The sequence below is a fragment of the Pseudomonas sp. PA-5-4B genome (genome assembly GCF_021606215.1).
GTDB lineage: Bacteria > Pseudomonadota > Gammaproteobacteria > Pseudomonadales > Pseudomonadaceae > Aquipseudomonas > Aquipseudomonas edaphica.
Map to the genome: position 1 here is coordinate 1 of NZ_WKDB01000001.1, position 421,356 is coordinate 421,356.

Here is a 421,356-nt window from a genome sequence, read left to right on the forward strand (position 1 = left end):
CCTTTACGGCGGGTCATCTCACGGGCTTTACGCGCCGCTTCACGGGCACGCGCCGCGTCGATCATCTTGCCGACGACCAGCTTGGCTTCGTTCGGGTTTTCCAGCAGGAAGTCGGAGAAGTACTTGCCCATCTCCTGTTCCACTGCGGTCTTCACTTCGGAAGACACCAGCTTGTCTTTGGTCTGGGAGCTGAACTTTGGATCCGGCACTTTCACCGAGATAATCGCCGTCAGGCCTTCACGCGCATCGTCACCGGTAGTGGCCACTTTGTGCTTCTTGGCCAAGCCTTCCGCTTCGATGTAGGTGTTCAGGTTACGCGTCAGTGCGGAACGGAAACCCACCAAGTGAGTACCGCCGTCGCGCTGTGGAATGTTGTTGGTGAAGCACAACAGGTTCTCGTTGAAGCTGTCGTTCCACTGCAGGGCGATTTCAACGCCGATGCCGTCTTCACGCTGGATGTTGAAGTGGAACACCTGGTTGACCGCAGTCTTGTTGGTGTTCAGGTATTCAACGAACGCACGCAAGCCGCCTTCGTACTTGAACAACTCTTCCTTGCCGCTGCGCTCGTCCTTGAGGATGATACCCACACCGGAGTTAAGGAACGACAGTTCACGAATACGCTTGGCCAGGATGTCCCAGCTGAAGTGGATATTCTTGAAGGTTTCTGCCGAAGGCTTGAAATGGATCTGCGTACCGGTGGATTCACTGTCACCAACGATTTTCATCGGTTCTTGTGGAACACCATGCACGTAGGTCTGTTCCCAGATCTTGCCGCTACGGCGAACAGTCAGGATAAGCTCTTCGGACAGAGCGTTCACCACCGACACACCTACACCGTGCAAACCGCCGGAGACTTTATAGGAGTTGTCGTCGAACTTACCGCCGGCGTGAAGCACGGTCATGATGACCTCTGCCGCCGATACGCCTTCTTCTTTGTGCACATCGACCGGAATACCGCGACCGTTGTCGCGCACGGTGATGGACTCATCCGGGTGGATGATAATGCTGATGTCGTCGCAGTGACCGGCCAAAGCTTCGTCGATGGAGTTGTCGACCACCTCGAACACCATGTGGTGCAGACCGCTACCATCATCGGTGTCGCCGATGTACATACCGGGACGTTTGCGTACGGCATCCAAACCTTTCAGCACTTTAATGCTGGTCGAGTCGTACGTGTTTTCTTCGCTCATGCCTTCACTCCCGATGGTCGTGGGTCTGGGTGATACGGCCCTGTTCCACGTGGAACAAAGCGACTGGCGTTTCCGTCTGCCAGCCTTCCCTCAATAATTCGTGGTCTACACAGGTGATAAACACCTGGCAGCGTAAGTCTTCCAACAAGCGGCATAACGCGCGGCGGTGCTGCTCGTCGAGTTCGGACGGCAAGTCATCCACCAGATAAATACACTGACCGCGCCGGGCTTGGCTAACCAAATGCCCTTGGGCAATACGCAGTGCACACACCACCAACTTTTGCTGACCGCGGGACAAAATATCCGCGGCATTGTGTGCGCCTAATCTAAGGCGCAAGTCAGCACGTTGTGGGCCTGCCTGGGTATGGCCAATTTGCTGATCCCGCTGCAAGGACGTGGCGAGCACTGCGCTCAGCTCACGTTCTTTATCCCAACCACGGTAGTAGCTCAGCGTCAGGCCCTCGAGATCCAACAACTCACTCAAGGTCTGCTCAAAGACTGGTTTCAAGGCTTTGATATAGGCACGGCGGTATTCATCTATTTCGTCACTGGCCAGGCACAGTTCCCGGTCCCAGGCCGCTTGCGAAGCGGCGTCAAGTGTACCATGCCGCAGCCATGAGTTCCGCTGCCGCAGGGCCTTCTGCAGGCGCTGCCAAGTGGCCATGAAGCGCGGTTCCACGTGGAACACTCCCCAATCGAGGAACTGCCTGCGGATTTTCGGTGCACCTTCCAAAAGGCGAAAGCTGTCTGGGTTGATCAGCTGCAGCGGCAGGATTTCTGCCAACTGTGCAGCACTGCGAGCATTTTGCCCGTCAATGCGAATCTGGAAATCACCGCCGCGATCTCGAGATATCCCCAGGGCGCTGTGCCCACCTTCTGCCAGTTCAACCTGGCCAAACACGGTGCAAGCCAGTTGTTCGTATTGAATCACCGGCAACAAGCGAGCACTACGAAAGGAACGGGCAAGCCCAAGCAAATGGACGGCTTCCAGCACGCTGGTTTTGCCGCTGCCGTTGGCGCCGTAAAGGATATTGATGCGGGGGGAGGGGGAGAAGGTCACCGGGTGCAGATTGCGCACCGCGGTGACCGAGACGCGACTGAGGGACATCTAGCTTCTGCTGAGCATGATTACAGGCGCATCGGCATAACAACGTAAGCCGAGTCGTCGTTGTCGGATTCTTGCACCAGGGCACTGCTGTTGGAGTCCGACAGAATCAGGCGAACCTGCTCGGTGGTCATCACGCCCAGTACGTCCAGCAGGTAGCTCACGTTAAAGCCGATCTCCAGCGAGCCGCCATTGTAGTCAACGCCGACTTCTTCTTCCGCTTCTTCCTGCTCCGGGTTATTGGCCTGGATCTTCAGCTGACCGTTGGCCAGTTGCAGACGAATACCACGGTACTTTTCGTTAGACAGAATCGCGGTACGGCTGAACGCTTCACGCAGCGCCTGACGATCGCCGATTACCAGCTTGTCGCCACCTTTTGGCAGCACACGCTCGTAATCCGGGAATTTGCCGTCAACCAGCTTGGACGTGAAGGTGAATTCGCCGGTGGTGGCGCGGATGTGGTGCTGACCCAGGACGATGCTGACATTGCCATCCGGCTCGGTGAGCAGACGCGCCAGTTCCAGGATACCTTTACGCGGCACGATGACCTGGTGACGGTCCGGCTGGCCGATGTCAGCACGCATCGAGCACATGGCCAGGCGGTGACCGTCGGTAGCCACTGCACGGATAACGCCTTCAGCGACCTCCAGCAACATGCCGTTGAGGTAGTAACGCACGTCCTGCTGGGCCATGGCGAAGCTGGTGCGCTCGATCAAACGGCGCAGCTTGCTTTGGTCCAGGCTGCAGGTCAGCGAACCTGGGCCTTCTTCGACGGTAGGGAAGTCATTGGCTGGCAAGGTCGATAGCGTGAAACGGCTGCGACCGGCCTTGACCACCAACTTCTGCTCATCAACCTTGATGTCGATCAGCGCATCGTTGGGCAGGCTCTTGCAGATGTCCATCAGCTTACGTGCCGGCACAGTGATTTCGCCGGGCTCAGCCGGTTCTTCCAGCTGCACACGACCCACCAGTTCGACTTCCAGGTCGGTACCGGTCAAGGACAATTGCTGGCCTTCGACCACCAGCAATACGTTGGAAAGCACCGGCAAGGTCTGTCGGCGCTCGACGACGCCTGCGACCAGTTGCAGGGGTTTCAACAGGGCTTCGCGTTGAATGGTGAAATGCATGGTCTAGTCCCTTGCCTTAATAAGCTGCGCTGGTGTCATCAGGTAGTCAGTGTACGCAGCAGGTTCTTGTAGTCCTCGCGAATATCCGCGTCGGATTCCTTAAGTTCATTGATCTTGCGGCACGCGTGCAAGACCGTGGTGTGGTCGCGACCGCCAAACACATCACCGATTTCCGGCAGGCTGTGGTTGGTCAGCTCTTTGGAGAGCGCCATCGCCACCTGACGTGGACGTGCCACCGAGCGCGAACGGCGCTTGGACAGCAGGTCTGAAATCTTGATCTTGTAGTACTCAGCCACGGTGCGCTGAATGTTATCCACACTCACCAGCTTGTCTTGCAGAGCCAACAGGTCTTTCAGGGATTCGCGAATCAACTCGATGGTGATGTCGCGGCCCATAAAGTGCGAGTGTGCAATGACCCGCTTGAGCGCGCCTTCCAACTCACGCACGTTGGAACGAATGCGTTGGGCGATAAAGAAAGCTGCATCGTGGGGCAGGTCGACTTTTGCCTGGTCGGCCTTTTTCATCAGGATCGCCACACGGGTTTCCAGCTCCGGCGGTTCTACCGCAACGGTCAGGCCCCAGCCAAAGCGTGACTTCAAGCGTTCTTCCAGGCCTTCGATTTCCTTCGGGTAACGGTCACTGGTCAGGATGACCTGTTGGCCGCCTTCGAGCAGCGCGTTGAAGGTGTGGAAAAACTCTTCCTGGGAACGTTCCTTGCGAGCGAAAAATTGAATGTCATCGATCAGCAAAGCGTCCACAGAACGGTAGAAACGCTTGAATTCGTTGATTGCGTTGAGCTGCAAGGCCTTGACCATGTCAGCCACGAAGCGCTCCGAGTGCAGGTACACAACCTTGGCATTCGGGTTCTTCTTTAATAGATGGTTACCCACAGCATGCATCAAGTGGGTCTTACCCAAGCCAACGCCACCATAAAGGAAGAGCGGGTTGTAACCATGCTTGGGGTTATCGGCAACCTGCCAGGCGGCCGCGCGGGCCAACTGGTTGGATTTACCTTCGACGAAGTTCTCAAAGGTAAAGGTGCGGTTCAGGTAACTGGTGTGCTTGAGCGCACCTTCCACCTGCACGGTGCGCTGCTCAGCGCGAACCGGTGCTTGCTGGGAGCTGGCGCCGGCCATCGGGTCAAAGCTGTCACGCGACGGTTCTTCATTTATAGGCGCGTTTTTCTGCGACGAGGATTTCGACGGCGCCTGGGCCACGGGCGCCGGCGAGTTATTAACAGGTGCCGGTGCTGCTTGGGCTTGCGACGCAGCAGCAGCCAGCGGCGCATTCGGCGCAGCGCGAGGTGCAGAGCTGCGTTTGCTGCCTATTAATAAGGAAAGCACGGGCGCGATGCCGTTGCCGTGTTCATCGAGCAATTCGAGAACGCGGCTCAGGTATTTTTCGTTGACCCAGTCGAGAACAAAACGATTCGGCGCGTAGACACGCAACTCGTCGCCTTCGGCTTCGACCTGTAGCGGACGGATCCAGGTGTTGAATTGCTGGGCAGGCAGCTCTTCGCGCAAAAGCTCCACGCACTGCTGCCAAAGTTCCACTGACACGGATATCCCCTAAGTTGAAAGCCGGTGAGGCAAAAACAGCCGCCATTGTAGCGGCCAGACGCCCACTTATCCACATGTAGGTTGTTCACAGAGCAGCCAAAATCAACGTGTTAAGTGCAAAAAAGCCGACCAATGGTCTGTGCATAAGCTCTGTGGATAAGCGCACCTAAGCTCGTTGCACAAGTGGGGTCGAAAGTCTGTGGGTAACTGGCCTGTGGATAACAACCCATTCCACCCACAGCTTATCCGACAGCGCAGCACAGGCAGAGCACCGTTTTCCCCCGTACTTGTCATTCTCTGTACAGCAGGTGGAATATGGCCTCAAGGCAGTTATCCACAGATGATCGCCTGCCTAGCTTTTATAAGCTTTACAGAAAAGCTTTAAATAACTTCCTTCTTTATTTTTATATCTATGGCATTGCTCGTGAAAGCCCGGCCGACAGAAAAGGACCGATTACCTGTAGAAGATCTAATTGAAGGAAAAGCTGGTTGGAAATTGACCTAGAGGCTTGCTTTCTCTAGAATCGCCGGTCTCTTAAAACGGGGGCCATTCCGGCCCGTTGTGGACGAACCAGGTAACAACGCCATGAAACGTACTTTCCAACCAAGCACCATCAAACGCGCCCGTACTCACGGCTTCCGTGCTCGCATGGCTACCAAGAACGGCCGTGCTGTCCTGTCGCGTCGCCGCGCCAAAGGTCGTGCGCGTCTGGCAGTTTGATAATCCGGTACTGGTGGTGAGTCAGGACTTCAGTCGGGAAAAGCGTCTGCTAACCCCCCGGCATTTCAAGGCAGTCTTTGACTCCCCCACCGGCAAGGTTCCGGGGAAAAATCTCCTGCTCCTTGCGCGTAACAACGATCTGGATCACCCCCGTCTCGGGTTGGTGATCGGCAAGAAGAGCGTAAAGCTCTCCGTTGAGCGCAATCGCCTCAAGCGTCTGATGCGCGAATCGTTTCGCCTCCACCAGGACACTCTGGTTGGTTGGGATATTGTTATCGTCGCGCGCAAAGGCTTGGGGGATGTAGAAAACCCCGAATTGATTCAGCATTTCGGCAAGCTCTGGAAACGTTTGGCGCGTACCAACAAGCCAGCACCAGCAGTCAGCACCGAAACTGTAGGGGTAGACAGCACCAATGCGTAAACTGGCACTCGTTCCGATCCAGTTTTACCGTTATGCCATTAGTCCTCTGATGGCCGACCACTGTCGTTTCTACCCCAGTTGTTCCTGCTACGCGTTAGAGGCCATAGAAAATCATGGTCTTCTGCGCGGTGGCTGGCTGGCCTTTCGTCGTTTAGGCCGCTGTCATCCGTGGAATCCCGGTGGTTTCGACCCGGTTCCACCTATCCCTACCTCCCGTTCTTCTTCGATGGCCGAGTAATCATGGATATTAAACGCACGATCCTGATCGTCGCCCTGGCAATCGTGTCCTACGTCATGGTTCTTAAGTGGAACCAGGACTACGGCCAGGCTGCCCTGCCGACTCAGAATGTTGCTACCAATCAGGCTGCGCCGGCTATTCCGGACACCCCGCTGGGTAACAATGCGTCCGCGAGTGCCGATGTTCCCAGCGCGAATGGCGAGACAAGCGCCCCTCTAGAAACGCCAGTGGTCACCAATAAAGACCTCATCCACGTGAAAACGGATGTGCTCGACCTGGCTATCGACCCACAAGGTGGTGATATCGCGCAGTTGAAACTGCCGCTGTATCCACGTCGCCAAGACCATCCGGATGTTCCGTTCCAACTGTTCGATAACGGTGGTGAACGTACTTATCTGGCGCAAAGCGGCCTGACCGGCACTGACGGTCCTGATGCTCGTGCTACCGGTCGTCCGGTTTATTCGACCGAACAGAAGACTTATCAACTGGCTGATGGCCAGAACCAGTTGAATGTCGACCTGAAATTCAGCCTCGACGGCGTCAACTACATCAAGCGTTTCAGCTTCACCCGTGGTTTGTACGACTTGAAGGTCACTTACCTGATCGACAACGAAAGCGCCAAGCCATGGACGGGCAACCTGTTTGCCCAGCTCAAGCGTGACAACAGCGCCGATCCTTCTTCCAGCACCGCCACCGGCACTGCGACTTACCTGGGCGCCGCCCTGTGGACAAGTAGCGAGCCGTACAAAAAAGTGTCGATGAAAGATATCGACAAGGGCGCGCTGAAAGAAACCGTCCAAGGTGGCTGGGTTGCCTGGTTGCAACACTACTTCGTGACCGCATGGATCCCGAACAAGGGTGAAGCCAACCTGGTTCAAACCCGCAAAGACAGCCAAGGCAACTACATCATTGGTTTTACTGGCCCGGCGTTGACCGTCGCTCCAGGTGCCAGGGCTGAAACCAGCACTACCCTGTACGCCGGCCCGAAAAGCCAGGCTGTGCTCAAAGAGTTGTCCCCAGGTCTGGAACTGACTGTGGATTACGGCATTCTGTGGTTCATTGCCCAGCCTATTTTCTGGCTGCTGCAACATATCCACAGCATTGTGGGTAACTGGGGCTTCTCGATCATCTTCCTGACCATGCTGATCAAAGGGATTTTCTTCCCTCTGTCGGCAGCCAGCTATAAGTCGATGGCGCGCATGCGTGCCGTTGCGCCGAAACTGGCCGCTCTGAAAGAGCAACATGGTGACGACCGGCAGAAAATGTCGCAGGCCATGATGGAGCTGTACAAGAAAGAGAAGATCAACCCGCTGGGTGGTTGCTTGCCGATTCTGGTGCAGATGCCGGTATTCCTGTCGCTGTACTGGGTTCTCCTGGAAAGCGTCGAAATGCGCCAGGCACCGTTCATTCTGTGGATAACTGACCTGTCGATTAAAGACCCGTTCTTTATTCTGCCGATCATCATGGGCGCGACCATGTTTATCCAGCAGCGTCTGAACCCGACTCCGCCGGACCCGATGCAGGCCAAGGTCATGAAGATGATGCCAATCATCTTCACCTTCTTCTTCCTGTGGTTCCCAGCCGGTCTGGTGCTGTACTGGGTGGTCAACAACGTGTTGTCGATCTCTCAACAGTGGTACATCACACGTAAAATCGAAGCGGCTACCAAAAAAGCTGCGGCGTAATTTACTCTGTGGATAACCACTCAAGACGCCCCCTAGTGGGGCGTTTTGCTTTCTGTCACTTTTGTTCTGGAACCTGCTGATGAGCGCTCCTCGTGAAACCATCGCTGCTGTCGCTACCGCTCAAGGTCGCGGCGGTGTTGGTATCGTTAGAATTTCCGGGCCGCTGGCCAGCGTGGCGGCCCAGGCCATCAGCGGCCGTGAGTTGAAACCCCGATATGCCCATTACGGGCCGTTCCTGGATGCTGATGAAACGGTATTGGATGAGGGGCTGGCGCTGTATTTCCCCGGCCCTAACTCGTTCACCGGCGAAGACGTGCTGGAACTGCAGGGCCATGGTGGCCCGGTAGTGCTGGATATGTTGCTGCAGCGTTGCCTGCAATTGGGCTGCCGTCTGGCGCGCCCAGGCGAATTCAGCGAGCGGGCATTCCTTAACGACAAACTGGACCTGGCCCAGGCCGAGGCGATTGCGGATTTGATCGAGGCCAGTTCTGCACAGGCGGCGCGCAATGCGTTGCGCTCACTGCAGGGCGCTTTTTCCCTGCGTGTGCATAACTTGACCGAACAGTTGATCAGTCTGCGCATCTACGTCGAGGCTGCGATTGACTTCCCAGAGGAAGAAATCGACTTCCTCGCTGATGGCCACGTCCTGGCGATGCTGGATAAAGTTCGCGACGAGTTATCCACCGTACTGCGCGAGGCCGGGCAGGGTGCTTTGCTGCGTGACGGCATGACGGTAGTGATTGCCGGGCGACCCAATGCCGGCAAGTCCAGCCTGCTCAATGCGCTGGCTGGCCGAGAAGCCGCGATCGTCACCGAGATTGCCGGCACCACCCGGGACATCTTGCGCGAACATATCCACATCGATGGTATGCCGCTGCACGTGGTCGACACCGCCGGCTTGCGCGATACCGAAGACCAGGTAGAAAAGATCGGCGTGGAACGGGCGCTCAAGGCGATCAGTGAAGCGGACCGCGTATTGCTGGTGGTGGATGCCACTGCGCCAGAGGCTGCGGATCCTTTTGCCCTGTGGCCGGAATTTCTCGAGCAACGGCCAGACCCGGCCAAAGTCACCTTGATCCGCAACAAGGCCGATTTGACTGGTGAAGCCATTGCCATGGAGACCAGCGACGATGGCCACGTGACCATCAGCCTGAGCGCAAAGTCAGCTGGCGATGGGTTGGAATTGCTGCGCGACCACCTCAAAGCCTGCATGGGCTATGAGCAGACCTCCGAAAGCAGCTTCAGCGCACGCCGCAGGCACCTGGAAGCGCTGCGCCATGCCAGCGCGGCGTTGGAGCACGGTCGGGCTCAGTTGACCTTGGCGGGGGCTGGCGAGCTGCTGGCTGAGGATTTACGCCAGGCGCAGCAGCTGTTGGGTGAGATTACCGGCGCTTTCAGCTCGGATGATCTGCTCGGAAGGATCTTTTCCAGCTTCTGCATCGGTAAATAACCCTTCGTTGTCCACAGGCAGGCCATTCGCGCCTGCCTGTTTCGCCCGCCTCAGGGCATTCAATTCCCATTTTTGACTCATTACCTAAAAGGCAGGTGGCTTTTGCGTGGGCGAGATTTGGCCATGCAAGCCATTTTCTGTGGATTAAGCCCTGTGAATAACCGCACCTGTGCCCAGTTGATAACAGGGCTTGAAACCTGAGCAAAACCCCCTCTGTGGATAACCACCCCTTTAATCCACAGGCTTAAAGCACTTATCCAAGGGCCTCATTGGCACATGACCACAGACTTTTGAATCTCTGTACACGACGTAAATAGAGGCTTGTAGAGATCTATCCACAGAAAGTAGGCTCAGTAGAAATAAACATAAAAACAAAGATCTTATAAATTTCTTCTTTTTTAATTTCTATTGTCTGTGATTCATCCACAGCTGGTTAAATTTTGTGCAAAGGGTTCTTTAGGAAGGGCTAAGTCCCTATACTTGCCGCCATAGCTCTAAAACTCTTTCAACAAACAATTCCTGATTACCTACATAAGCAGGCACGAGGTGCGTGGTGGATTTCCCTTCCCGTTTTGAAGTGATCGTCATCGGCGGCGGTCATGCCGGTACCGAGGCAGCACTGGCGTCAGCACGCATGGGCGTTAAAACCCTGTTGTTGACGCACAACGTGGAAACCCTCGGTGCCATGAGTTGCAACCCCGCCATCGGTGGGATCGGCAAAAGCCATCTGGTTAAAGAAATTGATGCCCTTGGCGGTGTCATGGCCATGGCTACCGACAAAGGTGGTATTCAATTTCGCGTGCTCAACAGCCGCAAAGGCCCGGCCGTACGCGCTACTCGGGCACAGGCCGACCGCATCCTGTACAAGGCTGCGGTACGTGAAACCCTGGAAAACCAGCCGAACCTGTGGATATTTCAACAGGCTGCCGATGATCTGATCGTCGAACAGGACGTGGTGAAGGGCGTTGTCACCCAGATGGGCCTGCGTTTCTTCGCAGAATCCGTGGTGTTGACCACCGGCACATTCCTGGGCGGACTTATCCACATCGGTATGCAGAACTATTCCGGCGGTCGCGCCGGTGATCCGCCATCGATTGCCCTGGCAAAACGCCTGCGCGAGTTACCACTGCGAGTCGGTCGCTTGAAAACAGGTACCCCGCCGCGTATCGACGGGCGTTCTGTGGATTTCTCGGTGATGACCGAACAAGCCGGTGATACACCAATCCCGGTCATGTCGTTCATGGGTTCCAAAGAGCAGCACCCGAAACAGGTGAGCTGCTGGATTACCCACACCAACGCCCGCACCCACGAGATCATTGCCGCGAACCTCGACCGTTCGCCGATGTATTCCGGGGTGATTGAAGGCATTGGCCCGCGTTATTGCCCTTCGATCGAAGACAAGATCCATCGCTTTGCCGACAAGGAAAGCCACCAGGTCTTCATCGAGCCCGAAGGCTTGACCACCCATGAGCTGTACCCGAACGGGATTTCCACGTCCTTGCCGTTCGACGTGCAAATTCAGATCGTGCAGTCGATTCGCGGCATGGAAAACGCCCACATCGTGCGTCCGGGCTACGCCATCGAGTACGACTACTTCGACCCGCGTGATCTGAAGTACAGCCTCGAAACCAAAGTCATTGCCGGTCTGTTTTTCGCTGGCCAAATCAATGGCACCACCGGTTACGAAGAAGCCGGCGCCCAAGGTTTGCTGGCCGGGACCAACGCAGCACTGCGCGCGCAGGGCAAAGACAGCTGGTGCCCGCGTCGCGATGAAGCGTACATCGGCGTATTGGTCGATGACCTGATTACCCTGGGCACCCAGGAACCGTATCGGATGTTCACGTCCCGGGCGGAATACCGTTTGATCCTGCGCGAAGACAACGCCGACCTGCGCCTGACCGAAAAAGGTCGCGAGCTGGGCCTGGTCGATGACGCGCGTTGGGCAGCCTTCTGCAAAAAACGCGAAAGCATCACGCTCGAAGAGCAACGTCTGAAAAGTACCTGGGTTCGCCCAGGCACCGAGCAGGGCGATGCGATTGCGGAAAAATTCGGTACGCCGCTGACCCACGAATACAACCTGCTGAACCTGCTGTCCCGTCCGGAAATCGACTACGCTGGCTTGGTCGAAGTGACAGGCCAGGGCGCAGAAGACCCACAGGTTGCCGAGCAGGTCGAGATCAAGACCAAATACGCCGGTTACATTGACCGCCAGCAGGATGAGATCGCTCGCCTGCGCGCCAGTGAAGACACCAAGCTGCCTGTGGATATCGATTACACCGGGATTTCGGGGTTGTCGAAAGAAATCCAAAGCAAGCTGGGGATAACTCGGCCGGAGACTCTTGGTCAGGCTTCACGTATTCCCGGCGTCACTCCGGCAGCGATTTCGCTGTTGATGATTCATTTGAAAAAACGCGGCGCGGGCCGTCAGTTGGAGCAAAGCGCTTGAGTTCGTTGGTCACCTCGCAACACGCCGAAGAATTATCCACAGGTGCGCGCCAGTTAGGCGTGGACCTGACCGCAGCCCAGCACGAATTACTGCTCGGCTACCTGGCCCTGTTGATCAAATGGAACAAGGCTTACAACCTGACTGCGGTGCGTAACCCCGACGAAATGGTTTCGCGTCATTTGCTCGACAGTTTGAGCGTGATGCCGTTTATCGAAAACGGCCGTTGGCTTGACGTGGGCAGTGGCGGTGGGATGCCAGGCATTCCGCTGGCGATCCTGTTTCCCGAGTCGCAAGTGACGTGCCTGGACAGCAACGGCAAGAAAACCCGCTTCCTGACCCAGGTAAAACTCGAGCTCAAGCTGGAAAACCTGCAAGTTATCCACAGTCGGGTCGAAGAGTTCACACCTGAACTGCCTTTCAATGGAATTGTTTCCCGGGCATTCAGCAGCATGGAGAACTTCAGCAATTGGACTCGCCACCTGGGCGACCGCGACACCCGCTGGCTGGCAATGAAGGGCGTTCATCCAAGCGACGAGCTGTTAGCATTGCCGACAGACTTCCACCTCGATAGCGAACACGCCTTGGCCGTACCCGGTTGCCAAGGCCAACGCCATCTGCTGATACTGCGCCGCACGGCATGATTGGGAACACAAGCAAGAATGGCTAAGGTATTCGCGATAGCGAACCAGAAAGGTGGCGTGGGCAAAACCACCACCTGCATCAACCTCGCAGCATCCCTGGTCGCCACCAAGCGTCGGGTGCTGTTGATCGATCTCGATCCACAGGGCAACGCCACCATGGGTAGCGGTGTGGATAAACACGGCCTGGAAAATTCGGTCTACGACTTGCTGATCGGCGAGTGTGACCTGGCCCAGGCCATGCACTACTCCGAGCACGGTGGTTATCAACTGCTGCCGGCCAACCGCGATTTGACCGCGGCGGAAGTGGTGCTGCTCGAAATGCAGATGAAAGAAAGCCGTCTGCGCAGCGCCTTGGCGCCGATCCGCGAGAATTACGATTACATTTTGATCGACTGCCCACCGTCGCTGTCGATGCTCACGCTCAACGCATTGGTTGCCGCCGATGGGGTGATTATCCCCATGCAGTGCGAGTATTACGCACTGGAAGGCTTGAGCGACCTTGTGGATAACATCAAGCGAATCGCTGAGCTGCTGAACCCGAACCTGCAGATCGAGGGTCTGCTGCGTACGATGTTCGATCCGCGCCTGAGCCTGATGAACGATGTGTCGGCGCAGCTCAAGGAACACTTTGGTGATCAGTTGTACGACACCGTGATCCCACGCAACATCCGCCTGGCCGAAGCGCCAAGCTACGGCATGCCCGCGCTGGCGTACGACAAATCATCGCGTGGCGCCATTGCCTACCTGGCACTGGCCGGCGAGATGGTTCGCCGTCAACGCCGCAATTCACGCACCGCTGCAGCCCAGCCAACTTAAGGAATCCCCATGGCCGTTAAGAAACGAGGTCTCGGACGTGGACTGGATGCACTGCTGAGTGGTCCGACTGTCACTTCGCTTGAAGAACAAGCGGTACAGGCCGATGAGCGCGAGCTGCAACATTTGCCGCTGGACTTGATCCAGCGCGGCAAATACCAGCCACGCCGCGATATGGACCCTCAGGCGCTGGAAGAACTGGCCAACTCGATCAAGGCCCAGGGCGTGATGCAGCCGATTGTGGTGCGCCCGATCGGCGGCGGTCGGTTTGAAATCATCGCCGGCGAACGCCGCTGGCGCGCAAGCCAGCAGGCCGGAAAGGAAACTATCCCGGCGATGGTGCGCGATGTACCGGATGAAACCGCCATCGCCATGGCGTTGATCGAAAACATCCAGCGTGAAGACCTCAACCCGGTTGAAGAAGCGATCGCGTTGCAGCGTTTGCAGCAGGAATTCCAGCTGACCCAGCAACAAGTGGCCGACGCGGTGGGTAAGTCCCGCGTCACGGTGTCCAACTTGCTGCGTCTGATCGCGTTGCCGGAAGTCATCAAGACCATGTTGTCCCACGGCGACCTGGAAATGGGTCATGCCCGTGCTTTGCTCGGTTTGCCGGAAAATCAACAGGTTGAAGGGGCGCGACACGTTGTCGCACGAGGGCTCACGGTGCGTCAGACTGAGGCGCTGGTTCGCCAGTGGCTGAGCGGCAAACCTGCACCGGTCGAACCCGCCAAACCTGATCCGGATATCGCACGCCTCGAGCAGCGCCTGGCCGAGCGGCTGGGCTCTGCGGTACAAATTCGCCACGGCAAGAAGGGCAAAGGGCAATTGGTTATCGGATATAACTCGCTTGACGAGCTTCAGGGCGTCCTTGCCCACATCCGCTGAAACATTTGCTTATGTAGCGCGCGATCGGAAAACACTACCCGACAGTTGAATAGGGGCTGAACCGCCCCTATACTCTGCGCGCATTTTGTCGGCACAAATTATGCCAAGTTATTGATTCTCGGCAGCCGACCATTGAGGAGCAAAAGTGATGGAAACCCGCACGCCAAACACGTTGCCGTTCCATCGCTTGGCCGTTTTCCCGGTTTTATTGGCTCAATTTGTCATTCTACTGATCGCCGCGTTGGCGCTTTGGTACTGGCATGGAGTCGTAGCCGGATATTCAGGACTCTGCGGAGGCCTGATAGCCTTGCTGCCCAATATGTATTTTGCTCACAGGGCCTTTCGGTTTTCCGGCGCCCGAGCAGCCCAGGCTATCGTCCGGTCATTTTATGCCGGCGAGGCGGGGAAACTGATTTTGACGGCAGTGCTGTTTGCACTGACCTTTGCAGGTGTGAAGCCATTGGCGCCGCTGGCTGTATTCGGCGTCTTCGTGTTGACCCAACTGGTCAGCTGGTTCGCTCCCCTGCTAATGAAAACAAGACTTTCGAAACCTTAGGGCGTTTGAGGCAACCATGGCAGAAACAACCGCTTCGGGCTATATCCAGCACCACTTGCAGAACCTGACCTTCGGTCAGCTTCCCAACGGCGGCTGGGGCTTCGCCCACACCGCAGCAGAAGCCAAAGAAATGGGTTTCTGGGCTTTCCACCTGGATACTCTGGGCTGGTCGGTCGCATTGGGTCTGATCTTCGTCCTGATTTTCCGCATGGCGGCAAAAAAGGCGACTTCCGGTCAGCCAGGTGCTTTGCAGAACTTCGTTGAAGTATTGGTCGAATTCGTCGATGGCAGCGTGAAAGACAGCTTCCATGGCCGTAGCCCGGTGATTGCACCGCTGGCACTGACCATCTTCGTCTGGGTGTTCCTGATGAACGCCGTCGACCTGATCCCGGTTGACTGGATTCCTCAGCTCGCCATGGCGATCAGCGGCGATCCGCATATTCCATTCCGTGCCGTATCGACCACTGACCCTAACGCTACCCTGGGCATGGCCTTGTCGGTATTCGCGTTGATCATTTTCTACAGCATCAAGATCAAGGGCATCGGCGGCTTCATCGGCGAACTGACCCTGCACCCGTTCGGCAGTAAGAACATTTTCGTTCAAGCCCTGCTGATCCCGGTGAACTTCCTGCTGGAATTCGTCACCCTGATCGCCAAGCCTATCTCCCTGGCTCTGCGACTGTTCGGCAACATGTATGCCGGCGAGCTGGTGTTCATTCTGATCGCTGTGATGTTCGGCAGTGGTCTGCTCTGGCTTAGCGGCCTGGGCATTGTTCTGCAGTGGGCGTGGGCTGTGTTCCACATCCTGATCATCACCCTGCAGGCCTTCATCTTCATGATGCTGACCATTGTCTACCTGTCGATGGCGCACGAAGAGAACCATTAAGACCGGTCTCGACTAGTCTGATGTCCTTCCCGGTGAAACGGGAAGGTGGCCCACCAGGGCTATGAAACGATTTGTTTTACCGCTTTAAAATCTAAAAAACCTAAACCATACGACGTAAAAGTCGGGAGGAAAGATGGAAACTGTAGTTGGTCTAACCGCTATCGCTGTTGCACTGTTGATCGGCCTGGGCGCCCTGGGTACTGCCATTGGTTTCGGCCTGCTGGGCGGCAAGTTCCTGGAAGGCGCAGCGCGTCAGCCAGAAATGGTCCCAATGCTGCAGGTTAAAATGTTCATCGTTGCCGGTCTGCTCGACGCCGTGACCATGATCGGTGTTGGTATCGCTCTGTTCTTCACCTTCGCGAACCCCTTCGTTGGTCAACTCGCCGGTTAATCACTCGTTTTTTCGAGTGATTGGTGTGTTGTGCAACGAACGAGCGAGGTATTGGCGTGAACATTAATGCAACCATTATTGGTCAGTCCTTAGCGTTCTTGATTTTTGTCGTTTTCTGCATGAAGTTCGTATGGCCTCCGGTCATCGCAGCTTTGCACGAACGTCAGAAGAAGATCGCGGATGGACTGGACGCTGCCACCCGTGCAGCTCGCGACCTGGAGTTGGCCCAAGAGAAAGCGGGCCATCAACTGCGCGATGCTAAGGCACAGGCAGCTGAAATCATTGAGCAAGCCAAGAAACGCGGTAATCAGATTGTTGAAGAGGCTGTTGAAAAAGCCCGTATCGACGCTGACCGTGTGAAGGTTCAGGCTCAGGCCGAGATCGAGCAGGAATTGAACAGTGTCAAAGATGCGCTGCGTGCCCAACTGGGTGCTCTGGCCGTCGGCGGTGCTGAGAAGATCCTGGGTGCCACAATCGATCAAAACGCGCACGCGGAGCTGGTTAACAAACTGGCTGCTGAAATCTAAGCGAGGGCGATCATGGCAGAATTGACCACGTTGGCCCGACCTTACGCTAAGGCAGCCTTCGAGCACGCCCAGGCCCACCAGCAGCTGGCCTCTTGGTCAGCCATGCTCGGCCTGGCTGCAGCAGTGTCGCAAGACGACACCATGCAGCGCGTGCTCAAGGCCCCGCGACTGACGAGCGCAGACAAGGCCGCCACTTTTATTGAAGTGTGCGGCGACAAGTTTGATGTGAAGGTACAGAACTTCATCCACGTCGTTGCCGAAAACGACCGTCTCCCGCTTTTGCCGGAGATCGCCGCTCTGTTCGACCTGTACAAGGCCGAAGAAGAGAAGTCGGTAGACGTTGAAGTGACCAGTGCTTTTGCATTGAACCAAGAACAGCAAGACAAACTCGCCAAGGTTCTCAGTGCACGACTCAATCGGGAAGTGCGCCTGCAAGCTTCGGAGGACGCATCCCTGATTGGTGGTGTTGTTATCCGTGCCGGCGACCTGGTTATCGATGGCTCGATTCGCGGCAAAATCGCGAAACTTGCCGAAGCATTGAAATCTTGAGTTTGAAGGGGCAGCAGAGCAATGCAGCAACTCAATCCTTCCGAAATAAGTGAAATTATCAAGGGCCGCATCGACAAGCTCGATGTGACCTCCCAAGCCCGTAACGAAGGCACTGTCGTCAGCGTATCTGACGGCATCGTGCGGATTCACGGTCTGGCCGACGTCATGTACGGCGAGATGATCGAGTTTCCGGGCGGCGTCTACGGTATGGCCCTCAACCTGGAGCAAGACTCCGTAGGTGCCGTTGTATTGGGCGCGTACACCAGTCTGGCTGAAGGCATGAGCGCCAAGTGCACAGGCCGCATCCTGGAAGTTCCGGTTGGTAAGGAACTGCTGGGTCGCGTAGTCGACGCACTGGGTAACCCTGTTGACGGTAAAGGTCCACTGGGCAACACCGAGACCGACGCGGTCGAGAAAGTTGCTCCAGGCGTGATCTGGCGTAAGTCGGTAGACCAGCCTGTACAGACTGGCTACAAGGCTGTCGATGCCATGATCCCAGTCGGCCGTGGCCAGCGTGAGCTGATCATCGGTGACCGTCAGATCGGTAAAACCGCTCTGGCGATCGACGCGATCATCAACCAGAAAGACAGCGGCATTTTCTGCGTCTACGTAGCCATTGGTCAGAAGCAATCGACCATCGCCAACGTGGTTCGCAAGCTGGAAGAAAACGGCGCCCTGGCCAACACGATCATCGTGGCTGCCAGTGCTTCGGAATCTCCTGCGCTGCAATTCCTGGCACCGTACTCCGGTTGCACCATGGGTGAATTCTTCCGCGACCGCGGTGAAGACGCGCTGATCGTTTATGACGATCTGTCCAAGCAAGCAGTGGCTTACCGCCAGATTTCCCTGCTGCTGCGCCGTCCACCAGGCCGTGAAGCTTACCCAGGCGACGTGTTCTATCTCCACTCCCGTCTGCTGGAGCGCGCATCCCGCGTTTCGGAAGAATACGTAGAGAAGTTCACCAACGGCGCAGTGACCGGCAAAACCGGTTCCCTGACCGCACTGCCGATCATCGAAACCCAGGCTGGCGACGTTTCCGCGTTCGTTCCGACCAACGTGATTTCCATCACCGACGGTCAGATCTTCCTGGAATCGGCCATGTTCAACTCCGGGATCCGTCCTGCTGTGAACGCCGGTGTTTCGGTATCCCGTGTGGGTGGTGCCGCTCAGACCAAGATCATCAAGAAGCTCTCCGGTGGTATCCGTACCGCTCTGGCTCAGTACCGTGAACTGGCGGCATTCGCCCAGTTCGCTTCTGACCTGGACGAAGCGACCCGTAAGCAACTTGAGCATGGTCAGCGCGTTACCGAGCTGATGAAGCAGAAGCAATACGCCCCAATGTCGATCGCTGACATGGCGTTGTCGCTGTATGCCGCTGAGCGTGGGTTCCTGACTGACGTCGAAATCACCAAGGTCGGCAGCTTTGAACAAGCGCTGATTGCTTACTTCAACCGCGATCACGCCGACTTGTTGGCCAAGATCAACGTGAAGGGTGACTTCAATGACGAAATCGACGCTGGCATGAAAGCCGGTATCGAGAAGTTCAAGGCCACCCAAACCTGGTAAGCCGCAGCGGGAGCCGCAAGGCTCCCGCTTGCTAACCTGATAGGTGTTACATGGCAGGCGCAAAAGAGATTCGCAGTAAGATTGCGAGCATCAAAAGCACGCAAAAGATTACCAGCGCCATGGAAAAAGTGGCGGTCAGCAAAATGCGCAAGGCACAAATGCGCATGGCTGCTAGCCGTCCTTATGCGGAGCGTATCCGCCAGGTAATTGGGCATTTGGCTAACGCCAACCCGGAATACCGCCACCCGTTCATGATCGACCGCGAAGTTAAGCGTGTGGGTTATGTGGTAGTGAGCAGTGACCGTGGTTTGTGCGGTGGTCTGAATACCAACCTGTTCAAGGCCCTGGTCAAGGACATGGCGGTAAACCGCGAAAAGGGCGTCGAGATCGATCTGTGTGTAGTTGGTAGCAAGGGTGCGGCCTTTTTCCGCAACTTCGGCGGTAACGTCGTTGCAGCTATCAGCCACCTGGGTGAAGAGCCGTCGATCAATGATTTGATCGGCAGTGTGAAGGTGATGCTGGATGCGTACCTGGAAGGCCGGATTGACCGCCTGTCCGTGGTATCCAACAAGTTCATCAACACCATGACCCAGCAGCCAACCGTGGAGCAATTGATTCCACTGGTGGCGACTCCGGATCAGGAACTCAAGCACCACTGGGACTACCTCTACGAACCAGACGCCAAAGAGCTGCTTGACGGCTTGATGGTGCGCTACGTGGAGTCGCAGGTGTACCAGGCGGTGGTCGAGAACAACGCAGCTGAACAAGCGGCGCGGATGATCGCGATGAAAAACGCTACCGATAACGCCGGTGATCTGATCAGCGATTTGCAGCTGATCTACAACAAGGCGCGTCAGGCTGCGATCACCCAAGAGATCTCGGAAATCGTCGGCGGCGCTGCCGCGGTTTAACGGTTCAAATATTCAGAGGATCCAGCTATGAGTAGCGGACGTATCGTTCAAATCATCGGCGCCGTTATCGACGTGGAATTCCCACGCGACAGCGTACCGAGCATCTACAACGCGCTGAAAGTACAAGGCGCGGAAACCACCCTGGAAGTTCAGCAGCAGCTGGGCGACGGCGTGGTTCGTACCATTGCGATGGGTTCCACCGAAGGCTTGAAGCGCGGTCTGGACGTTGTCGACACTGGCGCTGCCATCTCCGTACCGGTCGGTAAAGCGACCCTGGGCCGGATCATGGACGTACTGGGCAACCCGATTGACGAAGCTGGCCCGATCGACACCGAAGAGCGCTGGGGCATTCACCGTCCAGCACCTTCGTTCGCCGAACAAGCTGGCGGCAACGATCTGCTCGAAACCGGTATCAAGGTTATCGACCTGGTTTGCCCGTTCGCCAAAGGCGGTAAAGTCGGTCTGTTCGGTGGTGCCGGTGTAGGCAAAACCGTAAACATGATGGAACTGATCCGTAACATCGCCATCGAGCACAGCGGTTATTCCGTGTTCGCCGGTGTGGGTGAGCGTACTCGTGAGGGTAACGACTTCTACCACGAGATGAAGGACTCCAACGTTCTGGACAAAGTGGCACTGGTTTACGGTCAGATGAACGAGCCGCCGGGTAACCGTCTGCGCGTAGCACTGACCGGCCTGACCATGGCCGAGAAGTTCCGTGACGAAGGTAACGACGTTCTGCTGTTCGTCGACAACATCTACCGTTACACCTTGGCCGGTACTGAAGTATCCGCACTGCTGGGTCGTATGCCTTCCGCAGTAGGTTACCAGCCGACCCTGGCCGAAGAGATGGGCGTTCTGCAAGAACGTATCACTTCGACCAAAGAAGGTTCGATCACCTCGATCCAAGCGGTATACGTACCTGCGGATGACTTGACTGACCCGTCGCCTGCGACCACCTTCGCCCACTTGGACGCCACCGTCGTTCTGTCCCGTGACATCGCTTCCCTGGGTATCTACCCAGCGGTCGATCCACTCGACTCGACTTCGCGCCAGCTGGACCCGAACGTGATCGGCCAGGAGCACTACGACACCGCTCGCGGCGTTCAGTACGTGCTGCAGCGTTACAAAGAACTGAAGGACATCATTGCGATCCTGGGTATGGACGAGCTGTCGGAAGCCGACAAGCAGTTGGTTAACCGTGCTCGTAAGATCCAGCGTTTCTTGTCGCAGCCGTTCTTCGTGGCTGAAGTCTTCACCGGTGCTTCGGGTAAATACGTTTCCCTGAAAGACACCATTGCTGGCTTCAAAGGCATCCTCAACGGTGACTACGACCACCTGCCAGAACAAGCGTTCTACATGGTCGGCGGCATCGAAGAAGCGATCGAGAAAGCCAAGAAACTGTAATCTCGGCGCCCGGAAACGGGCGCTCATCAGGTTGAGGCAATCAGATGGCTATGACAGTCCATTGCGATATCGTCAGCGCGGAAGGGGAAATCTTCTCCGGTCTGGTAGAAATGGTGATTGCACACGGCGATCTGGGTGATCTTGGTATCGCCATGGGTCACGCACCGTTGATCACCAGCTTGAAGCCAGGTCCGATCACTCTGACCAAGCAAGGCGGGGAACGTGAGGTGTTTTACATCTCCGGCGGTTTCCTCGAGGTTCAGCCGAACATGGTCAAGGTACTTGCCGACACCGTGCAACGTGCTGGCGACCTGGATGAAGCCTCCGCTCAGGAAGCCGTCAAGGCTGCCGAGAAGGCCCTGAATGAAAAGGGTGCGGACTTCGACTACAGCGCTGCTGCTGTACGTCTGGCCGAGGCTGCAGCCCAGCTGCGCACGCTCCAGCAGATCCGCAAGAAGTAAGCGGCCCAGCCGCAATGCTTCAAGCGCGATTGATTAAAAAGGGTAGCCTCGGCTACCCTTTTTCTTTTTCAGCAAAACACTTCTCAGGTCTGAAGTCGGACCGCCCAGGATTGGTAGCCATTCATGTCTCTTGAAATTGTCATTCTCGCCGCAGGCCAGGGCACCCGCATGCGTTCAGCCCTGCCCAAGGTGCTGCACCCGATCGCGGGCAATTCCATGCTTGGTCATGTTATCCACAGCGCCCGGCAGCTGGACCCCCAGCGTATTCACGTGGTGATTGGCCATGGTGCCGACGTGGTGCGTGAACGCCTGGCGGCGGATGATTTGAATTTCGTGTTGCAGGACAAACAACTGGGCACCGGCCACGCGACTGCGCAGGCCGTACCGTTCATCAGCGCCGACACCGTACTGATCCTCTACGGCGACGTACCGCTGATCGAAGTCGAAACCCTGCAACGCCTGCTCAAGCAAGTAGTACCTGGCCAGATGGGCCTGCTCACCGTTGAGCTGGATGACCCAACCGGCTACGGCCGTATCGTGCGCGATGCCAGCGGCAAGGTCGCTGCCATCGTCGAACACAAAGACGCCAGCGAAGCCCAGCGTGCGATTACCGAAGGCAACACCGGTATTCTCGCCGTGCCGGCCAACATGCTGGCTGACTGGATGAGCCGCTTGTCCAACAACAATGCCCAGGGCGAGTACTACCTCACCGACGTCATTGAGATGGCCGTCAGTGACGGCCTGCTGGTTGCCACCGAGCAGCCCCATGACCCGATGGAAGTGCAGGGCGCCAACGACCGCAAGCAGCTTGCCGAGCTTGAGCGCCACTACCAATTGCGTGAAGGTCGCCGCCTTATGGCCCAGGGCGTAACCCTGCGTGATCCGGCGCGCTTCGATGTGCGGGGTGAGGTCACGGTTGGCCGTGATGTGCTGATCGACATCAACGTGATCCTTGAAGGCCGCGTGATCATTGAAGACGACGTGGTAATTGGCCCTAACTGCGTAATCAAGGACAGCACCTTGCGCAAAGGTGTGGTGGTCAAGGCCAACAGCCATCTTGAGGGTGCAGTGATGGGCGAGGGCAGTGATGCCGGTCCGTTTGCGCGCCTTCGTCCGGGCAGTGTGCTGGGTGCCCGTGCGCACGTCGGCAATTTCGTTGAACTCAAGAACGCGAAAATGGGCGACGACGCCAAGGCCGGTCACTTGGCCTACCTCGGTGATGCGGTGATCGGCGCGCGCAGCAACATCGGCGCCGGTGCGATCACCTGCAACTACGATGGCGCCAACAAGTACCAGACAACTATTGGTGAAGACGTGTTTATCGGCTCCAACAACTCGCTGATTGCGCCGGTCACCATCGGTGATGGTTCCAACACAGCGGCAGGTTCGACCATCAACCAGGATGTGGATAAGTCCCAACTGGCCGTGGCCCGCGCCCGGCAGCGTAATATCGACGGCTGGAAACGCCCGGTCAAAATCAAAAAGCCCTGAGTTATCCACAACCCCATCGGCTAACGCTATCTCCTGTGGGAGCTGACTTGCCTGCGATAGCGGTCCGACATTCAACATGAATGTCGCCTGACACTCCGCCATCGCAGGCAAGCCAGCTCCCACATTGGTCGAGTGGTGTTAGCAAAAATCAGCGTAAAAATTACAGCTTGCCGCTTGACGATCTTTCGCCAATAGGTTTTGATTGCCTTCGTTATCTTTCGAAACGAAACTTATCACTACCATGTCGAAACGAAATACACCCCAACGACGCCACAACATTCTGACCCTGCTCAATGAACAGGGCGAAGTCAGCGTGGACGAATTGGCCAAACGTTTCGAAACGTCGGAAGTGACCATCCGCAAGGACCTCGCCGCCCTCGAAAGCAATGGCCTGCTGCTGCGCCGCTACGGTGGCGCGATCACCATGCCCCAAGAGCTGGTCGGTGATGCCGCTCAACCCATCTCGGCTTACAAGCGCGCCATCGCCCGTGCGGCCGTCATGCGCTTGCGTGAACACGCGCGCATCATCATCGACAGCGGCAGCACCACCGCCGCCATGATCCCGGAGCTGGGCCACCAGCCAGGCCTGGTGGTGATGACCAACTCCCTGCACGTGGCCCGCGCGCTGAGCGAGCTGGAACATGAGCCGGTGTTATTGATGACCGGCGGCACCTGGGACCCGCATTCGGATTCATTCCAGGGCCAGGTCGCCGAACAAGTGCTGCGTTCCTATGATTTTGATCAGTTGTTTATCGGCGCCGACGGCATCGATCTGGAACGTGGCACCACCACCTTCAACGAACTGCTGGGCCTGAGCCGTGTAATGGCCGACGTCGCCCGTGAAGTGGTGGTGATGGTCGAATCCGACAAGATCGGCCGCAAGATCCCCAATCTGGAGCTGCCCTGGAGCAGCGTCCATACCCTTATTACCGATGATCGCCTGCCGCTTGAGGCCCGCGACCAGATCCAAGCCCGCGGCATTACGCTGATATGCGCGGCAATCATCTAGGAGATACACCATGTGTGGAATTGTAGGCGCAGTCGCTGAACGCAACGTCACCGCCATCCTGCTTGAAGGCCTCAAACGTCTGGAATACCGCGGCTATGACAGCGCCGGTGTAGCCGTATTTACCAACGCCGGCAAGCTCGAGCGCATGCGCCGCCCAGGCAAAGTCAGCGAGCTGGAACAAGCTTTGCTCGGCGAGCCGCTGGTGGGTCGTCTGGGTATCGCCCACACCCGTTGGGCCACCCACGGTGCACCGTGCGAACGTAACGCTCACCCGCATTTCTCCGGCGACCTGGCCGTGGTGCACAACGGCATTATCGAAAACCACGAAGTGCTGCGCGAACAGCTCAAGGGCCTGGGCTACGAGTTCACCTCGGACACCGACACCGAAGTCATCGCCCATCTGCTCAACCACAAGCTCAAGGACCTCGGCGACCTGACTGTCGCGCTCAAAGCCACCGTCAAGGAACTGCACGGCGCCTATGGCCTGGCCGTGGTCTGCGCCAGCCAACCCGACCGCGTGGTGGCTGCGCGCAGTGGCAGCCCGTTGGTGATTGGCCTGGGCCTGGGCGAAAACTTCCTTGCCTCCGACCAACTGGCCCTGCGCCAAGTGACTGACCGCTTCATGTACCTGGAAGAAGGTGATATCGCCGATATTCGCCGTGAAAGTGTGCAGATCTGGGACGTCAACGGCGTGCCGGTCGAGCGCGAAGCTGTGCAATACCGCGACGGTGCCGAGGCCGCTGATAAAGGCGAATTCCGCCACTTCATGCTCAAGGAAATCCACGAGCAACCGTCTGTGGTGCAACGCACCCTGGAAGGCCGCCTGAGCCAGAACCAAGTGCTGGTCAACGCCTTCGGCCCACAAGCCGCCGAGCTGTTCGCCAAAGTGCGCAATGTGCAGATCGTCGCCTGCGGCACCAGCTACCACGCCGGTATGGTTGCCCGTTATTGGCTCGAAGAACTGGCCGGCATCCCGTGCCAGGTCGAAGTCGCCAGCGAGTTCCGCTACCGCAAGGTGGTGGTGCAGCCCGACACCCTGTTCGTGACCATCTCCCAGTCCGGCGAAACGGCTGACACCCTGGCCGCGCTGCGTAATGCCAAAGAACTCGGCTTCCTTGGCAGCCTGGCAATCTGCAACGTCAGCATCAGCTCGCTGGTGCGCGAGTCCGACCTGACCCTGTTGACCCAGGCCGGTCGCGAAATCGGCGTGGCGTCCACCAAAGCCTTTACCACCCAACTCGTTGGCCTGTTGCTGCTGACCCTGTCCCTGGGCCAGGTGCGCGGCACCCTCGCCGAAGGCGTCGAAGCCACATTGGTTGAAGAACTGCGCCGCCTGCCGGCCCGTCTGGGCGAAGCCCTGGCCATGGACAGCACCGTGGAAAAAGTCGCCGAACTGTTCGCCGACAAAAACCACACCCTGTTCCTCGGCCGTGGCGCGCAATACCCGGTAGCGATGGAAGGCTCGCTCAAGCTCAAGGAAATCTCGTACATCCACGCCGAAGCCTACCCGGCCGGCGAACTCAAACACGGCCCATTGGCCCTGGTGGATGACGACATGCCGGTGGTCACCGTCGCGCCGAACAACGAACTGCTGGAAAAGCTCAAATCCAACCTGCAGGAAGTACGCGCGCGTGGCGGTCAGTTGATCGTGTTTGCCGACGAAAAGGCTGGCATGACCAATGGCGAAGGCACCCACGTGATCAACATGCCGCACATCCACGACACCCTGTCGCCGATCCTCTACACCATCCCGTTGCAGCTGCTGTCGTATTACGTTGCTGTGCTCAAGGGCACTGACGTTGACCAGCCGCGTAACCTGGCGAAGTCGGTGACGGTGGAGTAAGCGCTGCTGGCGTATCGGAAGGGGCTATTTCAATAGACCCTTTTTACATGCTGGAGCCGCCAACTCAAGGACGCCCGTTTATGCAAAGCCTCTCTACAATCGTACACGCACGCTTGCACAATCGCCGATTTGCGGTGGCGAACAACGCCCAAGGACTGTCCGGTGTCGGCACGGTATTTCATTACCTGGTCGAAGATGGCGTTATTTCGAGTACTTACCAAGGCGGTCGGATTCGTTTGGGAGCGCAGGTCGGACAGGTGACAGGTCACAACACCTTTGAGCTGCTTTTTCACTGTGTGACGGTGGACGAGCAACTACTTGCCGGGTGGTCGAGAGGTACAGTGGGTGTCGACGCGTCAGGGCGCACAACCTTGAGCTTTGTTTGGGGCTGGTTGTCGGGCGCGACAGGTGGCGGCGAGTCGAATTACACCGAGTTGACTGCATGAGGTAGCCCGCCGAGAACCCCCATGCTCCCTGCCTCATTGATGTGCATTAGCGGCCACCTTATCCCTAGAAGGCAGCCTTATGGATAGCCAGACAGGGGTGTCATCACTATGAACAGAGGTTTCTACCGTGCGGACAAACGCTTGCCGCTCAGCCTTTCGTACTCGCTGAGACCTGGTCTGGTAAAAGTCTGTGGCACTGTGATGCTCAAAGAGTCGCGCTTATCCCCAGTGGATGGCTTGCCCTGTGCCGGGTATTCACTGCAGATCCAGGAGAGCTACCGCGACAGCGGCGAAAGGGATGCATGGCGGACAGTATTTACTGACGCACAATGCAATGACTTTGCGCTCAAGGATGCCCACGGCACTGTGGATATCATCGCCGAAGGCATTGAGTTGTTTTCAGGCCAAGTGCCACAGCTAGGGGACTATCGTTACACCGCAGGACCGGGCCGCCAGCAAGGAGAAATCTTGCTCAGCGAAAGCCTGGAGGTCATGGTTATCGGTACTGCAATACAGCGTAACGGTAAAACGGTGATCGTCCGGGGTGAGGAGGCCGATACGGTATTTGGTGTGGAGCGGCTGCGCACTGTGAACAACTATCGTCTCGCTGTGCCAGCGTGGCGCGCCTTGGGGTTATGCAGTGCCTTGGTGGTGTTGTTCGGTATGGCGCTACTGCTTATAGATCCGGCGCAATGGATGCAGTGGCAGTTGCCCAGCCGCGATACGTTCCAGCAAATGGCTGTATTGGGGCCATTCCATGAATGGGTGGCTTTGTTGTATCAGCGCCAAGGTTTATCGCTGCCGTTGTTGGCTGCCTTCGGTTGGATGGGCATAGTATTCGTGCTGATGTGCGTTGCACGGGTGTTTCTTTATCGAGATATCCACAAGCGGGTTCAGCCCATACTTATCGCCTGGGGAGTGGTTGGCGTGATCGGTGGCGGCCTGGTGACGTGGGCATTGGTGGCGCTCGAGTTCGATCCATTCAAGATTTTTTTGATCTGGCTGAGCGTGATCATCGTCGCACTGGCCTTTTCTATTACCCAACAGCGGGCTTTGCAGGCGTTGGTGGCGAGCGTTTTCAAAACCGAGTTGACCTAAGGTACAAACTCTACTCGTAACCCGCGGCTAGCACTGCGCCCCTGATCATCGCTGACCCGCAGCCGGTATTCGCCCGACTTGCCCGGCCGCCAGTTCAAGGTGGTTTGCGGCGGGCCTTGGCCGATCAGGGTCTGGTCGGCAAACCAGTACAGCGTGGTCGCATCACTGGCCGCGTTGGCATTGAGCGGAATGCTTTCCTGCGGCTGGGACAGGCGCAACTGGTAGCTCACCTGGGTCAGCGGCGAGCGAATTTGCGGCGCTTCGCTTTGGTCGCTGATGCGGTTGGGCTGGCAATTTTTCATCACATCGGGCGGCGTGCGCCGGGGCAGGCCGGCGGCGCGATAAAGGCGCTGCACGTCGCTGGGCCAGAATTCGAAGACTTCTTCGCGGGTGTATTGCGGGTCGAACGGCGGGCACGCGGCCTTGCCGGTGCGGGTATCGATCAGTACCGGGCGGTGCAGGTTGGACACGCGAATTGGCGACACGCCGGGGATGTACCAGGTCTTGCGGGTTTGCGGGCACCAGCGGTTGGGCAACTCGCCGGAGGCCGCACACACGTCGATGCGCACCAGCCCGGCGGGCGGCTTGTCGGGCTTGATAACCACGTTGGGCAAGGCCAGCGGCAGGGCGTCGGCGATACGGAAGAACAGCGGCGCGGCGGTTTTGGCGCCGATAAACGTCGGGTTCGGCCGCCCATCAAAATTGCCCACCCACACCACCAGCACATACGGCCCCACCAGGCCCGCGCTCCAGGCATCGTGAAAGCCCCATGAGGTGCCGGTTTTCCACGCGGTGCGCCAGTGGCGGCCGGGCAGACCATCCGGGCGTGGGTTGCGGCGCAGCATGTCGCGCACCATAAAGGCTGCTTGGGGCGTGAGCAGTTGCGCGCCGGTGGTTTGCGGTTGTTCCTGCAAATAGCGCAAAGGCCGCAGATGCCCGTCACCTGCCAGCATCACATACAGGCGCGCCAGTTCCTCCGGCGTCATCTCGCCGCCGCCCAAGGCCAGGGCCAAACCGTAGTGGCTTTCCCCACGCAAGCCTTTGATACCGGCGCGTTGCAGCAAGCCATACAGCGAGGGCGACTGCACCTGGCTGGCGAGCCACACCGCCGGAATATTGCGACTACGGATCAACGCATCCCGCGCCGTCAGTGGCCCGACAAAACTGCCGTCGAAATTTTCCGGCTGGAAGTAGCCGAAGTTACTGGGTAAATCCTTGAGGATGCTCATGGGGTGGATAACCCCCTGATCCAGCGCCAACCCATACAGAAACGGCTTGAGCGTCGACCCCGGCGAGCGCCGCGACAACACGCCGTTGACCTGCCCGTGGATGCCTGTGGATAAGTAATCCGCCGAACCTACCAGCGCCTTGACGCTCTGGTCGCGGCTGTCCACAAGGATGGCCGTGGCGTTTTCCACACCGGTACTGCGCCGCTCGGCAATAAAGCCTGTGATCAAGCGTTCGAGCAGTTGCTGCAAAGGCAGGTTGAGGGTTGAGTTGAGTTCGTTGCCGGGTTGCGACGCCAGCAGCTGTTCGCTCAAGTGCGGTGCCAGAAACGGTATCTGCTGGCGGTTGCGCGCCTCCAGAGGCAAGTCGAGCAAACTGTCGTTACGCGGGTCCTGTGGATAAGTTTCGCGCCAGTCGGCCATCAAGCGCAGCCGCGCATGTTGCAGCGACGGCCCGAAGCGCGCGCGTCGCCCCGGTTGCTGTGGGATCACCGCCAGCGCCAAGGCTTCGGACAACGACAACTGCGCCGCCGACTTGCCAAAGTAAATCCGGCTGGCCGCTTCGGCGCCCTCGATATTGCCACCCATGGGCGCCAGGTTCAGGTAAGCCTCAAGGATATCGTGCTTGCTGTAGCGCGCTTCCAGCCACAGCGCCAGGGCCATCTGCTGCAATTTGCCCGGCACTTGGCGGGTGTTGAGGTCCCACAGCCGCCGCGCCAGCTGCATGCTCAAGGTCGAGCCGCCCTGGCGCTGGCCGCCGCTGTAGGTGGCCATGGCCGCGCGCAGCAACGCCGGGGGGTTGATGCCCGGGTGCCAATAGAAATTGCGGTCTTCCTTTAGCAGCAAGGCCTCGACCAGTGACGGTGACATGCGCTCCAGCGGCAGCCACAGGCGATATTGCCCGTCCTGCGCCAAGGTCATGCGCAGCAACGCGCCGTCATCGGCCAACACCACGCGGGACGAGGTGACGGCCTGTTCCAGCGGGGCATGGGGCCACCATCGCAGCCCCGCCAGCGTGCCTGTAAAGAGTACCGCCGCTGCAAGCAGCGGCGTCAGGCGTTTAAGGCTTGGTAATTTCAAGCTGGCCTACTTTGCCGCGCCCTTGCAGGGTGGTTTCGTACATGCCTTCGGCGTAGGCCGGTGGCGTATTGAACGTCCCTGCGTTGGTGGCGCGCACGCGGTACACGAAAGTGCCTACATCACGCAGCGCGGTGCCGTACAACACCACCCGATCATCGCGCACGTCCACGTAGTCCGGCTGCCAGTTGCTCAGCTCGGTTTCGCCGATCGGCGCCTGCCAGGTATCGGCTTCGTCACCGTCTGCGGTTTCCACGTACTCGGAATCGTCGCCTTCACTTTCACTTTCTTCGTTGCTGGCGGCCGCTTCCGGCTCCGGCGGCAAGTTATACACAGGCTCGACGCCACCGGGCAGCAGATCGACCACGGCCACTTGCTGCACTTGGTCGCGGTCGGTGGCGCGCAGGCGCAGGCGCACCAGGAACTCGTCGCCCACCGCGACTTTGCTCACTGGCTCGCCTTTGAGGTCGAGGTATTCGTGGATGATCTCCAGGCCATTGTTGATGGGCTTGAGCTTGGCGCCCTTGTCGAAACCGGCTTCGCTGAGCATGTAGAAGGCGGCCGGTCCGTCGGTTTTTTCCATCACCAGCTTCTGCGTTTTACCCGGCACGGCGGCGCGCGGTGGCTGGCCGGCCATCTCCAGCAATTGCTGTTGCTTGTCGCCCAGCCAGGCGGTCGCCTTGAGGGTCATGTCGCTCTGGGCGCGCTGGCCATAATTGTCCAGGGCGCGCAGCAGCAGGGCGGCCGACAGCGAGTTGTAACGCTGTTCGTTCAGGCGCTTGCCGAGTTTATCCAGCAGCGCCGTCGGTACATCGTCAAGCAACTCGGGGAATTGGCGCGCCAGCAGGTGCAAGTGCTCGGCGTCGTGTACCAGCGGGTCGTAATACAGGCCGTCGCTGTCCCACTTATCCACCAGCGAACGCCACGGGATTTTGCGGAACAAGGTGTCGGCCTGACGATCCTGCTTGAGCAGCTTGTAACTGGCCGCCAGGTAAGCGGCGCCCAAGTCGTTCTGCCAGGTGTCTTTGAAGTAGCTCTCGTAACGCTCGCGAATGTCGCTCAAGGCGCCGCTCACCAGAATTCCCTGACGGCTCAAGAGGTAACTGGCGTAGGCACGGTTGCGCAATTCCGACAGACCTTCGCTAGGGCCATTGGCCAAGTCGGTCAGGTAGGCGTTGGAGCGCGCCAGCAGGTCTTCCGGCACCGGCAGCCCGCGTTCCTTGGCTTCGATCAGGAAGTCGGTGGCGTACAGGCTGGCATACGGCGCCACGTCCGGGTTGGCGGCCCACAAACCAAAGCCACCGGCCGAGTTCTGGCGCTGGCGCAGCATGCGCACCGCGCCGCTGAAGGCTTGTTCGGCTTCTGGTGCGGTACCGCCCAAGATCAACGCCGGCATGGCCTTGGACACCAATTGCTCGGTGCAGGCGTAGCCATAGTCATCCAGGTAATGCTTGAGGCCGTTGGCCCATACCAGCGGCGAGGCAGCCACACCCAGTTGCACATCGCGCAATTGGCTGAACAGCTCACGCGTCGGTTTCAGCTCTTTGCTGGCGCTGTCGAACCGGCCCAGGCTCAAGGCCACTCGATGCTCGCTCAGTGGGCGGATCGACGTGGTTTCTGCGACCTGGATACGTTTGCCGTTCGGCAGTACCGCGACAAAACGCAGGTCCGCGGAGCCGAGGGTTTCACCGACCTTGATCTTGAACTCGGCAGTGCCTTCCTTGCGCGGTTGCAGCGACAGGGTACTGCCTTTGTCGCCCTGCACGTTTAGCCCGTCGCTGGTCTGCACTTCAAACTTCACGTCCGCTGCCGCGTCGAGGTTACTGAACACCCCGGCGCTCACATTGAACACGTCCCCCGGCGCCACAAAGGCCGGCACGTTCGGTGTGATCACAATCGGCCCGCGCACTTCGGTATTGGCCTCGCTGACGCCCACGCTGTCACTGTCCACTGCCACCGCAAACAGGTGCAGCTTGCCGTTGAAGCTGTCCGGCACCTGGTAATGCAGCACGGTTTCACCGGCCGGCAGGTCAACCAACCCGGACCACCAGGTCACGGGCGGCTGGTGTTTACGCTTGAACGGGTTGAGGTGGTTGGCCAGCGCGCCTTCGGTGTCACCACCGGGCGCTGCGCCACTGAGCAGGCGGCTGAATTCCGGCAGGATCAGGTCAAGGATCTGACTGGTGCCAACCTCCAATGCGCGTTTCTGGAAGAAGAAGCCCAACGGGTCGGGCGTTTGGTAACGCGCCACTTGCAGGATGCCTTCGTCCACCGCGTAAACCACCGCGCGGCCTGGTCGGTCGGCGGTGACCTTGATATCCAGGGTCTGCCCCGGCTCGATCTTCTCCGGGCCTTCAACCTTGAGCGCCATGCGCCGTGCATCCAGGTTGATGCTGAACGGCACCACGCCGTAGGACAGCGGGCTCATATAGACCTCAGGCGAACCTATGTCGCGCACAAACTGCACGTTGACGTAGGCATTGCCTTCAAGCCCGGCAGGCACGCGGATATGTTGCACGCTGTTGGTGCTGTCGGCCTTGAACCACTGTTGGGTGTAAACCTTGTCACGCTCGATGGTGATCAAGCCGGCACCGGTGTAAGGCGCGCGGATGCTGATCGCTATCTCATCACCGGTGGCATAGCTGCGTTTATCCAGGCGCAGTTGCAGCTCGGCGTTGCGCTCCAGCGAGCGCGAGGTGTTGCCGCGCCCGGCCACGCTGTAGTCGATCTGGTTGAGCAGGCGGCCATTGGCGTCTTTGACCTGCAGGGTGAAATCACCCGGCGTGCCGGTGTTCAGGGTCTGCTTGGCGCCGTCCTTGGTCATCGTCAGCGGTGAGGCCGGCTGGCTGATGTTCTTGATGCGCGACTCGTATTTGTAGGTGCCGTTGGACTGTTTCACCAGTACCGATACGTAACGGTGTTCGACCACTTCACTGGTCAGGCCATCCACTGCCATCGGCGTGAGGTCCGGCGCGACGGCCAGCCATTGCACCTGACGCGGGGCGTCCTTGGCGACGTACGACAGCGAGTCCTGACTTTTCACACCGACCAGATAAGGCGCGGACGACACCAGCAGCGCACTTTGCGCCGCCACGTTGCGGCCACCTTCGGCCTCGAACACCTGGGTCATCACCTGCAGGCGATAGGTGCTGCTGGCAAAGCGTTGCAGGTTGAGGTCGAGTACGGCCTGGCCGTTGTCGTCGACGGTGGTTTCAGCCAGGTCTTCGGTGCTGGCTTCTTCCAGGGCGTCGTTGAGGCGGAAGCGGTAATCGGGGTAACGGTCAAAGGCCGCGAGCGTCGGGCTCAGGGACATCTTCGCCGTGACGCGTCGGCCGGCTGCCGGCGCGCCGAACAAGTGCATCGCGGTGACTTTGGCCACCACCTGGTCCGGTGGAATCCAGCCCAACACCGGCGTGTCGTGCAGGCTCAGGCTGACCTTCATGCGGTCCGGCTCGAAGTCGCGGACCTTGAAGCTGACACTGCCGAGGTCGGTGCGGGTGTTTTTCTGGCCGATCAGCTGCAAAGTCGCGGTGTACTCACCGGCGGGAGCGACTTCACTGCTGGGGAAATCAAAGGTTTCAAAGCCGCTGGTGGACAGTTTGAGCGGCTGGCGAATCACTTCCAGGCCGCGCGGGTCGGTGATTTGCAGTTCAACCGGCAGGCCTTGCAAGGCACCTTTCCAGTCGCCGCTGCGCACGATCATGCCCAGGTGCGCGGTCTCGCCCGGGCGGTACAGGCCACGGTCGGTGAACATATACGCGCTGAGGCGATTAATCGCGCCGTCTTCTTCCAAACCGCCTACATCGAAGCGTGAAAAGTCCAACTGCTGGGACTGACGGGCAATCGGCAGGAACGACTGGTCATTGCCGCGCGTGACTACATACATCAGCGGCGTTTTCTCACGGCGCAGTTCATCCAGCTTGGCGAAATGCGCGTGGCCTTCGGCATCGGTGCGGCCGCTGGCGACCGGCAGACCGTTGCGACCCATGATATCGACTTGTGCATCGGCGACCGGCGAGCCGTTGCCGATGGACTGCACAAACACATCGTGGCTGCCGTCGCTGGAGCGCTTGGCGATGATGCCAAGGTCGGTAACCACGATAAAACGCAGGTCGCTGGTGCTGTTGCGTTCGTACTCGAACGTGCGCTCGGCCGGGTCATCCTGCGGGCTCAGCTTGAGCACGAAAATACCGCGACGGCCGCCATTGGCAGTGAGGTAGTGGCTGAGGTCGACGTTGTCGTAGACGGTTTTCGCCGGGTCATTGGACGACAACGCAATATCCAGCGACTGACGCTCAACCATGCGGTCGAAGTATTCATTGCCGAAATTCGGCCGGGCGAAGCTGCCGCTGCTTTGGTCGACCAAATGCTGCAACTGGTTGGGCAGCAGGCGGGCGATTTCCACATGGGCACCGGGCACGCCACGGGCCATGAAACCCAGGCGTTTTTCGCCGTTGAGGCTCAGCAGCGCGCCGTCCGACAGGAACTGCAAGGTGCGTGGGTACGCCGGCATGCTGATCAGCGAAGCGGTAGGGTTTTTCGCCAGATAACCGCCAATGGCTTCCAGGTTGGCGGGCACGCGTACATACAGCGCGCGGCCGGCCGGAGCCTTGAACTTGAACGCATGCAGGGTGTTCAGCGGCTCGACGCTGGGCACGTGGGTCAGGCTGACCTTGGTGCTGCGCGCCAGCATCGCGTCGTCGATGTCGTTGCTGGTGTAAGGGCGCGTGTCGTCTTCAGCCTTGGCCGGCAGCAGCCAGGCCTGGACCTTACCGGCGATGGTGTCATCGGCCACGGCGCTGGAGCTGCTGAACATCAACACCGGTTCCGGTTCGCCGCGCTCGTTGTCGACAAAGCTGACTTCGGCACCGGTAAACGTCAGGCGATAACGGCCGGGCACGGTGACTTCCGCCACCAGTGGCGCGTTGCTGGCATTGCCGCCGTCACGGGCTTTGATGCCTTCATCGAGCTTGGCGCTGACCGGCGTGCTTTCCAGTGGCGTGGCCAGGGCGGCGGAGCGCACGTAAGCATTGAGCTTGAGGTCGTCGAAGGTGATTTCCGGGCGGTTGGGCAGCTGGGCGTCGCGGTAGGCCAGGCCTTTGCCGAGGGTTACCGAGACGCGCTTGCGCAGGTTGTCTTCATCCACCGGGTGGGAAAAGTGGAAGGTCGCCACCAGCTGTTTCAGTGTGGGGTTGGACGGGTCTTGGTACAGCTCGTTTTGCGCCAGGGTGGCGCGGAACGGTTGGGTGGAGAACTGGCTGCTGTATTGGCTGAGCAGCACGCCGTCAGCCAGCAGCTGTTTCTTGGCCAGGTCGAGCGTGTAATGGGCATCCACAGGCCAGTCTTTTTCCGGCACGAACAATAACGTGCGGTCGTCAGACCAACGCCAGGCACCGGCTACAGCGGGTTTAAGGGTAATGCCTTCAGTGACCGGCTTGCCAATGGCCGCCAGCGGAGCCACGGACTCGGCAAAGCGCACCTGCAAGTTATCCACAACCGGAGGCTGCTGGGTGTAATCGGTCAGGTTCGGCTTATGCAGCGAATAACCCACGGTGTGGGGCTGCGGCAAATTCGAATACCAGTGCCAGCCGTAGAAACCAGCAGCGGCCAGCAGCACCAGGCCCAAGACCCCGGCACCCGCCTGGCGCGGATAGGCGCGGGCTTTACTGCCCAGGTTCCCCACGCCACGGCCCGTGGCTCGCAGCCAGGCGGGCGGCTGCCATTGGCCAAAAATGGCACTCACCACAGTCAGTAAAGCACCGAGAATTCGGCGGCTGATCGCTTTCAACGAATCGAACATGGTGAGCATCCCTGGCAAAGTGCGGCCTATCTTACACGCGTCTTTGATACAAAAGATGACGTGAAGTGGTCAGCGTGCTCAGGTGTGTTGCACAAAGGTGAGGCGTACCGCAAAACCGATCGAAAGGTTGGCCGCGAAGCAAGGTTTCGGATTGAGCGGGGGCCTCCCAATACACCACAAAACCCTGTGGGAGCTGGCTTGCCTGCGATGGCGGTGGCACACCAAAAAGTGATGCTGGCTGACACTCCGCTATCGCAGGCAAGCCAGCTCCCACAATTGATCTGTGTTGGGCTTAAGAGAGCGTGTTCCTCAGGTCCACCAGTAGCGCACAAGGTGGAAGAAAATCGGCGCGGCAAAGCACACCGAATCCAGGCGGTCCAGCATCCCGCCGTGGCCTTCGATCATGTGCCCCCAATCCTTCACGCCCCGGTCGCGCTTGATCGCCGACATCACGATGCCGCCGGCGAAGCCCAGCAGGTTGATCAGCAGCGCGATCAGGAATGACTGCCACGGGTTGAACGGCGTGGTCCACCACAGCGCCGCGCCGATCAGGGACGACAGCAGAATCCCGCCGACAAAGCCTTCCACGGTTTTGGACGGCGACAGGTTGGGCGCGATCTTGTGTTTGCCGAACAGCTTGCCGCACACGTACTGCAGCACGTCCGACAGCTGCACCACGATCACCAGGTAAGCGATCAGCAACAGGTTGCGGCCTTCGTAGCCGGGAATGTCGAGCGTCAGCAGGGCGGGCACGAACGACACGCAGAACACCGCGATCATCAGGCCCCATTGCACCTTCGACGCACGCTCCAGAAAGTGCGTGCTGTCGCCGCCCAGTGAGGCGAGGATCGGCAGCAGCAGGAACACGTACACGGGGATAAAGATCGAGAACAGCCCGTACCAGTCGGCGTAGATCAGCAGGTATTGCAGCGGCAGCGCCAGATAGAACGCCGCCACCAGCGCTGGGTAATCGCTGCGGCGGGTGGGCGTGAGGGTGAGAAATTCGCGCAGGGCGTAGAACGACACCGCGTAGAACAGCAGGATCACCGCGCCGGTGCCGAGCCAGAAGGCGATACCGATCACCACCACCATCACCCACCAGGCATTGATGCGGGCGTTAAGGTTGTCGACCACCGCATTCGGTGTGCCACGGGTGCGCAGTTTGAGGATCAGGCCGATCAGCGAGGCGAGCACCAGGATCGCGCCGATTCCGCCGAACAGCATCAGGGTTTGGCTATCCATGTCAGACATGCTCCGGGGCGAGGGCAAGCAGGGCGTCGCGGGTGCGGGCGAGGAAGGCGGTTTTGTCTTCACCGTCTTCCAATTGCAGCGGCGCGCCAAAACTGGTGGTGCACAGCAACGGCAGCGGCAGTACGCGGCCCTTGGGCATGACCCGGTTGAGGTTGGCGATCCACACCGGAATCAATTCGGCCTGTGGGTAACTTTTTGCCAGGTGATACAGGCCACTTTTGAACGGCAGCAAACCGTCCTCCAGGTTGCGCGTGCCTTCGGGAAAGATGATCAAGGAATCGCCGCCTTCCAGCGCGGCGAGCATCGGCTGCAAGGGGTTATCCACAGGGTCTTTACGCTCACGGTCGATCAACACGCCGTTGAACACGCGGTTGATGATGTAGCGGCGCAGTGCGCTTTGGTTCCAGTAATCACTGCCGGCCACCGGGCGCGTGAATTTGCGCAGGTTCTGCGGCAACGACGCCCATAACAAGACGAAATCACCGTGGCTGCTGTGGTTGGCGAAGTAGATGCGCTGCACCGGCACCGGTGCGCAGCCCAGCCACAGGCTGCGGGCGCCGGTGACGGTGCGGGCCATCGAAGTAATCAGGGTGGCGACCACGGGTTCGAACATGGGGATTCCTTATCCGGCGAAAGGTAGCCAAGGGCTGGCGAGGATGACGGCCAGGGTCAGCAGCGCTTGCGCGCCCAGCAACCAGGCTTGTTTGCGCAGCAGTTTGAGCGCGCCGCGACGGCGTTCGATCCAGGGTCGGCCGGCGCGTTTGGGCGATTGCAGGCCGAGGCTCTGCAAGGCTTGGTCGAGGTCGGCCGTGCGCTCGGTGTCGCGGGCCAGCAGGGCGAACAGGTCGGCGTCGAAGGCCACGCGCAAGGCCCAGTACTTTTGCAGCAAGCCGAGAATAATCATCCACAGGCTGAGCAGCAGGCACAGGGTCGAAACGCTCGCCAACAGCAACTGAGCGAGGCCAAACAACACGCCAGCCACGGTCAGGCCTGTGGATAACTGATCCAGCGAACGGCCACGGCGCAGCAGGCTGGCAACAACCTGAAGTTCCATATCAGCGGGCATGGGGCAAACCCTCCAACGCTTTACGGTGAGCAGGATGCAGGACCACTTCGGCCCGTGCTGTAAGAATAATAGCCAGTGCCTCGTCGACCGTGGCAGCACGCCCGCTGTGCAGCAGCCACGCGGCGACGGCGGTGGCGCTGCGTGAGTAGCCGAGGGCGCAGCACACCAGCAACGCGCCGTTTGAACGCAGGCGCTCAATGGCTTCGGCGGCTTGCTGGCACTCGGCGGGGGACGGGGCAATCAGGTCCAGCACGGGCACGCATTCATAGGCGCGGCCCTGTGGATTAATCGGCAATTCGGCGCACAGATCGACGATAGCCTTGAAGGAACCTTGCTCGTCGTTGGCAGGAATTCGACCAAGCCAGACGTTATCCACAATCTGGTCAGGCTGTGGATGTTTACGTGTCCACAGCCTGGAATTTATCCACGCAGCCGCCAAATAGGGTGCATACAGCCAGCGCGCGGCAGGAGTGAGCCGGCCGTCTTTGCGCTTCTGGAAGCCCGACGCGCCGAGTACAAAGTAGTTCGCCTTGATCAAACCCAAGGAAACCGCTGGCCAAAGCAGCCACAACCACCCGCCGCGCAGCACCAAGGCCAGGATTACCAGCACTAAAGCGCCGAGGCCGTAGCGCATGCCCAGTCGCCATCGTTTTGTATCCCGCGTCAGCCGTACATTCAACAGCGGGCTTGGATGTTCCACCGGCCACAGCCACACACACAACCAACCGGCCAGGGCGCCTGTGGGTAAGTCGATAAAGTGATGTTGATAAGTGGTCAGCACCGAAATACCGATCAACGCAAACCAGCCATGCACCAGCCAACGCCAAAACCCTCGGGTGTGGCGCTGATACATGACCCACAAAATCACCAGCAGCGCGATATGCAGCGACGGCGCCTGGTTAAAGGGTTTGTCGAACCCGGCCAGCACTGCAAACAGCCAGCCGAATACGCCATCCAGCTCCGGCCGTTCAAAGGTGAAACGCAGCGGCCAGATCAAAAAGCAGCTCACGGCAATGACTTGCGCACTGAGCAGGCGCAACGCGTGTTGTTTCAGCTCATGGCGAGTATTGGGCAGTAGCAGTGAAAACCCGTACAGCAGGTCAATGGACCAGTAGGGCACGATGGTCCACGCCCAGAACGGCATATGGGTTTCCCAGCCGAAGACCAGCGTGCCCACATCGCTGCGCTGGCTGGTGACCCAGGTGGCAAAGCCGTAGGTGCTGAAAAACAGCGGCGCCAACAGCAATAGCCACAGGACTGCGGGTTTCAATAAACCGGGTTCGCGCATGCTCAGATCTTCTGTGCCAGGGACACGGTGAAAATGCCCCACTCATCCACACGCTGGGTGATTTTGCGAAAGCCCGCCGCCTCGACCAATTGATCCATCTCTGCCTGGCTGCGACGGCGCATTACCCAGGCCTGGCCCTGGCGATGGCTGGTCAACGCGCGGGCGATCAATTCCAGTTGCGGGTGCCACGGCTGGCCGGTGTAGACCAGGTACCCGCCGGGCTCCACCGCTTCGGCAAGACCGGCCAGCGAACCGCCGACCATGCCGTTATCGGCAAACAGCTCATACAGGCCGGACACCACTGCCAGGGTCGGCTTGGGCGTCAGTGCCGCCAAGTCTGCTCTATCAAATGCATCGCCTTTGACGAACTGCGCGATATCCCCCAAACCTTTTTCACGAATCAGCGCGCCGCCGTCACGCACGTTGATGTCGCTGTAGTCGCGCAACAGGATTGATTCCGGCAGCGGCGAAACGCCTTGCAAGGCTTCAAGAATGTAGCGCCCGTGGCCGGCGGCGATATCGACGATGCGCACCTCGCGATGTTCATCGCGCAACCTGGCCATGGCCAGCCGTAGCAGTTCCTCGACGTTCAGCTTGCGCTGGCGAATGCCGCGCCAGCCGATGGAGTTGAGGTAGTTGGTGTCGATCATCCGCCCCAGCCCACCCTTGCCGGTGGGCGTGTTGCGGTACACGTAGTCCAGGGTGCTGCCGGAGTCGAAGCCGGTGTCGAAACCCAGTTTCACCCCGTCCGACAGGTTCTTGCCCAGGCCCATGCTGGCGCGGGTGATGCGCCAGTACAGGTCGCGCAGGGAATTACGCGGCAGCGGCGCGGCGAGGGCTTCGGATTCGGCGCACGTGGCGCCGAGTTTGTCGGCGTCGAGCAGGGCCGCGCGGTCCAGCGGATGGGCGAAGTTCTGCAGGATAAAACGCCGAGCGCTGCTTACGGCCGTGGCGCGGTCGCGCTCGCCGAGGGTGTCGTGGAAAAAACCGGGCAGGATGTGCAGCTCTTTTTTCAGGCTGCCAAGCCGGTCGAAAAATTGCTGCTGGGGTTTGCGGTGCACCACGAAGTCGGAGCCGGAGATGAGCAATTGCGTCGGCACCTGGATCGCCTGGGCGTCGGCGACTACCCGGTCGGCGGCTTCGTACAAACCGAGCAGCACATTCACCGAAATCGCTTTGGTGATCAGCGGGTCGCTGTCGTAGGACGCGACGCGCTCAGGGTCATGGCTGAGGAACTTGGCCTTGACGTAGCTGTTGACGAAAAAGTTGCCGCGAAACTTGCGCATCAACGCCAGCCCAGGCCGGGCGAAGGGCACGTACAGCTTGACCTTTAACGCCGGGGAGGCGAGCACCAGCGCGCGGATTTTTGGCGCGTAGTCGTGTACCCAAGTGGCCGCGATCACCGCGCCGACGCTTTGGGCGATAACGGCGAAGTTTTGTTCTTCTATGCCGTAAGTGGCGCCGATGTGTTCGCAGAAGGTCTGCACGTCGCGGGCGCTGGTGGCGAAGCTTGGGCTGTCACCGCGGGCGCCCGGCGATTGGCCGTGGCCACGGGCGTCCCAGGCAAAGAAATCGAATTGCGGCAGGTCGAGTTCATCGACCAGGTGGGCAATACGGCCAGAATGCTCATGGCCGCGATGGAACAGCAGGATCGCTTTGCGCGGCTCGTCGCCCGCAGGCGCAGTGGCCGGCCAGTGTCGATAAAAAAGCTCGACGCCATCGTGGGTACTGAAGGTGTGCTCTTGCTGTTCGCGCATCGCAAAAATCCTTATGCAATCGGAGAGGTTTCTTGTTGTTCTTTGAGGCCCTGACGCACCCGGTTGACCAAGGTGTAGGCGAGCAGGGCAGCGACCAGCCACATCACCGCATCGACCCAGCCCGCGCCGAGCCAGCCCAACGCCACGCCAGTGGCGAGTACACCGAGCACGAACGCACGATCACTTTTGCCCATCGGCCCGTCATAGCGCCGTGAGGCACCCACCATCGGCCCCAGTACACCGGCGTATTCGCTGAACACGGCGAGCAACGCCACCAGCAGCACCGGCGCCAGGCTCACGCCCGGAATCAGCGCAAAGGGCAGGATCAAGGCGCTGTCGGCGATCACGTCACACAGTTCATTGAGGTAGGCGCCCAGGCGCGATTGCTGGCCGAAGTCGCGTGCGAGCATGCCGTCGATGGCATTGAGGGCCATGCGCAGGATCATCCACAGCGGGATCAGCGCAAACAGCCAGAGGTGTTGGGCAAAGCAGGCGATCAGCAGGCCGACCAGCAAGGAAACGACGCCGGCCAGCACGGTAATCTGGTTGGCGGTGGTGCCATTGTCGTATAGACGCTGCACAAGAGGGCGCAGCAGGTTCTGAAAACGCGGTTTTAGCTGGTAGATCGAAATCATGACGCTTCCTTGTCCTTGGGCCCGCGAAAAACTGTTTTGGAGTGTGCCGATTAATCTGTGCCTGCACCAGTGATGGCTTGTGTTTCTGGGGGTTTAATCACTTTCCAGAGAGCACCACAGAATAAATGTGGGAGCTGGCTTGCCTGCGATGGCGGTGTATCAGGCCAACCATCAAAAACTGGCAGACCGCTATCTCGGGCAAGCCTGCTCCCACCGGGGATTTGCGCTGTTTTCGGACAAAAATTTCACGCTCCGTGTTATATCGTAACCAATTGTGTGTAGCGGACGTTAAGTGGATGCAAGTGGATCTGGAAGCTGACGGCGCTTCGGTTGAAGGCCTTCCGCGTTTTCAACAAGGGTTGTTCCATGCCCGCCGATTGCGCCAGGCGGGCATCAGCCTGACGGCCCTGGCCTTGGCCGGTTGGGTGCTGGCGCTGTTCGTGGCACTGTTTGCGCCGCTGTCGATCTGGCCGGTGGTGTTGATCAATTGCGCGTCGGCCTTGCTGGTGCTGGTGGCCGGGTTGCAGTCGGCGTGGTGGGTGGCGGATTGGCGCGCCCAGGCGCTGGAAACGCCCACGGCTGAACTGATCGAAGCTCCCGACGAAGAGGTTGGCGCGCTTGCACGGGCGATCAATCGGTTTGGCAGCGGTGTGCTGGCACAGATTGGCGCGCCAGTGGTGTGGCTGTGCGGCTGGTCGTTGCTGGCGCTGATCAGCATCATCGAATTCTGGAACCTGGCCTTGCCCGCCGCGGCGGTGGGGCAATCGGCGAGCCTCGGCGCGGCGGTGGCCCTGGCGTTGGCCTTTGGCTTGCTGGTGTTCGAGCGCCGCTTGGCCCAGGAAACCGCCGCGCAATGGCCGGAAGCGTCACAGCTGGCGCAGTTGAGCCGCGTGGCGATTATCAGCCTGGTGGTCAGTGCGATCTGCCTGCTGTTTGCCGGTGCCGAATCCGTGTGGCCGCTGCGTCTGGCTGTGTTGACGGGGCTGTTGCCCGCGCTGGTGGCGCTGGAGTTTCTGCTAAGGGGCGTGCTGTCACTGTTCAGCCCGCGCCAGCCGCGCCTCGAACCGCGCTTGATGGCGCAAAGCTTTATCGCGGGCCTGCTGCGTTGGCCACCACAACCTTTGCTGGCGTTGCAGCACGAATTGCACAACCGCTTTGGCATCGATCTGCGTCAGATCTGGGCGTTTACCTACATGCGTCGGGCGTTTTTGCCGGTGCTGCTGGTGGTGCTGGCGGTAGGCTGGGCGCTGACCGGCGTGCACGAAGTGCCCCTGCAAGGCCGTGGGATTTATGAGCGCTTCGGCAAACCCGTGCAGGTTTTCGGGCCTGGCTTGCATGCCGGGTTGCCTTGGCCATTGGGGCGCGTGCTGAGCGTGGAAAACGGCGTGGTGCATGAACTGGCGACCAGCGTCAGCGAGGCCGCCGCACCGGAGTTGGCCTCGGCGGAAGGCCCGGCGCCGCTCATCGCCAATCGTTTGTGGGACGCCAGCCATGTGAATGACAAGTCCCAAGTGATCGCCAGCAGCAGCGGCGACAAGCAGAGCTTCCAGATCGTCAATATGGATGTGCGTTTCGTCTACCGCATCGGCCTGACGGACAAGGCCGCGCTGGCCGCCACCTATAACAGCGCGGATATACCGACGCTGATTCGCAGCACCGCCAGCCGCATCCTTGTGCATGACTTTGCTTCGCGTACCCTCGACGAATTGCTCGGTGAGCAACGCACCAGCCTCGCCGATGAAGTGGGTCGCGCCGTGCAGGCAGACCTGCAAAAGCTCGACAGCGGCGTGGAGATTTTGGCCACGGTCGTAGAAGCGATTCACCCACCAGCCGGTGCTGCCAACGCTTATCACGGTGTGCAGGCGGCACAAATTGGCGCCCAGGCGCTGATCTCCCGCGAACGCGGGGCTGCCAGCGAGCAAACCAACCAGGCGTTGTTGCAAGCCAGCACTGCTCGCGATCAGGCGGTGGCCACTGCCCGTGAAGTAAACGCGGGCGCCCAGGCGGCCGACCTGCGTTTTACCGCCGAACAAAAAGCCTACGCCACTGCGGGTCGTGCCTTTGTGCTGGAACAGTACCTGGGCCAACTCAGCCAAGGCCTGGCCCACGCCAAGCTGCTTATTCTGGATCACCGCCTGGGCGCCGATGGCGCGCCGACGATCGATCTGCGTTCTTTTACTTTGCCGGCCGACCCGATGGCGCCGCGTAAAGCCGTTCAATAAGGAGTCTGTCTGTTGAGCGCTCATTCTCACGATCACGGTCATCACCATCATCATGGCCACCACCATCACCATCATGGCGACGAACAGGCTGCTGGCCCATTCCCATGGCGGCGCATGGCCTGGGCGGTATTGCTGGTGTTGTTTGCCGTTGCTGCGGCGAGCCTGGTGCAGGTGCGCTCCGGTGAAGCCACGGTGATTACCCGCTTCGGCAACCCGGCGCGGGTACTGCTGGAGCCGGGCCTGGGCTGGCGCTGGCCGGCGCCGTTCGAAGCGGCGATCCCGGTGGACTTGCGCCTGCGCACCACCTCCAGCGGTTTGCAGGATGTGGGCACCCGCGATGGCCTGCGCATCATCGTGCAGGCCTACGTGGCGTGGCAGGTGCAAGGCGATGCCGACAATGTGCAGCGCTTTATGCGTGCGGTGCAGAACCAGCCTGATGAAGCGGCGCGGCAGATTCGCACCTTCGTCGGCTCGGCGCTGGAAACCACCGCTGCCAGCTTCGACCTGTCCAGCCTGATCAACACCGATGCCAGCCAGGTGCGCATTGCTGATTTTGAAGCACAGCTGCGCCAACAGATTGATCAACAATTGCTCACTACCTATGGCGTGCGCGTGGCGCAAGTGGGTGTCGAGCGCCTGACGTTGCCTTCCGTCACCCTGACCGCCACCGTCGACCGCATGCGTGCCGAGCGAGAAACCATCGCCACTGAACGCACCGCCGTGGGCAAGCGTGAAGCGGCGCAGATTCGCTCCGCTGCCGAGCGTGATGCGCGCATCGTGCAAGCCGATGCCACGGTGAAAGCCGCTGATATCGAAGCCCAGTCGCGGGTTGAGGCAGCGCAGATTTACGGGCGTGCCTATGCAGGCAACCCGCAGCTGTACAACCTGCTGCGTTCGCTCGATACCTTGGGCACGGTGGTCACGCCGGGCACCAAGATCATCCTGCGCACCGATGCTGCGCCGTTCCGTGCATTGGTAGACGGGCCTAAGGACGTTCAACCATGACCGAGCGTGACGGCCCGGACAGCCCGTGGATCCAGGCCGGGCGTCTGACCTTCCTGGCGTTGTACGCGGTGACGGTATTGGCGGCGTTGGCCTGGGCGTTTTCGAATGTGCGCCAGATCGACCCGCAGAACCGCGCCGTGGTGTTGCACTTCGGCGCGCTTGACCGCATCCAGAACGCCGGGCTTTTGCTTGCGTGGCCGCAGCCCTTCGAGCAAGTGGTGCTGTTGCCGGCGGCGGACCGTGTGATCGAGCGGCGAGTGGAGAACTTGTTGCGCTCCGAGGCGGCGATCCAGGCCGACCGCGTGGCCAGTTTTGCCACGCCCTTGAGTGACGCGCTGGCTGGCTCCGGTTATTTGCTGACGGGCGATGCCGGCGTGGTGCAGTTGGATGTGCGGGTGTTTTATAAGGTCACCGAGCCTTACGCGTTTGTGTTGCAGGGCGAGCATGTGCTGCCGGCCCTGGATCGGCTGGTGACGCGCAGCGCGGTGGCCCTGACCGCCGCGCGCGACCTGGACACGATTCTGGTGGCGCGCCCTGAACTGATCGGCACCGACAACGGTGCCGCCGAGCGCCGTGAGCGCCTGCGCGGTGATCTGGTGCAAGGCATCAATAAACGCCTGGCGGAGCTGGCTTCGACGGGGTTGGGCTTGGGCATCGAAGTCACCCGCGTCGACGTGCAATCAAGTCTGCCAGGCCCGGCCGTCAATGCTTTTAACGCCGTGCTGACGGCCAGCCAGCAGGCCGACAAAGCCGTGGCCAATGCGCGCACCGAAGCGGAAAAACTCACCCAGACCGCCAACCAGGAAGCCGATCGGCTGGTGCAGGTTGCCCACGCCCAGGCCAGCGAACGCTTGGCCAACGCCCAGGCGCAAACCGCGACCGTCGCCAGCCTGGCTCAAGTCAAAGACCCTGGCTTGTTGCTGCGTCTTTATCGCGAGCGCTTGCCGAAGATTCTGGGCCAGGCAGGTTCTGTGACCACCGTCGACCCTAAAGACGACTCCCGCTTGATCATTCAGGGAGCCGAGCAATGAGCGCACCCATGTTGACCTCCGCCGAGCAGCGCAGCGCTGCCCGGCAATTGACCCTGGCCATGCTGGCTCTGGGTTTACTTGTGCTCGGCCTGGTTTGGCGCTGGCTCGCGCCGGACCAGACGGGCGTCAGCCAATTACTGCTCGGCGTCGCGTCCTTGCTGGTGGCCGTGCCGGTGATGCGCTCGGCCTGGTACAGCCTGCGTTACCCCAGCCTGCATGGCATCACCGACCAATTGATCGCCCTGGCGATGCTGGGTGCCTGGGCCTCCGGTGATCTGCTGACCGCCGCGTTGTTGCCGATCATCATGATCTTCGGCCATGTGCTGGAAGAGCGCAGCGTGATCGGCTCTCAGGAAGCGATTCACGCCCTGGGCAAACTGACCCGCAGCCATGCGCGGTTGGTGCAGGCCGATGGCAGCATTATTGAAGTGGATAACGGCACGCTGAACACCGGCGACATTGTCGAAGTGCGCGCCGGTGATCGCGTGCCCGCCGACGGCGTGGTGCTGTCGGGCCAGGCGAGCCTGGACACGGCGCCTATCACCGGTGAGTCGGTGCCGCTGGAAGCGAGCGTCGGTGTGCAGGTGTTTGGCGGTGCGATCAACCTGGATGGGTTGCTGCGCTTGCAGGTGACCCGCACCGGCGATGAATCGACCTTGGGCAAGGTCATCGCCCTGATGCAAAACGCTGAACGCTCCAAGCCACCGATCACGCGGCTGCTGGAGCGTTACGCCGGTAGCTATATGGTGCTGGTATTGCTGCTGGCGGCGGTGACCTGGTTTGTCACCAATGACGCTCAGGCAATGTTGGCGGTGTTGGTGGCGGCGTGCCCGTGTGCCCTGGTGTTGTCGGCGCCGGCCACTGCGATTGCCGGGATTGCGGTGGCGGCGCGCCATGGGATTTTGATTCGCAGCTCGGCGTTTCTGGAGGAGTTGGCGGACCTGACCTCGTTGGTGGTCGACAAGACCGGCACGCTCACCTTCGGCACGCTGCGTTTGCAGTCCATTGAAACCACAGCGCCGGATCGGCAGGTGTTGTTGAATCTTGCCGCCAGCCTGGGTTCGGCCAGCAGTCACCCGGTCAGCCGTGCGCTGGCCGGTTTGGCCACGCAAGAGCAAATGCTGGTGCTGACGGATATTCACGAACGCCAGGGGCTTGGCGTCGTGGCGCAAACCGGGCAGGGCGAGGCGGCGCTGGGGCGACCGGAGTTGTTCGAGCAGTTGGGTATTGTCACGACGACAGTCCCGAACCATGACGGCCCGATTGCCGGGCTGGCCTTGAACGGGCAGTTCCTGGCCTGGCTGTTGCTGGCGGACAGCGTCAAGCCGGAAGCACGCCAAGCGCTGCAAGAGCTGCGCGACCTCGGTTTGGGCCGTCAACTATTGCTGACCGGCGACCGTCAAAGTGTCGCCGACAGCCTGGCGCTCGACGTAGGCATCAGCGACGTCGAAGCGCAGGCCTTGCCGGAAGATAAGCTCAACCGCGTGCTGGGGGAAATTGGCAGCGGTTTCCGGCCGATGGTCGTCGGTGATGGCATTAACGATTCCCTGGCGCTCAAGGCGGGTGTGGTCGGTGTCGCCATGGGCGCCGGCGGGGCGGACATCGCCCTGGCATCGGCGGACGTGGTGTTGATCGGCAGCGATCTGCGTCGCCTTGGCACCTGTGTGCGCTTGAGCCGCCAGTGCCGACATACGTTGCAGGTCAACGTGATCATCGGCCTCGGCTGGACGCTGGCCATCGTGGTGTTTGCTGCTTTTGGCTGGCTGGGCGCAGCAGGCGCAATGATCGCGGCGGTGTTGCATAACCTCAGCACCCTGCTGGTATTGGGTAATGCCGGGCGTTTGCTACGCTTCCAGGAGCCGCTTTTGAAGCTGGATGAATAATTTTCAGAAATATTTGCACACAGCTGTAACGCCAGTGATGGACCTCACTCTAGTGGTATGTCGAGACTGAACAATCCGTTCAGACCGATTCCACTACCGATCATGAGGAATACAAAAATGAACTTTAAATCCGCTGCTGCTGGTGCCGCCCTCGCAATGGCCGCCGCTACCATGTTTGCTGGTGTTGTCACTCAGGCTCAAGCCGCTGACACCGCTGTGCACTGCTACGGCATCAACGCTTGCAAAGGCCAGAACGATTGCAAAACCAAGGACCACGCTTGCAAAGGTCAAGGTTCGTGCAAAGGTCAGGGCTTCAAGGCTATGGCCAGCGCAGACGCTTGCACCAAGGCTGGTGGCAAAGTCGGCGAATAACCGGCAACGGGTGCAACCGCAGCGGACGCCCCCCGCCGCTGCGGGCACTTTGCCCAGGAGTGTGTGATGTCCGCTTCCCTTACAAGTCTGGGTTACGGCCTGGGTTTACGCAGTGAGTACTACCAGCAGATCCTTGAACAGTCGCCGGCCGTGGATTGGTTCGAAGTGATCTCCGAGAATTATCTGGTCCAGGGCGGTAAAGCCTTGTACTACCTGGACGCGATAGCCGAGCGTTATCCCCTGGTGATGCACGGTGTGTCCCTGTCCATCGGTGGGCCGCATGCCCTCGATAGCGATTACCTGAAACAAATCAAACAACTTGCCGAGCGCATTCAGCCCGCGTGGATCTCCGATCACCTGTGCTGGAGCCGCGGCAGTGCCCATCAGTTGCACGATTTGCTGCCGCTGCCTTACACCGAAGAAAGCCTTTACCACGTGGCTGCCCGCGTGCGCCAAGTGCAGGATGTGTTGCAGCGCCCATTGGTACTGGAAAACGTCTCCAGCTATGTGCGCTCCAAGGCCGATGAATTTACCGAGTGGGAATTCCTCAATGCCCTGGCCCATCTGACCGGGTGCCAGCTGCTGCTGGACGTGAACAACGTGTATGTCAGCTCGCGCAACCACGGGTTTGATGCCTGGACCTTTATCCGTAGTTTGCCGCCCGAGAGTATCCGCCAGCTGCATTTGGCCGGGCATATGGACTACGGCGACTATGTGGTCGATACCCATGACCATCCAGTGTGCGACCCGGTTTGGGCGCTTTATCAGCAGACGCTTGAGCATCTGGGGCCGGTGTCGACCTTGCTGGAACGCGATGACCATTTCCCACCGTTCGAAGAACTGCTCACCGAGTTGAGCAAGGCCCGTGAACTGGGCGCGACCGCCTTGGCCCGGAGGTCGTTATGCGCTTGACCGATTGGCAGTTGGCTTTTGAGCAGCACTTGTTATCTGAAGACTCAGCCGCCAACAGCGGCTTCGCCGCGACCTTGCTGGGTGGGCCGACCCTGGATGTGGACACGGGCCTGGCGATTTATCACAACGCCTACCTGTCGCGCTTGCAGGAAGTACTGCGCCATGACTTCGGTGCCATTTGGTATTGGCTCGGCGATGATGAGTTCGCATTACTGACAGAAGCCTATTTGCGCCGATATCCCTCCGCCCATTACAGCCTGCGTTGGCTGGGGGAGCGGTTCCCGGCGTTTATCGTTGAGCACCTGGTGGCTGAGCAGAGCGCGCCGCTGGCTGAGCTGGCGCGGTTGGAATGGGCGTTTACCCTGGCGTTTGATGCCCCGCAGGGTGAGCCGCTGGCCCTTGCTGATATGGCGCAATTGGCGCCTGAAGATTGGCCTGGGTTGCAGGTGAACCTGGCACCTTCGGTGCAGCAGATGCTGTGTCACTTCAATACCGTGGCAATCTGGCGGGCGAGCAAGGATGAGTCGGACTTTCCCGACAGCCACGCGTTGGAGCTGGCGCAGATTTGCCTGGTATGGCGCCACCAGAACGTATGCCATTACCGCAGCCTGGAGCCAGCGGAAGCCAGTGCCTTGGCGGGAATGGTGACCACCGGCTGGAATTTTTCAGAACTGTGCGAAGCGCTGGTAGTCACTTATGCAGAGGGTGCGCCACTGCAGGCGGTGACATGGCTGAAACAGTGGATTCAGGACGGTTTGCTCGAGCGCCGAGCCCCATAGAAGAAGGCTATTAAATCGATAGCCTCCTACTTTGTCTTCTGATGGTCTACCCTCATTCCAGACGTCTGAAACAAGGGGGGACTACTCATGCTCGCGCAACTTCCACCGGCCTTACAGAATCTTCAGCTACCGCTGCGTCTTCGACTCTGGGACGGCCATGAATTCAACTTGGGCCCCGAGCCCAGTGTGACCATCGTGGTGAAGGACCCCACGGTCGTGTCCAAGCTGACTCATCCAACGCTCGATGCTTTGGGCGAAGCCTTCGTCGAGGGCAAGTTGGAACTGGAAGGCTCCATCTCCGAGGTTATCCGGGTATGTGACGAGTTGAGTCACGCCCTGATCGATGACGACGAGGGGAGTCATCCGGTGCGCTCGATCCACGACAAGGCTACAGACGCAGCGGCTATTTCCTACCATTACGACCTGTCCAACGAGTTCTACCAGCTATGGCTGGACCAGGACATGGCGTATTCCTGCGGGTATTTCGAAACCGGCAGCGAATCCATCGACCAGGCCCAACAAGATAAATTTCGCCATCTGTGCCGCAAGTTGCGGCTGCAGCCGGGTGAGTATTTGCTCGATGTAGGCTGTGGCTGGGGCGGCCTGGCGCGGTTTGCGGCGCGCGAGTTCGGAGTCAAAGTGTTTGGCATTACCTTGAGCAAGGAGCAGCTGGCGCTGGCTCGGGAACGGGTTAAGGCTGAAGGGCTGGAAGATCAGGTCGACCTGCAACTGCTCGACTATCGCGACCTGCCGCAAGACGGTCGCTTCGACAAAGTAGTGAGCGTGGGCATGTTCGAGCACGTCGGCCACGCCAACCTGGCGGAGTATTGCAAGACGCTGTTTGGCGCGGTACGCGAAGGCGGCCTGGTGATGAACCACGGCATCACCGCCAAGCACACCGACGGTCGACCTGTGGGGCGTGGCGCCGGGGAGTTTATCGAGCGTTACGTATTCCCCAACGGCGAGCTGCCGCACCTGGCGATGATGACTGCCGAAATCAGCGAAGTCGGGCTGGAGGTGGTCGACGTCGAAAGCCTGCGCCTGCACTACGCGCGCACCCTGGACCACTGGAGCGAGCGCCTGGAAGACAACCTCGAAGCGGCGGCGAAGATGGTGCCGGAGCAGGCATTGCGGATCTGGCGGCTGTACCTGGCCGGTTGCGCGTATGCGTTTGCGCGGGGCTGGATCAATTTGCATCAGATATTGGCGGTGAAGCCTCACGCCGATGGCAGCCATGAACTGCCGTGGACGCGGGAAGATATTTACCGCTGATTCAGACGCACTGAAGATCTAAAACTGTGGGAGCTGGCTTGCCTGCGATGGCGGTGTATCAGGACTGGCTAGTTGCCTGACACACCGCCATCGCAGGCAAGCCAGCTCCCACAGTTGTATGGTGTTGTTGCTTAGAGGATGGGTGAAATAAGCCGCGCCACCCGCATGCCCAGCTGTTGCAGGCGCCGAGTCTCGCGGCTTTCTTCCTGGCTGACTTCATGGGCAAGGGCGAAGTCGTCCAGCAGCATCTGCTCGACCTCGCTGGCAAACGCCTCGTCCACCGTCAGCAACATCACTTCAAAATTCAGCCGGAACGAACGGTTGTCCATGTTCGCACTGCCGATGGCGCTGATTTCGCTGTCCACCAACACGACTTTTTGATGCAGAAAGCCTGGCTTGTAGCGGAACACCCGCACCCCAGCGCGTACCGCTTCGATCGCATAAAGGCTGGACGCGGCGTAGACGATGCGGTGATCGGGGCGCGACGGCAGCAGCAAGCGCACGTCAACACCGCGCAGCACGGCCAGGCGCAAGGCCGAGAACACGGCTTCATCGGGGACGAAATACGGGCTGGTGATCCACACGCGCTCGGTGGCCGCATGAATGGCTTCGACAAAAAACAGCGAACACGTTTCATACGGATCAGCCGGGCCGCTGGCGAGTAATTGGCAGAGCACGCCGTCTTCGGGGTAAGTGTCCGGCAAAATCAGCGGTGGCAATTCGCGCGCCGCCCAGAACCAGTCTTCGGCAAACGACTCCTGCAGGCACGCCACCACTGGGCCGGTGACCTGCACATGGGTGTCGCGCCACGGTGCCAGCGGCGGCTTTTTGCCCAGGTATTCATCGCCGACGTTGTGCCCGCCGACAAAGCCGGTAATGCCGTCCACCACCACGATTTTGCGATGGTTGCGAAAGTTGACCTGGAAACGGTTGAGCCAGCCGCTGCGGGTGGCGAACGCCTTGACCTTTACCCCGGCGTCGCGCAGCGATTGCACATAACGGTGGGGCAGGGCGTGGCTGCCGATGCGGTCGTAGAGCACGTGAATGTCTACACCTTCGGCAGCTCTTTCCTTCAGCAGTGCATGCAGCTGTCTGCCAAGCTCGTCGTCATGAATGATGAAAAACTGGAACAGCACCGCAGTTTTGGCATTGCGAATGGCCTCGAAAATCGCGCTGAACGTGGCTTCACCATTGATCAGCAAACGCACTTCATTATTGGCCAGGCACGGCATGCGTCCCAGTTTGGGCATGGCGCGCAAGGAACCGTAGGCGCTGGAGTTGCGCGCGGCCAGGGCTTCATCGACCCATGGGCGCCAGTTCAGCTCGGTGATGGCGGTGTGCATTTCCTGGTTGGCCTGCCGACGTGCCTGGATGTATGCGTCGAAGGTGCTGCGGCCGAAGATCAGGTACGGGATCAGCGTCAGGTAAGGCATGAACATCAGCGACAAGGCCCAGGCGATCGAGCCTTGGGCGGTCCTGACCGTCAGTACCGCGTGGATCGCGGCCAGCGTCCCGAGAAAGTGCAGCGTGGCAATGAAGTAGGCGAGCAGGTGCGGGCCAAAAAAATCCATGAACGACATCACTCCAGGCAATCGAGTGCCTAACAGACCATGTTCCACGGCGAATGTCGCTATTTTATTTGCCGTGCAACACTGGCGGCTTTGCGGCGTCTAACGCCCACAATTACCCAGGAGTTACCCGATGAATGCTCGTCTGCTTGGTTTGGCCATGGTTGTTGGATTGACGCTGCCCGTGGCGGCTCAGGCGCAGATGCTGGCGCCGGGCTTGTGGGAATTGACCACCAGCAATATGAAAGTCGATAACCAGGATTTGCCGGACCTGTCGCTGATCCTCGGTCAGCTCAAGCAACAGATGACCCCGGAGCAGCGTGCGATGCTGGAAAAACAGGGCATCACCATGGCCGGTAAAGGCGTGCAGGTATGCCTGACGCCTGCCCAGGTCGCCTCGGATTCGATCCCGCTGACCGACCCGCAATCGGGCTGCAAACAGGAAGTGACCGACAAGACCGGCAACCAATGGAAATTCCGTTTCAGTTGCCCGAAAGCCCAGGGCACTGGCGTTGCAACCTTCCAAAGCCAACAGGAATTCACTACCAAGGTAAACGGTACTTTCAATGCCACCGGCGTCCAGCAGAAGGGCAGTCTGGACACCCACGCCCAGTGGCTGGGCAACGATTGCGGTACGGTAAAACCCCGCGCTTAAGCTGTGGGAGTTGGCTTGATCGCAGCACAGGTGCACAACTATTGAAGGTTGCCACCTTCTCTGTGGCGAGGGAGCTCGCTCCCGCTGGGCCGCGAAGAGGCCCCTGCTCTTTGCTTTAAAAGCATGGGACTGCTGCGCAGTCCAACGGGAGCAAGCTCCCTCGCCACAGGTTACTTTTTACCCTTCAGCCTTCTTGACTGAATGGTATTAGGGCAAGCCCGCTGGCGTCGGTCAGCGCAGAAAATGCAAGGGCAAGCCCTGGCAGCTGTCGACCACCTGGCCGTTGTGCCACGCCAGGTGGCCAGACACCAGCGTGGTGCTCACGCTGTGGCGAAAGCTGCGTTCGGCGAAGGGTGTCCAGCCACAGCGGGCGAGGATCGGCTGGCTGCTCACCGGTTTGCCTTCGGGCTCGGGTTTGATCAGCACCAGGTCGGCCCAATAGCCTTCACGCAAGTAACCACGGTCCGGGATGGCGAATAAATCGGCCACCCGGTGACTGGTTTTTGCCACCAGCGTGGCCAGGGGTAAATGCCCGTCGATGACCAATTCCAATAACGCCGGCAACGCGTGCTGCACCAGCGGCAACCCGGACGGCGCTTCACGATAGCCCAACTGTTTTTGCGCCCAGGTATGCGGCGCATGGTCAGTGCCAATCACATCCAGACGATCACTCAACAAGGCCAGGCGCAACGCGTCGCGGTCGGCGCGGGTCTTGATCGCCGGGTTGCATTTAATCTGGTGGCCGAGGCGATGGTAGTCGCGGTCATCGAACAGCAGGTGGTGCAGGCAGACTTCGGCAGTGATGCGCTTTTCGGCCAAGGGTTTGTCTTCGAACAATGCCAGTTCGCGGGCACTGGTCAGGTGCAGCACATGCAGGCGCGTGCCATGGCGCTTAGCCAATTCCACGGCAAGGGACGACGAGCGATAACAGGCTTCGGCATCGCGGATCAGCGGGTGGGCGACCGCAGGGATGTGCTCGCCGAAACGCTCGCGCAGGCGTTGCTCATTGGCCAGGATGCTCGGCGTGTGTTCGCAGTGGGCGAGCAGGATGGTCGGCACTTGCGCAAACAGCCGCTCCAGAATCCGTGGGTCGTCCACCAGCATATTGCCGGTGGAGGCGCCCATGAACACTTTGACCCCGGCCACTTCACGCGGGTCGAGGGCGGCGACGACGTCGAGGTTGTCGTTGCTCACGCCAAAGTGAAAGCCGTAGTTGGCGACCGAATGCAGCGCAGCGCGACGCTTTTTATCGGCCAGTGCTTCCAGATTCAGCGTGGCCGGGTTGGTGTTGGGCATATCCATGAAGCTGGTGATGCCACCGGCCACTGCCGCGCGGGATTCGCTGTAGAAACTGCCTTTGTCCGGCGCGCCAGGTTCGCGAAAGTGTACCTGGTCGTCGATCATGCCCGGCAGCAGCCATTGGCCTTGGGCGTCGATTTCCACTGGCTCGTTGTAGCCTTCAAGGCTGCCGGCAATCTTCTCGATGCGGCCATTGGCGACCAGCACATCGGCGTCGAATTCCTGGCCTTCATTGACGAGGCGGGCGTTGCGGATCAGCAGGCGGCTCATGGTTCAGAACTCGTTTTGCAGGGCTTTGTAACCACGTACCAGGTCGACGTTGGTACGCGCGACGTCTTCGGAAAACTCCGAGGCGCTGACGCTCACCGGCGGGAATTGCGACAAGTCGGTATTGGGGCCGATGCGGGTGGTGGAGGGCACGTAGAAGGCGGCGGGCAAGTCGCGCCCATCGACCACCGAGTTGTGGCGCACCACACAGCCATCGCCGACGGCGCAGTTGAACAGCACGCTGTTGAAGCCGATGAAAACGCGGTCGCCCACGGTGCACGGGCCGTGGACGATGGAGCGATGCGCGATAGACGTAAACTCGCCAATCGTCACCGCCGCGCCGGACTTGGAGTGGATCACCACGCCGTCCTGGATATTGGAATTGGCGCCGATGGTGATCGGGTCCATGTCGCCGGTGGCGTCGACTTCGTCGGCGCGGATCACGGCGTAGGGGCCGACGAACACGTTCTCGCCGATGATGACCTTGCCGCAGATGATCGCGGTCTTGTCGACGTAGGCCGACTCGGCAATCACCGGCAGGTCGCCGGAGGGGTTTTTGCGGATCATGCAACAGGCTCCGTAATAATGTGAACGTGGTCGCCCACAATGGCGTTGTAGAAACAGGTCGGCCGCCCGGTGTGACAGGCCGGGCCTAGCTGGTCGACGATCAGCAGCACGGCGTCGCCGTCGCAATCCAGGCGCGCCTCAATCAACTGTTGCCAGTGGCCGGAGCTTTCGCCTTTGCGCCACAGTCGCTGGCGCGAGCGTGACCAGTAGCAGACGTGCCCGCTGGCCAGGGTTTCGATGAGCGCCTGGCGATTCATCCAGGCCAGCATCAGCACATCGCCGCTGCCGTGTTGCTGGGCGATGGCTGCGATCAGGCCATCGCTGTTCCACGGCAGGGCGTCGAGCACGGGTTCGAGTGGAAAGCGGCTGCCAAGGGCAGCCTCTTCCAGGTCGAGCATGCTCAGGGTCATGGCTTGCTCAGGGCGGCGCACAGGGTGTTGAGGTTGTACTCGAACAGCCCGGTGAAGGTGCTGGCCGGGCCTTCGGCGGCGAGGGCGTCGGAGTACAGCGTGCCGCCGATTTGCGCGCCGCTTTCGTCAGCGATCTGCTTGAGCAGGCGCGAGTCCTTGATGTTTTCCATGAACACGGCTTTGACCTTGTCCTTGCGGATCTGGGTGATCAGCGCAGCGACTTCGGCGGCCGAAGGTTCGCGTTCGGTCGACAGACCTTGTGGTGCCAGGAACTGAATGCCATAGGCCTGGCCCAGGTAACCAAAGGCGTCATGGGAGGTGACGATGCGACGGTTGCCGGCTGGCAGCGCGCCGAACTTGGTCTTGGCTTCGGCCAGCAAGCGGTAGATCTGTTTCAGGTAGGCCTGGCTGTTGCTCAGGTAGTCAGCCTTGTTGGCTGGGTCGGCCGCCACCAGTGCCTTGGTGATGTTGTTCACATAGATTTCGGCGTTGGCCAGGTTGTGCCAGGCGTGCGGGTCCGGGATGGTTTCGCCGTCTTCTTCCATGGTGTGGGAGATCACGCCTTTGCTGGCGGTGACCACAGTAGCTTTGGTTTCGGTACTGGTGACCAGGCGGTCCAGCCAGGGTTCGAAGCCCAGGCCGTTCTTGATGATGACCTTGGCCTTGAGCAGGGCTTTGGCATCGTCCGGCGTCGGCTCATAGGTGTGGGCGTCGGAGTCGGGGCCGACCATGTTGCTGATCTGGATGTGGTCGCCACCGATCTGATGAGTGATGTCATCGAGAATGCTGAAGCTGGTGACTACTTGGAGTTTGTCGGCGGCCTGGGCCATCGACAAGGGCAGCAGAAGACTGAACAGCACGAGTAAAGCGCGCATCGGGAAACACCTCATTGGGATGTAAGAGAGGGCGGGCGGCGCAGCAAGCCGTGCACCGGGCCGAAAACCACGGACAGCAGATACCCGCCGCCAGCCACCAGCACGATGGCCGGGCCGCTGGGCAGTGAGTAGTAGAACGACAGCAGCAAACCAAGCCACACCGACAGGCATCCCAGCACCGCCGATACCGCAATCAACACCGGCAGGCGCCGGCTCCAGAAGCGTGAAGCAATCGCCGGCAACATCATCAAACCCACCACCATCAACGCGCCGATAGCCTGGAAGCCGATCACCAGGTTCAGCACCACCAGGGTCAGGAATAACCCGTGGGCGAGTGGGCCGAGGCGGCTGACGGTTTGCAGGAACAGCGGGTCGAGGGTGTCCAGCAGCAGCGGTTTGTAGATCAATCCCATGGCGATCAGGCTGAAACCCGAGACCCAGAGCATGCCGGTGAGGGTGGTTTCATCCACCGCCAGGGCGGAGCCGAACAGCAGGTGCAAGAGGTCCAGGCGCTTGCCGGCGATGCCCAGGATCAGCACACCCGCGGCGAGCGAAATGGGGTAGATGGCCGCGAGGCTGGCATCTTCACGCAGGCCGGTGCGGCGGGTGATCCACGCCGACAATCCGGCCATGCTCAGCCCAGCGCCGAGGCCACCGATGGTCAGCGCCGGCAGGCTGATGCCGGCGAACCAGAAGCCGAGTGCGGCGCCGGGCAGGATGCCGTGGGCAACGGCGTCGCCGATCAGGCTCATGCGCCGCAGAATCAAAAACACACCCAGCGGCGCGGTGCTGCAGGCAAGCACCAACCCTCCAATCAGGGCACGGCGCATGAAAACGAAATCTTGAAAGGGCATCCACAGGTGGGCGGCGAAGTGCATCAGGCCACCTGCATGTGAGGTTGCGGGCGGATCAGTTCTTTACTGGGGCCAAATACGCAGCCAGAGCTTTTGATTTGCACTACTTGCTGAGTGTGGTGGCGCACGGAGGCAAGGTCATGACAAACGATCACCACCGTGCGGCCTTCATCGTGCCAGGCGTGCACATGGTTCCAGCACAGCGCCTGGCCTTCTTCGTCGAGGGCGGCGTGGGGCTCGTCGAGCAGCAATACTGGCGCTTCAGCCAGGCTCATGCGCGCCAGCAGTGCACGTTGCAGTTCGCCGCCAGACAACGCCATCAACGGTCGATGTTCCAGGCCGGTGAGGCACCAGTCTTCCAGCACTGCGTGCAGACGCTGGCTGCGTTGTTCCGGGCTGAGTTTGGTGCCCCAGAATCCGGCGGCCACCAACTCTTGCAGGCTGATCGGAAACTGCCGGTCCAGGTGTTGCTGCTGTGGCAGGAACGACAAGCCGCCACGACGTGGAACATCCACGCTGACGTTGCCCGCCAACGGCTTTTGCAGCCCAGCGATGACTTTGAGCAGGCTGCTCTTGCCCGTGCCGTTGGCGCCAATGATGCCGGTGAGGCTGCCTTTTTCCAGGCGCAGATCCAGCGCAGGGGTGAGTGGTTGCCCGGGGGCGCCCCAGCGCAAAGCGTTGCAGGTGATCATGCAGAGTCTCTCGTCCAGCGGCTTTCAGCCACGGCATCGTGCGCGTGCAGGCTTTCGGCGTGGATCACTTTCAGGTGGAAGGCTTTGACAGCATCCGAGCGTTTCAAGGCGAGGTTCAGGCGGCGGGCGGCGTCTTCGCAGAACATCAGGTTCTGCCCATTGGCCAAGGCGAAGGCTTGTTCGTCCGCCCGTTTTACAGCGGTTTGCACGGCGGTGCCGAGGGCGGCTTCGACGGTGTCGATCAGGTCTGTGAGCGGCAGCGTGTTCTGGCTGGCGTCCAGTTGGATCGACAGTTGGGCGCTGCTGCGCTGGCTGTGGGGCGTGGCCACGATGCCGTTGGCGCTGCCGAGCCAGGTCAATACGTCTTCGTGCTGCACCGGCTTGTTGGCGAAGTCCTGAAGAAATTGCTGCTGAATCAACTGCCTGGCGAGCGCAGCTGAGCATGGGCAGGTTGAGGAATAAGTAACGTCAATTTTTAGTTCCACGTGGAACATCTGGTTTTCCAGACGCGCTTCGATGCACACCGGGTAGCCTTTCCAACCGGCCAGCGGGCTGACCAAGGCCGGGCGTTTGAGTAACAAATCCGTGTGAATACGCAAGTAGGCGTTCTTAGATAATCCTTCATGACTCTCGAGAAAACGCTGCAGTACATTACGCAGAAGTGCAGGTGTAAGAAGCTGCTGGTCGAGCATTTCCAAAGCCAGGTACAGGCGCGACATATGAATGCCACGGGCCTCGCCATCGTCCAGGCTTACGCCAGCATCGGCGGTGGCAGCCAGGCGTTGGCCGTCGATGAGGATTGGCAGGGCGATGCCGCACATGCCCACCCAGTCGAGTGGCAAGGCTTGCCGTGATGCCTGCGCGGCGATATCCGGCAGAGTCAGCGCGTTCATGAGGAGGTCCATCGTTGGAAATAAAAAGACATGTTATATTATAACTATTAAGTCGACGATGATTTTTCTGTTCCAGTCTTTCTTCAGTCATGTCGAGCAGGGACGCTCCTTTATTTGCGGTGTTTTTCATGCACAGACGTCAGCTTCTCAATCTGCTGCTGGTCAGCCCTCTGTTCACCTTTCCATTGGGGGCGTTCGCCACACAGATTCGTAATGCGCGCTTGTGGCGCTCCGACGACAAACTGCGGCTGGTGTTCGACCTCAGCGGCCCGGTGCAGTACAAGACCTTCTCCCTGACGTCGCCGGAGCGCGTGATCATCGACTTGAGCGGCGCCGGGCTCAGTGGTGATTTTTCGCAGTTGGCGCTGAAGGACAGTGGGATTACTTCGATTCGTTCGGGGCATTTCGGCAAGAGCGATACGCGCATCGTGCTGGACCTGGCCTCGCCGATGCAGCTCAACAGCTTTTTATTGCCGCCACAGGATGGTCAAGGCCATCGCCTGGTACTCGACCTGACCAACGCCACCCACGCGCCGCGCCAGATTGCTGCGCAGCCGGCGCCGCTGGTGGCTCCAGTAGATAAAGCGCACCCCAAGCGCGACATCATCGTGGTGGTCGACCCTGGCCACGGCGGCAAAGACCCTGGCGCCATCGGCTCCAAGGGCCAGCGCGAAAAGGATGTGGTGCTGTCCATCGCCCAACTGCTGGCCAAACGCTTGAAGCGCGAGAAGGGCTTTGACGTGAAGCTGGTGCGCAACGACGACTTCTTCGTGCCGCTGCGCAAGCGCGTGGACATCGCCCGTCAGCACAAGGCCGATATGTTTATCTCGGTGCATGCCGACGCCGCGCCGCGCCTCACCGCCTCCGGGGCTTCGGTGTATGCGTTGTCGGAAGGCGGTGCCACCTCCGCCACCGCGCGCTTCATGGCGCAGCGCGAAAACGGCGCCGACCTGTTGGGCGCCACGACATTGCTCAACCTCAAGGACAAGGATCCGATGCTCGCCGGGGTAATTCTCGATATGTCGATGAACGCCACCATCGCCTCCAGCCTGCAACTGGGCAGCTCGGTGTTGGGCAGCCTGCAAAGCATCACCACGTTGCACCAGAAGCGCGTGGAGCAAGCCGGGTTTGCGGTGCTCAAATCACCTGACGTGCCGTCGATCCTGGTGGAAACCGGGTTTATCTCCAACACTCGGGACGCCCAGCGGCTGGTGACGGCGCGTCATCAACAAGCCGTGGCGGATGGCCTGTTCGACGGCCTGAAAAAATACTTCGAGAAGAACCCGCCGATGAACAGCTACATGGCCTGGGTTCAGGAACAGAAGAGCGGCCAGGTCTAACAGCCGGCTATACGGCTGCACGTGAACTTGGCGCTGGCGCCACCCGAACTGGAAAACCGGTTGATGGTGGTCCAGCCCACGCGGCGCGTGTAGCCGACCCACGCCTCACCATCGGACGCCAACCCGGTAAAGAATGTCAGCTGCCCATAGCGGCTACTGGTTTGTGCCCAATAGCGTTTGCCGATCACTTCAAAACCGCGCAAATACGTGGTGCTGCCAACCGTCGCCACGCTGTAGGCATTGCCCAGCGGGTCTACGCAGGCCAGCAAATTAGCGCTGCGCGTGCAGCTCGCCAGCAGGCTCGGCGTTTGCGCGCAGGCAGATCCTGTCACGCCCAATAACAGGGCATACACCAGGTATTTCATAGTGCCTCTCGGGCAAGAAAGTGTTCCAGCATTGCGCCCTTCGTCGTGGTGAGCAAGCGGGGATTGGCTTATTTGTGTTGTTATACTATAACATTAAAAAACAGCCTGACCCGTGAACCGCTTCCCATGACTGAACAAGAGCTCCTGGCCCAACTGCCCGCCGATTACATGAATGACGCTCAGCAAGGCTTCTTCCGAGCGCTGCTGCTGACGCAGCGCTACGAACTGCAGGCGCGTATCGAGGCTGAATTCCTGGTGCTGCGCGAGCAGGAAACCAACAGCGACCTGGCCGATATCGGCAGCGCCGAAGAGCAGCGCCAGTGGCAGCTGCGCCTGCTGGAGCGTGAAAAAAAGCTCTTGGACAAGATCGACGATGCCCTCGAACTGCTGGCCCGCGGCGAATATGGCTGGTGTCGCGAAACCGGCGAGCCCATCGGCCTGCAACGCCTGCTGCTGCGCCCCACTGCCACCCTGTCTATCGAAGCCAAAGAACGTGAAGAGCTGCGCGAACGCCATAAACGGGCGATTTGACCGGCCAACCCTGATGAGGATTACCTGATGACTAATCGCCTTCCCGTTACCGTGCTGTCCGGCTTTCTCGGCGCTGGTAAAAGCACGCTGCTCAACTACGTTCTGCGCAACCGCGAAAACCTGCGGGTGGCGGTGATCGTCAACGACATGAGTGAAATCAATATCGACGGCAGCGAGGTGCAGCGCGACGTCACGCTGAATCGCTCCGAAGAAAAACTGGTGGAGATGAGCAACGGCTGCATCTGCTGCACCTTGCGTGAAGACTTGCTGGAAGAAGTCACAAAGCTCGCCAAGGAAGGGCGCTTCGATTACCTGTTGATCGAGTCCACCGGCATTTCCGAGCCGCTGCCCGTGGCCGAAACCTTCACGTTCCGTGATGAAAACGAGCAAAGCCTGGCCGATATCGCACGCCTGGACACCATGGTCACCGTGGTCGACGGCATGAATTTCCTGCTCGATTACCAAGCTGCCGAAAGCCTCGCTTCCCGGGGTGAAACCCTGGGCGAAGACGACGAGCGCTCCATCACCGATTTGCTCATCGAGCAGATCGAATTCGCCGACGTGATCCTGATCAGCAAGATCGACCTGATCAGTAGCCGCGAACGCGAGGAGTTGATGGCCATCCTTGAGCGCCTCAATGCCCAGGCGGAAATCATCCCGATGGTGATGGGCGAAGTGCCGCTGAACAAGATCCTCAACACCGGCCGGTTCGACTTCGAACGCGCAGCGCAAGCGCCGGGCTGGTTGCAGGAGTTGCGCGGTGAGCACGTGCCGGAAACCGAAGAATATGGCATCGCCTCCACCGCTTACCGCGCGCGTCGCCCGTTTCATCCGCAGCGTTTCTTCGACTTTATCGATCGCCCGTGGGTGAACGGCAAACTGCTGCGCTCCAAGGGCTTTTTCTGGCTGGCGAGCAAGCATCAGGATGCCGGCAGTTGGTCCCAGGCCGGTGGCTTGATGCGCCATGGTTTTGCCGGGCGCTGGTGGCGTTTTGTGCCGAAAAGCCAGTGGCCGCAAGACGAAGAAAGCGTAGCGGCGATCATGGGCAACTGGCAATTGAGCACCGGCGACTGCCGCCAGGAACTGGTGTTTATCGGGCAAAACATCGACTTCGCCCAGATGCGCGCCGAGCTGGACGCGTGCTTGCTTAACGATGAAGAAATGGCCCAGGGCGTCGAAGGCTGGCGCCAGTTGGCCGACCCCTTTGGCCCTTGGTATGAGCAGGTAGCCTGATGCTGGCCCCGGCAATTCCCTTACGCCCGGTGATCCGGCAGACCCGGGGTGAAACGCCGCTGGCGCTGTCGGACATCCTCGAAAACGACGTCAACCTGGCGCTGTGGCAGCGCCAGTTGCCCCTGCATATCGCCGAATTTGGCGCCTTGCTGGTGGCGCTCAATGAGCCGTTGGCGGATTCCTTGGTGATTGAGCTCGACAATGAGGAGGCTGTGCCCGATTTGCAGGGTTTGGCCTCCAGTTGCCGTGATCTTGAAGGTTACGAAGGCTTTATCGCCGATGTGTCCTGGCTGGTCAGCGCGTTTGCTTGCCTGCTGGGTGCCAAGAGGATTGGCGTGCGTTTGCGGCTGTTGGACAAGGCCATGTGCCCGCGTTTTCACGTCGACCATGTGCCGGTTCGACTGATCACCACCTACGCCGGCATCGGCAGCCAGTGGCTGCGCGAAGGCGTGATGGACCGGCGTAAACTCAGCCAGCCCGACGCGGAACCTACCGAGCGTATCGAGCAGGTCCACTGCGGTGAAGTGGCTTTGCTCAAGGGCACAAAATGGCACGGCAACGAGAACCATGGCTTGATCCATCGCTCACCCGCGCTCAAGGCCGACGAGCGCCGGTTGATCCTGACGCTGGATTGGCTCGCATAACCGCGTAGGATCAAGCGCTCTACCCGGCCTGAATGAAGCCCCATGCTGCAGAACATTCCTACCCACGTGATTGCCGGGCCTTTGGGCGCCGGCAAGACCAGCCTGATCAAACACCTGTTGGCCCAACGCCCGGCCAACGAGCGCTGGGCCGTGTTGATCAATGAGTTCGGGCAAATCGGCCTGGACGCTGCCTTGCTAACACAGGACGACGACGGCATTGCGCTGGGCGAAGTGGCCGGAGGCTGTTTGTGCTGTGTGAATGGTGCACCGTTCCAGGTAGGGCTTGGCCGCCTGTTGCGTAAGGCCAAGCCGGATCGGCTGTTTATCGAGCCCTCGGGCCTGGGGCATCCGGCGCAGTTGCTCAAGCAGTTGCGCGAGGCGCCATGGCAGGGCGTGCTCGCGGTTCAGCCGTGTGTGTTGGTATTGGATGCCCAAGCATTGGCAGCGGGCAAAGCATTGCCGCAAGCGCAGCAGGAAGCGCTGGCCAGCGCCGGTTTGTTGGTGTTGAACAAAGATGAATCGTTGGATGCCTCACAGCGCCAGGCCATAGAACAGCAACTGCCTGCTTGCCCGATTTACTGGACACGCCAGGCGCAGTTGCCGCTCAAGCAATTGCCCGGCCTGGATGCACAGGCTGGCGCAGCTGTGGATAACTTCGAGGTGCCCAAAGGTGTGGTACAGATGCCGGCCGTCTGGGTTGATCCTGCGTTGCCCATTTGCCTGAGCCAGGCCCAGGAAGGTGGCTGGAGTATCGGTTGGCGCTGGCATCCGAGCCAGTCGTTCGACATTGCGCGCCTGCACAGCTGGCTTTCTGGCCTTGAATGGCGCCGTGCCAAGCTGGTTATCCACAGCGGCGATACCTGGGTGTCCGCTAACGCTGTGGATAATGGTCCACTCGCCTGGCAACCCAGCGAGTGGCGCCGCGATTCACGTGTTGAATTGATCTTCAGCCAGCCACAGGACGTGGCTGGGCTACAGAGTACGCTGGCCGCGTGCCGTCAGTGACGGGTCTTGCTGGCGTGGTCCTGGCGCCATTGGCTCAGCTCGATGACTTCGGCGCTGGGCTGCGGTGTCTTGATCTCGAACGGGTAGGGCGCCAATTCGATCTGCGCGCTGTGGGCGCCAAACTGAGTGATAGTCCCGGGGTGGCGGGCTTCGCCGGTCACGGTGAACTCAAAGTTGTAAATGCGTGCCAGACGCCGTCGACCATTGGCATCTTTCACAAAACCTATGCGTTTTAACGCCACTGCGCCGTCGAGCAGTTCGATATCCAGTTTGGCGCAATGCTGCTTGACCCGCTCCAGCGCCCGTTCACGCAGGCCGTGGTTGTGCCACACCCAGGCGGCACCGGTCGCCAACAGCATCAACACGAAGATATTTCCCAGGGTCAGCATGCGATGAACTCCAACAAAGTGAGAGCAGCTTAACTGTGTCTCTGGTCTGTCGTACAGGCTGGGTTTAGTCGCATACTGCGCGGCCAGAATTCAAACGGCTTTACGGAAATCTCCCGCATGAAACGCACACCTCATCTGCTTGCGATCCAGTCTCATGTGGTCTTTGGCCACGCCGGAAACAGCGCCGCCGTGTTCCCCATGCAGCGGGTCGGGGTGAACGTCTGGCCGCTGAACACGGTGCAGTTCTCCAATCACACTCAGTATGGCCAGTGGGCGGGCGAAGTGCTGGCGCCGCAGCAAATTCCGGCGTTGGTAGAAGGCATTGCCGCGATTGGCGAGTTGGGCAACTGCGATGCGGTACTGTCCGGCTACTTGGGCAGTGCCGACCAGGGCCGAGCGATTCTTACCGGCGTGGCCCGTATCAAGGCCATCAACCCCAAGGCCCTGTACCTGTGCGACCCAGTCATGGGCCATCCGGAAAAAGGCTGCATCGTGCCCCAGGAAGTCAGCGATTTCCTGCTGGACGAGGCGGCGGCCATGGCGGATTTCCTGTGCCCCAACCAACTGGAGCTGGACAGCTTCGCCGGGCGCAAGCCGCAATCGCTGTTCGATTGCCTGGCGATGGCCAAGGCGCTGCTGGCCCGTGGGCCGAAGGCGGTATTGGTCAAACACTTGGATTATCCGGGCAAGCTGCCGGAGGGTTTCGAGATGCTGCTGGTCACAGCAGACGGCAGCTGGCACTTACGCCGGCCGTTGCTGGCGTTCCCGCGTCAGCCGGTGGGCGTGGGCGACCTGACGTCGGGGTTATTCCTGGCGCGTGTGCTGTTGGGTGACAGCCTGTTGGCGGCCTTCGAATTCACCGCCGCAGCGGTGCATGAAGTGCTGCTGGAAACCCAGGCCTGCGCCAGTTACGAGCTGGAGCTGGTACGGGCTCAGGATCGTATCGCGCATCCTCGCGTACGCTTTGAGGCAACACCCATCGGCCTGTAAGCACACAAAACCCAATGTGGGAGCTGGCTTGCCTGCGATAGCGGTGTGTCAGGCGACAAAGATGTCGACTGTCAGGCCCTCATCGCAGGCAAGCCAGCTCCCACATTCGATTGGGTTTACAGCTCGGGATTTATGGCCCGTCTGCCTTGATTTCCCGATAACGCTTCTCCAGCTCCTGACGAATCTGCCGACGCTGCTGCGCCTGCACAAAGCGGCGCTTGTCTTCGCTGTTCTGTGGCTGCAGCGGCGGTACGGCGGCGGGTTTGCGCTGGTCGTCCACGGCCACCATGGTGAAGAAGCAGCTGTTGGTATGGCGCACCGAGCGCTCGCGGATGTTTTCGGTCACCACCTTGATGCCCACTTCCATCGATGTGTTGCCGGTGTAGTTGACCGAGGCCAGGAAGGTCACCAGCTCGCCGACATGGATCGGCTCGCGAAAAATCACCTGGTCGACCGACAGCGTGACCACATAACGGCCCGCGTAACGGCTCGCGCAGGCGTAGGCCACTTCGTCGAGGTATTTGAGCAGGGTGCCGCCGTGCACATTGCCTGAGAAGTTGGCCATGTCAGGGGTCATCAATACCGTCATCGACAGCTGGGCGTTTCCGGGTTCCATAGCACACTCACGGGTTGTAGGCATTGGTTGGGGGACACCTCTACGGGTGCTGGAATCTTTACAGCGCTCTCCCTAACGGGACGCCAGTGGGCGGCTTGCCGTCACGCGAACGCCGATCTGTTTCCATATATTGCACCGGCTTTCTGCCGGAAGTCGTGGTGTTAACCTTCAAAAGCCCATCCCAGGGCATTTCTTACGATCAAGGCAGACTTTTCCTTCCGCGCTTAGCGACTGTTCAAGGGCGCGTGTGGAAGTGGGAAAAGCGCCAGTACCCCTCAAGGAGCCCCTCGCCATGCACGCCATCAGCTTTATCCAGGACTTGGCCGTGATCATGCTGGTGGCAGGGGTTGTCACCATCCTGTTCCACCGCCTCAAGCAGCCGGTGGTGCTGGGGTATATCGTCGCGGGGTTCATCATTGGCCCTCACACGCCGCCGTTCGGCCTGATCCACGACGAAGACACCATCAAGACCCTGGCTGAGCTGGGGGTGATCTTCCTGATGTTCTGCCTGGGCCTGGAGTTCAGCCTGCGCAAGTTGTTCAAGGTCGGCGCCACGGCGTTTATCGCGGCCTTCCTGGAAATCATCCTGATGATCTGGATCGGCTACGAGATCGGCCGCTGGTTCGACTGGAACACCATGGACTCGCTGTTCCTCGGCGCGATCCTGGCGATTTCCTCGACCACCATCATCGTCAAGGCGCTCAATGACCTGAAGATGAAGAACCAGCGTTTTGCCCAACTGATTTTTGGCGTGCTGATCGTCGAGGACATCCTGGGCATCGGCATCATCGCCTTGCTGTCGAGCATCGCCGTCAGCGGCACGGTGAGTTCCGGTGAGGTGTTCTCTACGGTTGGCAAGCTGTCGCTGTTCATGATCGTGGCGTTGGTCATCGGCATTTTGCTGGTGCCGCGCCTGTTGGCCTATGTGGCCAAGTTTGAAAGTAACGAGATGCTGCTGATCACCGTGTTGGGCCTGTGTTTCGGCTTTTGCCTGCTGGTGGTCAAACTCGAATACAGCATGGTGCTGGGCGCGTTCTTGATCGGCGCGATCATGGCCGAATCTCGCCAGTTGATTAAAATTGAACGCCTGATCGAACCGGTTCGCGACATGTTCAGCGCGATCTTCTTTGTCGCCATCGGCTTGATGATCGACCCGCAGATCCTGCTGCAGTACGCCTGGCCCATCGCGGTGATTACCGTGGCAGTAGTGCTGGGCAAGATGCTGTCCTGCGGCCTGGGGGCGTTTATTGCCGGCAATGATGGCCGTACCTCACTGCGTGTAGGTATGGGGCTGTCACAGATTGGCGAGTTTTCCTTCATCATCGCCGCGCTGGGGATGACCTTGCAGGTGACCAGTGACTTCCTCTATCCGGTGGCGGTGGCGGTTTCGGCGATCACCACGCTGCTCACGCCGTACCTGATTCGCGGCGCTGACCCATTGTCGTTGAAGATTGCCGCGGTAATGCCCAAGCGCATGAGCCGGGTGTTCGGCCTGTATGGCGAATGGTTGCGCAGTATTCAGCCTCAAGGTGAGGGCGCGATGCTGGCGTCGATGATTCGCAAGATCATCCTGCAAGTGGGCGTGAACCTGGCACTGGTGATCGCGATCTTCTTTGCCGGCAGCTTCTTCGCGGCGCGCATTGGCGGGTACCTGGAAGGCTGGATCAGTGATCCGAGCTGGCAGAAGGCATTGATCTGGGGTGGGGCGTTGCTGCTGTCGCTGCCGTTTCTGATTGCGGCGTACCGCAAGCTCAAGGCGCTGTCGATGTTGCTGGCGGAGATGAGTGTGAAACCGGAGATGGCCGGGCGGCATACCCAGCGTGTGCGACGGGTGATCGCAGAGGTGATCCCGATCCTGTCGCTGCTGGTGATCTTCCTGCTATTGGCAGCCTTGTCGGCGAGTATTTTGCCGACCAACAAGTTGCTGGTGCTGATTGCCGTGGTCACGGCGGCGGTGGCGGCGGTGCTCTGGCGGTGGTTCATCCGCGTGCATACGCGGATGCAGGTCGCCTTGCTGGAGACCCTGGATAACCACAAAGATACGCCAGAGCACTGACGTCATTGTGGCGAGGGAGCAAGCACCCTCGCCACAAAAAGCGTCAGCTTTCCAGCCAGACGTCCCGCGCCCAGTGCCACACCGATTCCCAGGTTTCTTCGGTGACCAGTTCTTCTTCGCCGGACCACAGCACCACGGTGCCGTCCTCTTCGACGCAGTAGTAGTCATCGCCGTCCTGGCAGATCGGGATCATGCTGCGGTCAACACCGGCGTCCCAGGCGTTGGCGGCAACGTCCGGCAGGTAGGTGTGGGACTGCGGGTCGGTGACGGTCACCGGTTCCAGGCTGCCGTACACCACGTCGCTGACGGTCAGCAGGAATTCACGGAATACAAACGGGATGTCGATGAACAGTTGTTCTTCGATTTCCACAATCTGGTCTTCGTCAGGCAGCTCCAGAGGAACCGGGACCGGTTCGTTGGCTTCACGCAATTGTTCGATGATTTCTTCCACGGCCGGGATCCTCTTGCTAGTTGGCGCGGTTAATAGGGCGTTTTATACAGTAGCTCGCTATAAGTGCAACCGCGAAATAGAAAACCCCGGAACATGTCCGGGGTTTTTATTACCAAGTGCTCAAGCGTAGGGTTATCAGCCGTTCTGGCGGATACCTGCGACCAGCCAAGGCTGGTTCTCGCCTTGCGGGCGTTCCATGTTCCAGCTTTCGCTGAACACTTCACCCTGGTCGAAACGCGAGGTCTTCGACACACCGCTGAAGGTCAGGGTGGCGATGGTCTTGTCGGCGCGATCATCCACACCGTCCAGCTGTACGCGCAGGTCGTCGATGTAAGTCGACTGGAACGCATCACCGATTTCGGCACGTTCGCGCTTGAGGAACTCCAGCAGTTGCGGGGTCACGAACTCGGCGATCTTGTCCATTTCGTTGGCGTCCCAGTGCTGCTGCAGGGACTGGAAGTGGCTGCGGGCCGCTTCGACGAAACGTTCTTCGTTGAACCAGGCCGGTGCATTGATCACCGGGCGGGCGGCGGCAGGTGCTGCCGAACCACCGAAGATCGAACCCATGGCTGGTTTTTGCTCGAACACTTCACGCTGCATCGGCGCGCCGGCTGGCGCCAGGTGCTCCTGCTGCTTGCGTCGACGGGCGGCGATAAAGCGGAAGATCACAAACGCGATGACCGCCAGGATCAGGATGTCGAAGATCTGCATGCCCTGGAAGCCGCCGCCCATGAACATGGAAGCGAGCAGGCCACCGGCGGCGATACCGGCCAGAGGGCCTAACCAGCGCGAAGCACCGCCGGCCTTGGCAGCAGCGCCAGCGGCACCGGCTGCACCAGCGGTCGCAGCTGCGCCGCCCATGCCACCGGCGGAAGGAGCCATTTGGCTGGTCTGGTGAGTCGGAGCCGAGCCCATGCTTTTGCCGCCACCGAAGCGCTTGGCGTTGGCGTCGAGGCTCATCGTCAGGCCGATGCACAACGCCATGGCGATGCTAAGAAAACGTTTCATAAAGGGAATTCCCATTTGTGGATTGCACGCGCGCCATGTTGCACAGGTGTCGTGACAGTGGCTAGCGACATAATGTTTCGGGCTTTTGCGTAAGACCGATTCAGAATGGCCCGTAGGACTTATCTCAGATATTGGCCCGCGCTTGGTAAAAACAAGGGCGGGCCATCAACCTTCATGTAACGCGAAGTTTCATCATATTGGCTTATGTGGCGAGGGAGCTTGCTCCCGCTGGGCTGCGAAGCAGCCCCTGACTGGCAAACGCAGCCTGATAGATTGGCACGGCGCAAAATGGGAGCGCTTCGCGCTCCAGCGGGAGCAAGCTCCCTCGCCACAAGCGATTGTCAGACGGCTTCGAGCTTTGCATAGCCCATCATCAGCCACTTGCTGCCTTCGGCGAAGTTCACCTGTACCCGCGCCTGGGCGCCGGCACCCTCGAAGTTAAGGATCACACCCTCACCGAAGATCGCATGTTTGACCTGCTGGCCAAGGCTGAACGGGGTTTCTGGTATTTCGGAACCGGCGAACATGCTGCTGGAGTTCTGCTGCTGGCCGCCGCCGAACGGTCGGCTGACGCTGTTGGACAAGCGCACTTCCTGGATCAGCCCTTTCGGCACTTCACGTACGAAGCGCGACACCTTGTTGTAGGTCTCGCTGCCGTACAGGCGTCGGGTCTCGGCGTAGGTCATCACAAGGTTCTGCATGGCGCGGGTGATGCCCACGTAGGCCAGGCGGCGTTCTTCCTCAAGGCGGCCGGGCTCTTCCAGGCTCATCTTGTGTGGGAACAGGCCTTCTTCCATGCCTACCAGGAACACATACGGAAATTCCAGGCCCTTGGCGCTGTGCAAGGTCATCAGCTGGATGCTGTCTTCATGCTCATCGGCCTGGGTATCACCGGCTTCCAGCGACGCATGGCCGAGGAAGGCGGCGAGCGGCGTCAGCTCTTCGTCTTCCTCGGTGTTTTCGAATGCGCGGGCCGCGCTGACCAGTTCCTCAAGGTTTTCTACCCGGGCCTGGCCTTTTTCGCCTTTTTCCGCTTCGTGATAGGCGATCAACCCGGACTGCTCGATCACGGTCTGGGTCATCAAGTGCAACGGCATTTCCGCGCATTTGGCCGCCAGGTTCTCGATCAGCTCGACAAACACGCCCAATGCCCCGGCGGCGCGGCCGGTCAGGCCCTTGTTGGCGATCAGCAAGCGCATGGATTCCCACATCGACACATCGGCGTGGCGGGCGTGGTCGCGAATCGCTTCAACGGTTTTCTCACCGATGCCACGCGCCGGGATGTTGATCACCCGCTCCAGCGCCGCATCGTTGCCACGGCCTTCCAGCAAGCGCAGGTAGGCCATGGCGTTCTTGATTTCGGCCCGTTCAAAGAAACGCTGGCCACCATAGATGCGGTACGGAATGCGCTCGCGCAGCAAGGCTTCTTCCAGCACCCGCGATTGGGCGTTGGAACGATACAAAATCGCGATATCGCTGCGCGCCAGGCCGGTTTTCAGCGCGCTTTCGATGGTTTCCACCACGTAGCGCGCTTCGTCGTGTTCATTGAACGCGGCGTACAGGTTGATCGCTTCGCCTTCGCCGCCGTCGGTCCACAACTCTTTGCCCATGCGCCCGGTGTTGTTGGCGATCAAGGCGTTGGCGGCCTTGAGGATGCCGGCGGTGGAGCGGTAATTCTGTTCCAGGCGGATGGTGATCGCGTCCGGGAAGTCGTCGGAATACTGGTAGATGTTCTCGATTTTTGCGCCGCGCCAGCCGTAGATCGACTGGTCGTCGTCGCCCACCACCATCAGGCTGTCGCCGCCCTTGGCCAGCAGGCGCAACCAGGCGTACTGCACGGCGTTGGTGTCCTGGAACTCGTCCACCAGAATGTGTCGGAAGCGTTTCTGGTAATGGGCCAGCAAGCCTGGGTTGTCGCGCCACAGGTCGAGGGCGCGCAGCAGCAGCTCGGAGAAGTCGATCACACCGGCGCGCACGCAGGCGGCCTCGTAGGCTTCATAAATGCTGCGCATGGTGGCCAGGAACAAATCGCCGCTGGCCTGGATATGTTGCGGGCGCAGGCCTTCGTCTTTCTGACCGTTGATAAACCATTGCGCCTGGCGCGCGGGCCAGCGTTGCTCGTCCAGGCCCAGCTCGCGGATCACCCGCTTGACCAGGCGTTGCTGGTCGTCGCTGTCGAGAATCTGGAAGGTCTGGCTCAACCCGGCTTCCTGCCAGTGCGCCCGCAACAGGCGGTGCGCCAAGCCGTGGAACGTGCCCACCCACATGCCGGCCGGGCTGATGCCCATCAACTGCTCGATGCGGTGGCGCATCTCGGCAGCGGCCTTGTTGGTGAAGGTCACCGACAGGATGGAATGCGGGGACGCGTTTTCGACCTGGATCAACCAGGCGATACGGTGCACCAGCACTCGGGTTTTACCGGAGCCAGCACCGGCCAGGACCAACTGACGGCCAACGGGGGCTGCAACAGCCTGGCGTTGGGCATCGTTGAGGGAGTTCAGCAAAAGGGAGAGATCATCGCGCATCGGCGCATTCTAGGGTGCTGCGGGGAGTCGGGCAAATCCCAATGCCGGGTGGTCGATGCAAAACTTTCCGGGCGATCCTGGCCGCGCAAACATTCTGCTGACGGTGATGACCGGTAAGTCATGGCCCACAGCCCGCGCAGGGTCTAGCTCAAGCGCTTTGGCCACGAAGGTTGTGTGTAAAAACCGTGTGGTTTTTATGACTTGGAGCAGTTTGGCCCAAGCGCTTGCTTGTGTATGCTCCGTCCACGTTTCGGGCTCACCATTATAAGAACACTGCCTATGACCCTCAGTCCCGACCTGTTTGGCCCCTCGGTGGCGCCTGCGCAGGTCATCCGTAAACATTACGCAACCGAGATGGCGGTCGAACGCACTCGCCTGTTGTATCAAGGCTCCTTGCTGCCGACGTTACTGATGCTGGTCAACGGCCTGGTCTGCGCCTGGTTGCTGTGGAACCCCAAGCAATACCTGTTGGACAGCATCTGGCTGGTCTGGCTGCTCGCCCTGGTAGCCCTGCGCGTCATCCAGGTGGCGGCCTTTGATTCGGCGATGCCCAGTCGCCAGGCCCAGCCGATCTGGCGGCGCATGTTCATGCTCGGCTCGGCGGTCAGCGGGCTGACCCTGGCCACCGCCGCCATTGCCCTGGTGCCGGCCAATAGCTTTATGCAGCAGGCCTGGGTATTCGGCCTGATTGGCGCCGCGACGTTGTCAGCCAGCGTGGCCTATGCCGTGAGCTTGCCGGCGTTCCTGTCCTTTGCGGTGCCGTGCCTGGTGCCGCCCATCGTCTATCTGTTTTGGAACGGCGCCTCGCAGCAGCAAGGCTGGGGCGTGCTCGGCCTGATCTTGCTGGCGTCCCTGAGCCTGGTGGCCTGGCAGGTCAACCGCCTGATCCAGCGCGGTTTGTTGCGGCGTTTCCAGAACCAGGCGCTGATCGAGCATCTTCAGCAAGCGCAGCAACGCAGCGAGCAGTTGAATCAGGAACTGGTGCGCGAAGTCGGCCAACGTCGCCAGGCCGAACAGGAATTACGCGATGCGCAGATCGGCCTGCAAGACCGCGTGACGCAACGCAGCCAGGAACTGGACGCCGCCAGCCTGGCCCTGAATAAAAGTGAAGCGCGCCTGGCCATGGCCCTGCAAGCCAGTGAGTTGGGCCTGTGGGACTGGAACCTGCAAACCGACGAGGTGCATCACACCCAGCTCAAAGAGTTGTTTGGCCTGGAGCCGGAGTACGTCACGGCGATGCTCAGCCACCTCAAGCCGCGCCTGCACCCCGAAGACCTGCCGCTGCTCAAGCGTGCGTTGGTGGAGCACCTCAAAGGGCGCAGCGACGATTACCAGGTGGAATACCGCGTGCGCCATGGCGACGGCCATTGGGTGTGGATCGAAGACCGTGGCCGCGCCGTGGAGCGCACGCCCGGCGGCCGCGTCACGCGCATGCTTGGCACGCGCCGCGACATCAGCGCCGACAAGGCACTGGAGGAACAGCAACGCCTGGCCTCGACGGTGTTCGAAGCGGCCAGCGAAGGCATCGTGATTCTTGACCCTGAGTACGTGCTGATCGCCGTCAACCAGGCCTTCAGTCGCGTCACCGGCTTTGAAATCGACGACATGATCGGCCGCAATGTCGTCGAACTGCCCAGCAGCCGTGACGCCCGCCGTCACTTCCCGGTGATCCGCCAGGCACTGCTCAGCCATGGCACCTGGCAGGGCGAGTTGGTGGAAACGCGCAAGAACGGCGAGCTGTACCCGCAGTGGCTGCAATTGAATGTGGTGCGCGATGCTCGGGGAAAAGTCAGCCATATTGTGGGCTTCTTCGCCGATTTGTCCGCGCGGCGTGAATCCGAGGAGCGCATGCGCTACCTCACTCACTACGACGAGCTGACGGGCCTGGCCAACCGTTCGCTGTTTCGCGAACGCCTGCGTGAGGCGCATGCACGGGTGCGCCAAGGCGGGCGCAGCCTGGCACTGCTGCATATCAACCTGGACCGCTTCAAGCTGCTCAACGACAGCCTCGGCCATGAAGTCGCCGACCAACTGTTGCAGAAAATGGCCCGTCGTCTGATCAATGCCTTGCCTGAAGCTGACACCATCGCACGCCTGTCCGGTGATGAGTTTGCCGTGCTGTTCGATGCCTACGGCAGCCTGTCGAGCCTGGCACGGGTGGCCACGCGGCTGCTCGCCAAATTGCGGGTGCCGGTGACGGTGGAGGGGCATGAGCTGGTGGTCAGTGCCTCCATGGGCGTCAGCTTGCTGCCGGATAATGCGCGGGAAATTTCTGCGCTGGTCAGCCAATCCAACATGGCCATGCAGCACGCCAAGCATTTGGGCGGCAACAATTTCCAGTTCTACACCGACAGCCTGCAAGCCAGCACGCTGGAGCGTTTGCAGCTGGAAAACCACCTGCGCAAGGCCATCGACGAGCGCCAGCTCACGGTGTTCTACCAACCGAAACTGTGCCTGGCCACGGGCAAGCTGAACGCCGCCGAGGCGCTGGTGCGCTGGGAGCACCCGCAGTGGGGCATGGTGCCGCCGGGGGACTTTATCGGCTTGGCCGAAGAAACCGGTCTGATCGTGCCGCTGGGCGAATTCGTGCTGCGCCAGGCTTGCTGGCAGGCGTGCGAGTGGCAGCGCCAGGGGCTGGCGCCGATTCGCGTGTCGGTGAACCTTTCCGTGCATCAGTTGCGCCAGGGCAAGTTGGTCAGCCTGGTGCGCCAGGTGCTGGAAGAAACCGGCCTGGACCCGCAATACCTGGAGCTGGAGCTGACCGAAAGCCAGCTGCTCGACAGCGTTGAGCACATCATTGCGACCTTCCAGCAACTGCGCGATCTGGGCGTGAAGTTGGCCATCGATGACTTCGGCACCGGGTATTCGTCCCTCAGTTACCTCAAGCGCATCCCCGTGGATTACGTGAAGATCGACCAGACGTTTATCCGTGGGCTTGGCCAGGGCCGGGAAGATGCGGCCATCACTCGCGCGATCATCGCCATGGCCCACGGGCTGGCGCTCAAGGTGGTGGCCGAAGGTGTGGAAGACCAGCAGCAGTTGGATTTCCTGCGCGGCGAACGCTGCGATGAAGTACAGGGTTACTTGATCAGTCGGCCGATGGCCGCTGAAGGGGTGGCAGATTTATTGCGAAAAAATGCAGACTTTCCTTAAAGACCGCCACGCCGCCCCTGTGGCTACAAGGCGGTTGCCCGCTGATTCAAAGGGCATCAGGGCGATTTAGTGATGCATCGGGCGGGCAAAACGGTAATTCTTGTAGTATAACTACAAGCTTGCTACATCCCTGGCGTCTGCCAATAACAAGAGTCCTGCCCTTTGAACCTGTTGCAACATATCGCCCAGTCGCGCCACCTGTTACGCAAATCGGAACTCAAGGTTGCCGATCACGTGCTGCTTGACCCTGCGGCTGTGATGCACAGTTCCATGGCCGACCTGGCCCACAGCGTGGGCATCAGTGAGCCGACCATCGTGCGTTTTTGCCGTGCCATCGGTTGTTCCGGGTTCCAGGACTTGAAACTCAAGCTGGCGCAAAGCCTGGCGGCCGGTGCGAGCTTCGGGCAGTTTGCTATCCATGAAGACGACTCCGTCGCTGACTACAGCCTGAAAATCTTCGACACCACCTTGCACACGCTGATGGAAGTGCGCGAGAAGCTCGATCCGGTTGAGCTGCAAAAGGCCGTGACCGCCATGTCCCAGGCCCAGCGCGTGGAGTTCTATGGTTTCGGTGCTTCGGGAGCCGTCGCCGCTGATGCCCAGCACAAATTCTTCCGCCTGCTGCTCACTGCCGCGGCCTACAGCGACCCGCACATGCAGGCAATGTCGGCGGTGACCTTGAAGCCGACCGACGTGGCCATCTGCATTTCCCAGTCCGGGCGCTCCAAAGACCTGCTGATCACCGCCAACCTGGTGCGTGAAAGCGGCGCTTCGTTGATCACCCTGTGCCCGAGCCAGACGCCGTTGGCAGAGCTGTCCACGGTCAACCTGGCGATCGACGTGCACGAAGACACTGAAATCTACACGCCGCTGACCTCGCGTATTGCGCATCTGGTGGTGATCGACGTGTTGGCGATGGGCGTGGCCATGGCGCGCGGGCCGAGCCTGGTCAACCACCTCAAGAGCGTGAAGCGCAGCTTGCGCAGCCTGCGGTTGTCGCCCAAGTCTGTCAAAGCCCTCGACGACTGATTCGAGGTCGTCCTCGGTCAAATGTGGGAGCTGGCTTGCCTGCGATGGCTGTGTATCAGTCGCCGGATATGTCAGCTGACCCACCGCTATCGCAGGCAAGCCAGCTCCCACCTTGGTTTTGCGCTTATTTCAGAAGATTCATCGTCCTGTAACCCTCGCGCCGCCAAACCGTCATCGCCCAAGGCCATCCTGTACTCCCCGTACTCGCATTGGGAGACTCGAAATGGCCCGGCACTACGAAGACAGCAGCACCGTCAAAACCCGTCGTCAGCAAGAAGACCAGCGCCGCATGGCGTTCCGTCGCGCAATCGAAGACCGCTGCGAGGAGCGCCAGTTGCTCCAGAGCATCAGTGACTACCCGGAACTCCACTGGCAGGCACCCGCGGCTGCCCAGCGAAACGCTCAGCCAGCGCGCTGATCTGTACGCGTTCGCTGCGGATAAAGCCCAGGAACGCATGGGCCACCGGTGACAGGCGCTTGGCCTTGGCTTGCACCAGGCACCAACTGCGGTACAGCGGCAGTTCTTCTACCGGCAGCTCCTTGAGCCCGCCGGTGGCCAGCTCCAGGTTGACTGCGTGGCGCGTCAGCAACGCCACGCCCAACCCTGCATTCACGCACTCGCGCTGCGCCTCGGCCGAGGCCACTTCCACTGTTTGGGTGAAGTGCACGCGTTTTTCCTTGAAGTACTCCTCGCAGGCCAGTCGCGTGCCGGAACCTGGTTCGCGGATGAGCAGCGTGTAGGGTTCCAGGTCTTGAAGGCGCAGCGGTCCTTGCAGGCTTAACGGGTGATCGAGCGGCGCCACGGCGACAATCGGGTTGTTCAGGAACGGCAGGAATTCCAGGCCCATGTCCTGGGGCACCATGGACATGATCACCAGGTCATCACGGTTGTCCGACAGCCTGCGAATCACCTGGGCGCGGTTGACCACCGTGAGGTGCAACTGCACCTCAGGGTGCTGGCGTTTAAAGGCCGCGAACAGGTGCGGCACGAAGTACTTGGCGCTGGATTCCACCGCCAGTTTCAGTTGGCCTTGCAGCGAGCCCTGCATGTCCGACAGCTGCATATCGAGGTTTTCCAGGCGCCCGAAAATATCCCGGCTGGCGCGCTGCAAGGCTTCGGCGGCTTCAGTCATGTAGAGCTTTTTGCCGACGTAATCGAACAGCGGCTGGCCGATCAGCTCTTCAAGCTGGCGAATTTGCAGGCTGACGGCGGGTTGCGTGAGAGACATTTCCTCGGCCGCGCGGCTGTAGGAGCGCAAATCACACACTTCATTGAAGATCTGTAATTGACGCAATGTCATACGCATCAATGACTTACGCATTATTTAAATCCTCTCGCCCAAGGCCGTCCGGCCAACTATAAGTCTTTACTTATACACAACCCAATAATTATTGATTTTTGTTAATCCTCCGTTGCGCCTAGTGTGTGTCTCGCGACTGTCATGAAACATTTGGTCACGCGCCGACCCGGATCCAACGGGTCGTAGAACGCAGCAATCGGCTCAAGGGAATTTCCAAGTGATAAAAAAGATCCTGATCGCCAACCGTGGTGAAATTGCCGTACGAATCGTGCGTGCCTGCGCCGAGATGGGCATTCGCTCGGTCGCGGTTTACTCGGACGCCGACCGCCACGCGTTGCACGTTAAACGTGCCGACGAAGCCCACAGCATTGGTGCCGAGCCGCTGGCCGGTTACCTGAACCCGCGTAAGCTGGTGAACCTGGCCGTGGAAACCGGTTGTGACGCCTTGCACCCAGGCTACGGGTTCCTGTCGGAAAACGCCGAGCTGGCAGACATTTGCGCCGAACGCGGGATCAAGTTCATCGGCCCGTCGGCCGAAGTGATCCGCCGCATGGGCGACAAGACCGAAGCGCGCCGCAGCATGATCAAGGCCGGTGTGCCTGTCACGCCAGGCACCGAAGGCAACGTGGCTGATATCGCCGAAGCCCTCACCGAAGGCGACCGCATTGGTTACCCGGTGATGCTCAAGGCCACCTCCGGTGGTGGCGGTCGCGGCATCCGTCGCTGCAACAGTCGTGAAGAACTTGAACAAGCCTTCCCACGCGTGATCTCCGAAGCCACCAAGGCCTTCGGTTCGGCGGAAGTGTTCCTGGAAAAATGCATCGTCAATCCCAAGCACATTGAGGCGCAGATTCTCGGTGACAGCTTTGGCAACGTGGTGCACCTGTTCGAGCGCGATTGCTCGATCCAGCGTCGCAACCAGAAGCTCATTGAAATCGCCCCAAGCCCGCAACTGACGCCTGAACAGCGCGCTTATATCGGCGACCTGTCGGTACGCGCGGCCAAGGCCGTGGGTTACGAGAACGCCGGCACCGTGGAGTTCCTGCTCGCCGAGGGCGAGGTGTACTTCATGGAAATGAACACCCGCGTGCAGGTGGAACACACCATCACCGAAGAAATCACCGGCATCGATATTGTGCGTGAACAGATCCGCATCGCCTCGGGCCTGCCGCTGTCGGTGAAACAGGAAGACATTCAGCACCGTGGTTTCGCGTTGCAGTTCCGCATCAACGCCGAAGACCCCAAGAACAACTTCCTGCCAAGTTTCGGCAAGATCACCCGTTACTACGCGCCCGGCGGTCCCGGCGTGCGCACGGACACGGCGATCTACACCGGCTACACCATCCCGCCGTTCTACGACTCCATGTGCCTGAAACTGGTGGTGTGGGCGTTGACTTGGGAAGAAGCCATGGACCGCGGCCTGCGTGCCCTGGACGACATGCGCCTGCAAGGCGTGAAGACCACCGCCGCCTACTACCAGGAAATCCTGCGTAACCCGGAATTCCGCAGCGGCCAGTTCAACACCAGTTTCGTGGAAAGCCACCCTGAGCTGACCAACTACTCGATCAAGCGCAAACCCGAAGAGCTGGCCCTGGCCATCGCCGCCGCCATCGCCGCCCACGCAGGCCTGTGAGGAATATAACAATGAGCAAAAAGATTTTTGTCACCGACACCATCCTGCGCGACGCACACCAATCGTTGCTGGCGACCCGCATGCGCACCGACGATATGCTGCCGATCTGCGACAAGCTCGATAAAGTCGGCTACTGGTCCCTGGAAGTCTGGGGTGGCGCGACCTTCGACGCTTGCGTGCGCTTTTTGAAAGAAGACCCGTGGGAGCGCCTGCGCAAACTGCGCGCCGCGTTGCCTAACACACGCCTGCAAATGCTGCTGCGTGGCCAGAACCTGCTGGGCTACCGCCACTACAGCGACGACGTGGTCAAGGCCTTCGTCGCCAAGGCTGCAGTGAATGGCATCGACGTGTTCCGCATTTTCGACGCCATGAACGACGTGCGTAACCTGCGTGTGGCTATCGAAGCGGTCAAAGCTGCCGGCAAGCATGCCCAGGGCACCATCGCCTACACCACCAGCCCGGTGCACACCATTGACGCTTTTGTGGCCCAAGCCAAGCAAATGGAAGCCATGGGTTGCGACTCGGTAGCGATCAAGGACATGGCCGGGCTGCTGACTCCGTACGCCACCGGCGAGCTGGTCAAGGCATTGAAAGCCGAGCAAAGCCTGCCGATCTTTATCCACTCGCATGACACCGCCGGCCTGGCTGCGATGTGCCAACTCAAGGCGATCGAAAACGGTGCCGACCATATCGACACCGCCATTTCCAGTTTCGCTTGGGGCACCAGCCACCCGGGCACCGAGTCGATGGTCGCCGCCCTTAAAGGCAGCGAATTCGACACTGGCCTGAGCCTGGAACTGCTGCAGGAAATTGGCCTGTACTTCTACGCCGTGCGCAAGAAGTACCACCAGTTCGAAAGCGAATTCACTGCCGTCGACACCCGCGTGCAAGTCAACCAGGTGCCGGGCGGGATGATTTCCAACCTGGCCAACCAGTTGAAAGAGCAGGGCGCACTCAACCGCATGAGCGAAGTGCTGGCCGAAATCCCGCGTGTGCGTGAAGACCTTGGCTTCCCGCCGCTGGTCACGCCGACCTCGCAGATCGTCGGCACCCAGGCGTTCTTCAACGTGCTGGCCGGCGAGCGCTACAAAACCATCACCAACGAAGTGAAGCTCTACCTGCAAGGCGGCTACGGCAAGGCGCCGGGCACCGTGAACGAGAAGCTGCGTCGCCAGGCCATTGGCAGCGAAGAGGTGATCGATCATCGCCCAGCCGACCTGCTCAAGCCGGAGATGACCAAGTTGCGCGGCGAAATCGGCGCATTGGCCAAGTCCGAAGAAGACGTGCTGACCTACGCCATGTTCCCGGATATCGGCCGCAAGTTCCTCGAAGAGCGCGACGCCGGCACCCTGGCGCCTGAAGTGCTGTTGCCGATCCCTGAAGCCGGCGGCGTGGCGCGTGCCGGTGGTGAAGGCGTGCCGACCGAGTTCGTCATCGACGTGCACGGCGAAAGCTACCGCGTGGATATCACCGGTGTTGGCGTGAAAGCCGAGGGCAAACGGCACTTCTACCTGTCCATCGACGGCATGCCCGAAGAAGTGGTGTTCGAACCGCTCAATGAGTTTGTCAGCAGTGGCGGCAGCAAGCGCAAGCACGCGACCGAGCCGGGCCATGTCAGCACGGCGATGCCGGGCAACATCGTCGACGTATTGGTCAAGGAAGGCGACGTGGTCAAAGCGGGCCAGGCCGTGCTGATTACCGAAGCCATGAAGATGGAAACCGAAGTGCAGGCAGCGATTGCCGGCAAGGTAACTGCCGTTCACGTGGCCAAGGGCGACCGGGTCAACCCTGGCGAAATCCTGATTGAAATCGAAGGCTGACCCAGCCTTCGACACTACCGCTTAATCCTCGGGGGGGGCAGGTGCTCCCCTTTTTTTTGCCTGAAATTTACCGATCGGCGCGGTTAAAAACTCATCTTCCACTCCCCCGTCAGGCCCTGGCTGCGGCTGTGGGTACCGGCATGGGCGCTGTAGGTCAGGCCCACGCTGTGTTCGGTGGACAAGGCGAGGTCCAGGCCAGCTTGCATATCGAGGCTATTGCGGTCCAACGAGGTACCGGTGATGGTGAAACTGTCGATGATTCCCGGTGCGGCGCGAGTGGATTGGCGCACTTGGCTGTCGACTTCGCCGTAAAGATGCTTCCAACTGGTACTCACGTGGGGTGTGAGGCTCATCCGATTGTCGAACCGGTACACCGTGGCCAGCCGCAGGCCAAAGGTGCTGTTCAGGTTTTGCTGGGTTTGTGAGCCGACGTTCAGCGCGGTCACGCCGCCCTTTTCTTTAAAGCTGTCACGGTGGTAGCGCTGATAGCCCAAGCCTGCGAAGGGCTCTACCTGTACGTCGGCACTGCCCAATTGGTAGCCCAGCTCGGAAAACACTGTTTGGCTTTGAGCGTTGTAGTTGCCCTGGAGTTGCTCCTTGAAACCGAGCAAGTTGACGTCACGTTTGTTCTTGCCCGCGTGATCACTGTAGAACGCCCCCATGCGCAGGGCCAATGGGCCGTCCTGGCGCACGGCATAGCCGCCAAGGTGCAAGCTGTCGAGTTCGCCTTTGAAACGTTGAGCTTGAAGCTCGCTGGTGGACTTGGCGCCCATAACACCGACTCGCCACGCGTCACCCACGGCCCAATCGGCGCCCAGCATCAGGCCTTTGGTGCCCTGTTTGAGCCCGTCGCTGCCGCCTTGTTTGTCGAGCTTGCCGCCGTTGCCCAGGCCTTGCACCCACAAATGGCCATCGCCATGACTGGGCAGCGTGCGCAGGGTTGCGAGCAATGAGTCGCTGATGTGCGCGGTGGCGTTTTGGGTCGCGCCAGCCAAGTTGGCATTTTGGCTGCCTGCCAGTTGCTCGAATGCGGCACCCAGGCCGCCTGGTTGTTGGGACAGTGCGTCAGCGGCTTTTTGCAGGCCTTTGATTTCTTCCGAGGTCAGGTCGCCGGCTTGCAGTGCACGTTGCAAAGCCGGTTTAAGCACTGCAGCCAGTTGCTGGCCGTTGTGAGTCGTCGCCTGGTCGAAGTAGCTGTCGATGGGCACGATTGGAGCCGGTGGCTGGTATTGCCAACGGTCATTGGAAAGATCCAGCTCGAATTGAAAAGGTGCAGCTGCGAAGGCAAACGGAGTACTGGCTACGCCAACAGCCAGGCTGATAGCGCGTGCAAGGTTTAGGACGGAGAAGGGCATGAAGTCATAGCCTCTGGTGAATGAGGCCGGGAATTTAGCGAGATGGCGGGGCGATAACTGTCAGGCTATCGACCCCTGATTTGCGGGAGTTGTCTCTACTGCGGTGCGATTAAAGCCGCATTTGCCTTAGGCTCGTCAGCGCGTGGTTGAGGCTGTTGCCCTAGGCATCACCCCCGCTGCACATAGCCTTTGCCGTAGTGACGCTCCAGGCGCGCCTGGATCAGTTCCAGCCCGAGGGACATCACCCAGTAAATGATCGCGGCGGTCGTGAGCATTTCGATGTATCGATAGCTTGATCGCCCGTACGACTGCGCCAGGAACATGACTTCCCACACGCCCATTACCGAGACCAGGGACGAGTCTTTGAGCATGGAGATGAACTGATTGGCGGCGGGCGGCACGATGGTGCGCATGGCCTGGGGCAGGGTGACGTGCCAGAAGATCGCGCTGTCACGCATGCCCAGGGCCAGGGCGGCTTCTCGTTGGCCGTGGGGAACACCGAGGATGCCGGCGCGGAAGATTTCGCTCAGGTAGGCGCCGTAATTCAGTGAGAGCGCGATGATCCCGGCGACGATGGCGCCTGGTACCAGGCCCAGTTGGGGCAGGCCCAGATAAATCAGCAGGATCTGGATCAACAACGGCGTGCCGCGAAAGAACGAGGCGTAAAAACTCGCAATGCCAAAGGCCACGGCGCTTTTCGACAGGCGCCCCAGCGCGGTGATAAAACCCAGCACCGACGACGCGACTATCGAGCAAAGGCACAGAAACAGCGTCAGCGCTGCGCCTTGCAAAAAACCGTTCGGCGCCAAGTGCACGCCGACCAGGTTGGGCAGTTTGTCGAGGATGATCGAGAACTTCAGGTCAAAGCTCAGGAAGAAGCTGGCGAACAGGCAAAACAGAGCCGCCCACGTCAGGTACAACCGCGTACGAAAGCCAAAGAGTCGCTGTAGCCGCGATGCGTTCACCGGCGGCTGGGGAGGTGTCGGGAAGGCGGTCATTTGCTGATATCGGCGCCGATCCATTTTTGCGACAGCTTGCTCAAGGTGCCGTCCTGTTTCAACTGCGCGAACACTTCACGCACCTTGGCATCCCACTGCGGGTCACCTTTCTCGATGGCCACCGAATTGGGCTCGGCATACAGCGACTCACCGGCGAGCTTGAAGCGCTTGTCCTGATTCAGGCGCGGTTGGGCAGTGACCAGGTTGGTGAGGATCGCATCCAGGCGGACACCGGCGCCCAGGCCCAGGTCCTGGAAGGCGACGTTATCGGTGTCGTACGGGGCGATCTGCACATCCTCGAACGGGTACTGAAGTTGCGTATCTTCGGCGCCTTCGATCACCAGGTTCTTGTTCAGGTAGCTTTCATAGCTGGACGCGCTGGTGAGGCCGACTTTCTTGCCGCTGAGGTCTTTGGCGCCATGGATGCGCTCATCCTTGGCATTCACAACGATCACCGCAGGCGAGGCGTAGTACTCCACCGGGAAATCAAACACCTCGGCGCGGGCTTTGCTCGGGGTCATGGAGCAGATGCAAATATCGTAGCGGCCGCTCCAGCGACCTGCGGCAATCACATCCCAGGACGGCGTTTCCAGACGCAGCTTCACACCTAACTTCTGCGCGACTGCCTTGGCCACGTCGACGTCAAACCCATCGAGTTGGTTCTGCTCGTTGAGAAACGAGAACGGCGGGTAGCTTTCCATCAGCACGCCCACCAGTTCTTTCTTTTGCTCAACCCGGTCCAGGGTTGCACCGCCAAAGGCTTGGGTAGAGGCAGCCAGCATCGTCAGGCCCAGGGCCAGCAGCGGTTTAAGTTTCACAATCGACACCTGAATAAAAAAGGGTTGTTATTAACCAGACGGTACGCATTAAATAGTTATAAGAACGACTCTCATAGTGAGTTATTTTCATAAGCTTATGAGTAAAAAGCATATGGGCACAGTAAGCGCAGTAATTCTCGATGGTGGCATGGGCCGTGAACTGCAACGCCGGGGCGCGCCGTTTCGGCAGCCGGAGTGGTCGGCATTGGCGTTGAGCGAAGCGCCGCAGGCGGTAGAGGCGGTGCACACGGCTTATATCCAGAGCGGTGCCAACGTCATCACCACCAACAGCTACGCGGTTGTGCCGTTTCATATTGGCGAAGCGCGGTTTGCTGCCGAAGGCCAGGCGCTTGCGGCGTTGGCCGGTGAATTGGCGCGACGTGCGGTACAGGCTTCAAGCCAGACGGTGCGTGTGGCAGGCTCATTGCCGCCGCTGTTCGGCTCCTACCGGCCCGATTTGTTCGAGGCCGGCCGAGTCAGCGAACTGCTGACGCCACTGGTGAATGGCCTGGCGCCCCATGTCGACTTATGGTTGGCGGAAACCCAGAGTTCAATCGTTGAGGCACGGGCAATCCACGCCGGCCTGCCGCAGGACGGAAAACCGTTCTGGCTGTCGTTTACCTTGAAGGATGAAGACACCGATGAGGTGCCACGCCTGCGCTCTGGCGAACCGGTGGCAGACGCGGCTGAAGCGGCCGCGCAACTCGGTGTGGCGGTGCTGCTGTTCAATTGCAGCCAGCCGGAGGTGATTGGCGCAGCCATTGATACCGCGCGCCAAACGTTTGAGCGCCTGGGGGTGAGCATTCAGATCGGCGCCTACGCTAACGCCTTCCCGCCGCAGCCCAAGGAGGCCACCGCGAACGATGGCCTCGACCCCCTGCGTGACGATCTCGACCCACCCGGCTACTTGCACTGGGCCGCCGATTGGCAGGCACGCGGTGCCAGCCATTTGGGCGGTTGCTGCGGGATTGGGCCGGAGCACATTGCCGTGCTCGCCCAGAAGCTGGCCTGAGGCTTAAATCGCCTGGCGACGACACTCCGCCAGGCCTTTCAGCTGACCAGAACCGGCCTGGTTCGCTTCGGACAACCACTCTTCAAAGCCTGCGCCCACGGTGGGCCATTCCGAATCCAGAATCGAATACCACGCGGTATCGCGATTCTGCCCCTTCACCACCATATGCTGGCGGAACACCCCTTCAAAGCTGAAGCCCAGTCGTTCGGCCGCGTATTTTGAGCGGGCGTTGCCGTTGTTGCACTTCCACTCCAGTCGACGGTAGCCCTGCTCGAACGCGTATTTGGCCAACAAGTACACCGCCTCGGTGCTTTTGGGCGAGCGTTGCATCGGCGCGCCGAAGGTGACGTGGCCGATTTCGATACGGCCCTGGGCCGGGACGATGGACATCAGGCTGAGGATGCCTTGCACATCGCCGCTGACGCGGTCGATCACGCTGAAAAAGTACGGGTCGCTGTTGGTTGCATGGTTGTTGAGCCAGGCATCGAACGTGGCGCGCTCCGGGAAGGGGCCGTAAGGCAAATAGTCCCAGAGTTTCGGATCGGCGCCCGGGCCTTCGAGGGCGCGGAACAGGCCGTCGGCATGCCGCGCCGGGTCGAGTTTTTCCAGACGGATAAAACGCCCTTCAAGCAGTTGAACCGTGGGCGCCGGGACGCCTTTCCAGTCGGCGGGTGAGATAGGCATGCTGCGCTCCTTAAAGACCTTTGCGAAATTGAATGAAACCCGGGCGTTCGGCGATGCGTTCGTACAGCGCAATCGCGGTGGCGTTGGTCTCGTGGGTCAACCAGTGCACCTTGGCACAGTTATCGGCCTTGGCGGTGGCGTAGACAAACTCGATCAACTTACGGCCCACGCCAGTGCCGCGCTGGGCTGGGTCCACCAGCAGATCCTGCAGGTAGCAGGAATTCTCGATGCTCCAGTTGGAGCGATGGTAGATAAAGTTGACCATGCCCACCGCCTTGCCGTCCTGCCAGGCGAGCGCCGAATGGGTCGGCTCGTTGGCATCGATCAGGCGTTGCCAGGTGCTTTGGCTGACGGCGTCCGGCAGTTCGGTTTCGTAGAACTTCAAATACGCCTGCCACAGCGGTAGCCACGCGACGTGGTCGGCGGCTGTTACTTGGCGGATGTCGATCTGACTCATTCTGAAACTCCTTGGGGAATAAAGCGCGCGAGGGTCTGGTCGCGCACATCAAGGCTGGCAGCCAGGCCTTCGCGCACGCCGGCAATATCGGCTGTGCTGCGGTTCTGGCTGAGTTTGCGCTTGCCGAGCAGGCGCTCGACGGGCAGCGCGAAGCCGACGATGGCCTTGAGCATGCCGTCAATGTAGTCGGCCGGGGCGTCGCTGACTTTCCATGGCTGGGCGCGGCTGCCTTCGTGGCGATCGGTGAGGGCGGTGACCACCGCGAGCAGACGCTCGGCGTCGGCAAATACCTCAGCCTTGCCGTAGGCATGCACGGCGATGTAATTCCAGGTGGGCACCACTTTGCCGTGCTCGGCCTTGGCCGGGTAAAACGCCGGGCTGACATAAGCGTCGGCACCGGCAAAAATCACCAAGGCTTCGCTGCCATTTTGCAGGTCACGCCATTGCGGGTTGGCCTTGGCCAAGTGCCCGTAGAGCGTGCCATTCGGGCCTTCATCGGGGTTGAGCAGCAGCGGCAAATGGCTGGCCTGCAGGCCTTGCTCACCAAAGGTCACCAACTGCGCCAGGCGGGTGTGCTGGATCAGTTGCTGCAGTTCAGGCAAATCATGGAGGGCAAAGGCGCGCGGTGTGTACATGGAAATTTTCCTTGGCGAATGCCTGCATCCTAGGCAGGCTAATGGTTCGTTGTAAGAGCCATCTGGCACCAATTTCATAGGTCCAATATGTCGCCCATCGCGCCGCCGCTGTCGTTCAACCCCGCAGGTATCGAGTTGGATCGCCGTCAGGGGCTGACGCGCCAACTCTATGAGGCCCTGCGCCAGCGCGTGCTGGACGGGCGACTGGTCAGCGGCACGCGATTACCCGCCAGTCGTGATTTAGCGGCGGCATTGTCGATTTCCCGAAACAGCGTGGTGCGCGCCTACGATCAGCTGTACGCAGAAGGGTTTATCGAAAGCCGGGTGGGTGACGGCACCTATGTGGCCCAACTGCCCACGGCAAAAAAACTATCCACAAAAGTATCCACAGGGTTTTCAACAGGGTTATCCCCAGACTTATCCACAAAATGGGCGGATTTGCCGGAAGATCTGGACAATGAAGTTATCCACAGGGCGGGCCTGGCACGGGTAAGAAACAACCACCTGGCTCACCCTCCGGCTGGACCGCCTCGGGCATTTCGAGTGGGTGTGCCGGCCTTCGACCTGTTCCCGTTTGATATATGGGCCAAGCTGAATGGGGCGTTCTGGCGCAAGCCGAACCTGGAACTGCTGTGCTATGGCGACCCGGCCGGTGACGATCGTTTGCGCGGTCTGATCGCTGCCTATTTGCGCAGTTCACGTGGCATGCAATGCACGGCTGAGCAAATTGTGATCACCAGTGGCGCACAGCAAGCGATTAGCCTTTGTGCACAGTTGCTGGTGGAGCCTGGGGACGGCGTGGCGGTGGAAAACCCCGGTTATCGCGCCGCCGGCCATGCGTTCGCCTTGGCGGGCGCTCGATTGCATGGCGTACCAGTAGACAGCGAGGGCCTGGATTGCCAGGTGCTCAACGCTCTGCATGATTGCCGTGTGGCCTATGTCACACCTTCCCATCAGTATCCGTTGGGCGTGGTGATGAGCCTGGCCCGGCGTCTGGAGTTGCTGGCCTGGGCCGAGCGTACGGGCGGCTGGATCGTCGAGGATGATTATGACGGAGAGTACCGCTACAGCGGTGCGCCGCTGTCGCCCTTGGCGGCGCTGGATCGCAGTGGCCGCGTGTTATACGTCGGCACCTTCGGCAAGGTGGCGTTCCCGGCATTGCGCCTGGGCTACCTGGTTTTACCACCGGCCCTTGTGCAAGCGTTTACCCGGCGCCGCGCTGTGGACATGCGCCACTCCGAAGTCAGTACTCAGGCGGTGATGGCTGAGTTTATGGCGGCAGGGCATTTCCAGCGCCACATTCGCCGGATGCGCCGCGCTGCGCTGAGCCGGCGCAATGCTTTGTTGGCCGGTTGGCCGGACGGGTTGCCTGGCGTCGGAGCCTTGCCCAGCGTTGCGGCCGGGCTGCATCTGACAGTGCGAGTGGACAGCCTTGCCCGCGAGCAGACGTTGCTCGCTCAGGCCCATGCGGCCAATGTTGAGATCAATGGTTTGAGTAGCTATTGGCTGGCGTGCACAAGCCCACCACCGGACCAGCGCGCAGGCCTGGTGATGGGGTTCGCCGCTGTGCCCGAGGCGGACATCGCACAGGCGCTGGCACGTTTGCGCCAGGCGTGGCAGGCATAAAGACCATCAGCTGTTGAAGAACAGCGACTTGGCCAATTGATCACCGATGCTGCTGCGGTGGATTTCTATCATTTCCCAGTCACTGGGGCCGGTGCGTTGGCGAGAGCCACCAAGGCGCTGTTGTTCACGGGTTTTCAGGTGGCCCTTCTCGAATTTCTCAAGGGCGGCGCCTTTCGTTGCATAGTGAAAGTGCGCGTACCACAGCACAGTGTTGGTCTCTTTATCGCGTACTTCGTACTCGTCCAGATAGCCCTTAGGCGGCCCTTTGACGGCGCGGCGGCTGAAGGTTTTGCCGATCTTTATCAGCCCTTGGCTATGCAGCCACTCCACCCGCGCCGCAGTTGGCGGTTGCTGTTTGAGCATGTCTATGTAGGTTTTTCTACCCAGGCGATAAAGCCGCTGTGCTGCCTCGTTGAGGTTGCGCTTGGTCGAAGCGGCGGAAGTATGACCGCTTTCGGTGAGATTGCGCCGAGTCAGCGCTTGCTCGATATCGTTTGACGCGTCCTCCAGTTGTTTGCCGTAGGCGTCGAACATATCTTGGATGTCCTGGGGCGAATGCCAGGGTTTACGCGAAAAATCCCGGTACTTGTGGGTTTCAGCTCGCTCGCTGTCCAATAGCGTTTGCCCGGTGTTGATGCTGGTATCCAGGTCTACAGCGGCAGGCGCTGGCGCTGGCGGGCTGACCTTTTGCCGCTTGACCCAGACGCCTGGGGTTTTTTCATGAAACGTAGCGAGTACCTTGCCCGTCACGGACGCCCTGACATCGACCAGCGTGCTGTCGGCCTCTTGGGGCTGGGCTATTAAAGTGCCGTCGTAGCGTGTCTTGATGACTTTGCGCCGTGGCGCGGGCGGGGCTTTTGAGCTGCCGGGCTTGGGCTCCAGGGCTTTTTTCTCGCGCAGCAGTTGCGCCAGGTCGTGAATAGCCCGCTGGCTGAATTCGCCAATCTGCTGTCGAAAGCTTTCCAGGCGGGGTTTCAGCAGAAACTGCGGGTGCTCGGCATGCATGTCCAGCAGGCGTTGGTCTGCGCTGGAAAATTGCTCAACCAGGCTGTTGAGCACATCAATGCGTTCATCCAGCGTACCGCTGTCCCGTTTCATGATTTCATTGAAACTCTCGACGTTCAGTTCGGCTGTATCGACGCTCTGGTCCACCTGCTCTCGCAGCGTGGCAGGGATCTGGCTTTGCGCTTCATCGATACACAAGTAGCGACCCAAGCTGATTTCCAGAGATTTGAGCTCAGCGAGGGTGAGCAGTGGCAACTCGCTCAGGGTTTTTTGAATGACCGTTGCGCCGTCATCTCCCAGCACTTTGAGATCGCTGAAACGGTTGTTGATGAACTCCAGGCGCTTGATGATTGCCAGGTTCAAGGTGGACAGGGTTTGTGCGCTTCGCGCCTGGTTTTTATAGTCAATGTCTACTTCGGGGTCGAGGATCAGGGACGAAGCCTTCAAGGCCTCTTTATAGCCCACCAATTGTTGTTCCACGACTACCTGAGTCAGTTGTATTTGCTGTTTCAGGTATTCACTCATGTTGCTCTGATAGGTGGGCACGGCCTCGATGATGCTCAAGGACTTCAACTGACTGATCGCTTCATCGTACGCCGCCAGTCGGTTGTCGACGTTGCCTATGAACGCTGTACGCAGCAGGTCCGTGGAAGGGCCGGGGGCGGCGTCCAGTGCAGGCTTTGCCTTAAGCACGTCCAATTGTTTGCTGGTGGCGACCGCGTCGAAGGCGTTGAGCTGGGTCATGAGTGTTGCCACGCGCTTAGGCTGATCGACCTTGACCGCTCGCCGACGGTGTCGAAGACCTCCACCGCGCAGTCGCAAACGGACATCAACAAACCACTGGCCCGCCAGGTTGCCGATCAACGGCGGGCCCGTACGCAACGGTGCCTTCGGGTCAATGATGATGACACTGTCGTTGTCATCCACCCTTACCTCGAACCAACGCTCACCAACCGGTGCATACCACTTGTCTGCAAGTGGATACAGGTTCAAGTGGCGCCCGGGCGTTTTGTTTTGTTCGCCAAGTTTATCGGGTTTGGCGACGTTGAAGCCGTCAAGTGTCTTGGCCAGGCCCAAGCGGCTATGGCTCAGGGCCCCCAGGATGTGTACCGCGTCTTGATGCTTGGCGGGCAGTTGGCTGTCGGGAATATTTGCTTGTTGCACAGCAGTATATTTTTTCTCGGTGACGGGTGGTTTATCGGCAGTTTCGATCGTTGTTGACTCGGATTCAGTTTCGATCTTCGGCGCCTCGAACTGTTCCAGCGGGCGCGGATGGCGCAGGGCGATGTGCAGGGTCAGAGCCATGCCCAGGTTGAGGAATACATCGACTAACGCTGTCCACGAAGCTTGTTGATCCCCCTTGTTCACAGCCTCCTCGGTGGCTTGCAGGTCGTCCATGATTTGCCAGACCCAGGCGGCAATTCCGACGGTACGGCCCATGAACGGCAGGGCAGCGTTGAAGATTTGCCAGCCAGTGTGTCGAAACGTCGCCCAGCGTTTCTGCACATTGGACACCGACTGACGGTCCGCCAATTCGACCATGGCGGTGGCGTTGGCCTTGAACAGCATTGCCAGGGCGTCATTGCCCACTTCTTCATCGGTCAGGGTCACGGGGCCGCTCATGTACAGCACGGTAAGGGGTTCGACCAGGGCTCGCACCACCGTCCAGGGCGAGGGCAAGGTGTCCGGGAACACATATTGGGCGTAGTTGAAGCTTTGCGCTTGCGGCAGCCAGGCCAGCACCGATTCGCGCAAGGGGCGGTCATGCTTGATGGCGTACAGCAGGTTTTGCCGTGACGGGAATTGCATCAGCATCGGTTCCAGCAACGGGCGATAAAGCAGGCACGGACCGGCGCTGGCGTTCCTTGGACCGATCACGAACATATTGGCGACCACGTCGCGCTCATGGCCGGGGCGCAGGGTGGGCACGAAGGCCAGGGCGCGGATAACAATGGGCTGCCCGTCTACATGCCGGTCGTATTCATCGGCGTGCATCACGGCGGCAACGTAGCGGTAGCCGAGTTCATCAATTGCGCCCTGTTGGCGGATTTTCATTTGCAGGGCCAACAGCGGCAGTTGCAGGCGCAGGTGGTTGATGTAGAGCTGCTGGCGGTGACTGGATTGCGCCGGGTCATCGAGCAGTTTCTGTTTGATCAGCACGGGATAGTGCTTGCCGATATCAACGTCTTCGATCAGGTCTTTCAAATAGCTGAAGGTCAGCCAACTGGGGACGCCATCGTCATTGCCGTTGTAGTGCACCGTGGTGTTGCCGGTGGGCAGGCCGGTGAGGTTGTCCAACGCCAGATCGATCAGGCTGCGACGGGTGATGTCCACGCTGCCCGGCACGACGAGCGTGCCCCACACCACCGGGCTTTCGATCACCACCTCGATTTTGTCCAGGTTCAGGCTCGCACCGTCTTTATGCGAGTGGATGCGGCTTTGCAGTTGTGTGCGGGCATAGTCGCGAATGGGGGCAATGCCGTCCCGGAATGTTTCGCCGTGATAATGGGTATGCAGTTGGGCCAGGTCGATCATGTAGCGGCTATAGGCGGCGGTGTCCGAGTCCGATGCCGAAGCGAGCCAGTCGGGCAGTTGATGATGAACGTCTCGGATACTCGAGAGTTGGTGATCGCTCATCTCTTCGATGCTGGGCACAATGCGGGCGACGGTGGCCGGGCTTGCCTGCTCCTCTGCCGGCTCCTCGACAAAGGCCTGGCCGTAACTGCCGATGGCGCGGATTTGTAGTTCGATCAGAGTACAGGCCAGTGTGTCGAAAAAGTTGCCATCGGGTTCATACAAGCGCCATTGCAACGTGGTATCGCGCTTTGGCGCACTCAACCGGGCGGGCAGCGAGGCGCCGAATGTTTCAAGTGACTCAAAGGTTTCGTAACCGCTTACCAGCGAGTGCGTCAGGATCAATGGGCGTTTGTCATGCTCGCCAACCAACACGGCGATGTCCATGAAACTGACGTGGGTGGACTCGCCGTCCCGGAGTAGATCGACATCAACCAGGTAGGCGTGACTCTTGTAGCGATCATTCAACGAGCGTCTGTCCCGGTCGGGTTTCTGGAACACTCCACGGGCCATGGCCGCTTGGTGCTCATCCAGGCCTTGCTCTTCGGTGACGTTCCACACTTTCCTCAGCGAGTTGGAAAACGTCTGCCAGCGTGGTCCGCTGCTACCGTTGGAGGCGTTCCAGAAGTTAAGTTGCTGTTCCTGAAACGCGATGAACAGAAAGTCGGATAACTCATTGATCAAGCGCGCGATGGCATCGATCTTCACCTCAAGGTGCACAGGCGCCGCCGCGTACGGCTGCAAAGTGAGGAAGTGCTCGCCATCGATGTAAGTTACCCGCTCGCGGGACAGCGCTTGATGAGCCAGCACTGAGGTCAGGGATTGGAGAACGGCTGGCGCCGGCTCGACAGTGCTGCCCACGACATTCCAGCGAGGGCTGACCACCATGGCCAGGTCGGGGTCGATATTGAGGGTGGGGTAGAGTTCTTTGAGTGCCGCGCGCAACGTGGTGGCGGCGACCTCGTGGGTGGTGGGCCCGGTGGTTAACTGGGTGAGCAGTTCATAGGTGCTGGGTGGGCGATGATTGTTGTTAAGTAGATCGTTGGGCATGTGTTGCTCCGCTGCAATCGCTAGCCTGGACGGGCGTTGAGGATGTGCAAGGTAGCGATGGCCGTTGCCGGGAGGACGGTAGATAAATAGCGGTGGCGCCGCTAAATCAGATCAGACGCACTCGCCCGTGAAGGGCCGGTAGAGAGCTGGGTGAGCAGCGCTATCCGTGCATCCGGACGCGGTGTGTTGGTGGGCGTGGTGCTTGAAGCGGGGGCGTTCATGATGAGGCTTCCCTGTCTGGCCGTTTGGTGGAACTAGCCTGAGGTAAAGGCCAGGCGTTCCATGCCAGGGCGCGGCCACACAGAGAGGCGGTGCTTAGATAGGCCCACCTTCACGAGCGCATTCGAAGGCGCCCGTCAAACACCAAGGTGCTTCAGGTGCCGGATTTGATCTTGGTCCAGGCCCTTGTTCTGGCGCGTTCGGCTTTGCTGTCCAGAGGTTTAAGGGTGTAGAGCGTGGCCATGGCGGTGTCGGTCGGATACAAGTTGGGATTGTGGCGAATGGCAGGGTCGACGCTCTCGGTAGCGTCCTTGTTCGGATTGGGATAGCCGACAAAGTCACTGATGGGCGCGATCACTGTGGGTTGCAGCAGGTAGTTGATGAAGGTGTAGGCGTCGTCCGGATTTTTAGCGCCTTTGGGGATGGCGAGCATGTCGAACCAGATCGGCGCGCCCTCCTTGGGTAGACGCATGTCCACGGTCACGCCATTTTTGGCTTCTTTGGCACGGTTGGCGGCCTGGGAGAAACTGCCTGAATAACCCACCGCCACACAAATATCACCGTTGGCGATATCGGCCATGTACTTGGAGGAGTGAAAGTAGGTGATGTAGGGGCGGATCTTCATCAGCAGCGCTTCGGCCTTGTCGTAGTCCTTGGGATTGCTGCTGTTGGGGTCCAGGCCCAGGTGCTGCAAGGCCAGTGGCAGGATCTCGGAGGGCGAGTCCAACAGCGCCACACCACATTGCTTGAGCTTGCTGATGTTCTCTTCCTTGAAGATCAGATCCCAACTGTCTACCGGCGCATTGTCGCCCAGGGCGGCCTTGACCTTGGCCGGGTTGAAGCCAATGAGGATGGTGCCGTACATGTAAGGCACGGCGAATTTATTGCCGGGGTCGTTGGCTTCGATCAGCTTCATCAGCTTGGGGTCGAGGTGGTTCCAGTTCGGCAGCTTGCTGCGGTCCAGCGGCTGGAATACGCCGGCTTCGATCTGCTTGGCCAGGAACACGTTGGACGGTACCACCACGTCATAGCCGGAATTGCCGGTGAGCAATTTGGCTTCCAGCGCTTCGTTGGTGTCGAAGATGTCGTAGACCAATTTGATCTTGGGGTTCTGCGCCTTGAAGTCTTCCAGGGCTTTGGGCGTGATGTAGTCGAACCAGTTGTAGACCTTGAGGGTTTTCTCTTCGGCGTGGGCGGCACCGCTGATGATGGCGGCGCAGAGGACGAGTGACTTGAGCCTGTTCATTGGGCTGCTCCTTCAAAACCTTCGAGGACGTTGACGGCGTTGATGCCGATTTCTTCCACTGCGTAGCCGCCTTCCATCACAAACAGCGTGGGCTTGCCCAGCCGGGCGATGCGCGCGCCCATGGCCAGGTAGTCCGGGCTGTCGAGCTTGAACTGCGAGATAGGGTCGTCCTTGAACGTGTCCACGCCCAGGGACACGACGATGATGTCCGCGCCGTAGCGCTCGATCTGGGCGCAGGCTTCTTCCAGTGCGGCACTCCAGGCTGCCCAACCGGAACCGGCCGGCAGTGGATAGTTGAAGTTGAAGCCTTCGCCTTCACCTTCGCCCAGCTCGTCGGCATAGCCCAGGAAGAACGGAAACTCTGCTTCCGGATGGCCATGAATCGAGGTGAACAACACGTCGCTGCGTGCGTAAAAAATCGACTGGGTGCCGTTGCCGTGGTGGTAATCCACATCCAGGATCGCGACGCGTTTGTGGCCTTGGTCGAGGAAGGCCTGGGCGGCAATGGCGGCGTTGTTGAGGTAGCAATAACCGCCCATCAAGTCGCCCGCAGCATGATGCCCAGGTGGGCGGCACAGGGCGAAGGCACTGTGGGCGCCGCTCTGGATTGCTCGTTGCGCCGTGAGGGCCACTTGCGCCGCGCTGTAGGCCGCTTGCCAGGTGCCGGCGGTAATCGGCGCGCCGCCGTCGAAACTGTAATAGCCCAACTGGCCATGCAGGCTTGTGGGGATCACCCGGCGCAGCGTGCGCGCGGGCCAGGTGTAGGGCAGCAAGTCGCCCTCCTGGCCGTACTCGGTCCAGCGCTGCCAGGCGCCTTGGAAGAAGTCGAGGTAGTCGTGGCTGTGGATACGCTGCAGCGGTGCCAGGCCGAAATCCTGCGGCGCGTGTACCGGGCCCAGTTCGCGGTCTTTGACCCGTTGCAACACGTGGTCGGCGCGCGAGGGCATTTCAAAGCAGGGCATCAGTTGCCCGTCCATCAATTCACAGCGGCCATGGTGCAGGTGGTGATCGTCCGAGTAGATCGTCAGCATTTGTTGTTCTCCGCAGGCTGTATCGGTGGAGCCAGTCTTGCGGCGGGCGTGCTTTAAGAGAACGGCAGGAGCGGCCAAAAGGGGATAATTATGGCCAAATTATCTGTCCTGAATTCGCCCCTCAATGAAGCATCATGCGCGAAATTGGCTCGGCGCCACGCCACTCCAACGCACAAAGGCATGCCTGAAACTTGCCGTTTCGCTGAAGCCCAGTGCCTCGGCAATCCGGTAAATCGGCCAGTGGTCCTCAGCCAGCAGTTGCTTGGCGCGCTCGAAACGCAGCTCGTCCAGCAGCTCCTGGTAGCTGCAGCCCAGGTCATGCAGATGCCGGCGCAGGGTGCGTGCCGAACAGTTCATCTGCTCGGCCAAGCCCTCCAGGCCCGGCGCGGCGTTGAGCTGTGCGGCGAGCAGCTGGCGAATTCTGCCGAGCCAGGCCTGGCGCCCGGTGAACTCCAGGTTTTGTTTGCGGCAACGCTCGGCCATCGCCTGGTGAGTAATGGCGTCGGCCAGGGGCAGCGGCTGGTCCAGCCAGTGTTTGTCGAAGGCAAAGGCATTGGCGGTGGCCTGAAATTGCAGCGTGCAGGGGAAGCGCTCGGCGTAGCGCATGCGATAGTCGGGGGCATCATGTTCAAAGCGCGCAGCCAGTAAGGGCAGAGGCTGGCCGAGCAGGTCGTCGCAGATCACTTTCAATGACGCCAGGCACAGCTCGACGTTGAACATTTCCAGGCTGGGGTTTTCCCGGTAGTCGCCGGCGGTGAACCAGATTCGCTCACCGTCCTCTTCAAGGCTCAACTCGAACAGTGTTCCCAGCAGCGCCGGATACCGCAGGGCCAGTCGCAATGCGTCACCAAAGGTGGCACTGGTGAGCAGGGCGTAACCGAGCATGCCGTAGGCCGACACATGCATTTGTGCGCCCAGCTCCAGGCCGACATCGCGGCGCAGGGCCACGGCATTGGCGCACACGCGCATTTCCTGATTGGTGGTGATGCGCGTGTCGGCCCGGGTCAAGTCCGCCGCACAGATGCCGCTGCCGGCCAGCAGTGCCTCATGGGGCAAACCTTTGAAGGTGTTGAGCACCAGCGAAACAGCATTGAGGGTGGTGAGGTGGGAATGCAGCATGGAAACTTCCAGCCAGGGGATGGCTGGAAGTGGAGCAAGTTACATGCCGGTCAGCTCAGTTCGCCGCACAGGTCCAGTTCCACCAGGCGGCGCACTTCACTGGCCTCAAGCCCGGCGCCGAGCAGGGCATTGAGCTTGCCGAACGCCGCTTCACGGGTCATGCCGCCACCGGACAGCACGCCCACGCCGCGCAGGCGGCTGCCGGCTTCGTACACGTCCAGTTCCACGCCGCCTTCATGGCATTGAGTGATTGCCACGACGGTTACACCCAGTTCCTGCGCACGCTTGAGGCTGGCGAGAAAATCAGGGTTATCGCTCGGCCCCGTGCCGCTGCCGAAGCATTCCAGCACCAGCGCCTGTATGCCGCTGTCGATCAACGCGTTCAGTTGCGCGGCGGCGATGCCCGGCACCAGCGGCAACACGCCGACATTGGCCAAGGCTTTGGGTTGGCGGTAATGCAGGGCGGCCGGGATCATGTCGGCCTGGGCGACGCCGCCATTGCGCTGCAGGGCCGCAAACGGGTGGCGACCGAAGCTGCGGATTTTCGCGCAACGGGTCGGTGCCATCAGCGCGCCGTGGAAGTACAGCTGCACGCCCGGCGCCAGGCCTTCGCCCAGCGCGGTCAACGCGCCGCTGACGTTTTCCCAGGCATCGCTGTCGGGCACGCCGGCCGGCAGCATGGAGCCGGTGAAGACTACCGGCGCCGGCAGGCCCAGCAGTTGAAAGCTCATGGCTGCCGCGCTGTAGGCCAGGGTGTCGGTGCCGTGCAGGATCAGCACCGCATCGCAGCCTGCGTCCACGGCCTCAACCACGGCGCTGCGCAGATGTTGCCAGTAGGTGGGCGTCATGTTGGCGCTGTCGATCAGTGGCGACATCTCTTGAAAGCGCCAGGTGGGCACTGCTGCATCGGCGAGCTGTTCGCGCATGCGCGCCTCAAAACCCGACGCAGGCGCCAGGCCGTTGGCGCTGGCCTGCATGCCAATGGTGCCGCCGGTGTAGAGCACCATCACGTTGTTAGCTGGTTGCATGAAAAATCTCCTGAACGAAAAACGCCGCCGGGCCCAGAGCATGCCCAAGGCCGGGCGGCGTGTCATCTAGCGGTGATTAACGTTGCGCTTGAGCGCTCAGTTCAGCCGAGGTGACTTCTGCCGGCTTTGCCGGGTTGGCCGGCCAGGCCTTGCGGTCCAGGTCCAGGTCAGGGAACTGGCTGGAGTCGAACACCGGCGTCTTGATGCCTGCGGCACGCTGGTTGTCGTAGTCATTGAGGATGCGCATGGCAATCTTGAACAGGAACGCCAGGGCGAACAGGTTGACGAACGCCAGCAGGGTCATGGTGATGTCGGCGAAGGCGAACACGGTGCTCAGGTTCTCGATCGAACCCCAGAAAATCAGCACCAGCACCAGCGCACGGTAGCCCATCAGCACCTTGCGGTTGTTACCCACCAGGAAGCGCAGGTTGCTCTCGCCGAGGTAGTAGTTGTACATGATCGAGGTGAACACGAACAACGCCAGGGCTACCGAGATGAACATCCGGCCCCAGTCACCGACCACCGCCGCCAGGGAGTTCTGGGTCAGGGCAATGCCGTCGCCTTCAAAGCCTGGGGTGTAGAAACCGGAGAGCAGGATCAGCAACGCGGTGCAGGTACAGATCACGAAGGTGTCGAGGAACACGCTGAACGCCTGCACCACGCCTTGGGCGATCGGGTGTTCTACCGAGGCCACTGCCGCCACGTTAGGCGCACTGCCCAGACCGGCTTCGTTGGCGAACACGCCGCGCTTCACACCCATGATGATCGCGCTGCCCACCAGGCCACCGAAGGCTTGGTCGAGGCCGAAAGCGCTTTTGACGATGGTCGCGAGCATGGCCGGCACGTGGTCGAATTGCAGCACGATCACGTACAGGGTCACAGCGATGTAGACCAGGGTCTTGACCGGCACCAGCAGGTCGGCAATCGAAGCGATGCGCTTGATCCCGCCGATGAACACCAGGCCCAGCAATACCGCCAGCGCCAGGCCGGTGTAGGTGGTGTCCAGGCCAAAGGCGTTGTTCAGCGAGTGAGTCACGGCGTGGGCTTGCAGGCCGTTGAAGGCGAAACCGAAAGTCACCAGCAACAGGAACGCCATGACCATACCCAGCCAGCGCTTCTGCAAACCGTGCTGGATGTAATACGCCGGGCCGCCACGGTAGGTGCCCTCGGCATCGGTGCGCTTGTACAACTGGCCGAGGGAGCACTCGATAAAGCTCGAGGACATGCCCACCAGTGCGGTGACCCACATCCAGAACACGGCACCCGGGCCACCCAGGGTCACGGCAATGCCGACACCGGCGATGTTGCCGGCACCCACGCGGCCGGCCAGGCTGAGCATCAGCGCCTGGAAGGAACTGAGCTGGCCGGCGCTGCTCTTCAGGCTGTCTTTGAACACCGAGAACATGTGGAAAAAGTGACGCAACTGTACGAAACGCGAGCGGATCGTGAAATAACCGCCGAGCCCGACAATGAGCACGATCAGTACTTTCCCTGAGAGGAAGTCGTTGATGACTTCGAGCATGGAGTGTTCCTCGCTGATTTTTCTAATGGCAAACGCAGGACGGTCCGACGCGTCGCTCAGCACCAGGCAGTGCACGACGCTTCGCCCCAATCCTTTTGCGGGTGTTGTTATTCATGCGCTTTCGCGATGTCTGCGGGCCTCGTTACCGACGGCCGCAGACGCGAAGAGGGGCGGCACTATACCTAGGCGAGCGTGATCCGTCTGCACGGGGCGATTAAAGGTTTCAGCCAGGCGGTTGCAGGCAAGGAGGGTTTGCAGGGCGATATTGGATTTTTTATGGGCGTCATTTCACAACCTTGGGGCAAAAAAAAGGGCCTGAAGAACGAGCCTTCAGGCCCTCAAAAGGTGAGAGGTGTCTAGTCCCTCAACCTGGTGAGCGGTGCATCAAACGCTTAGGCCTTCAGCGGGACCAAACGTGGAGCAATCATGTTTTCGGGGCGCAGGATGTCGTCGAGCATGGCGTCGTCGAGCAAGCCTTCTTCGCGCACCAGTTCCAGCACGCCGCGGCCGCTTTCGAGGGCGATACGCGCAATGCGGGTGGCGTTTTCATAGCCGATGTACGGGTTCAGCGCGGTGACCAGACCGATGGAGTGTTCCACCAGTTCGCGGCAACGGGCTTCGTTGGCGGTGATGCCGACGATGCAGTGTTCGCGCAGCATGTCCATGGCGCGTTGCAGCAGGCGGATCGAGTCGAAGATCTTGAAAGCGATCAGCGGCTCCATCACGTTCAACTGCAGTTGGCCGCCTTCGGCTGCCATGGTCAGGGCCAGGTCGTTACCGATAACCTGGAACGCAACCTGGTTCACGGCTTCCGGGATCACCGGGTTAACCTTGCCGGGCATGATCGAGCTGCCTGGCTGGCGTGCCGGCAGGTTGATCTCGTTGATGCCGGTGCGTGGGCCGCTGGACAGCAGACGCAGGTCATTGCAGATCTTCGACAGCTTCACCGCAGTACGCTTGAGCATGCCGGAGAACAGCACGAAAGCGCCCATGTCGGAGGTGGCTTCGATCAGGTCGGCAGCCGGAACCAGCGGCTGGCCGCTGATCAGCGCCAGGCGTTGTACGGCCAGGGCCTGGTAACGCGGGTCGGCGTTGATGCCGGTGCCGATGGCGGTGCCGCCCAGGTTCACTTCGGTCAGTAGCTCTGGCGCCAGTGTTTTCAGGCGAGCCAGGTCTTCACCCAGGGTGGTGGCGAAGGCGCGGAATTCCTGGCCGAGGGTCATTGGCACGGCATCTTGCAATTGGGTACGGCCCATTTTCAGCACGTGGCCGAACTCGACGCCTTTGGCGGCGAACGCCTGGATCAGGCTGTCGAGGCTGGCCAGCAGCGCGTCATGGCCCAGCAGCAGACCCAGGCGGATCGCGGTTGGGTAGGCGTCGTTGGTCGACTGCGCCATGTTCACGTCGTTGTTGGGGTGCAGGTACTGGTACTCGCCCTTGTTGTGGCCCATGGCTTCCAACGCGATGTTGGCGATGACTTCGTTGGCATTCATGTTGGTCGAAGTGCCAGCGCCGCCTTGAATCATGTCCACCACGAACTCTTCGTGGAAATCGCCGCGGATCAGACGGGCACAGGCTTCGCTGATGGCAGCGTGCTTGGCTTCGCTGAGCTGGCCCAACTCGCGGTTGGCGTCAGCGGCTGCTTGCTTGACCATTGCCAGGCCGACCACCAATTTCGGGTAATGCGAAATCGGAACGCCCGAGAGGCGGAAGTTGTTCACCGCTCGCAGGGTCTGGATGCCGTAATACGCTTGAGCCGGTACTTCGAGTACGCCAAGCAGGTCTTTTTCTGTGCGGAATGATGCAGCGGAGGACATGACGGAAATCATCTCGATATGGACCCGGAACAGGCCGGAACGCTGCGAATGCTAGGCTTGTAGAAGTTTTTGGGCCAATGCTGTTAAACACTGGCCTATGCACAAACGGCATAATGTTGATGTGACCCGGTTATCATGGCGGGCGTGTGTGCCAAAATGGTGCGTGTCCGTGGGAGGAAGCGATGAACCTTGAGAGCAAATGGCTGGAAGACTTCAGCGCCCTGGCGGCAACCCGCAGCTTTTCCCAGGCAGCGGAGCGGCGCTTTGTCACCCAGCCAGCGTTCAGCCGGCGTATCCGTAGCCTTGAAGCCGCGTTGGGCCTGACGTTGGTCAACCGTTCGCGCACGCCCGTCGAGCTGACGGCGGCGGGGCAGCTGTTCCTGGTCACCGCGCGCACGGTGGTCGAACAGCTCGGTGAAGTGCTGCGCCATTTGCATCACCTGGAAGGTGGGCAGGGCGAAGTCATGCAAGTGGCGGCCGCGCACTCCCTGGCATTGGGCTTCTTCCCGCGCTGGATCGCGCAACTGCGTAACGAGGGCCTTAACATCGCGACCCGACTGGTCGCCACCAACGTTGGCGATGCAGTGCACGCCCTGCGCGAAGGCGGCTGCGACTTGATGCTGGCGTTCTACGACCCGGATGCGGCCATGCAGATGGACGCGGAAATCTTCCCGTCGCTGCACCTGGGCAACACCGAGATGCTCCCGGTGTGCGCCGCCGACGCCGACGGCAAACCGCTGTTCGACCTGGAGGGTGAGGGCAGCGTGCCGTTGCTGGCCTACAGTGCCGGCGCCTTTCTCGGGCGCTCGGTAAATTTGCTGCTGCGCCAGCGCGCCCTGCGTTTCACCACCATTTACGAAACTGCCATGGCAGACAGTCTCAAGAGCATGGCCCTTGAAGGCTTGGGTATCGCCTGGGTGCCGCAGTTGAGCGTGCGTGCCGAACTGGCACGTGGCGAACTGGTGGTGTGCGGCGGCCCGCAATGGCATGTGCCGCTGGAGATTCGTCTGTATCGCTGCGCGTTGGTGCGCAAGGCGAACGTGCGGCTGCTGTGGCGCAAGTTGGAAGGTGGAGCTGCACAAAACACTTGAGCGCAAGCCAGCTCCCACATTGACCCTTTTTCTCAGGGGAAATTTGCGCCGGTTTCGCTGACTTAGAAGTCAATAAAACCGCCACTTTGCGCCGTAAGACAGATGGTCATTCCAGGGGCTGTTTATCTGGATTATTACGGTATACTGCGCGGCCTTCGGCCGGTCCAACCGGCCTTAATTCGTACACCAAGCCACGCCGGATTTCCCGCGTGGCTTGTTGTTTTTTGACGCGCCTGCGGGCGCCCAGAGAGAAGAGGCACGACGATGAGTGCATTGGTTGGCGTGATCATGGGCTCCAAGTCCGATTGGTCCACCCTTAGCCACACCGCCGATATGCTGGAAAAACTCGGCATTCCGTATGAAGTGAAAGTGGTCTCTGCCCACCGCACCCCGGATTTGCTGTTCCAGTATGCCGATGAAGCAGAATCCCGTGGCATCGAGGTGATCATCGCCGGTGCCGGCGGTGCGGCGCACCTGCCAGGCATGTGTGCGGCCAAGACCCATCTGCCGGTGCTCGGTGTGCCGGTGCAGTCGTCGATGCTCTCGGGCGTGGATTCGCTGTTGTCCATCGTGCAGATGCCGGCCGGTATTCCGGTGGCTACATTGGCAATCGGCAAGGCTGGCGCGATCAACGCTGCGTTGCTGTCCGCCAGCATCCTGGGCGCCAAGCACCCGCAGTTTCACGCGGTGCTGAAAAAATTCCGTGCTGAGCAGACAGACAGCGTGCTGGACAATCCAGACCCACGTATCGCCTGAAGGTATTGATTGATGAAAATCGGTGTAATCGGTGGCGGCCAACTGGGTCGCATGCTGGCCTTGGCGGGCACCCCGCTGGGGATGAACTTCGCTTTCCTGGACCCGGCGCCGGACGCCTGCGCGGCGGCCCTGGGTGAACACCTGCGCGCTGACTACAGCGACCCGGACCATCTGCGCCAACTGGCCGATGAAGTTGACCTGGTGACCTTCGAATTCGAAAGCGTCCCGGCCGAAACCGTGGCCTTCCTGTCGCAGTTCGTGCCGGTGTACCCGAGCGCCGAAGCCTTGCGCATCGCGCGTGACCGCTGGTTCGAGAAGAGCATGTTCAAGGACCTGGGTATCCCGACCCCCGCCTTCGCCGATATCCAGTCCCAGGCGGACCTTGACGCCGCCGTTGCCAGCATCGGCCTGCCAGCCGTGCTCAAGACCCGCACCCTGGGTTATGACGGCAAGGGCCAGAAAGTCCTGCGCACTGCTGCCGATGTGGTCGGCACTTTTGCCGAACTGGGCAGTGTTGCCTGCCTGCTGGAAGGCTTTGTGCCGTTCACCGGTGAAGTTTCTCTGATCGCTGTGCGCGCCCGTGACGGCGAGACCCGCTTCTACCCGTTGGTGCACAACACTCACGACAGCGGCATTCTCAAGCTGTCCGTGGCCAGCACCGACCACCCGCTGCAGGCCCTGGCCGAAGACTATTCCAGCCGCGTGCTCAAGCAGCTGGATTACGTCGGCGTGATGGCGTTCGAGTTCTTTGAAGTCGACGGCGGCCTCAAGGCCAACGAAATCGCCCCGCGCGTGCACAACTCCGGGCACTGGACCACCGAAGGTGCCGAGTGCAGCCAGTTCGAAAACCACCTGCGGGCGGTGGCGGGCTTGCCGCTGGGTTCCACAGCGAAGGTCGGCGAGAGCGCCATGCTCAACTTTATCGGCGCAGTCCCGCCGGTAGAAAAAGTCATCGCCATTGATGACTGCCACCTGCATCACTACGGCAAGGCTTTCAAGGCCGGGCGTAAAGTTGGCCACGCCAACCTGCGTTGCAAGGACCGTGCGACCCTTGAGGCGCAGATCCTCAAGGTCGAAGCATTGATCGCCGAGCAATAACCTTGAGGGCGGCGGGAACCATTGGTTATCGTCGCCTCTCTGATTGCAGGACGCTAAAGTCTGACTAGGCTTTGGTGTAGTTCACTTCATTCAGAGGGAAATGCCATGGGTATCATCGGAACCATCTTTATCGGCTTGATCGTCGGCCTGCTGGCGCGCTTCCTCAAGCCTGGCGACGACAGCATGGGCTGGATCATGACCATCCTGCTGGGTATCGCAGGTTCCCTGGTCGCCACCTACGGTGGTCAGGCCCTGGGCATCTACCAGGCGGGTCAAGGCGCGGGCTTCCTCGGCGCGCTGATCGGCGCCATCGTGCTGCTGGTGATCTACGGCCTGCTGAGAAAGAAATGATTTAAGCGACAAAGCCCTCTGCGCTGCGCAGGCGCAGAGGGCTAGAATGCTCGGCATCTGAACTTGCCGAGCTTTTTCATGCGCCGTCTTTTATTCACACTCCTCCTGTTGGGCTCAGGCCTGGCGCACGCCGGTGAACTGCCGGAAACCGATTGGCTCGACCTGATGCCGCTTTCAGACCAGAAAGCCCTCGAGGCCATGCCCGAGATCGACCACAACTCCCCCGAAGCCCAAGGCACCTTCACCGATAAAGGTGGCTTGAAGCAGAGCAAAGGCTTGCCGGCGGTGATGTATTCGACCAAGACCGTGGCCGCCATGAACGGCAAGAACATCCGCATTGGCGGCTACCCGGTGCCGTTGGAAACCGACGCCAAGGGCCGCAGCACGCTGTTTTTCCTGGTGCCATACCCGGGCGCCTGCATCCACGTGCCGCCACCGCCACCTAACCAACTGGTGCTGGTGCGTTATCCCAAGGGGCTGAAGCTGGATGATATCTACACGCCGCTGTGGGTGACGGGCACGTTGAAGGTGGAGAAGGTCAACAATGACCTGGCGGACGCGGCGTATGCGCTGGATGCGGGGAAGGTCAGGGTAGTGAAAGAGTCCGATCTCTAGATCATGACGCAGAACCCAATGTGGGAGCGGGCTTGTGTGGGAGCTGGCTTGCCTGCGATTCAGGCACCTCGGTGTATCAGTGAAACCGAGGTGATGCTATCGCAGGCAAGCCAGCTCCCACACAAGCGTGCTCACACATGTTGATTGGTTTTTACAGAGCGAAGCTGGCGATGCTCACACCCAAGGTATGGCTTTGACCCGGCGCCAAGCTCACCACATCATCCAGCACATTCGCCGTTTCGATGCACAGCATGCCCTGCCAGCCATCATCGGCCATGTCGTCAAACGCCTTGGCGCGTTCGGTCCATGGGTTCCAGATCACGGTCGAGCTCGAACCCTGGCTGGTGAGCTGAATGCGGCGCTGCCAATCCTTATCGACAATATTCAACTGCGCCGGCGTATCCAGGTAGATACGATCAGTCTCGGCACTGAAGTGCAGCAGGCCGGACTGCTTCTTCTCGGCCCAGCCATCGGCGGTGTCGATATACGCCAGCCCATCCAGCCCTTCGACCTGCACCTTGCGTACGTCACTCACGGCGAAGTAAGTGTGCAGCGCCTGGCTGAGGGTCACAGTGTCGGTGCCACGGTTGTGGCTGGTCAGGCGGATGTGCAGTTGATCGTCAAGCAGCAGGCTCAACGTCAGGTTGACCTGATGCGGCCAGCCGGGGAAGCCGCCCTCGGGAACCGGCAGAACCAAGTCCACCCGTAGCGCCTGGCCTTCGAGTTCGCTCGCAGCCAACTCCCACTGTGCCGTGCGCACAAAACCATGGGCACCGGCCGGTTGCTCGCCCTGGCGCATTGCCTTGACGCTCTGCGGGTTGCGGTCAAACACGCCAAACCATGGCCAGCATACCGGCACGCCGGTACGGATGCCTTTGCCTTGCTTGAACACCGCCGCAGGGTTTGGCCATATCAGCGGCTGCTCGCCCTTGCGCTGGTAACTGAAGATGTGCGCGCCCTGTTGGGCCACCATCAATTCAGCGCCGTTGTGGCGAATGCGCCAGCAGTCCAGTTCGTCGATTTTTACGCTTTCAACGTGGGGCACAGTCATACGAAGCACTCTTTAATGGCAGGCAATGGGGCAATTGACCGTCAAAACCCGACGAGGTTTAACGCGCGCGCGACGGTACCGAGCGCGTGCGGCCGCTGCCATCGATGGCGACGAACACGAACACCGCCTCGGTAACTTTGCGCCATTCACTGGACAGCGGGTCGTCGCTCCACACTTCGACCATCATCTGGATCGAGCTACGGCCAATTTCCAGGGCTTGGGTATAGAAGGACAATTGCGCACCGACCGCGACCGGCACCAGAAAGGCCATGCGATCAATGGCTACGGTGGCCACGCGGCCGCCGGCGACCTTGCTGGCCATTGCCGTGCCTGCCAGGTCCATCTGCGCGACCAGCCAGCCGCCAAAAATATCGCCAAAACCATTGGTTTCACGTGGCAATGCGGTGATTTGCAGGGCGAGATCGCCTTGCGGGATAGGATCTTCTTGTTCGAGTTCGATCATGCCAAGGGTGCCTCTGACCCGTAACGCTTCATGGGTGTTTCAAGTGGATAGCCGTCTTCGGGAAAAACGTTTCAGCACCAACATACACCGCTCGATACGTTTCTCGTAAGGCGCACTAAAGGGAAACTCTGCCAAAACGGCTGGGTGGCACCCAACGACGTTTTGGCACAGCAGCCCCTCAAGACAGCGGGTTTGGCGCTTGCAAGGGCCGAGTATATCGAGACGCTGGCGCCGCGACGACCTCCCGGCGCTCATTTGGTCGGCAAATCGCGGCTGTTATGCGGCTTTTTCGCGCAACTGTGTTTCTGATTGCAGGGAAAGCGCACGAATGGGGAATATTTCGCCCATTTGAACTGTGATTCGGTAGACGCTGTGCTTTTTCAAACGATTTGCTATCTTGCCAAACCTGCCGCAAGTCCCGGGCTTGCTGTTCTGATTACTATAAGAGAAGCCTTGCCATGTCCTCCGTGCCCGCAAGCAGCGCGCAACCTTCGCGCCCGCTGACCCGCAACGACTACAAAACCCTTTCGCTGTCTGCCTTGGGCGGGGCGCTGGAATTCTACGACTTCATCATCTTCGTGTTTTTCGCTACCGTGGTCGGGAAGCTGTTTTTCCCCGTCGACATGCCCGAATGGCTGCGCATGATGCAGACCTTCGGCATCTTCGCCGCCGGTTACCTGGCACGCCCGCTGGGCGGCATCATCATGGCGCACTTCGGTGACCTGCTGGGCCGCAAGAAAATGTTCACCCTGAGCATCTTCATGATGGCCGTGCCGACCCTGATCATGGGCCTGCTGCCGACCTACGCACAGATCGGCCTGTGGGCGCCGCTGCTGTTGCTGCTGATGCGCGTCATCCAGGGCGCCGCCATTGGCGGCGAAGTACCTGGCGCCTGGGTGTTTGTCTCCGAACACGTGCCGCCGCGCCACATCGGCTATGCCTGCGGCACCCTGACCAGCGGCCTCACCGCCGGTATCCTGCTGGGTTCGCTGGTGGCTACCGCCATCAACACCCTCTATACCCCGGAGCAGGTCTCGGATTACGCGTGGCGTATCCCGTTCCTGCTGGGGGGGGTGTTCGGCCTGCTGTCGGTGTACTTGCGCCGTTGGCTGCACGAAACACCGATCTTCGCTGAGATGCAGCAGCGCAAAACCCTGGCTGCCGAGTTGCCATTGCGCGCGGTATTGCGTGACCACCGTGGCGCCATTGTGCTGTCGATGCTGTTGACGTGGTTGCTGTCGGCGGGTGTGGTTGTGGTCATCCTGATGACCCCGACCGTGCTGCAAACCGTCTACCACTTCAGCCCGACGGTTGCGCTGCAAGCCAACAGCCTGGCGATCGTTACGCTGAGCCTGGGCTGCATTGCGTCCGGCGCGCTGGCTGACCGTTTTGGTGCCGGTCGCGTTTTGGTCACCGGTTGCGCGTTGCTGCTGGCCACTTCCTGGACGCTGTATCACAGCCTGATGGCCCAGCCGGACTGGTTGTTCCCGCTGTACGCGTTGACCGGCCTGTTTGTGGGCACCATCGGTGTAGTGCCTTACGTGATGGTGAAAGCATTCCCGCCAGTGGTGCGTTTCAGCGGTTTGTCGTTCTCCTATAACGTGGCCTACGCCGTATTTGGTGGTTTGACGCCACTGGCGGTATCGCTGCTGATGAAGGAAAGCCCGATGGGGCCTGCTTACTACGTGGCTGTCCTGTGTGTAATGGGGATGGCGGTGGGCGGCTACCTGTGGAAGCGCGGGCGCTGAATGATCGTTCCCACGCTCTGCGTGGGAATGCCGGCCTGGACGCTCTGCGTCCGCTTTTGAAGGTCGTGACGCAGAGCGTCACTGGATGCGTTCCCACGCAGAGCGTGGGAAGGATCAATGCCAGCAACGATTACAGAGTGTTTCCGAAACATCGCTCCAGCCGCCTAAACCTCCTCGCAAGCCCCGGATTTATTGCACTTCCCCCTTCCTGTCAGGTTTTTCATAAATACTGGCCTTTCATCTAATTGTCATATTCCAGACATAGAGTGTTCACACGGCCTACCGATACTTGGCCCCGATCCAACTATCCCTATCTGCTAGGAGCAAGGCATGAAACTGAAACGTTTGATGGCGGCAATGACTTTTGTCGCTGCTGGCGTTGCGACCGCCAACGCGGTGGCCGCTGGTGTTGATCCGGCAATCCCGGCTTACGTTAAGACCACTGGTGTGTCGGGCAACTTGTCCAGCGTCGGTTCCGATACCTTGGCTAACCTGATGACCCTGTGGGCCGAGGGTTACAAAAAGGAATACCCGAACGTCAACATCCAGATTCAGGCTGCCGGCTCCGCCACTGCACCTCCTGCGCTGACTGAAGGCACCTCCAACCTGGGCCCGATGAGCCGCAAGATGAAGGACACCGAACTGGCGGCCTTCGAGCAGAAGTACGGCTACAAGCCAACCGCTATCCCGGTTGCCGTGGATGCCCTGGCTGTGTTTGTGCACAAGGACAACCCGATCCAGCACCTGACCATGGAACAAGTCGACGCGATCTTCTCCTCGACTCGTCTGTGCGGCGCTAAAGCCGATGTTAAAACCTGGGGCGACCTGGGTGTGACCGGCGACCTGGCCAACAAGCCGGTTCAGTTGTTTGGTCGTAACTCGGTATCCGGCACCTACGGCTACTTCAAAGAAGAAGCCCTGTGCAAAGGCGACTACAAGCCAAACGTGAACGAACAACCAGGCTCGGCTTCGGTCGTGCAGTCGATCAGCTCCTCGCTGAACGGCATCGGTTACTCGGGCATCGGCTACAAAACTGCTAGCGTGAAGACCGTGGCCCTGGCCAAGAAAGGCAGCACTGACTTCATCGAAGACAGCGAAGAAAACGCCCTGAACGGTAAATACCCGCTGTCGCGTTTCCTCTACGTGTACGTCAACAAAGCCCCGAACAAGCCTCTGGCCCCGCTGGAAGCTGAGTTCGTGAAACTGGTTCTGTCCAAACAGGGCCAGGAAGTAGTAGTGAAAGACGGTTACATCCCACTGCCAGCCAAAGTTGCCGCCAAGGCACTGGCTGACCTGGGCCTGAAAGAAGGCAACTAAGCCTGCAATACCGGTGTAGCAGCGGGCCCTGTGGAAGCGGGCTTGCTGTGGCGAGGGAGCTTGCTCCCGTTCGACTGCGTAGCAGTCGCAAGCCTTGGGGGCGCTTCGCCCCCCAGCGCAAGCAAGCTTGCTCGCCACAGTAACCCCTTACTCTTCAAGCCCGTCTACACCTCTAATTCTTTAATCCGCTGCCAGCCCTGCTACGCGGCGGATTTCTTGCGTCACTGCATTGTCATCTTTCTGTCATACAGGATCGCTAGGGTGTGCGCATGAATGATCTGGCCAATTCCACCATGACGACGACTTCTCCCCCCAAGCGTATTGATTTCAATACGCCTGAGCTGCAACGCAAGCGCCGCATTCGCGCGCTCAAGGATCGCCTGACCCGTTGGTATGTGTTGATCGGCGGCCTCGCCGTGCTCGGCGCAATTACCCTGATCTTCTTCTTCCTGGCTTATGTCGTTGCACCTTTGTTCCAAGGTGCTTCGCTGACCAAGGAAGACGCGCTGACACCCGCCTGGATGCAGGACGCCGGCAAGCCGTTGATGATCTCCCTCGAAGAACAGAACCAAGTTGCCATGCGGGTTTCCGACAAGGGCCAGGCGCTGTTCTTTGATGTGAGCACCGGTGCCGAGCTCAAACGTGTCGACCTGCCTTTGCCTGCTGGCGCCACTGTGGTCTCGATCGGCAAAGACCAGCCAGGCAGCCCGTTGGTGATCCTCGGTTTGTCCAATGGCCAGTCCCTGGTGTTCCGCCACACTTATAAAGTGTCGTACCCGGACGGCAAAAAGACCATTACGCCGGCCATTGAATACCCCTACGGCGAAACGCCCATCGTCCTCGACGAGCAGGGCCGCCCGCTGGAGCACGTCGCCCTCAACGCCACTGACTCGTCGCTGGTGGTTGCAGGTTCCGCAGGTTCGTACTTGAACGTACTGAGCCTGAGCCGCGAAGAAAACATGATGACCGGTGAAGTCACCAGCGAGCAGAAGCGTATCGAGCTGCCGCAAATGACCGAACCGGTGAAGGCAATCTTCATCGACCCACGCCAGCAGTGGTTGTATGTGATCAACGGTCGTGCGCTCGCCGATGTGTTCAGCCTGCGCGACAAGAGCCTCAACGGTCGTTACAAACTGCTGGAAGACGGCAACGCCGAAATCACTGCCAGCACCCAGCTGGTGGGCGGTATCTCGCTGATCGTCGGTAACTCCAAGGGCGGCCTGGCCCAATGGTTCATGGCCCGTGACCCGGACGGCGAGCAACGCCTGAAGCAGATCCGCACCTTCCAGATGGGCACCGCGCCAATCGTTGAAATCACCGCCGAGGAGCGTCGCAAAGGCTTCACCGCCCTGGACGCATCCGGCAAGTTCGGCGTGTTCCACAGTACCGCGCACCGCACGCTGCTGGTCGATCCGGTGGTGGATGGCCAAGGCCTGTTCGGCATGTCGCCACGCGCCAACCGCGTGATCGTCGAAGCCGGCGGCAAGCTGCAACCGCTGCTGCTCGACAACCCGCACCCGGAAGTGTCCTGGAGCGCGCTGTGGAGCAAGGTCTGGTACGAAAACTACGACGAGCCTAAATACGTCTGGCAATCGACCGCCGCCAACACCGACTTCGAACCCAAAATGAGTTTGGCCCCGCTGACCTTCGGTACCCTGAAGGCTGCGTTCTACGCCATGTTGCTGGCGGCGCCACTGGCAGTTGCCGCGGCAATCTACACCGCTTACTTCATGGCCCCGAGCCTGCGCCGCAAGGTCAAGCCGGTGATCGAACTGATGGAAGCGATGCCGACGGTGATCCTCGGCTTCTTCGCTGGCCTGTTCCTGGCGCCTTATGTGGAAGGGCACTTGCCGGGGATTTTCAGCCTGCTGATGTTGCTGCCGATTGGCATCCTGGTCGCCGGGTTTGTCTTCAGCCGCCTGCCTGAATCGCTGCGCCTGCGCGTTCCGGATGGTTGGGAAAGTGCGATCCTGATTCCGGTGATCCTGTTTGTGGGCTGGCTCTCGCTGTACATGAGCCCATACCTGGAGACCTGGTTCTTTGGCGGCGACATGCGCATGTGGATCTCCCACGACCTGGGCATCACCTACGACCAGCGCAACGCCCTGGTCGTCGGTCTGGCCATGGGTTTTGCGGTGATCCCGAACATCTACTCCATCGCCGAAGACGCCGTGTTCAGCGTGCCACGCGGCCTCACCCTGGGCTCATTGGCCCTGGGCGCCACGCCATGGCAGACCATGACCCGCGTGGTGATCCTGACCGCGAGCCCGGGCATCTTCTCCGCACTGATGATCGGCATGGGCCGCGCAGTGGGTGAAACCATGATCGTGCTGATGGCCACCGGCAACACCCCGGTGATGGAGATGAACCTGTTCGAAGGCCTGCGCACATTGGCGGCCAACGTTGCGGTGGAGATGCCTGAGTCGGAAGTCGGTGGCAGTCACTACCGCGTGCTGTTCCTCTCGGCGCTGGTGCTGCTGCTGTTCACCTTCATCATGAACACCCTCGCCGAGCTGATCCGTCAGCGTCTGCGCAAGAAATACTCGTCGCTTTAAGAAAGGTAGAAGTCTGTGAAACAGAACTCCCTGAATGGATGGTTCAAGAGCGGCGCCCCCGGCGTCTGGATCAGCGGTGGCGCGGTGTCCATCGCGGTCATCATGACCATTGGTTTGCTGGCCGTGATTGCCGTGCGTGGTCTGGGCCACTTCTGGCCGGCCGACCTGATCCAGGCCAACTACAGCGTGCCTGGCCAGGAAAACCATATCGTCATCGGCGAAGTGGTGCAGAAGGAAGAAGTGCCGCGCGAGCGCCTGAAAAGCGCGGGCCTGCCGGTGCCGGACCAAGGCCCGGAATTCATGACCCGCGAGCTGATCAAGGTCGGTAACCGCGACTTGAATGGCAACGACTTCACCTGGATCGTCGGCGAGTGGTTGAAAGACCAGACCACCCCGAAGAACCTGATGGCCATCGAGCGTCGTGAGTGGGGCAACTTCTACGGCACCCTGGTCAACGTCAAGCAAGATGGCAAGGTGATCGCCGAAGGCGAAGCCGCATGGCCGGAGCTGCAAGCCCGCGTCGATCGCGTGAACAAGTTGGCGGCCCAGCTCAAGAGCCTTGAGAAAACCGACATCGGCGCGATCAACGCTGGCCTGGAACGCATCCGCCTGCACGGGCGCAAGCTGGAGCTGGAAGGCAAGCTCGACGCTGCCGCCCAGGCCGACATGGACTCCGGCCGCGCCGAGCTGAATGCCCGTTACCAGGACATCGAAGCGCGCCTGGCCGACCTGCACACCCAGTTCAACCGCGACAGCCTGACGGCCCGCGACGGCAACGGCAAAGAAATCGAAATCGGCATCGGCAAAGTGGTGCACGCCTACCAGCCGAACGCCATGGGCACCCTGACCAAGGTGGGTTTCTACTTCAGCAAGGTCTGGGAATTCTTGAGCGACGACCCACGGGAAGCCAACACCGAAGGCGGGATCTTCCCGGCCATCTTCGGCACCGTGATGATGACCCTGATCATGGCGATGATCGTGACCCCGTTCGGCGTGCTGGCGGCGGTGTACCTGCGTGAATACGCCAAACAGAACACCCTGACCCGCATTATCCGTATCGCGGTGAACAACCTGGCCGGCGTACCGGCCATCGTTTACGGCGTGTTCGGCCTGGGCTTCTTTGTGTATGTACTGGGTGGCTCGGTCGACCGTTTGTTCTTCGCTGAAGCTCTGCCGGCGCCGACCTTCGGTACGCCTGGCCTGCTGTGGGCTTCGCTGACCCTGGCGCTGCTGGCGGTGCCGGTGGTGATCGTGGCCACTGAAGAAGGCCTGGCGCGGATTCCTCGTACCGTGCGTGAGGGTTCCCTGGCACTCGGCGCAACCAAGGCGGAAACGCTGTGGAAGATTGTGCTGCCGATGGCCAGCCCGGCGATGATGACCGGCATGATCCTCGCCGTGGCCCGCGCCGCCGGTGAAGTGGCGCCGCTGATGCTGGTGGGTGTGGTCAAGCTGGCACCGTCGCTGCCGCTGGATGGCAACTACCCGTACCTGCACCTTGACCAGAAAATCATGCACCTGGGCTTCCATATTTATGACGTTGGCTTCCAGAGCCCCAACGTCGAAGCCGCACGACCGCTGGTATACGCCACCGCCTTGCTGCTGGTGCTGGTGATCGCCACGCTCAACCTGTCGGCGGTGTGGATTCGTAACCACCTGCGCGAAAAATACAAGGCGCTGGACAGCTAAAGCGATCCCCTGTGGGGCCGGCTTGTGTGGGAGCTGGCTTGCCTGCGATAGCATCATCGCGGTGTGGCTGACACACCGCGGTGCCTGCATCGCGGGCAAGCCCAGCTCCCACACAAGCCAGCTCCTCAAGGGTCCAGAGACAGACACAGATTTTTGAGTAAACCGCCCCGGCGGTTCAACCAAACGAATTGGTAGCACAGGGAGCATCCCATGCAACATGAAACCCATACCCACGGCATCAACATGTCGGCCCTGGGTCGCGACAAGCAGAGCCTGAGCCTGGCCCAGGAAACCGTGGCCATCGAAGTTCCGGGCCTGAGCCTGTACTACGGTGAAAAGCAGGCGCTGTTCGACGTCAGCATGAACATCCCCAAGCAGCGCGTGACCGCCTTTATCGGCCCGTCCGGCTGCGGCAAGTCCACGCTGCTGCGCACCTTCAACCGCATGAACGACCTGGTTGACGGTTGCCGCGTAGAAGGCGCGATCAACCTGTACGGCACTAACATCTACCGCAAGGGCGAAGACGTGGCCGAGCTGCGCCGTCGCGTGGGCATGGTGTTCCAGAAGCCGAACCCGTTCCCCAAGACCATCTACGAAAACGTGGTTTACGGCCTGCGCATCCAGGGCATTAACAAAAAACGCATCCTCGACGAAGCCGTTGAGTGGGCCTTGAAAGGCGCGGCGTTGTGGGACGAGGTTAAAGACCGCCTGCACGACTCGGCACTCGGCCTGTCCGGCGGCCAGCAGCAGCGTCTGGTGATCGCCCGCACCATCGCCGTGGAGCCGGAAGTGTTGCTGCTCGACGAACCCTGCTCGGCACTCGACCCGATCTCGACGCTGAAAGTCGAAGAGCTGATCTACGAACTCAAGTCCAAGTTCACCATCGTCATCGTGACCCACAACATGCAACAGGCGGCGCGGGTTTCCGACTACACCGCGTTCATGTACATGGGCAAGCTGGTGGAGTTCGGCGACACCGACACCTTGTTCACCAACCCGGCGAAGAAGCAGACCGAAGACTACATCACCGGTCGTTACGGCTAGCCCCAGCTGCAAGCCGCAAGTTTCAAGCGGCAAGTGGAAGCAGTTTGATCAACGACACACATCAGCTTGCAGCTTGTAGCTTGCGGCTTACAGCTTTTGCGGAGCAAACCCATGATTAGCAAAGAAGGCCTTACCCACCACATCTCCGCGCAGTTCAACGCCGAGCTTGAGGAGGTGCGCAGCCACCTCCTGGCGATGGGCGGGCTGGTGGAGAAGCAAGTCAACGATGCCGTTACTGCGTTGATCGAGGCCGACTCTGGCCTGGCCCAGCAAGTGCGCGAGATTGATGACCAGATCAATCAGATGGAACGCAATATCGATGAAGAATGCCTGCGCATTCTGGCCCGTCGCCAGCCGGCGGCCTCCGACCTGCGTTTGATCATCAGCATCTCCAAGTCGGTAATCGATTTGGAGCGCATCGGCGACGAAGCCACCAAAATCGCCCGCCGCGCTATCCAGCTGTGCGAAGAAGGCGAGGCGCCACGCGGTTACGTGGAAGTGCGCCACATCGGTGACCAAGTGCGCAATATGGTGCGCGATGCGCTGGACGCTTTCGCCCGCTTCGACGCCGAATTGGCGTTGTCGGTGGCGCAATACGACAAGACCATCGACCGCGAATACAAGACCGCACTGCGCGAGCTGGCCACCTACATGATGGAAGACCCGCGCTCTATCTCGCGGGTCTTGAACATCATCTGGGTATTGCGTTCCCTGGAACGGATCGGCGACCACGCGCGCAATATCTCGGAATTGGTGATTTACCTGGTGCGCGGCACCGACGTGCGGCACATGGGCCTCAAGCGCATGAAAGCCGAAGTTGAAGGCACGGCCGATCAAATCCCTAATGTTCCGGGCGAAACTGACGATAAGTAAGGTTGCCCGAGACATTAACGCCCGGCCTTTGGTCGGGCGTTTTCGTTTGTGGCATCTGAATTTATTTGCGCAGCAGGAGCAATAAGTCCTTCTGTGACCAGCGAGTTTTGGCAAAATGCCATCAGTCAGGCGTTTTGCATGCCGAAGTTTTAATAGGATGAAGGGTCGATGAGTAAAGTCAGTGTATTGGTGGTGGACGACGCCTCGTTTATCCGCGATTTGGTGAAGAAGTGCCTGCGCAACTACTTCCCAGGCATCAAGATTGAAGACGCGGTAAACGGCAAAAAGGCGCAATCCATCCTGATGCGTGAGACCTTCGACCTGGTGCTGTGCGACTGGGAAATGCCTGAGATGTCTGGCCTTGAGCTGTTGACCTGGTGCCGTGAACAAGCCCATCTCAAAGCCATGCCGTTCGTGATGGTGACCAGCCGTGGCGACAAGGAAAACGTAGTGCAGGCGATCCAGGCCGGGGTTTCCGGTTACGTCAGTAAGCCGTTCACCAACGAGCAACTGCTGAACAAGGTCAAGCAGGCTTTGCACAAGATCGGCCGTCTCGACGCCCTTATCGCCAGCGCGCCGACCAAGATGAACTCGGCCTTCGGCAACGACTCTCTCAATGCCTTGACCGGCGGCAAGCCCGAGGCGGCCAAACCGGCGCCGATAGCTGCGCCGAGCAAAGGCCTGCTCAACAGCCAACCGGTGCAAGCGCCTGCTGCCTCGCCTGCCGGCGGTCGCGGCCAGGGCCAACTGCGGCTGTCCAGCGGCAACCAGCAATGTGTGATCAAGGCGCTGAGCATTAAGGAAGCGTTGCTGGTGGTCCGTCGCGGTGAAGTGCTGCCCCAGGTGCTGGAAAGCGCCGTGCTCGACCTTGAGCAAGGCGAGAACGCCGAAGTCGCGCGCCTCAACGGCTACCTGCACGCCATCGTCGCCTATGAGCCACGGCCTGACAGCGACTGGCTGCAACTGACCTTCCGGTTTATTGACCAGGATGCGCAGAAGCTCGACTACATCTCCCGCCTGATCGCGCGCGGTACGGCGCAGAAGCACTTCGTGCCGGGAGCTTGATCGCCTGAATCAAGGGAATCGACCGACCGTCTGATTCCCGCTGGGTCGCTTGATTTATATCCATTTCGATATAGTCTCTCGATAACGCGTCAGTGTTATCGAGCCTTTGCTATGCCTTGAAACACACCTGCACCGCCTTTGGCTGAATCGTCGATTAGGCTTCTTCTTTCCAGGAAAGGAGAAGCAAATGCCAAGGCATAAGGATGTGGTGTTTTTAGGAAGCTCGCTCAAGGATCTCAACGAATTCCCTCTCGACGCCCGAAGGGCTGCCGGCTTTCAGTTGGATCTCTTGCAGCAGGGTGAACAGCCTTTTGATTGCAAACCGATGAAGACTATCGGGAGGGGCGTCAGCGAAATTCGGATCACTGAGGAATCAGGAGCGTTTCGAGTGTTCTATGTGATTAATCGGCCGGAAGCAGTCTATGTGCTGCACGCGCTGCGCAAAACCACACAGAAAACCGAAGGGCGGGATATCGAACTGGCTCGTGCCAGATTGCAGGAGATAGGTTAAGCCCATGACAGACTCAAAAATTCACACCGAACGTTTCAGCAGCGTCTGGGATGCTCTGGAAGACACGCCCCAACAAGCCGCCAATATGCGCATGCGCTCAAAGTTGTTGTTGGAGTTGTGCAACACCATCCGCAGCTGGGAGCTTTCTCAGAAAGACGCGGCACAAAGGCTCGGTATCAGTCAGCCGCGCTTGAACGACGTGCTCAACGGCAAGATCGACAAGTTTTCCCTTGATGCGCTGGTCAACCTGTCGGCCGCCGCCCGGATGAATGTGGATATCTGCTTTACCGCGCTGCCCGCTTAGAGCTGTCATCTACCCTTGCTAGCCTGCCGTTCAGTCATCCCGGCAGGTACGTCATGTTCATTCGCCTAGTCCTGTTCTGTGGGCTGGCCTCGGTTTGCACTTCGACCCTGGCCATGACCCTCTACAAAACCACCGATGCCAATGGCGTGGTGTCTTTCAGCGACCGGCAAACGCCGGGCGCCCAGGCATTTGTGATGCAGGAGCGCCGGGTGGAACGGACCAAACAGCCGGTGCTGGATATGCCCACATCAAGTTATCCACAGCAAGCCTATCGCTATCCTTTGCCTTGGCGTGGTGGGCCGTTTCGCTTGACCCAAGGCCCTAACGGCAGCTTCAGCCACACCGACGCCAAGAGCCGCTACGCCATGGACATCGCCATGCCCGAAGGCACACCAATCATTGCGGCGCGTAGCGGGATGGTGGTGAAGACCGAAAATAACCAGGCCGGGCGCGGTAATGACGCGTCCGGGAATTTCGTGCGCATACGCCACGATGACGGCACCGAGGGCGTGTATTTGCACCTCAAGCAAGGTTCGGTCAGCGTAAGGGCAGGGCAGCGTGTGGTGGTGGGAAGCCCACTGGCGTTGTCGGGCAATACCGGCAACAGCAGCGGGCCGCATCTGCATTTTGTGGTGCAGAAGGCTTCCGAGGCCGGGCTGGTTTCGATTCCGTATGAGTTCAACCAGCCGCTTGGCAAATTGCCCAACTTTGCGTTGGGCAATTGAGGCGTCAATCCAGCAGCAACACCTTGGCCAGGACGATCTTCGGCCCTTTCATCTTCTTGATGATGATGCGCAAGCCTTCAACTTCCAGCACTTCTTCCTCTTCCGGCACGCGTTTCAACGTGTCGTAGATCAAGCCGGCCAGGGTTTCGGCTTCGATGTGGTCCAGGTCCACGCCCAGCAGGCGCTCCACCTTGAACAGCGGCGTGTCGCCACGCACCAGCAGTTTGCCTGGCTGGTAGGCGAGGATGCCGCGCTCGGCCTTGCGGTGTTCGTCCTGGATATCGCCGACCAGCACTTCCAGCACGTCTTCCATGGTCAGGTAGCCGATGACTTTGCCGTCGGCTTCTTCCACCAGGGCAAAGTGCGCGCCGCCTTTGCGGAACTGCTCCAGCAACTGCGACAGCGGCATGTGCCGCGAGACACGCTCCAGCGGGCGGGTCAGCTCGGCCAGGTTGAACGACTCGGGGATGTGGTCCAGGGCAGCCAGTTCCAGCAGCAGGTCCTTGATGTGCAGCAAGCCGACAAACTCGTTGCGATCGGCGTCATACACCGGGTAACGGCTGAATTTGTGGCGGCGGAACAACGCGAGGATTTCCTTGAGCGGGGCGTTGAAGTCCAGGGTCACCAGGTCTTCGCGGGAGTTGGCCCAGTCCACCACTTCCAGCTCGCCCATTTCCACGGCCGAAGCCAGTACGCGCATGCCTTGGTCGCTTGGATCCTGGCCACGGCTGGAGTGCAGGATCAGCTTGAGTTCTTCGCGGCTGTAATGGTGCTCATGGTGCGGGCCGGGCTCGCCTTGGCCGGCGATACGCAAGATGGCGTTGGCGCTGGCGTTGAGCAGGTAGATCGCCGGGTACATGGCCCAGTAGAACAGGTACAGCGGCACCGCCGTCCACAGCGACAGCAGCTCGGGTTTGCGAATTGCCCAGGACTTGGGGGCCAATTCACCGACCACGATGTGCAGGTAGGAAATCACGAAGAAGGCGGCAAAAAACGACACGCCTTTGATCACTTCAGGCGATTGCACGCCGATGGCGCCCAGCAATGGCTCGAGGATGTGCGCAAAGGCCGGCTCACCGACCCAGCCCAGGCCCAGGGAGGCGAGGGTAATACCCAATTGGCAGGCCGACAGATAGGCGTCGAGCTGACTGTGGACGGTGCGCAGGATCTGCCCGCGCCAGCCGTTCTTGTGGGCGATGGCCTCGACCCGGGTGGCGCGCAGTTTGACCATGGCAAATTCCGCCGCAACGAAGAAACCGTTGAGCAGTACCAGGATCAGTGCAAAAAGAATCATGCCGAAATCGGCGAAGAGTGTAGCGAGGGTGATACCAGGGGAAGGGTCCATGATGGGGTTTTGCAGGTTCCGTGTGTTCAATAAGGGGTGACAGACAGGCCTGAAAGGCAGGCGCAAGTCGGCCAATGTAGCGGCTGACGGGGCGCTTGCCTAGTGCCCGCTGCCGGGCGGAGCCTGGAAAGCCTTCTGCCAAACCATGCAAATCCAATGTGGGAGCTGGCTTGCCTGCGATAGCGGCCTGCCAGTTGAGGTGATTTCAGCTGACCCACCGCCATCGCAGGCAAGCCAGCTCCCACACTTAGATTTACGTCGTTTTCGGGTTATTCATCTGTGCCGATCACCCGCGAGCGGGTCATCTGCGCCGGTGGGAAATGGCAGGTAAAGGTGCTGCCATGCCCCAGCACGCTGCTGATCTCCAACCGTGCGCGGTGGCGCAACAGCACGTGTTTGACGATCGCCAGGCCCAGCCCGGTGCCGCCGGTGTTGGAGTTGCGGCTTGAGTCGACGCGGTAGAAGCGTTCGGTCAGGCGCGGCAGGTGCTTGGCGTCGATACCGATGCCGGAGTCCTGCACGCTCAAGTGTGCGCCGTGCTCATCGCTCCACCAGCGGATGCGGATATTGCCCTTGTCCTGGGTGTACTTCACGGCGTTGAACACCAGGTTGGAAAACGCGCTGCGCAACTCACCTTCGCTGCCTTTGAGCAATACCTGCGGGTCGGCTTCCAGTGTGATCTGTTGCCCGCGCTCGCCGGAAAGCGCCTGGGCGTCATTCTTGATGGTCTGCAGCAGGCTTTGCACCGCCACCGGATGGTTGTCCGACGGGTAATCGGTGGCTTCCAGCTTGGCCAGCAACAGCAGGTCATTGAGCAGGGTTTGCATGCGTGAGCCCTGCTGTTGCATCTGCTGCAGGGCACGGCTCCAACGCGGGTTGATCTCGTCGACGTTGTCCAGCAGCGTCTCCAGGTAGCCGCAGATCACCGTCAACGGCGTACGCAGTTCGTGGGAGACGTTGGCGACGAAGTCTTTGCGCATCTGTTCCAACTGGTGAATGCGAGTCACGTCGCGCACCAGCATCAGGTGCTCGTTGTTGCCATAACGCGTCAGGTACAGCTGGATGCGCACGCGGTCATTGGTAGGCGAGGGGATTTCCAGCGCTTCTTCGTAGTTTTCCTGCTCGAAATATTCCTTGAAGCGCGGGTGGCGCACCAGGTTGGTCACCGGCTGACCGCTGTCCTGGGGCGTCTTGAGGCCCAGCAAGGTCTCGGCAGCGCGGTTCCACCACTCCAGGTTGCCGTCGCTGTCGAGCATGATCACCGCGTCTTTGAGCGCAGCGGTAGACTCCTGCACCCGGTCGATCACCGCCTGCAGGCGCCCGCGAACCCTTTGGTCGCGGCGTTGCAGGTGGTAGATGCTGTCGAACACTTCGCCCCACAGGCCGTAGCCGTCGGGTGGTGCTTCGTCGGGTTTGTGCTGGCGCAGCCATTCATGCAGGCGCAGCAATTGTTTGAGGGTCCAGCCCAGGTACAGGCCGATACCAACGGCCAGGCTCCAACCGTAATAACCGCTGATCAAACCCACCACCAAGCAACCGGTGATCAACAGAAGCATGTGGCGAATCAGGGTGCCATGCCAGTTCTGGTTCACTTAAACATGCGTCCTTGTCAGCTGTTAAGGAAAGGAAGGGCCGGCTCAACCTTTGGTGGAAAAGCGATAGCCGGTGCCGCGCACGGTTTGTACCAGATTCTCGTAGGCATCGCCCAAGGCTTTGCGCAGGCGGCGGATATGCACGTCAACCGTGCGCTCCTCCACATACACATTGCCGCCCCACACCTGGTCCAGCAATTGCCCACGGGTATAGGCGCGCTCCTGGTGGGTCATGAAAAATTGCAGCAGGCGGTATTCGGTCGGCCCCATCTCGGCCGGCTTGCCGTCGATGGTCACGCGGTGGCTGATCGGGTCCAGGATCAGCCCGTCGACTTCGATCGGCGCTTCGCCATCGGTAGGGCCGGCACGGCGCAGTACGGCCTTCAGGCGCGCTACCAGCTCACGTGGGGAAAACGGCTTGGTGATGTAGTCATCAGCGCCGACTTCCAGGCCCTGGATCTTGTTGTCCTCTTCACCCTTGGCGGTGAGCATGATGATCGGGATATCCCCGGTCAGCTCGTCACGCTTGAGGCGACGGGCCAGTTCGATGCCGGAGGTGCCGGGCAGCATCCAGTCCAGCAGGATCAGGTCCGGCTTGCGGTCGACGATAATGGCATGGGCCTGCTGGGAGTTCTCCGCCTCCAGGCAGTCATAGCCGGCCATTTCCAACGCAACGGCGATCATCTCGCGAATGGGCGCTTCGTCGTCAACGATCAGAATGCTCCTGCCAACCATGCTCAAAATCCTCTTGTCATTTAACTGTCTTGCGCCGCATTAGATAACGGAATTATTGCAGTCGTGTGACAGTAATTTAGACGATCGGGCAATTCACGGCACTCTGGACTACCCTTTGGGTCCGAATCCTGACAACCACAAAAGGAAGGTTCCGATGACTTACAGCACTGTTTCATGGAAAGCCCTGTTGGTATCGGCGGCGTTGACGCTGCCGGGCCTGGCGTTTGCGGCGGAGCCGGCGATGACTCACGACGGAATGTTGGTGGATCACAAGGGGCTGACCCTCTACACCTTTGACAAGGATGCCGACGGCAAGTCGGTGTGCAAAGACCAGTGTGCGACCAACTGGCCGCCGCTGAAGGCTGAGTCTACTGACAAGTCGATGGGTGATTGGACAGTCATTACCCGCGACGACCAGACCAGTCAGTGGGCTTACAAAGGCAAGCCTGTCTACACCTACAAGGATGACAAGAAGGCGGGTGACAAGACCGGTGATGGCAAGGGCGGGGCGTGGCACGTAATCAAGCCCTGACCACGCAGTGCGGCTGAAACCATCGCGGGCAAGCCCGCTCCCACAGGGGAATGCGTTCCAAATGTGGGAGCGGGCTTGCCCGCGATGGCGTCAGCACTGACTTACCGAAACCCGTAATCCGCCACAATCCCGACAAAAATCGCCAACCCCGCCCAGTGGTTATGCAAAAACGCCTTGAAGCATTTCATCCGATCCTTGTCCCGGGTGTACCAGAATTCCCAGGCAAAACAGCCCGCCGCCGCCAGCAACCCCAGATGGAACCAGCCACCCAGCTCAAACCGCTGCCCCGCCAATAGCAGGCACACCAGCGATAAACCTTGCAGGGTCAGAATGATCACGCGGTCCGCATCGCCGAACAGAATGGCGGTGGATTTAACCCCGATCTTCAAGTCGTCATCGCGGTCGGTCATCGCGTAATACGTGTCGTAGCCCACCGTCCACAGCAAGTTGGCGATGTACAGCAGCCACGCCGTGGCCGGCAAATGCCCGGTCTCGGCAGTGAATGCCATCGGCATGCCCCATGAAAACGCCGCGCCCAGCACCACTTGTGGGTAATAGGTGTAGCGCTTCATGAACGGGTAGCTCGCCGCCAGCGCCAGGCCGCCCAAGGACAGCAGGATGGTGGTCGCGTTGGTCAGCAGCACCAGCAGAAAACTGATGCCCATCAGCACCGCAAAAAACACCAAGGCCTCTTTGGAACTGATCTTGCCGCTCACCAGCGGCCGTTGCTCGGTGCGTTTCACATGGCCGTCGACCTTGCGGTCGGCCCAGTCATTGATCACGCAGCCGCCGGCGCGGGTCAGCACCACGCCCAGCACGAAAATCACGATATTGAGCAACGACGGCGAGCCCTTGCCCGCAATCCACAGCGCCCAAAGCGTCGGCCACAACAGCAGGTAAATGCCGATGGGTTTGTCCATGCGGGTCAACTGAATGAAATCCCACGCCCTGGGGTTCAGGCGGTTCAAGGACTTGAGCAGACGTTGATACATCAGCAGTTCTCCGGATGGTCATGCAGCGCATGCCAGAAGCTGGGCAGGAAAATTTCCGCGACCAGCACGCTCAACGGCCCGCGATCAAAGCGCGAGCGGCGCGCCCACAGGCCATCGGCCTGGTCGGCGCTCGGCAGCCATTGCCGTGGGTAATGGCATACCTCGATCGCCTGGCGAGTGAAGGCCTGATCGCAGAACAGCAACTCGCCCAGCGAACGGCTGCCCAATTCGTCCATGTGCAAGCCATCGCCCTGCAAGGCACTGCGCGCCGCCACGCTGCGGGCAAACACCCATGGTTGGCCATGCCCGCGCAAATACACCTCGCGTACCCAGCCGACCGTGGCCGGGGCCATACCCAACGCCGCACATTCATCCTCGCGCAGTGGCTGCCAGCCTTCGAACAGTGGCGTCACGCTGAAGCCGTCGTTGGAAAGCCACGTAAGCCGGCGCGTCAGCGAGCCTTCGTCGAACAGCCAGTTGAGGGTCAATGGCGCGGGCATTGGGCTCAGAAGGCTCTGGGTCAGCCATTGGCAAGCATCGGGACAGGCGATTGAGTGCGGCACGGTGAGTCAGTTTTGGCAGTAAAAGAGGCGGCGAGCTTACCATGGCGTCCTGAACTTTTGCCGGGCTGAACCGGCCGTTTGCGCCGAACATGCTTGCATCTGCCGGCCCCGATCAGTACAAAACGCCCTGAGCCGCACGGCAACGTTGGTCTATCGACCGTCGGCCAAGATGCCTGGACCCTGAGGAAGCAAGTAATGAAGAAGTGGCAATGTGTAGTCTGCGGCCTGATCTATGACGAAAAAGACGGCTGGCCGGATGACGGTATCGCACCGGGCACCCTGTGGCAGGACGTCCCGGAAGACTGGCTGTGCCCGGACTGCGGCGTGGGCAAAATGGATTTCGAAATGATCGAAATCGGCTAAACATCGGTTTAAGAAACGTACTACAAGGAGAAAGGAATGAACGCACCTGTCGTGATCATCGGCACAGGGCTGGCCGGTTACAACGTGGCCCGGGAATTTCGCAAGCTCGACAGCGAGACCCCGTTGCTGCTGATCACCGCGGATGACGGGCGCTCCTACTCCAAGCCCATGCTCTCCACCGGCTTTGGCAAGAACAAGGAAGCCGATGGCCTGAGCATGGCTGAACCGGGCGCCATGGCCGAGCAACTCAAGGCCGAAGTGCGCACCCACACGCGCATCAGCGGCATCGACCCGGGCCACAAACGCCTGTGGATCGGCGAGGAAGCGGTAGCCTACCGCGACCTGATCCTGGCTTGGGGCGCAGAAGCCGTGCGCGTGCCGGTAGAAGGCGATGCGGCGGAACTGATTTTCCCGATCAATGACCTTGAAGATTACGCACGCTTCCGTGCCGCTGCTGCCGGTAAGCGCCGTGTGCTGCTGCTGGGCGCGGGCCTGATCGGCTGTGAATTCGCCAACGACCTGATACTTGGCGGCTATGAAATTGATCTGGTCGCACCCTGCGAGCAAGTCATGCCGACTCTGCTGCACCCAGCAGCGGCTGGCGCTGTGCAAGCCGGGCTGGAAGGCCTCGGCGCGCGGTTCCACTTGGGCCCGGTGCTCAACCGCTTGCAGCGCACGGCGGATGGCCTGGAAGCGCACCTGTCGGATGGTGAAGTGATCCACTGCGACCTGGTGGTCTCGGCCATCGGCCTGCGTCCGCGCGTGGACCTGGCTGCTGCCGCCGGCCTGCAGATCAACCGTGGAATCATGGTGGACCGCCACCTCAAGACCTCCCACGCCAACATCTACGCCCTGGGCGACTGCGCCGAGGTCGATGGCCTCAACCTGCTGTACGTGATGCCATTGATGAGCTGCGCCCGCGCCCTGGCCCAAACCCTTGCCGGCAACGCCACCGCCGTCAGCTATGGGCCGATGCCGATCACCGTCAAAACCCCGATCTGCCCTCTGGTGGTATCGCCGCCGCCACGCGGCACCGAAGGCGTGTGGAGCGTCGAAGGGCAGGGCGCCGACATCAAGGCCTTGTGCCGCGACGCCAGCGGCCGCCTGCTGGGTTATGCGCTGACCGGCAGCGCCGTCATGGAAAAACTTGCCCTTAACAAAGAACTTCCGCCATTGCTGGCGTAAATGCCGGTCGTTCTGTCGGAATCAGCACCTTCTTACCCCCAGAAAGGTCGCCGCGAGACTGGCGGAGCGTGCGAGGGCATGCCATCCTCACTCCCGTCTGCCGCAGAGTAGAGCCTGCGGCGCCTTGGGCGCTGCTCCACCAGAGAGCAGCACGGACATAACAACAAAAAACCGTCAAAGAGGCTTCACTTATGCGTAAACCAGAACTCGCAGCCGCTATTGCAGAAAAAGCAGACCTGACCAAAGAGCAGGCCAACCGCGTCCTCAACGCCGTTCTCGAAGAAATCACCGGCGCCCTGCACCGCAAGGACAGCGTCACCCTGGTGGGCTTCGGCACCTTCCTGCAACGCCACCGCGGCGCCCGCACCGGCAAAAACCCGCAAACCGGTGAGCCAGTGAAAATCAAGGCGAGCAACACCGTTGCATTCAAGCCGGGCAAGTCGCTCAAAGACAGCGTCAACCCGTAATAGCAGGACCGTCTGAAGGGAGGCGGGTTGGTAAGAAAATGGGCACGCCGACTGGGTTGGGTGCCCATTTTTGTTGGGCGTCGTTAAAGCGGGTGATGGCACCGGCACTTCAATGGCTCTAAAGGTGGGGGGCAAAGCAACGGGTCGTCTCGATGTTTTTTATAACTATTTAAATATTCAGATTCAGCGCAGTAGTCACGCGTACGGAGTTAGGCTGCTATTTGAATTGGAACGGTTTTGCTTTATGCAACCACGTATAGGCTGAGGTTGCAGGGAGCCCTCCTTAAGTCGATAACTTACTTGGAGAAAAAATGAAACTATCCAATCAAGCCTATGTTCCCCTCCTTCCGCCCCTGACTAACGTCGATGTGGCACAACCAAAACTACCGGTGCCACCAGGACTACTCGATCAGTCCTCCCAACCGACTAAACCGGGCGCGCATACATTAGATCCAAATGCTTACCCTGAAGGTACCGCTGAGGAGCATAGTAATAGAACGATCAGGGGTTTTAGGTTTCGCCCCAGAATACCTGCAACAAGGCCACTCAAACCGCCAAAACCGCTAGCGCCACCTAAACCACCTAGGCCCGCACCCTCGGCGAGTAGGCCAAGCAGTGTCGCGAATGCTGCCAATACCGCCAGGGCTGTTGGCGCTTTGCAGTTCCCTCCCATTGCCTCCTCACTGGCCACTCAGGCGCGAAACTCGTTCGTTGAGGCGGGTGTAAGTACCCTGATCAACCTTCCACTCAGCGTTGCCCAGCATGTAACGTCGAAAGCCATGACGGATAGAATTGACGCGCAATCGAAAATGCCCGGCGCAGAGAAAAAGAACGTAGACGGAACAAAGAGTACTGTAGATCCGTCCGCGACAGATCAACAAAAAATAGAAGCACGCCTGGAAGGTGCTGAAATAAAAACAGAGTTATTGGCCAACACCATTCTGTCCATCAACGAAGGGGCAGACGCTAACGCGGTAGGTAAAGACCCCGCGGCGTCAACCGACATCAATGCGCGATTGACCGGCCTTGAGAAGAGGATGGACACAATAGAGGGGCAGATGGAAGGCATCGCTGAACGATACGGACTTGTCTACTGCCCCTATTCCGAACCTGAATCTTCGCAAGCACCGACAGATAAGTCTCGTGTAGAGACTATTGAGCAGCGCTACAAGTATATGAATACAATGGTTAAAAAATTGAAAGCTGCCAAGGAAATCGATAAAGAGGATGATGCGGAATAAGATTTTTTAAGAAAGGGAGGAGGGGACAGATTTATTTAATTTTGCTGAGTTTAATAAAGTTGTCTCCTTTTCCGTTGTTGTTGCAGGGTAGGTGTTAGCGGAAAAGGGGACGCATTTATTTAAGAGCTAGAGTGAGATGAGAAATAAATCTGTCCCCATTTTTCCCCTCAACCAACCGACTTTCCGCGTCATACGCAAACCGCTGCACCCCTCGCTTGGCGCTGCGCTTCTCGACCATTCGCCCAAACGCGTCGTAGCGATAACGCTTGTCCTGAAACGTCAGCAGCTTGTTATGCACCACCAACCCGGCGCCTGCGTGCGGGCTATCCAGCAGGTTGGCGGCGGCGTCATAGGCAAAGGTTTCGCGCTGCCCATGCAGGCTGTCCTGGCTGGCGATGATGCGGCCGGTGGCGTCGTAATGCAGCAGTTGGCGATGTTGCGCGGCGGGTTGCTGGTCGAGTTTGCCGATCAGGTTGTCGGCGGGGTCATATTCGAACTGTTTTTGCGCTGTCGCCGGCATCAACGATGGCTGAGCCGCAAGACGCCGTTGGCGTGAGCGCAGGCGGCCGCTGCGGTCGTATTCGCTGCGGGTGCTGAGCTGGCCCTGGGTGCGCAGCACTTCGCGGTGCAGGCGGTCGCGCTCGAAATCGCTGATGACCTGGCCGTCGAGGTTGATCTGGTGCAGGTGGCCGCTGCCGTAGTACAGGCGGTTGAGCCAGCGGCCGTCCGGCAGTTGGGTCTGGATCAGGTGGCCGAGTTCGTCGTAGTGATGTTGCAGGTTGCCACCGGCACTCTGTTCGGCAAGTAACTGGCCGAGGGCGTCGTAGGCGAAACCCAGCGCCTGGGCGTTGCCTTGCAGATCAGTGAAGGTCACAGCCGTGAGCTGATCTACCGCATCGTAGCTGTAGTCGGTGCGGCCATCGTCGGTGGTTTTGGCGACCAGTCGGCCGACCGCATCACGCTCCAGCCGATGAACGATGGGCGCGGGTGGCGTCTCGGGCACCACCGCCAGTCCATTGCCATAAGGTGCAGGATGAGCAGTCACCGCGGTGATGTTGTCGAGCAAGTCATAGTTGTAGCGTTTGGCGCTGCCGTCGAAGTCTTGCTGCTCGGTCAGCCGATCCCCGGCGTCCCATGCGAACCGATAGCTCTCACCGTTCTCATTGACCAGCGCTTGCAGCCGCCCGTAGCTGTCGTAACCAAATTGCACCTGCCGCCCATGGGCATCGGTGCGCTGGCGTACCTGGCCACGCCGGTTGTGTTGGTAGAGCGTGGTGTGCCCGGCGGGGTCGGTATAGCCATAAAACCTGCCCTCTTTTCTCCCGTTTTTATTGGGCGGCGAATAATGCTTGTGCGCTGAGTGCGGCCTTATTTACTCGTTCTGAGGCGATGGTGCTATCAATGCGCAAGTCGGGGGGTAACTTCTCATAGTCCATCGGCTCAGCATCAGAGATCGCTCCACGTAAGTGTGCGATCACCCTGAAAATAATGTGATGCATGCGCCAGCAGATGGATGGCTCAATGTTGTTCAGCTGTTGCTCTGTAGCGGGCTTGCTGACACCGCCTACCCAGATTTCTGACTCGAACGCGAATTGAATTTCGTCATATCCAGAGGACTCTTTTTTGTAGTCCGGATCACTGAAAAGGATCTTCCATCGAGGAATTTCCGAGAAAAGCATGCTGCAGAAAATCGGTCGGAACAGACGTGTGGAGGTGTCTACCTCGCTCAATGACACGGGTATTTGCGTATAAAATTTCGCAAAAACCTCGATCAGATGCCCCAGCGCAGGGGGAATGAGCTCGATATAGCGGGCAATAACAAACCCAGTCTCATCTGAAGAGTTGAGGGCCGGGATATAAAAAAGATCGCCCGGTTTAGGTGACTTCAGGGTTTTCATGCAATGGCCTCATTTATGTACAGGATTTGACTTTGCTTGGTTTGAGGCCCAGCGCCTTCGCCGCAACTTTATAGTTTTTATAGTGAGATTTTCCACGCGCATCAGTGCGGCCTTTATTAATGGGTTCAATGACGTTGCCTGGGAATTTGCCCTTCGTTTTGTATTTCTCGCGATACGCTTGTTCATAGCCCTTGGCTTGAGTGTAAGTCATCTTGCCATCCTGGCCCTTCAACACTTTAAGCTCCCCTTTTCCGAGACGTGTGGACCTGTCGTGCTGTTTTTCACGTGCGGCGGGAAGTTGCTCTGTGTGACCAATGTAATACGGTGTTTTGGCATTGGGGGCGTAGAGTCCGTATACATAAAAACCAGGTTTGTTCAGCGGTGTTTGAACCCAGCCTAGTGGATCGCTCCAAGTAAAGGGATTTGCGCCGTACAAGTAGAGATTCAGGCCACCTTGCAACCCAATCGGATCCGGCGTCGTAAACCGTCCCATATCCGGATCATAAAACCTGAACGTATTAAAATGCAGCCCCGTCTCCCGGTCCAGATACTGCCCCTGAAACCTCAGGTTCTGCTCCTCAATGTAATAAGGCTCACGCACCTCTTCCAGCGTGTTGCCCCACACCCGATAAGTCGCCTGCCAGAGCATGTGGCCATCCATCTCTGTCAGCTGCTCCGGCAACCCATTCAGGTCGTTATGGTAGTAACGAATCTTCTGCAACGGCCCGGCACCGTCAACGCGAGCCAAGGGTTGGTAGCCTTCATCTTCATAGACGTAAAGACTCGTCTGACTGTGCTTATGCTCCTGCAATAACCGCAAGCCGTCCCAGTTAAACCGCGTTTCCCCCAGTGGATATCCATCACCGCCATGCTCGGTTTTTTCTATCCGACGGCCTAGCGGGTCATACACCATCCTGACCACGCTACCATCGTCATTACGCACCTCAACCAACCGGCTCTCAGCGTCATACGCAAACCGCTGCACCCCTCGCTTGGCGCTGCGCTTTTCAATCATCCGCCCAAACGCATCGTAGCGATAACGCTTGTCCTGATACGTCAGCAGCTTGTTATGCACCACCAACCCGGCACCCGCTTGCGGGCCATCCAGCAGGTTGGCGGCGGCGTCGTAGGCGAAGGTTTCGCGCTGCCCGTGCAGGCTGTCCTGGCTGGCGATGATGCGGCCGGTGGCGTCGTAGTGCAGCAGTTGGCGATGTTGCGCCGCGGGTTGTTGGTCGAGTTTGCCGATCAGGTTGTCGGCGGGGTCGTATTCGAACTGCTTTTGCGCCGCTGCGGGCATCAGCGTTGGCTGGCTGTTCAGGCGGCGCTGACGTGAGCGCAGGCGGCCGCTGCGGTCGTATTCGCTGCGGGTGCTGAGCTGGCCTTGGGTGCGCAGCACTTCGCGGTGCAGGCGGTCTCGCTCGAAATCGCTGATGACCTGGCCGTCGAGGTTGATCTGGTGCAGGTGGCCGCTGCCGTAGTACAGGCGGTTGAGCCAGCGGCCGTCCGGCAACTGGGTCTGGATCAGGTTGCCGAGTTCGTCGTAGTGATGTTGCAGGTTGCCACCGGCACTCTGTTCGGCAAGCAACTGGCCGAGGGCGTCGTAGGCGAAACCCAGCGCCTGGGCGTTGCCTTGCAGATCAGTGAAGGTCACAGCCGTGAGCTGATCTACCGCATCGTAGCGGTAGTCGGTGCGGCCACCGTCGGTGGTTTTGGCGACCAGTCGGCCGACCGCATCACGCTCCAGCCGATGAACGATGGGCGCGGGTGGCGTCTCGGGCACCACCGCCAGTCCATTGCCATAAGGTGCAGGATGAGCAGTCACCGTCGTGATGTTGTCGAGCAAGTCGTAGTCGTAGCGTTTGGCGCTGCCGTCGAGGTCTTGCTGCTCGGTCAGCCGATCCCCGGCGTCCCACGCAAACCGATAGCTTTCACCGTTCTCATTGACCAGCGCTTGCAACCGCCCGTAGCTGTCATACCCAAACTGCACTTGCCGCCCATGGGCATCGGTGCGTTGGCGTACCTGGCCTCGCCGGTTGTGTTGGTAGAGTGTGGTGTGCCCGGCGGGGTCGGTGTAGCCCACCAACTGCCCGCTGGCGTCGCGCTGATACTGCTCGGTGCGCCCATCCGGTAATTGGCTGCTGAGCAAACGCCCCTGGGCGTCGTAGCTGAACTGCGTGCGTTCACCCAAGGCATCAGTGATGACCTGCAAATAGCCACGGTCGTCGTAGCTGAAACGCGTCGGGTAGCCCGAGCAATCGATATGCTCGACCAACTGCCCGAATGCATTCCAGCGCAGCTTTTTGCTTTTGCCGGTGGCGTCGACAATCTCCACGACCTGGCCGTGGGCGTCATAGCGATAGCGGGTGATATAACCCAGCGGATCGGTCTCGGCGATGCAGTTACCGCGAGGGTCGTAGCGATACTGCCAGCTGTTGTCGGCAGCGTCGGTTTCCACCAGCGGCAAAGCCCAATGCTCCAGCCACAAGGTCGAATCACTACGGCCCAACGGGTCGGTTTCGCCGATTACGTTGCCGCTCTCGTCGTAGCTGTACTCATAGCGCCCACCCAGCGGATCAGTCGCGCTGAGCAACTGACGTTCGTCGTTCCATTCGAAAAGCCAAGTCTGGCCGAGGTTGTCGCTGTATTGAATGATCTGATGCTGAGTGTTCCAGTACCGCGTACTCACGCGCTGCAGGCCGTCGGTGATGCGCGTGAGGCCAGCCTGCAGGTCATAGTCGAACTGGTAAGCGTCGCCCTCATCGGTCCAGTGCCGAACCACGCGCCATTCCAGGCCTTCGATCAACGCCCACTCATAGAAACAGCGCAATCCGGTGGGTAATTGATGCTCCACCATTCTGCGCCCGGCATCGTAGGCAAAGCGCCGCTGCACTTGATCGGTTGCATCACGCACTTGCACCAGATTGCCCGCCGCGTCGTAGCCATAGCTCACCAGCACTTCGCGACGTTGATCCGGGTACAGGCGTTCGATGCGGCTCAAATGGCCCTGATCACGGATCAGCTCAACCTGAACCAGATCGAACGTATCGCGCAGGCGCACCAAACGTCCGGCTTCGTCATAGTCGATATAGATACGGTTGTCGTTACGATCACCCAGTTGGCTCAGACGCAGTTGCGACGGGTTTGCTGGCGCAGCTTCGAACAAGCGGTACATGCCGTCGTCGCTTTCGATCAGCAATTGCCCATTAAGGTGTCGCCGCACCGCAAGCCCTTCGCCCGCGCTGAACACCGCGCCGCCCAACGGAATGGCGCCCATGTCGATGGGCCGGCCCTGCTCGTCGGTATACACGAGCGTTTCGCCGCCCTCGGGATGCGGCTGAATGTCGACGCATACTTCGTAGGGCACGCTCCAACCGGCGCCAAACAGGCTGCCCGGGCGTTCATCACGGCTGTTGTAGAAGCGCTGCCAGTCAATCGGGAGGATACCCGGCAGCACGAAATCCAGGTCGTCGACGTCGCCCAATACCTTCGCACCCGTCGCGGCATGCACCGGGTTCGACGAGCCCATCGCGGCGTTGGCCGCAGCGCCCATCGCGCTGCTGATGGCCATCGAAGTGGCGCCGCTGACCAACATGCACGGCAACTTGCTGAAGAACTTGCCCTTGCCACCCTTGAGCATCAACAGCGCTGTAACCGCCAACCCGACGCCAGGCGTCTTGCCACTGCGAATCTCACGCACCACCACCGAACCGCCACCAATGGTCACGTTGGAGGAAATCAGCCCAGACGACACCACCGTCGCATCGCAGGTACTGCGATCACCACTGCGCACGGCGGGTTGGCCGTTGACCGTGACTTTTTCCGACCCCTCGGCCAGAAACTGCGGCGGCATGGGCGGGTGCTTCATACACACCACCAGGTCCAACGGCTTGGGCACAGCGCCTGGCGCAGGGGTGGCAACGGTAGGACGCCACATCTGCGAGAAGAACCCCTCGGCCATGTCCAGGAAGCTGGGTTCCGGTGCGGGCGGGGGGGCTTCCAGCTCGGTACCGGCCGGTTCGACATGGGAGCTGATTGCTCCCGCAGCGCGGGCGGCTGGCATCTTGTTGGTCAGGGTATTGGTGGAGCCAGTGAGAATGTTCGCCTGCACCGTGGGCGGAAACAGGGCGTTGCTAAAAGCGTCGCATAAATGGGTCAGCCCTTTGTCTGCTCCGCTCTTGCTCATCAGCAGGCCGACAATCGTGCCCACCACCGCGCCGAGCAGGATGCACCCAAGCCCGCCTGTGGCGACGGTGATACCGGTGACCGCCACCACGGCAACCGTCGCCGCAGCCGTGATCGCGATATTGGCCGCCACCTCCAGCACACCGCCGAGGATGTCCGCCATCATCGAAGTGTGGGACAGCGCATCGCCCATCCGGGCTGCCCATAACGGGTCAGACATACAGGTGGCTCATCAAGAAATGGCGTCGAACGACAACGAGCTTTTTATCAATGCCCAGTGCGCCGCCTCGGCATCGCCGAGCGCCTGCGCCTTTACGTAACTCAAGGCGAGCATCTTGCGGGTGCCAGGTATTACCAACGCCAGCTGATACTGGAAAACCTTGTCATTGCCCTTGTTGAACTGGCTGCGCAGCTCGATAGCGTCGACTTCCTGTGCCGCACCCAGGCGCACATCGATGCCGGGCTGGCAGCGCAAGTCCTGCACCTGTTTTTCCAGACGCTTGAGCTGGTCGTCGAAGTTGCTGTGCAGGGTTTCGCCTTCGGTGAGCATGCTGCGGCTGATGATCAAGGAGGTGCCTAGCTCGGGGAACTTGAGGATATTGATCGTCGCGTCCAGCAGCTCTGTGGTCGGCAGTTGAAACTGGAATTCGTTGATTCGGTACGTCATGGCAAACAGGTCTCGTCAGGAGCTTTTAGGCGCGGGGAAGACCGCTTTTATATTGGCGTCTATGCTTTTTTTGTTGCCCTGGCCCTCGGGGGTGGCGCCGGGGCCGTGGCCGTTGTTCAGGTGCAGTACACCCTTGGTGTTGAACTCTGCGTCGCCGCTGGCATAAAAGCTGATATTCACCCCAGTGAGGTTGATCTGCCCGCTGGCATTCAACTCCAGGATGCTTTCGCCGCACACAAGGCGCAGGTTTTCCCCCACTTCAATCACGTAGCTCTGGCTGATGCTGTCGGTCTTGCGCTGGCCCACCACCAGCACATCCTCCTGCTTGACCATGCGCGTGCGGTTATTACCAATGGTCACCGTCTCGTTATGCCCAATGCTCTTGTTGCGGTCATGCCCCACCGAGTGGCTTTCATCCACCTCCACCACGATGTCCTGATTGCGCTCGGCGTGGATATACAGCTGCTCCAGCCCCTTCTTGTCCTCCATACGGATTTCATTGAAGTTGGCCGGCGTGCCGCCTTTGCTGGAGCGGCTTTTCATGCCGCTCTGGGTGGCGTTTTCCGGCAGGTCGTAAGGCACGGTCTGTTCGGCGTTGTAGACACGGCCGGTGATGATCGGGCGGTCCGGGTCGCCTTCCAGAAAGCTCACGATCACTTCCTGGCCGATCCGTGGGATTTGCATCGAACCCCAGTTCTTGCCGGCCCAGGACTGCGACACACGAATCCAGCACGAGCTGTTTTCGTTGGATTGGTCGTGACGGTCCCAGTAGAAGTGCACCTTCACGCGGCCGTACTGGTCGGTCCAGATTTCCTCGCCCTTGGGACCGACCACCAGCGCAGTCTGCGGGCCTTTGACGATGGGCCGGTGGGTGCTGGCCAGCGGTCGGAAGCTTTGCTGGGCGTCAATACAGGTGAGGCTGCTTTCGAACTGCGCCGACCCTGAGCCGCCGCCGGTTTCCAGGCTTTCCTGGACGATGGCATAGCGGCAGCCGACGATCAGGTATTCGCGGTTCTGGTCCTGGCGGCTGAAGCCGGTGAGGCTGAACAAATGGCCCGAGCCCAGGCCCCGCGCATTACCGTTGAACTCGATCTGCTCATGCAGGGTTTGCAGGGCTTCGATGCGGGTGCGCGCATAGTGCTCACCGTCGGCGCTTTGCACGTAGGTGCCGGGGTAGTCGTACAGCGGGTAGTCGCCGGCGGTGTGCGGGCGCGGCATGGCCGAGCGCACGTCGATACTGGCGCTGGGGCGCTGGAAGTCGTAGTCGTTAAGCTCCAGCGACCCAGGCTGCACTTCCTGCGCCAGGTGCCAGTTGTGCATATGGTCGCGTTCGCGCTGCTGCTCGTCCTTGGGGTAGTACGGGATCGACGCATAGCCCGGCACCGTGGTGTGGGCGCCATAAGCATCGGCCAACACCAGCACATGACGGTCCTGTTCATGGCGGAAGAAGTAGTAGATACCTTCCTGTTCCATCAAGCGGCTGACGAAATCGAAGCTGGTCTCGCGGTACTGCACGCAGTATTCCCACTCGCGATAAGGGCGGCTCAGCGCGTCTTCGAAGTCGGAGAAGCCCAGGTCGCGGAACACTTGCTTGATGATCTGCGGGATGCTCAGGTTCTGGAAAATCCGGCAGTCCGAGGTGCGGCTGAGCAGCCAGAACCATGGGCGCAGGGTCACCTGATAACTGGCGAACTGGCCTTGGTCGATATTCTGGCTGCAACGCGCAACGATGCCGTGGAAGTGCCGCTCGCCACCGTCCGCCAGCTGCACGCCAACGCTCATCGGCTTGCCCAGCAACTGGTTAAGGTCGATGTTGGCGTCCAGAGAGGTCAGTCGCAGCTCATAGTTGAACAACCTGCCCAGCTCTTCGCCGCCGCCCATTTCATTGAGCAGCAGCACATCCGGCCCGAGCGGGCTGGTGATCTTGGCCAGGCGTGAGGCTTGGTTGAATAGCATCGGTAGTCCCGTAAATACCTAAATAACTGAAGAAACCGAATCCAACTGTGGGAGCTGGCTTGTGTGGGAGCCGGGCTTGCCCGCGATGCAGGCACCTCGGTGTGGCAGGCGCACTGAGGTGATGCTATCGCAGGCAAGCCAGCTCCCACACAAGCCCAATCCCACAGTTGAATTGCGTTTCGTCAGGTCAATCGCTGAAGTCGTAGTGCAATTCATTATCCCGGCTGCTGATACGCACACCCGCCAGTGCCTTGCCTTCGAGCATGCGCGTAAGAAACTCACGGCTCATGTCCGGCAGCAGGCTGTTGGTGAGAATGGTGTCGATCATGCGCCCGCCACTTTCGGTTTCGGTGCAGCGCGAGACGATCAAATCGACCACAGCGTCGTCGTAATCGAAGGCGACTTTGTGGGTGTTCTCCACGCGCTTTTTGATGCGGCCCAGTTGCAGGCGGGTAATCGCCTTGAGCATTTCGTCGCTCAGCGGGTAATACGGAATCGTCACCAGACGGCCCAGCAGTGCCGGCGGAAAAATCTCCAGCAGCGGTTGGCGCAGCGCCTTGGCGATTTCTTCCGGCTCCGGGATGTTCGCCGGGTCTTTGCACACGTGGGAAATCAGCTCGGTACCGGCGTTGGTGGTCAGCAGGATCAGGGTGTTCTTGAAGTCGATCACCCGGCCTTCGCCGTCCTCCATCACGCCCTTGTCGAACACCTGGAAGAAGATCTCGTGCACGTCCGGGTGGGCTTTTTCCACCTCGTCCAGCAGCACCACGCTGTAGGGTTTGCGCCGCACCGCTTCGGTCAGCACGCCGCCTTCGCCGTAGCCGATATAACCCGGCGGCGCGCCCTTGAGTGTGGACACGGTGTGGGCTTCCTGGAACTCGCTCATGTTGATGGTGATGACGTTCTGCTCACCGCCGTACATGGCTTCGGCCAGGGCCAGGGCGGTTTCGGTCTTGCCCACACCCGAGGTGCCGGCGAGCATGAACACGCCAATCGGCTTGCTTGGGTTATCGAGCCCGGCGCGGGAGGTCTGGATGCGCTTGGCGATCATCTGCAAGGCATGGTCCTGGCCGATGATGCGTTTCTTCAGGTGCTGGTCGAGGTTGAGCACTGTCTCCAACTCGTTGCGCGCCATGCGGCCCACCGGGATGCCGGTCCAGTCGGCGACCACCGAGGCCACGGCCTGGTAATCCACGGTCGGCAAGATCAGCGGGGTTTCGCCTTGCAGCGCAGTGAGGCGTTGTTGCAGGTCGAGCAGTTGGGCGCGCAACTCATCGTTGCCGCTGTCTACCACGCCAGCTTTTTCGCGCAAGGTCGCGCGAGTTGCCAATAGCTCATCAACCAGGGTTTTTTCTTCGGCCCAGCGGCTTTCCAGAGTCGCCAGGCGCTCACGTTCGGCGCTCAGCAAGGTTTCGCTATTGGTTTGACGCGCACCAATGGCGATACCGATGGCATGCTCGCGGGCGATGATTTGCAGCTCGGTTTCCAGCGCTTCGATGCGACGGCGGCTGTCGTCCACCTCGGCCGGGACCGCATGCAAGCTGATGGCGACGCGGGCGCAGGCGGTGTCCAACAAGCTCACGGATTTATCCGGCAACTGGCGCGCCGGAATATAGCGATGCGACAGTTTCACCGAGGCTTCCAGCGCTTCATCGAGGATCTGCACCTGATGGTGTTTCTCCATGGTCGAGGCCACGCCGCGCATCATCAGCAGCGCTTTGTCTTCCGACGGCTCGGCCACCTGTACCACCTGGAAGCGGCGGGTCAGCGCGGGGTCTTTCTCGATGTGTTTTTTGTACTCGGCCCAGGTCGTGGCGGCTACGGTACGCAAGGTGCCACGGGCCAGTGCAGGCTTGAGCAGGTTGGCGGCATCGCCAGTCCCGGCGGCGCCACCGGCACCTACCAGGGTGTGGGCTTCGTCGATAAACAGAATGATCGGCTTGGGCGAAGCCTGCACGTCTTCGATGACCTGGCGCAGGCGCTGTTCGAACTCGCCCTTCATGCTGGCACCGGCTTGCAGCAGGCCCACGTCGAGGCTGCGCAGTTCCACATCCTTGAGCGCAGGCGGCACGTCACCGGCGACGATGCGCAGGGCGAACCCTTCGACTACAGCGGTCTTGCCCACGCCGGCTTCGCCAGTGAGGATCGGATTGTTCTGACGTCGACGCATCAGGATGTCCACCAGTTGGCGGATCTCTTCATCACGCCCCACGATCGGGTCGAGTTTGCCACTGCGCGCTTGTTCGGTCAGGTCGACGGTGAAGCGCTTGAGCGCTTCCTGCTTGCCCATCGCACTCGGCGCCATGGCACCGCTGGCTTCGCCAGGTACGCCGGCGTTGAAGCCATCGCTGGCGCTCAACGCATTCTCCGGTGAGTCGCCGACGTATTCGTCAAAACGCTCGCTCAAGGCTTCGGGTTTGATCTTGTCGAACTCGGCGGACAAGCCCAGCAGCGCATGGCGCAGGCTCGGTGTCTTCAGGATACCCAGCACCAGGTAGCCGGTACGCACCTGGCTTTCGCCGAACATCAGGCTGCCGTAGACCCAGCCGCGCTCTACGGCTTCTTCCACATGCGACGACAAGTCGGTGATCGACGTCGAACCACGCGGCAAGCGGTCCAGCGCTTCGGTCAGGTCACGGGCCAGGCGCGCCGGCTCCACGTTGAACTGGCGGATGATGCGGTGCAGGTCCGAGTCCTGCAGTTGCAGCAACTGGTGAAACCAGTGGGCCAGTTCCACATACGGGTTGCCCCGCAGTTTGCAGAACACGGTGGCGGCTTCGATGGCCTTGTAGGCCACGCTGTTGAGTTTGCCGAACAGTGCGGCGCGACTGATTTCACCCATGCTCTGGATTCCTTGAGGTAGTGGCGTGATCGGCGTAATGCCGGGCCAGGATTAGGTCGTTGGCGTCATGCTCGGGTTGGCCGAGCCAAGTGTTGAAGCCCAGGCGGAATTGGCCATTAAGTTGCAGCTTTGGGACTTCGGGTTGTTGCAAAACCAGGTTCAAGTCCCAGTCCAGTTCATGGCCCAGGTACTCGGCCACCCACGCCACCAGCTCGTTGAACGGCTGGCTGCCGGGCAGCATGCCCATGTAATCGTCCAGCTTGAGCGGGCCGAGGCGGATGCGGAATTTATGCTGGCGATCCCACACATGGCTGCCCAGGCAAAAGTCCACGCCCAACTGGTTGGCGCTGACACTCACGCGGCTGCGCTCTGGCAGTTCCAGCCACTGGCCGACGTATTCTTCAATCTCTACCGGCAGGCCGAAGTACTCGCTGAGAATGGCCTTCAAGCCGTCCGGGTAGCGGGTTTGCGCCGACAGGTGACCGCTGTAGTGCAGCTTCGCGGTATCCGGAATCAACCCCTGGTTGAGCAGGCTCGGCATGCCTCGACCACACAGCGCTGCGAGGCGCGCGGACCAGTAGTCATCATCCGGGCGGTCGTGGCTGACGGTCGGTCGCGCCTCGGCCCAGGCCCGGTAAAACAGGCTGAGCAGGCGATGGTGGAACACATCCAAAAACTGTTTGCTGGTGCTGTCGGCGTTGTTGCGCTGGCGTTCGCGCACGTACTCGGTGATATGCAGCGGCAACGGGCCGTTGGGGCCGCCGAGGCCGAAAAAGAATTGCTCCAGCCGCGCTGGTTTGCCATCGCCGCCAGGGTCGACCGAGGCCAATGTGGCCGGTGCGAAGGTGCAGTCCGCCTGCTGCCCCAGGCGCAGCGGGTCATCGGCCAGGCGCAGGGAATGGCCCAGGCGCGGCAGCGCTGGCGATTCGCACTCGATACGTCGCAGCGCCTGGAAGAAATCGTATTCCCAGGGCTCCTGATGCATCGCATCCAGTGTGTTCACAGGGTCGGACGTCGACCGGGCTTGGCTTTCCATCGCATGATCTCGCCGCGTTCGGTGGTACGGATCACCGTCTCGGTAAAGCTGTTGATCGACACATAACGTGCCAGGAAGCGTTCCAGCACCGCACCGAGCAGGAACACCCCGGTGCCGCGAAACGCGTTTTCATCGAATTCCAGGGTGATTTCCAGACCGCGCCCAAACACGATCGGGCCGGGCATCGGCAGGCGCCGGGTCACCGCTTTGCTGCTGACCTCACGCAAACCTTCGATCTGTAATTGCAGCGCCGCGTCGTTGCTGTCGCCATACAAGCGCAACAGTTCGCGCAAGGCGCCGGCGCCCTGGCCTTGTTCGCTCAGCGACAGGTAGTTGAGCGACAGCTGGCTGATCAGGCGCCAGGCCTTGGCGTCATGGGCATGGCTGGCACGCGGACGACTCGGCCCGGCCACGCAGCGCACCGACAACACCGGCGCGCTGTCGGCCAAGGTGAAGTCGGTCTTGCCGTTGCCCACGCTCATGAACAGCGGCAAATCGCGGTTGGTACACAGCGCGGTCACGCCGAGCTGGCGCAAATCATGGCGGTACGGCGCTTGCTGGCTGTCGACCAGGCTGACAAAGGTTTCGCTGCCCACATAGGTAGAGCGCGGGCCGTTACGGCGTTGGTCGCTGGACAACACGCGAGGTTCACGGCGCAGGGTGTAGTACGCCTGGTCGCGGCCATAACGCGATGGATCACGCACCGCATAGAACGGCAGGAACGGCTGCTCCGGCCCAGTGCCATGGCCGGTGATGCCGCTCAACGAGTGAATTTCGAAATCCATCGGCCGCGTGCGGTCGGCGATGACATGGTGTTCGTTGACACGGTCCGACAGGTGAATGCGGTCCACGCGTTTGGGAAACAAGTTGATCGCCGGCGTGCAGAACGGCATGAACTGGGCCGCGCCGACGCTGCCTTCCAGGCTCGGCTCGTGACGGTCGAACAGCACGATCAGCTCCAACTCCTGGCCGTCGCAGCGTTTCACCGCACGGCTCAGCTGCGCGAATTCAACGAACAGGAAGCGGTGGGGCAGGGCGAAGTATTCCTGCAGTAGCCGATAACCCTGAAACGCGCGCGCCACCACCGGCATGGCCGCATCGGCATCGTCAAAACCACGGGAGCGCAGCGCGTCTTGCGGCAGGCGCTCGACCCAATCACCACCGGGTTTGCGAGCAAACACGGCGCAGGCGTTGCCGAGTAACTGTTCGTAGAGCCGAAACGGCTGCTCATCGGCACCGCTGAGGTACAGCGGCAGGTTATCGAGGTCGAGGCTGTTGAAGGGTAATTCGGCGCCGGTGCGCAGAGTCAGGCGCAGGCCGGCTTTGGCTTTGGGCTCGCTGGCGGCCAGGCGTCCCAACACAGCGGCGGGGTTGCCGAAGTACTCAGCATTACTGACTTGCAACGGCCACAGCGTCACCGGGTGCGCGGTGCGGTACTCGCAGCAGGTCTGGGTTTCGCGGCCCAAGGCGGCGCGCAACACTGTGTCGCGCGGCAATAGGAAACCACTGGCCAGCGAGCCTTCGTCGGGGTCGGTCTGCATTTGCACCACGGTCATCGACGGCGTGGGCGCGAGGTAGTGCGGGTAGGCGATTTCCAGCAGGTTATGGGTGAAGGTCGGGTACTCGGCGTCGAGCTTGAGCTGCACCCGGGCAGTCAGGTAGGCAAAGCCTTCGAGCAAGCGTTCGACGTACGGGTCGGCGCAGTCCATGCCGGACAACGTCAGCCGACTGGCGATCTTCGGGTATTCCTTGGCGAACTCGGCGGCGCTTTCGCGCACGTGGTGCAGTTCCTGGTTGTACAGCTCCAGCAGGCGCGGGTTCATGGGCGCCTCCGCTGGTCGGCATTGACCACACGCACATGCCCGGACTCCAGATCGAGGTCGGTTTGCAGCAGCAGGCGCAACGGCACCGGCTGCGCCCACAGGTCGCCTTCAATCTCGAAACTCAGCGCGTTGTGGTTCATCTCGCCATGGCCCACGCGGGCTTTTACGCGCAGCGTGTGGCGCAAAATACGTGGTTCAAAAGTGGCAATCGCCTGGTAGATCAGGGCTTCCAGGGCTTTGATATCCACACTGGAAACGCTGTTGCCCGCCAGCGCAGGCAGGCCGTAATTGACCACCGATGTGCCAGCCGGGGTGTGCAACGTGGCATCGGCGTCGAGGAGCGACGTGGTGTTAAGCAACCACGCCAGGTCACGCAGCACCGAGGCTTTTAATTGGGTCAGGGACAGCACGCGTTTGTCGGCGCTTTCCTTGAGGTTGGTCGGGTCATCGTCGGTCAGCCGGTCCAGCAGGGACGGTTGCAGACGGTCGCGGGAAGCGATTTCAGTTACCACCAAAGCAGCTCCACGGACGGGCTAAGAGAGGGACAAGGTGCCAGGGGCCGCAGCGAGGTGCTGCGGCCGCCAGGGCTATCAGCGCTTGGTGTTGGAACGGATGTTCCAGCCAAACTTGATCGCGCCGCCGTCTTTGGTGCCGTCGGCTTTCTGCGGCTGGTAGTCGACCATCACCTGGGCAAAGTTCAGGGTGACGTTTTCGGTCAGGCGATCATCGGTGCCCGAGCCGCCGGTGCTCAGGGACGTGACCAGCACTTCTTCCAGGTTGATCACCATGTACTCGACCTGGCTTTCGCCGCCGGCCTTGCGCACGGTCAGCTTGACCTTGTCGATGTGCTTGCCGCTGGCGCAGTGCATCATCAGGTTGGGCGAAGCCTTGTCGACGTACTTGGTCAGTGACAGGTCCTGGATATTCACCTTGCCCGCGCCGCCACCGCCGCCCACATGCATGTTGCCGGACTGGGCCATGCCCCAGCTCCAGTTCAGCACGTCGATTTCGTCCTTGTGGGCCTTGTCCATGGACTCGCCCTTGATGTCGCCGATCTTGATGAAAATATCAACAGCCATGTTTTCTCCCTGTGTGGCACGGGCCACTGAATTTGGTGATGCCCAAAGGGGCAATGCTGTTCTGTGGGAGCTGGCTTGCCTGCGATTGCATCACCGCGGTCTGACTGACAAACCGAGGTGCCTGCATCGCGGGCAAGCCCGGCTCCCACAGAAGAGCCGGTCCTACCATTAGTTATGCGCTTTTTGCCGAAGGCAGTTTCGATACCAGGCGCAACGACACGGTCAGCCCTTCGAGCTGGTAGTGCGGGCGCAGGTAGAACTTGGAGTTGTAGTAACCCGGGTTGCCTTCGACGTCTTCCACGATCACCTCGGCGGCGGCCAACGGGTGCTGGGCCTTGGTGGTTTCGGTGGAGTGCGCAGGGTCGCCGTCGACGTAGTTGAGGATCCAGTCCTGCAACCAACGCTGCATCTCGTCCTTCTCTTTGAAGGAACCGATCTTGTCGCGCACGATGCACTTCAAGTAGTGGGCGAAGCGGCAGGTGGCGAACAGGTACGGCAGGCGCGCGGCCAGGTTGGCGTTGGCGGTGGCGTCCGGGTCGTCGTATTCGGCCGGTTTCTGCAACGACTGGGCGCCGATGAACGCGGCGAAGTCGGTGTTTTTCTTGTGCAGCAGCGGCATGAAACCGTTCTTCGCCAACTCCGCTTCACGGCGGTCGCTGATGGCGATTTCGGTCGGGCACTTCATGTCCACGCCACCGTCATCGGTAGGGAACGTATGGGCCGGGAGGTTTTCCACTTCACCGCCGGATTCCACGCCACGGATGCGCGAGCACCAGCCGTAGTGTTTGAACGAGCGGTTGATGTTCACCGCCATCGCGTAGGCGGCGTTGGCCCAGGTGTACTTGGAGCTGTCGGCGCCGTCGGTGTTTTCTTCGAAGGCGAAGGCTTCCACCGGGTCGGTTTTGGCGCCATACGGCAGGCGCGCCAGGAAGCGCGGCATGGTCAGGCCGATGTAGCGCGAGTCTTCCGATTCACGCAGCGAGCGCCAGCCAGCGTATTCCGGGGTGGTGAAAATCTTGGTCAGGTCGCGCGGGTTCGACAGTTCCTGCCACGAACCCATGCCCATCACGGTGGGCGAAGCAGCGGCAATGAATGGCGCGTGCATGGCGGCGCAGACCTTCGACAACTCACCCAGCAGCTCGACGTCCGGTGGAGACTGGTCGAAGTAGTAATCGCCCACCAGGCAACCGTACGGTTCGCCGCCGAACTGGCCGTATTCTTCTTCGTACATCTTCTTGAAGATCGGGCTCTGGTCCCACGCCGTGCCCTTGAATTTCTTCAGGGTCTTGTGCAGTTCAGGTTTGGCGATATTGAGCACGCGAATCTTCAGTTGCTCGTCGCTTTCGGTGTTGTTGACCAGGTAGTGCAGGCCACGCCAGGCGCTTTCCAGCTGCTGGAAATCCGGGTGGTGGATGATCTGGTTGACCTGGGCGGTGAGCTTGGCGTCGATGGCGGCGATGATCGATTCGATCGATTTGATCGCGTCATTGGAGACCAGGTCCGTCTGCGCCAGAGCCTGTTCGGCCAGGGTACGCACGGCAGTTTCCACGGCTTCGCGGGCACGCTCGGTCTTGGGTTTGAATTCTTGCAGCAGCAGGTTGGCGAACTCGCTGGCTTCTTCGGTAGCACCCAGGATCTGGCTGCCTTCGCGGGCGGTATTGTCGGTCATGATTACTGGTCCCCTGCTGGCTTAGGCGCGCTGGCAAGTGCCTGAAGCAGTGCCGGGTCCTTGATCGCCTTCATGATGATTTCTTCAGCGCCGGTCTTGCCGTCCATGTAGGTCAGCAGGTTGGCCAACTGGGTGCGGGCTTCGAGCAGTTGCTTGAGGGAATCGACTTTGCGGGCCACAGCGGCCGGGCTGAAGTCGTCCATGCTTTCGAAGGTGATGTCCAGGCTCAGGTTGCCTTCGCCGGTCAGCTCATTCGGTACGTGGAAGGCTACGCGTGGCTGCATGGCCTTGAGACGTGAGTCGAAGTTATCGACGTCTACCTCAAGGAACTTGCGATCAGCCACAGGCGCCAGCGGCTCGGCAGGCTTGCCGGCGAGGTCGGCCATCACGCCCATCACGAAGGGCAACTGGACCTTTTTCTCGGCGCCGTAAAGCTCGACGTCGTACTCGATCTGCACTCGAGGCGCACGGTTGCGCGCGATGAATTTCTGAGAACTTTGCTTCGCCACGTTGCTGCTCCTGGTCGCTTGAGCGACGGTGTTGTTACTGCACAGTCCGGCGGCTTATTCGCTTTCCGGGCCGCGCAGGTTTTCAAATTGGGACATGCCGTCGGGGATCAGATTGCGCACGATGGCCGCAAAGTCGGCGTGCACCAGATGCTTCGCCCGGTTCAACAGCACCGGCAGCGGGCTCGAAGGCTCGTGCCGGGTGTAGTACGCAAGGATCTTGTCGAGGCTGCGCAGCACGTCATCGCGGGTGGCGATGTCGCCCGTTGGGCGCGGTGCTGCGGGGGCGGCGGCGAAATCGACCGAGGGGGCATTGTCTTCACTGACAGCCTCGGGTTCGCTGCTGCCTGCAGGGTCGGGTACGGCTTGATTGAGGATCTGCAGCGCCTGCTTGAGCGGTTGCTTCAGCAGGCTCAGGTCCACGCCCTGGGCCGAGCCGACCTGGTCGCTGACCTGTTGTTCGATGGCCTCGCAGGCGGCACGCGCGGCACTCAAGGCGTCGCGCGTGGCTTGCAGTTGTTCGGAGTCACTGTCGAGGAACGCGGCGTTGAGTTGCTGGGCGCCGAGTTGTTCATCCGGGAAGTTCGACAGGCCGCTGGCGTTGAGCGCCGCGCGCAGGCTCACTGGCCCAAACGTGCGCGAGCGCGTGAGGATGCTCTCGCGCAGCAAGCGAATGGTCGCGTCGCTGGTCAAGCCGGACAGGGCGTTGATGCGCACGGTGGGGTCGTTATCGTCGTCGGCATCCAGGCGCGGGTACAGGTCGGCCCAGTATTCGCGCAGCAGCGCGTTGATCAACGTAAGGACTTCGGCAAGCCCGGCCACACCCTGGAGGGCGAGGGAGCTTTGCAACAGGAAATGGGTGATGCGCAGGTCTTTGCTGCGTTGCAACAAGTCGAGGCTTTGCTGCTGGATGCTGCGCCATTGCGGTGGTTCGGCGGGCAGGATCGAGTCGCCCATGCTGCGCTCGGGTTGGCCCTTGGCGTCACGTTCCAATTGAAGGAATTGCGCGTCATATTCCATGTCTTCACCACAGGGCGAAGTCGCGGAAACGGCGGCGAGCAGCAACGGCACATCCACTTGATTCGATCTCCTTATCAGCCCGTTAGACGGCGGGCAATGCATGCATAAGTTACGCAATGAACTTTGCATGTTTTCTTGGTCATATACTCAGTGCGCCACTATTGCGCCATCACTTATGTTCAAGAAGTTGTGCATTTTTGGTGTAGTAGTTACGCGTTGTCAAGGTAAGCTACTCGCCCTCTGTGACAGATGTGCGGTGTTTAACACACTGCGCGACTGACGGGTCTGACGGCGGCCCAGGACAGGGTTTTTGTCACAGAAGCCGGTTAAGATCAGCAATCATGCTGACAAAAGCAGATTTTACGGTCGTTTGCACGACTTGGCAGGGCGCTTGCGGGAAGCGCCCTCCCTTGGAATAGGCCGCGCGCGATGTATCAGCAAGGAGGCAAGATGTCGCTGTGTTTGACTATCACTAGTTATCACAAGATTACCCCTGGGCAATGCCCTGAAAAGTCCATGGATCAGGGCGTGATGGCTATTGGCCGCAATTCCGACAATGACTGGGTACTGCCTGACCCAGAGCGGTTAGTCTCCTCGCAACATTGCGTTATTCAATACAAAGATGGCCGTTACTACCTAACCGATAACAGTACGAACGGAGTGGAGCTGGTTAACGCCGGCATCCGAATGCGTAGAGGGAACAGCGAGCCGTTGCAGGATGGCGAGTTGATCCGCATCGGCGATTACGAGATCCAGGCACGTATCGACTTCAACGTGCAGGCGCTTGATAGCCAGCCGTTCAGCGGCGATTCGCCGAACAGTTTTGAAGCGCTGATGGGCGCGGTGGCGAACAAGCCTGCACCTGCACCTGTGATCGCGCCGCAGTTCCAGGGCGCCTCGTCGATGGACACGCTGCCGGACCTGTTCGACTTCCTCACTCCGACCACCGTGCCGCCGCCAACTGTGGCGGACCACGTACCCAGCGAGCAGCACGATTTTCGTCCGCCAACGCCGGTCGCGGTGCCTGTGGTCGAGCAACCCGTGGTGTCGGGCTCGGTTATTCCTGAAGACTGGGATTTGTTCGGCGACACGCCCGCGCCCGTTGTTGCAGCGCCACAGCCGGTTGCACCACCTGAACCGCCAGCAGCGCCGGTCGTCCAGCCAACCGCCCCGGCCATCACCCAACAGCCCGACTTGCTGCAAGCCTTCCTGCGCGGCGCCGGGCTGGACCAATTGCGCCTCGACAAGGCTCAAGCCGAAGCACAAATGGAAAGCATCGGCCGCAGCTACCGCCTTATGGTCGAAGGCCTGATCGACGTGTTGCGTGCCCGCGCGAGCCTCAAGGGCGAGTTCCGCATGCAGCAGACGATGATCCAGCCGGCTGAAAACAATCCGTTGAAATTTGCGCCGAATGCTGACGAAGCCTTGCTGCTGCTGCTTCGTCATGGCAACCAAGCGTTTATGGCGCCGGACGTCGCCGTGCGCGAGAGTTTCGACGACCTGCGCGCTCACCAACTGGCAGTAATGGCCGGTGTGGAAGCGGCGATCAAACACCTGCTCACGCGTTTTGAACCGGCACAGCTGGAAGAGCGCATGGGCAAGCCCGCCGGGCTGTCGAGCCTGTTCAACGGCTCGCGCCAGGCGCAGTACTGGCAGCAGTTCACCGAGCTCTACAGCAATATTTCCCGTGAGGCCCAGGAAGATTTCCAGGACCTGTTCGGTCGCGAATTCAGCCGAGCATACGAAGAACACAGCGCACGACAGCGACGCTAAAACGCGCCGCAATAATGGATAAAACGGATAGCTAAGTACGTCATTGAGGACGCAGGATGATTCCCAGGTTTTTACTCGCAGCCGCCACCGCGCTGTTGCTGACGGCGTGTGCCAAGGACGCGGTCAAACCCGAGGTTACCGCTGAAGCCGAAGCGGGCACTGCCGCAGTCGAGCTGCACTTTCACGCCATTGCCGGGCTAAACCCCGGCGCCAACGGCCAGGCTGCTCCGGTGCGGGTGCGCATTTTCGAACTGAAAAACGCCGCCACCTTCAGTCGCTCCGACTACTTCGCCTTGGCCGATCGCGCGCAATCCACCCTTGGCCTGGACCTGCTGGACCAGGATGAAGTGATGATCCAACCCGGCCAGCAACTGAGCATCCAGCGCGACCTTGACCCTTCCACACGCCAGATCGGCTTGTTGGTGGGCTATCGCGAGCTGGACCGCGCGCAATGGCGCACGGTGCTCACGGTTCCGGCGCGCCAATACACCGAATATCAGATCAGCCTCGATGTGCGCGCCGTACGCGCCGACGTCGTGGTTCCCCCATCCAGCCCTGCCCAATAAAACCCTCGGAGCCCCCATGTCCTGGAACAATCGCGTGGTCTGGTCGGAAGGCATGTTCATCGGAACGCAGCACTTCCAGCAGCATGACCGTTACCTGGAAAACCTCATCGACGCGCGCAGCCGACCGTTGTCCGCCGGTGCCTGGGGCTTTTCCGAGTTGCTTATTGATCAGGGCCTGCTGGCCCAGGGCAAGCTGGCGATCGTGTCGGCGCGTGGCCTGTTGCCCGACGGCACGCCGTTCAATATTCCCCAGGATGATCTGGCGCCGAGCCCGCTGAATATCGACGACAACCTGCGCGACGGCCTGGTGTACCTGGCCTTGCCGCTCAAGCGCGCCGGTGCGCGAGACACGGTGGATGAAGGCGAAGCGCTGGAAGCGGCACGGTACGTCAGCCAGGTGCGCGAAGTGCGCGACGATAACGCGCCGTTTGAAAACCGCGCGCCAGTGGCTGTGGGTTCCCGAGCGCTGCGCCTGTTGACCGCGCAGGATGGCATCAGTGACTACGCCGCCATCGGCCTGGTGCGCATCAAGGAAAAGCGTGCCGACCGTGCATTGGTGCTCGACGACACGTATATCCCACCGGTTTTGGACGTGGCCGCGAGCAAACCACTCACCGCCTTTCGCAGTGAACTGCTCGGCCTGCTGCACCAGCGCGGCGAAGCCCTGGCGGGCCGCGTGGTCGCCTCGGGTGCGGGTGGCGCTTCGGAAATTGCCGACTTCATGCTGCTGCAATTGGTCAACCGCGCGCAGCCACTGATCCAGCATTTGAGCCAGTTAAGCCCGCTGCACCCTGAGCGGTTTTTCAGCGAGCTGGTGAGCCTGGCGGGTGAGTTCGCCACGTTTTCCACCACGGGCCGGCGCCCGCAGGAATACCCGCAATACCAACATGATGACCTGGCCCTGAGCTTCGCCCCGGTGATGGCAGCGTTGCGTGAAGCCTTGTCGATGCTGATCGACAGCAAAGCCACGCCGATCCCGATTGTGGAAAAAGCCTATGGCATCCACGTGGCCATGCTCGCCGACAAAACCCTGCTCGACAGCGCCAGTTTCATCCTCGTGGTACGCGCCGACGTGCCCGGCGAAACCCTGCGCGCCCGCTTCGGTCAGCAGAGCAAAGTCGGCTCCGTGGAGCACATCCGCGACATGGTCAACCTGCAATTGCCAGGTATCGGCCTGCTGCCGTTGCCGGTTGCGCCACGCCAGATCCCGTACCACGCAGGCAGCACCTATTACGAGCTGGACCGTGGCAGCGAGCACTGGCAGCAACTGAACAACTCCGGCGGGTTTGCCTTCCATATCGCCGGGCAGTTCCCGGGCTTGAACCTGGCCTTCTGGGCGATCCGAGGATAATTGGCGATGCATCCCAATGATGATGACCGCACCCAGTTCATGCCTCGCCCAGGTGGTCGTGCACCGGAACCTGCACGTGCCGAACCGGCGCCTTTGTCGATGCCGGCCGCGCCGATCCTCACCGGCAAAAGCCAGGGCCTGAACCCGTTGGAAAGCGCCGCCGGGCCGCTGTTGGCGCTGTTGACGCGCCTGCGCAACACCATCGCCCATCCGGCGCCGGCCAGTTTGCGTGCGCAGTTGCTGGCCTACCTGCGCCAGTTCGAAGAGCGCGCCGAAGCCGCCGGTGTGGCGCGCAACGAAGTGCTGCTGGCGCGTTACGCGCTGTGTACGGCGCTCGATGAAGCCGTGCTCAGCACGCCGTGGGGCAGTGCCAGTGACTGGGGCAAGCAGAGCTTGTTGATCACCGTGCACAACGAAGCCTGGGGTGGCGAAAAGGTTTTCCAGTTGCTCGACCATTGCCTGCAAAGCCCGCGTGAGCGGTTGTACCTGCTGGAGCTGCTGTACCTGTGCATGTGCCTGGGTTTTGAAGGCCGCTACCGCGTGATGAATGACGGTCGCAGCCAGCTGGAAGCCTTGCGTGAACGCACCGCCGCAGCGATTCGCAGTGCGCGTGGCGAGCACGAACGCGAACTCTCGCCGCATTGGCGCGGCGTGACGGTGGCACGTGATCGCCTCGCGCAATTCATGCCGCCGTGGATCGCTGTGGCCATCGGCCTGGCGCTGCTGCTGGCGTTGCTGTTTGGCTTGCGCATGAAACTGGCGTCGGATGCGGAGCCGGTATTCAAGAATATCCATGCCCTGGGCGAGATTCCGGTGCAGGCCATCGACCGCCCGGTGGCGCAGCCCAAAGTCATCGAGCGGCCGCGTCTGGCCGGCTTCCTCGTGGAAGACATCAAGGCGGGCCGCGTGGCCGTGGAAGACAAGGTCGACCGTTCCGTGGTGACGATTCGCGGCGATGAACTGTTCGCGTCTGCCAGCTCCAGCATCCGCGATGACTTCGAGCCACTGATGCTGCGCATCGCTGACGCCATCCGCAAGGTCAAGGGCCAGGTCCGTGTGACCGGGCACAGCGATAACCGCCCGATTGCTACGCTGCGCTTCCCGTCCAACTGGGCATTGTCCGAAGCGCGGGCCAAGTCGGTGCTGGACATCCTGGCGGCCAAGACCGGCCAGGCGGATCGCTTCAGCGCTGAAGGCCGCAGCGACACCGAGCCGGTGGCGACCAACGCCACCGCCGAAGGCCGTGCCCGTAATCGTCGGGTTGAAATCACCGTATTGGCGGAGGGCGTCGAGTGAAGGCGTTTTTCAGTTTCATGATTCGCTGGGTGATCCCCGTGCTGGGCCTGATTGCCCTGAGCCTGATCATCTGGTTTGTGGGGCCGTTGCTCGACGTGCTGGTGCCGGAAGGGCGGCGCTGGGTGTTGATTATCTTGGTGTTTGCGCTGTGGATCGCCTACCGCGTAGTGCGCATTATCCAGGCGCGCCGCCAGGCCGCCGAAGTGATGCGCAGCCTCGCCGCAGAAACCCCGGCCGACCCCAACAGTGTCGCCACGGCCGAAGAGTTGTCGACCTTGCGCCAGCGCATGGACGAAGCCCTGGCATTGCTGAAAAAGGCCAAGCTCGGCGGTGATGAGCGCCGCAATCTCTATGAGCTGCCGTGGTACGTGATCATCGGCCCACCGGGTTCGGGCAAGACCACCGCGCTGGTCAATTCCGGCCTGCACTTTCCACTCGCTGCGCAGTTGGGCGCCGGTGCTGTGCGCGGCGTTGGCGGTACGCGCAATTGTGATTGGTGGTTTACCGACCAGGCCGTTTTGCTCGATACCGCCGGCCGCTACACCACCCAGGACAGCAACTCCACAGTGGATAAAGCCGCGTGGCTGGGCTTTCTCGATCTGCTGAAAAAGCAGCGTTCGCGTCGGCCCATTGATGGCGCGTTTATCGCCATCAGCCTCTCGGATCTGCTGCTCGGTACGGAGGCCGAACGCGCCGCCCATGCGGCGGCGATTCGCCTGCGGATCCAGGAGCTGTACACCCAATTGGGCGTGCGTTTCCCGATCTACCTGATGCTGACCAAGCTCGACCTGGTGCCGGGCTTCATGGAGTTCTTCGACAACCTTAGCAAGGAAGACCGCGCCCAGGTGTGGGGCATGACCTTCGCCCTGGACGACGGCAAAAACAGCGACAGCCCGCTGGCCCATCTGCAAAGCGAGTTTGCGGGTCTTGAGCAGCGCCTGAATGAACGGCTGGTGGAGCGCCTGCAACAGGAGCGTGACCCGGCGCGGCGTGACCTGATCTACGGCTTCCCGCAGCAGTTCGGTGCGTTGAAAGATTGCCTGCAAGGTTTCCTCGAAGGCGTGTTCAAACCCAACGCCTTCGAAGAGCGCGTGTTGCTGCGCGGAGTCTATTTCACCAGCGGCACCCAGGAAGGCAGCCCGATTGATCGCTTGATCGGCGCCATGGCCCAGAGCATGAACCTGGACCGCCAGCACCTGGCACGACAGAGCGGCACCGGGCGCAGTTATTTCATCGAAAAGTTGTTCACCGCCGTGGCGTTTGCCGAGCGTGGGTTGGTGGGTGTGAACCCGAAAGTCGAGCGCCGCCGCAAGTGGATTGCACGCGGTGTGCTGGCCGCTACCATCGCCCTTGTGGTGGTGGTCAGTGGCCTGTGGTGGGTGAGTTATCGTGCCAACCAGGCGTATATCGCCCAGGTTGACCAGAAGGTTGCGCCGCTGGGCCAGACCGTACAAAACCTCAGCCCGGCGCAGCGTGAAGTGCTGGCAGTGTTGCCGCTGCTCAACGCGGTGAAGAACCTCGCGGGCGATTCGCCGAGCTGGTCCGAAGGCCTGGGCCTGTATCAGGGCGATATGCTTGAAGCCGAATCCGCCAGTGTCTATCGCAAGCTCTTGATCGCCGTGTTTGCGCCACGCCTGGTGACGCGCATCGAAGAGCAACTGCATGGTGGCGGCAATTCCGACTTCCTCTATGAAGGCCTCAAGGCCTACCTGATGCTCGCCGATAACGAGCACTACGACCCGGACTTCATCAAGGCCTGGGTCGCCCTGGATTGGGACCGCAACCTGCCGCGTGACCTGCCGGCCGATCAGCGCCAGGCGTTGACCGGGCACTTGCAGGCGCTGTTCGACCGCCACCCGCCGAATGCGCGGCTGGACCCACGCCTGATCGATGACCTGCGTCGCCAACTGCAACAGCTGCCGGTGGCGCAACGCGTGTACGACCGGGTCAAGCGCCAGAAGCTGCCCGAGGGCATCCCCGACTTTCGCCTCAACGAAGCCGCCGGCCGTGATGCTGCGTTGGTGTTCAGCCGTAAAAGCGGAAAGCCATTGGGCGAACCGTTGAGTGGGTTCTTCACTGCCAAAGGCTATCGTCAGGCGTTCCTGCTCAGCAGCCTGAACCAGACTGGCACGCTCGCGGAAGAACAATGGGTGTTGGGCCGTGAGCAAGCCGATCAGCAGAACGTGGTGAGCCTGGCCGCCGACGTGCGCCGCCTGTACTTCCAGGACTACCAGCGCCAATGGGACGCCTTGCTCGCGGACATCGACTTTGTGCCGATCACCAGCGTGGCCCAGGCGGCCGATGTGCTGCGGGTGATTTCCGGCCCCACTTCGCCGCTTAAAAAGCTGCTGGTAGCCGTGGCCAAAGAGACCGATCTGCAAGCTGAAGAACGCCAATTGGCCGCCAAAGGCGTGCCGGTGGAAGGCGGTGTCGACAAGCTCAAGGAACGTCTCGGCAGCCTGCTCGGCCAGGAGCAACCAAGCGCTAATGCACCGCAAGCGGCGGACGATCCGGTGACCGCGCACTTTGCCGAACTCAATAGCATCGTCAGCAAAAACGAAGGCGAACCGGCGGCCATCGACGGCCTGTTGGCGGACATGAACGCGCTGTATGTGCAAGTCAGCGCCATGGTCGGCGCCAGTGGCGACGCCTTGCTTGGCGAGGCCAAGAACCAGGCGGCCGCTGCGGCCACGCGGGTCAGCTTGAATGCCGAGCGCCAGCCGCCGCTGGTGCAGGGCATGGTCAAGTCGGTGGTCAACTCCACCACCAACAGCATGATGGGCGGGGTGCGTAACCAGCTGAATGCGGCGTGGGTGAGTGAAGTGGTCAACGTGTATCGCCAGTCTCTGGCGGGGCGTTATCCGATGTCGCCGGGCAGCGCGCGGGACGCCACGCTCGATGACTTCGGCCAGTTCTTCGGCGTGGGCGGGGTGATGGATAACTATTTCCGCAAATACCTGCAGCCTTACGTGGATACGTCCGCACAGACCTGGCGCTGGCAGCCGGGCGCGGCGCAGAAGCTTGGGATCGCGCCGGGCGTGCTGCAAACCTTCCAGCGTGCGGCGGCTATTCGTGACGCGTTCTTTAGATCGGGGGGCACCCAGCCGATCGTGCGTTTCGAGCTCAAGCCGGTGTCGATGGACCCGACCATCACCCAGTTCCTGCTCGACCTCGACGGCCAGCAACTGAGCTACGACCACGGCCCAAGCCGGCCGGTAGCGATGCAATGGCCGAACCCCGGCAGTATCGGCGTGGTGCGTGTTTCGATCACGCCGCCGTCGGCCAGTGGCCGTTCCGGCGTGACCCTGGACGGCCCATGGGCATGGTTCCGTTTGCTGGAGCAATCGGACCTGAGCGCCGGCAATTCGCCGGACCGCTTCAACCTGCGTTTGCGGGTTGATGGCGCGAGCATCGCCTACGAGTTGCGCGCCAACAGCGCCTTCAACCCGTTCAAGAGCCGCGTACTCAGTGGCTTCAGCCTGCCGGAGCGGCTATGAACACGCTGGGCTTCTACGGCAAGTTGGCCAGCCGCGGTGACTTTGTCAGCCGCGCCTTGCCCCAGAGTTTTATCGGCCCGTGGGACAGCTGGCTGGCCGCAGGTTTGCTCGCCAGCCAGAGCAGCCTGGGTGGCGATTGGCTAAACGTCTATCTGGTCAGCCCGTTGTGGCGTTTTGTGCTGGCGCCGGGCGTATGCGGGCCGGACGCGGCGGCAGGCGTGGTGATGCCAAGTATTGATCGGGTCGGGCGCTATTTCCCGTTGGCCGTGGTGGCGTTGCTTGATCACGACACTAACCCGGCGTCATTGGTGGGTGGCCCGGATACGTGGTTTGAGCAGGCTGAAGAGCTGTTGCTCAGCACCCTGGATACTGGCGCTACGTTTGAAGGCTTTAACGATGGCGTTGACAGCCTGGGCATCCCGGCAAGTGAACCGCGCGCGGTAGACAGTCGCTTCGCGGGCCTGCAGCGGGTCGCCGCCACCGTGCCCCACAGCCGCATGACCGCACTGGCCGAGCAGGCTTGTGAGGGTGCCAGCCTGTGGTGGGGCCGTGGCTCACAACGTATTTCCCCAGGTTTATTGCGGTGCCAGGGTTTGCCGGCTGCCGGCGATTTTGCGCAGTTTTTGCTCGGACAAGAAGGTGTGGTGTAGATGGGGGCGACGTTTAAATCCGCGAGCAAAAGCCATGTGGGCATGGTGCGCCAGGTCAATGAAGACGCGTGCCTGGACCTGCCGGAAAACCGCCTGTGGGTGGTAGCCGATGGCATGGGCGGGCATGCGGCCGGCGATTACGTCAGCAGCTTGATCGTCGACAGCCTGCGCAACGTGCCGGTGGGGCGCTCTCTCGATGAATACTCGGCGGCCTTGCGCAATGACCTGATCCGCATCAACGCCACGGTGCGTGAAGAAACCGCCAACCGTGGCGTGAGCATGATGGGCAGCACCGTGGTGGTGCTCGCCGCACGTGGCCTGCGTGGCGTGTGTTTATGGGCCGGCGACAGTCGCCTGTACCGCCTGCGCGAAGGGCAGTTGGACAGCATTTCCCGCGATCACAGCTACGTGCAGGACCTGCAAGACAGCGGCCTGCTCAGCGAAGCCGACGCGCGCGTGCATCCTCGCGCCAATATCGTCACCCGCGCCGTGGGCGTGGAGGCGCAGCTGGAAGTGGCGGTGACTGACCTGCTGATTTCCCCCGGCGACAGCTACCTGCTGTGCAGCGATGGCCTGAACAAGACCGTCGAAGACCATGAAATACGTGAAGTGCTGAGCCACGACGCGCCGGACGAAATCGTGCGCAGCCTGGTGCACCTGGGGCTCAACCGTGGCGCGCCGGACAATATCACTGCCATTGTCGTGAAGGTCTCGCCATGAACATTGTGATCCCTGGCTACGACATCGAAGGCGAGATCGGCGAAGGCGCCATGGCCAGCGTGTACCTGGCGACCCAGCGCTCGCTGGAGCGCAAGGTGGCCTTGAAGGTGATGGCGGCGGCGCTGGCGGCCGACCCGAGCTTCTGCGAGCGCTTCCTGCGCGAGGGCAAGACCCTGGCGCGCCTGTCGCATCCGCACACGGTGACCATCCATGACATCGGCAATGTCGGTGAGCTGTACTACATGGCCATGGAATACCTGCCCAACGGCACGCTAAAGGAGCGTATCGCCGCCGGCCTGACGCCGGAGCAGGGCGTGACGCTGATTCGCCAGATCGCTTCGGCGTTGGGCTATGCGCATGCACAGGGTTTGGTACACCGCGACGTCAAACCAGCGAACATTCTGTTTCGCGCTGACGGTACCGCCGTGCTGTCGGACTTCGGCATCGCCAAGTCCCTGGACGATCGCACCCAGTTCACCCAAGCCGGTTTTGCCGTGGGCACGCCGAGCTATATGAGCCCGGAGCAGGCGCGTGGCCAGGAAATTGATGGCCGCGCCGACCTGTATGCGTTGGGCGTGGTGCTCTACGAAATTCTCGTCGGCAAGCTGCCGTACAGCGGCACCGATGCGCTGTCCACTGCGCTGGCGCATCTGACCGAGCCGCTGCCGGAACTGCCGGTGCACCACGGGCGTTATCAGGAGGTGCTGCGCAAGCTGTTGGCCAAAGACCCGGCCGAGCGTTTTCCGGATGCGGCGGCGTTGCTGCGCGCGCTCGACCAACTGCCCGCAGATTCGCCGGAAGCCACGCTGGTGCGGCCGTTACCGATTCCGCTGAGTTTTGACTTGGCCGGAATGACGCCAGTGTCCATCGAGATTCCGACCGACAACCCCCAGCCGCAACCGGTGCGTCAACCGGTGGTAACTCCCACGCAACACCGCGCCGTGTCCGAGCAGCGCCGTGGTCCGGTGCTGGCCCTGGCCGCTGTCGCTGTGGCGGTTGCACTGGCTATTGGTGGCGTCAGTTACTGGTGGCTGAGCGGCAGCGATGAACCTGCCAAACCGCCTGTCGCCGTGGTGCCCAAGACCACGCCACCGCCGGAGGTAAAGCCGGTGGTGGCCGAGGCGGATGGCGGCCAGCGGCCGTTGCTGATGGCCGGTAAAAAGACCTTGTTCCAGCGCGTGCTCAGCAAGCCGGGCGCCAAGCTGTCCCATGATGCCGGTGGTGCAGCAGACGAAGCCCTGCCGGCGTTTTCGGTGCTCTATGTTTACCAGCGTAAAGACATCGACGGCAGCCCGTGGGTGCGTGTCGGCGCCGCAACCGATGGGCGCAGCGATGGTTGGTTGCCAGCCGCTCAAGTCAGCGACTGGAAGCAAAGCCTGGTGCTTAAGTTTACCGAGCGCTCGGGCCGGGCGCCGGTGATGTTCCTGCGCCAATCGGCGCAGGTGGAAAAGCTGTTGGCTGATCCCGCCGCCGCCAAAAACGTGTTGGCCAAGGCGCAGAAGAACCGCGAAGACAATCAACAGGTGCTGGCGCTTGAGCCGACAGCCAGTGCTGTGCCGCAAAACCAGTTTTACCTGCTGCCGATTTTTGATTCCAAAGAGAGCTTCGACGAAAACGGCCAGCCGGTGCAGTTGCTCAATGTGGCGTCCATCGACCCGGGCAGCGCGGCGGCCAAGCCGGCCACCAAAGCAATCGCCGCAGACGCTTTCCGCACGGCCGTGGTGTTAGTGGTCGACACGACGGTTTCGATGCAGCCTTACATCGACCAGGTTCGCGATGTGGTGCATGAGTTGCAAACTCGCATTGCCGAGCGCGGTGAGCTTGATAGCGTGAGCTTCGGGCTGGTGGGCTTTCGTAACAGCATCAAGAAAACCCCTGGTTTGGAATACGTCGCCAAGACGCTCATCAGCCTTGATCAGGGCCGCGACCCGCAGCGCTTCCTCGATATGGCGCGCCAGGTCAAAGCGTCCACGGTGTCCAGTCACTCGTTCAATGAGGACGCGTTTGCCGGGGTGATGCAGGCGGTCGATGGCATGGATTGGTCTGGCTACGGCGGGCGCATCATTTTGCTGGTCACCGATGCCGGCGCGCTGCGCAAGAACGACCCGTTCGCCGCCACCCAGATGAACGAAGCCGAAGTGCGCCAGGCGGCACTCGGCAAGCAGATCAAGATTTACGCCCTGCACCTGCGTACCGATGCCGGCAAGAAAACCCACGCCGGTGCCGAAACCCAGTACCGCGTGCTGACCGCAGACGCCAACCCGCAGATCGGCGACCTTTACACGCCGGTGCCCGGGGGTGATGTACACAAGCTGGGCGAGCGGGTTGATGAGATTGGCACAGTGTTCGCCAACCTGGTGCACCAGGTACGCAGCGACACACCGCAACCGGTGCCGCTGCTGAGTAGCGCGCCGAGCCTGGCGGATAAATCCGCAGCAGTCGGCTACGCCATGCACATGGACTTCCTCGGCCGTAAAACCGCCAGCCAGGCGCCGCAACTGGTCAGCGCCTGGACCGCCGATCGTGACCTGACCAACCCGGCGCTGCCGGCGTTCCAGGTGTGCGTGATGCTCACAAAATTGCAGCTAAACGACCTGCAGCAATCGCTGAAACTGATCGTGGATGCCGCGCGTAAAACCCAGACCTCGCCCAAGGATTTCTTCCAGGAAATTGCCAGCGCTTCAGCCTATATGAGCCGTGACCCGCAGGCCCTGCGCAAGGGCGGCAACCTGGCTGACGGTGGCCTGCTCGGTGAATACCTGGAAGGCCTGCCGTACCGCAGCAAGTCGCTGAACATGACCCAGGACTTGTGGTTATCGCTGAGTGTGGCCGAGCAGGAAGACTTTATCGACGAGCTGGATTCGAAAATCCGCCTCTACGAAACCTTTCACAATGATGTGGCCAACTGGGTCCGTTTCGGCGATGCCGAGCCGGGCGATGCGTTGTACCGCGTACCGTTGTCGACGCTGCCGTAATGCTGAACTTGAGCGCGGTGCACAAAAGCCGGGGCACGGGGAGCCAGCGTTACAGTCTGGTGATTCCGGCCTTGCAGCTGCGTGCCGGTGAGCAGTTGGCGATTATCGGGCCCAGTGGCTGCGGCAAAAGCACTTTGCTGGATTTGCTCGCGCTGGTGTTGGCGCCGGATCAGGTGGGCCGGTTTGAATTCGACAACACCGATATCGGCGGGCTATGGCGTGCCGATCAGCAATCTACCCTGGCTGCGCTGCGCAGCCAGCACTTGGGTTACGTGCTGCAAACCGGCGGCCTGCTGGGTTTTCTCGATGTGCGCGGCAATATTGCCTTGTCGCGGCAATTGCTGGGTTTGAAGGATGACGGCAGCGTGGCGCGCCTGGCTGAACAGCTGGAGATCAGTGACCAGTTGGCGAAGAAACCGGCGGACCTGTCGGTGGGCCAACGCCAGCGCGTGAGTTGCGCCCGTGCCCTGGCCCATGCGCCGCAATTGGTGCTCGCGGATGAGCCGACCGCGTCGCTGGACCCACTGAATGCCGAGCGCGTGATGCAGGCGTTGCTGGCCCAGGCCCGCGAACACCGTGCCGCCTGCGTGATCGCCACCCATGACGAACCCCTGGCCCGCGCCAGCGGCTTGCAGGTACGGCGCATCGGTTGCCGCCGCGACCCTGATGGCGGCGTCACGGCCACGCTCGGGGAGGTGTGCTGATGCGCATCGGCTTGGTGGCCTCGCTGGCCTGGCAGGATTACCGCAATGACGCCTGGCTGTCGGCCTGTTCGGTGCTGGCGCTGGTGGCGGTGATCGCGCCGCTGCTGGTGTTATTCGGCCTGAAATTTGGACTGGTTGGCAGTTTGACCGAACGCTTGGAGACCGATCCGGCCACCCGTGAAATTATCCCATTGGGCGGTGGTCGATTCAGCAGCGAATTTATCCAGCAGCTAGGTCGGCGCAGCGATGTGGCCTTTGCCGTGCCGCGTACCCGACAAATTGCGGCGACCGCGCAGGTGGGCACGCTGGCATTGGAAATGCTGCCGACGGCGGCGGGTGACCCGTTGCTCAGTGGTTTGCCAATGCCCAAGGGCCTGGACCAGATCGTGCTGAGCCACACCGCAGCCGAAAAGCTTGCGGCGCGGCCTGGGGATTGGCTGGAAACCCGCTTTGCGCGGCAAGTGGCGGGGCGCGTCGAAGCCCGCAACGCGCGCCTGCAGGTGCTGGCGGTGTTGCCGTTGGAAGCCTTCGCCCGTGACGGCTTGTTTGCTGATTTGGGCTTGCTGGAAGCGGCGGAAGATTACCGCGATGGCCGTGCCGTGCCGGTGTTGGGCTGGGACGGGGATGAGGTCGGGTTGAACGAGCAGCGTGTGTACCCGGCGTTTCGTCTTTACGCACGCAACCTTACTGATGTGGAGCCGCTGCGGGTGTATTTCGCCGGGCAGAATCTGTTGGTGTCGACCCAGGCACAGACCATCGCCCAGGTGCAGTCGTTGAGCCGCAACCTGTCGTTGGTGTTCTGGATTATTGCCGGGCTGGCCTTGGTCGGGGCGTTTGCAGCGATCTTCGCCGGGGCGCTGGCGGCTGTCGCGCGCAAGCGGCGGGAATTGTCGGTGTTGCGCCTGTTGGGGTTTTCCACCGGCGCACTGTTGTTGTTTGTGGTGTTGCAGGCGCTCTACAGCGCGGGGTTTGCCGCCGTGCTAAGCGCCGGGCTGTATGGCCTGGCCGAGGCTGCTTTGAATAAACTATTTGTGCAAGGGGCGGACGAATATGCCAGTCACCTGCTGGCGCGTCACTACGTCCTGGCCCTGGTTGCAATCCTCGGCGTCAGCGCCGTGGCGGCTGCCTGTGGCGGTTGGCGAGTGGCGCGGATCCAGGCTTCTGAAGGAATCAGAGATGTATAAGTTACTGGGCGCCTGTGTGGCGCTGAGCCTGGCCTCGTTGGCCTGGGCCGATGAAGCGAGTGACAAACTGGATAACCCCAAGCCGTTGCCGGATGACGTGAGCCTGCCGCTGCCCTGCGAAGGCAATATGGTGTTCCGCTACGCCTACGTGCTGGCCCAAGGCACGCTGGATGACCGCGAGATCAGCCTCGGTTACCCCTTTGCCGAAGGCGAGGCGGGTTATCAGCAATCGTTTATTTCCGGCTACCGCCGCGACTTTATCAACGGCCAGTTCACGCTCAAGGATTTGCCAAAGGACTGGAACAAAGTCATCGCGCCGTTGATGCCGAAAACCGACGCCAAAACTCCGCTCAAGCCGATGCTGTATTTCATCGGCAAGTACGAAGTGACTGCCCGCCAGTATGCGCAGGTGATGTCCCAGGCGCAGTCGCTGGCCAGCGGCGAACCGGCTCCAGCCTGTGATGCGCCGACCGGCATGGCCGCACGTTTGCCCAAGGTAAAACTATCGCGTTTCGAAGCTGAACGTTTCTCGGCGGTGTACAGCGCCTGGCTGATGAAATACCACCGTGAGCTGCTGCCGGTGAGCGGCCGCGGTTCTTCGGCCGACGACGGCGGCCTGGGTTTTGTGCGCCTGCCCACCGAAGTGGAATGGGAATACGCCGCACGCGGTGGCCAGGCGGTGAGCCGTCAGGAACTGGAAGGGCGACTGTTCCCGCGCCGCGTCGACGGCAGCGAGAGCGACGGCCCGCTGGGTGATTACGCGGTGTTCAACCAGGTTGCCGGCGGCACCGGTCAGGCTGCGCGCTTGATGCCCATCGGCACCAAACTGCCCAACCCGATCGGCCTGTTTGACGTGATCGGCAACGCAGCGGAAATGGTCCAGGAATCGTTCCAGCTGGTGCATGCCGGGCGCCGCCAGGGCACCTACGGGGGCTTTGTGGTCAAGGGCGGCAACTACCTGGAAGGCGAGGGCACGCTGTTTACCGGCATGCGCCGTGAGTACCCGTTGTTCGCTGCCGATGGCACTGAGCAAAGCAACGAAACCACCGGTTTTCGCGTGGCGATCGGTGCACTGTCGGCGCCGCGTTCGCGCTACAAGGAGCTGTTCGACCAGTGGCAGAAAGAAGGCCGCCTGGCGTCGCTGACTGACGCCATCGATGACGCCCAGGACCCGACCAAGCGCCTGGACAGCATCATTGCCGCCAGTGTCGACCCCAAGCTGCAAGCCGAACTCGGCCTGGTCAACGAAGAGCTGAAACGCAACGTTTCATTGATCGCCCAGCAGCGCGAAGAAGCCGCGGGCAACCTGATCCAGTCGGCCGCGTTGGTGGCCGAGACCATCAACAATTACAACATCCGCCTGGCCAACCTGCAGAAGAGTCGCCAGCAGGCCAAAGACAACAAGGATGAGGCCAGCGCGCAGCTGTTCGACATGGCCATCACCAATGGCCGCAGCGCCCTCGACGGCGCAGTGGCGATTTACATCGACAACCTGGCCACCGGCACGCGCTACACCGATGCGGTGATCCAGGCCCAGTTTCAAAGGATCAAGGAAGAGTTGGATCGCAAGCCAGTGCTCGGCAAGAGCCTGGTGACGCGCGCGACACTGTTCGTTCGCCATGTCGGCAACTACCGCAAGCAACAGCGGGCCGACCCGGCAACGATCTTGAAGGAATTGCTCGCAGCGAGCGGTCAGCGGTCTTGACCGCTGGTTGTATGGCGAGCTTGGAAAGGACTCAGGCGGCGGTGGGCCGTGCTGGGCAAGTCAAACTTAAAAGAGAACACACCTATGCTTTTTTCCCGTAAGGCGGTTTCCAAGCGTCACCTGCTGCTGATCGCAGCTGGTTTCAGCACCGTGTTGACAGGTTGCGCCACGTCGCCGGCTTCCAAGGTCGCGTCGAGCACCAAGGTCGAGTACTACCCCAACTGCTACGAGCCGGTGCAGCACTTGCGTGCAACCGATTCGAATATGACCAAGTCGGTCGTCACCGGTGCGGCGCTTGGCGCAGCCGGCGGTGCATTGCTGGGCGCGCTGACCGGCGACTCCGACAAGCGTGGCCGTAATGCCGCCATCGGTGCAGCGGGCGGCGCCCTGGCGGGTGGCGCAGCGGGTTACTACACCGAGCGTCAGAAGCAGATCACCGATGACAACCAGCGCATCGCGTCCTACTCCACCGACTTCAATAAAAGCGCGTCCGACATCGACCGCAGCACGGCCTACGCCAAGGCGTCCCAGCAGTGCTATCAGAGCGCATTCACCAAGCTGGTGGCCGACCGCAAGGCCAAGACCGTCAACGACACTGAAGGCCGCAAGCGCCTGGCGGAAATCGTGGCTGGCTTGAAAGAGTCCAATGACCTGATCGTTGCAGTTAACGGCAAGGCCAGCGAAGACTTGAACAACTACACCCAGGCTTACGAGCAAGATCTGAAACAAGTGGGTGTGCAGCGTGCTGACGTAGTGACCGTGGCCCAGGCCGACACGACGCCGCAGGTGGTGCCGGCGAAGAAAGGCAAGACGCCTGCCAAAGTCGCCAAAAAACCGGTGCTGCCAACCGTGCCGAAAGAAGCGGTGACCACCGAGAAGAGTATTCAGACCGTGCAAACCAAGCAGGCTGAAAGCAAGCAGGTCGCCAGCGCTGGCAAGGCGCAGATCGAAGGCACCTGCCGCGATCCGAACCTGGCCGACTGGGCGCCAGTGCCGTGCCCTAACGTTTAAGCAACATGTTGCTATAAGCGTTAAACGCCTGCCGATCTCCTGCTAAAGCGCGAGATCGGTGGCGTTCTGCCGGTAAATCGTTACACTGCTGCGGCCACTTAATAAATACACTGAGGCTGTGTGCATGAAATTTCGTCTTCTGCTGTGGGTGCTGGGCCTGATGATGGGCAAAGCCAGCCGCACCAATCCTGCCTTTCAGCAACAGCTGGGTGATAAAGACCTGGCGTTCCAGTTGCAGACCCTCGACGGCAAGGTTGCCCGTCACTTCATCGTCAAAGACCAGCGCATCACCAGCCGCTCAGGTGTTCACCCGGCGCCAGCCTTTGCTATCGCCTTTAAAGATGCCGCCTACGGCTTCGCCACTATGCAGGCGAAGAACAAGCAACTGGCGTTCATGACGGGGATTCAGGACAAGTCGATCCAGATCAAGGGCAACCCGGCGTTGGTGATCTGGTTCCAGGGGCTGACCAAGTATTTGAAGCCGCGTAAAAAAACAGCTGGTTAGCTTTCTGGAGTCCTCGGGGCACTGAAAACCCCGAGGAGAGCGCCTGTAAGTAGGTCTTTAGTCCTGTTGGTTCACACGTATACGACGGTCTTTGGCTGGGTCGAATCTGCCTGAAAACCGTATGTCTCCATCGGTCACATGTTGCCGGCTCTTATATTCGTTGGTTTCGGTATTTCCGGCACTTTCATGAATGTCGACTTCGCTATCAAATTGCCGGTAAAGTTTTATAGAGGTGAATTGAGCCTTGGTCTGGATATACGTGTTGTCAGAGCGGCCAATAATAGTGTCGCTTGTACCTTCGGCGGAGATCGCTGTTCGAGATGAATCGCTGGGTGTACCACCCCTTATAGTGTTTTTTTCCGCGCCACCATTAATGAAGTTACTGCCTGTGCCTCCTGCCAAGGTATCATCGCCGTTTTCACCGTATAATTCTCCGCCGCCATAGGCTAGTTCAGCGGTATCATTGCCGTCGCCCAGATATACTTGAGCGTAGCCGCCACCCGTGCTCACGGTGTCTTTGCCTGGGCCAGTGTGAATGGTTACACTGGTCTTGACGTCAGGGGCTATCTTTACACTGTCATCGCCACCGCCGCTGTCTATGAACAGTTTGCCTTGATTGCCCTCGGGGTTAGAGGCGTCGATGTCCAGCTTGACGGCGTGCCCATTGATAATGGCGACGACGCGATCATTAATAACTTTTATATCGATTTTATCATCCGCATGTCCCGTATAAATTCTTACTTCGGAGGCGGGGTGATAAGTGCGGCCATTGACGTTTTGTGGTGCGCCTGGGTCAGGCGTCGTTACAACCAGTACGGTCCCATATTGGTCTCTGCGAGGTGTAAGACTGCCGTTGATGTTTACAGAGGGTTCGGTAGCTGTAGGTGAAGGGTAGGCGCTTATTGGGTTGTTAGTTATAAAGTTGCTAACGGTGGATGAAATAGACATAGGCAGAATCCAGAGTTTTAATGGTAAGAAAACTTACCGACATGCTCTATGTGGATTAGTTGGGCGGGACAGTTCCGTATCAGATGTTACTTCATATTTGTAAGTTGTTAGAGTGCCATGATTTCGTTGGGTAGGTATGTCACTTTCGCCTTCGCCGCTCAAAAGGCGAGGAGTAATTAACTGGGCATTATGATGCGATTCAGGATCAGACCATCCAGATCAGGGCAACCCGCTCCCACATTCGACCGCGTTCTACAGTTGGAACGCAGTTAAGTGTGAGAGCTGGTTTGCCTGCGAAAGCTATGTAGCAGGCGACAGACTTATGCCTGGCTGAACTGGGACGCGAGTTCGCGTAGCAGCACCTCGGCATCCAGTACCTTGCCGACCACTTCCTCAGCCTTTTCCCGGCTCAAGCCCAAACGTTCGATCAGGGCGTCGGGTATCGCCTCATCCGGCCCGGAACCAATTCCACGACTGCGCAGCAAACGTACCGCCAAGCACACCAGGTTGGGATATTCAGCATATTGCCCGTCATAGGTCGGGTCGTGCTGAAAGCGCAGGGCGGTGGACAGTTCGTCCGGCATGTCCCAGTAGCGCATCAGCCAGGCGCCGATTTGCTCGCGGCTGATGCCCAGCAGGTGCTGCTCGACATAGCTGTGGCACAGGTGCGGGTTGACCTCCAGGTGGCGACAGATCAGCGAGAAGTGCGGCGGGAACACATGGGCCAGCAGCAAGTAACCGAAGTTATGCAGCAGGCCGGCCAGGTAGGTCAGGCCAGCTTCCGGGCGCTGGGCGCGGGGCATGGCGCGGGTCAGGCCTTCGATCACAGCAGCGGTATAGATCGACTGGTGCCAGTACGGCGTGGACTGGTGCGGGTGGTCCTTGGGCAGGCTCAGGGTTTTGCCCAGGGCCAGGCCCAGCGCCAGGTTGATCACCAGGTCAAAGCCCAGCACGCGCACGATGGCGTCCTCCACTGAGCGAATCTTGCCCGGCGAGGCGTAGTACGGCGACGCTGCCCAGCTCACCACTTGGGCGGCGAGGGCTGGGTCGGTTTCGACGACGCTGGTGATGTCATCGATGGTGGCGTTGGGGTCGACGCGCAGCTTGATGATTTTCTGCGCGGTGTCGGCCAGCGGCGGAATCTCGATGGTCGCTTCCAGACGCTGCTGGATTCGGCGGGCGGTGAACGCCTGCATCGCCTGGGTGATTTCCTCGCGGTCATCGTTCGGGCGATCGAGGTTGGGGCGGATGTTGCTCAGCGGTTCGCCGAAGTGCCCGGCGCTGGCCTTGGTGAGCATGGTCTTGAAATCGATGCTGGCGATTTCCAGCAGCAGCCCGGCTTCGCCGGAATGCACCAACAGGCTGGGTTCGCTGAGCAGGCTGCCTTCATACAGGCACGGCGAGCTGGTCAGTACCGGCAGGCCGGGCAACAGGCTCAAGTCGTGCTTGGCCAGCATGCGCTCGATGCGGTCCGGCGACACGGCCGTGAGGCGGCGGCCGGTGAGTTCAGCCAGGCGGTTGAGGTCGAGTAACTGGCTTTGCGGGAACAGCACCATGAGTGCGCCCACGGCATCTTCCAGCAGTACTGCCTGGACTTTTTGTGCGGGATTCAGGCCGGCGTGTTCGGTCACTTCCGTGTAGGGGATGGCGAGTTTTGCGAGCAGAGCCCGAATGACCGGCGGGGCGGTCAGTGGGGCTGTGGCGAGGGCAACTTCTGACATGGCCTGATCCAATTTCGTACAGTCACCGAAGTATAACCAGCTTGATACAACTGTTGGTTGGATAAGTGAGTCAGGCGTCACACTTGGCCGTATTGCTGCCCATGCCTGAGCCAGCGATCGAGCAAGGGGCTGACATGTTCCGGCCAACGCTCCAGCAGCGCTTGCGCCGCATCACGCACAGCGGGCAGCAAGTCGGCATCGCGCATCAGGTCGGCGACCTTGAATTGCAGCAGGCCGGTCTGGCGAGTACCAAGCATTTCGCCGGGCCCGCGCAGTTCGAGGTCTTTTTCGGCGATGACAAAACCGTCGTTGGTCTCGCGCATGATGCCCAGGCGCTGACGGCCGATCTGAGACAGCGGCGGGTGGTACAGCAGCACGCAGTGGCTGGCGGCGCTGCCCCGGCCGACACGGCCGCGCAGTTGGTGCAGTTGGGCCAGGCCCAGGCGCTCGGGGTTTTCGATGATCATCAAACTGGCGTTGGGCACGTCCACGCCGACTTCAATCACCGTGGTGGCTACCAGCAGTTGCAGGTTGCCAGCTTTGAACTCGGCCATCACCGCGGCTTTTTCCACAGGCTTCATGCGCCCGTGGATCAGCCCGACCTTCAGCTCGCCCAGGGCACTGGTGAGGTCCTCAAACGTGGTCTCGGCGGCCTGGCAGGTCAGCTCTTCGGATTCTTCGATCAGCGTGCACACCCAATACGCCTGACGGCCTTCGGCGCAGGCGCCGCGCACGCGTTCGATGACCTCGACGCGGCGCGTGTCGGTGACCAGCACGGTATTGACCGGCGTGCGGCCGGGCGGCAGCTCATCGAGGATCGACGTGTCGAGGTCGGCGTAGGCGCTCATCGCCAAGGTGCGCGGGATTGGTGTGGCGGTCATGATCAACTGGTGCGGGTTCATGCGCCCGCCCACGCCTTTCTGGCGCAAGGCCAGGCGCTGTTGCACACCGAAGCGGTGCTGTTCGTCGATGATCACCAAGGCGAGGTTCTTGAACTGCACTTCGTCCTGGAACAATGCGTGAGTGCCCACCACCATCGGTGCGCCACCGGCAATCTGCTCCAGCGCCGCTGCGCGGGTCTTGCCCTTGAGCTTGCCGGCCAGCCACGCCACTTCCAGGCCCAGCGGTTCAAGCCAGCGCTTGAAGGTGATGAAGTGCTGTTCGGCGAGAATTTCGGTGGGCGCCATCAGCGCCACTTGGTAACCGGCTTCCAACGCCTGCAAGGCGGCGAGGGCGGCCACCACGGTTTTACCTGCGCCCACGTCGCCCTGGATCAGCCGCAGCATGGGTTCGTGCTGGCTGAGGTCGTAGGCGATTTCATTGCCCACGCGTTGCTGGGCCCCCGTTGGCGCAAAGCCGAGGTTGGCCAGGTATTGCGCAGGTAGTCGCGTGGCCTTGGGCATCGCCGGCGCGCGCAGGGAGCGCATACTTTCGCGCAGGCGCTGCTGGGACAGTTGGTGCGTCAGCAGCTCTTCAAAGGCCAGGCGATGCTGGGCCCAGTGATGGCCCAGTGCGAGTTCGTCGACGTCGGCGTCGGCGGGTGGGTTATGCAGGTAGCGAATCGCATCGTCCAACGGCGCCAGTTGGTAGTCGCGCGCCAGCTCCAGAGGCAACCAGTCGGGCAAGCTTTTGGGGCCGAGCATCGTCAGCGTTTGCATGCACAGCTGGCGCAGGCGTTGTTGGGTCAGGCCTTCGGTCAGCGGGTAGATCGGCGTGAGAGTGGTATCCACCGGAGGCGGCTCGTCGCCGGTGATTGCGCGGTACTCCGGGTGGTAGATTTCCAGGCCGGATGCACCGGGGCGGGCTTCGCCGTAGCAACGCACGCGGGTGCCACGCTTGAGGCCTTCCTTTTGCGCGTTGCTGAAATGGTAGAAACGCAGGCTCAGGCCGCCGGTGCCGTCCTGCAGGCGCACGACTAAACTGCGGCGCTTGCCCATCACCACATCGGCGCCGCTGACGGTGCCTTCGACCACAGCATCCTGCCCAGGGCGCAAGTGGCCGATGGGCACCACACGCGTGCGGTCCTGGTAGCGCAGGGGCAGGTGGAACAGCACGTCCTGGAGGTTCTCCAGGCCGACCTTGGCCAGCTTTTCGGCCATGGCGTCACCGACACCTTTGAGTGCGGTGACCGACACCTGCGACAGCTCTGTCATACCGTTAATCAGCTCGCAGCATTCGGCTTGGCCACCGAGCACAGACGGACCGAGTCGGCCAGGATCTCAATGGCTTTCGGGCGCGGGAAGCTCGCGCGCCAGGCAATCGCCACAGTACGGAATGGCACCGGCGGCGTGAGTGGGCGCACTTCGATCACGCCGGGGGCGTAGTGATGGCTGTCCACTGCCGACAGCGGCAGGATCGAAATACCCAGGCCGGAAGCGACCATATGGCGAATGGTTTCCAGGGAACTGGATTCCACGGTGGTATGTTTGGCGCCGTCGTTGCCCTTGGTCAGGGTCGGGCAGGCTTCCAGTACCTGATCGCGGAAGCAGTGACCTTCGCCCAGCAGCAGCAAGCTCTTGTCGTTGAGCAGGCCGGCGTCGATGGTGTCCTTTTGCGTCCACGGGTGGGAGGCCGGCATCAACACGTAGAACGGTTCGTCGTAGAGCGGCAGGGTCAGCACGTCTGCTTCGTTGAACGGCAGGGCGATGATGATCGCGTCCAACTCGCCATTGCGCAGTTTGTCGCGCAGTACATGGGTGAAGTTTTCTTCGATATACAGCGGCATCTGCGGCGCAACGCGGTGCAGTTGCGGAATCAGGTGCGGGAACAGGTACGGGCCGACGGTGTAGATGGCGCCGACTTTGAGCGGTGCAGTCAGCTGGTTCTTGCCGGCCTGGGCCAGCTCGCGGATGCTTTGGGCTTGCTCCAGTACCTTTTGGGCCTGGGCGACGATGCCTTCGCCCACCGGCGTGAGGCGCACGGCGCTCTTGCTGCGCTCAAAAATCAGCACACCGAGTTCGTCTTCAAGCTTCTTCACACCCACCGACAGCGTCGGTTGGCTGACATGGCAACGCTCGGCCGCGTGGCCGAAGTGCTGCTCTTGGGCGAGGGTCACGATGTAGCGTAATTCTGTAAGAGTCATAGCGGGCGTCCATGAGGTTGCGGGCCAAGCATACCGGCTGCAATCGATAGACGCACGTTATCAGAACTTTGATGGGGATTGAGCGGGGAATGTTGAGGATTTTGCTGAAGTGGTGAAACCAAATGTGGGAGCTGGCTTGTGTGGGGGCTCCCACACCAGCCGGCTCCCGTTTGCCGCTTACCGGCGGCGCTTCTCAATGTTGTAAACAAATGGCGCGACGATTTCGACGCTGCCGCCTTTCAACATATCGGCCGGTGGTTTGGGCAGTGGCTGGGCTCGACGGATCATGTCCAGGGTCGCACGGTCCAGATCGGCGTTGCCGGAGCGGCCCACCAACTCGTAGGACAGCACGTTGCCTTCGGCATCGACCACAAAGCGCAGGCGGTTCAAGCCTTCCTTGCCTCGCTGTTGGGCACCTGGCGGGTACTTCTTGTACTTCTGCAAGTGCGCCAGCAGGGCGCCTTCCCAGGACGCTTTGGCTGCGACCTGTTGTGGGGACGGGCCCGGAACCGGCTGGGCAGACTTTTCAGCTGGCGCATTGTTTTGTGGCGATTCGCTCGGCGGCTCTTCGGAAGGTTTTTCCTTGGGCGGCTCGGGCTTCTTCTCCACCGGCTTGGGCGGCTGCGGCTTCGGTTTTGGCTTGACCGGCTTGGGCACCTGGATCGTTGGTTTAGGTGCCTCGGCCAGTTTTGGCAGGGGCAGCTCTTCCACGGGGGCAGGCGGCTGCGGCGGTGTGACAACCTTGGGTGGAGCCGGCGGCGGCGGTGCAGGCATCGGCGCGAGGTCGATGACCATCGCCGCCGGTGGCAGTGTTACCGGATGCGGCGCGGACCACTGGAGCGCGATGATAATCGCGACGGCATGCACGCCCAGCACGACGGCGAGGCTGGTGCCATAACGCGTCAGTTTGTGGCGCGTCGTGATCATTTCTTGGCTGCCGTCTCAAGTCCGACCAGGCCTACCTTGAGGTAGCCGGCTGCCCGCAGGGCATCCATCACACTCATCAGGTCGCCGTAGTCCACGCCTTTGTCGGCCTGGAAGAAGATCGTCGTGTCTTTCTTGCCTTGGGTCTTGGCGTCGAGCACCGGGCCCAGGGTTTCAGCTTTGACTTCTTCTTCGCCCAGGAACAGGCGTTGGTCCGCCTTGACGCTGAGGAAAATCGGCTTCTCCGGCCGCGGCGCAGGCTTGGCGCTGGACGCGGGCAGGTCGACCTTGATATCCACGGTCGCCAGCGGCGCGGCCACCATGAAGATGATCAGCAGCACGAGCATTACGTCGATAAACGGCGTGACGTTGATCTCGTGGTTCTCGACGAGTTCGTCGTCGCCTTGATTCAAATGCAGGCCCATGGCCGATTACCCCACTTTCACCATGTGCGGTTGCGAGCTGCGCTCGGTAGGCAGGTGATCGAGGTCGCGGCTGACCAGCAGCAGGACTTCTGCCGACGCGTCCGATACCTGGGCCTTATAGCCGGCAATCGAACGGGCGAAGACGTTGTAGATCACCACCGCAGGGATTGCTGCAACCAGGCCCAGCGCGGTTGCCAGCAGGGCTTCGGCGATGCCGGGGGCGACGACGGCGAGGTTGGTGGTCTGGGTTTTTGCGATGCCGATGAAGCTGTTCATGATGCCCCACACGGTGCCGAACAGGCCGACAAACGGTGCGGTGGAACCGATGGTGGCCAGCACGCCGGTGCCGCTGCTCATGTTACGGCCGCATGCTGCAACCAGGCGTTCGAGACGGAAGCTGACGCGTTCCTTGATGCCTTCTTTTTCGCGGGTATTGACCGACAGACGCATTTCTTCCAGAGCGTCGTGTACCAGCAGGTTGGCCAGGGTGCCCTTCTTGGTCGCGCTCTCGCTGGCTTCCTTGAGGGTGGTGGCTTTTTTCAGGTGGACGATCTCAGCGCGCAGACGGCGCTTGGCGCCCAGCAGCTCGAAGCCCTTGGCGATCCAGATGGTCCAGGTGATGATCGAGGCGATGGCCAGGCCGATCATCACGGCTTTTACCACGACGTCAGCGTTCTGGTACATGCCCCACGGCGACAGGTCATGGGCCATGCCCAGGCTGTTGTCTTCTTCCAACACTACACCGGTTTCGTCGGCAGGTGCGACGTCGCCTGCAGCCTGGGCCGGGTCGGTGGCCACCGGGGCGGCAACAGGAGCAGCTGGCGTAGCGCCGGTGTGCTCGGCAGCAGCCGGTGCGGCTGGGGCGGTGGCATCAGCGAAGGCAGCGGTCGGTGCCAGCAGTACGCTTAACAGCAGCGCAGCAATCGCACGCCAGGCGCGGGATGGGCTGTGAAGCTTGGTTGGCGAAGCGGGGTTTGTATTACGTGTCATGCTGGCCGGACCTGAGAGGAAAAATTGAGTGATCGTCCTGCCAGACCCTTGAGGGTCGAGGACAAATGGGTCGTTATTATTGCAAGTAATTCTTGTTAACAGAAGTAATACAGTAACTTTATTTGTGCTTTTTCTGGCCGCTCGTCATCTGCGAGGGCTAATCTAGACCTTTAAGAACGGAGTTTTATGATGTCTGCGCCTTCTGTTGTGATTGCCGGTTGCGGCGATGTGGGGAGCCGGCTGGCTAGCCAATTGCTCGGCGCGAATTGGGAGGTTCATGGCCTGCGCCGTGATGTTTCAAAGCTCCCCGATGGCGTGATCGGCATTGCCGGCGACCTGTTCAAAAAGGATTGCCCTGAGACCTGGCCGATCGGCGCAGTGGATTACCTGGTGTATTGCGCGGCCGCCACCGACCACGATGAGGCCGGGTATCGCGCGGCATACGTGCAAGGGTTGCAGCATGTGTTGGAGTGGCTGAGTGACTATGGCCAGGCGCCCAGGCACCTGCTGTTTGTTTCCAGCAGCAGCGTGTATGGCCAGCAGAATGGTGAGTGGGTCGACGAAACATCTGATACCAGGGCGACGGGCTATTCCGGCCAGGTCATGCTGGAGGCCGAGCAGGTCGCGCTCAACAGTGGGATCCCGGCGAGTATCGTGCGCTTGACCGGGATTTACGGCCCGGGCCGCGAATGGCTGCTGACCCAGGTACGCCAGGGCTATCGCGTGGCAATCGATCCGCCGTTGTATGGCAACCGGATTCACGCGGATGATGCGGCAGGTTTGCTGGCCTTTTTGCTGCGTCATGTAGAGCAGGGCGGCTCGCTGGAAAAAATCTACATCGGGGTCGACGATGCCCCAGCGCCATTGGCGGAGGTGGTGGGCTGGTTGCGCGAGTACCTGGGCGTGACGGAGTGGGCGGATGACGCCAGTGTAAGGCGTGCCGGCAGCAAACAATGCAGCAACGCCCGGGCTCAGGCGTTGGGCTGGGTGCCGACCTACCCGACTTATCGCGAAGGGTATGCGGCGATTCTCAAGGGCTGAAACGCAGTCAAAAAATGTGGGAGCTGGCTTGCCTGCGATAGCGAAGTATCAGTCCACCTCTATCTCGACTGAGTCACCGTCATCGCAGGCAAGCCAGCTCCCACATTTGCTTCAGGGTGATGCTGGTTATTTCTTCTCAAGCAGCCATTGGCGCGGGCCGGGCGTGAACTGCGGCACCTCGTCGGCCAGCGCGGTGTTGATCGCTTGGAATATCGCCAACTGCTTGCCTTTGCGCGTGAAGATCCAGGGGTTGCCCTGGCCGTTCAATTGCAGCCAGATGCTGTCGTAGCCGCCGCTCATAGAGGCGCAGTCGCCCGCCAGACACAGCGAGTAGCGGTCGACGCCTGGCAGGCCGGCGACCTTTCCGTCGGCCTGGAACTGCACTGTGGAACCGTCGCCGTTGCCGTCGGTAATCTTCCAGTCGCCGCCCATATAGGCTGCATACAGTGCCCGTTCGAAGTTGGCACCCAGTGGCGCACCTTCCGGGGCGGGATCCTTGGCACGGGCGAACAGTTGCTCGGGCTCGTTATCGTTGGCCACTTGCAGCAGTTGTTTGCCTTTGCGCTTGAGTTCGGTGGCGGAGCTGCCGTAGAACTCGACGTTCCATGCGCCGGATTTATCCCCGAGCAACTTGCCTTCGGCGACTTCAAAGCCGTTGTAGTAGCGCGCCTGCAAAGCCTTGGTATTGACCTCCCATTCGAGGTTCGGGCCAAAACTCTGCAGCGCTTCGCGCAAAGGGCCGCCCTTGGCTGCCGCGTTGATGGCGGCCTGGTTGATCCAGGTGCCACTCACATCCAGGTCGGCGGGGTTGCTGGCGCAGCCGCCGAGCAACAGGGCGAGCAACGAAGTGGCTACAAGCGCTTTGCGCATCATGAAATCCTTCTGAAACGAAGTCGGCGCAGCCTGTTGAGGCTGCGCCGGGTGTTTTACTCGATGACCAGAATCGCGTCCATCTCAACCTGTGCGCCCTTTGGCAGCGCAGCAACGCCGATGGCAGCGCGGGCTGGGTACGGCTGTTCGAAGTATTTGCCCATGATCTCGTTGACCTTGGCGAAGTGGCTCAGGTCGGTGAGGAAGATGTTCAGCTTGACGATGTCCTTGAACGAACCGCCGGCGGCTTCGGCTACGGATTTCAGGTTTTCGAAGACTTGTACGGTTTGTGCTTCGAAGCCTTCAACCAGTTCCATGGTCTTTGGGTCCAGCGGAATCTGGCCGGACATGTAGACGGTGTTGCCCGCCTTGATCGCCTGGGAGTAAGTGCCGATGGCGGCCGGGGCTTTGTCGCTGGTGATAACAGTCTTGGTCATGAGTTGCTCCTTGTAAGAGAGGGGCTATGCACGCATACGGGTGATGCGGATCACTCCGGTCAGGGCGCGCAGTTTCTTGATCACGCGGGCCAGGTGCACGCGGTCGTGCACGCTGACCACCAGCTGGACCACGCTGATGCGACCATCGCGTTCATCCATGCTGATTTTTTCGATATTGCCGTCGGCCGCGTTGACGCTGCTGGCAAGCAGTGCGATCAGGCCGCGCTGATGCTCCAGCTCCACACGCAGCTCGACGTTGAATTCGCCGGTGACATCCTTGGCCCAAGAGAGCTGGATGCATTTCTCCGGGTTGTGGCGGATTTCGGTGATATTGCGGCAGTTGTCCAGGTGCACCACCATGCCTTTGCCCGCCGACAAGTGGCCGACAATCGGGTCGCCCGGGATCGGCGTACAGCATTTTGCGTAGCTGAGCACCAAGCCTTCGGTGCCGCGAATCGCCAGCGGACCTTCCGGGCTTGGCAATTGTTCGCCTTCGCCGAGCAGGCGGCGAGCGACTACATAGGCCATGCGGTTACCCAGGCCGATATCTTCCAGCAGGTCTTCGATGGTTTCCTGGCGATACTCGTGGAGCATCGCTTGTACGCGCTCTGTCGGAATTTTGTCCAGGGCACTGTCGAAACCGTTGAGGACCTTGTTCAACAGGCGTTCGCCGAGGCTGATGGATTCGGAGCGGCGTTGCAACTTCAGGGCGTGGCGGATGTGTGTCCGCGCTTTACCGGTGACCACGAAGTTGAGCCAGGCCGGGTTCGGGCGCGCGCCGGGAGCACTGACGATCTCGACCGTGGAGCCGCTTTGCAGCGGTTCGGACAGCGGCGCGAGGCGACGGTTGATCCGGCAGGCAATGCAGCTGTTACCGACGTCGGTGTGCACCGCGTAGGCAAAGTCGACCGCCGTGGAGCCTTTGGGCAGCTCCATGATTCGGCCTTTGGGCGTGAACACGTAGACCTCGTCCGGGAACAGGTCGATCTTCACGCTTTCGATGAATTCCAGGGAGTTGCCGGCACGTTGCTGCATTTCCAGCACGCCTTTGACCCACTGGCGAGCACGGGCGTGGGTGCCTTTTGGCTGTTCGTCACCGCTGGACTTGTACAGCCAGTGGGCGGCGATGCCATTGTTGGCCATCTCTTCCATTTCCCGCGTGCGGATCTGGATTTCGATCGGCACCCCGTGCATACCGAACAGCGTGGTATGCAGCGACTGATAGCCGTTGGCCTTGGGAATGGCGATGTAGTCCTTGAAGCGCCCCGGCAGGGGTTTGTACAAATTATGTACAGCACCCAGCACGCGGTAGCAGGTGTCTACCTTGTCGACGATGATCCGGAACGCGTACACGTCCATGATCTCGTTAAAGGCCCGGCGCTTGCCGCGCATCTTCTTGTAGATGCCGTAGATGTGCTTCTGCCGGCCGCTGACTTCGCCTTCAATCTCGTCGATCGCCAGGCAGTGGCTCAGCGACTCTTCGATCTTGTTGACGATTTCCTTGCGGTTGCCCCGTGCGCGCTTGACCGCCTGGTAGATGCGCGCCGAGCGCATCGGGTGCATGGCCTTGAAGCCGAGGTCTTCGAATTCGATACGAATGGCATGCATGCCCAGCCGATTGGCGATGGGGGCGTAGATTTCCAGGGTTTCCTTGGCGATGCGCCGGCGTTTTTCGCCGGACAGCACTTCCAGCGTGCGCATGTTGTGCAGCCGGTCGGCCAGCTTGACCAGAATCACACGGATATCCCGCGCCATGGCCATGGCCATTTTCTGGAAGTTTTCTGCCTGGGCTTCGGCCTTGGTCTCGAAGTTCATCTGGGTCAGTTTGCTGACCCCGTCGACCAGTTCGGCCACGGTTTCACCAAATTGCGCACTCAGCGCTTCCTTGGCGATGCCGGTGTCTTCGATCACGTCATGCAGCATCGCGGCCATCAGGCTCTGATGGTCCATGTGCATGTCGGCAAGAATATTTGCCACCGCAAGAGGATGGGTGACATACGCCTCGCCGCTTCGGCGGCGCTGGCCGTCGTGGGCTTGTTCGGCGTAGAAATACGCTCGGCGGACCAGGTTGACCTGGTCTGGGCCGAGGTAGGCCGATAAGCGATCGGCGAGGGCGTCTATGCTCGGCAAAGTATGAACTCCTGCCGTTGGCTGTGACCCCGCGCCGTGCTACGTCGACCAGGCATAGGCTTAGACGGCCTCGTTGGACTCGTCCTCGAACGCTGCAAACAGCGGTTCGTCTTCAACGATTTCAGCGTTGGCGATGAACTCGTAGCTCATCAGGCCTTCAGCGATTTCACGCAGGGCTACAACGGTAGGCTTGTCGTTTTCCCACTGGACCAGGGGCTCTTTGCCGCCGGTGGCCAGTTGACGGGCACGCTTGGTAGAGAGCATGACCAGCTCAAAGCGGTTATCCACGTGTTCTAGGCAGTCTTCAACGGTTACGCGGGCCATGGTATTCCTCGGAGCGAATGCAAGATGCGCGCTGCCCGGTTGGGCGAGCGGACTAAACAGTTTAAAAAATCACCAGCGTTTAGGGAAGCGCTGATTTTCCCCGCGCCCTCGCAAAACCGCTACAAGTGCCAATGTAAAGCCCTTGCAGCGGTTTTGGGAAGCGCCAATCAACCAAGCAGTTCAGCGAGTAATTTGCCAAAACGCTGCTGTTGGCGCTTTTGCTGGAGCTGATTGGTGCGAAAAATCGCCTTCAAGTCATCCAGTGCGTGGGCAAAATCGTCATTAATGATCAGGTAGTCGTAGTCGACGTAGTGGCTCATTTCGCTGACGGCTTCGCGCATGCGGCCTTCGATGATCTCGTCGCTGTCCTGGCCGCGGTTGGTCAGGCGCTGGTGCAACGCTTCCAAAGACGGCGGCAGGATGAAGATGGAACGCGCCTTGGGCATCAGTTGGCGCACTTGTTCGGCGCCCTGCCAGTCGATCTCCAGGATCAGGTCGTGGCCTTCGTCCAGCGTCTGCTGCAGGTGGCTTTGCGAGGTGCCATAGAGGTTGCCGAACACTTCCGCGCGCTCCAGAAAGTCGCCGTGTTCGATCATCTTGACGAACTCTGTGCGCTCGACGAAGTGATAGTGCACGCCGTTCACTTCACCTGGGCGCATGGCGCGGGTGGTGTGCGAGACCGAAATGCGGATTTGCTCGTCGGCGTCGGTCAAGGCTTTGACCAGGCTGCTCTTGCCCGCGCCCGATGGCGCAGAAATGATGTAAAGGGTGCCGGTGCTGTGGGTCATGGAAGTTGCCTTACTCAATATTCTGTACTTGTTCGCGCATCTGCTCGATCAACACTTTGAGGTTGACCGCAGCCGTGGTGCTGCGCGGATCAAACGCCTTGGAACCCAGTGTATTGGCTTCGCGGTTGAGTTCCTGCATCAGGAAGTCCAGGCGCCGACCGGCGGCACCCGCTGATTTGAGTACGCGGCGCACTTCGAGGATGTGGGTGCTCAGGCGGTCGAGTTCTTCGGCTACGTCGCTCTTTTGCGCCAGCAGCACCATTTCCTGTTCCAGGCGCACCGGGTCGAGGTCGGCCTTCATGTCGGTGAAGCGGTCCAGAACCTTCTGGCGCTGGGTGGCGAGCATCTGCGGCACTAGCTCACGCAGGGTGACCACGTCTTCTTCGATCGAAGTCAGGCGCTCATTGATCAGGCGGGCCAGTTCGGCGCCTTCGCGCTCGCGGCCGGCCTTGAGTTCCTTCAAGCCTTGGGTGAACAGGGCGAGGGCTTCGGCATTGAGGGCTTGCGGGTCGGTGGCGTCGGCCACCAGTACGCCGGGCCAGGCCAGCACTTCCAACGGGTTCAGCGCGGCCGGTTGCTTGATCAGGCTGGCGATGGTTTCGGCGGCGGCTACCAGTTGCGCGGCGCGATCGCGGTCGACCTGCAGCGGCTTTCCGGTGGTTTCTTCGGTAAAACGCAGGGTGCATTCCAGCTTGCCCCGCGAGATACCCTGGCGCAACGCTTCACGCACGGCGCCTTCGAGGTCGCGGAAGGATTCCGGCAGGCGCAGGTGCGGCTCCAGGTAGCGGCTGTTGACCGAGCGCAGTTCCCAGCTCAGGGTGCCCTGGGCGCCGGCTTTTTCGACGCGGGCGAAGGCGGTCATGCTGTGCACCATGGAAGTACCTCGCGATGCAGACCCGCAAATGCGGGCTGATGGGTAAATTTTGAAGCCGACAGGCTGCGAAGGCGCAGGATTGTAGCGCAGTGGGGCGAGCGCGCCCAAACAATGGGCGCCGACCAGGCCATTCGTAACCGAATTTTTTAGAAGTGCCCCGAAACGGTTCGCGGCTCTATAATGCTCGGCAGTTTTTCGTCCTTCGTACAGGTATCCCCTATGAAACGTCCAAGTGGTCGCGCTGCCGATCAGCTCCGCTCGATCCGCATTACCCGCAACTACACCAAACACGCCGAGGGATCTGTACTGGTCGAGTTTGGCGATACCAAAGTGATCTGCACCGTCAGCGTCGAAAACGGCGTGCCGCGCTTCCTTAAAGGCCAAGGTCAGGGTTGGTTGACTGCCGAGTACGGCATGCTGCCGCGCGCTACCGGCGAGCGTAACCAGCGTGAAGCCAGCCGTGGCAAGCAAGGCGGTCGCACCCTGGAAATCCAGCGCCTTATCGGCCGCTCGCTGCGCGCAGCCCTGGACATGTCCAAGCTGGGCGACGTGACCCTGTACGTCGACTGCGACGTGATCCAGGCTGACGGCGGCACCCGCACCGCCTCCATCACTGGCGCCATGGTGGCCCTGGTAGATGCGCTTAAAGTGATCAAGAAGCGCGGCGGCCTCAAAGGCGGCGACCCGCTCAAGCAGATGATCGCCGCTGTGTCGGTTGGCATGTATCAGGGCGAGCCTGTGCTGGACCTGGACTACCTGGAAGATTCGGCCGCCGAGACCGACCTGAACGTAGTGATGACCAGCACCGGTGGTTTCATCGAAGTGCAGGGCACCGCCGAAGGCGCGCCATTCCAGCCAGCCGACCTGAACGCCATGCTCGCCCTGGCCCAGAAAGGCATGACCGAAATCTTCGAACTGCAGAACGCCGCACTGGCCGACTGAGCCTGCCTCAAGGAGAAGCGCCATGAATGACAGCCAAATGCCCGTACCTACGCCTTCCTACGAAGTGCGCCAGGGAGCCATGTTGTGTCATCTCGCGGCGTTTCTGGGGTTTGTGTTCCCTTTCGGCAGTGTCGTGGGGCCGCTGATCCTGTGGCAGATGAAGAAGGAAGTGGACCCGTTCATTGATGATCAGGGCAAGGAAGCCCTGAACTTCCAGATCACCGTAGCCATCGCCTGGATGGCGTGCATTGTGCTGGCCTTCGCGGTGATCGGGTTTTTCCTGATGTTTGCCCTGGCAATCGCCACGGTGGTGCTGACGATCATCGGTAGCATCAAGGCCAACAAGGGGATTGCCTATCGCTACCCCTTGACCTGGCGAGTGGTCAAATAATGAGCAGGCACAAAAAAACCGACAGCGATGTCGGTTTTTTTGTGCCCGGAAAAAGACCTTAGATGGTCAGCGTCCAGTCGTAGTCCACGATCAGCGGCGCGTGCTGCGAAAAACGCGGCTGACGCGGCAGACGTGCGCTGCGAACGAACCGGCGCAGACCTGGGGTCAGCAACTGGTAGTCAAAACGCCAGCCCAGGTTGAGCATCTCAGCCTGTTCGTTATCCGGCCACCAGCTGTACTGGTCGCCTTCACGGCTGACTTCGCGCAGGGCATCCACATAGCCCATGTTGCCGACAATCTCGTCCATCCAGGCCCGTTCCGGCGCCAGGAAACCCGGTGATTGCTGGCTGTCACGCCAGTTCTTGATATCCAGCTTCTGTTGCGCCACGTACAGCGAGCCACAGTAAATGTACTCGCGACGTTTGCGTCGCTGTTTATCCAGATAACGGGCGAAATCGTCCATTAGCTTGAACTTCTGGTTCAAGTCTTCATCGCCGTTCTGCCCCGAAGGGAGCAGCAAGGTCGCGATGCTGACCTTGTCGAAATCGGCTTGCAGGTAGCGCCCGTAGCGGTCGGCTGTCTCGAAGCCGAGGCCGCTGATGACCGCCTTGGGTTGCAACCGTGAGTACAGAGCCACGCCACCTTGGGCAGGGACTTCGGCATCACAGGCATAAAGGAAGTAGCCATCCAGTTGGAAGGCTGGGTCGTCCAGTTCAAAGGCGGAGGCGCGGGTGTCCTGCAGGCAGATGACGTCGGCATTCTGTGCTTGCAGCCAACTGAGCAAACCACGCTCGACTGCAGCCTGAATACCATTGACGTTCACACTGATGATCCGCATAAATGGCCCCAAAAATCGCGTGCGTGTATGATACACGCCGTCTACCTAATTAGCTAAATCCGTGGTATCTGAGGCTTTTTTCATGCAGGCGTATCAACGCGATTTCATTCGTTTTGCCATCGATCGCGGCGTTTTACGCTTCGGTGAGTTCACTTTGAAGTCCGGGCGCACCAGCCCTTACTTCTTCAATGCAGGCCTGTTCAACTCGGGTTCGGCCCTGGCTCAGCTGGGTCGTTTCTATGCGGCAGCCATCGTCGATAGCGGTATTTCCTTCGACGTGTTGTTCGGGCCAGCTTACAAGGGCATCCCTCTGGCGGCCGCTACGGCCGTGGCCCTGGCTGAACATCATGAGCTGGATTTGCCATGGTGCTTCAACCGCAAAGAGGCCAAGGCTCATGGCGAAGGCGGCAGCCTGGTCGGTGCGCCACTCAAGGGCGACGTGCTGATCATCGACGATGTGATCACCGCCGGCACCGCCATCCGTGAAGTGATGCAGATCATCGCGTCCCAGGAAGGTGCCAAGGCCGCCGGCGTGCTGATCGCGCTGAACCGCCAGGAGCGCGGCAACGGTGAGTTGTCGGCAATCCAGGAAGTGGAGCGTGATTTCGGTATTCCGGTGGTGAGCATTGTTTCGTTGAACCAGGTGCTGCAATACCTGGAAGATGACGCGCAGCTCAAGCAGCATTTGCCTGCAGTGCGTGCGTACCGTGAGCAGTTCGGCGTCTGACACCGAACCCCTGTGGGAGCGGGCTTGCCCGCGATAGCGGTATGTCAGGCGGTGCAGTTCTTGAATGTGCCGCCGTCATCGCAGGCAAGCCAGCTCCCACATTGGAACTGTGAAAACAAAAAAGGCCCCGCTCAATTGGATTGAGCGGGGCCTTTTGGTTTTTGGCGTTTAAGGCCGCTTGCGGTTACTGATCAGCGTACCCACACCCGTATCGGTGAAGATTTCCAGCAGGATCGCATTCGGCACGCGGCCATCCAGAATCAGCGAACTGCCCACGCCGCCTTGCACGGCTTCCAGCGCGCAACGGATCTTCGGCAGCATGCCGCCGTAGATGGTGCCATCGGCAATCAGCTCGTCCACTTGTTGAGTGGTCAAACCGGTCAATACCTTGCCTTCCTTGTCCATCAGCCCGGCGATGTTGGTCAGCAGCATCAGCTTCTCGGCTTTCAGTGCTTCAGCCACTTTACCGGCGACCAGATCGGCGTTGATGTTGTAGGACTCACCGTTGGCGCCCACGCCGATGGGCGCGATCACCGGGATGAAGTCGCCCTTGACCAGCAGGTTCAACAAGTCGGTGTTGATGCCGATCACTTCGCCGACCTGGCCGATGTCGATGATTTCCGGCTGGGTCATTTCCGGCGTCTGGCGGGTCACCGTCAGCTTTTTCGCGCGGATCAGTTCCGCGTCCTTGCCGGTCAGGCCGATGGCACTGCCGCCATGGCGGTTGATCAGGTTAACGATGTCCTTGTTGACCTGGCCGCCAAGGACCATCTCCACCACGTCCATGGTCTGCGCGTCGGTGACGCGCATGCCATCGATGAAGTGACTCTCGATCGACAAGCGCTTGAGCAGGTCACCGATTTGCGGGCCGCCACCATGGACGACCACCGGGTTGATCCCCACGGCTTTCATCAACACGATGTCGCGGGCAAAACCGGTTTTCAGCTCGTCGCTTTCCATGGCATTGCCGCCGTACTTGATCACCAGCGTCTTGCCGACGTAGCGTCGAATGTAAGGCAACGCTTCGGACAGGACCTTGGCAGTGTTGGCAGCGGCTTCGCGTTCGAGGGTCATTCAGGGCTCCGGTAAAAAAATCAGAACGGTAATTGGAGATCAGGGGCAACACGTTTCAACTGGGCGTGGAACACGTCCTTGATGCGCTGCAACTCAGCCTCGGTATCCGCCTCGAAACGCAGGACCAGCACCGGTGTGGTGTTGGACGCGCGAACCAGGCCCCAGCCTTTGGCGTAATCGACTCGCACACCATCAATGGTGGTCAGGTTGGCGCCTTCACCCCATTGCGCATCGTGCAGTGCGTCAATGATGCTGAATTTGCTCTCCTCGGTCACATGTATATTGATCTCTGGTGTAGAAATATCATTCGGGAAGGTCTGAAACAGCTCCTGTGCCGTGGATTTTTCCTTGCTGAGGATCTCCAGCAGACGTGCGGCGCTGTAAATGCCGTCGTCAAAACCGAACCAGCGCTCTTTGAAGAACACGTGGCCGCTCATTTCACCGGCCAACAGCGCGCCGGTTTCCTTCATTTTCTTTTTGATCAACGAGTGACCGGTCTTCCACATTAGCGGGCGCCCGCCATATTCCTTGATCAGCGGCGTGAGGCGGCGGGTGCACTTCACGTCGAAGATGATTTCGGCGTTGGCGTTGCGCGCCACCACGTCACGGGCAAACAGCATCAGCAGGCGGTCGGCGAACACGTTTTCGCCGGTGTTGGTCACCACGCCAACACGGTCGCCGTCACCGTCGAACGCCAGGCCCACGTCGGCGCCGGTTTCCTTGACCTTGGCGATCAAATCCACCAGGTTTTCCGGCTTGCCTGGGTCCGGGTGATGGTTGGGGAAGTTGCCGTCGACGTCGCAGAACAGCGGGATCACTTCACAGTTGAGGGCTTCGAGCAGTTGCGGAGCGATCACGCCAGCCGCGCCGTTGCCGCAGTCCACCACCACTTTCAGGCGGCGGGCCAATTTGACGTCGCCGGTGATCTGGTCAGAGTAGCGCTGCAGAATGTCGACTTTGGTGACACTGCCTTTGCCGCTGGTCAGGTCGTTGGTCTTGAGGCGGTCGTGCAGGGCCTGGATCTGTTCGTTGGCCAGGGTGTCACCGGCAATCACGATCTTGAAGCCGTTGTAGTCCGAGGGATTATGGCTGCCGGTGAGCATCACCCCGGACTTACCGGCCAGTACGTTGGCCGCGTAGTACAGCGCTGGTGTCGGCACCAGGCCGACGTCGCTGACGTGGCAACCGCTGTCGGCGAGGCCCTGGATCAGTTGTTCCACCAGCTCCGGGCCGGACAAGCGGCCATCACGGCCTACCGAGACATTAGGTTCGCCCTGGGCCAGGCTCTGGGCACCGATGGCGCGGCCGATCCAGTAGGCGGTTTCGGCGGTCAGGGTCTTGGGCACCACGCCACGAATGTCGTAGGCGCGGAAGATGCTGTCGGGGAATGTCGGGGCTACTCGGGCTGCGGTACTCATCGCGGGGGTGAACTCCATCTGAAGGGGGCAAGGCTGGCCTTAAAGTGGCTGACCGGCAGGCTCAAACTGAAGGGTATGACGGTGTTTTCGGCAGAGAGTTCGTGGTGCAAAAATGCCATCGGCGTGCCGAGGCACTTTGGGAAAACGCGTAATGCATTGATTTCATTGTGGAAATTTCGCTGAATAAATCCGCACATTCTTCATCCTGAATAGCCATGCGGTGGCGTCTTGCCGGACAACTGCATCCGGCAAGGTTCAGCTTAGTCAGTGGCTGCCGGAATGCCCAAAACCACCTGCGCCGCGCTGAGTTTCGTCGAACTCCTGCACCAGTTCGAAGTGTGCCTGTACCACCGGTACCAGCACCAACTGGGCGATGCGCTCGCCGACAGCGATGTTGAACGCGGTGTTGCCACGGTTCCAGCACGACACCATCAATTCGCCCTGATAGTCCGAATCGATCAGGCCTACGAGGTTGCCCAGCACGATGCCATGTTTGTGGCCCAGGCCGGAGCGCGGCAGGATCAATGCCGCCAGGCCTGGGTCGCCGACGTAGATCGACAGGCCGGTAGGAATCAGGATTGTCTGGCCTGGCTCAAGGACGGTGTCTTCCTTGAGCATGGCGCGCAGGTCCAGGCCGGCGGAGCCCGGAGTGGCATAGGCCGGCAGAGGAAATTCGTTGCCGATGCGGGGGTCGAGGATCTTGGCTTGCAAAGCGTGCATGTAAATTAAACCTGGTTCAGCCGTTGGGCGATAAATGAGATCAGTTGGCGGGCAATCTTGCCCTTGCTGGTCTGGGCGAAAAGGGTGGCGTGCAGCTCGCGGTCGATCACGCTGCAGGCGTTTTCCTCGCTGTTGAAGCCGATGCTCGGGTTGGCGACATCATTGGCAACGATCAGGTCGAGGTTTTTGTCTTTCAATTTGCGTGCGGCGTAGTCCAGCAAGTGCTCGGTTTCGGCGGCGAAACCGACACTGAACGGGCGGTCCGGGCGCGTGGCGATGGTGGCCAGGATGTCCGGGTTGCGCACCATTTGCAGGAGCAGGCCGTCGCCGCTTGTAGGGTCTTTCTTAAGCTTTTGCGGGGCGACAACTTCCGGGCGGTAGTCTGCAACCGCTGCCGAGGCGATAAACAGGTCGCAGGGAATGGCCGCTTCACAGGCCGCCAGCATGTCCCGGGCGCTGACTACGTCGATTCGCGTGACGCGATCAGGGGTTGGCAAGTGCACCGGGCCGGTGATCAGGGTGACGCGTGCGCCTGCCTCGACCGCGGCTTCCGCCAAGGCAAAGCCCATTTTTCCTGAGCTATGGTTGGTGATGTAACGCACCGGGTCGATGTTTTCCTGGGTCGGGCCGGCGGTAATCAGCACATGTTTGCCCGTGAGAGCCAGGTGCTGAAAGCACTCGGCGGCGCACAGCGCGAGGTCAGTAGCCTCAAGCATGCGGCCCATGCCCACGTCGCCGCAAGCTTGGCTGCCCGAAGCCGGGCCAAATACTTTAAGGCCACGGCTTTGCAGGAGTTGGGTGTTGGCCTGGGTGGCCGGGTCGCGCCACATGGCCTGGTTCATGGCCGGTGCGATGGCGACGGTGGCGTCGGTGGCCAGTACCAGAGTGGTCAACAGGTCATCGGCGATGCCTTGGGCCAGGCGGGCGATCAGGTCGGCGGTGGCCGGGGCGATCAACACCAGGTCGGCCCATTTTGCCAGCTCGATGTGGCCCATGGCAGCTTCGGCCGCCGGGTCCAAAAGGTCCAGGTGAACCGGGTGCCCAGACAAGGCCTGCATGGTCAGCGGGGTGATGAACTCACTGCCACCACGGGTCATGACCACGCGCACTTCGGCGCCCTGGTCCAGGAGCCTGCGAACCAGTTCTGCGCTCTTGTAGGCGGCAATGCCGCCGCCGACGCCGAGAACGATGCGTTTCCGATACAGACGCTGCATTGGTTTGCCTTTCCAGTTCAGTGATGCCAGTTCAGTGACGCCTGCGATGCCCCCTCCCCAGGGGAAATCACATGCAAAAAAGAGGGCTTAAGATAACACAGCGACCGCCAGGCAACAGCGGCGCACGTGCAGAGGGAGGCGGGATGAGTATTCGCGATTGGCCTGTGGCGGAACGCCCACGGGAGAAGCTTTTGGAATGGGGCGCGGCGAGTTTGTCGGATGCCGAGTTGTTGGCGATTTTCTTGCGTACCGGGGTTTCCGGCAGAAGCGCAGTCGACCTGGCGCGCCATCTATTGGCGCAATTCGGTGGCCTGCGCCCGTTGTTGGAGGCCAGCCAGACGCTGTTCAGCCAGCACTTGGGGCTGGGGCCGGCGAAATTTGCCCAGTTGCAGGCGGTGCTGGAAATGTCTCGGCGGCATATGGCCGAACGCTTGCGTGCCGACTCGGTGCTGGAAAGCCCGCTGGCCGTACGTGAGTACCTCAAGGCCTTGCTGCGCCACGAGCCCCACGAAATATTCGGCTGCCTGTTTCTTGACTCAAAGCACCGGGTGCTGGGCTTTGAGGCGCTATTTGAGGGCACCATCGACGCGGCCATCGTTTATCCGCGACAAGTGGTCAAGCGCGCGCTCGCTTACAACGCGGCGGCTCTTATCCTGTGCCACAACCATCCGTCCGGGAGCGTCGAGCCAAGTGCGGCTGATCGAAAATTAACCAAAATATTGCAAAAGGCCTTGGAGTCAGTGGATGTGCGGGTGCTCGACCACATCATCGTGGGAGATGGCGACCCGCTGTCGATGGCGGAATACGGCTGGTTGTAGGGTGGGTGCAACTGCAAGGTTGAAGCTGCAAGCCACAAGCGGCTTGCAGCTTGCAGCTTGCAGCTTAGGGCTTGACGCTGACCTTGGAGAAATCCTGGCGCCCAAACGGGCTCACCTGGTAGCCGTCAACATTCTTGCGCGTCAGGGCGAACGCGGTGGGGTGTGCCAATGGCAGCCACAATGCCTGCTGCTGAATCTGAGCCTGGGCCTGTTGGTACAACTTGCTGCGCACGCCTTGTTCACTGGTGGTCTTGCCGGCGCTGATCAGCTTGTCCAGGGCCGGGTCGCAGTAGCGGGCGAAGTTGGTGCCGGATTTTACCGCTGCGCACGAGAACTGCGGGGTGAGGAAGTTATCCGGGTCGCCGTTGTCGCCGGCCCAGCCCATGAACAGCAGGTCATGTTCGCCGGCTTTGGCGCGGCGGATCAGTTCGCCCCATTCAATTACGCGAATCTCGGCCTGGATGCCGACTTTGGCCAGGTCCGCTTGCAGCAACTGGGCACCGAGGTTGGGGTTGGGGTTCAGCAGGCTGCCAGTGGGGCGAGTCCAGATTGTGGTCTTGAAGCCGTTCTTGAGTCCGGCGCGCTCCAGCAGCGTCTTGGCCTTGGCGATGTTCTGTGGATAACCTGGCAAGTCCTTGGCGTAACTCCAGGTATTGGGTGGGTAAATGCCATTGGCTGCTTCGGCGGTGCCTTCAAATACGGCCTTGAGGTAGCTGTCTTTGTCGAAGGCCAGGTTGATTGCCTGGCGCACTTCGGGCTTGTCCAGCGGCGGGTGCTGGCTGTTGATCGCGACGAATGCGGTCATGAAGGCCGGGGTTTTTTCTACTTTGAGTGCAGGATCTTTCTCGGCTTCACTCACATCCAGTGGCTTGGGCGACAGGGCGATCTGGCATTCATCGCGATGCAGCTTTTGCAGGCGCACGTTGGCATCCGGGGTGATGGCGAAGATCAAGTTATCCACAGCCGGTTTGCCGGCAAAGTAATCCGGGTTGGCTTTATAGCGGACCACGGCATCCTTCTGGAACCGTACAAACACGAACGGGCCGGTGCCGATTGGCTGGCTGTTGAGTTTTTCAGGCGTGCCGGCCTTGAGCAGTTTGTCGGCGTATTCGGCCGGGTAGATCGAGGCAAAACCCATGCTCAAGGCGGCGAGGAAGGTGGAGTCGGCGTGATCCAGGGTGAAGCGTACGGTTAATGGGTCGAGAGCATCGATCTTCTTGACCAATGCGGGCAGTTGCAGCGACTGCGCATGGGGGAAGCCGCTCTGGGCGATCTTGTGCCATGGGTTGGCCGGGTCGAGCATGCGTTCAAAGCTGAAGCGCACGTCTTCGGCGGTCAGGGTGCGGCTTGGATTGAAATACTCGGTGCGGTGGAACTTCACGTTCGGGTGCAGTTTGAAGGTGTAGGTCAGACCATCGGGCGACACTTGCCAGCTGTCCGCCAGGCTCGGCACCAGCTTGCCGGCCGTGGCGTCGTAGTCCACCAGGCGGTTCATCAGCACGTCGGCCGAGGCGTTGGTGGTGGTCAGCGAGTTGTACTGCACCACATCGAACCCTTCGGGGCTGGCCTCGGTGCAAACGCTCAGATTGGTGGCGGCAGAGGCCAGCGGCGCGATAAATAGAGGGGCGAGCAATAGCGGTAGGGCAGCGAGGCGCATATTCGGTTTCCTTTGCAGATCGAAGGCCCATCTGCGAGTGCAGTCTGGAAAAAGCCTACCGTAGTGGTCTGATTGATAAATGACTAGCCCATTTTTGCCTGTGCTTTTGGCGCAAATGCTGTTTTGATGGCGCCTCAGCGCGTTTCGCCTTGTACTTTTGTGTGCGGGCGAGCGCGGTAAATCATTCTGTGCGACGAGTGGTCGGCTGTTACAGCGGCCCCTCCTGGCAACGGTTCGGGCGTCTATTGCCAAGATTTACGCCGGTAAAAACACACGGGCTGTTGTTGCATTGGGGTCTTTCTGGTATAAAGCAGCGCTCTTTTCTAGGGGCCCGGTTCCTTCACTGTAGGTGTAGCCGGTAAGACCCTTAAAGAAACGCGGCGCCTGGCGCCAAATGACTGAGAGATTAAGCGGCCAACCCATGCCGGGTTGGGCATGTGGTTTTAGAGGGCTGAGGCATGTCGAGAGTCTGTCAAGTTACCGGTAAGGGTCCGGTGACTGGGAATAACATTTCCCACGCAAATAACAAAACCCGTCGTCGTTTCCTGCCGAACCTGCAGCATCACCGCTTCTGGGTTGAAGAAGAGAAACGTTTTGTTCGCCTGCGTGTATCTGCCAAAGGCATGCGTATCATCGACAAGCGTGGCATCACTGTCGTGCTGGCCGAAATCCGCGCCGCTGGCAAGATTTAAGGAGCTTTATCATGCGTGAATTGATTCGAATGATCTCTAGCGCCGGTACTGGTCACTTCTACACTACCGACAAGAACAAGCGTACTACCCCGGACAAGCTCGAAAAGAAAATGTTCGACCCGCGCGTTCGCAAGCACGTGATCTACAAAGAAGGCAAAATCAAGTAATTGATTTTCTTCCTTGTGAAAAAAAGCCCGTCTCTCACGAGATGGGCTTTTTTTTGCCTGAAATGTGCTGATCAGGCTTTCTGCTCGAACACCACGTAGATCTTGCGGCACGGCTCCAGCACTTCCCAGGTGCCGCTGAACCCGGCAGGAATCACGAAACGGTCGCCGGCACGCAAGGTCTTGGCATTGCCATCGGCATCACGCAGTACCGAAACCCCCTGCACAATCTCGCAATACTCATGCTCGCTGTAATTGACCTTCCACTGCCCGACTTCACCTTCCCACACGCCGGCGTTCATCTGGCCGCACGGGCTGTTGTAGTGGTTATAAATGGTCTGCTCGGGATCGCCCTTGAGGATTTTTTCGGCGGCCGGGCGGTAGCGGTCCGGGGTGGTGTTGGCTTGGCTGAAGTCGACGATATCCTGGATGCTCATGTGCTTGTCCCGTCTGGCCTGCGGTTGGAGAGCCCAAAGTCTATGTTTATTAAAATGAACATCGCAAGGGCGTTTACCGCCGTTATGTCAAATATATTGAAACACCCCCAGCCGCTGGTTTAGGGTGGCAGCTGCCTTGAGCCGAACAGCAGGCTGGCCGGGCAAGAATTCTTTGAGGCTGCCGGGGGACATCACCTGGCCCTTGTATTCAATAAGAGGAGGACACTCGCATGACCACCCTGACCCGTGCCGATTGGGAACAACGCGCCAAGGATCTGAAGATCGAAGGCCGCGCCTACATCAATGGTGAGTACACCGCTGCTGTTTCCGGTGACACGTTCGAATGCATCAGCCCGGTCGATGGCCGCTTGCTGGCTACCGTTGCCAGCTGCGACGCCGCCGACGCCCAGCGCGCTGTCGAGAACGCCCGCGCTACGTTCAATTCCGGTGTCTGGTCGCGCCTGGCGCCGGCCAAACGCAAAGCCGTCATGATCCGTTTCGCCGCGCTGCTCAACGCCAATGCCGAAGAACTGGCGCTGCTCGAAACCCTGGACATGGGCAAGCCGATTTCCGACTCCCTGGGAATTGACGTGCCTGGCGCCGCCAACGCCCTTAGCTGGAGCGGCGAGGCGATCGACAAGATCTACGACGAAGTCGCCGCCACCCCGCACAACCAGTTGGGTCTGGTGACCCGCGAGCCGGTCGGCGTAGTGGGCGCCATCGTGCCGTGGAACTTCCCGCTGATGATGGCCTGCTGGAAACTCGGCCCTGCGCTGTCCACCGGTAACTCGGTGATCCTCAAGCCGTCCGAAAAATCCCCACTGACTGCCATCCGCATCGCGGCCCTGGCCGTTGAGGCCGGCATCCCTAAAGGCGTGTTGAACGTGCTGCCGGGCTACGGCCACACCGTCGGCAACGCGCTGGCGCTGCACATGGACGTCGACACCCTGGTGTTTACCGGTTCCACGAAAATCGCCAAGCAACTGTTGATCCGCTCCGGCGAGTCGAACATGAAGCGTGTATGGCTGGAAGCGGGCGGCAAGAGCCCGAATATCGTGTTTGCTGATGCGCCGGACCTGCAAGCCGCCGCCGAATCTGCCGCGGGCGCCATCGCCTTCAACCAGGGCGAGGTCTGCACCGCCGGCTCGCGCCTGCTGGTCGAGCGCTCCATCAAGGATAAATTCCTGCCGCTGGTGATCGAGGCTCTCAAGGGCTGGAAGCCAGGTAACCCGCTGGACCCGGCGACCAACGTCGGTGCCCTGGTGGACACCCAGCAGATGAATAATGTGCTGTCGTACATCGAAGCTGGCCATGCCGACGGCGCCAAGCTGGTGGCGGGCGGCAAGCGCACCCTGCAAGAAACTGGTGGCACCTATGTGGAGCCGACGATTTTCGACGGCGTGACCAACGCCATGAAGATCGCCCAGGAAGAAATCTTCGGCCCAGTGCTGTCGGTGATCACATTCGACAGCGCCGAAGAGGCGGTCGCTATTGCCAACGACACCATTTATGGCCTGGCCGCAGCCGTGTGGACCGCTGATATCTCCAAGGCACACCTGACTGCCAAGGCCTTGCGCGCCGGTAGCGTGTGGGTCAACCAATACGACGGCGGCGACATGACCGCACCCTTTGGTGGTTTCAAACAGTCGGGTAACGGTCGCGACAAGTCGCTGCACGCGTTCGACAAGTACACCGAGCTGAAATCGACCTGGATCAAGCTGTAAGCAACACCGCAGGTCAAATGTGGGAGCCGGTTTGTGTGGGAGCTGGCTTGCCTGCGATAGCATCAACTCGGTGTAACAGATAAACCGAGGTGTCTGCATCGCGGGCAAGCCCGGCTCCCACACAAGCCCGCTCCCACACTGTTTTGTGTGATCTTGATAATTATCCACAGGAGCGTGGAAATGCGTTGGGCGACTTATTTCGCCGTGCTGGCCTCTGTCCTCAGTGTCGGCCTGGCCCTGGGCGTCAGCATGCCGCTGGTGTCCCTGCGTCTCGAAGGCTGGGGTTATGGCAGCTTCGCCATTGGCGTGATGGCCGCCATGCCGGCTTTTGGCGTACTGCTCGGCGCGAAGGTCTCCAGCCGGCTGGCCTCGTGGCTGGGCACTGCCAACCTGATGCGGCTGTGCCTGTGGGCCGGTGCCATCTCCATCGGCTTGCTGGCAATACTACCCAGCTACCCGGTGTGGCTGGTGCTGCGGCTGATGATCGGGGTGATCCTGACCATTGTGTTTATCCTGGGTGAAAGCTGGATCAACCAGTTGGTGGTCGAGCAATGGCGTGGCCGCCTGGTGGCGCTGTACGGTTGCAGCTATGCCTTGAGCCAATTGTCGGGCCCGTTGCTGCTGGGCGTACTGGGCACTGACCATGACTATGGCTTCTGGGTGGGCGTTGGCTTGTTGGTGGTCGCGCCGCTGTTGCTGCTGGGGCGTTCCGGTGCCCCAACCGCCGAGTCCTTCAGCGTGACGTTCAGTGATCTGTGGCGTTTCTGCCTGACGCTGCCGGCAATTGCCTGGGCGGTCGCCTTGTTCGCCGCGTTCGAGGCGATGATTCTGACGCTGCTGCCGGTGTATTGCCTGCAGCAGGGTTTCACCGCCGAGATTGCCTTGGCCATGGTCAGCACCGTGGTGGTCGGTGATGCGCTGTTGCAATTGCCCATTGGCGCTTTGGCCGATTACTTGCCACGGCGCACCTTGTTCTTGAGCTGCGCGGTGTTGTTGCTGGCCTCAAGCCTGGCGATTCCTTTGCTATTGCATACGCAGTTGATCTGGCCGGTGTGGGTGATCTTTGGCGCGAGTGCCGGTGGGTTGTTCACCTTGTCGCTGATCCTGATCGGTGAGCGTTATCGCGACGATGCGCTGGTGCGTGCCAATGCTCACGTAGCGCAGCTGTGGGGCATCGGTTGCCTGATCGGGCCTCTGGTAGCGGGCGCGGGCAGCCAATGGATCAGCGGGCATGCGCTGCCGCTGTTGATGGCGGCCGGGGCGCTGGGGCTGGTGGTGTTGCTACTGCGCCAGGGCGCATTCGGCGCCGCACAGCCTGCCTAAGCATTTGAAATGCAATCAACTGTGGGAGCTGGCTTGCCTGCGATAGCGGTGTGTCAGCTTGCCCAAATGGCGCCTGATACTCCGCTATCGCGGGCAAGCCCGGCTCCCACAGTTGACCCTGTTGTTCTTACAGCATGCGCTCCAGGCCAACACTGGTGGCGAACCACGCATTAAACCTGCGCCACCAACTGCCCGGCTCCCGTGTCAGTGTGTGCAATTGGCCGTTATCCTCGGTCACCCACACCACCTGGCCATTCTGCAGTTTCGCCTCATAGCTCAACGCTGGCGCCATGCCTTGCAGCGCCAGGTTGCGCACGTGTTCCGCCAGTTCGGGGCTGTCTACCAGCACCCCGACTTCGGTGTTCCACAGCACCGAGCGCGGGTCGAAGTTGAACGAGCCGATAAACGACTTTTGCCGATCAAAGATCATCGCCTTGCTGTGCAGGCTGGAGTCCGAGCCGTGGAAGGCGCCTCGGCGAAACAGGTGTGGGCCACTGCCACCGCCCGCATCGCCCGGTTGGCGGCGCAGCTCATAGAGTTTCACGCCGTGTTCCAGCAACGCCTTGCGATAGGGCGCGTAGCCGCCGTGTACGGCAGGCACGTCGGTGGCTTCGAGGGAGTTGGTCAGCAGGCTGACTGACACGCCCGCATCGGCGCGCCCGGTCAGGTACACCAGCCCGGGTTGCCCCGGCACGAAATACGCCGAAATCATCATCAGCTCATGGCTGACGCCTTCCAGCTCCGGCGCCAGCTGAGTGGTTAGCAGTAAGCGTGGATCGGGGTCAGCCTTGGCCAGCACCTTGCTCGGCGCATCCCACAACGCCTGGTTCCAGGCCCAGATCAGCTCGCGGCGCCAGATGTCCATGCGCGGTTGTGTCTGGTAAGTGCGCAAGCGGTTATAGAGGGCGTGGTTCTGCTGGCGCGACTCAGCCAACGAGTCTTGCAGGCGTGCGCGTGCGGCGTTCAGGTCACCCTTGGACGGGGTGCTTGAGACGAAGTCGTCAATGGGCTTGCTCAGCGCGCTGTTCCAGTACTGATCAAAGCTGTGCCCGAGCTGCTCGGCCACCGGGCCGACGCTGAGCATGTCGATATCGGTGAAGTTGAGATTGGGCTCGGCATCGAAATACTCATCGCCCAGGTTGCGCCCGCCGACAATGGCCACGCTGTTATCCGCCAGCCACAGCTTGTTGTGCATGCGCCGGTGTTGCAGCGACAGGTTGAACAGCCGGCCCATCGCCCGTGTCACGCCGGTGCTGCGGCCCAGGTGCAGCGGGTTGAACAGGCGAATCTGGATCTGCGGGTGGGCGGCGAGGGTGGCGATAACCTGATCGAGGCCGTCGCTGGTGGTGTCGTCCAGCAAGATACGGATGCGCACACCACGGTCGGCGGCCTTGAGCAGTTCATCCACGAGCATGCGCGTGCTGATGCCGTCGTGCACGATGTAGTACTGCAGGTCGAGGCTGCTCTGAGCATTGCGGATCAGTTCGGCACGGGCCATGAAGGCTTCGCTGCTGTTGGGCAACAGGCGAAAGCCCGAACGACCTTGGTACGGCGCCGCCTGGGCCTGGATCGAGCGCCCGAACGAGGATTGCGCCGCAGGCAGGGCGTCGCTGGGGATGCGCGGTGCATCGACCGTGGCGCAGCCACTCAGCGTCAGGGCGCCCAGCAGCAAAAACGGTAAAAGCCGTCGAATCATCAAAGGCACTGCTTCCAGGTCAGGGCGGTTGTGGGATATGACGGCAGATTGCGGGGAAAGGTCAGTCGGTCACCTCGGCAAGCATCTTCATCGCGGCGGCCCCGACCTTGCGCACTGCCTCTTCGATCTGCGGCGTTGGCTTGGCAGCGTAGTTCATGCGCAGGCAATTACGGTATTTGCCGGAGGCGGAAAAGATGCTGCCCACCGCCACCTGTACGCCTTGTTCCATCAGCACACGGTTAAGCTTCAAGGTATCAAAGCCTTCCGGCAGCTCGATCCATAGCATGAAGCTGCCTTGGGGCCGACTGGCACGGGTGCCGGCCGGAAAATAGCGGCTGACCCAATCGAGCATCAAGTCGCGATTGCGCTGGTATTGGGTGCGCATCCGCCGCAAATGCGGCTCGAAGTGACCGTTTTTGAGGAACTCTGCGATGGCGATCTGCGGTTGCGTCGCTGTGGAACCGGTGCTGATGTATTTCATGTGCAACACCCGCTCAAGATAGCGCCCTGGCGCTACCCAGCCGATGCGCAGGCCGGGCGCCAGGGTTTTCGAGAACGAGCTGCACAGCAGCACACGGCCATCTTCGTCGAAAGATTTGATCGTGCGCGGACGCGGGTAGCTGTAGGCCAATTCGCCGTACACATCGTCTTCAATAATCGCCACGTCAAAGCGCTGGGCCAGGGTCAGCAGTGCGCGTTTGCGTGCCTCGGGCATGATGTAACCCAGCGGGTTATTGCAGTTGGGGGTCAGCTGGATGACCTTGATCGGCCACTGTTCCAGTGCCAGCTCCAGTGCTTCGAGGCTGATGCCGGTGATGGGGTCGGTGGGGATTTCCAGGGCCTTCATGCCCAGACCTTTGAGGGTTTGCATCGCGCCGTGAAAGCTTGGCGAGTCGACCGCAACAATATCGCCAGGCTCGCAAATCGCGTGAATGCTGGCGGACAGCGCCTCATGGCAGCCGGTGGTGATGACGATATCTTCGGCAGTCAGCTGGCAGCCTGAATCCAGAGACAGTCGGGCGATCTGCTCACGCAATTCCATACAGCCAAGGATATTGTCGTAATACAGCCCCGGCAGGTCCTGGCGGCGGCTCACGCGGGCCAGGCTGCGCAGCAGGGGCTTCATGGTCGGCGACAATACATCGGGCATGCCACGGCCCATCTGTATGACGTCTTTGCGCGGCATGGCGCGAATCAGCTCCAGCACCTGGTCCCACTGCGAGATTTCCACCGGACGCTGTGCCGGACGGCCGATTTCCGGCAGCGCCGGCAACTCGCGTCCGACCGGCACAAAGTAGCCCGACTTGGGCTTTGGCATTGCCAGGCCGTTGTCTTCGAGCAAGCGATAGGCTTGTTGCACGGTGCTCAGGCTCACCCCGTGTTCCACACTCAAGGCCCGCACGGACGGCAAACGATCGCCGGGGCGATAGAAGCCCTGCTCGATGCGCGTGCCCAGTAATTCGGCGAGGTTGACGTAGAGGGTCATGGTGATCGCTCCGAGGGACCAGTACAGATAGGCGCAAAATACAGGATTCAGCCCTTCATGGGCAGTATCTGTATGGATTTAATAAGGATTGGTTGAATCTGTAATGGTTTTGCCCGCGCGCCCATCCTAGTCACTCATGGCAACAGGCAAATGAGGGGCAACACGATGAACGGCATGAGCGATGTGCGGCTGATGTTACACAGTCAGCAATTGCAGGCAGGGCAGGAGCGGGCGAAGGCGCCGCGCGATATCAGCCGCTGGAGTCTGTTCTGGCACCGCCGCTACACGCGCAAAGCCTTGCTGCACCTGACCGGTGAGCAACTGTGTGACGTCGGGTTGACTGCCGAACAGGCGCGCCAGGAAGGCATGAAGCCGTTCTGGCGCGACTGATCAGAGCAGCTCTTTGAAGCGGTGCCAGAGCATCCCCAGCGCCAACAGCGGCGAGCGCAGATGTTTGCCGCCGGGGAAGGTGATGTGCGGCACCTGGGCGAACAAATCAAAACGCCCCTGCTGTTGGCCGCTGATGGCTTCGGCCAGCAGCTTGCCTGCCAGGTGCGTGGCGTTGAGGCCATGGCCGGCGTAGGCCTGGGCGTAATACACGTTGGGCTGGTCGGCCAGCCGGCCAATCTGCGGCAGGCGGTTGGCGCCGATGCCGATCATGCCGCCCCATTGGTAGTCGATCTTCACGTCCGCCAGTTGCGGGAACACCTTGAGCATTTTGGGGCGCATATAGGCGCCGATGTCCTGCGGGTCGCGGCCGGAATAGTGGCAGGCTCCGCCGAACAGCAGGCGGCGGTCGGCGGACAGGCGGAAGTAATCCACGGTCACGCGTTGATCGCACACCGCCATGTTCTGCGGCAGCAGGCTGGCGGCCTGGGCTTCGTTCAAGGGTTCGGTGGCGATGATGTAGCTGCCGGCGGGCAGCACCTTACCGCTCAATTGCGGGTTCAGGCCGTTGAGGTAGGCGTTACAGGCCAGCACCAGGGTGTTGGCGCGCACGTTGCCATTGGCGGTGTGCACGTTGACCTCGGGGCCGTAGTCGATGCGCGTCACTTCGGACTGCTCAAACAGCTTCACGCCCAGCTGCTGCGCGGCGGCGGCTTCGCCGAGGGCCAGGTTCAGCGGGTGCAAATGGCCGGAACCCATGTCGATCATGCCGCCTACATAGCGCTCGGAGCCGATCACGCTGCTCATCTCGTTGGCTTGCAGCAGACGTACTTCATGGCGATAACCGAGGTTGCGCAGTTCTTCGGCGTCTTCGGCCAGGCCGATCAGATCGCGGGGTTTGTTGGCGAGGTCGCAGTAACCCCAGGTCAGGTCGCAGGGGATCTGATAGCGCTCGACTCGCTCGCGCACGATCTCGACGGCTTCCAGGCCCATCAGCTTCATCTGGCGCACGCCGTCGCTGCCGATCACGTTGCTGAACTGGTCCAGGCCGTGGCCGACACCGCGAATCAGCTGGCCGCCGTTGCGGCCGCTGGCGCCCCAGCCGAGCTTGCGCGCTTCCAGCAGCACCACGCTAAAGCCGCGTTCAGCCAGCTCAAGCGCTGTGTTTAGGCCGGAATAGCCGCCGCCAATCACGCACACATCGGCGCGCACTTCGCCCATCAACGCCGGGTAGTCGGGCTGTGAAACGCTGCTGGCGGCGTAGTAGGAAGCGGTGTGCCGGGCGCTGGCGGTCATGGGGAGCATCCCTGTTTGGAAAATTTGACGCAGGATACAGCGGTCGGACGAAGCTGTCTGCGCAGCACGTTTTGCGTCAGAATCCACGCCTATTCGCCGTTCGGTAAGTGTTTCGATGAGTTGCAACAGCCAGAAAATCAGCGCGCTGCGCAGGCAGATCCCTTCGTTCGAGTGCGTCCCCGGCTGCCACGACTGCTGTGGGCCGGTGACCACCTCACCCGAGGAAATGTCGCGCCTGCCACGCAAGACTGCCGCCGAGCAGGAGGCTGCCATGGACGAGCTGAACTGTGTGCACCTGGGGCCGAATGGCTGCACCGTGTATGACGAGCGGCCGCTGATTTGCCGGCTGTTTGGCACTACCAAGACGTTGCCGTGCCCGAATGGGCGGCGGCCGGTGGAGTTGATTCACCCTAGGGTTGAGAAGCAAATTCACGAATACATGGCGAGTACCCGGCAAGTACTGGTCTGACGGATGTACTGGATCAAAAAAATGTGGGAGCTGGCTTGCCAGCTCCCACATTTGACCGAATTGTGTCATTTGGTCAGTCGGGGATCGGCAGGTTCAGGCTCTCTTTCACCTCTTCCATCACGATATAGCTCTTGGACTCGCGCACATGCGGCAGCTTGAGCAAGATATCGCCGAGCAATTTGCGGTACGAGGCCATCTCGGAGATCCGCGCTTTCACCAGGTAGTCGAAGTCGCCTGACACCAAGTGGCACTCCAGCACATGGGGCAGCTTCAGCACGGCGCGGCGGAATTCCTCAAAGGTGTCGCCCGACTTGTAATCCAGGCTGATCTCGACAAATACCAGCAAACTCCCCTTCAAATGCTGCGGGTTGAGCCGCGCGTTGTAGCCCATGATGATCCCTTCGCGCTCCAGGCGGCGGACCCGCTCGGTGCACGGCGTGGTCGACAGCCCGACCTTTTCCCCCAGCTCCGTGAACGAAATACGCCCATCGGTTTGCAGGATGCGCAGGATATTGCGGTCGATCTTGTCCAGCTCCCGCTTGGTCTGGGTGTTGGTACGCATAGGGGATACGCCTCTGTGAAAAGGGTTTTTGCCGAGAATTGTCGCCAAATATAGGCATTTATATAGTGAAATGCACTGGTCATTGTTTTTTACACTGCGCCCATCATTGCTCGAATAACACACGTCAGCGGCTAAGCCCGTGATGAGGATATAAAAATGCGCGTTCTGGTCTTGGGTAGCGGCGTCATTGGGGTGACCAGTGCCTACTATTTGGCGCGGGCCGGCTTTGAAGTGGTTGTGGTCGACCGTCAGCCCGCCGCTGCCATGGAAACCAGTTTCGCCAACGCAGGCCAGGTGTCGCCGGGTTATGCCTCGCCCTGGGCCGCGCCAGGCGTGCCGCTCAAGGCCATCAAGTGGTTACTGCAACGCCACGCGCCACTGGCGATCAAGGCCACTGCCGATATCGATCAGTACCTGTGGATGGCGCAGATGCTGCGCAACTGCACCCAGAGCCGTTACGCGGTGAACAAAGAGCGCATGGTGCGCCTGTCCGAATACAGCCGTGACTGCCTCGACGAACTTCGCGCTGAAACCGGCATTGCCTACGAAGGCCGCAGCCTGGGTACTACCCAGTTGTTCCGCACCCAGGCGCAATTGGATGGTGCGGCCAAAGACATCGCCGTATTGAAAGAATCCGGCGTGCCGTTCGAGCTGCTCGACCGCGCCGGCATTGCCCGCGTTGAGCCAGCCCTGGCCAGCGTCACCGATATCCTCGCCGGCGCCCTGCGCCTGCCCAACGACCAGACCGGCGACTGCCAGATGTTCACCACGCGCCTGGTGGACATGTGCAAGCAATTGGGCGTGGAATTCCGTTTCGAACAGGACATCCAGCGCCTTGATTACGCCGGTGATCGCGTTAATGGCGTATGGATCGATGGCAAGCTGGAAACCGCCGACCGTTACGTACTGGCCCTGGGCAGTTACTCGCCCAAGCTGCTCAAGCCGCTGGGGATCAAGGCGCCGGTGTACCCGCTCAAGGGTTACTCACTGACCGTGCCGATCACCAACCCGGCGATGGCGCCGACCTCGACCATTCTGGATGAGACCTACAAGGTCGCGATCACCCGTTTCGACAACCGCATCCGCGTCGGCGGCATGGCTGAAATAGCCGGTTTTGACCTGTCGCTGAACCCTCGTCGACGTGAAACCCTGGAGATGATCGTCAACGACCTTTATCCTCAGGGCGGCGATTTGACTGAAGCCACTTTCTGGACCGGCCTGCGCCCGACCACACCCGACGGCACGCCGATTGTCGGTGCCACCCCGTTCAAGAACCTGTTCCTGAACACCGGCCACGGCACACTTGGCTGGACCATGGCGTGCGGCTCTGGCCGTTTGCTGGCTGACCTGATGGCGAAAAAAACGCCGCAGATCAGCGCCGAAGGTCTCGATATTTCCCGTTACGGCAGTAACCACCAGGAGTCCGCAAAACATGTCAATCCAGCGCCAGCTCACCAATGAGCGCATGAGCCAGATCGTTGTTCACAGCGGTACCGTGTATCTGGCAGGGCAGGTCGGCGACGACATGAATGCCGGGATTGAACAGCAGACCCGCGAAACCCTGGCCAATATCGAACGTTTGCTGGACCTGGCCGGCACCGACAAAACCAAGTTGCTGTCGGTGACGATCTACCTCAAAGACATCGATGCCGATTTCGCCGGCATGAACGCGGTGTGGGACAAGTGGCTGCCTAAAGGCGTGGCCCCGGCCCGTGCCACGGTTGAGGCCAAACTGTGCGAACCGGAAATTCTGGTAGAGCTGTCCGTGGTGGCTGCGCTGCCTTAAACGTAGCTTTTTCCCCCGGCGCCGTGGCTGATAGTCGGCGCCGGTTTTTCTTCACTTTACCGCCTAGAAGCCTGCCGCCATGCGTCCTGCCCGTGCCCTGATCGACCTCCAAGCCCTGCGCCATAACTACCAACTGGCCCGTGAAGTCACGGGAGCCAAAGCCCTCGCCGTGGTCAAGGCGGATGCCTATGGCCATGGTGCCGTACGTGTGGCCCAGGCGCTGGAAGCCGAGGCGGATGGGTTTGCGGTGGCGTGCATCGAGGAGGCATTGGAGCTGCGGGCTGCCGGGATTCGTGCGCCGGTATTGCTGCTGGAAGGTTTTTTCGAAGCTGACGAACTGCCGCTGATCATCGAACATGATTTTTGGTGCGTGGTGCATTCGTTGTGGCAGTTGGAAGCCATCGAACAAGCCCGGCTGAGCAAACCGCTGACCATTTGGCTCAAGCTCGATTCGGGCATGCACCGCGTAGGCCTGCACCCCAAGGATTACCACGAGGCGTACCAGCGCCTGCTGGCCAGCGGCAAAGTGGCCAGGATCGTACTGATGAGCCACTTCGCCCGCGCCGATGAACTCGATTGCGTGCGCAGTGACGAGCAAGTGGCGGTGTTTGAAGCGGCGCGCCAAGGGTTGTCGGCCGAGGTCAGCCTGCGTAATTCGCCGTCGGTGATGGGCTGGCCGAATATGTCCAGCGACTGGGTGCGCCCAGGCATCATGCTCTACGGTGCCACGCCGTTTGGTGAGGACCAGGCCATCGCTGCGCGTTTGCAGCCGGTGATGACCCTGGAATCGAAAGTCATCTGCGTGCGTGAATTGCCGGCCGGTGAGCCGATCGGTTACGGCGCCAAGTTCATCACGCCAAAACCGATGCGCGTCGGCGTGGTTGCCATGGGCTATGCCGACGGCTACCCGCGCCATGCACCGACCGGCACGCCAGTGCTGGTGGCAGGCCAGCGCAGCCAGTTGCTGGGCCGAGTGTCCATGGACATGCTCTGCGTTGACCTCACCGACGTGCCCCAGGCCGGGCTCGGTTCCACCGTGGAGCTGTGGGGCAAAAATATCCTTGCCAGTGACGTGGCGGCGGCTGCCGAGACCATCCCCTACCAGATTTTCTGCAACCTGCGCCGCGTACCAAGGCTCTATTGCGGGGCTTAAGCAGCGACTACGAGCAGAGCCCACCGGGATTTAGGTCCAAGTGTTGTAAATACTGAACGCTGTCGCCATGATAACGCTCAACTACAACAAAGCCTGAATCCTAGGAGGCTCCTGCATTGGACGTCGGCGAACGACTGCAATCCATCCGTAAACTCAAAGGTCTTTCCCAGCGTGAGCTCGCCAAGCGCGCGGGTGTCACCAACAGCACCATTTCGATGATCGAAAAAAACAGTGTCAGCCCCTCGATCAGTTCCTTGCGCAAGGTGCTGGGCGGCATCCCCATGTCCATGGTCGAGTTCTTTTCCGAGGAGATCCTCCAGGAAAAACCGACGCAGATCGTCTATAAAGCCAATGAGCTGATCGACATCTCGGACGGCGCCGTCACCATGAAACTCGTCGGGCGCGCGCACCCCAGCCGGGCGATTGCGTTTCTTAACGAGATCTACCCGCCGGGCGCCGATACGGGCGAAGAAATGCTCACCCACGAAGGCGAAGAAACCGGGATCCTGGTGGAAGGTCGCCTGGAGTTGGTGGTCGGCCTTGAAACTTTTGTGCTCGAAGCCGGCGATAGCTACTACTTTGAAAGCACCAAGCCGCATCGTTTTCGCAACCCGTTCGACGTGCCGGCGCGGCTAATCAGCGCAGCCACACCTGCGAACTTTTGACAGAAGAGGCGTGCTGCCAGCGTTGCAGACACACCCGTCGCTGTAACCGTGAGGCCGAATCTCCCTTTATTTAATAGGGTTGTTTCGGCATCACGGGCTAACCGTTATACTTTCGCCGCCTGCGAAACCGTGGCCGCAGGCGTGAATAGCCACCATTGAGGGTGAACGCGTGAACCTAATTATGAAAATGCTGGCTGCACCAGCAACCGTACTGGCCCTATGGGCTGTCAGCGCTCAAGCTGCGACCAATGATGAAATTGCCAAGCGCCTGGAGCCTGTCGGCCAGGTGTGTGTCCAGGGCCAGGAATGCAAAGGGATGGAAGTGGCCGTGGCTGCGGGCGGCGGCGGCGGCGCGAAGACGCCGGATGAAGTGATTGCCAAGCACTGCAATGCGTGCCACGGCACGGGTTTGCTGGGCGCACCGAAGATCGGTGACAGCGCGGCCTGGAAAGACCGCGCCGACCACCAGGGCGGCCTCGACGGCCTGCTGGCCAAGGCGATCACCGGCTTGAACGCCATGCCGCCAAAAGGCACATGCGCCGATTGCTCGGATGCTGAGCTGAAAGGCGCAATCGAGAAGATGTCGGGGCTGAAATAAACCGATCTTCGCCAAAAAGCCGCTGACCAGCGGCTTTTTTGTGCCTGCGATTTGTACTTCAACGCTGTTCATTGCAGCAAAGACCCGGCAAGCTCGGTCCAACCCCTAATCACGGAATGTTCAGGAGGGTCGGATGGTGCAGTTGTGTTCAATCGAGCAAGCAGTTGACGACGTACTGGCACGCTTGCCGGCGCATATCCACATGGGCATGCCGCTCGGTCTGGGCAAGCCCAACCTGTTCGTCAATGCGCTGTACCGGCGTATCGCCAAGCTGCCGGAGCGCGAGCTGACGATCTATACCGCACTGGCCCTGGGCCGCCCGACCATGGGTGACGGCTTGCAGAAGCGCTTTCTCGAACCCTTTATCGAGCGGGTATTCGGCGACTATCCCGAGCTGGATTTCCTGGCGGATTTGCACAAGGACAGCCTGCCAAAGAACATCCGTGTGCAGCAGTTCTTCATGCAGCCCGGCAGCCTGCTGCATAGCGCGTCGGCGCAGCAGGACTACGTCAGCAGCAACTACAGCCACGCTGCCCGCGATATCAACGCCGCCGGCTTGAACCTGGTGGCGCAATTGGTCGCCAGCAGCGCCGAACACCCCGACCGGCTGAGCTTGAGCTGCAACCCCGATATCACCCTCGACCTGCTGCCGATGATCGCCAAGCGCCGCGAAGCAGGCGAAACCATCCTCGTCGTCGGCCAGGTTCACAGCGATTTGCCCTATATGCCCGGCGATGCCGAACTGGGTATGGACGCCTTCGATTACCTGATCGACGAGAAGGACAGCACCACGCTGTTCTCCACACCGAATATGCCGGTCGGCTTTCAAGACCACTTTATCGGCTTGCATGCCAGCACCCTGGTGCGCGATGGCGGCACGTTGCAGATTGGCATTGGCTCGATGGGCGATGCGCTGACCGCCGCCTTGCTGGCGCGCCAGGCCGATAACGAAGCCTACCGGTTGTTGCTGACGGATCTGGATGTTTACCAGTGGGCGCCTTTGATCAGCCGCGAAGGCGGTGTCGAGCCCTTTGCGCGTGGCCTTTATGGATGCAGCGAAATGTTCGTCAACGGCCTGCTGGTGCTGGCCGATGCCGGGATTATTCGGCGCAAGGTCTACCCGGATGTGACGACCCAGCAGCAGGCCAACGCCGGCACCCTGGATGACGCCGCGCAGCCCGACGGTGTTTCCATTCACGGCGGTTTCTTCCTCGGGCCGCGCAGCTTTTACCAGCGTTTGCAGGAAATGACTCACGCCAAACGCCTCGAATTCAACATGACCGCCATCAGCTACATCAACGAGCTGTACGGGCAGGAAGCACTCAAGCGTCTGCAACGCCTGGATGCGCGCTTTATCAACAGCGCGATCATGGTGACGCTGCTCGGTGCGGGCGTGGCCGACCAGCTCGAAGACGGTCGCGTACTCAGCGGCGTGGGCGGGCAGTACAACTTTGTTGCGCAAGGCCATGCGCTGGAGGGCGCGCGTTCAATCCTGATTCTGCGCAGCTGGCGCGAGTCGGCGGGTGAGGTCAGTTCCAATATAGTCTGGGAGTACGGGCACTGCACCATCCCACGGCACCTGCGGGATATCGTCATTACCGAATACGGCATTGCCGACTTGCGCGGTCAGACGGATGCCAAGGTGATCGAGGCCTTGCTCAAGGTCACCGACTCGCGCTTCCAGAACGACCTGATCGAACAGGCGCAAAAGGCTGGCAAGCTGGCCAAGGACTTCGAACTGGACCCACGTTTTACTGAGAATACGCCGGAGCGGCTCAAGGGCATTCAGGCGCGGCATCGCCGGTTGTTTCCGGAATATCCGTTGGGCACTGATTTTACCGATGAGGAACGGGACCTGTTGCGCGCCCTTAACTGGCTCAAGAGCAAATTCAAGCTGACGGAGATTCTGGAATTGGGCCGGGCGGCACTGGATGCACCGGAGCCGGAGGCGTTTCCCGAGCATTTGAAGCGCATGCGGCTGGATCAGCCGGAGGGGTTGAAAGAGGATCTGTATCAGCGCTTGCTGCTTGCTGGCCTCCAAGCCACCGCGCACTGACAGGCACCAAAAATCAAATGTGGGAGCTGGCTTGCCTGCGATAGCGGAGTGTCAGTCGACAGAGTTGTCGACTGTCAGGCCCTCATCGCAGGCAAGCCAGCTCCCACATTTTTAATCGAGTTCAGGCAGTGATTACTCGATGAAGGTGACGACGCCACCGGCCAGTGACTTCACCCGCGCCAGCGATTCAACCCGATAACCCTGCGCGTCCAGCTCCGCACGGCCACCCTGGAACGACTTCTCAATCACAATCCCCAAGCCTGCAACGGTCGCGCCGGCTTGCTTGATGATCGAGATCAGCGCCTGGGACGCTTTGCCGTTGGCCAAAAAGTCGTCGATCACCAGCACGCGGTCGCTGCTGGTCAGGTGACGTGGGGAAATCGCCACGGTGCTTTCGACCTTCTTGGTGAAGGAATACACAGTGGCCGACAGCAGGTTTTCAGTCAGGGTCAGAGACTGTTGCTTGCGGGCGAAGATCACCGGTACGCCGAGGTTCAGGCCGGTCATGATCGCCGGGGCGATGCCCGAGGCTTCGATGGTGACGATCTTGGTGATGCCCGAGTCCTTGAACAGCGCGGCGAATTCGTCGCCGATCAACTTCATCAGTGCCGGGTCGATCTGGTGGTTCAGAAAGGCATCAACCTTGAGGACCTGATCGGAAAGCACGATGCCTTCTTCGCGAATTTTCTTGTGCAGTGCTTCCACGGAAAGCTTCCTCTAATGGCGCGGTGTGCGCCGAAAGTAGATTAAAAAGTAGTCGATTCTAGCGCTTTAACATCGCGCGTATGTCCGCCAAGGCGGTGTTGCCGCGAACGGCCTTCACCTCGGTCGGGGTGTCGTCATTGCCTTCCCAGGCCAGATCGTCCGGCGGCAGTTCATCCAGGAACCGGCTGGGGGCACAATCGATGATTTCGCCGTATTGCTTGCGCTTGGCGGCGAAGGTGAAGGCCAGTGTCTGACGTGCGCGGGTAATGCCCACGTAGGCCAGGCGCCGTTCTTCTTCGATGGTGTCAGCTTCAATGCTGGAGCGGTGCGGAAGGATTTCCTCTTCCATGCCCATGATGAACACGTAAGGGAATTCCAAGCCCTTGGACGCGTGCAGGGTCATCATCTGCACGCCTTCGGCGCCGTCTTCTTCTTCCTGTTGGCGCTCAAGCATGTCGCGCAACACCAGCTTGCCGATGGCGTCTTCGACGGTCATCTCGCCTTCTTCGTCCTTCTCCAGCGTGTTTTTCAACGCCTCGATCAGGAACCAGACGTTGCCCATGCGGTAATCCGCAGCCTTGTCGCTGGAACTGTTGGTGCGCAGCCAGTTTTCATAGTCGATGTCCATGACCATGCTGCGCAGGGCGCTGATCGGGTCTTCGCCGGCGCACTGCTCGCGTACCTTGTCCATGAAGCGTTTGAAGCGCGACAGGCGATCGGTGAAGCGCGTGTCCAGGTGCTCGCCCAGGCCGATTTCGTCGGTGGCGGCGTACATCGAGATCTTGCGTTCGGTGGCGTAGTTGCCGAGCTTTTCCAGGGTCGTCGAACCGATTTCCCGACGCGGCACGTTGATCACGCGCAGGAAGGCGTTGTCGTCATCCGGGTTCACGATCAGCCGGAAGTAGGCCATCAGGTCTTTTACTTCCTGGCGTCCGAAAAAGCTGTTGCCGCCCGACAGGCGATACGGCACCTGGTGGTGCTGCAGTTTCAGTTCGATCAGCTTGGCCTGGTAGTTGCCGCGATACAGGATCGCGAAATCGCTGTAGGGCCGGTCGGTACGCAAGTGCAGGCTGAGGATTTCCACGGCCACGCGCTCGGCTTCGGCGTCTTCATTGCGGCAGCGGATCACGCGGATCTCGTCGCCATGGCCCATCTCACTCCACAGTTGCTTTTCAAACTCGTGGGGGTTGTTGGAGATCAGCACGTTGGCGCAGCGCAGTATACGGCTGGTGGAGCGGTAGTTCTGCTCCAGCATCACCACTTTCAGGGACGGGTAGTCGTCCTTGAGCAGCATCAGGTTTTCCGGGCGCGCGCCACGCCAGGCGTAGATCGACTGGTCGTCGTCGCCTACCACGGTGAACTGGTTGCGCGTGCCGATGAGCATTTTCACCAGCAGGTATTGGCTGGCGTTGGTGTCCTGGTATTCGTCCACCAGCAGGTAGCGCACCTTGTTCTGCCATTTTTCGAGGATGTCGGCGTGTTCCTCGAACAGCTTTACCGGCAGCAGGATCAGGTCGTCGAAGTCCACCGCGTTGAACGCCTTGAGCGTGCGCTGGTAGTGGGTGTAGACGATGGCGGCGGTCTGTTCCTTGGGGTTGCGCGCGTTTTCCAGGGCCTGGGGGGGCAGGATCAGGTCGTTTTTCCAGGCGCCGATCATGTTCTTGATCTCATCCACGCCGTCGTCGCCTGCGTATTCCTTCTGCATGATGTCAGTCATCAGCGACTTCACATCGGTCTCGTCGAAGATCGAGAAGCCCGGCTTGTAGCCCAGCCGCACGTGCTCCTTGCGGATGATGTTCAAGCCCAGGTTGTGGAACGTGCACACCGTAAGGCCACGGCCTTCGCCGCCCTTGAGCAGCGTGCCGACACGCTCCTTCATTTCGCGCGCGGCCTTGTTGGTAAAGGTCATGGCGACGATGTACTGGGCACGGATGCCGCAGTTCTGGATCAGGTGCGCGATCTTGCGGGTGATCACGCTGGTCTTGCCGGAGCCAGCACCGGCGAGCACCAATAGAGGGCCGCCGACGTAGTTCACGGCTTCTTGCTGCCGGGGATTGAGTCGGGACATACAGAAATCAGGGAGTCGTTGTTCAAAAGGGCGGGCATTTTAACAGGCTGGCAAGATTCTGCTGCTTTAGAACGACGGTGTGACGTACCACTCGATCTAAATTTGCCGGTTTTGATACTTTGCCGCAGGATGTGACGGGTAACTGCAGCGAATGTATACCGTTAGCGTATTTGATAACCCTTATCATTGGTGATTATCAGGCCGCGCGTCATAATGCCCGCCGCCAAAAAATTTTGCAGAGTCTAGGGAGCTAGCTTGTCTACGCCTGTCGAACCCTTGCGTTTGCTGCTACTGGCCGATGAGCCAGCGTGGGCAGCGTTGTTGCGCGAGTGCCTGGCGCCGATGGGCGATGGGGCTGTGCTGGTCAGCGCGCCCAACTGGGACTCGGTGAGTCGTCTGTTCGATGACGACCACAGTGCCGTGTTATTGACCACGCCCAGCCTGCAACCCGGCCCAGGCCGTTGCAGCCTGCCGTGCATATTGCTGCTGGAGCAGGAACCGCTGGTTTCACCGCTGGGTGTGAGCGATTGGCTGGTCTTTGGTGCATTGGATACCGATACCTTGCGCCGCTGCCTGCGCCACGTGCGTGAGCGCGGCGTGCTGGAAAACACCCTGCAGCGCCTGGCCGAACAGGACCCGCTGACCGGTATCGCCAACCGCCAGGGTTTCCAGACCTTGCTGGCGGCGCGCCTGGCTGAAAACGAAGGCCGTGGCCTGGCCCTCGGCCATCTGGACCTCGACAATTTTCGTCACGCCAACGACGCCTTGGGCCATCAGGCCGGCGATCGTTTGATCCTGCAAGTGGTCTCGCGGCTCAAGAGCCAACTCGAAGCCGGTGACCAACTGGCGCGCCTGGGCAGCGACGAATTCGCCCTGCTGATCGACACCCGCCGTGCGCCCCAGCGCGCCGAGTGGATGGCCGAGCGCATTACCGAAGCCATGGCCGAGCCGTATTGGGTGGATGGCGAAAGCCTGCTGATCGGCTGCAGCCTGGGCGTGGCACATGCCCGTGCCCGCGCCGGGGCCGACCCGCTGATGTGGCACGCGCACATCGCCATGCAGCAGGCCAAGAGTACCCAGGGCTGTACCTTTCACATCTTCAACGAACGCATCAACCGCAACGCCCGCAGCCTGGCCGACCTGGAAAGTGAGCTGCGCCGTGCTCTGCGCCGCGACGAACTGGAGCTGCATTACCAGCCGCGCCTGGATTTGGACGACGGGCATATCGTCGGCCTGGAAGCGCTGGTGCGCTGGCGCCACGGCGAGCGTGGCCTGTTGCCACCCAGCGAATTCGTGCCCTTGGCCGAACAGAGTGGCCTGATTGTGCCATTGGGTTACTGGGTGATCTCGCGGGCCTTGCGCGATATGCAAGACCTGCGCGAACGCGGCCTGCCGCCGCTGCATATGGCGGTCAACCTGTCGTTTCGCCAATTCCAGGACAGCCAGTTGCTTTCGACGTTGAGCCGGCTGATCGCCGAGCGTGGTGTCGAAGCCCAGTGGCTGGAATTCGAGCTGACCGAAACCGCCGTGATGCGCCGCAGTGACTTGGTCAAGCAGACCATGGACGCCCTTGGCCGTTTGGGTGTGCGGTTTTCCCTGGATGATTTCGGCACCGGTTTTTCCTCATTCGTGCACCTCAACAGCCTGCCAATTGCCTTGCTGAAGATCGACAAGAGCTTCGTCGGCGGCATGGAAGAGCGCGAAGAAAACCGCAAGCTGGTGCATGCCATGATCAACCTGGCCCACAACCTCAACCTGGAAGTGGTGGCCGAAGGGGTGGAAACCCCTGAACAGCTGGCGTTGTTGCGGCTGTTTGGGTGTGATCAGGCCCAGGGTTACCTGATCAGCAAGCCGTTGCCGTTGCCGGAGCTGGTGGAGTATTTGACGTTCGGCAAGAGCCAGCAGGCGCTGCTGGGCTGAAGGTTGTAAACCCAATCAAAAATGTGGGAGCTGGCTTGCCTGCGATAGCGGTGGGCCAGCCAGCCAATTTGGCACCTGACACACCGCCATCGCAGGCAAGCCAGCTCCCACATTGGCCGAGTACATTCTCTAGTCTGGTTGCATGGCCGGGAATTGCGTGCGCACTTCAGGCTCCTGCCGAATCATCCGCTTCATCTTCGCCTCAAACGCCCACGTCAGGCTGACGGCCGCACACGCCAGCCCAAGCGCCAAACCCCACCACACGCCCGTTGGGCCCCAGCCCAGGGTGAACGCCATCAACCAAGCAGACGGCGCGCCGATCAGCCAATAGCAACCCAAACCCACCAGGAAGGTGGTCTTGGCGTCCTTCAGCCCGCGAATACAGCCCATGGCAATGGTTTGCACGCCGTCGAACAACTCAAACCACGCCGCCACGGCCAACAGGCTGACCGCCAGCACGATGACGTCGTGGAAGGCTGGGTCGTTATGGTCCAGAAACAGCCCGATAAGCGCATCGGAAAACAGCCACAGCACAACGGCAAATCCCAACATCACCAACGCGCCAAAACCGATGCCGACCCGCCCGGCCATGCGCGCCTGCAGCAATTGCCCGGCGCCGTAATGCTGGCCGATGCGCATGGTAATCGCGTAGGACATCCCCGCCGGCACCATGAACGCCACCGAAACGATTTGCAGGGCAATCTGATGCGCTGCCAATTGCGTACTGCCCATGGTGCCCATGCACAACGCCGCGAAGGCAAACAAACCGACCTCCACTGCATAGGTGCCGCCAATCGGCAGGCCCAGGCGCCATAGCTCACGCAGATACTGAGTGTTAAGGCGCAGCAGGCCCGCGCCGAGCGGGTAGGCTGCGTAAGCCCGGTTGCTGCGGATGTACCACATCAGCGCCAGGGCCATGCTGTTGGCGACGATCGCTGTTACCAGGCCGATGCCCATCAGGCCGAGCTTCGGCAGACCGAACATGCCTTCGATCAAGGCATGGTTGAGCAAGTAGTTGAGTACCGTGCCGCCCAGGCTGATCACCATCACCGGCGTTGCCTTGCCGATGGCGCTGGTGAAACCGCGCAAGGCCATGAAGCTCAGGTAGCCGGGCAGGGCGAACGGCAGGATGGTCAAGAATTGCCCAGCCGCCTGCACGTTGGTTTCGGTCTGGCCGAACATCAGCAGCACGGGCTTGAGATTCCACAACAGCAAGCCGGCCACCAACGCCATCAACCACGCCAACCAAAGACCTGCTTGGGTCAGGCGAGTGGCGCCTTCGATGTCACCGGCGCCATGACGGATGGCGACCAGCGTGCCGACGGCGGCAATCACACCGATGCAGAAGATCGCGACGAACGAATAGCTCGCCGCGCCCAAGCCGCCACCGGCCAGGGCTTCGGGGCTCAGGCGGGCCATCATCAGCGTGTCGGTCAGCACCATCAGCATGTGCGCCAACTGTGAGGCAATCAACGGCCCCGACAGCCGCAGAATGGCCCAGAGTTCAGTACGCACCGGATGTTGCATGATCATCACACTCAAAAAGTCAGAGGGTTGGGAAAGGGCTGATTCTCGGCGCTCCCGAGGCATTACACAAAAGGATAAAAGCGATCATTCGCATGATTAAAACTCATGGTAGGGTTGGGTATTGATCTGAGGGGGTTCTTCTATGGCACGCCGTCTACCGCCGCTGTATGCCTTGCGCGCCTTTGAAGCCGCCTCCCGGCACAACTCATTTACCCGTGCGGCGGATGAGCTTTCCATCACGCAAAGTGCTGTCAGCCGGCATATCCGCACGCTCGAAGAGCACTTCGCCTGCCGCCTGTTCCAGCGCAGTGGCCGCAACCTGCAGCTCACCGAAGCGGCGCGCCTGCTGTTGCCCGGCGTGCGCGAAGGCTTCGCGGCGCTGGAACGCGCCTGCCACACCCTGAACGCCGAAGACGACATCCTGCGCATGAAGGCGCCATCGACCCTGACCATGCGCTGGTTGCTGGCGCGGCTCAGTCGCTTTCGCGCCTTGCAGCCTGGCAATGAAGTGCAACTGACCAGTGCATGGATGAGCGTGGATGAAGTGGACTTCAACCAGGAACCCTTCGACTGCGCTGTATTACTGAGCTACGGGCACTTTCCGGCGGATTGGGAGGCCTGCTACCTGTTCCCCGAACTGCTGATCCCGGTGGGTGCGCCCAACCTGCTCAATGACGGGCCGTGGGACGTCCCGCGTCTGGCAAGCGCCGAGCTGCTGCACCCCACACCCGACCGCCGTGACTGGCGCAATTGGCTGGAGCACATGGGGTTGTCGTCCCAGGTGTCGCTCAAGGGTGGGCAGGTGTTCGATACCTTGGAGTTGGGCATGATCGCCGCCGCGCGGGGTTACGGCGTGTCCATGGGCGATTTGCTGATGGTGGCCGAAGATGTGGCCCAGGGCCGTTTGAGCCTGCCGTGGCCGACGGCGGTGGCCAGTGGGGAAAATTACTACCTGGTGTGGCCGAAAACCCGTCCCGGTGGCGAGCGTTTGCGGCGATTGGCGGAGTTTCTTCAAGGCGAAGTCAATGCCATGGAATTGCCCCAGGTTGAACGCCTGGCCTAGCGCTTCGGTGCAATCGTTTGCGCGGTACCCCTGTAAATCGCTCAAGTATTGTCTGCGCTTGCCGAATAAGGTGTGCTGGAACCCTTATTTTCCAGCGTTTCCCACCAGATAATTTGCCGAGCTGCGCTAAGAGATCAGGATGATCCTGGCCTCGGCCAGGAGCTGTCATGTCTCAACCTCGCGCTCGGATCGCCTCCCAGTTAGGCCTCGCCTTGGCCGTTATTTTGGCGGTCGTCATCAGCGGCAGTACTGTTTTTGCCCTGCGTTCCTTGGATTCGGCCAACCTCGACACCCGCGAGGAACACCTGGCCAGCGAGGCACGCTTGCTGGCCGATCAACTCAACACCTTCCACAGCACCTTGCGCGAGAGCACTCAGCGATTGAGCGGGCTGTTTGAAAAGCGCTTTGGCGCCGGCTTGAGTGTGCGCGCGGACCAGCAAGTCGCCGTGGCCGGTGTGCAGACCCCGAGTCTGTTGTTGGGCGATGAGGTGTTGAACAACAACTTCGCTGAGGTGGACGAGTTCAAGCAGATGTCCGGCGGGGTGGCCACGGTGTTTGTGCGCAGTGGCGAAGACTTCATCCGCATCAGCACCTCCCTGACCAAACAAGACGGCAATCGCGCCATCGGGACTGTGCTGGATCACCAGCATCCGGCCTACCAGCGCCTGTTGACCGGGCAGAATTACATTGGCCGGGCGGTGTTGTTTGATCGTGCCTACATGACCCAGTACAGCCCCGTGCGCGATGCCGCCGGCAAGGTGATCGCCGTGTTGTTTATCGGCTTTGATTACACCGACGAGCAAAAGGCCCAGTTCGACAACCTCAAACGCTTCCGTATCGGCCACACCGGCTCGCTCGCCTTGTTGGACGAACAGAAGCACTGGCTGGTGCCGCCGGCCGGTGTGCAGGCGTTGGACCAGGCAGTCCCGGTGATGCTTGATCTGGCCAAGAATCCAGGCAAAGGCCGCTTCTGGAGCGACAAGGACGAAGACTTCTACAGCGTTGCGGTGCCGTTCGACGGCGGGCCGTGGTCGGTGGTGGCGAGTATGCCGAAGTCCGAAATTCGTGCAGTCACCTGGGCGGTCGGCATTCGCCTGGTGATCGGCAGCGTGCTGGCGATGTTGCTGGCAGTAGGCGCAGCGGTGTGGTTGCTGCGCAGCAAATTGCAGCCTTTGAGCGACCTGGTGCGCCAGGCCGAAGCCTTGGGCGCCGGCGATTTGAGCGCACGCTTGAATGTGTCCAGCCATGACGAAATCGGCCAGTTGGCGAGCAGCTTCAACCAGATGGGCGAAGCGCTGTCGACCATGGTCTCGCACATCCGTAAAGCGGCCGAAGAGGTCAACAGCCGGGCTCAGGCGTTGTCCGGCCTGTCGGGTGGGGCTTATGAGGGCATGGAGCAGCAGTCCGGCGAAATCACCAGCATGGCTGGCGCAGTGGAAGAGTTCAGCGCGACCTCGCTGAACATTGCCGACAACATGGGCAATACCGAGCGATTGGCCCAGGAAAACGCCCAGCAGACGCGTATTGGCCGCACCTCGATGCAAGAGGCATCGTCATCGCTGGAGCATATCGCCACCGCCCTCAACAGCACGGCCACGGTGATCAACACCTTGGGCCAGCGCTCCCAGGAAATTGGCGGGATCGTCGGCGTGATCACCTCGATTGCCGAGCAAACCAACCTGCTGGCGCTCAACGCCGCCATCGAGGCGGCGCGGGCCGGTGAACAAGGCCGGGGCTTTGCGGTGGTTGCCGACGAAGTGCGCAACCTGGCCTCGCGCACGCGCCAGGCCACCGACGAAATCTCGGTGATGATCCAAAGCATCCAGCAGGAAACCGGCAACGCCATCAGCACCATGGAACACGGCAACGTGTTGATGCAGGAAGGCCTGTCGCGCAACGCCGACGTGGCCTCGGCCCTGGCGCGCATCGACGAACAAAGCCGTTCGGCAGGCCAGCAGTTTGCTGCCATTACCACTGCGACCCAGGAGCAGAGCAGCACGGCCAACGTGCTGAGCAGCAACCTGCAGAGCATTGCCCTGGCCAACAGCGAACAGCGCGAAGTGGTGTCGAACCTGGCCATTACCGCCAAGGAACTGGAAACCCTGGCGGCCGGTTTGCGGCACGAGGTTGACCGTTTTCGTTAAGGCTTAATGCTCGCCCAGGCCTGGGTCCACGCGCTTGCCGATATCCTTGAGGCGCGCCAGTTGGTCGACCATCCCCGGTGCCTCGTCCATGCTGGTGACGAAGGTCCACAGGTAGGTCATGACCGCGTAGATGTGGCCGGCCTTGACCGCCGGCGACAAAGCCAACTGGCTGATCGCGACCACAAACAGCAGGGCTGCCAGCGTGCCGAGAAACAGGTACGCGGCGGCCTCGCGGTCGGACAGCCAGATGCGCAGGCGTGACAGCACGTGGTAGTGGCGACGCAAGGTGGGTGCGCCGACTTTTTCTACCAGGCCGATTTCTTTCTCCAGGCGATCATTCAGGCGCTCATGCAGTTCCTGGTTGCGCTGGGCAAAGCGTGGCAGCAGCGTCACGCACAGCAGCAGGGCGGCCAGGCACGCCAGGCCGACCCACGGCTCAATCACGATCAGCATCACCGCCGCGCCAATAATCGAGACCAGCGCCGTGGCGATAATCGGCACGTGTTTTTCAAAGAAGTCGACGAATTCGCGTGCAAGCACCACCCGCGCGGCGGATTTTGAGGTGCTGTGATTCTGCTGGCGCTGGTTGAGAATCACCGGCACCGCAAGGTCGGCGTAGATTCGCGTAAAGGTACGCGTATCCAGCGCCCGCCGCGCCGCGCCGACCACCCAGAACGCCATCACCACCAGTGCATAGAACAACGCGCTGGTGGCATCGCCACGGATAATCGAGTCCACCGCAAACCCGGCAAACAGCGGGTAGGCCAGCAGCAGCGCATTCTCCAGCGCCACCAGTGACAGTGTGCAGAACAGCTTGCCGGGGTAAGCCTTGGCAATCGCCTTGAGCGTTTGGCCGGCGGATTGCTGGCCAATTTTCTTGCTTTCTTCAATCAGGATTTGCGGGGTCACGGATGACATGAGTGCACCAAAGGGGTGATAGACGCTATTATTGAGCGACTGCTCAAGTATCCTTGAGCGATCGCTCAAAAAGCAAGCGCCGCTTATCTACAGGCGCCCGAAGGAATTGCCCATGTCGCGTATCGACCGTAAAGACCAGATCATCGCCGCCGCCCTGGAGCTGTTTCGCAGCAAGGGTTTTGCCGATGTGTCCACCCGTGACCTGGCCGAGCATGCCGGCCTGTCGCGCAGCCACGTCTATCACTACTTCAGCGACTGGAACGAACTGCGTCGCGAAGCCTTTGTGCGCTTTGCCAATGAGCAATTGGATGAGGTACGCGAGCCGTTGGCGGATGCGCCGCCGCTTGAGGCACTGGTGGGTTTCTTGCGTGATTGCCTGCCGAGCACCGCTGATGCCGGCTGGGCGTTGTGGCTGGATGCCTGGGACGAAGCCATGCACGACCCGCAAATGGCGCAGGCGTATCTGGTGATCAACGCGCAGTGGCAAGGCATGCTGGCCGAGGTGATTGAGCGAGGCGTGGCTGAGGGTGTATTCCGCTGCGACTCGCCCCAACGCGCGGCCCGGCAAATCTTCGCGTTGGCGATGGGGTATGCCGATGACCTGATGCTCAAGCCGTCTGTGGAGTCGGCCGAGGCGGTGCTCGATGAGGTCATGGAAGTGGCGCAGCTGCTGCTGGGTTTTTCCGCATAAGACTTAACCCGTTGCCGCAGGCCGGTACTGCAAGGCCTCCTGCAAATGATGCCGGGCAATATGTTCAACCCGCTCAAGGTCCGCCAGGGTGCGCGCCACCTTGAGCAACCGGTGGGCTGCGCGCAGGGACAAGGTCAGTCGTTCGCAGGCGCTTTCCAGCCAGCCTTCATCGGCTTTTGCCAGTTGGCAGTGCTTGCGCAGCCCTGGCAGGTCCAGGAAGGCATTGGCGCAGCCTTGGCGTTTTTGCTGGCGCTCACGGGCCTCGGCGACTTCCGCCGAGGCTGTTGCGGTATTGTCGCCATCCTGTTGGAGCGGGTTCAGTGCGGTGGCTTCCCGGGCAACAGTGAGGTGCAAGTCGATCCGATCCAGCAATGGCCCCGACAGCTTGTTGCGGTAGCGCTGGATTTGCTCCGGCGTACACCGACAGCGCCCGCTGGGTTCGCCCAAATAGCCGCAAGGGCAGGGGTTCATGGCGGCCACCAATTGAAAACGTGCCGGAAAACTCACCCGGTCGCGGGCGCGGGAGATCACGATATGCCCGGATTCGAGCGGCTCGCGCAGCACTTCCAGCACCTTGCGATCAAACTCCGGCAGCTCATCCAGAAACAGCACGCCATGATGGGCCAGGGTAATTTCCCCCGGCTGCGGTTTTGACCCGCCGCCCACCAGCGCCGGCCCCGACGCTGAATGGTGCGGTTGACGAAACGGACGGTGCGGCCAATGGCTCAACGGCGCCAGGCTGACCACTGACTGAATGGCCGCCACTTCCAGGGCTTCCTGCTCACTCAAGGGCGGCAGCAAACCAGGCAGGCGGCTGGCGAGCAAGGTCTTGCCGGTGCCGGGTGGTCCGCTGAACAGCAGGTTGTGCGCGCCCGCCGCCGCAATCAGCAGTGCGCGCTTGGCGGCAAGCTGGCCTTGCACCTCACTCAGGTCCGGGTAGGGTTTGTTCAAGTACAGCAAGCCGTCGGATTTATACGGCTCAATCGGCACCAGCCCATTCAGGTGCGCCACCACTTGCAGCAGGTGGTCCACTGCAATCACCTTCAACCCCGACGCCAGGCACGCCTCCTCGGCATTTGCCCGCGGCACTATCACGGTGCGCCCGGCCTTGCGTGCCGCCAGCGCGGCTGGCAGCACACCTTTGACCGCCCGCACCTCACCGGACAGGGCCAATTCCCCCAGGCATTCCACGTCATCGAGCATCAATGCCGGCACCTGCACGCTGGCGGCCAGGATGCCCAAGGCAATCGCCAAATCAAAACGCCCGCCATCCTTGGGCAGGTCGGCGGGCGCCAGGTTGAGGGTGATACGGCGGGCCGGGTATTGCAGCGCGCAGTTGAGGATGGCGCTGCGCACGCGGTCCTTGCTTTCCTTGACGGCAGTTTCCGGCAGGCCCACCAAGGTAAGCGATGGAAGACCATTGGCCATATGCACTTCGACGGTAACGGCGGGGGCTTCTACGCCAATTTGGGCACGGCTGTGGACGATGGCGAGGGACATGCTCGTTCCTTGAGTGGGAGGCCGCTTCCTGCGGGTTTTTCAAGGGTAGACGAGGTGAGATGCTTTCGAGGGCGGGAGGTTTTACTGAACGTATCCAAAGAGCGACGCAGAACACCGTGGGAGCTGGCTTGCCTGCGATAGCGCCAGTGAATTCAACACCGCTATCGCAGGCAAGCCAGCTCCCACAGGGGCCGGGTTTATTCAGCAGCGGGTGGCGTCAACCGCGCTTCCAACTCCGCTACCTTCGCTTCCAGACTCTCCAACCGCGCACGCGTGCGGGCCAGTACGACCATCTGGCTGTCAAATTCTTCCCGGCTCACCAGGTCGAGCTTGCTGAAGCCGCTTTGCAGCAGCGCCTTGAACTGGCTTTCGATTTCGTTGCGGGGCAGCGGGGTTTCGCCGCTGAACAGGCGAGAGGCGTGGCCGCTCAGGGCGTCGAGGAGGTCTTTGGGCGCGAGCATGGGAAATATTCCGGAAAACTGTTGGCCGGCAGTGTATCACGCAGCGTCTATAGTCCTTTCACGGCCGCGAGCGCACGCTTTTCGCGCAGAGGGCTGGGCGGCTACGCACTGTTTTTGTGCGCATTGCAGCCGCCAATACGCCCCGCAGGTGGGCATAAGTGGACAAAGAACTGATTTCAGTGATTTTTACGGAGCTGGCAAGGTTTCTGCTTAGACGATCATGACCCATGCACTGATGCAGTCGCTGTGACGAATGCAGTGCGCCGACGGATCAGGGGTACAGGTTTCGTCACCAGTGGTTCGCTGGCGTCGCAACGGCAAATGCCGAGGCGACGACGCGTTACAAAGCCAGGCACTGCGCTTAGACTTGAGACGGGTTTGTTTTCCTGGGGCAAGTCCACCAATTCGGGAGAGAGTTTTCATGAAGCTAGTCACTGCCATCATCAAGCCGTTCAAGTTGGACGATGTACGCGAGTCACTGTCCGAGATCGGCGTGCAGGGCATTACCGTTACTGAGGTCAAAGGCTTCGGTCGGCAGAAGGGTCACACCGAGCTGTATCGCGGCGCGGAATACGTGGTCGATTTCCTGCCAAAGGTGAAGATTGATGTCGCCATTGACGACAAGGATCTTGACCGGGTTATCGAGGCGATAACCAAGGCGGCCAACACCGGCAAGATCGGTGACGGCAAGATCTTCGTGGTCAATCTGGAACAGGCTATTCGCATCCGTACCGGCGAAACCGATACCGACGCAATCTAAGCCGCCAAACCCCCAACGCCCCAGGAGAAAACAATATGACTCTGCGTAAATTCGCAGGGCTAGGAGCCCTGTTGTCCCTCGTAATGCCGGCCCTGGCATTGGCGGCGGACCCAGCCCCTGCTCCAGTCCTCAATTCCGGCGACACGGCGTGGATGCTCACATCCACCGCGCTGGTACTGTTCATGACCATTCCGGGCCTGGCGCTGTTCTACGGCGGCATGGTGCGCTCCAAAAACATTCTTTCCGTGATGATGCAGTGCTTCGCCATCACCGGCCTGATCACCATCCTGTGGTTCGTTTACGGCTACAGCATGGCGTTCGACACCACCGGTATGGAAGCAGGCGTCGTCAACCTCAACTCGTTCGTGGGCGGCCTGTCCAAACTGTTCCTGTCGGGTGTAACCCCGGCGAGCATCACCGGCCCTGCGGCGCTGTTCCCTGAGGCGGTGTTTGTCACCTTCCAGATGACCTTTGCCATCATTACCCCTGCGCTGATCGTCGGTGCATTCGCCGAGCGTATGAAGTTCTCCGCGATGCTGATCTTCATGGGCGTCTGGTTCACCCTGGTCTATGCGCCGATTGCCCACATGGTGTGGGGCGGTCCGGGCTCGTTGCTGGGCGACTGGGGCGTGCTGGACTTCGCCGGCGGCACCGTGGTGCACATCAACGCCGGTGTGGCCGGCCTGGTGGCGTGCCTGGTACTTGGCAAGCGTAAAGGCTTCCCGACCACCCCGATGGCACCGCATAACCTGGGTTACACCCTGGTCGGCGCAGCCATGCTGTGGGTCGGCTGGTTCGGCTTCAACGCAGGCTCTGCTGCGGCGGCCAACGGTACTGCCGGTATGGCGATGCTGGTCACTCAGATCGCTACCGCTGCTGCGGCACTGGGCTGGATGTTCGCCGAGTGGGTCACCCACGGTAAGCCAAGCGCACTGGGCATTGCCTCGGGCGTAGTCGCCGGCCTGGTTGCAATCACTCCGGCTGCCGGCACTGTTGGCCCGATGGGCGCTCTGGTCATCGGCCTGGCAGCGGGCGTGGTGTGCTTCTTCTGCGCCACCACCCTGAAACGCAAACTGGGCTACGACGACTCCCTGGACGCCTTCGGTGTGCACGGTATCGGCGGTATCCTCGGCGCGATCCTCACCGGCGTGTTCGCAGCGCCTTCGCTGGGCGGCTTCAACGCGGCCACTACTGACATCGCGGCGCAAGTCTGGATCCAGTGCAAAGGCGTGGGCTTCACCGTGATCTACACGGCCATCGTGACTTTCATCATCCTCAAGGTGCTGGACATGGTGATGGGCCTGCGGGTGACCGACGAAGAAGAGGCGGTGGGCCTCGATCTGGCGCAACACAACGAACGCGGCTACAACTTGTAAGTACGCGAAAAAAAGATGCCCGGCTTGCCGGGCATTTTTTTGTCTGGTGTTTGTCTGTGGCTAAAGGCGGATGGGTTTTTTGCCGAGTTTGTGATGGGATCCACACGGCACTTTTGAGGATGCGAAAGTCTTACATGCATGTAGGCGTATTCGACACTTTGTTTTTTCCCAGACCGCGCTAGAATGCGCGCCGATGGGCGGAGAACTGTATGTGGCAACAGACCCTGATTACCCTGCGGGCCAAGCCCCGGGGCTTTCACCTGGTAACGGATGAGTTGCTTGCCGGCGTGCCTGAGTTAAAGGCTTGCCGAGTAGGCCTGTTGCATTTGTGGCTGCAGCACACCTCGGCCTCGTTGACCATCAACGAGAATGCCGACCCGGCGGTTCGCCGTGACTTCGAGCGTTTTTTCAACTCGCTGGTGCCGCAAGGGCGTGCAGGGTTCGAACACAACGACGAAGGTCCGGATGATCTGCCGGCGCACTTCAAGGCCAGTCTGCTGGGCTGCCAGTTGAGTTTGCCGGTCAAGGCCGGCCGCTTGGCAATAGGGACTTGGCAAGGTGTTTATCTGGGCGAGCACCGTGATCATGGCGGTGCTCGTAAAGTCCTCGCCACCTTGCACGGTGATGGGGCATAAGCCACTGGTTATCCAGTGGATGTGATTTTTTTCCGGCGACCTCGACAGAGGGTGAAGCTGGGCTATAACTAATCTGCTTTTCGCAAGTCATGAGGTAGAACATGAGCGACGATGATCTGGAAAACGACGACCTTGAAGTAGGCGACGACGACGAGGCTGAAGAAGGCCTTGAAGCGGCAGCTGAAGACGTTGCTGACGACGACGGTGGCGATGATGCACCCGCCCCGGCAGCCAAAGGCAAAGCCAAGGCCGCTGTCTCGGTAGACGAACTGCCGAGCGTTGAAGCCAAGAACAAAGAGCGCGATGCGCTGGCCCGTGCGATGGAAGAATTCCTCGCTAAAGGCGGCAAAGTGCAGGAAGTCGAGGCCAACGTGGTGGCAGACCCACCGAAGAAGCCGGATAACAAGTACGGCAGCCGACCTATCTGAGGTCAGCAGACTGCTTGTAAGAAAAAGCCCGCCGTCGCTGCGGGCTTTTTCATGCCTGAAACAAATTCTTAAAATTCATTGCATAGCCCTGTGGGAGCTTCAGCGTGACTGCCAGCTGCGCAGCAGCCCCGGCAACTCTGTCAGGCTACGAATATCTGCATCCGGCTGCTTATCCGCTTCCCACGCCTTGCCCGTCGGGTTGAACCACACCGCGCGAAGCCCGGCCTGCTGCGCACCAGCGATGTCATCGCCAGGGTGATCGCCAATATGCACGGCCTGACTTGCATCCACGCCACCGCGCTGCAAGGCTTCCTGAAACAGCCGCGCATCCGGCTTGGCAATGCCGATATCCTCGGCGCGCAGGGCAAAGTGGAAGTAATCCGCCAGCCCCACGCGTTGCACATCGGCATTGCCGTTGGTGATCACGCCCAGCAGGAAGTGCTGGCGCAGCGCCTTTAGCATGGGCTCCGCTTCCGGGAACGGCGTGAGCTGGTGACGGGCGTGAATAAACGCCTCGTAGCACACATCCGCCATCTGCGTGGCCTCAGGCTGTGGGTAACCCGCCTCTTCAAACGCGTGCATCAGGACCTTGTGACGCAGGATGCTGATGCGATATTTAAGCTCTGGATGGCGCTCCAACACCTGCTGGCGAAGGCTGGCGAAATGTTCCAGAGGCAAGTCGCCAACCTTGGAGGCGTTAAGTGCCAGCCATTCGCGCATCGACGCCTCGGCGTTGATGATGACGGGTACGTTGTCCCAGAGCGTGTCGTCCAGGTCGAAGGTGATCAGCTTGATACTCATGAGTCGCCGCCCTTGATGCGTTTGGCCCGTGGATGGGCGCTGTCGTATACCGTCGCCAGGTGCTGGAAGTCGAGGTGGGTATAGATCTGCGTGGTCTTGATATCGGAGTGGCCGAGCAGCTCCTGCACGGCGCGCAGGTCCTGGGACGACTCCAGCATATGGCTGGCAAAAGAATGTCGCAGCATGTGAGGGTGCAGGTTTTGCCCCAGTTCGCGTTCGCCGGCAGCCTTGACCCGCACCTGAATCGCCCGTGGCCCCAGGCGTCGGCCTTGCTGGCTGACAAACACCGCATCGTCGGCCGGGTTGGTCAACAGGCGCAGCGGCAACCACAGCTGCAAGGCTTCGCGGGCCTTCCTGCCCACCGGCAGCACACGGGTCTTGCTGCCCTTGCCGAGCACTTGTACCAGGCCGTCCGCCAGGTCCAACTGATCCAGGTTCAGGCCGGTCAGCTCCGACAAACGCAGGCCCGAGGAATAAAACAGCTCAAGAATCGCCTGGTCACGATGGGCCAGGAAGTCATCCTCAACGGCGCCGTCCAGCAGTTGCAGGGCGCGGTCGGTGTCGAGGGTCTTGGGCAGGCGCCGTTCGCCCTTGGGCGGCGACAGGCCGTTGGCCGGGTCGTGGTCGCACAGGCCTTCACGGTTGAGGTAGTGATAGAGGCCGCGTACCGCTGAGAGCAGGCGCGACAGGCTGCGCGAAGACTGGCCCGCCTGGTGCAGGCGCGCGATCAGGCTGCGCAGGCTCTGGATATCCAGCGCCTTCCAGCTGGTGATCTGTTGTTTTTCGCAGTACGCCAGGACCTTGTTCAGGTCCCGTCGATAGGCTTCCAGGGTGTGAGGCGACACCTGGCGCTCGTTGCGCAGGTGAGCGCAATAAGCGTCCAGTTGCCGTTCCATGGCTAGCGCACCGCGCGCAGGGTGGTGGTGTGGCGGGGCAAGACGCGGCCCAGTACTTCGGCGATGTAGGTCAAGAACAGCGTGCCCACCGAGCTTTTGTAGTGCGCAGGGTCACGGCTGGCAATTGCCAGCACGCCGTGCAAGCCCTGATGGCTGAGGGCGACCACGGCGGTGGAGCCGATCTGCTTGCGCTGTTCGGCGCCAAACAGGAAATCCAGCTCGTGTTCACGCAAGGTGCCGCTGATGGTCTTGCCTTCCGAGAGCAGGCCGCCGATTGCGGTTTGCGCGTCGCTGCCGCTGACCCAACGGCCCACCGGCATCGGGTTGTCGCTGAACAAAATCAGGCTGACAAACGGCACCTGAAAGTCTTGGCGCAGGCTGTCTTCCACGGCGATCACCGTTTCTTCCAGGCTGTTGGCGTCCATCAGGGTCAGGATCAGGCGGCGGGTCTTGTCGAACAAGCGGTCGTTGTCGCGGGCCACATCCATCAGGTGTGAAAGCCGATGGCGCATTTCGATATTGCGCTCGCGCAGGATCTTCATCTGCCGCTCCACCAGCGACACGGTATCGCCACGCTGGTGGGGGATGCGCAGGGCGGGCAGCAGTTCTTCGTGTTCGACAAAGAAGTCCGGATTAGCCTCAAGGTACGCCGCGACAGCAGCGGCCTCCAGACTTTCGCTTGGGGTTGCTTGGGCGGGTACTTGAGGCTTATCGGTCATTAGCTTGGCTCACTCATAGACGGACCTGTCCTTCGTATACACGCGAGGCCGGCCCGGTCATCATCACCGGGTGGCCAGGCCCTGCCCACTCGATGGACAAACGCCCACCCGGCAGGTCGATCAATAGGGGCGAATCCATCCACCCCTGGCTGATCGCGGCGACGGCGGCGGCGCAAGCACCGGTGCCGCACGCCTGGGTTTCGCCGGCGCCGCGTTCCCACACACGCAGCTGCGCGCGGGTACGGTCGATCACCTGCAAAAAGCCCACATTGACCCGCGCCGGAAAGCGCGGGTGATGCTCGATCTTCGGCCCCAGCTCATGCACCGGGGCGTTGTTGATGTCGTTGACCCGCAGTACGGCATGGGGGTTGCCCATGGAGACGGCAGCGATGTCGACGATTTTGCCTTCTACATCCAGCGCGTAACTGGCGGCCTGCTCGGTGGCCTGAAACGGAATATCCGCTGGCACCAGGCGTGGCGCGCCCATGTTGACGCTGATCTGGCCGTCGCTGCGAATGTCCAGCTCGATCACGCCGCTTTTGGTCTCGACACGAATCTGGCGCTTGGCAGTCAGGCGTTTGTCCAGCACAAAGCGCGCAAAGCAGCGCGCACCGTTGCCGCACTGTTCCACTTCGGAGCCGTCGGAGTTGAAGATCCGGTAACGGAAATCCACCTCCGGGTTGCTCGGCGCCTCGACGATCAGCAACTGGTCGAAACCGATGCCGGTGTGCCGGTCGCCCCACTGTTTGGCGTGCTTAGGCAGGATGTGCGCGTGCTGGCTGACCAGGTCCAGGACCATGAAATCATTACCCAGCCCGTGCATCTTGGTAAAACGCAGCAGCATGGCTTACTCCGGCAGCAGGCTTTCGCCAGCAAACAACTCGGCTACCGTCTCGCGGCGACGCACTTCAAACGCTTGATCACCGTCCACCAGCACCTCGGCGGCACGGCCGCGGGTGTTGTAGTTGGAACTCATGACAAACCCGTAGGCACCGGCCGAATGCACGGCCAGCAGGTCACCTTCTTCCAGGGCCAACTGACGATCCTTGGCCAGGAAGTCGCCGGTTTCGCAGATCGGGCCGACGATATCGTAGGCGCGGCCTTCGCCCTCGCGCGGGGTTACGGCAGTGACGTCCATCCACGCCTGGTACAGCGCCGGGCGAATCAGGTCGTTCATTGCTGCATCGACAATGGCGAAATCCTTGTGCTCGGTGTGCTTGAGGTACTCGACCTGGGTCAGCAGCACGCTGGCGTTGGCAACGATATAACGGCCCGGCTCGAACATCAGGGTCAGGCCGAGGCCTTCGGTGCGCTCACGCACAGCCTTGATGTAATCGGCGATCAGCGGCGGCTCTTCATCGCGATAACGCACACCCACACCACCACCGAGGTCGATGTGTTGCAGGTAGATGCCGCACTCGCCAAGGCGATCGGTCAGCGCCAGCAGGCGATCAAGGGCGTCCAGGAACGGAGGCAGGGTGGTCAGTTGCGAGCCGATATGGCAGTCGACACCCAGCACTTCCAGGTTCGGCAGCTGTGCGGCACGGATGTACACGTCTTCGGCGTCGGCAATGGCGATGCCGAACTTGTTCTCTTTGAGACCGGTGGAGATATACGGGTGCGTGCCGGCATCGACGTCCGGGTTGACGCGCAGGGAGATCGGCGCGCGAACGCCCATCTCGGCGGCGACCACTTGCAGGCGCTCCAGCTCGTCGGTGGATTCGACGTTGAAGCAATGCACGCCCACTTCGAGAGCGCGGCGCATGTCTTCGCGGCTTTTGCCGACACCCGAGAAGACGATCTTGTCAGCCTTGCCGCCGGCAGCCAGAACACGTTCCAGCTCGCCACGGGAAACGATGTCAAAACCAGCGCCAAGACGCGCCAGGACATTCAGTACACCCAGGTTGGAGTTGGCCTTGACCGCGTAGCACACCCTGTGTGGAACGCCTTCCAGTGGGTCGGTGAACGAGCGGTATTGGGCTTCGATGTGCGCACGCGAGTACACATAGGTCGGGGTGCCAAACTGCTCGGCAATCGCGGACAGCGCCACGCCTTCCGCGAACAGCTCGCCGTCCCGGTAGTTAAAAGCGTCCATGATGTTCCCTTAGTAAGTGTCGTGCTTATGCGCTTTCGCAGCTTTTTGCGACGACTGTGCCTGGTCGTTCGGGTCTTTGCTGTCATCGGGCAGGTACAGCGGGCCTTTTTGACCACAGGCACTAACGAGGCAAGCGACCGCGACGAGCGCAGCAAGGGAAGAGATCAGGCGCTTCATGGCGAAATCCTTGAATATGCATTAATTGCGCCCGAGTATACCGACCACCCGGCAGCTTGCCTATGCGCCGTAATACCCGTCCGGCGGGGGTTTGCCGAGCATGTCGCGATTCGGCCTACGCTAAATGAGGATATTTCACGCGGCTGCGGGTAATGAAATCGGTATCCTTTGCAATCATCATGGCGCGTCCGTATCGTGCGCCGCTTGAGCGTGACCAGACACTTTTCGAGGTTCCCACAATGAGTTTGACCGAAGCCCGTTTTCACGACCTGGTGGATTCGACCCAGCAGGCGCTGGAAGATATTTTCGACGACAGCGGCCTGGATGTGGACCTGGAGAACTCGGCTGGCGTGCTGACCGTTAAGTTTGAAAACGGCACCCAACTGATCTTCAGCCGTCAGGAGCCGCTGCGTCAGCTATGGCTGGCGGCGCGTTCGGGTGGTTTTCACTTCGACTACAACGAAGAAGACAAAAACTGGCAGTGCGATACCAGCGATGAGCTGTTAAGCGAAATGCTCGCACGCCTGGTCCAGGAACAAGCCGGCGCTGAGCTGGACTTCGACGAGATCTGATCGTGACCCAGCCTGCACCTGTACGCCCACCCAAGCCGCTGTTCAGCAATGTCAGCCCGGCAGTGCCGTCACCTTGTATCAGTTTGTGTCGCCTGGACGAGCAAAAAGTCTGTCTCGGCTGCTACCGGCACGTGGAAGACATCCGTGAATGGCGCTCCGCTGACGATGCCCGGCGCCGGGTGATCTGCGCCGAGGCCGAACAGCGCAGGGCGCGCGCCTGAGGCCGTCTTGTTTATTTGTGACGCTGTGGTAGTGTCCGGGTACGCCTCAACTCATCGAGGCCCGTGAGAACCCCGCCTTTTCCTGGCGGGGTTTTGCTTTTTTGTGCAGAAAAAAGGAGTCTGCCTGAATCATGACCGCACCTTCCATCATTCTTACCCGTCTTGACGTGCAGCGTCTGGAGCAATTGATCGACCGCTTGGGCGACGACTCTCCCGGCGCCGAAGCGTTGCAAGCCGAACTCGACCGCGCCGAAGACGTGGTTGGCCACGATGAAGTGCCTGCGGGTGTCGTGACCATGAACTCCAGCGTGCATTGCCGTGAGCAAGGCAGCGGCAAGGACTACCACCTGACCTTGGTGTACCCGAAGCACGCGAACGCCGATGAAGGCAAAATTTCGATCATGGCTCCGGTAGGCAGCGCCTTGCTTGGCCTGCAAGTGGGCCAGCACATCGACTGGCCGGCGCCGGGCGGCAAAACCCTCAAGCTTGAATTGCTCAGCGTCGAAGGCCAGCCCAAAGATGGCGGCGCCTTCCCTCTCTAAATCTGGCTCAGCGCCGCATTTAGCGACAACTCCAGCTCGGCCTTGTAACGCAGATACAAGTTGCTCGGGCTTTGCACATCACCGAGCAGGCCGGACAGGTCCAGGTCGGTGATGTAGCAGCGGTAAAGCTCGGTCTCCCGGCGTTGCCCGACGATTTCCTGGGCGACCACGGCAAACAGTTGGTCGCCGAACTCCAACTCCGAAAACTCCCGTTGATTGCAATACAGCGTGATGCCGACCTGGCCGGGTGCGGCCTTGCCGATAATCGCCTGCACGTCATAAAACGGCTTGTTGGCCGGGTTTTGCGGCACCGGCCGAGGCTCGATGCCGCGGGCGCGGTGGCTGCCTGACGGCAACAGTTGGTAATACAAAATCTGCACTTCACCCAGCGGCTGTTGCGTGTCCAGCGGTGCCAGCGCTTCGCGGCGATAGATGATCGACTGCAGGAAGCGCTGCAGCGGCGCCAGCAGGCTTTGCTCATCATGAAACGGCAAGCGTTGCTGCCACAGCGCGTTGAACTCATCCAGCACATACAGCTCGGCGAAGCCTTCATTGACCCGGTAGAACACCTGCACACAATCAGCCACGCCCATGGGCAGCAGCAGGGCCAGGTCGTGGTCTTCCAGCGCCATGGCATCCAGGTGCAGCGGGCTGTAGCTGGCCAGTTCTTCGCTGAGGTAGGCGATCAGCGCATCCTGGGTCAGCAGTGGCACGTGAGTGGCCTGGCCCGGCGTCAGTTCCATCACGTGATAGTGCTGCTGCACCTGCAGGAGGTAGCGGTGATTGGACTGGCTCAGCAGCAGGTTCTGCACGGTGTCGAAAATTTCTTCCACCCGCTGGGCAATGAATTGCGCACGGTTGTGGCAGAAGCAGCGCACCCGCAGGCGTGGCAGGTGGTTCGGCGGCAGTTGGTTGAGGTAGTCGCGCAGGCAGTCGAGCAGTGCATGGGGGCCGTCGTAGCGGCTGACCAATACCTCGTTCCAACTGTTGAGCGTGACCTGATCCAGGGTCAGCACCAGGTTGTCGCGCACACCGGCGTAGCTCAGGGAGTCCGTGCGCTCGGTGGTCATCAGGATATTCAAGTCGCGGTGATGCTTGAGCGGGTCGACGCCGACGTTGATCAGCAACAGCACCTCTTCCGGCACCGCCGAGCGCAACAGACGGTCTTCATCAACGCTGGCCAGGGGCAGGGCGATGGTCTGTTGCAGGCAGCCCAGCAGGTTGAACAGCTCGAATTCCGTCATGTCGCTGACGCCTGGGTGCAAGGCCAGGCGCGTGCTGCTGTCGATTACGCCGTTGCGATGGCACCAAGTGAGCATTTCCAACAGGTCGCGGCTGCGCTTGATCGGCGCGAAGTGCTCCCATTCCAGCGCCGTGAGGTTGCCGTTGTACAAGCCCCAGTGGTGCTGGCCGGGCTCTTTGCGGTTGGGCGATTGCACCAGGGTCAGGGTGTCTTCGGCCAGGTCCGGGGCGATGCCGGGGTTGATGAACTCGACCTTGCCGGCTTTACGCTCAAACGCGGCATACAGGCGCCGACCCAGCACATTGAGGTCGCGCTTGTTGATCAGGCTGACGGTCTGCTCGGTGCGAGCGAACTGGGTGAGAAAGCGGTAGCTGTAATTGAGTTCGCTGACCAATGCGCGGCGCTCGGAAGCCACCTGGCGCACTTTCCACTGGCTGCGGCTGTCCAGCAAGGCCAGTTGGCGCTGGTCCCAACCCCATTCATGGGCCAGGCGTTCCAGCAACAGCCGCTGCCAGCTGGTGCTGCGTTGGCCGGCGCTGAGCTTGCGATTGACCTTCAGGTACAGCGCGCGGCGTACCAGCTCCAGGCGATCGGGTTCATTGCGCGCCCTGAGGTATTCCTCGATGCGGCGGTAGACCACGATGTACGGGTCCAGCTCATCCAGGTCCATCTGGTTGGCAAACACCGCACGTTTGAAGCGCAGGCTCAGGCAGTGCACGTTCGGGTGTTCGCTGGCGTACACCTCGGTCAGCAGCAGCTTGAGCACCGATTTGTAAGGCGACTCGATGCCCTTGAACAGTTGCCACAACCCCGCGCCGATAAATTCGCCCGGCGGGATGTGCGCCAAGTGGCCGAGGTCGAGGGTTTCATCGGCGCGGATAAAACGTTTGGAGATCAGCGCGTGGGTGAACTCGGCGTAGCGGGTTTCTTCATAGACCGGCACCAGCCACCAGATGGGCGTGCGCCCGGCGAGCCAGATGGCGGTGCGGTAGAACTCATCCAACAACAGGTAATGCTGGGTGGTGCCGCAATCGTCAGAGCTCAGTTGCGTATCGCGCTCGCCTGAAACAAAGCGCGTCGGCTCGATCAGAAAGAAATGCGCCTCGGCGCCCATGGTCAAGGCCCAGGCTTCCAGCAACTGGCACTTTTTGCGCAACTCGGCCAGTTCGTTCTCGACAAGGTCCGCAGCGTGGCAGACCCACACGTCCATGTCGCTCTGGTCCGCCTGGGCCAAGGTGCCGAGGCTGCCCATCAGGAACAGGCCATGGATCGGCCGCGGCGGGTTGCCATGGCGCGGCTTATAGGAGAAAGAGCGGGTCAGGCGCTGGGCTTCGGTGAGGGCCTGGGCGTCGGGTTCGAAATTCGACAAGCCTGCCGGCGTGCTGCTCGAGACGTAGCCGGGCAACAGCGGGTGGTTGACGTGGAAAAACAACGGCAGCAGGGTCAGCACGCTTTGTTGGCGCGGCGTCAGCCCTTCGACGGCGCGGGCCATGCGGCCTGCATTGAGGGCCATGAAGCGCGCACGCAACTGGGCCAGCACCTTGCGGTCGATGCCTTCGTCCAAGTCGGGGCGGATTTCATGGGTGCGGGTCATTTCTGGGTCGTTGGCTCGCAGAGCCCGACGTGGGCGGCCGTGTAGGAGTTTACAGCCAGAAGCGTAGGAGGTTTAGATGATATGTGGCTTTTTGGCGTCAGAATTTTGTGCGGCCCACAGCAACGCCCTCGGAATCCGCAGCAGGCGGACCCCATGGGCGACAGTAAGGTGTCAGGCAGCTTCTTTGGTAGTGGCGGTAGTCAGGATAGTCAGCAGGGTTTGCGCTTGCTCGGCAGCGTCGCGGCCGAGGCTGGTCAGGTAGCCCCCATCCGGCTGGTCGATCAGGCCTTTGGCATGAAGGCGTTTGGCAGCGGCGATGGCAGTAGGCGCGGCGGTCTGGTGGACTTTCAGACCTTCCTTGGTGCTGTCCAAGGGGAAGAGTACAAGGATTTCCAGTTCGGCAACCAACTCAGGGGTATACGACATAAGGACTCCAGACTTTCTAAAATTTATTAGAGGCTAGCAGGCCATAAGGTGAACGCACTTTGCCGAACTGTCCAGCGTGTTGCTGCGTGCCCGGACTATTCCTTTTCCGGCGGCAACTCAGGCAGCGCCCGCAGTGCTGTTTCGTACCATTCGGTATTGAATGCGCGATCCTCGTCCAGCATCGCGTCGATCTCGAAAGCCAGCACGTGAGCCATGAGATTCAGGATCTCTTCACGCTCATAACCCACCAGGGTCAGTTTGTTGAACGTAGCCTTGGCGGCAGGCGGGTTGTCGCTTTCGATCTGATTTTCGATCGCTTCGATCAGTGTATTTTCGGTGAACTCTTCTTCGTCGCTGTCGATATCGGTCGGCTCGCTCATGGCAGGCTCCTCAAGGAAAGGGCGCCAGTCTACCGCCATTCAGGCAACTGATGCTGCTGGTCAGGCGGCCTGCATGGATCTATAACTCTTGCAGCCAACCCCACACCCGGCCTGGAGGCATTCGCAATGCTCAAGCTTTACGGATTTTCGGTCAGCAACTACTACAACATGGTCAAACTGGCGCTGCTGGAGAAAGGCCTGCCGTTCGAAGAAGTGCCGTTTTACGCAGGCCAAACCCCTGAAGCCCTGGCCGTCAGCCCGCGTGGCAAGGTGCCGGTGCTGGGCGTCAAGCAAGGCTTTATCAACGAAACCAGCGTGATCCTCGAGTACATCGAGCAAACCCAGGAAGGCCCGTCATTGCTACCCGCCGACCCGTATCAGCGCGCCCAGGTGCTGGCGTTGTGCCGGGAGATCGAGCTGTATATCGAGTTGCCCGCCCGCGCGTGTTTTGCCGAGGCGTTCTTTGGTATGCCGGTGCCGGATGCGATCAAGGACAAAACCAAGGCTGAGTTGTTGCTGGGGGTTGGTTCTTTGGGCCGGCACGGCAAGTTCGCGCCGTATGTGGCGGGTGAGAGCTTCACGATTGCCGATCTGTATTTCATGTACAGCGTGAACCTCGCCTGCGCGGTGGGCGAGAAGCTGTTTGGCCTGGATTTGCTGGCGCAGTTGCCGAAGGCCAAGGCCTTGCTGGAGCGCTTGCATGAGATGCCCAACGCCAAGAGGGTGGCGGCGGACAGGGAGGCAGCGATGCCGGCGTTTATGGCGATGATTGCGGCCAAGAAGTAGATATTTGGCGGCAGGGATGACGCTATCGCAGGCAAGCCAGCTCCCACATTTTGAATTGTGAACCCATTCAAGTGTGGGAGCTGGCTTGCCTGCGATGCTTTTAGCGGTTGGCGAGCAGTGCCTGGCCGCGCACAACGGCTGCCTTGACCTGCGCCGGCGCAGTGCCGCCCACGTGGTTACGGGCATTCACCGAGCCTTCAAGGGTCAGCACGGCGAACACGTCCTGCTCGATCTGGTCGCTGAACTGGCGCAGTTCTTCCAGGCTCATTTCCGCCAGGTCCTTGCCGGTGTCCACGCCGTACTTCACAGCATGACCGACGATTTCGTGGCAGTCACGAAATGGCAGGCCACGGCGCACCAGGTAGTCCGCCAGGTCGGTGGCAGTGGAGAAACCGCGCAATGCCGCTTCACGCATGATCGCGTGCTTGGGCTTGATCGCCGGGATCATGTCTGCAAACGCACGCAACGAATCGCGCAGGGTGTCGGCAGCGTCGAACAGCGGCTCTTTGTCTTCCTGATTGTCCTTGTTGTAGGCCAGGGGTTGGCCTTTCATCAAGGTCAGCAGGCCCATCAGCGCGCCGAACACACGGCCGCTCTTGCCGCGCACCAACTCCGGTACATCGGGGTTTTTCTTTTGCGGCATGATCGAGCTGCCGGTGCAAAAGCGGTCCGGCAGGTCGATGAACTGGAATTGCGCACTGGTCCACAGCACCAGCTCTTCGGAGAAGCGCGACAGGTGCATCATCGCAATGCTGGCGGCGGCGCAGAATTCGATGGCGAAGTCGCGGTCCGACACGCCGTCCAGGGAGTTGCCGCCCACGGCGTCGAAACCCAACAGCTGCGCGGTGTATTCGCGGTCGATCGGGTAAGTGGTGCCGGCCAATGCCGCGCTGCCCAACGGCATGCGGTTGGCGCGCTTGCGGCAGTCCACCAGGCGCTCGTAGTCGCGGCTGAGCATTTCGAACCAGGCCAGCAAGTGGTGGCCGAAGGTCACAGGCTGCGCGGTTTGCAAGTGGGTGAAACCGGGCATGATGGTGCCCGACTCACGCTCGGCCTGCTCCAGCAGACCTTTTTGCAGGCGGGTGATTTCGGCCAGGATCAGGTCGATCTCGTCACGCAACCACAGGCGGATATCGGTGGCCACCTGGTCGTTACGGCTGCGACCGGTGTGCAGTTTCTTGCCGGTCACACCGATGCGGTCGGTGAGGCGCGCCTCGATATTCATGTGCACGTCTTCCAGGTCGACGCGCCAGTCGAACGTGCCGGCTTCGATCTCACCGCGGATGGTGGTCAGGCCGTCGATGATGCTGTCGCGCTCGGCGTCGGTCAGCACGCCGACCTTGGCCAGCATCGTGGCGTGGGCGATCGAGCCCATGATGTCGTGGCGGTACAGGCGCTGGTCGAAGGTGACGGAGGCGGTGAAGCGCGCGACGAAGGCGTCGACGGGTTCACTGAAGCGGCCGCCCCAGGACTGGTTGGTCTTGTCGGTGCTCATGGATTCGCTCGTGATCTGCTTAAAAAGAGGCGTGGAGGTGTGCCGCCGATAATAACAGGGTTGCCCGTTGAGGCGATGCTACGGGTGATCGGCATTTTTATTTGCGCCAAGGATGGCTAAGTGCCTTGCCGCCGAACGCATCCGGGACGAGACTGGGGGCAGGCGTTAATTGAAACGATATTTGACGATTGAGCAATATCGTCTCAGCGAGCGTCTACAGTTGCACTGATAGAGCGTGAATGCACCAAAGTCGGGTGATGCGGTCATAGCCCAGACTATCCATTAAAAAAGGGGGGTATTCGGATTGTGTATCAGCAAACCCTACGACGATGCCCAAAGGCAGCAGGTCTTGGGCGCAATTGAACAGGTCCGGGTAAATTTGGGTGCCGCTGCCGGGGCACTTTTTGCCGCTCGCGCTAGTCTTAGCGTGGATCGCTGTGACGCAAGTCACCGCACCTGTCTACGCTATCCTTGTGCGAGACTCACGCAGGAATCCAGCGCAATATGAATGTCCTGATCGTTGATGACGAACCCCAAGCCCGCGAGCGACTGAGCCGTTTGGTCAGTGAACTCGAGGGTTATACAGTCCTTGAACCGAGCGCCACCAACGGCGAAGAGGCGTTGACGCTGATCGACAGCCTCAAGCCGGACGTGGTGTTGCTCGATATCCGCTTGCCGGGCCTTGATGGCCTGCAAGTCGCCGCCCGTTTGAGTGAGCGAGAATCGCCACCTGCCGTGGTGCTGTGTGCCGCTCAAGAAGAGTTTTCCACCGAGACCCTGGAAGCCAGCGGTGTCAGCTTCATCGTCAAGCCGGTGGCGAGTGAAGCATTGCTCAAGGCCCTTAAGAAGGCCGAGCGACCAAACCGCGTGCAACTCGCTGCGCTGACCCAGCCGGCCGCCCAAAGTGGCAATGGGCCGCGCAGCCATATCAGCGCGCGGACCCGAAAGGGCATCGAACTGATCCCGTTGGACCAGGTGGTCTACTTTATTGCCGATCACAAGTACGTGACCCTGCGTCACGAGACCGGCGAAGTGTTGCTCGACGAGCCGCTCAAGGCCCTTGAAGATGAGTTTGGCGACCGCTTCGTGCGCATCCACCGCAACGCACTGGTGGCGCGCGAGCGAATAGAACGCTTGCAGCGCACGCCTTTGGGGCACTTTCAGTTGTTCCTTAAAGGGCTTAACGGTGATGCCTTGATCGTCAGCCGACGTCATGTCGCCGGCGTGCGCAAGATGATGCAGCAGCTTTAGCCCAAGGGCTGTAGCGAGGCCTGCATTCCGATATCCCGGTGCGACGTGGCCAGGGAGGCCCCGCACTTGCTGATTCAAATCAAAGCGTGTTTGCCTGAGCTGTTATTATCTGCCGTATCTATTCAGTACGGATTGATCCATGTCCTCTCGCGAAATCCGCATCGCCACTCGTAAAAGCGCCCTGGCCTTGTGGCAGGCCGAATACGTCAAAGCACGCCTTGAACAGGCTCATCCAGGCCTCAAAGTATCCCTGGTGCCCATGGTGAGTCGCGGCGACAAGCTGCTTGACTCACCCCTGTCGAAGATCGGCGGCAAGGGCTTGTTCGTCAAGGAACTGGAAACCGCGCTGCTCGAAAACCAAGCCGACATCGCCGTGCATTCGATGAAAGATGTGCCCATGGACTTCCCCGAAGGCCTGGGTCTTTTTTGCATCTGCGAGCGTGAAGACCCGCGTGATGCCTTCGTCTCCAATACCTACGTGTCCCTGGATGACCTGCCGTTGGGCAGCGTCGTCGGCACCTCCAGCCTGCGTCGTCAGGCGCAATTGCTGACCCGTCGCCCGGACCTGCAGATTCGTTTTTTGCGCGGCAACGTCAACACCCGATTGGCCAAGTTGGACGCCGGCGAATATGACGCGATCATCCTTGCGGCTGCCGGCTTGATCCGCCTGGGCTTCGAAGACCGCATCACCTCGGCCATCAGCGTCGAAGACAGCTTGCCAGCCGGCGGGCAGGGCGCAGTCGGCATTGAATGCCGCACCGCCGACAGCGAAATCCATGCCTTGCTCAAACCCCTCGACCACCACGACACCGAAGTGCGTGTCACTGCTGAACGTGCCCTCAACAAGCACCTCAACGGTGGCTGCCAAGTGCCGATTGCCTGCTACGCGGTGCTTGAAGGTGAAAACCTCTGGCTGCGTGGCTTGGTCGGTGATCCGGACGGCGGCACGTTGCTCACCGCCCAGGTGCGTGGGCCACAACGTGACGCGACCGCCTTGGGTATCCAGGTCGCAGAAGAGTTGCTGGGCAAGGGCGCCGGCGCCATTCTGCAAAAAGTCTACGGCGAGGCCGGCCCGCAGTGACCGATTGGCGCGTGCTGCTGACGCGGCCCGCTGAAGAGTCGGCGGCCGTGGCTGCGTTGTTGGCCCAAACTGGTATTTTCAGCAGCAGCCTGCCGTTGCTGGATACCGAAGCTTTGCCCGCCACGCCCGAGCAACGGGCTGTTTTTGCTGACCTGGGCCGCTATAGCGCGGTGATTGTGGTGAGCAAACCGGCTGCACGCCTGGCTGTGCAGCAATTGCAGCAGCCCTGGCCATCGTTGCCGTGGTTCAGTGTGGGCGCTGCCACTGCGCAGGTACTGGCCGATCACGGTCTCAACGTTCACTATCCGCAAACCGGCGACGACAGCGAGGCCTTGCTTCAATTGCCGGCCTTGCGCGAAGCTGCCGCGCAGCCCGGTGCCCGGGTGTTGATCCTGCGTGGCGAGGGCGGCCGGGAGTTGCTGGCTGAGCGTTTGCGTGAGCAAGGTGCTAGTGTCGATTATCTGGAGTTGTATCGTCGTTTCCTCCCGGCTTACCCCGCCGGGGCGCTGATGCAACGCATCCAGTTGGAACGCTTGAACGGCCTGGTGGTCAGCAGTGGGCAGGGTTTTTTACACCTGCAAGCCCTGGCCGGCCCCGATTGGCCGAAGGTGGCTCAGCTGCCGTTGTTCGTGCCCAGCCCTCGCGTGTCTGAAATGGCGCGGGCCGCTGGTGCAGAAAAAGTTGTGGATTGTCGCGGCGCGAGTGCCGCGGCTTTGTTAGTGGCGTTGCGCAGCGCTGCCTCATAAGGCATGCGGCGCCCACTCTCTGATACGCAAAGGACGGATACGTGAGCGAAACAACCTTGCCTAAAGATGACACCCAACCCGCACTTGATGCGCCGGTAGAGTCGCAGGTCGCCGCGCCACGCCGTGGCAATGGCCTGGCGGTTGTGGCCCTGTTGCTCGGTGCCGCAGGCGTCGCCGCCGGTGGCTGGGGGATCTGGCAGGTCCGTGCCCTGCAAGCCAGCAACCAGCAGCAGTTGGGCCAGGTACAGACCCTTGATGATCAATCCCAATCCCTCAAGCAAAGCCAGCAACAGCTGGCGGCGCGCCTGGCGCAGTTGCCTGGGGCGGACGAGCTTGAGGAGCGCCGCCGCCTGGTCGCCCAATTGCAGGGTGACCAGCAGCGTCTGAGCCAACGCCTTGAAACCGTGCTGGGCGCCAGTCGCCAGGACTGGCGCCTGGCTGAAGCCGAACACCTGATCCGCCTGGCCAGCTTGCGCCTCTCTGCCTTGCAGGACATCAACAGCGCCCAGTCACTGGTCCAGGGTGCTGACGAAATTCTGCGCGAACAGAGTGACCCAGGCGCCTACGCCGCCCGCGAGCAGTTGGCCAAGAGCCTTGCCGCGCTACGCAGTACCGAGCAACCCGACCGCACCGGTTTGTACCTGCAACTGGCGGCACTGCGCGATCAGGTCGTAGCGCTTGCGGCTATCGCACCGGAGTATCAGCTCACTGAACCTGCATCCGAAGGGCGCTCGACCACCGATACGGAAAATCGCCTGAGCCAGTGGTGGGAGCAGATCTCTCGTTACTTCCGAATCGACTTCAACCCCGATGACAACATTCGCCCGTTGCTCGCCGGCCAAGGCCTGAATCAGGTGCGCCTGGCGCTGAGCCTGGCGCTGGAGCAAGCCCAGTGGGCCGCACTTAACGGCGAAACGGCGGTGTACAGCCGCTCGCTGGGTGAAGCGCGCAGCGTGCTGCAGGACAACTTCAATCAGGACAACCCGCAGAGCAAGGCGATGCTGGCGCGCATTGCCGAGCTCGAGCCCAAGGCGGTTTCGGTGGTGACGCCGGACCTGGCTAGCAGCCTGGCCGCAGTGCAGGCCTATCTTGAGCGCCGTCATCTGTCTGCCGATGAAGCCAAGGCGTCGGCGGGCACGCCGGCGACCCAGGAGTAGAGCCGATGAAGCGTTTTTATGTGATCCTGGTGTTGGCGGTTGCGATCGCTCTGGCACTGGGCGTGGGTATTTCGAAACACACCGGCTACGTGCTGATTACCTATCCCCATCTGCTGCATTACGAATCGAGCCTGTGGGCCACGCTGGTGGCGGTGTTTGCCGTCTTTCTGGTGATCTACCTGCTGCGTGTGCTGCTCAGCTTGCTCACCACCTCCGGTGGCGTAGTCAACCCATGGTCGCGGCGTAACCGCAGCCGTCGTGTGCAGATAGCCATCGAGCAAGGCCAGATGGACCTCGCCGAGGGCCGCTGGGCCAGCGCCGAACGTCACCTGCATCGCGCTGCTGAAGCCGAGCGTCAGCCGTTGTTGTACTACCTCGGCGCCGCACGTGCTGCCAACGAACTGGGCCGGTATGCGGAGTCCGACGGTTTGCTGGAGCGTGCCTTGGAACGCCAGCCACAGGCGGAACTGGCTGTGGCCCTGAGCCATGCGCAACTGCAGATGGACCGTGGCGACACTGAAGGTGCGCTGGTGACGTTGCAAGCGATGTACGAGCGTCACCCACATAACGCGCAGGTCTTGCGCCAATTGCAGCGTCTGCATCAGCAGCGGGGCGATTGGCCGTCGGTGATTCGCTTGTTGCCCGAACTGCGAAAGGACAAGGTACTTCCCGCTCCCGAGCTGGCTGAGCTTGAGCGCCGTGCCTGGGGTGAAAACCTTGGGCTGGCGGTCGAGCGTGAACAGCAGGGCGAAGCCGGGTTGCAGTCTTTGGAGAGAGCGTGGGAGCAACTGACCTCCGCCCAGCGCCAGGAACCGCAACTGGTGTTGGCTTACGCTGAGCAACTGCGTCGGCTGGGTGCTGACGCCAAGGCCGAAGAAGTGCTGCGTGGCGCAATCAAGCGCGGCTATGACAGCCATCTGATCCGGCTTTACGGTTTGTTGCGTGGCAGTGACCCGGGCCGTCAGCTGAAATTTGCCGAAGGCTGGCTCAAAGACCATCCGGGGGATGCCAGCCTGTTGTTGACACTGGGTCGCCTGTGTCTGCAAAACAGTCTGTGGGGCAAAGCACGCGACTATCTGGAAAGCAGCCTGCAAGTGCAGCGTAATCCCGAAGCCTGTGCTGAGCTGGCGCGCTTGCTGGCCCAACTGGGCGACACCGAGCGCAGCAACCAGTTGTTCCAGGAAGGTCTGGGGCTTCTGGACAGCCGCTTGCTGGCATCACCGCTGCCGGTGCCTGCGCGAGTGTAGGAATGAAGGTCAAGGTTGGCCGGACCTTTCTGAGGGCCAACCTTTCTTTATCGCGTAAAACCCGGGCGCTAAAGCTCTACGTAGCAAATTCCTACCGCCAACTGCTTGAAGTCATCCAGGTTCTGACGGCATATCCCCAGGCTGTTGCGGAATTGTCTGCTCTGGCGCGTATTGAAAGGAGTCAGGCCTTTACTCTACCGTAAGGGTCTATCTCCTGCGGTACGGATGACAATGTCTTTGGCCCCTTCACGCTCTCTGTTTCTCCTGGCGTTCTTGGCTGGTGCGCTGACGTTGGGTGCGTCTTTTTATCTTGAGTTCGGCGCGCTCTTGCGTCCTTGCTTCCTGTGTCAGGTGCAGCGCATCTTTTTGGCCGCATTCACTCTGATTAACCTGGCTGCGGCGATTCATAACCCAAAACGTTCAGGGGTCTACCTATACGGGTTGGCCAGCATGGGCTGCGCAATGCTCGGGGCCATCACTGCGGTACGCCAGGTGCTGCTACAAAATGCCGCGCCGGAGCAGGCCAGTGATTGCTGGCCCAGTCTTCACTACATGATTGAAAACCTGTCGTTATGGCAAGCACTGCAACTGACTGTAAAAGGCACCGTGGACTGCGTAGAGCTCAACTGGACACTGTTTGACCTGAGCCTGCCCGAATGGAGCCTGTTGTTCTTTTTGGCGATGCTGGTGCTCGGCATCATGCAGTTTTCACGATTGTTGCCGGGCCGTCGCTTGCACCCTGCGAGGTATTGAAAATTCGCCGTAATGTGTAGGACGGGATTAAACACTTGTATGAACTTTCTCTCCTGCGTACCTTGAAGCCATAGTCATGCGGGCATAATCTGGCCCGCACGCGTTATAGAAACCGTTTGTGACATGCGGCCTTGTCCGGCTCCCGCCTCAATGTTTGAGGTGTTGCGCGGGCACAGGCGGCAGCGCCCCTATAGGGAAGAGAGATCACCATGCTGGAAAGTTGTCAGAATGCTCAGGAACGCTGGGGTGGAGTGCACAAGCTGATCGACAGCTGGTTGAAGGCACGTCACGAACTGGTTCGAGCCTTTGATGCTCTTGGCGCCAAGCCCGAGGCACTGGCTGAGAATCGCAAACCGTTGCAAGAGTTCTGCGGCGTGCTGATGGATTACGTATCTACGGGCCACTTTGGTGTCTACGATCAACTGACCAAGGAGGCTAAAGCCTTTGGCGATGATCGAGGGTTGGAGCTGGCTGATACTATCTATCCGCGCTTGGAGGCTATCACTGAGAAGCTCGTTGCCTTTAACGACCTGTGTGATGCGGGCAAGTGTGTCATTGAGAAATTCAAAGAGCTGGGTGGGTTGCTGCATGAGCGCTTCGAGTTGGAAGACTGCCTGATCGAAGTGCTGCACAACGCTCACAAAGAAGAGTCGGCCGCCCAGGCTTGACCCTCAGAGTGAGATAAAAAAACGGTGCGCATGGCGCACCGTTTTTTATTGGGTCAGTGGCGAGTGCCGAGCAATTCGATCTCGAACACCAGTGGCGTATACGGCGGGATCAACTCACCCGCACCGTCGGCGCCATAGGCCTGGGCGGAGGGGATTACCAAGCGCCATTTCGCGCCTACCGGCATCTGCTGCAGCGCGCTGCTCCAACCACTGATCACACTGTCCAGGCGAAACCATTGGGGCTGCGTGCTCTTGTCGAAGACTGTCCCATCGGGCAGCCGTCCTACGTAATTTACGTGCACCTCATCACTGGCCAGCGGTTTGCTGCCGTTGCCGGGTGCCAGCTCGGTTAGCAGGATGCCATCTGCCAGTTCACGCACGCCGCTGACGGATTTTTCCTTGGCTAAAAACTGCTGTTCGGCAGCGAGGGCTTTTTCGCTTTGTGGAACCTCGGCGTCGGCAGCGTTTTGTGCTTCGTGTTGCGCAAGGATCTGTTCGATGCGTGCATCGTCCAGCGCCAATGGCTTGCCCTGATAGGCTTGCTTGAGGCCATCGAGCAGGGCTTGGATCTGCAGGTCGGGAACCTGCTGGCGCAAGCGCTCGCCGAGGCTTGCGCCCAAACTGTAGGCAAGGTCGTGTGGGTCTGGGGCGGTGGTTTTGGACGGCGATTGCTCGCCTGCATTGGCCACGCCAATCGCCAAGCCAAGCACTAAAAAAAGATAACGCGACATGCTGTTTCTCCCGCCGAAAGTGCGACGGATTATGCCAGTGTGAGTGGGCAAAAAGTGCCGCAGTTTTTTGTTATATCGATAAGAATTTACTCACGGTGCAACGCAAGGCAAACGATACTGTCAACATGCCCTAGCGGCGGTAAGAGCAGAGGGCTAGTATGAGCCGCACCCACGTCAGCCAGGAGGTAAACCATGTCGGCCAAACAGAAGCCTGTTAATACCCCGTTGCATTTACTCCAACAACTTTCGGGCAGCTTGCTCGAACATCTGGAAAGCGCATGTTCCCAAGCGTTGGCCGATGCAGAAAAACTGCTCGCCAAACTGGAAAAACAACGCGGTAAAGCGCAAGAAAAGCTGCACAAATCCCGCACCAAACTGCAAGACGCCGCGACTGCCGGCAAAGCCAAGGCACAAGCCAAAGCCAAAGACGCGGTCAAAGAACTTGAGGACCTGCTGGACGCTCTCAAGGATCGCCAAGCTGAAACCCGCACTTACATTTCCCAACTCAAAAAAGATGCTCAGGAAAGCCTGAAACTGGCCCAGGGCGTTGGTCGAGTGAAAGAAGCTGTGGCTAAAGTATTGGGCGCCCGCACACCGGCAAAAGCTGCCGCGTCGAAAGCTCCAGCCAAGGTTGCGGCCAAGCCAGCTGCAAAAACTGCTGCTGCAAAACCAGCGGCCAAGCCAGCTGCTAAAACCGCTGCTGCAAAACCAGCGGCCAAGCCAGTTGCTAAAACCGCTGCTGCAAAACCAGCGGCCAAGCCAGCTGCTAAAACCGCTGCTGCAAAACCAGCGGCCAAGCCAGCTGCTAAAACTGCTGCTGCAAAACCAGCGGCCAAGCCAGTTGCTAAAACCGCTGCTGCAAAACCAGCGGCCAAGCCAGTTGCTAAAACCGCTGCTGCAAAGCCAGCGGCCAAGCCAGCAGCTAAAACCGCTGCTGCAAAGCCAGCGGCCAAGCCAGCAGCTAAAACCGCTGCTGCAAAACCAGCGGCCAAGCCAGCTGCTAAAACTGCTGCTGCGAAACCAGCCGCCAAGCCAGTGGCTAAACCCGCTGCTGCAAAACCAGCCGCTAAGCCAGCTGCCAAACCTGCTGCCGCGAAACCGGCCGTTAAGCCAGCTGCCAAACCTGCTGCCGCTAAGCCAGCTGCAAAGCCAGCCGTTGCCAAGCCTGCTCCGGCCAAGCCAGCAACTCCGGCAGCCGCGCCTGCTACCCCGGCAGCGTCCAGCACTCCAACCGCATCGGCCAGCAGCACCCCTGCACCGGTAGCGCCAAGCACCACCCCAACCAGCGCTTCCTAAGTGCGGGTGGCCACGACGCGCAGCTGCTGCAGCGCGTCGTGGTCAAGGTTGGCGGCTTCGGTCGCCAAGCCTTCCAGCCATTTCGGTTGACTCACTTCCCCAGTCGGCCATGCCTGCGCCAACGCTTCCAGGCGCGCTAACAATTCCCGTTCGGCCTCCAGCTCCAGAGCTTTGACTCGCTCGCGTAATGCCGCCAGAGGCATATCCTGTTGCGCCAGGGATCGCCATTGCATGCGCATCTGTCGTAACGGTTTGACCACCGTTTTTTGCCAAGGGCGTGCTAGCTGCTGCAGTGCCTGAATACGCGCAGGCTCAAGTGCAACGCCACGCTGCTCCAGCCAGGCGCCACACAGCAACAGGCACACATCCGCGCCGTGTTCCTGCAAGCGCAGGCAGGCGGCTTCGCACCCTGGGCGGGCGTAAATCGATAGGGCAAAGCTCCACAGGTCAGCGCACATATTCACACCCAAGCCAGCGGCCAACGAAGCTGGTAGACTCCGCCGCCATTATGATCCGACTTCAAAGCCTAACATTACAGCGTGGCCCGCAACGTCTTCTTGAAGACGCCGAGCTGACCCTGCACGCCGGTCACAAAGCCGGCTTGATCGGTGCCAACGGCGCCGGCAAATCCACGTTGTTCGCCCTGTTGCTGGGTGAGCTGACCCCGGATTCCGGGGACTGCTTGCTGCCGGCCGACTGGCGCATCGCCCATATGCGCCAGGAGATCGACACCCTCGACCGCATTGCGATCGACTACGTGCTCGATGGCGACCTGCGCCTGCGCCAGGTGCAACACGACCTGGCCGAGGCCGAGAAAGCCCAGGACGGCGCCGCTCAGGCCCGCCTGCACTCGGAGCTGGACAGTGCCGACGGTTACACCGCCGATGCCCGTGCCCGCAAGATGCTGGCCGGTCTTGGGTTTACCAACGAACAGATGGATCGCCCGGTCGCCGACTTCTCGGGTGGCTGGCGCATGCGCCTGAACCTGGCCCAGGCGCTGATGTGCCCCTCGGACTTGTTGCTGCTCGACGAACCGACCAACCACTTGGACCTCGATGCGATCCTGTGGCTGGAAGACTTCCTCAAGAACTATCAGGGCACGTTGTTGCTGATTTCCCACGACCGGGACTTCCTCGACGCCGTGGTCGACAACATTGCCCACGTCGAACAGAAGAAAATCACGCTGTACCGAGGCGGCTACACCGCGTTCGAACGCGCGCGCGCCGAGCGTCTGGCCCAGCAGCAACAGGCCTTCGAAAAGCAGCAGGCGCAACGTGCGCACATGGAAAGCTACATCGCCCGGTTCAAGGCCCAGGCCACCAAGGCCCGCCAGGCCCAGAGCCGGATCAAGGCGCTGGAGCGCATGGAAGAGCTGTCGGCGGCCCATGTCGATTCGCCGTTCGACTTTGTATTCCGTGAGTCGGTGAAAATCTCCAGCCCCTTGCTGGATCTTTCGGATGCACGCCTGGGTTATGGCGACAAAACCATCCTGGAGAAGGTCAAGCTGCAGCTCACACCGGGTGCGCGTATCGGCTTGCTCGGCCCTAACGGCGCGGGCAAATCGACGCTGATCAAGAACCTGTCCGGCGAGCTTGAGCCTTTGGCCGGCCGCCTGACCCGTGGCGAGAACACGGTGGTGGGTTACTTCGCCCAGCATCAGCTGGATTCCCTGGATTCCAAGGCGAGCCCGTTACTGCACTTGCAGCGTCTGGCGCCGACCGAGCGCGAGCAAACGTTGCGCGACTTCCTCGGCGGCTTCGACTTCCGTGGCGCACGCATCGATGAGCCGGTGCTGAATTTCTCGGGTGGCGAAAAAGCCCGTCTGGCCCTGGCGTTGATTGCCTGGGACAGGCCGAACCTGCTGCTGCTCGACGAACCGACCAACCACCTGGACCTGGAAATGCGCCTGGCGCTGACCATGGCCCTGCAGGAATTCAGTGGCGCGGTGCTGGTGGTGTCTCACGATCGCCACTTGCTCAAGAGCACTACCGACAACTTCCTGCTGGTGGCTGACGGCAAGGTCGAAGAGTTCGACGGCGACCTGGACGACTATGCGCGCTGGCTGACCGATTACCGCCTGCGCAACGCGCCGGTGAGTAATACGCCGGTGAACCCTGACAAGACCGACAAGAAGGCCCAGCGCCAGGCCGCCGCTGCCCTGCGCCAGCAGTTGGCGCCGCACAAGCGCGAAGCTGACAAGCTGGAAGCCGAACTGGGCAAGGTGCATGAGCGCCTGGCCAAAATCGAAACCAGCCTGGGCGACAGCGCCGTCTACGAGGCGGCGCGCAAGGACGAGCTGCGCGACCTGCTGGCCGAACAGGCCAAGCTCAAGGTGCGCGAAGGGCAGTTGGAGGAAACCTGGATGGAAGCCCTCGAAGTGCTCGAAACCTTGCAAGCGGAGCTGGAGGCGCTGTCCTGATGGAAGCGTTGCAGTTGCCGCTGCCGGCACAATGGATCGCGCCGATCTGGGTCGGCGTGCAGATACTGCTGATCCTGCTGGCGGGTTATTTCGCCCAGCGCTTCGTGGCCAAGGGCTTGAATCGACTGGGTGAACGCTACCCGTTGCCACCGCAGTTGCTGATGCCACTGCGTGGTGGACTGCGCTGGCTGATCATGGGCAGTGCGCTGATTTTTGTGCTGGAGCGCCTGGGCGTTTCCGCCACCGTGTTGTGGACGGCGTTGTCGGGGTTTGTCGCAGTCGCGGCCGTGGCGTTTTTTGCCATGTGGTCGGTACTGTCCAACCTGCTGTGTGCGATTTTAATCTTCACTGTCGGGCCGTTTCGCCTCGGTGATATCGTCGAGCTGGTGGATACCGTCGACAAGCCGGGTGTAAAAGGCCGGGTGGTGGCGATTAACTTGCTCTACACCACATTGATCGAAGTGGAGGAGGCTGGCACTGACAGTGCGATGGTACAGGTGCCAAATAGTCTGTTCTTCCAGCGCTCGGTGCGACGTTGGCCAGGTACCCATACGTTTCCGGGTGACCGTTGACACTCAATGCGGGTAAAAATCTGTAGCCAGCCTTCACTCGGCGGAGTTAGCTTTAGGCACAACCGCTAATTCTTCTCCGAGGTGTGTAATGGCACTCGACACATGGCTTGCCTTTTTCCTGGCCAGTTGGATCATCTCTCTTTCCCCCGGCGCTGGTGCCATCGCTTCGATGTCCAGCGGCCTGCAATACGGTTTCCTGCGCGGCTACTGGAACGCCATTGGCCTGCAACTGGGCCTGGCGATGCAGATCGCCGTGGTGGCGGGCGGCCTGGGTGCCATTCTTGCGGCCTCTTCGACCGCGTTTTATGCGATCAAATGGTTTGGTGTGGCGTACCTGGTGTACCTGGCCATCAAACAGTGGCGCGCCTTGCCGATGGACATGAGCGAGGATGCGACGATACGCCCGATCGGCAAGCCAATGGCGATGATGTTCCGTGGTTTCCTGGTCAACGCCAGTAACCCCAAGGCCCTGGTGTTCATGCTGGCGGTTCTGCCGCAGTTCGTGAACCCGCAGGCGCCGCTGCTGGTCCAGTACCTGATCCTGGGCGCAACCATGATCAGCGTCGATATGATCGTAATGGCGGGTTACACGGGGCTTGCGTCGAAAGTCTTGCGGCTGCTGCGCACACCCAAGCAGCAAAAACGCATGAACCGCACGTTTGCAGGCTTGTTTGTGGGAGCTGCGGGGTTTCTCGCCAGCTTGCATCGCGCAACGGCTTGATTGACGAAAACCGGCTAAAAATGTGGGAGCTGACTTGTCGAGTCGTCGCACCGCTGCGATAGCATCACCGAGGTGTAACTGACGCACCGCAGTGTCTGCATCGCAGGCAAGCCAGCTCCCACATTAGTTATGTGTTGGCTTTGAAACGCGTGCTCAGCGCAGAATCTTCGGCGCTTCGTCCCTTGGCAGGTTATTGCGCAATGCAGGCTTGCCCGGGTCTGCGTAGCCACCTCCCAGCTGTTCCGCCAGTTGGCGCGCCACATCCTCACCCAAGGCTTTCGACACTTCCCGCACCACACGCGGCCGGTTCAGGCTCACACGCACGTCACGGTTGTTCACCAGCTTGGTGTCCTGGCCTTCACCCATGGCGGTAAATGCCGAGGTGATCTCGAAGGTGCGGGTATTGATCAGGCTGAAATCGGCCACCAACGTCAGGCCCAGCACTGCTGAGTAGCTGTTGGTGTGGTCCAGGGCGTTGATGTCCTGGGTGAAGTCGATGTCTGACAGCGTACCGAACAGCACATAGTCCGCGCCCTTGAAGTTACCGGCCTTGATGCGTTTGATCACATCATAGACGTCACCCTTGGCGTCGGCGGTGTAGGGCGTGCCCTGCACCAGCTGAAACTGGTGTGACTTGAGTATCTCGCCCTTGATATCGCCGCTGAATTTACGCAATTCAGTCTGTTCGATATAGCTGGTGCGGCTCTCGTACTCGCTGTAGGCCGAGGCACCGCTGGCGTTGTACGCGCTGGCCTGGAAGTTGTTGCTGGCCGACACCGCGTGGATGTACTCCTCGACGCGCGCCTCATAGGCCAGGTCGGTGACCGCGATCTTCGGGGCGGCCGAGGCGCCAAAGGCGCACAGCAGGCTGATCATGCCGATCCATGCACGCATTGCTTAGCGCTCCGTGGTCTTGCGGATTTCTTTCTCGTCCATCCATTCGGCCAGGCCGCTTTCAACGTCGATCAGTTGCAGGCTGAACTTGTAGAACACGTCCTTGTAGTCCGAGCTGCGCTTGACGATGGAGCTGATGGAACCTTCCAGGCGGTACTTGGCGGCGACCATGTTGCCGGTCTTGCTCACCGTGGATTTCTTGTACAGGCCGCTCTGGTTTTGCAGCTTGAGCTGGTCGACCTGGCTTTGCATGTCGGTGTTATCGCTGGCGAAACGCGCGGTGCCGGTTTTCATCAGCTGGGTCTTGATCGACGTGGTGATCTCGCGGGTATCGATGTACTCGCTGGTCTTGTTCTTCACGTCATAGACCTGTACCACCGGGCGGCCTTGCAGGATGCCGGACTGGGCCAGGGAGCGGGTCATGCTCTCGGCAATCATCTGCAGGTCGGTGGAGCCGAACTCGTTGGTCACCAGCTCCACGGCCTTGGAGTCGCCGTAGCTGATGTTCTTGCCGCCGAGTACCGGCGAGGTGTTGGAGCAACCGCTGGCCAGAAGGGCAACGAGGGCGAGAATCGAGAAGCGTGCAAACATGGGGAAATCTCTCTGAATACGGTTAGCGCAGCGGCTCAAGGGGTTTTCACTTCGAGACGGAAGTCAGCGGCCTGGGGCAGGTTGGCGATCGCAGGCAGGAACGTTGCCTGGTTGGCGTACAGGTTCAGCACTTTCCAGGTTTCTTCATCACCCACCGGGAAACCATCGGCACCCAGCCAGGCGAAGCGGTAATACATCATCTGGTTGCTGCTGGTGATGTTGCTCAACTGCACCTTGGCGGTCAGGAAGCCATTTTCGCGGGCCACGCGGATGGCGCCGACGGCGATGCCCTTGAACTTGCCCATCACCACGATTTTGCTGGCGGCGCTGCCGGGTTCCGGTGGCGGCGCAGTGGCGCAGCCGGCGAGCAGGACCAGCGCCAGGGCGCCGAGGATGAAATGACGCATAGCGTGCTCCTTAAGGTTGTTTGAGGGCGATAGCCTGGGTGGAAGTGCTCGGCACCACATGGGCTGCAAGGCCACCGGCGAACACCTGGTTGCCGACCACGCGCAGGGTGATGACCTGATAGCGCTGGTCGGCCTTGACCGTCACCCGCGTGCCGCCCAGTGCGTTGGGCAAGCTGACTTGGTGCTCGCCGTGCTTGAGGCGCAGGCGTGTCACTTGGGTCATGTCCGGCAGGGTGCGCCAGGTGCGGGTGTCGGCGCCTTCGGTCACGGCCGAGGCGATGCCCAGCACCAGCCCCGCCATGGGGTTGGTCTTGTTCAGGTTGTTTTGTGTCACGCCACGGCTGACCGCACGCACAGTGGTGCGCAGGATGATCCCCGGCATGTCGTCACGCAGGGCGCGGCGGGACATGGCGGTGGTGCTGTTGAGCACGGTGAGGTTCTGCTGTTTTCCGTCGACGCCGATCTGGCCGAAGGCCTGGGTGGAAGTGTCGGCCTTGATCACCGGGAACGACAGCGGGGTGATCACCAAGTGGCCGTCAATCGGAATCGGCAGCGGCAGGCGGATCGAGTCACGCGCCGGTGCCAGGCCACTCTGCACCACGATGAGTACATCGGTCTCGTCGGCGCCGACCTTGGACTTGTCCAGGTCCAACAACGCCTGTTCCAGCAGCGGTGTGTTGGGGCGCAACTCGGCAGCCTTGCGATAGCCCGGTGCAGCCAGGTCTTTTTCACCCAGGGCTTCGTAGACAAAGCCTGCCAGGTAATGGCTGAACGCACTCTGGTAACTGTTCTTCAGGCCGACCACTTCCGGCGCGTCCAGCGCTTCCACCGGGTAGCCGCGCAGGTCTTTGATCTGGGTAGTGACGCCCTGGCGCTCGGCTTCGTTTTCGCGCTTTAAGTATTCCTTGTCTCGCAGGTCGGCGATTACGGCTTCGCGCTCGTGGGTCTTCTTGATCTCGGTGCGGGCGCCGTCGAAATCATTCAGGGCCAGCAGGTTCAGGGCCATCTGGGTGGTCAGCATGACTTTTTCGTAGTCATAACCTTCGTAGCGACGCACCTTGTCGTTGACCAGGAAGCTGCCGAACTGGGCGAGGTACTTTTCGCTGTCGAACTTGACCGATTCTTCCCACTTGAACACTTGCAGGTCGGCGCTGCGCCAGGCGGTCTGGCTGCCGGTGAGGTCGCCTTTGGCGCGCAACAACTCGCCCTTTTCAAAGAAGTAGAGCAGGTCCTTGTCTTCGCCGGTGTTGTTTTTTTCCAGCAGGGTCAGGGCGCCGTCGACGTTACCGGTGGCCAACTGCTGGTTGGTGGCTTGCAGCTCGGTGTCGTAGCTGCGAAACATTGAACAACCGGAGAGCAAGGTAACCGCCGCCAGTGTGAGCGGGGTTAAGGCGCGAAATGCCATGCAAACTTCTTCCCTGAGAGTGATCGGCTGATGTGCAAATTCCTCATAAAAACGAGGAAATAAATTCCCTTTTGCAATAACAGGGCGCGGCATTATAGGCGTCATTGCTGGCAAAACAATGGCTTTTTGCCGCTGCAAGTGGCGCTGAGATGCCATTGCTTGTCTCTTGATTGCACGGGGCTCACAGGCGCCAAATCACGAACGCCTTGAGTCAAACGCTTTAAAATTCAACAATGTGTTACTTCGTATTTCCCTTTGAGATTCATTCATGATTGCCCCCATCCGTTTTCTCGCCTGGTTGCTGCTGCCAGCCTTGATGTCATGCAGCTTCAACCTGCTGGCCGCGACTGCCGAGGGCGCCCCACAAGCCCTGCATTTGTTGGACTACATTGGCGCTGACTACCCTCCGACGGTGGAGGCGGGCAAGGTTATCGATGAATCCGAATATCGCGAACAAGTAGAGTTTCTCGGGGTGTTGCAGGGGCTGGTGGCCGAGCTGCCGCAAAGGCCGGAGCGCGCCGAGTTGGTCAAGGGCGTCGACGAATTGTTAGCGGCTGTATCCGCTCACCAGGACGGCGCGACCGTCGCCCGCCAAGCCCGTCAGCTGGGCGCCAAGTTGGCGGTGGCCTATGAAGTCAGCCAGGCACCGGCTATCACGCCAGACCCTGCGCGGGGTGCGCCGCTGTACGCCCAGCACTGCTCGGTGTGCCACGGTACTGCCGGTGCGGGTGATGGCCCGGCGTCCACGGGCATGACGCCGCCGCCAGCGAACCTGCGCGATGCGGTACGTCTGGACCGCCTGAGTCTCTACGCGATTTACAACACGTTGGGCCTGGGTGTTGAAGGCACCGACATGCCGTCCTTCGCCGACCAACTGGATGACCGTCAGCGCTGGGACCTGGCCACCTACATTGCAGGCTTCACCGCCGACCCGGCTGCCGCCAAAAGCGAACAGCCTTTCAACCTTGCCGACCTCGCTCGCCAAACCCCCAACGAGGTGCTGGCAGCCAGTGGCCCAGCCGCTGCCGCGACGTTCCGCGCCCAGCGTGCGCAGCCGCCACAGGTTAAGCGTGGCCCGGCGCAGTTGCTCGACTACACCGCGACCACGTTGGACAAGAGCCTCGCCGCGTTCCGCAACGGCGATCACGAACAGGCCTATGACCTTTCGGTCGCAGCGTACCTGGAAGGCTTTGAGCTGGTAGAAAGCTCCCTGGATAACGTCGACGCCAACGTGCGTAAAGACACCGAGAAAGCCTTGATGGCCTACCGGCAGTCGTTGCAGGACGGCCTGCCGGTCGAGCAGGTGCAACAGCGCCTGGACGTGGCCAAAGGCAAACTCACCGAATCCGCCGGATTGTTGGGCAGTGATGGCCTGAGCTGGTCGCTGAGCTACATCTCTGGTTTGCTGATTCTGCTGCGCGAAGGCCTTGAGGCGATCCTGGTACTGGCGGCGATCCTGGCGTTCCTGCGTAACACCGGCCAGCAATCGGCGGTGCGCAGTGTCAACGTCGGCTGGGGTTTGGCGCTGCTGGCTGGCTTGGCGACCTGGGCACTGGCGGCATATGTGATCGACGTGAGCGGCGCCCAGCGCGAATTGCTCGAAGGCTGCACGGCGTTGTTCGCCAGTGTGATGGTGTTGTGGCTGGGCGTATGGATGCATGACCGACGCCACGCGGCGGCCTGGCAGGATTACATCAAGAGCAGCCTGGTCGGCGGAGGGGGGCGTTTCGGTTTTGCGATGCTGGCGTTTTTCTCGGTCTATCGCGAGCTGTTCGAGGTGATCCTGTTCTACGAAACCCTGTGGCTGCAAGCGGGCCCTGCCGGGCACAACGCGGTACTGGCGGGCGGCGCCACGGCGCTGGTGCTACTGGTAGGGTTGGCGTGGGTGATCCTGCGCGGCTCGGCGAAACTGCCGCTGGCGTTGTTCTTCGGTATCAACGCGGCGCTGCTGTGCGCGCTGTCGGTGGTGTTCGCCGGGCACGGCGTCAAGGCCTTGCAGGAAGCGGGCATCTTCGGCACACGGCCGGTGGCGTTCTTTGATTTCGACTGGCTGGGCATTCACGCCGATGCGTACTCGTTGAGTGCGCAGGCTGTGGCGATCCTGGCGATTGTGGTGCTGTACGGCCGCAGTCGCCTGGCCGAGAAGCGTCGAGTGGTGGCATAAGCATGCGGGTGTGGATCGATGCAGACGCCTGCCCGCGAGCAGCCAAGGACCAAGTGGTGAAGTTCGCGCTCAAGCGCCAGTTCGAAGTGGTGCTGGTGGCGGGTCAGAGCCAGATCAAGCCGAGCTTTGCCTGTGTGAAGCTGATCGTGGTGCCCAGCGGCCCGGACGCGGCGGATGACTATCTGGTGGAGCACGCCGTGCCCGGTGAGTTGGTGATCTGCAGCGACGTGCCGTTGGCCGACCGCCTGGTGAAGAAGGGCGTCACAGCCCTCGACCCCCGCGGCAAGGAGTTCAGCCCGGCGAACATGAGTGAACGGCTGGCGGTGCGCAACCTGTTCACCGACCTGCGTGAGCAGGGCCAGATGGGCGGCGGCCCACCGCCCCATGGTGAAAAGGACAAGCAGGCGTTTGCCAATGCGCTGGACCGTATCCTCACCCGATTAATGCGCCAGGCCTGACCTTGCAGTGAATGGGTTTGTTGTAGCAGTTGGGCTTGTTGTGGCGAGCAGGCTTGCCCTGCGTTGGGCTGCGCAGCAGCCCCAGACCCCACAACCTCGCACAGCCTGACACACCGCGCTGCCTGAATTGGGGCGGCTTCGCCACCCAGCGCAGGGCAAGCCTGCTCGCCACCCCATTTATCGCGGGTTAATCATTCTCGTGGGTCAGTTCCAGCACGCGATCCACCAACTTGTTGATGCCTGACGCCACCTCGCTGATGCGCTTGCCGAGCATGTAGGCCGGCGTGGTCACCAGCTTGCGGGCCTTGTCCTCGACGATATCCTCGACAGCGCACTCCTGATGAGTGGCGCCCATCTTGTCCAGGGCCGCCGCCGTGTCGGGGCAGTTGCCGATGGTGCAGGTCACGCCGGGGCCGTAGATTTTTGCGGCCAGGGCTGGCGAGATGCAGATCAGTCCCACAGGCTTGCCGGCTTCGGCAAAGGCTTCGGCCAGCTCCAGCACTTGCGGGTTGACGCTGCAACCGGCGCCCTCCACGGCAAAGTTCGAGAGATTCTTCGCTGCGCCAAACCCGCCAGGCACGATCAGTGCGTCGAACTCGTCGGCGTTGGCTTCACGAATGTCTTTCACCTCACCTCGAGCGATGCGCGCCGACTCCACCAGCACATTGCGCGACTCGGGCATCTCTTCACCGGTAAGGTGGTTGATCACGTGCAGCTGCGCAATGTCTGGCGCAAAACATTGGACCTGAGCGCCGCGCTGATCCAGGCGCAGCAGCGTGATCACACTTTCATGAATCTCTGCGCCGTCGTACACGCCGCAGCCGGAAAGGATCACTGCAATCTTTTTGCTCATGGGCATCTCTCCTGTTTTTGTGGCGTTAAATGTCTACTAATTTGTCACCTGTTGCCAATGGGATCTCCTGCGGCTACACCTAATCTTGATGTAACAAAAATACATCGGACTAGCCCATGGACTTCGTGCCTTACGCGGTACCGTTTTTTATTGCCTTGATCGTGGTCGAGCTGCTGGCCGATCGCTGGCGCGGTGAACGCAATTATCGGGTGGCGGACGCTATCAACAGCCTCAGCACTGGTGTGCTGTCCACCACCACCGGGTTGTTGACCAAAGGTGTGGGCCTGCTGACCTACGCGTTTGCCCTCAAGCACCTGGCGCTGATTGAGCTGCCTGCCCAAAGCGTGTGGACCTGGGTGTTCGCCTTTGTGTTTTACGACTTCTGTTACTACTGGCTGCACCGCTGCGGCCATGAGCGCAACATCCTCTGGGCTGCGCACTCGGTGCATCACCAGAGCGAGGACTACAACCTCACCACCGCGTTGCGCCAGACCAGTACCGGCTTCCTGCTGAGCTGGATCTTCTACTTGCCCCTGGCCGTCGTGGGCGTGCCGCTGGTGGTGTTTATCAGCGTGGCCTCGCTCAATCTCCTGTATCAATTCTGGGTACACACCCGTCACGTGCCCAAGCTCGGCTGGTTCGAGTGGTTTTTCGTCACGCCGTCCAATCATCGTGCCCACCATGCGCAAAACGCTCTCTACATGGATCGCAACTACGGCGGGGTGTTCATTATTTGGGACCGCCTGTTCGGCAGCTTCCAGGAAGAAGACGATAACGAGCCGGTGATCTTCGGCGTGACCACGCCGTTGGCCAGTTGGAACCCGCTATGGGCCAACCTGCAGTTTTATGCACAGTTGTGGAGTGATGCGCGGCGCACTGAGAGCTGGTGGGACAAGCTGCGTATCTGGTTCATGCGCACCGGCTGGCGCCCGGCGGACGTGAAAGCCAAGTACCCGATGGCCAAGCCCGATTTGAGCCAGTTCCGCAAATTCGAGGTGCCGCTGGACGCGCGCCAGCAGGTTTATATCGCCCTGCAATTTGCAGCGTATGTAGGGTTTGGCAGTTACCTGATGAATTTCGGCGAGGGGCTGCCCACGGCGGCGCTGGTGCTGGGCTGGAGTGCGATGGCGCTGGGGCTGTTCACCTTGGGCGTGGCCCTGGAGAATCGGCCGTGGGCGCTGAAAGCCGAGCTGGTGCGCCTGGGACTGAATGTGCCGTTGGTGTGGCTGGCGCCGCTGGTCGGCTTGTGGCCGGCCAGCAGCCTGGGCTGGCTGGGCCTGGTGAGTTACAGCTTGCTCAGTGCGATCGGCCTCTACTGTTGCAGAAGCCGGCTTACTCGACTGGCGTCTTAGGCGGTTGCTCCGGCGCCTGCTCGGCAGCCAGCCGGGCCTTGGCCTCAGCACAGGCTTCGCGGGCGATACGCGCGTTCTTGAAGCGCCGGCGCAGCCACAGGCCAAAGCCCAGCAATAGCAACGCGCCCAGCACCCACAGCTCGTATTTCTTGACGCTGCCGAGCATGCCTTCCAGCACCGCGCCGAAGTGGTAGGCCGCCGCGCCCAATGCCGCGGCCCAGATGGCGGCGCCGATGCCGTTGAGGATCAAGTAGCGGGCCGGCGGGTAGCCCGACAGGCCAATCGCCACCGGCATCACGGTGCGCAACCCATAAACGAAGCGGAAGCTCAGCACCCAGATATCCGGGTGCTTGCGGATATGTTCCAGGGCCTTGTCACCCATCAATTGCCAACGCGGCTTGCGCGCCAGCAGCTTGCGCCCGTGTTTGCGCCCCAGGAAATACCACAGCTGGTCGCCGGCATAGCTGCCAAAAAAGGCAACGACCACCACCAGGTTGATATCCATGTAGCCACGGAACGCCAGGAAGCCTGCGAGAACCAAAATGGTTTCGCCTTCAAAGAAGGTGCCCAGGAAGAGCGCAAAGTAGCCGAAGTCATGCAGAAATTGTTGAAGCATGGTCTGGGGTGCTGGCGAAATGAACGCGCAGCCTACGCCTTCGTGAACATTCATGAAAGTATCGAGATGTGTCACGAAGTGAACAATTCCTACATAAACGACGAATGCGACTACAGGTCGCATCGATAAGCACAACTGTCATTCCTTCGTCATAATGGCCGCTTATAACTGCAACGCTCGCCCGTAAACGCGGGCTCAGGAGTCTGTCGTGAGCTTTACCCCTGCCAATCGCCTGTTCCCCGCCACCCGTCTGCGACGCAATCGCCGTGATGATTTTTCTCGCCGCCTTGTACGTGAAAATGTACTGACGCCGAATGACCTGATCCTGCCGGTGTTTGTGCTGGACGGCGAAAATCGTCGGGAGGCTGTGGCGTCGATGCCGGGCGTGGAGCGCTTGACCATTGATTTGCTGCTTGAAGAGGCAGCCGGTTGGGTTGAACTGGGGATTCCGGCATTGGCGCTGTTCCCGGTGACACCGGCCGAGCTCAAGTCCCTCGACGCCGCCGAAGCCTGGAACCCGGAAGGCATCGCCCAGCGCGCCACCCGGGCTTTGCGTGAGCGTTTCCCGGAACTGGGTGTAATCACCGACGTGGCGCTGGACCCGTTCACCACCCACGGCCAGGATGGCATTCTCGACGAAGACGGCTATGTTCAGAACGACATCACCGTTGATGCGCTGGTCAAGCAGGCCTTGTCCCATGCAGCAGCAGGCGCCCAGGTGGTGGCACCGTCGGACATGATGGACGGCCGCATCCAGGCGATCCGCGAAGCCCTGGAACTGGCCGGCCACGTCAATGTGCGCATCATGGCCTACTCGGCCAAGTACGCCAGCGCCTATTACGGCCCGTTCCGCGATGCGGTGGGTTCGGCGTTGAACCTGGGCAAGGCCAACAAGGCCTCGTACCAGATGGACCCGGCCAACAGCCATGAAGCGCTGCACGAAGTGGCGGCCGACCTGGCCGAAGGCGCCGACATGGTGATGGTCAAGCCCGGGATGCCGTATCTGGACATCCTTTATCGGGTCAAAGAGGAATTCAAGGTGCCGACCTTTGTCTATCAGGTCAGCGGTGAATACGCCATGCACATGGCCGCGATCCAGAATGGTTGGTTGAGTGAAGGGGTGATCCTCGAATCCCTGACTGCCTTTAAACGTGCGGGTGCTGATGGCATTCTGACCTACTTCGCCGCCCGCGCTGCCCAATTGCTTAGAGAGCAACAATAGCCCTCACAGGAACACTCGATGAATACCGAAGGACTCTCCGAAGTTGCTGTAAAAGACGCTCACCCGGTGGTTGAACAAATCGCCGAAACCCCACCGGAGCTGGAGCCGGCTGCGCCTGCTGTGGTGGCTGAAGCGCCCGCGCCGGCCCCGGTGGCAGCGGTGACCAACCTGGATGACAGCAGCCTGTACATCCATCGTGAGCTGTCACAACTGCAATTCAACATCCGCGTGCTGGAGCAGGCGCTGGATGAGTCCTACCCACTGCTGGAGCGGCTTAAATTCCTGCTGATCTTCTCCAGCAACCTGGACGAGTTCTTCGAGATCCGCGTTGCCGGCCTCAAAAAGCAAATCACCTTTGCCCGCGAACAAGCCGGTGCCGACGGCCTGCAGCCGCATCAGGCCCTGGCGCGCATCAGCGAACTGGTGCACGGCCATGTGGACCGCCAATACGCGATCCTCAACGACATCCTGCTGCCGGAACTGGAAAAACATCAGGTCCGCTTCATCCGTCGTCGTCACTGGACCACCAAGATCAAGACCTGGGTGCGTCGCTACTTCCGTGACGAAATTTCACCGATCATCACCCCGATCGGCCTCGACCCGACGCACCCGTTCCCGTTGCTGGTGAACAAGAGCCTCAACTTTATCGTCGAGCTGGAAGGCATCGACGCCTTCGGTCGCGATTCGGGCCTGGCGATCATCCCGGCGCCGCGTCTGTTGCCACGGATCATCAAGGTACCGGAAGAAGTAGGGGGCGCTGGCGATAACTATGTATTCCTGTCTTCGATGATCCACGCGCACGCCGATGACCTGTTCCAGGGCATGAAGGTCAAGGGCTGCTACCAGTTCCGCCTGACCCGTAACGCCGACCTGGCGCTGGACTCCGAAGACGTCGAAGACTTGGCCCGTGCCCTGCGCGGCGAGCTGTTCTCGCGGCGCTACGGCGATGCGGTACGTCTGGAAGTGGCGGATACCTGCCCCAAACATCTGTCGGACTACCTGCTCAAGCAGTTCAACCTGGCCGAGTCCGAGTTGTATCAGGTCAATGGCCCGGTGAACCTGACACGTCTGTTCAGCATCACCGGCCTGGACAGCCACCCGGAGCTGCAATACACGCCGTTCACGCCACAGATTCCGAAACTGCTGCAAAACAGCGAGAACATTTTCAGCGTGGTGAGCAAGCAGGACATCCTGCTGTTGCACCCGTTCGAGTCCTTCACGCCAGTGGTCGACCTGCTGCGCCAGGCCGCCAAAGACCCGCATGTTCTGGCGGTGCGCCAGACCCTGTACCGCTCCGGCGCCAACTCGGAAATCGTCGATGCGCTGGTAGACGCCGCGCGTAACGGCAAGGAAGTCACGGCGGTGATCGAGCTGCGTGCGCGGTTTGACGAAGAGTCCAACCTGCAACTGGCCAGCCGCCTGCAAGCGGCCGGTGCGGTGGTGATCTACGGCGTGGTCGGCTTCAAGACCCACGCCAAGATGATGCTGATCCTGCGTCGCGAAGCTGGTGAGATCGTGCGTTATGCCCACTTGGGCACCGGTAACTATCACGCCGGCAACGCCAAGCTCTACACCGACTACAGCCTGCTCACCTCCGACGACGCTTTGTGTGAGGACGTCGGCAAGTTGTTCAGCCAGTTGATCGGCATGGGCAAGACCTTGCGCATGAAGAAGCTGTTGCACGCGCCGTTCACGCTCAAGAAGGGCATGCTCGACATGATTGCCCGCGAAACCCAGTTCGCCCTCGACGGCAAGCCGGCGCACATCATCGCCAAGTTCAACTCGCTGACCGATCCGAAGATCATCCGCGCGCTGTACAAGGCCAGCCAGTCCGGGGTGCGCATCGACCTGGTGGTGCGTGGCATGTGCTGCCTGCGCCCTGGCATTGTGGGTGTGTCACATAACATCCATGTGCGCTCGATCATCGGCCGCTTCCTGGAGCACACGCGGGTGTTCTACTTCCTCAATGGCGGCGAGGAACAGATGTTCCTCTCCAGTGCCGACTGGATGGAGCGCAACCTCGACAAGCGTGTGGAGACCTGCTTCCCGGTCGAAGGCAAGAAGCTGATCATGCGGGTCAAGAAAGAGCTGGAAAGCTACCTCACCGACAACACCCACAGCTGGAGCCTGCAATCGGACGGGCGCTACGTGCGCAACACCCCGACCGGCAACCAGAACCCGCGCAGTGCGCAGGCGACGTTGCTGGAGAAGCTGGGTAGCCCGATTCTTGCGGTGAACTAAAAGCCTGCACAGACCTAATGTGGGAGCGGGCTTGCTGTGGCGAGGGAGCTTGCTCCCGTTGACTGCGCAGCAGTCTCCGGCTTTTTGGGGGCGCTACGCACCCCAGCGCAAGCAAGCTTGCTCGCCACAGCAAGCGCGCTCACACCTGTGTTTTGCAGCGCGCTTTAGCGCAAGTTCAGGCTGAACCCCACCCGCGTCAACCACTCCGCTTCCTGGGCAAAGTCCGCCTGGGTCAGCTGGTTTTCATCCAGCCAGCCTTTGGGGAACACCACGTCCAGGCTGTCGCCATGCGCGCGCAGGGTGACTTGGGGCATTTCCTGGGTGCCACGGATGTGGTGGAACAGGATCGCAAAGCGCAGCAGCACGCACAGGCGGATCAGCTTTATGCCTTCGTCGCCGAACTCGGCAAATTTGTCCTTGGGAATGTTGCGGCGATGGCCACGCACCAGCAGGGCGAGCATCTGTTGGTCTTCGCGGGAGAAACCGGCGAGGTCCGAGTGCTCGATCAGGTAGGCGCCGTGCTTGTGGTAATGGTAGTGGGCGATGTCCAGGCCCACTTCATGCACCTTGGCGGCCCAGCCCAGCAGTTCGCGCCAGACGCCGTCTTCCAGGTCCCAGTCCTCGGCTACCTGGTCAAAGGCGTGCAGGGCTTTGCGTTCCACCCGGGCCGCTTGTTCCAGGTCGACGTGATAACGCTCCATCAACGAGGTGAGGGTGCGCTCACGCACGTCTTCGTGGTGATGGCGGCCCAGCAGGTCATACAGCACGCCTTCGCGCAGGGCGCCGTCGCAGTGGTCCATACGTTGCAGTTCGAGGGCGTCGAAAATCGCTTCGAGAATCGCAAGGCCAGCCGGGAAGATGGTACGACGGTCGGGCTTGATGCCGTCGAAGTCGATTTTCTCGGCATCGCCCAGCTTGAACAGTTTGCGCTTGAGCCATGCCAGGCCTTCGGCGTTGACCTCACCGGTGCCATGGCCGCCGGCTTTGAGGGCCAGGCCGATGGCGCGGATGGTGCCGGACGAGCCGATGGCTTCATCCCAGGTCAAGCGGTGCAGCGCATGCTCGATGCTCATGATCTCCAGCCGCGCGGCCGTGTAGGCCTGGGCATAGCGGGCCGGGGTGATCTTGCCGTCCTTGAAATAGCGCTGGGTAAAGCTCACGCAGCCCATTTGCAGGCTCTCGCGCAGCAATGGCTCGAATCTTTGCCCGATGATGAACTCGGTACTGCCGCCGCCGATATCCGCCACCAGGCGCTTGCCGGGCGTGTCGGCCAGGGTGTGGGACACGCCCAGGTAGATAAGGCGCGCCTCTTCCCGGCCGGAGATAACTTCTACCGGGTGCCCGAGGATTTCTTCGGCGCGGCGGATGAATTCGACACGGTTGCGCGCCTCACGCAGGGCGTTGGTGCCGACAATTCGCACGGCGCCCAATGGCATGCCGTTGATCAGTTGGGCAAAACGCTTGAGGCAGTCGAGGCCGCGCTGCATGGATTCTTCATTGAGCTGGCGCTGGTCGTCGATGCCGGCAGCCAGTTGAACTTTCTCGCCGAGCCGCTCAAGGATGCGGATTTCGCCGTTCTGGGCCTTGGCCACGACCATGTGAAAGCTGTTGGAGCCCAGGTCGATGGCGGCGATCAGGGACAAATTCTTGGCTTGGGATTGCGGCATGGTTTGGGGGTCTCGGTCGATAACCCGACCATCGTGCCACGATCGACCGCTGGCGCCAACGCGTTGTGCTTCAGGAATCTTCCTGTCGGTGCGGGAGGCAATGCCTGTTGGAGATGTAGGGCGATTCTCCTTTGCTCTAGCGAATAAACTTAAGGCTAGGTACGAGGTATTAAATTTATGCCTATAAAAACTCTCGGGACTTTCCTTACAAGGGTTTTGTATTTGTTCTGCTCGGTTTTTTAGTTATGACTACTGATGCAGTTGAAAAGGGTGGTCATGTTTTTGTTGTATTCGGACAGCAGTTGACGTGCTCTCCTATTCTTTTTTAGGTCACTTACAAGCGAGACTGCCCGTCGGCAATGATGCCGTGGTGTTATTTGTTTATGGCGTTTTATGTCAGGGAATGTCGTGTTTTAGAAGCGGAGCTTTTCAGCCTTTAATAAGTAACGTCTGTTAACTTCTAATGACGGGTAAAAGATGAAAAAAGTATTTGGTTTGGCCGTGGGGATTGCGTGCCTGTTTGCCAGTGTAGGCGCCTATGCAACTACCAACCCGACCGGCAACCTGATCGTCAAGGGCACCATTATTCCGGCGGCTTGCAGTATGAGCGTTAGCGCCGGCGGGGTTATCGACTATGGCACGATTCGAGCCAATCAATTGTCCCAGACGAATTTCAACCCACTTGCCGAGCGTTCCACTTCGCTGGTCGTCAATTGCGGTACTACACCTGCCAGGTTTTTCTTGTCTGTCACTGACTTGCGGGCCTCCAGTAAAGTTACTGGCATATTGGGCGCTGGCTACACCGAAGCCCAAAACTATGGTCTCGGTACGTATGGTGGCAGGCGCACCGGCGGCTATTCGGTCATCCTCAGAAACCTGACGTCCAACGGTGTGGCGCTCAACCCGATTGTACGGTCGAGCAAGGACGCAGCCTGGCAAGCCAGCGACGGTAAGGTTTCCCAGACACCTAACCAGCATTCCTGGCGTAACGGCGCTGTCAATGCGCCAGCTTCGATCTCTCAGCTAACCGGTGTTATTGCCGTCAAAGCGGTGATCAATCGCGCAAGTGATCTGAACCTTACCGGCAATATTGCGTTGGATGGTCACGCGACGCTGGTTCTGGATTACATCTAAACGTTTGAGCAACAGTCGATAGCGAGGCAGAGTCAGTCAGGGGGACTCTTATTAGTTATCGGCTGTTTTCATGTGGCTGTGCAATTACACGTACTCATTTGTTTGTGAATGTTCCAGGGAGAACTCGGTGAACGGTCTTTCAAGAATAATTGGTTTCATATCGTGTTGTATGGCTTTGTTGCTGTATGGCGTAGCCCATGCCGACGGTATGTTGCCTGAAACAACGGTTGTCATTCTTTATGAGGAGAATGGCGAAGCCACGATCAATATAAAAAACACTGATCCAACCCCTGCGTTACTGCACTCCGTCATAGAAAATGTGCCCGAGGATCTTGAAACCCTGTTGATCGTCACCCCGCCCATTGCTCGCGTGGAGCCAGGGGAAACGCAACTGGTCCGTTTTATCAGCACCCTGAAGTCGCCGCTCAAGACTCAACGCCTCAAGCGCGTGTCCTTCGAGGGGATTCCCCAGGCGCGTGAGCCAGGTGGTGCGACCATTGGTATCACCCTGCGTCAAAACTTGCCGCTGATCCTGCACCCGGCAGGTTTGCCCCGGCACCAGGCACCTTGGGAACTGCTCAAGTGGAAGCGCCGGGGTGATCGCTTGAGCGTGCATAACGACAGTGCCTATGTGGTGCGCATGGGATTGGAAGTGCAGCTTAATCCGCTGAAACAAACCGGCTTGCTGCCCCGCACTTATATCCTGCCGGGTGAGGTGTTGACGCTCAATACCCAAGGGCCTGTGGCCGAGGTGTCCTCGGTGGTGCTGCAGCCGGCCACGACCTTTGGGTTTGCTGTCGATGACTACCAGGCAGATGTTCTGGGTCATGGGCGCTAAGCGTTCGATGACTGGACTGACGGTTCGCCGCCCGGGGCTTTTCATGGGGTTGGCAGCCTTGTGGGGTGCTCCCGGTTTTGCTTTGGCAGTCGAGTTGGGAGAGGGCTTTGATCTGGCTGTCCTGGCCAGCTATGGCATCGACCCGAAGGTCTCCGACTACTTTCGCAGTGCGGCGCGGTTTCGTGAGGGCAGGCAGATAGTGGGGCTGCGGGTCAACGGGAATTCCCTGGGGTTGGTCGAGGCCCGTTTCGATTATCAGGGGCAGCTGTGTTTTACCCAGGGTTTGCTGGAGAAAGCTGGCCTTAAAGTGCCCTTGGCGATCGTGCAATCGGGCATCTCGGCGGATCAGGCCTGTCACGATTTCGTGGGTGAGTTCCCCGCGACCATCGTCAGGTTGCAGCCGGGCAGCGAAGAAGTGGTGCTGGTTGTGCCTACCCAGTCCTTGCGTGAGCCTGAATGGGAAGTGGGAGGTTTTTCCGAGGGCGGTGCGGCGGCGTTGTTCAACTACGATGTGCTCGGGTTTCAGACCCAGTCGCGCAGTGGCCCCAGCCGGTTCGTTTCGGCTTATACCGAGGCGGGATTCAACCTGGGTAATTGGGTGGTCCGCAGCCGGCAGTTCTATATTTCTGATAACGGCAAAAGCAGCAGCGAGCATGTGCAGGCCTACGCCCAGCGTGATATCGCGGCGTTGCAGTCAACTTTCCAGGTGGGCCAGATCTCTACCCGAAGCCCGGTGTTCGGTGGGATTCAGCTATCGGGGTTACAGCTGTTTCCTGATGGTGTCTCCCGCGCCGGCGCCAATCATGGTGTGGTGGTGGAGGGTTTGGCTCACAGCCAGGCGCGTGTCGAGGTGCGCCAGTCCGGTGCGCTGATCCATACCACGTTAGTGCCCGAGGGGCCGTTCAGCCTGACAGGCTTGCCTTTGCTCAATGGCACCAGTGACCTGGAGGTCAGCGTTATCGGCACGCGGGGCGGCACACGCAGTTTCGTGGTGCCGGCGGCTTCCTTTGGTGCGGCTATTGCCGTAACCCCAGGCTTTGACTTCGCCCTTGGCAAGGTACGTGAACAGCTGAGCGAGGGCCGCGAGGCGCCGACTGTTGTCATGGGCAGCGGCACCTGGGGGCTTGGCCGGCAGTCATCCCTGGGGTTCGGTTTATTGAGTACAGATGAGTACCAGTCGGCCGGCGGCACTATGAGCAGTGTGTTTTTCCAGCGGGTTACCGTCAGTGCTCGGCAAAACATCTCGCGCGATGGTGAGGCGGGTGTGAACGGTAGCCGCCGTGCCGTATCCCTGAGCAGCCCGTTGGTGGCGGGTGTTGAGATGAGCCTGAGTGCGACGACCCAAAGCCCAGGTTATCGCGATGTCCTCGAGGCAGGCCCGGGTTTGAAAAAAAATGATCTGCAGACCCGTTTCCAGAATCAGTACACGGTAGGGTTCAACTGGGCAGAACCGACCTTGGGGGCTTTTTCAGTCAGCTACTCACGCAGTACGCAGTTTGATGGGCAGCTTGCCGAACATGTATTTGCCTCGTGGAACAAGGGGTTCAGGCAGGTGGATGTAGCGTTGATCGCCGACTCGCAGGTGGGCGCTTCGCGGCGGCGCAAGACCGCAAGCCGTGAGCGAGAAACACGTGATGAGGTCACGCCGGAGGGGCTGTCCTTGCGCCTGCAGGTCACGGTGCCCTTTGGAGAAGATCGCCGCCTGACGTCCTACGCCAGTCGCCGCAATGGCCGTGCCGATATGGGCACGGCATTGTCCGAGCGGGTCAATGAGTATGTGAACTACGAAGTGGGGGTTGAGCGGGATCTGCAGGAGCGCCAGCAAGCGGTTCGCGCGAATGTTGACGTGATGCCGCGCTACACCCGTGTGGGCCTGGGCGTGAACCGCACGCCCACGAGCACCAGCTACAGCGGGCAACTGCAGGGTGCCGTGGTGGCTCACGCGCGCGGCCTGACCTTTTCCCCCTACGCAGTGCAGGACACCTTTGGTGTGCTTTCGGTGGGGGAAGTGTCAGCGGCCAAGGTTACGACCCCACAAGGCCCGGTGTGGACCGATTACCGTGGGCATGCGGTGATTCCCGGCTTGCCGGCCTATACCACCAGCCACCTGGAGGTGCAGACCCAGTCCTTGCCCAAGCGGGTCGATCTCAAGAACGGCACCAAAATCCTCGCCGTCGGGCGCGGATCATTCAATACCGTGGATTTCCAAGTGGTGAATGTTCGCCGGGTACTGCTTGAGGTGCGCGATGAGCAAGGTACACCTCTGCCCCAGGGCTCTGCCGTGTTTGGCCCGGACAACACCTACCTGACCAATGTGGTGGGTGAGGGCCTGATCTTTTTGAACAACATGGATGACGGGCAAATCCTCAGCGTTTCGCCGCCGGGCTCTGCCCGCGCGTGCCTGCTGCATCTGAACCTTGAGTCGCAATCCCCAGAGGACAAGCTCTATGAAACGGCTTCGGCGATATGTCGTGCCCAATGAATCGGCGCAATACACCCTGCGTCGACTGTGCCTGGGCGTTAGCTTGTTGTTCATGCTCGCGATAGCGGCCCCGGAGGCTTCGGCGAATGACTGCCGCCTTTCCCTCAGCCAGCCAAGGGTCGACCACGGCGTGCTCCGGCGCGCGGAGTTGTTGGGCGAGCCGCTCGCAAGCCAGCCCATCATCCTGGGCAGGCGAACGCTGCAGCTGAGTGTCGTATGTGCCGAACCAGGGGCTGTCGCCTTGCGCTTTACGGGTGTTCCGGCGGGGACGCAAGGCTATCGATTCGGCCGACAGGGCAGCTTCACCCTGGCCCTCAAGCATGCCCAGGTCGATGGTCGCGCCGTTGAACTGAGTACGTCACAGCCCACAGAAACGGCTACCAGCGGGCACTTACTGCCCGGTCACGTGCTGATAGCCAAAGCCGGTGGTTTGCCGCTGACCGGCACACGCTTTTCAGCACAAGTGCAGATCGACACGTATTTACCGCCCGATGCCTTTTCAGTGCGCCACGAGACCGTCTTCGAAGGCCAGGGGCACTTTGAATGGTTGCCCGGCGGTTAATCGATCAGCCCGGCTGCTCCACCGAGCCGATGAAATTGGCGAACTCCGGCGTCTTTGGGTTGGCGAACAAGGTCTTGGGGTCGCCCACTTCATGCACCTTGCCCTGATGCATGAACACCAGCTTGTCCCCGACTTCCCGGGCAAAGCGCATTTCGTGGGTCACCATGATCAGGGTCATGCCGTCCTTGGCCAATTGGCGCACCACACTGAGCACTTCATTGACCAGCTCCGGGTCCAGTGCCGAGGTAATTTCATCGCACAGCAGCACCTTGGGCGACATGGCCAGCGCACGGGCTATGGCGACCCGTTGCTGCTGGCCGCCGGACAGACGATCAGGGAAGGCATCAAACTTTTCCCCCAGCCCCACCCGCTCCAGCATCTGCCGGGCAAGCTGGGCGGCTTTGGCCTTGGGCACTTTCTGCACCACTTGTGGCGCGAGCATGACGTTCTCGCCCACGGTCAGGTGTGGGAACAGGTTGAACTGCTGGAACACCATCCCGACTTTCTGCCGCAGGCTGCGCAGGTCGGCGCGGGCGGCGTCGAGGTATTCGCCGTCGACCTCAATTACGCCGTCGTTGATCGATTCAAGGCCATTGAGGGTACGCAGCAAGGTCGACTTGCCCGAGCCACTGCGGCCGATGATCGCCACCACCTGGCCTTCTTCAACCGTCAGGTCGATGCCCTTGAGTACGTGGTGATCGCCGTAATATTTATGCAGGGCGGAAATTCTAAGCAGAGGCATGCAGTCTCCTTTCCAGGTAGCGCGCACTGAGGGACAAGGGGTAGCAGAGCAGGAAGTAGCCGAGCGCCACCAGGCCGTAGACCATAAAGGGCTCGAAGGTAGCGTTGGCGAGCATGCCGCCGGTTTTGGTCAGTTCGGTAAAACCGATGATCGAGGTCACGGCGGTGCCTTTGACCACCTGCACCGAAAAGCCCACGGTGGGCGCCACGGCAATGCGCAGGGCTTGCGGCAGGATCACGTAGCGCAGTTGTTCAAGCGGGTTAAGCGCCAGGCTGGCCGAGGCTTCCCATTGCCCGTGGGCAATCGACTCGACGCAGCCGCGCCAGATCTCGGCCAGGTAAGCACTGGTAAACAGGGTCAAGGCAATCGCCGCCGCCAGCCAGGGCGAGATATCCACACCCAGCAGCGCGATGCCAAAAAACACCAGGAACAGCTGCATCAACAGCGGCGTGCCCTGGAACAGTTCAATATAGGTGCGCGCGAGATTGCGCGGGAAGGCTTTGCGGCTGATGCGCATCGTCATCACCAGTAAACCGATAACGCCGCCACCGACAAACGCCACCAGCGACAGCAGCAAGGTCCATTGCAAGCCGGTGGCGAGGTTGCGCACGATGTCCCAGAAGGAGAAATCACTCATCGGCTGTTCCTCATCACGTAGCGACGGCCGATCCAGTTGAGCAACTGGCGAATCATCAGCGCCATGCACAGGTACACCAGGGTGGTCAGTGCGTAGGTTTCAAACGCGCGGAAGTTGCGTGACTGGATAAAGTTGGCGGCAAAGCTCAGCTCTTCGGTGGCGATCTGCGAACACACCGCCGAGCCGAGCATCACAATGATGATCTGGCTGCTCAGGGCCGGCCACACCTTGCCCAGTGCCGGCAACAGCACCACATGGCGAAACGCCTCGAAACGCGTCATCGCCAATGCCGCTGCGGCTTCCAGCTGCCCGCTTGGGACCGCCTGGATGCCGGCGCGAATGATCTCGGTGGAGTACGCCCCCAGGTTGATCACCATCGCCAGTACGGCGGCTTGCCACTCGGTGATTTTCAGCCCCAGGGATGGCAGGCCGAAGAAGATGAAAAACAACTGCACCAGAAACGGCGTGTTGCGGATCAACTCGACATACACCCCGAAGACCCAGGAAAACGGCTGGATCTTCCATGCCCGCACCACAGCGCCGACGGTGCCCAGGGCCACGCCGAGGATCGCGCCGATAGCCGTCAGCTCAAGGGTAAACAGCGCGCCGCGTAGCAGCAGGTCGGTATTGGCCAGCACCGGCACAAAGTCAAATTGATACGCCATGAATCAGCTCCGCATCAAAGATCGGCAGGCAGTGGCTCTTTAAGCCACTGCATCGCGTTCTTTTCCAGGCTGCCATCGGCTTTGGCCGCGACCAGGATCTGGTTGACCTTCTCCAGCAGCGCTGGCTCGTTCTTGTTAACTCCCACGTACACCGGCGAATCCTTGAGTTTCACTTTCAGCTCCAGCCCACGTTTATTACTGCGCTCGCTGATCGCCACCATCACCACGTTGCCGCTGGCGATCAGGTCGACCTGGCCGGCCAGGTAGGCGGCGATGGTTGAGTTGTTGTCTTCGAAGCGCTTGATCGTGGCTTCCTTGGGCGCGACGGCGGTCAGCTCGATGTCTTCGATGGCGCCGCGGGTCACGCTGATGGTCTTGCCCTTGAGGTCATCGGTGGTGTGGATGGCCGCATCAGGTGGCCCGAACACGGCCAGGTAGAACGGCGCGTAGGCCTTGGAGAAGTCGATGACCTTTTCGCGCTCGGCATTCTTGCCCAGGCTGGAAATCACCAGGTCGACCTTGCCGGTAGTGAGAAACGGGATACGGTTGGTGCTGTTCACCGGGGTCAGTTCCAGCTTGACCTTGAGCTGGTCGGCCAGCAGCTTGGCGGTGTCGACGTCCAGGCCACGGGGTTTCATGTCCGGGCCAACCGAGCCGAACGGCGGGAAGTCTTGGGGCACGGCAACCTTGAGGGTGCCACGGGCGACGATATCGTCCAGACCGTTGGCATGGGCGGGCGCCTGGCTCAGCATCAGGCTGGCAAACAGGGCAGTGAGCAGGGCGCTGTAGCGCTTGGTCATGGCAACTCTCCGGGGAAGGGCGCGGGAATATTCTGTTTCGAGCCATTGCACGGCCCATGCCATCACGGCGCCAATGGCCTGGAACGCTGGTATTTGTTGAGTTCTGGTGGTCTTACTGGTCTGAACAGTGAGCGAGTTTTTCGCACCTTTTTCGAGCGCCGATAAAACCTCGCGAGCCCCTTTGGGGCGCGGCTTGCCGCCGGCTGCGAATAGCTTTACAACTAGCCGCTCCGTTGACTGCAACCTTGAGTTTTCTATGAATTCCATCGCCCAAGCCGTACCGGAAGCGGCCCTGCAGGCCATCCGCAAACTGATCAAGGAACAGGGCTTTGCAGCGGGTGACGCGTTGCCGTCCCAGCGCGACCTGGCGGTACAGTTGGGCGTGAGTCGGGCATCGTTGCGTGAGGCGTTGTCGTCTTTAAGTGCATTGGGCGTGGTGAGTGTGCAGCCGGGTAAAGGCGTGTTTGTGCAAGAGGTGCAAGAGGCGCCGGGGTTCGCCTGGCCCTTCGCTGCCCAGGCCACGCCCCTGGATATCTTCCAGTTGCGCTACGCCCTGGAAGGGTTCGCCGCGGGGTTGGCGGCAGTGACGTTGACTCTCGATGAGCTGGACAGCCTGCAAGACAATGTCGAGGCCATGCGCAAAGTGCTCAAGGCTGGCGACTTCGAAGCCGCTGCCCGGCTGGACTTCGAGTTCCATCAGCGGATCCTGCTGGCCAGCGGTAACCAGGCGATGGTGAGCATCCTGAGTGCCAGTGCCGAGGTGTTCCTGGAGAGCCAGAAGCTACCGTTCATCCGACCGGAACGGGCCATGGAGACTTGGCAAGAGCACCGCAAGATCCTGCGTGCCCTGGCCAGGCGCGCCAGTGCTGCGGCGCAGAAAACCATGCAGGAACACGTACGCAATGCGGCATTGCGCACGGGCATCGCCTTCGTGACTTCCGTGACGCCGTGAGTGGGCTATACCCAAACTCATGCAACGCCATAGCAAGACTCAATCAGAGGCGGCTTCCTGAACGGGGGAAGGGCGGCTATGATGGGCCACGTTTTTTTTGCTTACAATCCGGAGACATCCATGAGCAACGATCTTATCAAGCACGTCACCGACGCGACCTTTGAGGCCGAAGTACTCAAGGCTCAAGGCCCGGTACTGGTTGACTACTGGGCTGAATGGTGTGGCCCTTGCAAAATGATCGCCCCTGTTCTGGACGACATTGCGACTACTTACGAAGGCAAGCTGACCATTGCCAAGCTGAACATCGACGACAACCAGGAAACCCCGGCCAAACACGGCGTGCGTGGTATCCCGACCCTGATGCTGTTCAAGAACGGCAACGTCGAAGCCACTAAAGTGGGCGCGCTGTCGAAGTCCCAGCTGCAAGCTTTCCTCGACGCGAACATCTAAGCGTCGTCAAAAAAGCCCCGCAAAATAGCGGGGCTTTTTCGTGAAACAGGGCTAGACGCTCCGAAATTCAGGTGGTACATTCGGCCCCGCACTGGTTTCTCCACTGCCCCCTGCAAGCCGTCGCCGACGCATTCCTTTTCGATTAGTACGCGATCCTGTCGCCTTCTCTGCGGCGCGGCCTCATTAAGCCAAAAGCTTAATTTCCCCCCTCCATAAATGATTACGTCATTCCTATATGAATCTGACTGAACTCAAGCAAAAGCCGATTACCGACCTGCTCCAATTGGCCGAAGAAATGGGCATAGAAAATATGGCCCGTTCGCGCAAGCAGGACGTGATTTTCTCCCTGCTCAAAAAGCACGCGAAAAGCGGCGAGGAAATCTCCGGTGATGGCGTGCTGGAGATTCTCCAGGACGGCTTCGGCTTCCTCCGCTCTGCAGACGCTTCCTATCTCGCCGGCCCAGACGATATCTACGTCTCGCCGAGCCAGATCCGTCGCTTCAACTTGCGCACCGGTGACACCATCGTCGGCAAGATCCGTCCTCCGAAGGAAGGCGAGCGTTATTTCGCCCTGCTCAAGGTCGACACGATCAACTTCGATCGTCCTGAGAACGCGAAGAACAAGATTCTCTTCGAGAACTTGACGCCGCTGTTCCCGACCGTGCGCATGAAGATGGAAGCCGGTAACGGCTCCACCGAAGACTTGACCGGTCGTGTCATCGACCTGTGCGCCCCGATCGGCAAAGGCCAGCGCGGCCTGATCGTCGCACCGCCGAAAGCCGGTAAGACCATCATGCTGCAGAACATTGCAGCGAACATCGCGCGTAACAACCCGGAAGTTCACCTGATCGTATTGCTGATCGATGAGCGCCCGGAAGAAGTAACCGAAATGCAGCGCACCGTGCGCGGCGAAGTGGTTGCCTCGACGTTCGATGAGCCGCCAACCCGCCACGTGCAGGTTGCCGAAATGGTGATCGAGAAGGCCAAGCGCCTGGTCGAACACAAGAAGGATGTGGTGATCCTGCTCGACTCCATCACCCGTCTGGCGCGTGCCTACAACACCGTGATCCCAAGCTCCGGCAAGGTACTCACCGGTGGTGTCGATGCCCACGCCCTGGAGAAACCAAAGCGTTTCTTCGGTGCTGCGCGCAACATCGAAGAAGGCGGCTCGCTGACCATTATCGCCACCGCGCTGGTTGAAACCGGCTCGAAGATGGATGAAGTGATCTACGAAGAGTTTAAAGGTACCGGTAACATGGAACTGCCTTTGGACCGTCGTATCGCTGAAAAGCGTGTGTTCCCTGCGATCAACATCAACCGCTCCGGCACCCGCCGTGAAGAGTTGCTGACCGCCGACGACGAACTGCAGCGCATGTGGATCCTGCGCAAGCTGCTGCACCCGATGGACGAAGTAGCCGCCATCGAGTTCCTCATCGACAAGCTGAAAACCACCAAGACCAACGACGAGTTCTTCCTGTCTATGAAGCGTAAGTAATACTACGGTTCAGGTCTGAGAAAATGGTGCCCTTGAAGGGTGCCATTTTTTTTGCGCCAAACAGGGAGGTTTGTGTGCCGAGAGTGTCAGTAAAGAAACAAAAATGGCGAGTACGCCTACGCTCTCTTCAATTTGTATCAGGCTGATTACGATTTATGACCGCTCTTGCTTACCGAAGAGACATTGATGGCCTGCGCGCCATTGCTGTCCTGGCTGTGGTTTTGTTCCATTTTGGGGTTCCCGGCGTTACTGGCGGTTTTGTCGGCGTTGATGTGTTCTTCGTGATTTCAGGTTTCCTGATTACCTCGATCATCTGGCGCGAGCGTGAAGCGGGGCGTTTCAGCTTCGTCGATTTCTGGGCGCGACGGGCACGGCGTATCCTGCCGGCTTTGCTGGTCATGATGTTTACGTCATTGGTGGCTGGCTGGTTCTTAATGGCGCCCAAAGACTATTCGGAATTGGGACGCTCGATACACAACCAAGTGGTGTTCATCTCCAATCTGTTCTTCATGCGCCAGGACGGCTATTTCGACACGGCCTCCGACATGAAGCCGATGTTGCACACCTGGTCGCTGTCGGTTGAAGAGCAGTTCTACATTGCCTTCCCACTCTTGCTGGCGCTGTTGTCGAGCTGGCTGAAGCAGTGGCGCAGCGCCTTGTTTGTGTTGCTGCTGGTGTCGTTTGCGGCGAGCGTGTGGGCGGTGGCCAATGAGCCGGACAAAGCCTTCTTCCTGCTGCCCATGCGTGCCTGGGAATTGTTGGCCGGGTCCATGCTGGCTGTGATGCCAGTGCGGGCAGGGCGCGCAAGTCCCCTGTTGGCGCAAGCTGTGAGTCTGTTCAGCCTGGGCCTGATTCTGGTGGCGGTATTGGGCTACAACGCCAACACCGCGTTCCCTGGGGCGGCGGCTTTGTTGCCTGTATTGGGTGTGGTGGGGTTGATTTGGGCTAACGGCCAACACCCAACCTGGGTAGGGCGCTTGCTGGGCAGTCGCGTGCTGGTGGGCATCGGGCTGATTTCCTATTCGTGGTACCTGTGGCACTGGCCGGTGCTGGTGTTTGGCAAGTACGCGAGTATTTTTGGCCTGCCCTCCTGGGCGCTGGCGGGTCTGTTCGTCTTGAGCCTGGTGCTGGGTTATGTGTCCTGGCGGTTCGTCGAGGGGCCGTTTCGTGAGCGGCGCCTGCTGGCGGGTCGTCGGTCGATTCTGATCGCGGGCGTGGTCGGGCTCGCCGGCCTGGGTCTGATCGGCAAAGGCCTGGTGTGGTCGGATGGGTTTGCATCGCGGCTGTCGCCCAAGGCACTACAGTTTGCCCAAGTGTATACCTGGAGCCCCACGCTGATTAAGTGCCTGTCGGATGACAAGAAAGACCCGAACCGCAAACTTTGCCATTTTGGCCCGCAGGCGAGTGCTGCCCGCGCATTGGTCTGGGGCGACAGCCATGCCTCGGCACTCATCCCGGCGTTGAACGACGGCTCGCGCAAGTACGACTTCGGCATCACTCAGGCCGGTTACGCCGGGTGCCTGCCGTTCGACCGCAAAGAAAACACCCCAGGCTGCCGAGCGTTCAACGAGCGTGTCACCCAGTTGTTGAGCAAGGAACAGTTCAGTGATGTGGTGCTGGTAGCCCGCTGGAGCCTTTACGTTTATGGCCAGCGCTCCGGCGACACCGGCGCTTCCCTTCATGACCCGCAAACGGGCAAGTACGACCGCGCCGTCGCTGAACGGCTGTTTGCCGAGGGTGTGAGTGCGCTGGTGCAGCAACTGCGTGCCAGCGGGCACAGGGTGTGGCTGGTCAAGGAGGTACCGCTGCAGGCTTTCAACGTGCCTTACCGGCTCAGCCGCCTGGCGATGCTGGGACGCCCGACCGACCGCGAAGGCTTGCCCCTGGCCGAGCACGTCGAGCGCCAGGCCTATATCAGCAGCGTTTTTGAGCGCATCGCCGCGGCAGACCCCGGTGTGCAACTCATGGACCCCGCGCCCAAGCTGTGCGAGACGAATGGCTGGTGCCGGGTCGAGCGCGATGGCCAGTCGCTGTATACCGATGACAACCACCTCTCGGCCGTAGGCACGCGTTATGTGGAAGGGTTCCTTGAGCCCTTCTTCCACACCATGCGTAATGAGTCCGTTGAGTCGGGTGTGAGTCGCAATGACGTGCAATAAGCTGCCAGCGCTCTTAAGAGCAGGTAGGATGTACGCCTATTTTACGGGTGGCATGGTTAATGAAATTCAAGGATCTTCGGGATTTCGTGCAGCAACTTGAGCAGCGCGGAGAGTTGAAACGTATCCAGGTGCCGGTTTCCCCGGTGCTGGAAATGACTGAGATTTGCGACCGTACCTTGCGCAACAAGGGCCCGGCGCTGCTGTTCGAAAACCCGACCGGCTTTGATATTCCGGTGCTCGGCAACCTGTTCGGCACGCCCGACCGTGTTGCGTTTGGCATGGGCGCCGAGTCGGTCAGCGAGCTGCGCGAGATCGGCAAGTTGCTGGCCTTCCTCAAGGAGCCCGAGCCACCCAAGGGCCTCAAGGACGCCTGGTCGAAGCTGCCGATCTTTCGCAAGATCATTGCCATGGCGCCCAAAGTGGTCAAGGACGCGGTGTGCCAGGAAGTGGTCATCGAAGGCGATGACGTCGACCTGGCCATGTTGCCGGTGCAGACCTGCTGGCCGGGCGATGTCGGCCCGCTGATCACCTGGGGCCTGACCGTCACCAAAGGCCCGAACAAGGATCGCCAGAACCTGGGGATCTACCGTCAGCAAGTGATCGGCCGCAACAAGGTGATCATGCGTTGGCTGAGCCACCGTGGCGGCGCGCTGGACTTCCGTGAGTGGTGCGAAAAGCACCCAGGCAAGCCGTTCCCCGTGTCCGTGGCCCTGGGCGCCGACCCGGCGACCATCCTCGGCGCCGTGACGCCGGTGCCTGACAGCCTGTCCGAATATGCCTTCGCCGGCCTGCTGCGCGGCAACCGCACCGAGCTGGTGAAGTGCCGTGGCAATGACCTGCAAGTGCCGGCCACCGCCGAAATCATCCTCGAAGGCGTGATTCATCCGGGCGAAATGGCCGATGAAGGCCCTTACGGTGACCACACCGGCTACTACAACGAAGTCGACAGCTTCCCGGTGTTCACCGTCGAGCGCATCACCCACCGCATCAAACCGATCTACCACAGCACCTACACCGGCCGCCCGCCGGATGAGCCGGCCATCCTTGGTGTGGCGCTCAACGAAGTGTTTGTGCCGATCCTGCAAAAGCAGTTCCCGGAAATTACCGACTTCTACCTGCCGCCCGAGGGCTGCTCGTACCGCATGGCCATCGTGACCATGAAGAAGTCGTACCCAGGCCATGCCAAGCGGGTAATGCTCGGTGTGTGGTCGTTTTTGCGACAGTTCATGTACACCAAGTTCGTTATCGTCACTGACGACGACATCAATGCCCGGGACTGGAACGACGTGATCTGGGCCATCACCACGCGCATGGACCCCAAGCGCGACACGGTGATGATCGATAACACGCCGATCGACTACCTCGACTTTGCTTCGCCGGTATCGGGCCTGGGCTCGAAGATGGGCCTGGATGCCACCCACAAATGGCCGGGTGAGACCACCCGCGAGTGGGGTCGGGTGATCGTCAAGGATGACGCTGTGACCGCACGTGTTGATGCGATCTGGAAAGAATTGGGAATAGATTGATGCGTGTAACCCTGCAACCTTCCGGCGCCGTACTGGAGCTGGTCCCTGGTGAGCGAATCCTTGAAGGCGCGCGTCGCTTGGGCTACGAATGCCCACAGGCGTGTCGCAATGGCGTGTGCCATGTGTGCGCCGCGCTGCTGGTGGAAGGCCGGGTGCAGCAAGCCGGTGAGGTGCGCGACCATGGTGAGTTCTACACCTGCATCGCCGAGCCGTTGGAAGATTGCATTGTGTTGTGGGATGGCGTGCTGGCGCCGGGAGAGTTGCCGTTGCGCAAGTTGTCGTGCCAATTGAGTGAGTGCGTGGACGTCGGCGGCGATGTATGGCGCGTGCGCTTGCGTGCGCCGGCCGGGAAGGCGGTGCGTTACCACGCCGGGCAATACCTGATGATCGAGCGTGACAACGGCGATAAATCGGCGTTTTCCCTGGCCTCGGCGCCCCATGCCGGGCGCGAGCTGGAACTGCATGTGCTGGTTCGCGAGGACAGTGCGCGCAATTTGATCGAGCAGTTGCAGCGTAACCAGATGGCCCGTGTTGAACTGCCGTTTGGTGATACTCACTTGGCCGAACTGCCGGACGGGCCGCTGGTGTTGATCGCTGCCGGCACCGGCATGGCGCAGATGCACAGCCTGATCGAACATTGCCGCGCCTCGGGCTTCAAGTACCCTGTGCACCTGTATTGGGGCGTGCGCCGCCCGGAAGACTTCTACGAAATCGAACACTGGGAGCAATGGCAGCAACTGCCCAACCTGTTCCTGCACAAAGTGGTCAGCGACCTGTGCGGTTGGGAAGGGCGCTGCGGGCTGCTGCATGAGGTCGTGTGTGAAGACATCAGCGACCTCAAGGCCGTGCACGTTTACGCCAGTGGTTCACCGGCGATGATCTACGGCACGCTGGACGCATTGGTCGACGCAGGTATGGATGCACACCAGATGCGCGCCGATGTGTTTGCCTACGCGCCACGCCCTTGAAGCCTTGAGCTGAACCAGTGTGGGAGCTGGCTTGCCTGCGATAGCGGTGTATCAGTTGCAGGTGTGTTAGCTGACCCGCCGCTATCGCAGGCAAGCCAGCTCCCACATGGGTAGGCGGCGTTCCTAGAAACGCACGCCTGCCGTCAGCATCGCCGCATTGAACCCCAGTAACACCAACTCACTGGCCACCGGGCCGAAGTGAACCCCCACAGACGGAATGATCGCCGGTGCAACGCCATAACGGTTGAGCGGGATTTTGTCGCGGTACTTACCGCGATAGCCCTGTAGCGCGCCCGCGGTCACCTTCATATAAAACGGTGAGTCGCCAATATCGTAACGCTTGCCGGCGTAGACGTAATACGAGCGCTGGCTGAACGAGTTGCGAAACGTCGCCCCGCCATACACCAACCCCGACGCCTCGTTACGTTCCAGGTTGATCAAGTCCTGATTGTTGTTGTGCTTTGGGTCCGGCGAAAAATGCTTGGTGTAGACACTGGTCTGGGCGTACCAGAAACCTTTGTCGTCATTGGCGGCGGCCTCGGAAGCCAGAGCAGTGGTGGTTTGCAGCAAAAGCAGCAGACCGGAAAAAAGGTATTTCATGGTTCGACCTCGATAGTCGTTTGAAGAAGCGGCTAATGTGGGTCGCTAAACATCTGCAGTTTGGCGGCTTATGTTGGGCATGACCTGAACCAGCGCTGAAAACACGGCCGCCTATGCTTATGCAATTAAGGTATTTTAGATGTAGGAATAATCTCATTAAGCTATAAGACAACGGACTACCGCCTTATCGTCAATAACCAGTAACTGACCGCTACCGCCCGCCAGCCGGACCGATCGTGTGAACTCAGAGCATTGAAGCTTTGATTTTTTGATTGCCGGGCTTGAATGGCAGGGGAGCGGTATGGGGAGTTACAAGAAACATGCGTACACAGCTATTTTGTCGGCCAATTTGCTGACTGCTGTGGGATTCAATCCGGTCTGGGCGGACGCAACAGCCGCCGATGCACCAAAACTCGACACCGTGATCGTCACCGGCACCCGTGCCCAAGAGCGCACCGCCAGTGCTTCGTTGTCGCCCATCGATGTCATTTCCGGTGACACATTGCGCAGCACCGGCTCCGATGAGCTGGGCGCGGTGTTGGCGCGTCTGATTCCTTCCATCAACTTCCCGCGCCCCAGTCTGGTGGACGGTGCCGAACTGGTACGCCCGGCGCAGTTGCGCGGTTTGTCGCCGGATCAGGTGTTGGTGCTGGTCAACGGTAAACGCCGCCACACCAGTGCTTTCGTCAACCTGGGCGGGGCCGTGGGGCGCGGTTCGGCGCCAGCGGATTTGAATGCGATCCCGCTGTCGGCGGTCGACCATATCGAAGTGCTGCGCGACGGCGCGTCGGCGCGCTATGGCTCGGACGCGATTGCCGGGGTGATCAACGTGATCCTCAAGCACGACGACCACGGCGGCTCTGTCTCGACCAAATTTGGCGAGTACAAGAAGGGTGACGGCATCCAGCGCAACGTCAGCGGCAACACCGGGTTTGCCTTGGGCCAAAACGGCTTTATCAACGTTTCGGGCGAAGGCGCCGACAACGACTACACCAACCGCGCCGGCGACGATTTCCGCCCTGGCAGCGTGGGTTCCACCACCTATGGTCAGCGCGTGTTTCGTCAGGGCGAGCCGGCCACCAATGAAGGCAAATTCCAGTTCAACTCCGAATATTCCTTCAACGATGCAGCCGAGTTCTACACCTTCGGCGGTTACAGCAAGCGTCGTGGCGAAACGGCGGCGTTCTATCGGGCGAGCAACGCGTCCAACAACATCCCGGCGCTCAACCCCAATGGCTACCTGCCTTTGATCAAGGGCAATCTTGAAGACACGTCCTTGGTGGTCGGCCTGCGCGGCTTGCTGGCCTACGATTGGCATTACGACCTGTCGGCCAACTATGGCAAGAACCAGTACGAACTGGGCACCGAAACCATCAACACCTCACTCGGCATGGTCACTCCGCGCAAATTTAACAACGGTACCTTGAGCAACGATCAGCGCCAGGTCAGCCTGGACCTGTCCCGTGAGTTCGACGTGGGCTTTTTGCCGTACCCGGTGTCGTTGGCTTTTGGCGGCGAATACCTGCGCCAGGGTTATCAAATTGAAGCGGGCGAGCCGGCGTCCTACTACCAGACCGGCAGTTCGGGCCTGGGTGGGTTCCGTGATGCCGACGCCGGTAGCACCTCGCGGCACAACTGGGCTCAGTATCTGGACCTGGAAACCAACTTCACCGAAAAACTCAGCGCCTCAGCCGCCGTACGTCATGAGGACTACAGCGACTTCGGCTCCAACGTCAGCGGCTCGCTGTCGGCGCGTTATGACTTCACCCCGCAGGTCGCCTTGCGTGGCAGCATTTCCAATGGTTTCCGTGCGCCATCCCTGGCCCAGCAGAACTTTGCCTACACCTCGTCACAGCTGATCGGCAACACCATCCAGGAAGCTGGCACCTTCCCGGCCAACAGCCAGGTCGCCCGCCTGTTGGGCGCCGAAGACCTGAAGGCCGAGAAGTCGCGCAATTACAGTCTTGGCCTGGTGCTGGAGCCGGCCGATGACCTGACGGTGACGCTCGATGTGTACCGCATCGACATCCGCGACCGCATCAGCTTGTCATCCAACCTCAATCTCAACCCGGCGACTATCGCCTACCTGCAAGCCAATGGCGTCGGCAACATCAACTACACCAGCGCCCGCTACTTCACCAACGCCACCGACACCAGCACCGACGGTGTCGACCTGGTCGCCAACTATCGCTACCCGTTCGATAACGGCATCCGCTGGAACAGCACCGTGGGCTACAACTACAACCACACCAAAGTCACCGACGTGAAGCCCAACCCGGCGATTCTGGACAGCCTGGGCGCCAACCTGGTGCGGGTAGACCGCCGTGAGCGCATTGGTTTGCTGGGCGATACCACGCCGCAGCACAAGCTCAGCCTGGGCAACGACTTCACCTACGGTCGTTGGGCGCTGCACAGCAACCTGGTGCGCTATGGGGAATTCACCAGCTACCAGGCCGACAAGGTCAACGACCAGACCTTCAAGGCCGCCTGGGTGCTGGACCTGTCGGCAGACTATAAGTTGAAGAACTGGACCTTCACGTTGGGCGGCGACAACATCACCGATAAATACCCGGAGAAGGTCAATGCCTACGCCAGCAGCGGCGGCAACCTCGCCTACAGCACTTTTTCGCCGTACGGTTACAGCGGCGCGTTTTATTACGGTAAAGTTGCTTACAACTGGTAACACGCAGGGGACCTAAGCGATCCGCCATGACCGTTATTGAAACCGATCTGTTGCAATTGGCTTACCCTCCGCGGCTCGATCTGGGGCCGCAACTGACTCACGAGCAATTAATGAGTTCGATGCAGGCCACCATGGCCAGGCATAAGGGCGGGCCGGTCTGGCTATTCGCTTATGGTTCGCTGATCTGGCGTCCCGAATGCTCGTCGACCCAGCGCATGCGCGCACGGGTTCACGGTTATCACCGGGGTTTGTACCTGTGGTCACATGAGCATCGAGGCACGCCGGAGTCGCCGGGGTTGGTGTTCGGCCTGGATCGCGGCGGTTCTTGCAGCGGGTTTGCCTACCGCTTGCCGGAAGACCAGCTTGAGGCCTCGCTTTATGCCTTGTGGCAGCGCGAGATGCCTTACCCGTCGTACCGACCGCACTGGCTCAGCTGCCGCCTGGAAGATGGCAGCCAAGTGCAGGCGCTGGGGTTTGTGTTGGAGCGGCACTTGCCCAGCTATGCTGGCAACCTGCCCGATATCGTGCTTAACCACGTGTTGGAAAGTGCTTGCGGGCGTTACGGCACCACTCGCGATTATGTCGAGCAGACCGTGAACGCCCTGCGTAGCCACGCCATGCCAGATAAAAACCTGGAGGCGCGGCTCAAGCGTTGTGCCAAAGACTGCGGCGGGAATTAACGCGCCGCGCTGACGCTGTTGGTGTGCCACAGCGTCGGGATCAGGAACGCGATCGCCAACAGGCATGCGCCCACCAGCAACACAAACCCACCGTCCCAGCCGAAATGGTCCACGGTGTAGCCCATGGCCGCACTCGCTGCCACCGAACCACCCAGGTAGCCGAACAAGCCCGTGAAACCAGCAGCGGTGCCCGCGGCTTTCTTCGGCGCCAGTTCCAGCGCCTGCAGGCCGATCAGCATCACCGGGCCGTAGATCAGGAAGCCGATGGAGAACAGCGCAATCATGTCGACCATTGGGTTGCCTGGCGGGTTGAGCCAGTAAACCAGGGTCGCCACGGTGACCAACGCCATGAACACGATGCCGGTCAGTCCACGGTTGCCACGGAAGATCTTGTCCGACATCCAGCCGCACAGCAGCGTGCCTGGAATGCCCGCCCACTCGTAGAAGAAGTACGCCCACGAGGTTTTATCCACGTCGAAGTGCTTGGCTTCTTTGAGGTAGGTCGGTGCCCAGTCCAGTACGCCGTAGCGCAGCAGGTAGACGAACACGTTGGCGAAGGCGATGTACCACAGCATTTTGTTGCGCAGCACGTACTTGACGAAGATTTCCTTGGCGCTGAACTCGTCTTCGTGGCTGGCGTTGTAGCCTTCCGGGTAGTCGTTCTTGTACTGCTCGATGGGCGGCAGGCCGACCGATTGCGGGGTGTCGCGCATGGTGATGAAGGCAAATGCCGCCACGGCCAATGCCACGGTCGCCGGCACATAGAACGCTGCGTGCCAGTCGTTGAACCACGCCATACCCAGCAGGAACAGCGGGCCGATCAGGCCACCGCCGACGTTATGCGCCACGTTCCACACCGACACCACGCCGCCGCGTTCTTTCTGCGACCACCAGTGCACCATGGTGCGCCCACTCGGCGGCCAGCCCATGCCCTGTGCCCAGCCGTTGATGAACAGCAAAATGAACATCATGGTTACGCTGGACGTCGCCCAAGGTGCGAAACCGAAAATGAACATCACACCGGCCGATATCAACAGGCCAAAGGGCAGGAAGTAGCGTGGGTTGGAGCGGTCGGACACCAGGCCCATCAGGAACTTGGACAAGCCGTAGGCAATCGCGATGGCTGACATTGCCAGGCCCAGCTCGCCACGGGTGTAACCCTCGTCGATCAGGTACGGCATGGCCAGCGAGAAGTTTTTGCGCAGCAGGTAGTAGCCCGCGTAACCGAAGAAAATACCGGCGAAGATCTGCCAGCGCAGCCGTCGATAGGTACTGTCTATTTTTTCTTCAGGCAGGGGCGCCTGGTGTGCGGCAGGACGAAAGAAAGCAAACATTCAAGAGCTCCAAATTTCTTGTTTTGACTGCGGATGCGAATGTTACAGTTTCGTTACCGAAAATAGCATCGCCTCTTATCTGCAAACACAGGAAATTGGAGCGATTGCATGTTCTCTTACGAACATGTCGCTAATAGATAAGTGTGGGTCGGTATCAGGTCTTAAGACCTAAAGAGATCAACTGTGGGAGCTGGCTTGCCTGCGATAGCGGTCTATCAATTGCAGCTGTGTGAGCTGACCCGCCGCCATCGCAGGCAAGCCAGCTCCCACATGAACCGCATTCAGCGGGTCTGGACGACAACCTTTCCCACAGCCCTGCGTTGCCCCAGGTCATTGATCGCCTGCGCAGCCTGCTCAAGCGGGTAAGTCTGCGACACCAACGGCTTCAACTTGCCCTCGCCATACCAGGTGAACAACTGCTGGAAGTTCGCCGCATTGTCCTGCGGCTGGCGCTGGGCGAACGAGCCCCAGAACACCCCGACTACCGACGCACCCTTGAGCAGCGCCAGGTTTACCGGCAGTTCGGGAATGCGCCCGCTGGCAAAGCCCACCACCAGCAGGCGTCCGTTCCAGGCAATGCCACGCACGGCCTGGTCAAACAGGTCGCCGCCGACGGGGTCGTAGATCACATCGACACCATTGCCGTCGGTCAGGCGCTTGATCTCGTCTTTGAGGCTGGCTTCGCTGTAGTTGATCAGCTCATCCGCACCGGCCGCCTTGGCCACGGCGAGTTTGTCGGCGCTGCTGGCGGCGGCAATCACCCGGGCGCCCATGGCTTTGCCGATTTCCACCGCCGCCAGGCCCACGCCGCCGGAAGCGCCGAGCACCAGCAGGGTTTCGCCAGGTTGCAGGTTGGCGCGTTGTTTCAGTGCATGCATCGAGGTGCCGTAGGTCATGCTGAAGGCGGCGGCAGTGGTGAAATCCATGCTCGGCGGGATCGGCAGCACGTTATAGCCCGGCACCGCGACCTGCTCGGCAAAGCTGCCCCAACCGGTCAGGGCCATGACCCGGTCGCCGACGTTGAGGTGGCTGACCTTTTCACCCACTTCGCTGACCACGCCGGCCGCTTCGCCACCCGGCGAGAACGGGAAGGGCGGCTTGAACTGGTACTTGCCCTCGATGATCAAGGTGTCCGGGAAATTCACCCCGGCCGCGTGCACGTCCAGCAGGATTTCGTTCTTCTTGATCGCGGGGCTGGCGATCTCTTCCAGCACCAGGGTTTCGGCGGGGCCGAAGGCTTTGCACAGCACAGCTTTCATCGGACTATTCCTTTTGGCGTCGTGGCCGATAAGTGTAGGAGGGTACGCCCGTGGGTCAACGAGCATGCCTGGCCCTGATAAGTCGCCATAAGCTTGTACTCAGCCTTGCTAGCGTTATGCTACCCGGCAACCGAATTCGAGGAATGAACTGTGAAAGCGTGGATCCTGTTGATGCTCGCCCTGACCTTGCCGTTGGCAGCCCAGGCCGAAGAAGCGAAAGAAGGCGAGGCGCCGAAGGTCAGCTACATCAGCCTGACCCCACCCTTTGTGGGCAACTACGGCCTGGATGGCACGGCAAAACTGCGGGTCTACAAGGCCGACATCGCCCTGCGCGTGACCGGGCCTGAAGCGGCAGCGGCCGTCAAAGCCAACGACCCGCTGATTCGTAACCAACTGGTGGCGCTGTTTACCCAGCAGACCAACGAAGCCATGAGCACGGTCGAAGGCAAAGAAAAGCTGCGCCAGGAAGCCCTGAAGCAAACCCAGCAAGTCATGAATGACGAGACCGGCAAGCCGGTGGTGGAAGACCTGTTGTTCAACAACTTGATCATCCAGTAAGTCGCTGCGCGACTATCGCGGGCAAGCCCGCTCCCACAGGTGAATGCATTCCAACGGTGGGAGCGGGCTTGCCCGCGATGGCGCCAGTACGGACGCTTCAGGAAGCCAGGCTTTTACGAAACCTGGCCAAGGCCACCGCAAAAAACACCAACCCAATCCCCACCAACGCCAGCAAATCCGGCCACACCACACCCACGCCCGCATCACGAAACAGTATGGCCGCACTCAAACTCACAAAGTGCGTCGACGGTGAGCCTTGCATCACCCATTGCAACCACTCGGGCATGCTGTCCAATGGCGTACTGCCGCCAGACAGAAGCAGCATCGGAATAATCACCGGAATCGCCAGCAAGCCAAACTGAGGCGTCGAACGCGCAAGGGTGGCGAGGAAGATCCCCAGTGCCGTACTCGCAAACAGGTACAGCGCCGTCACCAGCAAAAACAGGCTCAAAGACCCGGCCAGCGGCACACCGAGCAAGCCTTTGACTACCAGCTCCAGCGACAGCCACGTACACAGCACCACCACCAGCATATTGCTCCAGATTTTTGCCAGCATGATTTCCAGCGCGGTCAGCGGCAGCACCAGCAAATGGTCGAGCGTGCCGTGTTCACGCTCGCGCAGCAGCGCCGTGCCGGTGAGCACGATGGCCAGGATGGTGATGTTGTTGACGATCTGGATCACCGCCAAAAACCAGCCGCCTTCCAGGTTGGTGTTGAACAACGCCCGTGTGGTCAGCCGCGCAGGCGTCTTGCCAGCCGCGTCGGTTTGCCCGCTGTAGCTTTGCAACTCACGCTGGAAAATCCGGCCGATATAGCCTGCGCCCATAAATGCCTGGCTCATCGCTGTGGCATCGACGTTCACCTGCACACCCGGCTGGCGCCCGGCCAACAGGTCGGCCTGGAAGTTGGCTGGCACATTGATCACGAAGGTGTACTCGCCGCTGTCCATGACCTTGTCCAATTGGTCGTAGTCCAGTGGTGCAGGCGGTTGAAACTCGGGCGGCTGCAGCGCCTCGGCCATTTGCCGCGACAGCGCGCTGTGGTCCTCATCAACAAACGCCACGCTGGCGTTGTGCACACCAATGACCGAGCCAGCGGCGGGCATGTAGATCGCGACAGTGAAGGCGTAGAACAAAAACAGCAGCAACACGCTGTCGTGACGCAGGCTGGTCAATTCCTTGAAGCCCAGGCGCAGGATATGAGCGAGCTTGTGCATCAGGCCTCCTGCTTTTTGAGCATGATCAGGCTCAGCCCAGTGAACCCGACGAAAAACCCGAACAGCGCCAGGCATTGCGGCCACAACTGGCGCAGGTCCAGGGCCTTGGTGAAGGTGCCTACTGCGATATCCAGAAAGTGCCCGGCGGGGAATAACGTGCCCATCAGCCCGGCCGCGCCTTCCAGGGACGAGCGCGGTACGATCAGCCCGGAGAACTGGATGGTCGGCAGGCTGGTGATGATCATGGTGCCGAGGATAGCCGCGATCTGGGTGCGGGTGAACGCGGAAATCAGCAGACCCATGCTCGTCGTTGCGAGTACATACAACAGGCCGCCTACCGCCAGCGCCACGCCGCTGCCCTTGAATGGCACGCCGAACAGCCAGCGGTTCATCGCCACCAGCAGTGCCAGGTTCACCAGGCTAACGGCCAGATACGGCGCCTGTTTGCCCAACAGGAACTCCAGGCGCGTCAGCGGCGTGGCGTAGAAGTTGGTGATCGACCCCAGCTCCTTTTCACGCACGATGCCCAACGCGGTGAGCATTGCCGGGATAAACGCCAGGATCAGCGCCATCACGCCGGGGCCGATGGCGTTTACGCTGACCACGTCCTGGTTATAGCGAAAGCGTGTTTCCAGCTTGGCGGCGGCTTGTGTGCTGCCGGGCAGGCTGCTCAGTTCGGCCAGTTGCTGGAGATTGCCTTGGTGCACCGCTTCGACGTAGTTACGGCTGGTTTCGGCGCGAAACGGCATGCCGCCATCGATCCACGCAGCCACGGTGGGTTGGCGGCCGGCGTACAGGTCGCGGCCAAAACCGGGTGGAATTTCCAGCGCCAGTTTGATTTCTGAACGTTGCAGGCGCCGGTGCAGTTCGTTGGCATCGCGGATGGGGGCTTGTTCGGCGAAGTAGCGCGAGCTGCGGAATGCTTCCAGGTAGGCGCGACTTTGCGGAGTCTGGTCCTGGTCGTAGACGGCGAAGGCAAGGTTTTCCACGTCCAGGGAAATGCCGTAACCGAAGATCACCATCATGAACATCGCACCGAGCAGGGCGAAGGCCATGCGCACTTTGTCGCGCAACAGCTCTTTGCCTTCGCGACTGGCCACGGCCAGCAGGCGGGCGATGCTGAAGCCGCGTTTGCTGACGGTCGGCGTGCTGCTTTCGCTGACAGTTTTGTTCGGTGCGGCAGGTTCGGCTTCGCCTTGGGCCTGTTCCAGGCAGGTGACGAACGCAGCCTCCAATGTGTCGCCGTGGAATTGCTGCTGCAACGCGTCGGGGGTGTCGCAGGCCAGCACTTTGCCCGCGTGCATCAGCGAGATGCGGTCGCAGCGCTGGGCCTCGTTCATAAAGTGGGTGGACAGAAAGATCGTCACGCCTTGCTCGCGGGACAACTCAACCAATAGCCGCCAGAAATCATCCCGCGCCGCGGGGTCGACGCCCGAAGTGGGCTCATCGAGAATCAGCACTTCGGGGCGATGCAGCACCGCCACCGCCAGTGACAAGCGCTGGCGCAGGCCCAGGGGCAACTCGCCGGAGGGTTGCTCGGCCACTTCATCGAGGTCGAAGCGCTGGATCAGCTCGTCGATACGCGGGCCGCTGTCGGCCTTGGGCAAGTCGAACAGTTGCGCATGCAGCACCAGGTTCTGGCGCACGCTGAGTTCGCCGTACAGCGAAAAGCTTTGCGACATAAAGCCCACGCGCTTGCGAGTGGCCAAATCCTTGGCATTCACCGGGTTACCCAGCAGCGTGGCGCTGCCTTCGGTGGCCGGCATCAGCCCGGTGAGAACTTTCATGGTGGTCGTCTTGCCGCAGCCGTTGGAGCCGAGGAAGCCAAATATCTCGCCGCGACCAATCGCAAAGCTGACCTTGTTCACCGCCGTAAAATCCCCAAAGCGCAGCGTCAGGTCGTGGGCTTCGATGGCGATATCCGTGTTGCCACTTTCGCGCGGCGGGATCACCAGCGGCTGGTTGTTGTGGGCGCTGTCACCCTGGAAATGAGTAAAGGCTTCATCGAGTTTGCCGCTGGGTGTAACGGCTGCCAGTTCGCGGCTCAGGCCGTCGGCGATCAGCTTGCCGCGATCGAGCATCAGGCAATGTTCGAACTGCTCGGCCTCTTCCATGTAGGCGGTGGCTACCAGCAGCGTCAGCTGTGGGCGCTCGCTGCGCACGGTGTCGACCAGCTCCCAGAAACGCCGCCGCGACAGTGGGTCGACGCCCGTGGTGGGTTCGTCGAGGATCAACAAATCAGGGTCGTGGATCAGCGCGCAGCACAGGCCGAGCTTCTGCTTCATGCCGCCGGACAATTTCCCGGCCGGGCGCTCGGCGAAGCGTGCGAGGTCGGTGGCCAGCAGCAGGTTGTGCATGCGTTGCTCGCAATCGGCTTTGGACAAACCGAACAACGTGGCGAAGAAACGGATGTTCTCGCTGATGGACAACTCAGGGTAAAGGTTGCCGCCCAGGCCTTGGGGCATAAAGGCGATGCGCGGGTACAGGCTATTGCGATGGCGGCGATCTTCGATGGAGCCGCCGAGCACCTCAAGCTGGCCAGCCTGAAGTTTTTTGACCCCGGCGATCAGCCCCAGCAAACTTGACTTGCCCGCGCCATCCGGGCCGATCAACCCGCAACGGGTGCCCGCCGGCAGGCTGAAGGCAATGTCGATCAGCGCCTGTTGCTTGCCGTAACGGTGTTGGATGCCGGTGGCGTGCAGCGCCAGGTCGGTCATTGCAGGTTGGCCGGCCAGTCGAGATCAGCCGTGCGTACATAACCCGCGCCGGGCATGCCCGGTTTGGCTTGCGGCACGGCGCTGGGTTGGGTCAGGCGCAGCTTGACGCGGAACACCAGTTTCTGGCGTTCGTCGCGGGTCTCCACCTCTTTGGGGGTGAATTGCGATTTGGCCGCGACAAAGCTGATTTTCGCCGGCAACGGTTGCTGGGGCAGGGCGTCGAGCAGGATGCGTGCGTCGCTGCCGACGGTGAGGCGGCCGGTGACGGAGGCGGGCAGGTACAGGTTCATGTACTGATCATTCGGGTCAATCAGCAGTAAAACTCTGCCGCCCGCGCCGAGCACTTCACCCGGTTCAGCCAGGCGCAATTGAATGATGCCGTCGATGGGCGCGCGCAGGCTGCTGTCGTCGATTTCGCTGGTGAGCTGGGCCACCTGGGCCTGCGCCGCGCCGATGGCTGCTTTCACCGCGTTGACCTGAGCCTGCGCTGCGATCACGGCCGCATTGCCGGTGTTCTGGCGTGCTTGCTGCTGGTCGATCAACTGGCTGCTGGCAAAGCCGCGCTTGTACAGCTCCTGGGTGCGCTTGAGTTCCTGATGGGCCAGCAATTGTTCGCTTTGGCGCAGTTGTACGTTGGCCTCGGCGGCGGCGAAGTTTTCCTTGGCGCGCAGCACTTCGGCTTCGGCCTGGGTGCGCTGGGCTTCAAGGGTGCGGGTGTCCATGCGTGCGAGCAATTGACCTTTGAGCACCTTGTCGCCTTCATCTACGCGCACTTCGGCCAGGCGCCCGGGGATCTTGGCGGCGATCTGCACTTCGGTGGATTCCAGGCGGCCATTGCCCATGCTCAGGCCTTCGGGCAGGCGGTCCTGAGTCGATCGCCAATAACCGAAGCCGCCGGCACCCAGCAACAAGGTGATGAGCGCAACGGCGAAAAGGCGCGACATAGTGTGATTCGTAGACATGACGGCATCCTGCGGCATTAGCATCCTAGTTTGACCGAAACCGCCCGAAGGGTCTTGATACCGGTCAAATGAAGCGCAAGCCTAACCCGCTTGGCGTGCAGATGCATGCATCACAGGTGTGACCGCAGGGTTCTGCCTTTTCAGCGCAGGGCGAGTACCGCTGCCCATTGTTCGGCCGTCACCGGCATCACCGACAATCGGCTGCCTTTTTGCACCAGCGGCAATTCGGCGAGGGCGGTTTGTTGTTTCAGGTAGCCAAGGCCCAGCACCTTTGCAAAGGTCTCGACGTGGGCCACGTTGAGTGCAGTCCACGGGTTTTTCTCCGGCGTGGCTTTGGCATCGAAGTAGTGGCTTTCGGGTTCCAGCGCGGTCGGGTCCGGATAGGCCGCCTCGACAATTTTGCCGATACCGGCAATGCCCGGCTCAGGGCAACTGGAGTGGTAGAAGAAAAACTCATCACCAACGGCCATGGCGCGCAAAAAGTTGCGTGCCTGATAGTTGCGCACCCCGTCCCAGCGCGTTTCACCGAGCTTTTCCAGGCCTTTGATGGAGAGTTCATCGGGCTCGGATTTCATCAGCCAGTAGGCCATTTTTGGGCTCCTGAAAAAGGCATTGGATAAGTTGTCAGGCAATTCCATGACAAACCGACAGTCGGTTGGCGTCAAGGTTTGCGTGTTGGGTCACGTTACCGCAGAATGCCCGCTTTTAAGCTTGACGCAGCTGCAACGGACTACTTTGGAACGTTGTTGTCATCGTGTACGAGGTGCCTGAAGGGGGGCAATCGATGCAACGTAAACCGGATTTACTATGGATTTTGGTTATTTTGTTTGGCCTGGGCGTCGTGACCACCGGATATGCCCAGAGCTTGTGGTCGAGCAAGACCGATGCACCGGTTGAACTGGCTCAGCAGCAGCCACAACCGTTCAAGCGTTAACACTGCTTTTTAAGGCGTCGCTGGTTCCAGCGACGTTTCTGCGACATACCATTTTTTATCGGTGACCGTGCCAGCCAATGGCACATCCCAGCTTGCCTGTGCCAGGCGCTCGACCTTCTGACATTCATGGGCCAGGCCCAGCAGCGTGGGCTTGCGCCAGTTTTTGCGCCGAGCCAGGTAGGCCAGGCTGCGGTCATAAAACCCACCGCCCATGCCCAGTCGCCCACCCACATCATCGAAGCCCACCAGCGGCAACAGCACCAGGTCCAGCGCCCAAACTTGGCGCTGGCGGTTGGCATTTACGTGCGGCTCAAGGATGCGAAAGCGGTTGGGCAACAACTTATCTCCAGGCCGCACACGCTGGAACACCATCTTGGTGCGCGGCCAGGCACTGAGTACCGGCAGATAAGTGGCCTTGCCCCGGCGCTGCGCAGCGCGCAGCAGCAGACGCGGATCGATTTCACCGTCCGTGGGCAGATATAAAGAGATATGTTTGGCCCGGCGAAACAACGGGTGCTGTGCCAGTTGCCGATACAGGCCGTGAGCGGCCTTGCGCTGCTCGCTCGGCGTAAGCGCGCGGCGGGCTTTGCGCAACATGCGTCGAAGTTGCGGACGGGAAAGCGGCGCAGGTTCGGTCATGGTTGTTCGGCTCATAAAACAATGCCAGTCCTGGGACTGGCATTGAGTTTGGGAATTCAGGCTCCCCGACAGAGCCGCTGTCGACTTAGCCCTTGAACCCGAAAGTTCAAGGTGGAAGATGCAGTAGGCTTTAAGGCTTTCCGTCTAGCGGACATGCACACCAGCCCAACGTGCAACTTCCAGGGTAGTGCGAATCGGCTCAGGGACATCGCCGACTGGCAAACACGCCAGGGAGTGGGGCGAGTATACCTTAAACAGACGCGTCAATCAGCCCTTGGGTGGCTCTGGCTCGGTAGAAAGTGCCAGATCCACGCGTTCGAGCAGGTCACGCACTTGCTCACGCGTCGAGCCGCTGGCCTGCACGTCAGGCCGTTCCTGCTTATGCAGCAGATCGTGGGTAATGTTCAGTGCGGCCATCACGGCGATACGGTCGGCGCCGATGACTTTGCCGCTGCTGCGGATTTCACGCATCTTGCCGTCCAGATAGCGGGCAGCACTCACCAGATTGCTGCGTTCTTCCTGGGGGCAGATGATCGAATATTCTTTGTCGAGGATCTGCACGGTAACGCTATTGCTTGAACTCATGAGTCTTGCTCCAGGGCCTTCAGGCGCGAAATCATCGATTCGACCTTACGCCGGGCGATTTCGTTTTTTTCAATGAGGTGAGCGCGTTCCTCGCGCCAGGTCTTTTCCTGAGCTAATAGGAGTCCGTTTTGACTCTTAAGTTGCTCAACCCGATCAATTAGCAGTTCGAGTCTGGCCATCAGCGCTTGCAGGTCGGTGTCTTCCATTGGGTTCCACTGGATTTGTCTGATGAATGGCAACTTCAGGATAAACGATCTGACGCCCTCGATAGTCTTGGTACGTCTGCCGGTGCTAGGATACAGCGCTTCATTCTAGACATTGCGCCGTCTGGCGCCTAGCTCACCATGCCTATTCAGAACTCCCCGTACGACGCTTTTTCCAAACTGCTGAGCTCCAGCGGTCATCCTTGCTCGCCTGCCGAACTGCACGGCGTGCTGTTGGGCCGCAGCTGCACGGGCGTTGGCTTCGATGCCGACAATTGGCTGGCCGATGTGGCCGAGCTGCTGGAAACCGAACCTACCGAGAACGTGCGTAACGCGCTGATCGGCCTGCAAGAGATGGTTAAAGGCGAGCTGACCGGTGATGACGTCACCGTCGTTCTGCTGCTGCCGACCGACGATGCACCGCTCACCGAACGCGCTGCAGCATTGGGCCAATGGTGCCAGGGTTTCCTGCACGGCTTCGGTGTGAATGCCGGGGGCCTGGAACTGAGCACTGATGCCAAAGAAGTGTTGCAAGACCTGGCGGCCATCTCCCAGGTGCAAGATGCCCTGGAAGAATCCGAAGACGGCGAAGGCGACTATATGGAAGTGATGGAATACCTGCGTGTCGCGCCGCTGCTGTTGTTCACCGAGACCAAAAAATCCGCTGAGCCCGCCGCACCCAAGCCGTCGCTGCACTAAGTAAGGAAGCCCATCTGCCCATGATCCATATCCCGAAAGCGGAATACACCCGTCGCCGCAAGGCGCTCATGGCGCAGATGGAACCCAACAGCATCGCGATCCTGCCGGCCGCCGCCGTGGCCATCCGCAACCGTGATGTCGAGCACGTCTACCGCCAGGACAGCGACTTCCAGTACCTGAGCGGCTTCCCTGAACCTGAAGCTGTGATCGTGCTGATGCCCGGTCGCCAGCATGGCGAGTACGTGCTGTTCTGCCGCGAGCGCAACGTCGAACGCGAACTGTGGGACGGCCTTCGCGCCGGCACCGAAGGCGCCATTCGCGACTTTGGTGCTGACGATGCGTTCCCCATCACCGATATCGACGACATCCTGCCCGGCCTGATCGAAGGCCGCGACCGGGTGTATTCGGCCATGGGCAGCAACGCCGAATTCGACCGGCATCTGATGGAGTGGATCAACGTGATCCGTTCCAAGGCGCACCTGGGCGCCCAGCCGCCGAACGAATTTGTTGCCCTGGATCATCTGCTCCACGACATGCGCCTGTATAAATCGGCGGCAGAAGTGAAGGTGATGCGCGAGGCTGCGCGAATTTCCTGTGCGGCCCACGTCAAGGCGATGCAGGCCAGCCGCGCGGGGCTGTATGAGTTCAGCCTCGAAGCCGAGCTGGATTACGAGTTCCGCAAGGGCGGCGCGAAGATGCCGGCCTATGGCTCCATCGTCGCCGCCGGGCGCAACAGCTGCATCCTGCACTACCAGCAGAATGACGCGCTGCTCAAGGACGGCGATCTGGTGTTGATCGACGCCGGTTGCGAGATCGACTGCTACGCCAGCGATATCACGCGCACGTGGCCGGTCAGCGGCAAGTTTTCGCCCGAACAAAAGGCGATCTATGAAATTGTGCTGGCCTCCCAGGAAGCCGCCTTCGCCCAGATTGCACCGAACAAACATTGGAACCAGGCCCACGAGGCGACCGTGCAGGTCATCACCGCCGGGCTGGTGAAGTTGGGGCTGTTGCAAGGTAACGTCGACGAGTTGATCGCCAGCGAAGCCTACCGTGCCTTTTATATGCACCGCGCCGGCCACTGGCTGGGCATGGATGTGCACGATGTGGGCGAATACAAAGTGGGCGGTGAATGGCGAGTGCTGGAAGTGGGCATGGCCTTGACCGTGGAGCCGGGGATTTATATTTCGCCGGACAACCAGAACGTGGCAAAGAAATGGCGTGGCATTGGCGTACGCATCGAGGATGACGTGGTAGTGACCAAGCAAGGCTGTGAAATTCTGACCGGTGGTGTGCCTAAAACTGTCGCTGAGATCGAAGCGCTGATGGCGGCTGCCCGATGAGCCGGGTCAACCTGGCGATTATCGGTGGTGGCCTGGTGGGCGCCAGCCTGGCGTTGGCCTTGCAGGCCGGCGCCAAGGCGCGGGGTTGGAAGATCGTGCTGATCGAGCCATTTGCCCCAGGCGACACTTACCAACCGAGCTACGATGCACGTTCTTCGGCGTTGTCTTACGGTGCCCGTCAGATCTATCAGCGCCTGGGTGTGTGGCAGGACATCTCCCGCCGCGCCGAGCCGATCAAGCAGATCCACGTGTCTGACCGTGGGCGTTTCTCGACTGCGCGCTTGTCCGCCATGGAGGAGGGCGTGCCGGCCCTCGGCTATGTGGTGGAAAACGCCTGGCTCGGACAGTGCCTGTGGCAAGGCCTGGACAAAGAGGTGGTGAGTTGGCGCTGCCCGGCGGAAGTCACGCGTATGGAGCCGCTGCCCGACGGCTATCGCCTGACCCTCAACGATGAAACCGTACTGGAATGCGACCTTGCGGTATTGGCCGACGGTGGTCGCTCCGGTTTGCGCGAGCAGTTAGGTATTGGCGTGAAAACCCGCCCGTACAACCAGAGCGCGCTGATCGCCAACATCACCCCCAGCGAAGCCCACAACGGCGAGGCCTTCGAGCGCTTTACCGATGAAGGCCCGATGGCCCTGTTGCCGTTGCCGGACAACCGCTGCGCGCTGGTATGGACGCGCATCGGCATGGACGCCCAGCGTTTGGCCAACCTCGACGAGCGCAGTTTCTTGAGCGAACTGCAGGGCGTGTTCGGCTATCGCCTGGGCACCCTCAAGCAAGTCGGCGCACGGCACCTGTACCCGCTGACGCTGGTGGAGGCCGAAGAACAAGTGCGCTCGCACCTGGCGATCCTCGGCAATGCCGCCCACAGCCTGCACCCGATTGCCGGGCAGGGGTTCAACCTGTCCCTGCGCGATGCCAATGCCTTGGCCGAAGCCTTGTTGGCCGGGCCGCAGGTGCCGGGAGACTTGGCGACCTTGCAGCGCTACCGCGAAAGCCAGCACCTGGACCAGAAGCTCACAGTGGGCTTCTCCGATCAAGTCACACGCCTGTTTGGCAGTGCCCAGCCGTTAGTGGCTTTGGGCCGCAACATGGGCCTGCTTGGCCTGGACCTGCTACCGCCGGCCAAACGCTGGTTCGCCCGTCAGGCCATGGGCTTGGGTACGCGCCCCGATGCGTAAGTGGTTGATCCAACGTTTGGGTAAAGCGCGGCTGTTGCGTTGGGTCATGACCCTTTATCCGCCTTATCTCGGGGCGGGGATAAGCGTGCAGCACATGAGCGCTGACTTTCGTCATGTCAAAGTGCGCATGGGCTTGGGCTGGTACAACCGTAATTACGTCGGCACGCAATTTGGCGGCAGCCTGTATTCGATGGTTGACCCGTTCTACATGTTGCTGTTGATGGAGAACCTGGGCCGCGACTACATCGTGTGGGACAAGGCCGCGAGCATCGACTTTGTGTCGCCGGGCAAAGGCCCGGTGTACGCCGAGTTCTCCATCGACGACGCCTTGCTGGACGAGATTCGCCGGCAAACCGAAGGTGGCGAGAAGTACCTGCCCCACCTCAAGGTCGAGATTCATGACGGCTCCGGCACCCTGGTGGCGCGGGTCGACAAAATCCTTTACGTGCGGCGCAAGCCGCCAGCAAAGCAGGCTTAAAGCATGGACATGCGCGCAGATGTGCTGATTGTCGGGGCCGGAATGGTCGGAAGCGCCCTGGCGCTCGCGTTGCAGGGCAGTGGCCTGCAGGTGCTGCTGCTCGACGGCAGCCCGCTGAGCGTCAAGCCATTTGACCGTGAGGCTGCCTTCGAGCCACGGGTGAGCGCCTTGTCGGCCGCGAGCCAGCGCATCCTTGAGCGCCTCGGCGTGTGGGATGGCATTGTATCGCGGCGCGCCAGCCCTTATGGCGAGATGCAAGTGTGGGACGGCAGCGGCACCGGGCAGATCCACTTCTCGGCGGCCAGTGTGCACGCCGAAGTGCTCGGGCATATCGTCGAGAACCGCGTGGTTCAGGACGCTCTGCTCGACCGCCTGCATGACTGCGACCTGGGCCTGCTGGCCAACGCCCGCCTGGAACAGATGCGCCGCTCCGGCGATGACTGGCTGCTGACCCTTGCCGACGGCCGCACATTGCGTGCACCGCTGGTGGTCGCCGCCGATGGCGCCAACTCCGCCGTACGCCGCCTGACCGGCACTGCGACCCGCGAGTGGGATTACTTGCATAACGCCATTGTCACCAGCGTTCGCAGCAGCCAGCCCCACCAGCGCACGGCGTGGCAGCGCTTTACCGACACTGGCCCGCTGGCGTTTCTGCCATTGGTGCGCGAGGGGCAGGAAGACTGGTGCTCGATCGTCTGGTCCACCACACCGGCCGAATCCGAGCGCCTGATGGCGCTGGACGACGAAAACTTCTGCCGTGAGCTGGAGCGCGCCTTTGAAGGGCGGCTCGGCACGGTGCTCAGCGCCGATCCACGTGTGTGCGTGCCATTGCGCCAACGACACGCCAAACGCTACGTGGCAGAAGGCCTGGCGTTGATCGGCGACGCGGCCCACGTGATCCACCCGTTGGCGGGGCAGGGCGTAAACCTGGGTTTCCTCGATGCGGCGGTGCTGGCCGAGGTGCTGCTGGCAGCCACTGAACGTGGTGAGCGCCTGGCTGATGTGAAAGTATTGAGCCGCTACGAACGTCGGCGCATGCCGCATAACCTGGCGCTGATGGCGGCTATGGAAGGGTTTGAGCGCCTGTTCCAGGCCGACCAGTTGCCATTACGCTGGCTGCGCAACGCCGGGCTGAAAATGGTCGACCAGATGCCCGAAGCCAAGGCCATCTTCGTCCGCCAGGCCTTGGGCCTGACCGGCGACCTCCCGGAGCTGGCCAAACCCTGAGGGCGCCTGAGTACCCTGTGGGAGCCGGGCTTGCCCGCGATGGGGCCATTGGCCCCAGCACAAATCCCAGCCATGCAACATCTCGTAACGCCTCCACCAAGCGCTACCAAATGTGAGTCCTTATCATTTGCCCTCTTTTTGCAAATGAGAGACCGCACCCATGTTGGCACCCAAGCGCCTCCTGACTGCCCTGGCACTCACCCTTATCGGCAGCACCACCGTGCAGGCAGCCGACGAAGTCGTGGTCTACTCCTCGCGCATCGACGAACTGATCAAGCCGGTGTTCGACGCCTACACCAAAAAGACCGGCGTGCAGGTGAAGTTCATCACCGACAAGGAAGCCCCGCTGATGCAGCGCATCAAAGCCGAAGGCGAGAACGCCACCGCCGACCTGTTGCTCACCGTCGACGCCGGCAACCTTTGGCAGGCTGAGCAAATGGGCATCCTGCAGCCGTTCATCTCGGCGGTGATCGACAAGAATATTCCGTTGCAATATCGCTCCTCTAACCACGCCTGGACCGGCTTGAGCCTGCGTGCACGGACCATCGCCTATTCCACCGACCGGGTAAAACCCGGTGACCTGACCACTTACGAAGCCCTGGCCGACAAGCAATGGGAAGGCCGCTTGTGCCTGCGCACGGCGAAGAAGGTCTACAACCAGTCGCTGACCGCCACCCTGATCGAAACCCATGGCGCGGCCAAAACCGAGGAAATCGTCAAAGGCTGGGTCAACAACCTGTCCACCGACGTGTTCTCCGACGACATCGCCGTGCTGGAGGCGATCAACGCCGGGCAATGCGACGTGGGCATCGTCAACACCTACTACTACGGCCGCCTGCACAAGCAGAAGCCAGACCTGGCGGTAAAACTGTTCTGGCCGAACCAGGGCGACCGTGGTGTGCACGTGAACCTGTCGGGCATTGGCCTGACTAAGCACGCGCCGCATCCGGAAGCGGCCAAGGCATTGGTCGAGTGGATGACCACGCCTGAGGCACAGCAGATCTTTGCCGATGTGAACCAGGAGTTCCCGGCCAACCCGGCGGTGCCGCCATCAGCAGAAGTGGCGACCTGGGGCAAGTTCGTGGCTGACACCTTGCCGGTGGAAGTGGCAGGCAAGCGCCAGGCTGAGGCTATCCGCCTGATGGATCGCGCCGGCTGGAACTAACTACAATTTGCAGGCAAGCGCCGAACTAAATGTGGGAGCTGGCTTGTGTGGGAGCTGGCTTGCCTGCGATAGCAGCACCTCGGTGTGTCAGTTACACCTGGGTGATGCTATCGCAGGCAAGCCAGCTCCCACATTGCGTTGTATTCAACTTGAATTTTTTACCACCCTGAGAGCTAGCCCTTGGCCCACCCCGCCCAACGCCGCTGGTACCTGCCGGTCTTCAGCGTCGCCGCCCTGGTGCTGTTGCCGCTGAGTGTGCTGTTGCTGTCCTGGCAAAGCATTGATGCGCAAATCTGGTCGCACCTGTGGGACACCCAGATGCCGCGCCTGATGGGCAATACCCTTACTTTGGTGCTGGGCGTCGGTGTGGGTGTGACCCTGCTGGGCGTGAGCCTGGCCTGGTTGACCAGCCTCTGCGAGTTTCCTGGGCGGCGCTGGCTCGATTGGGCCTTGATGCTGCCTTTTGCCATTCCCGCCTACGTACTGGCCTTTGTGTTTGTCGGCCTGCTGGATTTCGCTGGCCCGGTGCAAAGCCTGCTGCGTGATTGGTTCGGCACCGGCCTGCGGCTGCCGCGGGTGCGCTCCACCAGCGGCGTGATTATCGTGTTGGTGCTGGTGTTCTACCCCTACGTCTACCTGCTGGCGCGCACGGCGTTTATTGCCCAGGGCAAAGGGCTGATGGAGGCGGCACGTGTGCTCGGGCAATCGCCCTGGCAAGCGTTCTGGCGCGTCGCGCTGCCCATGGCACGGCCGGCGATTGGTGCCGGCGTGGCCCTGGCCTTGATGGAAACCCTGGCGGATTTCGGCGCGGTCTCGGTGTTCAATTTCGACACCTTCACCACCGCCATCTACAAGACCTGGTACGGCTTTTTCAGCCTTTCCAGCGCTGCCCAACTGGCCAGCCTGTTGCTGCTGGTGGTGATGCTGGTGCTGTACGGCGAACGGCGAGCCCGCGGTGCCAGCCGCCCAAGCAACGAGCGGCCACGGGGCCAGGCGTTGTATCACTTGCGAGGGTTCAAGGCGGCAGCGGCCAGCACGTGGTGCGGGTTGGTGTTCGCCTGCGCCTTTGTCATCCCCATGCTGCAACTGGTCGCCTGGTTCTGGCAGCGCGGCCGCTTCGACCTGGATGAGCGCTACACCGGCCTGATCGTTCACACCCTTTACTTAGGCGGTATCGCGGCGCTGATCACGGTCAGCGTGGCGTTGATACTCGCCTTCGCCAACCGGCTGGCGCCGACACGGGCGATTCGCTCTGGTATCAGCCTGGCTAACGTCGGCTATGCCTTGCCGGGTTCGGTGCTGGCGGTGTCGATCATGTTGGCATTCAGCTACTTGGACCGAGAGCTGGTGGTACCGCTCTCGGGGTGGCTCGGCGGCGCGGGCAAACCCTTGCTGCTTGGCAGCCTGTCGGCACTGGTGCTGGCCTATCTGGTGCGCTTTCTGGCGGTGGCCTACGGGCCGTTGGAAAACAGCCTGGCGCGAATCCGCCCGTCGTTGCCGGAAGCGGCACGCAGTCTCGGGGTAAGCGGGCCACGACTGTTTTGCAAAGTGTATCTGCCGTTATTGCTGCCGGGCACGTTGAGCGCAGCGTTGCTGGTGTTCGTCGATGTGCTCAAGGAAATGCCCGCAACTTTGCTGATGCGCCCATTTGGCTGGGACACCCTGGCGGTTCGCATCTTTGAAATGACCAGTGAAGGCGAATGGGCGCGAGCCTCGTTGCCGGCGCTGACCCTCGTACTGGTGGGGTTACTGCCGGTCATCGGCTTGATCCGACGCTCTGCGCGGCAAATCGGTTAGGTGCCAGTCCTACGGCTTGCGGCTACAATGCGCGGCATTCGGTGCGCTTCGTCTTTCGGAGCGAGTCGCTGGGCGTGGCTGCAGGCCTTGTAATTCAAGGTGTTCAGCGCAAACAGCAGCTCCGCGCACCTTCGCCAAGCCCGGAAGGAGAAACCCATGGGACAGCGTACGCCTCTGTATGACCTGCATCTCGCCCTCGGCGCGAAAATGGTCGATTTTGGCGGTTGGGATATGCCTCTGCACTACGGCTCGCAAGTTGAAGAACACCATCAGGTGCGACGCGACTGCGGGGTGTTCGATGTATCTCATATGACCGTGATCGATGTCACCGGCCCTCAGGCCAAGGACTGGCTCCAGCACCTGCTGGCCAATGATGTCGATCGTTTGCATGGCTGCGGCCGTGCGCTCTACAGCGCCATGCTCAATGAGCAGGGCGGCGTGGTGGACGACATGATCGTCTACCGCACCGAAGCCGGTTACCGGTTGGTGGTCAACGCAGCCACCCGCGACCAGGATATGGCCTGGATGCAGGCGCAACTGGGCAACTATTCGGTGCAACTGCAGGAGCGGCCCGAGTTGGCCATGCTCGCCATTCAGGGTCCCCATGCCCGGCAGAAAATCGCCGAACTGGTCACCCAGTCGCGCAGCAACCTGATTCATCAACTCAAGCCCTTTGAAGGCCAGGCGGACGGTGACTGGTTTATCGCCCGTACCGGATATACCGGTGAAGACGGCCTGGAAATAGTCCTGCCTGCCGATCAGGCGCCAGGCTTTTTCAACGACCTGGTCGGCGCGGGTATTTCACCCATTGGTCTTGGCGCCCGCGATACCCTGCGCCTGGAAGCCGGCATGAACCTGTATGGTCAGGATATCCACCAGGATGTTTCGCCCTTGGCGGCTAACATGGCCTGGAGCATTGCCTGGGAACCCGCCGGTCGCAACTTCATTGGTCGCAGCGCGCTGCAAGCAGAGTTAGCGGCGGGTGTGCAGTACAAATTGGTCGGGCTGGTACTGGAGGAGCGTGGGGTTTTGCGCGCTCACCAAGTGGTTCGTATCGCCAATGTTGGCGAAGGAGAGATCACCAGTGGTAGTTTCTCTCCTACGCTGAGCAAATCCATTGCCCTGGCGCGCGTACCGACGGCCACCGCCGATCGGGCCGAAGTGGAAATCCGCGGCAAGTGGTACCCGGTTCGAGTGGTCAAGCCGACCTTCGTACGCCATGGCAAAACCTTGATCTAACTATTTCCGGCAGGCCGAAGGCCGCTGACATTTCTTCTTGAGGACACAGATTATGAGCGATATCCCAGCTGACCTGCGTTTTGCCGAAAGTCACGAATGGGCCCGTCTGGAAGCCGACGGCACTGTGACCGTCGGGATTTCCGACCATGCACAGGAAGCGTTGGGTGATGTGGTGTTTGTTGAGCTGGCGGAAGTTGGCGCCCAGTTTGAAGCTGAAGGCCAGGCTGGCGTGGTTGAGTCGGTGAAGGCTGCTTCGGATATCTACGCCCCGATTGCTGGCGAAGTGATTGCCGTCAACGAGGAACTGAGTGGCAGCCCTGAGCTGTTGAACACCGACCCTTACGGCGCCTGGATCTTCAAGCTCAAGCCAAGCAACCCGGCCGATCTGGAAAAACTGCTGGATGCTGCGGGTTACAAAGCTGCCATCGGCGAGTAAACACGACACAAATCAATGTGGGAGCAGGCAAGCCAGCTCCCACAGTTGATTGTTGCAAGCCAACGCTTTTTTGTTTAACCCGCTTTCAATACCGCTTTAACCGCCGCAACCGACCGCTCTACGTCCGCCTCTGTCATCGCCGTGAACATCGGCAACGACACGATCAAACGCCCAACACGCTCCGACACCGGGAACATGCCTTCCTTGAAACCCTGTGCCCGATACAGGCTCAGCAGGTGGATCGGCGGGTAGTGATAGCCAATGCCGACGCCATGCGCCTGCATCTGTTCCATGAAGGTGGCGCGTGCCGGCTTGCCATCCTGACGCTCCGGCAATACCAGTTGGAACAGGTGCCAGTTGCTGTTTTCGAAGTCTGCCGGTGGCAGTTGTGCGCCGTATTGCGCTTCGAAATCACTGCCGAAGCATTTGAAGTAGTGGCGCGCCAGGTTCTGGCGATGGGCAGTGATCTTCTCGATATGAGCGAACTGGCCCAGGCCGATGGCTGCGGCAATGTCGGTCATGTTGAACTTGCCGCCCAACACATCTACGTCCAGGCCATCGAAACCCGTGCGGGTAACGCCCTGCAAGCGATATTTCTCGGCCAGGCGGGCTTCTTCGGCATTGTTCAATACCAGGCAACCGCCCTCGGAAGAGGTGATGTTCTTGTTGGCCTGGAAGCTGAAGGATACAAAGTCGCCGGTTGCGCCAATGCGTTCGCCATCCCAGCTGGAACCCAGTGCCTGGGCGGCGTCTTCGACGATACGCAGGTTGTACTTGTTGGCCAGTGCATACAGCATCGGCATGTCCAGGGGCAGGCCCGCCAGGTACACCGGAATGATCGCCTTGGTACGTGGGGTGATTGCAGCTTCTACTTGGGCCAGGTCGATATTGCGGGTTACCGGGTCGATATCGGCAAATACCGGCGTGGCACCGACTTCCAGGATCACGTTGGCAGTGGCGACCCAGGAGATCGGCGTGGTGATGACTTCGTCCCCTGGGCCAATCCCGGCGATGCGCAAAGCAATTTCCATGGTGCAGGTGCCGGAGTTGAACGTCCGCACCGGCCGGCCGCCAAAGTATTCCGACAGCTGTGCTTCGAACGCCTGCACTTTTGGCCCGCTGGTGATCCAGCCCGAGCGCAGTACATCGCCGACCGCCGAGATGGTGGCTTCATCAATGGTAGGTTTGGAAAACGGCAGAAAGGGCTGTTGGCTCATAACGACGAAGGCATCCGTTTCAGATAGGCGATGAGTAATAAACGTATCAGTACCGCATGGTTGCACGGTTCGACTGAATATAGCCTGTCACACGTGAATGAATCGTCATGTTACGAGCAAAAAAATGCCGCTCCCAAAGAGCGGCATTTTTTATGGGCGCTTTACTCGGTCACAGCGTTTTTCGCGAGGATAGCGTTGGCCAATTCCATATCGGTGGCCTTGAGGCCTGGGTTGTCAGCGCGGACTTTCTGCATGGCGGCTTCCAGGTATGGACCGCGGATGCCGCCGTCGCTGGCAACAAAGCTGCCTGCGTCGTCTTGGGCGGCAACCACCAGCTTGTGGTCCTTGAAGGTCAGGTACGTCGAGCCGGTAGTAGCGCCCGATGAAATGACATTACGCCAAAAGCTGTCGGCCATGGCTGAACCGACAGGAAGGGAAAGCACAGCGAGGGTTGCGACAGCATATTTGAAACGCATGATGGGTGACTCCGACTGGGTTATCTGAACAGTTTGATTGTAGTTAGCTCAGTCGAGTTCCATCACTGACTAAACAGTTTCGACCTGTAAAACCACGCCGTCCTGACCAATGACACGTACTTGAGCGCCTATCGGGGTATCCGGGCCAGTGGCCATCCACACGCCATCACCGACTTTTATCTTGCCCCGGCCATCGACGATGGCCTGGTGCACCACAAACGTGCGGCCAACCAGCTCCGAGCCACGCATGTTCAGCCCCGGCTGGTCGCTGACCTTGGCGCTACTGCGTTGGCGTTTCCACCAATAGACGGCGGTCAAAATCGACAGCACGGCGAACAGCAGCAGTTGCCATTCCAACCCCAGCGGCGGCACCACGAACTTGATCACGCCTACAGCGGCAGCGGCGATGCCCATCCACAGCAGGTAACCGCCGGCGCCGAACACTTCAAGAATCAACAGCACCGTGCCCAGTGCCAGCCAATCCCAGAACGACAGATGCTGCAGGAATTCCCACATGGCAGTTGCCTCAGCCTTTCTTGTTGTCGAAGGTTGCCTTGACGATTTCGCCGATGCCACCGACGGCGCCAATTACCTGGCTGGCTTCCAGCGGCATCAGGATGACTTTGCTGTTGTTGGCCGATGCCAGCTTGCCCAGGGCATCGATGTATTTTTGCGCGACGAAGTAGTTAACCGCCTGCACGTTGCCCGACGCGATGGCCTCGGAGACCACTTGTGTGGCACGGGCTTCGGCCTCGGCCTGACGCTCACGGGCTTCGGACTCCAGGAAAGCCGCCTGGCGACTGCCCTCGGCCTCAAGGATTTGCGCCTGTTTTTTACCTTCGGCCGTCAGGATCGCCGATGCCCGCAGGCCTTCGGCTTCCAGGATCTGCGCACGCTTGATCCGCTCGGCTTTCATCTGGCCGGACATGGCGGCCATCAGGTCGGCAGGCGGGCTGATGTCCTTGATCTCGATGCGGGTGATCTTGATGCCCCACGGCGCCGTGGCTTCATCCACGGTACGCAGCAGTTTTTCGTTGATGCCGTCACGCTGGCTCAGCATGGCATCCAGCTCCATGGAGCCAAGCACGGTGCGGATGTTGGTTTGCAGCAGGTTGCGGATGGCGTGCTCGAGGTTATTGACCTCGTAGGCGGCCTGGGCGGTGTTGACCACCTGGAAGAAGCACACGGCGTCGATCTGCACGGTGGCGTTGTCGGCGGTGATCACTTCCTGCGGTGGAATATCCAGCACGCTTTCCATCACGTTTATCTTGCGACCGATGCGGTCCATGATCGGAATAATGATGTTGAGGCCGGGCTTGAGTGTGTTGGTGTAGCGGCCGAAACGCTCGACAGTCCACTGGTAGCCCTGGGGCACCACTTTAAAGCCCATGAACAGGATGGCAACGGCCAAACCCACGAAAAGAAGCAGTACGGTTCCGATCTGCATAGCGATTCCCTATCTGATGGTGTCAGTGATGCGACGTGTGGCCGATTGTAACGGCCCAGTCACGGATAAGGACGGTTTCACGGGCCAACAATCAAATCATTTGTTTCTGAATCCCCAGGCGTTACCCGTAATACCTCTGCCAGGGTGGTCAGCCCGGCGTTCACTTTGTCGATACCAGCCATGCGCAGGCTGCGCATGCCTTGCTCCACTGAGGCCCGGCGTAGAGCCTGCACGTCGGCACCTGGGGTGATCAGCGCCTTGAACGCCTCGCTCATCGGCATGATTTCGTAGAGCCCGGCGCGGCCTCGATAACCACTTTCGCGGCATTCTGCACAGCCGACAGCTTCATGCGCGGTGCCCGGCGCGCCCACCGCGCGTTTGCAGTGAGGGCATAAAAGCCGCACCAAACGCTGCGCCATCACCCCTATAAGGGTAGCCTTGATCAAATAATGAGCAATGCCAAGCTCCTGCAACCGGCTGATGGCGCTGGGCGCATCATTGGTGTGCAGCGTCGACAGCACCAGATGCCCGGTCAATGCGGCCTGAATCGCCATTTCTGCGGTTTCCCGGTCACGGATCTCACCGATCATGATGATGTCCGGGTCCTGGCGCAGCAGGGCGCGGACGCCGCTGGCGAAGGTCAGGTCGATGTTGTGTTGCACCTGCATCTGGTTGAAGGCCGGTTCAATCATTTCAATCGGGTCCTCTACCGTGCACAGGTTGACCTCGCGGGTTGCCAGTTGCTTGAGCGTGGCGTAGAGGGTGCTGGTCTTGCCGGAGCCGGTTGGCCCGGTGACGAGGATGATGCCGTTGGCCTGGCCGGTCATGGCGTGCCAGCGTTGTTGGTCGTCATCTGACAAACCAAGCTGGTCAAAATTTTTCAGCAGCACCTGTGGGTCGAAAATCCGCATCACCAGTTTTTCACCAAACGCTGTTGGCAAAGTCGAAAGGCGCAGTTCCACCTCTATGCCCGCCGGGCTTTTGGTCTTGACCCGGCCGTCCTGGGGTTTGCGTTTTTCCGCGACGTTCATCCGACCCAGGCTCTTGAGGCGGCTGACCACCGCCATCGTGACCTGAGGCGGAAACTGATACACATCGTGCAGCAGCCCGTCGATGCGAAAACGCACGCGGCCTTGGTCGCGACAGGGTTCGACATGGATATCACTGGCCCGCTGCCCAAAGGCGTACTGCAACAGCCAGTCGACGATAGTGACGATATGCGCGTCATTGGCATCCGGCTCCTGATCGCTGGCGCCGAGGCTGAGCAGTTCGACATTGCCGGCCACCGTCGCCTTTTGATCGGCGCCGCTGACGGATTTGGCCAAGCGGTAGAACTCGCCGATGCAGCGCTCAATAGCCTTGGGGTTGGCGACCACGCGCTTGATCGAGCGCTTGAGCACCTGTGCCAACCCGGCTTCCCAGTCGCGGACATGGGGCTGGGCGCTGGCGACGGTGACGGTCTGCGCATCCACGGCCACCGCCAGGATCCCGTGGCGCTGCGCAAAGGCGTGGGACATCAATGGCACTACCGTTGCCACGTCTATCTTGAGCGGGTCGATACGCAGATAAGGCTGCCCGACCTGCGTGGCCAGCCATTGCGTCAAGGTTTCCAGGCACAGCCCGTGGGCTGCGATGGATGCCAGAGGGTGTTGCTGGGTAGCGGGCGCCGCCGCCAGTGAATGTGCCACCTCTGCGGTTATCAGCCCTTGCTCGACCAGCGTCGGCAGCAACTGATGCAGTTCCAGGCGGTGAGTGTGCAAGGCGGTAGGCATGGGCATTTCCTGGCAGGCGTCGGGTGTAAACCCAGGCTAGCCTGCCCCCGAACATCCACCTTCCCATGAGTATTGCCGGCTTTTACAGGCTGGCCGCCGTCATCGCTGCAGGCCGCAGAGAGTCAGCTCGCCACACTTCCAGCGAGCAGACGCTGATCAGGTTTCTAATCTTTTCACCGATCACCTGGGCGCGGTGCCAGCTCAAACCGTCCATGACGATATCAATGTTCAACAGGTCGTCTTCACGGCTCACATTGACCTGTTGCGGGGTCAGGAACTGCAAAGCGAAATAGTTGAGCACCCGGCACAGCACGTCCGGCTCGGCCTCGGCGACGATCTGATAATGCGCCTGGCAATGGGCGCTGTTGACAGCCCAGGCGTCGACGCGTGCGGGAGTGTGGGTGGTTTCGACGGCGTGCATGCTGACTCTCCAAATTCGACTGGAGAAATTTTTACATTCGCGGGCGGAGATTTCTTATCTAAGATGGGTTCTATCTGCGATTTATTGAATAGATCAATTCAGGATAAGCACATTCAAAGGTATTTTTATGCACAGTGAGTTGGACGCCTACGACCGCCGTATCCTGGCGCTGCTGCAAGAGGATGCTTCGCTGTCCAGTGCTCAGATCGCCGAACAGGTGGGCCTGTCCCAGTCGCCGTGCTGGCGGCGTATCCAGCGGCTCAAGGAGGAAGGGGTGATTCGCGGCCAGGTCACATTGCTGGACCGCAAGAAGATCGGCCTTAACACGCAGATTTTTGCCGAGGTCAAACTCAACGCCCACGGCCGTTCCAACTTCACCGAGTTCACCGAAGCGATTCGCGGGTTTCCGGAAGTGCTGGAGTGTTATGTGCTGATGGGTGCGGTGGATTTTCTGCTGCGCATCGTCACCTCGGACATCGAGGCGTATGAGCGGTTTTTCTTCGAGAAGCTGTCGATGGTGCCGGGGATTCAGGAGGTGAACTCGATCGTGGCTTTATCGGAGATCAAGTCCACCACCAGCCTGCCAGTCTTGCGTTGATAAGGCCTGCCTCATCGCGGCATAGGTATCTACACAACCGGTTAGTGGCCAGTGGGCTGTTGTGGCGAGCAGGCTTGTCCTGCGTTGGGCCGCGAAGCAGCCCCAAACCCAGACACTGAGTTCTTTCAGGAAAATTGCAGTGCCTTTACAGGGGCCGCTTCGCGGCCCAACGCAGGACAAGTCTGCTCGCCACAGGAGAAATCGGCTGCCTTCAGAAGTTGTGTAGATACCTATGCTCATCGCGGGCAAGCCCGGCTCCCACATTGGAATGCATTCCCCTGTGGGAGCGGGCTTGCCCGCGATAGCGATCTTACAGGCGCAGCAGGGTCTTCCAGGCCCGGTTCTGATACACCGCAATCGCCTGATGCATGCGCGCATCCAGCGATTCATCGGTGATCGGCTGGTTGGCCAGCAACGCCAGCTTGTTCAGCTCGCCGTACAAGCGGTCCAGCTCCGGGATGTCCACCACCTGGCGTGCGTGGTGCAGCCAGGCCTGGATGCGCTCGATGCGCGGCAGTTGCTCGGCCAGGTCTTCCGGTTGCTGCTGGTAGCGCGGCAGTTGCAGGGCGACGGCGTCGTCAGCCAGCAGGCGTGGCAGCCAGTTGGTGATTTGCGCGGCGCCCTGGCGGTTGCCACGCACATTGCGGTCGGTGGTCCAGGCGCGGGCCAGCAGCCAGCGCGAGGTGTTCAGCGAGAACAGGCCCCAGCGCACGTCTTCGAGTTCTTCGGCGAACTGTTCCGGCGCGGCTTTGCGGATGTCTTCATCGTCATCGCCAGCCTGTACCAGTGGGCGCCAGTCTTCCAGCAGTGCGTCCAGTGCACTGCGCAGTTCGCTGGTGGATTGACGCGGCGCGGCCTGGCCGAGGCTGCCGACCAGGGCGCGCAGTTCGCCGAGGTTGTCGACCCAGTCCTGCAGCAGACGCCAATGACCGTTGAAACGGTATTGCTCAGCCAGACGCTGGCTGCTGCCCAACAGGTGCCACATGATTGCGGCGAAGGCGTCGTCCAACGGCATTTCGGCGTGGATCTGCGGGGCTGGCAGGCTCAGCGAGTAGCTGCTGGCGTCGTACAGGCGGTAGCCGCGCTCGGCCTTGCTGATATCGCACGGCATCAGCGCCAGGGTCGCGGCCAGTTCGGCGGCCAGTTCCAGCAGGGCAGCCGGTTCGCCTTCGCGCAGTTCCAGTTCCAGCTCGCAGATTTCTTCTTTCTGCTTGCCGACCACCACATGGCCCAGGTCCAGGGCGGCTTCGATCACCACCTTGGCCTTGCCACGGCCCCAAGCGATTTCGGCGCGCTCACGCACGAAATCGGTGGTGAAGATTGGCTTGAGGGTCTTTTTGTCCAGCTCGGCCAATTGCTCGGGCCAGCACTCGCCGTCGAGTTTCTTCACATCGAGCTTGGCTTTGGGCAGGTCCCAGTTGTATTCATTGCGTTCCGACAAGCCGGCGACGCTTTGGCCGCGGGTCTTGAGGGTCTGGATGATGTCGTCACCGTCCTTGCGCAGGCGCAGGGCGACTTTGGCCTGGGCCAGGTCGCGTTCAGGGGTGTCGAAGTACTGGTTCATCAACTCACGGCGTTCCCAGCCACTTTTGTTGCGTTTTTTCAGTAGCGGGTGCTCACGCAGCGCGGCGAGGGTTTCGCGGCTGACGCGGAGCTTGATTTCGGTTTCTTTCTGCATGGCCGGAAAATCCAGGATCGGGAGCGCAGCCGGGGAAATGTGTGGCTGCCAAGGTCGTGCAGTGTACAGGACTGAGCCCGGCAACGTGCCGCAACGGTTTATTGTGTCGTGCAGATGGTTCTATAGTGGGGCTCATCCGGGAAGTTGAGAGGCTGCGCATGCCGTTACCGTCCATGAAAGAGCAATTCGCCGCGCTGATTGCCGCGCCGTCGGTCAGTTGCACCCAAGCGTCTCTCGACCAGACCAACCGCCCGGTCATCGATCTGCTCGCCAGTTGGCTGGGCGACCTGGGTTTTGCCATCGATATCCAGCAAGTCAGCCCCGGCAAGTTCAACTTGCTCGCCAGTTTCGGCAGTGGCCCCGGCGGGCTGGTGCTGGCCGGGCATAGCGATACCGTGCCGTATGACGCCGCGCTGTGGAAGACCGATCCGCTTAAGCTGACGGAAGTCGACGGCCGCTGGGTAGGCTTGGGCAGCTGCGACATGAAGGGTTTTTTTGCCCTGGCCATCGAAGCCGTGCTGCCCTTGCTGGATCAGCCGTTCAAGCAACCTTTGCTGATCCTCGCCACCTGCGATGAAGAAAGCTCGATGTCCGGTGCTCGTGCACTGGCCGAGGCCGGGCGCCCGTTGGGCCGTGCGGCGGTGATTGGTGAGCCGACGGGGCTCAAGCCGATCCGCCTGCACAAAGGCGTGATGATGGAGCGCATCGATATTCTGGGCCAAAGCGGCCATTCGTCGGACCCAAGCCTGGGTCATAGCGCCCTTGAAGCCATGCACGACGCTATTGGCGAACTGCGTGGCCTGCGCCTGGCCTGGCAGCGTGAGTACCGCAACCCGCAATTCAGCGTGCCGCAACCGACCATGAACTTTGGTTGTATTCACGGTGGCGACAACCCCAACCGCATCTGCGGCCAATGCTCGCTGGAATTCGACCTGCGGCCGTTGCCGGGCATGGACCCGCAGGTACTGCGCGCCGCCATTCGTCAGAAGCTCGAACCCTTGGCGGAGCGTCATAAAGTCAAGATCGACTACGCACCGTTGTTCCCCGAAGTGCCGCCGTTCGAGCAGGCCGAAGATGCCGAGCTGGTGCGGGTGGCGGAACGATTGACCGGTCATCGTGCGCAAGCAGTAGCGTTCGGCACCGAAGCGCCTTATCTTCAGCGCCTTGGTTGTGAAACCCTGGTGCTCGGCCCTGGCGATATCGCCTGTGCTCACCAACCGGGCGAGTACCTCGAAATGTCACGCTTGACGCCTACAGTGCGTCTATTGCGGGAACTGATCGAGCATTACTGCCTGAAACCTGCATAAATTAACCCCTGCCTATTCGTACATAGAAGGAGAGCGAGCGTGTCGCCAAGCCTGTTCCGACGATAACCATCAGCCCGCTGTGCGCTTTCACGATTCATCCTTTTTTGGCTGCTTTTTATTACAGGCCCAGGTTTTATGCCCGAATACGTCAATTGGCTTCGTCACGCTTCGCCTTACATCAACGCCCACCGCGACTGCACCTTTGTGGTCATGCTGCCCGGCGATGGCGTGGATCACCCTAACTTCGGCAATATCGTCCACGACCTGGTGCTGCTCCACAGCCTGGGTGTGCGGCTGGTGCTGGTGCACGGTTCGCGCCCGCAGATTGAAACCCGCCTTGAAGCACGCGGCCTCACCCCGGCTTACCACGAAGGTTTGCGCATCACTGATGCGGCGACCCTGGAATGCGTGATCGACGCGGTCGGGCATCTGCGCATTGCTATCGAGGCGCGCCTGTCCATGGACATGGCCTCGTCGCCGATGCAGGGCTCGCGCTTGCGCGTGGCCAGCGGCAATCTGGTAACAGCGCGCCCGATCGGTGTACTCGAAGGCGTGGACTACCACCATACCGGCGAAGTGCGCCGGGTCGACCGCAAAGGCATCAATCGCCTGCTGGACGAGCGGTCCATCGTGCTGCTGTCGCCATTGGGTTATTCGCCCACCGGCGAGATCTTCAACCTGGCCTGCGAAGACGTCGCCACCCGCGCCGCCATCGACCTGGGCGCCGACAAGCTGCTGCTGTTTGGTGCCGACCTCGGTTTGCTCGATGAGCATGGTCGCCTGGTGCGTGAGTTGCGCCCGCAACAAGTGCCGGCGCACCTGCAGCGGCTGGGTAACAACTATCAGGCTGAGTTGCTGGATGCCGCCGCCGAGGCTTGCCGTGGCGGAGTAGGGCGCAGCCATATCGTCAGTTATGCCGAAGACGGCGCGTTGCTCACCGAGCTGTTCACCCGCGACGGTGGCGGCACGTTGGTGGCCCAGGAGCAATTCGAACTGGTGCGTGAAGCGGCGATTGAAGACGTCGGTGGCTTGCTCGACCTGATCAGCCCGCTGGAAGAGCAGGGCATTCTGGTGCGGCGTTCGCGTGAGGTGTTGGAGCGTGAGATCGAGCAGTTCAGCGTGGTCGAGCGCGAAGGCATGATCATCGCTTGTGCGGCGTTGTATCAGATCGCCGATTCGGATGCCGGTGAGCTGGCGTGCCTGGCGGTCAACCCGGAGTATCGCCACGGCGCACGCGGTGATGTATTGCTGGAGCGCATCGAGACCCGCGCGCGGGCCCAGGGTTTGAAAACGTTGTTCGTGCTTACCACCCGTACCGCCCACTGGTTCCGTGAGCGCGGCTTTGAGCCGAGCAGCGTGGACCGCCTGCCGTCGGCACGGGCCTCGCTGTACAACTATCAGCGTAATTCGAAGATTTTCGAGAAGGCCCTCTAGCTAAGACCAAGGGCTGGCTTATGTGGGAGCTGGCTTGCCTGCGATGCGGGCACCTCGGTCTGTCAGGTAAACCGAGGTGATGCAATCGCAGGCAAGCCAGCTCCCACAGGGGACTGCATTTATTCTTTGATGAATTTATCGGTCACAAAGGCCGAGTAATCCGGCAGCACCGTTTCGACCTTCCCCTGTTCCTTCAAAAACTTCGCCGTCTCCCCAATCGCCTTCGCGGTGCCGCCTTTAAGCAGTGCCTCGGTCTGCTGTGCCTGGGCATCCGGGAAGGTGGTGCCGGCCAACAGTTCAGGAATATCGGCGGCATTCGCACCTGTCAATTTGGCGATTTTTTGCACAGGTTCGGAATCGACGGTCCAGCGGTCTTTATGGGCCGCATAGTCAGCAAACGAATCCAGCGTGACCTTGGCAAACTTGGCCACTACGTCAGGATGTTTTTGCGCGAAATCCTTGCGCGCCACCCACACTTCGAACGTCGGCGCGCCCCACTGACCTACCTGGGCCGCGTCGGTCAGGGTTTTTCCGGTCTTGCGGATCTCCCCCAGCGCCGGTGACCACACGAACGCGCCGTCAATATCGCCACGTTTCCACGCGGCGGCGATTTCTGCCGGTTGCAGGTTCACCACTTTGACTTTTTGAGTGTCCAGGCCTCAGTGCTTCAGCGCACCGAGCAGGCTGTAATGGGAGGTCGAAACGAACGGGGTGGCGATGGTTTTACCCACCAGGTCTGCGGGTTTGTCGATGCCACTGCCGTTGCGTACCACCAGGGCTTCAGAAGTGTTGATCTGCGCCGATACGATAAACGCCACGATCGGTAGATTACGTGACGCCGCTGCTGCAAGGGGGCTGGAACCGAGATTGCCGATCTGCACATCGCCGGAGGCGATAGCGGTGATCACTTCAGGGCCGCTGTTGAAACGGCGCCAGGCGATGTTCTCGCCGATGGCCTTTTCATAGAGGCCGTCAGCCTGGGGGACTTTGCTGGGGTCGATGCCGGTTTGATAGCCGATGGTCAAATCGGCGGCTTTGACACCAAAAGAAAGTATTAGTGACACAAAAACTGTAACAAATTGACGGGAGGATGTGCGTTTGGCCATGATGGCGTCGCCTTTTTGATCGTGGGTGACGTATGCAACAGTACGATCACACTAATCGATCTAAAAAAAGGCTGGTAAATACCCTTTAGGAATTAGCTTATGGAGCGGTTGATCTATGCTGATCGACTCACTGCCTGCTGAGGCTTATTCCTGAATCGTATGAAAAAGAATGAAACAATTCTTTTTGGGTGTATGAAAAACTCATTACCCTGCAGGGACCAAATCAACTGCGGTTAGACGAAGGTAGTAGACACACAAGGTTACGATTGACTTGGTAGTCACTATCTGGCGCTAATCGCGCATCTGTGGATCGAGGGCGTCAGACCCGAGACCAAAGAAATACAAAAATTAGAAATGAGAGGAGCGGTACATGAAGAAGTCCACCTTGGCGTTGGCTGTGACCCTGGGCGCAATCGCTCAGCAAGCAGGCGCTGCCGGTTTCATCGAAGACAGTAAGGCCACACTGGGCCTGCGTAACTTCTACATCAACACGGATAACCGTGATGGTGCTGCAGACCCGTCCAGGAACGAAGAATGGGGCCAAGGCTTCGATCTGCGGTTCATTTCGGGCTATACCCAAGGCACGGTTCAGTTCGGCGTTGATGCAATCGGCCTGTACGGCGTGCGCCTCGATTCTGGCCGCGGCACCAGCGGTAACATCACCGGTACTTCGTCCGGCGGTACTGTGTTCCCAAGCGACGGCAATCGCGCGGTCAACGATTTCGCCAGCCTCGGTGTGACCGGTAAGGTGAAGATCTCCCAAACCGAACTGAAACTGGGTACGTTGCAGCCTAAGCTGCCAGTTATCGTGACCAACGATGGTCGTATGCTGCCGCAGACCTTCCAGGGTGGCCAGATCACTACCAACGACATCAAGGATTTGACCCTGGTTGCCGGTCAGATTGAGCATGCCAAAGGCCGTAACTCCAGCAACAACGAAGGTTTGTCGCTGGGTGGTGCCAACGGTGGCTCGAACTACACCGCAGGCAAGTTCGTCAACAAGTTCTACTATGCCGGTGGTGACTACAAGCTCACCAAAGATCTGACCGCACAGTACTACTACGGCAACCTGGAAGACTTCTACAAGCAGCACTTCCTGGGTCTGACCCATAACTGGTCGATCGGCCCGGGCGTATTGAAGTCTGACCTGCGTTATTTCAACAGTTCTGACGACGGCCTGAACGGTAATACGGCTGCCTACTACACCAGCGGTAACTACAACGGTTTCCGTGCCGGTAAGGGTAAAGTCGACAACAACCTGTACAGCGGCCTTTTCCTGTACTCCGTGGCCGGCCACACCTTTGGTGGCGGTTACCAAGTCAGCAATGGCAGCAGCGACTTCCCTTGGCTGAACCAAGGTGACGGCTCGTCGGCTTACATCACTACCGACATGCAGATCCAGAAGTTCGCCCGTGCTGGCGAGCGTACCTGGCAAGCTCGTTACGCTTATGACTTCGCCAAGGTTGGCGTACCTGGCCTGACGGCTGGTGTTGTGTACCTCAAAGGTAGCAACATCGACACCATCGCGAACACTAACGCACGTACTGAAACCACTGGCCAGTCCGAGTGGGAACGCGACATCACCGTTGCCTACGTGATTCCAGAAGGCCCGCTGAAAAACCTCGGCGTTGCCTGGAAAAACGCGATGTGGCGTACCGACCTGGCGAACACCCGTTCCCAGGACGAAAACCGTCTGATCGTCAGCTACTCGCTGCCACTGTTCTAGTAGTGTGAAGCTGTTGTAAGACTGTAAACCTTGCCCGGCGCAATGCCGGGCAAGGTGTTTTGCGTTTCAAGTCGGGCTCAACCCCCGCAAGCCCTTCCTGAATCCCCTCTTTGTACAGCGTCTCAAGGCCTTCTCGAACCTTGTGATGGATGTTGATCCTCGCCCGTTCCCAAGTCCAATGAACAGATTTTTAATATTCATTTATCGTCTAAATAAATCGATATTTATTCTTTTTAAATAATTCCTAACCCATGCACAGTGGGCTCCATAAGCACTCATCAGGAGCCACACCATGAGCCTACGATTGGGCGACATCGCCCCCGACTTTGAACAGGATTCCAGCGCCGGCAAGATTCGTTTCCACGAATGGCTGGGCGATAGCTGGGGCGTGTTGTTTTCCCATCCGGCCGACTTCACTCCGGTGTGCACCACGGAGCTGGGCTTTACCGCCAAGCTCAAAGACGAATTTGCCAAGCGTGGCGTCAAGGCCATTGCCCTGTCGGTCGACCCGGTGGACTCGCACCACAAGTGGATCGAAGACATCAACGAAACCCAGAACACCGTCGTCAACTTCCCGATCCTGGCCGATGCCGATCGCAAGGTGTCGGACCTCTACGACCTGATCCACCCGAATGCCAGTGACACGCTCACCGTGCGTTCCTTGTTCGTGATCGACCCGAACAAGAAGATCCGCCTGACCATCACTTACCCGGCCAGCACCGGTCGTAACTTCCACGAAATCCTGCGGGTCATCGACTCGTTGCAACTGACCGACAACCACAAGGTCGCCACGCCCGCCAACTGGCAGGACGGCGATGAAGTGGTGATTGTGCCGTCGCTCAAGGACGAGGAAGAGATCAAGCAGCGCTTTCCGAAGGGCTACCGTGCGGTGAAACCGTACTTGCGGCTAACCCCACAGCCTAACCGTTAACGCAGAACTAAATGTGGGAGCGGGCTTGCTCGCGAAAGCGGTGTGTCATTCAAAGATGCATCAACTGAAAGTCAGCATTCGCGAGCAAGCCCGCTCCCACATTTGTCGGTATTTCCAGTCTCACATAGCAGGGGTTTTCAGGCCGTTTCGACGGCCTTTTTTTTCGCCTTGAGATTATTCGACGGCATATGCATTTATAGAATAAACAAATGAAAAAATAAGATTTTAAGATATATAAATATGCTGATAGGGTCTGTTCCATCTTGGCGACATCGCCACCCAGCGAACCGCCGACACTTGCCCAAGGAATACCTGCATGCTGGTCGTAACACTTGGAGGCAGCCCCAGCCAGCGTTCGCGCTCCGGGGTCTTGCTGGAAAAAACCCGTCAGTGGCTGCAAGACAAAGGCGTGGAAGTGGTGAGTTATCAGATACGGGACTTCCCCGCCGAAGACTTGCTGCACGCCCGCTTCGACAGCCCCAAAGTCATCGATCTGTTGCAGCAAATCGCCAATGCCGACGGCCTGGTCATCGCCACGCCGGTGTACAAGGCCTCGTTTTCCGGCGCGCTGAAAACCGTACTCGACCTGCTGCCCGAGCGCGCCCTGGCCCACAAGATCGTGTTGCCAATGGCCACCGGCGGCAGCATCGCCCACATGCTGGCGGTGGACTACGCCTTGAAGCCGGTGCTCTCGGCCCTCAAGGCCCAGGAACTGCTCCACGGCATCTTTGCCGAAGACAGCCAGATCGCTTACGCCGAAGGCAGTGCCCAGGCGCAACTGGTGCCGGTGCTTGAGCAGCGACTGCACGAGGCCCTCGAGACGCTGTATGGCGCCATGGCCCGTCGCCCCAAACCGCTGGACCCCAATGTGTTGAATGAACGTTTGTTGAGTGCTCGCTGGAGCATTTAAGCCGTACCGAATTTTGTAGTACTCACCTTACTCAGCCGCCAACGGCCAAGCAGGTGCAGCCAACCCCCTCATCGCATTATTTGGAGAGAGCGCCATGCGCACTGTCATCTTGCGTCGTGGTCTGGTCGCACTGTTTGCTGCGGCTGTGTCCTTCGGCGCCATTGTTCAAGCCCAGGCCGCCGAGACGTTGCGGATCGGTTATCAGAAGTACGGCACGCTGGTGCTGCTCAAAGCCAAGGGCTCGCTGGAAAAACGCCTGGCCGCCCAGGGCGTGCAAGTGCAATGGACCGAATTCCCCGGTGGCCCGCAGTTGCTCGAAGGCCTGAACGTCGGTGCGATCGACTTTGGTGTCACCGGCGAAACGCCGCCCGTGTTCGCCCAGGCGGCGGGTGCAGATTTGCTCTACGTCGCCTATGAGCCACCCGCGCCGACCAGTGAAGCGATCCTGGTGCCCAAGGATTCGACGATCAAATCGGTGGCCGAGCTCAAGGGCAAGAAAATCGTGCTCAACAAAGGCTCCAACGTGCACTACCTGTTGGTACGTGCCCTGGAAGATGCCGGCCTCAAATACACCGACGTGCACACCATCTTCCTGCCACCCGCCGATGCCCGCGCCGCGTTCGAGCGTGGCAGCGTCGATGCCTGGGTGATCTGGGACCCGTACCAGGCAGCCGCCGAGAAACAACTGCAAGCGCGCACCCTGCGTGACGGCACCGGCATTGCCGACAACCACCAGTTCTACCTGGCCACCAAGCCCTACGCCACGCAGCACCCGGACGTGATCAAGGCGCTGGTGGAAGAAGTGCGCGCAGTGGGCGAATGGTCCAAGGCCAACCCTCAGGAAGTAACCGAACAAGTCGCGCCACTGCTCGGCTTGCCGGCGGACATCACCCTGACCTCGGTCAAGCGCCAAGGCTACGGCGCGCTGTTCCTGACCCCGGAAGTGGTCGCCGCCCAGCAGAAAATCGCCGACACCTTCTACCAGCTCAAATTGATCCCCAAACCCTTGAGCATCAAGGACGTGATCTGGACTCCATCCGCCGCCGTCGCCAAAGCGCCGTAATCCGACTTCTTCAGGAGACAACTCCATGAGCCTCAATATTTTCTGGTTCCTGCCTACCCACGGCGACGGCCATTACCTTGGCACCGCCGAAGGCGCCCGCGCCGTCGATCACGGTTATCTGCAGCAAGTGGCCCAGGCGGCTGACCGCCTGGGGTTCGGTGGGGTGCTGATTCCTACCGGCCGCTCCTGTGAAGACTCGTGGCTGGTCGCCGCCTCGCTGATCCCGGTAACCCAGCGACTGAAATTCCTTGTCGCGCTGCGCCCCGGCATCATCTCCCCGACGGTGGCGGCGCGTCAGGCCGCGACCCTGGACCGGTTGTCCGGCGGGCGCGCTTTGTTCAACCTGGTCACCGGCGGTGATCCGGAAGAGCTGGCCGGCGATGGCTTGTTCCTCAGCCACGAAGAGCGCTACCAGGCCTCGGTGGAATTCACCCGCATCTGGCGCCGCGTGCTCGAAGGCGAAACCGTGGATTACGACGGCGAGCACATCAGCGTCAAAGGCGCCAAATTGCTCTATCCGCCGATCCAGCAGCCACGTCCGCCGCTGTACTTCGGCGGCTCCTCTGAAGCCGCCCAGGACTTGGCAGCCGAACAGGTGGAAATGGTGTTGACCTGGGGCGAACCACCGGCCGCCGTCGCGGAAAAGATCGAGCAGGTGCGGGCCAAGGCAGCAAAACTTGGGCGCACCGTGCGCTTCGGTATTCGCCTGCATGTCATCGTGCGCGAAACCAACGATGAAGCGTGGAAAGCCGCCGACAAACTGATTTCCCATCTGGATGACGAAACCATCGCCCGCGCCCAGGCATCCCTGGCGCGTTTCGACTCGGTTGGCCAGCAGCGTATGGCCGCTTTGCACGGTGGCAACCGCGACAACCTCGAAGTCAGCCCCAACCTGTGGGCCGGTGTCGGCCTAGTGCGCGGCGGTGCCGGCACCGCACTGGTGGGTGACGGCCCAACCGTTGCGGCGCGGGTCAAGGAATACGCGGCGCTGGGCATCGACACTTTTATCTTCTCCGGTTACCCACACCTGGAAGAGTCGTATCGGGTTGCCGAGTTGTTGTTCCCGCACCTGGATATCGAGCGTCCCGAGCTGCCAAAAAGCGCCGGTTACGTCAGCCCGTTCGGCGAAATGGTCGCCAACGACATCCTTCCCAAAGCTGCGTCGCAGAGCTGAGGCGCCATTATGGATTTTGAAAAATTAAGTCATCGTGTTGCGCCCTGGGTGCTGCCGATTTTACTGCTGGCGGTGTGGCAGTTGTCGGTGTCGGCGGGCTGGTTGTCGACGCGCATTCTGCCGGCGCCCAGCGCCGTGATCGAAGCGGGCGTCAACCTGGTACGCAGCGGCGAAATCTGGACGCACCTGGCCATCAGCGGCTGGCGTGCCGGGCTGGGCTTTGTGATCGGTGGCAGCATCGGTTTGGCCCTGGGCTTTATCACCGGCCTGTCGAAGTGGGGCGAGCGCCTGCTGGACAGCTCGGTGCAGATGATCCGCAACGTGCCGCACCTGGCGTTGATTCCGCTGGTGATTTTGTGGTTCGGCATTGACGAGACCGCGAAGATTTTCCTGGTCGCCCTCGGCACGCTGTTCCCGATTTACCTGAATACCTACCACGGCATCCGCAACGTCGACCCGGCGCTGGTGGAGATGTCGCGCAGCTACGGTTTGTCCGGTTTCAGCCTGTTCTGGCAAGTGATCCTGCCGGGCGCGTTGCCTTCGATTCTGGTGGGCGTGCGCTTCGCCCTGGGCTTTATGTGGCTGACGCTGATCGTGGCGGAAACCATCTCGGCCAGTTCCGGCATCGGTTACCTGGCGATGAACGCCCGCGAATTCCTGCAAACCGACGTGGTGGTACTGGCGATTGTGCTCTACGCCATCCTCGGCAAGCTCGCCGACCTCGCGGCGCGTGGCCTGGAACGTGTGTGGCTGCGCTGGCATCCGGCTTACCAAGTGAATAAAGGAGGTGCGGCATGACCGCTCAACAACCTCCGCGCCTGCTCAAGGGCATCCCGCTGGCGGTGCGCAAATTGCGCAAGGCCTTTGGTGCGCGGGAAGTACTCAAAGAGATTGATCTGCACATTCCGGCCGGTCAGTTCGTGGCCGTGGTCGGCCGCAGCGGCTGCGGCAAAAGTACCTTGCTGCGTCTGCTCGCAGGCCTGGATAAAGCCAGTGGCGGCGAGCTGCTGGCCGGCTCCGCGCCGTTGAGCGAGGCGATTGAAGACACGCGGTTGATGTTCCAGGAAGCGCGTTTGCTGCCGTGGAAAAAAATCATCGACAACGTGGGCCTGGGCCTTAAAGGCAACTGGCGTCCCAAGGCATTGGAAGCGTTGGAGGCAGTGGGTTTGGCCGAGCGCGCCAATGAGTGGCCGGCGGCCTTGTCCGGTGGCCAGAAGCAACGCGTGGCTTTGGCTCGCGCGTTGATTCACCAGCCGCGCCTGTTGCTGCTCGATGAGCCGTTGGGGGCGCTGGACGCCCTGACCCGCATCGAGATGCAGCAACTGATCGAAAATCTTTGGCAGAAGCACGGCTTCACCGTGTTGCTGGTCACCCATGATGTCAGCGAAGCCGTGGCGATTGCTGACCGCGTGATTCTGATTGAAGACGGCGAAATCGGCCTCGACCTGATAGTCGACCTGCCACGCCCGCGTGCCCGTGGCTCACATCGCCTGGCCGCGCTGGAAGCTGAAGTGCTTAACCGGGTGCTGTCGCTGCCAGGCTCACCGCCGGAACCTGAACCTGTTTCACCGCTGCCTACGCAATTGCGTTGGGCTCAATAACTCATAGAGGAAAACCATCATGACTATCAAAGCCATCAACGTACGTAACCAGTTCAAAGGCACAATCAAGGAAATCGTCGAAGGCGACGTGCTGTCGGAAATCGACGTGCAGACCGCGTCCGGCATCGTGACTTCGGTGATCACTACCCGCTCGGTCAAAGAGCTGGAACTGGTGATTGGCAGCGAAGTGATTGCCTTTGTGAAGTCCACCGAGGTGTCGATCGCCAAGTTGTGATCACTCCACTGATCGTTCCCACGCTCCGCGTGGTAATGCATCTCGTGACGCTCTGCGTCACCGCAATGCAGGCGGGACGCGGAGCGTCCCAGGCGGCATTCCCACGCAGAGCGTGGGAACGATCAGCGCTTGGGCAAATACGCCGGCAAATAAAGCCCCACATACGCATCAAACACCCGCATCCCTTCTTCGGCCATGCGCGGCGTAATCTGCCCATGCTGATGCACCGAGCGCGCGTACACGCGGTCGCTCAACTCCAGCGCCAACGCGAACACGTCCACGTCGGTGGGCAAGGTCGGCACTTCGAAGTGGCGGTTGAATACTTCAAGCATTAAATCCCCCAGCTCCAAATCATGCTGACGGTCCGCCTGGGTCACTTCGGCAAGCCCGTGTTGCGCCAGGATCAACTGGCGTGCAGCCGCGTCGTTGCTGTAGATGCTGAGCATGCGTTGCTCGACGATAGAGGACAGGTCGCGCCACACCTTGAGTGAATCATGCTCGATGGGGGCCTGGATCGCCGCGCGGAAAGCGGCATGGACATCGGCGGTCAATGCCTCCAGCAGCGCCGGCACGCTGGCGAAAAAGTGATACACCGACGACGGTGGGATCTGCGCCCGTTCGGCCACGCTGTAGATCGACAAGCTCGCCACGCCTTCGCTCGCCAGCAAGGTGCGGGCGGCGTCGAGGATCGCATCGATCCGGGCCTGGCTGCGGGCGCGGGGTTTGCGAGTGGCGGCGGGGCGGGTGGGCATGGAAGTCTCCTACAAGGCAGAGCGCATTGTATGAGCAGGAGGGTGTGTTGTCTGCCAGGGCCTCATCGCAGGCAAGCCAGCTCCCACACTTTGATCTGTGAACGCATTCAAGTGTGGGAGCTGGCTTGCCTGCGATGAATACAACGCGGTCTACCGGAATAAACTCAAAAAAATGCCGCAGGCCATAAAGCCTGCGGCATTTTTTAAAGCAGCAACGGCTTACACCGTATGCAGATACCAGTTGTACTCAAGGTCGGAGATGGAGTGTTCAAACTCTTCCAGCTCACTTTCCTTACAGGCGACGAAGATATCGATGTATTTAGGATCGATGTACTTGGCCATCACCTCGCTGTCGTCCAACTCACGCAATGCATCGCGCAGGTTGTTCGGCAGGCTCTGTTCGTTCTGCTCGTAGCTGTTGCCTTCCACTGGAGCGCCAGGCTCGATCTTGTTGGTAAGACCGTGGTGCACGCCCGCCAAGACCGAAGCCATCAGCAGGTACGGGTTGGCGTCGGCACCGGCCACGCGGTGTTCGATACGCACGGCATCGGACGAGCCGGTGGGTACGCGAATGGCCACAGTGCGGTTATCCAGGCCCCAGCACGGCGAGTTCGGCACGTAGAACTGTGCGCCGAAACGACGGTAGGAGTTGACGTTGGGGCACAGGAACGCCATTTGGGCGGGCAGGGTCTCGAGCACACCGCCGATCGCGTGACGCAATGCGGCGTTCTGCTCGGGATCCTCGCTGGCAAAAATATTCTTGCCGTCCTTGTCCAAAATGGAGATGTGTACGTGCAAACCGTTGCCTGCCTGGCCTGGGTAAGGCTTGGCCATGAAGGTGGTGTCCATCTCATGGTCGTAGGCGATGTTCTTGATCAGGCGCTTGAGCAGTACCGCGTAGTCGCAGGCCTTGATCGGGTCGGCGACGTGGTGCAGGTTCACTTCGAACTGCGCCGGGGCACTTTCCTTGACGATGGCGTCAGCCGGGATGCCTTGCTCTTTGGCACCTTCCAGAATGTCCTGGAGGCAGTCGACGTATTCGTCGAGGTCGTCGATCAGGTACACCTGTGTCGAGTGCGGGCGTTTGCCGGAGATCGGCGAGCGGGGCGGTTGTGGGCGGCCGTTCACGTTCTCCTGGTCGATCAGGTAGAACTCAAGCTCGAAGGCGGCGCAGATGGTCAGACCGAGGTCGTCAAATTTGCTTACAACTTGGCGGAGCACTTCGCGAGGATCGGCGAAGAAAGGTTCACCTTCAAGTTCGTGCATGGTCATCAGCAGTTGCGCGGTTGGGCGCTTTTGCCAGGGTTCATTGCACAGGGTGTCGGGGATTGGATAACAGATTCGGTCAGCATCACCGATGTCCAGACCCAGGCCGGTGCTTTCCACCGTCGAGCCGTTGATATCCAGGGCAAATAAAGAGGCAGGCAGGTTAATGCCCTTCTCGTAAACCTTGTGGAGGCTGGTGCGTTCGATGCGCTTACCGCGCACCACACCATTCATATCCGCAATTAGAAGGTCTACGTACAGAACCTCAGGATGATCCTTAAGGAACGCGTTCGCTTCGTTAAGCTGAACGGCACGCGGGGGTACCGACATGATGCAACACCTTTGTTGTTAAAAATATCAATCATTGATCTTTTCTGGTTTCAGTCAACCCGAACGGCATGCCGAAGTCAAGCGAGGCCTTTTTTGCCCTAAAAAAGCGCCTTGAGGCCTTTTTTGGGGCTTTTTGGGGCGGTTTTTTGGGTTTGAAGGGCTTGGGACTAGCAGGCTAAAGCGGGCCGTGTTGTATTTTTTACGGGGGTGTTGTGTAAAAAAATGAACAAGGCTAAGCTCGATTCAAACCCATAACAGCAATAATACCGGGGTGCTTCATGTCTCGCCTGCCGTTAATCGGCGTCACCGCCTGCTCCAAACAGGTCGGTTTGCATGCTTATCACATCAGTGGCGACAAATACGTCCGTGCAGTCGCAGTCGCTGCCAAGGGCTTGCCATTGATCATTCCATCCTTGGGTGATCTGCTCGACCCGGCCAATATTCTTGACGGCCTGGATGGCATTCTCTTTACCGGCTCCCCGTCCAATATCGAACCCTTTCACTACGATGGTCCGGCCAGCGCGCCCGGGACTGCTCATGATTCTGCACGCGACCAGACCACCTTGCCGTTGCTGCGCGCCGCGATTGCGGCCGGCGTGCCGGTGCTGGGCATCTGCCGTGGCTTTCAGGAAATGAACGTGGCGTTCGGCGGCAGCCTGCACCAGAAGGTTCATGAAGTGCCGGGCATGATGGATCACCGCGAAGACGAGACCCAGCCGCTGGAAGTCCAGTACGGCCCGGCGCACGCCGTGGCGATTACCCCCAATGGGGTATTGGCAGGCCTGGGTTTGCCGCCGACGATCCAGGTCAACTCGATTCATAGCCAGGGCGTTGATCGCCTGGCGCCGGGTATGCAGGTCGAAGCGACCGCACCCGATGGGTTGATCGAAGCTTTTTCTTACACGTCGGGCAAGGCTTTTGCTTTAGGAGTGCAATGGCACCCCGAATGGCAGGTAAGCTCTAACCCGCACTACCTCGCGATCTTCCAGGCCTTTGGCTCGGCTTGTCGAAAGCGGGCGATGCAACGCGACGCGGATGCTGCGTCAACCAACGCCTGACCTTTAATGGATGTCAGGAAACACAGCCCAGAGGCATTTATGAGTAACAACCTCGACCAGCTCACCGATTGGTTGAAAGACCACAAGATCACAGAAGTCGAATGCATGATTGGCGACCTCACGGGCATCACCCGGGGCAAGATCTCGCCGACCAACAAGTTCATCGCCGAAAAAGGCATGCGCCTGCCCGAGAGCGTTCTGTTGCAGACCGTGACCGGCGACTATGTCGAAGACGACATCTATTACGAATTGCTCGACCCGGCCGACATCGACATGATCTGCCGCCCCGACCAGAACGCGGTATTCCTGGTGCCTTGGGCCATCGAGCCCACCGCCCAGGTGATCCACGACACCTACGACAAACAAGGCAACCCCATCGAGCTGTCGCCGCGCAACGTGCTCAAGAAGGTACTCAAGCTCTATTCCGACCGGGGCTGGCAGCCGATCGTGGCGCCGGAGATGGAGTTCTACCTGACCCAGCGCTGCGAAGACCCGGACTTCCCGTTGCAACCGCCGATTGGCCGTTCCGGTCGCCCGGAGACGGGCCGCCAGTCCTTCTCTATAGAAGCCGCCAACGAATTCGACCCGTTGTTCGAAGACGTCTACGACTGGTGCGAACTGCAGGAGCTGGACCTCGACACGCTGATTCACGAGGACGGCACGGCGCAGATGGAAATCAACTTCCGTCACGGCGATGCTTTGTCCCTGGCCGACCAGATCCTGGTGTTCAAGCGCACCATGCGTGAAGCCGCGCTCAAGCACAACGTGGCCGCCACCTTTATGGCCAAGCCGATGACCGGCGAGCCGGGCAGCGCGATGCACCTGCACCAGAGCATCATCGACATCGCCACCGGCAAAAACGTCTTCTCTAATGAAGACGGGACCATGAGCCAGCTGTTCCTGAACCACATTGGCGGCCTGCAGAAATTCATCCCTGAATTGCTGCCGCTGTTTGCCCCCAACGTGAACTCGTTCCGCCGCTTCCTGCCCGACACCTCGGCGCCGGTTAACGTGGAGTGGGGCGAAGAGAACCGCACCGTCGGCCTGCGTGTACCGGATGCCGGCCCGCAGAACCGCCGTGTCGAAAACCGCCTGCCAGGCGCCGATGCCAACCCGTACCTGGCGATTGCCGCCAGCTTGCTGTGTGGCTACATCGGCATGGTCGAAGGCCATAACCCCAGCGCACCTGTAGTGGGTCGTGGTTACGAGCGCCGCAACCTGCGCCTGCCGTTGACCATCGAAGACGCCCTGGAGCGCATGGAAAACAGCAAGACCATCGAGAAGTACCTGGGGCAGAAATTCATCACAGGCTACGTCGCGGTCAAGCGGGCCGAGCATGAAAACTTCAAGCGCGTGATCAGTTCGTGGGAGCGGGAATTCCTGCTCTTCGCCGTCTGATGCGCCGGGCGCGCGGGGCAACCCGCGCGCCCTTCACCGAAAAGTCTAGGAGACCGGTATGTCCAGCAACAACCCGCAAACCCGTGAATGGCAAGCCTTGAGCAATGATCACCACCTGGCGCCGTTCAGCGACTTCAAGCAATTGAAAGAGAAAGGCCCACGGATCATCACCAAAGCCCACGGCGTTTACCTGTGGGACAGCGAAGGCAACAAGATCCTCGACGGCATGGCCGGCCTGTGGTGCGTGGCGATCGGTTACGGTCGCGATGAACTGGCTGACGCCGCCGCCAAGCAGATGAAAGAACTGCCGTACTACAACCTGTTCTTCCAGACCGCGCACCCGCCGGTGCTGGAGTTGGCCAAAGTCATTGCCGATGTCGCGCCTGCCGGCATGAACCACGTGTTCTTTACCGGTTCCGGCTCCGAAGGCAACGACACCATGCTGCGCATGGTCCGCCACTACTGGGCGGTCAAGGGCCAGCCGAACAAGAAAACCATCATCAGCCGCAAGAATGGCTACCACGGTTCCACCGTGGCCGGCGCGAGCCTGGGCGGCATGACCTATATGCATGAACAGGGCGACCTGCCGATTCCGGGCATCACCCACATCGCCCAGCCGTACTGGTATGGCGACGGCGGCGACATGAGCCCGGAAGAGTTCGGGATCTGGGCTGCCAACCAGTTGGAAGAAAAGATTCTGGAACTGGGCGTGGACAACGTCGGGGCCTTTATTGCCGAGCCGATCCAGGGTGCCGGTGGCGTGATCGTGCCGCCTGAGACCTACTGGCCGCGCATCAAGGAAATCCTCGCCAAGTACGACATCCTGTTCGTCGCCGACGAAGTGATCTGCGGTTTTGGCCGCACCGGTGAGTGGTTTGGCAGTGATTTCTACGACCTCAAGCCCCACATGATGACCATCGCCAAAGGCCTGACCTCGGGTTACATCCCCATGGGCGGCTTGATCGTGCATGACGACGTGGTTGCCGTGCTCAATGAAGGCGGCGATTTCAACCACGGCTTCACCTATTCCGGTCACCCGGTGGCCGCCGCCGTGGCCCTGGAAAACATCCGCATCATGCGTGATGAAAAAATCATTAAGCGGGTGCACGAAGAAGCGGCACCGTATTTGCAGAAACGTCTGAGGGAACTGGCTGATCACCCGCTGGTGGGTGAAGTGCGCGGTGTGGGCATGCTCGGGGCGATTGAGCTGGTGCAGGACAAGGCCACGCGCAAACGTTACGAAGGCCGTGGTGTGGGCATGATCTGCCGCACGTTCTGCTTCGAGAATGGCCTGATCATGCGCGCCGTGGGCGACACCATGATCATTTCGCCGCCGCTGGTAATCAGCAACGCGGAAATCGACGAGCTGGTGACCAAGGCTCGCCACTGCCTGGACCTGACTTTGGCGGCATTGCAGGGCTAAGTGCTAGGCTCAGAACGCAGCGGCTTTCGGGCGCTGCATTCTGAGCAGCTATAAATGAGGCTTTGGTTGAAAGCCGGCCTCGGAACTTGCCAGACTGTCGCCCTGTTTTGTTGCCCTTTAGACGGGCCGCTTAACACTGTAAGAACGTGGCCCAAAAAAGAAAAATTGGAGCATCACCAAATGAAGGCATTAGGTTTGAAGAACGCTGGCAAGACCCTCCTCGCCTTGTCCCTGTTGGGCGCAATGGCGGGCGCGGCCCAGGCAGACGATAAAGTCCTGCATGTGTACAACTGGTCCGACTACATTGCACCGGACACCATCGCCAACTTTGAAAAAGAGTCCGGCATCAAGGTGGTGTACGACGTTTTTGACAGCAACGAGACCCTCGAAGCCAAGTTGCTGGCAGGCAAGTCCGGTTACGACATCGTCGTGCCGTCGAACAACTTCCTCGCCAAGCAGATCAAGGCCGGTGTCTATCAGGAGCTGGACAAGTCCAAGCTGACTAACTACGACAACCTGAATAAATCCCTGCTCAAAGCCGTGTCGATCAGCGACCCGGACAACAAGCACGCCTTCCCGTACATGTGGGGCTCGATCGGCATCGGCTACAACCCGGAGAAGGTCAAGGCTGCACTGGGTATCGACAAGATCGACTCGTGGGACGTGCTGCTCAAGCCTGAAAACATCGCCAAGCTGAAAAGCTGTGGTGTGAGCTTCCTTGATTCGCCAACCGAAATGCTCCCGGTGGCACTGCACTACCTGGGCCTGCCGACCGACACCCAGAAGAAAGCTGACCTCAAGCAAGCTGAAGACCTGTTCCTCAAGCTGCGCCCATCGATCGGCTACTTCCACTCGTCCAAGTACATCTCGGACCTGGCCAACGGCAACATCTGCGTAGCCGTGGGTTACTCGGGTGACATCCAGCAGGCCAAGTCCCGCGCGGCTGAAGCCGGTGGCAAGGTCAAAGTGGCCTACGACATTCCGAAAGAAGGCGCCGGCAGCTTCTTCGACATGGTCGCCATCCCTAAAGATGCCGAAAACGTCGACGCCGCCTACAAGTTCATGAACTACCTGCTCAAGCCGGAAGTCATGGCCTCGATCACCAACAGCGTGCGTTTCCCGAACGGTAACGAGAAGGCTACCGCACTGGTCGACAAAGACATCACCAGCGACCCGGGCATCTACCCGCCAGCCGATGTGCAGGCCAAGCTCTACGCCATTGCTGACTTGCCGGCTGCAACCCAGCGTGAAATGACACGCAGCTGGACCAAGATCAAATCGGGTAAATAAACGTTGAAACCTGTGGGAGCGGGCTTGCCCGCTCCTGCACAAACCCGTTCACAAAAATTAAATGACAGAAAGTTTTGCCGGATCGGTTTATCGAGGGTAAGTTGCGCGCCGGTTTTGTTGCCGGGCAACAACTTTAAGGCCCAACTATTTAAGAGGACCTCCACTTGCCAATTTCTTTATTTCGCAAAGCCATGCTGGTGGGTGCAGGTATCACGCTGGCTGTGAGCGTGCAGGCCGCACCGACGGTGCATATTTATAACTGGTCGGACTACATTGGCCCGGACACCCTGGCCAACTTTGAAAAGGCGACAGGCATCAAGCCCGTGTATGACGTGTTTGATTCCAACGAAACCCTGGAAGGCAAGTTGCTCGCCGGTCGTACCGGTTACGACGTGGTGGTGCCGTCCAACCATTTTCTCGGCAAGCAGATCAAGGCTGGCGCGTTCCAGAAGCTCGATAAGTCATTGCTGACAAACTATGCCAACCTCGACCCGGCGCTGCTGAAGCGCCTGGAAAAGAACGATCCAGGTAACCAGTATTCCGTGCCGTACCTGTGGGGTACCAACGGCATTGGCTACAACGTCGATAAAGTCAAAGAAGTGCTGGGCGTCGACCATATCGACTCCTGGGCCGTGCTGTTCGAGCCGGAGAACATGAAGAAACTCGCCACCTGTGGCGTTTCGTTCATGGACTCGGCCGATGAAATGCTGCCGGCGGTGCTCAACTACATGGGCCTGAACCCCAACAGCACCAACCCTGAAGACTACAAGAAGGCCGAAGAGAAGCTGCTCAAAGTGCGGCCCTACGTGACCTATTTCCATTCTTCCAAATACATCTCGGACCTGGCCAACGGCAACATTTGCGTGGCGGCCGGTTTCTCCGGTGATGTGTTCCAGGCCAAGGCCCGTGCGGCCGAGGCTGGCAAAGGCGTGAACATCGCCTACACGATTCCCAAAGAAGGCGGCAATTTGTGGTTTGACGTGCTGGCGATTCCCAAGGACGCCACCAACGTCAAAGAGGCCCACGCCTTCATCAACTATTTACTGCAACCTGAGGTGATCGCTCAGGTCAGTGATCAAGTCGGTTACGCCAACCCTAACCCAGGCGCGGACAAACTGATGGAGCAATCGATACGCACTGACGCAGCGGTTTACCCACCGCAGGCGGTTCTCGACCGGACGTTCGTCAACTTCGAGCTACCCCCGAAAGTGCAACGTTTAATGACCCGTAGCTGGACCAAGGTCAAGACGGGCAAGTAAAGCTCAAACTATCCAAGGTTTTGCCCGTCTTGGGCGAACCTCAAATTTTGTTGGGAGTTTCGTAAATGGCAGTTGCCTCCGGCGCCTATAAGAAAGCCCTCGAGGGCGACCAGACACCGAAAAAGGTGTTGGTCAAAATCGACCGGGTCACGAAGAAGTTCGACGAGACGATTGCCGTGGACGATGTGTCCCTGGAAATCAAAAAAGGCGAGATCTTCGCCTTGCTCGGCGGCTCGGGTTCGGGCAAATCCACCCTGCTGCGCATGCTCGCAGGCTTCGAGCGCCCAACGGAAGGTCGCATCTACCTCGACGGTGTGGACATCACCGACATGCCGCCCTACGAGCGGCCGATCAACATGATGTTCCAGTCCTACGCCTTGTTCCCACACATGACCGTGGCGCAGAACATCGCCTTCGGCCTGCAACAGGACAAGATCCCCAAGGCTGAAGTCGACGCCCGCGTGGCCGAGATGCTCAAGCTGGTGCAGATGAGCCAGTACGCCAAGCGCAAGCCGCACCAGCTGTCCGGTGGCCAGCGCCAGCGTGTGGCGTTGGCACGTTCCCTGGCCAAGCGCCCGAAACTGCTGCTGCTCGATGAGCCGATGGGCGCATTGGACAAAAAGCTGCGTTCGCAGATGCAGCTGGAACTGGTGGAAATCATCGAGCGCGTCGGCGTGACTTGCGTGATGGTGACCCACGACCAGGAAGAGGCCATGACCATGGCCGAGCGCATCGCGATCATGCACCTGGGTTGGATCGCGCAGATCGGCAGCCCGATCGACATCTACGAAACCCCAACCAGCCGCCTGGTGTGCGAGTTCATCGGCAACGTGAACATTTTCGACACCCAAGTGGTGGACGACGCCGAAGGCCACGCGGTGCTCAAGTGCCCGGACCTGGACCGCGACATCTACGTGGGCTACGGCATCGCCACCTCGGTGGAAGACAAGTCGGTGACCTACGCGATCCGCCCGGAAAAGCTGCTGGTCACCACCGAAATGCCGACCTGCGAGCACAACTGGTCCAGCGGCAAGGTGCACGACATCGCCTACCTGGGCGGCCATTCGGTGTTCTACGTGGAACTGCCGAGCGGCAAGCTGGTGCAGTCCTTTGTGGCCAACGCCGAACGCCGTGGCCAGCGCCCAACCTGGGGTGACCAGGTGTACGTGTGGTGGGAAGACGACAGCGGCGTGGTACTTCGCTCATGAACATGAAGAAGTTCAAACGCCAACTGCAACGAATAACACCCGGTGGCCGGCATGTGGTCATCGGGATCCCTTTCCTCTGGCTGTTCCTGTTTTTTGCGCTGCCGTTCTTCATCGTCCTGAAGATCAGCTTTGCCGAAGCCGACGTGGCGATCCCGCCTTACACCGAGATCTACACCTTCGTTGAGCAAAAGCTGCAATTGGTGCTCAACCTGGGCAACTACGCGATGCTCGGCGACGATGAGCTGTACATCGCCGCCTACCTCGGCTCGCTGAAGATGGCGTTTTTCAGCACGATCTTGTGCCTGTTGATCGGCTACCCGATGGCCTACGCCATTGCCAGCGCGCGCAAAGAGATGCAGACCGTGCTGGTGCTGCTGATCATGATGCCGACCTGGACCGCGATCCTGATCCGCGTGTATGCGTGGATGGGCATCCTCAGCAACAACGGGTTGCTCAACGGCTTCCTGATGTCCATCGGGCTGATCAACGAGCCGCTGCAGATCCTCAACACCAACATTGCGGTGTATATCGGCGTGGTCTATTCGTACCTGCCGTTCATGATCCTGCCGCTGTACGCCAACCTGGTTAAACACGACCAGAGCCTGCTGGAAGCCGCATCGGACCTGGGTTCGAGCACCTTCAACAGCTTCTGGAAAATCACCGTGCCGCTGTCCAAGAACGGCATCATCGCCGGTTGCATGCTGGTGTTTATCCCGGTGGTGGGCGAGTTCGTGATTCCTGAACTGCTCGGCGGCCCGGAAACCCTGATGATCGGTAAAGTGCTGTGGCAAGAATTCTTCAACAACCGTGACTGGCCGGTGGCGTCTGCCCTGGCGGTGGTGATGCTGGCGATCCTGATCGTGCCGATCATCCTGTTTAACCGCAGCCAAGCCAAAGAGATGGAGGGCAAGATATGAAGCGCTTCAGTTTCTCGAGTTTCATGCTGGTGGCGGGGTTGCTGTTTATCTACCTGCCGATGCTGATCCTGGTGATCTACTCGTTCAACGAATCCAAACTGGTGACGGTGTGGGGCGGTTGGTCGATCAAGTGGTACGTGGGCTTGCTGGACAACACCCAGTTGATGGGCTCGGTGGCGCGCTCGCTGGAAATCGCCTGCTACACCGCCGTTGCGGCGGTGGCATTGGGTACGCTGGCGGCGTTCGTGCTGACCCGTATCAGCCACTTCAAGGGCCGCACGCTGTTCGGCGGCCTGGTGACTGCGCCATTGGTGATGCCCGAAGTGATCACCGGTCTGTCGCTGTTGCTGCTGTTCGTGGCGATGGCGCAGATGATCGGCTGGCCCCAGGAACGTGGCATCGTCACCATCTGGATCGCCCACACCACGTTCTGTGCGGCGTATGTGGCGGTCGTGGTGTCGGCGCGCTTGCGTGAGCTGGACCTGTCGATCGAAGAAGCGGCGATGGACTTGGGTGCACGGCCATGGAAGGTGTTCTTCCTGATCACCATCCCGATGATCGCGCCGTCCCTGGCAGCGGGCGGCATGATGTCGTTCGCGCTGTCGCTGGACGACCTGGTACTGGCCAGCTTCGTGTCGGGGCCGGGTTCGACTACGTTGCCGATGGAAGTGTTCTCGGCAGTACGTCTGGGGGTTAAACCCGAGATCAACGCCGTGGCCAGTTTGATTCTGCTGGCGGTGTCGCTGGTGACCTTCCTGGTGTGGTTCTTCAGCCGTCGGGCCGAAGAGATGCGCAAGAAGGCGATCCAACAAGCCATCGAAGAAGCGGCGGCGGACGGTTGGCAGCAACCGGACAAGCGCCGGGCGCCTGCGCCGGTCTAACTGGCGCAACACGTAAACAATGTGGGAGCTGGCTTGCCTGCGATAGCGGTGTGTCAGTCGAAGGATGAGTCGACTGACATGGCCTTATCGCAGGCAAGCCAGCTCCCACATTTGATTGCATTTCAAGTCAACTATGCAGCCCACGGCGACTTGCGAATCACCTCGACAAAATTCATCGGCTTGAACCCCGGCTCCTGATCCACCAACACATCGGTCTTCACGTTGCCAAACGTGGTCTGCGGGCGATGACGCAAGCCGTCGGCAAACGCGCAGATGATGCATTCCTTGAACCCTGCGCCGCGTGGATGCGCATGCACCACGGCTTCGCGCTGCATGCTGGAAAAGGTGGCGTAGTCCATGCCCAGTACGTCCATCTCGACACCAGCGGTCACCAGCGCCACGGTCGGGCGCAAGTGCTGCGGTACACCCGGCGTGGTGTGCAGGGCGATCGACAACCAGACTTGTTCGATATCGTCATCGCTCAGCCCGTAAGGCTTGAGGAACGCGGCCGCTGCATTGGCGCCGTCCACTTCGAAACGCTCGTTGTCACTGCGATGGCCTTCGACCAGGCCCAGGTCATGGAACATCGCGCCGACGTAAAGCAGCTCCGGGTTGTAGGCCAGTTGCTTGCGCTCACCGCTCAACGCACCGAACAGAAACACCCGGCGCGAGTGGTGGTACAGCAGGTCGGACTCGACGTCGCGGATGTATTCGGTAGTGGCCTTGGCCAGGGCGCTGTCCGGGATCTGGATGCCGGCGATGGAGTTGCTCATGGTCGTTCTCCTCAACAAAGCGCCGGGGGCGGCGCCGATGAGTGAAGTCTGGTCGCGTGCCCGCGATGGGGCTATCGCTGCGAGGGTGCGATGTCGGCCAATGTGGCTCGATATCAAGCCACATGCGGTCAAATGTGGGAGCTGGCTTGCCTGCGATGCTGACGACTCGGTCTGTCAGTTAGACTGAGGGGAGGCCATCGCAGGCAAGCCAGCTCCCACAGGGGTTTATGTTCCTCCAGTAGAAGGTGTGTTGTTCATGGGCAAAACCGTCGCCATCCTGATCTTCCCCGGCGTCCAGTCACTGGACGTGACCGGCCCCATGGATGTGTTCTGCGAGGCCAACCGTTTCCTGCTGCCCGAAGACCATTATCAGCTTGAAGTGATCGGCCTGGGCCACGGTACGATGGCCGCCTCTAACGGCCTTTCATTGCAGGCCCATCGGCATTACCCCGAAGCCCTGCAAGCCTACGACTTGCTGCTGATCGCTGGTGGCCCTCAGCTGCCCTTCGAGGATTTCGGCGCCCAGTTTGATGATTGGCTGCGCGGTGCCGCCGCACGCGCACAGCGCTTTGGCTCGATCTGCAATGGCGCCTTCATGCTGGCGCGCGCCGGGTTGCTCGATGGCAAAACCGTCACCACGCACTGGAACGATGCCGCCGACCTGGCGCGCCTGTGCCCCTCGGCCCAGGTGGATGCCGACCGTCTCTACGTGCAGGACGGTAATCTCTACACCTCGGCGGGCGTCACGGCTGGCATCGACCTGTCGCTGTACCTGCTGGCCCAGGATCACGGCCCGGAAGTTGCGCTGAGCGTGGCCAAGCGACTGGTGGTGTTCACCCAGCGCTCGGGCGGGCAGTCGCAGTTCAGCCCGTTCCTCACGCCTCACGCCGAAAGCACTTCGGCGGTGGCGTTGGTGCAGCTTTACGTACTGGCGAACTTGACCGGGGATTTGACCATTGCCGATCTGGCCAAGGCGGCCAACATGAGTGCGCGTAATTTCTCTCGGGTATTTGCTCGTGAGGCGCGCATAACGCCTGCCGAGTTTGTCGAGCGGGCGCGAGTGGACGCGGCGCGGGTGATGCTCGAAAGCAGCCCCGCACCGCTCAAGACTGTGGCCTATCAATGCGGTTTCCGTGACGCCCAGCACATGCGCAGTGTGTTCAACCGCCGGCTGGGCGTGACGCCGCAACAGTTCCGGCTTAACTTTGCGGCGCCGGTGTGAGCGTGTCGTAGGCTTCCAGCGCGCGCAGCGAATAGATGTACGCAGCACCGGCATTCAGCGAGATGGCGGTGGCCAGGGTGGCGGCAACTTCTTCTCGGGTCGCGCCGGCCTTGATCGCCGCGTCGGCATGCGCGGCGATACAGCCGTCGCAGCGCGTGGTGATGGCCACGGCGATGGAAATCAGCTCACGGGTCTTGGCGTCGAGTACTTGGTTTTCCTCGGCAGCCTCGCCCAGCGCCATGTAGGCTTTGACCATCTTCGGGTTGCTCTTGCCCAGCGCGCCAAAGGTTTTGTTTACGTTAGCAAGCAAGTTGGACCAGTTATTGAACATTGCGGTAACTCCTGAACGGGTTGGGTGTGAAGCCAGTCTGCGCGGTTCAGGTTTGGCGCTTTTGTTCGATCCACTCACCTTTTTGACCGATGCTCGCAAATGAACTCTATCGACACCCTGATTGCGTTGGCCAACCTGCGCGGCAGTCTGGATCTGCGCTGCCAGTTCCAGGGCGCGTGGGCCATGGACCACGGGCCTGAGCCGCTGGGCGTGGCGCCGTATCACATTGTGCTGGCGGGCACCTGCCACGCCGAGTTGTCGGGCGGCCAGCAGGTGACGCTGGAGGAGGGCGACATCCTGTTGATGCCCGGTGGCGCAACCCATTTGCTGCGCAGCCAGGGTGAGCGGATTCGGCCGGTGCAGCCCACCCTGATCGAAGGCGGTGTACTGCCGGTGTATCGCCTGGGTGGCGAACGGCCGGAAGTGGACATGCTCTGCGGCAACTTTCACTACAACCGCCAATCGTTGTTGCTTGGTGCGTTGCCGGAATTTTTGGTGGTATCGAGCCGTGAGTGGCAGGGCGATGGGCAGTTGGCCGCGTTGATTGCTTTACTGCGCAGCGAAGCGGACGGCCAGCAACTGGGCGCACGCTCGTTTATCGACGCGCTGTCGTCGGCCTTGTTCACTCTGATCCTGCGCACCTGGCTGACCCGCCAGGCGCCGGTGGCGGGCACCTTCGCTTTGCTCGCCGACAAGCGCCTGAGCAAAGCCTGGCAGGCGATGCTGGCCGAGCCCGGCCATGAGTGGACCATCGACAGCCTGGCGGCAGCCGCCACCATGTCGCGGGCCACCTTCATGCGGGCGTTTGTGAAAGTCGCGGGCGTGTCGCCGTGGGTGCTGCTGACGCAGCTGCGCATGGAGCTGGCATTCAACCTGCTGCGCCAGTCGCGCCTGAGCCTGCTGGATATCGCGGCGCAGGTGGGTTACCAGTCCCAGGCGGCGTTCAGCAAGAAGTTCAAGGAAACCTATGGCGAGGCGCCGGGGCGGATGCGGGCGAACACAGACTAACTGCGATAGCATCAACTCGGTCTGCCTGATGGACCGAGTTGATGCTATCGCAGGCAAGCCAGCTCCCACACAAGCCAGCTCCCACATTGATCGGGTTTACAGGCTGTTACCGGGCAGGCAACAGCTTCAGCGTGCCACGGGTATTCGCCGTCACCTCTTCCTCACTGAAATGCGCCTGCTCGTACCCACCCTCGATATAGGTTTCCGCCTGGTCGCCATAGTGCGAGTCAAACGGCACCCCGCTTTGCCCCACGGGGTTGATGGTCAATGCATGGGCCGGGTCGGCAAAGTCGATCAGGCGCCGGGTCGACGGGCCATAGGTCACGGGCCACGGCGCAGGGCCGATCATGGCCGATTGGTTATTCGGCACTTCGTGGGTGCCGGGCGCCGGGAATGGGCCGACGTTGAAAATCTTGTCCAGTGGCTTCTGCATGCCCAACGGATGCCCATGGGTCAGGGTATGGGCCTTGCCCCACTGCCATTGCGACGGGTCATCGCCAAAGGTGGCCTTGAGGTGCGCGAGGCTGTTGTCCCAGGCGAGTTTTACCGTGTCCGCGCGCTTGCCGTTCCACCATGGCGAGTCCGCCGAGGCGGTCAGGCGTGGCAGTGCGGCGTCGATCACCCGCGTGGTGATCAGGGTTTTGAACATCGCATCGCCCAGTTTCGGGTGGAAGGCCGCGTCGGTGAGGTTGAACAGAAACTGGTTGAACAGCGTGGCGCTGGTGGAGTCCAGCGGGTAGTCGCCTTTCCAGCTTGCAAGCTGCTCCACCAGTTTCAACTGCGCCGGGTCCTTGACCACTTCACGCAGCACCGGCAACAGCGGCGCCAGCAGGCGTGGGCCGTAGGCGGTGGTGGTGCCCAATTGCAAGGCCTGGCTGTTGTTCACGTCCCACTTCACGCTTTTATCGCTCAACTGCGTGTTCAACTGCTGGCCGCGGTCGGCGAGGTTGTAGTAACCAGGAATCTCCATGCCAGTGGGCGAGGCCGGCTGGGCGTTGGCCGACACCACATAACCACGGGCCGGGTTTTCTTCCTGTGGGTTGGCGCTGAACGGGTAGAAGCCCAGCTTGTCGGCCTGGGCGGTGCTGCCGTCGAGAATGAATGCCGGGTTAACGCCGGCCGGGCGGATCGGCAACTGCGCCGCCGCCCACCAGCCGATATCGCCCTTGGCATTCGCCCACACGATATTCAGGCCCGGCGCGGACACCTTGGCAGCGGCGGCGCGCACTTTGGCCAGGGTGTCGGCGCGGTTGAGTTCGTAGAAGCCTTCGAGGATAGGGTTTTCGGTGTCGAGGAACGCCCACCACATGGCAATCGGCGTGCTGCCGGCATTCTCGCCCAGCACGTCATTGATGATCGGGCCGTGGGGCGACTGACGCAGGGTGAGCGTCACCGGCGCCTGGCCCTTGACCGCAATCTGCTGTTCGCTGCTGGTCATGTTGACCCATTGGCCGTGGTACCAGACCTGGTTGGGGTTGTCCGGGTTGACCTTTTCGGCGATCAGGTCGAGGTCATCGTTCTGGAACATGGTCAGGCTCCAGCCGAAATCCAGGTTGTGCCCCAAAAACGCCACCGGCACCAGTGCGTTGTGATAGCCGTACAGCTCAAAACCCGGCGCCGACAATTGCGCCTCGTACCACACCGACGGCACCGAGAAACGGATATGCGGGTCACCGGCCAGCAACGGTTTGCCGCTTTTGGTGCGGCTGCCGCTGATGGCCCAGGCGTTGCTGCCTTCGAACTGCGGCAAACCGTTGTCGGCCAGGGCCTTGTCGCTCAAGGTGGCAAGGGCGCCGAGGGATTTCCAGTCACTGGCGGCCAGGTTGAGGGCGCCCTTGGGTTGCCAGTCGAGGTCGAAGACTTTCAGGTAGTCGCTGCCGAGCTGGTCGCGCACGTAAGTCAGCAGCGGCTCGGTACGAAACGCGGCAGCAAAGCTGTAGGCCATATACCCGGCAACACTGATGGTGTCTTCGGCGGTAAACCGTCGTTTAGGAATGCCCAGCACGTCAAACTCCACGGGGCTGGCGTGGCTGTCCTGATATTGGTTGATGCCATCCAGGTAGGCTTGCAAGGCCTTCCAGGCTGCCGAGTCGTGGTCCATGTGCTCGACGTAACTCAAGGCGCGCTCGCGAATGCGCAGGCTGCGAAACAGCTTGTCGGTCTCCAGCACCTTCGGCCCCAGCACCTCGGCCAGCTCGCCACGGGCCAGGCGCCGCATGATTTCCATCTGGAACAGCCGGTCCTGGGCATGCACATAGCCCAGGGCGCGGTACAGGTCGGTCTCGTTCTCGGCGCGAATGTGCGGCACGCCACGGTCGTCATAACGCACCGTGACGGCGCCTTGCAGGTTGGCCAGTGTCTCGGTGCCCTGGCGGGTCGGTTGCTTGCTGTACACATACCAGCCAGCGCCGGCCAAGAGGGCGGCAATCAGGATAGCGAGCACGGTCAGGCTGCGTTTCATGGACGGTCCTTGAGTCAGTCACCTTGAAGGTCAACGGAGTCTAATCGGTTTGGTGAGAACTGCGGGAATTGCTGATACGCCGCAGCGACAGCCGAGGTTCAAGTGCCGAATGTGTCGAGTACGCTACTATTGCGCCGGTCATCTTTGAGCTTTTTTCCATGACTTGCGCCACGCAACCTACCCCAGACTCCAGCCGCCCCGAGGTTGCCTACGCGTGCTGCCTGGAAGCGCCCTCGTTGATCGGCCGGTTTTTGCAGCACCCGCCGGAGGGCTTTGACGCCCGCCTGTCCGCCGAGGGCCTGCCGTACTTCTTCACGCCATTTGACCTGCTGACGACGGCTGAAGACGAGTTCGTGAAGCGTGTGCGCGGCTGGCCCGGGTTTGGTCTTTGGAATGCGTGGCTGCGTATCGACAGCTGCTTTGTCGGCACCACGGTCAGCGAATATTCGCCATTGCCCCGCAACGTGCCACCCCAGGACCTCGCGCAGTGGCTGCAAGAAGAGTGCGCGCCGCAGCGCAAACTCACAGTCGTCAAAGATCTGCCCTGTGACTCGCCGCTGCTCAGCGATGCAGACAACCGCTACGCCCAAGCCTTGATCGAGGACTGTACCCGGCGCGGCTTTATCTGCCTCGAAGGCCAGGCGCTGGCCTATGTGCCGATCAACTTCAGCAGCATCGACGAGTACCTGGCGCGTTTGTCCCACAGCCGTCGACGCAATATCCGACGCAAACTGCGCAGCCGCGAGGCGTTGCGGGTGGAAGTCCTGGACACTGGCGATGCGCGCTTCAACGATGAGGCGTGGCTTGCGCAGTTGTACGGCCTGTACAAGGCGGTGTACGACCAGAGCGAGATTCACTTTGACCTGCTGACCCCGGCGTTTTTCCGCAGCTTGTTGCAGGACGCCGCCAGCAACGGGCGAGTGTTCTGCTACTGGCACTGCGACGAACTGATCGGCTACAACCTGTGCTACGTAGAGGGCGACAAGCTGCTCGACAAGTACATCGGGCTTAACTACCCGCAAGCGTTGGAATTCAACCTGTACTTCGTCAGCTGGTTTGTGAACCTGGAATACGCCGTGGCCAATGGGCTGAAATTTTATGTGGCGGGTTGGACCGACCCGCAGGTCAAGGCCAGCCTCGGCGCCGACTTTACCTTCACCCGTCATCTGGTCTGGATCCGCAACCCGCTGCTGCGCAAGCTCGGCAACCGTTTCCGCCATCACTTCGAAAGCGATGCACAGTGGCAGCAGGAGAAACCCGAATGAGCCAGGACCGCGCGCCGCTGATCCTCGATTTCGACAGTGCCGTGAGTGATATTCCCGGCGCGATCACCTTGCCCATGCAGGCCTGGCAGGAAAAAATCCGCTTCGGTTGCCGCTGGGCGCAGTTCAAGGAGCTGGAAGCCGCTCTGCACGCGCAGATGCCCAGCGATTACGGCTGTGTGTTCACCGGCAGCGGCGATTATCACCACCTCAGCCAGCTGTTGCTGAACCGCCTGCCGACGCAGCAGAAATTCCAACTGATCATTTGCGACAACCACCCTGACAACATGCGCTACCCGTTCGGCATCCATTGTGGCTCATGGGTTTACTGGGCCAGCCGTTTGCCGCAGGTCGAGCATGTGCATGTGTTGGGCATCGGTTCCCAGGATATCGGCCTGGGCCATGCCTGGGAGAATCATTGGTCGCCGCTGCTCAAGCGCAAGCTGACTTACTGGAACGTCAACGTCGACACGCGCTGGATGAACTGGATCGGCGCCGGGCGCAGCAACCGTGCGTTCGGCAACGCCGATGAGCTGATGCGTGCGTTCCTCGCGCAGTTCGACCGTTCACTGCCGGTTTACCTGTCCATCGACAAAGACGTGCTGAGCCCCGAAGTGGTCAACACCAATTGGGACCAGGGCGAGTTTCTGGAGCAGCATTTGAACGATCTGATCGACGCTTGCCAGGGCCGGATCATCGGGGCGGACATCACCGGCGATGTGTCGGCTTACCACTATGAGAGCAAGTTCAAACGCTGGTTAAGTGCCTCCGATGGCCAGGAAGAACTGCCGCCGGCGCAGGTGCAGATCTGGCAACAGCAGCAGAACGAGCTGAATGGCCGGCTGGTGGCGCGTATCAATCAGGGTTGGCGACAATAACTTTTAGCTGGGCGAATACGCGTTCGAAGTGTTCGTCCGTCAGCCAATGGCTGTTGCTGATCGACAGTGTGCGGCTGGCAAATGCCTGGGCCTGGCTAATGTCGCCGCCCGGTTGCAACAGCGGGACGGCGGCGGGGTAGTCCGGCAAGGTGTGGATAAACAGGCGGGTCACGCCGAGCCCGGATGTCCACAGTTGCGCCATGGCGGCATCACGCGCCTGTGCAGACGGCATCAGCACCATCAAAAACGGCCAGGTGCCTTGCTGCCCCAGTCGGTCCATGATCACCGCGACGCCGGGCAAGTCATTCAAGCGCGCCGCCCGGCGTAAGGCGCGGGTACGGCCTTGTTGCAAGTAGTCAGGCAAGCGCGCCAGTGCGGCAGCACCGACCTTCTGCCGATAACCGCCGAGGCGGTGCAGCGGGATATCGTTGACCGAAAAATCATCACCCACGGCGGCCACTTCATCACCCTGTGCCAGCGCCGTGCGCAACGCCTTGCCATACACGTAGTGCAAGCCGCGCGGTTGGTAAAGCAGCGCGTAACCCCAGAGTTCGGCGCTACGTTGCAGCTCCCAGCGCAGGCTCAAGGGCAGGTCTTGCGCGCACTGGCGGTGCAATGCCTGATGCAGCACCGGGTCGCGGCTGAACAGCACGCCGCCTTCGGCCGTGGTCAGGCCTTTGCCCAGCGCCAGGCTGAAAAACCCCACATCGCCTTTGAGCCCGACGCTGCGGCCATCGTCGAGGGCGCCCAGGGCTTGGGCGGCGTCTTCGATCACCACGGCGCCGACTGATTCGGCAATACGCTTGGCGGCGTCCACATCCGCCACGCGCCCGGCCAGGTGGGTGACCACCACGGCCAGGGTGCTGTCGTCGCACAGTTGCTTGAGGTGTTGCTCGTCGAGGTCAATGCTGCCGGGCTGCAAATCACAGGGCACCACCCGCAACGGCGGGCAGTAATGCGCGGCCAATGCCACCAGCGGGCAGGTGTACGCCGGCACAATCAGCCGGGTGCGGCCGGGCATGCGCTGCTGCAAAACGCGCAAGGCGATGATCAGCGCGGCGGTGCCGGAGCAGGGCAGTGCAGGCAGTGGAATCGAAAACTGGCGGGTCAGCGACTGGGCGAGGTCGCCCGATAAATTGAGCAAATCCCGCCCGCGCAAGGGCAGGCCGGCGGTGGGCGGGATTTCTTTGTTCATGACACCAGAGGCTGCGAAGGTTCGGCCTCGACGGTTTTGCTCTCTTTGTCTTCACTGCGCGCCAGGCACAGGATGCCCGCGATGATCAGTGCGCCGCCGATGATTTTCGGCCAGGTCAGGGTGTCATCGAACAGCCAGACCGAGATCAGCGTCACGCTGATCAACTCCAGGTGCGAGGCCGCAAACGCCGGGCCTACCGGGGCGTATTTGAGCAAGGTCATCCAGGTAAAAAACGCGCCAATATAGCCGACAAAGGCGCCGTAGATCCACGGTGCGCCAAACACCCGGGCCAGCCACGCGACGTCCATGGTCAACGGTTCGGCATGCACCGAGGCAAATTTGAAACTGACCTGCGCCAAGGTGTCGAAAATGATCAGCGCGAGAAAACCCAGGATATAAAAACGTTTCATCATTCAAACCCTACGACGGTCACGCCACAGGCGATCAGCATGATGCCGATCAACCGCCATTTGCTCAGACTTTCCTTGAACAGGAAACGCCCGGCAATCATGATCACCACGATGTTGATCGAACCCAGCATCACGCCGACCGACAACGGCACCAGCGTCAGGAACGCCAGCCACAACACGAATTCGAAGACATAGCAGATCACCCCCAGCCAGATCCACGGGCGCTTGAGCATGTGTTTCCAGTGGGCGAGGCCGTCATGCTCGGCGCTGGCCGAGGCGGCGGCTTTGAACGCCAGTTGGCCGGACGTATCGACGATAACGTTGAGCATCCAGAGGATGATGGTTAACTGGCTCATGGAGTCTCGCGTCTGCTTGCAATGTCGCTGGACGCTTACAATACAGGAGCCTGCCGGCGGGGTGACTGGAGTTTGCCGGTCGAACAGCCGGCGTTCAGTTTGACGCCTTGCTCCACTGGCAATAGCAGCCCACCGCCAGGGTGTGGGTGGCATCGACTTCGCGCCCGGCCTCCAGGGCTTTGAGGATAGGCTCGATAAAGCTGTTGCTCGAATTGCACGTCAGCCCTTCGCTGTACGGCCCGAAGTACGCGAGTTTGCCGCTGCGATCCCAAATGCCTACGGCCGGAGTCGCCGGCACTTGGTCGGCGCCGAGCAGGGCATTGAGCGGTTTCATTTTGCGCAAATTGTCGGGCAGTTGGCCGTGGCTGCCGGCCTTTTGCAGGGCATAGAACTCGACGCCCTGGGGCGCGTATTGCTCGATCAGTTCGCCCAGGTGCTGCTGGTTGCCGACGTTGCAGGGGCAGGCCGGGTCCCAGAAGTGCACCAGGCGAATCGGGCCTGGGCCTGCCAGTTCGGCGGGCAGGCGCAGGGCATCACCGGAAAACACCGCGGTGTGTTCGCTGAATGCGCGCAAATAGCGGCCCTGGAACCAGTCATAAGCCGCCCACAGCACGCCGGCGCAGATGACCAACAGCAGGCCGGCAAACAAGGCGGAGCGGTAGGGTTGTCGCATTCGGAACTATCCTCGAAGGTCGCGTAGCTTGCCATGCTTGCCCTGACAGATGAATATCGCAGCTCGATATTCATCTTCACCGTCAGTCTGGAAGCCTTTATGCCTGTGAGTTTTGACCCCGATCATCTGCGCGAGAGCTTGCGGCCACTGGTGGATGCGCAACCGCTCAGCGCCGAGGCGCGGGTCTACCAGCGTTTCTATGGGCTGGACCTGGCGGCGCGCAAAGTACCCGTCGTGAGCCGTTTGGGCCGTTTTGAAGTGGATGGCTTCCAGGTGGTAGCGCAGGTGTGGTGGCCGTCTGCGCCGGTGGCGACAATGTTCATGTACCACGGCTTCTACGACCATATGGGCCTGTACCGGCATGTGGTGGACTGGGCGCTGGATCAAGGTTTTGTGGTGATTGCCTGCGACTTGCCGGGCCACGGTCTTTCCAGTGGCGAGCGCGCCAGCATTGACGATTTTGTGGTGTACCAGGACGTGGTGCAGGCGCTGTTTGCGCAGGCCCACAGCTTGCAACTGCCGCAACCGTGGCACCTGTTCGGGCAAAGCACTGGCGGTGCGGTGGTGGTGGACCATTTGCTCAACCACGGCGCCGACAGCCCGGCCCAGGGCAAGACCTTCCTGCTCTCGCCCCTGGTACGGCCGCGTGCATGGGGTTGGTCGCAGGTCAGCTATTACCTGCTGCGCCCGTTCGTCAAAGGCATTGCGCGGCGGTTCAGCGAGAACACCCACGATCCCAAGTTCAAACCCTTCCTGGAAGCTGACCCGCTACAGCCGCGCCAACTGCCGACCGCGTGGGTGGGCGCGCTGGCGCGTTGGATCAAACGCATCGAAGCTGCGCCGCAAAGCCCACGGCGGCCGGTGATCGTGCAGGGAGAGGAAGATATGACGGTGGACTGGCAGCACAACTTGCAGGTGCTGCGGGGCAAGTTCGATCAGCCGCAGGTGCTGATGCTGCCGCGTGGTCGGCATCACTTGGCCAATGAGATTCCCGAGATTCGCGAAGAGTACTTCAAATTCCTGACGGATCATCTGAAGTAACACCGTTCAAATGTGGGAGCTGGCTTGTCGGGTCGCCGCATCGCTGCGATGCAGACACCTAGCTGTATCAGGCACACCGGGTTGATGCCATCGCAGGCAAGCCAGCTCCCACACAAGCCTGTTTCCACATTACTTATTGCGTCAGGCTGGAAGTGCTTTGACCTACTGCAAGTCCGGCGCGAATCGCGGCCAGCGCCGCCTTGTAATACGCCCGACCGTCCGGCGACTCCGCAAACGTGGCGAATTCTTCCAGTTCCGGGTCGGACAAATCTCGATAGACGTACAACAGTGTGTTGTTCAAGTCATTGCCGATCTGCTGCATCAGCCGCTCACGTTGGCCGTTCAACATGCCTTGCGCCTGACCGCCGCCCAACAGGCCGGGAATCATCTGGCTCAAACTGTCGGCTGCTACGCCGGCAATCGCCAGGCTGACTTCTGCGCCGGCTTCACGGGCCGGCAGCGCCTGGGCCAGGTGGCCGATGATCAGGCTGCGGGTGGCGTCGGCTTCGATGTGCGGCAGGCCCTTGGCATTTTTTGCCAACTGGTCGCGGCGCGTGGCCAGCAATTCAGCTGCAACGATTTTGCGACCCAACGGCGACTGGAAAAACGCCAGGGCAGGTTTCGGGTCCGCCAGGTTTTTGCGCAATTGCGCCTCGGCCCGCTGGTCCACGGCCTGGGCGGCGAAGCGTTTATTGCTGTTATCCACCAGCGCCTGGTACACCGCCGGCGGCAGGCTATTGCGATAGCGTTGCTGTGCGGCACTCAGGGCGTCATTAAAATGCGCACGTTGTTCGGCCCAGCCGGCGACCTTGTACAACTGGTCATGGCCGTCTGCCCAGGCGGGCAAAACGCAGAACATCAGCAAGGAAAAAAACAAACGACGCATAGGGACTCCTGTCAGTCGGCCACTATTGTCCGTGTCGGGCGTAGGATTTGTCGAGAAATCCTATCAGTCACCTGACTAAAGTGTGTTCAGACGCTCGGCGGCTCTGTCGGATTCATAGGCGTATGGATACTATGCGCGCCATGCAAATATCCCTCGAACACCCGCTGCTGCAACGCATCGTCGACGACCTGGCCGAAAAAGGTTGGTCGCAGCAGAACGGCTTCCTGCCCCAGGCTCTGACCCTGGAGTTGGCGGCTGAGTGCCGTAAACGTGCGGCTGAGGGTGAATTGGCTCCGGCGGCTGTAGGACGCGGACCCGCGCAGGAGATACGCGAGGGCATTCGCGGCGACCATATCCAGTGGCTGGAGGAGGGCGACGCCGCTGTCTGCGAGACATACATGAGCGTGATGGACAGCCTGCGCCTGGCCATGAACCGCAGCCTGTTCCTGGGCCTGGAAGATTTCGAAAGCCACTTCGCGATGTATCCGCCAGGGGCGTTTTACCTCAAGCACCTGGACCGTTTTCGCGACGATGACCGGCGCATGGTCTCGGCAGTGGTCTATTTGAATGACGCCTGGTTACCTGAGCATGGCGGCCAGTTGCGCATGTACCTCAAGGGCGGCGTGGAATACGATGTGGTACCCACCGGCGGTAGCCTGGTGGTGTTCCTGTCCGGGGAGGTGCCCCACGAAGTCCTGCCCGCCACGCGCGAACGCCTGTCCCTGACCGGCTGGTTTCGCCGACGCGGTAACGAGCCGTTTTAACCATGCAAAAGATTCTGATCAGCCGCTGCCTGCTCGGGCACAAGGTGCGCTACGACGGTGGCGCCAGCGGCCCCTTCGATCAATTGGCGGCCTGGCAGGCCGAAGGCCGGGTGGTTGCGATTTGCCCGGAAGTATCAGGCGGTTTGCCGACACCGCGTCCCTCCGCCGAGATCCCGGGCGGGCAGGGCATTGATGTGTGGGAAGGGCGTGCGCAAGTGCTGACGGCCGAGGGCGAAGACTTCAGTGCCGCCTTCCTCGACGGGGCCCGCCAGGCACTGGCGTTGGCGCAGCGGCATAACATCCGCATCGCGATTCTCAAGGCCAATAGCCCGTCCTGCGGCAATCTGCTGACCTATGACGGCACCTTCAGCGGCGTGAAGGTCAGCGGCGAGGGCGTGACGGCGGCGCTGCTCAAGCGCCATGGCGTGCGGGTGTTCAGTGAGCTGGAGTTGCCTGAGGCGGCAATTGCCCTGGCACAACTTTGAGGTTCAACCCAGATCAAATGTGGGAGCTGGCTCCCACATCGACTGTGTTTCACTCAGGTGCAAACCACTTCTGCGTCAGCGCCTTCAAGCGACCATCGGCCTTCACCCGCTGTAATGCATTGTCCAGGCTGCTTTTGAAGGCCGGGTTGCCCTTTTGGAATGGAATGGCCAGCTCAGGTGTTTGCTTATAGGCCTCACTGAAATCGAACCGATCCTGCAGCGCGGCAGTCATAGCGATATGGTTGATGGCCACGTCGAACTTGCCGCTTTCCACACCCGGCAGCAGGTCGGCGTCATCGACAGTGATGAACGAGGGGCGAACCTCCATTTCCTTGGCTAATTGTTCACCCAGCTCCACTTCAAAACCGGTTAGCTTGTCACCGTCCTTGAAGTTGTACGGCGGGGTGTTGGCCTCCAGGGCGATGCGCAGTTCGCCGCGATCAAACACGTCATCGATCAGTTCGGCGTGAGCCAGTGGGCTCAACAGGGGCAGTAAAAGTACAAGGCCAGGCACAAAGCGCATGGTCGCTCCTAAAGAATTTGTGCGTGCGAGGCGCCATTGAGCATCGCTTGCTATGGTGTTGAGTGCCTTGGACAGCAATTTGTCGCGAAGTTGTCATAACCCTACAGATTTCACCGTAAAACTGGAGAAGCGAATGAAAGCCCTTTTGTCCCGTGCAACCCTGGCCAGCCTCTTGCTGGGTGCTTCGATGTTGGCCACAGCCGCTGACGGTATCCCGCGCAGCGCACCACCGGAAGGCGCCAAAGTCTTTATCGTGTCGCCAAAAGACGGCGCCACCGTCGATAAAACCTTCACTGTGAAGTTCGGTATGGAAGGCCTGAAACTGGCGCCAGCGACCAGCCAGGACCCAGGCACCGGCCACCACCACCTGCTGATCGACCAGAAAGAACTGCCGGACGCCAGTGTGCCGATCCCGGCCACCGACACCGTGATCCACTACGGCAAGGCCCAGACCGAGACCGAGTTGACCCTCACCCCAGGCAAGCACACCTTGCAACTGGTCGCTGGCGACAAACTGCACATGCAGTTCAACCCGACTGTAGCCTCGAAAGTCATCACGGTTAACGTCAAGTAAGATTTGTTCAGACAAAAAAAGGGAGCCCCGAAGGCTCCCTTTTTTGTGCAGCGTTCAAAGCGTTAGAACAACACGCGGCTACGAATGGTGCCGTTGATGTGCTGCAGCTTCTCTTGCGCCAGGTCCGAGTACTCGGCGTCGACGTCGATAACCACGTAGCCAACCTTCTCGTTGGTCTGCAGGAACTGACCGGAGATGTTGATGCCGTTTTCTGCGAAGACCTTGTTGATCTCCATCATCACGCCAGGGATGTTCTGGTGGATGTGCAGCAGACGGTGCTTGCCAGGGTGAGCCGGCAGCGCCACTTCGGGAAAGTTGACCGAAGACACCGAGGTACCGTTGTCGCTGTACTTGACCAGCTTTTCCGACACTTCCAGGCCGATGTTGGCCTGAGCTTCAGCGGTGGAGCCGCCGATGTGCGGAGTCAGGATCACGTTGTCCAGGCCACGCAGCGGGCTTTCGAAGATGTCGTCGTTAGAGCGTGGCTCTACCGGGAACACGTCGATAGCGGCGCCGATCAGGTGCTTGTCCTTGATCGCGTCGGCCAGGGCGTCCAGCTTAACCACGGTGCCGCGTGCCGCGTTGATCAGGATGCCGCCCTTCTTGATGGCGCGGATTTCCTTCTCGCCGATCATCCACTGGGTTTCAGCGGTTTCCGGTACGTGCAGGGTGACGATGTCGGACATGCCCAGCAGCTCGGTCAGGCTCGCCACTTGGGTGGCGTTGCCCAATGGCAGCTTGGTCAGGGTGTCGTAGAAGAACACCTGCATCCCCAAGCCTTCGGCCAGCACCGACAGCTGCGTGCCGATCGAGCCGTAACCGACGATACCCAGCTTTTTGCCACGGATTTCGAAGGAGTTGGCCGCGCTTTTGATCCAGCCGCCACGGTGGCAGGAAGCGTTTTTCTCAGGAATGCCGCGCAGCAGCAGGATCGCCTCGGCCAGCACCAGCTCAGCAACGGAACGGGTGTTGGAGTACGGTGCGTTAAACACCGCGATACCGCGCTCGCGCGCAGCGTTAAGGTCGACCTGGTTGGTGCCGATGCAGAAACAGCCGACAGCCACGAGTTTCTTGGCGTGGTCGAAGATCTCTTCGGTCAGCTGAGTGCGGGAGCGAATGCCGATAAAGTGCGCGTCGGCGATCTTTTCCTTTAACTGGGCTTCCGGCAGAGAACTGGTGATGTACTCAATGCTGGAGTACCCAGCGGCTTTCAGTACGTCGACAGCCGATGGGTGGACGCCTTCCAGAAGAAGGAACTTGATCTTGCTCTTATCGAGAGAAGTCTTGCTCATCTGCGTAAACCTGTATCCCGGAGAAAAATGGCAGGGAATCGAGCAGCAGGATGTGCCCTGATTCACCAATACTGTTCCTGTTTGACGGCGTCTGTTGCCGCCATGCTGCGTTGCCGCTCCTCCCCATAGCAAGCTATGACTCGTCGCGGCGCCTTGCCTGACAACAACAGCCGCTCGTCAAACAGAAACGTATTGGCAAATCAGGGCACAGAGCTGACCCGGACGGCAGGAAAGCCGTCACCGCAGAACGCCCTTGGGCTCTGTCCTGCGGGGGCGGTATGCTAGCATACGTGCCCCGCTAAACACCCATTCCTGCGACGTGAAGCGTTCTCAGGATGACCATGAATTGTTCGAGAGTTCCGTCGATGACCCATCCTGCCCTGATTGATGAGCTGAAGACCCTGGTTGAGCCTGGCAAAGTGCTGACCGATGCAGACTCCCTGGAGGCTTACGGCAAGGATTGGACCAAGCACTTCGCCCCCGCGCCTACCGCTATCGTCTTTCCCAAGACCATCGAGCAGGTCCAAGCCATCGTCCGTTGGGCCAATGAACACAAGGTGGCGCTGGTGCCATCGGGTGGTCGTACCGGTTTGTCGGCCGCTGCGGTGGCGGCCAATGGCGAAGTGGTCGTCTCGTTTGACTACATGAACCAGATTCTCGACGTGAACCTCACCGACCGCACCGCCGTGTGCCAGCCGGGTGTGGTCACCAAGCAATTGCAGAACGTCGCCGAAGAAAAAGGCCTGTACTACCCGGTGGACTTCGCTTCGTCGGGTTCGAGCCAGATCGGCGGCAATATCGGCACCAATGCCGGCGGGATCAAGGTGATTCGCTACGGCATGACCCGCAACTGGGTGGCCGGCATGAAAGTGGTCACCGGCAAGGGTGACGTGCTGGAACTGAACCGCGACCTGATCAAGAACGCCACCGGCTACGACATGCGCCAGCTGTTTATCGGTGCCGAAGGGACGTTGGGCTTTGTGGTCGAAGCCACCATGCGCCTGGACCGTGCGCCGAAAAATCTCACCGCGATGGTGCTCGGTACCACCGATTTCGATTCGATCATGCCGGTATTGCACGCGTTCCAGAGCAAGCTGGACCTGACCGCCTTCGAATTTTTCTCCGACAAAGCCCTGGCCAAGGTCATGGGCCGTGGCGACGTGCCGGCTCCCTTTGAAACCGAGTGCCCGTTCTACGCGCTGCTGGAATTCGAAGCCACCACCGAAGAAGTTGCCAACCACGCCCTGGAAACCTTCGAGCACTGCGTAGAGCAGGGCTGGGTGCTGGACGGCGTGATGAGCCAGAGCGAAACCCAACTGCACAACCTGTGGAAACTGCGCGAGTACATCTCCGAGACCATTTCCCACTGGACGCCGTACAAGAACGACATTTCGGTAACTGTCTCCAAAGTGCCAGCGTTCTTGAAGGAAATTGATGCGATCGTCGGCGAACACTACCCGGACTTCGAAATCGTCTGGTTCGGCCACATCGGCGACGGCAACCTGCACCTGAACATCCTCAAGCCAGAAAACCTGAGCAAGGATGAGTTCTTCGCCAAGTGCGCCACCGTGAACAAATGGGTGTTCGAGACCGTCCAGAAGTACAACGGCTCGATCTCCGCCGAACACGGCGTGGGCATGACCAAGCGCGATTACCTGACCTATAGCCGTTCCCCGGTTGAAATCGAATACATGAAAGCAGTAAAAGCGGTGTTCGACCCGAACGGGATCATGAACCCTGGCAAGATCTTCGCTGTTTAACCGCCCTGAAGGAGTCGTTTCATGAGCTACCAGCACAAGTATGTCGACGGCACCAACATCCACTTTCCCCTGGGCAAAGTGGTGTGCATCGGGCGTAACTACGCCGAACACGCCAAGGAACTGGACAACCCGGTGCCGACCGAACCGTTGCTGTTCATCAAGCCGGGCAGTTGCGTGGTCGCGCTGGAAGGCGGTTTCGCCATTCCGACCGAGCGCGGTTCGGTGCACTACGAAGCGGAAATTGCGGTGTTGATCGGCAAACCGTTGTCGACCAAGCCCAGCCGTGAAGAAGTGCTGGATGCCATCTCCGGCTTCGCTCCGGCCCTGGATTTGACCCTGCGCGATAAGCAAGCCGAGCTGAAAGCCAAGGGCTTGCCGTGGGAAATCGCCAAGTCTTTTGACGGCGCCGCCGTGATTGCCCCCTTTGTGGTCAGCAGCACCTTTGCCGACGTGACCGACATCGGCATTCGCCTGACCATCAACGGCGAAGTGCGCCAGGACGGCAACAGCTCGCAGATGCTCAACCCGATCGTCCCGATGATCCAGCACATGGCCGGCTGCTTCTCGCTGCAGGCGGGTGATGTGATCCTCACCGGCACTCCAGCCGGTGTAGGCCCGTTGAATGTGGGCGATGAGCTGGTGCTGGAATTGGGTGGCGGTAGCCGTTTCGAAAGCGTCGTTCGCTAAAGGCTGCATGCAATCAGCTGTGGGAGCTGGCTTGCCTGCGATAGCATCGCCTCGGTCTAACTGAAAAACCGAGTCGTCTGCATCGCAGGCAAGCCAGCTCCCACACAAATCAGTTCCCACACTGGTTTACGCGCGCTTGGTTTTGCATTTTTTTCACACGCCATCCGGATAATCCCCAGCCTCCTGCACGCGGGCCTGTTGATCCTGTGCTATCACCTAAAGCTGACTCTGCGGAAAAGCGCTCAATGGCCGTGTCCCTGCCTACCCTCACTTCCAAGCCCCGTTCACGTTTTGCCCTGCGCTGGTATTCCTGGCTGTTTCTGGTCGGGGCCATTGTGTACGGCATTGCCTGGGCGATGCATTGGGACGACCGTGGGGTGCTGTGGATCGCTGAGCGGTTCGAAACCCCGGCCGAACGCCAGGCCAGCGTCTGGCTGCCGGATTACCACGCGGTGATCGATGGCAAATTGCTGCCCGGCATGGAAAAGGACGAGGCTTCGGACCTGTCCTACAACCCGCAGACCAAAACCCTGTTTTCCGTGATGGGCAAAAACCCTTTCCTGGTTGAGCTGAACCTGCAAGGCGATGTGTTGCGCAAGATGCCGCTCAACGGCTGGAACAACCCGGAAGGCGTGACAGTGATGGAAAACGGCCTGATGGCCATTGTCGACGAGCGCATGCACACCTTGAGCGTGGTGAACGTCGACGCCAGCACCCAGCAACTGAACTATGCCGACTTCAAGCACTATGACCTTGGCCCGTCCAAGGACCAGAACAAGGCATTTGAAGGTGTGACCTGGGACAAGCGCAACCAGCAGATCGTGCTCGGGGAAGAGCGCCCACCGGCGTTGTTCACCTGGAAAAGCGATGGCGCCACGCTGACCGGCGATAAGCAGAAGATCGCCAGCACCGAGCTGGACATGCGTAACCTCTCAGCCCTGGCCGTCGACCCGCGCACCGGGCATTTGCTGGTGCTGTCGGCCGATTCCCACCTGCTGCTGGAGCTGGACGCGCAGGGCGAGCAAGTCAGCTTCATGACCCTGCTCGGCGGCTTCAATGGTCTCAAACACACCATCCCGCGTGCCGAAGGCGTCACCATGGACGAAGCCGGCACCTTGTACATGGTCAGCGAACCCAACCTGTTCTATCGTTTCGAGAAGCAGAAATAGCCGACGATTACGTCGGATACTTCGCTATCAGCGGCATTCGCCAGACAGTCGACTGCGTTTAAGTTTAAATTCAGACGGGCGTGATACTTATTCGCCACTTTTTGACTTTGAGCTTGCCTGATGCGTCGACTCGCCCGCCCCAAACCCGCGTTTTTTATCCTGTTGCTGCTCGCCCTGGTGATTGCCGGGGCGGTCGCGCAGAACTTTCGCTTGTTCGAGCGGGCCTGGTTCAACCTTCAACACTGGCGCCATCCTGCCGATGAACGCTCCATTGGCCTGAATGATTACCGGGTCAGCCTGGAAGCCAAGGTCATCGAAGGGCTCGACGATGATGTCTCGGCCCTCACGTACGACCCGATACGCAAAAGCCTGTTTACGGTCACCAATAAAAACGCCGAGCTGATCGAGTTGTCCCTGGACGGCAGGATCCTGCGGCGTATCCCGTTGGTGGGCTTTGGCGATGCCGAGGCGGTGGAGTTCATCAGTGACAACATTTATGTGATCAGCGATGAAGCCCAGCAGCGGCTGATCAAGGTGCACGTGAATGACGACACCCAATTTCTCGACGCCGCCGACGCGGAGCAGATGACCCTGGGCGTACACCTTGGTGGCAATAAAGGTTTCGAAGGGCTGGCCTATGACTCGGTGGGCAAGCGCCTGTTCGTGGCCAAGGAGCGCGACCCGATGCTGATTTACGAGGTGCACGGGTTTCCCCATTTCAAACCGGAAAAAACCTACTCGGTGCATGTGATCAACAACCCCAAGCGCGATGCCGGGCTGTTTGTGCGCGACCTGTCGAGCCTGCAATACGACGAGCGCAGCGGGCATTTGCTGGCGCTGTCGGATGAGTCGTTCCTGGTGTTGGAACTGGACATCGATGGTCGCCCGTTGAGCAGTCTTTCCCTGCTTAACGGGCGCCATGGCCTGAAAAAACGCGTGCCTCAGGCCGAAGGGATCGCCATGGATGACGAGGGCTCGCTGTACCTGGTCAGCGAGCCGAACCTGTTTTACGTGTTCAAAAAGCCCTGATCAAAACATCCATTGCACGCCCAGGGAGTAGCCGGTCTGGCTGCCCTCGGCGTGCCCAAGGCGGCTGTTGACCTCGGCGTACACACCCAACTGCGGGGTGATCGCCAACTGGCTGCCGATTTGCGCGCGGCCAAAGCTTTTGTCCACTGAACCCAGCTTGGCGGTGCGCGCCTGGCCATCGGCGCGGGCGGTCAATTGCAGGTCATCGAGACGGCCATCGGCCAGCTCCTTGACCCAGGCGATGTCGCCGTAAGGCATCAGGCTCAGGCCATAGGGCAGGGCGACGGCACCGCGCACGCGCCAGCCGAGGCTGGCTTCCAGGGAGTCGAAAGACTGTTCTTCGTACTCCAGCGCGGTGCGCAGGTTCTGTTTCTCGTGGAACTTGTCGATACGCGAATGGCTGTAGTCCAGGCCGGCAAACGGCCCGCTTTTGATTGCGCCGAAGTCGAAGTCATAACCGCCGAGTACGCGTGCGCCCAGGGACAGTGCGTCGGTATTGCCGCTCAGTTGTTGATTGAGCAGCACCGGGCCGCCATTGGCTTGGATCAGCAGGTTACGCTTGGCCTCAAAACGCGTATGGCCGATGCTCAAATCGCCCGCCAGCCAGCTTGGCCCGCCATCGTTGAGCAAGGCATAGACCGCGGCCTGCCAGGTGTCGCTGTCGAGTTTGCCGCGCTGCTGCAGCTTGTCACGACCGTTGAGGTAGCTGAGGCTGGCGCCGATATTCAGGCTGGAGGTGAGCTGATAGTCGCCCAAGGCGTGTACGCCCAGGCGTCGGGCATCGCGGTTGAGCGGGCTGTCGAAGCCGCTGTCCGGGGTGTATTCGCCGTCCATGCCGATTTCGCCATCGAAGCTTCCGACCTCGCGGCTGGCCGCTTGCAAGGTCAACCAACGGCGATCATGCAGGCGCACCATGGCCTGATGCTGGCGTTGCAGGTTGTCCTGCATGTTGCGCGCAACGGCGCCACCCGAGGCGGTCGAGGCCAGCAGGTCGGCGTTGGTCAGTTCCAACACCAGGCGGCTGAGCAGGCGCGAGTAATCGCGCAGGCGCTGGTCGATGCGTTCCTGGCCGAAGGCATTGGTCAGCACGGTTTTGTTGTCTTCTGCCGGGTCGTGCCAGGTGGAGCCGCCGGGTATTTTCGGGTTGTTGGTCTGGGTGTAGCCGTCCAGATCGCCCAGCTCCCAGTTGGTGGCTTCGATATACAGAATCGGGATCTTCAGCGGTTCGAACGGCTCGCCATCACTGCAGCAGCCGGTGCCCTTGGGGTATTGCGGGTCCAGGCCGGGGTTGGTGAACAACGGGATGTTCAATTCCCTGGCGATCTGGAAGGTGTGTTCGCGCAGCGATGCCAGCGCGGGGTTGGCGGTGCTGTTCTGGCCTGCGTGGGCGTACATCATGTCGCCGGTGATCAGGCTGTCGAGGTTGATCATCGCCAGCATATTCGCGCGTTGGCTGGCGCTGAGTGAATCGACAAAGGCTTTGGAGCCGCGCAGGCCTTCCTCTTCGGCGCCGAAGGCGACCACTTGCAGGCCGTTTTCCAGCTGCAAGCCGCCGAGGTTCTTCGCCACTTCGGTCAGCACGCTGGCGCCGGAGCCGTTATCGTCCAGGCCTTGTAAGGTCGGGCGGCCGAAGTAGGTGTCGAAGTGCGCGCCAATCACCACGTATTGCGGTTTAGTGCCCGCAGCATAGGCCACCACGTTTTGCGCAGCGCGAGTGCCGTTGTTCCAGGTGAAGTTCTGTCGACTGAGGCTGTAGGCCGAACCCATCTGGCTTTGCATCCAATCTGCCGCGCCGGCGAAATTGGCCGTGCCGCGATACCGGCCGGGGTAATCGTTGATCAGCTTTTCCAGGGTGGTATTGGCGTGCTGGCCGTAATCGTAGGCCTGGGTTTGCGCCGACAGCAGGCTGCCGACCACGCTGATCGCGAGGGCGAGGGGCTTTATCACAAGGTCTTCCTTGAGGTGATTGAAGTTTTCCAGCCCAGACCCTTTGCACAATGCGCGCCTCATTCCCTGGGCGAGCGCGAAGTGGCGCATTGTTAAACGCTTGGGTCGCCTGGCTGTCATTTGTAACGGATTTGATACCAATAAAGGCGTGGGATGCCGTGACATGGCGCACGGTTTTGGGCGGGGGTGCTGCGAAAAGTAGCGGTTTTGTTACACGGATCTTCTAAACGATGAGGCCTCCTGTGGGAGCTGGCTTGTGTGGGAGCCGGGCTTGCCCGCGATGCAGACGCCTCGGTCTTTAAGTCAGACCGAGGTGATGCTATTGCAGGCAAGCCAGCTCCCACATAAAGCCAGGCCGTGAGTTTTAGGCCTTGAGGGTTTTCACGCCTTCGGAAGTACCCAGCAGCAACACATCCGCCGGGCGCGCCGCGAACAGGCCATTGGTCACCACGCCAACGATCGCATTGATCTGCGTCTCCAGCTCCACCGGGTTGGTGATCTGCATGTTGAACACATCAATGATGATATTGCCGTTGTCGGTCAGCACGCCTTCGCGGTACACCGGGTCGCCGCCCAGTTTCACCAGCTCGCGGGCCACGTGGCTGCGGGCCATGGGGATAACTTCCACCGGCAGCGGGAAGGCGCCGAGCACCGGCACCAGCTTGCTGGCGTCGGCGATGCAGATAAAGGTCTTGGCCACGGCCGCAACGATCTTCTCGCGGGTCAGGGCTGCGCCGCCGCCTTTGATCAGGTTCAGGTGCTCGTCGCTTTCATCGGCGCCGTCGACGTAGAACTCCAGGTCGCTCACGGTGTTGAGCTCATACACTGGAATGCCATGGCCCTTGAGGCGCGCGGCGGTGGCTTCGGAGCTGGCTACGGCGCCGTCGAAGGCACCCTTGTGCTGGGCCAGTGCATCGATAAAGCAGTTGGCGGTGGAGCCGGTGCCGACACCGACGATGCTTTTGTCGTCGAGTTTAGGAAGGATTAAATCGACGGCGGCCTGGGCCACTGCCTGTTTGAGTTGATCCTGGGTCATGCGGGCTCCGGAACGGGCGGGGAATTATCGAGGGCGGCGAGTATAACCCAACAAAACCTCGGGATTCGTGTGGTCGCCCGGCTAAACGCTGGGTTAGACTCCTTGGCCCTGCCCAACCCGCCCAGTGATGCTTTCCGATGCTTGAACAGTACGTCAAAAAGATCCTCACCTCGCGCGTTTACGACGTTGCCGTAGAAACCCCCTTGCAGACCGCGCGCCAGCTCTCCGAGCGGCTGGGCAACAAGGTCTGGCTCAAGCGTGAAGACTTGCAGCCGGTGTTCTCGTTCAAGATTCGCGGTGCCTACAACAAGCTGACCCAACTGAGCGCCGAAGAACGCGCGCGCGGCGTGGTCACCGCTTCTGCGGGCAACCACGCCCAGGGCCTGGCCCTGGCGGCCAAGGTGCTGGGGGTGAAAGCCACCATCGTGATGCCCAAGACCACGCCGGAGATCAAGGTCGAAGGCGTGCGCTCGCGTGGCGGCAAAGTGGTGCTGCACGGTGATTCCTTTCCGGAAGCCCTGGCCTACTCGCTGAAACTGGTCGACGAAAAAGGCTACGTTTACATTCACCCTTACGATGATCCACACACCATTGCCGGGCAGGGCACCGTGGCGATGGAGATTCTGCGCCAGCACCCTGGGCCTTTGGACGCGATTTTTGTACCCGTGGGCGGCGGCGGGCTGATCGCCGGTATTGCGGCGTATGTGAAATACCTGCGCCCGGAAATCAAGATCATCGGCGTCGAGCCGGACGACTCCAACTGCCTGCAAGCCGCCATGGCCGCAGGCGAGCGCGTGGTGCTGCCAACGGTCGGCATCTTTGCTGATGGCGTGGCGGTGGCGCAGATCGGCCAGCACACCTTTGATATCTGCAAAGACTATGTAGACGAAGTGATCACCGTCAGCACCGACGAAATCTGCGCGGCCATCAAGGACATCTACGACGACACCCGCTCCATCACCGAGCCTGCGGGCGCGCTGGGCGTGGCGGGTATCAAGAAATACGTGGAGACCCGTGGCGTGACCGGGCAGACCCTGGTGGCCATCGACTCCGGCGCCAACGTCAACTTCGACCGCCTGCGCCATGTGGCCGAGCGCGCCGAGCTGGGTGAAGGCCGCGAAGCCATCATCGCCGTGACCATCCCCGAGCAACCGGGGAGCTTCAAGGCGTTCTGCGAGGCCGTGGGCAAGCGCCAGATCACCGAATTCAACTACCGCTATCACTCCGGCCGCGAGGCGCACATCTTCGTGGGTGTGCAGACTCACCCGGAAAACGACCCGCGCAGCGCGTTGATCACCAGCCTCACAAGCCAGGGTTTCCCGGTGCTGGACCTGACCGAAAACGAGCTGGCCAAGTTGCACATTCGCCATATGGTGGGTGGCCATGCAGCCAAAGTCAGCGACGAGCTGGTGTTTCGCTTCGAATTCCCCGAGCGTCCGGGCGCGCTGTTCAACTTTCTTAACAAATTAGGCGGGCGCTGGAACATCTCGATGTTCCACTATCGCAACCACGGCGCAGCCGACGGCCGTGTGGTCGCAGGCCTGCAAGTGCCGACAGACGAGCGCCACCTGGTGCCGGCCGCATTGGCAGAAATCGGCTACCCGTATTGGGATGAAAGCGAAAACCCGGCTTACCAGCTGTTCCTCGGTTGAGCGACTACGCTGACTGGGCGGCCTTTAAGGAATCAAGACCATGGAAACGCTGACCACCCTCAAGGTTATTCACATCACCGCCACCGTGTTGCTGTTGCTCAGCGGCCTCGGGCTGGCGGTACTGGCCTGGCGCAAACGCAGCGCCGGCCCGGCGGTTACCGTGCAGCGCCCGTGGGCGTTCGTGTGGTTGCTGATGGGGGTTTGCGTGGTCAGCATGCCGTTCACCGGCTGGTGGCTGGTGCATCTGCTTGGCTGGCCGCTGGGGCAAACCTGGATTTTGGGTTCCAGCATTCTCTACACCGTGGCCGCACTGGCGTGGTTCTGGCTGGTGGCGCGGCTTAATCGCCTGCGTAAGGGCGAGGGCGGTAGCCTGAATTTCACCCTGGTGCTGGCGGTGGTCAGCCTGGTGGGGTTTGTGGCGATTGCCGGGTTGATGGGTGCCAAGCCGGTTTAACCGTATGAATATTTTGCTTGTCGGCGCCACCGGCTTTGTCGGTGGCCACTTGCTGCGCGCCCTGCAGCAGGCTGGGCACAGTGTGATCGCGACGTGTCGCAAGCCTCGAAGTCAGGGCTGGCCAGGGGTGCAATGGCAGGCGCTGGATTTGGGCCGGTTGGCTGCCGACCCAGGTTGCTGGGTGTTTCCTGAGTCGGTCGATTTAGTCATCAATGCGGCGGGGTTGTTGAGCGTGGATGCGGCCGAGCTGAGCCGCGTCCAGGATCAGGGCGCCCGCGCGCTGTTTGATCTGGCCGCCCATCACGGTGTGCGAGTGTTGCAGATCTCTGCCCTCGGCGCCTCAGCGCAATCGGATGTGCCATTTCTTGCCAGCAAAGGCGCTGCTGACGACTATCTGCTGAGCCTTGGCGTACCCGCCGTGGTGCTGCGGCCTTCGCTGGTGGTGGGCGAGGGGGGCGCCAGCAGTGCCTGGTTGGCGGGGCTGTCGCCCTGGCCGCTGATTCCATTGCTGGACCTCAACGCTCAACTGCAGCCGGTGCATATCGACGACCTGGTCGGCGCGGTGCTGGCCGTGTTGCGCCAGTGGCCTGCCGAATCATTGGTACTGCCGTTGGTGGGGCCAGCACCGATGCGGCTCGCTCAAGTCATTGATCACCTGCGCGTCGCTCAAGGCTGGCGCGCAGGCCGATACCTGCAAGCGCCATTGCTGGGGTTGGGCGGCTGGCTGGGTGATCGCCTGGGCTGGCGCGCCTTGAACTCACAAAGCATTGCCCTGGCTCAGCGGGATAACGTCGCCGACCCCGAGGTGCTGGCGTCGGTCTGCGGCTACACCGCCGCGCCGTTAGCCTCACGCCTGCAAGGCTGGCCCACGGCGGCCCAAAGCAGCCAGCGCACCATTCGCCCGCTGATGCTGGCGGTATTGGTGCTGATCTGGCTGGGGACGGCGGCGGTTTGCGTTGGGCCGGGTTACGCCTGGGGCCTGCGCATCATGTCCGAGGCCGGTGTGCAGGGCACTTGGGCGACAGTGGCCGTGATCGCCGGGGCGGTGTGTGATGGCCTGTTGGGCCTGGGGTTGCTGGTTGCGCGCTGGCGCAGGTCGGCGCTGATCCTGCAATTACTGTTGATGGGCGGCTATACCGTGATTATCAGCATAGTCCTGCCCCATTACTGGTTTGATCCTTACGCGGCGGTCGCCAAAAATCTGGTACTCATGGTGGCGACCCTTTGGCTCCTCTGGACTGAACCTTCTCTGGACTGAACCTTTTTCGACCGAGCCCCGCCGATGAACGCTTACCTGCTGTTGAAAACCCTGCATATCCTGTCCTCGACCATCCTGTTTGGCCTGGGTGCGGGCTCGGCGTATTACGCCTTGCGCGCCTGGCGCAGCGGCAAGGTGGAAGTGATCGCGGTCACCTTCAAACACCTGGTGTTCGCGGATTGGGCATTTACCACGACCACGGCGGTTTTTCAGCCGTTGAGTGGCATCGGCTTGATGTACTTGGCGGGCTGGTCGATGCAGCAGAGCTGGTTGCAGTGGACGTTCGCGTTGTATGTGCTGGCGGGTGTCTGCTGGCTGCCGGTGGTGTGGCTGCAGATTCGTGTGCACAAGATGGCGGAGCAGGCGCTGCGCGATGGCACGGCGATGCCGATCAAGGCCGCGACCTATATGCGCTGGTGGTTTGGCCTGGGCTGGCCGGCGTTTCTGGCGTTTCTGGTGATTTTCTATTTGATGGTGGCCAAGCCGATGTAGGGCTTGGGACCGAGCCGGCTTCATCGCAGGCAAGCCAGCTCCCACATTTTGATCTGTGAATACATCTAAAGTGTGGGAGCTGGCTTGCCTGCGATGTCGTCATCAGCCGCGCAGGGTAATCACCGGCCAGCCACGCTTCTCGGCTTCGGCACGCAAATTCGGGTCCGGGTCCACCGCCACCGCATGCGCTACCTGCTCCAGCAACGGCAAATCATTCATCGAATCGCTATAGAAGTAGCTGTCTTCCAGGCTGTACCCGGTTTCTTCCAGCCAACGATTCAAGCGCGTCACTTTGCCTTCACGGAAGCACGGGATATCCGTGCTGCGCCCGGTATATCGGCCGTTTTCCATCTCGCATTCAGTGGCGATCAGGGTTTCAACCCCCAGCAGCTCGGCGATCGGCGCGGTCACGAAGCGGTTGGTGGCGGTGATGATCACCAGCTTGTCGCCAGCGGCGCGGTGTTTGTCCAGCAGTTCCAGGGCGAGCGGCAGCATCAGTGGGGCGATGCAGTCGCGCATGAAGTCGCGGTGCCATTCGTCCAACTGGGCCATCTCGGTGCGGCCAAGGATTTCCAGGCTGAAGTTCAGGTAGGCGGCGTTATCCAGCTTGCCGGCCAGGTAATCCTGGTAAAACTCGTCGTTACGGGCTTTGTAGGCCACCGGGTCAAGAATCCCACGCTCACAGAGGTAATCGCCCCACGCGTGATCGCTGTCACCGCCGAGAAGCGTGTTGTCCAAGTCGAATAAAGCCAGGCGCATTGCAGTTACTCGCTGAAAAGTCTGTAAAAAGGCGTCCAGAATACGGTCTTTTCACAAGAGTGCACATAAGGTAAGAAGCCTCGTTGCCGCTGGAACAACCTTTGTGGAACAATGCGGCGACATGCGTTTGCGAGGTTGTTGCCGTGATCGACCCCGATGGTTTCCGTCCTAATGTCGGGATTATTCTTACGAATGATGCCGGACAGGTGCTATGGGCTCGCCGAATCAACCAAGATGCCTGGCAGTTTCCTCAAGGCGGAATCAACCCCGACGAGACCCCTGAAGACGCCTTGTACCGTGAGTTGAATGAAGAAGTCGGCCTTGAGCGCGAAGATGTGCAAATTCTGGCCTGTACCCGTGGCTGGTTGCGCTATCGTTTGCCGCAACGCCTGGTGCGTACCCACAGCCAACCGCTGTGCATCGGCCAGAAGCAAAAATGGTTTCTTTTGCGCCTGATCTCCAACGAGCAGCGGGTGCGAATGGATTTGACCGGTAAACCGGAGTTCGATGGCTGGCGCTGGGTCAGCTATTGGTACCCGTTGGGCCAGGTGGTGACATTCAAGCGCGAGGTTTATCGTCGCGCTCTCAAAGAGCTTGCCCCGCGCCTTTTAGCGCGCGACTGACGACGGAGTTCGACCCCGAGCCATGCTCAATACGCTGCGCAAGATCGTCCAGGAAGTTAACTCCGCCAAGGATCTCAAGGCGGCGTTGGGGATTATTGTGTTGCGCGTCAAGGAAGCCATGGGCAGCCAGGTCTGCTCGGTTTACCTGCTGGACCCAGAGACCAACCGTTTTGTGCTGATGGCCACCGAGGGCTTGAACAAGCGCTCGATCGGCAAGGTCAGCATGGCGCCCAATGAAGGTCTGGTGGGCCTGGTGGGGACGCGTGAAGAACCCCTGAACCTTGAAAACGCGGCCGATCACCCGCGTTATCGCTACTTTGCCGAAACCGGCGAAGAGCGCTACGCCTCGTTCCTCGGCGCACCGATCATTCACCACCGCCGCGTTGTCGGCGTGTTGGTCATCCAGCAAAAAGAACGCCGCCAGTTCGATGAAGGCGAAGAAGCCTTCCTCGTGACCATGAGCGCGCAGCTCGCCGGGGTTATTGCCCACGCTGAGGCGACGGGTTCGATTCGTGGTTTGGGCCGTCAGGGCAAGGGCATCCAGGAAGCCAAGTTCGTCGGCGTGCCAGGTTCGCCGGGCGCTGCGGTTGGTACGGCCGTGGTCATGCTGCCGCCAGCCGACCTGGATGTGGTGCCGGACAAAACCGTCGATGACATCGACGCTGAAATCAAACTGTTCAAGACTGCCCTGGAAGGCGTGCGCGCCGACATGCGCAACCTGTCGACCAAGCTGGCCACGCAACTGCGCCCCGAAGAGCGCGCGCTGTTCGACGTGTACCAGATGATGCTCGACGACGCGTCCCTGGGTAACGAAGTCAAAACCGTGATCAAGACCGGCCAGTGGGCCCAGGGCGCGTTGCGCCAGGTGGTCACCGATCACGTCAACCGTTTCGAACTGATGGACGACGCCTACCTGCGTGAGCGCGCCTCGGATGTGCGCGACCTCGGCCGCCGTCTGCTGGCCTACTTGCAGGAAGACCGCACCACCAACCTGGTCTACCCCGACAACACCATCCTGATCAGTGAAGAACTGACCGCCACCATGCTCGGCGAAGTGCCAGAGGGCAAGTTGGTGGGTTTGGTGTCGGTACTGGGTTCGGGTAACTCCCACGTCGCGATCCTGGCTCGGGCCATGGGTATTCCGACGGTAATGGGCCTGGTGGACCTGCCGTATTCCAAGGTCGACGGCATCGACATGATCGTCGACGGCCATCGTGGTGAAGTCTTTACCAACCCCAGCGAGCTGCTGCGCAAGCAATACGCCGAGGTGGTGGAAGAAGAGAAACAACTGGCGCTGGGCCTCGATTCGCTGCGCGAGCTGCCGTGCGTCACCCTCGATGGCCACCGGGTGCCGCTGCTGGTCAACACCGGCTTGCTGGCCGATGTGGCCCGAGCGCAACAGCGTGGCGCTGAAGGCGTGGGGCTGTACCGCACCGAAGTGCCGTTCATGATCAACCAACGTTTCCCGAGTGAGAAGGAGCAGCTGGCGATTTATCGCGAGCAACTGTCCGCCTTCCACCCGTTGCCGGTGACGATGCGCAGCCTGGACATCGGCGGCGACAAGTCACTGTCGTATTTCCCGATCAAGGAAGACAACCCCTTCCTTGGCTGGCGCGGTATTCGTGTAACCCTCGACCATCCTGAAATTTTCCTGGTCCAGACCCGCGCCATGCTCAAGGCCAGCGAAGGCCTGAACAACCTGCGTATCCTGCTGCCGATGATCTCCGGCACGCACGAGCTGGAAGAAGCGCTGCACCTGATCCACCGCGCCTGGGGCGAAGTACGCGACGAAGGCGCCGACGTGCCGATGCCACCGATTGGCGTGATGATCGAAATTCCGGCGGCGGTGTACCAGGCCAAAGAACTGGCGCGGCAAGTGGACTTCCTCTCGGTCGGCTCCAACGACCTGACCCAGTACCTGCTGGCCGTGGACCGCAACAACCCACGGGTGGCCGACCTCTACGATTACCTGCACCCGGCAGTGCTGCAAGCCCTGCAGCATGTGGTGCGCGACGCCCATGCCGAAGGCAAGCCGGTGAGCATCTGCGGTGAAATGGCCGGCGACCCGGCGGCAGCGGTGCTGTTGATGGCAATGGGCTTTGATAGCCTGTCGATGAACGCCACCAACTTGCCGAAGGTGAAGTGGATGCTGCGTCAGGTTGAACTGAGCATGGCCAAGGACTTGCTGGCGGAGTTGATGACCATCGATAACCCGCAAGTTATCCACAGCTCGCTGCAACTGGCGCTGAAGAACCTGGGGCTGACGCGAATGATCAACCCGGCTTCTGCAAAAACCCTCTAGACCGCTATCGCAGGCAAGCCAGCTCCCACATTTGACTGTGTTCACAGTTCAACATGTGGGAGCTGGCTTGCCTGCGATGACGGCAGCCCAAGCGCCATCAAATGTTCAGTTCGACCTCTCCCAACCGTCCCCCCAACGGCCCAAAACTACGCTCCACCATCTGCCGCGACCCATCGGCATTCACAATCAGCGCCGTACTCGCCCGCGTCCCATAACTGGGGCTGGCGATAAACACGCTGGAGAGCAGGCTTTCGGTCGCCAAGCCCACGCCGGTGTCCGGCAAGTCGGCAAATGGTGCGGTCTGCGGGTCGCTCAAGATTTCCAGCAAGGCCTGCGGCTGTGGGTGCTCCAGCAATTCACCCAACGCCGCCCTGGCCTTGAGCAATTTGGGCCAGGGCGTATTCAGGCCGGCATTCGACAGGCCATAAACCCCAGCCTCCAACCGCGTCGGCTCGGTCTCATTGGCGTTGTAATGCCACAGCTCATCCCGCGTGCCTACCAGCAGGTTAAAACCGGAGTATTCAATCGAACGGCCGTTAACATCGGCCAAATATTCGTCAATTGGCAGCGATCCACTGAGAAATCGCGCCACCAACTCCCCTCGGGACTTACGTGCAGGCGGCTGGTGCGGGTCGCGAATATTGGTCAGGGCAGCAAACCGCCCCTCGGCGTTCACCCCAAGCCAGGTGCCACCGGCTTCCTGGTCGCGACCAGCGTAGACATGTGGCGCATCCGGCCACTGAGCCAGCGGCAGGCTGGGGCGGGCGTAGAACTCATCACGGTTGGCCGCGACGATCAGCGGCTGGGCGTGGCCCGGCCGCCAGGCGAAAACAATCAGGCACATAAGGCGTTCCCTTTGTGTTTTGTTCACTCTACCCATACAGCGGATGGCTATCCATCGTATCGAAGTTGGGCCGAGCGCCTTCCATCCGTTAACATGCCGGGCTATTGGGCGTGTCTGAACTTCTTAATTTGAAATTGCGGCTGTAACGCAGGCTTAATCCCACACCGGCATGGTCCGGTGCGCCATGACTAATGATTTAACGAGGAGTCGCAATGCTGCCTTACCCGCAGATCAACCCGGTGGCCGTGGCCATCGGTCCGCTGCAAATCCACTGGTACGGGTTGATGTACCTGATCGGCATCGGCGGTGCCTGGCTGCTGGCTTCCCGGCGCCTGAACCGTTTCGACCCGACCTGGACCAAGGAGAAGCTCTCCGACATGGTGTTCTGGATGTCGATGGGCGTGATCGTCGGCGGACGCCTGGGGTATGTGCTGTTCTACGATCTTCCGGCCTATATCGCCAACCCGACGCTGATTTTCGAAGTGTGGAAGGGCGGCATGGCGTTCCACGGTGGCTTTGTCGGCGTGATGATTGCCGCATGGTGGTTCGGCCGCCGCAACGGCAAGTCGTTCTTCCAACTGATGGACTTCGTCGCACCGTTCGTGCCGATTGGCCTGGGTGCCGGGCGTATCGGTAACTTCATCAACGCCGAGTTGTGGGGCAAGCCGAGCGACGTGCCGTGGGCGATGGTGTTCCCACCCTTCAGCGACCCGGCGCAACTGCCACGCCACCCGTCGCAGCTCTACCAGTTCGCTCTGGAAGGTGTGGCACTGTTCCTGATTCTTTATATCTTCTCGCGCAAGCCACGCCCAACCATGGCGGTTTCCGGCATGTTTGCGTTGTTCTACGGGATCTTCCGCTTCATCGTCGAGTTCGTCCGCGTGCCGGATGCACAGCTGGGCTACCTGGCGTGGGGCTGGTTGACCATGGGGCAGATTCTCAGCATGCCGATGATCCTGGCGGGCCTGGGCCTGCTGTGGTGGGCGTACAATCGCCCGCAAGGCATCAAGAACGCCGCGCTTTAAATTCGAATGCCGAGGCTTTTGCGAGCCTCGGCTTCTTTGATACGGGTAAAAACATGAAGCAATATCTCGAACTACTGAACGACGTCGTGACCAATGGATTGACCAAGGGCGATCGCACCGGCACCGGCACCAAAGCCGTGTTTGCCCGTCAGTATCGGCATAACTTGGCCGACGGCTTCCCGCTGCTGACCACCAAGAAGCTTCATTTCAAAAGCATCGCCAACGAATTGATCTGGATGTTGAGCGGCAATACCAACATCAAGTGGCTGAACGAAAACGGCGTGAAAATCTGGGACGAGTGGGCCACCGAAGACGGCGACCTCGGCCCGGTGTACGGCGAGCAGTGGACCGCCTGGCCAACCAAGGACGGTGGCACCATCAACCAGATCGACTACATGGTCGACACGTTGAAAAACAACCCCAACAGCCGTCGCATCCTGTTCCACGGCTGGAACGTCGAATACCTGCCGGACGAAACCAAGAGCCCGCAGGAAAACGCGCGCAACGGCAAGCAAGCCCTGCCGCCGTGCCACCTGCTGTACCAGGCGTTTGTGCATGACGGCCATCTGTCGATGCAGTTGTACATCCGCAGCTCCGACGTATTCCTCGGCCTGCCGTACAACACCGCCGCGCTGGCGTTGCTGACCCATATGCTGGCCCAGCAATGCGACCTGATCCCGCACGAGATCATCGTCACCACCGGCGACACCCATGCCTATAGCAACCATATGGAACAGATCCGTACGCAGCTGGCGCGCACGCCGAAGAAGCTGCCGGAACTGGTAATCAAGCGTAAGCCGGCGTCGATTTACGACTACAAGTTCGAAGATTTCGAGATTGTGGGCTACGACGCCGATCCGAGCATCAAGGCTGACGTCGCCATCTAAAGCCTGTCTCGGTTAAAAATGTGGCAACTGGCTTATGTGGGAGCTAGCTTGCCTGCGATAGCGAAGTGTCAGGCGATACAAATGCCTCTGATCCACCGCTATCGCAGGCAAGCCAGCTCCCACAGTTGTTCTGTATGCACCTTAATGCCCGTGGCTTCTGCCCACATGCGAAGGCTCAGCCTCGCTGGCCGCCACACTGCCGCTGACCTCCAGCCGCTGCAAAATCCCGCACTGGTCCAGATCCGGCCCACCGCCGCAGCGTTGGCGCAGGTCGAGCAATTGCGCCTGCAACGCCAACAGCCCATCGATCCGCGCTTTCACATGGTGGATATGCTCGTCGATCAACGCATTCACACTCTCGCACTGGTCCTGCGGGCTGTCGCGCAGCCCCAGCAGGCTGCGGATTTCTTCAAGCGTCATGTCCAGGCTGCGGCAGTTGCGGATAAAGATCAGCCGCTCGGTGTGCGCCTGGGTGTACACGCGATAATTGGCATCGGTGCGCGCCGGGGGCGGCAGCAGGCCTTCTTTTTCGTAATAACGGATGGTTTCCACCTGACAATCGGTCAGTTTGGCCAATTCACCGATCTTCATCGCAGCAATCTCCAAATGGGTGCTTGACCCTATAGTGGCTACAGGGTCTTTACTTGGCAACAGGCACCTTTACGGACGCGACAGAATGAGCGATTCCATCCACACCCCGAAAAAACATGATCACAAGCACGACCATGATCATGACCATAGCCACGAACATAGCCACGACCACGGCGCCACGCTGACCCCGGTCAAAAAGCATGATCATGGCAGCCATGGCGATTCCTGCTGTTCCAGCAAGGTAGCGCCTGCTGTGGTTACGCTCAGCGAAGCGCCGACGGCCGGCTCGCGCCTGAGCACTTTCCGCATCGAAGCCATGGACTGCCCCACCGAACAGACGCTGATCCAGAACAAACTGGGCAAGCTTGCCGGTGTGCAGCAGCTGGAATTCAACCTGATCAACCGCATCCTCGGCGTCACCCATGACCTGCCGAGCACTGCGCCGATCATCGCGGCGATCAAATCCATCGGCATGCAGGCCGACCCTATCGAAGAGGGCACACCTGCTGCCGCGCCGCCTGCCAAGAAGCATTGGTGGCCGTTGGCAGTTTCCGGCGTAGGCGCGTTGGGCGCCGAAGTGCTGCATTTCACCGGCGTGGCGCCGACCTGGGTGATTGCCCTGGTGGCGCTGGTATCGATCCTCAGCGGCGGCCTCACCACCTATAAAAAGGGCTGGATCGCCCTGAAAAATCTCAACCTGAACATCAACGCGCTGATGAGCATCGCGGTAACTGGTGCGATCCTGATCGGCCAGTGGCCGGAAGCGGCCATGGTGATGTTCCTGTTTACGGTGGCCGAGTTGATCGAAGCCAAGTCTCTGGACCGTGCGCGTAATGCCATCAGCGGCCTGATGCAAATGACGCCGGAACAGGCCACGGTGCAGCAGGCCGATGGTTCGTGGCTTGAACAGGAGGTAAAAAGTATTGAATTGGGCGCGATCGTGCGGGTAAAACCCGGCGAACGCATAGGCCTGGACGGTGAAGTTACTGCCGGCCAATCCACCATCGATCAGGCGCCGATCACCGGCGAAAGCCTGCCGATTGAAAAAACCGTAGGCGATAAGGTCTTCGCCGGCACCATCAACCAGGCCGGTTCCCTTGAGTACAAGGTCACCGCAGCGGCCAACAATTCGACCCTGGCGCGCATCATTCACGCGGTGGAACAGGCCCAGGGCGCACGGGCGCCGACCCAGCGCTTTGTCGACAGCTTCTCGAAGGTCTACACCCCGGCAGTCTTCCTGTTTGCCCTGGGCGTGGCGATTATCCCACCGTTGTTCATGGCCGGCGTGTGGTTCGACTGGATCTACCGCGCCCTCGTATTGCTGGTGGTCGCGTGCCCATGCGCCCTGGTGATTTCCACCCCGGTGACCATCGTCAGCGGCCTGGCGGCTGCGGCGCGCAAAGGCATCCTGATCAAGGGCGGCGTGTACCTGGAGGGTGGTTACAAGCTCGACTACCTGGCCCTCGACAAGACCGGCACCATCACCCACGGTAAACCGGTGCAAACCGATTACCTGGCGCTGTTCCCCAACGTCGAAGACAGCGCACCCGCCTTGGCGGCCAGCCTGGCCGGGCGCTCCGACCACCCGGTGTCGCTGGCCATCGCCAAGGCAGCTGTGGATAAAAACTTGCCAAGCCACGTTGTGGATAACTTCGAGGCCTTGCCAGGTCGCGGTGTACGTGGCGACATCAACGGCGAAACCTACCACTTGGGCAACCACCGTCTGGTGGAAGACCTGGGCCTGTGCTCGCCGGCGCTGGAAGAAAAGCTGTTCGCCCTGGAAAAACAAGGCAAGTCAGTGGTGCTGCTGCTCGACAAGTCCGGCCCGCTGGCGTTGTTCGCCGTGGCTGACACGGTAAAAGACAGCAGCCGCGAAGCCATCCAGCAACTGCACGCGCTGGGCATCAAGACCCTGATGCTCACCGGCGACAACACCCACACCGCCCAGGCGATTGCGGCGCAGGTTGGCATTGATCAGGCCCAGGGCGATCTGTTGCCCACCGACAAGCTGCAAGCCATTGAAACCCTCTACGGCCAAGGCCGCCGGGTAGGCATGGTCGGCGACGGCATCAACGACGCCCCGGCCCTGGCCCGCGCCGAAATCGGCTTTGCCATGGCCGCCGCCGGCACTGACACGGCAATCGAGACTGCCGACGTGGCGCTGATGGACGATGATCTGCGCAAGATTCCGGCATTCATTCGTCTGTCGCGGCAAACGTCGAGTATCCTCAAGCAGAACATCGCCCTGGCGTTGGTGATCAAGGCGATCTTCCTGGCAGTCACCTTCCTGGGCATGGCGACCATGTGGATGGCGGTGTTCGCGGACATGGGCGTGAGCCTGCTGGTGGTATTCAACGGTCTGCGCCTGTTGCGCAAATAGAGGATGAGAGGGCGGTGTGCTGAGTGCTGAGTTAAAGGCGTTTTTTATGGTCGCCCGCCTGGGCAGCATTACCCAGGCGGCGAAAAAACTCGGCTTGAGCCAGCCCACCGTCACCACCCAGATTCGCAACCTGGAAAGCCAATACGGCGTTGAACTGTTCTACCGCGGCGGGCGGCGCCTCACCGTCAGTGACGACGGCGCGCGCCTGCTGCCGATGGTCAAGGCGCTGTTGCAGCAAGAGGCCGATATCGAGTTTTTCCTGCGCAATACTGGCCAGGTCCAGGGCGCTTTGAGGATTGCCGCCACGGCGCCGTATTACATCCTCGATCTGGTCAAAGCCTTTCGCGAACGCCTGCCCCATGTGGACGTCTCGGTGGAAATCGGCAATTCCCAACAAGTGCTCGAAGCACTGGACGATTACCGCGTCGATGTCGCGGCCTCCTCGCAACTGCTCGAAGACCCACGCCTGATCCGCCGCGTGCTGGGCACCGACCCGCTGGTACTGGCGGTGCATCGCAATCATCCCCTGGCCAAGCTTGAACATGTGCCACTGAGTGCGCTGGCCGGGCATACGCTGCTGATGCGCGAAGCCGGCTCTACCACGCGGCGGCTGACTGAAGAGATGTTGCAGGGCGCCGGCGTGAGTTACGGGCCGTTACTGGAAATCGGCAGCCGTGAGTCGATTCGCGAGGCGGTGCTGCGCAACATCGGCATCAGCATCATTGCCCGCCAGGAAGTGCCCCATGACCCACAACTGCGGGTGCTGACCATCGAGAATGCACCGCAGATTCCCGAGTATTTGTACTGCCTCAAAGAGCGCAAAGGCGCGCGGTTGCCGGCGGCGTTTCTGGGGTTGGCGCAGGAAATGTCGCCGCTCTGATCGTTCCCACGCTCCGCGTGGGAATGCCGCCCTGGACGCTCCGCGTCTGCGCTTGAATGTCGTGACGCGGAGCGTCACAAGATGCATTCCCACGCAGAGCGTGGGAACGATCGCCTTACACCCAAATCCACCAATACCACTATCACTGCCTTTTGCCTTTCTGCCACAAGAGGGACGCATTGCCCGCCTAGCATGGCCTTCATCAGTTTGATGAGGTGCCTTGCATGAACACAGCCCTGACCCAACCCGGTGCGCCAATGAAGGTGCGCGGTATCCAGAAACGCTTCGGCGCATTCACCGCGCTGGACAACGTGTCCCTGGAGGTCGCGGCCGGCGAGCTGGTGTGCCTGCTAGGCCCGTCCGGCTGCGGCAAAACCACCTTGCTGCGCTGTATCGCCGGCCTGGAGCGCCAGGACAGCGGGGAGCTTTACCTGGGCAACCGCGATGTTTCCTTGCTGCCGCCGCAGGCGCGGGACTACGGCATTCTGTTCCAGTCTTACGCGCTGTTTCCCAACCTGACCGTCGAAGCGAACATCGGCTACGGCCTCACCGGCAGTGGTCGCGACGAAGTGCGCAAGCGCGTCGGGCAGATGCTCGAACTGGTTGGCCTGGTCGGCAGCGAAAAAAAGTACCCCGGCCAACTCTCCGGCGGCCAACAACAGCGCGTCGCCTTGGCTCGCGCCCTGGCACCGGCGCCGTCATTGCTGCTGCTGGATGAACCCATGTCGGCCCTCGACGCCCGCGTGCGTGAGCATCTGTGTACCGAGCTGCGCCAATTGCAACGGCGCCTGGGCATCACCACGCTGATGGTCACCCACAACCAGGACGAGGCCATGCTGATGGCCGACCGAATTGCCGTGATGAACAACGGCAAGGTCGAGCAGTACGCCACGCCCCAGGAAATCTACGACCGCCCGGCCACGCCGTTTGTGGCGGAATTTGTCGGCCAGGGCAACTGGCTGCCGTTCAGCCGCAGCAGCGACAGTCATGCCCAAGTCGGCGGCCTGCACATGCGCCTGGATGACAGCGCCAGCAAAGCCAAGTCCGGCCGCTTGTTCTGCCGCCCGGAAGCCATCAGCGTCAACCCGCTGGTGCATGAAGAAAACCTGTTCCCGGCCAAGGTCCGCGAGATCACTTTCCTCGGCAACCGCTGCCGCATGAGCTTTGAGCTGGAGCAATTGCCTGGCCACCCGCTGTTGGCCGAACTGGCCCCCGAAGCCATGCCGCGCCTGGGCGCGCAGGATATCTGGGTGGCTCTGCCGCCGCGCAGCCTGCAGGTGTTTGCCTGAGATGGCTGCTGATATGAGTCTGCCGATACCCGACCACGTGGCTCGTCAGGTTTCCCGCGCTGAGCTTGGCGACCGCCTCTTTGTGGTCGGCGGCAAGCTGCTTTGGTTACTCCTGCTGGGCATTGCGGTGTTGTTGCCGTTGCTGGCGATCTTCTGGCGCGGCTTCAGCAGCGAAGCCGGGCAGGGCGGCGGCCTGGTCGCGGCGCGAGAGCTGGTGACCAGCGCCAACTTCCATTGGTTGTTGGGCAATAGCCTGAAAGTTTCCCTCAGCGTGGCGGCCATCGTCGTACCGCTGGCCTACCTGTTTGCCTACGCACTGCAACGCACGCTGATTCCCGGCAAGCCGATCTGGCGCGGCCTGTCACTGCTGCCATTGATGGCCCCTTCGATGTTGCCGGGTATTGCGCTGGTCTATCTGTTCGGCAACCAGGGCATGTTGCGTGGTTTGCTCTCGGACAATATCTACGGCTTCTGGGGCATTGTGCTGGGTGAAGTGATCTACACCTTCCCACACGCCTTGATGATTCTGCTGTCGGCGCTGTCCCTGGCGGATGCGCGCCTGTTCGATGCCGCCTCCAGCATGGGCGCCAGCCCGGCCCGGGCGTTTCGCAGCATTACCTGGCCGGCCACGCGTCAGGCGGTATTCGCGGCGTTTTGCCTGGTGTTCACCCTGACCATCACCGACTTCGGCGTGCCCGTGGTGGTGGGTGGCGATTATCAGGTGTTGGCGCTGGAAGCCTACAAGGCGGTGGTCGGCCAGCAACAGTTCGGTCGCGGCGCCTTGATCGGCATGGTGTTGTTGCTGCCGGCGCTGTTCAGCTTTGCTGTGGACGCCTGGCTGCGCCGTCGTCATGGCGATGCCATGAGCGGCCGCGCCCAGGTGTTCCAGCCGGCGCCATCGCGCTTGAGGGATGGCTGCTACCTGGCGATTGTGTTGTTGATATGCGCCGTGTTGCTGCTGGTGTTCGGCATGGCGGTGTATTCCTCGCTGGTGAAGTTCTGGCCGTACAACCTCTCTCTATCGCTCAATCACTACCAGTTTGAAGACACGGCCGGCGGCGGCTGGCTGGCGTATCGCAACAGCCTGACCATGGCGCTGTGCACCGCGCTGATCGGCAGCGTACTGATCTTCACCGGCGCCTACCTGATGGAAAAGACCAAGGGCCAGAAAGGCCTGAACCTGGCGCTGCGCATGCTCAGCTTTGTGCCGATGGCTGTGCCGGGCTTGGTGCTGGGCCTGGGTTACGTGTTCTTCTTCAACCTCAACGGCAACCCGCTGCATGTGTTCTACGGCACCATGACATTGTTGGTGGTGTGCACCATTGCTCACTATTTGACCACTGCGCAAATGACCGCAACCACCGCGCTGCGCCAGTTGGATGCCGAGTTCGAAGCCGCTGCGCTGTCCCTCAAGGCGCCGCTGTACCGCCACTATCTGCGTGTCACCGTGCCGATCTGCCTGCCCGCGCTGCTGGATATCGTGCGCTACCTGTTTGTGTCGGCGATGACCACCGTGTCCGCCGCGATCTTCCTCTACAGCCCCGACACCATCCTCGCCGCCGTCGCCGTGTTGAACATGGACGACGCCGGCAATGTGGGCGGCGCTGCGGCCATGTCGACCCTGATCCTGTTCACGTCGGCCGGCGTCTCGCTGCTGCTGGCGTGGGCCTCACGTGGCGCTTTACGCCGCTCTCAAGCCTGGCGCCAAACCGCGCCCGGCCAATAAAAGTCCCTGAAGGAGGTGCTCCATGTTCAAGCCCTTGGCCCTGGCCGCTGCTCTACTCAGCGCATTCAGCCTGAATGCCTTTGCCGCCAAAACCGAGTTGACGGTGTACACGGCCCTCGAAGCCGAGCAGTTGAAGACCTACAAACAGGCCTTCGAAAAAGCCAACCCGGATATCGATATTAAATGGGTGCGAGACTCCACCGGCATCATCACTGCCAAACTGCTGGCCGAAAAAGCCCGCCCGCAGGCGGATGTGGTGTGGGGGCTGGCTGCCTCCAGCCTGGCGATTCTCGATCAGCAAGGCATGCTGGATAGCTACGCACCCAAGGACTTGGACAAGATCGGCAAAAACTACCGTGACGCCGCCAACCCACCGGCCTGGGTCGGCATGGACGTGTGGGCTGCGACCATCTGCTTCAACACTGTCGAAGCCGAGAAACAAGGCCTGACCAAGCCGGTGAGCTGGCAAGACCTGACCAAGCCTGAGTACAAGGGCAAGATCGTGATGCCGAACCCGGCGTCGTCCGGCACCGGTTTCCTGGATGTGAGCGCCTGGCTGCAGACCTTCGGCGAGAAGCAGGGCTGGCAGTACATGGACGACCTGCACCAGAACATCGGCCAGTACGTTCACTCCGGCTCCAAGCCGTGCAAGCTGGCGGCTTCCGGGGAATTCCCGATTGGTATTTCGTTTGAGTACCCGGCCGTGCAGCTCAAACGCCAAGGCGCGCCGCTGGACATTATCTTGCCCAAAGAAGGCTTGGGCTGGGACATCGAAGCGACTGCCGTGATCAAGGGCACTGCTCACGCCGATGCGGCCAAAAAACTTGCCGACTTCTCCGCCAGCCCCGCTGCGATGGAGCTGTACAAGGACAACTTCGCCGTCCTCGCCCAGCCGGGTATCGCCAAGCCGCAGACCGAATTGCCGGCTGATTACGAACAACGCTTGATCAAGAACGACTTCGCCTGGGCCTCGAAAAACCGCGACAGCATCCTGACCGAATGGCGCAAGCGTTATGACGGAAAGTCCGAGAAGCAGTAACTGATCATCGTTCCCACGCTCCGCGTGGGAATGCTGCCCTGGACGCTCCGCGTCCGCTCTTGGAAGTCGTGACGCAAAGCGTCACTGGATGCATTCCCACGCAGAGCGTGGGAACGAGAGGAACACATGAGTAGCGATCTGTTAATCATCGGCGCCGGCATCCTCGGCCTGTCCCACGCCTACGCCGCCGCCAAACGTGGCCTCAAGGTCAAGGTCTTCGAGCGCAGCGCCACACCGCTGGGCGCCTCCGTGCGCAACTTCGGCCAGGCACTGGTCACCGGCCAACCCCCCGGGCCGATGCTTGATCTGGCGCAGGAAAGCCGTGATATCTGGGCGCACTGGGCACAGGTGGCCGGTATCCAGCTCAAGCGCAACGGCTCCTACCTGTTCGCCCGCACCGAAGCCGAAGAACATCTGCTGGAAGCCTTCTGCGCTGGCCGGGCGCAAGAACACGACTACAACGTCGAGCTGTTGCAAGGCGCGGCGATGAAAGACCTGTACGGCGGCCAGTTTCGTCATCACCGTGCCGCGCTGCATGGCAAGGATGATCAGCAACTGTATTCGCGCGAAGCGATCCCGGCGCTGATCAATTATCTGGCCCAGGAATTGAAGGTGCAGTTCTATTTCTCCACGCTGGTGCGCGACGTTGAGCCTGGTCAAGTACACACTACAGCGGGCAGCTTTCGCGGTGAGCAGGTCATCGTATGCTCCGGTCATGACTACCAAACCTTGTTGGCGGAGTCGATTGCCGGGCTCAACCCGAGCATCTGTCGCCTGCAAATGCTGCGCGCCCGGCCTGCGCTCAACCTGAACCTGCAACACGCATTGCTCACGGGCCTTAGTTGCGTGCACTACGGCGCGTTTGCCGACCTGCCGGAAGCTGCGCCAGTGCAGGCGCAGATCCTGCGTGAAGCGCCCCACCTGCAAGAGCACGGCATTCACTTGCTGATCAGTCCGACACCGCAGGGCGAGCTGATCATCGGCGACTCCCATGACTACGGCAGCGACGCATCGCCGTTCAATGCCGAGCAAGTCGATGACTGGCTGATCGAACTGGCTGAGCAAACGTTAGGCTGCAAAATCCAGGTAGTGGAACGCTGGCAAGGTGTCTATGGCTCACGCGGCCCGGCACCGTTTTCATTCCTGCCTGCGGCGCCGGGCGTGAGCGCGGCGTTGATGCACTCCGGCGTAGGCATGAGCGTTGGCCCGGCGATGGCCGAGCGAAATATCACAGCATTGTGGGGAGACGCATCATGAATCCGGAACAGGCAATCGCCGAAGTCTTCGGCTTATACGAACAGCACGGCGCGGCCGATTACATCGGCGAGCCAGTGTCGCAGATCGAACATATGTCCCAGGCTGCGCAGCTCGCTATGGCCGAAGGCTTCGACGATGAGGTGGTGCTGGCGGCGTTTTTCCACGACATAGGGCATCTCTGCGGGCAGGGCGGTGAGAACATGGGCGGCTATGGCGTGGTCAGCCACGAACGCCTGGGTGCGGACTATTTGCGCCGCGCAGGCTTCAGCGAGCGCATGGCCAAACTGGTGGAGTACCACGTGCAAGCCAAACGCTACCTGACCTTCAGCCAGCCGGACTACTGCGCGCGCTTGAGTGAAGCCAGCCGCCGTACCCTGGGTTACCAGGGCGGTGTGATGACGGCCGAAGAGGCTCGGGCTTTTGAGCAAGATCCGCTTTGCGAGGTCAGCCTGCGCCTGCGTGATTGGGATGAGCAGGCCAAGCAAATGCACGTGCCTGTACTGGACTTGGAGGTATTAAAGTTCAAGGCTCGGCGGCTACTGACGTTGCCTTCATAAGAATGGCGTGATTCCGACCGATGACACGGACGCAGCGCATGGAGTCAATGTCCACGCACTCTGTAAGGTACGCCCTCTGATTAAGGGAGCGATTTAGATGCGTTATTTGAGAGTTGCCGTGAAGGATCAAAGTGCTAATGCTTTGGCGGATACCGTGGACCTTCTGTTTTTTCAACGCACGCCAAAGCTGCCGGATGAGCTGGTGCGCCAGGCCACAGCTGTCGACTTATCTGCGGATGGCCTGGTCGATTACCAGATCACCGGTGACATCGACGGCAATGGTGTCTCGGGGGAGAGGGACAGGGCGTTACTCAAGGATTTTGCCAATGCTGTATTGAAAGTGAATTGGCTCTGCCGTCCACCCATGCCCAACCGCTCGATCAACTTTTATGTGAGCCGTTTCACCGTCGCAGGCGACCCCGCCGAAGTTCGCTTGGATCTCTATCAGAACGAAAAACCCATGATTGAAAAACAGCGGCTGAAGTTCAGCGTCACCGCGTGCGATAGCCTCGGCATGGGCGTAATGCAACTGGATGACGAAGCGCTGCCTCTTGAGCTGTTCGACACCATGGATCTAAAGGCACTGCAATCAATGGCCAATCTGTATCTGAAGTTCAACTGGCGTTAAGGGGCGACACATGTCGAGCCTTCTTACAGCGGGCATCGACTGTGTGCGCTGGTGAGCGCACGAGGCATGAATTAGCTTTTCAGGAAACCTCCATGCGCTATTCACCCTTGCGATAACACCCCGCTGATATGGAACGCCGCCTATGACTTTGATAGTGACGGGGCGTTGGAGTGGAATATTCACTTCGATATTAACCGTGACGGCGTCACCAATGACGTCGACAAGGGCTTGGTGCAAGTGCTCGCCGATACGGTTTTGAAGTTCAATTGGTTTACTGACGACGAGGGATGTCCAGTATGAAACGAGAGTCTGTGATGCGTTACTTGAAAGCCACCGCTCAGGACAGAAGCGGTAATGGCAAACCCGACATGGCGGTGTTGCAGTTTTTTCAGCGGGCCGACAACGACCCTGACGAGCTGGTGCATGAAGCCGTGGCCGTGGATATTACGGCTGACGGTGCTGCCGATATCCTGCTACCCGGCGATATCAACGCTGATGGCTATAAATCAGCGGAAGACAAAGTGTTGCTCAAGGCGTTTGTCGATACCTTTTTGAAGCAAGGCTGGTTTAACCCCGGCGATACCTGGCGGCGTTACTTGACGATGCACGTCAGTCACTGGGCGAAAGATGGCGTGCCCAATGCGATCAAGCTGAATTTTTACCAGTGCTGTTCACTGCAGGGTAAACGCGCGCTGGTGTACAGCGCGGCTGGTTATGACGGCGATAGTGATGGGGTTCTGGAGTCATTTACCAACAGTGACTTGGATCGGGATGATGTTGCTGACCACCGCGACAAACTTGCGATTAAGGTCTTGTGCAACGCTTTCCTCGCATTCGACTGGCATACACAACCCATCAAGACGGCTTAACCTCAGCCTCATTGAGTTTGGTCGCCAAGACTTCGACCTGCTCTTGGCGCTCGGCTTGGCTCAGCTTGGCGTGAGGGTTGAGCGACGACCATTGCGGATGGGCGCGCGCCTTATACAGCGCATCCGGCAACTTGCCTTCACGCCAGGTTTTGTCCTGCGGCGAGTCGACCTTGATGCTGTGCATCGCCGCATGGCCACGCAGGTTCAGGGCCTTGAGCAATTGACGTTGGCGCAGGGCGAGCAGGCGCAGCACGCTGTCGTCGACGGTCAGCTCGCGCTGGCCCTTGAGCTTGCCCAGCAGGCGGCTGCCGTAACTGCGTGCGGTTTGCAGTGCGCCACCGGCAATGGCACCGGCGAGGGCGGCGGCGCCGAGGGTGAGACCGCCGACCAGCAGGTCCACACCCGCACCGGCTGCCGCGCCTGCGGCGATCCCGCCGCCGACCCGAACGCCGAGTTGTTTGAGGGTTTCGGGGTTGAACAGGTCATCGCCCCAGCGGCCATCCAGCAAGGGCAGGTCGCTGGCCGCGGCGTCCTGTGGGCGAAAACCGAATAGCTTGAGCAACGCCTCTACGCATTTCTGTTCGCGCTGGCGCACGGCTTTACGCAAATCAGCGATGGCTTGCTGCTCATCTTCGGTGACCACACTGCGCCGGCATGCGGCGCAGTCGATCAGCAGCTCGGCGATCAAGCGCGCAGCGCTTTGCTGACGGGCCTGGCGTTGGGCTTGCTGATCGAGGATCAGGCGTTCCAATTGCGGCCGTGAGTTTTCCAGCAGCAGTGCCAGGCTTTCATACAAGCGGCGTTCGCCGTCTTCCGGCGGCGCCACGCTGTCGAAACGCACCAGCGCATGCAGGCCGAGGCGGGCCAGGGCTTCGCGCCAGTCCGGCTCGCGGTGGTCGTTGCTGCTGACGAAGTTGAGCACCGGCAGCAATGGCTTGCCGCAACTGGCCAGCACTTGCAGCTCGTCGCGGTACTTGGCCAGCACTGGTTCGCGGGCGTCGATCACGTACAAACCGGCGTCCGAGGCCAGCAGTTGCCGCAGCACTTTGGCCTCCTGTTCAAAACGCTGGCGGGCTTCGCTGCCTTCCAGGAACCGCGCCAGGCGAGCCGGGCCATCGAGGCGTTCGCCGGGTCGGTCCAGGCGTTCCAGGTAATCAAGCAACGCGATGGCATCCTCCAGGCCGGGCGTGTCGTACAGCTCCAGCAAGGCTTCGCCATCGACCGACAAACGCGCGCCTTCCACATGACGGGTGGTGCTGGGGCGATGGGAGACTTCGCCAAAGCCCACATCACGGGTCAACGTGCGTAGCAGCGAGGTCTTTCCGACATTAGTGTGGCCGACCACGGCGAGCTTCAGCGGTTTAGTCATGACCGGTCTCCAGCCAGTTCAGCGGCGCACAGTCGGCGAACGGCAGCTCCAGCTGTTGCAGCGCGGCGTGCCAGTCGCCCAAGCGCTCGGCGTCCAGCGCCTGGCCGGGTGGCGCCTGCAACAGCCATACGCGGGTGGCGGTGGCGCTGCGGGCCAGCTCGGCGATCAACGCCAGGCTGCCACGATCCGGCGAGCGGCGCGGGTCACAGGCAATGGCCAGGCGTGCGGGCGGGAAGCGCGTGAGTTGTTCCAGCAGTTTGTTGCGCGATTCGCGGCTGTCGAGGATGCCAGCATTCTTGACGCTGCTTGGCAGCTTGGGCGGCCACGGGTGCTGATCGTCGAGTTCGATGGCCACCAGCAGAGCGCCGTCGCTTTCCAGGTCGCTGATGCCGCCAGTGACGTGGTGCAGTTGTTCGGGCGCGGCGTCGTTGACGCCCAGCCGTTCACTGCTTGGCATCAGGCGTTCGCGTAATTGGCTGTAGCCGGGCAGGTTGAGGTCCAGGCGCAACGCAGCACGCCCGCGTTTCCAGCGCCACAGGCACAGCAGGGCGAGGAGCAATCTGGGCAGCAGGCCGTACACCAGCAGTACGCCTACCAGCCACGCGGCCCAGGCCTGGCGGGCGCTTTCGATATTCAGGGCCGAGTCACCGCTGGCGCGGATCATCTCCACCGTCGGCACATTAAAACCCAGCAAGGCGGGCAAGCTGCCGAGGGCTTGGGTGACGGCAACAAAGGTATCGGCGCCGAGGATGGTGGTTTCCCACACAAAACCGTAGCGCCGCGTGGCCAGCAGTGTCAGCAGAATCACCAAGGCGCTGAGCAATGCCAACAACCACAGGCTGTTGACCAGCACACCCACGGCCCAACGGTTGAGTTTCTGGCGCTGCAACAACAGCAACAAGGCTGGCGCCAATTGCGCGGCTTTGGCATCCCGGGCAAGTTTTTCGCTGAGCCACAACCACAGCCGCCCGAGGCTGGCGCTGTGTTCACCGGCAAACAGCAAGCCCAAGGCCCAGCTGATTAACAGGATCAGGTTCAAGCCGAGCAGGCTGCCCAAGGCCCAGAACACGTTCACCGGCGTCAGGCCGTTGCCCAAGGCGGCAAAGGCCAGCCCGGCGCCACTGATAACCGCGACCACCGCCAGCAGCACCAACGCCAAACGAGCGCCTTGCAGCCAGCGGGTGAGGGCGGCGGTCAGCCCATCGCGCTCGGCCAGGTGCAGGGCACGGTGCTGGATGCGCGTCGCCAGGTCGCCACCGGCCGTGCGCGCCAGCCGGTTGGCTTCCAGGTCTTCCAAGGGGCCTGCGTGTTCTTCGCGCAGGCGCACGGTTTCGGTCAGCCAAAGTGTATGCAGCGGGTTCAGAGCAGTCACGCGCCGTCCTGTTGAGCAAGTGAGCTTGGAGCATAACCGCAGACTCGTGGCTCTGGTATTCTCGTCGGCATGAAAAAAACTCTCCCTTTAAGCCTGATCGCAGCCCTTGGTGAAAACCGGGTGATCGGCGTCGACAACAGCATGCCCTGGCATTTGCCGGGGGATTTTAAATATTTCAAGGCCACCACGCTCGGCAAGCCGATCATCATGGGGCGCAAGACCTGGGATTCCCTGGGCCGACCGTTGCCGGGGCGCTTGAACATTGTGGTCAGCCGTCAGACCGGCTTGGCGCTCGAAGGTGCGGAAGTTTTTCCGTCACTGGACGCGGCGGTTGAGCGGGCTGAAGCCTGGGCGCTGGAACAGGGCGTGGATGAGCTGATGCTGATCGGCGGTGCGCAGCTGTATGCGCAGGGGCTGGAGCAGGCGGATCGCCTGTATTTGACGCGGGTGGCGTTGAGCCCGGAAGGCGATGCATGGTTTCCGGCGTTTGATTTGAACCAGTGGAAGTTGGTGTCAAACGTCGAGAACCTGGCTGAAGGCGATAAGCCTGCCTACAACTTCGAAGTCTGGGAAAAAGCCTAAAAGCATCGCAGGCAAGCCAGCTCCCACAGTTGACCGATTTCTCCTGAGGAAACCGATTCAAGTGTGGGAGCTGGCTTGCCTGCGATAGCGGTCTATCAGACCTGCGCTAATTCAGCATGCTCATCGGCATCCAGCAGCGCTTTATCCGTCTGCCCCATGATCTGGCTGGTAATCGCCCCGGCTGTCATCGAACCATTCACGTTCAACGCCGTGCGGCCCATGTCGATCAGCGGCTCCACGGAAATCAGCAGCGCCACCAGTGACACCGGCAAGCCCATCGCCGGCAGCACGATCAGCGCGGCAAAGGTTGCACCGCCGCCCACGCCTGCCACACCGGCCGAACTCAAGGTCACAATCGCCACCAACGTCGCGATCCACAGCGGGTCCAGCGGGTTGATGCCCACGGTCGGTGCAACCATCACCGCCAGCATGGCTGGGTAGAGACCGGCGCAACCGTTCTGGCCGATCGTCGCGCCAAACGAGGCGGCAAACCCGGCGATGGATTGCGGAATGCCCAGGCGACGGGTCTGCGCTTCAATGCTCAGCGGAATGGCTGCCGCACTGGAACGACTGGTGAAGGCAAACGTCAGTACCGGCCACACCTTGCGGAAGAACCGCAGCGGGTTGATCCCGGCCAGCGACAGCAATAGGCCGTGAACCACAAACATCAGCCCCAGAGCCAGATAAGACACCACTACAAAACTGCCGAGCTTGATGATGTCTTGCAGGTTGGAGCCGGCGACTACCTTGGTCATCAGCGCCAGCACGCCGTAGGGCGTCAGCTTCATCACCAGGCGCACCAGGCGCATGACCCAGGCTTGCAGGGTGTCGATGGCGTTAAGCACTTTCTGGCCTTTTTCCACGTCATCCTTGAGCAGTTGCAGCGCGGCAACCCCCAGGAATGCAGCGAAAATCACCACGCTGATGATCGACGTCGGCTTGGCGCGGGCCAGGTCGGCAAACGGGTTGGCCGGTACGAACGACAGCAGCAGCTGCGGGATATTCAGGTCGGCAACCTTGCCTGCGTAATCACTCTGGATCACTTGCAGGCGTGCCATCTCCTGGGTGCCCGCCACCAGACCTTCGGCGGTAAGGCCGAACAGATTGGTCAGGCCGATACCGATCAGCGCCGCAATCGCGGTGGTGAACAGCAGCGTGCCGATGGTCAAAAAGCTGATCTTGCCCAGGGACGAGGCGTTATGCAGGCGCGCCACGGCACTGAGGATCGAGGCGAACACCAGCGGGATCACGATCATTTGCAGCAGTTGCACGTAGCCATTGCCGACCAGATCAAACCAACTGATCGAGGCCTTCAGCACCGGGTTGCCGTCGCCATAAATGGTGTGCAACACCGTGCCGAACACCACGCCCAATACGAGGGCAAACAGCACCTTCTTGGCGAGGCTCCAGTTCGTGCGACGGGTTTGTGCCAGGCCCAGCAACAGGGCCACGAACACCAGTAAGTTGAGAATCAGGGGCAGATTCATTGAAGCTCCGTTGAGAAGGCAGCCAATCGCGTGAGCCTGCGATTGCGAACCGGGAAGCCTAACAGTTTGAAATATATTGATTTAATACCAATATGGAATGGCGACTGTCGTTTTTGGAATAAGCATTTGGCGCTCAGGCACATGCCCTTGGCGTTATCACGACGCAAGCGGTCGTGCTCGGGCGATAACTGTCATACAGATTTGTTAGCGTCGGTGTCTTTCACTCAGGGAGAAAACGCTTATGAAGCTCGCGCCAAAACTACTTGCCGCCGCCTTCTGCCTCGGCCTCGTCAGCCAGGCATTTGCCGCCACAGAGTTGAAACACTGGCCGGCGCCGGCCGCCGAGCAACTGAACAAGATGATCGCCGCCAACGCCAACAAGGGTAACTTCGCGGTGTTCGACATGGACAACACCAGTTACCGCTACGACCTCGAAGAGTCCTTGCTGCCCTACATGGAAAACAAGGGCCTGATCACCCGCGAGAGCATGGACCCATCGCTGAAGCTGATGCCGTTCAAGGACACCGCCGACCACAAGGAAAGCCTGTTCAGCTACTACTACCGCCTTTGCGAAGTCGACGACATGGTCTGCTACCCATGGGTTGCGCAGATTTTCTCGGGCTTCACCCTCAAGGAGCTCAAGGTCCAGGTGGACGAGCTGATGGCTTCCGGCAAGCCGGTGCCGGTCACCTACTTTGAAGGCGATGTGGTGAAGAAGTCTGAGGTGCAGCCGCCAAAAGTCTTCACCGGCCAGGCCGAGCTGTACAACAAGCTGATGGAAAACGGCATCGAGGTGTATGTGATGACCGCCGCCTCCGAGGAGTTGGTGCGTATGGTCGCCGCCGATCCGAAGTACGGTTACAACGTCAAACCCGAGAACGTCATCGGCGTGAGCACCTTGCTCAAGGATCGCAAGACCGGCGAACTGACCACTGCGCGTAAGCAAATCACTGCGGGCAAGTATGACGAGAAGGCCAACCTCGGCCTGGAACTGACGCCGTACTTATGGACCCCGGCAACCTGGATGGCCGGCAAGCACGCAGCGATCCTGACCTACATCGACGAGTGGAAAAAACCGGTGATCGTCGGCGGTGACACACCGACCAGCGACGGTTACATGCTATTCCACGATGTGGACGTGGCCAAGGGTGGCATTCACTTGTGGATCAACCGCAAGGACAAATACATGACCCAGCTCAACGGCATGATGGCCAAGCACGCGGCTGCTCAGGCCAAGGAAGGCTTGCCGGTGACGGCGGACAAGAACTGGGTGATCGTCAAGCCGGACGAAATCCAGTAACGCGGTCAGTGTGGGAGCTGGCTTGCCTGCGATAGCGATCGGTCAGGCTCAGAGAGGCAAGCTGACACGCCGCCATCGCAGGCAAGCCAGCTCCCACAGTTGATCTCTGTTGTCTGGGGAGTTTTATTCAGGCAAAAAAATGCCCCGCACGTGGCGGGGCTTTTTTATGGGCGGGCTTACAGGCCGTCGAGCATCGCCTTGTTACGCACAGCACCTTTGTCGGCACTGGTGGCCAGCAGGGCGTAAGCCTTCAACGCGGTGGTGACTTTGCGCGGACGCTTCTCCACCGGTTTCCAGCCTTTCTTGTCCTGCTCAACCCGGCGTGCCGCCAGTTCTTCGTCGCTGATCAACAGGTTGATCGAGCGGTTCGGAATGTCGATCAGCACCTTGTCGCCGTCCTGCACCAGACCAATCGCGCCACCGGCAGCGGCTTCTGGCGAAGCGTGGCCGATCGAGAGGCCCGAGGTGCCGCCAGAAAAGCGGCCGTCGGTCAGCAAGGCGCAAGCTTTGCCCAGGCCTTTGGATTTCAGGTAAGACGTAGGGTAGAGCATCTCCTGCATACCCGGGCCGCCTTTCGGGCCTTCGTAGCGGATGATCACGATGTCGCCTTCTTTCACTTCGTCGGCGAGGATGCCGCGCACCGAGCTGTCCTGGCTTTCGTAGATCTTGGCGCGGCCTTCGAACACGTGGATGGATTCATCCACACCGGCGGTTTTCACCACGCAGCCATCCAGGGCAATGTTGCCGTACAGCACGGCCAGGCCGCCTTCTTGCGAGTAGGCGTGCTCGACACTGCGGATGCAGCCGTTTTCACGGTCGTCATCCAGGGTTTCCCAACGGGTCGACTGGCTGAACGCGGTCTGGGTCGGGATACCCGCCGGGCCAGCCTTGAAGAAGTGATGCACCGCTTCGTCGTCAGTCTGGGTGATGTCCCACTTGGCGATGCCTTCGGCCAGGGATTTGCTGTGCACAGTCGGCAGGTCGGTGTGCAACAGGCCTCCACGGGCCAGCGAGCCAAGAATCGAGAAGATCCCGCCGGCGCGGTGCACGTCTTCCATGTGGTACTTCTGGATATTCGGCGCGACTTTGCACAGTTGCGGCACATGACGGGACAGACGGTCGATGTCGCGCAGGTCGAAGTCGATCTCGGCTTCTTGCGCTGCGGCCAGCAAGTGCAGGATGGTGTTGGTGGAACCGCCCATGGCGATGTCCAGGGTCATGGCGTTCTCGAACGCCTTGAAGTTGGCGATATTGCGCGGCAACACCGACTCATCGTTCTCGGTGTAGTAACGCTTGCACAGCTCGACGATGGTGCGGCCAGCCTGCAGGAACAGCTGTTCGCGGTCGCTGTGGGTGGCCAGGGTGGAACCGTTGCCCGGCAAGGCCAGGCCCAGGGCTTCGACCAGGCAGTTCATCGAGTTGGCGGTGAACATGCCGGAGCACGAACCGCAGGTCGGGCAGGCGCTGCGTTCGTATTCCGCGACCTTCTCGTCAGAAGCGCTGGAATCGGCGGCGATGACCATGGCGTCGACCAGGTCGAGGCCGTGGGAGGCGAGCTTGGTCTTGCCGGCTTCCATCGGGCCGCCGGAGACGAAGATCACCGGGATGTTCAGGCGCAGGGCGGCCATCAGCATGCCGGGGGTGATCTTGTCGCAGTTGGAGATGCACACAATGGCGTCGGCGCAGTGGGCGTTGACCATGTATTCCACGGAGTCGGCAATGATCTCGCGGCTCGGCAGCGAATACAGCATGCCGTCATGGCCCATGGCGATGCCGTCATCCACGGCGATGGTGTTGAATTCCTTGGCGACGCCACCGGCGCGTTCGATCTCGCGGGCGACCAGTTGGCCCAGGTCCTTGAGGTGGACGTGGCCCGGTACGAACTGGGTAAAGGAGTTGGCAATCGCGATGATCGGCTTCTTGAAGTCGTCATCTTTCATCCCCGTGGCACGCCACAGTGCGCGCGCGCCGGCCATGTTGCGGCCGTGGGTGGATGTTTTCGAGCGGTAATCTGGCATGGAGCACTCCGGGCGGCTAATCAAGTACTAAAGGGAAGTGAGCTTCTATTGACGTATGGAGCACTCAGAAAATGGCCGTGTGTCCAAACGTTGCCACTCGCGTCGCGGGATCGCCGCGTGCCTGGGCCTCGAGCTCATAAACCCGCCGGGGGATGACTGGCGATGAATAAGGCCGATTCTACACCGCTGGCGGCTGGAGGGAATGACCGTCTGTGGCGAGGGCGCTTGCTAGCGACCCACACGTGCATTCGCCACCCAGCCCCACAGGCTGAAAACGATGAAGCTTACGGCGATGGTCATCAGCAAATGGTTGCCGGTCTGCGCGAGGGCGGCGCTGCTGATGGCCGCGGTCAGGAACATGATGCTGTTGCCCGCCGACGCTGCCGTGCCTGCGCTGCTGGAAAACAGCAGCATCGCCGCCGAAATTGCGGCAGGCCGCACAAGAGTGACGGCCAGGGCGCTGATCAGCATCGGGATCAGCAAAGTCAGGGGGGTGATGGCCTCAACGCTGATAATCAGCGTTAACAAAATGCCGGCCACCAGCAGCAATCCCAGCCCGATATTGATTTGCCGGGACAGCGAGATGCGCTTCTGCAAGTACGATGCCGCGACGCCACCGAGCAGGTAGGCCACGCCGTACACCATCAACACCAGTGCGTACTGGTATTCGGACAGTTTCAGCGCATCCATGAAAATCAGCGGCGTCACGCTGATCAAGGCGAAATAGCAGGCGAACACCAGCGCGGCGATCCACCAGTAGCGCAGGAAGTCGCGGTTGCCAGCGACGGCTCTGAGCGTACCGATGATTGATACCGGCGCGCGGTGCGGGCTGGCGGCCTTGGACGGCAGGATGCAGAGCGCATGGATCAACATGCCCAGTGCCATCAGCGCAAAGCCGTAGAAGCTGCCTTGCCAGTCGAAGGTGGTTTGCAGCCAGGAGCCGATCAGCGGCGAGAGCGCCACAAACGAACCGCTAAGGGTCATGTAATACAGGCGTACGCGGGCGCGGTCCTGTTCTTCGAACAGGTCTTCGACCAGCGCATGGCCCAGTACGAAAAAACCGCAGCCCATGGCCTGCACGCAGCGAAACAGCAGGAAGGTCAGGTAGTCGGACGCGAACGCGCAACCCATCGCGCCGAGGATCGACAGCGTAATGCAGCCGATCAGCACTTCCTTGCGGCCCCATTTATCCGACAACGGGCCTGCAATCAATTGGGAAATTGAAAACACCAGCGTGAACAGACTGATCGACAGTGCGATTTCTGCGGTAGGTGTGTCGAACCTGGCAGCCAGCGCGGGAAACGAGGGCAGCAGAATGTTAATCGGGAAGAAACTGATCAGGGAAATGCAGGTGATGAGGATGAAGCGGGAGAGGTAGGGCCCAGACATTGTTTTTGTTTTCCGGAGTAATTCCAGAAACCGATACTAGTCTGCGAAATGTGGAATTCAATCAAAACCGTTGAAGGACGGTTTGTGTCGGAAAAATGTGGGAGCGGGCTTGTCCGCGATGGCTGAGTGTCAGTCAACAAACTCGTCAACAGGTCCACCGCTATCGCAGGCAAGCCAGCTCCCACATTTGATCTGCGTGTTACTTAGCTATTAGGCAACAATCGGCAGGTAATGCTCTTGATGTAGCGCGTTTCGGCAATCGCCGGGTGCACCGGGTGATCCGGGCCCTGGCCGCCGCGTTCGAGCATCTGGATGTTGCGGTCCAGGTGACGGGCGCTGGTCAGCAGGATGTTCTGCAGGTCGTCTTCCGGCAGGTGCATGGAGCACGATGCGCTGACCAGAATGCCGTCCTTGCTGAGCAGGCGCATGGCTTGCTCGTTCAGGCGGCGGTAGGCGCCTTCGCCGTTTTTCATGTCTTTTTTGCGTTTGATGAAGGCCGGTGGGTCGGCGACGATCACGTCGAAACGTTCTTCGCTGGCTTTCAGCTCTTTGAGGGCTTCGAACACGTCGCCTTCAATGCAGGTCATCTTCTCGGCAACACCGTTCAGTGCGGCGTTGCGCTCTACGCCGTCGAGGGCGAAGGCGGAGGCGTCGACGCAGAACACTTCACTGGCGCCGAACGCTGCAGCTTGCACGCCCCAGCCGCCGATGTAGCTGTACAGGTCGAGTACGCGTTTGCCTTTGGCGTACGGGGCCAGGCGGGCGCGGTTCATGCGGTGGTCGTAGAACCAGCCGGTTTTCTGGCCCTGGATCACCGGGGCTTCGAATTTCACGCCGTTTTCTTCCAGCGCCACCCACTCCGGCACCAGGCCGAACACGGTTTCGACATAGCGGTTGAGGCCTTCGGCGTCACGCGCGGCGGAGTCGTTCTTGAACAGGATGCCGCTTGGCTTGAGCACTTGGGTCAGGGCAGCGATCACGTCTTCTTTGTGCGCTTCCATGGTCGCCGAGGCGATCTGTACTACAAGGATGTCGCCGAAACGGTCGACGACCAGGCCCGGCAACAGGTCGGAATCACCGTAGACCAGGCGGTAGAACGGCTTGTCGAACAGGCGGTCACGCAGGGACAGGGCGACGTTGATGCGGTGCACCAGCAGCGATTTGTCCAGCGGCAACTTGATGTCGCGTGACAGCAGGCGGGCGCAGATCAGGTTGTTCGGGCTCATGGCCACGATGCCCAGGGTCTTGCCGCCAGCCGCTTCCAGGATAGCCTGGTCGCCTGCCTGGAAGCCGTGAAGAGGTGTGGCGGCCACATCGATTTCGTTGCTGTAGACCCACAGGTGGCCGTTGCGCAAACGACGATCGGCGTTGGCTTTGAGACGCAGGCTAGGCAGGGACATGACGTCGCTCCGGAAAAAAGAGCGGGAGTATACCTGTTGCGCCGTTATTCATGTGGGAGCTGGCTTGCCTGCGATGCAGGCGACTCGGTGTATCTGACGTACGGTGGTGATGCAATCGCAGGCAAGCCAGCTCCCACACAAGCCCAGAGCCCACATTCAATCCGGTTTTTGAGGTGTCGGTCAGCTTCCCATAGAGGTTAGAATTCGCGCCTAGTCCAGAGTGTGTATTTATGTCCCCAGAGCTTTCCGCCGAGCAGATCCAGCAGGCCCTGCAAGGCATCAGCGTGCCGCCTCAACCGCAAATCATGGTGGATTTGCAGATGGAGCAGTACATGCCCGACCCGGACCTGGAAGTGATCGCGCGGCTGATCTCCCAGGATCCAGGCCTGTCTGGTGCGCTGCTGAAGATCGTCAACTCGCCGTATTACGGCCTGAGCAACAAGATCGCCTCGATCCAGCGCGCGGTGAACCTGCTGGGCAGCCGCTCGATCATCAACCTGATCAACGCGCAGTCGATCAAGGGCGAGATGAGCGACGACACCATCGTCACCCTCAACCGCTTCTGGGACACCGCCCAGGACGTGGCCATGACCTGCCTGACCCTGGCCAAGCGCACCGGCTCGCAAACGGTCGACGAGGCCTATGCCTTGGGCCTGTTCCACGACTGCGGCGTGCCGCTGATGCTCAAGCGCTTCCCCAATTACATGGCGGTGCTGGAGCAGGCTTACGCCAATGCCGGCCCGGATTGCCGGGTGGTCGACACCGAGAACAACGCGTTCAACACCAACCATGCCGTGGTGGGTTACTACACCGCCAAATCCTGGCGCCTGCCGGAGCATGTGACCGACGCCATCGCCAACCACCACAACGCCCTGGCGATTTTCAGCGATGAGTCGTCGCGCAACCCGCAACTTAAAAACCTGTTGGCGATCCTCAAGATGGCCGAGCACATCTGCTCGTCCCACCGCGTGCTGGGCAACCAATCGGCGGACCATGAGTGGGATGCCATCGGGCATCTGGTGCTGGACTACGTGGGCCTGTCGGACTACGACTTTGAAAGCCTGAAGCTATCGATCCGCGAACTGGGCGCGCACTGACCCTTTAATCAAGAGGTACACATGCCCGAGTTACCCGAAGTCGAAACCACCCGGCGCGGGATTGCGCCGCATTTGGAAGGCCAACGCGTCAGCCGTGTGGTGGTGCGTGAACGGCGCCTGCGCTGGCCGATCCCGGAAGACCTGGATGTGCGCCTGTCCGGGCAGCGCATCGTGCTGGTGGAGCGGCGGGCCAAGTACCTGTTGATCAATGCCGAAGTGGGCACGTTGATCAGCCATTTGGGTATGTCGGGCAATTTGCGCCTGGTGGAAGTCGGCTTGCCAGCGCTCAAGCATGAGCATGTGGACATTGAGCTGGAGTCGGGCCTGGCGCTGCGCTATACCGACCCTCGGCGTTTTGGCGCGATGCTCTGGAGCCAGGACCCGCACAACCACGAACTGTTGCTGCGCCTGGGGCCGGAGCCGTTGACCGACCTGTTTGATGGCGAGCGTCTGTTCCAGCTGTCGCGTGGCAAGTCGATAGCGGTGAAGCCGTTCATCATGGACAACGCGGTGGTGGTGGGCGTGGGCAATATCTACGCGACCGAAGCGTTGTTTGCGGCAGGGATAGATCCGCGCCGGGCTGCGGGTGGTATCTCACGCGGGCGTTATTTGAAGCTGGCGATCGAGATCAAGCGCGTGCTGGCGGCAGCTATCGAACGTGGTGGCACCACATTGCGGGACTTTATCGGCGGTGATGGGCAACCGGGGTATTTTCAGCAGGAGTTGTACGTCTACGGCCGGGGCGGTGAGGCGTGCAAGGTCTGCGGGAGCGAGTTGCGCAATGTGGTGCTGGGGCAGCGGGCGAGTGTGTTTTGCCCAAAGTGCCAGAGCTGAGTGTCGGGTGATGGCTGATGTCGCCATCGCAGGCAAGCCAGCTCCCACATTTGGATGTATTCACCACTCTAAATGTGGGAGCTGGCTTGCCTGCGATGAGGCCTTTACAGGCAATAAATAACTTCAGGCCTTGCCGGTAATCAACCGGTACTTCTCCATCAACTGCTCTTCCGTTTCCGGATGGGCCTCATCCAGTGGAATACAATCCACCGGGCACACTTGCTGGCACTGAGGCTCGTCGTAGTGACCGACGCACTGGGTGCACAGGTTGGGGTCGATCACGTAGATCTCTTCGCCCTGGGAAATCGCAGCGTTCGGGCACTCGGGTTCGCAGACGTCGCAGTTGATGCAATCGTCGGTGATGATCAGGGACATGGAAACTCCTGCCAGGGCTGTCAGCCAGGGCATCTGAAAACTAATGCGTGCAATTGTGCCGCATTGGCGCCCGCAGTGCGAGCGTGTGGCAAGCCCGAATATCGGTCGCTGTCTCTGTGGCGAGGGAGCTTGCTCCCGTAGGGCCGCGCAGCGGCCCCGCTGTGCTGGAAACGATTGGGACTGCTGCGCAGTCCAGCGGGAGCAAGCTCCCTCCCCCCAAAAAGCCTTACTTCTTGAAGCGCAGGGTCAGCGCATCGGCTACGGCCGGATGCACGAACTTGGTGATATCTCCGCCCAAAGCGGCAATTTCACGCACCAACGTCGAGGAAATGAACGAGTAACGTTCCGACGGCGTAAGAAACAGGCTTTCCACGTCCGGCGCCAGTTGGCGGTTCATGTTGGCCAGCTGGAATTCGTATTCGAAGTCCGACACAGCGCGCAGGCCACGCAGGAACACATTGGCGTTCTGCTCTTTGGCAAAGTGCGCCAGCAACGTCGAAAAGCCCACCACTTCCACGTTGGGCAGGTGCTTGGTGACCTCACGCGCCAGCTCTACGCGCTGTTCCAAGGGGAACAGTGGGTTTTTCTTGGGGCTGGCGGCGACCGCGATGATCACATGGTCGAACAAGCGAGACGCACGTTCGACCAGATCGCCATGGCCTTTGGTAATCGGGTCGAAGGTACCTGGGTACAACACTCGGTTCATCGCGTCGTCCTGGCGGAGTCCGTTGGGGAACCGGATGGTATCGCAGCATTCCCGGTGGGCCAAGTCGACTTATGTAGATAGATACCGTGAATACCCGGTTTTTTCATGCTGTTTTCAGACGTTCGGCCAATGCTGTCGCCAGTTGCGCGGTCAACCCGTACACCGATAATTGTGGGTTGGCGCCAATGCTGGTGGGGAACAGCGAGCCGTCGTGGATCGACAGGTTACGCAATTGATGATGACGGCCGAGGCTGTCGGCCACCGCGTTTTTCGGGTCCTCGCCCATGGCGCAACCGCCCATCACATGGGCGCTGCCCAGCGTGGTGCGGTGCAGTTCCAGGCTCAGGCCATCGATCAGGCTGCGTGCCTCGGCCAGGGTATTCACGTAGCGTGCATCGTGATGCAGCGGCTTGACCGACTTGGCGCCCGCCGCGAACTGAATCTCGGCCATGGTATGAAACGCACGGCGCAGGCCGTCCCAGGCGTAGTCCGAGACCTGATAGTCGAGCACCGGTGTGCCGTCGCCACGTAATTCCACCGTGCCGCCGGGGCTGTCGGGGTGAAAGCCGTCGCGCAGCAGGGCGAGCATGGCGTGGGTGTGGGGCAACTGACTCATGTCCAGCGCGTTCCCGGTGCCGTAGCCGCCGAACAGCGTGCTGGCCAGGCCTGGATGCAGCGGCGGCGCCTCCAATTTGTAAGACATTTTGCCGGTGGTGCCGTCCTGCCACTGGAAGTGATCGGAATAGATCGACTGCGGAGCGCCATAGAACGGATTGATCACCTCGTCGAACTGCCCCGCGGAGAAATTCACCAGATGCAGGAAGGTACGCTTGCCCAGCCGCGAATGCGGGTCGGGCGCGTCCGAACGCATCAACAGCGCCGGGCTGTTGATGCCACCGCCCGCGAGCACGTAATGCTTGGCCTTGACCGTGATCTTGCGCCCGGTAGGCGCCACGCAACGCTCATCCATGGCCACGCATTCAAGGCTGCTGATGGTGTCGCCGCTGTATTTCAGGTGTTCGGCGCGGGCCAGGTAGAGCAGTTCGCCGCCCTTTTCCAGGGTGGAAGGAATGGTGGTCACCAACATCGATTGCTTGGCGTTGACCGGGCACCCCATGCCGCAGTAACCCAGGTTGAAGCAGCCGCGCACGTTGCGCGGAATCACGTGCCAGCTATAGCCGAGCTTTTCGCAGCCTTTGCGGATCACATCATTGTTGGCATTCGCTGGAATGGCCCAAGGGGCGATGCCCAGGCGCTGTTCCATTTTTTCGAACCACGGCGCCATTTCTGCGCTGCTGTGGCCCTTGACTGCATATTCACTGGCCCAGTGGGCGAGGGTGGCATCGGGTGTGCGAAAGCTCGAGGTCCAGTTGATCAGCGTGGTGCCACCGACGGCACGCCCCTGCAGGATAGTAATCGCGCCGTCCTTGCTCATGCGGCCGATGCCTTCCTGGTAGAGGCTGGCGTAGGCTTCGTCTTCGAGCAGCTTGAAGTCGCTGCTGGTCTTGAGCGGGCCTTCTTCGATCAGCAGCACTTTGTAGCCCGCAGCACTGAGGATCTCGGCAGTGGTGCCGCCACCCGCGCCACTGCCGATAATGGCCACATCGGCTTCCAGGGTCAGGTCATTGCTGAGGGCGGCGCCATTGTGGGTTTTCCAGCCACGGGCCAGGCCATCGCGGAACAGATCGGGTACGGGCATAGAAGTGCACTCTTATTTTTATACGAAGTTGCATTCAGTGTGGGAGCTGGCTTGCCTGCGATGGCGGTCTGCCTGCCTTTCATTTCTGGCTGATACATCGCTATCGCAGGCGAGCCAGCTCCCACATTGGGTCAGGTTGTCAGGTTTAGATCTTGGGTGGGCCGGGGTAGCCGCAATGCGCCCAGGATTGTGGCCGGAAGTACCAGGCCATGATCACCAGCTTGAGCAGCGAGCCCTGGCCCATGCGCAGCAGGTTCAGGTAGCTGTTCTCCCAGCGGTGCAGGAAGTTGCGGATCTGATCGCTGCTGGCGTTTTCCCAACTGCCCCAAATGCCGGTCAACGGGCCACGGGTGATGCCCATGCTCAGCACGTCGAACAGTTGCTGGGTGAGCTTGAACATCTCCGGCGACAGGTTTTGCAGGCTGTAGTCGAGTTTTTTCAGGGTGTCTTCGATGCCGGCGACCACGTCCTGGGCGCTGGCCGCGCCTTCGAGCAACACCGGGATGATTGCGCGCAAAAACGGCAGGTCGCTGCTGCGCAGCATGGCAAAGCCACTGGCCGGGGTGCTGCTGGAGCAGCCGCTGAGGCTGGCCCCCAAGCCGGCGGTGGCCAGGAATGCGCTGGCGCACAGGCCGATTTTCAGAACGCCGCGCCGTGACAGCGCGGGTGTTTCAGTCAGGCTAGGGTTCATTGTTATTGTTATCCCGAGGGTGGCGGAATCAGCGGATAAACAGCTTCTGGATCAACTTCTGGATGGCTTTGCCGTAAGGCGGGTAGATCAGTTTCGCCGCGTTCAGGCGCTGTTTGACCAGCACCCCTTTGGCCTTGCTGAACGTGAGGAAGCCTTCATGGCCGTGGTAATGGCCCATGCCCGACGGGCCGATGCCGCCAAAGGGCATATCGTCCTGGGCCACATGCAGCAGCGTGTCGTTGAGGCAAACACCGCCGGAATGGGTTTCGTGGAGCACGCGGTTCTGTTCGCCCTTGTTGTAGCCGAAGTAATACAGGGCCAGTGGGCGAGGGCGCTGGTTGATGTAGGCAAACGCTTGGTCGAGGCCGCGATAAGGCACGATCGGCAGCACCGGGCCGAAGATTTCGTCCTGCATCACCGTCATCTCGTCGCTGACATTCAGCAACAGGCTATGGGCCATACGCCGTGCCTGGCCCTGGTCATACAGCGGTATCAGGGTGGCGCCCTTGTCGGTGGCGTCTTTGACGTAGGCATTGAGCCGGGTCTGTTGCCGCTCATTGATGATGGCGGTGTAGTCCGGGTTGTCGGCCAGGGTCGGATAAAACCCGCGAACGGCGTTGCTGTAGGCCTCGACGAAACCTTCAACGCGGTCTTCCGGCACCAACACGTAATCCGGTGCCACGCAGGTTTGCCCGGCATTCAGGCATTTACCGAAGGCAATGCGCTCGGCGGCGTCTTTGAGTGGCACGTCCGCGGAAACAATGGCTGGCGACTTGCCACCGAGCTCCAGGGTAACCGGTGTCAGGTGCTCGGCCGCTGCGCGCATCACGTGTTTGCCGATGCTGGTGGCGCCGGTGAACAGCAGGTGATCGAAGCGCAATTTGGAAAATGCCATGCCCACTTCGGCCTCGCCCAGCACCACGCACACCAGGTCTTCGGGGAAGATTTTGGCCAGCAGCGCCTTCAGCAGTTCGCCCGTGGCGGGCGTGGATTCGCTGAGTTTGAGCATCACCCGGTTTCCCGCCGCCAAAGCCCCGACCAACGGGCCGATGGCCAAGTACAACGGGTAATTCCAGGGCACAATCACCCCGACCACACCCAGCGGCTGGTAGATGACTTTGGCTGACGCTGGTTGGAAGGCAATGCCTACCGCACGCCGGGAAGGTTTCATCCAGCCTTTGAGGTGTTTGCTTGCGTAGTGAATGCCATGCAGGCTGGGCATCAACTCGGCGAACAGGGTTTCGTCTGCGCTGCGGTGGCTGAAGTCCTGGCTGATCGCGGTGATCAGCGCCTGGCGTTCGTCGCTGAGCACGTCGCGTAAAGCCTTTAGCCACTGCTGGCGCTGTGCAGCTGGCGGCATCGGGTTGGCCGCATAGGCGCGACGTTGGGCGTCGAACAGGTCCTGGAGTTGATCCAGCGCCTGGGAATCTTGCAGGTAGGCAACGTTGGCAGACATGGCGCAGTTCCCGATTGTTATAGGTCTGCCTGGATTTTTAGAGTCATTGCTCTAAATTGTCAAATGTCATTGCAGCAACATGCGGATTTATCCTGACAAGGATAGGCCGTAAGATGCCCCATCCCGTGTTCAGAAGCTGATCCCCTATGGCACCACGAGTAAAGACCAGCGAGCGCATTGTGCAAACCAGCCTGGAGCTTTTTAACCAGCAGGGTGAGCGCAGCGTCAGTACCAACCATATCGCCGCCCATATGGAAATTTCCCCGGGCAACCTGTACTACCACTTCCCCAACAAGCAGGCGATCATCGCCGTGCTGTTTCGTGAGTACGAAGCGCTGGTGGACAGTTTCCTGCGCCCGCCACAGGGCCGCGCGGTGACTGTCGAAGACAAGCGCTTTTACCTGCAGGCCGTGCTGGCCGGCATGTGGCGCTACCGCTTCCTGCACCGAGACCTCGAACACCTGCTGGAAAGCGACCCGGAACTGGCCACCGGCTACCGGCGGTTTTCCCAGCGCTGCCTGATCCAGGGCGGGGCCATTTACCAAGGGTTTGTCGACGCTGGCATCCTCAGTATGGACCCGGTGCAAACCGAGGCACTGACCCTTAATGCCTGGATCATCCTCACCTCGTGGGTGCGGTTCCTGTGCACCACCAATGAGAACTCCGCGCACTTGAGCGCCGAAGCGATCAAGCGCGGTGTGTATCAGGTGCTGGTGCTGGAGGCGGGGTTTGTCACGCCCCAGGCGAAAGAGGCGGTGGATGCCTTGTTCAAAGAGTTTTACGTGCCGTTGAACCAGGCACTGGAAGAAGTGAAGTAGGACCTTTCCCGAATCTGTTCACAGGAGCCCGTCATGTCGCTTGCCCAACTGATCAGCCCCCAGCAATTGGCCGAACGCCAAAAGGCCGCGGGGCTGGTGATCCTGGATTGTCGTTTTGCCCTCGAAGACCCGGACTACGGGCTGTGCAGCTATGCCGAAGGGCATATCGAAGGCGCGCAATATGCCGACTTGGAGCGTCATCTCAGTGGGCCGGTGACCAAAGGCGTGACCGGCCGCCACCCGTTACCGGCGGCGGACACTTTGGTTGCGCAACTGCGGGCCTGGGGCATCCATGCCAACACCGACATCGTCCTGTACGACGACGGCCCTGGCGCCTATGCCGCCCGCGCGTGGTGGTTGCTGGCCTGGCTGGGCAAGCGTGACGGGGTGTTTATCCTGGACGGTGGTCTCAAGGCCTGGCACGCCGCCGGTTTCCCGTTGAGCCTCGATGCACCGGTGGTGGAGCCGGGAGCGTTCGCCGGTAAGCCGGACAACCGCCTGCTGCTGGACGCCGAGCATTTGCAAAAGCGCTTGGGTGAGCCGGGCCTCACCTTGATCGACGCCCGTGCAGCGGCGCGTTTTCGCGGCGAGGTAGAGCCGATTGATCCGATTGCCGGGCACATTCCCGGTGCGCAATGTGCAGCGTTCACCGAAAACCTGGGCAGTGATGGCCGCTTTCTACCGGCCGATCAGCTCAAGCAGCGCTTCGCCGCACAGTTGCAGGGCCGGTCACCGGATGAACTGGTGGCGTACTGCGGTTCGGGCGTGACGGCGTGCCACAACTTGTTTGCCTTGAGTTTGGCCGGTTACCCGTTGGGCAAGTTGTATGCGGGGTCGTGGAGTGAGTGGATTACCGACCCCACGCGGCAGATTGCAACCGGCGACTGATTGAATAGCCATGTAAACCCAATAAAACTGTGGGAACTGGTTTGTGTGGGAGCAGGCAAGCCAGCTCCCACACAAACCAGCTCCCACATTTTTTAACTGTGTTGTGTCAGTAACCACTGCGGAATACGGCGCTCCAGGTAGTAACTGGGGCGTTTCAACGTCCCATCCACAAACCCCACATGCCCACCCTTGGCCAACAACTCAAACTCGGTGCAATCCGACAGTTCACTGGCCTCGGGCAGGCTGTGAGCAAACACGAACGGGTCATCGGCGGCCTGGATAATCAGGGTTGGCGTGCGGATTTCGCCCAAGTAGTAACGGCTCGAGGCGCGACGATAATAGTCCTCGGCACTGAGGAACCCGTGCAACGGTGCGGTCACCCGGCCGTCGAAGTCCCAGAACGTGCGCATTTTCTCCAATGAGCCCAGGGCTTCCAGGGTTTTCAGCCCTTCGGCCCGGCCATCCTTCACAAAGCGGCTTTGCTTGACGCGGATATACGCCAACATCTCGCGCATGAAGTGCTTCTGGTACACCCGCGAAAAGCCCAGCCCGATACGGTCAGCGCACTGGTCCAGTCGAAACGGCACCGACACCGCCGCTGCGCCTTGCAGCCCGGACGTCTCGCCGGTTTCGCCCAGGTGCTTGAGCAGCACATTTGCGCCCAACGAATAACCCACCGCATACAGCGGCGCCAAGGGTCGTTTGGCATGCAGATGTGCAATCGCCGCCGCCAGGTCTTCACTGGCACCGGAGTGATAGCTGCGTGCCAACAGGTTTGGCTCGCCCGAGCACCCACGCCAATTCAAGGCGGCGCTGGCCCAGCCTTGAGCTGCGAGGGCTTTTTGCAGCCCGGCCACATAAGGCGAGTTGGACGAGCCGGTCAGCCCGTGCAGCACCAGCACCAATGGCGCTTGCGCGTCATGGGGCCCATGCCAGTCGAGGTCGAGAAAGTCGCCGTCGTCCAGCCACAGGCGTTCGCGTTGGCGTTCGATATGGGTGGTAGGGCGCCACAGCGGCCCCCACAGGGTTTGCAAGTGGGGGTTGCCGAGGCCGAAGGCGGGTTTGAACAGCTCAGAGGACGGGATCATGAAACTCTCGGTAGCAAGCGAGCTTACTGTGGCATGCGAGCTTGTTGTGGCGAGCAGGCTTGCCCTGCGTTGGGCTGCGAAGCGGCCCCAGTAAAGTCGCCGCATTCTATTTGTAGGATCGCGGTGCCTTTAAAAGGGGCTGCTTCGCAGCCCAACGCAGGGCAAGCCTGCTCGCCACAACCATCCTGGCCGCCACAAAAAGCCCGCTCACTACAACATTTACCTAAGGTTAAGCGGCGCTTTCAACCAACCGATGCCACAACGCGTAATACACGCGACCGGACTTCTGCTCCCGGTGCAGGCGCCAGCTGCCCGGCAGGCCGAGGGTAGACGGCGCGGTCTCGCTTTCAGTGTAGATCCACGCATCGGGTGCCAGCCACTGGCGCTCTTCCAGCAGCGCACACACCGTCGGCAACAGGTTCTGGTTGAACGGCGGGTCGAGGAACACCACGTCGTATTCGCTGGCCGCCTGGGTTTCCAGGTAGCGCAGCGCATCGGCTGTCTGCACCTGGCCGGTGGTGCAGCGCAGTGTGCCCAGGTGTTCCTTGAGGCTGGACACCGCCACATTGCTGGCATCCAGCGCCTGGCCCTGGGCGGCGCCACGGGACAGCGCTTCGAGGAACAGCGCGCCGCTGCCGGCGAACGGGTCCAGTACCTTGGCGCCGCCGATATACGGCGCGAGCCAGTTGAACAGGGTTTCACGCACGCGATCCGGCGTTGGGCGCAGGCCCACGACGTCAGGGAAACTCAGCTTGCGGCTGCCCCATTCACCGCCAATGATGCGCAGTTGGCCCACACCGTTATGCACGTTGTGGACAGGTTTTTTCGGGCGAGATGAACTGGCCATTAATGCTCCGGAACCCCGAGCGGCTGCTCGGCGGGTTTATCAGTGGGGGGCGGTAGTGGCTTTTGCGCAATCGTCGGGCCGGCGGTCACGATGACCATCTTGTCGGCGCTCAAGTGTTTATTCATTGCAGCCTTGACCTGCTCTACGGTCAGGGCCTGGGATTGTTTCATGAAATCCTCAAGATAGCTCAGCGGCAGGTTATAGAAACCCATGGCGCCCAGCTGCCCGACGATATCGGCGTTGCTTGCGGTAGACAGCGGGAAGCTACCGGCCAGCTCACGCTTGGCGTCGTCCAGTTCCTTTTGCGTCGGGCCGGTCTTGAGGTAGTCGGCCAGCACGTCTTCAACCAGGCGCAGGGTGCCGCCGCTCATTTCGGCGCGGGTCTGCAGGTTGATCATGAACGGACCACGTACCTGCATCGGCGAGAAACCGGAGTAAACGCCGTAGGTCAGGCCGCGCTTCTCACGCACTTCGCTCATCAAGCGGGTGCCGAAACCACCACCGCCGAGGATCTGGTTGCCCAGGGACAAGGCGGCGTAGTCCGGGTCGGCGCGGTCGATGCCCAGTTGCGCGAACAGTAAATGGGTTTGCTTGGACGGGAACTCGATATGGCTCAGGCCAGCTTTCGGCTCGGTCGGCTGGGCGATCTTGGCCAGGGCCGGGCCTTTGGGCAGCGATGCGGAGACCTTGGCCGTCATGGCCTCAGCGTCGGCGCGAGTCAGATCGCCCACCACGGCAATCACCGCATTGCCTGCTGCGTATGCTTTGGCGTGGAAGGCCTGCAACTGCGCCAGGGTAATCGCCGGAATGCTCTCAGGCGTGCCTTCGCTCGGGTGCGCGTAAGGGTGGTCGCCGTACAGCCGCTTGAACAACTCAAGGCTGGCCAGCTTGCCTGGGTTCTGTTTCTGGTACTCAAAACCGGCAAGAATCTGGTTTTTGATGCGCGCCAGGGAGTCGGCCGGGAAAGTCGGCTTGCCGATCACTTGGTCAAACAGCGTCAGGGCCGCGTCGCGCTTGTCGCTGTCGCTCAGGCTGCGCAGGGACACCAACGCCATGTCGCGATAAGCGCCGTTGCCGAAGTCGGCACCCAGGCCTTCAAAGCCGCTGGCGATCTGGCTGACATCCTTGCCCGGTATGCCTTCGTTGAGCATGGCGTTGGTCAGCAACGCAACGCCTGGGGTATTGCCGTCCTGGCTGCTGCCGGCGGCGAACAGGATGCGCATGTCGAACATTGGCAGTTCGTGGGCTTCGACGAACAGCACCTTGGCGCCCTCGGCGGTGGTCCAGGTTTGCACGTCGAGCTTGCGGTTGGTCGGCGCCTTGCCGTCCAGTTCTGCCAAAGATTGCAGTTTGTTGGCCGATTGCGCCTTGTCCAGCGCCTGGCTGGCCACCGATTCACTCGGGCGCAGGAAGTACACGGCGCTGGCGGCGATCAGGGTGACGACGACCAGGCCGGGGAAGATCAGGCGGCTGCTTTTGCGATTACTCATGAGCGGTCTCCTCGGGCAAAACATGGGCGACGCTCAAACGTTCGCGGGTGAAGTAGGTGCGCGCGGCTTTCTGGATATCTTCCGGGGTCACGCTTTGCAGGTCGGCAAGCTCGGTGTCCATGAGTTTCCAGGACAGGCCAACGGTTTCCAGCGAGCCGATGGCCGTGGCCTGGCTGGTGATGGAATCACGTTGGTAAACCACGCCGGCAATTACTTGGGCGCGGATACGCTCCAGTTCTTCGGTGGTCGGCGGCTTGGCTTTCAACTCGTCCAGCAGGCGCCACAGGCCGGCTTCGGCCTGGGCAATGGTCTTTTTCTTCTGCTGATTCGGCGTGGCGCTCAATGTGAACAGGCTGTCACCACGGGTATAGGCGTCGTAGCTGGTGGACGCGCCGGAGACCAGTTCTTCACCGCGCTCCAGCTGTTCCGAGATACGCGCGCTGTAGCCGCCATCGAGCAGGGCCGAGAGCAGGCGCAGGGCTTGCACCGAGCGCTTGTCTTCGGCAGTCGCCAGGCCCGGCACGTTGAAACCGAGGATCACGCTCGGCAGTTGGGTCTGCACGTGCAGGGTCAGTAAGCGCTCGCCAGGTTCGGCCAGTTCCAGTGGGATCTTGGCGGGTGGCACATCACGCTTGGGGATTGGGCCGAAGTAACGTTCGGCGAGTTTCTTGACCTCGTCCGGCGTCACGTCGCCGACCACCACCAGTGTGGCGTTGTTCGGCACATACCAGGACTGGTACCAGTGGCGCAGTTCTTCAACCTTCATGCGCTCAAGGTCGGCCATCCAGCCGATGGTCGGCGTGTGATAGCCGCTGGCCGGGTAGGCCATCGCCTTGAAGCGCTCGTAGGCCTTGGACATCGGGTTGTCGTCGGTGCGCAGGCGGCGTTCTTCCTTGATCACCTCGATTTCGCGGCTGAACTCATCGGCCGGCAGGCGCAGGCTGGCCATGCGGTCGGCCTCCAGTTCGAAAGCGACACCCAGGCGGTCACGCGCCAGTACCTGGTAATACGCGGTGTAGTCGTCGCTGGTGAAGGCGTTTTCTTCAGCGCCCAGGTCACGCAGGATCAGCGAGGCTTCGCCGGGACCGACTTTGGCGCTGCCCTTGAACATCATGTGTTCCAGGGCATGGGACAAACCGGTCTGGCCCGGGGTTTCGTAGCTCGAACCGACCTTGTACCAAACCTGGGAAACCACCACCGGCGCGCGATGGTCTTCGCGCACGACCACTTTAAGGCCGTTATCGAGGGTGAATTCATGGGTGGGTTGTGGGTCGGCAGCCAAGGCTGAAAGAGGCAGACAAACTGTGCTGAGCAGCAGGCCTGCGGCGCGGCGGGCTAGAGCAATCATTCGTGTTTTAACCTGTTGGGCTACCCGCTTGGTCTTAGCGTCGGCGGGCGAGGAGGTGCTAGGATACTGATCCGGTTTGGACAGGGCCACTGTGGCAGTCATCTTGTCCCGGTTTCAGTCGTAGGAATGTAGGAATTGGCGCTGGATTTCCCCGACGATCTTCTACTTTTCGCCGATTTTGTCGCTTCAGTCCTTTATTGAAACGATTTGTTGAGGCCTTTATTTACGCCTTACAAAATGTTGCGCATGAACAAGCGAGCGTTAAAGCAGTCTGTTCTGCATCGAATTTATTTACCGAGGCGCCCTGGCGCATCGCTACTTTGAGATAGCCGTCCTCCATGTTTGGTTCCAACGACGACAAGAAGAGTCCAGCTGCGGCTGGCGAGAAAAAAGGCCTGTTCGGATGGCTGCGCAAAAAGCCGCAGGAAACCGTCGTCGAACAGCCACAGGTTCAGCCTGAGCCGATTCCAGAGCCTGTATTAGAAGCCGAACCGGTCGCTGAAACCCCGGCGCCGGTGGTGTTGCCGATGGCTGAGCCCGTATTGCAGCCAGCGGCACAGGTTGAGCCAGAGCCAGAGCACAAGTCGTGGCTGGAACTGCCGGTGGCCGAAGAGCCTGTGGCGCTGGTTGAAGACGTGCAGGCTGAGCACGTGACGCCGCCGATTCCGGTCGTGGTTGAGCCGGTGGCGGTTGTGGTCGAAGCGCCGCCAGTGATCGAAACGCCTGCGCCGGTGGTTGTGGAGCCAGCGCCGGCACCTGTGGTGGTTGCCGCCCCCGCCATTATCGAGCCGCCGGCCGCCCCGGAGCCCGTTGTTGCTCCCGCTGAAACCAGCAAAACCGGCCTCTTCGCCCGCCTCAAGCAAGGCCTGAGCAAAACCAGCGCCAGTATCGGCGAAGGCATGGCCAGCCTGTTCCTGGGCAAGAAGGTTATTGATGACGAGCTGCTGGAAGACATCGAAACCCGTCTGTTGACCGCCGACGTGGGCGTCGAAGCCACTGCCGTGATCATCCAGAGCCTGACCCAGAAGGTTGCGCGCAAGCAGTTGACCGACGCCGATGCGCTCTACAAATCCCTTCAGGCCGAACTGGCTGCGATGCTCAAGCCGGTGGAAGCGCCGCTGGTGATCACGCCGAACAAGCCGTTCGTGATCCTGGTCGTCGGCGTCAACGGCGCCGGCAAAACCACCACCATCGGCAAGTTGGCCAAGAAGCTGCAGTCGGAAGGCAAGAAAGTCATGCTCGCCGCCGGTGACACCTTCCGCGCCGCTGCCGTGGAGCAGTTGCAGGTCTGGGGTGAGCGCAACAAGATCCCGGTCATCGCCCAGCACACCGGCGCCGATTCCGCCTCGGTGATTTTCGATGCCGTGCAGGCTGCCAAGGCCCGTAACATCGATGTGTTGATCGCTGATACCGCCGGTCGCCTGCACACCAAAGACAACCTGATGGAAGAGCTGAAGAAAGTGCGCCGCGTAATTGGCAAGCTCGACGCCGACGCCCCGCACGAAGTGCTGCTGGTGCTCGACGCCGGCACTGGCCAGAACGCCATCAGCCAGGCCAAACAATTCAACCAGACGGTGCAACTGACTGGCCTGGCATTGACTAAGCTCGACGGCACGGCCAAGGGTGGTGTGATCTTCGCCCTGGCCAAACAGTTCGGGTTGCCGATTCGTTATATCGGTGTCGGTGAAGGTATCGACGACCTGCGCACCTTTGAAGCCGAACCCTTTGTACAGGCACTTTTCGCCGAGCGGGAGCGTTCATGATTCGATTCGAACAGGTCGGTAAACGCTACGCCAACGGGCATGTGGGCTTGCATGAGCTGAGCTTTCGAGTGCGGCGTGGCGAGTTTCTATTTGTAACCGGCCATTCGGGTGCCGGTAAAAGTACGCTGTTGCGGCTGTTGCTGGCGATGGAGCGCCCGACCACCGGCAAGCTGCTGCTGGCCGGCCAGGATCTGGCCACCATCAGCAATGCACAGATCCCGTTCCTGCGCCGCCAGATCGGCGTGGTGTTCCAGAACCACCAGTTGCTGTTCGATCGTACGGTGTTCAACAACATTGCTTTGCCGCTGCAGATTCTCGGCTTGTCCAAGGCTGAAATCGTCAAGCGTGTGGATTCGGCCCTGGAGCGCGTGGCACTGTCGGACAAGACCGACCTGTACCCGGGCGACCTGTCCACCGGCCAGCAACAGCGCGTCGGCATTGCCCGCGCCATCGTCCACCGCCCGGCCTTGCTGCTGGCGGACGAACCTACCGGTAACCTCGACCCGCGCCTGGCGGCTGAGATCATGGGCGTGTTCGAAGACATCAACCGCCTGGGCACCAGCGTATTGATCGCCAGTCACGACCTGGCACTGATCGCCCGTATGCGCCATCGCATGCTGACCTTGCAACGCGGCCGCCTGATCGGCGACGGGGAGGCTGGCGTATGAGTGCGACTCGCAGCCCCAAGGTTTCCGAGCGTGTGGCGCCAAAAGCCGCCGACCCGCAACCGCCGAAGAAAAAACGCGACGAAGATGATGGCCCGGATTTCGCCACGCTGCTGCGCGCCTGGATCGAAAGCCATCGCGCCAGCTTGGTTGACAGCCTGCGCCGCCTGGGCAAACAGCCGATCGGCAGCTTTTTCACCTGCCTGGTAATGGCTGTGGCACTGAGCCTGCCGATGGGGTTGTCGCTGCTGCTTAATAATGTGGAGCGCCTGGGCGGTTCCTGGCAGCGCGCGGCGCAGATTTCGCTGTACCTGGACCTCGACACCAGCGCCAAAGATGGCGAGAGCCTGCGCGACGACATCAAGAACCTGCCGGGTGTGGCGGATGCCGAATACATCAGCCGCGATCAGGCCCTTGAAGAGTTCCAGCAGCAATCAGGCCTGGGTGAGGCGCTTAAAGAGCTGCCGCAGAACCCGCTGCCGGGCGTGGTGCTGGTGACGCCGAACGAAGTCGACAAGCCAGCGCTTGAGGCCCTGCGACAAAAACTCGCAGAGATGCCCAAGGTACAACAGGCACAACTTGATCTAGTCTGGGTAGAGCGTCTGGCGGCCATTCTCAAGCTGGGCGACCGCTTTGTGTTCGGTCTCACGGTGTTGTTGGTGTCTGCATTACTTTTGGTGATAGGTAATACCATTCGTCTTCATATTGAAAACCGCCGCACCGAGATAGAAGTGATTAAACTGGTCGGCGGCACAGACAGCTATGTGCGTAGGCCTTTTCTGTACATGGGCGCGCTTTATGGCTTCGGTGCCGGGATTTTGTCCTGGGGCGTTTTGGCTTTTGGCTTGAACTGGCTCAACGACGCGGTAGTAGGGCTGGCCGGGTTGTACGGCAGCGATTTTGCCCTGGCCGGCGTGCCGGTCGCCGACGGTCTGAGTCTCTTGCTTGGTGCCGTCTTGTTGGGGTATATCGGTGCCTGGATTGCGGTCGCTCGTCATTTACGTGAGCTGGCACCGAAGTAGTTAATGTCAGATTAATGTGGTTTCGTTTGTATTGACCGTATTGGTGGTTTAGGGAACTTGTCCTACGGTTCCCGGTCAATTTTCGCAGTGCTGAACTGCACGAGTTATGTGAGTCGGAGGTTTTTTCGTATGACCACTTCTTTGCAACCTGCTTATGCTCTGGTCCCGGGTGCGAACCTGGAGGCCTATGTGCACACGGTCAACAGCATTCCATTGCTGACGCCCGAGCAGGAGCGTGAACTGGCCGAGAGTCTCTACTATGAGCAGGATTTGGGGGCGGCTCGGCAGATGGTGCTCGCCCACCTGCGTTTTGTCGTACATATCGCCCGTAGCTATAGCGGCTACGGGTTGGCCCAGGCTGACCTGATCCAGGAAGGCAACGTCGGCCTGATGAAGGCTGTAAAGCGCTTCAACCCTGAGATGGGCGTGCGCCTGGTATCGTTTGCCGTGCACTGGATCAAGGCGGAAATCCACGAGTTCATCCTGCGCAACTGGCGCATCGTGAAAGTCGCGACCACCAAGGCCCAGCGCAAGCTGTTCTTCAACCTGCGCAGCCAGAAAAAACGCCTGGCGTGGCTGAACAACGAGGAAGTCCACCGCGTGGCCGAAAGCCTCGGCGTGGAGCCGCGTGAAGTGCGCGAGATGGAAAGTCGCCTGACCGGCCATGATATGGCCTTCGACCCGGCCGCTGAAGCGGACGACGACAGCGCCTTCCAATCGCCGGCCAACTACCTGGAAGACCACCGGTACGACCCGGCGCGTCAACTGGAAGACGCCGACTGGAGCGACAACTCCAACCAGAACCTGCACGAAGCGCTGGAAGTGCTGGACGACCGTAGCCGTGACATCCTCTATCAGCGCTGGCTGGCTGAAGAAAAAGCCACGCTGCACGACCTGGCACAGAAGTACAACGTGTCGGCCGAGCGGATTCGTCAGCTTGAGAAAAGCGCGATGAACAAGCTGAAGTTGTCGATCGCCGCTTAAAACGCTGCGATAAGACAAAAAAATGCCCCGATCGAAAGATTGGGGCATTTTTGTTTGCAGTCGAAAATCTCAAGCTCAACTCGGTCCACTGTGGGAGCTGGCTTGCCTGCGATGAGGCAGTATCTGCTAACACATGGGTAGTTTGACCCACCGCTATCGCAGGCAAGCCAGCTCCCACATGGGTAGTGCAGTGTGTCAATCGGACCAGGGGGCTTTGCGGGAGTTATTCAATTCCACCAAGTAACCATCCCCACCCAACTGGCTCATCTGCTGCCGAATCCATGCCGCTCGCCTTGCCACATAGGCTGTTGGATGGCTGGCACTCCACACTCGAGGGTTGGGCAAAACCGCCGCCAGATAGCTGGCCTGCTGACGGGAAAGCGCTTTGGCACTCACGCCAAAGTGATGCCGCGCGGCGGCCTCTGCGCCAAACACGCCTTCATCCCACTCCACGCTATTGAGGTACACCTCAAGAATCCGCTGCTTGGGCCACAACACTTCGATCAGTGCGGTAAACCAGGCTTCCAGGCCTTTGCGCAGATAACTGCGACCGGTCCACAAAAACAGGTTCTTTGACACTTGCTGGCTCAGAGTGCTGGCGCCGCGAATCGAACCGCCGCGCTCGTTGTGCAGCAGCGCCGCCTGGATCGCGCCGAAGTCAAAACCCCAATGCTGCGGGAAACGCTGGTCTTCACCCGCCATTACCGCCACTTTCAGTTCGTCGGATATCTCATCCCACGGCACCCAGGTGCGCTGCACATCGATCGGCTCGCCGTCGATCCAGGATTCGATCTTGCGCTCCACCATCAACGCGGTGAACGGCGGCGGCACCACACGAAACAGCAGCACCAGCAGCACACTGCCGATGGCAAACCATTTAATGACTTTAAGAAAGCGCTTGAAGAGGAGACGCAGCATAGAGATGGCTTGGCCGAACCCGTTGAGCGGGCCATTATACAGACCCTGCCCCTCGAGTCTGACTGGAGTTCCTCATGCTGCGTAGCTTTCTGATGCTGGCTGCCTTTTTCGGCTTTACCGGCGTCGCCCTGGGCGCCTTTGCCGCCCACGGCCTGAAAAACCGCCTGAGCGCCGAGTACCTGGCGATCTTCCATACGGGCGTCACCTACCAGTTGGTGCACGCCCTGGCGCTGTTCGGCGTAGCGTTGCTGGCCGCGCATATTCCTGGCCGATTGGTCAGCTGGGCGGGCATCTCCTTTACCGTCGGCATCCTGCTGTTCTCGGGCAGTCTGTATGCGCTGACCCTGACCGGCATCAGCAAGCTCGGCATCATCACGCCGTTTGGTGGTCTGGCCTTCTTGCTCGGCTGGTTCTTCCTCGGTTTGACTGCGTGGCGTCTACAGGTAGCCTGACCAAGGGACTTGGGTCAGCCACGCTGATCGGGCTAGAATGCTGGCCCCTAAAAACGATGGCGGCCCGTGGCATGCGCATTCAGTTGAACGGCGAATCCTTTGAACTGCCCGACGGTGAAACCGTTGCGGCCCTGCTGACCCGTCTGGACCTGACCGGACGCCGAGTCGCAGTGGAGCTCAACCTGGATATCGTCCCGCGTAGCCAGCATGCCGAAACCGCGCTCACCGAAGGTGATCAGGTCGAAGTGGTCCACGCCATCGGCGGCGGCTAGCCGCCCGGCGCTCAAGGGCGTCAACCCGCATTCTGCAGAACCTCACCCCAATTCGAGGATTTCCCATGAGCATCGTTCGTAGCGACAAGCCCTTCGTCCTGGCCGGTCGTACCTACCAGTCCCGCCTGCTGGTTGGCACCGGCAAGTACCGCGACATGGAAGAAACCCGTCTGGCCATCGAAGCCTCGGGTGCCGAGATCGTGACGTTTGCCGTGCGCCGCACCAACCTCGGCCAGATCGAAGGCGAACCGAACCTGCTCGAAGTGTTGTCGCCGGATCGCTACACCTTCCTGCCGAACACTGCCGGTTGCTACGATGCCATCGAAGCCGTGCGCACCTGCCGCCTGGCCCGTGAGCTGCTTGACGGCCACAACCTGGTGAAACTGGAAGTGCTGGCCGATCAGAAAACCCTGTTCCCCAACGTGATCGAAACCCTCAAGGCCGCCGAAACCCTGGTCAAGGAAGGCTTCGACGTGATGGTCTACACCAGTGATGACCCGATCATCGCTCGCCAATTGGCCGAAATCGGCTGCATCGCCGTGATGCCGCTGGCCGGCCTGATTGGTTCTGGCCTGGGCATCTGCAACCCGTACAACCTGCAAATCATCCTCGAAGAAGCCAGGATTCCGGTGCTGGTGGACGCGGGCGTGGGCACTGCCTCCGACGCTACCATCGCCATGGAGCTGGGTTGCGACGCGGTGCTGATGAACTCGGCCATCGCCCATGCCCAGCAGCCGGTCATGATGGCCCAAGCCATGCAACACGCAATCGTCGCGGGCCGCTTGGCCTACCTCGCCGGTCGCATGCCGAAAAAACTGTACGCCAGCGCCTCCTCGCCGCTGGATGGTCTGATCAAGTAAGAGCCATTGATGACTGAATCAAACGAAACGCCGAACACCGTGGAAGAAGGCGACGAGTCCAAGCACCGCCGCATCAAGAGTTTTGTGATGCGCGCCGGCCGCATGACCGAAGGCCAGCAAAAGGGCCTGGAGCAAGGTACGCCGCTGTTCGTGTTGCCATTGGCCGACGCGCCGGTGGACTACGACCAGGTGTTCGGCCGTTCGGCCCCGCGTTCCCTGGAAATCGGTTTCGGCATGGGCCACTCCCTGCTGGAAATGGCCGCGGCCGCGCCGGACCAGGACTTTATCGGGGTGGAAGTGCACCGCCCAGGTGTCGGCGCGCTGCTTAACGGCGTACTGACCCAAGGCCTGACCAACCTGCGAGTCTACGACTGCGACGCGATTGAAGTACTCAACCGCTGCATCGCCGACAACAGCCTCGACCGCCTGATGCTGTTCTTCCCGGACCCATGGCACAAATCGCGTCACCACAAACGCCGTATCGTCCAGGCTTCCTTCGCGGAGCTGGTGCGCAGCAAGCTGAAAGTGGGTGGCATTCTGCACATGGCCACAGACTGGGAGCCGTATGCCGAATACATGCTGGAAGTGATGGACGTAGCGCCTGGCTACCGCAACCTGGCCGAAGACGGCAAATGCGTGCCGCGCCCGGCCGAGCGCCCGATCACCAAGTTCGAACGCCGCGGCGAGCGACTGGGGCATGGGGTTTGGGATTTGAAGTTCGAGAAGGTTGACTGACAAGCCAATAGCCGGCTTGGAGTGCAATCAACTGTGGGAGCTGGCTTGCCTGCGATAGCATCACCTCAGTATCACAGATACACCGAGGTGCCTGCATCGCAGGCAAGCCAGCTCCCACAGTTGTTTTGTGTTGGGCTTTGGAATCAGCGGCGGTCGGCGACTACGCCAATCAACACCAGCACCACCACCAACACTGGCGCCAAACTGTAGTTATTAAACTGGCTCAGCCCCCGCACAATCCAAGGCGTGGCATACAGCAAGGCTGCGCCGCTGCCGATCATGCATACCAGCGCCATCAACGGTACGCGCAATGCTCCGGCGATGCTGCCCAAGCGGCCTTCGATCCAGCCTTTGATATCCGCGCCAAACAACACCAGCAAACAACCGACAAGGGCCAGGGAGATTTCCGACAGGTTGCTACGGCTCCAGCGGGACACGGTGGCGAGCAGGTCGAGTACCAAATCCATGTGATTTCCTTAGAGCGTCAGCTCAAAAACTTCTGCAACAGGTCATTGAGAAAGAGTTGCCCACGGTCGGTGGCCGCCAGGCGTGACGGTTCGACCTGCATTAAGCCACTTTGTTCTGCCTCCTGGCGGCCTTCGTCGAGGCTGGCCAGGTCGAGGCCGGTGCGTTCGGCGTACAGCTTGGATTCAACGCCTTCGGTGAGGCGCAAAGCGTTCATCAGGAACTCGAACGGCAGCTCCTCATTGGTCAGTTCTTTCGCCCCGGCCTGGAAACTTTTTGCCGGGTTGAGGTAGTCCTTTGGCGCCCGGGTTTTCCAGGTGCGCACGATGCGCCCGTCCGGATGGCTGAGCTTGCCGTGGGCGCCCGCGCCGATGCCGATAAAGTCGCCGAAGCTCCAGTAATTCAGGTTGTGCCGTGCCGGGCGGCCCGGTTGGGCATAGGCCGACACTTCATATTGCGCGTAACCGTGTTCGGCCAGCAGTGCCTGGCCAGCTTCCTGAATATCCCACAGCGTGTCGTCTTCCGGCAGCGCGGGCGGCTGGTTCCAAAATACGGTGTTGGGTTCCAGCGTCAGCTGATACCAGGACAAGTGCGTTGGCTTCAATGCGATGGCCTGGCGCAAGTCGCTCAGGGCATCGTCCAGTGACTGATCGGGCAAGCCGTGCATCAGGTCCAGGTTGAAGTTATCGAACCCGGCCTGGCGTGCCATGCCGGCGGCGCGCACAGCTTCATCGCCGTTATGGATGCGGCCCAGCGCCTCAAGCTTTTGCTGCTGGAAGCTCTGGATGCCGATGGACAGGCGATTGATCCCCAACTTGCGGTACGCCACGAACTTCTCTTGCTCGAAGGTGCCAGGGTTGGCTTCCAGGGTGATTTCGATGTCGTTGGCAAACGGGATACGGGCTTGCACGCCTTTGAGCAGGCGCCCCAGCGCGGCGGCGCTGAACAGGCTGGGCGTGCCGCCACCGAAGAAAATCGAGCTTAGTTCACGGCCGTAAACCGCATGCAGGTCTTGATCAAGGTCGGCCAGCAATGCGTCTACGTACTCTTCTTCCGGCAGCACTTTGCTGGCGGTGTGGGAGTTGAAGTCGCAATACGGGCATTTGCGCACGCACCACGGGATGTGGATGTACAGCGCCAGGGGCGGCAGCACCGGCAATGCCGCCCGAGGCGTTTGCGCGCCGCCGTGGATCAGCGGTTGCGCAGAGGTGTTTTGGGTCATTTCAGGCTCAGGCGTTGGCGCAGCAAATCCATTGCGCGGGCGCGGTGGCTGATCTGGTTCTTGTCGGCCGGGCTCAGTTCGGCGCTGGAGACATTGCGCTCCGGCACCCAGAACAGCGGGTCATAGCCAAAGCCATGCTCGCCACTGGCGGCATGCAGGATGCGCCCGTGCCACAGGCCTTCGCACAGAATCGGTAAGGGGTCATCAGCGTGGCGAACCAGCGCCAGCACGCAGACAAACTGTGCGCCGCGCATCGCGTCCGGCACGTCCTTGAGGGCGTCCAGCAGTTTGGCGTTGTTGGCCGCGTCGCCTTTGCCATCGGCATACCGCGCCGAGTAGATGCCCGGTGCGCCGCCGAGGAAGTCCACGGCCAGGCCCGAGTCATCCGCCAGCGCCGGCAGGCCGGAGATGCGTGCGGCATTGCGGGCCTTGAGGATGGCGTTTTCGACAAACGACAGGCCGGTCTCTTCCGGTTCGACCTGGCTGAACTCGCCGATCGAGCGCAGCTGCACGGAGTCGCCGAGCATGGCCTGGAGTTCTTTGAGTTTGCCGGCGTTATGGCTGGCGAGTACGAGCTGTGTCAGGTTCATTTGGTGCCCGGAAAAAGTTCTTGGACGAAGCTGAAGCCGTGGGCCTTGCCACCGGTTTCAACGTTGATGGTAAACGTCCGGTATTCCTGCTGTGTGACCGAGTAGGGCGCCAGGTACGAGATGCCGCCCTTTTCAGTAATCTGCTTGAACGTCAGCACTTCGCTCTTGCCGCTCAAGTCCTTGATCGTGCCGGTCACCTGCGCGGCCACTGGCGTCACGCCCTTGATCACCGACACATTGATCAGGCCCTTCTCGTTGCTGCGCACGATACCGGCTGCCTGGGCGGTTTCCGGTTGCAGGAAACTCGAGGTGAAGGTGTTGTAGTGCACAGTGATATCGCCAAATTCTTTCTGGCGGTTACCGTCGACGGCGTCTGCTGCCACGGCGCTGGCGCCCAGGAAAGCGGTCAATAGAAAAACAGCCAAACGACTCATGATCGTGCCTCTTGATAATGATTAGACGGCAATCTTGTGGTCGGTCAGGCCAGGGCTGCTGACCCGGTAGATACCAATTTCGCCCAACAGATTAGGCCATAGCTTACTCGCCCACCCATGGCGGTGCTGTTGATCGACGGCAAGGCGGTTGATCACCTTGGCTTCACGCTCGCCGCACAGGGCTTCGAAGTCTTCAAACGTACAGAAGTGGATGTTCGGCGTGTTGTACCAGGTGTATGGCAGGAAGTCCGAGACCGGCATGCGGCCCTTGGTCGCCAGGTACCAGCGGCAGCGCCAGTGGCCGAAGTTGGGGAAGGTAATGATGCACTGACGGCCCACGCGCAGCATCTCGTCGAGGATGCGGTCCGGGTAATGCACCGCTTGCAGGGCCTGGGTCATCACCACGATATCGAAACTGTTGCTGGCAAAGTTGCCCAGGCCCTTGTCCAGGTCCTGCTCGATCACGTTGATGCCCTTGGCCACGCACTGGGCGATGTTGTCCGGGTCGTTTTCCAGGCCATACCCGGTGACTTGCTTGTTGTCGCGCAGCCAGCTGAGCAGTTCGCCATCACCGCAGCCCAGGTCGAGCACGCGGCTGCCGGCGGGGATCCAGTCTTGGATGATTTCCAGGTCGGCTCTCATGGCGTTCTCACAAAGTAATGCGGTTCATGTAGTTGCTGAAAGCCTGCAGGTAGCGTGGGATCGGAATCAGGAAGGCGTCATGGCCTTGCGGAGCATCGATCTCGAGGTAGCAGACGTCTTTGCGTGCGGCCATCAAGGCGTCCACCAGTTCACGCGAACGCGCTGGCGAGAAGCGCCAATCGGTGGTGAATGACATCACGCAGAACTTGGCCGTGGCGTGCTCGAAGGTTTTCGCCAGGTCGTCGTCGTGGTTGGCGGCCGGGTCGAAGTAGTCCAGCGCCTTGGTCATCAGCAAGTAAGTGTTGGCGTCGAAGCGCCCCGAGAACTCCTCGCCCTGGTAACGCAGGTAGCTTTCGACCTGGAACTCGACACTGTGGAAGTCGTAGTTGAGCTTTTCGCTCTTGAGCCCACGGCCGAATTTTTCGCCCATGGAGTCATCGGACAGGTAGGTGATATGCCCGACCATCCGCGCCAGCATCAAGCCGCGCTTGGGGATCACACCGGCTTCCTGGAACGAACCGCCGTGGAACTCGGGGTCGGTGAGGATGGCCTGGCGTGCCACTTCGTTGAACGCGATGTTCTGCGCCGACAGTTTTGGGGCCGAGGCGATGGCCAGGCAATGGCGCACGCGATCCGGATAAGAGATGGTCCATTGCAGCGCCTGCATGCCGCCCAGGCTGCCGCCGATCACGGCGGCCCATTGGTTGATGCCCAGCAAGTCGGCAAGGCGCGCCTGGCTGTGCACCCAGTCTTCCACGGTCAGCACCGGGAAGTCGGCGCCGAACGGCTTGCCGGTTTCCGGGTTGAGGCTGCTCGGGCCGGTGGAACCATTGCAGCCGCCGAGGTTGTTCAGGCTGACCACAAAGAATTTGTTGGTGTCGATGGGCTTGCCGGGGCCGATGCAGCTGTCCCACCAGCCGGGCTTGCGCTCGTCGGCACTGTGAAAGCCAGCGGCGTGATGATGGCCGGACAGGGCGTGGCAGATCAGCACGGCGTTGCTCGCGGTGGCGTTCAACTGGCCGTAGGTTTCATAGATCAGGTCGTAGGCAGGCAGCGAACGACCGCAGGCCAGGGCCAGCGGTTCGCTGAAGTGCGCCACTTGGGGCACGACCAGTCCAACAGAATCGGGGGGGAAGGCAGCTGGCATCGACCCTGCTCTCGTTTAAATGAGGCGTAAGTCTAAAGAGCGGTGACCCCAGCGGCAAGCAAAGGCCTGCACCAGTACGCAGATACAGATATCAGCACTGGCTTGTGTGGGAGCTGGCTTGCCTGCGATTGCATCACCAAGGTGAGACTGACACACCGAGGAGCCTGCATCGCAGGCAAGCCAGCTCCCACCTATCAGATCAGGCCGAACAGCTCTTTAGGCATGAACGCATAGTAGGCCAAGCGCGGAATCACCCAGCTTTGCAGCAGCTGGATCGCGATAAACGCGAAGATTGGCGAGATATCCAGGCCGCCCAGGTTCGGGATCAGGCGACGGAACGGTGCCAACACCGGTTCGGTGATCTGGGCTACCAACTCAGCACCCGGGCTGCGGCTGCCGGGTGCGACCCACGACAGAATCACGCTGATGATCATCGACCAGAAAATGATCTTCAAAAACAGCGAGAAGATTCCGATCAAGCCCCATGGCAACAGCAGCACGGTGAACGCCTGGTAGCCGTTGAGCATCAGGATCACTACAAACAACAGGATTTGCAGCAGCAGTGCCAGCACCAGCGAGGACATGTCCAGGCCGAACATGCTCGGCACTACCCGGCGCAGTGGCTTGAGCAGCGGTTGGGTGGCCTTGACCACGAATTGGCACAGCGGGTTGTAGAAGTTCGCCCGCACCAGTTGCAGGATAAAACGCATCAGCACGATCAGCAGGTACAGGCTGCCCAAGGTCTGGATGATGAAAATGGCAGCGTCATTGATTCCGAGCATGTTTGATTACCTTGGTAAGGGATGACTATTTGCCCAGTTGCTCAGCCATCTCGGCTGAACGGTGTGCTGCGGCACCCAGTGCTTTTTCCACCAGGGCTTCAAAGCCCCCGGCCTGGAAGGATTCGATGGCGGCCTGCGTGGTACCGCCTGGCGAGGTCACGCGACGGCGCAACTCGGCAGCGTCTACATCACTGTCGACCGCCATGTTCGCGGCGCCCAAAGCAGTTTGCTCGGCCAGTTGCTCGGCGACTTCATGGGGCAGGCCGAGTTTGACGCCGGCGGCGGTCATGGCTTCGATCAGCAGGAAGAAGTAAGCCGGGCCGCTGCCGGACACGGCGGTGACCGCGTCCAACTGCTGCTCCTGTTCCAGCCACACGGCCAGGCCCACGGCAGACAGCAGTTCCTGAGCCTGGTCGCGCTGCTCGGCAGTCACCTCGGAGGTGGCGTACAAGCCGCTGACGCCCTTGCGCAGCAGTGCCGGAGTGTTGGGCATGCAGCGCACGATCGGCTGGGCACCGAGCCAGGTGTTCATGCTGGCGCAGGTGATGCCGGCGGCGATCGACACCACCAGTTGGTGCGGTTGCAGGCTCGGGCGCAGGCTTTCGCACACGGCCTTCATGGCTTGCGGTTTTACCGCCAGCACGATCACGTCGACGCCCTGGATGGCCTCGGCGTTATCGGCAAAGGTTTCGATACCGTGCTCGGCGCTGACGCGGGTGCGGGTCTCGGCGCCGGGGTCGCTGGCGCGGATCTGCGTGGTTTCCAGGCCCTTGGCCCGCAGGCCGCCGATCAGGCTGGCCGCCATGTTGCCGGCGCCGATAAAGGCTATACGCGTGTTGCTCATGACAGGTCCTTACTTAGAGGGATGTCAGCCATTTTACGGCTGGCCGTAGTCGCGGGCGCCAAACAGGGCGGTACCGATCCGCACCCAGGTGGCCCCTTGGGCGATGGCCGACTCAAGGTCGTGGCTCATGCCCATGGAAAGTGTGTCCAGCGGCAGGTCCAGGCTGGCTTGCAGGTCCTTTACCGCAGCGAAGGCTGCATCTTGTGCAGCGCGATCTTCAGTCGGCTCGGGGATCGTCATCAAGCCACGCAGCTTCAAACGCGGCAGGGCGCTGATTGCAGCGGCCAGGGCCGGCAGGTCGGCGGGTGTACAGCCGGACTTGCTGGCTTCGCCACTCACGTTGACCTGAATGCAGATATTCAGCGGCGGCAGGTCAGTCGGGCGTTGTTCAGACAGGCGTTGCGCGATTTTCAGGCGGTCCACGGAATGCACCCAGGCGAAGTGCTCGGCGATCGCACGAGTCTTGTTCGATTGAATGGGGCCGATGAAGTGCCAACTCAAGGGCAGGTCGGTTAATTCAGCCTGTTTGCCCAAGGCTTCTTGCAGGTAGTTCTCGCCAAAATCTCTCATCCCGGCGGCATAGGCTTCGCGCACGGCCTGGGCCGGTTTGGTCTTGCTCACGGCCAGCAGGTGGATGCTGCTTTCGTCACGTTGCACGGCGTGGGCCGCGGCGCGGATGCGCTGGCTAACCTGGCCAATGTTGTCTGCTATCGTCGACATTCAAGATGCACCCGTGGATATGGAGTCCGCGGCATTCTACTGGAAATGGAAAGCCCTATGGATATCACTGAACTGCTGACGGCCAGCGTGCGCCGTGGCGCCTCCGACCTGCATTTATCGGCTGGCCTGGCGCCAATGCTGCGTGTCGATGGCGAAATCTGGCCATTGGAGGGGCCGGTGCTTTCGCCTACGCAAGTTGCGGACTTATTAAGCCCTTTGCTCAACCAGCACCAACAAAAGGATTTCGAAACATCTCTTGAAACGGATTTTGCGTTCGCGCTGCCGGGCCTGGCGCGGTTCCGCGCAAATGTGTTCCGCCAGGATCGCGGCATGGGCGCAGTGTTCCGCACTATCCCGACCGAAGTGCAAAGCCTGGAAGACCTCGGATTAGGCGAGGTCTTCCGCCGTATCGCGCAGTTGCCGCGCGGCCTGGTACTGGTGACTGGGGCAACCGGCTCCGGCAAGTCGACGACCCTGGCGGCGATGATTGACCACCTCAACCAGCACCGGCGCCAGCACATCCTCACACTGGAAGACCCGATCGAATTTATCCACAGGCCGAAAATGGCCCTGATCAACCAGCGCCAGGTACACCGCGACACTCATAGTTTTTCGGCGGCGCTGCGCTCGGCCCTGCGTGAAGACCCGGATGTGATTCTGGTGGGCGAGCTGCGTGACCTGGAAACCATCCGCCTGGCACTGACGGCGGCAGAGACCGGGCACTTGGTATTGGGCACGCTGCACACCACCTCAGCGGCAAAGAGCGTGGATCGGCTGGTGGATGTGTTCCCTGCGGGGGAAAAAGCCATGGTGCGCGCCATGCTGTCGGAGTCGTTGCAGGCGGTGGTGTCCCAGGTGCTGGTTAAGAAAATCGGCGGCGGCCGGGTGGCGGCGCACGAGATCATGCTGGGCACGCCAGCTATCCGTAACCTGATCCGCGAGGACAAGGTGGCGCAGATGGTCTCGGCGATTCAAACCGGCGGGGCGTTGGGGATGAAAACGCTGGATATGAGCTTGAAGGCGTTGGTCAGCGCAGGGCTGATCAGCCGGGAGGATGCGCGGGGGCTGGCGCGGGTGCCGACAGATATCTGAACGCCGATGAAATCAGTGTGGGAGCTGGCTTGCCTGCGATGACGGTGTGCCAGTCGACAGAGATGTCGCCTGGCAGTTCGCTATCGCAGGCAAGCCAGCTCCCACATTTTGTAGTGCATTCAGCCTGGGATCAGCGCTGAACAACCCGCAGGTTATTCTGCTCTTTAGGCAGAACACGCTTGGCAATCACGTAGTTCTTGTCCCAGAACGGCTTTTTCAGTGTGTCGATGCTCACCGACTTGCCACGGCGCGGTGCGTGGATAAAGCGGTCGTTGCCCAGGTAGATGGCAACGTGGTTGACCTGGCGGCTCTTGAGTTTGAAGAACAACAGGTCGCCAGGTTTCAAGTCCTTGCGATCAACCTTCAAGCCGTGGCCGGCAGCCATGGCGTTGGAGGTGCGGGGCAAATCCACCGCTTTTACATCATTAAACGCATATTTCACCAAACCGCTGCAGTCGAACCCTTTACTTGGGCTGCTGCCGCCCCAACGATAAGGAGTACCGAGCACGTTAACGGCGCGGCTGAGGACATTGCTGCTTTGTTTGGTGTTGACGGCCAGTTGGGTGTGGATCGCTTTACCGTGGGCCTTGCTCACTTGAGTCGGGCGGTTGACGGTCAGCTTTACCGACTTGGCAGTGCTGGGTGTGCTGTGAACTTTAGGGGTGAAACCGTTAACGTTAGGAAGACGTTGCTCACGATTGGTGGCGTGGGCGGCCAGTGGCATTAATAGGCAAATGGTTAGCCATGTCTTGAAAAATGGTCGCATTAGGCGTGGCTCTTTTAGGTTTGCGCGCAACTTTATAACAGCTTTTTGTGTCGTTCTCAGGCCGTTTGTCGACTGAACTCTGGGGTCAAACTCAGGAAAAACGCGACGAATTGCCGCTATTGTCCTACAGAAGTCAGGTGGCATAAGGCTTTGCGGGAGGGAAGATACCATTTGCCGTGCGTCGGGCGCCCGTAAAAAAGTCACAAAGAAAATGAAAAAATTTATCTATCGAGGCAAAAGAGGTACTCCATGAACACCTATCGACAGGATGTTACGCAGCAAGACACCCACAGCAAGGTGATCGGTTACCTGCTTTGGATTTTTGGTTTTACCGGGGCACATCGCTTCTATTACGGCAAACCCGTGACCGGGACGATCTGGTTTTTCACCTTCGGCCTGTTCGGTATCGGTTGGCTGATCGACTTGTTCCTGATCCCGGCCATGGACCGTGAAGCAGACCTGCGTTTTACCGCTGGCCCGATCGAATACAACGTGGCCTGGATTCTGTTGGCGTTCCTGGGTGTATTCGGTTTGCACCGCATGTACCAGGGCAAATGGATCACCGGCCTGATCTACCTGCTGACCGGCGGTTTGTTCCTGATCGGGGTGCTGTATGACTTCTGGACGTTGAATACGCAGATTTCGATCCGCAATGCCGAGCGCAACAACGGCCGATAAGTCTCTCAAGCCTATTAGAGAGCCCAATGTGGGAGCGGGCTTGCTCGCGAAAGCGGTGGATCAGTCAGCATATTTGCCGGCTGACACACCGTATTCGCGAGCAAGCCCGCTCCCACATGTACTTTGGCCACTCCAGACTGGGGTCAGGCCTGGTAGGTAATCCGCCCATCCACCAAGGTGTAGCGCACCGTCGCCGGCAGGCTATGGCCGATGAACGGGCAGTTCTCGCCCTTGGACAGCCAGTGTTCCCCAGCAACCGTGGAGCTGGCCGGGTCAAACAACACCAGATCCGCCGCCGAACCCACCGTCAACTTGCCCGCCGGCAGGCGCAATGCCTCGGCCGGGCCAGCGCTCAGGCGCGCCAGCAGCGTCGGCAAGTCCAGCAAGCCGTCTTCCACCAGCGTCATCGCCAGTGGCAACAACAGCTCTACGCTGCTGATGCCCGGCTCTGTTGCGCCAAACGGTGCCAGCTTGGCATCCCGTTCGTGGGGCTGGTGATGGCTGGAAATCGCCGAAACCACACCCGACTTCACCGCCGCCCGCAAACCTTCACGGTCGGCCAGCGTGCGCAGCGGCGGCTGCACGTGATACAGGCTGGAGAAGTCGATCAGCGCCTCATCGGTCAAAATCAGCTGATACAACGCCACATCCGCCGTCACCGGCAGGCCACGTGCCTGGGCCTGAGCGATCAAGGCCACACCGCGTGCGCTGGTGAGCTGACTGAAGTGCGCGCGCACGCCGCTTTGTTCCACCAACAACAGGTCACGGGCCAGGGCCACGGTCTCGGCAGTTTCCGGAATGCCCGGCAGGCCGAGGAAGCTGGCCACGGCGCCTTCATGAGCCAGGCCACCTTCGGCCAGGTCGCGGTCCTGGGAGTGGAAGATCACGGTCAGATCGAACGTGGCCGCATATTCCAGCGCACGGCACAGCGTGCGGGTGCTGCGAAAACTCTCCAGGCCATTGCCGAACGCCACGCAACCGGCGTCACGCAGGGCGATCAGCTCGGCAAGTTGTTCGCCTTCCAGGCCTTTGCTCAACGCGCCGATGGGGAACACTTTGCAATTACCGGCTTCACGGGCGCGGTCGAGGATCAGCTCGGTCACCGCCGAAGTGTCCAGGATCGGCTTGGTGTGCGGCGGGCAGCACAGGCTGGTGACGCCACCGGCCGCAGCGGCACGGGTTTCGCTGGCGATGCTGCCTTTGCGGCTGTAACCCGGCTCGCGCAGGGCGACGTTCAGGTCCACCAGGCCAGGCGCGGCCACCAGGCCGTTGGCATCGATACTCTGGCTGGCGCTGAAGCCTGCGGGCGCGGCGCCAATGGCGATGAGCTTGCCGGCTTCCAGGTGAAGGTCGGTGACTTGATCCAGGCCGCTGGCTGGATCGATAACGCGAGCGCCAAGAATGCTGAGCTTCACTGGGCGTTCTCCTGCTCGAATTGACGTTGCGCGGTTTGCCCGCTCATGGCCATGGACAACACGGCCATGCGGATGGCGATGCCATAAGTCACCTGGTTGAGGATCACCGACTGCGGGCCATCGGCCACTGCCGATTCAATCTCCACGCCACGGTTGATCGGGCCTGGGTGCATCACGATGGCATCCGGCTTGGCGCCGGCCAAACGCGCGGTAGTCAGCCCGAACAGGCGGTAGAACTCGCCTTCGCTCGGCAGCAGGCCACCGGACATGCGCTCACGTTGCAGGCGCAGCATGATCACCACGTCCACATCCTTGAGGCCTTCGGTCATGTCGGTGTAGACCTTCACGCCGTATTGCTCGATGCCGATCGGCAGCAGGGTTTTCGGCGCGATCACGCGAATGTCCGGGCAGCCGAGGGTTTTCAGGGCCAGCATGTTCGAGCGCGCCACCCGCGAGTGCAGGATGTCGCCGACGATGGCCACCGAGAGGTTTTCAAAGCTGCCCTTGTGCCGACGAATAGTGAGCATGTCCAGCATGCCCTGGGTCGGGTGGGCGTGGCGGCCGTCGCCGCCGTTGATGATTGCCACCTGCGGGCACACATGTTCGGCGATGAAATGCGCGGCGCCGGAGTCGCCGTGGCGTACCACGAACATGTCGGCGGCCATGGCTTCCAGGTTGCGCAGGGTGTCGAGCAGGGTTTCGCCCTTGCTCGCCGACGAGGTGGACACGTTCAGTGTGATCACGTCGGCCGACAGCCGCTGGGCCGCCAGTTCAAAGGTGGTGCGGGTGCGCGTGGAGTTCTCGAAGAACACATTGCAGATGGTTTTGCCACGCAGCAGCGGGACTTTCTTCACCGCCCGGCCACCGACTTCGAGGAACGAGTCGGCGGTGTCGAGGATTTCGGTGAGCAGTTCGCGGGGCAAACCGTCGAGGGACAAGAAGTGTTGCAACTGGCCCTGAGCATTGAGCTGCAGCGGGCGCTTGGCATCTAGAGGCGTCATCGCGGGGACTCTGTACAAGGCGGTTTAAAGGGCAAGGTCTTGCAGTTCGAGTTCGAGCGGCGTGGGACCGGACAATTTTACCCGTTGATGGGCTTGCAGCGACAGCGTTGCGCCAACCACGTCCGGGCTGATCGGCAATTCGCCGGCGTCCAGGTCCAGCAGGCATACGAGGGTCACACTGGCCGGGCGGCCGTAGTCGAACAGCTCGTTAAGGGCGGCGCGGATGGTGCGGCCGCTCATCAGCACGTCGTCGATCAGCACCAGATGCTGGCCTTCGACCTCAAACGGCAGTGCCGAGGGCTGCACTTGCGGGTGCAGGCCATTCTGGCTGAAGTCGTCGCGGTAAAAGGACACGTCCAGGGTGCCCAGCGGCGAATCGCTGCCCAGCTCTTCCAGTAGCGCCTGGGCCACCCACACACCACCAGTGCGGATGCCGATAAAACGCGGCTCGCTGATGGCGCGGTGTTCCAAGTGGGCCTTAAGGCGAATCGCCATCTGGCTGATCAGTTCGGCGGGATTGGGCAGGCTCATGGTGGCTCCTTCAAGGCCTTGCGCGGCGTGGGCGCAGCAAGGTCCGGACTCAAACGTAAAAAGACGCGGCAAGCCGCGTCAGTCAGGATTCAAATAAAGCGGTGTTTTCATCCAGCCAGCCCTGCAGCAACAGGGCGGCGGCAATGGCGTCCACGGGGTTGTCGCGGTAGCTGCCTTTTTGCCCGCCACGGTCGCGGCGTTCACCCTTGGCTTCAAAGGTGGTCAGGCGTTCATCGTGGGTATAGAAGGGCAGGTTGTAGCGGCCATTGAGGCGGCGGGCGAATTTTTCCGCGCGCAGGCACATGTCGCTGGGGGTGCCGTCCATGTTCAACGGCAGGCCGACCACGACGGCGTCGGGCTTCCACTCTTTAATGAGGGCTTCGACCTGGTTCCAGTCCGGCACGCCGTTCTGGGCTTTCAAGGTACACAGCTCGCGGGCCTGGCCGGTAATCACCTGGCCGACCGCTACGCCGATCTGTTTGGTGCCGTAGTCAAAACCGAGGATCAAGCGCAAAGCCATCAGGCGTGCCCCGCCTGGCTGGTCAGCAGGCTGAGGTTGACCCGAAGCTTGGCGGCAGCTGCTTCCAGGCGCAGCTCACTGGCGGTGTTGAACAGGATGTCGGCGTCAAACGGGCAGGTCAGCCAGGCATTGCTGGCCAGTTCGGCTTCCAGTTGCCCGGCTTCCCAACCGGCATAGCCGAGGGTGATCACGCTTTGCTCGGGGCCGACGCCGTCGGCGATGGCAAACAACACGTCCTGGGAGGTCGACAGTGACACGCCTTCAAGGTCTACCGTGGCCTGAAACTTCGGCCCGGTGGGGTGCAGCACAAAGCCACGATCGGTCTGCACCGGCCCGCCGATGTAGATCGGCACGCCCTGGCAACGCGCCGGTGGGTCGATCTCGGGGCGCAGTTGCTCAAGGATATCGGCCAGGTTCAGCTCTTGCGGGCGGTTGACCACCAACCCCATTGCACCATTGGCCGTGTGCTCGACGATGTAGGTCAAGGTCTGCGCAAAGTTCGGGTCGGCCATATGGGGCATGGCGATCAGGAATTGGTGCTTGAGGTAGGTCGGGCTGACATTTTTCATGCCCACTAGTGTGGCGTTGGAGGGGCGAACTGACAAGCTGGAGTTAGTGATCACTCCGCGTCGCGCTCTTAAAAGTGGACGCGGAGCGTCCTGAGATGCATTCCCACGCAGAGCGTGGGAACGATCCTTATCCTTGTACTTCGTACCTGTGGCGAGGGGGAACGATCCTCAGTTGCTCGACAGCCGATCGCCCCTGGCGAACTTCCAGGTGCGGATGATTTCCAGGCGGTCGATGTCGTTCAAGTCACCGGTAAACGGCGCGAAAGGCGCAGCCAGGCGCACGATGCGCTGGGCGGCCTGGTCCAGCAGTGGCTGGCCGGACGACTCCAGCACCTGCACTTCATATAAGGAACCGTCGCGGTTGATCGACACCAGAAGACGCAAATTGCCGTAAATCTGCTGACGCCGCGCTTCATCCGGGTAGTTGAGGTTACCGATGCGCTCGACCTTCTTGCGCCACTCGTCCTTATACCAGGCGCCTTTGTCGCGCATGGTTGACGCGGCATTCAGGCGGTAGATGCGCGGGCGCTTGGCATACAGCTGTTGCTCATTGGCCAGTTCCGCTTCGAGGCTGGAGATCTGGTCAGAGAGCTGCGAACTGTCGAACGTCGGCGCAGGCTTCACCGGCTCAGGCGTAGGTTCGGTCTTGGCTTTCTCGCGCTGGGTCGCAGCTTTTTGCGGTTTGGGCGCAACGGTGGTCACGGCGGCCTTGGGCGCGGCCTGCTTGACCTCGGGCTTGGGGGCGGGTGGGGGCGTGACTTTATTGAC

At 60.5% G+C, this 421,356-nt stretch carries 389 protein-coding genes, 1 other RNA gene and 3 pseudogenes; 212 read left to right on the plus strand and 181 right to left on the minus strand.

Going from position 1 to position 421,356, the window contains the following annotated elements:
* The 4 genes from GIW28_RS00005 to dnaA all read right to left on the minus strand — a co-directional run.
* Positions 1–1,190 (minus strand): ATP-binding protein (locus GIW28_RS00005; RefSeq protein ID WP_236490373.1); only part of this gene is annotated, 1,190 nt, incomplete at its 3' end.
* Between the two features lie 4 nt (positions 1,191–1,194).
* Positions 1,195–2,298 carry a DNA replication/repair protein RecF gene (gene recF / locus GIW28_RS00010; RefSeq protein WP_099488159.1) on the minus strand — a complete coding sequence of 368 codons (1,104 nt, stop codon included), beginning with the start codon at positions 2,296–2,298 and terminating at the stop codon, positions 1,195–1,197.
* Positions 2,299–2,318: 20 nt separating this feature from the next.
* Complete coding sequence (gene dnaN, locus GIW28_RS00015) at positions 2,319–3,422, minus strand: DNA polymerase III subunit beta (RefSeq protein ID WP_017135131.1); 1,104 nt, start codon at positions 3,420–3,422, stop codon at positions 2,319–2,321.
* Between the two features lie 38 nt (positions 3,423–3,460).
* Positions 3,461–4,981 (minus strand): chromosomal replication initiator protein DnaA, encoded by a 1,521-nt coding sequence (gene dnaA, locus GIW28_RS00020; protein ID WP_017135130.1) that lies wholly within the window; start codon positions 4,979–4,981, stop codon positions 3,461–3,463.
* Between the two features lie 586 nt (positions 4,982–5,567).
* Between dnaA and rpmH the strand changes: the two genes are divergently transcribed.
* The 23 genes from rpmH (at position 5,568) to GIW28_RS00135 (ending at position 27,419) form a co-directional block, all read left to right on the plus strand.
* Entirely contained in the window at positions 5,568–5,702 is a 135-nt protein-coding gene (gene rpmH / locus GIW28_RS00025; RefSeq protein ID WP_003213577.1) for a 50S ribosomal protein L34, read from the plus strand.
* Positions 5,703–5,718: 16 nt separating this feature from the next.
* On the plus strand, positions 5,719–6,123 hold the full coding sequence (rnpA, locus tag GIW28_RS00030) for a ribonuclease P protein component (RefSeq protein WP_026013533.1): 405 nt from the start codon (positions 5,719–5,721) through the stop codon (positions 6,121–6,123).
* Positions 6,116–6,361: a membrane protein insertion efficiency factor YidD gene (yidD, locus tag GIW28_RS00035; RefSeq protein WP_073636650.1), complete on the plus strand. Its 246-nt coding sequence runs from the start codon at positions 6,116–6,118 to the stop codon at positions 6,359–6,361. Before rnpA ends, yidD begins: the two co-directional genes overlap by 8 nt.
* 2 nt (positions 6,362–6,363) lie before the next feature.
* Positions 6,364–8,046: a membrane protein insertase YidC gene (gene yidC / locus GIW28_RS00040; RefSeq protein ID WP_236445634.1), complete on the plus strand. Its 1,683-nt coding sequence runs from the start codon at positions 6,364–6,366 to the stop codon at positions 8,044–8,046.
* 79 nt (positions 8,047–8,125) lie between these two features.
* Positions 8,126–9,496 carry a tRNA uridine-5-carboxymethylaminomethyl(34) synthesis GTPase MnmE gene (mnmE, locus tag GIW28_RS00045; RefSeq protein WP_099550200.1) on the plus strand — a complete coding sequence of 457 codons (1,371 nt, stop codon included), beginning with the start codon at positions 8,126–8,128 and terminating at the stop codon, positions 9,494–9,496.
* 553 nt (positions 9,497–10,049) lie between these two features.
* Entirely contained in the window at positions 10,050–11,942 is a 1,893-nt protein-coding gene (mnmG, locus tag GIW28_RS00050) for a tRNA uridine-5-carboxymethylaminomethyl(34) synthesis enzyme MnmG (RefSeq protein ID WP_099550201.1), read from the plus strand.
* On the plus strand, positions 11,939–12,583 hold the full coding sequence (gene rsmG / locus GIW28_RS00055; protein ID WP_017135125.1) for a 16S rRNA (guanine(527)-N(7))-methyltransferase RsmG: 645 nt from the start codon (positions 11,939–11,941) through the stop codon (positions 12,581–12,583). The genes mnmG and rsmG overlap by 4 nt, the downstream gene beginning before the upstream one ends.
* A gap of 18 nt (positions 12,584–12,601) precedes the next feature.
* On the plus strand, positions 12,602–13,399 hold the full coding sequence (locus GIW28_RS00060; protein ID WP_016978715.1) for a ParA family protein: 798 nt from the start codon (positions 12,602–12,604) through the stop codon (positions 13,397–13,399).
* A gap of 9 nt (positions 13,400–13,408) precedes the next feature.
* Positions 13,409–14,281, plus strand: a complete 873-nt coding sequence (locus GIW28_RS00065; RefSeq protein ID WP_169987883.1) for a ParB/RepB/Spo0J family partition protein — start codon at positions 13,409–13,411, stop codon at positions 14,279–14,281.
* Between the two features lie 148 nt (positions 14,282–14,429).
* Entirely contained in the window at positions 14,430–14,837 is a 408-nt protein-coding gene (locus GIW28_RS00070) for a F0F1 ATP synthase subunit I (protein WP_010565865.1), read from the plus strand.
* Positions 14,838–14,853: 16 nt separating this feature from the next.
* Positions 14,854–15,723 carry a F0F1 ATP synthase subunit A gene (gene atpB, locus GIW28_RS00075; RefSeq protein WP_017135123.1) on the plus strand — a complete coding sequence of 290 codons (870 nt, stop codon included), beginning with the start codon at positions 14,854–14,856 and terminating at the stop codon, positions 15,721–15,723.
* 133 nt (positions 15,724–15,856) lie between these two features.
* The gene (gene atpE / locus GIW28_RS00080; RefSeq protein WP_002555987.1) at positions 15,857–16,114 is read left to right on the plus strand and encodes a F0F1 ATP synthase subunit C; all 258 of its coding nucleotides are present in this window, start codon (positions 15,857–15,859) and stop codon (positions 16,112–16,114) included.
* 56 nt (positions 16,115–16,170) lie between these two features.
* A complete protein-coding gene (locus GIW28_RS00085; RefSeq protein ID WP_017135122.1) occupies positions 16,171–16,641 on the plus strand; it encodes a F0F1 ATP synthase subunit B in 471 nt (156 codons plus the stop codon).
* 12 nt (positions 16,642–16,653) lie between these two features.
* The gene (locus tag GIW28_RS00090; protein ID WP_017135121.1) at positions 16,654–17,190 is read left to right on the plus strand and encodes a F0F1 ATP synthase subunit delta; all 537 of its coding nucleotides are present in this window, start codon (positions 16,654–16,656) and stop codon (positions 17,188–17,190) included.
* A gap of 21 nt (positions 17,191–17,211) precedes the next feature.
* Complete coding sequence (gene atpA / locus GIW28_RS00095) at positions 17,212–18,756, plus strand: F0F1 ATP synthase subunit alpha (RefSeq protein ID WP_017135120.1); 1,545 nt, start codon at positions 17,212–17,214, stop codon at positions 18,754–18,756.
* Between the two features lie 50 nt (positions 18,757–18,806).
* Entirely contained in the window at positions 18,807–19,667 is an 861-nt protein-coding gene (gene atpG / locus GIW28_RS00100; RefSeq protein ID WP_010207685.1) for a F0F1 ATP synthase subunit gamma, read from the plus strand.
* Positions 19,668–19,694: 27 nt separating this feature from the next.
* A complete protein-coding gene (gene atpD / locus GIW28_RS00105; protein ID WP_017135118.1) occupies positions 19,695–21,071 on the plus strand; it encodes a F0F1 ATP synthase subunit beta in 1,377 nt (458 codons plus the stop codon).
* Between the two features lie 44 nt (positions 21,072–21,115).
* Positions 21,116–21,532, plus strand: a complete 417-nt coding sequence (locus GIW28_RS00110) for a F0F1 ATP synthase subunit epsilon (protein ID WP_017135117.1) — start codon at positions 21,116–21,118, stop codon at positions 21,530–21,532.
* A gap of 123 nt (positions 21,533–21,655) precedes the next feature.
* A complete protein-coding gene (gene glmU / locus GIW28_RS00115) occupies positions 21,656–23,023 on the plus strand; it encodes a bifunctional UDP-N-acetylglucosamine diphosphorylase/glucosamine-1-phosphate N-acetyltransferase GlmU (protein WP_236445631.1) in 1,368 nt (455 codons plus the stop codon).
* 241 nt (positions 23,024–23,264) lie between these two features.
* On the plus strand, positions 23,265–24,032 hold the full coding sequence (locus tag GIW28_RS00120; RefSeq protein WP_099550203.1) for a DeoR/GlpR family DNA-binding transcription regulator: 768 nt from the start codon (positions 23,265–23,267) through the stop codon (positions 24,030–24,032).
* Positions 24,033–24,042: 10 nt separating this feature from the next.
* Positions 24,043–25,875, plus strand: coding sequence for a glutamine--fructose-6-phosphate transaminase (isomerizing) (gene glmS, locus GIW28_RS00125; RefSeq protein ID WP_099550204.1), 1,833 nt, complete (start codon positions 24,043–24,045; stop codon positions 25,873–25,875).
* Positions 25,876–25,955: 80 nt separating this feature from the next.
* The gene (locus GIW28_RS00130; RefSeq protein WP_138450349.1) at positions 25,956–26,321 is read left to right on the plus strand and encodes a hypothetical protein; all 366 of its coding nucleotides are present in this window, start codon (positions 25,956–25,958) and stop codon (positions 26,319–26,321) included.
* A gap of 108 nt (positions 26,322–26,429) precedes the next feature.
* On the plus strand, positions 26,430–27,419 hold the full coding sequence (locus GIW28_RS00135) for a hypothetical protein (RefSeq protein WP_236445630.1): 990 nt from the start codon (positions 26,430–26,432) through the stop codon (positions 27,417–27,419).
* Here the strand turns inward: GIW28_RS00135 and pbpC are convergent.
* The 8 genes from pbpC to GIW28_RS00175 form a co-directional block, all read right to left on the minus strand.
* On the minus strand, positions 27,416–29,725 hold the full coding sequence (gene pbpC / locus GIW28_RS00140) for a penicillin-binding protein 1C (RefSeq protein ID WP_236445628.1): 2,310 nt from the start codon (positions 29,723–29,725) through the stop codon (positions 27,416–27,418). The two genes, GIW28_RS00135 and pbpC, sit on opposite strands and share 4 nt — an antisense overlap.
* Positions 29,706–35,522 carry an MG2 domain-containing protein gene (locus GIW28_RS00145; RefSeq protein WP_236445618.1) on the minus strand — a complete coding sequence of 1,939 codons (5,817 nt, stop codon included), beginning with the start codon at positions 35,520–35,522 and terminating at the stop codon, positions 29,706–29,708. The genes pbpC and GIW28_RS00145 overlap by 20 nt, the downstream gene beginning before the upstream one ends.
* 309 nt (positions 35,523–35,831) lie before the next feature.
* Positions 35,832–36,764 carry a phosphatidate cytidylyltransferase gene (locus tag GIW28_RS00150; RefSeq protein ID WP_017135107.1) on the minus strand — a complete coding sequence of 311 codons (933 nt, stop codon included), beginning with the start codon at positions 36,762–36,764 and terminating at the stop codon, positions 35,832–35,834.
* A 1-nt stretch (position 36,765) separates the two neighbouring features.
* Entirely contained in the window at positions 36,766–37,386 is a 621-nt protein-coding gene (locus tag GIW28_RS00155; protein ID WP_017135106.1) for a lysophospholipid acyltransferase family protein, read from the minus strand.
* A 9-nt stretch (positions 37,387–37,395) separates the two neighbouring features.
* The gene (locus GIW28_RS00160; protein WP_099550211.1) at positions 37,396–37,839 is read right to left on the minus strand and encodes a hypothetical protein; all 444 of its coding nucleotides are present in this window, start codon (positions 37,837–37,839) and stop codon (positions 37,396–37,398) included.
* On the minus strand, positions 37,829–39,127 hold the full coding sequence (locus tag GIW28_RS00165) for a phosphatase PAP2/dual specificity phosphatase family protein (protein ID WP_099550212.1): 1,299 nt from the start codon (positions 39,125–39,127) through the stop codon (positions 37,829–37,831). Before GIW28_RS00165 ends, GIW28_RS00160 begins: the two co-directional genes overlap by 11 nt.
* Positions 39,128–39,129: 2 nt before the next feature.
* Positions 39,130–40,884, minus strand: a complete 1,755-nt coding sequence (locus GIW28_RS00170) for a bifunctional alpha/beta hydrolase/class I SAM-dependent methyltransferase (RefSeq protein WP_099550213.1) — start codon at positions 40,882–40,884, stop codon at positions 39,130–39,132.
* An 11-nt stretch (positions 40,885–40,895) separates the two neighbouring features.
* Positions 40,896–41,519, minus strand: a complete 624-nt coding sequence (locus tag GIW28_RS00175) for a CDP-alcohol phosphatidyltransferase family protein (protein WP_099550214.1) — start codon at positions 41,517–41,519, stop codon at positions 40,896–40,898.
* Positions 41,520–41,815: 296 nt separating this feature from the next.
* Between GIW28_RS00175 and hflK (GIW28_RS00180) the strand changes: the two genes are divergently transcribed.
* From hflK (GIW28_RS00180) to cfaB, 8 genes are all read left to right on the plus strand, one after another.
* Complete coding sequence (gene hflK, locus GIW28_RS00180) at positions 41,816–43,741, plus strand: protease modulator HflK (protein WP_099550215.1); 1,926 nt, start codon at positions 41,816–41,818, stop codon at positions 43,739–43,741.
* A 9-nt stretch (positions 43,742–43,750) separates the two neighbouring features.
* Positions 43,751–44,746 carry a protease modulator HflC gene (gene hflC / locus GIW28_RS00185; RefSeq protein ID WP_170037021.1) on the plus strand — a complete coding sequence of 332 codons (996 nt, stop codon included), beginning with the start codon at positions 43,751–43,753 and terminating at the stop codon, positions 44,744–44,746.
* Positions 44,743–45,777 carry a protease modulator HflK gene (gene hflK / locus GIW28_RS00190; protein ID WP_017135099.1) on the plus strand — a complete coding sequence of 345 codons (1,035 nt, stop codon included), beginning with the start codon at positions 44,743–44,745 and terminating at the stop codon, positions 45,775–45,777. Before hflC ends, hflK (GIW28_RS00190) begins: the two co-directional genes overlap by 4 nt.
* Entirely contained in the window at positions 45,774–47,660 is a 1,887-nt protein-coding gene (locus GIW28_RS00195; RefSeq protein ID WP_236445617.1) for a cation-translocating P-type ATPase, read from the plus strand. Before hflK (GIW28_RS00190) ends, GIW28_RS00195 begins: the two co-directional genes overlap by 4 nt.
* A gap of 117 nt (positions 47,661–47,777) precedes the next feature.
* Positions 47,778–48,032 carry a BufA2 family periplasmic bufferin-type metallophore gene (bufA2, locus tag GIW28_RS00200; RefSeq protein WP_017135097.1) on the plus strand — a complete coding sequence of 85 codons (255 nt, stop codon included), beginning with the start codon at positions 47,778–47,780 and terminating at the stop codon, positions 48,030–48,032.
* A gap of 66 nt (positions 48,033–48,098) precedes the next feature.
* Entirely contained in the window at positions 48,099–48,944 is an 846-nt protein-coding gene (bufB, locus tag GIW28_RS00205) for an MNIO family bufferin maturase (RefSeq protein WP_017135096.1), read from the plus strand.
* A complete protein-coding gene (locus tag GIW28_RS00210) occupies positions 48,935–49,723 on the plus strand; it encodes an HvfC/BufC N-terminal domain-containing protein (protein WP_099550217.1) in 789 nt (262 codons plus the stop codon). Before bufB ends, GIW28_RS00210 begins: the two co-directional genes overlap by 10 nt.
* 87 nt (positions 49,724–49,810) lie before the next feature.
* Positions 49,811–50,995, plus strand: coding sequence for a C17 cyclopropane fatty acid synthase CfaB (cfaB, locus tag GIW28_RS00215; protein WP_017135094.1), 1,185 nt, complete (start codon positions 49,811–49,813; stop codon positions 50,993–50,995).
* A gap of 131 nt (positions 50,996–51,126) precedes the next feature.
* Here the strand turns inward: cfaB and cls are convergent, their stop codons facing one another.
* A complete protein-coding gene (cls, locus tag GIW28_RS00220; RefSeq protein WP_236445615.1) occupies positions 51,127–52,566 on the minus strand; it encodes a cardiolipin synthase in 1,440 nt (479 codons plus the stop codon).
* Positions 52,567–52,696: 130 nt separating this feature from the next.
* Between cls and GIW28_RS00225 the strand changes: the two genes are divergently transcribed.
* Positions 52,697–53,218: a DUF3617 domain-containing protein gene (locus GIW28_RS00225; RefSeq protein ID WP_017135754.1), complete on the plus strand. Its 522-nt coding sequence runs from the start codon at positions 52,697–52,699 to the stop codon at positions 53,216–53,218.
* A gap of 231 nt (positions 53,219–53,449) precedes the next feature.
* On the opposite strand, the gene GIW28_RS00230 is transcribed toward GIW28_RS00225, so the two are convergent.
* Genes GIW28_RS00230 through folE2 form a run of 7 tightly spaced genes read right to left on the minus strand, consistent with a single transcriptional unit; the run spans position 53,450 to position 59,075 of the window.
* Positions 53,450–54,787 (minus strand): dihydroorotase, encoded by a 1,338-nt coding sequence (locus GIW28_RS00230; protein WP_017135755.1) that lies wholly within the window; start codon positions 54,785–54,787, stop codon positions 53,450–53,452.
* Positions 54,788–54,790: 3 nt separating this feature from the next.
* A complete protein-coding gene (locus tag GIW28_RS00235; protein ID WP_017135756.1) occupies positions 54,791–55,351 on the minus strand; it encodes a gamma carbonic anhydrase family protein in 561 nt (186 codons plus the stop codon).
* Positions 55,348–55,761: a phosphoribosyl-AMP cyclohydrolase gene (gene hisI / locus GIW28_RS00240; RefSeq protein WP_236445613.1), complete on the minus strand. Its 414-nt coding sequence runs from the start codon at positions 55,759–55,761 to the stop codon at positions 55,348–55,350. The genes GIW28_RS00235 and hisI overlap by 4 nt, the downstream gene beginning before the upstream one ends.
* Positions 55,758–56,636, minus strand: coding sequence for a metal ABC transporter substrate-binding protein (locus GIW28_RS00245; protein WP_017135758.1), 879 nt, complete (start codon positions 56,634–56,636; stop codon positions 55,758–55,760). Before GIW28_RS00245 ends, hisI begins: the two co-directional genes overlap by 4 nt.
* 11 nt (positions 56,637–56,647) lie before the next feature.
* The gene (locus GIW28_RS00250; protein WP_017135759.1) at positions 56,648–57,514 is read right to left on the minus strand and encodes a metal ABC transporter permease; all 867 of its coding nucleotides are present in this window, start codon (positions 57,512–57,514) and stop codon (positions 56,648–56,650) included.
* A complete protein-coding gene (locus GIW28_RS00255) occupies positions 57,514–58,182 on the minus strand; it encodes a metal ABC transporter ATP-binding protein (protein WP_138450735.1) in 669 nt (222 codons plus the stop codon). The genes GIW28_RS00250 and GIW28_RS00255 overlap by 1 nt, the downstream gene beginning before the upstream one ends.
* Positions 58,179–59,075, minus strand: a complete 897-nt coding sequence (folE2, locus tag GIW28_RS00260; protein WP_236445610.1) for a GTP cyclohydrolase FolE2 — start codon at positions 59,073–59,075, stop codon at positions 58,179–58,181. The genes GIW28_RS00255 and folE2 overlap by 4 nt, the downstream gene beginning before the upstream one ends.
* Positions 59,076–59,203: 128 nt before the next feature.
* On the opposite strand from folE2, the gene GIW28_RS00265 reads away from it, so the two are divergent.
* A complete protein-coding gene (locus GIW28_RS00265) occupies positions 59,204–60,415 on the plus strand; it encodes an N-acetylmuramoyl-L-alanine amidase (protein ID WP_099550222.1) in 1,212 nt (403 codons plus the stop codon).
* Here GIW28_RS00265 and GIW28_RS00270 read toward each other — a convergent pair.
* A complete protein-coding gene (locus GIW28_RS00270) occupies positions 60,412–60,780 on the minus strand; it encodes a glutamine synthetase (protein ID WP_236445605.1) in 369 nt (122 codons plus the stop codon). The two genes, GIW28_RS00265 and GIW28_RS00270, sit on opposite strands and share 4 nt — an antisense overlap.
* A gap of 126 nt (positions 60,781–60,906) precedes the next feature.
* Here GIW28_RS00270 and dksA point away from each other — a divergent pair, with 126 nt between their 5' ends.
* From dksA to GIW28_RS00290, 4 genes are read left to right on the plus strand one after another with little or no spacing between them, the layout of a single operon-like run.
* Positions 60,907–61,311, plus strand: a complete 405-nt coding sequence (gene dksA / locus GIW28_RS00275) for an RNA polymerase-binding protein DksA (protein WP_169987863.1) — start codon at positions 60,907–60,909, stop codon at positions 61,309–61,311.
* A 27-nt stretch (positions 61,312–61,338) separates the two neighbouring features.
* A complete protein-coding gene (zigA, locus tag GIW28_RS00280) occupies positions 61,339–62,544 on the plus strand; it encodes a zinc metallochaperone GTPase ZigA (RefSeq protein ID WP_017135764.1) in 1,206 nt (401 codons plus the stop codon).
* Positions 62,544–63,188 (plus strand): DUF1826 domain-containing protein, encoded by a 645-nt coding sequence (locus GIW28_RS00285; protein ID WP_236445603.1) that lies wholly within the window; start codon positions 62,544–62,546, stop codon positions 63,186–63,188. Before zigA ends, GIW28_RS00285 begins: the two co-directional genes overlap by 1 nt.
* Positions 63,189–63,230: 42 nt before the next feature.
* Positions 63,231–64,193 (plus strand): CobW family GTP-binding protein, encoded by a 963-nt coding sequence (locus GIW28_RS00290; RefSeq protein ID WP_236445601.1) that lies wholly within the window; start codon positions 63,231–63,233, stop codon positions 64,191–64,193.
* Here the strand turns inward: GIW28_RS00290 and GIW28_RS00295 are convergent.
* On the minus strand, positions 64,187–64,582 hold the full coding sequence (locus GIW28_RS00295) for a DUF3301 domain-containing protein (RefSeq protein WP_017135767.1): 396 nt from the start codon (positions 64,580–64,582) through the stop codon (positions 64,187–64,189). The genes GIW28_RS00290 and GIW28_RS00295 overlap by 7 nt on opposite strands.
* Before the next feature lie 117 nt (positions 64,583–64,699).
* Between GIW28_RS00295 and pdxY the strand changes: the two genes are divergently transcribed.
* Positions 64,700–65,572, plus strand: coding sequence for a pyridoxal kinase PdxY (gene pdxY, locus GIW28_RS00300; RefSeq protein ID WP_017135768.1), 873 nt, complete (start codon positions 64,700–64,702; stop codon positions 65,570–65,572).
* 130 nt (positions 65,573–65,702) lie between these two features.
* Here pdxY and GIW28_RS00305 read toward each other — a convergent pair whose 3' ends face one another.
* Positions 65,703–66,188, minus strand: a complete 486-nt coding sequence (locus GIW28_RS00305; RefSeq protein WP_017135769.1) for an acyl-CoA thioesterase — start codon at positions 66,186–66,188, stop codon at positions 65,703–65,705.
* A 292-nt stretch (positions 66,189–66,480) separates the two neighbouring features.
* Here GIW28_RS00305 and GIW28_RS00310 point away from each other — a divergent pair, with 292 nt between their 5' ends.
* The gene (locus GIW28_RS00310) at positions 66,481–68,244 is read left to right on the plus strand and encodes a cation:proton antiporter (RefSeq protein WP_236445598.1); all 1,764 of its coding nucleotides are present in this window, start codon (positions 66,481–66,483) and stop codon (positions 68,242–68,244) included.
* A gap of 43 nt (positions 68,245–68,287) precedes the next feature.
* On the opposite strand, the gene GIW28_RS00315 is transcribed toward GIW28_RS00310, so the two are convergent.
* The 3 genes from GIW28_RS00315 to uvrD all read right to left on the minus strand — a co-directional run bounded on the left by GIW28_RS00315 (position 68,288) and on the right by uvrD (position 72,228).
* Positions 68,288–68,695, minus strand: a complete 408-nt coding sequence (locus tag GIW28_RS00315) for an SMI1/KNR4 family protein (RefSeq protein ID WP_017135771.1) — start codon at positions 68,693–68,695, stop codon at positions 68,288–68,290.
* 135 nt (positions 68,696–68,830) lie between these two features.
* Positions 68,831–69,703, minus strand: a complete 873-nt coding sequence (locus tag GIW28_RS00320) for a Tim44 domain-containing protein (protein ID WP_056860905.1) — start codon at positions 69,701–69,703, stop codon at positions 68,831–68,833.
* Positions 69,704–70,044: 341 nt separating this feature from the next.
* On the minus strand, positions 70,045–72,228 hold the full coding sequence (uvrD, locus tag GIW28_RS00325) for a DNA helicase II (RefSeq protein WP_017135773.1): 2,184 nt from the start codon (positions 72,226–72,228) through the stop codon (positions 70,045–70,047).
* Positions 72,229–72,507: 279 nt separating this feature from the next.
* On the opposite strand from uvrD, the gene GIW28_RS00330 reads away from it, so the two are divergent.
* From GIW28_RS00330 to GIW28_RS00340, 3 genes are all read left to right on the plus strand, one after another.
* The gene (locus GIW28_RS00330; protein WP_138449553.1) at positions 72,508–75,381 is read left to right on the plus strand and encodes a GGDEF domain-containing phosphodiesterase; all 2,874 of its coding nucleotides are present in this window, start codon (positions 72,508–72,510) and stop codon (positions 75,379–75,381) included.
* 162 nt (positions 75,382–75,543) lie between these two features.
* Positions 75,544–76,410 carry a transcriptional regulator HexR gene (hexR, locus tag GIW28_RS00335; RefSeq protein ID WP_003177007.1) on the plus strand — a complete coding sequence of 289 codons (867 nt, stop codon included), beginning with the start codon at positions 75,544–75,546 and terminating at the stop codon, positions 76,408–76,410.
* A gap of 223 nt (positions 76,411–76,633) precedes the next feature.
* Positions 76,634–76,828, plus strand: a complete 195-nt coding sequence (locus tag GIW28_RS00340; RefSeq protein WP_017135775.1) for a PA3496 family putative envelope integrity protein — start codon at positions 76,634–76,636, stop codon at positions 76,826–76,828.
* On the opposite strand, the gene GIW28_RS00345 is transcribed toward GIW28_RS00340, so the two are convergent.
* Positions 76,758–77,732, minus strand: coding sequence for a LysR family transcriptional regulator (locus tag GIW28_RS00345; RefSeq protein ID WP_017135776.1), 975 nt, complete (start codon positions 77,730–77,732; stop codon positions 76,758–76,760). The two genes, GIW28_RS00340 and GIW28_RS00345, sit on opposite strands and share 71 nt — an antisense overlap.
* A 196-nt stretch (positions 77,733–77,928) precedes the next feature.
* Between GIW28_RS00345 and GIW28_RS00350 the strand changes: the two genes are divergently transcribed.
* On the plus strand, positions 77,929–79,344 hold the full coding sequence (locus tag GIW28_RS00350) for an acetyl-CoA carboxylase biotin carboxylase subunit (protein WP_003213442.1): 1,416 nt from the start codon (positions 77,929–77,931) through the stop codon (positions 79,342–79,344).
* Between the two features lie 11 nt (positions 79,345–79,355).
* Positions 79,356–81,164 (plus strand): sodium-extruding oxaloacetate decarboxylase subunit alpha, encoded by a 1,809-nt coding sequence (oadA, locus tag GIW28_RS00355; protein ID WP_017135777.1) that lies wholly within the window; start codon positions 79,356–79,358, stop codon positions 81,162–81,164.
* Positions 81,165–81,247: 83 nt separating this feature from the next.
* Here the strand turns inward: oadA and GIW28_RS00360 are convergent, their stop codons facing one another.
* The 3 genes from GIW28_RS00360 to GIW28_RS00370 form a co-directional block, all read right to left on the minus strand.
* Complete coding sequence (locus GIW28_RS00360; protein WP_017135778.1) at positions 81,248–82,519, minus strand: autotransporter outer membrane beta-barrel domain-containing protein; 1,272 nt, start codon at positions 82,517–82,519, stop codon at positions 81,248–81,250.
* Positions 82,520–82,686: 167 nt separating this feature from the next.
* Positions 82,687–83,517, minus strand: a complete 831-nt coding sequence (locus tag GIW28_RS00365; RefSeq protein ID WP_236445597.1) for an amino acid ABC transporter permease — start codon at positions 83,515–83,517, stop codon at positions 82,687–82,689.
* On the minus strand, positions 83,514–84,335 hold the full coding sequence (locus tag GIW28_RS00370; RefSeq protein ID WP_099550230.1) for an ABC transporter substrate-binding protein: 822 nt from the start codon (positions 84,333–84,335) through the stop codon (positions 83,514–83,516). Before GIW28_RS00370 ends, GIW28_RS00365 begins: the two co-directional genes overlap by 4 nt.
* Positions 84,336–84,447: 112 nt before the next feature.
* Here GIW28_RS00370 and GIW28_RS00375 point away from each other — a divergent pair, with 112 nt between their 5' ends.
* Entirely contained in the window at positions 84,448–85,347 is a 900-nt protein-coding gene (locus GIW28_RS00375) for a homocysteine S-methyltransferase family protein (RefSeq protein ID WP_017135781.1), read from the plus strand.
* A gap of 3 nt (positions 85,348–85,350) precedes the next feature.
* On the opposite strand, the gene GIW28_RS00380 is transcribed toward GIW28_RS00375, so the two are convergent.
* Genes GIW28_RS00380 through GIW28_RS00390 form a run of 3 tightly spaced genes read right to left on the minus strand, consistent with a single transcriptional unit; the run spans position 85,351 to position 87,123 of the window.
* Positions 85,351–86,031, minus strand: a complete 681-nt coding sequence (locus GIW28_RS00380; RefSeq protein ID WP_169987851.1) for a GNAT family N-acetyltransferase — start codon at positions 86,029–86,031, stop codon at positions 85,351–85,353.
* Positions 86,032–86,041: 10 nt separating this feature from the next.
* Positions 86,042–86,488, minus strand: a complete 447-nt coding sequence (locus GIW28_RS00385; RefSeq protein WP_099550232.1) for a GNAT family N-acetyltransferase — start codon at positions 86,486–86,488, stop codon at positions 86,042–86,044.
* Positions 86,485–87,123: an FMN-binding negative transcriptional regulator gene (locus GIW28_RS00390; protein WP_177034719.1), complete on the minus strand. Its 639-nt coding sequence runs from the start codon at positions 87,121–87,123 to the stop codon at positions 86,485–86,487. The genes GIW28_RS00385 and GIW28_RS00390 overlap by 4 nt, the downstream gene beginning before the upstream one ends.
* A gap of 87 nt (positions 87,124–87,210) precedes the next feature.
* Between GIW28_RS00390 and pdxR the strand changes: the two genes are divergently transcribed.
* Positions 87,211–88,749 carry a MocR-like pyridoxine biosynthesis transcription factor PdxR gene (gene pdxR, locus GIW28_RS00395; RefSeq protein ID WP_236445595.1) on the plus strand — a complete coding sequence of 513 codons (1,539 nt, stop codon included), beginning with the start codon at positions 87,211–87,213 and terminating at the stop codon, positions 88,747–88,749.
* A 6-nt stretch (positions 88,750–88,755) separates the two neighbouring features.
* On the opposite strand, the gene GIW28_RS00400 is transcribed toward pdxR, so the two are convergent.
* The 6 genes from GIW28_RS00400 to GIW28_RS00425 all read right to left on the minus strand — a co-directional run bounded on the left by GIW28_RS00400 (position 88,756) and on the right by GIW28_RS00425 (position 99,543).
* Positions 88,756–93,378, minus strand: coding sequence for a dermonecrotic toxin domain-containing protein (locus GIW28_RS00400; protein WP_236445594.1), 4,623 nt, complete (start codon positions 93,376–93,378; stop codon positions 88,756–88,758).
* A gap of 373 nt (positions 93,379–93,751) precedes the next feature.
* Complete coding sequence (locus GIW28_RS00405; protein ID WP_017135787.1) at positions 93,752–94,843, minus strand: polyamine ABC transporter substrate-binding protein; 1,092 nt, start codon at positions 94,841–94,843, stop codon at positions 93,752–93,754.
* Entirely contained in the window at positions 94,840–95,874 is a 1,035-nt protein-coding gene (locus GIW28_RS00410) for a histone deacetylase family protein (RefSeq protein WP_017135788.1), read from the minus strand. Before GIW28_RS00410 ends, GIW28_RS00405 begins: the two co-directional genes overlap by 4 nt.
* A gap of 132 nt (positions 95,875–96,006) precedes the next feature.
* Complete coding sequence (locus GIW28_RS00415) at positions 96,007–96,993, minus strand: AraC family transcriptional regulator (RefSeq protein ID WP_099550238.1); 987 nt, start codon at positions 96,991–96,993, stop codon at positions 96,007–96,009.
* A gap of 50 nt (positions 96,994–97,043) precedes the next feature.
* Entirely contained in the window at positions 97,044–98,021 is a 978-nt protein-coding gene (locus GIW28_RS00420) for an asparaginase (protein WP_017135790.1), read from the minus strand.
* A gap of 76 nt (positions 98,022–98,097) precedes the next feature.
* Positions 98,098–99,543: an alanine/glycine:cation symporter family protein gene (locus tag GIW28_RS00425; RefSeq protein WP_017135791.1), complete on the minus strand. Its 1,446-nt coding sequence runs from the start codon at positions 99,541–99,543 to the stop codon at positions 98,098–98,100.
* 192 nt (positions 99,544–99,735) lie between these two features.
* On the opposite strand from GIW28_RS00425, the gene GIW28_RS00430 reads away from it, so the two are divergent.
* Complete coding sequence (locus tag GIW28_RS00430; protein WP_170036668.1) at positions 99,736–99,903, plus strand: hypothetical protein; 168 nt, start codon at positions 99,736–99,738, stop codon at positions 99,901–99,903.
* A gap of 32 nt (positions 99,904–99,935) precedes the next feature.
* Here the strand turns inward: GIW28_RS00430 and aspA are convergent, their stop codons facing one another.
* Complete coding sequence (aspA, locus tag GIW28_RS00435) at positions 99,936–101,360, minus strand: aspartate ammonia-lyase (protein WP_017135792.1); 1,425 nt, start codon at positions 101,358–101,360, stop codon at positions 99,936–99,938.
* A gap of 182 nt (positions 101,361–101,542) precedes the next feature.
* On the opposite strand from aspA, the gene GIW28_RS00440 reads away from it, so the two are divergent.
* The 5 genes from GIW28_RS00440 (at position 101,543) to GIW28_RS00460 (ending at position 105,271) form a co-directional block, all read left to right on the plus strand.
* The gene (locus tag GIW28_RS00440) at positions 101,543–102,451 is read left to right on the plus strand and encodes a LysR substrate-binding domain-containing protein (protein WP_017135793.1); all 909 of its coding nucleotides are present in this window, start codon (positions 101,543–101,545) and stop codon (positions 102,449–102,451) included.
* A gap of 264 nt (positions 102,452–102,715) precedes the next feature.
* On the plus strand, positions 102,716–103,207 hold the full coding sequence (purE, locus tag GIW28_RS00445) for a 5-(carboxyamino)imidazole ribonucleotide mutase (protein WP_003195648.1): 492 nt from the start codon (positions 102,716–102,718) through the stop codon (positions 103,205–103,207).
* Between the two features lie 12 nt (positions 103,208–103,219).
* Positions 103,220–104,305, plus strand: coding sequence for a 5-(carboxyamino)imidazole ribonucleotide synthase (locus GIW28_RS00450; protein ID WP_017135794.1), 1,086 nt, complete (start codon positions 103,220–103,222; stop codon positions 104,303–104,305).
* A gap of 105 nt (positions 104,306–104,410) precedes the next feature.
* Positions 104,411–104,656, plus strand: a complete 246-nt coding sequence (locus tag GIW28_RS00455) for a GlsB/YeaQ/YmgE family stress response membrane protein (protein WP_015886585.1) — start codon at positions 104,411–104,413, stop codon at positions 104,654–104,656.
* A gap of 78 nt (positions 104,657–104,734) precedes the next feature.
* Positions 104,735–105,271, plus strand: a complete 537-nt coding sequence (locus GIW28_RS00460) for a DUF3299 domain-containing protein (RefSeq protein ID WP_017135795.1) — start codon at positions 104,735–104,737, stop codon at positions 105,269–105,271.
* A gap of 151 nt (positions 105,272–105,422) precedes the next feature.
* On the opposite strand, the gene GIW28_RS00465 is transcribed toward GIW28_RS00460, so the two are convergent.
* Complete coding sequence (locus GIW28_RS00465) at positions 105,423–106,322, minus strand: D-hexose-6-phosphate mutarotase (RefSeq protein WP_236445592.1); 900 nt, start codon at positions 106,320–106,322, stop codon at positions 105,423–105,425.
* Between the two features lie 58 nt (positions 106,323–106,380).
* Positions 106,381–106,785, minus strand: coding sequence for an acyl-CoA thioesterase (locus GIW28_RS00470; protein ID WP_003176975.1), 405 nt, complete (start codon positions 106,783–106,785; stop codon positions 106,381–106,383).
* Between the two features lie 458 nt (positions 106,786–107,243).
* Between GIW28_RS00470 and GIW28_RS00475 the strand changes: the two genes are divergently transcribed.
* The 10 genes from GIW28_RS00475 (at position 107,244) to GIW28_RS00520 (ending at position 118,613) form a co-directional block, all read left to right on the plus strand.
* Positions 107,244–108,533, plus strand: a complete 1,290-nt coding sequence (locus GIW28_RS00475) for an MFS transporter (RefSeq protein WP_236445590.1) — start codon at positions 107,244–107,246, stop codon at positions 108,531–108,533.
* Between the two features lie 330 nt (positions 108,534–108,863).
* The gene (locus GIW28_RS00480) at positions 108,864–109,850 is read left to right on the plus strand and encodes a phosphate ABC transporter substrate-binding protein PstS (protein ID WP_017135798.1); all 987 of its coding nucleotides are present in this window, start codon (positions 108,864–108,866) and stop codon (positions 109,848–109,850) included.
* Between the two features lie 521 nt (positions 109,851–110,371).
* Entirely contained in the window at positions 110,372–112,405 is a 2,034-nt protein-coding gene (locus GIW28_RS00485; RefSeq protein WP_236445649.1) for an ABC transporter permease subunit, read from the plus strand.
* Positions 112,406–112,420: 15 nt separating this feature from the next.
* The gene (gene pstA / locus GIW28_RS00490) at positions 112,421–114,091 is read left to right on the plus strand and encodes a phosphate ABC transporter permease PstA (protein ID WP_017135800.1); all 1,671 of its coding nucleotides are present in this window, start codon (positions 112,421–112,423) and stop codon (positions 114,089–114,091) included.
* A gap of 210 nt (positions 114,092–114,301) precedes the next feature.
* The gene (pstB, locus tag GIW28_RS00495; RefSeq protein WP_017135801.1) at positions 114,302–115,135 is read left to right on the plus strand and encodes a phosphate ABC transporter ATP-binding protein PstB; all 834 of its coding nucleotides are present in this window, start codon (positions 114,302–114,304) and stop codon (positions 115,133–115,135) included.
* Positions 115,136–115,246: 111 nt separating this feature from the next.
* Positions 115,247–116,008, plus strand: coding sequence for a phosphate signaling complex protein PhoU (phoU, locus tag GIW28_RS00500; RefSeq protein ID WP_016971674.1), 762 nt, complete (start codon positions 115,247–115,249; stop codon positions 116,006–116,008).
* A gap of 168 nt (positions 116,009–116,176) precedes the next feature.
* Entirely contained in the window at positions 116,177–117,073 is an 897-nt protein-coding gene (locus tag GIW28_RS00505) for a response regulator (RefSeq protein WP_017135802.1), read from the plus strand.
* Between the two features lie 187 nt (positions 117,074–117,260).
* Positions 117,261–117,584: a type II toxin-antitoxin system RelE/ParE family toxin gene (locus tag GIW28_RS00510; protein WP_236445588.1), complete on the plus strand. Its 324-nt coding sequence runs from the start codon at positions 117,261–117,263 to the stop codon at positions 117,582–117,584.
* A gap of 4 nt (positions 117,585–117,588) precedes the next feature.
* Complete coding sequence (locus GIW28_RS00515; protein ID WP_099550240.1) at positions 117,589–117,888, plus strand: helix-turn-helix domain-containing protein; 300 nt, start codon at positions 117,589–117,591, stop codon at positions 117,886–117,888.
* 53 nt (positions 117,889–117,941) lie between these two features.
* Positions 117,942–118,613 carry a peptidoglycan DD-metalloendopeptidase family protein gene (locus GIW28_RS00520; protein WP_177034715.1) on the plus strand — a complete coding sequence of 224 codons (672 nt, stop codon included), beginning with the start codon at positions 117,942–117,944 and terminating at the stop codon, positions 118,611–118,613.
* 4 nt (positions 118,614–118,617) lie between these two features.
* Here GIW28_RS00520 and GIW28_RS00525 read toward each other — a convergent pair whose 3' ends face one another.
* The 3 genes from GIW28_RS00525 to phoB all read right to left on the minus strand — a co-directional run bounded on the left by GIW28_RS00525 (position 118,618) and on the right by phoB (position 122,285).
* On the minus strand, positions 118,618–119,958 hold the full coding sequence (locus GIW28_RS00525; protein ID WP_017135804.1) for a hemolysin family protein: 1,341 nt from the start codon (positions 119,956–119,958) through the stop codon (positions 118,618–118,620).
* Positions 119,959–120,227: 269 nt separating this feature from the next.
* Positions 120,228–121,514 (minus strand): phosphate regulon sensor histidine kinase PhoR, encoded by a 1,287-nt coding sequence (phoR, locus tag GIW28_RS00530; RefSeq protein WP_178111008.1) that lies wholly within the window; start codon positions 121,512–121,514, stop codon positions 120,228–120,230.
* 81 nt (positions 121,515–121,595) lie between these two features.
* A complete protein-coding gene (gene phoB, locus GIW28_RS00535) occupies positions 121,596–122,285 on the minus strand; it encodes a phosphate regulon transcriptional regulator PhoB (RefSeq protein ID WP_003195617.1) in 690 nt (229 codons plus the stop codon).
* Between the two features lie 154 nt (positions 122,286–122,439).
* Here phoB and GIW28_RS00540 point away from each other — a divergent pair, with 154 nt between their 5' ends.
* Positions 122,440–122,817 carry a COG4315 family predicted lipoprotein gene (locus tag GIW28_RS00540; RefSeq protein WP_017135806.1) on the plus strand — a complete coding sequence of 126 codons (378 nt, stop codon included), beginning with the start codon at positions 122,440–122,442 and terminating at the stop codon, positions 122,815–122,817.
* A gap of 101 nt (positions 122,818–122,918) precedes the next feature.
* Here GIW28_RS00540 and ubiA read toward each other — a convergent pair whose 3' ends face one another.
* A complete protein-coding gene (ubiA, locus tag GIW28_RS00545) occupies positions 122,919–123,809 on the minus strand; it encodes a 4-hydroxybenzoate octaprenyltransferase (RefSeq protein ID WP_017135807.1) in 891 nt (296 codons plus the stop codon).
* The gene (locus tag GIW28_RS00550; RefSeq protein WP_099550243.1) at positions 123,809–124,372 is read right to left on the minus strand and encodes a chorismate--pyruvate lyase family protein; all 564 of its coding nucleotides are present in this window, start codon (positions 124,370–124,372) and stop codon (positions 123,809–123,811) included. Before GIW28_RS00550 ends, ubiA begins: the two co-directional genes overlap by 1 nt.
* Positions 124,373–124,567: 195 nt before the next feature.
* Here GIW28_RS00550 and GIW28_RS00555 point away from each other — a divergent pair, with 195 nt between their 5' ends.
* The 4 genes from GIW28_RS00555 to GIW28_RS00570 all read left to right on the plus strand — a co-directional run bounded on the left by GIW28_RS00555 (position 124,568) and on the right by GIW28_RS00570 (position 127,628).
* Positions 124,568–124,735 (plus strand): rubredoxin, encoded by a 168-nt coding sequence (locus tag GIW28_RS00555; protein ID WP_003213373.1) that lies wholly within the window; start codon positions 124,568–124,570, stop codon positions 124,733–124,735.
* Between the two features lie 36 nt (positions 124,736–124,771).
* Positions 124,772–125,920, plus strand: a complete 1,149-nt coding sequence (locus tag GIW28_RS00560) for an NAD(P)/FAD-dependent oxidoreductase (RefSeq protein ID WP_017135809.1) — start codon at positions 124,772–124,774, stop codon at positions 125,918–125,920.
* Positions 125,921–126,111: 191 nt separating this feature from the next.
* Positions 126,112–126,387: an HU family DNA-binding protein gene (locus GIW28_RS00565; RefSeq protein ID WP_003213368.1), complete on the plus strand. Its 276-nt coding sequence runs from the start codon at positions 126,112–126,114 to the stop codon at positions 126,385–126,387.
* Positions 126,388–127,166: 779 nt separating this feature from the next.
* Positions 127,167–127,628, plus strand: a complete 462-nt coding sequence (locus GIW28_RS00570; protein WP_099550244.1) for a type III secretion effector protein — start codon at positions 127,167–127,169, stop codon at positions 127,626–127,628.
* Positions 127,629–127,785: 157 nt separating this feature from the next.
* Here the strand turns inward: GIW28_RS00570 and GIW28_RS00575 are convergent.
* The 13 genes and pseudogenes from GIW28_RS00575 to tssA form a co-directional block, all read right to left on the minus strand.
* Positions 127,786–128,940, minus strand: a pseudogene (locus tag GIW28_RS00575) (RHS repeat-associated core domain-containing protein); the annotation flags it as partial.
* Between the two features lie 16 nt (positions 128,941–128,956).
* A complete protein-coding gene (locus tag GIW28_RS00580; RefSeq protein WP_017134641.1) occupies positions 128,957–129,526 on the minus strand; it encodes an Imm26 family immunity protein in 570 nt (189 codons plus the stop codon).
* Between the two features lie 13 nt (positions 129,527–129,539).
* Complete coding sequence (locus GIW28_RS00585; RefSeq protein ID WP_236458911.1) at positions 129,540–133,928, minus strand: RHS repeat-associated core domain-containing protein; 4,389 nt, start codon at positions 133,926–133,928, stop codon at positions 129,540–129,542.
* A gap of 12 nt (positions 133,929–133,940) precedes the next feature.
* On the minus strand, positions 133,941–134,375 hold the full coding sequence (locus GIW28_RS00590) for a DcrB-related protein (protein ID WP_169988095.1): 435 nt from the start codon (positions 134,373–134,375) through the stop codon (positions 133,941–133,943).
* Positions 134,376–134,390: 15 nt separating this feature from the next.
* The gene (locus GIW28_RS00595; RefSeq protein WP_236445921.1) at positions 134,391–136,331 is read right to left on the minus strand and encodes a type VI secretion system Vgr family protein; all 1,941 of its coding nucleotides are present in this window, start codon (positions 136,329–136,331) and stop codon (positions 134,391–134,393) included.
* 187 nt (positions 136,332–136,518) lie between these two features.
* On the minus strand, positions 136,519–139,173 hold the full coding sequence (gene tssH, locus GIW28_RS00600) for a type VI secretion system ATPase TssH (protein WP_169988091.1): 2,655 nt from the start codon (positions 139,171–139,173) through the stop codon (positions 136,519–136,521).
* Positions 139,166–140,209, minus strand: coding sequence for a type VI secretion system baseplate subunit TssG (gene tssG, locus GIW28_RS00605; protein WP_017135819.1), 1,044 nt, complete (start codon positions 140,207–140,209; stop codon positions 139,166–139,168). Before tssG ends, tssH begins: the two co-directional genes overlap by 8 nt.
* Positions 140,173–142,032, minus strand: a complete 1,860-nt coding sequence (tssF, locus tag GIW28_RS00610) for a type VI secretion system baseplate subunit TssF (protein ID WP_099550248.1) — start codon at positions 142,030–142,032, stop codon at positions 140,173–140,175. Before tssF ends, tssG begins: the two co-directional genes overlap by 37 nt.
* Positions 142,029–142,544, minus strand: coding sequence for a type VI secretion system baseplate subunit TssE (gene tssE, locus GIW28_RS00615; RefSeq protein WP_026013585.1), 516 nt, complete (start codon positions 142,542–142,544; stop codon positions 142,029–142,031). Before tssE ends, tssF begins: the two co-directional genes overlap by 4 nt.
* 78 nt (positions 142,545–142,622) lie before the next feature.
* A complete protein-coding gene (locus GIW28_RS00620; protein ID WP_005792512.1) occupies positions 142,623–143,111 on the minus strand; it encodes an Hcp family type VI secretion system effector in 489 nt (162 codons plus the stop codon).
* 172 nt (positions 143,112–143,283) lie between these two features.
* Entirely contained in the window at positions 143,284–144,780 is a 1,497-nt protein-coding gene (gene tssC, locus GIW28_RS00625; protein WP_017135822.1) for a type VI secretion system contractile sheath large subunit, read from the minus strand.
* 2 nt (positions 144,781–144,782) lie between these two features.
* Positions 144,783–145,289 carry a type VI secretion system contractile sheath small subunit gene (tssB, locus tag GIW28_RS00630; protein WP_017135823.1) on the minus strand — a complete coding sequence of 169 codons (507 nt, stop codon included), beginning with the start codon at positions 145,287–145,289 and terminating at the stop codon, positions 144,783–144,785.
* 54 nt (positions 145,290–145,343) lie between these two features.
* On the minus strand, positions 145,344–146,363 hold the full coding sequence (gene tssA / locus GIW28_RS00635) for a type VI secretion system protein TssA (RefSeq protein WP_177034709.1): 1,020 nt from the start codon (positions 146,361–146,363) through the stop codon (positions 145,344–145,346).
* A 393-nt stretch (positions 146,364–146,756) separates the two neighbouring features.
* Between tssA and tagH the strand changes: the two genes are divergently transcribed.
* The 13 genes from tagH to GIW28_RS00700 all read left to right on the plus strand — a co-directional run bounded on the left by tagH (position 146,757) and on the right by GIW28_RS00700 (position 164,243).
* Complete coding sequence (tagH, locus tag GIW28_RS00640) at positions 146,757–148,079, plus strand: type VI secretion system-associated FHA domain protein TagH (RefSeq protein WP_017135825.1); 1,323 nt, start codon at positions 146,757–146,759, stop codon at positions 148,077–148,079.
* 56 nt (positions 148,080–148,135) lie between these two features.
* Entirely contained in the window at positions 148,136–148,645 is a 510-nt protein-coding gene (gene tssJ / locus GIW28_RS00645) for a type VI secretion system lipoprotein TssJ (RefSeq protein ID WP_017135826.1), read from the plus strand.
* A gap of 16 nt (positions 148,646–148,661) precedes the next feature.
* Entirely contained in the window at positions 148,662–149,996 is a 1,335-nt protein-coding gene (gene tssK, locus GIW28_RS00650; RefSeq protein WP_138450366.1) for a type VI secretion system baseplate subunit TssK, read from the plus strand.
* 6 nt (positions 149,997–150,002) lie between these two features.
* Positions 150,003–151,292: a DotU family type VI secretion system protein gene (locus tag GIW28_RS00655; RefSeq protein WP_017135828.1), complete on the plus strand. Its 1,290-nt coding sequence runs from the start codon at positions 150,003–150,005 to the stop codon at positions 151,290–151,292.
* Complete coding sequence (tssM, locus tag GIW28_RS00660; RefSeq protein ID WP_236445919.1) at positions 151,289–154,789, plus strand: type VI secretion system membrane subunit TssM; 3,501 nt, start codon at positions 151,289–151,291, stop codon at positions 154,787–154,789. The genes GIW28_RS00655 and tssM overlap by 4 nt, the downstream gene beginning before the upstream one ends.
* On the plus strand, positions 154,786–155,439 hold the full coding sequence (gene tagF, locus GIW28_RS00665) for a type VI secretion system-associated protein TagF (protein ID WP_017135830.1): 654 nt from the start codon (positions 154,786–154,788) through the stop codon (positions 155,437–155,439). Before tssM ends, tagF begins: the two co-directional genes overlap by 4 nt.
* Positions 155,440–156,159: a PP2C family protein-serine/threonine phosphatase gene (locus GIW28_RS00670; RefSeq protein WP_017135831.1), complete on the plus strand. Its 720-nt coding sequence runs from the start codon at positions 155,440–155,442 to the stop codon at positions 156,157–156,159.
* The gene (locus tag GIW28_RS00675) at positions 156,156–159,134 is read left to right on the plus strand and encodes a serine/threonine-protein kinase (RefSeq protein WP_099550253.1); all 2,979 of its coding nucleotides are present in this window, start codon (positions 156,156–156,158) and stop codon (positions 159,132–159,134) included. Before GIW28_RS00670 ends, GIW28_RS00675 begins: the two co-directional genes overlap by 4 nt.
* On the plus strand, positions 159,134–159,838 hold the full coding sequence (locus GIW28_RS00680; protein ID WP_099550254.1) for an ABC transporter ATP-binding protein: 705 nt from the start codon (positions 159,134–159,136) through the stop codon (positions 159,836–159,838). The genes GIW28_RS00675 and GIW28_RS00680 overlap by 1 nt, the downstream gene beginning before the upstream one ends.
* Positions 159,838–161,022, plus strand: a complete 1,185-nt coding sequence (locus GIW28_RS00685; protein WP_236445917.1) for an ABC transporter permease — start codon at positions 159,838–159,840, stop codon at positions 161,020–161,022. The genes GIW28_RS00680 and GIW28_RS00685 overlap by 1 nt, the downstream gene beginning before the upstream one ends.
* Positions 161,015–162,727, plus strand: coding sequence for a formylglycine-generating enzyme family protein (locus tag GIW28_RS00690; protein ID WP_236445915.1), 1,713 nt, complete (start codon positions 161,015–161,017; stop codon positions 162,725–162,727). Before GIW28_RS00685 ends, GIW28_RS00690 begins: the two co-directional genes overlap by 8 nt.
* An 84-nt stretch (positions 162,728–162,811) precedes the next feature.
* Positions 162,812–163,738: a type VI secretion system-associated lipoprotein TagQ gene (tagQ, locus tag GIW28_RS00695; RefSeq protein WP_017135836.1), complete on the plus strand. Its 927-nt coding sequence runs from the start codon at positions 162,812–162,814 to the stop codon at positions 163,736–163,738.
* 124 nt (positions 163,739–163,862) lie between these two features.
* Positions 163,863–164,243, plus strand: coding sequence for a hypothetical protein (locus GIW28_RS00700; protein ID WP_017135837.1), 381 nt, complete (start codon positions 163,863–163,865; stop codon positions 164,241–164,243).
* Between the two features lie 57 nt (positions 164,244–164,300).
* On the opposite strand, the gene GIW28_RS00705 is transcribed toward GIW28_RS00700, so the two are convergent.
* From GIW28_RS00705 to exbB, 7 genes are all read right to left on the minus strand, one after another.
* Positions 164,301–165,191: a hypothetical protein gene (locus GIW28_RS00705; protein WP_236445913.1), complete on the minus strand. Its 891-nt coding sequence runs from the start codon at positions 165,189–165,191 to the stop codon at positions 164,301–164,303.
* Positions 165,192–165,511: 320 nt separating this feature from the next.
* Entirely contained in the window at positions 165,512–166,912 is a 1,401-nt protein-coding gene (locus GIW28_RS00710) for an aminoacyl-tRNA deacylase and HDOD domain-containing protein (protein ID WP_017135839.1), read from the minus strand.
* Positions 166,913–166,989: 77 nt separating this feature from the next.
* Positions 166,990–169,065: an ATP-dependent DNA helicase RecG gene (gene recG, locus GIW28_RS00715; RefSeq protein ID WP_026013586.1), complete on the minus strand. Its 2,076-nt coding sequence runs from the start codon at positions 169,063–169,065 to the stop codon at positions 166,990–166,992.
* A gap of 8 nt (positions 169,066–169,073) precedes the next feature.
* Positions 169,074–169,994, minus strand: a complete 921-nt coding sequence (locus GIW28_RS00720) for a hydrogen peroxide-inducible genes activator (RefSeq protein ID WP_017135841.1) — start codon at positions 169,992–169,994, stop codon at positions 169,074–169,076.
* Positions 169,995–170,171: 177 nt separating this feature from the next.
* Positions 170,172–170,921 (minus strand): energy transducer TonB family protein, encoded by a 750-nt coding sequence (locus GIW28_RS00725; protein ID WP_017135842.1) that lies wholly within the window; start codon positions 170,919–170,921, stop codon positions 170,172–170,174.
* A complete protein-coding gene (gene exbD, locus GIW28_RS00730; protein WP_003195519.1) occupies positions 170,918–171,343 on the minus strand; it encodes a TonB system transport protein ExbD in 426 nt (141 codons plus the stop codon). The genes GIW28_RS00725 and exbD overlap by 4 nt, the downstream gene beginning before the upstream one ends.
* 6 nt (positions 171,344–171,349) lie before the next feature.
* On the minus strand, positions 171,350–172,333 hold the full coding sequence (gene exbB / locus GIW28_RS00735) for a tonB-system energizer ExbB (protein ID WP_236445910.1): 984 nt from the start codon (positions 172,331–172,333) through the stop codon (positions 171,350–171,352).
* Between the two features lie 189 nt (positions 172,334–172,522).
* Between exbB and GIW28_RS00740 the strand changes: the two genes are divergently transcribed.
* Positions 172,523–173,374: an SDR family oxidoreductase gene (locus GIW28_RS00740; protein WP_236445908.1), complete on the plus strand. Its 852-nt coding sequence runs from the start codon at positions 172,523–172,525 to the stop codon at positions 173,372–173,374.
* Positions 173,375–173,500: 126 nt separating this feature from the next.
* Here GIW28_RS00740 and GIW28_RS00745 read toward each other — a convergent pair whose 3' ends face one another.
* The 6 genes from GIW28_RS00745 to GIW28_RS00770 form a co-directional block, all read right to left on the minus strand.
* Positions 173,501–174,244, minus strand: coding sequence for a hypothetical protein (locus GIW28_RS00745; RefSeq protein ID WP_017135845.1), 744 nt, complete (start codon positions 174,242–174,244; stop codon positions 173,501–173,503).
* A 56-nt stretch (positions 174,245–174,300) separates the two neighbouring features.
* A complete protein-coding gene (locus tag GIW28_RS00750) occupies positions 174,301–174,681 on the minus strand; it encodes a RidA family protein (protein ID WP_003176922.1) in 381 nt (126 codons plus the stop codon).
* Positions 174,682–174,705: 24 nt separating this feature from the next.
* Positions 174,706–176,811, minus strand: a complete 2,106-nt coding sequence (spoT, locus tag GIW28_RS00755; RefSeq protein ID WP_016975931.1) for a bifunctional GTP diphosphokinase/guanosine-3',5'-bis pyrophosphate 3'-pyrophosphohydrolase — start codon at positions 176,809–176,811, stop codon at positions 174,706–174,708.
* 60 nt (positions 176,812–176,871) lie between these two features.
* The gene (gene rpoZ / locus GIW28_RS00760) at positions 176,872–177,135 is read right to left on the minus strand and encodes a DNA-directed RNA polymerase subunit omega (protein WP_003176920.1); all 264 of its coding nucleotides are present in this window, start codon (positions 177,133–177,135) and stop codon (positions 176,872–176,874) included.
* A gap of 167 nt (positions 177,136–177,302) precedes the next feature.
* Positions 177,303–177,923, minus strand: coding sequence for a guanylate kinase (gene gmk, locus GIW28_RS00765; protein ID WP_010168203.1), 621 nt, complete (start codon positions 177,921–177,923; stop codon positions 177,303–177,305).
* A gap of 10 nt (positions 177,924–177,933) precedes the next feature.
* Positions 177,934–178,797 carry a YicC/YloC family endoribonuclease gene (locus GIW28_RS00770; protein ID WP_017135846.1) on the minus strand — a complete coding sequence of 288 codons (864 nt, stop codon included), beginning with the start codon at positions 178,795–178,797 and terminating at the stop codon, positions 177,934–177,936.
* Between the two features lie 219 nt (positions 178,798–179,016).
* On the opposite strand from GIW28_RS00770, the gene rph reads away from it, so the two are divergent.
* Together rph and GIW28_RS00780 are read left to right on the plus strand one after the other, a co-directional pair.
* The gene (gene rph / locus GIW28_RS00775) at positions 179,017–179,739 is read left to right on the plus strand and encodes a ribonuclease PH (protein ID WP_003213280.1); all 723 of its coding nucleotides are present in this window, start codon (positions 179,017–179,019) and stop codon (positions 179,737–179,739) included.
* 22 nt (positions 179,740–179,761) lie between these two features.
* A complete protein-coding gene (locus GIW28_RS00780; RefSeq protein WP_017135847.1) occupies positions 179,762–180,130 on the plus strand; it encodes a DUF4870 domain-containing protein in 369 nt (122 codons plus the stop codon).
* A 58-nt stretch (positions 180,131–180,188) separates the two neighbouring features.
* Here GIW28_RS00780 and GIW28_RS00785 read toward each other — a convergent pair whose 3' ends face one another.
* A complete protein-coding gene (locus tag GIW28_RS00785; RefSeq protein ID WP_003176915.1) occupies positions 180,189–180,968 on the minus strand; it encodes an exodeoxyribonuclease III in 780 nt (259 codons plus the stop codon).
* An 82-nt stretch (positions 180,969–181,050) separates the two neighbouring features.
* On the opposite strand from GIW28_RS00785, the gene pyrE reads away from it, so the two are divergent.
* The gene (pyrE, locus tag GIW28_RS00790; protein ID WP_017135848.1) at positions 181,051–181,695 is read left to right on the plus strand and encodes an orotate phosphoribosyltransferase; all 645 of its coding nucleotides are present in this window, start codon (positions 181,051–181,053) and stop codon (positions 181,693–181,695) included.
* A 168-nt stretch (positions 181,696–181,863) separates the two neighbouring features.
* Here pyrE and argB read toward each other — a convergent pair whose 3' ends face one another.
* The 4 genes and pseudogenes from argB to coaBC form a co-directional block, all read right to left on the minus strand.
* The gene (gene argB / locus GIW28_RS00795) at positions 181,864–182,769 is read right to left on the minus strand and encodes an acetylglutamate kinase (protein ID WP_015886532.1); all 906 of its coding nucleotides are present in this window, start codon (positions 182,767–182,769) and stop codon (positions 181,864–181,866) included.
* 20 nt (positions 182,770–182,789) lie between these two features.
* Positions 182,790–184,211, minus strand: a pseudogene (locus GIW28_RS00800) (phosphomannomutase/phosphoglucomutase); the annotation flags it as partial.
* A gap of 240 nt (positions 184,212–184,451) precedes the next feature.
* A complete protein-coding gene (dut, locus tag GIW28_RS00805) occupies positions 184,452–184,907 on the minus strand; it encodes a dUTP diphosphatase (protein ID WP_099550262.1) in 456 nt (151 codons plus the stop codon).
* 5 nt (positions 184,908–184,912) lie between these two features.
* Positions 184,913–186,121 (minus strand): bifunctional phosphopantothenoylcysteine decarboxylase/phosphopantothenate--cysteine ligase CoaBC, encoded by a 1,209-nt coding sequence (gene coaBC, locus GIW28_RS00810; protein ID WP_015886530.1) that lies wholly within the window; start codon positions 186,119–186,121, stop codon positions 184,913–184,915.
* 143 nt (positions 186,122–186,264) lie between these two features.
* On the opposite strand from coaBC, the gene radC reads away from it, so the two are divergent.
* Entirely contained in the window at positions 186,265–186,939 is a 675-nt protein-coding gene (gene radC / locus GIW28_RS00815) for a RadC family protein (RefSeq protein WP_017135851.1), read from the plus strand.
* Between the two features lie 64 nt (positions 186,940–187,003).
* On the opposite strand, the gene GIW28_RS00820 is transcribed toward radC, so the two are convergent.
* Positions 187,004–188,596 carry an ABC transporter substrate-binding protein gene (locus tag GIW28_RS00820; protein WP_017135852.1) on the minus strand — a complete coding sequence of 531 codons (1,593 nt, stop codon included), beginning with the start codon at positions 188,594–188,596 and terminating at the stop codon, positions 187,004–187,006.
* Positions 188,597–189,054: 458 nt separating this feature from the next.
* Here GIW28_RS00820 and rpmB point away from each other — a divergent pair, with 458 nt between their 5' ends.
* The gene (gene rpmB, locus GIW28_RS00825; RefSeq protein ID WP_003176907.1) at positions 189,055–189,288 is read left to right on the plus strand and encodes a 50S ribosomal protein L28; all 234 of its coding nucleotides are present in this window, start codon (positions 189,055–189,057) and stop codon (positions 189,286–189,288) included.
* Positions 189,289–189,299: 11 nt separating this feature from the next.
* Positions 189,300–189,455, plus strand: a complete 156-nt coding sequence (gene rpmG, locus GIW28_RS00830; protein ID WP_003176906.1) for a 50S ribosomal protein L33 — start codon at positions 189,300–189,302, stop codon at positions 189,453–189,455.
* A gap of 71 nt (positions 189,456–189,526) precedes the next feature.
* On the opposite strand, the gene GIW28_RS00835 is transcribed toward rpmG, so the two are convergent.
* A complete protein-coding gene (locus tag GIW28_RS00835; protein ID WP_017135853.1) occupies positions 189,527–189,889 on the minus strand; it encodes a cupin domain-containing protein in 363 nt (120 codons plus the stop codon).
* A 230-nt stretch (positions 189,890–190,119) separates the two neighbouring features.
* Between GIW28_RS00835 and GIW28_RS00840 the strand changes: the two genes are divergently transcribed.
* Positions 190,120–191,613 carry an aldehyde dehydrogenase gene (locus GIW28_RS00840; RefSeq protein WP_099550263.1) on the plus strand — a complete coding sequence of 498 codons (1,494 nt, stop codon included), beginning with the start codon at positions 190,120–190,122 and terminating at the stop codon, positions 191,611–191,613.
* 180 nt (positions 191,614–191,793) lie between these two features.
* On the plus strand, positions 191,794–192,936 hold the full coding sequence (locus tag GIW28_RS00845) for an MFS transporter (protein ID WP_017135855.1): 1,143 nt from the start codon (positions 191,794–191,796) through the stop codon (positions 192,934–192,936).
* A 127-nt stretch (positions 192,937–193,063) separates the two neighbouring features.
* Here the strand turns inward: GIW28_RS00845 and GIW28_RS00850 are convergent, their stop codons facing one another.
* A complete protein-coding gene (locus GIW28_RS00850) occupies positions 193,064–194,632 on the minus strand; it encodes a phospholipase D family protein (RefSeq protein ID WP_032865471.1) in 1,569 nt (522 codons plus the stop codon).
* A 61-nt stretch (positions 194,633–194,693) separates the two neighbouring features.
* Positions 194,694–196,118 (minus strand): aminotransferase-like domain-containing protein, encoded by a 1,425-nt coding sequence (locus GIW28_RS00855; protein WP_236446605.1) that lies wholly within the window; start codon positions 196,116–196,118, stop codon positions 194,694–194,696.
* Between the two features lie 165 nt (positions 196,119–196,283).
* Here GIW28_RS00855 and GIW28_RS00860 point away from each other — a divergent pair, with 165 nt between their 5' ends.
* On the plus strand, positions 196,284–196,508 hold the full coding sequence (locus GIW28_RS00860; RefSeq protein WP_236446607.1) for a DUF1127 domain-containing protein: 225 nt from the start codon (positions 196,284–196,286) through the stop codon (positions 196,506–196,508).
* Here the strand turns inward: GIW28_RS00860 and GIW28_RS00865 are convergent, their stop codons facing one another.
* Positions 196,509–197,801, minus strand: a complete 1,293-nt coding sequence (locus GIW28_RS00865; RefSeq protein WP_099550266.1) for an NAD(P)/FAD-dependent oxidoreductase — start codon at positions 197,799–197,801, stop codon at positions 196,509–196,511.
* Positions 197,802–197,916: 115 nt separating this feature from the next.
* On the opposite strand from GIW28_RS00865, the gene GIW28_RS00870 reads away from it, so the two are divergent.
* The gene (locus GIW28_RS00870) at positions 197,917–198,270 is read left to right on the plus strand and encodes a YkgJ family cysteine cluster protein (RefSeq protein WP_017135860.1); all 354 of its coding nucleotides are present in this window, start codon (positions 197,917–197,919) and stop codon (positions 198,268–198,270) included.
* Between the two features lie 73 nt (positions 198,271–198,343).
* Here GIW28_RS00870 and GIW28_RS00875 read toward each other — a convergent pair whose 3' ends face one another.
* Positions 198,344–198,832 carry an Lrp/AsnC ligand binding domain-containing protein gene (locus GIW28_RS00875; protein ID WP_003176896.1) on the minus strand — a complete coding sequence of 163 codons (489 nt, stop codon included), beginning with the start codon at positions 198,830–198,832 and terminating at the stop codon, positions 198,344–198,346.
* Positions 198,833–198,988: 156 nt separating this feature from the next.
* Between GIW28_RS00875 and dadA the strand changes: the two genes are divergently transcribed.
* From dadA to GIW28_RS00905, 6 genes are all read left to right on the plus strand, one after another.
* A complete protein-coding gene (dadA, locus tag GIW28_RS00880; RefSeq protein WP_017135861.1) occupies positions 198,989–200,293 on the plus strand; it encodes a D-amino acid dehydrogenase in 1,305 nt (434 codons plus the stop codon).
* Positions 200,265–200,618 carry a RidA family protein gene (locus GIW28_RS00885; protein WP_017135862.1) on the plus strand — a complete coding sequence of 118 codons (354 nt, stop codon included), beginning with the start codon at positions 200,265–200,267 and terminating at the stop codon, positions 200,616–200,618. The genes dadA and GIW28_RS00885 overlap by 29 nt, the downstream gene beginning before the upstream one ends.
* 79 nt (positions 200,619–200,697) lie before the next feature.
* Positions 200,698–201,771 carry an alanine racemase gene (alr, locus tag GIW28_RS00890; RefSeq protein ID WP_176992499.1) on the plus strand — a complete coding sequence of 358 codons (1,074 nt, stop codon included), beginning with the start codon at positions 200,698–200,700 and terminating at the stop codon, positions 201,769–201,771.
* A gap of 116 nt (positions 201,772–201,887) precedes the next feature.
* A complete protein-coding gene (locus tag GIW28_RS00895; protein WP_017135864.1) occupies positions 201,888–202,436 on the plus strand; it encodes a cupin domain-containing protein in 549 nt (182 codons plus the stop codon).
* Positions 202,437–202,617: 181 nt separating this feature from the next.
* Positions 202,618–203,034 carry a c-type cytochrome gene (locus GIW28_RS00900; RefSeq protein WP_138451010.1) on the plus strand — a complete coding sequence of 139 codons (417 nt, stop codon included), beginning with the start codon at positions 202,618–202,620 and terminating at the stop codon, positions 203,032–203,034.
* A 133-nt stretch (positions 203,035–203,167) separates the two neighbouring features.
* On the plus strand, positions 203,168–205,090 hold the full coding sequence (locus tag GIW28_RS00905; RefSeq protein ID WP_017135870.1) for an acetyl-CoA hydrolase/transferase C-terminal domain-containing protein: 1,923 nt from the start codon (positions 203,168–203,170) through the stop codon (positions 205,088–205,090).
* Between the two features lie 132 nt (positions 205,091–205,222).
* On the opposite strand, the gene GIW28_RS00910 is transcribed toward GIW28_RS00905, so the two are convergent.
* Both GIW28_RS00910 and rep read right to left on the minus strand, forming a co-directional pair.
* On the minus strand, positions 205,223–205,795 hold the full coding sequence (locus tag GIW28_RS00910; protein ID WP_010207474.1) for a xanthine phosphoribosyltransferase: 573 nt from the start codon (positions 205,793–205,795) through the stop codon (positions 205,223–205,225).
* 58 nt (positions 205,796–205,853) lie between these two features.
* A complete protein-coding gene (rep, locus tag GIW28_RS00915) occupies positions 205,854–207,863 on the minus strand; it encodes a DNA helicase Rep (protein ID WP_017135871.1) in 2,010 nt (669 codons plus the stop codon).
* Between the two features lie 255 nt (positions 207,864–208,118).
* On the opposite strand from rep, the gene GIW28_RS00920 reads away from it, so the two are divergent.
* Positions 208,119–209,783 (plus strand): putative bifunctional diguanylate cyclase/phosphodiesterase, encoded by a 1,665-nt coding sequence (locus GIW28_RS00920; protein ID WP_017135872.1) that lies wholly within the window; start codon positions 208,119–208,121, stop codon positions 209,781–209,783.
* A gap of 129 nt (positions 209,784–209,912) precedes the next feature.
* Here GIW28_RS00920 and GIW28_RS00925 read toward each other — a convergent pair whose 3' ends face one another.
* Entirely contained in the window at positions 209,913–211,316 is a 1,404-nt protein-coding gene (locus GIW28_RS00925) for a NorM family multidrug efflux MATE transporter (protein ID WP_017135873.1), read from the minus strand.
* A 136-nt stretch (positions 211,317–211,452) separates the two neighbouring features.
* Here GIW28_RS00925 and GIW28_RS00930 point away from each other — a divergent pair, with 136 nt between their 5' ends.
* Complete coding sequence (locus GIW28_RS00930; protein WP_176992495.1) at positions 211,453–212,373, plus strand: LysR substrate-binding domain-containing protein; 921 nt, start codon at positions 211,453–211,455, stop codon at positions 212,371–212,373.
* A gap of 167 nt (positions 212,374–212,540) precedes the next feature.
* Positions 212,541–214,517 (plus strand): methyl-accepting chemotaxis protein, encoded by a 1,977-nt coding sequence (locus tag GIW28_RS00935; protein WP_236446603.1) that lies wholly within the window; start codon positions 212,541–212,543, stop codon positions 214,515–214,517.
* Positions 214,518–214,520: 3 nt separating this feature from the next.
* Here GIW28_RS00935 and GIW28_RS00940 read toward each other — a convergent pair whose 3' ends face one another.
* A complete protein-coding gene (locus GIW28_RS00940) occupies positions 214,521–215,435 on the minus strand; it encodes an ABC transporter six-transmembrane domain-containing protein (RefSeq protein WP_169988058.1) in 915 nt (304 codons plus the stop codon).
* A 112-nt stretch (positions 215,436–215,547) separates the two neighbouring features.
* On the opposite strand from GIW28_RS00940, the gene GIW28_RS00945 reads away from it, so the two are divergent.
* Positions 215,548–216,126, plus strand: a complete 579-nt coding sequence (locus GIW28_RS00945) for a TetR/AcrR family transcriptional regulator (RefSeq protein WP_056860812.1) — start codon at positions 215,548–215,550, stop codon at positions 216,124–216,126.
* A 3-nt stretch (positions 216,127–216,129) separates the two neighbouring features.
* On the opposite strand, the gene GIW28_RS00950 is transcribed toward GIW28_RS00945, so the two are convergent.
* Together GIW28_RS00950 and GIW28_RS00955 are read right to left on the minus strand one after the other, a co-directional pair.
* A complete protein-coding gene (locus GIW28_RS00950; protein ID WP_236446600.1) occupies positions 216,130–217,626 on the minus strand; it encodes a YifB family Mg chelatase-like AAA ATPase in 1,497 nt (498 codons plus the stop codon).
* Between the two features lie 197 nt (positions 217,627–217,823).
* Positions 217,824–218,087, minus strand: a complete 264-nt coding sequence (locus tag GIW28_RS00955) for an accessory factor UbiK family protein (protein WP_058421153.1) — start codon at positions 218,085–218,087, stop codon at positions 217,824–217,826.
* Positions 218,088–218,508: 421 nt separating this feature from the next.
* On the opposite strand from GIW28_RS00955, the gene glnK reads away from it, so the two are divergent.
* From glnK to sutA, 4 genes are all read left to right on the plus strand, one after another.
* Positions 218,509–218,847 carry a P-II family nitrogen regulator gene (gene glnK, locus GIW28_RS00960; protein WP_002555808.1) on the plus strand — a complete coding sequence of 113 codons (339 nt, stop codon included), beginning with the start codon at positions 218,509–218,511 and terminating at the stop codon, positions 218,845–218,847.
* A 35-nt stretch (positions 218,848–218,882) separates the two neighbouring features.
* Complete coding sequence (locus GIW28_RS00965; RefSeq protein ID WP_017135897.1) at positions 218,883–220,223, plus strand: ammonium transporter; 1,341 nt, start codon at positions 218,883–218,885, stop codon at positions 220,221–220,223.
* A gap of 209 nt (positions 220,224–220,432) precedes the next feature.
* Entirely contained in the window at positions 220,433–220,858 is a 426-nt protein-coding gene (locus GIW28_RS00970) for a secondary thiamine-phosphate synthase enzyme YjbQ (protein ID WP_017135898.1), read from the plus strand.
* A 101-nt stretch (positions 220,859–220,959) separates the two neighbouring features.
* Positions 220,960–221,286: a transcriptional regulator SutA gene (gene sutA, locus GIW28_RS00975; protein ID WP_017135899.1), complete on the plus strand. Its 327-nt coding sequence runs from the start codon at positions 220,960–220,962 to the stop codon at positions 221,284–221,286.
* Between the two features lie 99 nt (positions 221,287–221,385).
* Here the strand turns inward: sutA and GIW28_RS00980 are convergent, their stop codons facing one another.
* Genes GIW28_RS00980 through lptM form a run of 6 tightly spaced genes read right to left on the minus strand, consistent with a single transcriptional unit; the run spans position 221,386 to position 225,974 of the window.
* Positions 221,386–222,087 carry an HAD family hydrolase gene (locus GIW28_RS00980; protein WP_236446598.1) on the minus strand — a complete coding sequence of 234 codons (702 nt, stop codon included), beginning with the start codon at positions 222,085–222,087 and terminating at the stop codon, positions 221,386–221,388.
* Entirely contained in the window at positions 222,084–222,983 is a 900-nt protein-coding gene (xerC, locus tag GIW28_RS00985) for a tyrosine recombinase XerC (protein ID WP_017134991.1), read from the minus strand. The genes GIW28_RS00980 and xerC overlap by 4 nt, the downstream gene beginning before the upstream one ends.
* A 2-nt stretch (positions 222,984–222,985) precedes the next feature.
* Positions 222,986–223,702 carry a DUF484 family protein gene (locus tag GIW28_RS00990; RefSeq protein ID WP_056860805.1) on the minus strand — a complete coding sequence of 239 codons (717 nt, stop codon included), beginning with the start codon at positions 223,700–223,702 and terminating at the stop codon, positions 222,986–222,988.
* Positions 223,703–223,715: 13 nt separating this feature from the next.
* The gene (gene dapF / locus GIW28_RS00995; protein WP_017134993.1) at positions 223,716–224,546 is read right to left on the minus strand and encodes a diaminopimelate epimerase; all 831 of its coding nucleotides are present in this window, start codon (positions 224,544–224,546) and stop codon (positions 223,716–223,718) included.
* Positions 224,547–224,549: 3 nt separating this feature from the next.
* A complete protein-coding gene (gene lysA, locus GIW28_RS01000) occupies positions 224,550–225,797 on the minus strand; it encodes a diaminopimelate decarboxylase (RefSeq protein ID WP_017134994.1) in 1,248 nt (415 codons plus the stop codon).
* A 9-nt stretch (positions 225,798–225,806) separates the two neighbouring features.
* Entirely contained in the window at positions 225,807–225,974 is a 168-nt protein-coding gene (gene lptM, locus GIW28_RS01005) for an LPS translocon maturation chaperone LptM (RefSeq protein ID WP_017134995.1), read from the minus strand.
* A gap of 239 nt (positions 225,975–226,213) precedes the next feature.
* Here lptM and cyaY point away from each other — a divergent pair, with 239 nt between their 5' ends.
* From cyaY to rnk, 3 genes are all read left to right on the plus strand, one after another.
* The gene (gene cyaY / locus GIW28_RS01010) at positions 226,214–226,546 is read left to right on the plus strand and encodes an iron donor protein CyaY (RefSeq protein WP_099550435.1); all 333 of its coding nucleotides are present in this window, start codon (positions 226,214–226,216) and stop codon (positions 226,544–226,546) included.
* 2 nt (positions 226,547–226,548) lie between these two features.
* Complete coding sequence (locus GIW28_RS01015) at positions 226,549–226,767, plus strand: DUF1289 domain-containing protein (protein WP_056860802.1); 219 nt, start codon at positions 226,549–226,551, stop codon at positions 226,765–226,767.
* 131 nt (positions 226,768–226,898) lie between these two features.
* Positions 226,899–227,309, plus strand: a complete 411-nt coding sequence (gene rnk, locus GIW28_RS01020) for a nucleoside diphosphate kinase regulator (RefSeq protein WP_017134998.1) — start codon at positions 226,899–226,901, stop codon at positions 227,307–227,309.
* Here the strand turns inward: rnk and GIW28_RS01025 are convergent.
* From GIW28_RS01025 to GIW28_RS01035, 3 genes are all read right to left on the minus strand, one after another.
* On the minus strand, positions 227,306–230,146 hold the full coding sequence (locus tag GIW28_RS01025) for a class I adenylate cyclase (protein ID WP_177034697.1): 2,841 nt from the start codon (positions 230,144–230,146) through the stop codon (positions 227,306–227,308). The two genes, rnk and GIW28_RS01025, sit on opposite strands and share 4 nt — an antisense overlap.
* 171 nt (positions 230,147–230,317) lie before the next feature.
* Entirely contained in the window at positions 230,318–230,572 is a 255-nt protein-coding gene (locus GIW28_RS01030; RefSeq protein ID WP_010207442.1) for a TIGR02647 family protein, read from the minus strand.
* A gap of 95 nt (positions 230,573–230,667) precedes the next feature.
* The gene (locus GIW28_RS01035) at positions 230,668–230,952 is read right to left on the minus strand and encodes a hypothetical protein (RefSeq protein ID WP_017135000.1); all 285 of its coding nucleotides are present in this window, start codon (positions 230,950–230,952) and stop codon (positions 230,668–230,670) included.
* A 126-nt stretch (positions 230,953–231,078) separates the two neighbouring features.
* On the opposite strand from GIW28_RS01035, the gene GIW28_RS01040 reads away from it, so the two are divergent.
* Positions 231,079–231,738 carry a glutathione S-transferase family protein gene (locus tag GIW28_RS01040; protein ID WP_099550276.1) on the plus strand — a complete coding sequence of 220 codons (660 nt, stop codon included), beginning with the start codon at positions 231,079–231,081 and terminating at the stop codon, positions 231,736–231,738.
* Between the two features lie 100 nt (positions 231,739–231,838).
* Here the strand turns inward: GIW28_RS01040 and argH are convergent, their stop codons facing one another.
* Positions 231,839–233,233 (minus strand): argininosuccinate lyase, encoded by a 1,395-nt coding sequence (gene argH / locus GIW28_RS01045; RefSeq protein WP_099550277.1) that lies wholly within the window; start codon positions 233,231–233,233, stop codon positions 231,839–231,841.
* A gap of 504 nt (positions 233,234–233,737) precedes the next feature.
* Here argH and GIW28_RS01050 point away from each other — a divergent pair.
* The 7 genes from GIW28_RS01050 to GIW28_RS01080 all read left to right on the plus strand — a co-directional run bounded on the left by GIW28_RS01050 (position 233,738) and on the right by GIW28_RS01080 (position 240,136).
* Positions 233,738–234,484, plus strand: coding sequence for a LytR/AlgR family response regulator transcription factor (locus GIW28_RS01050; protein ID WP_099550278.1), 747 nt, complete (start codon positions 233,738–233,740; stop codon positions 234,482–234,484).
* A gap of 139 nt (positions 234,485–234,623) precedes the next feature.
* Positions 234,624–235,565, plus strand: a complete 942-nt coding sequence (gene hemC / locus GIW28_RS01055) for a hydroxymethylbilane synthase (protein WP_017135003.1) — start codon at positions 234,624–234,626, stop codon at positions 235,563–235,565.
* Positions 235,562–236,311, plus strand: a complete 750-nt coding sequence (locus GIW28_RS01060; RefSeq protein WP_017135004.1) for a uroporphyrinogen-III synthase — start codon at positions 235,562–235,564, stop codon at positions 236,309–236,311. The genes hemC and GIW28_RS01060 overlap by 4 nt, the downstream gene beginning before the upstream one ends.
* 41 nt (positions 236,312–236,352) lie before the next feature.
* The gene (locus tag GIW28_RS01065; protein WP_099550279.1) at positions 236,353–237,468 is read left to right on the plus strand and encodes a uroporphyrinogen-III C-methyltransferase; all 1,116 of its coding nucleotides are present in this window, start codon (positions 236,353–236,355) and stop codon (positions 237,466–237,468) included.
* A gap of 5 nt (positions 237,469–237,473) precedes the next feature.
* On the plus strand, positions 237,474–238,715 hold the full coding sequence (locus GIW28_RS01070) for a heme biosynthesis protein HemY (RefSeq protein ID WP_017135005.1): 1,242 nt from the start codon (positions 237,474–237,476) through the stop codon (positions 238,713–238,715).
* A gap of 231 nt (positions 238,716–238,946) precedes the next feature.
* Positions 238,947–239,468: a disulfide bond formation protein B gene (locus tag GIW28_RS01075; RefSeq protein WP_017135006.1), complete on the plus strand. Its 522-nt coding sequence runs from the start codon at positions 238,947–238,949 to the stop codon at positions 239,466–239,468.
* A gap of 209 nt (positions 239,469–239,677) precedes the next feature.
* Positions 239,678–240,136 (plus strand): Rsd/AlgQ family anti-sigma factor, encoded by a 459-nt coding sequence (locus GIW28_RS01080; protein ID WP_017135007.1) that lies wholly within the window; start codon positions 239,678–239,680, stop codon positions 240,134–240,136.
* A gap of 53 nt (positions 240,137–240,189) precedes the next feature.
* On the opposite strand, the gene GIW28_RS01085 is transcribed toward GIW28_RS01080, so the two are convergent.
* Complete coding sequence (locus GIW28_RS01085; protein WP_017135008.1) at positions 240,190–240,867, minus strand: FKBP-type peptidyl-prolyl cis-trans isomerase; 678 nt, start codon at positions 240,865–240,867, stop codon at positions 240,190–240,192.
* 192 nt (positions 240,868–241,059) lie between these two features.
* On the opposite strand from GIW28_RS01085, the gene GIW28_RS01090 reads away from it, so the two are divergent.
* Positions 241,060–242,163, plus strand: a complete 1,104-nt coding sequence (locus GIW28_RS01090) for an AlgP family protein (RefSeq protein ID WP_236490374.1) — start codon at positions 241,060–241,062, stop codon at positions 242,161–242,163.
* Here GIW28_RS01090 and GIW28_RS01095 read toward each other — a convergent pair.
* On the minus strand, positions 242,160–242,621 hold the full coding sequence (locus tag GIW28_RS01095; protein ID WP_099550281.1) for a TIGR02444 family protein: 462 nt from the start codon (positions 242,619–242,621) through the stop codon (positions 242,160–242,162). The two genes, GIW28_RS01090 and GIW28_RS01095, sit on opposite strands and share 4 nt — an antisense overlap.
* A 50-nt stretch (positions 242,622–242,671) precedes the next feature.
* Between GIW28_RS01095 and GIW28_RS01100 the strand changes: the two genes are divergently transcribed.
* From GIW28_RS01100 to GIW28_RS01110, 3 genes are all read left to right on the plus strand, one after another.
* Positions 242,672–244,582, plus strand: coding sequence for an ATP-binding cassette domain-containing protein (locus GIW28_RS01100; RefSeq protein WP_056860786.1), 1,911 nt, complete (start codon positions 242,672–242,674; stop codon positions 244,580–244,582).
* Entirely contained in the window at positions 244,582–245,154 is a 573-nt protein-coding gene (locus tag GIW28_RS01105; RefSeq protein WP_017135231.1) for a mechanosensitive ion channel family protein, read from the plus strand. Before GIW28_RS01100 ends, GIW28_RS01105 begins: the two co-directional genes overlap by 1 nt.
* Positions 245,155–245,242: 88 nt before the next feature.
* Positions 245,243–245,875, plus strand: coding sequence for a LysE family transporter (locus GIW28_RS01110; RefSeq protein ID WP_017135232.1), 633 nt, complete (start codon positions 245,243–245,245; stop codon positions 245,873–245,875).
* A 153-nt stretch (positions 245,876–246,028) separates the two neighbouring features.
* Here the strand turns inward: GIW28_RS01110 and GIW28_RS01115 are convergent, their stop codons facing one another.
* From GIW28_RS01115 to GIW28_RS01130, 4 genes are read right to left on the minus strand one after another with little or no spacing between them, the layout of a single operon-like run.
* On the minus strand, positions 246,029–246,769 hold the full coding sequence (locus GIW28_RS01115; protein ID WP_099550282.1) for a penicillin-binding protein activator LpoB: 741 nt from the start codon (positions 246,767–246,769) through the stop codon (positions 246,029–246,031).
* A 3-nt stretch (positions 246,770–246,772) separates the two neighbouring features.
* On the minus strand, positions 246,773–247,360 hold the full coding sequence (gene lpoB / locus GIW28_RS01120) for a penicillin-binding protein activator LpoB (RefSeq protein WP_017135234.1): 588 nt from the start codon (positions 247,358–247,360) through the stop codon (positions 246,773–246,775).
* A 35-nt stretch (positions 247,361–247,395) separates the two neighbouring features.
* Positions 247,396–247,767, minus strand: a complete 372-nt coding sequence (locus GIW28_RS01125; protein WP_017135235.1) for a YcfL family protein — start codon at positions 247,765–247,767, stop codon at positions 247,396–247,398.
* 10 nt (positions 247,768–247,777) lie between these two features.
* Complete coding sequence (locus GIW28_RS01130; RefSeq protein WP_099550283.1) at positions 247,778–249,172, minus strand: COG3014 family protein; 1,395 nt, start codon at positions 249,170–249,172, stop codon at positions 247,778–247,780.
* 268 nt (positions 249,173–249,440) lie between these two features.
* Between GIW28_RS01130 and GIW28_RS01135 the strand changes: the two genes are divergently transcribed.
* Together GIW28_RS01135 and GIW28_RS01140 are read left to right on the plus strand one after the other, a co-directional pair.
* The gene (locus tag GIW28_RS01135) at positions 249,441–251,336 is read left to right on the plus strand and encodes an FTR1 family protein (RefSeq protein ID WP_017135237.1); all 1,896 of its coding nucleotides are present in this window, start codon (positions 249,441–249,443) and stop codon (positions 251,334–251,336) included.
* Between the two features lie 2 nt (positions 251,337–251,338).
* Positions 251,339–251,794, plus strand: coding sequence for a YaiI/YqxD family protein (locus tag GIW28_RS01140; protein WP_017135238.1), 456 nt, complete (start codon positions 251,339–251,341; stop codon positions 251,792–251,794).
* Between the two features lie 187 nt (positions 251,795–251,981).
* Here the strand turns inward: GIW28_RS01140 and elbB are convergent, their stop codons facing one another.
* Positions 251,982–252,647, minus strand: coding sequence for an isoprenoid biosynthesis glyoxalase ElbB (gene elbB, locus GIW28_RS01145; RefSeq protein ID WP_017135239.1), 666 nt, complete (start codon positions 252,645–252,647; stop codon positions 251,982–251,984).
* Between the two features lie 116 nt (positions 252,648–252,763).
* On the opposite strand from elbB, the gene GIW28_RS01150 reads away from it, so the two are divergent.
* Complete coding sequence (locus tag GIW28_RS01150) at positions 252,764–253,999, plus strand: sterol desaturase family protein (RefSeq protein WP_017135240.1); 1,236 nt, start codon at positions 252,764–252,766, stop codon at positions 253,997–253,999.
* Here the strand turns inward: GIW28_RS01150 and GIW28_RS01155 are convergent.
* Positions 253,980–254,615: a DedA family protein gene (locus GIW28_RS01155; RefSeq protein ID WP_026013544.1), complete on the minus strand. Its 636-nt coding sequence runs from the start codon at positions 254,613–254,615 to the stop codon at positions 253,980–253,982. The two genes, GIW28_RS01150 and GIW28_RS01155, sit on opposite strands and share 20 nt — an antisense overlap.
* A gap of 208 nt (positions 254,616–254,823) precedes the next feature.
* Between GIW28_RS01155 and hemB the strand changes: the two genes are divergently transcribed.
* Together hemB and ppk1 are read left to right on the plus strand one after the other, a co-directional pair.
* Positions 254,824–255,837 (plus strand): porphobilinogen synthase, encoded by a 1,014-nt coding sequence (gene hemB, locus GIW28_RS01160; protein WP_099550285.1) that lies wholly within the window; start codon positions 254,824–254,826, stop codon positions 255,835–255,837.
* 18 nt (positions 255,838–255,855) lie between these two features.
* Positions 255,856–258,078 (plus strand): polyphosphate kinase 1, encoded by a 2,223-nt coding sequence (gene ppk1 / locus GIW28_RS01165; protein WP_017135242.1) that lies wholly within the window; start codon positions 255,856–255,858, stop codon positions 258,076–258,078.
* A 164-nt stretch (positions 258,079–258,242) separates the two neighbouring features.
* On the opposite strand, the gene ppx is transcribed toward ppk1, so the two are convergent.
* Entirely contained in the window at positions 258,243–259,745 is a 1,503-nt protein-coding gene (gene ppx, locus GIW28_RS01170; RefSeq protein WP_056860774.1) for an exopolyphosphatase, read from the minus strand.
* A 477-nt stretch (positions 259,746–260,222) separates the two neighbouring features.
* On the opposite strand from ppx, the gene GIW28_RS01175 reads away from it, so the two are divergent.
* The 4 genes from GIW28_RS01175 to GIW28_RS01190 all read left to right on the plus strand — a co-directional run bounded on the left by GIW28_RS01175 (position 260,223) and on the right by GIW28_RS01190 (position 264,761).
* Positions 260,223–260,879, plus strand: a complete 657-nt coding sequence (locus GIW28_RS01175) for a DUF1120 domain-containing protein (RefSeq protein WP_236447007.1) — start codon at positions 260,223–260,225, stop codon at positions 260,877–260,879.
* 169 nt (positions 260,880–261,048) lie between these two features.
* Positions 261,049–261,717: a fimbria/pilus chaperone family protein gene (locus GIW28_RS01180; RefSeq protein ID WP_099550287.1), complete on the plus strand. Its 669-nt coding sequence runs from the start codon at positions 261,049–261,051 to the stop codon at positions 261,715–261,717.
* A gap of 43 nt (positions 261,718–261,760) precedes the next feature.
* Entirely contained in the window at positions 261,761–264,199 is a 2,439-nt protein-coding gene (locus GIW28_RS01185; RefSeq protein WP_236458913.1) for a fimbria/pilus outer membrane usher protein, read from the plus strand.
* The gene (locus tag GIW28_RS01190) at positions 264,165–264,761 is read left to right on the plus strand and encodes a hypothetical protein (RefSeq protein WP_017135247.1); all 597 of its coding nucleotides are present in this window, start codon (positions 264,165–264,167) and stop codon (positions 264,759–264,761) included. Before GIW28_RS01185 ends, GIW28_RS01190 begins: the two co-directional genes overlap by 35 nt.
* A 4-nt stretch (positions 264,762–264,765) precedes the next feature.
* Here GIW28_RS01190 and GIW28_RS01195 read toward each other — a convergent pair whose 3' ends face one another.
* The 4 genes from GIW28_RS01195 to GIW28_RS01210 are packed head-to-tail and all read right to left on the minus strand — an operon-like array spanning position 264,766 to position 267,605.
* Entirely contained in the window at positions 264,766–265,503 is a 738-nt protein-coding gene (locus GIW28_RS01195) for an amino acid ABC transporter ATP-binding protein (RefSeq protein ID WP_017135248.1), read from the minus strand.
* Positions 265,490–266,140 (minus strand): amino acid ABC transporter permease, encoded by a 651-nt coding sequence (locus GIW28_RS01200; protein WP_017135249.1) that lies wholly within the window; start codon positions 266,138–266,140, stop codon positions 265,490–265,492. The genes GIW28_RS01195 and GIW28_RS01200 overlap by 14 nt, the downstream gene beginning before the upstream one ends.
* Positions 266,137–266,805 carry an amino acid ABC transporter permease gene (locus GIW28_RS01205; RefSeq protein WP_017135250.1) on the minus strand — a complete coding sequence of 223 codons (669 nt, stop codon included), beginning with the start codon at positions 266,803–266,805 and terminating at the stop codon, positions 266,137–266,139. Before GIW28_RS01205 ends, GIW28_RS01200 begins: the two co-directional genes overlap by 4 nt.
* A 14-nt stretch (positions 266,806–266,819) precedes the next feature.
* Positions 266,820–267,605: a transporter substrate-binding domain-containing protein gene (locus GIW28_RS01210; protein ID WP_017135251.1), complete on the minus strand. Its 786-nt coding sequence runs from the start codon at positions 267,603–267,605 to the stop codon at positions 266,820–266,822.
* Between the two features lie 256 nt (positions 267,606–267,861).
* Here GIW28_RS01210 and GIW28_RS01215 point away from each other — a divergent pair, with 256 nt between their 5' ends.
* The 6 genes from GIW28_RS01215 (at position 267,862) to GIW28_RS01240 (ending at position 275,155) form a co-directional block, all read left to right on the plus strand.
* On the plus strand, positions 267,862–268,557 hold the full coding sequence (locus tag GIW28_RS01215) for a FadR/GntR family transcriptional regulator (protein ID WP_236446037.1): 696 nt from the start codon (positions 267,862–267,864) through the stop codon (positions 268,555–268,557).
* A 120-nt stretch (positions 268,558–268,677) separates the two neighbouring features.
* Positions 268,678–269,007: a thioredoxin TrxA gene (gene trxA, locus GIW28_RS01220; protein ID WP_003213989.1), complete on the plus strand. Its 330-nt coding sequence runs from the start codon at positions 268,678–268,680 to the stop codon at positions 269,005–269,007.
* A gap of 235 nt (positions 269,008–269,242) precedes the next feature.
* Positions 269,243–270,502, plus strand: a complete 1,260-nt coding sequence (gene rho / locus GIW28_RS01225) for a transcription termination factor Rho (protein WP_003176825.1) — start codon at positions 269,243–269,245, stop codon at positions 270,500–270,502.
* A gap of 155 nt (positions 270,503–270,657) precedes the next feature.
* Positions 270,658–272,661 carry an acyltransferase family protein gene (locus GIW28_RS01230; RefSeq protein WP_236446035.1) on the plus strand — a complete coding sequence of 668 codons (2,004 nt, stop codon included), beginning with the start codon at positions 270,658–270,660 and terminating at the stop codon, positions 272,659–272,661.
* 59 nt (positions 272,662–272,720) lie between these two features.
* Positions 272,721–274,187 carry a 4-hydroxy-3-polyprenylbenzoate decarboxylase gene (gene ubiD / locus GIW28_RS01235; RefSeq protein WP_017135254.1) on the plus strand — a complete coding sequence of 489 codons (1,467 nt, stop codon included), beginning with the start codon at positions 272,721–272,723 and terminating at the stop codon, positions 274,185–274,187.
* Positions 274,187–275,155: a CDP-6-deoxy-delta-3,4-glucoseen reductase gene (locus tag GIW28_RS01240; RefSeq protein ID WP_236446033.1), complete on the plus strand. Its 969-nt coding sequence runs from the start codon at positions 274,187–274,189 to the stop codon at positions 275,153–275,155. Before ubiD ends, GIW28_RS01240 begins: the two co-directional genes overlap by 1 nt.
* A gap of 123 nt (positions 275,156–275,278) precedes the next feature.
* Here the strand turns inward: GIW28_RS01240 and GIW28_RS01245 are convergent, their stop codons facing one another.
* On the minus strand, positions 275,279–275,755 hold the full coding sequence (locus GIW28_RS01245; RefSeq protein ID WP_017135256.1) for a hypothetical protein: 477 nt from the start codon (positions 275,753–275,755) through the stop codon (positions 275,279–275,281).
* Positions 275,756–276,056: 301 nt separating this feature from the next.
* Between GIW28_RS01245 and GIW28_RS01250 the strand changes: the two genes are divergently transcribed.
* Positions 276,057–278,438, plus strand: coding sequence for a TonB-dependent receptor plug domain-containing protein (locus GIW28_RS01250; RefSeq protein WP_236446030.1), 2,382 nt, complete (start codon positions 276,057–276,059; stop codon positions 278,436–278,438).
* Between the two features lie 26 nt (positions 278,439–278,464).
* Complete coding sequence (locus GIW28_RS01255) at positions 278,465–279,118, plus strand: gamma-glutamylcyclotransferase (protein ID WP_017135258.1); 654 nt, start codon at positions 278,465–278,467, stop codon at positions 279,116–279,118.
* Here the strand turns inward: GIW28_RS01255 and glpT are convergent.
* Complete coding sequence (gene glpT / locus GIW28_RS01260) at positions 279,115–280,452, minus strand: glycerol-3-phosphate transporter (RefSeq protein WP_017135259.1); 1,338 nt, start codon at positions 280,450–280,452, stop codon at positions 279,115–279,117. The two genes, GIW28_RS01255 and glpT, sit on opposite strands and share 4 nt — an antisense overlap.
* 281 nt (positions 280,453–280,733) lie before the next feature.
* On the minus strand, positions 280,734–281,711 hold the full coding sequence (locus GIW28_RS01265) for an NADPH:quinone oxidoreductase family protein (RefSeq protein ID WP_017135260.1): 978 nt from the start codon (positions 281,709–281,711) through the stop codon (positions 280,734–280,736).
* 150 nt (positions 281,712–281,861) lie between these two features.
* Here GIW28_RS01265 and GIW28_RS01270 point away from each other — a divergent pair, with 150 nt between their 5' ends.
* Positions 281,862–282,269, plus strand: a complete 408-nt coding sequence (locus GIW28_RS01270; RefSeq protein WP_017135261.1) for a flagellar basal body-associated protein FliL — start codon at positions 281,862–281,864, stop codon at positions 282,267–282,269.
* Positions 282,270–282,366: 97 nt separating this feature from the next.
* Here GIW28_RS01270 and GIW28_RS01275 read toward each other — a convergent pair whose 3' ends face one another.
* From GIW28_RS01275 to GIW28_RS01290, 4 genes are all read right to left on the minus strand, one after another.
* Complete coding sequence (locus GIW28_RS01275; protein ID WP_138450725.1) at positions 282,367–283,485, minus strand: ABC transporter permease; 1,119 nt, start codon at positions 283,483–283,485, stop codon at positions 282,367–282,369.
* Positions 283,485–286,202, minus strand: a complete 2,718-nt coding sequence (rbbA, locus tag GIW28_RS01280; RefSeq protein ID WP_236446028.1) for a ribosome-associated ATPase/putative transporter RbbA — start codon at positions 286,200–286,202, stop codon at positions 283,485–283,487. The genes GIW28_RS01275 and rbbA overlap by 1 nt, the downstream gene beginning before the upstream one ends.
* Positions 286,199–287,164: an HlyD family secretion protein gene (locus tag GIW28_RS01285; RefSeq protein WP_026013547.1), complete on the minus strand. Its 966-nt coding sequence runs from the start codon at positions 287,162–287,164 to the stop codon at positions 286,199–286,201. Before GIW28_RS01285 ends, rbbA begins: the two co-directional genes overlap by 4 nt.
* 140 nt (positions 287,165–287,304) lie before the next feature.
* Positions 287,305–287,754 carry an EVE domain-containing protein gene (locus GIW28_RS01290; RefSeq protein WP_099550293.1) on the minus strand — a complete coding sequence of 150 codons (450 nt, stop codon included), beginning with the start codon at positions 287,752–287,754 and terminating at the stop codon, positions 287,305–287,307.
* A gap of 194 nt (positions 287,755–287,948) precedes the next feature.
* Between GIW28_RS01290 and GIW28_RS01295 the strand changes: the two genes are divergently transcribed.
* Complete coding sequence (locus GIW28_RS01295) at positions 287,949–288,098, plus strand: hypothetical protein (RefSeq protein WP_087149531.1); 150 nt, start codon at positions 287,949–287,951, stop codon at positions 288,096–288,098.
* 9 nt (positions 288,099–288,107) lie between these two features.
* Here GIW28_RS01295 and GIW28_RS01300 read toward each other — a convergent pair whose 3' ends face one another.
* From GIW28_RS01300 to GIW28_RS01315, 4 genes are all read right to left on the minus strand, one after another.
* Positions 288,108–288,737, minus strand: a complete 630-nt coding sequence (locus tag GIW28_RS01300; protein WP_099550294.1) for a 5-formyltetrahydrofolate cyclo-ligase — start codon at positions 288,735–288,737, stop codon at positions 288,108–288,110.
* A gap of 58 nt (positions 288,738–288,795) precedes the next feature.
* A non-coding RNA gene (ssrS, locus tag GIW28_RS01305) (6S RNA) lies at positions 288,796–288,974 on the minus strand.
* Between the two features lie 30 nt (positions 288,975–289,004).
* Positions 289,005–289,322: a cell division protein ZapA gene (locus GIW28_RS01310; RefSeq protein ID WP_017135267.1), complete on the minus strand. Its 318-nt coding sequence runs from the start codon at positions 289,320–289,322 to the stop codon at positions 289,005–289,007.
* Positions 289,319–289,528: a TIGR02449 family protein gene (locus tag GIW28_RS01315; protein ID WP_003177365.1), complete on the minus strand. Its 210-nt coding sequence runs from the start codon at positions 289,526–289,528 to the stop codon at positions 289,319–289,321. The genes GIW28_RS01310 and GIW28_RS01315 overlap by 4 nt, the downstream gene beginning before the upstream one ends.
* Positions 289,529–289,666: 138 nt before the next feature.
* Between GIW28_RS01315 and GIW28_RS01320 the strand changes: the two genes are divergently transcribed.
* The 9 genes from GIW28_RS01320 to gcvH all read left to right on the plus strand — a co-directional run bounded on the left by GIW28_RS01320 (position 289,667) and on the right by gcvH (position 299,093).
* On the plus strand, positions 289,667–290,224 hold the full coding sequence (locus GIW28_RS01320) for a YecA/YgfB family protein (RefSeq protein ID WP_017135268.1): 558 nt from the start codon (positions 289,667–289,669) through the stop codon (positions 290,222–290,224).
* 20 nt (positions 290,225–290,244) lie between these two features.
* Positions 290,245–291,567 carry a Xaa-Pro aminopeptidase gene (gene pepP / locus GIW28_RS01325; RefSeq protein ID WP_017135269.1) on the plus strand — a complete coding sequence of 441 codons (1,323 nt, stop codon included), beginning with the start codon at positions 290,245–290,247 and terminating at the stop codon, positions 291,565–291,567.
* Entirely contained in the window at positions 291,564–292,751 is a 1,188-nt protein-coding gene (gene ubiH, locus GIW28_RS01330; protein WP_099550295.1) for a 2-octaprenyl-6-methoxyphenyl hydroxylase, read from the plus strand. The genes pepP and ubiH overlap by 4 nt, the downstream gene beginning before the upstream one ends.
* Positions 292,744–293,229 carry a DUF4442 domain-containing protein gene (locus tag GIW28_RS01335; protein WP_236446026.1) on the plus strand — a complete coding sequence of 162 codons (486 nt, stop codon included), beginning with the start codon at positions 292,744–292,746 and terminating at the stop codon, positions 293,227–293,229. Before ubiH ends, GIW28_RS01335 begins: the two co-directional genes overlap by 8 nt.
* Positions 293,230–293,238: 9 nt before the next feature.
* A complete protein-coding gene (locus GIW28_RS01340) occupies positions 293,239–294,456 on the plus strand; it encodes a 2-octaprenyl-3-methyl-6-methoxy-1,4-benzoquinol hydroxylase (RefSeq protein WP_171045819.1) in 1,218 nt (405 codons plus the stop codon).
* A 160-nt stretch (positions 294,457–294,616) separates the two neighbouring features.
* Complete coding sequence (locus GIW28_RS01345; protein ID WP_236446024.1) at positions 294,617–295,621, plus strand: extracellular solute-binding protein; 1,005 nt, start codon at positions 294,617–294,619, stop codon at positions 295,619–295,621.
* Positions 295,622–295,801: 180 nt separating this feature from the next.
* The gene (locus GIW28_RS01350) at positions 295,802–297,418 is read left to right on the plus strand and encodes an ABC transporter permease (protein ID WP_017135274.1); all 1,617 of its coding nucleotides are present in this window, start codon (positions 295,802–295,804) and stop codon (positions 297,416–297,418) included.
* 156 nt (positions 297,419–297,574) lie between these two features.
* Complete coding sequence (gene gcvT / locus GIW28_RS01355) at positions 297,575–298,657, plus strand: glycine cleavage system aminomethyltransferase GcvT (RefSeq protein WP_017135275.1); 1,083 nt, start codon at positions 297,575–297,577, stop codon at positions 298,655–298,657.
* A 52-nt stretch (positions 298,658–298,709) separates the two neighbouring features.
* Complete coding sequence (gene gcvH / locus GIW28_RS01360) at positions 298,710–299,093, plus strand: glycine cleavage system protein GcvH (RefSeq protein ID WP_017135276.1); 384 nt, start codon at positions 298,710–298,712, stop codon at positions 299,091–299,093.
* Between the two features lie 74 nt (positions 299,094–299,167).
* On the opposite strand, the gene GIW28_RS01365 is transcribed toward gcvH, so the two are convergent.
* The 6 genes from GIW28_RS01365 to GIW28_RS01390 all read right to left on the minus strand — a co-directional run bounded on the left by GIW28_RS01365 (position 299,168) and on the right by GIW28_RS01390 (position 304,426).
* Positions 299,168–300,310: a DegT/DnrJ/EryC1/StrS family aminotransferase gene (locus tag GIW28_RS01365; RefSeq protein ID WP_056860748.1), complete on the minus strand. Its 1,143-nt coding sequence runs from the start codon at positions 300,308–300,310 to the stop codon at positions 299,168–299,170.
* A 161-nt stretch (positions 300,311–300,471) separates the two neighbouring features.
* Complete coding sequence (locus GIW28_RS01370) at positions 300,472–300,786, minus strand: DUF2388 domain-containing protein (protein WP_017135278.1); 315 nt, start codon at positions 300,784–300,786, stop codon at positions 300,472–300,474.
* Between the two features lie 69 nt (positions 300,787–300,855).
* Positions 300,856–301,302 (minus strand): NfeD family protein, encoded by a 447-nt coding sequence (locus GIW28_RS01375; protein WP_017135279.1) that lies wholly within the window; start codon positions 301,300–301,302, stop codon positions 300,856–300,858.
* Positions 301,303–301,312: 10 nt separating this feature from the next.
* The gene (locus GIW28_RS01380) at positions 301,313–302,233 is read right to left on the minus strand and encodes an SPFH domain-containing protein (RefSeq protein ID WP_017135280.1); all 921 of its coding nucleotides are present in this window, start codon (positions 302,231–302,233) and stop codon (positions 301,313–301,315) included.
* 77 nt (positions 302,234–302,310) lie between these two features.
* Complete coding sequence (locus GIW28_RS01385; protein WP_017135281.1) at positions 302,311–304,005, minus strand: GspE/PulE family protein; 1,695 nt, start codon at positions 304,003–304,005, stop codon at positions 302,311–302,313.
* 82 nt (positions 304,006–304,087) lie between these two features.
* Positions 304,088–304,426, minus strand: coding sequence for a hypothetical protein (locus GIW28_RS01390; protein ID WP_017135282.1), 339 nt, complete (start codon positions 304,424–304,426; stop codon positions 304,088–304,090).
* Between the two features lie 127 nt (positions 304,427–304,553).
* On the opposite strand from GIW28_RS01390, the gene GIW28_RS01395 reads away from it, so the two are divergent.
* Positions 304,554–305,024, plus strand: coding sequence for an Lrp/AsnC family transcriptional regulator (locus GIW28_RS01395; RefSeq protein ID WP_003195279.1), 471 nt, complete (start codon positions 304,554–304,556; stop codon positions 305,022–305,024).
* A 310-nt stretch (positions 305,025–305,334) separates the two neighbouring features.
* Here the strand turns inward: GIW28_RS01395 and GIW28_RS01400 are convergent, their stop codons facing one another.
* Entirely contained in the window at positions 305,335–306,702 is a 1,368-nt protein-coding gene (locus tag GIW28_RS01400; protein ID WP_099550300.1) for a CYTH domain-containing protein, read from the minus strand.
* 158 nt (positions 306,703–306,860) lie between these two features.
* Between GIW28_RS01400 and argE the strand changes: the two genes are divergently transcribed.
* The gene (gene argE, locus GIW28_RS01405; RefSeq protein WP_065931829.1) at positions 306,861–308,009 is read left to right on the plus strand and encodes an acetylornithine deacetylase; all 1,149 of its coding nucleotides are present in this window, start codon (positions 306,861–306,863) and stop codon (positions 308,007–308,009) included.
* 135 nt (positions 308,010–308,144) lie between these two features.
* The gene (gene argA, locus GIW28_RS01410) at positions 308,145–309,443 is read left to right on the plus strand and encodes an amino-acid N-acetyltransferase (protein ID WP_236446020.1); all 1,299 of its coding nucleotides are present in this window, start codon (positions 308,145–308,147) and stop codon (positions 309,441–309,443) included.
* Between the two features lie 119 nt (positions 309,444–309,562).
* Here the strand turns inward: argA and tauA are convergent.
* A pseudogene (gene tauA, locus GIW28_RS01415) lies at positions 309,563–310,549 on the minus strand (taurine ABC transporter substrate-binding protein).
* A 370-nt stretch (positions 310,550–310,919) separates the two neighbouring features.
* Between tauA and GIW28_RS01420 the strand changes: the two are divergent.
* The 8 genes from GIW28_RS01420 (at position 310,920) to GIW28_RS01455 (ending at position 318,189) form a co-directional block, all read left to right on the plus strand.
* Positions 310,920–312,275: an OprD family porin gene (locus tag GIW28_RS01420; RefSeq protein ID WP_017139543.1), complete on the plus strand. Its 1,356-nt coding sequence runs from the start codon at positions 310,920–310,922 to the stop codon at positions 312,273–312,275.
* A gap of 292 nt (positions 312,276–312,567) precedes the next feature.
* Positions 312,568–313,206: a peroxiredoxin gene (locus tag GIW28_RS01425; protein ID WP_099550302.1), complete on the plus strand. Its 639-nt coding sequence runs from the start codon at positions 312,568–312,570 to the stop codon at positions 313,204–313,206.
* Between the two features lie 316 nt (positions 313,207–313,522).
* Positions 313,523–314,116 (plus strand): NADPH-dependent FMN reductase, encoded by a 594-nt coding sequence (gene ssuE / locus GIW28_RS01430; RefSeq protein ID WP_056860738.1) that lies wholly within the window; start codon positions 313,523–313,525, stop codon positions 314,114–314,116.
* Between the two features lie 94 nt (positions 314,117–314,210).
* Complete coding sequence (locus GIW28_RS01435; RefSeq protein ID WP_017139540.1) at positions 314,211–315,179, plus strand: sulfonate ABC transporter substrate-binding protein; 969 nt, start codon at positions 314,211–314,213, stop codon at positions 315,177–315,179.
* Between the two features lie 25 nt (positions 315,180–315,204).
* A complete protein-coding gene (gene ssuD, locus GIW28_RS01440; RefSeq protein ID WP_017139539.1) occupies positions 315,205–316,353 on the plus strand; it encodes an FMNH2-dependent alkanesulfonate monooxygenase in 1,149 nt (382 codons plus the stop codon).
* A gap of 9 nt (positions 316,354–316,362) precedes the next feature.
* Positions 316,363–317,151 (plus strand): aliphatic sulfonate ABC transporter permease SsuC, encoded by a 789-nt coding sequence (ssuC, locus tag GIW28_RS01445; protein ID WP_017139538.1) that lies wholly within the window; start codon positions 316,363–316,365, stop codon positions 317,149–317,151.
* Positions 317,148–317,954, plus strand: a complete 807-nt coding sequence (gene ssuB, locus GIW28_RS01450; protein WP_017139537.1) for an aliphatic sulfonates ABC transporter ATP-binding protein — start codon at positions 317,148–317,150, stop codon at positions 317,952–317,954. Before ssuC ends, ssuB begins: the two co-directional genes overlap by 4 nt.
* Before the next feature lie 19 nt (positions 317,955–317,973).
* A complete protein-coding gene (locus GIW28_RS01455; RefSeq protein ID WP_003213899.1) occupies positions 317,974–318,189 on the plus strand; it encodes a TOBE domain-containing protein in 216 nt (71 codons plus the stop codon).
* Positions 318,190–318,311: 122 nt separating this feature from the next.
* On the opposite strand, the gene GIW28_RS01460 is transcribed toward GIW28_RS01455, so the two are convergent.
* Together GIW28_RS01460 and GIW28_RS01465 are read right to left on the minus strand one after the other, a co-directional pair.
* Positions 318,312–318,941: a TetR/AcrR family transcriptional regulator gene (locus GIW28_RS01460; RefSeq protein ID WP_017139536.1), complete on the minus strand. Its 630-nt coding sequence runs from the start codon at positions 318,939–318,941 to the stop codon at positions 318,312–318,314.
* Positions 318,942–319,160: 219 nt separating this feature from the next.
* Positions 319,161–320,537, minus strand: a complete 1,377-nt coding sequence (locus GIW28_RS01465) for a glutamine synthetase family protein (RefSeq protein WP_003213894.1) — start codon at positions 320,535–320,537, stop codon at positions 319,161–319,163.
* A gap of 278 nt (positions 320,538–320,815) precedes the next feature.
* Here GIW28_RS01465 and GIW28_RS01470 point away from each other — a divergent pair, with 278 nt between their 5' ends.
* From GIW28_RS01470 to GIW28_RS01505, 8 genes are all read left to right on the plus strand, one after another.
* Positions 320,816–321,595: a gamma-glutamyl-gamma-aminobutyrate hydrolase family protein gene (locus GIW28_RS01470; RefSeq protein ID WP_017139535.1), complete on the plus strand. Its 780-nt coding sequence runs from the start codon at positions 320,816–320,818 to the stop codon at positions 321,593–321,595.
* A 39-nt stretch (positions 321,596–321,634) separates the two neighbouring features.
* Positions 321,635–322,993 carry a glutamine synthetase family protein gene (locus GIW28_RS01475; RefSeq protein ID WP_236490375.1) on the plus strand — a complete coding sequence of 453 codons (1,359 nt, stop codon included), beginning with the start codon at positions 321,635–321,637 and terminating at the stop codon, positions 322,991–322,993.
* Positions 322,994–323,051: 58 nt separating this feature from the next.
* Positions 323,052–324,416, plus strand: coding sequence for an aspartate aminotransferase family protein (locus GIW28_RS01480; protein ID WP_017139533.1), 1,365 nt, complete (start codon positions 323,052–323,054; stop codon positions 324,414–324,416).
* A 195-nt stretch (positions 324,417–324,611) separates the two neighbouring features.
* Entirely contained in the window at positions 324,612–325,706 is a 1,095-nt protein-coding gene (locus GIW28_RS01485; RefSeq protein ID WP_058421218.1) for a polyamine ABC transporter substrate-binding protein, read from the plus strand.
* Between the two features lie 164 nt (positions 325,707–325,870).
* On the plus strand, positions 325,871–326,965 hold the full coding sequence (locus GIW28_RS01490) for a polyamine ABC transporter substrate-binding protein (RefSeq protein ID WP_017139531.1): 1,095 nt from the start codon (positions 325,871–325,873) through the stop codon (positions 326,963–326,965).
* Between the two features lie 65 nt (positions 326,966–327,030).
* Positions 327,031–328,173, plus strand: a complete 1,143-nt coding sequence (locus GIW28_RS01495) for an ABC transporter ATP-binding protein (protein WP_003195240.1) — start codon at positions 327,031–327,033, stop codon at positions 328,171–328,173.
* Positions 328,170–329,090, plus strand: coding sequence for an ABC transporter permease subunit (locus tag GIW28_RS01500; protein WP_017139530.1), 921 nt, complete (start codon positions 328,170–328,172; stop codon positions 329,088–329,090). The genes GIW28_RS01495 and GIW28_RS01500 overlap by 4 nt, the downstream gene beginning before the upstream one ends.
* On the plus strand, positions 329,087–329,971 hold the full coding sequence (locus GIW28_RS01505; RefSeq protein ID WP_056860728.1) for an ABC transporter permease subunit: 885 nt from the start codon (positions 329,087–329,089) through the stop codon (positions 329,969–329,971). The genes GIW28_RS01500 and GIW28_RS01505 overlap by 4 nt, the downstream gene beginning before the upstream one ends.
* Before the next feature lie 131 nt (positions 329,972–330,102).
* Here the strand turns inward: GIW28_RS01505 and GIW28_RS01510 are convergent, their stop codons facing one another.
* Complete coding sequence (locus GIW28_RS01510; RefSeq protein ID WP_176991644.1) at positions 330,103–330,744, minus strand: HD domain-containing protein; 642 nt, start codon at positions 330,742–330,744, stop codon at positions 330,103–330,105.
* 256 nt (positions 330,745–331,000) lie between these two features.
* On the opposite strand from GIW28_RS01510, the gene GIW28_RS01515 reads away from it, so the two are divergent.
* Positions 331,001–331,966, plus strand: coding sequence for a GlxA family transcriptional regulator (locus GIW28_RS01515; protein WP_236446754.1), 966 nt, complete (start codon positions 331,001–331,003; stop codon positions 331,964–331,966).
* Here GIW28_RS01515 and GIW28_RS01520 read toward each other — a convergent pair.
* Entirely contained in the window at positions 331,944–332,297 is a 354-nt protein-coding gene (locus GIW28_RS01520) for a carboxymuconolactone decarboxylase family protein (RefSeq protein ID WP_017139526.1), read from the minus strand. The genes GIW28_RS01515 and GIW28_RS01520 overlap by 23 nt on opposite strands.
* A gap of 99 nt (positions 332,298–332,396) precedes the next feature.
* On the opposite strand from GIW28_RS01520, the gene GIW28_RS01525 reads away from it, so the two are divergent.
* Positions 332,397–333,305: an AraC family transcriptional regulator gene (locus GIW28_RS01525; protein ID WP_236446752.1), complete on the plus strand. Its 909-nt coding sequence runs from the start codon at positions 332,397–332,399 to the stop codon at positions 333,303–333,305.
* 106 nt (positions 333,306–333,411) lie between these two features.
* Here GIW28_RS01525 and GIW28_RS01530 read toward each other — a convergent pair whose 3' ends face one another.
* Positions 333,412–335,766 carry a penicillin acylase family protein gene (locus GIW28_RS01530; protein WP_236446750.1) on the minus strand — a complete coding sequence of 785 codons (2,355 nt, stop codon included), beginning with the start codon at positions 335,764–335,766 and terminating at the stop codon, positions 333,412–333,414.
* 158 nt (positions 335,767–335,924) lie between these two features.
* Between GIW28_RS01530 and GIW28_RS01535 the strand changes: the two genes are divergently transcribed.
* Positions 335,925–337,031 (plus strand): GNAT family N-acetyltransferase, encoded by a 1,107-nt coding sequence (locus GIW28_RS01535; RefSeq protein ID WP_236446748.1) that lies wholly within the window; start codon positions 335,925–335,927, stop codon positions 337,029–337,031.
* Positions 337,028–337,906: a hypothetical protein gene (locus GIW28_RS01540; RefSeq protein WP_236446746.1), complete on the plus strand. Its 879-nt coding sequence runs from the start codon at positions 337,028–337,030 to the stop codon at positions 337,904–337,906. The genes GIW28_RS01535 and GIW28_RS01540 overlap by 4 nt, the downstream gene beginning before the upstream one ends.
* Here the strand turns inward: GIW28_RS01540 and GIW28_RS01545 are convergent.
* The 4 genes from GIW28_RS01545 to GIW28_RS01560 all read right to left on the minus strand — a co-directional run bounded on the left by GIW28_RS01545 (position 337,884) and on the right by GIW28_RS01560 (position 340,540).
* The gene (locus GIW28_RS01545; RefSeq protein ID WP_236446744.1) at positions 337,884–339,101 is read right to left on the minus strand and encodes a DegT/DnrJ/EryC1/StrS family aminotransferase; all 1,218 of its coding nucleotides are present in this window, start codon (positions 339,099–339,101) and stop codon (positions 337,884–337,886) included. The two genes, GIW28_RS01540 and GIW28_RS01545, sit on opposite strands and share 23 nt — an antisense overlap.
* On the minus strand, positions 339,098–339,511 hold the full coding sequence (locus GIW28_RS01550) for a DMT family transporter (protein WP_017139520.1): 414 nt from the start codon (positions 339,509–339,511) through the stop codon (positions 339,098–339,100). Before GIW28_RS01550 ends, GIW28_RS01545 begins: the two co-directional genes overlap by 4 nt.
* On the minus strand, positions 339,511–339,867 hold the full coding sequence (locus tag GIW28_RS01555; protein ID WP_026013873.1) for an EamA family transporter: 357 nt from the start codon (positions 339,865–339,867) through the stop codon (positions 339,511–339,513). Before GIW28_RS01555 ends, GIW28_RS01550 begins: the two co-directional genes overlap by 1 nt.
* 94 nt (positions 339,868–339,961) lie before the next feature.
* Positions 339,962–340,540, minus strand: a complete 579-nt coding sequence (locus GIW28_RS01560) for a DUF6436 domain-containing protein (RefSeq protein ID WP_017139518.1) — start codon at positions 340,538–340,540, stop codon at positions 339,962–339,964.
* A gap of 99 nt (positions 340,541–340,639) precedes the next feature.
* Here GIW28_RS01560 and GIW28_RS01565 point away from each other — a divergent pair, with 99 nt between their 5' ends.
* Positions 340,640–341,581, plus strand: coding sequence for an alpha/beta hydrolase (locus GIW28_RS01565; protein WP_026013872.1), 942 nt, complete (start codon positions 340,640–340,642; stop codon positions 341,579–341,581).
* A 133-nt stretch (positions 341,582–341,714) separates the two neighbouring features.
* On the opposite strand, the gene GIW28_RS01570 is transcribed toward GIW28_RS01565, so the two are convergent.
* A complete protein-coding gene (locus GIW28_RS01570) occupies positions 341,715–342,467 on the minus strand; it encodes a DUF2059 domain-containing protein (protein ID WP_099550310.1) in 753 nt (250 codons plus the stop codon).
* 131 nt (positions 342,468–342,598) lie between these two features.
* Here GIW28_RS01570 and GIW28_RS01575 point away from each other — a divergent pair, with 131 nt between their 5' ends.
* A complete protein-coding gene (locus GIW28_RS01575; protein ID WP_026013871.1) occupies positions 342,599–343,231 on the plus strand; it encodes a 2OG-Fe(II) oxygenase in 633 nt (210 codons plus the stop codon).
* A 2-nt stretch (positions 343,232–343,233) separates the two neighbouring features.
* Positions 343,234–343,716, plus strand: coding sequence for a DUF523 domain-containing protein (locus tag GIW28_RS01580; RefSeq protein WP_017139514.1), 483 nt, complete (start codon positions 343,234–343,236; stop codon positions 343,714–343,716).
* Positions 343,717–343,765: 49 nt separating this feature from the next.
* On the opposite strand, the gene GIW28_RS01585 is transcribed toward GIW28_RS01580, so the two are convergent.
* Positions 343,766–344,239 carry a transporter substrate-binding domain-containing protein gene (locus tag GIW28_RS01585; RefSeq protein WP_017139513.1) on the minus strand — a complete coding sequence of 158 codons (474 nt, stop codon included), beginning with the start codon at positions 344,237–344,239 and terminating at the stop codon, positions 343,766–343,768.
* A gap of 133 nt (positions 344,240–344,372) precedes the next feature.
* On the opposite strand from GIW28_RS01585, the gene GIW28_RS01590 reads away from it, so the two are divergent.
* The gene (locus GIW28_RS01590; RefSeq protein WP_017139512.1) at positions 344,373–344,813 is read left to right on the plus strand and encodes a DUF4399 domain-containing protein; all 441 of its coding nucleotides are present in this window, start codon (positions 344,373–344,375) and stop codon (positions 344,811–344,813) included.
* A gap of 62 nt (positions 344,814–344,875) precedes the next feature.
* On the opposite strand, the gene serA is transcribed toward GIW28_RS01590, so the two are convergent.
* Entirely contained in the window at positions 344,876–346,105 is a 1,230-nt protein-coding gene (gene serA / locus GIW28_RS01595) for a phosphoglycerate dehydrogenase (protein ID WP_017139511.1), read from the minus strand.
* Between the two features lie 365 nt (positions 346,106–346,470).
* On the opposite strand from serA, the gene GIW28_RS01600 reads away from it, so the two are divergent.
* The 4 genes from GIW28_RS01600 (at position 346,471) to GIW28_RS01615 (ending at position 350,750) form a co-directional block, all read left to right on the plus strand.
* Positions 346,471–347,865: an FAD-binding oxidoreductase gene (locus GIW28_RS01600; protein WP_017139510.1), complete on the plus strand. Its 1,395-nt coding sequence runs from the start codon at positions 346,471–346,473 to the stop codon at positions 347,863–347,865.
* A gap of 21 nt (positions 347,866–347,886) precedes the next feature.
* Positions 347,887–348,552 (plus strand): fumarylacetoacetate hydrolase family protein, encoded by a 666-nt coding sequence (locus GIW28_RS01605; RefSeq protein ID WP_017139509.1) that lies wholly within the window; start codon positions 347,887–347,889, stop codon positions 348,550–348,552.
* Positions 348,553–348,797: 245 nt separating this feature from the next.
* Positions 348,798–349,721, plus strand: a complete 924-nt coding sequence (locus GIW28_RS01610; RefSeq protein WP_169987600.1) for an SdiA-regulated domain-containing protein — start codon at positions 348,798–348,800, stop codon at positions 349,719–349,721.
* Between the two features lie 120 nt (positions 349,722–349,841).
* On the plus strand, positions 349,842–350,750 hold the full coding sequence (locus tag GIW28_RS01615) for an SdiA-regulated domain-containing protein (RefSeq protein ID WP_017139507.1): 909 nt from the start codon (positions 349,842–349,844) through the stop codon (positions 350,748–350,750).
* Here the strand turns inward: GIW28_RS01615 and GIW28_RS01620 are convergent, their stop codons facing one another.
* Positions 350,751–352,697, minus strand: a complete 1,947-nt coding sequence (locus tag GIW28_RS01620; protein ID WP_099550438.1) for an autotransporter domain-containing protein — start codon at positions 352,695–352,697, stop codon at positions 350,751–350,753.
* Positions 352,698–353,061: 364 nt separating this feature from the next.
* Positions 353,062–353,733 (minus strand): ribose-5-phosphate isomerase RpiA, encoded by a 672-nt coding sequence (rpiA, locus tag GIW28_RS01625; protein ID WP_005792336.1) that lies wholly within the window; start codon positions 353,731–353,733, stop codon positions 353,062–353,064.
* Between the two features lie 137 nt (positions 353,734–353,870).
* Between rpiA and ilvA the strand changes: the two genes are divergently transcribed.
* Genes ilvA through GIW28_RS01645 form a run of 4 tightly spaced genes read left to right on the plus strand, consistent with a single transcriptional unit; the run spans position 353,871 to position 357,589 of the window.
* Positions 353,871–355,385 (plus strand): threonine ammonia-lyase, biosynthetic, encoded by a 1,515-nt coding sequence (ilvA, locus tag GIW28_RS01630; protein ID WP_236446429.1) that lies wholly within the window; start codon positions 353,871–353,873, stop codon positions 355,383–355,385.
* Between the two features lie 40 nt (positions 355,386–355,425).
* Entirely contained in the window at positions 355,426–355,839 is a 414-nt protein-coding gene (locus GIW28_RS01635) for a DUF2269 family protein (protein ID WP_017139504.1), read from the plus strand.
* Positions 355,840–355,843: 4 nt separating this feature from the next.
* Positions 355,844–357,097 (plus strand): SDR family oxidoreductase, encoded by a 1,254-nt coding sequence (locus GIW28_RS01640; RefSeq protein WP_236446418.1) that lies wholly within the window; start codon positions 355,844–355,846, stop codon positions 357,095–357,097.
* A gap of 24 nt (positions 357,098–357,121) precedes the next feature.
* Complete coding sequence (locus tag GIW28_RS01645) at positions 357,122–357,589, plus strand: DUF2269 family protein (RefSeq protein WP_056857660.1); 468 nt, start codon at positions 357,122–357,124, stop codon at positions 357,587–357,589.
* A 102-nt stretch (positions 357,590–357,691) separates the two neighbouring features.
* Here GIW28_RS01645 and GIW28_RS01650 read toward each other — a convergent pair whose 3' ends face one another.
* Complete coding sequence (locus GIW28_RS01650; protein ID WP_099550314.1) at positions 357,692–358,348, minus strand: HAD family hydrolase; 657 nt, start codon at positions 358,346–358,348, stop codon at positions 357,692–357,694.
* A gap of 143 nt (positions 358,349–358,491) precedes the next feature.
* On the opposite strand from GIW28_RS01650, the gene GIW28_RS01655 reads away from it, so the two are divergent.
* Together GIW28_RS01655 and ptsP are read left to right on the plus strand one after the other, a co-directional pair.
* Positions 358,492–358,971 (plus strand): RNA pyrophosphohydrolase, encoded by a 480-nt coding sequence (locus tag GIW28_RS01655; RefSeq protein WP_003176750.1) that lies wholly within the window; start codon positions 358,492–358,494, stop codon positions 358,969–358,971.
* A gap of 22 nt (positions 358,972–358,993) precedes the next feature.
* A complete protein-coding gene (gene ptsP / locus GIW28_RS01660) occupies positions 358,994–361,273 on the plus strand; it encodes a phosphoenolpyruvate--protein phosphotransferase (RefSeq protein ID WP_017139499.1) in 2,280 nt (759 codons plus the stop codon).
* 97 nt (positions 361,274–361,370) lie between these two features.
* On the opposite strand, the gene GIW28_RS01665 is transcribed toward ptsP, so the two are convergent.
* Positions 361,371–362,117, minus strand: coding sequence for an NRDE family protein (locus GIW28_RS01665; protein WP_236446419.1), 747 nt, complete (start codon positions 362,115–362,117; stop codon positions 361,371–361,373).
* 212 nt (positions 362,118–362,329) lie between these two features.
* Here GIW28_RS01665 and lgt point away from each other — a divergent pair, with 212 nt between their 5' ends.
* A complete protein-coding gene (gene lgt / locus GIW28_RS01670; protein ID WP_017139497.1) occupies positions 362,330–363,142 on the plus strand; it encodes a prolipoprotein diacylglyceryl transferase in 813 nt (270 codons plus the stop codon).
* A 53-nt stretch (positions 363,143–363,195) separates the two neighbouring features.
* Positions 363,196–364,029, plus strand: coding sequence for a thymidylate synthase (locus GIW28_RS01675; RefSeq protein WP_017139496.1), 834 nt, complete (start codon positions 363,196–363,198; stop codon positions 364,027–364,029).
* Between the two features lie 141 nt (positions 364,030–364,170).
* Here the strand turns inward: GIW28_RS01675 and cadR are convergent, their stop codons facing one another.
* Positions 364,171–364,620: a Cd(II)/Pb(II)-responsive transcriptional regulator gene (gene cadR / locus GIW28_RS01680; protein WP_017139495.1), complete on the minus strand. Its 450-nt coding sequence runs from the start codon at positions 364,618–364,620 to the stop codon at positions 364,171–364,173.
* A gap of 85 nt (positions 364,621–364,705) precedes the next feature.
* On the opposite strand from cadR, the gene GIW28_RS01685 reads away from it, so the two are divergent.
* The 9 genes from GIW28_RS01685 (at position 364,706) to GIW28_RS01725 (ending at position 375,245) form a co-directional block, all read left to right on the plus strand.
* Entirely contained in the window at positions 364,706–367,000 is a 2,295-nt protein-coding gene (locus GIW28_RS01685; RefSeq protein ID WP_236446420.1) for a heavy metal translocating P-type ATPase, read from the plus strand.
* A gap of 16 nt (positions 367,001–367,016) precedes the next feature.
* Positions 367,017–367,880, plus strand: coding sequence for a LysR family transcriptional regulator (locus tag GIW28_RS01690; protein ID WP_017139493.1), 864 nt, complete (start codon positions 367,017–367,019; stop codon positions 367,878–367,880).
* A gap of 224 nt (positions 367,881–368,104) precedes the next feature.
* Positions 368,105–369,169, plus strand: a complete 1,065-nt coding sequence (locus GIW28_RS01695) for a putative 2-aminoethylphosphonate ABC transporter ATP-binding protein (protein ID WP_017139492.1) — start codon at positions 368,105–368,107, stop codon at positions 369,167–369,169.
* A 1-nt stretch (position 369,170) separates the two neighbouring features.
* Positions 369,171–370,895, plus strand: a complete 1,725-nt coding sequence (locus tag GIW28_RS01700) for a putative 2-aminoethylphosphonate ABC transporter permease subunit (protein ID WP_236446421.1) — start codon at positions 369,171–369,173, stop codon at positions 370,893–370,895.
* 22 nt (positions 370,896–370,917) lie between these two features.
* Positions 370,918–371,934, plus strand: a complete 1,017-nt coding sequence (locus GIW28_RS01705; protein ID WP_017139490.1) for a putative 2-aminoethylphosphonate ABC transporter substrate-binding protein — start codon at positions 370,918–370,920, stop codon at positions 371,932–371,934.
* 126 nt (positions 371,935–372,060) lie between these two features.
* Positions 372,061–373,191 carry a TIGR03364 family FAD-dependent oxidoreductase gene (locus GIW28_RS01710; RefSeq protein ID WP_017139489.1) on the plus strand — a complete coding sequence of 377 codons (1,131 nt, stop codon included), beginning with the start codon at positions 372,061–372,063 and terminating at the stop codon, positions 373,189–373,191.
* The gene (locus GIW28_RS01715; protein ID WP_017139488.1) at positions 373,188–373,748 is read left to right on the plus strand and encodes a phosphonate degradation HD-domain oxygenase; all 561 of its coding nucleotides are present in this window, start codon (positions 373,188–373,190) and stop codon (positions 373,746–373,748) included. Before GIW28_RS01710 ends, GIW28_RS01715 begins: the two co-directional genes overlap by 4 nt.
* Positions 373,749–373,845: 97 nt before the next feature.
* On the plus strand, positions 373,846–374,376 hold the full coding sequence (locus GIW28_RS01720) for a hypothetical protein (protein ID WP_017139487.1): 531 nt from the start codon (positions 373,846–373,848) through the stop codon (positions 374,374–374,376).
* 314 nt (positions 374,377–374,690) lie between these two features.
* Complete coding sequence (locus GIW28_RS01725) at positions 374,691–375,245, plus strand: hypothetical protein (RefSeq protein WP_099550319.1); 555 nt, start codon at positions 374,691–374,693, stop codon at positions 375,243–375,245.
* Here the strand turns inward: GIW28_RS01725 and GIW28_RS01730 are convergent.
* Positions 375,232–376,614: a DUF3482 domain-containing protein gene (locus tag GIW28_RS01730; protein WP_170036792.1), complete on the minus strand. Its 1,383-nt coding sequence runs from the start codon at positions 376,612–376,614 to the stop codon at positions 375,232–375,234. The two genes, GIW28_RS01725 and GIW28_RS01730, sit on opposite strands and share 14 nt — an antisense overlap.
* Entirely contained in the window at positions 376,607–377,986 is a 1,380-nt protein-coding gene (locus GIW28_RS01735) for a DUF2868 domain-containing protein (protein WP_236446422.1), read from the minus strand. Before GIW28_RS01735 ends, GIW28_RS01730 begins: the two co-directional genes overlap by 8 nt.
* Before the next feature lie 69 nt (positions 377,987–378,055).
* Here GIW28_RS01735 and GIW28_RS01740 point away from each other — a divergent pair, with 69 nt between their 5' ends.
* Complete coding sequence (locus GIW28_RS01740; RefSeq protein ID WP_236446423.1) at positions 378,056–378,568, plus strand: dihydrofolate reductase; 513 nt, start codon at positions 378,056–378,058, stop codon at positions 378,566–378,568.
* Positions 378,569–378,663: 95 nt separating this feature from the next.
* Here GIW28_RS01740 and GIW28_RS01745 read toward each other — a convergent pair whose 3' ends face one another.
* A complete protein-coding gene (locus GIW28_RS01745; protein WP_017139481.1) occupies positions 378,664–380,055 on the minus strand; it encodes an L-cystine transporter in 1,392 nt (463 codons plus the stop codon).
* 241 nt (positions 380,056–380,296) lie between these two features.
* On the opposite strand from GIW28_RS01745, the gene GIW28_RS01750 reads away from it, so the two are divergent.
* A complete protein-coding gene (locus tag GIW28_RS01750; protein WP_017139480.1) occupies positions 380,297–381,355 on the plus strand; it encodes a hypothetical protein in 1,059 nt (352 codons plus the stop codon).
* A gap of 176 nt (positions 381,356–381,531) precedes the next feature.
* Here the strand turns inward: GIW28_RS01750 and ilvD are convergent, their stop codons facing one another.
* The 3 genes from ilvD to GIW28_RS01765 all read right to left on the minus strand — a co-directional run bounded on the left by ilvD (position 381,532) and on the right by GIW28_RS01765 (position 386,162).
* Positions 381,532–383,373, minus strand: coding sequence for a dihydroxy-acid dehydratase (gene ilvD, locus GIW28_RS01755; protein ID WP_017139479.1), 1,842 nt, complete (start codon positions 383,371–383,373; stop codon positions 381,532–381,534).
* Positions 383,374–383,601: 228 nt separating this feature from the next.
* Positions 383,602–384,762 carry an MFS transporter gene (locus GIW28_RS01760; protein ID WP_177033839.1) on the minus strand — a complete coding sequence of 387 codons (1,161 nt, stop codon included), beginning with the start codon at positions 384,760–384,762 and terminating at the stop codon, positions 383,602–383,604.
* Positions 384,763–384,965: 203 nt separating this feature from the next.
* On the minus strand, positions 384,966–386,162 hold the full coding sequence (locus tag GIW28_RS01765; protein ID WP_003213799.1) for a class I SAM-dependent rRNA methyltransferase: 1,197 nt from the start codon (positions 386,160–386,162) through the stop codon (positions 384,966–384,968).
* 284 nt (positions 386,163–386,446) lie between these two features.
* On the opposite strand from GIW28_RS01765, the gene GIW28_RS01770 reads away from it, so the two are divergent.
* Together GIW28_RS01770 and mutM are read left to right on the plus strand one after the other, a co-directional pair.
* Positions 386,447–387,259, plus strand: a complete 813-nt coding sequence (locus GIW28_RS01770; RefSeq protein WP_169987622.1) for an HDOD domain-containing protein — start codon at positions 386,447–386,449, stop codon at positions 387,257–387,259.
* Between the two features lie 21 nt (positions 387,260–387,280).
* Positions 387,281–388,093: a bifunctional DNA-formamidopyrimidine glycosylase/DNA-(apurinic or apyrimidinic site) lyase gene (mutM, locus tag GIW28_RS01775; protein WP_099550323.1), complete on the plus strand. Its 813-nt coding sequence runs from the start codon at positions 387,281–387,283 to the stop codon at positions 388,091–388,093.
* A gap of 123 nt (positions 388,094–388,216) precedes the next feature.
* On the opposite strand, the gene GIW28_RS01780 is transcribed toward mutM, so the two are convergent.
* From GIW28_RS01780 to GIW28_RS01800, 5 genes are all read right to left on the minus strand, one after another.
* Positions 388,217–388,468, minus strand: coding sequence for a YfhL family 4Fe-4S dicluster ferredoxin (locus GIW28_RS01780; protein ID WP_003213796.1), 252 nt, complete (start codon positions 388,466–388,468; stop codon positions 388,217–388,219).
* Positions 388,469–388,694: 226 nt separating this feature from the next.
* Complete coding sequence (coaD, locus tag GIW28_RS01785; RefSeq protein ID WP_003176711.1) at positions 388,695–389,174, minus strand: pantetheine-phosphate adenylyltransferase; 480 nt, start codon at positions 389,172–389,174, stop codon at positions 388,695–388,697.
* 103 nt (positions 389,175–389,277) lie between these two features.
* The gene (locus GIW28_RS01790) at positions 389,278–390,873 is read right to left on the minus strand and encodes a GMC family oxidoreductase (protein ID WP_236446425.1); all 1,596 of its coding nucleotides are present in this window, start codon (positions 390,871–390,873) and stop codon (positions 389,278–389,280) included.
* A gap of 145 nt (positions 390,874–391,018) precedes the next feature.
* Positions 391,019–391,564: a hypothetical protein gene (locus GIW28_RS01795; RefSeq protein ID WP_017139473.1), complete on the minus strand. Its 546-nt coding sequence runs from the start codon at positions 391,562–391,564 to the stop codon at positions 391,019–391,021.
* 28 nt (positions 391,565–391,592) lie between these two features.
* On the minus strand, positions 391,593–393,020 hold the full coding sequence (locus tag GIW28_RS01800; protein ID WP_236446427.1) for a coniferyl aldehyde dehydrogenase: 1,428 nt from the start codon (positions 393,018–393,020) through the stop codon (positions 391,593–391,595).
* 146 nt (positions 393,021–393,166) lie between these two features.
* Here GIW28_RS01800 and GIW28_RS01805 point away from each other — a divergent pair, with 146 nt between their 5' ends.
* Positions 393,167–393,838, plus strand: a complete 672-nt coding sequence (locus GIW28_RS01805; protein ID WP_017139471.1) for a TetR/AcrR family transcriptional regulator — start codon at positions 393,167–393,169, stop codon at positions 393,836–393,838.
* Positions 393,839–393,871: 33 nt separating this feature from the next.
* On the plus strand, positions 393,872–394,726 hold the full coding sequence (locus GIW28_RS01810; RefSeq protein ID WP_099550328.1) for a sulfurtransferase: 855 nt from the start codon (positions 393,872–393,874) through the stop codon (positions 394,724–394,726).
* 92 nt (positions 394,727–394,818) lie between these two features.
* Here the strand turns inward: GIW28_RS01810 and GIW28_RS01815 are convergent, their stop codons facing one another.
* The 4 genes from GIW28_RS01815 to GIW28_RS01830 all read right to left on the minus strand — a co-directional run bounded on the left by GIW28_RS01815 (position 394,819) and on the right by GIW28_RS01830 (position 399,499).
* Positions 394,819–395,814 carry a hydrolase gene (locus GIW28_RS01815; protein ID WP_169987582.1) on the minus strand — a complete coding sequence of 332 codons (996 nt, stop codon included), beginning with the start codon at positions 395,812–395,814 and terminating at the stop codon, positions 394,819–394,821.
* Positions 395,815–396,043: 229 nt separating this feature from the next.
* Positions 396,044–396,661, minus strand: a complete 618-nt coding sequence (rsmD, locus tag GIW28_RS01820) for a 16S rRNA (guanine(966)-N(2))-methyltransferase RsmD (RefSeq protein WP_056857682.1) — start codon at positions 396,659–396,661, stop codon at positions 396,044–396,046.
* Positions 396,661–398,151: a M16 family metallopeptidase gene (locus GIW28_RS01825; protein WP_017139468.1), complete on the minus strand. Its 1,491-nt coding sequence runs from the start codon at positions 398,149–398,151 to the stop codon at positions 396,661–396,663. The genes rsmD and GIW28_RS01825 overlap by 1 nt, the downstream gene beginning before the upstream one ends.
* Positions 398,144–399,499, minus strand: a complete 1,356-nt coding sequence (locus tag GIW28_RS01830; protein ID WP_017139467.1) for a M16 family metallopeptidase — start codon at positions 399,497–399,499, stop codon at positions 398,144–398,146. The genes GIW28_RS01825 and GIW28_RS01830 overlap by 8 nt, the downstream gene beginning before the upstream one ends.
* Positions 399,500–399,837: 338 nt before the next feature.
* Here GIW28_RS01830 and ftsY point away from each other — a divergent pair, with 338 nt between their 5' ends.
* The 4 genes from ftsY to rpoH all read left to right on the plus strand — a co-directional run bounded on the left by ftsY (position 399,838) and on the right by rpoH (position 403,933).
* Positions 399,838–401,262, plus strand: coding sequence for a signal recognition particle-docking protein FtsY (ftsY, locus tag GIW28_RS01835; protein ID WP_236490376.1), 1,425 nt, complete (start codon positions 399,838–399,840; stop codon positions 401,260–401,262).
* Positions 401,259–401,930 carry a cell division ATP-binding protein FtsE gene (gene ftsE / locus GIW28_RS01840; RefSeq protein ID WP_003213784.1) on the plus strand — a complete coding sequence of 224 codons (672 nt, stop codon included), beginning with the start codon at positions 401,259–401,261 and terminating at the stop codon, positions 401,928–401,930. Before ftsY ends, ftsE begins: the two co-directional genes overlap by 4 nt.
* Complete coding sequence (gene ftsX, locus GIW28_RS01845; protein ID WP_138813455.1) at positions 401,927–402,949, plus strand: permease-like cell division protein FtsX; 1,023 nt, start codon at positions 401,927–401,929, stop codon at positions 402,947–402,949. Before ftsE ends, ftsX begins: the two co-directional genes overlap by 4 nt.
* A 129-nt stretch (positions 402,950–403,078) precedes the next feature.
* Positions 403,079–403,933, plus strand: a complete 855-nt coding sequence (gene rpoH, locus GIW28_RS01850; protein ID WP_017139465.1) for an RNA polymerase sigma factor RpoH — start codon at positions 403,079–403,081, stop codon at positions 403,931–403,933.
* Between the two features lie 195 nt (positions 403,934–404,128).
* Here rpoH and mtgA read toward each other — a convergent pair whose 3' ends face one another.
* A complete protein-coding gene (gene mtgA / locus GIW28_RS01855; protein WP_099550332.1) occupies positions 404,129–404,851 on the minus strand; it encodes a monofunctional biosynthetic peptidoglycan transglycosylase in 723 nt (240 codons plus the stop codon).
* Between the two features lie 74 nt (positions 404,852–404,925).
* Between mtgA and GIW28_RS01860 the strand changes: the two genes are divergently transcribed.
* The 4 genes from GIW28_RS01860 (at position 404,926) to trmB (ending at position 407,170) form a co-directional block, all read left to right on the plus strand.
* Entirely contained in the window at positions 404,926–405,303 is a 378-nt protein-coding gene (locus tag GIW28_RS01860; RefSeq protein WP_056857688.1) for a DUF423 domain-containing protein, read from the plus strand.
* 71 nt (positions 405,304–405,374) lie between these two features.
* Positions 405,375–405,575, plus strand: coding sequence for a sulfur carrier protein ThiS (gene thiS / locus GIW28_RS01865; protein ID WP_032865944.1), 201 nt, complete (start codon positions 405,375–405,377; stop codon positions 405,573–405,575).
* Between the two features lie 65 nt (positions 405,576–405,640).
* Positions 405,641–406,435, plus strand: a complete 795-nt coding sequence (locus tag GIW28_RS01870; RefSeq protein WP_017139461.1) for a thiazole synthase — start codon at positions 405,641–405,643, stop codon at positions 406,433–406,435.
* 9 nt (positions 406,436–406,444) lie between these two features.
* Complete coding sequence (gene trmB, locus GIW28_RS01875; RefSeq protein WP_017139460.1) at positions 406,445–407,170, plus strand: tRNA (guanosine(46)-N7)-methyltransferase TrmB; 726 nt, start codon at positions 406,445–406,447, stop codon at positions 407,168–407,170.
* Between the two features lie 143 nt (positions 407,171–407,313).
* On the opposite strand, the gene GIW28_RS01880 is transcribed toward trmB, so the two are convergent.
* The 9 genes from GIW28_RS01880 to GIW28_RS01920 form a co-directional block, all read right to left on the minus strand.
* Positions 407,314–407,637 carry a DUF3392 domain-containing protein gene (locus GIW28_RS01880; protein WP_017139459.1) on the minus strand — a complete coding sequence of 108 codons (324 nt, stop codon included), beginning with the start codon at positions 407,635–407,637 and terminating at the stop codon, positions 407,314–407,316.
* Positions 407,638–407,654: 17 nt separating this feature from the next.
* Positions 407,655–408,857, minus strand: a complete 1,203-nt coding sequence (gene hemW, locus GIW28_RS01885; RefSeq protein ID WP_017139458.1) for a radical SAM family heme chaperone HemW — start codon at positions 408,855–408,857, stop codon at positions 407,655–407,657.
* Entirely contained in the window at positions 408,854–409,447 is a 594-nt protein-coding gene (rdgB, locus tag GIW28_RS01890) for an RdgB/HAM1 family non-canonical purine NTP pyrophosphatase (protein WP_017139457.1), read from the minus strand. The genes hemW and rdgB overlap by 4 nt, the downstream gene beginning before the upstream one ends.
* Positions 409,444–409,881, minus strand: a complete 438-nt coding sequence (locus tag GIW28_RS01895) for a DUF4426 domain-containing protein (protein WP_017139456.1) — start codon at positions 409,879–409,881, stop codon at positions 409,444–409,446. The genes rdgB and GIW28_RS01895 overlap by 4 nt, the downstream gene beginning before the upstream one ends.
* A 21-nt stretch (positions 409,882–409,902) precedes the next feature.
* Positions 409,903–410,523 carry a methionine biosynthesis protein MetW gene (gene metW, locus GIW28_RS01900; protein ID WP_016972957.1) on the minus strand — a complete coding sequence of 207 codons (621 nt, stop codon included), beginning with the start codon at positions 410,521–410,523 and terminating at the stop codon, positions 409,903–409,905.
* Positions 410,524–410,530: 7 nt separating this feature from the next.
* Positions 410,531–411,670 carry a homoserine O-succinyltransferase MetX gene (metX, locus tag GIW28_RS01905; RefSeq protein ID WP_138450794.1) on the minus strand — a complete coding sequence of 380 codons (1,140 nt, stop codon included), beginning with the start codon at positions 411,668–411,670 and terminating at the stop codon, positions 410,531–410,533.
* Between the two features lie 194 nt (positions 411,671–411,864).
* Positions 411,865–412,452 carry a YggT family protein gene (locus GIW28_RS01910; RefSeq protein WP_017139454.1) on the minus strand — a complete coding sequence of 196 codons (588 nt, stop codon included), beginning with the start codon at positions 412,450–412,452 and terminating at the stop codon, positions 411,865–411,867.
* 25 nt (positions 412,453–412,477) lie between these two features.
* The gene (proC, locus tag GIW28_RS01915; RefSeq protein ID WP_017139453.1) at positions 412,478–413,296 is read right to left on the minus strand and encodes a pyrroline-5-carboxylate reductase; all 819 of its coding nucleotides are present in this window, start codon (positions 413,294–413,296) and stop codon (positions 412,478–412,480) included.
* A 33-nt stretch (positions 413,297–413,329) separates the two neighbouring features.
* Positions 413,330–414,016 carry a YggS family pyridoxal phosphate-dependent enzyme gene (locus tag GIW28_RS01920; RefSeq protein ID WP_236447361.1) on the minus strand — a complete coding sequence of 229 codons (687 nt, stop codon included), beginning with the start codon at positions 414,014–414,016 and terminating at the stop codon, positions 413,330–413,332.
* 57 nt (positions 414,017–414,073) lie between these two features.
* Between GIW28_RS01920 and GIW28_RS01925 the strand changes: the two genes are divergently transcribed.
* Positions 414,074–415,108 (plus strand): type IV pilus twitching motility protein PilT, encoded by a 1,035-nt coding sequence (locus GIW28_RS01925; protein WP_138454277.1) that lies wholly within the window; start codon positions 414,074–414,076, stop codon positions 415,106–415,108.
* Positions 415,109–415,238: 130 nt separating this feature from the next.
* Here the strand turns inward: GIW28_RS01925 and GIW28_RS01930 are convergent, their stop codons facing one another.
* Positions 415,239–415,874 (minus strand): C40 family peptidase, encoded by a 636-nt coding sequence (locus GIW28_RS01930; protein ID WP_017139450.1) that lies wholly within the window; start codon positions 415,872–415,874, stop codon positions 415,239–415,241.
* Positions 415,875–416,123: 249 nt separating this feature from the next.
* On the opposite strand from GIW28_RS01930, the gene GIW28_RS01935 reads away from it, so the two are divergent.
* Positions 416,124–416,552 carry an NINE protein gene (locus GIW28_RS01935; protein WP_176991626.1) on the plus strand — a complete coding sequence of 143 codons (429 nt, stop codon included), beginning with the start codon at positions 416,124–416,126 and terminating at the stop codon, positions 416,550–416,552.
* Between the two features lie 143 nt (positions 416,553–416,695).
* Here GIW28_RS01935 and GIW28_RS01940 read toward each other — a convergent pair whose 3' ends face one another.
* The 6 genes from GIW28_RS01940 to GIW28_RS01965 all read right to left on the minus strand — a co-directional run.
* Complete coding sequence (locus GIW28_RS01940; RefSeq protein WP_236447362.1) at positions 416,696–417,967, minus strand: dihydroorotase; 1,272 nt, start codon at positions 417,965–417,967, stop codon at positions 416,696–416,698.
* The gene (locus tag GIW28_RS01945; protein ID WP_056857699.1) at positions 417,964–418,968 is read right to left on the minus strand and encodes an aspartate carbamoyltransferase catalytic subunit; all 1,005 of its coding nucleotides are present in this window, start codon (positions 418,966–418,968) and stop codon (positions 417,964–417,966) included. Before GIW28_RS01945 ends, GIW28_RS01940 begins: the two co-directional genes overlap by 4 nt.
* 24 nt (positions 418,969–418,992) lie before the next feature.
* On the minus strand, positions 418,993–419,499 hold the full coding sequence (gene pyrR / locus GIW28_RS01950) for a bifunctional pyr operon transcriptional regulator/uracil phosphoribosyltransferase PyrR (protein ID WP_017139446.1): 507 nt from the start codon (positions 419,497–419,499) through the stop codon (positions 418,993–418,995).
* A gap of 82 nt (positions 419,500–419,581) precedes the next feature.
* Complete coding sequence (gene ruvX, locus GIW28_RS01955; protein WP_003195067.1) at positions 419,582–420,019, minus strand: Holliday junction resolvase RuvX; 438 nt, start codon at positions 420,017–420,019, stop codon at positions 419,582–419,584.
* Positions 420,019–420,588 (minus strand): YqgE/AlgH family protein, encoded by a 570-nt coding sequence (locus GIW28_RS01960; protein ID WP_017139445.1) that lies wholly within the window; start codon positions 420,586–420,588, stop codon positions 420,019–420,021. The genes ruvX and GIW28_RS01960 overlap by 1 nt, the downstream gene beginning before the upstream one ends.
* A 168-nt stretch (positions 420,589–420,756) precedes the next feature.
* On the minus strand, positions 420,757–421,356 hold a 600-nt coding region (locus tag GIW28_RS01965), incomplete at its 5' end, for an energy transducer TonB (protein WP_236490377.1).

What these genes read in the sequence shown, in the direction of transcription:
- ftsE (WP_003213784.1), top strand. Translation starts at nt 401,259, where the DNA reads ATGATTCGATTCGAACAGGTCGGTAAACGCTACGCCAACGGGCATGTG.
- GIW28_RS00175 (WP_099550214.1), bottom strand. Translation starts at nt 41,519, where the DNA reads ATGATTTCGATCTACCAGCTAAAACCGCGTTTTCAGAACCTGCTGCGC.
- rep (WP_017135871.1), bottom strand. Translation starts at nt 207,863, where the DNA reads ATGTCCCGACTCAATCCCCGGCAGCAAGAAGCCGTGAACTACGTCGGC.
- GIW28_RS01335 (WP_236446026.1), top strand. Translation starts at nt 292,744, where the DNA reads ATGCGTAAGTGGTTGATCCAACGTTTGGGTAAAGCGCGGCTGTTGCGT.
- pstB (WP_017135801.1), top strand. Translation starts at nt 114,302, where the DNA reads ATGCAACATGAAACCCATACCCACGGCATCAACATGTCGGCCCTGGGT.
- GIW28_RS00415 (WP_099550238.1), bottom strand. Translation starts at nt 96,993, where the DNA reads ATGCTGCATTCCCACCTCACCACCCTCAATGCTGTTTCGCTGGTGCTC.
- GIW28_RS01400 (WP_099550300.1), bottom strand. Translation starts at nt 306,702, where the DNA reads ATGCAGAAAGAAACCGAAATCAAGCTCCGCGTCAGCCGCGAAACCCTC.
- GIW28_RS01520 (WP_017139526.1), bottom strand. Translation starts at nt 332,297, where the DNA reads ATGTTCAATAACTGGTCCAACTTGCTTGCTAACGTAAACAAAACCTTT.
- GIW28_RS00690 (WP_236445915.1), top strand. Translation starts at nt 161,015, where the DNA reads ATGTATAAGTTACTGGGCGCCTGTGTGGCGCTGAGCCTGGCCTCGTTG.
- lpoB (WP_017135234.1), bottom strand. Translation starts at nt 247,360, where the DNA reads ATGTTTGCACGCTTCTCGATTCTCGCCCTCGTTGCCCTTCTGGCCAGC.
- GIW28_RS01545 (WP_236446744.1), bottom strand. Translation starts at nt 339,101, where the DNA reads ATGAACAAAGAAATCCCGCCCACCGCCGGCCTGCCCTTGCGCGGGCGG.
- GIW28_RS00450 (WP_017135794.1), top strand. Translation starts at nt 103,220, where the DNA reads ATGAAAATCGGTGTAATCGGTGGCGGCCAACTGGGTCGCATGCTGGCC.
- trxA (WP_003213989.1), top strand. Translation starts at nt 268,678, where the DNA reads ATGAGCAACGATCTTATCAAGCACGTCACCGACGCGACCTTTGAGGCC.
- GIW28_RS01860 (WP_056857688.1), top strand. Translation starts at nt 404,926, where the DNA reads ATGCTGCGTAGCTTTCTGATGCTGGCTGCCTTTTTCGGCTTTACCGGC.
- GIW28_RS00320 (WP_056860905.1), bottom strand. Translation starts at nt 69,703, where the DNA reads ATGAAACGTTTTCTTAGCATCGCCATGGCGTTGTGCATCGGCCTGACG.
- GIW28_RS00195 (WP_236445617.1), top strand. Translation starts at nt 45,774, where the DNA reads ATGAGCGCACCCATGTTGACCTCCGCCGAGCAGCGCAGCGCTGCCCGG.
- GIW28_RS00990 (WP_056860805.1), bottom strand. Translation starts at nt 223,702, where the DNA reads ATGACCGATAAGCCTCAAGTACCCGCCCAAGCAACCCCAAGCGAAAGT.
- atpE (WP_002555987.1), top strand. Translation starts at nt 15,857, where the DNA reads ATGGAAACTGTAGTTGGTCTAACCGCTATCGCTGTTGCACTGTTGATC.
- GIW28_RS01320 (WP_017135268.1), top strand. Translation starts at nt 289,667, where the DNA reads ATGCCTATTCAGAACTCCCCGTACGACGCTTTTTCCAAACTGCTGAGC.
- GIW28_RS01135 (WP_017135237.1), top strand. Translation starts at nt 249,441, where the DNA reads ATGATTGCCCCCATCCGTTTTCTCGCCTGGTTGCTGCTGCCAGCCTTG.
- GIW28_RS01565 (WP_026013872.1), top strand. Translation starts at nt 340,640, where the DNA reads ATGCCTGTGAGTTTTGACCCCGATCATCTGCGCGAGAGCTTGCGGCCA.
- rpmG (WP_003176906.1), top strand. Translation starts at nt 189,300, where the DNA reads ATGCGTGAATTGATTCGAATGATCTCTAGCGCCGGTACTGGTCACTTC.
- GIW28_RS01035 (WP_017135000.1), bottom strand. Translation starts at nt 230,952, where the DNA reads ATGAGCGAGCCGACCGATATCGACAGCGACGAAGAAGAGTTCACCGAA.
- metX (WP_138450794.1), bottom strand. Translation starts at nt 411,670, where the DNA reads ATGCCAGCTGCCTTCCCCCCCGATTCTGTTGGACTGGTCGTGCCCCAA.
- rpoZ (WP_003176920.1), bottom strand. Translation starts at nt 177,135, where the DNA reads ATGGCCCGCGTAACCGTTGAAGACTGCCTAGAACACGTGGATAACCGC.
- GIW28_RS00440 (WP_017135793.1), top strand. Translation starts at nt 101,543, where the DNA reads ATGAACCTTGAGAGCAAATGGCTGGAAGACTTCAGCGCCCTGGCGGCA.
- GIW28_RS01945 (WP_056857699.1), bottom strand. Translation starts at nt 418,968, where the DNA reads ATGACGCCTCTAGATGCCAAGCGCCCGCTGCAGCTCAATGCTCAGGGC.
- tagF (WP_017135830.1), top strand. Translation starts at nt 154,786, where the DNA reads ATGAACACGCTGGGCTTCTACGGCAAGTTGGCCAGCCGCGGTGACTTT.
- yidD (WP_073636650.1), top strand. Translation starts at nt 6,116, where the DNA reads ATGCGTAAACTGGCACTCGTTCCGATCCAGTTTTACCGTTATGCCATT.
- GIW28_RS01050 (WP_099550278.1), top strand. Translation starts at nt 233,738, where the DNA reads ATGAATGTCCTGATCGTTGATGACGAACCCCAAGCCCGCGAGCGACTG.
- GIW28_RS00565 (WP_003213368.1), top strand. Translation starts at nt 126,112, where the DNA reads ATGCGTAAACCAGAACTCGCAGCCGCTATTGCAGAAAAAGCAGACCTG.
- GIW28_RS00130 (WP_138450349.1), top strand. Translation starts at nt 25,956, where the DNA reads ATGCAAAGCCTCTCTACAATCGTACACGCACGCTTGCACAATCGCCGA.
- GIW28_RS00520 (WP_177034715.1), top strand. Translation starts at nt 117,942, where the DNA reads ATGTTCATTCGCCTAGTCCTGTTCTGTGGGCTGGCCTCGGTTTGCACT.
- gcvH (WP_017135276.1), top strand. Translation starts at nt 298,710, where the DNA reads ATGAGCGATATCCCAGCTGACCTGCGTTTTGCCGAAAGTCACGAATGG.
- GIW28_RS01920 (WP_236447361.1), bottom strand. Translation starts at nt 414,016, where the DNA reads ATGTCGACGATAGCAGACAACATTGGCCAGGTTAGCCAGCGCATCCGC.
- GIW28_RS01475 (WP_236490375.1), top strand. Translation starts at nt 321,635, where the DNA reads ATGAGTAACAACCTCGACCAGCTCACCGATTGGTTGAAAGACCACAAG.
- uvrD (WP_017135773.1), bottom strand. Translation starts at nt 72,228, where the DNA reads ATGCGCGATGATCTCTCCCTTTTGCTGAACTCCCTCAACGATGCCCAA.
- GIW28_RS01730 (WP_170036792.1), bottom strand. Translation starts at nt 376,614, where the DNA reads ATGACTAAACCGCTGAAGCTCGCCGTGGTCGGCCACACTAATGTCGGA.
- GIW28_RS01365 (WP_056860748.1), bottom strand. Translation starts at nt 300,310, where the DNA reads ATGAGCCAACAGCCCTTTCTGCCGTTTTCCAAACCTACCATTGATGAA.
- GIW28_RS00510 (WP_236445588.1), top strand. Translation starts at nt 117,261, where the DNA reads ATGCCAAGGCATAAGGATGTGGTGTTTTTAGGAAGCTCGCTCAAGGAT.
- GIW28_RS01800 (WP_236446427.1), bottom strand. Translation starts at nt 393,020, where the DNA reads ATGTCTGCCAACGTTGCCTACCTGCAAGATTCCCAGGCGCTGGATCAA.
- GIW28_RS00475 (WP_236445590.1), top strand. Translation starts at nt 107,244, where the DNA reads ATGTCCTCCGTGCCCGCAAGCAGCGCGCAACCTTCGCGCCCGCTGACC.
- GIW28_RS00250 (WP_017135759.1), bottom strand. Translation starts at nt 57,514, where the DNA reads ATGCACTTCGCCGCCCACCTGTGGATGCCCTTTCAAGATTTCGTTTTC.
- GIW28_RS00945 (WP_056860812.1), top strand. Translation starts at nt 215,548, where the DNA reads ATGTCGCGTATCGACCGTAAAGACCAGATCATCGCCGCCGCCCTGGAG.
- bufA2 (WP_017135097.1), top strand. Translation starts at nt 47,778, where the DNA reads ATGAACTTTAAATCCGCTGCTGCTGGTGCCGCCCTCGCAATGGCCGCC.
- GIW28_RS00950 (WP_236446600.1), bottom strand. Translation starts at nt 217,626, where the DNA reads ATGTCCCTCGCCATCGTCCACAGCCGTGCCCAAATTGGCGTAGAAGCC.
- GIW28_RS00700 (WP_017135837.1), top strand. Translation starts at nt 163,863, where the DNA reads ATGAAATTTCGTCTTCTGCTGTGGGTGCTGGGCCTGATGATGGGCAAA.
- GIW28_RS01085 (WP_017135008.1), bottom strand. Translation starts at nt 240,867, where the DNA reads ATGTCGCGTTATCTTTTTTTAGTGCTTGGCTTGGCGATTGGCGTGGCC.
- GIW28_RS00585 (WP_236458911.1), bottom strand. Translation starts at nt 133,928, where the DNA reads ATGTCTGACCCGTTATGGGCAGCCCGGATGGGCGATGCGCTGTCCCAC.
- oadA (WP_017135777.1), top strand. Translation starts at nt 79,356, where the DNA reads ATGAGCAAAAAGATTTTTGTCACCGACACCATCCTGCGCGACGCACAC.
- GIW28_RS01310 (WP_017135267.1), bottom strand. Translation starts at nt 289,322, where the DNA reads ATGAGTTCAAGCAATAGCGTTACCGTGCAGATCCTCGACAAAGAATAT.
- GIW28_RS01795 (WP_017139473.1), bottom strand. Translation starts at nt 391,564, where the DNA reads ATGAACCCTAGCCTGACTGAAACACCCGCGCTGTCACGGCGCGGCGTT.
- GIW28_RS00090 (WP_017135121.1), top strand. Translation starts at nt 16,654, where the DNA reads ATGGCAGAATTGACCACGTTGGCCCGACCTTACGCTAAGGCAGCCTTC.
- GIW28_RS01535 (WP_236446748.1), top strand. Translation starts at nt 335,925, where the DNA reads ATGACTTGCGCCACGCAACCTACCCCAGACTCCAGCCGCCCCGAGGTT.
- GIW28_RS00835 (WP_017135853.1), bottom strand. Translation starts at nt 189,889, where the DNA reads ATGAGCATCCAGGATATCGTCGACTTCAGCCAAGCCAACACCACCCCG.
- GIW28_RS01830 (WP_017139467.1), bottom strand. Translation starts at nt 399,499, where the DNA reads ATGATTGCTCTAGCCCGCCGCGCCGCAGGCCTGCTGCTCAGCACAGTT.
- GIW28_RS01895 (WP_017139456.1), bottom strand. Translation starts at nt 409,881, where the DNA reads ATGAGTCGTTTGGCTGTTTTTCTATTGACCGCTTTCCTGGGCGCCAGC.
- GIW28_RS01815 (WP_169987582.1), bottom strand. Translation starts at nt 395,814, where the DNA reads ATGATCCCGTCCTCTGAGCTGTTCAAACCCGCCTTCGGCCTCGGCAAC.
- recF (WP_099488159.1), bottom strand. Translation starts at nt 2,298, where the DNA reads ATGTCCCTCAGTCGCGTCTCGGTCACCGCGGTGCGCAATCTGCACCCG.
- phoU (WP_016971674.1), top strand. Translation starts at nt 115,247, where the DNA reads ATGATTAGCAAAGAAGGCCTTACCCACCACATCTCCGCGCAGTTCAAC.
- GIW28_RS01715 (WP_017139488.1), top strand. Translation starts at nt 373,188, where the DNA reads ATGAATCCGGAACAGGCAATCGCCGAAGTCTTCGGCTTATACGAACAG.
- GIW28_RS01420 (WP_017139543.1), top strand. Translation starts at nt 310,920, where the DNA reads ATGAAGAAGTCCACCTTGGCGTTGGCTGTGACCCTGGGCGCAATCGCT.
- GIW28_RS00900 (WP_138451010.1), top strand. Translation starts at nt 202,618, where the DNA reads ATGAAAATGCTGGCTGCACCAGCAACCGTACTGGCCCTATGGGCTGTC.
- GIW28_RS01480 (WP_017139533.1), top strand. Translation starts at nt 323,052, where the DNA reads ATGTCCAGCAACAACCCGCAAACCCGTGAATGGCAAGCCTTGAGCAAT.
- GIW28_RS01245 (WP_017135256.1), bottom strand. Translation starts at nt 275,755, where the DNA reads ATGAAATACCTTTTTTCCGGTCTGCTGCTTTTGCTGCAAACCACCACT.
- GIW28_RS01935 (WP_176991626.1), top strand. Translation starts at nt 416,124, where the DNA reads ATGAACACCTATCGACAGGATGTTACGCAGCAAGACACCCACAGCAAG.
- GIW28_RS00485 (WP_236445649.1), top strand. Translation starts at nt 110,372, where the DNA reads ATGCAGGACGCCGGCAAGCCGTTGATGATCTCCCTCGAAGAACAGAAC.
- pdxY (WP_017135768.1), top strand. Translation starts at nt 64,700, where the DNA reads ATGAAACGCACACCTCATCTGCTTGCGATCCAGTCTCATGTGGTCTTT.
- GIW28_RS00905 (WP_017135870.1), top strand. Translation starts at nt 203,168, where the DNA reads ATGGTGCAGTTGTGTTCAATCGAGCAAGCAGTTGACGACGTACTGGCA.
- dksA (WP_169987863.1), top strand. Translation starts at nt 60,907, where the DNA reads ATGACTGAACAAGAGCTCCTGGCCCAACTGCCCGCCGATTACATGAAT.
- tssK (WP_138450366.1), top strand. Translation starts at nt 148,662, where the DNA reads ATGTCCTGGAACAATCGCGTGGTCTGGTCGGAAGGCATGTTCATCGGA.
- GIW28_RS01695 (WP_017139492.1), top strand. Translation starts at nt 368,105, where the DNA reads ATGAACACAGCCCTGACCCAACCCGGTGCGCCAATGAAGGTGCGCGGT.
- ppx (WP_056860774.1), bottom strand. Translation starts at nt 259,745, where the DNA reads ATGCCGCAATCCCAAGCCAAGAATTTGTCCCTGATCGCCGCCATCGAC.
- folE2 (WP_236445610.1), bottom strand. Translation starts at nt 59,075, where the DNA reads ATGAACGCGCTGACTCTGCCGGATATCGCCGCGCAGGCATCACGGCAA.
- GIW28_RS01455 (WP_003213899.1), top strand. Translation starts at nt 317,974, where the DNA reads ATGACTATCAAAGCCATCAACGTACGTAACCAGTTCAAAGGCACAATC.
- GIW28_RS01750 (WP_017139480.1), top strand. Translation starts at nt 380,297, where the DNA reads ATGAAGCTCGCGCCAAAACTACTTGCCGCCGCCTTCTGCCTCGGCCTC.
- GIW28_RS00850 (WP_032865471.1), bottom strand. Translation starts at nt 194,632, where the DNA reads ATGATTCGACGGCTTTTACCGTTTTTGCTGCTGGGCGCCCTGACGCTG.
- GIW28_RS01175 (WP_236447007.1), top strand. Translation starts at nt 260,223, where the DNA reads ATGAAAAAAGTATTTGGTTTGGCCGTGGGGATTGCGTGCCTGTTTGCC.
- GIW28_RS01095 (WP_099550281.1), bottom strand. Translation starts at nt 242,621, where the DNA reads ATGTGCGCTGACCTGTGGAGCTTTGCCCTATCGATTTACGCCCGCCCA.
- GIW28_RS00420 (WP_017135790.1), bottom strand. Translation starts at nt 98,021, where the DNA reads ATGCAACCAGCTAACAACGTGATGGTGCTCTACACCGGCGGCACCATT.
- ilvD (WP_017139479.1), bottom strand. Translation starts at nt 383,373, where the DNA reads ATGCCAGATTACCGCTCGAAAACATCCACCCACGGCCGCAACATGGCC.
- tssH (WP_169988091.1), bottom strand. Translation starts at nt 139,173, where the DNA reads ATGGGTGAAATCAGTCGCGCCGCACTGTTCGGCAAACTCAACAGCGTG.
- GIW28_RS01190 (WP_017135247.1), top strand. Translation starts at nt 264,165, where the DNA reads ATGAAACGGCTTCGGCGATATGTCGTGCCCAATGAATCGGCGCAATAC.
- GIW28_RS00365 (WP_236445597.1), bottom strand. Translation starts at nt 83,517, where the DNA reads ATGACCGCCTTCCCGACACCTCCCCAGCCGCCGGTGAACGCATCGCGG.
- phoR (WP_178111008.1), bottom strand. Translation starts at nt 121,514, where the DNA reads ATGCTTCTGTTGATCACCGGTTGCTTGGTGGTGGGTTTGATCAGCGGT.
- GIW28_RS01030 (WP_010207442.1), bottom strand. Translation starts at nt 230,572, where the DNA reads ATGTCGTATACCCCTGAGTTGGTTGCCGAACTGGAAATCCTTGTACTC.
- GIW28_RS00060 (WP_016978715.1), top strand. Translation starts at nt 12,602, where the DNA reads ATGGCTAAGGTATTCGCGATAGCGAACCAGAAAGGTGGCGTGGGCAAA.
- rho (WP_003176825.1), top strand. Translation starts at nt 269,243, where the DNA reads ATGAATCTGACTGAACTCAAGCAAAAGCCGATTACCGACCTGCTCCAA.
- gmk (WP_010168203.1), bottom strand. Translation starts at nt 177,923, where the DNA reads ATGACCCACAGCACCGGCACCCTTTACATCATTTCTGCGCCATCGGGC.
- sutA (WP_017135899.1), top strand. Translation starts at nt 220,960, where the DNA reads ATGAGCGACGATGATCTGGAAAACGACGACCTTGAAGTAGGCGACGAC.
- GIW28_RS01745 (WP_017139481.1), bottom strand. Translation starts at nt 380,055, where the DNA reads ATGAATCTGCCCCTGATTCTCAACTTACTGGTGTTCGTGGCCCTGTTG.
- trmB (WP_017139460.1), top strand. Translation starts at nt 406,445, where the DNA reads ATGACTGAATCAAACGAAACGCCGAACACCGTGGAAGAAGGCGACGAG.
- tagQ (WP_017135836.1), top strand. Translation starts at nt 162,812, where the DNA reads ATGCTTTTTTCCCGTAAGGCGGTTTCCAAGCGTCACCTGCTGCTGATC.
- yidC (WP_236445634.1), top strand. Translation starts at nt 6,364, where the DNA reads ATGGATATTAAACGCACGATCCTGATCGTCGCCCTGGCAATCGTGTCC.
- GIW28_RS01540 (WP_236446746.1), top strand. Translation starts at nt 337,028, where the DNA reads ATGAGCCAGGACCGCGCGCCGCTGATCCTCGATTTCGACAGTGCCGTG.
- mutM (WP_099550323.1), top strand. Translation starts at nt 387,281, where the DNA reads ATGCCCGAGTTACCCGAAGTCGAAACCACCCGGCGCGGGATTGCGCCG.
- xerC (WP_017134991.1), bottom strand. Translation starts at nt 222,983, where the DNA reads ATGGAACGGCAACTGGACGCTTATTGCGCTCACCTGCGCAACGAGCGC.
- GIW28_RS01425 (WP_099550302.1), top strand. Translation starts at nt 312,568, where the DNA reads ATGAGCCTACGATTGGGCGACATCGCCCCCGACTTTGAACAGGATTCC.
- GIW28_RS01910 (WP_017139454.1), bottom strand. Translation starts at nt 412,452, where the DNA reads ATGCTCGGAATCAATGACGCTGCCATTTTCATCATCCAGACCTTGGGC.
- GIW28_RS01460 (WP_017139536.1), bottom strand. Translation starts at nt 318,941, where the DNA reads ATGCCCACCCGCCCCGCCGCCACTCGCAAACCCCGCGCCCGCAGCCAG.
- GIW28_RS01090 (WP_236490374.1), top strand. Translation starts at nt 241,060, where the DNA reads ATGTCGGCCAAACAGAAGCCTGTTAATACCCCGTTGCATTTACTCCAA.
- GIW28_RS01345 (WP_236446024.1), top strand. Translation starts at nt 294,617, where the DNA reads ATGTTGGCACCCAAGCGCCTCCTGACTGCCCTGGCACTCACCCTTATC.
- GIW28_RS01110 (WP_017135232.1), top strand. Translation starts at nt 245,243, where the DNA reads ATGGCACTCGACACATGGCTTGCCTTTTTCCTGGCCAGTTGGATCATC.
- glpT (WP_017135259.1), bottom strand. Translation starts at nt 280,452, where the DNA reads ATGTTTGCTTTCTTTCGTCCTGCCGCACACCAGGCGCCCCTGCCTGAA.
- GIW28_RS00065 (WP_169987883.1), top strand. Translation starts at nt 13,409, where the DNA reads ATGGCCGTTAAGAAACGAGGTCTCGGACGTGGACTGGATGCACTGCTG.
- pdxR (WP_236445595.1), top strand. Translation starts at nt 87,211, where the DNA reads ATGTCGCCCATCGCGCCGCCGCTGTCGTTCAACCCCGCAGGTATCGAG.
- ptsP (WP_017139499.1), top strand. Translation starts at nt 358,994, where the DNA reads ATGCTCAATACGCTGCGCAAGATCGTCCAGGAAGTTAACTCCGCCAAG.
- GIW28_RS00525 (WP_017135804.1), bottom strand. Translation starts at nt 119,958, where the DNA reads ATGGACCCTTCCCCTGGTATCACCCTCGCTACACTCTTCGCCGATTTC.
- GIW28_RS00675 (WP_099550253.1), top strand. Translation starts at nt 156,156, where the DNA reads ATGAACATTGTGATCCCTGGCTACGACATCGAAGGCGAGATCGGCGAA.
- GIW28_RS01925 (WP_138454277.1), top strand. Translation starts at nt 414,074, where the DNA reads ATGGATATCACTGAACTGCTGACGGCCAGCGTGCGCCGTGGCGCCTCC.
- GIW28_RS00925 (WP_017135873.1), bottom strand. Translation starts at nt 211,316, where the DNA reads ATGATCATGCAACATCCGGTGCGTACTGAACTCTGGGCCATTCTGCGG.
- hflK (WP_017135099.1), top strand. Translation starts at nt 44,743, where the DNA reads ATGACCGAGCGTGACGGCCCGGACAGCCCGTGGATCCAGGCCGGGCGT.
- GIW28_RS01760 (WP_177033839.1), bottom strand. Translation starts at nt 384,762, where the DNA reads ATGTCTGGGCCCTACCTCTCCCGCTTCATCCTCATCACCTGCATTTCC.
- tssJ (WP_017135826.1), top strand. Translation starts at nt 148,136, where the DNA reads ATGATTCCCAGGTTTTTACTCGCAGCCGCCACCGCGCTGTTGCTGACG.
- GIW28_RS00305 (WP_017135769.1), bottom strand. Translation starts at nt 66,188, where the DNA reads ATGGAACCCGGAAACGCCCAGCTGTCGATGACGGTATTGATGACCCCT.
- cyaY (WP_099550435.1), top strand. Translation starts at nt 226,214, where the DNA reads ATGAGTTTGACCGAAGCCCGTTTTCACGACCTGGTGGATTCGACCCAG.
- GIW28_RS00935 (WP_236446603.1), top strand. Translation starts at nt 212,541, where the DNA reads ATGTCTCAACCTCGCGCTCGGATCGCCTCCCAGTTAGGCCTCGCCTTG.
- GIW28_RS01525 (WP_236446752.1), top strand. Translation starts at nt 332,397, where the DNA reads ATGAACTCTATCGACACCCTGATTGCGTTGGCCAACCTGCGCGGCAGT.
- rsmD (WP_056857682.1), bottom strand. Translation starts at nt 396,661, where the DNA reads ATGGCCAGTTCATCTCGCCCGAAAAAACCTGTCCACAACGTGCATAAC.
- GIW28_RS00425 (WP_017135791.1), bottom strand. Translation starts at nt 99,543, where the DNA reads ATGCTCGAAGTCATCAACGACTTCCTCTCAGGGAAAGTACTGATCGTG.
- GIW28_RS01040 (WP_099550276.1), top strand. Translation starts at nt 231,079, where the DNA reads ATGCTCAAGCTTTACGGATTTTCGGTCAGCAACTACTACAACATGGTC.
- rpoH (WP_017139465.1), top strand. Translation starts at nt 403,079, where the DNA reads ATGACCACTTCTTTGCAACCTGCTTATGCTCTGGTCCCGGGTGCGAAC.
- GIW28_RS01125 (WP_017135235.1), bottom strand. Translation starts at nt 247,767, where the DNA reads ATGCGTCATTTCATCCTCGGCGCCCTGGCGCTGGTCCTGCTCGCCGGC.
- GIW28_RS00970 (WP_017135898.1), top strand. Translation starts at nt 220,433, where the DNA reads ATGTGGCAACAGACCCTGATTACCCTGCGGGCCAAGCCCCGGGGCTTT.
- rbbA (WP_236446028.1), bottom strand. Translation starts at nt 286,202, where the DNA reads ATGACCGACCTGGCGCTGCACGCCACCGGCATCCAACACCGTTACGGC.
- GIW28_RS01585 (WP_017139513.1), bottom strand. Translation starts at nt 344,239, where the DNA reads ATGCGCTTTGTGCCTGGCCTTGTACTTTTACTGCCCCTGTTGAGCCCA.
- GIW28_RS00345 (WP_017135776.1), bottom strand. Translation starts at nt 77,732, where the DNA reads ATGCGTAAGTCATTGATGCGTATGACATTGCGTCAATTACAGATCTTC.
- GIW28_RS00120 (WP_099550203.1), top strand. Translation starts at nt 23,265, where the DNA reads ATGTCGAAACGAAATACACCCCAACGACGCCACAACATTCTGACCCTG.
- mtgA (WP_099550332.1), bottom strand. Translation starts at nt 404,851, where the DNA reads ATGCTGCGTCTCCTCTTCAAGCGCTTTCTTAAAGTCATTAAATGGTTT.
- argE (WP_065931829.1), top strand. Translation starts at nt 306,861, where the DNA reads ATGCCGTTACCGTCCATGAAAGAGCAATTCGCCGCGCTGATTGCCGCG.
- GIW28_RS00235 (WP_017135756.1), bottom strand. Translation starts at nt 55,351, where the DNA reads ATGATCCGCAAAAACCCCTCCGGCGACCTGCCGGTGATTGCCGAGTCG.
- GIW28_RS01650 (WP_099550314.1), bottom strand. Translation starts at nt 358,348, where the DNA reads ATGCGCCTGGCTTTATTCGACTTGGACAACACGCTTCTCGGCGGTGAC.
- hemC (WP_017135003.1), top strand. Translation starts at nt 234,624, where the DNA reads ATGTCCTCTCGCGAAATCCGCATCGCCACTCGTAAAAGCGCCCTGGCC.
- coaBC (WP_015886530.1), bottom strand. Translation starts at nt 186,121, where the DNA reads ATGCAGCGTCTGTATCGGAAACGCATCGTTCTCGGCGTCGGCGGCGGC.
- GIW28_RS00685 (WP_236445917.1), top strand. Translation starts at nt 159,838, where the DNA reads ATGCGCATCGGCTTGGTGGCCTCGCTGGCCTGGCAGGATTACCGCAAT.
- GIW28_RS01150 (WP_017135240.1), top strand. Translation starts at nt 252,764, where the DNA reads ATGGACTTCGTGCCTTACGCGGTACCGTTTTTTATTGCCTTGATCGTG.
- GIW28_RS01295 (WP_087149531.1), top strand. Translation starts at nt 287,949, where the DNA reads ATGCAACGTAAACCGGATTTACTATGGATTTTGGTTATTTTGTTTGGC.
- GIW28_RS01725 (WP_099550319.1), top strand. Translation starts at nt 374,691, where the DNA reads ATGCGTTACTTGAAAGCCACCGCTCAGGACAGAAGCGGTAATGGCAAA.
- gcvT (WP_017135275.1), top strand. Translation starts at nt 297,575, where the DNA reads ATGGGACAGCGTACGCCTCTGTATGACCTGCATCTCGCCCTCGGCGCG.
- ssuE (WP_056860738.1), top strand. Translation starts at nt 313,523, where the DNA reads ATGCTGGTCGTAACACTTGGAGGCAGCCCCAGCCAGCGTTCGCGCTCC.
- metW (WP_016972957.1), bottom strand. Translation starts at nt 410,523, where the DNA reads ATGAGAGCCGACCTGGAAATCATCCAAGACTGGATCCCCGCCGGCAGC.
- GIW28_RS01265 (WP_017135260.1), bottom strand. Translation starts at nt 281,711, where the DNA reads ATGAAAGCTGTGCTGTGCAAAGCCTTCGGCCCCGCCGAAACCCTGGTG.
- GIW28_RS01300 (WP_099550294.1), bottom strand. Translation starts at nt 288,737, where the DNA reads ATGACCGAACCTGCGCCGCTTTCCCGTCCGCAACTTCGACGCATGTTG.
- GIW28_RS00480 (WP_017135798.1), top strand. Translation starts at nt 108,864, where the DNA reads ATGAAACTGAAACGTTTGATGGCGGCAATGACTTTTGTCGCTGCTGGC.
- GIW28_RS00285 (WP_236445603.1), top strand. Translation starts at nt 62,544, where the DNA reads ATGCTGGCCCCGGCAATTCCCTTACGCCCGGTGATCCGGCAGACCCGG.
- GIW28_RS00330 (WP_138449553.1), top strand. Translation starts at nt 72,508, where the DNA reads ATGACCCTCAGTCCCGACCTGTTTGGCCCCTCGGTGGCGCCTGCGCAG.
- cfaB (WP_017135094.1), top strand. Translation starts at nt 49,811, where the DNA reads ATGCTCGCGCAACTTCCACCGGCCTTACAGAATCTTCAGCTACCGCTG.
- GIW28_RS01685 (WP_236446420.1), top strand. Translation starts at nt 364,706, where the DNA reads ATGAGCGATTCCATCCACACCCCGAAAAAACATGATCACAAGCACGAC.
- GIW28_RS00670 (WP_017135831.1), top strand. Translation starts at nt 155,440, where the DNA reads ATGGGGGCGACGTTTAAATCCGCGAGCAAAAGCCATGTGGGCATGGTG.
- GIW28_RS01370 (WP_017135278.1), bottom strand. Translation starts at nt 300,786, where the DNA reads ATGCGTTTCAAATATGCTGTCGCAACCCTCGCTGTGCTTTCCCTTCCT.
- GIW28_RS00620 (WP_005792512.1), bottom strand. Translation starts at nt 143,111, where the DNA reads ATGGCTGTTGATATTTTCATCAAGATCGGCGACATCAAGGGCGAGTCC.
- GIW28_RS00170 (WP_099550213.1), bottom strand. Translation starts at nt 40,884, where the DNA reads ATGCGCGAACAGCAAGAGCACACCTTCAGTACCCACGATGGCGTCGAG.
- atpB (WP_017135123.1), top strand. Translation starts at nt 14,854, where the DNA reads ATGGCAGAAACAACCGCTTCGGGCTATATCCAGCACCACTTGCAGAAC.
- GIW28_RS00135 (WP_236445630.1), top strand. Translation starts at nt 26,430, where the DNA reads ATGAACAGAGGTTTCTACCGTGCGGACAAACGCTTGCCGCTCAGCCTT.
- GIW28_RS01500 (WP_017139530.1), top strand. Translation starts at nt 328,170, where the DNA reads ATGAACATGAAGAAGTTCAAACGCCAACTGCAACGAATAACACCCGGT.
- GIW28_RS01570 (WP_099550310.1), bottom strand. Translation starts at nt 342,467, where the DNA reads ATGCGTCGTTTGTTTTTTTCCTTGCTGATGTTCTGCGTTTTGCCCGCC.
- GIW28_RS01155 (WP_026013544.1), bottom strand. Translation starts at nt 254,615, where the DNA reads ATGCTTCAACAATTTCTGCATGACTTCGGCTACTTTGCGCTCTTCCTG.
- GIW28_RS00780 (WP_017135847.1), top strand. Translation starts at nt 179,762, where the DNA reads ATGAATGACAGCCAAATGCCCGTACCTACGCCTTCCTACGAAGTGCGC.
- atpG (WP_010207685.1), top strand. Translation starts at nt 18,807, where the DNA reads ATGGCAGGCGCAAAAGAGATTCGCAGTAAGATTGCGAGCATCAAAAGC.
- GIW28_RS00580 (WP_017134641.1), bottom strand. Translation starts at nt 129,526, where the DNA reads ATGAAAACCCTGAAGTCACCTAAACCGGGCGATCTTTTTTATATCCCG.
- GIW28_RS01115 (WP_099550282.1), bottom strand. Translation starts at nt 246,769, where the DNA reads ATGCGTGCATGGATCGGCATGATCAGCCTGCTGTGCGCCTTTGGCGCC.
- GIW28_RS01765 (WP_003213799.1), bottom strand. Translation starts at nt 386,162, where the DNA reads ATGTCCCTGCCTAGCCTGCGTCTCAAAGCCAACGCCGATCGTCGTTTG.
- GIW28_RS00855 (WP_236446605.1), bottom strand. Translation starts at nt 196,118, where the DNA reads ATGACCCTCTACGTCAACCTCGCCGAATTACTGGGCACGCGCATCGAG.
- GIW28_RS00965 (WP_017135897.1), top strand. Translation starts at nt 218,883, where the DNA reads ATGACTCTGCGTAAATTCGCAGGGCTAGGAGCCCTGTTGTCCCTCGTA.
- proC (WP_017139453.1), bottom strand. Translation starts at nt 413,296, where the DNA reads ATGAGCAACACGCGTATAGCCTTTATCGGCGCCGGCAACATGGCGGCC.
- GIW28_RS01930 (WP_017139450.1), bottom strand. Translation starts at nt 415,874, where the DNA reads ATGCGACCATTTTTCAAGACATGGCTAACCATTTGCCTATTAATGCCA.
- GIW28_RS00255 (WP_138450735.1), bottom strand. Translation starts at nt 58,182, where the DNA reads ATGATCACCTGCAACGCTTTGCGCTGGGGCGCCCCCGGGCAACCACTC.
- GIW28_RS01435 (WP_017139540.1), top strand. Translation starts at nt 314,211, where the DNA reads ATGCGCACTGTCATCTTGCGTCGTGGTCTGGTCGCACTGTTTGCTGCG.
- GIW28_RS01380 (WP_017135280.1), bottom strand. Translation starts at nt 302,233, where the DNA reads ATGCAGATCGGAACCGTACTGCTTCTTTTCGTGGGTTTGGCCGTTGCC.
- GIW28_RS01575 (WP_026013871.1), top strand. Translation starts at nt 342,599, where the DNA reads ATGCGCGCCATGCAAATATCCCTCGAACACCCGCTGCTGCAACGCATC.
- ssuD (WP_017139539.1), top strand. Translation starts at nt 315,205, where the DNA reads ATGAGCCTCAATATTTTCTGGTTCCTGCCTACCCACGGCGACGGCCAT.
- GIW28_RS01390 (WP_017135282.1), bottom strand. Translation starts at nt 304,426, where the DNA reads ATGCACGCCGTCGAAACCACCCACACTCCCGCACGCGTCGACGCCTGG.
- GIW28_RS01180 (WP_099550287.1), top strand. Translation starts at nt 261,049, where the DNA reads ATGGCTTTGTTGCTGTATGGCGTAGCCCATGCCGACGGTATGTTGCCT.
- ftsX (WP_138813455.1), top strand. Translation starts at nt 401,927, where the DNA reads ATGAGTGCGACTCGCAGCCCCAAGGTTTCCGAGCGTGTGGCGCCAAAA.
- lptM (WP_017134995.1), bottom strand. Translation starts at nt 225,974, where the DNA reads ATGAAGCGCCTGATCTCTTCCCTTGCTGCGCTCGTCGCGGTCGCTTGC.
- GIW28_RS00865 (WP_099550266.1), bottom strand. Translation starts at nt 197,801, where the DNA reads ATGACCGCCAGCGCCCGGCACACCGCTTCCTACTACGCCGCCAGCAGC.
- purE (WP_003195648.1), top strand. Translation starts at nt 102,716, where the DNA reads ATGAGTGCATTGGTTGGCGTGATCATGGGCTCCAAGTCCGATTGGTCC.
- hflK (WP_099550215.1), top strand. Translation starts at nt 41,816, where the DNA reads ATGCAAGTGGATCTGGAAGCTGACGGCGCTTCGGTTGAAGGCCTTCCG.
- GIW28_RS01705 (WP_017139490.1), top strand. Translation starts at nt 370,918, where the DNA reads ATGTTCAAGCCCTTGGCCCTGGCCGCTGCTCTACTCAGCGCATTCAGC.
- GIW28_RS00515 (WP_099550240.1), top strand. Translation starts at nt 117,589, where the DNA reads ATGACAGACTCAAAAATTCACACCGAACGTTTCAGCAGCGTCTGGGAT.
- GIW28_RS00560 (WP_017135809.1), top strand. Translation starts at nt 124,772, where the DNA reads ATGAACGCACCTGTCGTGATCATCGGCACAGGGCTGGCCGGTTACAAC.
- GIW28_RS01395 (WP_003195279.1), top strand. Translation starts at nt 304,554, where the DNA reads ATGCACAGTGAGTTGGACGCCTACGACCGCCGTATCCTGGCGCTGCTG.
- GIW28_RS01590 (WP_017139512.1), top strand. Translation starts at nt 344,373, where the DNA reads ATGAAAGCCCTTTTGTCCCGTGCAACCCTGGCCAGCCTCTTGCTGGGT.
- exbD (WP_003195519.1), bottom strand. Translation starts at nt 171,343, where the DNA reads ATGGGCCTGCATTTGAATCAAGGCGACGACGAACTCGTCGAGAACCAC.
- elbB (WP_017135239.1), bottom strand. Translation starts at nt 252,647, where the DNA reads ATGAGCAAAAAGATTGCAGTGATCCTTTCCGGCTGCGGCGTGTACGAC.
- mnmE (WP_099550200.1), top strand. Translation starts at nt 8,126, where the DNA reads ATGAGCGCTCCTCGTGAAACCATCGCTGCTGTCGCTACCGCTCAAGGT.
- GIW28_RS01255 (WP_017135258.1), top strand. Translation starts at nt 278,465, where the DNA reads ATGACCGTTATTGAAACCGATCTGTTGCAATTGGCTTACCCTCCGCGG.
- exbB (WP_236445910.1), bottom strand. Translation starts at nt 172,333, where the DNA reads ATGACACGTAATACAAACCCCGCTTCGCCAACCAAGCTTCACAGCCCA.
- GIW28_RS00860 (WP_236446607.1), top strand. Translation starts at nt 196,284, where the DNA reads ATGAACGGCATGAGCGATGTGCGGCTGATGTTACACAGTCAGCAATTG.
- GIW28_RS00150 (WP_017135107.1), bottom strand. Translation starts at nt 36,764, where the DNA reads ATGGATAGCCAAACCCTGATGCTGTTCGGCGGAATCGGCGCGATCCTG.
- GIW28_RS01070 (WP_017135005.1), top strand. Translation starts at nt 237,474, where the DNA reads ATGAAGCGTTTTTATGTGATCCTGGTGTTGGCGGTTGCGATCGCTCTG.
- GIW28_RS01675 (WP_017139496.1), top strand. Translation starts at nt 363,196, where the DNA reads ATGAAGCAATATCTCGAACTACTGAACGACGTCGTGACCAATGGATTG.
- GIW28_RS00845 (WP_017135855.1), top strand. Translation starts at nt 191,794, where the DNA reads ATGCGTTGGGCGACTTATTTCGCCGTGCTGGCCTCTGTCCTCAGTGTC.
- GIW28_RS00540 (WP_017135806.1), top strand. Translation starts at nt 122,440, where the DNA reads ATGACTTACAGCACTGTTTCATGGAAAGCCCTGTTGGTATCGGCGGCG.
- ilvA (WP_236446429.1), top strand. Translation starts at nt 353,871, where the DNA reads ATGCTTGAACAGTACGTCAAAAAGATCCTCACCTCGCGCGTTTACGAC.
- hemW (WP_017139458.1), bottom strand. Translation starts at nt 408,857, where the DNA reads ATGACCCAAAACACCTCTGCGCAACCGCTGATCCACGGCGGCGCGCAA.
- GIW28_RS00265 (WP_099550222.1), top strand. Translation starts at nt 59,204, where the DNA reads ATGCACAGACGTCAGCTTCTCAATCTGCTGCTGGTCAGCCCTCTGTTC.
- ppk1 (WP_017135242.1), top strand. Translation starts at nt 255,856, where the DNA reads ATGAATACCGAAGGACTCTCCGAAGTTGCTGTAAAAGACGCTCACCCG.
- GIW28_RS01530 (WP_236446750.1), bottom strand. Translation starts at nt 335,766, where the DNA reads ATGAAACGCAGCCTGACCGTGCTCGCTATCCTGATTGCCGCCCTCTTG.
- GIW28_RS00710 (WP_017135839.1), bottom strand. Translation starts at nt 166,912, where the DNA reads ATGTCAGAAGTTGCCCTCGCCACAGCCCCACTGACCGCCCCGCCGGTC.
- tssG (WP_017135819.1), bottom strand. Translation starts at nt 140,209, where the DNA reads ATGGAAAGCCAAGCCCGGTCGACGTCCGACCCTGTGAACACACTGGAT.
- cadR (WP_017139495.1), bottom strand. Translation starts at nt 364,620, where the DNA reads ATGAAGATCGGTGAATTGGCCAAACTGACCGATTGTCAGGTGGAAACC.
- rpmH (WP_003213577.1), top strand. Translation starts at nt 5,568, where the DNA reads ATGAAACGTACTTTCCAACCAAGCACCATCAAACGCGCCCGTACTCAC.
- GIW28_RS01580 (WP_017139514.1), top strand. Translation starts at nt 343,234, where the DNA reads ATGCAAAAGATTCTGATCAGCCGCTGCCTGCTCGGGCACAAGGTGCGC.
- ubiA (WP_017135807.1), bottom strand. Translation starts at nt 123,809, where the DNA reads ATGTATCAACGTCTGCTCAAGTCCTTGAACCGCCTGAACCCCAGGGCG.
- GIW28_RS00875 (WP_003176896.1), bottom strand. Translation starts at nt 198,832, where the DNA reads ATGCGTACCAACACCCAGACCAAGCGGGAGCTGGACAAGATCGACCGC.
- GIW28_RS00380 (WP_169987851.1), bottom strand. Translation starts at nt 86,031, where the DNA reads ATGCCTATCTCACCCGCCGACTGGAAAGGCGTCCCGGCGCCCACGGTT.
- GIW28_RS01780 (WP_003213796.1), bottom strand. Translation starts at nt 388,468, where the DNA reads ATGTCCCTGATCATCACCGACGATTGCATCAACTGCGACGTCTGCGAA.
- GIW28_RS01140 (WP_017135238.1), top strand. Translation starts at nt 251,339, where the DNA reads ATGCGGGTGTGGATCGATGCAGACGCCTGCCCGCGAGCAGCCAAGGAC.
- GIW28_RS01075 (WP_017135006.1), top strand. Translation starts at nt 238,947, where the DNA reads ATGTCTTTGGCCCCTTCACGCTCTCTGTTTCTCCTGGCGTTCTTGGCT.
- GIW28_RS01610 (WP_169987600.1), top strand. Translation starts at nt 348,798, where the DNA reads ATGGCCGTGTCCCTGCCTACCCTCACTTCCAAGCCCCGTTCACGTTTT.
- tagH (WP_017135825.1), top strand. Translation starts at nt 146,757, where the DNA reads ATGTCGCTGTGTTTGACTATCACTAGTTATCACAAGATTACCCCTGGG.
- radC (WP_017135851.1), top strand. Translation starts at nt 186,265, where the DNA reads ATGAGTATTCGCGATTGGCCTGTGGCGGAACGCCCACGGGAGAAGCTT.
- GIW28_RS01275 (WP_138450725.1), bottom strand. Translation starts at nt 283,485, where the DNA reads ATGCACAAGCTCGCTCATATCCTGCGCCTGGGCTTCAAGGAATTGACC.
- ssuC (WP_017139538.1), top strand. Translation starts at nt 316,363, where the DNA reads ATGGATTTTGAAAAATTAAGTCATCGTGTTGCGCCCTGGGTGCTGCCG.
- GIW28_RS00570 (WP_099550244.1), top strand. Translation starts at nt 127,167, where the DNA reads ATGACGGATAGAATTGACGCGCAATCGAAAATGCCCGGCGCAGAGAAA.
- GIW28_RS00270 (WP_236445605.1), bottom strand. Translation starts at nt 60,780, where the DNA reads ATGAAATACCTGGTGTATGCCCTGTTATTGGGCGTGACAGGATCTGCC.
- GIW28_RS00470 (WP_003176975.1), bottom strand. Translation starts at nt 106,785, where the DNA reads ATGATCGAACTCGAACAAGAAGATCCTATCCCGCAAGGCGATCTCGCC.
- GIW28_RS01515 (WP_236446754.1), top strand. Translation starts at nt 331,001, where the DNA reads ATGGGCAAAACCGTCGCCATCCTGATCTTCCCCGGCGTCCAGTCACTG.
- pepP (WP_017135269.1), top strand. Translation starts at nt 290,245, where the DNA reads ATGATCCATATCCCGAAAGCGGAATACACCCGTCGCCGCAAGGCGCTC.
- cls (WP_236445615.1), bottom strand. Translation starts at nt 52,566, where the DNA reads ATGGATTTTTTTGGCCCGCACCTGCTCGCCTACTTCATTGCCACGCTG.
- bufB (WP_017135096.1), top strand. Translation starts at nt 48,099, where the DNA reads ATGTCCGCTTCCCTTACAAGTCTGGGTTACGGCCTGGGTTTACGCAGT.
- GIW28_RS00225 (WP_017135754.1), top strand. Translation starts at nt 52,697, where the DNA reads ATGAATGCTCGTCTGCTTGGTTTGGCCATGGTTGTTGGATTGACGCTG.
- GIW28_RS00955 (WP_058421153.1), bottom strand. Translation starts at nt 218,087, where the DNA reads ATGCTCGCGCCCAAAGACCTCCTCGACGCCCTGAGCGGCCACGCCTCT.
- dnaN (WP_017135131.1), bottom strand. Translation starts at nt 3,422, where the DNA reads ATGCATTTCACCATTCAACGCGAAGCCCTGTTGAAACCCCTGCAACTG.
- phoB (WP_003195617.1), bottom strand. Translation starts at nt 122,285, where the DNA reads ATGGTTGGCAGGAGCATTCTGATCGTTGACGACGAAGCGCCCATTCGC.
- serA (WP_017139511.1), bottom strand. Translation starts at nt 346,105, where the DNA reads ATGAGCAAGACTTCTCTCGATAAGAGCAAGATCAAGTTCCTTCTTCTG.
- GIW28_RS00360 (WP_017135778.1), bottom strand. Translation starts at nt 82,519, where the DNA reads ATGCCCTTCTCCGTCCTAAACCTTGCACGCGCTATCAGCCTGGCTGTT.
- GIW28_RS00930 (WP_176992495.1), top strand. Translation starts at nt 211,453, where the DNA reads ATGGCACGCCGTCTACCGCCGCTGTATGCCTTGCGCGCCTTTGAAGCC.
- argB (WP_015886532.1), bottom strand. Translation starts at nt 182,769, where the DNA reads ATGACCCTCGAACGCGAAGCCGCTGCCAACACTGCCAAGGTCCTGTCC.
- GIW28_RS00770 (WP_017135846.1), bottom strand. Translation starts at nt 178,797, where the DNA reads ATGGTGCACAGCATGACCGCCTTCGCCCGCGTCGAAAAAGCCGGCGCC.
- GIW28_RS01470 (WP_017139535.1), top strand. Translation starts at nt 320,816, where the DNA reads ATGTCTCGCCTGCCGTTAATCGGCGTCACCGCCTGCTCCAAACAGGTC.
- GIW28_RS00145 (WP_236445618.1), bottom strand. Translation starts at nt 35,522, where the DNA reads ATGTTCGATTCGTTGAAAGCGATCAGCCGCCGAATTCTCGGTGCTTTA.
- GIW28_RS00725 (WP_017135842.1), bottom strand. Translation starts at nt 170,921, where the DNA reads ATGATCACGACGCGCCACAAACTGACGCGTTATGGCACCAGCCTCGCC.
- GIW28_RS00230 (WP_017135755.1), bottom strand. Translation starts at nt 54,787, where the DNA reads ATGAGCCGCCTGCTGATCCGCAACGCCCGCCTCGTCAATGAAGGCCAG.
- GIW28_RS00340 (WP_017135775.1), top strand. Translation starts at nt 76,634, where the DNA reads ATGGCCCGGCACTACGAAGACAGCAGCACCGTCAAAACCCGTCGTCAG.
- GIW28_RS00070 (WP_010565865.1), top strand. Translation starts at nt 14,430, where the DNA reads ATGGAAACCCGCACGCCAAACACGTTGCCGTTCCATCGCTTGGCCGTT.
- GIW28_RS00720 (WP_017135841.1), bottom strand. Translation starts at nt 169,994, where the DNA reads ATGACTCTTACAGAATTACGCTACATCGTGACCCTCGCCCAAGAGCAG.
- GIW28_RS00750 (WP_003176922.1), bottom strand. Translation starts at nt 174,681, where the DNA reads ATGACCAAGACTGTTATCACCAGCGACAAAGCCCCGGCCGCCATCGGC.
- dadA (WP_017135861.1), top strand. Translation starts at nt 198,989, where the DNA reads ATGCGCGTTCTGGTCTTGGGTAGCGGCGTCATTGGGGTGACCAGTGCC.
- dapF (WP_017134993.1), bottom strand. Translation starts at nt 224,546, where the DNA reads ATGCTGCTGCGTTTTACCAAGATGCACGGGCTGGGTAATGATTTCATG.
- GIW28_RS00390 (WP_177034719.1), bottom strand. Translation starts at nt 87,123, where the DNA reads ATGTACACACCGCGCGCCTTTGCCCTCCATGATTTGCCTGAACTGCAG.
- zigA (WP_017135764.1), top strand. Translation starts at nt 61,339, where the DNA reads ATGACTAATCGCCTTCCCGTTACCGTGCTGTCCGGCTTTCTCGGCGCT.
- thiS (WP_032865944.1), top strand. Translation starts at nt 405,375, where the DNA reads ATGCGCATTCAGTTGAACGGCGAATCCTTTGAACTGCCCGACGGTGAA.
- GIW28_RS01560 (WP_017139518.1), bottom strand. Translation starts at nt 340,540, where the DNA reads ATGCGACAACCCTACCGCTCCGCCTTGTTTGCCGGCCTGCTGTTGGTC.
- GIW28_RS00160 (WP_099550211.1), bottom strand. Translation starts at nt 37,839, where the DNA reads ATGCCCGCTGATATGGAACTTCAGGTTGTTGCCAGCCTGCTGCGCCGT.
- GIW28_RS01645 (WP_056857660.1), top strand. Translation starts at nt 357,122, where the DNA reads ATGAACGCTTACCTGCTGTTGAAAACCCTGCATATCCTGTCCTCGACC.
- GIW28_RS00655 (WP_017135828.1), top strand. Translation starts at nt 150,003, where the DNA reads ATGCATCCCAATGATGATGACCGCACCCAGTTCATGCCTCGCCCAGGT.
- tssC (WP_017135822.1), bottom strand. Translation starts at nt 144,780, where the DNA reads ATGACCGACAATACCGCCCGCGAAGGCAGCCAGATCCTGGGTGCTACC.
- GIW28_RS01605 (WP_017139509.1), top strand. Translation starts at nt 347,887, where the DNA reads ATGAGCTACCAGCACAAGTATGTCGACGGCACCAACATCCACTTTCCC.
- GIW28_RS00870 (WP_017135860.1), top strand. Translation starts at nt 197,917, where the DNA reads ATGAGTTGCAACAGCCAGAAAATCAGCGCGCTGCGCAGGCAGATCCCT.
- GIW28_RS01720 (WP_017139487.1), top strand. Translation starts at nt 373,846, where the DNA reads ATGCGTTATTTGAGAGTTGCCGTGAAGGATCAAAGTGCTAATGCTTTG.
- GIW28_RS01200 (WP_017135249.1), bottom strand. Translation starts at nt 266,140, where the DNA reads ATGAGTGATTTCTCCTTCTGGGACATCGTGCGCAACCTCGCCACCGGC.
- GIW28_RS00375 (WP_017135781.1), top strand. Translation starts at nt 84,448, where the DNA reads ATGGGCACAGTAAGCGCAGTAATTCTCGATGGTGGCATGGGCCGTGAA.
- GIW28_RS00245 (WP_017135758.1), bottom strand. Translation starts at nt 56,636, where the DNA reads ATGCGCGCTTTACTCGTGCTGTTCAGTCTTCTGCTGCCCTTGTCGATG.
- GIW28_RS01290 (WP_099550293.1), bottom strand. Translation starts at nt 287,754, where the DNA reads ATGGCCTACTGGCTGATGAAATCCGAGCCCGATGAACTCTCCATCAAA.
- GIW28_RS01805 (WP_017139471.1), top strand. Translation starts at nt 393,167, where the DNA reads ATGGCACCACGAGTAAAGACCAGCGAGCGCATTGTGCAAACCAGCCTG.
- rpmB (WP_003176907.1), top strand. Translation starts at nt 189,055, where the DNA reads ATGTCGAGAGTCTGTCAAGTTACCGGTAAGGGTCCGGTGACTGGGAAT.
- GIW28_RS01215 (WP_236446037.1), top strand. Translation starts at nt 267,862, where the DNA reads ATGAATTCCATCGCCCAAGCCGTACCGGAAGCGGCCCTGCAGGCCATC.
- GIW28_RS01375 (WP_017135279.1), bottom strand. Translation starts at nt 301,302, where the DNA reads ATGTGGGAATTCCTGCAGCATCTGTCGTTCTGGGATTGGCTGGCACTG.
- GIW28_RS00410 (WP_017135788.1), bottom strand. Translation starts at nt 95,874, where the DNA reads ATGCTGACGATCTACTCGGACGATCACCACCTGCACCATGGCCGCTGT.
- GIW28_RS00405 (WP_017135787.1), bottom strand. Translation starts at nt 94,843, where the DNA reads ATGAACAGGCTCAAGTCACTCGTCCTCTGCGCCGCCATCATCAGCGGT.
- GIW28_RS01315 (WP_003177365.1), bottom strand. Translation starts at nt 289,528, where the DNA reads ATGGAAGACACCGACCTGCAAGCGCTGATGGCCAGACTCGAACTGCTA.
- GIW28_RS01385 (WP_017135281.1), bottom strand. Translation starts at nt 304,005, where the DNA reads ATGCCTACCGCCTTGCACACTCACCGCCTGGAACTGCATCAGTTGCTG.
- ubiD (WP_017135254.1), top strand. Translation starts at nt 272,721, where the DNA reads ATGAAATTCAAGGATCTTCGGGATTTCGTGCAGCAACTTGAGCAGCGC.
- GIW28_RS01600 (WP_017139510.1), top strand. Translation starts at nt 346,471, where the DNA reads ATGACCCATCCTGCCCTGATTGATGAGCTGAAGACCCTGGTTGAGCCT.
- GIW28_RS00385 (WP_099550232.1), bottom strand. Translation starts at nt 86,488, where the DNA reads ATGAGTCAGATCGACATCCGCCAAGTAACAGCCGCCGACCACGTCGCG.
- GIW28_RS01195 (WP_017135248.1), bottom strand. Translation starts at nt 265,503, where the DNA reads ATGCCTCTGCTTAGAATTTCCGCCCTGCATAAATATTACGGCGATCAC.
- GIW28_RS01025 (WP_177034697.1), bottom strand. Translation starts at nt 230,146, where the DNA reads ATGACCCGCACCCATGAAATCCGCCCCGACTTGGACGAAGGCATCGAC.
- GIW28_RS00555 (WP_003213373.1), top strand. Translation starts at nt 124,568, where the DNA reads ATGAAGAAGTGGCAATGTGTAGTCTGCGGCCTGATCTATGACGAAAAA.
- GIW28_RS00745 (WP_017135845.1), bottom strand. Translation starts at nt 174,244, where the DNA reads ATGCGCAAAGCGCTTGTAGCCACTTCGTTGCTCGCCCTGTTGCTCGGC.
- GIW28_RS01495 (WP_003195240.1), top strand. Translation starts at nt 327,031, where the DNA reads ATGGCAGTTGCCTCCGGCGCCTATAAGAAAGCCCTCGAGGGCGACCAG.
- GIW28_RS00460 (WP_017135795.1), top strand. Translation starts at nt 104,735, where the DNA reads ATGCGCCGTCTTTTATTCACACTCCTCCTGTTGGGCTCAGGCCTGGCG.
- pyrE (WP_017135848.1), top strand. Translation starts at nt 181,051, where the DNA reads ATGCAGGCGTATCAACGCGATTTCATTCGTTTTGCCATCGATCGCGGC.
- atpA (WP_017135120.1), top strand. Translation starts at nt 17,212, where the DNA reads ATGCAGCAACTCAATCCTTCCGAAATAAGTGAAATTATCAAGGGCCGC.
- GIW28_RS01210 (WP_017135251.1), bottom strand. Translation starts at nt 267,605, where the DNA reads ATGACCAAGCGCTACAGCGCCCTGCTCACTGCCCTGTTTGCCAGCCTG.
- GIW28_RS00465 (WP_236445592.1), bottom strand. Translation starts at nt 106,322, where the DNA reads ATGACTGTGCCCCACGTTGAAAGCGTAAAAATCGACGAACTGGACTGC.
- lgt (WP_017139497.1), top strand. Translation starts at nt 362,330, where the DNA reads ATGCTGCCTTACCCGCAGATCAACCCGGTGGCCGTGGCCATCGGTCCG.
- glmS (WP_099550204.1), top strand. Translation starts at nt 24,043, where the DNA reads ATGTGTGGAATTGTAGGCGCAGTCGCTGAACGCAACGTCACCGCCATC.
- GIW28_RS00885 (WP_017135862.1), top strand. Translation starts at nt 200,265, where the DNA reads ATGTCAATCCAGCGCCAGCTCACCAATGAGCGCATGAGCCAGATCGTT.
- GIW28_RS01240 (WP_236446033.1), top strand. Translation starts at nt 274,187, where the DNA reads ATGCGTGTAACCCTGCAACCTTCCGGCGCCGTACTGGAGCTGGTCCCT.
- GIW28_RS00210 (WP_099550217.1), top strand. Translation starts at nt 48,935, where the DNA reads ATGCGCTTGACCGATTGGCAGTTGGCTTTTGAGCAGCACTTGTTATCT.
- GIW28_RS01465 (WP_003213894.1), bottom strand. Translation starts at nt 320,537, where the DNA reads ATGTCGGTACCCCCGCGTGCCGTTCAGCTTAACGAAGCGAACGCGTTC.
- GIW28_RS01105 (WP_017135231.1), top strand. Translation starts at nt 244,582, where the DNA reads ATGGAAGCGTTGCAGTTGCCGCTGCCGGCACAATGGATCGCGCCGATC.
- GIW28_RS01810 (WP_099550328.1), top strand. Translation starts at nt 393,872, where the DNA reads ATGTCGCTTGCCCAACTGATCAGCCCCCAGCAATTGGCCGAACGCCAA.
- GIW28_RS00980 (WP_236446598.1), bottom strand. Translation starts at nt 222,087, where the DNA reads ATGAGTATCAAGCTGATCACCTTCGACCTGGACGACACGCTCTGGGAC.
- GIW28_RS00400 (WP_236445594.1), bottom strand. Translation starts at nt 93,378, where the DNA reads ATGCCCAACGATCTACTTAACAACAATCATCGCCCACCCAGCACCTAT.
- GIW28_RS01080 (WP_017135007.1), top strand. Translation starts at nt 239,678, where the DNA reads ATGCTGGAAAGTTGTCAGAATGCTCAGGAACGCTGGGGTGGAGTGCAC.
- GIW28_RS01665 (WP_236446419.1), bottom strand. Translation starts at nt 362,117, where the DNA reads ATGTGCCTGATTGTTTTCGCCTGGCGGCCGGGCCACGCCCAGCCGCTG.
- pyrR (WP_017139446.1), bottom strand. Translation starts at nt 419,499, where the DNA reads ATGAGCCTGCCCAATCCCGCCGAACTGATCAGCCAGATGGCGATTCGC.
- GIW28_RS00680 (WP_099550254.1), top strand. Translation starts at nt 159,134, where the DNA reads ATGCTGAACTTGAGCGCGGTGCACAAAAGCCGGGGCACGGGGAGCCAG.
- GIW28_RS00455 (WP_015886585.1), top strand. Translation starts at nt 104,411, where the DNA reads ATGGGTATCATCGGAACCATCTTTATCGGCTTGATCGTCGGCCTGCTG.
- GIW28_RS00295 (WP_017135767.1), bottom strand. Translation starts at nt 64,582, where the DNA reads ATGCTGACCCTGGGAAATATCTTCGTGTTGATGCTGTTGGCGACCGGT.
- GIW28_RS01185 (WP_236458913.1), top strand. Translation starts at nt 261,761, where the DNA reads ATGGGGTTGGCAGCCTTGTGGGGTGCTCCCGGTTTTGCTTTGGCAGTC.
- GIW28_RS00505 (WP_017135802.1), top strand. Translation starts at nt 116,177, where the DNA reads ATGAGTAAAGTCAGTGTATTGGTGGTGGACGACGCCTCGTTTATCCGC.
- GIW28_RS00155 (WP_017135106.1), bottom strand. Translation starts at nt 37,386, where the DNA reads ATGTTCGAACCCGTGGTCGCCACCCTGATTACTTCGATGGCCCGCACC.
- GIW28_RS01100 (WP_056860786.1), top strand. Translation starts at nt 242,672, where the DNA reads ATGATCCGACTTCAAAGCCTAACATTACAGCGTGGCCCGCAACGTCTT.
- GIW28_RS01250 (WP_236446030.1), top strand. Translation starts at nt 276,057, where the DNA reads ATGGGGAGTTACAAGAAACATGCGTACACAGCTATTTTGTCGGCCAAT.
- alr (WP_176992499.1), top strand. Translation starts at nt 200,698, where the DNA reads ATGCGTCCTGCCCGTGCCCTGATCGACCTCCAAGCCCTGCGCCATAAC.
- ftsY (WP_236490376.1), top strand. Translation starts at nt 399,838, where the DNA reads ATGTTTGGTTCCAACGACGACAAGAAGAGTCCAGCTGCGGCTGGCGAG.
- GIW28_RS01790 (WP_236446425.1), bottom strand. Translation starts at nt 390,873, where the DNA reads ATGCCCGTACCCGATCTGTTCCGCGATGGCCTGGCCCGTGGCTGGAAA.
- GIW28_RS01640 (WP_236446418.1), top strand. Translation starts at nt 355,844, where the DNA reads ATGAATATTTTGCTTGTCGGCGCCACCGGCTTTGTCGGTGGCCACTTG.
- aspA (WP_017135792.1), bottom strand. Translation starts at nt 101,360, where the DNA reads ATGTCCTCCGCTGCATCATTCCGCACAGAAAAAGACCTGCTTGGCGTA.
- ubiH (WP_099550295.1), top strand. Translation starts at nt 291,564, where the DNA reads ATGAGCCGGGTCAACCTGGCGATTATCGGTGGTGGCCTGGTGGGCGCC.
- rpiA (WP_005792336.1), bottom strand. Translation starts at nt 353,733, where the DNA reads ATGACCCAGGATCAACTCAAACAGGCAGTGGCCCAGGCCGCCGTCGAT.
- GIW28_RS00840 (WP_099550263.1), top strand. Translation starts at nt 190,120, where the DNA reads ATGACCACCCTGACCCGTGCCGATTGGGAACAACGCGCCAAGGATCTG.
- coaD (WP_003176711.1), bottom strand. Translation starts at nt 389,174, where the DNA reads ATGAACCGAGTGTTGTACCCAGGTACCTTCGACCCGATTACCAAAGGC.
- GIW28_RS00290 (WP_236445601.1), top strand. Translation starts at nt 63,231, where the DNA reads ATGCTGCAGAACATTCCTACCCACGTGATTGCCGGGCCTTTGGGCGCC.
- GIW28_RS00590 (WP_169988095.1), bottom strand. Translation starts at nt 134,375, where the DNA reads ATGACGTACCGAATCAACGAATTCCAGTTTCAACTGCCGACCACAGAG.
- rph (WP_003213280.1), top strand. Translation starts at nt 179,017, where the DNA reads ATGAAACGTCCAAGTGGTCGCGCTGCCGATCAGCTCCGCTCGATCCGC.
- GIW28_RS01615 (WP_017139507.1), top strand. Translation starts at nt 349,842, where the DNA reads ATGCGTCGACTCGCCCGCCCCAAACCCGCGTTTTTTATCCTGTTGCTG.
- GIW28_RS01740 (WP_236446423.1), top strand. Translation starts at nt 378,056, where the DNA reads ATGAAAAAAACTCTCCCTTTAAGCCTGATCGCAGCCCTTGGTGAAAAC.
- lysA (WP_017134994.1), bottom strand. Translation starts at nt 225,797, where the DNA reads ATGGACGCTTTTAACTACCGGGACGGCGAGCTGTTCGCGGAAGGCGTG.
- tssF (WP_099550248.1), bottom strand. Translation starts at nt 142,032, where the DNA reads ATGAACCCGCGCCTGCTGGAGCTGTACAACCAGGAACTGCACCACGTG.
- GIW28_RS01825 (WP_017139468.1), bottom strand. Translation starts at nt 398,151, where the DNA reads ATGAGTAATCGCAAAAGCAGCCGCCTGATCTTCCCCGGCCTGGTCGTC.
- ruvX (WP_003195067.1), bottom strand. Translation starts at nt 420,019, where the DNA reads ATGGCTTTGCGCTTGATCCTCGGTTTTGACTACGGCACCAAACAGATC.
- GIW28_RS01635 (WP_017139504.1), top strand. Translation starts at nt 355,426, where the DNA reads ATGGAAACGCTGACCACCCTCAAGGTTATTCACATCACCGCCACCGTG.
- GIW28_RS00820 (WP_017135852.1), bottom strand. Translation starts at nt 188,596, where the DNA reads ATGCGCCTCGCTGCCCTACCGCTATTGCTCGCCCCTCTATTTATCGCG.
- ssuB (WP_017139537.1), top strand. Translation starts at nt 317,148, where the DNA reads ATGACCGCTCAACAACCTCCGCGCCTGCTCAAGGGCATCCCGCTGGCG.
- glnK (WP_002555808.1), top strand. Translation starts at nt 218,509, where the DNA reads ATGAAGCTAGTCACTGCCATCATCAAGCCGTTCAAGTTGGACGATGTA.
- dut (WP_099550262.1), bottom strand. Translation starts at nt 184,907, where the DNA reads ATGCACGCTTTGCAAGCCAAGATCCTCGACCCCCGCATCGGCAACGAA.
- atpD (WP_017135118.1), top strand. Translation starts at nt 19,695, where the DNA reads ATGAGTAGCGGACGTATCGTTCAAATCATCGGCGCCGTTATCGACGTG.
- GIW28_RS01285 (WP_026013547.1), bottom strand. Translation starts at nt 287,164, where the DNA reads ATGTCTACGAATCACACTATGTCGCGCCTTTTCGCCGTTGCGCTCATC.
- GIW28_RS00110 (WP_017135117.1), top strand. Translation starts at nt 21,116, where the DNA reads ATGGCTATGACAGTCCATTGCGATATCGTCAGCGCGGAAGGGGAAATC.
- GIW28_RS01130 (WP_099550283.1), bottom strand. Translation starts at nt 249,172, where the DNA reads ATGGCATTTCGCGCCTTAACCCCGCTCACACTGGCGGCGGTTACCTTG.
- GIW28_RS00310 (WP_236445598.1), top strand. Translation starts at nt 66,481, where the DNA reads ATGCACGCCATCAGCTTTATCCAGGACTTGGCCGTGATCATGCTGGTG.
- GIW28_RS01205 (WP_017135250.1), bottom strand. Translation starts at nt 266,805, where the DNA reads ATGGCGTATCAATTTGACTTTGTGCCGGTGCTGGCCAATACCGACCTG.
- GIW28_RS00595 (WP_236445921.1), bottom strand. Translation starts at nt 136,331, where the DNA reads ATGCTATTCAACCAAGCCTCACGCCTGGCCAAGATCACCAGCCCGCTC.
- glmU (WP_236445631.1), top strand. Translation starts at nt 21,656, where the DNA reads ATGTCTCTTGAAATTGTCATTCTCGCCGCAGGCCAGGGCACCCGCATG.
- GIW28_RS01870 (WP_017139461.1), top strand. Translation starts at nt 405,641, where the DNA reads ATGAGCATCGTTCGTAGCGACAAGCCCTTCGTCCTGGCCGGTCGTACC.
- GIW28_RS01230 (WP_236446035.1), top strand. Translation starts at nt 270,658, where the DNA reads ATGACCGCTCTTGCTTACCGAAGAGACATTGATGGCCTGCGCGCCATT.
- rnk (WP_017134998.1), top strand. Translation starts at nt 226,899, where the DNA reads ATGACCGCACCTTCCATCATTCTTACCCGTCTTGACGTGCAGCGTCTG.
- rdgB (WP_017139457.1), bottom strand. Translation starts at nt 409,447, where the DNA reads ATGAACCTGACACAGCTCGTACTCGCCAGCCATAACGCCGGCAAACTC.
- GIW28_RS01960 (WP_017139445.1), bottom strand. Translation starts at nt 420,588, where the DNA reads ATGAAAAATGTCAGCCCGACCTACCTCAAGCACCAATTCCTGATCGCC.
- recG (WP_026013586.1), bottom strand. Translation starts at nt 169,065, where the DNA reads ATGACAGAGCTGTCGCAGGTGTCGGTCACCGCACTCAAAGGTGTCGGT.
- GIW28_RS01510 (WP_176991644.1), bottom strand. Translation starts at nt 330,744, where the DNA reads ATGAGCAACTCCATCGCCGGCATCCAGATCCCGGACAGCGCCCTGGCC.
- GIW28_RS01710 (WP_017139489.1), top strand. Translation starts at nt 372,061, where the DNA reads ATGAGTAGCGATCTGTTAATCATCGGCGCCGGCATCCTCGGCCTGTCC.
- argA (WP_236446020.1), top strand. Translation starts at nt 308,145, where the DNA reads ATGCCCGAATACGTCAATTGGCTTCGTCACGCTTCGCCTTACATCAAC.
- GIW28_RS01555 (WP_026013873.1), bottom strand. Translation starts at nt 339,867, where the DNA reads ATGAGCCAGTTAACCATCATCCTCTGGATGCTCAACGTTATCGTCGAT.
- GIW28_RS00740 (WP_236445908.1), top strand. Translation starts at nt 172,523, where the DNA reads ATGTCTGCGCCTTCTGTTGTGATTGCCGGTTGCGGCGATGTGGGGAGC.
- GIW28_RS00940 (WP_169988058.1), bottom strand. Translation starts at nt 215,435, where the DNA reads ATGTCATCCGTGACCCCGCAAATCCTGATTGAAGAAAGCAAGAAAATT.
- GIW28_RS01550 (WP_017139520.1), bottom strand. Translation starts at nt 339,511, where the DNA reads ATGAAACGTTTTTATATCCTGGGTTTTCTCGCGCTGATCATTTTCGAC.
- argH (WP_099550277.1), bottom strand. Translation starts at nt 233,233, where the DNA reads ATGAGCACCGACAAGACCAACCAGTCCTGGGGCGGCCGCTTCAGTGAA.
- GIW28_RS01880 (WP_017139459.1), bottom strand. Translation starts at nt 407,637, where the DNA reads ATGGATTTGGTACTCGACCTGCTCGCCACCGTGTCCCGCTGGAGCCGT.
- GIW28_RS01700 (WP_236446421.1), top strand. Translation starts at nt 369,171, where the DNA reads ATGGCTGCTGATATGAGTCTGCCGATACCCGACCACGTGGCTCGTCAG.
- GIW28_RS01505 (WP_056860728.1), top strand. Translation starts at nt 329,087, where the DNA reads ATGAAGCGCTTCAGTTTCTCGAGTTTCATGCTGGTGGCGGGGTTGCTG.
- GIW28_RS01340 (WP_171045819.1), top strand. Translation starts at nt 293,239, where the DNA reads ATGCGCGCAGATGTGCTGATTGTCGGGGCCGGAATGGTCGGAAGCGCC.
- hisI (WP_236445613.1), bottom strand. Translation starts at nt 55,761, where the DNA reads ATGACCCTGAGCATGCTCGACCTGGAAGAGGCTGCCCTTGGCAGCCGC.
- GIW28_RS00165 (WP_099550212.1), bottom strand. Translation starts at nt 39,127, where the DNA reads ATGCGCGAACCCGGTTTATTGAAACCCGCAGTCCTGTGGCTATTGCTG.
- GIW28_RS00705 (WP_236445913.1), bottom strand. Translation starts at nt 165,191, where the DNA reads ATGTCTATTTCATCCACCGTTAGCAACTTTATAACTAACAACCCAATA.
- GIW28_RS00785 (WP_003176915.1), bottom strand. Translation starts at nt 180,968, where the DNA reads ATGCGGATCATCAGTGTGAACGTCAATGGTATTCAGGCTGCAGTCGAG.